General features: G+C 70.0%; 419 protein-coding genes, 8 tRNA genes, 23 pseudogenes and 2 riboswitches (2 of these 452 cut by a window edge). Of the genes and pseudogenes, 276 read left to right on the forward strand and 174 right to left on the reverse strand.

The features are described 5' to 3' along the window. The 3 genes in view from Rai3103_RS16980 to Rai3103_RS09040 are tightly spaced (at most 25 nt apart) and all read right to left on the reverse strand, a layout consistent with a single transcriptional unit that may run on beyond the window. Positions 1-105: the 5' portion of a hypothetical protein gene (locus Rai3103_RS16980; protein WP_194793070.1), read on the reverse strand. It extends 300 nt beyond the left edge of the window; only the first 105 of its 405 coding nucleotides appear in the window; it begins with the start codon at positions 103-105; its stop codon lies beyond the left edge, outside the window. Next, entirely contained in the window at positions 102-1,352 is a 1,251-nt protein-coding gene (locus tag Rai3103_RS09035; RefSeq protein WP_153572324.1) for a 4-hydroxybenzoate 3-monooxygenase, read from the reverse strand. Before Rai3103_RS09035 ends, Rai3103_RS16980 begins: the two co-directional genes overlap by 4 nt. Positions 1,353-1,377: 25 nt before the next feature. Next, entirely contained in the window at positions 1,378-2,715 is a 1,338-nt protein-coding gene (locus Rai3103_RS09040) for an MFS transporter (RefSeq protein WP_228488814.1), read from the reverse strand. An 82-nt stretch (positions 2,716-2,797) separates the two neighbouring features. Here Rai3103_RS09040 and Rai3103_RS09045 point away from each other — a divergent pair. Beyond that, positions 2,798-3,714, forward strand: a pseudogene (locus Rai3103_RS09045) (LysR substrate-binding domain-containing protein). On the opposite strand, the gene Rai3103_RS09050 reads toward Rai3103_RS09045, so the two are convergent. The 8 genes from Rai3103_RS09050 to Rai3103_RS09085 form a co-directional block, all read right to left on the reverse strand. Next, positions 3,704-4,621: an ATP/GTP-binding protein gene (locus tag Rai3103_RS09050; RefSeq protein ID WP_153572325.1), complete on the reverse strand. Its 918-nt coding sequence runs from the start codon at positions 4,619-4,621 to the stop codon at positions 3,704-3,706. The pseudogene Rai3103_RS09045 and the gene Rai3103_RS09050 overlap by 11 nt on opposite strands. Beyond that, positions 4,576-4,998 carry a carboxymuconolactone decarboxylase family protein gene (locus tag Rai3103_RS09055; protein ID WP_194793071.1) on the reverse strand — a complete coding sequence of 141 codons (423 nt, stop codon included), beginning with the start codon at positions 4,996-4,998 and terminating at the stop codon, positions 4,576-4,578. Before Rai3103_RS09055 ends, Rai3103_RS09050 begins: the two co-directional genes overlap by 46 nt. Next, positions 4,998-5,489, reverse strand: coding sequence for a methyltransferase family protein (locus tag Rai3103_RS09060; RefSeq protein ID WP_153572327.1), 492 nt, complete (start codon positions 5,487-5,489; stop codon positions 4,998-5,000). The genes Rai3103_RS09055 and Rai3103_RS09060 overlap by 1 nt, the downstream gene beginning before the upstream one ends. Positions 5,490-5,578: 89 nt before the next feature. Continuing rightward, positions 5,579-8,035: a galactose oxidase-like domain-containing protein gene (locus tag Rai3103_RS09065; RefSeq protein WP_153572328.1), complete on the reverse strand. Its 2,457-nt coding sequence runs from the start codon at positions 8,033-8,035 to the stop codon at positions 5,579-5,581. A gap of 487 nt (positions 8,036-8,522) precedes the next feature. Further along, complete coding sequence (locus tag Rai3103_RS09070) at positions 8,523-8,915, reverse strand: VOC family protein (RefSeq protein ID WP_153572329.1); 393 nt, start codon at positions 8,913-8,915, stop codon at positions 8,523-8,525. A gap of 155 nt (positions 8,916-9,070) precedes the next feature. Further along, positions 9,071-10,201: a 6-phosphofructokinase gene (locus Rai3103_RS09075; protein WP_153572330.1), complete on the reverse strand. Its 1,131-nt coding sequence runs from the start codon at positions 10,199-10,201 to the stop codon at positions 9,071-9,073. 71 nt (positions 10,202-10,272) lie between these two features. Then, positions 10,273-10,875: an alpha-ketoglutarate-dependent dioxygenase AlkB gene (locus Rai3103_RS09080; protein ID WP_153572331.1), complete on the reverse strand. Its 603-nt coding sequence runs from the start codon at positions 10,873-10,875 to the stop codon at positions 10,273-10,275. A 125-nt stretch (positions 10,876-11,000) separates the two neighbouring features. After that, positions 11,001-12,323, reverse strand: coding sequence for a condensation domain-containing protein (locus tag Rai3103_RS09085; protein ID WP_153572332.1), 1,323 nt, complete (start codon positions 12,321-12,323; stop codon positions 11,001-11,003). A gap of 52 nt (positions 12,324-12,375) precedes the next feature. Between Rai3103_RS09085 and Rai3103_RS09090 the strand changes: the two genes are divergently transcribed. Then, the gene (locus tag Rai3103_RS09090) at positions 12,376-13,143 is read left to right on the forward strand and encodes an alpha/beta fold hydrolase (RefSeq protein WP_228488816.1); all 768 of its coding nucleotides are present in this window, start codon (positions 12,376-12,378) and stop codon (positions 13,141-13,143) included. Positions 13,144-13,312: 169 nt separating this feature from the next. Here Rai3103_RS09090 and Rai3103_RS09095 read toward each other — a convergent pair whose 3' ends face one another. Beyond that, a complete protein-coding gene (locus tag Rai3103_RS09095; protein ID WP_153572333.1) occupies positions 13,313-14,026 on the reverse strand; it encodes a hypothetical protein in 714 nt (237 codons plus the stop codon). A 120-nt stretch (positions 14,027-14,146) separates the two neighbouring features. Between Rai3103_RS09095 and Rai3103_RS09100 the strand changes: the two genes are divergently transcribed. From Rai3103_RS09100 to clpB, 3 genes and pseudogenes are all read left to right on the forward strand, one after another. Next, positions 14,147-15,865, forward strand: a complete 1,719-nt coding sequence (locus Rai3103_RS09100) for a S49 family peptidase (protein WP_228488817.1) — start codon at positions 14,147-14,149, stop codon at positions 15,863-15,865. A gap of 9 nt (positions 15,866-15,874) precedes the next feature. Then, positions 15,875-16,267, forward strand: a complete 393-nt coding sequence (locus tag Rai3103_RS09105) for an MmcQ/YjbR family DNA-binding protein (RefSeq protein ID WP_153572334.1) — start codon at positions 15,875-15,877, stop codon at positions 16,265-16,267. Positions 16,268-16,558: 291 nt separating this feature from the next. Beyond that, positions 16,559-19,099, forward strand: a pseudogene (gene clpB / locus Rai3103_RS09110) (ATP-dependent chaperone ClpB); the annotation flags it as partial. A 119-nt stretch (positions 19,100-19,218) separates the two neighbouring features. Here the strand turns inward: clpB and Rai3103_RS18495 are convergent. Beyond that, positions 19,219-19,746 carry a GyrI-like domain-containing protein gene (locus tag Rai3103_RS18495; protein WP_153572336.1) on the reverse strand — a complete coding sequence of 176 codons (528 nt, stop codon included), beginning with the start codon at positions 19,744-19,746 and terminating at the stop codon, positions 19,219-19,221. A 223-nt stretch (positions 19,747-19,969) separates the two neighbouring features. Between Rai3103_RS18495 and Rai3103_RS09120 the strand changes: the two genes are divergently transcribed. After that, positions 19,970-20,854, forward strand: a complete 885-nt coding sequence (locus Rai3103_RS09120; protein WP_153572337.1) for an HpcH/HpaI aldolase/citrate lyase family protein — start codon at positions 19,970-19,972, stop codon at positions 20,852-20,854. 104 nt (positions 20,855-20,958) lie between these two features. Next, complete coding sequence (locus Rai3103_RS09125) at positions 20,959-21,792, forward strand: LysR family transcriptional regulator (RefSeq protein ID WP_153572338.1); 834 nt, start codon at positions 20,959-20,961, stop codon at positions 21,790-21,792. Between the two features lie 309 nt (positions 21,793-22,101). On the opposite strand, the gene Rai3103_RS09130 is transcribed toward Rai3103_RS09125, so the two are convergent. Continuing rightward, positions 22,102-22,284, reverse strand: coding sequence for a PspC domain-containing protein (locus Rai3103_RS09130; RefSeq protein WP_153572339.1), 183 nt, complete (start codon positions 22,282-22,284; stop codon positions 22,102-22,104). Positions 22,285-22,321: 37 nt separating this feature from the next. Continuing rightward, on the reverse strand, positions 22,322-22,510 hold the full coding sequence (locus tag Rai3103_RS09135; protein WP_153572340.1) for a PspC domain-containing protein: 189 nt from the start codon (positions 22,508-22,510) through the stop codon (positions 22,322-22,324). A gap of 263 nt (positions 22,511-22,773) precedes the next feature. Between Rai3103_RS09135 and Rai3103_RS09140 the strand changes: the two genes are divergently transcribed. Both Rai3103_RS09140 and Rai3103_RS09145 read left to right on the forward strand, forming a co-directional pair. Beyond that, positions 22,774-23,655, forward strand: a complete 882-nt coding sequence (locus Rai3103_RS09140) for a spermidine synthase (protein WP_194793073.1) — start codon at positions 22,774-22,776, stop codon at positions 23,653-23,655. Between the two features lie 144 nt (positions 23,656-23,799). Beyond that, positions 23,800-24,498, forward strand: coding sequence for a class E sortase (locus tag Rai3103_RS09145; protein ID WP_228488818.1), 699 nt, complete (start codon positions 23,800-23,802; stop codon positions 24,496-24,498). Positions 24,499-24,508: 10 nt separating this feature from the next. On the opposite strand, the gene Rai3103_RS09150 is transcribed toward Rai3103_RS09145, so the two are convergent. Next, on the reverse strand, positions 24,509-25,426 hold the full coding sequence (locus Rai3103_RS09150; protein WP_153572341.1) for an NAD-dependent epimerase/dehydratase family protein: 918 nt from the start codon (positions 25,424-25,426) through the stop codon (positions 24,509-24,511). 150 nt (positions 25,427-25,576) lie between these two features. On the opposite strand from Rai3103_RS09150, the gene pyrE reads away from it, so the two are divergent. From pyrE to Rai3103_RS09205, 11 genes are all read left to right on the forward strand, one after another. Further along, complete coding sequence (pyrE, locus tag Rai3103_RS09155) at positions 25,577-26,143, forward strand: orotate phosphoribosyltransferase (RefSeq protein WP_153572342.1); 567 nt, start codon at positions 25,577-25,579, stop codon at positions 26,141-26,143. A 138-nt stretch (positions 26,144-26,281) separates the two neighbouring features. Further along, a complete protein-coding gene (locus Rai3103_RS09160; RefSeq protein WP_153572343.1) occupies positions 26,282-27,070 on the forward strand; it encodes a LemA family protein in 789 nt (262 codons plus the stop codon). Positions 27,071-27,146: 76 nt separating this feature from the next. Further along, positions 27,147-27,581, forward strand: coding sequence for a hypothetical protein (locus Rai3103_RS09165; protein ID WP_153572344.1), 435 nt, complete (start codon positions 27,147-27,149; stop codon positions 27,579-27,581). Next, entirely contained in the window at positions 27,578-28,267 is a 690-nt protein-coding gene (locus Rai3103_RS09170) for a TrmH family RNA methyltransferase (protein ID WP_194793352.1), read from the forward strand. Before Rai3103_RS09165 ends, Rai3103_RS09170 begins: the two co-directional genes overlap by 4 nt. 122 nt (positions 28,268-28,389) lie before the next feature. Then, positions 28,390-29,124: a GntR family transcriptional regulator gene (locus Rai3103_RS09175; protein ID WP_228488819.1), complete on the forward strand. Its 735-nt coding sequence runs from the start codon at positions 28,390-28,392 to the stop codon at positions 29,122-29,124. Positions 29,125-29,188: 64 nt separating this feature from the next. Beyond that, positions 29,189-29,809: a hypothetical protein gene (locus Rai3103_RS09180; protein WP_153572346.1), complete on the forward strand. Its 621-nt coding sequence runs from the start codon at positions 29,189-29,191 to the stop codon at positions 29,807-29,809. A gap of 228 nt (positions 29,810-30,037) precedes the next feature. Then, on the forward strand, positions 30,038-31,057 hold the full coding sequence (fbaA, locus tag Rai3103_RS09185) for a class II fructose-bisphosphate aldolase (RefSeq protein WP_153572347.1): 1,020 nt from the start codon (positions 30,038-30,040) through the stop codon (positions 31,055-31,057). Between the two features lie 173 nt (positions 31,058-31,230). After that, positions 31,231-31,863 carry a DUF3151 domain-containing protein gene (locus Rai3103_RS19050; RefSeq protein WP_153572348.1) on the forward strand — a complete coding sequence of 211 codons (633 nt, stop codon included), beginning with the start codon at positions 31,231-31,233 and terminating at the stop codon, positions 31,861-31,863. A gap of 102 nt (positions 31,864-31,965) precedes the next feature. After that, a complete protein-coding gene (locus Rai3103_RS09195; RefSeq protein ID WP_277872957.1) occupies positions 31,966-33,195 on the forward strand; it encodes a 4-hydroxybenzoate 3-monooxygenase in 1,230 nt (409 codons plus the stop codon). Between the two features lie 2 nt (positions 33,196-33,197). After that, entirely contained in the window at positions 33,198-34,289 is a 1,092-nt protein-coding gene (locus Rai3103_RS09200; RefSeq protein WP_153572350.1) for an amidohydrolase family protein, read from the forward strand. Positions 34,290-34,449: 160 nt separating this feature from the next. Further along, a complete protein-coding gene (locus tag Rai3103_RS09205; protein ID WP_153572351.1) occupies positions 34,450-35,217 on the forward strand; it encodes an IclR family transcriptional regulator in 768 nt (255 codons plus the stop codon). A 297-nt stretch (positions 35,218-35,514) separates the two neighbouring features. On the opposite strand, the gene Rai3103_RS18500 is transcribed toward Rai3103_RS09205, so the two are convergent. Continuing rightward, a complete protein-coding gene (locus Rai3103_RS18500) occupies positions 35,515-35,649 on the reverse strand; it encodes a hypothetical protein (protein WP_277872958.1) in 135 nt (44 codons plus the stop codon). A gap of 57 nt (positions 35,650-35,706) precedes the next feature. After that, the gene (locus Rai3103_RS18505) at positions 35,707-35,838 is read right to left on the reverse strand and encodes a hypothetical protein (RefSeq protein ID WP_277872959.1); all 132 of its coding nucleotides are present in this window, start codon (positions 35,836-35,838) and stop codon (positions 35,707-35,709) included. Between the two features lie 231 nt (positions 35,839-36,069). Here Rai3103_RS18505 and Rai3103_RS17740 point away from each other — a divergent pair, with 231 nt between their 5' ends. The 3 genes and pseudogenes from Rai3103_RS17740 to Rai3103_RS19055 all read left to right on the forward strand — a co-directional run. Further along, entirely contained in the window at positions 36,070-36,642 is a 573-nt protein-coding gene (locus Rai3103_RS17740) for a cytochrome P450 (protein WP_228488820.1), read from the forward strand. Continuing rightward, entirely contained in the window at positions 36,635-37,903 is a 1,269-nt protein-coding gene (locus Rai3103_RS09215) for an NAD(P)/FAD-dependent oxidoreductase (protein WP_194793074.1), read from the forward strand. Before Rai3103_RS17740 ends, Rai3103_RS09215 begins: the two co-directional genes overlap by 8 nt. Positions 37,904-38,027: 124 nt before the next feature. Then, a pseudogene (locus Rai3103_RS19055) lies at positions 38,028-38,264 on the forward strand (2Fe-2S iron-sulfur cluster-binding protein); the annotation flags it as partial. Positions 38,265-38,402: 138 nt separating this feature from the next. On the opposite strand, the gene Rai3103_RS17745 reads toward Rai3103_RS19055, so the two are convergent. Together Rai3103_RS17745 and Rai3103_RS09225 are read right to left on the reverse strand one after the other, a co-directional pair. Beyond that, positions 38,403-38,693, reverse strand: coding sequence for a hypothetical protein (locus Rai3103_RS17745; protein WP_228488821.1), 291 nt, complete (start codon positions 38,691-38,693; stop codon positions 38,403-38,405). 224 nt (positions 38,694-38,917) lie between these two features. Next, entirely contained in the window at positions 38,918-40,360 is a 1,443-nt protein-coding gene (locus tag Rai3103_RS09225; protein ID WP_194793075.1) for an MFS transporter, read from the reverse strand. A gap of 192 nt (positions 40,361-40,552) precedes the next feature. Between Rai3103_RS09225 and Rai3103_RS09230 the strand changes: the two genes are divergently transcribed. The 3 genes from Rai3103_RS09230 to chcC2 all read left to right on the forward strand — a co-directional run bounded on the left by Rai3103_RS09230 (position 40,553) and on the right by chcC2 (position 43,646). Continuing rightward, positions 40,553-41,389, forward strand: a complete 837-nt coding sequence (locus tag Rai3103_RS09230) for an IclR family transcriptional regulator (protein WP_153572355.1) — start codon at positions 40,553-40,555, stop codon at positions 41,387-41,389. A gap of 189 nt (positions 41,390-41,578) precedes the next feature. Beyond that, positions 41,579-41,869 carry a Dabb family protein gene (locus Rai3103_RS09235; RefSeq protein WP_153572356.1) on the forward strand — a complete coding sequence of 97 codons (291 nt, stop codon included), beginning with the start codon at positions 41,579-41,581 and terminating at the stop codon, positions 41,867-41,869. 16 nt (positions 41,870-41,885) lie between these two features. Then, positions 41,886-43,646: a 4-oxocyclohex-2-ene-1-carboxylate 5-dehydrogenase gene (gene chcC2 / locus Rai3103_RS09240; RefSeq protein ID WP_153572357.1), complete on the forward strand. Its 1,761-nt coding sequence runs from the start codon at positions 41,886-41,888 to the stop codon at positions 43,644-43,646. 348 nt (positions 43,647-43,994) lie between these two features. Here chcC2 and Rai3103_RS09245 read toward each other — a convergent pair whose 3' ends face one another. Beyond that, positions 43,995-44,804 carry an SDR family NAD(P)-dependent oxidoreductase gene (locus Rai3103_RS09245; RefSeq protein ID WP_153572358.1) on the reverse strand — a complete coding sequence of 270 codons (810 nt, stop codon included), beginning with the start codon at positions 44,802-44,804 and terminating at the stop codon, positions 43,995-43,997. A 328-nt stretch (positions 44,805-45,132) separates the two neighbouring features. Between Rai3103_RS09245 and Rai3103_RS09250 the strand changes: the two genes are divergently transcribed. The 11 genes and pseudogenes from Rai3103_RS09250 to Rai3103_RS09300 all read left to right on the forward strand — a co-directional run bounded on the left by Rai3103_RS09250 (position 45,133) and on the right by Rai3103_RS09300 (position 57,519). After that, the gene (locus Rai3103_RS09250) at positions 45,133-46,431 is read left to right on the forward strand and encodes an adenylosuccinate synthase (protein ID WP_153572359.1); all 1,299 of its coding nucleotides are present in this window, start codon (positions 45,133-45,135) and stop codon (positions 46,429-46,431) included. A 5-nt stretch (positions 46,432-46,436) separates the two neighbouring features. Further along, a complete protein-coding gene (locus Rai3103_RS09255) occupies positions 46,437-47,261 on the forward strand; it encodes a nucleoside phosphorylase (RefSeq protein WP_153572360.1) in 825 nt (274 codons plus the stop codon). A gap of 118 nt (positions 47,262-47,379) precedes the next feature. Beyond that, positions 47,380-48,066: a DedA family protein gene (locus Rai3103_RS09260; protein ID WP_153572361.1), complete on the forward strand. Its 687-nt coding sequence runs from the start codon at positions 47,380-47,382 to the stop codon at positions 48,064-48,066. A gap of 172 nt (positions 48,067-48,238) precedes the next feature. Continuing rightward, positions 48,239-49,312 (forward strand): PfkB family carbohydrate kinase, encoded by a 1,074-nt coding sequence (locus tag Rai3103_RS09265; RefSeq protein ID WP_153572362.1) that lies wholly within the window; start codon positions 48,239-48,241, stop codon positions 49,310-49,312. A gap of 105 nt (positions 49,313-49,417) precedes the next feature. Beyond that, positions 49,418-50,674 (forward strand): phosphoribosylamine--glycine ligase, encoded by a 1,257-nt coding sequence (purD, locus tag Rai3103_RS09270; protein WP_153572363.1) that lies wholly within the window; start codon positions 49,418-49,420, stop codon positions 50,672-50,674. Positions 50,675-50,689: 15 nt separating this feature from the next. After that, on the forward strand, positions 50,690-52,123 hold the full coding sequence (gene purB, locus Rai3103_RS09275; protein ID WP_153572364.1) for an adenylosuccinate lyase: 1,434 nt from the start codon (positions 50,690-50,692) through the stop codon (positions 52,121-52,123). Positions 52,124-52,313: 190 nt separating this feature from the next. After that, a pseudogene (locus Rai3103_RS09280) lies at positions 52,314-53,201 on the forward strand (phosphoribosylaminoimidazolesuccinocarboxamide synthase); the annotation flags it as partial. A gap of 91 nt (positions 53,202-53,292) precedes the next feature. Further along, positions 53,293-54,477 (forward strand): TIGR04053 family radical SAM/SPASM domain-containing protein, encoded by a 1,185-nt coding sequence (locus tag Rai3103_RS09285; RefSeq protein ID WP_153572365.1) that lies wholly within the window; start codon positions 53,293-53,295, stop codon positions 54,475-54,477. A 120-nt stretch (positions 54,478-54,597) separates the two neighbouring features. Then, positions 54,598-54,840: a phosphoribosylformylglycinamidine synthase subunit PurS gene (gene purS, locus Rai3103_RS09290; RefSeq protein WP_153572366.1), complete on the forward strand. Its 243-nt coding sequence runs from the start codon at positions 54,598-54,600 to the stop codon at positions 54,838-54,840. Continuing rightward, positions 54,837-55,514, forward strand: coding sequence for a phosphoribosylformylglycinamidine synthase subunit PurQ (purQ, locus tag Rai3103_RS09295; protein ID WP_153572367.1), 678 nt, complete (start codon positions 54,837-54,839; stop codon positions 55,512-55,514). Before purS ends, purQ begins: the two co-directional genes overlap by 4 nt. A 4-nt stretch (positions 55,515-55,518) precedes the next feature. Further along, positions 55,519-57,519, forward strand: a complete 2,001-nt coding sequence (locus Rai3103_RS09300) for a hypothetical protein (RefSeq protein ID WP_153572368.1) — start codon at positions 55,519-55,521, stop codon at positions 57,517-57,519. Positions 57,520-57,539: 20 nt separating this feature from the next. On the opposite strand, the gene lysX is transcribed toward Rai3103_RS09300, so the two are convergent. Genes lysX through Rai3103_RS09315 form a run of 3 tightly spaced genes read right to left on the reverse strand, consistent with a single transcriptional unit; the run spans position 57,540 to position 62,736 of the window. Beyond that, positions 57,540-60,800: a bifunctional lysylphosphatidylglycerol synthetase/lysine--tRNA ligase LysX gene (lysX, locus tag Rai3103_RS09305; protein ID WP_153572369.1), complete on the reverse strand. Its 3,261-nt coding sequence runs from the start codon at positions 60,798-60,800 to the stop codon at positions 57,540-57,542. Then, complete coding sequence (locus tag Rai3103_RS09310; RefSeq protein WP_153572370.1) at positions 60,797-61,954, reverse strand: alpha/beta hydrolase; 1,158 nt, start codon at positions 61,952-61,954, stop codon at positions 60,797-60,799. The genes lysX and Rai3103_RS09310 overlap by 4 nt, the downstream gene beginning before the upstream one ends. Positions 61,955-61,959: 5 nt before the next feature. Further along, entirely contained in the window at positions 61,960-62,736 is a 777-nt protein-coding gene (locus Rai3103_RS09315) for a PrsW family intramembrane metalloprotease (protein WP_194793076.1), read from the reverse strand. A 64-nt stretch (positions 62,737-62,800) separates the two neighbouring features. Between Rai3103_RS09315 and Rai3103_RS09320 the strand changes: the two genes are divergently transcribed. Further along, positions 62,801-64,351, forward strand: coding sequence for a sensor histidine kinase (locus tag Rai3103_RS09320; RefSeq protein WP_153572372.1), 1,551 nt, complete (start codon positions 62,801-62,803; stop codon positions 64,349-64,351). Here the strand turns inward: Rai3103_RS09320 and Rai3103_RS09325 are convergent. The 3 genes from Rai3103_RS09325 to Rai3103_RS09335 all read right to left on the reverse strand — a co-directional run bounded on the left by Rai3103_RS09325 (position 64,333) and on the right by Rai3103_RS09335 (position 67,000). After that, on the reverse strand, positions 64,333-65,001 hold the full coding sequence (locus tag Rai3103_RS09325; RefSeq protein WP_153572373.1) for a response regulator transcription factor: 669 nt from the start codon (positions 64,999-65,001) through the stop codon (positions 64,333-64,335). The genes Rai3103_RS09320 and Rai3103_RS09325 overlap by 19 nt on opposite strands. Before the next feature lie 113 nt (positions 65,002-65,114). Further along, positions 65,115-65,828 carry a hypothetical protein gene (locus Rai3103_RS09330; RefSeq protein ID WP_153572374.1) on the reverse strand — a complete coding sequence of 238 codons (714 nt, stop codon included), beginning with the start codon at positions 65,826-65,828 and terminating at the stop codon, positions 65,115-65,117. After that, positions 65,825-67,000: an AI-2E family transporter gene (locus Rai3103_RS09335; RefSeq protein WP_153572375.1), complete on the reverse strand. Its 1,176-nt coding sequence runs from the start codon at positions 66,998-67,000 to the stop codon at positions 65,825-65,827. The genes Rai3103_RS09330 and Rai3103_RS09335 overlap by 4 nt, the downstream gene beginning before the upstream one ends. A 111-nt stretch (positions 67,001-67,111) precedes the next feature. Between Rai3103_RS09335 and Rai3103_RS09340 the strand changes: the two genes are divergently transcribed. The 5 genes and pseudogenes from Rai3103_RS09340 to purL all read left to right on the forward strand — a co-directional run bounded on the left by Rai3103_RS09340 (position 67,112) and on the right by purL (position 74,420). Beyond that, entirely contained in the window at positions 67,112-67,942 is an 831-nt protein-coding gene (locus tag Rai3103_RS09340) for a fumarylacetoacetate hydrolase family protein (protein ID WP_153572376.1), read from the forward strand. A gap of 53 nt (positions 67,943-67,995) precedes the next feature. After that, a complete protein-coding gene (gene pepN / locus Rai3103_RS09345; RefSeq protein WP_153572377.1) occupies positions 67,996-70,641 on the forward strand; it encodes an aminopeptidase N in 2,646 nt (881 codons plus the stop codon). A gap of 204 nt (positions 70,642-70,845) precedes the next feature. Next, on the forward strand, positions 70,846-71,964 hold the full coding sequence (locus tag Rai3103_RS09350; RefSeq protein ID WP_277872960.1) for a benzoate/H(+) symporter BenE family transporter: 1,119 nt from the start codon (positions 70,846-70,848) through the stop codon (positions 71,962-71,964). Further along, the gene (locus Rai3103_RS18510) at positions 71,961-72,098 is read left to right on the forward strand and encodes a benzoate/H(+) symporter BenE family transporter (protein WP_277872961.1); all 138 of its coding nucleotides are present in this window, start codon (positions 71,961-71,963) and stop codon (positions 72,096-72,098) included. The genes Rai3103_RS09350 and Rai3103_RS18510 overlap by 4 nt, the downstream gene beginning before the upstream one ends. 73 nt (positions 72,099-72,171) lie before the next feature. Further along, positions 72,172-74,420: pseudogene (purL, locus tag Rai3103_RS09355) on the forward strand (phosphoribosylformylglycinamidine synthase subunit PurL). A gap of 96 nt (positions 74,421-74,516) precedes the next feature. On the opposite strand, the gene xylB reads toward purL, so the two are convergent. Both xylB and Rai3103_RS09365 read right to left on the reverse strand, forming a co-directional pair. Beyond that, positions 74,517-75,905 (reverse strand): xylulokinase, encoded by a 1,389-nt coding sequence (gene xylB, locus Rai3103_RS09360; protein WP_153572378.1) that lies wholly within the window; start codon positions 75,903-75,905, stop codon positions 74,517-74,519. A gap of 18 nt (positions 75,906-75,923) precedes the next feature. Next, positions 75,924-76,742 (reverse strand): DeoR/GlpR family DNA-binding transcription regulator, encoded by an 819-nt coding sequence (locus Rai3103_RS09365; RefSeq protein ID WP_153572379.1) that lies wholly within the window; start codon positions 76,740-76,742, stop codon positions 75,924-75,926. Positions 76,743-76,867: 125 nt separating this feature from the next. Between Rai3103_RS09365 and Rai3103_RS09370 the strand changes: the two genes are divergently transcribed. From Rai3103_RS09370 to Rai3103_RS09405, 8 genes are all read left to right on the forward strand, one after another. After that, positions 76,868-78,358, forward strand: coding sequence for a mannitol dehydrogenase family protein (locus Rai3103_RS09370; protein ID WP_228488822.1), 1,491 nt, complete (start codon positions 76,868-76,870; stop codon positions 78,356-78,358). 43 nt (positions 78,359-78,401) lie between these two features. After that, positions 78,402-79,769, forward strand: a complete 1,368-nt coding sequence (locus Rai3103_RS09375; RefSeq protein ID WP_153572380.1) for a dipeptidase — start codon at positions 78,402-78,404, stop codon at positions 79,767-79,769. Positions 79,770-79,834: 65 nt separating this feature from the next. Then, positions 79,835-83,671, forward strand: a complete 3,837-nt coding sequence (locus Rai3103_RS09380; protein WP_153572381.1) for an nSTAND1 domain-containing NTPase — start codon at positions 79,835-79,837, stop codon at positions 83,669-83,671. 91 nt (positions 83,672-83,762) lie between these two features. After that, complete coding sequence (gene purF, locus Rai3103_RS09385) at positions 83,763-85,337, forward strand: amidophosphoribosyltransferase (protein WP_153572382.1); 1,575 nt, start codon at positions 83,763-83,765, stop codon at positions 85,335-85,337. Further along, positions 85,334-86,434, forward strand: a complete 1,101-nt coding sequence (purM, locus tag Rai3103_RS09390; protein ID WP_153572383.1) for a phosphoribosylformylglycinamidine cyclo-ligase — start codon at positions 85,334-85,336, stop codon at positions 86,432-86,434. The genes purF and purM overlap by 4 nt, the downstream gene beginning before the upstream one ends. Positions 86,435-86,578: 144 nt before the next feature. Continuing rightward, positions 86,579-86,827 (forward strand): DUF3073 domain-containing protein, encoded by a 249-nt coding sequence (locus Rai3103_RS09395; RefSeq protein ID WP_153572384.1) that lies wholly within the window; start codon positions 86,579-86,581, stop codon positions 86,825-86,827. 63 nt (positions 86,828-86,890) lie between these two features. Next, complete coding sequence (locus tag Rai3103_RS09400; RefSeq protein WP_194793077.1) at positions 86,891-87,889, forward strand: alpha/beta hydrolase; 999 nt, start codon at positions 86,891-86,893, stop codon at positions 87,887-87,889. 12 nt (positions 87,890-87,901) lie between these two features. Continuing rightward, on the forward strand, positions 87,902-89,215 hold the full coding sequence (locus tag Rai3103_RS09405; RefSeq protein ID WP_153572386.1) for an NAD(P)/FAD-dependent oxidoreductase: 1,314 nt from the start codon (positions 87,902-87,904) through the stop codon (positions 89,213-89,215). A gap of 92 nt (positions 89,216-89,307) precedes the next feature. Here the strand turns inward: Rai3103_RS09405 and Rai3103_RS09410 are convergent, their stop codons facing one another. The 3 genes from Rai3103_RS09410 to Rai3103_RS09420 form a co-directional block, all read right to left on the reverse strand. Continuing rightward, positions 89,308-90,072: a fructosamine kinase family protein gene (locus tag Rai3103_RS09410; RefSeq protein WP_153572387.1), complete on the reverse strand. Its 765-nt coding sequence runs from the start codon at positions 90,070-90,072 to the stop codon at positions 89,308-89,310. A gap of 238 nt (positions 90,073-90,310) precedes the next feature. Then, a tRNA-Phe gene (locus tag Rai3103_RS09415) sits at positions 90,311-90,384 on the reverse strand. Positions 90,385-90,447: 63 nt separating this feature from the next. Then, positions 90,448-90,521 (reverse strand) — tRNA-Asp (locus Rai3103_RS09420). A gap of 351 nt (positions 90,522-90,872) precedes the next feature. Between Rai3103_RS09420 and Rai3103_RS09425 the strand changes: the two genes are divergently transcribed. Next, entirely contained in the window at positions 90,873-91,442 is a 570-nt protein-coding gene (locus tag Rai3103_RS09425) for a hypothetical protein (RefSeq protein WP_153572388.1), read from the forward strand. Positions 91,443-91,535: 93 nt separating this feature from the next. On the opposite strand, the gene Rai3103_RS09430 is transcribed toward Rai3103_RS09425, so the two are convergent. The 6 genes and pseudogenes from Rai3103_RS09430 to Rai3103_RS09455 form a co-directional block, all read right to left on the reverse strand. Then, positions 91,536-93,551: a glycosyl hydrolase gene (locus Rai3103_RS09430; RefSeq protein WP_153572389.1), complete on the reverse strand. Its 2,016-nt coding sequence runs from the start codon at positions 93,549-93,551 to the stop codon at positions 91,536-91,538. Further along, the gene (locus Rai3103_RS09435) at positions 93,548-94,294 is read right to left on the reverse strand and encodes an HlyD family secretion protein (RefSeq protein WP_153572390.1); all 747 of its coding nucleotides are present in this window, start codon (positions 94,292-94,294) and stop codon (positions 93,548-93,550) included. Before Rai3103_RS09435 ends, Rai3103_RS09430 begins: the two co-directional genes overlap by 4 nt. Next, positions 94,291-96,297: a glycosyltransferase family 2 protein gene (locus tag Rai3103_RS09440; RefSeq protein ID WP_153572391.1), complete on the reverse strand. Its 2,007-nt coding sequence runs from the start codon at positions 96,295-96,297 to the stop codon at positions 94,291-94,293. The genes Rai3103_RS09435 and Rai3103_RS09440 overlap by 4 nt, the downstream gene beginning before the upstream one ends. Positions 96,298-96,699: 402 nt before the next feature. Further along, complete coding sequence (locus Rai3103_RS19060) at positions 96,700-97,176, reverse strand: DUF7586 domain-containing protein (protein ID WP_422396043.1); 477 nt, start codon at positions 97,174-97,176, stop codon at positions 96,700-96,702. Beyond that, positions 97,162-98,129, reverse strand: a pseudogene (locus Rai3103_RS09450) (serine hydrolase domain-containing protein); the annotation flags it as partial. The gene Rai3103_RS19060 and the pseudogene Rai3103_RS09450, both read right to left, overlap by 15 nt. A gap of 32 nt (positions 98,130-98,161) precedes the next feature. Next, positions 98,162-98,860, reverse strand: coding sequence for a TetR/AcrR family transcriptional regulator (locus Rai3103_RS09455; protein WP_153572394.1), 699 nt, complete (start codon positions 98,858-98,860; stop codon positions 98,162-98,164). A gap of 176 nt (positions 98,861-99,036) precedes the next feature. Here Rai3103_RS09455 and Rai3103_RS09460 point away from each other — a divergent pair, with 176 nt between their 5' ends. From Rai3103_RS09460 to Rai3103_RS09470, 3 genes are all read left to right on the forward strand, one after another. After that, positions 99,037-99,537, forward strand: a complete 501-nt coding sequence (locus Rai3103_RS09460) for a flavodoxin domain-containing protein (protein WP_153572395.1) — start codon at positions 99,037-99,039, stop codon at positions 99,535-99,537. A 150-nt stretch (positions 99,538-99,687) separates the two neighbouring features. Further along, positions 99,688-101,400 carry an alpha-amylase family protein gene (locus Rai3103_RS09465; RefSeq protein WP_153572396.1) on the forward strand — a complete coding sequence of 571 codons (1,713 nt, stop codon included), beginning with the start codon at positions 99,688-99,690 and terminating at the stop codon, positions 101,398-101,400. A gap of 95 nt (positions 101,401-101,495) precedes the next feature. Further along, a complete protein-coding gene (locus Rai3103_RS09470) occupies positions 101,496-101,927 on the forward strand; it encodes a thioesterase family protein (RefSeq protein ID WP_228488823.1) in 432 nt (143 codons plus the stop codon). Between the two features lie 512 nt (positions 101,928-102,439). Here Rai3103_RS09470 and Rai3103_RS09475 read toward each other — a convergent pair. Beyond that, the gene (locus Rai3103_RS09475; protein WP_153572398.1) at positions 102,440-103,102 is read right to left on the reverse strand and encodes a hypothetical protein; all 663 of its coding nucleotides are present in this window, start codon (positions 103,100-103,102) and stop codon (positions 102,440-102,442) included. A 166-nt stretch (positions 103,103-103,268) separates the two neighbouring features. Between Rai3103_RS09475 and metK the strand changes: the two genes are divergently transcribed. The 3 genes from metK (at position 103,269) to Rai3103_RS09490 (ending at position 109,279) form a co-directional block, all read left to right on the forward strand. Next, positions 103,269-104,459: a methionine adenosyltransferase gene (gene metK, locus Rai3103_RS09480; RefSeq protein WP_153573686.1), complete on the forward strand. Its 1,191-nt coding sequence runs from the start codon at positions 103,269-103,271 to the stop codon at positions 104,457-104,459. 120 nt (positions 104,460-104,579) lie between these two features. Next, positions 104,580-108,191, forward strand: coding sequence for a choice-of-anchor D domain-containing protein (locus Rai3103_RS09485; RefSeq protein ID WP_153572399.1), 3,612 nt, complete (start codon positions 104,580-104,582; stop codon positions 108,189-108,191). Then, on the forward strand, positions 108,140-109,279 hold the full coding sequence (locus Rai3103_RS09490; protein ID WP_153572400.1) for a lectin-like domain-containing protein: 1,140 nt from the start codon (positions 108,140-108,142) through the stop codon (positions 109,277-109,279). Before Rai3103_RS09485 ends, Rai3103_RS09490 begins: the two co-directional genes overlap by 52 nt. 4 nt (positions 109,280-109,283) lie before the next feature. On the opposite strand, the gene Rai3103_RS09495 is transcribed toward Rai3103_RS09490, so the two are convergent. The 3 genes from Rai3103_RS09495 to Rai3103_RS09505 form a co-directional block, all read right to left on the reverse strand. Beyond that, positions 109,284-111,620 carry a DEAD/DEAH box helicase gene (locus Rai3103_RS09495; protein ID WP_228488824.1) on the reverse strand — a complete coding sequence of 779 codons (2,337 nt, stop codon included), beginning with the start codon at positions 111,618-111,620 and terminating at the stop codon, positions 109,284-109,286. Positions 111,621-111,713: 93 nt separating this feature from the next. Next, positions 111,714-112,871 carry a glycosyltransferase gene (locus tag Rai3103_RS09500; protein WP_153572401.1) on the reverse strand — a complete coding sequence of 386 codons (1,158 nt, stop codon included), beginning with the start codon at positions 112,869-112,871 and terminating at the stop codon, positions 111,714-111,716. Between the two features lie 145 nt (positions 112,872-113,016). Beyond that, entirely contained in the window at positions 113,017-113,391 is a 375-nt protein-coding gene (locus Rai3103_RS09505) for a VOC family protein (RefSeq protein ID WP_153572402.1), read from the reverse strand. 106 nt (positions 113,392-113,497) lie between these two features. Between Rai3103_RS09505 and Rai3103_RS09510 the strand changes: the two genes are divergently transcribed. Continuing rightward, positions 113,498-115,006, forward strand: coding sequence for a DUF7059 domain-containing protein (locus Rai3103_RS09510; protein WP_153572403.1), 1,509 nt, complete (start codon positions 113,498-113,500; stop codon positions 115,004-115,006). A gap of 8 nt (positions 115,007-115,014) precedes the next feature. Here the strand turns inward: Rai3103_RS09510 and Rai3103_RS09515 are convergent, their stop codons facing one another. The 4 genes from Rai3103_RS09515 to Rai3103_RS09530 form a co-directional block, all read right to left on the reverse strand. Continuing rightward, on the reverse strand, positions 115,015-116,496 hold the full coding sequence (locus tag Rai3103_RS09515) for a sugar transferase (RefSeq protein ID WP_228488825.1): 1,482 nt from the start codon (positions 116,494-116,496) through the stop codon (positions 115,015-115,017). Between the two features lie 221 nt (positions 116,497-116,717). Further along, entirely contained in the window at positions 116,718-117,881 is a 1,164-nt protein-coding gene (locus Rai3103_RS09520; RefSeq protein ID WP_153572405.1) for a glycosyltransferase, read from the reverse strand. Continuing rightward, a complete protein-coding gene (locus Rai3103_RS09525; RefSeq protein WP_153572406.1) occupies positions 117,878-119,131 on the reverse strand; it encodes a hypothetical protein in 1,254 nt (417 codons plus the stop codon). Before Rai3103_RS09525 ends, Rai3103_RS09520 begins: the two co-directional genes overlap by 4 nt. 10 nt (positions 119,132-119,141) lie before the next feature. Beyond that, on the reverse strand, positions 119,142-119,483 hold the full coding sequence (locus Rai3103_RS09530) for a hypothetical protein (RefSeq protein ID WP_153572407.1): 342 nt from the start codon (positions 119,481-119,483) through the stop codon (positions 119,142-119,144). A gap of 15 nt (positions 119,484-119,498) precedes the next feature. On the opposite strand from Rai3103_RS09530, the gene Rai3103_RS09535 reads away from it, so the two are divergent. Beyond that, positions 119,499-120,077 (forward strand): hypothetical protein, encoded by a 579-nt coding sequence (locus Rai3103_RS09535; RefSeq protein ID WP_153572408.1) that lies wholly within the window; start codon positions 119,499-119,501, stop codon positions 120,075-120,077. Further along, positions 120,074-120,379, forward strand: coding sequence for a PqqD family protein (locus Rai3103_RS09540; RefSeq protein ID WP_153572409.1), 306 nt, complete (start codon positions 120,074-120,076; stop codon positions 120,377-120,379). The genes Rai3103_RS09535 and Rai3103_RS09540 overlap by 4 nt, the downstream gene beginning before the upstream one ends. A 17-nt stretch (positions 120,380-120,396) precedes the next feature. On the opposite strand, the gene Rai3103_RS09545 is transcribed toward Rai3103_RS09540, so the two are convergent. After that, positions 120,397-122,067 carry a tyrosine-protein kinase domain-containing protein gene (locus Rai3103_RS09545; protein WP_153572410.1) on the reverse strand — a complete coding sequence of 557 codons (1,671 nt, stop codon included), beginning with the start codon at positions 122,065-122,067 and terminating at the stop codon, positions 120,397-120,399. 134 nt (positions 122,068-122,201) lie between these two features. On the opposite strand from Rai3103_RS09545, the gene Rai3103_RS09550 reads away from it, so the two are divergent. From Rai3103_RS09550 to Rai3103_RS09600, 11 genes are all read left to right on the forward strand, one after another. Further along, entirely contained in the window at positions 122,202-124,157 is a 1,956-nt protein-coding gene (locus Rai3103_RS09550; RefSeq protein ID WP_228488826.1) for a glycosyltransferase, read from the forward strand. Continuing rightward, positions 124,157-125,521, forward strand: coding sequence for an O-antigen ligase family protein (locus Rai3103_RS09555; protein WP_153572411.1), 1,365 nt, complete (start codon positions 124,157-124,159; stop codon positions 125,519-125,521). Before Rai3103_RS09550 ends, Rai3103_RS09555 begins: the two co-directional genes overlap by 1 nt. Further along, complete coding sequence (locus Rai3103_RS09560) at positions 125,518-126,684, forward strand: glycosyltransferase family 4 protein (protein WP_153572412.1); 1,167 nt, start codon at positions 125,518-125,520, stop codon at positions 126,682-126,684. The genes Rai3103_RS09555 and Rai3103_RS09560 overlap by 4 nt, the downstream gene beginning before the upstream one ends. Further along, the gene (locus Rai3103_RS09565) at positions 126,681-127,709 is read left to right on the forward strand and encodes a glycosyltransferase family 4 protein (RefSeq protein WP_153572413.1); all 1,029 of its coding nucleotides are present in this window, start codon (positions 126,681-126,683) and stop codon (positions 127,707-127,709) included. The genes Rai3103_RS09560 and Rai3103_RS09565 overlap by 4 nt, the downstream gene beginning before the upstream one ends. Further along, a complete protein-coding gene (locus tag Rai3103_RS09570; RefSeq protein WP_153572414.1) occupies positions 127,706-128,851 on the forward strand; it encodes a glycosyltransferase in 1,146 nt (381 codons plus the stop codon). The genes Rai3103_RS09565 and Rai3103_RS09570 overlap by 4 nt, the downstream gene beginning before the upstream one ends. Before the next feature lie 38 nt (positions 128,852-128,889). Further along, entirely contained in the window at positions 128,890-130,098 is a 1,209-nt protein-coding gene (locus Rai3103_RS09575) for a glycosyltransferase family 4 protein (RefSeq protein ID WP_153572415.1), read from the forward strand. Between the two features lie 97 nt (positions 130,099-130,195). Continuing rightward, positions 130,196-131,413: an ABC transporter ATP-binding protein gene (locus tag Rai3103_RS09580; RefSeq protein ID WP_153572416.1), complete on the forward strand. Its 1,218-nt coding sequence runs from the start codon at positions 130,196-130,198 to the stop codon at positions 131,411-131,413. Continuing rightward, positions 131,410-132,225 carry an ABC transporter permease gene (locus tag Rai3103_RS09585; RefSeq protein ID WP_153572417.1) on the forward strand — a complete coding sequence of 272 codons (816 nt, stop codon included), beginning with the start codon at positions 131,410-131,412 and terminating at the stop codon, positions 132,223-132,225. Before Rai3103_RS09580 ends, Rai3103_RS09585 begins: the two co-directional genes overlap by 4 nt. A gap of 51 nt (positions 132,226-132,276) precedes the next feature. Next, positions 132,277-133,212, forward strand: a complete 936-nt coding sequence (locus Rai3103_RS09590; RefSeq protein WP_153572418.1) for a hypothetical protein — start codon at positions 132,277-132,279, stop codon at positions 133,210-133,212. A gap of 167 nt (positions 133,213-133,379) precedes the next feature. Further along, on the forward strand, positions 133,380-134,087 hold the full coding sequence (locus Rai3103_RS09595) for a hypothetical protein (protein WP_153572419.1): 708 nt from the start codon (positions 133,380-133,382) through the stop codon (positions 134,085-134,087). 99 nt (positions 134,088-134,186) lie between these two features. Next, positions 134,187-135,089 (forward strand): glycosyltransferase family 2 protein, encoded by a 903-nt coding sequence (locus Rai3103_RS09600; RefSeq protein WP_153572420.1) that lies wholly within the window; start codon positions 134,187-134,189, stop codon positions 135,087-135,089. Here the strand turns inward: Rai3103_RS09600 and Rai3103_RS18515 are convergent. Next, entirely contained in the window at positions 135,052-135,645 is a 594-nt protein-coding gene (locus tag Rai3103_RS18515) for an acyltransferase (RefSeq protein WP_153573689.1), read from the reverse strand. The two genes, Rai3103_RS09600 and Rai3103_RS18515, sit on opposite strands and share 38 nt — an antisense overlap. Before the next feature lie 104 nt (positions 135,646-135,749). Next, a complete protein-coding gene (locus Rai3103_RS09610; protein WP_153572421.1) occupies positions 135,750-136,724 on the reverse strand; it encodes a glycosyltransferase family 2 protein in 975 nt (324 codons plus the stop codon). A gap of 282 nt (positions 136,725-137,006) precedes the next feature. On the opposite strand from Rai3103_RS09610, the gene Rai3103_RS09615 reads away from it, so the two are divergent. From Rai3103_RS09615 to Rai3103_RS09625, 3 genes are all read left to right on the forward strand, one after another. Then, positions 137,007-138,071: a glycosyltransferase WbsX family protein gene (locus Rai3103_RS09615; protein WP_153572422.1), complete on the forward strand. Its 1,065-nt coding sequence runs from the start codon at positions 137,007-137,009 to the stop codon at positions 138,069-138,071. A gap of 23 nt (positions 138,072-138,094) precedes the next feature. Further along, on the forward strand, positions 138,095-139,108 hold the full coding sequence (locus Rai3103_RS09620; protein WP_194793079.1) for a glycosyltransferase family 4 protein: 1,014 nt from the start codon (positions 138,095-138,097) through the stop codon (positions 139,106-139,108). Positions 139,109-139,192: 84 nt separating this feature from the next. Beyond that, entirely contained in the window at positions 139,193-140,320 is a 1,128-nt protein-coding gene (locus Rai3103_RS09625; protein WP_153572424.1) for a glycosyltransferase family 4 protein, read from the forward strand. A gap of 129 nt (positions 140,321-140,449) precedes the next feature. On the opposite strand, the gene Rai3103_RS17755 is transcribed toward Rai3103_RS09625, so the two are convergent. Beyond that, positions 140,450-140,977, reverse strand: a complete 528-nt coding sequence (locus Rai3103_RS17755; protein ID WP_228488827.1) for a hypothetical protein — start codon at positions 140,975-140,977, stop codon at positions 140,450-140,452. Between the two features lie 205 nt (positions 140,978-141,182). Between Rai3103_RS17755 and rfbB the strand changes: the two genes are divergently transcribed. From rfbB to Rai3103_RS09645, 3 genes are read left to right on the forward strand one after another with little or no spacing between them, the layout of a single operon-like run. Beyond that, positions 141,183-142,181 (forward strand): dTDP-glucose 4,6-dehydratase, encoded by a 999-nt coding sequence (gene rfbB / locus Rai3103_RS09635; protein ID WP_153572425.1) that lies wholly within the window; start codon positions 141,183-141,185, stop codon positions 142,179-142,181. 25 nt (positions 142,182-142,206) lie between these two features. Continuing rightward, complete coding sequence (locus Rai3103_RS09640; protein ID WP_153572426.1) at positions 142,207-143,601, forward strand: sugar nucleotide-binding protein; 1,395 nt, start codon at positions 142,207-142,209, stop codon at positions 143,599-143,601. A gap of 41 nt (positions 143,602-143,642) precedes the next feature. Then, positions 143,643-144,185 (forward strand): YdcF family protein, encoded by a 543-nt coding sequence (locus tag Rai3103_RS09645; RefSeq protein ID WP_153572427.1) that lies wholly within the window; start codon positions 143,643-143,645, stop codon positions 144,183-144,185. On the opposite strand, the gene Rai3103_RS09650 is transcribed toward Rai3103_RS09645, so the two are convergent. Then, a complete protein-coding gene (locus tag Rai3103_RS09650; protein WP_228488828.1) occupies positions 144,108-145,322 on the reverse strand; it encodes a glycosyltransferase 87 family protein in 1,215 nt (404 codons plus the stop codon). The genes Rai3103_RS09645 and Rai3103_RS09650 overlap by 78 nt on opposite strands. A 237-nt stretch (positions 145,323-145,559) precedes the next feature. On the opposite strand from Rai3103_RS09650, the gene rfbA reads away from it, so the two are divergent. The 6 genes and pseudogenes from rfbA to Rai3103_RS17760 all read left to right on the forward strand — a co-directional run. Continuing rightward, complete coding sequence (rfbA, locus tag Rai3103_RS09655; RefSeq protein WP_153572429.1) at positions 145,560-146,432, forward strand: glucose-1-phosphate thymidylyltransferase RfbA; 873 nt, start codon at positions 145,560-145,562, stop codon at positions 146,430-146,432. Positions 146,433-146,518: 86 nt separating this feature from the next. Continuing rightward, entirely contained in the window at positions 146,519-147,403 is an 885-nt protein-coding gene (locus tag Rai3103_RS09660) for an acyltransferase family protein (RefSeq protein WP_153572430.1), read from the forward strand. A 1,156-nt stretch (positions 147,404-148,559) separates the two neighbouring features. Continuing rightward, positions 148,560-149,621, forward strand: coding sequence for a hypothetical protein (locus tag Rai3103_RS09665; RefSeq protein WP_153572431.1), 1,062 nt, complete (start codon positions 148,560-148,562; stop codon positions 149,619-149,621). A 151-nt stretch (positions 149,622-149,772) separates the two neighbouring features. Then, positions 149,773-150,741: an acyltransferase family protein gene (locus Rai3103_RS09670; RefSeq protein ID WP_153572432.1), complete on the forward strand. Its 969-nt coding sequence runs from the start codon at positions 149,773-149,775 to the stop codon at positions 150,739-150,741. Between the two features lie 96 nt (positions 150,742-150,837). Then, positions 150,838-151,200, forward strand: a complete 363-nt coding sequence (locus Rai3103_RS09675) for an RNA-binding S4 domain-containing protein (RefSeq protein WP_153572433.1) — start codon at positions 150,838-150,840, stop codon at positions 151,198-151,200. 174 nt (positions 151,201-151,374) lie between these two features. After that, positions 151,375-152,151: pseudogene (locus Rai3103_RS17760) on the forward strand (glycosyltransferase family 87 protein); the annotation flags it as partial. A gap of 425 nt (positions 152,152-152,576) precedes the next feature. Here the strand turns inward: Rai3103_RS17760 and Rai3103_RS09685 are convergent. After that, the gene (locus tag Rai3103_RS09685; protein WP_153572435.1) at positions 152,577-153,005 is read right to left on the reverse strand and encodes an Hsp20/alpha crystallin family protein; all 429 of its coding nucleotides are present in this window, start codon (positions 153,003-153,005) and stop codon (positions 152,577-152,579) included. Between the two features lie 259 nt (positions 153,006-153,264). Between Rai3103_RS09685 and topA the strand changes: the two genes are divergently transcribed. The 8 genes from topA (at position 153,265) to Rai3103_RS09725 (ending at position 163,087) form a co-directional block, all read left to right on the forward strand. Further along, entirely contained in the window at positions 153,265-156,087 is a 2,823-nt protein-coding gene (gene topA, locus Rai3103_RS09690; RefSeq protein ID WP_228488829.1) for a type I DNA topoisomerase, read from the forward strand. Positions 156,088-156,160: 73 nt separating this feature from the next. Next, entirely contained in the window at positions 156,161-157,633 is a 1,473-nt protein-coding gene (locus Rai3103_RS09695) for a CYTH domain-containing protein (protein WP_153572436.1), read from the forward strand. Beyond that, positions 157,626-158,264 carry a dTMP kinase gene (gene tmk / locus Rai3103_RS09700; protein ID WP_153572437.1) on the forward strand — a complete coding sequence of 213 codons (639 nt, stop codon included), beginning with the start codon at positions 157,626-157,628 and terminating at the stop codon, positions 158,262-158,264. Before Rai3103_RS09695 ends, tmk begins: the two co-directional genes overlap by 8 nt. Further along, positions 158,261-158,962: a DNA polymerase III subunit delta' C-terminal domain-containing protein gene (locus tag Rai3103_RS09705; RefSeq protein ID WP_153572438.1), complete on the forward strand. Its 702-nt coding sequence runs from the start codon at positions 158,261-158,263 to the stop codon at positions 158,960-158,962. Before tmk ends, Rai3103_RS09705 begins: the two co-directional genes overlap by 4 nt. 92 nt (positions 158,963-159,054) lie before the next feature. Next, a complete protein-coding gene (locus Rai3103_RS09710; RefSeq protein ID WP_153572439.1) occupies positions 159,055-160,023 on the forward strand; it encodes a DoxX family protein in 969 nt (322 codons plus the stop codon). Positions 160,024-160,108: 85 nt separating this feature from the next. Further along, entirely contained in the window at positions 160,109-160,948 is an 840-nt protein-coding gene (locus tag Rai3103_RS09715; RefSeq protein ID WP_228488830.1) for a PSP1 domain-containing protein, read from the forward strand. Between the two features lie 97 nt (positions 160,949-161,045). Next, positions 161,046-161,118 (forward strand) — tRNA-Thr (locus Rai3103_RS09720). Between the two features lie 136 nt (positions 161,119-161,254). Continuing rightward, entirely contained in the window at positions 161,255-163,087 is a 1,833-nt protein-coding gene (locus Rai3103_RS09725; protein WP_153572440.1) for a polysaccharide deacetylase family protein, read from the forward strand. An 80-nt stretch (positions 163,088-163,167) separates the two neighbouring features. Here Rai3103_RS09725 and Rai3103_RS18520 read toward each other — a convergent pair whose 3' ends face one another. Further along, positions 163,168-163,902, reverse strand: a complete 735-nt coding sequence (locus Rai3103_RS18520) for a transglycosylase family protein (RefSeq protein WP_194793082.1) — start codon at positions 163,900-163,902, stop codon at positions 163,168-163,170. 163 nt (positions 163,903-164,065) lie between these two features. Next, positions 164,066-164,536, reverse strand: a complete 471-nt coding sequence (locus Rai3103_RS09735; protein WP_153572441.1) for a GatB/YqeY domain-containing protein — start codon at positions 164,534-164,536, stop codon at positions 164,066-164,068. A gap of 141 nt (positions 164,537-164,677) precedes the next feature. Between Rai3103_RS09735 and Rai3103_RS09740 the strand changes: the two genes are divergently transcribed. After that, on the forward strand, positions 164,678-165,892 hold the full coding sequence (locus Rai3103_RS09740) for an NAD-dependent epimerase/dehydratase family protein (protein WP_153572442.1): 1,215 nt from the start codon (positions 164,678-164,680) through the stop codon (positions 165,890-165,892). 19 nt (positions 165,893-165,911) lie between these two features. Continuing rightward, positions 165,912-167,063, forward strand: coding sequence for a glycosyltransferase (locus Rai3103_RS09745; RefSeq protein WP_153572443.1), 1,152 nt, complete (start codon positions 165,912-165,914; stop codon positions 167,061-167,063). 69 nt (positions 167,064-167,132) lie between these two features. Here Rai3103_RS09745 and Rai3103_RS09750 read toward each other — a convergent pair whose 3' ends face one another. From Rai3103_RS09750 to Rai3103_RS09760, 3 genes are all read right to left on the reverse strand, one after another. Then, positions 167,133-167,909, reverse strand: a complete 777-nt coding sequence (locus Rai3103_RS09750) for a DODA-type extradiol aromatic ring-opening family dioxygenase (RefSeq protein WP_153572444.1) — start codon at positions 167,907-167,909, stop codon at positions 167,133-167,135. Between the two features lie 76 nt (positions 167,910-167,985). After that, complete coding sequence (locus tag Rai3103_RS09755; RefSeq protein ID WP_153572445.1) at positions 167,986-168,501, reverse strand: SixA phosphatase family protein; 516 nt, start codon at positions 168,499-168,501, stop codon at positions 167,986-167,988. A gap of 9 nt (positions 168,502-168,510) precedes the next feature. After that, the gene (locus Rai3103_RS09760) at positions 168,511-169,554 is read right to left on the reverse strand and encodes a TRM11 family SAM-dependent methyltransferase (RefSeq protein ID WP_153572446.1); all 1,044 of its coding nucleotides are present in this window, start codon (positions 169,552-169,554) and stop codon (positions 168,511-168,513) included. A gap of 57 nt (positions 169,555-169,611) precedes the next feature. Next, a riboswitch (Fluoride riboswitch) is annotated at positions 169,612-169,689 on the forward strand. A 45-nt stretch (positions 169,690-169,734) separates the two neighbouring features. Between Rai3103_RS09760 and Rai3103_RS09765 the strand changes: the two genes are divergently transcribed. From Rai3103_RS09765 to Rai3103_RS09775, 3 genes are read left to right on the forward strand one after another with little or no spacing between them, the layout of a single operon-like run. Continuing rightward, on the forward strand, positions 169,735-170,277 hold the full coding sequence (locus Rai3103_RS09765; RefSeq protein ID WP_153572447.1) for a universal stress protein: 543 nt from the start codon (positions 169,735-169,737) through the stop codon (positions 170,275-170,277). Then, positions 170,274-170,735, forward strand: a complete 462-nt coding sequence (locus tag Rai3103_RS09770) for a fluoride efflux transporter FluC (protein WP_153572448.1) — start codon at positions 170,274-170,276, stop codon at positions 170,733-170,735. Before Rai3103_RS09765 ends, Rai3103_RS09770 begins: the two co-directional genes overlap by 4 nt. Continuing rightward, a complete protein-coding gene (locus Rai3103_RS09775; RefSeq protein WP_153572449.1) occupies positions 170,732-171,109 on the forward strand; it encodes a fluoride efflux transporter FluC in 378 nt (125 codons plus the stop codon). The genes Rai3103_RS09770 and Rai3103_RS09775 overlap by 4 nt, the downstream gene beginning before the upstream one ends. Before the next feature lie 19 nt (positions 171,110-171,128). On the opposite strand, the gene rbsD is transcribed toward Rai3103_RS09775, so the two are convergent. The 7 genes and pseudogenes from rbsD to Rai3103_RS09810 form a co-directional block, all read right to left on the reverse strand. Continuing rightward, the gene (rbsD, locus tag Rai3103_RS09780; protein ID WP_153572450.1) at positions 171,129-171,521 is read right to left on the reverse strand and encodes a D-ribose pyranase; all 393 of its coding nucleotides are present in this window, start codon (positions 171,519-171,521) and stop codon (positions 171,129-171,131) included. Between the two features lie 3 nt (positions 171,522-171,524). After that, positions 171,525-172,424, reverse strand: a complete 900-nt coding sequence (locus Rai3103_RS09785) for a ribokinase (RefSeq protein ID WP_153572451.1) — start codon at positions 172,422-172,424, stop codon at positions 171,525-171,527. Then, positions 172,421-173,380, reverse strand: a complete 960-nt coding sequence (locus Rai3103_RS09790) for a D-ribose ABC transporter substrate-binding protein (protein WP_153572452.1) — start codon at positions 173,378-173,380, stop codon at positions 172,421-172,423. Before Rai3103_RS09790 ends, Rai3103_RS09785 begins: the two co-directional genes overlap by 4 nt. A 71-nt stretch (positions 173,381-173,451) precedes the next feature. After that, a pseudogene (locus Rai3103_RS09795) lies at positions 173,452-174,437 on the reverse strand (ABC transporter permease). 15 nt (positions 174,438-174,452) lie between these two features. Then, positions 174,453-175,952 carry a sugar ABC transporter ATP-binding protein gene (locus Rai3103_RS09800; RefSeq protein ID WP_153572453.1) on the reverse strand — a complete coding sequence of 500 codons (1,500 nt, stop codon included), beginning with the start codon at positions 175,950-175,952 and terminating at the stop codon, positions 174,453-174,455. Next, positions 175,949-176,959, reverse strand: coding sequence for a LacI family DNA-binding transcriptional regulator (locus tag Rai3103_RS09805; protein WP_153572454.1), 1,011 nt, complete (start codon positions 176,957-176,959; stop codon positions 175,949-175,951). Before Rai3103_RS09805 ends, Rai3103_RS09800 begins: the two co-directional genes overlap by 4 nt. A gap of 247 nt (positions 176,960-177,206) precedes the next feature. Next, on the reverse strand, positions 177,207-177,770 hold the full coding sequence (locus tag Rai3103_RS09810) for an inorganic diphosphatase (protein WP_153572455.1): 564 nt from the start codon (positions 177,768-177,770) through the stop codon (positions 177,207-177,209). Between the two features lie 83 nt (positions 177,771-177,853). Between Rai3103_RS09810 and dacB the strand changes: the two genes are divergently transcribed. The 14 genes and pseudogenes from dacB (at position 177,854) to Rai3103_RS09875 (ending at position 192,168) form a co-directional block, all read left to right on the forward strand. Next, entirely contained in the window at positions 177,854-179,194 is a 1,341-nt protein-coding gene (gene dacB, locus Rai3103_RS09815) for a D-alanyl-D-alanine carboxypeptidase/D-alanyl-D-alanine endopeptidase (RefSeq protein WP_153572456.1), read from the forward strand. 181 nt (positions 179,195-179,375) lie between these two features. Next, positions 179,376-179,687: a hypothetical protein gene (locus Rai3103_RS17775; protein ID WP_228489374.1), complete on the forward strand. Its 312-nt coding sequence runs from the start codon at positions 179,376-179,378 to the stop codon at positions 179,685-179,687. Continuing rightward, positions 179,630-181,179: pseudogene (uidA, locus tag Rai3103_RS09820) on the forward strand (beta-glucuronidase). The gene Rai3103_RS17775 and the pseudogene uidA overlap by 58 nt, the downstream one beginning before the upstream one ends. Positions 181,180-181,255: 76 nt before the next feature. Further along, the gene (locus tag Rai3103_RS09825) at positions 181,256-183,415 is read left to right on the forward strand and encodes a beta-glucosidase (protein WP_153572457.1); all 2,160 of its coding nucleotides are present in this window, start codon (positions 181,256-181,258) and stop codon (positions 183,413-183,415) included. Positions 183,416-183,444: 29 nt separating this feature from the next. Continuing rightward, positions 183,445-184,407, forward strand: a complete 963-nt coding sequence (locus tag Rai3103_RS09830) for a zinc-dependent metalloprotease (RefSeq protein WP_153572458.1) — start codon at positions 183,445-183,447, stop codon at positions 184,405-184,407. A 124-nt stretch (positions 184,408-184,531) separates the two neighbouring features. Further along, positions 184,532-185,443 carry a tRNA lysidine(34) synthetase TilS gene (tilS, locus tag Rai3103_RS09835; RefSeq protein ID WP_153572459.1) on the forward strand — a complete coding sequence of 304 codons (912 nt, stop codon included), beginning with the start codon at positions 184,532-184,534 and terminating at the stop codon, positions 185,441-185,443. An 11-nt stretch (positions 185,444-185,454) separates the two neighbouring features. Then, positions 185,455-186,006: a hypoxanthine phosphoribosyltransferase gene (gene hpt / locus Rai3103_RS09840; RefSeq protein ID WP_153572460.1), complete on the forward strand. Its 552-nt coding sequence runs from the start codon at positions 185,455-185,457 to the stop codon at positions 186,004-186,006. A 119-nt stretch (positions 186,007-186,125) separates the two neighbouring features. After that, entirely contained in the window at positions 186,126-188,294 is a 2,169-nt protein-coding gene (ftsH, locus tag Rai3103_RS09845; protein ID WP_194793083.1) for an ATP-dependent zinc metalloprotease FtsH, read from the forward strand. 64 nt (positions 188,295-188,358) lie between these two features. Further along, positions 188,359-188,903: pseudogene (folE, locus tag Rai3103_RS09850) on the forward strand (GTP cyclohydrolase I FolE). An 11-nt stretch (positions 188,904-188,914) separates the two neighbouring features. Further along, a complete protein-coding gene (gene folP, locus Rai3103_RS09855; RefSeq protein WP_228488831.1) occupies positions 188,915-189,799 on the forward strand; it encodes a dihydropteroate synthase in 885 nt (294 codons plus the stop codon). Then, on the forward strand, positions 189,799-190,176 hold the full coding sequence (gene folB / locus Rai3103_RS09860) for a dihydroneopterin aldolase (RefSeq protein WP_228488832.1): 378 nt from the start codon (positions 189,799-189,801) through the stop codon (positions 190,174-190,176). Before folP ends, folB begins: the two co-directional genes overlap by 1 nt. 136 nt (positions 190,177-190,312) lie before the next feature. Beyond that, a complete protein-coding gene (gene folK / locus Rai3103_RS09865; protein WP_153572461.1) occupies positions 190,313-190,861 on the forward strand; it encodes a 2-amino-4-hydroxy-6-hydroxymethyldihydropteridine diphosphokinase in 549 nt (182 codons plus the stop codon). Continuing rightward, on the forward strand, positions 190,858-191,403 hold the full coding sequence (locus Rai3103_RS09870) for a DUF3180 domain-containing protein (RefSeq protein ID WP_153572462.1): 546 nt from the start codon (positions 190,858-190,860) through the stop codon (positions 191,401-191,403). The genes folK and Rai3103_RS09870 overlap by 4 nt, the downstream gene beginning before the upstream one ends. A 150-nt stretch (positions 191,404-191,553) precedes the next feature. Further along, positions 191,554-192,168 (forward strand): hypothetical protein, encoded by a 615-nt coding sequence (locus tag Rai3103_RS09875; RefSeq protein WP_153572463.1) that lies wholly within the window; start codon positions 191,554-191,556, stop codon positions 192,166-192,168. 68 nt (positions 192,169-192,236) lie between these two features. Here Rai3103_RS09875 and bluB read toward each other — a convergent pair whose 3' ends face one another. Together bluB and Rai3103_RS09885 are read right to left on the reverse strand one after the other, a co-directional pair. Next, a complete protein-coding gene (gene bluB, locus Rai3103_RS09880; protein WP_153572464.1) occupies positions 192,237-193,994 on the reverse strand; it encodes a 5,6-dimethylbenzimidazole synthase in 1,758 nt (585 codons plus the stop codon). A 34-nt stretch (positions 193,995-194,028) separates the two neighbouring features. After that, on the reverse strand, positions 194,029-196,236 hold the full coding sequence (locus Rai3103_RS09885) for an SAM-dependent methyltransferase (protein WP_153572465.1): 2,208 nt from the start codon (positions 196,234-196,236) through the stop codon (positions 194,029-194,031). A gap of 206 nt (positions 196,237-196,442) precedes the next feature. Between Rai3103_RS09885 and Rai3103_RS09890 the strand changes: the two genes are divergently transcribed. The 3 genes from Rai3103_RS09890 (at position 196,443) to Rai3103_RS09900 (ending at position 200,360) form a co-directional block, all read left to right on the forward strand. Further along, positions 196,443-196,784 carry a histone-like nucleoid-structuring protein Lsr2 gene (locus Rai3103_RS09890; RefSeq protein ID WP_153572466.1) on the forward strand — a complete coding sequence of 114 codons (342 nt, stop codon included), beginning with the start codon at positions 196,443-196,445 and terminating at the stop codon, positions 196,782-196,784. 251 nt (positions 196,785-197,035) lie between these two features. Further along, positions 197,036-199,594 carry an ATP-dependent Clp protease ATP-binding subunit gene (locus Rai3103_RS09895; protein WP_153572467.1) on the forward strand — a complete coding sequence of 853 codons (2,559 nt, stop codon included), beginning with the start codon at positions 197,036-197,038 and terminating at the stop codon, positions 199,592-199,594. A gap of 94 nt (positions 199,595-199,688) precedes the next feature. Next, positions 199,689-200,360, forward strand: a complete 672-nt coding sequence (locus tag Rai3103_RS09900; protein ID WP_153572468.1) for an HAD hydrolase-like protein — start codon at positions 199,689-199,691, stop codon at positions 200,358-200,360. 29 nt (positions 200,361-200,389) lie between these two features. Here the strand turns inward: Rai3103_RS09900 and Rai3103_RS09905 are convergent, their stop codons facing one another. Then, positions 200,390-201,304 (reverse strand): HhH-GPD family protein, encoded by a 915-nt coding sequence (locus Rai3103_RS09905; RefSeq protein ID WP_228488833.1) that lies wholly within the window; start codon positions 201,302-201,304, stop codon positions 200,390-200,392. Between the two features lie 64 nt (positions 201,305-201,368). On the opposite strand from Rai3103_RS09905, the gene Rai3103_RS09910 reads away from it, so the two are divergent. Beyond that, positions 201,369-202,040: a hypothetical protein gene (locus Rai3103_RS09910; RefSeq protein WP_153572470.1), complete on the forward strand. Its 672-nt coding sequence runs from the start codon at positions 201,369-201,371 to the stop codon at positions 202,038-202,040. A gap of 21 nt (positions 202,041-202,061) precedes the next feature. Here Rai3103_RS09910 and disA read toward each other — a convergent pair whose 3' ends face one another. From disA to Rai3103_RS09935, 5 genes are all read right to left on the reverse strand, one after another. After that, positions 202,062-203,123 carry a DNA integrity scanning diadenylate cyclase DisA gene (gene disA / locus Rai3103_RS09915; RefSeq protein ID WP_153572471.1) on the reverse strand — a complete coding sequence of 354 codons (1,062 nt, stop codon included), beginning with the start codon at positions 203,121-203,123 and terminating at the stop codon, positions 202,062-202,064. Between the two features lie 56 nt (positions 203,124-203,179). Further along, positions 203,180-204,577, reverse strand: coding sequence for a DNA repair protein RadA (gene radA / locus Rai3103_RS09920; RefSeq protein ID WP_153572472.1), 1,398 nt, complete (start codon positions 204,575-204,577; stop codon positions 203,180-203,182). Positions 204,578-204,630: 53 nt separating this feature from the next. Then, positions 204,631-205,701: a histidinol-phosphate transaminase gene (locus Rai3103_RS09925; RefSeq protein ID WP_153572473.1), complete on the reverse strand. Its 1,071-nt coding sequence runs from the start codon at positions 205,699-205,701 to the stop codon at positions 204,631-204,633. A 124-nt stretch (positions 205,702-205,825) separates the two neighbouring features. After that, positions 205,826-206,470, reverse strand: a complete 645-nt coding sequence (locus tag Rai3103_RS09930) for a VOC family protein (RefSeq protein ID WP_153572474.1) — start codon at positions 206,468-206,470, stop codon at positions 205,826-205,828. 55 nt (positions 206,471-206,525) lie between these two features. Next, positions 206,526-207,464: a DUF3109 family protein gene (locus tag Rai3103_RS09935; protein WP_153572475.1), complete on the reverse strand. Its 939-nt coding sequence runs from the start codon at positions 207,462-207,464 to the stop codon at positions 206,526-206,528. Positions 207,465-207,519: 55 nt separating this feature from the next. Here Rai3103_RS09935 and Rai3103_RS09940 point away from each other — a divergent pair, with 55 nt between their 5' ends. Next, positions 207,520-208,389: a sugar phosphate isomerase/epimerase family protein gene (locus Rai3103_RS09940; RefSeq protein WP_228488834.1), complete on the forward strand. Its 870-nt coding sequence runs from the start codon at positions 207,520-207,522 to the stop codon at positions 208,387-208,389. 2 nt (positions 208,390-208,391) lie between these two features. Further along, positions 208,392-209,168 carry a CPBP family intramembrane glutamic endopeptidase gene (locus Rai3103_RS09945; RefSeq protein WP_194793084.1) on the forward strand — a complete coding sequence of 259 codons (777 nt, stop codon included), beginning with the start codon at positions 208,392-208,394 and terminating at the stop codon, positions 209,166-209,168. On the opposite strand, the gene Rai3103_RS09950 is transcribed toward Rai3103_RS09945, so the two are convergent. From Rai3103_RS09950 to Rai3103_RS18745, 5 genes and pseudogenes are all read right to left on the reverse strand, one after another. Further along, the gene (locus tag Rai3103_RS09950) at positions 209,165-211,915 is read right to left on the reverse strand and encodes a helix-turn-helix transcriptional regulator (protein WP_153572477.1); all 2,751 of its coding nucleotides are present in this window, start codon (positions 211,913-211,915) and stop codon (positions 209,165-209,167) included. The genes Rai3103_RS09945 and Rai3103_RS09950 overlap by 4 nt on opposite strands. A gap of 163 nt (positions 211,916-212,078) precedes the next feature. Further along, complete coding sequence (benC, locus tag Rai3103_RS09955) at positions 212,079-214,871, reverse strand: benzoate 1,2-dioxygenase electron transfer component BenC (protein WP_153572478.1); 2,793 nt, start codon at positions 214,869-214,871, stop codon at positions 212,079-212,081. A 9-nt stretch (positions 214,872-214,880) separates the two neighbouring features. Beyond that, the gene (benB, locus tag Rai3103_RS09960; RefSeq protein WP_277872963.1) at positions 214,881-215,447 is read right to left on the reverse strand and encodes a benzoate 1,2-dioxygenase small subunit; all 567 of its coding nucleotides are present in this window, start codon (positions 215,445-215,447) and stop codon (positions 214,881-214,883) included. A 17-nt stretch (positions 215,448-215,464) separates the two neighbouring features. Next, positions 215,465-216,262, reverse strand: coding sequence for an SRPBCC family protein (locus tag Rai3103_RS18525; RefSeq protein ID WP_277872964.1), 798 nt, complete (start codon positions 216,260-216,262; stop codon positions 215,465-215,467). A gap of 254 nt (positions 216,263-216,516) precedes the next feature. After that, positions 216,517-216,849, reverse strand: a pseudogene (locus tag Rai3103_RS18745) (Rieske 2Fe-2S domain-containing protein); the annotation flags it as partial. 188 nt (positions 216,850-217,037) lie between these two features. Between Rai3103_RS18745 and Rai3103_RS09970 the strand changes: the two are divergent. The 17 genes from Rai3103_RS09970 to ccsB all read left to right on the forward strand — a co-directional run bounded on the left by Rai3103_RS09970 (position 217,038) and on the right by ccsB (position 231,793). After that, entirely contained in the window at positions 217,038-218,078 is a 1,041-nt protein-coding gene (locus Rai3103_RS09970) for an aspartate-semialdehyde dehydrogenase (RefSeq protein WP_153573698.1), read from the forward strand. 103 nt (positions 218,079-218,181) lie between these two features. After that, a complete protein-coding gene (locus tag Rai3103_RS09975) occupies positions 218,182-218,706 on the forward strand; it encodes a pyrroline-5-carboxylate reductase family protein (protein ID WP_153572479.1) in 525 nt (174 codons plus the stop codon). Further along, entirely contained in the window at positions 218,703-219,032 is a 330-nt protein-coding gene (locus Rai3103_RS09980; protein ID WP_153572480.1) for a pyrroline-5-carboxylate reductase family protein, read from the forward strand. Before Rai3103_RS09975 ends, Rai3103_RS09980 begins: the two co-directional genes overlap by 4 nt. 144 nt (positions 219,033-219,176) lie before the next feature. Next, positions 219,177-219,278 (forward strand): 30S ribosomal protein bS22, encoded by a 102-nt coding sequence (locus Rai3103_RS09985; RefSeq protein ID WP_002550589.1) that lies wholly within the window; start codon positions 219,177-219,179, stop codon positions 219,276-219,278. 134 nt (positions 219,279-219,412) lie between these two features. Next, complete coding sequence (locus Rai3103_RS09990) at positions 219,413-219,658, forward strand: glutaredoxin family protein (RefSeq protein WP_228488835.1); 246 nt, start codon at positions 219,413-219,415, stop codon at positions 219,656-219,658. 104 nt (positions 219,659-219,762) lie between these two features. Then, entirely contained in the window at positions 219,763-220,497 is a 735-nt protein-coding gene (locus Rai3103_RS09995; RefSeq protein WP_194793085.1) for a redox-sensing transcriptional repressor Rex, read from the forward strand. Beyond that, entirely contained in the window at positions 220,494-221,855 is a 1,362-nt protein-coding gene (locus Rai3103_RS10000) for a glutamyl-tRNA reductase (protein WP_194793086.1), read from the forward strand. Before Rai3103_RS09995 ends, Rai3103_RS10000 begins: the two co-directional genes overlap by 4 nt. Continuing rightward, a complete protein-coding gene (hemC, locus tag Rai3103_RS10005; protein ID WP_153572484.1) occupies positions 221,852-222,847 on the forward strand; it encodes a hydroxymethylbilane synthase in 996 nt (331 codons plus the stop codon). Before Rai3103_RS10000 ends, hemC begins: the two co-directional genes overlap by 4 nt. A 160-nt stretch (positions 222,848-223,007) precedes the next feature. Further along, positions 223,008-224,657, forward strand: coding sequence for a bifunctional uroporphyrinogen-III C-methyltransferase/uroporphyrinogen-III synthase (locus tag Rai3103_RS10010; protein WP_153573699.1), 1,650 nt, complete (start codon positions 223,008-223,010; stop codon positions 224,655-224,657). Between the two features lie 36 nt (positions 224,658-224,693). Continuing rightward, positions 224,694-225,674, forward strand: coding sequence for a porphobilinogen synthase (gene hemB / locus Rai3103_RS10015; protein WP_153572485.1), 981 nt, complete (start codon positions 224,694-224,696; stop codon positions 225,672-225,674). Between the two features lie 81 nt (positions 225,675-225,755). Further along, the gene (hemL, locus tag Rai3103_RS10020; RefSeq protein WP_153572486.1) at positions 225,756-227,084 is read left to right on the forward strand and encodes a glutamate-1-semialdehyde 2,1-aminomutase; all 1,329 of its coding nucleotides are present in this window, start codon (positions 225,756-225,758) and stop codon (positions 227,082-227,084) included. Positions 227,085-227,109: 25 nt separating this feature from the next. Further along, positions 227,110-227,760 (forward strand): histidine phosphatase family protein, encoded by a 651-nt coding sequence (locus tag Rai3103_RS10025; protein ID WP_153572487.1) that lies wholly within the window; start codon positions 227,110-227,112, stop codon positions 227,758-227,760. Beyond that, a complete protein-coding gene (locus Rai3103_RS10030) occupies positions 227,753-228,364 on the forward strand; it encodes a TlpA family protein disulfide reductase (RefSeq protein WP_228488836.1) in 612 nt (203 codons plus the stop codon). Before Rai3103_RS10025 ends, Rai3103_RS10030 begins: the two co-directional genes overlap by 8 nt. Positions 228,365-228,411: 47 nt before the next feature. Further along, a complete protein-coding gene (locus tag Rai3103_RS10035; RefSeq protein ID WP_153573701.1) occupies positions 228,412-229,128 on the forward strand; it encodes a cytochrome c biogenesis CcdA family protein in 717 nt (238 codons plus the stop codon). Between the two features lie 17 nt (positions 229,129-229,145). Further along, a complete protein-coding gene (gene resB, locus Rai3103_RS10040; protein WP_338420012.1) occupies positions 229,146-230,792 on the forward strand; it encodes a cytochrome c biogenesis protein ResB in 1,647 nt (548 codons plus the stop codon). Beyond that, complete coding sequence (locus Rai3103_RS10045; protein ID WP_153572488.1) at positions 230,793-231,083, forward strand: hypothetical protein; 291 nt, start codon at positions 230,793-230,795, stop codon at positions 231,081-231,083. Then, positions 231,074-231,793 (forward strand): c-type cytochrome biogenesis protein CcsB, encoded by a 720-nt coding sequence (ccsB, locus tag Rai3103_RS10050; protein WP_153572489.1) that lies wholly within the window; start codon positions 231,074-231,076, stop codon positions 231,791-231,793. The genes Rai3103_RS10045 and ccsB overlap by 10 nt, the downstream gene beginning before the upstream one ends. A 27-nt stretch (positions 231,794-231,820) precedes the next feature. Here ccsB and Rai3103_RS10055 read toward each other — a convergent pair whose 3' ends face one another. Continuing rightward, on the reverse strand, positions 231,821-232,474 hold the full coding sequence (locus Rai3103_RS10055) for a GOLPH3/VPS74 family protein (RefSeq protein ID WP_194793087.1): 654 nt from the start codon (positions 232,472-232,474) through the stop codon (positions 231,821-231,823). A 67-nt stretch (positions 232,475-232,541) separates the two neighbouring features. Here Rai3103_RS10055 and Rai3103_RS10060 point away from each other — a divergent pair, with 67 nt between their 5' ends. Genes Rai3103_RS10060 through Rai3103_RS10070 form a run of 3 tightly spaced genes read left to right on the forward strand, consistent with a single transcriptional unit; the run spans position 232,542 to position 235,218 of the window. After that, a complete protein-coding gene (locus Rai3103_RS10060; RefSeq protein ID WP_153572491.1) occupies positions 232,542-233,954 on the forward strand; it encodes a mycothione reductase in 1,413 nt (470 codons plus the stop codon). Further along, positions 233,951-234,508: a hypothetical protein gene (locus tag Rai3103_RS10065; RefSeq protein WP_153572492.1), complete on the forward strand. Its 558-nt coding sequence runs from the start codon at positions 233,951-233,953 to the stop codon at positions 234,506-234,508. The genes Rai3103_RS10060 and Rai3103_RS10065 overlap by 4 nt, the downstream gene beginning before the upstream one ends. Continuing rightward, complete coding sequence (locus tag Rai3103_RS10070) at positions 234,463-235,218, forward strand: glycoside hydrolase family 3 N-terminal domain-containing protein (protein WP_153572493.1); 756 nt, start codon at positions 234,463-234,465, stop codon at positions 235,216-235,218. The genes Rai3103_RS10065 and Rai3103_RS10070 overlap by 46 nt, the downstream gene beginning before the upstream one ends. A 2-nt stretch (positions 235,219-235,220) precedes the next feature. Here Rai3103_RS10070 and Rai3103_RS10075 read toward each other — a convergent pair whose 3' ends face one another. From Rai3103_RS10075 to Rai3103_RS10110, 8 genes are all read right to left on the reverse strand, one after another. Further along, entirely contained in the window at positions 235,221-236,072 is an 852-nt protein-coding gene (locus Rai3103_RS10075) for a DUF2510 domain-containing protein (protein ID WP_194793089.1), read from the reverse strand. Between the two features lie 37 nt (positions 236,073-236,109). Next, on the reverse strand, positions 236,110-236,889 hold the full coding sequence (pstB, locus tag Rai3103_RS10080) for a phosphate ABC transporter ATP-binding protein PstB (protein ID WP_153572495.1): 780 nt from the start codon (positions 236,887-236,889) through the stop codon (positions 236,110-236,112). A gap of 25 nt (positions 236,890-236,914) precedes the next feature. Further along, the gene (gene pstA, locus Rai3103_RS10085) at positions 236,915-238,075 is read right to left on the reverse strand and encodes a phosphate ABC transporter permease PstA (RefSeq protein ID WP_153572496.1); all 1,161 of its coding nucleotides are present in this window, start codon (positions 238,073-238,075) and stop codon (positions 236,915-236,917) included. After that, on the reverse strand, positions 238,075-239,031 hold the full coding sequence (gene pstC, locus Rai3103_RS10090; RefSeq protein WP_153572497.1) for a phosphate ABC transporter permease subunit PstC: 957 nt from the start codon (positions 239,029-239,031) through the stop codon (positions 238,075-238,077). The genes pstA and pstC overlap by 1 nt, the downstream gene beginning before the upstream one ends. A gap of 191 nt (positions 239,032-239,222) precedes the next feature. After that, positions 239,223-240,326: a phosphate ABC transporter substrate-binding protein PstS gene (gene pstS, locus Rai3103_RS10095; RefSeq protein WP_228488837.1), complete on the reverse strand. Its 1,104-nt coding sequence runs from the start codon at positions 240,324-240,326 to the stop codon at positions 239,223-239,225. 229 nt (positions 240,327-240,555) lie between these two features. Further along, positions 240,556-241,464: an NUDIX hydrolase gene (locus tag Rai3103_RS10100; protein WP_194793090.1), complete on the reverse strand. Its 909-nt coding sequence runs from the start codon at positions 241,462-241,464 to the stop codon at positions 240,556-240,558. Between the two features lie 31 nt (positions 241,465-241,495). Then, a complete protein-coding gene (mshD, locus tag Rai3103_RS10105; protein WP_153572500.1) occupies positions 241,496-242,374 on the reverse strand; it encodes a mycothiol synthase in 879 nt (292 codons plus the stop codon). Between the two features lie 17 nt (positions 242,375-242,391). Further along, positions 242,392-243,048 (reverse strand): response regulator transcription factor, encoded by a 657-nt coding sequence (locus Rai3103_RS10110; RefSeq protein ID WP_338420013.1) that lies wholly within the window; start codon positions 243,046-243,048, stop codon positions 242,392-242,394. Between the two features lie 187 nt (positions 243,049-243,235). Here Rai3103_RS10110 and Rai3103_RS10115 point away from each other — a divergent pair, with 187 nt between their 5' ends. Further along, positions 243,236-243,493, forward strand: a complete 258-nt coding sequence (locus Rai3103_RS10115) for a MoaD/ThiS family protein (protein WP_153572502.1) — start codon at positions 243,236-243,238, stop codon at positions 243,491-243,493. Positions 243,494-243,517: 24 nt separating this feature from the next. On the opposite strand, the gene dtd is transcribed toward Rai3103_RS10115, so the two are convergent. Continuing rightward, the gene (dtd, locus tag Rai3103_RS10120) at positions 243,518-243,979 is read right to left on the reverse strand and encodes a D-aminoacyl-tRNA deacylase (RefSeq protein ID WP_153572503.1); all 462 of its coding nucleotides are present in this window, start codon (positions 243,977-243,979) and stop codon (positions 243,518-243,520) included. 153 nt (positions 243,980-244,132) lie between these two features. Here dtd and Rai3103_RS10125 point away from each other — a divergent pair. From Rai3103_RS10125 to Rai3103_RS10140, 4 genes and pseudogenes are all read left to right on the forward strand, one after another. Then, positions 244,133-244,629, forward strand: a pseudogene (locus tag Rai3103_RS10125) (heme-binding beta-barrel domain-containing protein). Between the two features lie 347 nt (positions 244,630-244,976). Beyond that, positions 244,977-245,612, forward strand: a complete 636-nt coding sequence (ygfZ, locus tag Rai3103_RS10130) for a CAF17-like 4Fe-4S cluster assembly/insertion protein YgfZ (RefSeq protein WP_338420014.1) — start codon at positions 244,977-244,979, stop codon at positions 245,610-245,612. Positions 245,613-245,658: 46 nt separating this feature from the next. Next, positions 245,659-246,393, forward strand: coding sequence for a beta-phosphoglucomutase family hydrolase (locus Rai3103_RS10135; protein ID WP_153572504.1), 735 nt, complete (start codon positions 245,659-245,661; stop codon positions 246,391-246,393). 15 nt (positions 246,394-246,408) lie between these two features. Then, the gene (locus Rai3103_RS10140; protein ID WP_153572505.1) at positions 246,409-248,922 is read left to right on the forward strand and encodes a glycoside hydrolase family 65 protein; all 2,514 of its coding nucleotides are present in this window, start codon (positions 246,409-246,411) and stop codon (positions 248,920-248,922) included. A gap of 1 nt (position 248,923) precedes the next feature. Here Rai3103_RS10140 and Rai3103_RS10145 read toward each other — a convergent pair whose 3' ends face one another. Together Rai3103_RS10145 and typA are read right to left on the reverse strand one after the other, a co-directional pair. Beyond that, the gene (locus Rai3103_RS10145; protein ID WP_153572506.1) at positions 248,924-250,447 is read right to left on the reverse strand and encodes a L,D-transpeptidase family protein; all 1,524 of its coding nucleotides are present in this window, start codon (positions 250,445-250,447) and stop codon (positions 248,924-248,926) included. Positions 250,448-250,601: 154 nt separating this feature from the next. Next, positions 250,602-252,461 carry a translational GTPase TypA gene (gene typA / locus Rai3103_RS10150; RefSeq protein ID WP_153572507.1) on the reverse strand — a complete coding sequence of 620 codons (1,860 nt, stop codon included), beginning with the start codon at positions 252,459-252,461 and terminating at the stop codon, positions 250,602-250,604. Positions 252,462-252,548: 87 nt separating this feature from the next. On the opposite strand from typA, the gene Rai3103_RS10155 reads away from it, so the two are divergent. From Rai3103_RS10155 to Rai3103_RS10175, 6 genes and pseudogenes are all read left to right on the forward strand, one after another. After that, on the forward strand, positions 252,549-253,670 hold the full coding sequence (locus Rai3103_RS10155) for a GTPase family protein (protein WP_153572508.1): 1,122 nt from the start codon (positions 252,549-252,551) through the stop codon (positions 253,668-253,670). A 168-nt stretch (positions 253,671-253,838) separates the two neighbouring features. Then, positions 253,839-255,338, forward strand: a complete 1,500-nt coding sequence (locus Rai3103_RS10160; protein ID WP_153572509.1) for a methylmalonyl-CoA carboxytransferase subunit 5S — start codon at positions 253,839-253,841, stop codon at positions 255,336-255,338. A gap of 10 nt (positions 255,339-255,348) precedes the next feature. Next, positions 255,349-256,914 carry an acyl-CoA carboxylase subunit beta gene (locus Rai3103_RS10165; RefSeq protein ID WP_153572510.1) on the forward strand — a complete coding sequence of 522 codons (1,566 nt, stop codon included), beginning with the start codon at positions 255,349-255,351 and terminating at the stop codon, positions 256,912-256,914. Positions 256,915-256,927: 13 nt separating this feature from the next. Then, the gene (locus Rai3103_RS10170; protein WP_153572511.1) at positions 256,928-257,242 is read left to right on the forward strand and encodes a hypothetical protein; all 315 of its coding nucleotides are present in this window, start codon (positions 256,928-256,930) and stop codon (positions 257,240-257,242) included. 17 nt (positions 257,243-257,259) lie between these two features. Next, a complete protein-coding gene (locus Rai3103_RS18535; RefSeq protein WP_277872966.1) occupies positions 257,260-257,388 on the forward strand; it encodes a hypothetical protein in 129 nt (42 codons plus the stop codon). 35 nt (positions 257,389-257,423) lie between these two features. Continuing rightward, a pseudogene (locus tag Rai3103_RS10175) lies at positions 257,424-257,627 on the forward strand (biotin/lipoyl-containing protein); the annotation flags it as partial. Between the two features lie 72 nt (positions 257,628-257,699). Here Rai3103_RS10175 and Rai3103_RS10180 read toward each other — a convergent pair. Further along, positions 257,700-258,467, reverse strand: a complete 768-nt coding sequence (locus tag Rai3103_RS10180; protein ID WP_153572512.1) for an SDR family NAD(P)-dependent oxidoreductase — start codon at positions 258,465-258,467, stop codon at positions 257,700-257,702. Between the two features lie 85 nt (positions 258,468-258,552). Between Rai3103_RS10180 and Rai3103_RS10185 the strand changes: the two genes are divergently transcribed. Continuing rightward, positions 258,553-259,302: a phosphoglyceromutase gene (locus Rai3103_RS10185; RefSeq protein ID WP_153572513.1), complete on the forward strand. Its 750-nt coding sequence runs from the start codon at positions 258,553-258,555 to the stop codon at positions 259,300-259,302. A 30-nt stretch (positions 259,303-259,332) separates the two neighbouring features. Here Rai3103_RS10185 and phoU read toward each other — a convergent pair whose 3' ends face one another. Beyond that, on the reverse strand, positions 259,333-259,977 hold the full coding sequence (gene phoU, locus Rai3103_RS10190) for a phosphate signaling complex protein PhoU (protein WP_153572514.1): 645 nt from the start codon (positions 259,975-259,977) through the stop codon (positions 259,333-259,335). Positions 259,978-260,298: 321 nt separating this feature from the next. Here phoU and Rai3103_RS10195 point away from each other — a divergent pair, with 321 nt between their 5' ends. After that, the gene (locus Rai3103_RS10195; protein WP_153572515.1) at positions 260,299-261,516 is read left to right on the forward strand and encodes a sensor histidine kinase; all 1,218 of its coding nucleotides are present in this window, start codon (positions 260,299-260,301) and stop codon (positions 261,514-261,516) included. Next, entirely contained in the window at positions 261,513-262,190 is a 678-nt protein-coding gene (locus tag Rai3103_RS10200; RefSeq protein ID WP_153572516.1) for a response regulator transcription factor, read from the forward strand. Before Rai3103_RS10195 ends, Rai3103_RS10200 begins: the two co-directional genes overlap by 4 nt. A 124-nt stretch (positions 262,191-262,314) precedes the next feature. Here Rai3103_RS10200 and Rai3103_RS10205 read toward each other — a convergent pair whose 3' ends face one another. Next, positions 262,315-262,995 (reverse strand): hypothetical protein, encoded by a 681-nt coding sequence (locus Rai3103_RS10205; protein WP_153572517.1) that lies wholly within the window; start codon positions 262,993-262,995, stop codon positions 262,315-262,317. A 205-nt stretch (positions 262,996-263,200) separates the two neighbouring features. Between Rai3103_RS10205 and Rai3103_RS10210 the strand changes: the two genes are divergently transcribed. From Rai3103_RS10210 to Rai3103_RS10225, 4 genes are all read left to right on the forward strand, one after another. Beyond that, on the forward strand, positions 263,201-263,686 hold the full coding sequence (locus Rai3103_RS10210) for a CarD family transcriptional regulator (protein WP_153572518.1): 486 nt from the start codon (positions 263,201-263,203) through the stop codon (positions 263,684-263,686). A 10-nt stretch (positions 263,687-263,696) separates the two neighbouring features. Further along, entirely contained in the window at positions 263,697-264,455 is a 759-nt protein-coding gene (gene ispD / locus Rai3103_RS10215) for a 2-C-methyl-D-erythritol 4-phosphate cytidylyltransferase (protein ID WP_153572519.1), read from the forward strand. Beyond that, positions 264,452-264,985, forward strand: coding sequence for a 2-C-methyl-D-erythritol 2,4-cyclodiphosphate synthase (gene ispF, locus Rai3103_RS10220; RefSeq protein WP_422395999.1), 534 nt, complete (start codon positions 264,452-264,454; stop codon positions 264,983-264,985). The genes ispD and ispF overlap by 4 nt, the downstream gene beginning before the upstream one ends. A gap of 72 nt (positions 264,986-265,057) precedes the next feature. Next, positions 265,058-266,518 (forward strand): glycine hydroxymethyltransferase, encoded by a 1,461-nt coding sequence (locus Rai3103_RS10225; protein WP_277873023.1) that lies wholly within the window; start codon positions 265,058-265,060, stop codon positions 266,516-266,518. A 171-nt stretch (positions 266,519-266,689) separates the two neighbouring features. On the opposite strand, the gene Rai3103_RS18540 is transcribed toward Rai3103_RS10225, so the two are convergent. The 7 genes from Rai3103_RS18540 to Rai3103_RS10255 all read right to left on the reverse strand — a co-directional run bounded on the left by Rai3103_RS18540 (position 266,690) and on the right by Rai3103_RS10255 (position 274,705). Next, positions 266,690-268,279 (reverse strand): HNH endonuclease signature motif containing protein, encoded by a 1,590-nt coding sequence (locus Rai3103_RS18540; RefSeq protein WP_153572521.1) that lies wholly within the window; start codon positions 268,277-268,279, stop codon positions 266,690-266,692. 131 nt (positions 268,280-268,410) lie between these two features. Beyond that, on the reverse strand, positions 268,411-268,539 hold the full coding sequence (locus tag Rai3103_RS18545) for a hypothetical protein (RefSeq protein WP_277872967.1): 129 nt from the start codon (positions 268,537-268,539) through the stop codon (positions 268,411-268,413). A 202-nt stretch (positions 268,540-268,741) separates the two neighbouring features. Next, complete coding sequence (gene rlmB / locus Rai3103_RS10235; protein WP_153572522.1) at positions 268,742-269,728, reverse strand: 23S rRNA (guanosine(2251)-2'-O)-methyltransferase RlmB; 987 nt, start codon at positions 269,726-269,728, stop codon at positions 268,742-268,744. Beyond that, positions 269,728-271,143 (reverse strand): cysteine--tRNA ligase, encoded by a 1,416-nt coding sequence (gene cysS / locus Rai3103_RS10240; RefSeq protein ID WP_153572523.1) that lies wholly within the window; start codon positions 271,141-271,143, stop codon positions 269,728-269,730. Before cysS ends, rlmB begins: the two co-directional genes overlap by 1 nt. A 20-nt stretch (positions 271,144-271,163) precedes the next feature. Beyond that, the gene (locus Rai3103_RS10245; protein WP_153572524.1) at positions 271,164-272,546 is read right to left on the reverse strand and encodes a DUF4032 domain-containing protein; all 1,383 of its coding nucleotides are present in this window, start codon (positions 272,544-272,546) and stop codon (positions 271,164-271,166) included. A 43-nt stretch (positions 272,547-272,589) separates the two neighbouring features. After that, the gene (locus Rai3103_RS10250) at positions 272,590-273,687 is read right to left on the reverse strand and encodes an ABC transporter ATP-binding protein (RefSeq protein WP_153572525.1); all 1,098 of its coding nucleotides are present in this window, start codon (positions 273,685-273,687) and stop codon (positions 272,590-272,592) included. Between the two features lie 211 nt (positions 273,688-273,898). Continuing rightward, positions 273,899-274,705 (reverse strand): transglutaminase-like domain-containing protein, encoded by an 807-nt coding sequence (locus Rai3103_RS10255; protein WP_194793091.1) that lies wholly within the window; start codon positions 274,703-274,705, stop codon positions 273,899-273,901. 97 nt (positions 274,706-274,802) lie between these two features. Between Rai3103_RS10255 and Rai3103_RS10260 the strand changes: the two genes are divergently transcribed. Beyond that, positions 274,803-275,531 (forward strand): DedA family protein, encoded by a 729-nt coding sequence (locus tag Rai3103_RS10260; RefSeq protein ID WP_194793092.1) that lies wholly within the window; start codon positions 274,803-274,805, stop codon positions 275,529-275,531. Positions 275,532-275,545: 14 nt separating this feature from the next. Here the strand turns inward: Rai3103_RS10260 and Rai3103_RS10265 are convergent, their stop codons facing one another. The 3 genes from Rai3103_RS10265 to Rai3103_RS10275 form a co-directional block, all read right to left on the reverse strand. Then, on the reverse strand, positions 275,546-276,076 hold the full coding sequence (locus Rai3103_RS10265) for an O-acetyl-ADP-ribose deacetylase (RefSeq protein WP_153572528.1): 531 nt from the start codon (positions 276,074-276,076) through the stop codon (positions 275,546-275,548). Beyond that, positions 276,073-276,759, reverse strand: a complete 687-nt coding sequence (locus tag Rai3103_RS10270; protein WP_153572529.1) for a hypothetical protein — start codon at positions 276,757-276,759, stop codon at positions 276,073-276,075. The genes Rai3103_RS10265 and Rai3103_RS10270 overlap by 4 nt, the downstream gene beginning before the upstream one ends. Before the next feature lie 50 nt (positions 276,760-276,809). Beyond that, a tRNA-Thr gene (locus tag Rai3103_RS10275) sits at positions 276,810-276,884 on the reverse strand. Between the two features lie 76 nt (positions 276,885-276,960). Between Rai3103_RS10275 and Rai3103_RS10280 the strand changes: the two genes are divergently transcribed. Then, positions 276,961-277,224 (forward strand): DUF3263 domain-containing protein, encoded by a 264-nt coding sequence (locus Rai3103_RS10280; RefSeq protein WP_153572530.1) that lies wholly within the window; start codon positions 276,961-276,963, stop codon positions 277,222-277,224. Here Rai3103_RS10280 and Rai3103_RS10285 read toward each other — a convergent pair. Beyond that, a complete protein-coding gene (locus Rai3103_RS10285) occupies positions 277,167-277,607 on the reverse strand; it encodes a hypothetical protein (RefSeq protein WP_153572531.1) in 441 nt (146 codons plus the stop codon). The two genes, Rai3103_RS10280 and Rai3103_RS10285, sit on opposite strands and share 58 nt — an antisense overlap. Before the next feature lie 209 nt (positions 277,608-277,816). Here Rai3103_RS10285 and groL point away from each other — a divergent pair, with 209 nt between their 5' ends. From groL to Rai3103_RS10310, 5 genes are all read left to right on the forward strand, one after another. Beyond that, positions 277,817-279,439 carry a chaperonin GroEL gene (groL, locus tag Rai3103_RS10290; RefSeq protein ID WP_153572532.1) on the forward strand — a complete coding sequence of 541 codons (1,623 nt, stop codon included), beginning with the start codon at positions 277,817-277,819 and terminating at the stop codon, positions 279,437-279,439. 216 nt (positions 279,440-279,655) lie between these two features. After that, a complete protein-coding gene (locus Rai3103_RS10295) occupies positions 279,656-280,807 on the forward strand; it encodes a dipeptidase (RefSeq protein WP_153572533.1) in 1,152 nt (383 codons plus the stop codon). Between the two features lie 11 nt (positions 280,808-280,818). Further along, positions 280,819-281,535, forward strand: coding sequence for a copper homeostasis protein CutC (locus tag Rai3103_RS10300; protein WP_153572534.1), 717 nt, complete (start codon positions 280,819-280,821; stop codon positions 281,533-281,535). Positions 281,536-281,543: 8 nt separating this feature from the next. Beyond that, on the forward strand, positions 281,544-282,215 hold the full coding sequence (locus Rai3103_RS10305) for an FMN-binding negative transcriptional regulator (protein ID WP_153572535.1): 672 nt from the start codon (positions 281,544-281,546) through the stop codon (positions 282,213-282,215). 21 nt (positions 282,216-282,236) lie between these two features. Next, the gene (locus Rai3103_RS10310; RefSeq protein ID WP_153572536.1) at positions 282,237-282,860 is read left to right on the forward strand and encodes an NUDIX hydrolase; all 624 of its coding nucleotides are present in this window, start codon (positions 282,237-282,239) and stop codon (positions 282,858-282,860) included. Here Rai3103_RS10310 and Rai3103_RS10315 read toward each other — a convergent pair. From Rai3103_RS10315 to Rai3103_RS10325, 3 genes are all read right to left on the reverse strand, one after another. Continuing rightward, the gene (locus Rai3103_RS10315; RefSeq protein ID WP_228488841.1) at positions 282,820-284,472 is read right to left on the reverse strand and encodes a DNA repair helicase XPB; all 1,653 of its coding nucleotides are present in this window, start codon (positions 284,470-284,472) and stop codon (positions 282,820-282,822) included. The genes Rai3103_RS10310 and Rai3103_RS10315 overlap by 41 nt on opposite strands. 70 nt (positions 284,473-284,542) lie before the next feature. Beyond that, positions 284,543-286,534: a helicase-associated domain-containing protein gene (locus Rai3103_RS10320; protein WP_153572538.1), complete on the reverse strand. Its 1,992-nt coding sequence runs from the start codon at positions 286,532-286,534 to the stop codon at positions 284,543-284,545. Further along, a complete protein-coding gene (locus tag Rai3103_RS10325; RefSeq protein ID WP_153572539.1) occupies positions 286,531-287,283 on the reverse strand; it encodes a hypothetical protein in 753 nt (250 codons plus the stop codon). The genes Rai3103_RS10320 and Rai3103_RS10325 overlap by 4 nt, the downstream gene beginning before the upstream one ends. A gap of 40 nt (positions 287,284-287,323) precedes the next feature. On the opposite strand from Rai3103_RS10325, the gene larE reads away from it, so the two are divergent. The 4 genes from larE to Rai3103_RS10345 all read left to right on the forward strand — a co-directional run bounded on the left by larE (position 287,324) and on the right by Rai3103_RS10345 (position 291,082). Continuing rightward, positions 287,324-288,166: an ATP-dependent sacrificial sulfur transferase LarE gene (gene larE / locus Rai3103_RS10330; protein WP_228488842.1), complete on the forward strand. Its 843-nt coding sequence runs from the start codon at positions 287,324-287,326 to the stop codon at positions 288,164-288,166. Positions 288,167-288,314: 148 nt separating this feature from the next. Further along, on the forward strand, positions 288,315-288,698 hold the full coding sequence (locus Rai3103_RS10335) for a cold-shock protein (RefSeq protein WP_153572541.1): 384 nt from the start codon (positions 288,315-288,317) through the stop codon (positions 288,696-288,698). A gap of 30 nt (positions 288,699-288,728) precedes the next feature. Beyond that, positions 288,729-289,532 (forward strand): DUF3027 domain-containing protein, encoded by an 804-nt coding sequence (locus Rai3103_RS10340; RefSeq protein ID WP_422396000.1) that lies wholly within the window; start codon positions 288,729-288,731, stop codon positions 289,530-289,532. Positions 289,533-289,591: 59 nt separating this feature from the next. Next, the gene (locus Rai3103_RS10345; RefSeq protein ID WP_153572543.1) at positions 289,592-291,082 is read left to right on the forward strand and encodes an NCS2 family permease; all 1,491 of its coding nucleotides are present in this window, start codon (positions 289,592-289,594) and stop codon (positions 291,080-291,082) included. A gap of 8 nt (positions 291,083-291,090) precedes the next feature. Here the strand turns inward: Rai3103_RS10345 and Rai3103_RS10350 are convergent, their stop codons facing one another. After that, a complete protein-coding gene (locus Rai3103_RS10350; RefSeq protein ID WP_153572544.1) occupies positions 291,091-291,798 on the reverse strand; it encodes a LysR substrate-binding domain-containing protein in 708 nt (235 codons plus the stop codon). Positions 291,799-291,874: 76 nt separating this feature from the next. Between Rai3103_RS10350 and Rai3103_RS10355 the strand changes: the two genes are divergently transcribed. The 3 genes from Rai3103_RS10355 (at position 291,875) to Rai3103_RS10365 (ending at position 296,211) form a co-directional block, all read left to right on the forward strand. After that, positions 291,875-292,246, forward strand: coding sequence for a DUF5997 family protein (locus Rai3103_RS10355; RefSeq protein WP_153572545.1), 372 nt, complete (start codon positions 291,875-291,877; stop codon positions 292,244-292,246). A 124-nt stretch (positions 292,247-292,370) separates the two neighbouring features. Next, entirely contained in the window at positions 292,371-295,772 is a 3,402-nt protein-coding gene (locus tag Rai3103_RS10360) for a pyruvate carboxylase (protein ID WP_153572546.1), read from the forward strand. Positions 295,773-295,887: 115 nt separating this feature from the next. Further along, a complete protein-coding gene (locus Rai3103_RS10365) occupies positions 295,888-296,211 on the forward strand; it encodes a hypothetical protein (protein ID WP_153572547.1) in 324 nt (107 codons plus the stop codon). Between the two features lie 17 nt (positions 296,212-296,228). Here Rai3103_RS10365 and serC read toward each other — a convergent pair whose 3' ends face one another. Continuing rightward, positions 296,229-297,341: a phosphoserine transaminase gene (gene serC / locus Rai3103_RS10370; RefSeq protein ID WP_153572548.1), complete on the reverse strand. Its 1,113-nt coding sequence runs from the start codon at positions 297,339-297,341 to the stop codon at positions 296,229-296,231. A gap of 158 nt (positions 297,342-297,499) precedes the next feature. On the opposite strand from serC, the gene Rai3103_RS10375 reads away from it, so the two are divergent. Further along, the gene (locus Rai3103_RS10375) at positions 297,500-297,868 is read left to right on the forward strand and encodes an MscL family protein (protein WP_153572549.1); all 369 of its coding nucleotides are present in this window, start codon (positions 297,500-297,502) and stop codon (positions 297,866-297,868) included. A gap of 21 nt (positions 297,869-297,889) precedes the next feature. On the opposite strand, the gene Rai3103_RS10380 is transcribed toward Rai3103_RS10375, so the two are convergent. Both Rai3103_RS10380 and Rai3103_RS10385 read right to left on the reverse strand, forming a co-directional pair. Then, positions 297,890-298,276: a hypothetical protein gene (locus Rai3103_RS10380; RefSeq protein WP_153572550.1), complete on the reverse strand. Its 387-nt coding sequence runs from the start codon at positions 298,274-298,276 to the stop codon at positions 297,890-297,892. Continuing rightward, positions 298,269-299,669, reverse strand: coding sequence for a UTP--glucose-1-phosphate uridylyltransferase (locus Rai3103_RS10385; protein ID WP_153572551.1), 1,401 nt, complete (start codon positions 299,667-299,669; stop codon positions 298,269-298,271). The genes Rai3103_RS10380 and Rai3103_RS10385 overlap by 8 nt, the downstream gene beginning before the upstream one ends. Before the next feature lie 100 nt (positions 299,670-299,769). Here Rai3103_RS10385 and Rai3103_RS10390 point away from each other — a divergent pair. After that, positions 299,770-299,845, forward strand: a tRNA-Arg gene (locus Rai3103_RS10390). 85 nt (positions 299,846-299,930) lie between these two features. On the opposite strand, the pseudogene trxA reads toward Rai3103_RS10390, so the two are convergent. The 9 genes and pseudogenes from trxA to Rai3103_RS10435 all read right to left on the reverse strand — a co-directional run. Next, a pseudogene (gene trxA, locus Rai3103_RS10395) lies at positions 299,931-300,302 on the reverse strand (thioredoxin); the annotation flags it as partial. Between the two features lie 173 nt (positions 300,303-300,475). Continuing rightward, complete coding sequence (locus Rai3103_RS10400) at positions 300,476-301,264, reverse strand: class I SAM-dependent methyltransferase (RefSeq protein ID WP_153572553.1); 789 nt, start codon at positions 301,262-301,264, stop codon at positions 300,476-300,478. A 29-nt stretch (positions 301,265-301,293) separates the two neighbouring features. After that, positions 301,294-302,385, reverse strand: a complete 1,092-nt coding sequence (locus tag Rai3103_RS10405) for a hypothetical protein (protein WP_228488843.1) — start codon at positions 302,383-302,385, stop codon at positions 301,294-301,296. 7 nt (positions 302,386-302,392) lie between these two features. Further along, positions 302,393-303,106 carry an iron-dependent transcriptional repressor DtxR gene (locus tag Rai3103_RS10410; RefSeq protein ID WP_153572554.1) on the reverse strand — a complete coding sequence of 238 codons (714 nt, stop codon included), beginning with the start codon at positions 303,104-303,106 and terminating at the stop codon, positions 302,393-302,395. Between the two features lie 17 nt (positions 303,107-303,123). Next, positions 303,124-304,056 carry an SIS domain-containing protein gene (locus Rai3103_RS10415; protein WP_153572555.1) on the reverse strand — a complete coding sequence of 311 codons (933 nt, stop codon included), beginning with the start codon at positions 304,054-304,056 and terminating at the stop codon, positions 303,124-303,126. Positions 304,057-304,087: 31 nt separating this feature from the next. Then, entirely contained in the window at positions 304,088-304,780 is a 693-nt protein-coding gene (locus tag Rai3103_RS10420) for an SAF domain-containing protein (protein ID WP_194793093.1), read from the reverse strand. A gap of 61 nt (positions 304,781-304,841) precedes the next feature. Then, the gene (ppk2, locus tag Rai3103_RS10425; protein ID WP_153572557.1) at positions 304,842-305,729 is read right to left on the reverse strand and encodes a polyphosphate kinase 2; all 888 of its coding nucleotides are present in this window, start codon (positions 305,727-305,729) and stop codon (positions 304,842-304,844) included. Between the two features lie 68 nt (positions 305,730-305,797). Then, entirely contained in the window at positions 305,798-306,100 is a 303-nt protein-coding gene (locus Rai3103_RS10430) for an FmdB family zinc ribbon protein (RefSeq protein ID WP_153572558.1), read from the reverse strand. A gap of 268 nt (positions 306,101-306,368) precedes the next feature. Further along, positions 306,369-306,829: pseudogene (locus Rai3103_RS10435) on the reverse strand (5-formyltetrahydrofolate cyclo-ligase); the annotation flags it as partial. Positions 306,830-306,954: 125 nt separating this feature from the next. On the opposite strand from Rai3103_RS10435, the gene glp reads away from it, so the two are divergent. The 7 genes from glp to Rai3103_RS10465 all read left to right on the forward strand — a co-directional run bounded on the left by glp (position 306,955) and on the right by Rai3103_RS10465 (position 311,031). Further along, on the forward strand, positions 306,955-308,112 hold the full coding sequence (glp, locus tag Rai3103_RS10440) for a molybdotransferase-like divisome protein Glp (protein WP_228488844.1): 1,158 nt from the start codon (positions 306,955-306,957) through the stop codon (positions 308,110-308,112). Continuing rightward, entirely contained in the window at positions 308,109-308,276 is a 168-nt protein-coding gene (locus Rai3103_RS17790) for a hypothetical protein (protein ID WP_239022339.1), read from the forward strand. Before glp ends, Rai3103_RS17790 begins: the two co-directional genes overlap by 4 nt. Next, positions 308,269-308,781, forward strand: coding sequence for a cyclic pyranopterin monophosphate synthase MoaC (moaC, locus tag Rai3103_RS10445; protein WP_153572559.1), 513 nt, complete (start codon positions 308,269-308,271; stop codon positions 308,779-308,781). The genes Rai3103_RS17790 and moaC overlap by 8 nt, the downstream gene beginning before the upstream one ends. Continuing rightward, positions 308,778-309,269, forward strand: a complete 492-nt coding sequence (locus Rai3103_RS10450; RefSeq protein ID WP_153572560.1) for a MogA/MoaB family molybdenum cofactor biosynthesis protein — start codon at positions 308,778-308,780, stop codon at positions 309,267-309,269. The genes moaC and Rai3103_RS10450 overlap by 4 nt, the downstream gene beginning before the upstream one ends. Then, positions 309,266-309,988 (forward strand): GNAT family N-acetyltransferase, encoded by a 723-nt coding sequence (locus Rai3103_RS10455; RefSeq protein ID WP_228488845.1) that lies wholly within the window; start codon positions 309,266-309,268, stop codon positions 309,986-309,988. The genes Rai3103_RS10450 and Rai3103_RS10455 overlap by 4 nt, the downstream gene beginning before the upstream one ends. A 25-nt stretch (positions 309,989-310,013) precedes the next feature. Continuing rightward, on the forward strand, positions 310,014-310,883 hold the full coding sequence (locus Rai3103_RS10460) for a hypothetical protein (protein ID WP_153572561.1): 870 nt from the start codon (positions 310,014-310,016) through the stop codon (positions 310,881-310,883). Positions 310,884-310,958: 75 nt separating this feature from the next. After that, positions 310,959-311,031, forward strand: a tRNA-Ala gene (locus tag Rai3103_RS10465). A 216-nt stretch (positions 311,032-311,247) separates the two neighbouring features. On the opposite strand, the gene Rai3103_RS10470 is transcribed toward Rai3103_RS10465, so the two are convergent. Further along, positions 311,248-311,601 carry a carboxymuconolactone decarboxylase family protein gene (locus Rai3103_RS10470; protein WP_153572562.1) on the reverse strand — a complete coding sequence of 118 codons (354 nt, stop codon included), beginning with the start codon at positions 311,599-311,601 and terminating at the stop codon, positions 311,248-311,250. Positions 311,602-311,756: 155 nt separating this feature from the next. On the opposite strand from Rai3103_RS10470, the gene Rai3103_RS10475 reads away from it, so the two are divergent. Genes Rai3103_RS10475 through Rai3103_RS10485 form a run of 3 tightly spaced genes read left to right on the forward strand, consistent with a single transcriptional unit; the run spans position 311,757 to position 314,071 of the window. Then, entirely contained in the window at positions 311,757-312,647 is an 891-nt protein-coding gene (locus Rai3103_RS10475; protein WP_153572563.1) for a helix-turn-helix transcriptional regulator, read from the forward strand. Between the two features lie 2 nt (positions 312,648-312,649). After that, complete coding sequence (locus tag Rai3103_RS10480) at positions 312,650-313,636, forward strand: aldo/keto reductase (RefSeq protein WP_153572564.1); 987 nt, start codon at positions 312,650-312,652, stop codon at positions 313,634-313,636. An 18-nt stretch (positions 313,637-313,654) separates the two neighbouring features. Continuing rightward, positions 313,655-314,071, forward strand: a complete 417-nt coding sequence (locus Rai3103_RS10485) for a cupin domain-containing protein (RefSeq protein WP_153572565.1) — start codon at positions 313,655-313,657, stop codon at positions 314,069-314,071. 51 nt (positions 314,072-314,122) lie between these two features. Here Rai3103_RS10485 and Rai3103_RS10490 read toward each other — a convergent pair whose 3' ends face one another. Continuing rightward, a complete protein-coding gene (locus tag Rai3103_RS10490) occupies positions 314,123-314,947 on the reverse strand; it encodes a class I SAM-dependent methyltransferase (protein ID WP_153572566.1) in 825 nt (274 codons plus the stop codon). 151 nt (positions 314,948-315,098) lie between these two features. On the opposite strand from Rai3103_RS10490, the gene Rai3103_RS10495 reads away from it, so the two are divergent. After that, positions 315,099-315,719 carry a rhodanese-like domain-containing protein gene (locus Rai3103_RS10495; RefSeq protein ID WP_228488846.1) on the forward strand — a complete coding sequence of 207 codons (621 nt, stop codon included), beginning with the start codon at positions 315,099-315,101 and terminating at the stop codon, positions 315,717-315,719. A 104-nt stretch (positions 315,720-315,823) separates the two neighbouring features. On the opposite strand, the gene Rai3103_RS10500 is transcribed toward Rai3103_RS10495, so the two are convergent. Continuing rightward, positions 315,824-317,425 carry a multicopper oxidase family protein gene (locus Rai3103_RS10500; RefSeq protein ID WP_194793094.1) on the reverse strand — a complete coding sequence of 534 codons (1,602 nt, stop codon included), beginning with the start codon at positions 317,423-317,425 and terminating at the stop codon, positions 315,824-315,826. A gap of 350 nt (positions 317,426-317,775) precedes the next feature. Here Rai3103_RS10500 and Rai3103_RS10505 point away from each other — a divergent pair, with 350 nt between their 5' ends. The 4 genes from Rai3103_RS10505 (at position 317,776) to Rai3103_RS10520 (ending at position 321,263) form a co-directional block, all read left to right on the forward strand. Next, entirely contained in the window at positions 317,776-318,552 is a 777-nt protein-coding gene (locus Rai3103_RS10505) for a N5-glutamine methyltransferase family protein (RefSeq protein WP_153572568.1), read from the forward strand. A 40-nt stretch (positions 318,553-318,592) separates the two neighbouring features. Next, complete coding sequence (locus tag Rai3103_RS10510; protein WP_153572569.1) at positions 318,593-319,036, forward strand: SRPBCC family protein; 444 nt, start codon at positions 318,593-318,595, stop codon at positions 319,034-319,036. Positions 319,037-319,147: 111 nt separating this feature from the next. After that, positions 319,148-319,969, forward strand: coding sequence for a serine O-acetyltransferase (gene cysE / locus Rai3103_RS10515; protein ID WP_153572570.1), 822 nt, complete (start codon positions 319,148-319,150; stop codon positions 319,967-319,969). Positions 319,970-320,009: 40 nt separating this feature from the next. Further along, complete coding sequence (locus tag Rai3103_RS10520) at positions 320,010-321,263, forward strand: NAD(P)/FAD-dependent oxidoreductase (RefSeq protein ID WP_153572571.1); 1,254 nt, start codon at positions 320,010-320,012, stop codon at positions 321,261-321,263. Positions 321,264-321,272: 9 nt separating this feature from the next. On the opposite strand, the gene Rai3103_RS10525 is transcribed toward Rai3103_RS10520, so the two are convergent. Further along, on the reverse strand, positions 321,273-322,790 hold the full coding sequence (locus Rai3103_RS10525; RefSeq protein WP_153573708.1) for a dolichyl-phosphate-mannose--protein mannosyltransferase: 1,518 nt from the start codon (positions 322,788-322,790) through the stop codon (positions 321,273-321,275). 125 nt (positions 322,791-322,915) lie between these two features. Between Rai3103_RS10525 and rsmI the strand changes: the two genes are divergently transcribed. The 3 genes from rsmI to Rai3103_RS18550 all read left to right on the forward strand — a co-directional run bounded on the left by rsmI (position 322,916) and on the right by Rai3103_RS18550 (position 325,897). Then, on the forward strand, positions 322,916-323,773 hold the full coding sequence (rsmI, locus tag Rai3103_RS10530) for a 16S rRNA (cytidine(1402)-2'-O)-methyltransferase (protein WP_153572572.1): 858 nt from the start codon (positions 322,916-322,918) through the stop codon (positions 323,771-323,773). Between the two features lie 43 nt (positions 323,774-323,816). Further along, positions 323,817-324,713: a TatD family hydrolase gene (locus Rai3103_RS10535; protein ID WP_153572573.1), complete on the forward strand. Its 897-nt coding sequence runs from the start codon at positions 323,817-323,819 to the stop codon at positions 324,711-324,713. 200 nt (positions 324,714-324,913) lie between these two features. Continuing rightward, positions 324,914-325,897, forward strand: coding sequence for a resuscitation-promoting factor (locus Rai3103_RS18550; protein ID WP_194793095.1), 984 nt, complete (start codon positions 324,914-324,916; stop codon positions 325,895-325,897). Between the two features lie 19 nt (positions 325,898-325,916). On the opposite strand, the gene Rai3103_RS10545 is transcribed toward Rai3103_RS18550, so the two are convergent. Genes Rai3103_RS10545 through Rai3103_RS10580 form a run of 8 tightly spaced genes read right to left on the reverse strand, consistent with a single transcriptional unit; the run spans position 325,917 to position 333,278 of the window. Continuing rightward, complete coding sequence (locus Rai3103_RS10545; protein ID WP_153572575.1) at positions 325,917-326,297, reverse strand: hypothetical protein; 381 nt, start codon at positions 326,295-326,297, stop codon at positions 325,917-325,919. A gap of 2 nt (positions 326,298-326,299) precedes the next feature. Beyond that, on the reverse strand, positions 326,300-327,817 hold the full coding sequence (locus Rai3103_RS10550; RefSeq protein ID WP_153572576.1) for an APC family permease: 1,518 nt from the start codon (positions 327,815-327,817) through the stop codon (positions 326,300-326,302). A gap of 1 nt (position 327,818) precedes the next feature. Continuing rightward, positions 327,819-328,910 carry a heme-dependent oxidative N-demethylase family protein gene (locus tag Rai3103_RS10555; protein ID WP_153572577.1) on the reverse strand — a complete coding sequence of 364 codons (1,092 nt, stop codon included), beginning with the start codon at positions 328,908-328,910 and terminating at the stop codon, positions 327,819-327,821. Further along, positions 328,907-329,875, reverse strand: coding sequence for a PDR/VanB family oxidoreductase (locus tag Rai3103_RS10560; RefSeq protein ID WP_153572578.1), 969 nt, complete (start codon positions 329,873-329,875; stop codon positions 328,907-328,909). The genes Rai3103_RS10555 and Rai3103_RS10560 overlap by 4 nt, the downstream gene beginning before the upstream one ends. After that, positions 329,872-331,437 (reverse strand): heme-dependent oxidative N-demethylase family protein, encoded by a 1,566-nt coding sequence (locus Rai3103_RS10565; RefSeq protein ID WP_153572579.1) that lies wholly within the window; start codon positions 331,435-331,437, stop codon positions 329,872-329,874. Before Rai3103_RS10565 ends, Rai3103_RS10560 begins: the two co-directional genes overlap by 4 nt. Further along, a complete protein-coding gene (locus Rai3103_RS10570) occupies positions 331,434-332,372 on the reverse strand; it encodes a PDR/VanB family oxidoreductase (protein ID WP_153572580.1) in 939 nt (312 codons plus the stop codon). Before Rai3103_RS10570 ends, Rai3103_RS10565 begins: the two co-directional genes overlap by 4 nt. Continuing rightward, on the reverse strand, positions 332,365-332,910 hold the full coding sequence (locus Rai3103_RS10575; protein ID WP_153572581.1) for a dimethylamine monooxygenase subunit DmmA family protein: 546 nt from the start codon (positions 332,908-332,910) through the stop codon (positions 332,365-332,367). The genes Rai3103_RS10570 and Rai3103_RS10575 overlap by 8 nt, the downstream gene beginning before the upstream one ends. Next, on the reverse strand, positions 332,910-333,278 hold the full coding sequence (locus Rai3103_RS10580) for a cupin domain-containing protein (RefSeq protein WP_153572582.1): 369 nt from the start codon (positions 333,276-333,278) through the stop codon (positions 332,910-332,912). The genes Rai3103_RS10575 and Rai3103_RS10580 overlap by 1 nt, the downstream gene beginning before the upstream one ends. 556 nt (positions 333,279-333,834) lie before the next feature. Here Rai3103_RS10580 and glnT point away from each other — a divergent pair. The 13 genes and pseudogenes from glnT (at position 333,835) to Rai3103_RS10635 (ending at position 345,059) form a co-directional block, all read left to right on the forward strand. Further along, positions 333,835-335,211: a type III glutamate--ammonia ligase gene (glnT, locus tag Rai3103_RS10585; protein ID WP_153572583.1), complete on the forward strand. Its 1,377-nt coding sequence runs from the start codon at positions 333,835-333,837 to the stop codon at positions 335,209-335,211. Positions 335,212-335,251: 40 nt separating this feature from the next. Next, a complete protein-coding gene (locus Rai3103_RS10590) occupies positions 335,252-336,187 on the forward strand; it encodes a class II glutamine amidotransferase domain-containing protein (protein WP_153572584.1) in 936 nt (311 codons plus the stop codon). Next, positions 336,184-336,900, forward strand: coding sequence for a protein glxC (locus Rai3103_RS10595; RefSeq protein WP_153572585.1), 717 nt, complete (start codon positions 336,184-336,186; stop codon positions 336,898-336,900). The genes Rai3103_RS10590 and Rai3103_RS10595 overlap by 4 nt, the downstream gene beginning before the upstream one ends. 18 nt (positions 336,901-336,918) lie before the next feature. After that, positions 336,919-337,293: a glutamate synthase-related protein gene (locus Rai3103_RS17805; protein WP_228488848.1), complete on the forward strand. Its 375-nt coding sequence runs from the start codon at positions 336,919-336,921 to the stop codon at positions 337,291-337,293. Continuing rightward, positions 337,290-338,240, forward strand: coding sequence for an FMN-binding glutamate synthase family protein (locus Rai3103_RS10600; RefSeq protein ID WP_228488849.1), 951 nt, complete (start codon positions 337,290-337,292; stop codon positions 338,238-338,240). The genes Rai3103_RS17805 and Rai3103_RS10600 overlap by 4 nt, the downstream gene beginning before the upstream one ends. A 138-nt stretch (positions 338,241-338,378) precedes the next feature. Next, a pseudogene (locus tag Rai3103_RS10605) lies at positions 338,379-339,622 on the forward strand (ammonium transporter). Between the two features lie 94 nt (positions 339,623-339,716). Continuing rightward, positions 339,717-340,850 (forward strand): FAD-dependent oxidoreductase, encoded by a 1,134-nt coding sequence (locus Rai3103_RS10610; protein ID WP_153572586.1) that lies wholly within the window; start codon positions 339,717-339,719, stop codon positions 340,848-340,850. Next, positions 340,847-342,067, forward strand: a complete 1,221-nt coding sequence (locus tag Rai3103_RS10615) for an allantoate amidohydrolase (protein ID WP_153572587.1) — start codon at positions 340,847-340,849, stop codon at positions 342,065-342,067. The genes Rai3103_RS10610 and Rai3103_RS10615 overlap by 4 nt, the downstream gene beginning before the upstream one ends. A gap of 51 nt (positions 342,068-342,118) precedes the next feature. Beyond that, complete coding sequence (locus tag Rai3103_RS10620) at positions 342,119-342,715, forward strand: helix-turn-helix domain-containing protein (protein ID WP_228488850.1); 597 nt, start codon at positions 342,119-342,121, stop codon at positions 342,713-342,715. Positions 342,716-342,793: 78 nt separating this feature from the next. Beyond that, on the forward strand, positions 342,794-343,657 hold the full coding sequence (rsmA, locus tag Rai3103_RS10625; RefSeq protein ID WP_153573709.1) for a 16S rRNA (adenine(1518)-N(6)/adenine(1519)-N(6))-dimethyltransferase RsmA: 864 nt from the start codon (positions 342,794-342,796) through the stop codon (positions 343,655-343,657). Then, positions 343,650-343,931: a hypothetical protein gene (locus Rai3103_RS17810; protein WP_228488851.1), complete on the forward strand. Its 282-nt coding sequence runs from the start codon at positions 343,650-343,652 to the stop codon at positions 343,929-343,931. The genes rsmA and Rai3103_RS17810 overlap by 8 nt, the downstream gene beginning before the upstream one ends. Continuing rightward, positions 343,892-344,572 (forward strand): GHMP family kinase ATP-binding protein, encoded by a 681-nt coding sequence (locus Rai3103_RS10630; RefSeq protein ID WP_239022340.1) that lies wholly within the window; start codon positions 343,892-343,894, stop codon positions 344,570-344,572. The genes Rai3103_RS17810 and Rai3103_RS10630 overlap by 40 nt, the downstream gene beginning before the upstream one ends. Then, positions 344,556-345,059 carry a MarR family winged helix-turn-helix transcriptional regulator gene (locus Rai3103_RS10635; RefSeq protein ID WP_153572589.1) on the forward strand — a complete coding sequence of 168 codons (504 nt, stop codon included), beginning with the start codon at positions 344,556-344,558 and terminating at the stop codon, positions 345,057-345,059. Before Rai3103_RS10630 ends, Rai3103_RS10635 begins: the two co-directional genes overlap by 17 nt. Positions 345,060-345,062: 3 nt before the next feature. Here Rai3103_RS10635 and Rai3103_RS10640 read toward each other — a convergent pair whose 3' ends face one another. After that, positions 345,063-345,539 (reverse strand): DUF4188 domain-containing protein, encoded by a 477-nt coding sequence (locus Rai3103_RS10640; RefSeq protein ID WP_153572590.1) that lies wholly within the window; start codon positions 345,537-345,539, stop codon positions 345,063-345,065. Positions 345,540-345,622: 83 nt separating this feature from the next. Here Rai3103_RS10640 and Rai3103_RS10645 point away from each other — a divergent pair, with 83 nt between their 5' ends. Then, a complete protein-coding gene (locus Rai3103_RS10645; RefSeq protein WP_153572591.1) occupies positions 345,623-346,270 on the forward strand; it encodes a MerR family transcriptional regulator in 648 nt (215 codons plus the stop codon). Here Rai3103_RS10645 and Rai3103_RS10650 read toward each other — a convergent pair. Further along, the gene (locus tag Rai3103_RS10650) at positions 346,252-346,854 is read right to left on the reverse strand and encodes a TetR/AcrR family transcriptional regulator (protein WP_153572592.1); all 603 of its coding nucleotides are present in this window, start codon (positions 346,852-346,854) and stop codon (positions 346,252-346,254) included. The two genes, Rai3103_RS10645 and Rai3103_RS10650, sit on opposite strands and share 19 nt — an antisense overlap. Before the next feature lie 226 nt (positions 346,855-347,080). Between Rai3103_RS10650 and Rai3103_RS10655 the strand changes: the two genes are divergently transcribed. From Rai3103_RS10655 to Rai3103_RS10695, 9 genes are all read left to right on the forward strand, one after another. Beyond that, positions 347,081-347,162 (forward strand) — tRNA-Gln (locus tag Rai3103_RS10655). A 275-nt stretch (positions 347,163-347,437) separates the two neighbouring features. Further along, positions 347,438-348,997 carry a N,N-dimethylformamidase beta subunit family domain-containing protein gene (locus Rai3103_RS10660; protein WP_153572593.1) on the forward strand — a complete coding sequence of 520 codons (1,560 nt, stop codon included), beginning with the start codon at positions 347,438-347,440 and terminating at the stop codon, positions 348,995-348,997. 50 nt (positions 348,998-349,047) lie between these two features. Continuing rightward, positions 349,048-349,560: a hypothetical protein gene (locus Rai3103_RS10665; protein WP_153572594.1), complete on the forward strand. Its 513-nt coding sequence runs from the start codon at positions 349,048-349,050 to the stop codon at positions 349,558-349,560. Positions 349,561-349,656: 96 nt separating this feature from the next. Further along, positions 349,657-351,054: a bifunctional UDP-N-acetylglucosamine diphosphorylase/glucosamine-1-phosphate N-acetyltransferase GlmU gene (gene glmU, locus Rai3103_RS10670; RefSeq protein WP_153572595.1), complete on the forward strand. Its 1,398-nt coding sequence runs from the start codon at positions 349,657-349,659 to the stop codon at positions 351,052-351,054. A gap of 114 nt (positions 351,055-351,168) precedes the next feature. Beyond that, the gene (locus Rai3103_RS10675; RefSeq protein ID WP_153572596.1) at positions 351,169-352,137 is read left to right on the forward strand and encodes a ribose-phosphate diphosphokinase; all 969 of its coding nucleotides are present in this window, start codon (positions 351,169-351,171) and stop codon (positions 352,135-352,137) included. A 286-nt stretch (positions 352,138-352,423) separates the two neighbouring features. Next, on the forward strand, positions 352,424-353,023 hold the full coding sequence (locus Rai3103_RS10680; protein WP_153572597.1) for a 50S ribosomal protein L25/general stress protein Ctc: 600 nt from the start codon (positions 352,424-352,426) through the stop codon (positions 353,021-353,023). A 55-nt stretch (positions 353,024-353,078) separates the two neighbouring features. Beyond that, positions 353,079-353,672, forward strand: coding sequence for an aminoacyl-tRNA hydrolase (pth, locus tag Rai3103_RS10685; protein ID WP_153572598.1), 594 nt, complete (start codon positions 353,079-353,081; stop codon positions 353,670-353,672). 122 nt (positions 353,673-353,794) lie between these two features. Further along, entirely contained in the window at positions 353,795-354,184 is a 390-nt protein-coding gene (locus tag Rai3103_RS10690) for a hypothetical protein (RefSeq protein ID WP_194793096.1), read from the forward strand. 69 nt (positions 354,185-354,253) lie between these two features. Further along, positions 354,254-356,608, forward strand: coding sequence for a caspase family protein (locus tag Rai3103_RS10695; protein WP_153572600.1), 2,355 nt, complete (start codon positions 354,254-354,256; stop codon positions 356,606-356,608). An 8-nt stretch (positions 356,609-356,616) separates the two neighbouring features. On the opposite strand, the gene Rai3103_RS10700 is transcribed toward Rai3103_RS10695, so the two are convergent. Continuing rightward, positions 356,617-357,834, reverse strand: coding sequence for a PrsW family intramembrane metalloprotease (locus Rai3103_RS10700; RefSeq protein ID WP_153572601.1), 1,218 nt, complete (start codon positions 357,832-357,834; stop codon positions 356,617-356,619). Positions 357,835-357,984: 150 nt separating this feature from the next. On the opposite strand from Rai3103_RS10700, the pseudogene mfd reads away from it, so the two are divergent. The 8 genes and pseudogenes from mfd to Rai3103_RS10740 all read left to right on the forward strand — a co-directional run. Beyond that, positions 357,985-361,581 (forward strand): annotated as a pseudogene (gene mfd, locus Rai3103_RS10705) (transcription-repair coupling factor); the annotation flags it as partial. Between the two features lie 483 nt (positions 361,582-362,064). Further along, positions 362,065-362,379: a hypothetical protein gene (locus tag Rai3103_RS10710; protein ID WP_153572603.1), complete on the forward strand. Its 315-nt coding sequence runs from the start codon at positions 362,065-362,067 to the stop codon at positions 362,377-362,379. 79 nt (positions 362,380-362,458) lie between these two features. Then, a complete protein-coding gene (locus tag Rai3103_RS10715) occupies positions 362,459-363,124 on the forward strand; it encodes a nucleoside triphosphate pyrophosphohydrolase (protein ID WP_153573710.1) in 666 nt (221 codons plus the stop codon). A gap of 189 nt (positions 363,125-363,313) precedes the next feature. Beyond that, positions 363,314-364,594, forward strand: coding sequence for a phosphopyruvate hydratase (gene eno, locus Rai3103_RS10720; RefSeq protein WP_153572604.1), 1,281 nt, complete (start codon positions 363,314-363,316; stop codon positions 364,592-364,594). Between the two features lie 115 nt (positions 364,595-364,709). After that, positions 364,710-365,315 (forward strand): FtsB family cell division protein, encoded by a 606-nt coding sequence (locus tag Rai3103_RS10725; RefSeq protein ID WP_194793097.1) that lies wholly within the window; start codon positions 364,710-364,712, stop codon positions 365,313-365,315. Positions 365,316-365,358: 43 nt separating this feature from the next. Continuing rightward, the gene (locus Rai3103_RS10730) at positions 365,359-365,859 is read left to right on the forward strand and encodes a DUF501 domain-containing protein (protein WP_153572606.1); all 501 of its coding nucleotides are present in this window, start codon (positions 365,359-365,361) and stop codon (positions 365,857-365,859) included. Next, positions 365,859-366,800, forward strand: a complete 942-nt coding sequence (locus Rai3103_RS10735; protein ID WP_153573711.1) for a Ppx/GppA phosphatase family protein — start codon at positions 365,859-365,861, stop codon at positions 366,798-366,800. The genes Rai3103_RS10730 and Rai3103_RS10735 overlap by 1 nt, the downstream gene beginning before the upstream one ends. 39 nt (positions 366,801-366,839) lie before the next feature. After that, positions 366,840-366,912: transfer RNA gene (locus Rai3103_RS10740), tRNA-Leu, on the forward strand. A gap of 183 nt (positions 366,913-367,095) precedes the next feature. Here the strand turns inward: Rai3103_RS10740 and Rai3103_RS10745 are convergent. The 5 genes from Rai3103_RS10745 to Rai3103_RS10765 are packed head-to-tail and all read right to left on the reverse strand — an operon-like array spanning position 367,096 to position 370,230. Beyond that, a complete protein-coding gene (locus Rai3103_RS10745) occupies positions 367,096-368,151 on the reverse strand; it encodes an alcohol dehydrogenase catalytic domain-containing protein (protein WP_153572607.1) in 1,056 nt (351 codons plus the stop codon). Next, a complete protein-coding gene (locus Rai3103_RS10750) occupies positions 368,148-368,411 on the reverse strand; it encodes a hypothetical protein (protein ID WP_153572608.1) in 264 nt (87 codons plus the stop codon). Before Rai3103_RS10750 ends, Rai3103_RS10745 begins: the two co-directional genes overlap by 4 nt. Next, complete coding sequence (locus Rai3103_RS10755) at positions 368,408-369,070, reverse strand: methylated-DNA--[protein]-cysteine S-methyltransferase (protein WP_228488852.1); 663 nt, start codon at positions 369,068-369,070, stop codon at positions 368,408-368,410. The genes Rai3103_RS10750 and Rai3103_RS10755 overlap by 4 nt, the downstream gene beginning before the upstream one ends. Beyond that, positions 369,045-369,548 (reverse strand): RNA polymerase sigma factor, encoded by a 504-nt coding sequence (locus Rai3103_RS10760; RefSeq protein WP_153572609.1) that lies wholly within the window; start codon positions 369,546-369,548, stop codon positions 369,045-369,047. The genes Rai3103_RS10755 and Rai3103_RS10760 overlap by 26 nt, the downstream gene beginning before the upstream one ends. Positions 369,549-369,600: 52 nt before the next feature. Next, positions 369,601-370,230, reverse strand: coding sequence for a DNA-3-methyladenine glycosylase I (locus tag Rai3103_RS10765; protein WP_153572610.1), 630 nt, complete (start codon positions 370,228-370,230; stop codon positions 369,601-369,603). A gap of 77 nt (positions 370,231-370,307) precedes the next feature. On the opposite strand from Rai3103_RS10765, the gene Rai3103_RS10770 reads away from it, so the two are divergent. From Rai3103_RS10770 to Rai3103_RS17815, 5 genes and pseudogenes are all read left to right on the forward strand, one after another. Then, positions 370,308-371,123, forward strand: a complete 816-nt coding sequence (locus tag Rai3103_RS10770; protein ID WP_153572611.1) for a shikimate 5-dehydrogenase — start codon at positions 370,308-370,310, stop codon at positions 371,121-371,123. A gap of 143 nt (positions 371,124-371,266) precedes the next feature. Next, on the forward strand, positions 371,267-372,067 hold the full coding sequence (locus Rai3103_RS10775; protein WP_153572612.1) for a Bax inhibitor-1/YccA family protein: 801 nt from the start codon (positions 371,267-371,269) through the stop codon (positions 372,065-372,067). Between the two features lie 175 nt (positions 372,068-372,242). Beyond that, the gene (gene ypfJ, locus Rai3103_RS10780; RefSeq protein WP_228488853.1) at positions 372,243-373,103 is read left to right on the forward strand and encodes a KPN_02809 family neutral zinc metallopeptidase; all 861 of its coding nucleotides are present in this window, start codon (positions 372,243-372,245) and stop codon (positions 373,101-373,103) included. A 13-nt stretch (positions 373,104-373,116) separates the two neighbouring features. Next, positions 373,117-373,763, forward strand: a pseudogene (locus Rai3103_RS10785) (DNA adenine methylase); the annotation flags it as partial. A 237-nt stretch (positions 373,764-374,000) separates the two neighbouring features. Beyond that, complete coding sequence (locus Rai3103_RS17815) at positions 374,001-374,198, forward strand: hypothetical protein (RefSeq protein WP_228488855.1); 198 nt, start codon at positions 374,001-374,003, stop codon at positions 374,196-374,198. On the opposite strand, the gene Rai3103_RS10790 is transcribed toward Rai3103_RS17815, so the two are convergent. Continuing rightward, the gene (locus Rai3103_RS10790) at positions 374,165-374,701 is read right to left on the reverse strand and encodes a GNAT family N-acetyltransferase (RefSeq protein ID WP_153572613.1); all 537 of its coding nucleotides are present in this window, start codon (positions 374,699-374,701) and stop codon (positions 374,165-374,167) included. The two genes, Rai3103_RS17815 and Rai3103_RS10790, sit on opposite strands and share 34 nt — an antisense overlap. Before the next feature lie 69 nt (positions 374,702-374,770). Here Rai3103_RS10790 and Rai3103_RS10795 point away from each other — a divergent pair, with 69 nt between their 5' ends. Continuing rightward, positions 374,771-375,295: a phosphoribosyltransferase gene (locus tag Rai3103_RS10795; protein WP_153572614.1), complete on the forward strand. Its 525-nt coding sequence runs from the start codon at positions 374,771-374,773 to the stop codon at positions 375,293-375,295. Positions 375,296-375,381: 86 nt separating this feature from the next. On the opposite strand, the pseudogene pntB reads toward Rai3103_RS10795, so the two are convergent. Both pntB and Rai3103_RS10805 read right to left on the reverse strand, forming a co-directional pair. After that, positions 375,382-376,784 (reverse strand): annotated as a pseudogene (gene pntB, locus Rai3103_RS10800) (Re/Si-specific NAD(P)(+) transhydrogenase subunit beta). Between the two features lie 6 nt (positions 376,785-376,790). Beyond that, positions 376,791-378,341 carry a Re/Si-specific NAD(P)(+) transhydrogenase subunit alpha gene (locus tag Rai3103_RS10805; protein ID WP_153572615.1) on the reverse strand — a complete coding sequence of 517 codons (1,551 nt, stop codon included), beginning with the start codon at positions 378,339-378,341 and terminating at the stop codon, positions 376,791-376,793. A gap of 124 nt (positions 378,342-378,465) precedes the next feature. On the opposite strand from Rai3103_RS10805, the gene Rai3103_RS10810 reads away from it, so the two are divergent. The 4 genes from Rai3103_RS10810 to Rai3103_RS10825 all read left to right on the forward strand — a co-directional run bounded on the left by Rai3103_RS10810 (position 378,466) and on the right by Rai3103_RS10825 (position 380,498). Continuing rightward, entirely contained in the window at positions 378,466-378,792 is a 327-nt protein-coding gene (locus Rai3103_RS10810) for a hypothetical protein (protein WP_153572616.1), read from the forward strand. Between the two features lie 138 nt (positions 378,793-378,930). Continuing rightward, positions 378,931-379,602, forward strand: a complete 672-nt coding sequence (locus Rai3103_RS10815) for a polysaccharide deacetylase family protein (protein WP_153572617.1) — start codon at positions 378,931-378,933, stop codon at positions 379,600-379,602. Then, positions 379,599-379,811 carry a polysaccharide deacetylase family protein gene (locus Rai3103_RS10820; protein ID WP_153572618.1) on the forward strand — a complete coding sequence of 71 codons (213 nt, stop codon included), beginning with the start codon at positions 379,599-379,601 and terminating at the stop codon, positions 379,809-379,811. The genes Rai3103_RS10815 and Rai3103_RS10820 overlap by 4 nt, the downstream gene beginning before the upstream one ends. A 33-nt stretch (positions 379,812-379,844) precedes the next feature. Next, positions 379,845-380,498, forward strand: a complete 654-nt coding sequence (locus tag Rai3103_RS10825; protein ID WP_153572619.1) for a hypothetical protein — start codon at positions 379,845-379,847, stop codon at positions 380,496-380,498. Between the two features lie 9 nt (positions 380,499-380,507). Here the strand turns inward: Rai3103_RS10825 and msrA are convergent, their stop codons facing one another. Beyond that, positions 380,508-381,053: a peptide-methionine (S)-S-oxide reductase MsrA gene (gene msrA / locus Rai3103_RS10830; RefSeq protein WP_338420015.1), complete on the reverse strand. Its 546-nt coding sequence runs from the start codon at positions 381,051-381,053 to the stop codon at positions 380,508-380,510. Positions 381,054-381,080: 27 nt separating this feature from the next. Between msrA and Rai3103_RS10835 the strand changes: the two genes are divergently transcribed. Next, complete coding sequence (locus Rai3103_RS10835) at positions 381,081-381,767, forward strand: heme-binding beta-barrel domain-containing protein (RefSeq protein WP_338420016.1); 687 nt, start codon at positions 381,081-381,083, stop codon at positions 381,765-381,767. A gap of 245 nt (positions 381,768-382,012) precedes the next feature. On the opposite strand, the gene Rai3103_RS10840 is transcribed toward Rai3103_RS10835, so the two are convergent. Beyond that, positions 382,013-382,699: a uracil-DNA glycosylase gene (locus tag Rai3103_RS10840; RefSeq protein ID WP_153572620.1), complete on the reverse strand. Its 687-nt coding sequence runs from the start codon at positions 382,697-382,699 to the stop codon at positions 382,013-382,015. Then, positions 382,696-383,940, reverse strand: a complete 1,245-nt coding sequence (locus Rai3103_RS10845; protein WP_153572621.1) for an MFS transporter — start codon at positions 383,938-383,940, stop codon at positions 382,696-382,698. The genes Rai3103_RS10840 and Rai3103_RS10845 overlap by 4 nt, the downstream gene beginning before the upstream one ends. 125 nt (positions 383,941-384,065) lie before the next feature. Here Rai3103_RS10845 and Rai3103_RS10850 point away from each other — a divergent pair, with 125 nt between their 5' ends. Beyond that, on the forward strand, positions 384,066-385,394 hold the full coding sequence (locus Rai3103_RS10850) for an AI-2E family transporter (protein WP_153572622.1): 1,329 nt from the start codon (positions 384,066-384,068) through the stop codon (positions 385,392-385,394). Positions 385,395-385,781: 387 nt separating this feature from the next. Further along, on the forward strand, positions 385,782-386,546 hold the full coding sequence (locus tag Rai3103_RS10855; RefSeq protein ID WP_153572623.1) for a hypothetical protein: 765 nt from the start codon (positions 385,782-385,784) through the stop codon (positions 386,544-386,546). A 128-nt stretch (positions 386,547-386,674) separates the two neighbouring features. Here Rai3103_RS10855 and greA read toward each other — a convergent pair whose 3' ends face one another. Both greA and Rai3103_RS10865 read right to left on the reverse strand, forming a co-directional pair. After that, positions 386,675-387,178 (reverse strand): transcription elongation factor GreA, encoded by a 504-nt coding sequence (gene greA, locus Rai3103_RS10860; protein WP_153572624.1) that lies wholly within the window; start codon positions 387,176-387,178, stop codon positions 386,675-386,677. A gap of 87 nt (positions 387,179-387,265) precedes the next feature. Then, positions 387,266-387,697, reverse strand: coding sequence for a DUF4307 domain-containing protein (locus Rai3103_RS10865; RefSeq protein WP_153572625.1), 432 nt, complete (start codon positions 387,695-387,697; stop codon positions 387,266-387,268). Positions 387,698-387,860: 163 nt separating this feature from the next. Here Rai3103_RS10865 and mca point away from each other — a divergent pair, with 163 nt between their 5' ends. Together mca and Rai3103_RS10875 are read left to right on the forward strand one after the other, a co-directional pair. After that, on the forward strand, positions 387,861-388,820 hold the full coding sequence (gene mca, locus Rai3103_RS10870; RefSeq protein ID WP_153572626.1) for a mycothiol conjugate amidase Mca: 960 nt from the start codon (positions 387,861-387,863) through the stop codon (positions 388,818-388,820). Positions 388,821-388,830: 10 nt separating this feature from the next. After that, the gene (locus Rai3103_RS10875) at positions 388,831-389,103 is read left to right on the forward strand and encodes a hypothetical protein (protein WP_153572627.1); all 273 of its coding nucleotides are present in this window, start codon (positions 388,831-388,833) and stop codon (positions 389,101-389,103) included. Here the strand turns inward: Rai3103_RS10875 and Rai3103_RS10880 are convergent. Next, positions 389,094-389,825, reverse strand: a complete 732-nt coding sequence (locus Rai3103_RS10880; RefSeq protein ID WP_153572628.1) for a DUF72 domain-containing protein — start codon at positions 389,823-389,825, stop codon at positions 389,094-389,096. The genes Rai3103_RS10875 and Rai3103_RS10880 overlap by 10 nt on opposite strands. 117 nt (positions 389,826-389,942) lie before the next feature. Between Rai3103_RS10880 and Rai3103_RS10885 the strand changes: the two genes are divergently transcribed. Together Rai3103_RS10885 and Rai3103_RS10890 are read left to right on the forward strand one after the other, a co-directional pair. Continuing rightward, entirely contained in the window at positions 389,943-391,412 is a 1,470-nt protein-coding gene (locus tag Rai3103_RS10885; RefSeq protein WP_153572629.1) for an amino acid ABC transporter substrate-binding protein/permease, read from the forward strand. A 56-nt stretch (positions 391,413-391,468) separates the two neighbouring features. Further along, entirely contained in the window at positions 391,469-392,209 is a 741-nt protein-coding gene (locus Rai3103_RS10890) for an amino acid ABC transporter ATP-binding protein (protein WP_153573714.1), read from the forward strand. 24 nt (positions 392,210-392,233) lie between these two features. Here the strand turns inward: Rai3103_RS10890 and Rai3103_RS10895 are convergent, their stop codons facing one another. Further along, positions 392,234-393,121, reverse strand: a complete 888-nt coding sequence (locus tag Rai3103_RS10895; RefSeq protein WP_153572630.1) for an alpha/beta fold hydrolase — start codon at positions 393,119-393,121, stop codon at positions 392,234-392,236. 51 nt (positions 393,122-393,172) lie between these two features. Here Rai3103_RS10895 and Rai3103_RS10900 point away from each other — a divergent pair, with 51 nt between their 5' ends. The 4 genes from Rai3103_RS10900 to glgX all read left to right on the forward strand — a co-directional run bounded on the left by Rai3103_RS10900 (position 393,173) and on the right by glgX (position 399,285). Next, complete coding sequence (locus tag Rai3103_RS10900) at positions 393,173-393,790, forward strand: hypothetical protein (protein WP_153572631.1); 618 nt, start codon at positions 393,173-393,175, stop codon at positions 393,788-393,790. Continuing rightward, entirely contained in the window at positions 393,787-395,244 is a 1,458-nt protein-coding gene (locus Rai3103_RS10905; RefSeq protein ID WP_194793098.1) for a DUF7168 domain-containing protein, read from the forward strand. Before Rai3103_RS10900 ends, Rai3103_RS10905 begins: the two co-directional genes overlap by 4 nt. A 10-nt stretch (positions 395,245-395,254) precedes the next feature. Next, on the forward strand, positions 395,255-397,072 hold the full coding sequence (locus tag Rai3103_RS10910; protein ID WP_153572633.1) for a thioredoxin domain-containing protein: 1,818 nt from the start codon (positions 395,255-395,257) through the stop codon (positions 397,070-397,072). Positions 397,073-397,140: 68 nt separating this feature from the next. Beyond that, complete coding sequence (gene glgX, locus Rai3103_RS10915) at positions 397,141-399,285, forward strand: glycogen debranching protein GlgX (RefSeq protein WP_153572634.1); 2,145 nt, start codon at positions 397,141-397,143, stop codon at positions 399,283-399,285. A 93-nt stretch (positions 399,286-399,378) separates the two neighbouring features. Here the strand turns inward: glgX and Rai3103_RS10920 are convergent, their stop codons facing one another. Beyond that, positions 399,379-399,810, reverse strand: a complete 432-nt coding sequence (locus Rai3103_RS10920; protein WP_153572635.1) for a hypothetical protein — start codon at positions 399,808-399,810, stop codon at positions 399,379-399,381. A 113-nt stretch (positions 399,811-399,923) separates the two neighbouring features. Further along, on the reverse strand, positions 399,924-400,598 hold the full coding sequence (gene trhA, locus Rai3103_RS10925; protein ID WP_153572636.1) for a PAQR family membrane homeostasis protein TrhA: 675 nt from the start codon (positions 400,596-400,598) through the stop codon (positions 399,924-399,926). A 110-nt stretch (positions 400,599-400,708) separates the two neighbouring features. Here trhA and Rai3103_RS10930 point away from each other — a divergent pair, with 110 nt between their 5' ends. The 3 genes from Rai3103_RS10930 (at position 400,709) to Rai3103_RS10940 (ending at position 403,941) form a co-directional block, all read left to right on the forward strand. Continuing rightward, a complete protein-coding gene (locus Rai3103_RS10930) occupies positions 400,709-401,518 on the forward strand; it encodes an isoprenyl transferase (protein WP_153572637.1) in 810 nt (269 codons plus the stop codon). Between the two features lie 328 nt (positions 401,519-401,846). Further along, positions 401,847-403,157 (forward strand): PhoH family protein, encoded by a 1,311-nt coding sequence (locus tag Rai3103_RS10935; protein ID WP_228488857.1) that lies wholly within the window; start codon positions 401,847-401,849, stop codon positions 403,155-403,157. Positions 403,158-403,263: 106 nt separating this feature from the next. After that, positions 403,264-403,941 (forward strand): aggregation-promoting factor C-terminal-like domain-containing protein, encoded by a 678-nt coding sequence (locus tag Rai3103_RS10940; protein WP_153572638.1) that lies wholly within the window; start codon positions 403,264-403,266, stop codon positions 403,939-403,941. Between the two features lie 15 nt (positions 403,942-403,956). Here the strand turns inward: Rai3103_RS10940 and thiE are convergent, their stop codons facing one another. Further along, positions 403,957-404,634 (reverse strand): thiamine phosphate synthase, encoded by a 678-nt coding sequence (gene thiE / locus Rai3103_RS10945; protein WP_153573716.1) that lies wholly within the window; start codon positions 404,632-404,634, stop codon positions 403,957-403,959. Positions 404,635-404,652: 18 nt separating this feature from the next. Next, positions 404,653-404,759, forward strand: a riboswitch (TPP riboswitch). Between thiE and thiO the strand changes: the two genes are divergently transcribed. The 6 genes and pseudogenes from thiO (at position 404,753) to Rai3103_RS10970 (ending at position 408,855) form a co-directional block, all read left to right on the forward strand. Next, positions 404,753-405,976, forward strand: coding sequence for a glycine oxidase ThiO (gene thiO, locus Rai3103_RS10950; protein ID WP_228488858.1), 1,224 nt, complete (start codon positions 404,753-404,755; stop codon positions 405,974-405,976). (Overlaps the previous riboswitch by 7 nt.) Further along, complete coding sequence (thiS, locus tag Rai3103_RS10955; protein WP_153572640.1) at positions 405,973-406,209, forward strand: sulfur carrier protein ThiS; 237 nt, start codon at positions 405,973-405,975, stop codon at positions 406,207-406,209. The genes thiO and thiS overlap by 4 nt, the downstream gene beginning before the upstream one ends. Positions 406,210-406,216: 7 nt before the next feature. Then, positions 406,217-407,044 carry a thiazole synthase gene (locus Rai3103_RS10960; protein ID WP_153572641.1) on the forward strand — a complete coding sequence of 276 codons (828 nt, stop codon included), beginning with the start codon at positions 406,217-406,219 and terminating at the stop codon, positions 407,042-407,044. Beyond that, positions 407,041-407,822: pseudogene (gene moeB / locus Rai3103_RS10965) on the forward strand (molybdopterin-synthase adenylyltransferase MoeB); the annotation flags it as partial. The gene Rai3103_RS10960 and the pseudogene moeB, both read left to right, overlap by 4 nt. An 87-nt stretch (positions 407,823-407,909) precedes the next feature. Next, complete coding sequence (locus Rai3103_RS16995; protein ID WP_194793358.1) at positions 407,910-408,188, forward strand: rhodanese-like domain-containing protein; 279 nt, start codon at positions 407,910-407,912, stop codon at positions 408,186-408,188. A 70-nt stretch (positions 408,189-408,258) separates the two neighbouring features. Next, complete coding sequence (locus tag Rai3103_RS10970) at positions 408,259-408,855, forward strand: DUF4245 family protein (protein WP_194793100.1); 597 nt, start codon at positions 408,259-408,261, stop codon at positions 408,853-408,855. Here Rai3103_RS10970 and Rai3103_RS10975 read toward each other — a convergent pair. Then, complete coding sequence (locus Rai3103_RS10975) at positions 408,842-409,099, reverse strand: exodeoxyribonuclease VII small subunit (RefSeq protein ID WP_153572643.1); 258 nt, start codon at positions 409,097-409,099, stop codon at positions 408,842-408,844. The two genes, Rai3103_RS10970 and Rai3103_RS10975, sit on opposite strands and share 14 nt — an antisense overlap. Then, on the reverse strand, positions 409,092-410,366 hold the full coding sequence (gene xseA / locus Rai3103_RS10980) for an exodeoxyribonuclease VII large subunit (protein ID WP_228488859.1): 1,275 nt from the start codon (positions 410,364-410,366) through the stop codon (positions 409,092-409,094). Before xseA ends, Rai3103_RS10975 begins: the two co-directional genes overlap by 8 nt. A gap of 38 nt (positions 410,367-410,404) precedes the next feature. Between xseA and Rai3103_RS10985 the strand changes: the two genes are divergently transcribed. Together Rai3103_RS10985 and Rai3103_RS10990 are read left to right on the forward strand one after the other, a co-directional pair. After that, a complete protein-coding gene (locus Rai3103_RS10985; protein WP_153572644.1) occupies positions 410,405-411,412 on the forward strand; it encodes a 4-hydroxy-3-methylbut-2-enyl diphosphate reductase in 1,008 nt (335 codons plus the stop codon). Between the two features lie 82 nt (positions 411,413-411,494). After that, positions 411,495-412,448 carry a pirin family protein gene (locus Rai3103_RS10990; RefSeq protein ID WP_228488860.1) on the forward strand — a complete coding sequence of 318 codons (954 nt, stop codon included), beginning with the start codon at positions 411,495-411,497 and terminating at the stop codon, positions 412,446-412,448. A 48-nt stretch (positions 412,449-412,496) separates the two neighbouring features. Here the strand turns inward: Rai3103_RS10990 and ilvA are convergent, their stop codons facing one another. The 3 genes from ilvA to Rai3103_RS11000 form a co-directional block, all read right to left on the reverse strand. Beyond that, positions 412,497-413,537 carry a threonine ammonia-lyase IlvA gene (ilvA, locus tag Rai3103_RS10995; RefSeq protein ID WP_338420017.1) on the reverse strand — a complete coding sequence of 347 codons (1,041 nt, stop codon included), beginning with the start codon at positions 413,535-413,537 and terminating at the stop codon, positions 412,497-412,499. A 35-nt stretch (positions 413,538-413,572) separates the two neighbouring features. Continuing rightward, entirely contained in the window at positions 413,573-413,728 is a 156-nt protein-coding gene (locus Rai3103_RS18750) for a pyridoxal-phosphate dependent enzyme (protein WP_338420018.1), read from the reverse strand. A 74-nt stretch (positions 413,729-413,802) separates the two neighbouring features. Beyond that, positions 413,803-415,008 carry a DNA recombination protein RmuC gene (locus Rai3103_RS11000; RefSeq protein ID WP_153572646.1) on the reverse strand — a complete coding sequence of 402 codons (1,206 nt, stop codon included), beginning with the start codon at positions 415,006-415,008 and terminating at the stop codon, positions 413,803-413,805. 66 nt (positions 415,009-415,074) lie between these two features. Here Rai3103_RS11000 and Rai3103_RS11005 point away from each other — a divergent pair, with 66 nt between their 5' ends. From Rai3103_RS11005 to ychF, 4 genes are all read left to right on the forward strand, one after another. Then, complete coding sequence (locus Rai3103_RS11005; protein ID WP_153573718.1) at positions 415,075-416,367, forward strand: M18 family aminopeptidase; 1,293 nt, start codon at positions 415,075-415,077, stop codon at positions 416,365-416,367. 117 nt (positions 416,368-416,484) lie between these two features. Then, positions 416,485-417,060: a YceI family protein gene (locus Rai3103_RS11010; RefSeq protein ID WP_153572647.1), complete on the forward strand. Its 576-nt coding sequence runs from the start codon at positions 416,485-416,487 to the stop codon at positions 417,058-417,060. A gap of 28 nt (positions 417,061-417,088) precedes the next feature. After that, complete coding sequence (locus tag Rai3103_RS11015; RefSeq protein ID WP_153572648.1) at positions 417,089-417,634, forward strand: DivIVA domain-containing protein; 546 nt, start codon at positions 417,089-417,091, stop codon at positions 417,632-417,634. A gap of 82 nt (positions 417,635-417,716) precedes the next feature. Next, positions 417,717-418,790 (forward strand): redox-regulated ATPase YchF, encoded by a 1,074-nt coding sequence (ychF, locus tag Rai3103_RS11020; RefSeq protein WP_153572649.1) that lies wholly within the window; start codon positions 417,717-417,719, stop codon positions 418,788-418,790. Between the two features lie 86 nt (positions 418,791-418,876). Here ychF and Rai3103_RS11025 read toward each other — a convergent pair whose 3' ends face one another. Then, positions 418,877-419,278: an NUDIX hydrolase gene (locus tag Rai3103_RS11025; RefSeq protein ID WP_194793101.1), complete on the reverse strand. Its 402-nt coding sequence runs from the start codon at positions 419,276-419,278 to the stop codon at positions 418,877-418,879. A gap of 38 nt (positions 419,279-419,316) precedes the next feature. Further along, positions 419,317-420,046, reverse strand: a pseudogene (locus Rai3103_RS11030) (uracil-DNA glycosylase); the annotation flags it as partial. Positions 420,047-420,280: 234 nt separating this feature from the next. On the opposite strand from Rai3103_RS11030, the gene rocD reads away from it, so the two are divergent. Both rocD and Rai3103_RS11040 read left to right on the forward strand, forming a co-directional pair. After that, positions 420,281-422,353, forward strand: coding sequence for an ornithine--oxo-acid transaminase (gene rocD, locus Rai3103_RS19065; RefSeq protein WP_422396001.1), 2,073 nt, complete (start codon positions 420,281-420,283; stop codon positions 422,351-422,353). Positions 422,354-422,394: 41 nt separating this feature from the next. Further along, the gene (locus Rai3103_RS11040; RefSeq protein WP_153572651.1) at positions 422,395-422,838 is read left to right on the forward strand and encodes a helix-turn-helix domain-containing protein; all 444 of its coding nucleotides are present in this window, start codon (positions 422,395-422,397) and stop codon (positions 422,836-422,838) included. A gap of 133 nt (positions 422,839-422,971) precedes the next feature. Here Rai3103_RS11040 and Rai3103_RS11045 read toward each other — a convergent pair whose 3' ends face one another. After that, positions 422,972-423,628 (reverse strand): ADP-ribosylglycohydrolase family protein, encoded by a 657-nt coding sequence (locus tag Rai3103_RS11045; RefSeq protein WP_338420102.1) that lies wholly within the window; start codon positions 423,626-423,628, stop codon positions 422,972-422,974. Next, complete coding sequence (locus Rai3103_RS18760) at positions 423,553-423,999, reverse strand: hypothetical protein (RefSeq protein ID WP_338420019.1); 447 nt, start codon at positions 423,997-423,999, stop codon at positions 423,553-423,555. Before Rai3103_RS18760 ends, Rai3103_RS11045 begins: the two co-directional genes overlap by 76 nt. Before the next feature lie 186 nt (positions 424,000-424,185). On the opposite strand from Rai3103_RS18760, the gene Rai3103_RS11050 reads away from it, so the two are divergent. Next, on the forward strand, positions 424,186-424,812 hold the full coding sequence (locus tag Rai3103_RS11050) for a dihydrofolate reductase family protein (protein ID WP_153572653.1): 627 nt from the start codon (positions 424,186-424,188) through the stop codon (positions 424,810-424,812). A 42-nt stretch (positions 424,813-424,854) separates the two neighbouring features. Here Rai3103_RS11050 and Rai3103_RS11055 read toward each other — a convergent pair whose 3' ends face one another. Beyond that, a complete protein-coding gene (locus Rai3103_RS11055) occupies positions 424,855-425,682 on the reverse strand; it encodes an NUDIX domain-containing protein (protein WP_228488863.1) in 828 nt (275 codons plus the stop codon). 80 nt (positions 425,683-425,762) lie between these two features. Beyond that, positions 425,763-427,277: a cytochrome b N-terminal domain-containing protein gene (locus tag Rai3103_RS11060; protein ID WP_194793103.1), complete on the reverse strand. Its 1,515-nt coding sequence runs from the start codon at positions 427,275-427,277 to the stop codon at positions 425,763-425,765. 250 nt (positions 427,278-427,527) lie between these two features. On the opposite strand from Rai3103_RS11060, the gene Rai3103_RS11065 reads away from it, so the two are divergent. Continuing rightward, positions 427,528-428,160, forward strand: coding sequence for an aminoacyl-tRNA hydrolase (locus Rai3103_RS11065; RefSeq protein WP_153573720.1), 633 nt, complete (start codon positions 427,528-427,530; stop codon positions 428,158-428,160). A gap of 113 nt (positions 428,161-428,273) precedes the next feature. Then, complete coding sequence (locus tag Rai3103_RS11070) at positions 428,274-428,795, forward strand: flavin reductase family protein (RefSeq protein ID WP_194793104.1); 522 nt, start codon at positions 428,274-428,276, stop codon at positions 428,793-428,795. On the opposite strand, the gene ric is transcribed toward Rai3103_RS11070, so the two are convergent. Continuing rightward, complete coding sequence (gene ric / locus Rai3103_RS11075) at positions 428,762-429,550, reverse strand: iron-sulfur cluster repair di-iron protein (protein ID WP_153572657.1); 789 nt, start codon at positions 429,548-429,550, stop codon at positions 428,762-428,764. The genes Rai3103_RS11070 and ric overlap by 34 nt on opposite strands. A 103-nt stretch (positions 429,551-429,653) precedes the next feature. Further along, complete coding sequence (locus Rai3103_RS11080) at positions 429,654-430,589, reverse strand: alpha/beta fold hydrolase (RefSeq protein ID WP_153572658.1); 936 nt, start codon at positions 430,587-430,589, stop codon at positions 429,654-429,656. 112 nt (positions 430,590-430,701) lie between these two features. Between Rai3103_RS11080 and Rai3103_RS11085 the strand changes: the two genes are divergently transcribed. From Rai3103_RS11085 to Rai3103_RS11110, 6 genes are all read left to right on the forward strand, one after another. Next, complete coding sequence (locus Rai3103_RS11085) at positions 430,702-431,745, forward strand: tellurite resistance/C4-dicarboxylate transporter family protein (protein ID WP_153572659.1); 1,044 nt, start codon at positions 430,702-430,704, stop codon at positions 431,743-431,745. Between the two features lie 36 nt (positions 431,746-431,781). After that, positions 431,782-432,627 carry a DNA-formamidopyrimidine glycosylase family protein gene (locus Rai3103_RS11090; protein ID WP_228489331.1) on the forward strand — a complete coding sequence of 282 codons (846 nt, stop codon included), beginning with the start codon at positions 431,782-431,784 and terminating at the stop codon, positions 432,625-432,627. Between the two features lie 47 nt (positions 432,628-432,674). After that, a complete protein-coding gene (locus Rai3103_RS11095) occupies positions 432,675-433,421 on the forward strand; it encodes an SDR family NAD(P)-dependent oxidoreductase (RefSeq protein ID WP_153572661.1) in 747 nt (248 codons plus the stop codon). After that, on the forward strand, positions 433,418-433,906 hold the full coding sequence (locus Rai3103_RS11100) for a MarR family transcriptional regulator (protein WP_153572662.1): 489 nt from the start codon (positions 433,418-433,420) through the stop codon (positions 433,904-433,906). The genes Rai3103_RS11095 and Rai3103_RS11100 overlap by 4 nt, the downstream gene beginning before the upstream one ends. A 20-nt stretch (positions 433,907-433,926) precedes the next feature. Further along, positions 433,927-434,925, forward strand: a complete 999-nt coding sequence (locus Rai3103_RS11105) for a diacylglycerol/lipid kinase family protein (protein WP_153572663.1) — start codon at positions 433,927-433,929, stop codon at positions 434,923-434,925. A 123-nt stretch (positions 434,926-435,048) separates the two neighbouring features. After that, positions 435,049-435,807, forward strand: coding sequence for an SDR family NAD(P)-dependent oxidoreductase (locus tag Rai3103_RS11110; protein WP_153572664.1), 759 nt, complete (start codon positions 435,049-435,051; stop codon positions 435,805-435,807). Positions 435,808-435,898: 91 nt separating this feature from the next. On the opposite strand, the pseudogene Rai3103_RS11115 reads toward Rai3103_RS11110, so the two are convergent. The 9 genes and pseudogenes from Rai3103_RS11115 to Rai3103_RS17825 all read right to left on the reverse strand — a co-directional run bounded on the left by Rai3103_RS11115 (position 435,899) and on the right by Rai3103_RS17825 (position 444,448). After that, positions 435,899-438,108 (reverse strand): annotated as a pseudogene (locus tag Rai3103_RS11115) (NADP-dependent isocitrate dehydrogenase). 178 nt (positions 438,109-438,286) lie between these two features. Further along, positions 438,287-439,132 (reverse strand): pantoate--beta-alanine ligase, encoded by an 846-nt coding sequence (gene panC, locus Rai3103_RS11120; protein WP_153572665.1) that lies wholly within the window; start codon positions 439,130-439,132, stop codon positions 438,287-438,289. Positions 439,133-439,203: 71 nt separating this feature from the next. After that, complete coding sequence (panB, locus tag Rai3103_RS11125; RefSeq protein ID WP_153572666.1) at positions 439,204-440,058, reverse strand: 3-methyl-2-oxobutanoate hydroxymethyltransferase; 855 nt, start codon at positions 440,056-440,058, stop codon at positions 439,204-439,206. A 3-nt stretch (positions 440,059-440,061) separates the two neighbouring features. Next, positions 440,062-440,478: an aspartate 1-decarboxylase gene (panD, locus tag Rai3103_RS11130; protein WP_153572667.1), complete on the reverse strand. Its 417-nt coding sequence runs from the start codon at positions 440,476-440,478 to the stop codon at positions 440,062-440,064. Between the two features lie 37 nt (positions 440,479-440,515). Further along, positions 440,516-441,367: a Rossmann-like and DUF2520 domain-containing protein gene (locus tag Rai3103_RS11135; protein WP_153572668.1), complete on the reverse strand. Its 852-nt coding sequence runs from the start codon at positions 441,365-441,367 to the stop codon at positions 440,516-440,518. Further along, on the reverse strand, positions 441,364-441,984 hold the full coding sequence (locus tag Rai3103_RS11140) for a CDP-alcohol phosphatidyltransferase family protein (RefSeq protein WP_153572669.1): 621 nt from the start codon (positions 441,982-441,984) through the stop codon (positions 441,364-441,366). Before Rai3103_RS11140 ends, Rai3103_RS11135 begins: the two co-directional genes overlap by 4 nt. Before the next feature lie 88 nt (positions 441,985-442,072). Continuing rightward, positions 442,073-443,077, reverse strand: coding sequence for an RNase H family protein (locus tag Rai3103_RS18765; protein ID WP_153572670.1), 1,005 nt, complete (start codon positions 443,075-443,077; stop codon positions 442,073-442,075). A 52-nt stretch (positions 443,078-443,129) separates the two neighbouring features. Continuing rightward, positions 443,130-443,987: an MFS transporter gene (locus Rai3103_RS11150; RefSeq protein ID WP_228488864.1), complete on the reverse strand. Its 858-nt coding sequence runs from the start codon at positions 443,985-443,987 to the stop codon at positions 443,130-443,132. Then, positions 443,954-444,448, reverse strand: a complete 495-nt coding sequence (locus tag Rai3103_RS17825; RefSeq protein ID WP_228488865.1) for an MFS transporter — start codon at positions 444,446-444,448, stop codon at positions 443,954-443,956. Before Rai3103_RS17825 ends, Rai3103_RS11150 begins: the two co-directional genes overlap by 34 nt. A 271-nt stretch (positions 444,449-444,719) precedes the next feature. On the opposite strand from Rai3103_RS17825, the gene Rai3103_RS11155 reads away from it, so the two are divergent. The 9 genes and pseudogenes from Rai3103_RS11155 to Rai3103_RS11195 all read left to right on the forward strand — a co-directional run. Further along, complete coding sequence (locus Rai3103_RS11155) at positions 444,720-446,537, forward strand: O-antigen ligase family protein (protein WP_153572671.1); 1,818 nt, start codon at positions 444,720-444,722, stop codon at positions 446,535-446,537. Positions 446,538-446,682: 145 nt separating this feature from the next. Then, on the forward strand, positions 446,683-447,540 hold the full coding sequence (locus Rai3103_RS11160; RefSeq protein ID WP_228489333.1) for a magnesium transporter CorA family protein: 858 nt from the start codon (positions 446,683-446,685) through the stop codon (positions 447,538-447,540). A gap of 32 nt (positions 447,541-447,572) precedes the next feature. Next, positions 447,573-448,571 carry a DUF2332 domain-containing protein gene (locus Rai3103_RS11165; protein ID WP_153572672.1) on the forward strand — a complete coding sequence of 333 codons (999 nt, stop codon included), beginning with the start codon at positions 447,573-447,575 and terminating at the stop codon, positions 448,569-448,571. Positions 448,572-448,599: 28 nt separating this feature from the next. After that, a pseudogene (locus Rai3103_RS11170) lies at positions 448,600-448,979 on the forward strand (DUF488 domain-containing protein). 70 nt (positions 448,980-449,049) lie between these two features. Further along, complete coding sequence (locus tag Rai3103_RS11175; protein ID WP_153572673.1) at positions 449,050-449,427, forward strand: phage holin family protein; 378 nt, start codon at positions 449,050-449,052, stop codon at positions 449,425-449,427. 512 nt (positions 449,428-449,939) lie between these two features. After that, positions 449,940-450,293, forward strand: a complete 354-nt coding sequence (locus Rai3103_RS11180) for an HAD-IA family hydrolase (RefSeq protein ID WP_153572674.1) — start codon at positions 449,940-449,942, stop codon at positions 450,291-450,293. An 81-nt stretch (positions 450,294-450,374) separates the two neighbouring features. Beyond that, positions 450,375-451,085, forward strand: a complete 711-nt coding sequence (locus tag Rai3103_RS11185; protein ID WP_153572675.1) for a maleylpyruvate isomerase family mycothiol-dependent enzyme — start codon at positions 450,375-450,377, stop codon at positions 451,083-451,085. A 40-nt stretch (positions 451,086-451,125) separates the two neighbouring features. Beyond that, the gene (locus Rai3103_RS11190; protein WP_153572676.1) at positions 451,126-452,493 is read left to right on the forward strand and encodes an MFS transporter; all 1,368 of its coding nucleotides are present in this window, start codon (positions 451,126-451,128) and stop codon (positions 452,491-452,493) included. 581 nt (positions 452,494-453,074) lie between these two features. Continuing rightward, on the forward strand, positions 453,075-453,423 hold the 5' portion of the coding sequence (locus tag Rai3103_RS11195; RefSeq protein ID WP_228488866.1) for a peptide ABC transporter substrate-binding protein. 836 nt of this gene lie beyond the right edge of the window; only the first 349 of its 1,185 coding nucleotides appear in the window; its start codon is at positions 453,075-453,077; the stop codon falls past the right edge of the window.

The following is a 453,423-nucleotide window of genomic DNA, read 5'->3' on the forward strand; positions in this document are numbered from 1 at the left end:
GTCGTAGCCGTCCACGAGGATGTCGTCGGGACGCCGGACCTCGTCCGGATCCTCCAGGCGTCGCAGGTGGTCGAAGATGCATTGCTGCAGTTGGTAGAGGCTCATCGAGCCACCTCCTCGAGTTCGGCGGTCGGCGCGCCGAGCGGCGCGCTCGTCTCCGGTGTGAACAGGTCGTACGGCCAGCCGGTGTAGCACTCGGCCAGGTACTTCATGGAATCCTTCGACGATGTCACCGACTCCAGCTCACCGAGCTGGCGCTTGGTGGTGAAGCTGTTGGCGTCCGTGTGGGTGTGCAACATCTGGGTCATCCAGTAGCTGAAGTTCTGGGCCTTCCAGATCCGCTTGGCCGCCCGCTCCCCGTACGTGTCGAGCTCGGAGCGATCGCCGAGGCGCGCCCAGCGCACCAGCGCCGGGGCGAGCAGCGCGACGTCCGCGAAGGCCAGGTTGAGGCCCTTGGCGCCCGTCGGAGGGACCGTGTGCGCGGCGTCACCGGCGAGGAAGAGATTGCCGTGCTGCATCGGCTCCTGGACGAACGAGCGGAACTGCAGCACCGTCTTCTCGATGATCTCCCCGCGCTGCAGCCGAAAGCCGTCGGGGCCGGCGAGGATCTCGTCGAACCGGTCCCAGATCTGCTCATCGGTCCAGTCGTCCGCGGTGGTCGACGGGTCGCACTGGAAGTACATCCGCTGGATCTCGGGGGTTCGCTGGCTGATCAGCGCGAAGCCCGACTCGCCATGGCAGTAGATCAGCTCGTCGGCCTGGAACGGCGTTTTCGCGAGGATGCCGAACCACGCGAACGGGTAGGTCATCGTGTGCTTCACCCGGCCGGGGACGAGGTCGCGGCACTTCGACCGAGAGCCGTCGGCGCCCACGACCATCTCGCACTCGATCCGCTTCGCGGTGCCGTCGGCGTCGGTGAAGTCGATCATGGGCCGCTCGGTCTCGATGCCCTCGACGGTGACGTCCCGGACGCCGAAGCGTACGTCGCCGCCGTCCCGGGCCCGGGTGGCGGCGAGGTCGATGAAGGCGTCGTTCTGCGGGTAGAGCCAGACGGTCTGGCCGACGAGCTCCTTGAAGTCGATGTGGTGGTTCTCGCCGTTGAAGCGCAGGTAGATGCCGGCGTGCTCGTAGCCCTCGGTGGGGATCCGGCTGATCGCCCCGGTCTGCGTCAGCAGGCGGACACTGCCCGCCTCGAGGATGCCGGCCCGGTGGGTGGTGGCGATCGTGTCGTGGGTGCGGTTGTCGAGGACGACGCTGTCGACGCCGTCACGGGCGAGCAGGTGCGACAGCATCAGCCCGGCGGGGCCGCCGCCGACGATACCGACGGTGGTCCGGATGATCTCTCGATCCATGGTGCTCTCCTGGAGGGTGGGCGGGTCAGAAGGCTTCGGGGTGCTGTTCGTCGACCGGGTAGGGCCGGCCGGGGTCGGTCGCCGAGGCGAACGGGACCGGTGGCTCGGCCGGGACGACGAGGACCGCCAGCAGGCCGATCACGGCGACCACGGCGAAGAACCAGAACCCCCAGGGGTGGCCGAGGCCATTGGCGACCAGCGCACCGGTCACCATCGGGCCGGCGATCGACCCGAGCCGGCCGATGCCCGAGGTCAGGCCCATCGCGGTGCCGCGGATCTGGGAGGGGTAGAGGTGCGCGACCAACGCATAGATCAGCGTCATGGCCGAGAAGATGAAGACACCGGTGACGAAGACCACGCCGTTGAGGGCGAGGGTGTTGGTGAACCGCACGCTCAGCAGGGCCAGGAAGACCGCACCCAGCGCGAACCAGACGAGGGCCGACTTCTTGATGCCCTTGGTGTCGGCGATCCACCCGGCGAGCAGCAGGCCGACCACCGCGCCGACGTTCATCACGAAGAGCATCACCAGCGAGCTGTCGAGGGAGTAGCCGGCCGACTTCATGATCTGCGGCAGCCAGGTGAGCAGGCCGTAGACCAGCAGCAGGCCCATGAAAGCGCCGACCCAACTGGCGATGCTGGTTCGCCGGTACGTACGGCCGAGCAGCGCGGACAGCGGCAGCTTCTCCCCGGCCGCGTGCTGCGGGCGGGAGTCGGGCAGCAGGAAGAACTGGACGACCGCGAGCACCAGGCCGAGCCCGCCACCGACGTAGAAGAGGAGCTGCCAGTCGTGTCCCGCGGCCAGCGCGAAGAGCGAGGCAATGACGGCGCCGAGGTGGTAACCGGTCATCGTCACGGTGGTGGCCTTCGCCTTGTGCTTCGGCGGGGTCACCTCGCTCATGATGGTGAGGGCGACGGGTTGGACGGCGCCCAGTCCCATGCCCGCCACGAACCGGAGGATCGTGAACATCCCGACGCTGGTCGCCAGCGGCTGCAGCAGGGTGAAGACCGAGAAGATGACGACGGAGCCCACGACCGCCCAGCGGCGCCCCAGGCGGTCCGAGATCGGCCCGACCAGGCTCGCGCCGATCCCGACGCCGACCAGCGACATCGTCGCCAGCAGCGTGGCCGAGGAGGGGTGAAGCCGAGGTGCTTGGTGCCGAGCAGGGAGGGGATGACCGCGCCGAGCGTGACGAGGTCGAAGCCTTCCAGGATCACGCTGGACCAGCAGAGGATCGCGGTGACGATCTGGCCGGTCGACGCGCGGCCGTCCAGGCTTTCGCTGCCGGCGGTACGGGTGGCGGAGGCGCCGGTGTTTCGTGTGGGGGCAGTCATGGGTTGTGCTCCTCGTCCTTGAGGTGTCCACTGCGGATGCCAGCAGCGTAAGTGGCGTACGTCACGCAAAGCCAATAGATACTGCGCTTGGCCGATATCGATATTCTCTATGCATGTCGGAGGACCTGAACTCGCTGCGGACCCTGGTGATGCTCTACGAGACCCGCAGCGTCACCGCCTCGGCCGAGCAGCTGCAGGTGTCGCAGCCCACGGTCAGCTACACCCTCGCGCGGCTGCGGCGCCGCTTCGGCGACGACCTGTTCCGGCGGGAGGGGAACACCCTGGTCCCGACGAGCCGGGCCACCCGCCTCTACGACGAGCTGCACGAGCCCCTGGCCCGGATCGAGCAGGTCGCCGCCAACTCGGTGGCCACCAGCTTCGACCCGACCGCTCTGCACGGGGAGTTGGTGCTCGCGCTCTCGTCGATGGGCGAGATCTCCTGGCTCCCGATCATCCTGCGGGCCGTCGAGCGGGCCGCTCCGGGCGTACGGCTGCGGGTGACCCCGCTGGCCATCGACTCGGTCGAGGAGGATCTGGTCCGCGGTGTGGTCGATCTCGCCATCACCATGACCGTGCTGCGGACCGACCGCATCTGGCGGGAAACGTTCTTCGACGTGCAGTACGTGGCGGTCACCGGTGCGGCGCATCCGCTCGGGCCGGGGAGGAGGCGCTGCGAGGCCGGCGGTTCGTCGAGGTCGCGGGGCGGGCGGGCCACGTCTTCCTGCGCGAGGCGTTGTACGAGCACGGGCTCGCGGACCGGGTGCTCCTCGTCGTCGACGGGTACGCGGCGGTACCGCACGTGCTGGAGAGCACCGATCTGGTGGCCTTCCTGCCCCGGTACTTCGCCGAGGTCCACAAGGAGCACCACGATCTGGCCATCCGCGCCCTGCCGTGGGAGGTCCCGAGCCCTCCGACCGCCGTCTACACCCGCGGCGAGGCGAGCCTGTCGCCGGCCCAGGCCTGGCTGAGGGGTCTCGCGCTCGACGCGCTGCGGGAGGCGCTGCCTCGCTGGGAGCCGCTCAGGCCCTGAGGGCGCCGCCGCAGCAGGCCGGGATCTCCCGGCGCAGCAACTCGATCGCCTCGCTCACCTTGTCGAGGAAGGCGGCCGACGGCGCGACGACGTGACGGTGCGGATGGGGCGCCCACGCCGTGAGGATCCGCGCATCGATCGCCGCGGCATCCTCGGCGGACTCGATCCGCAGGGGGTTCTGGCGGTTGTAGCCCTGGTCCGCCCGTGGCGTGCGCAGGTGGATGACGGCGTCGTAGCGGGCGAGTTCCCGCTCCAGCGTCGTCCCCAGGGACGCCCAGTACTCCTCGGCCGCTCCGGGCCAGTACGCCGTCCCGTCCACCGTGCCCCGATCGCAGACCTCCACCGCCGGAGCAGTGCTGTCGCTCACCGCCTCCAGTTCTCGCTGGACGTAGTAGATCGCCCGCTGACCGGCCTGGCGGCAGGCCACGGTGTCCTTGCGGGGAAATCCGCCACCGAAGACGACTCCGGCCGACTCCTGCACGACGACAACATGCGAACAGAACGTCTGGCGCACCAGTTCCAACAGGGCCGTCTTGCCCGCCCCGGGACCGCCGGTGACGACGACGCGGCGGCGCTGGTGGGGCGGGTGCACCCGCAATTCGTCATTCCGCCCCCTGACCCCCGCGGTTGCCTCGCGTTCCTCGGTCGGCGGCGTCGTGAGCGGGTCGGTCCCTTCCGCGCCCGTTCCCACGGAGGCTGTGTCCCCTGAGCTACCGGTGATCAGCGGGGTGTCGACGAGGCAGTGATCGCCGAAACCCGCCGGGTCCACTCCGAGGCCCTGGGCGAACCGGGCCCACAGGTTCACCGCCGCGATCGCGGCGGTCAGCTCGACCAGCCGACGCTCGCTGAAAGCGGCCGCCATCACCTGTCGCACCTCGTCGTCCACGGTGATCGGGGTCGTCGACATCCCCGGGCGTACGCGATGACCAGGCGTTCCGAGGGGCTGAAGCTCTTCGTCACGTCCTCGCGTCGATCGCGCAGTGCGTACACCTCGGCATCGGTGATGCCCACCTGTCGGTGCCGGTGCGCGTTCATGTCGATGCAGAACGGGCAGTTCAGCGTCAACGAAGCGGTCAGCCGGGCGAGCCGGAGCGTACGTTCCGGCAGGTCGCGGCCCGCCGTCGGCGCCAGCGCCTCCAGCGCCCCGGCACCGGCCGCGACCTTCGGCGACCAGGCGAGCAGGCGCGCGGTCGCCAGCCGGCGCCCGATGATGCGCTCGGAGACGGCGACGCCGAGACGTATCAGCGGGTTGCGCAGCTGGGGCTCGGGGATCACGGGAGTCATCAGGTCCTCCGTCGGCGTCGCGGCAGGCCGACCCATCGCGGCACGCGGCGACGGTAGTCCTCGTACGCCTCGCCGAAGCGCTCCTGCAGCGCACGTTCCTCGGGGAGGATCTGGAACGCGGTGAGGATCCCGGTCAGGGCCGCGATCGGCCAGACCGCTCGCACCGCGCCGAGCCATGCGGCGTTGCTGACGAGGGCCCCGGCGAGGGAGAGGTACATCGGGTTGCGGGTGAAGCGGTAGACCCGCTCGGTGACGAGGGCACTGGCGTGCTCGGGAGTCCCGGGATGGACGGTCGTGCCGCGCCGGAGGAACTCACTGACCGCGGCGATCCCGAGCACGGCGCTGGCCGTGCCGACCGTCCCGGCGAGGAGGAAGCGCGGTGACCCCGGGCGGCGCCGGTAGTCCGGGCGGCCGGCGAGGAGCCACTGCGTGACCCCGAGGCCGAGCGCCCAGAGCGGCGGCGGGATACGCGTGTCGAGCGGCGTTGCCATGGCGGAAGCGTAGCGGGGCGTCGGCTCCGGCGGGGGTCGACCGGGAGGGCCGGTCGGACCGGCCGGGCCCGGCCGGCCCGGGCGTACGCTCACGGGCCGAGGTGCACCCAGGTCGCGACCGATGGGACCCGCTGCTGGTCGACGACGGTGAGCATGTACCAGCCCGGCCGGGCCTCGTCGGCGCTCGCCGGCGCGTCCACCTCGAGTTGCCCACCTCCCTGGTCCACGATCGGCAGGTCGACCAGGCGCTGGTCGCAGTCGAAGGCGTGGGTGGTGGCTCCGGGGCTGATGAGCTGGGCCCAGAGCAGGTTCCCGGCCTGCGGCGAGCCGATGGTGATCCGCTGACCGAAGGTCCACTGTTCGGCGACCTGACCGATCTCGGGGCGGCTCGGCGCGAACAGGTACGGCGGTCGGTAGATCTCCAGTCGGAGCTCCTCGTTGGCCTGCGGTGGCTCCCAGGGGGCCAGGTGTCCGTACGGCGGGGGATTGCCCGAGGCAGCGGCGACCCGGCCGTCGGGCAGCAGCAGCGCGACGGAGTGGTAGAGCCGGACCACTTTGGCGACGGCGGCCGGTGACCAGCGGTCGGTCTCGGGGTGGTAGATCTCCGCCTGCAGGCGCGGGATGGGGGCGTCGGTCCCCTCATGGGCGATAGCGCCGCCACTGACGAGGATCGTACGATCGGGCAGGATCACCGCGTTGAGGTGGATCCGCGGCAGGCTGAGCGGCATCGACCGGCCCCACCGGTTGTCGTCGGCGCCGGCGTCGATGATCTCCGTGTGTCCGGTCGCGTCCATGTTCTCCATCCCCATGCCACCGCCGATCAGCATCACCCGATGCTGTTGTGCCGGCGGCAGCAGGACGCTGGAGGACTGGTTGCGCAGGGTGGCGTCGACCTCGGCGCCCTGGGCCGGTTGGAAGGTCACGGCGTGGTTGCCGAGGTGGAGGGTGCCGGACTGCTGCGGTCGCCCGTCGTCCATCCGACCACCGCTGAAGAAGACCCGGCCTGCGCCGAGCGGGAAGAGGTGGGCGTAGAACGGCAGTCCGACGAAGTTCGCCGGTGGGTTGAGGTGTCCCCAGGTGTCGGTGGCCGGGTCGTAGACCTCGAACCCGGCGTTGAGGTCGCCATTGGTGTCGTTCTTCCCACTGACGGTCAGCACCCGGCCGTCGGGCAGGGTGACCAGCGTCGGGTACCACCGGCCGTGCGCCATCGGTGGGCGGGCCGACCAGGTCTCGGTCACCGGGTCGAAGGATGCCGACTCGCGTTGGCCGAGGTTGTTGCCGTCGTTGTAGCTCTGGTTGCCGCCGGCCACGAAGAGCCGGCCGTCGGGCAGGGCGGAGTGGCCGCAGCAGAAGTAGTCGTAGATCCGCCCATCCATCCGGCGCAGCGTGGGCGGATGGTCGAAGGTGGCACCGGCGGGGTCCCACACGACGCTGGTGTAGAGGCCGGCGGCGATGTTGCCGAGGTCGGGGGAGGCGTCGCGGACCTGGTTGTTGCCGGATCCGGCGAAGAAGAGCACCTTGCCCGTTCGCAGCAGGGCCGCGTGGATGGCCAGGACCTGGGAGGAGAAGGGCAGCACCTCCCAGGTGCCGTGGACGGCCGGATCCTCGCGCAGGGCGACCGTGCCGAGGAAGGCCTCGTTCAGCCCCGGCGGGGCGTCGACGGCGGCGACGATCAACTCGGGTCCGCTGCCGAGGTCGGCGACCGCGATGCCGGCGCCCTGGTTCTCCCAGGAGTACCAGTTGTTCACCCCCAGCAGGCTCGACCAGCCGCCGGCGGGGACACCCTGGCCGTCGAGACCCGAGGCCACCCGGTAGTAGGCCTGGTTCTGGCCGATCGGGTTGTCGACTCCCAGTACGACCAGGTCGTGGGACCCGCTGCCGGTCAGGTCGGCGACGGTGACGGCGATGTCCTGGTTCTCCCAGCTGTACCAGTCGGGCACGTCGATCCAGCCGGTCCAACCGCCGGTGACGGTGCCGGTGGCCGGGTCGAGGTCGTGCCCGATCCGGAAGAGGCCGCGGTTGCGCTCGGGACCGTTGTCGACCATCGCAACGATCAGGTCGAGGTGGCCGGATCCGGTGAGATCGGCCAGTGCCAGCGAGGCGCCCTGGTTCTCCCAGCTGAACCAGTCCGGGACATCCACCCAGTCGCTCCAGCCGGCGCTCACCTCGCCGGTGGCTGGATCGAGCCCGCGGCCGATGCGGTAGACGCCGCGGTTCTGCTGGGGGCCGTCATCGACCATCAGGACGACGAGGTCCGTACGGCCGGTGCCGGTCAGGTCACCGACGGCCACGCCGGCGCCCTGGGTCTGCCGGCTGAACCAGTCGGGCACGTCGAGCCAGGGGGTCCAGCCGCCGGTCGGGGCACCGGTGGCGTCCAGGGCGTGGCCGAGGCGATAGAGCCCGCGGTTCTGCTGGGGCGCATGGTCGACCGTCAGCAGCACCAGGTCGGGCCGGCCGTCGTGGTCGAGGTCGGCGGTGTCGAGGTCGAGGCCCTGGTTCTCCCAGGAGAACCAGTCCGGGACGGCGAGGAACGGCGTGGGGATCATGATGCGCACACCGCCGGGGCGGGCGCGACGGCGTGGGAAATGATGCGGTGGGTGTTCATGGCTCGGCTCCTCGGCGGACGGGATCACCCGTCCGTGACGGCGATGGCTGAACGTCCCGCGACGCCCGTAGGGGCACTGCGCGGGTCCTGCAGTGAGGGTCACGGCGGGCACGGGCGACGGTGTGGCGGTGACCGGGCGGCCGGGTGAGTCTCTGGGTCTGCTCGACGTCGGGTTCGTACGCGACACGGCTCGGAGGGACGCCGGGTGCCTTTGCGACGGAGAGGTACGCGTCACCTGCTCCACGCGTGCAGTGGGACTGCCAGAAGTATGCCCAGCGTGTGACATGGGGCACAAGAGGGGAGGAGGTGCGTGCCGGGCGGAGAAGGCGCAGGGAGACGCGACCGCGTCTGCGCGGTCGCGTCATGGTGTCCGGCGCTGCCGAGGTCCGACGACCCTGCCGGCGGAGAGATCGGCGGTGTCGTGCTCGTCAGCTGGTCGGCATCTCGTTGACGTTCAGGAAGTTGCCGTCCGGGTCCTTGAACCAGACGGCGCGTCCCATGTCCTCCTGCATGGTGGCGACGCCGTCGTTCCACTCCATCCCGGGGCCCTCGAAGGTCTCGAAGGTGACGCCTGCCGTACGCAGAGCGTTGACCTCCTGATCGAACTTCTCGCTCGGGACGCCGAAGGTCACTGAGGTGGCCTTGTTGGTCCCCGCGAACTCCGACTGATAGACGAAGACGGCACCGTCGCCGGCGTTGTAGAAGACCCCGCCCTCGAATTCCATCCGGCGGGTGAGTCCCAGGGTCTTGTCATAGAACGCGGTGGCTGCGGCCAAGTCCTTGACCGCCAGCGTGGCCGCCGGCGTGTAGTCCCCCAACATCTCGCACCTCTTGTCGATCGACGATCGATCCCAGCGACCGGTCTGCCCCCAGGCTAGAATGTGACGCACATCACAACAAGGGTGTGTCGATGCCGATTCGGTATCAACTGAGGCTTGCCTAAGTGACTTCAGGGTTCCTTGTGCCTGGTGTCGCGTCAGTCGCCCATGCAGGTGCCGACGTGCCGGGCAGCCAGCAGCCAGGGATGGTCCAGGGGGACGGTCTTGAGGTTGCCCGCCACGTCCTCCAATGGGACCGGGACCGCGGCCTGCCCTTGGGCTGCCACGGTCACCCCGAAGTGCCCCTCCGCCACCAGCCCGGCACCGGCTCCACCCAGCAGCGTGCCGAGCAGCCGGTCCTGGGCGTCCGGGGTGCCGCCGCGTTGGACGTAACCCAGGACGGTGACGCGTGACTCCAGACCGGTCGCGGCCTCCAGGGCTTCCGCCAGGTCGAAGGCGTTGCTGCGATGGGCGGCGATCACGGCGTTGAGGTGGCTCTTGGCGGCGGCCTTGGCCTCGGGGTTGTCGGTGGAACGGATCAGCGCCTGGGCGGCCGCGAGGTCGGCGGTGCGCTGGATGTCGCGGGCCCCCTCGGCGATCGCGACGACCGAGAAGTTGTGGCCCCGTGCGGCGCGCTCCTGGATGGACGCGGCGACCGAGTCGATGGTGTAAGGGATCTCGGGCAGCAGGATGATGTCTGCTCCGCCCGCGATCCCCGCCCCCAGAGCCAGCCATCCCGCCTTGTGACCCATGGTTTCCACGACGATGATCCGGTGGTGGGAGTGGGCCGTCGAGTGGAGGCGGTCGATGGCGTCGGTGGCGATGCCGAGGGCGGTGGAGAACCCGAAGCTGGTCTCGGTGTGGGCGATGTCGTTGTCGATGGTCTTCGGCAGGTGGATGATGTTCAGCCCCGCCTTGGCGAGTCGCAGCGCGTTCTTCGCCGTGCCGCCCCCGCCGATGCATACGAGGGCGGCGAGTGCGTCCTTCTCGTAGTTGTCGACGATGGTGGGCACCATGTCGACGATCTCGTCGTCGACCCGCATCTTGTGCGGCTTGTCGCGGGAGGTGCCGAGGATGGTGCCGCCGGTGGTGAGGATGCCGGACAGGGACACCGAGTCGAGGACGACGAAGCGGTTCTCCGCCAAGCCGCGGATGCCGTCGCGGAAGCCGACGACCTCCATGTCGTGATGGCCGACGGCCGCCTTGCCGAATCCACGGATCGCCGCGTTCAGGCCCGGGCTGTCGCCTCCTGCGGTCAATACCCCGACCCGGCGCTTCTTGCTGCTCATCCGGCCCTCCTTGCGCGTACGGTCTGCCCAGCCTAGCGGCTGGGTCGTACGTCCAGCAGTGCTGCGGATTGTCAGGCCAGGGTCGTCAGCGCGATGTCGATCCGGCCCTCGGTGAGGCCGCACCAGTCGGGTGCGGTGTGGGGACGGGTGCGGGGCATCCCGACGAAGCTGGCGCGGGCGATGCCGCCGTACACGAAGGCGTCCCCGGACTCGAGCAGGACGTTGCGGTAGGGACGGGTCGGTGCCTGGGTGTTCCCCAACCGGAACTCACCGGAGTCGCCGAGCGACAGGATCACCACCGGCCCGGTGCCCTGCTGTCGATGGACCCGCAGGAACGCGCCGGGCTCGAGGTGGGTGACCAGGGCGCTGTTGGGGGTCCAGGTGGCGGGATCGAGGTCGGGTTCGCCGGGCGATGGCAGGCCGTGTCCCAGAGCCGTACGAGCGATGTCGACCACCCAGTCGGGCACCTCGCTGACGTGCCGGCGCAGGGTGGCGCCCCGCGCGGTGATCTGCTGGCCGGGCCAGGCGCGCGAACCGGCGACCAGGCGGCGCTGGTCCTCCAGCGAGAGGAGGTCCGGGACATGGGTGGCATCCGGCCCCACCCTGCGGACCGGCCGGTCCACCACGTCGACGGGGAACAGTGCCTCCAGTTGAATCGTCGCGGTCCCGCCCATGTCGCCCCTCGCGGATCTGGTGTCACCCGGCCGGGGTCTCCCGGCCGCCTCCGAAAGCGTACATACGTTCTAGTGCAAGGGTGTGACATCCGCGCTGACGTGTCGCTTTGCGCGGGGACGCGGCGTCAGGCGACCCTGACCTCCAGCGGCGGCCGGCCCACTTCGGCACGGATGCCGGCGCTCACCGCGGTGAGCCAGGTGGAGATCGAGGTACGGGCCTCTGCCGTGTCGGGGTAGCGGCACCGCACGTGCATGCCGTCGTCGTTGAGCAGGAACCAGAACATCACCCCGTCAGTGGGGAGCGAGGCGGACACCTGCAAAGGCGACAGGCCGGCGGGCAGGGCGACCGGCAGCCGGCGGTTGTCCAGCCAGGACAGGGCGAACATGCCTGGTGCGGTCGGCATCCCGCCGTACGGCGCCATGATCGGGGCCAGCGGGAAGGAGCCGAGCCGGATGGCGTCCTTGACAGCCGTGGCGCAGGCCTGCGGATCGGGCGAGTCGGACTCGAGGACGGAGTTCGTGATGAACCAGCCCACCGCGTCCCGCCAGCGCTCCTCGTTGCGGCTGTGCACCGGCATCACCGCCCGCAGCGGCTGACCGGTGAGCTCCCGGGTGACCCGCGTCATCACTGACACCGTCAGCGGCAACATCCGCACCCCGAGTTCGGTGGCGCGGTCGCCGTACGCCGCCAACTCCGCGGCGTCGAGGATGTCCACGACGTCCACGATGTCCGGCTGGGGACGCGACACGTCGCCCAGGGACAGCGGGAAGAGCGGCATCACCCCACCGGCACGCTCGAGGATCTCGGCCCAACGAGTCCGGACGTCCTCGGGGGCCGGTGGCTGGGCCGCGAGCAGCGCCGTGTGCTCGGCGAACGGATGCGCGGGCGGCAGGTCAGCCCCCGGCGTACGCCCCTCGTCGAGGTCGGCGAGGATCGCGATCAGATCCCGGACCAGGACAAGCATCGACCAGGCGTCGACGTGGGCATGGTCCGCGCCGATGATCACGGTCTGGCGCCGCTCGCCCTCCACCATCAGCAGCCGGTGCGAGGGCCGTTCGTACGGGGAACAGGTGGTGTCGAGGACCGACTGGACGACAGCGGCCGGGCCCTGGCCGGTCGTGGGGAGATGGTCGACCCAGCAGCCCGGCGCGACCTCGACCTCGTGCAGGCGCAGGGTGCCGGCGTCCCGGGTGAAGGCGGTGTGCAGCGTGCCGTGGCGCGCGATGACCGCGAGCCAGGCGGTGGCGAGCTGCTCGCGATCGAGAGGCTGGGGCGGTGTGAAGGCGACCGCCATCCAGGAGCCGGGGCGCGGCCCGGCACCGACATGGCGGTCCTGGTCGAAGGAGACCGGCAGTTCGCGACCGGTGGTGCCGGTCGCGTCCGTGGCGTAGCCGCTCACCCGTCCGTGCTCCGGCAGGGGGAACGACCCGATGCTCGTCTGGCGCATGGCTCGTACCCTAAGGGGATCATGTGACAGCTCAGGTAACAGGAGATGACCCATGGCCCGCCTCGAACTGATCGACCGTACGACCGGCGGGCGCGTGCGCCTCGCCTACGACGCCGTCGGGGAGGGTTCCGCGGTGGTCCAACTGCACGGGCTCACCTCCAGCCGGGAGCGGGACCGTCGCCTCGGGCTCGACTTCATCGCCGGCATGCCCGGCCACCGCCTACTGCACTACGACGCGCGGGGCCACGGAGCCTCGACCGGCCCGCTGAGCCCCGGTGCGTACGCGTGGCCCCGGCTCGCCGAGGACCTGCTCGGGCTGCTCGACCATGTCGTGCCCGGCGAACGCGTCCACGCCGTCGGAAAATCGATGGGGGTGGGCACGGTTCTGCATGCCGCGGTGCGGCACCCGGAGCGTTTCTCGGGGCTGACGCTGATCATCCCACCGACCGCGTGGGCCTCCCGGGTGGCGCAGCACGACGCCTACCTCCGCAACGCGGACATGATCGAGCGGCGTGGGGTGCGGTACTGGTCCGGCCTCGAGAAACGCCTGCCGATGCCGCCCGCCGTCCGACCCGATCGCCCGTTCACCCTCCCTGACGTGGACGAGGGTCTGCTACCGACCCTCTATCGCGATGCCGCGGCGACCGACCTGCCGTCGGTCGACCTGCTCGCCGGCCTCGATCTACCGGTCCTGATCCTCGGTTGGATCGACGATCCTTCCCACCCGCTCTCCACGGCGCGGACCCTGGACGAGGCGCTGCCGGACAGCCGGCTGCAGATCGCCCGGACCCCGCGGATGTCGAGACCTGGTCGGGCCTGATCGCCGAGCAGGTGAACTCCGTGGGGGTCCACGTCGGAGGGAACGGGCGCCGTCGGCGCTGAGGCCTCGTCGGCAGCTACAACGACCTGACGGAACTGATGGCGCTGACGGTTCTGCCGGACGAGTCGAGATGCTGACCCGCACCTATCCGCTCGAGCGGTCAATGACGCTATGGACGATCTCGACGCGGGTCGTCTTCGCGGTCGCGGGATTCTCGTTCCGTCCTGAGCGACTTCTTGGGCATGACCTCTTCGGCCTCGTCGGTGGCCTTCTCGTCCTCAGGCGTGCCGAACCGGTAGTCGTGACCCGGTCCCTGGGCCCGCTGCTGAGCCAGATCGGCCGGAGGGGTGACCTCGTCGGTCGCCACTGTGCCGGCGCCGCCCAGGCCGGAGACCTCCGAGGTCTGCTCCCCGTACTGAGGCTCCTCGTCCGATTGGTCGCTGCCCTGCTCGCTGGTCCCCGACTGATCCTCCTCGACGGCCCGGCGGGGCTGCGTATCCGTCTCGGTGGCCCGGCGGGGCTGCGGATCCTCTGTCTCGGGGCGGGTCCACTGGGTGGCCGGGCGGGTCTGAGAGTTCATCAACTCGTCGTACGACTGCGTATCGCCCTGTGTCTCGCCCGAGGTCTCGCCCTGCGTCCCGCCCCAGGTTTCACCCTGCGTCCCGCCCCAGGTTTCACCCTGCGTCCTGCTCTGGGTCTCACCCTGCGTCCCGCCCTGGGTTTCGTACGTCTCCTCGGTGTACGAGCGATTCTCGCCGTAGGTCTGCTCCGTATAGGGCCGCCGCGTGGGGTTCGTCGGCTTTCCGATGCCGTAGTCCTCGGTGATCTTTTCCATGTCGTTGTCGAACCGGTCGAGCCGTTCGATGTTCTCGTCGTCACGCATGTCATGACCTTCCGCTCGTCTGACGTGTTCCTCCTGCGTCTACCCGTCCGCGGCCCGGCTAACCCCGAAAGCCCGATGAGTTACCCCGCATGGGCTCTTCGGGCGTCGTACGGTTGAGGTGTGCCTAACCTGAGTTCCTTCCCGGACCTGACGAAGCTCCTCCGCGCCGCTGTTGGTCGCGACGCCGGGGATGATGCCTCCGCTTGGGCAGTCGTGGACCTGCACGGCGCCTACCCCACCCGTCACGGCCGTCAGTTGGAGGCCTTGCTGGGTCGCAGCGAGACGCTCGAGTCGCTGACTGACCGACTCGACACCCTCGCCCGGCTGGATTCCCTCCAGGGGGTGCTTGTCCGGGTGATCAACCTGACCGCCGGTCTGGTCACCTGCGAGGCCATCGCGCATGCCCTCGGACGGCTGCAGGAACACCGCCGGGTCGTCGTCTACCTCCCGCAGGTCGGCATGCGTAGCCTGCTCGTCGCCAGCGGCGTACGCGAGGTGGTGGCCCCGGAGTCAGCGGACGTCATGCTGCCCGGTTTCGCCGCGGAGCGGGTGTTCTATGGCGAGTTCCTCAGCCGTCGCGGCATCGGCTTCGAGAATCTGCGTATCCGTGAGTACAAGTCGGCTCTCACGCGGTTCTCGGACGATCACATGGACGACTTCGAGCGCGAGCAGCTCACCGCCTACATCGACTCCGCGGAGCGGTCATGGCGTTCGGCCGTCACCCGGGAGGGCGCCGGGGAGGCCGTCACCGGGGAGGGTGCCGGGGAGGGCGCCGGGGAGGCCGTCACCGGGGAGGAGGCCGCAGAGGCTGTTCGGGGCGAGGGGGCCCAAGCCGTGGACTGGCTGGACGCGGGCTTCACCAATGCCGCCCAGTTGGTCGACGCGGGTCTGATCACCCGCGTGGCGTACGACGACGAGATCGCCGCCCCGGCGGACGAGGACTGGGGCCGCTCCATAGCGTTTGTCCGCGCCCAGCTGGCGGGTCGACTACACGTGAAGAAGCAGGAGGGGATCGCCGTCATCCCTGTGCTGGGGACCATCGTGTCCGGACGCAGCCGCCCTGCCGGCCCTCTGCTCGCGGGGCAGACCTCCGGTTCCGAGACCGTGGTCGCCGCACTGCGCCGGGCGGAGCGCGACGAACTCACCAAGGCGATCGTGCTGCTCGTCGACTCCGGCGGCGGGTCGGCGCTCGCCTCCGATGTGATCTGTCGGGCCGTGGCGCGCTGCGCCAAGCCGGTGGTCGCGGTGATGGGCGAGGTCGCGGCGTCCGGCGGTTACTACGTGCTCGCCAGGGCGGACCACGTGGTGGCCAGCCCGTTCACCGTCACCGGCAGCATCGGTGTCGTCGTGGGCAAGCCGGTGCTGACGGACCTCAACGGGAGGATCGGCCGCAACCCCGAGTCGGTGGGCCGGGACATGGCACTCTTCGGCAGCCCCAACCGCCCCTTCACCGAGGCCGAGCGTGCTTGGGCCGAGCGGATGATGGACGAGGCGTACGGGAGGTTCCTGACCCAGGTGGCGGAGGGCCGCCGGCTCAGCAGGGAGCGGGTGGACGACCTCGGGCGTGGGCGGATCTGGAGCGGTGCCGATGCGCACGAGCGAGGACTCGTCGACGAGCTCGGGGACCTGTCGAGCGCCCTCGCGGCCGCCCGTCGGCTGGCCGGTCTGCCGGACGACGCCCCGGTGCGGCCGCCGTCCACCAGCTTCGCCCTCCCGGGCGTGCCCGTGTTCGGGAAGGACCCGGCAGCCGCGGTGGCGAGCGCGGCGCTGGCGGCCGTGTGGCCCTTCGGTGACGAGCGCGTCCTGACCTGGTTCGACTCGGCCCTGACCATTCGCTGAGGTCGCGCCATGGCGCATCCGCAGCTGTTCGATGACGACGACCCGTTCCTGCAACGGGTCAGGGAGATGGCGCTGGCCTTCCCCGGTGCAGCGGAGAAGATCAGCCACGGCCGCCCCGCCTTCTTCACGACCAAGGTCTTCGTCTACTTCGGTGGGGACATCAGGGTCGACGGTGCGTACGTGGAGCATGCGCACTCCCTGCTGGTGCATCCCGATGAGGCGGAAGTGCTCGCGCTGGCCGCGGACCCGCGTTGCTACCGCCCCGCCTCTCTCGGGCCCAGTGGCTGGATCGGGCTCGATCTCAACGAGAACACCGACTGGGCGGAGGTCCGTGAACTGATCGAGGCGTCCTACCGGGACACCGCCCGGGCCCGGCTCATCGCCGTACTCGACGCTGGCTGATCTGCTCCAGCGATCACCGATCACCGATCCGGGATCCGGATCCGCGTCCCGGACAGCCGCCGTCGTTCCTGTTCGACGCCGGGCATCGGCGCCCGGCGGCTGACTGAAGGCCCGGCGGTGTGGGCTTGTCCCCACGGGAATACCCTGGCCAGATCCGAAGTTGAGTGGATGTCGCTCAACTTTGGTCGAGCGGCGTCGGGCAAAGGCCTGAAAGGCCCGCGTCAGACCCCGAACAGTGGCAGGCTCGACCACGAGCCAGCTGCCCAGCCGAGCCGGAGAACACAAGGACACATGGACGCCAACAAGCTCACCACCAAGAGCCGCGACGCGTACTCGACCGCCGTACGCACCGCGCTCACCAACGGCAACCCGAACGTCGAGGCCGTGCACCTGTTGCACGCGATGCTGATCACCCCGGAGAACACCGTCGGTCCGCTGCTCGAGTCGGTCGACGCGGACCCGCGCACCATCGATGCCGAGGCCGAGAAGGCGATCAAGCGCCTGCCCGCCGCGTCGGGGTCCTCCGTCTCCCAGCCCCAGCTCTCCGGTGCCGTCGCGCGCGTCCTCGCGGACGCCGAGACGCGTACGGAGAAGCTCGGTGACAGCTACATCGCCACCGAGCACCTGCTGATCGCGCTGGCCGCGATCGACTCCGAGGCCAAGCAGATCCTCGTCAAGCAGGGCGCCACGGCCGAGACGCTGACCGCCGCCTTCCAGGAGGCCCGCGGATCCAAGCGGGTCACCTCCGAGGGCCAGGAGGGCACGTCCAGTGCACTGGAGCAGTACGGCTACGACATGACCGCCGCGGCCCGGGAGGGCAAGCTCGACCCGGTCATCGGTCGCGACCAGGAGATCCGCCGCGTCGTCCAGGTCCTCGCCCGGCGGACGAAGAACAACCCGGTGCTCATCGGTGAGCCCGGCGTCGGCAAGACGGCCGTCGTCGAGGGGTTGGCCCAGCGCATCGTGGCGGGCGACGTCCCCGACTCACTCAAGGGCCGTCGGCTGATCAGCCTCGATCTCGGCGGCATGGTCGCGGGAGCGAAGTACCGCGGCGAGTTCGAGGAGCGGCTGAAGAGCGTGCTCTCCGAGATCAAGGACGCCGAGGGACAGATCGTCACGTTCATCGACGAGATCCACACGGTGATCGGGGCCGGCGCGACCGGCGACTCCTCGATGGACGCCGGCAACATGCTCAAGCCGATGCTGGCGCGTGGTGAGCTGCGCCTGATCGGCGCCACCACCCTGGACGAGTACCGCGAGAACATCGAGAAGGACCCCGCCTTCGAGCGGCGGTTCCAGCAGGTCTTCGTCGGGGAGCCCAGTGTCGAGGACTCGATCGCCATCCTCCGCGGCCTGCGGGAGCGCTACGAGGCGCACCACAAGGTGGCGATCACCGACCAGGCGCTGGTCGCCGCGGCGACCCTCTCGCACCGCTACATCACCGGGCGCAAGCTGCCGGACAAGGCCATCGACCTCGTCGACGAGGCCGCGTCCCGGCTGCGGATGGAGATCGACTCCTCCCCGGTGGAGATCGACGAACTGCGCCGCAAGGTCGACCGGCTGACGATGGAGCAGATGGCGCTGGAGAAGGAGTCCGATCCGGCGACCCAGGAACGGCTCGCCCGCCTCAACGCCGAACTGGCCGACACCCAGGAGACCCTGCGCGGTCTCGAACAGCGTTGGGAGGCCGAGAAGCAGGGCCTGAACCGAGTCGGTGACATCCGCAAGCAGATCGACGAACTGCGCGTGGCGGCCGACCGGGCCCAGCGCGAGGGTGACCTGGCGCATGCCTCGGAGATCCTCTACGGCGAGATCCCTGCCCTCGAGAAGGAACTCGAGCGGGCCGACGAGGCCGAGAAGAACACCAAGCCGATGGTCTCGGAGGAGGTCACCGCCCAGGACATCGCCGAGGTGGTGGCGGCCTGGACCGGCATCCCGGTCGGCAAGATGCTCCAGGGTGAATCGGAGAAGCTGCTGCAGATGGAGCAGCACCTCGGCCAGCGCCTGATCGGCCAGACCGAGGCCGTCACCGCCGTCGCCGACGCCGTCCGGCGCTCCCGGGCCGGCATCTCCGACCCGAACAAGCCGACCGGCTCCTTCCTCTTCCTCGGCCCCACCGGCGTCGGCAAGACCGAGCTGGCGAAGTCGCTGGCGGAGTTCCTCTTCGATGACGAGCAGAGCATGGTCCGGATCGATATGAGCGAGTACTCCGAGAAGCACTCGGTCGCCCGCCTCGTCGGTGCCCCTCCGGGCTACATCGGGTACGAGGAGGGTGGCCAGCTCACCGAGGCCGTACGCCGCCGTCCGTACTCGGTCATCCTGCTCGACGAGGTGGAGAAGGCCCACCCCGAGGTCTTCGACATCCTGCTGCAGGTGCTGGACGACGGCCGGTTGACCGACGGTCAGGGCCGTACGGTCGACTTCCGCAACACCATCCTGATCCTCACCTCGAACCTCGGTTCGCAGTACCTGGCCGACCAGGCGATCTCCGAGGAGACCAAGCGCGAGGCGGTGATGGGCGTCGTCAGGTCATCGTTCAAGCCGGAATTCCTCAACCGCCTCGACGAGGTGGTGATGTTCCGGCCGCTCAGCCGCGACGAACTGACCCGCATCGTCGACATCCAGCTGGCCCGCCTCAACCGCCGGATGGCGGACCGCCGGATCAGCGTGACGGTGACCCCGGAGGCACGCGAGTGGCTCGGGTTCATGGGCTTCGACCCGGTGTACGGGGCGAGGCCGCTACGGCGCCTGATCCAGTCGACGATCGAGGACCAGTTGGCCCGCGCCGTGCTCTCCGGCAGGCTGCACGAGGGGGACATGGTCACCTTCGAGGTCAAGCCGGACAGCGAGGGCCTGCAGATCCTCGAGTCGGGGTTGTCCGGTGAGGGAGCGGTGGCCCGCACCGGCGACGAGTTCACCGACCGGCGCGACGAGATGGCCCACGGTGACGCTCAGGCGTCGGGGTCCTGATCGACCAGGAGCCAGCTCAGCTGGGTGAGGGTGGCGCCCGGGTCGCCGCCCGGGGCCGGCATGGTGAGGTAGGTCTCCCAGACGACTCCGGCGGCGACATGGCCCTCGGCGCGCATCCAGTCCTCCAGCTTCTGGTAGCTGGCGGCAAGGCTGTCGTACGGCCCTTGGTGGACCAGCTCGGCGACCCGCCCCGAGGGCAGCTCGGCGGGGCGTACGTCGCCTTCCGGGATGATCGCCCGCGCCACCGGGAAGCCGACGGCGACATCGACCGTCTCGCCCGGCATGCCGTAGTACACGCCGACAGGCGGTCCCTGCGGGGGAGCCCTTGGCGCGCGATGACGTCGGCGACCGCATGGAGGGCGCGATCGAAGAACGGCGGCAGCTCTTCCATGCCCACCGTGTCGCGGACCACGGCCAGGGTGACCGGGTGGGCCGTACGGACGTGGGGCCCTCTGCTTCCGGCGGCACCGGGGATAGGGGCCGAACTGCGGTGTGGGATCGGGGGCCATCGGAGTGCCTCGCTCTGCCTGGACGGAAGGGGTCTCACGGCCAGTGTGACCGACCGGGGGAGCGCGAGTCAGCGGTTCGGGTCAGGAAGGGGCTCACCCCCACCGGGGCGGGGAAGAATACCGTTCCGGGCGAGACGCCGAGGCGGATTCCGCGTGGGAAGAGCTCGGCTATTGAGGTGGGACGCGCTACCCTCGTCCCACCTGTTGGAAGGATCCTTGAGACATGACGATCATGCCCGCCATTGCCGTCGGACCTGAGCTCGCCCGTTCGTGGCTGCTCGTGAATGCTGCTCACCCCGATCGCTTCGACCCCGCCGTCGCCAGCCAGGCGGATGTCGTACTCCTCGACATCGAGGACGCCGTCGCTCCGGAGGGCAAGGCCCAGGCACGCGAGAACGTCGTGGAGTGGCTGTCGACCTCGGGCAACGAGGCATGGGTGCGCGTCAACGGCTTCGGCACCGAGTGGTGGGAGCAGGACCTGCGCGCTCTCGCCGAGGCGCCGGGCCTGCAGGGCATCATGCTGGCGATGGTGGAGTCGCCTGAGCACGTGTACCGCTCGGCCCAGCTCGTCGACACCAAGATCGTCGCGCTGGTCGAGACCGCCCGGGGCGTGCAGAATCTGCCTGCGATCGCCGACTCGCGCCACACCTTCCGCCTCGGGCTGGGCCTCGGTGACTACCGACGGGACACCGGCTTCGACGACGACCCGCTGACCCTCGCGTACACCCGCTCGCAGTTCACCATCGCCTCCAAGGCCGCCGGACTGCCGGGCCCCATCGACGGGCCCGCCGTGGGGGCCCTCGGCGTCAAGTTGGCCGACTCCGCGGGGGTGACCGTGCAGTTCGGGATGACCGGCAAGATCTGCCTGATGCCGGAGCAGACCGCCACGGTCAACGAGATCCTGTCCCCGTCCCTGGCGGACCGGTCCTGGGCAGTGGAGTTCCTTACCGAGTTCGACGCCGCTGGTGGCCAGATCCGCAACGGCTCGGACCTGCCTCGACTCGCGCGGGCCCGGAAGGTGCTGAGCCTGTCGCAGGCGTTCGGCCTGACCCTCCCTGAGGGATATGACCTGCACTTCGAGGCGCCGTCGGACACCTATCACTGCTGAGATGCACTGCTGAGACGCGGTCACCGACCGTACGTCGGCAGGCGTGAGTGCGTGGGTCCCCGGCCCAGAGGATGCCATCGAAAATTTCGTCATAGGTTTGTCCTATGGATATGCGTCCGCTGACGGTCGGGGGCCGCGTGCACTCCGTCGAACTGCGCCACTTGCGCTCCTTCCTGGTGATCGCGGCGAGTGAAAGTCTGACCGAGGCGGCGGCGCGCCTGGGGATCAGTCAGCCGAGTCTCAGTGCCCAGTTGGCGTTCCTGGAGGACAAGCTGGGGGTGCGGCTCTTCGACCGCGACCGCAGTGGCATCCGGATCACCGTGGACGGCCGCAGGTTGCACGACCTCATCACGGGGCCGGTGGTGGCGCTCAACGCCGCCCTGCTGGAGTTCCCCGCGGAGGGCGTGCCCGTGTCGGTGGTGGCTCCTCCCGATCTGGGGCCCGGACTGCGCGCGGCCGCGGAGGCGGCGCTGCGCGATCGCTTCCCCGCTCGCCCCGTGCAATGGCGACCGCTGCCGCCACAGGAGCGGGTCGCCGCCTTCCGGGCACGAACCGTGCAGGCCCTCGTGGAATGGGCCCCGGTCGTCGGATCCGGGGGAATCATGCTGCGGGGACGTACGCTCGGGTTGCTGATGGCCGCCACGTCTCCACTGGCGCCCTTGAGCGTCGTCCACGGAAGCGATCTCGTCGGTCATCCGGTCGCCCGGCTGGAAGGGGAGGACCACCGGATCTTCGAGAACATCTGGGCCGGGCTCCTCGACAACGGCTGGTCACCCCGCGCGCCCACCGTGGTCATCGCCAGTGTGGACGATCTGGCGGCGGATCCCCGTGCGGTCCTGGTGGCTCCTGAGCCGGAGGACCAGGAGCACGATCCGCGCCTGACCTGGCGTCCGTTCCTCGTGCCCTTTGCCGAGAGCGCCTGGCTCGGGCTTTCCTAGCCTTCGGAGCGCTCGTCCCCGTCGCGCTCGCCCCGGTCGAGGACGATGAGGCGCGACGGGTGTGCGACCTGCTGCGGCGTCATAGGGCAAACCTATGGCAGTTTTTTCGATGGCAGACTCCCCGTGCCCACCCAACTCCCCGTGCGCATCGAGTCGCCTGCCCCAGGACGTACGAAGACCCGGGGAGCGGGGGGACTCTCCGGGCCTTCGGTTGTGCCGGGCGGCGTCCGGTGGGGGACATGAGGCAGGGGGAATACCTCTCGGAGGCCGCCCGGGGTCAGGTGGGCTTCATTGCGCCCTGCCGGTCGATCACGGCTCGTTCGGCATCAGCACCCACGCAATCAGGTATACCCACAGCGGGACGCCGGCAAACCAGATCATCAGGATGAAGGCCAGGCGCACCCAGTTGGCGCTGATGCCGAGCTTGCGGGCGATTCCCGCGCACACGCCCGCGATCACGCGGTTGTTGCGAGGGCGGTACCAGTCGTTCATGTCCGGGACCTTTCGAGAGCAGTGCAGGAGGAGTGGATCACTTCTCGCTGGGCATGAGCACCCAGAGGATGGCGTAGACGAGGGCGCCCGCGCCGCCCCAGAACAGCGTCGCCACGAAGATGATGCGCAGGATGAGTGGGTCGATCCCGAACTTCTGTCCGAGGCCGGCGCAGACGCCGGCGATGATGCGGCCGGATGCCGGGCGGGTGATGCCGATGTCGAGCATGGCGGGTCCTTCCCCCGATGGGTGGGCGCCCGCGTGCGGGGCCCTAGGTGTGTGAGGAACGCCGTCGTGACGTCCTCTCCACTCCAGCGTCCACTGTCCCCAGGCCACCGTAAAGGGTCTGGGCAGACCTTCCGGGTGCAATGGGGGAGCCGGTCGGGGACGATCGGGAACCGCTCCGGGGAAGGCTCCGGGGAGGGCTGGGGGGAAGGCGCCCCAGCCCTCCTCGGACGGGCGGGGCCGCTGCCGTCGCGTACGGTGTGGGCATGTCCCGGAGCCGCCCCCGTCCTGCCGCCCCCGGCGTTTCCAGCGACGGCGATCCTGCCGATGCCGCCACGTCCACCGTCCCGCCCAGGGTCGTACCCGACCCCGACCGGCCCGGGAGCTGGCTGGTCCGGATCGGCACCACCGACCAGTCCCACGTGGATCCGGAGCATCCCACGGTACTGGAGTTCGACTACATGCAGCGGGTCGCGGAGGCGATCGATGCGTACGCGCCGCCGGGGGAGCGGATCCGCATCGTGCACATCGGCGGAGCAGGGATGAGTCTGGCCCGCTACGTTGCGGCGACCCGGCCCACCTCGGCGCAGATCGTGCTGGAACCCGATGCGGAGCTCACCCAGGAGGTACGGGACAAGGCGCCGCTGCCGCGCCGGTCGGGGATCAAGGTGCGGCCGGTGGACGGGCGCGCCGGGATCGCCGCGCTCCCCGCTGAGCATGCCGATGTGGTCGTCCTGGACGCGTTCGCCGGGGCCCGGGTGCCGGCCGAGCTGACGACTGTGGAGTTCCTCGCCGACGTCCGTCGGGTCCTGGTTCCCGGCGGACTCTTCCTGGCCAACGTGACCGACTCGGGGACCCTGGACTGGGCGCGGCGGGCCGCCGCCGGCGTACGGTCGACGTGGGCCCACGCCGCCATCTCCGCCGAACCCTCGACGTGGCGGGGCCGCCGCTTCGGCAACGTCATCCTCTACGGGTCAGCGCGCCCCCTGCCCACCGGGGCACTCGCACGCGAAGCGGCGGGTGCGGTCTTCGCGTACCGGTTCCTCGACGAGGACGCGTTGGCCGACTGGTGTGCCGGAAGCCGCCCCTTCACCGACGACGATGCCGAGGCCTCGCCGATGCCGCCGGAGATGTTCCTCGGGCACTGAGATGTTCCTCGGGCACTGAGATGTCCTCGGGCACTGAGATGTCCTCGGGCACTGAGCCGTTGTCCTCCCGCCGCGCAAGGTCCGTACGGTTCCGGTCGGCGTGGAGGACTTGGGCAGGACGGCCCGTGCCATGAGAATGGGGCCGTGACTTCCGCCGCCCCCGCCCGTGCCGCCGAGCCGCGTCGTGCCCCGCGCTCCCGCGTGGGCCTCGTCGTCGGGATCGTCCTGATCGTGGTCGGGCTGGTGGTGCTCGGGTGGTTCGGCTACCAGTACATCGGTACGACGATCGTCTCCCAGCAGGGCTACAGCCACACCACCACCCAACTCGAGCAGTCCTGGTCCGGCGGTGGCGCGGCCTCGACCACCGGCAGCGGGGACGTCCGCGCCGACGGCAGCGTGGTCCGTATCCCCGGGGCAGCCCTGGGCATCATGCGCGTGCCGGCTTTCGGGGAGTCGTGGGCCGTCCCCGTGCTGGACGGCACCGACCAGACCACGCTCGCCAAGGGCCTCGGGTGGTACGAGAACACGAACGGCCCCGGGCAGGTCGGCAACTTCGCCGTCGCCGGTCACGTCGTGACCCACGGGCAGCCGTTCCGCCGGCTCCAGGAGCTCAAGCCCGGCGCGACCATCGAGGTCGAGACCCGCGAGGCGGTCTACACGTACGTGATGGACTCCTCGGCCACGGTGAAGGACACCGATACCTGGGTCCTCGACCCGGTGCCCGGGCATCCGGGGGAGAAGGCGACCGACAAGCTGATCACCCTGACGACGTGCGCCGATCTCTTCCGCTCCCCGGACCGCTACATCGTCTTCGGACACCTGGTCAGCACCCGGGCCAAGTAGGCCGCCGGCCTCAGGCCAAGGACTCCGCCGTCCGCCGGCAGACCTCGTCCCAGGGGGTCGGCTCCAGTCCCAGTTCCTGTTGGATCGCGCTCGAATCCATCACGAAGGGCCGATCGAACTGGAACGTCATCCGGGCGACCTCCCGTACCTGCGGCATGACCAGCCCGAGGGTGGGGTAGAGCCAGCGAGGGAGCGGACGGACCGGCACCGCCGGCTTCCCGACCGAGGCGAGGATGTCGGTAATCGCCTCCCGCTGCGTCCGCGGCGGATTGGAGGTGGCGTGCCAGACCCGGCCCAGGGCCTGCTCCGACGAGGCAACCGTGACAAGGGAACGGGCCACGTCGAGGACGTCGGTCCAGGTGTGCGGCTGGTCGGGCTCCCCGACGACGGAGACGCCGCGGCCCTTGAAGGCGGGCGGCAGCTGGCGGGTGATGTGTGAGGTGTACGTGACTCCGGCACCCACGTAGTCCGCCGAGCGGACCTCGACGTAACGGATCCGTCCGGCTTCGTGGGCGGCCAGCGCGTCCCGGGTCATCGCCGCCCGGACCTGCCCCTTGCCCTCCGCCGGTGCCACAGGCGTCTGCTCGGTCATCGGGCCGGTCGGGATGCCGTACATGTAGAGGTTCGAGGCCGCCGCGAGCACGGCGCCGCTGCGTTCCGCCGCGGTGATGAGGGCAGCGGACACCGGCGGCCACACCTGGGGCCAGGTGTTGTAGCGCGGCGGGTTGAGCACGTTGTAGAGAACGCTGGCGCCGGCGACGGCACGCGAGAGGGCGTCGGCGTCGGCCGCGTCGACGACGAGGCGGCGGGTGCCCGGGATCTCGGGGCCGGTGCCGGACCGGCTGGCGAGGACGACGTCCTCACCGCTGTCGGTGAGGAGGCGGGCGAGGTGGGTGCCGACGGATCCGGCGCCGAGGACGAACTGCATACGCTGACTCCTGAATCTGGAGGGGTAGGGCCCGGCCACGCTGCCGCGGGGCGGCCGGATCACCCCGACCGCCCTGCCGAGCATGGCACCGTACGGGTTCTCACCGCTCCTCGGTCGTGCCCGGGGGGCGGGGTCGCTAGAGTCCCGGGTATGGCTCGCTCCGATATCTCCGCCGCCGATCGTGATGCCCTGGTCGGCCTCGTCAATGACCTCGCCGTCGTGCGCGAGCACGTGGTGCTCTCCTCCGGCCGGGAGGCCGATTTCTACGTGGACATGCGCCGGGTGACGCTGGACGGCGCGGCGGCCCCGGTCGTTGGGCGGGTGATGCGGGCGCTGACGTCCGATCTCGACTTCGATGCGGTCGGCGGGCTCACCCTGGGCGCCGACCCGGTCGCCGTCGCGATGCTGCACTCGGCCGCGGCTGACGGGGGCCGCCTCGACGCCTTCGTGGTCCGCAAGGAGGCCAAGCAGCACGGCCTGCACCGCCGGATCGAAGGGACCGACGTCGCCGGGCGCCGGGTGCTGGTCGTCGAGGACACCTCGACCACCGGCGGGTCCGCGCTGACCGCGGTGGAGGCCCTGCGGGAGGCGGGCGCCGAGATCGTGGCCGTGGCCGTGATCGTCGACCGTGGCACCGGGGCGGCCGAAAAGGTGGCGGAGGCCGGTCTGGAGTACCGCTACGCACTGTCCGCGGCGGACGACCTCGGACTCGTCTAGGCCCGGGCGTACGTTCCGGCGCCGGGTCGGCAAGCCCCGCCGGGGGACGCGTGCCCGCGCGGCTGCGCCGTCTTCCGGTGGGCTGGTCCCGTGCCCGGCTAAGCTGGCAGTGCCCCTGCACCGACGAACAGGAGACCCATGAACGGGCTCATCATCTTCCTCATCATCCTCGTGCTGCTCGTCATCGGAGTGGTCGGTTGGACGATCGGGGCGTACAACGGGCTCGTCCGCCTGCGCAACCGCGTCCAGGAGTCCTGGCGTCAGATCGACGTCGAGCTCAACCGTCGCTATGAGCTGATCCCGAATCTGGTCGAGACCGTCCGCGGGTACGCGGCCCACGAGCACAACACGCTGGAGGACATCACCCGGCTGCGCAACCAGGCCGCGTCGCTGGCCGCGCACGAGGGTGCCACGCCGTCTGCCCAGCGGGCGGAGGCTGAGGAGCAGTTGTCCGGCGCCGTCCGCAACCTGATGGTGAGCGTCGAGGCCTACCCCGACCTGAAGTCGAACACGAACTTCCTCGAGTTGCAGCGCGCCCTCGCCGAGACCGAGGACCGGATCGCGGCCGGGCGCCGCTACTACAACGCGAACGTCCGCGAGTACAACACCAAGACCGAGTCCTTCCCGACGAACATGCTCGCCGGCCAGTTCCACTTCGAGAAGGCGGCCTACTTCGAGGTCAACGACGTGGCCCGCACATCGCCCGACGTGAACTTCGGCGAGATCTCCTACCGGGGTGGGCAGGGCGGCCAGCAGGCGCTGCCGCAACAGGGCTCCGGCACCCCGGCCATGCCGGCCGGGTGGGATCAGGGCCAGCAGGCACCCCAGACTCAGCCCCAGCAGTACGACCAGCCGGGCCAGCAGCAGTACGGCCAGCCGGGCCAGCAGAACCCCCAGCAGGAGTGGCCGCAGAATCCCCAGCAGTGACCACGGCCTGACGGTCGGCATCGCAGTGGCCCGGAGCTTCGGCCCGGGCCACTGTCGTCCCCGCTATCGTGGGGGCATGACCGCCGGTCCGACCCCGCCAGACCCGTCCGCGACCCCACCGGGCACGGGTGCGGCTGCTCCCGGGTCGCCCGTTGCGGGTAGCCGGCTCCCCGAGCCCCTCGTCGATCCGACCGACGCCCGCGCGACCCTCGAAGCCCGACGCGAACTCGGAGCCGAGATGGAACAGGCCCTGGTCGACTCCTTCACGGCCCGGGTCGAGCAGGCGTTGGCCGCCCGGAGCGCGACGGAAGAGGTCGAGCGCTCCCGGCAGTGGGAGCTTGCCAGGCTCGACAGTCGCAACCAGATGGTGCTCGGCATCGTGTCGCTCGGCGTGGCGATCCCGTTGACCGCCATCTTCGCCGGCATCAGTGGCCTGGTCGGTGGACTGATCGTCTGGATCGGCATCGTTCTCGTCAACCTCGCGTACGCCCTGCGGAAGGGGCACCGCTGAGCGCCACCGACCCCGGCACCGATCCCGACGGTCCCGGCGTCGGTCCCCACCCGCTGCCCTGGCCGGACGACCCACGACTCGACCCTGCCCTGCTGGCCGCAGGGGACCATCGCAACGTCGTCGATCCCTACCGCTACTGGAGCGTCGAGGCGATCGTCGCCGACCTCGACACCCGTCGCCATCCGCTGCACCTGGCGATCCAGAACTGGGAACACGACTTCAACATCGGCTCCATGGTCCGCACCGCCAACGCCTTCAACGTCGCGGGAGTGCACATCGTCGGGCGCCGACGCTGGAACCGGCGTGGCGCGATGGTCACCGACCGCTACCTGCACGTGCAGCACCATCCCGACGCCAGCGACCTCGCCGCCTGGTCCGCCCAGGCCGGAGTCCCGTTGATCGGCGTCGACAACCTGCCCGGCTCCGTTCCGCTGGAACGGGCGGAGCTGCCACAGGCGTGCTGCCTGGTGTTCGGCTCGGAAGGGGCGGGGCTGACCGACGACATGCTGGCGGCCTGTGGCCGGTTGGTCGCCATCACCCAGTACGGGTCGACCCGGTCGATCAACGCCGGAGCGGCCGCGGCCATCACGATGTACCACTGGGCCCTGCAGTGGGCCGGGAGGCCGCTGGATGCTGGTGAGCAGTGGCGTCAGGAAATGCCCTCCTCCGGGCCGGCCGTCCCGTAGGATCCGAGGGGGGCCGGCCGTGGTGGCGACCGGAGAGTGTCGTGCGCAGGACGACCCCAGCAGGAAGGTGACTCGTGGACCCGATGGTGAGTACCCCCGGAAGCCCTCTCGACAGGCTCCCGGTGGAGCAGCAGGGGGGCCGGACCACCACGAAGCGCGTGCAGGTGCGTCGACGGCTCGAGGAGCTCATCGACACGGGTCTCAAGCCTGGTGACGCCATCCCCTCCGAGCGGGCGCTCGTCATTTCGCTCGGGGTGAGTCGGGTGACCGTACGCCAGGCCATCGCCGATCTCGTCGAGGTGGGCCGTCTCGAGCGGGTGCACGGCAAGGGGACGTACGTCACCGGTCCTCAGGTCGACTCGCAGTTGCACCTGACCTCGTTCTCCCGCGAGATGCGCGAGCGGGGCCTCCACCCGGAGACCAAGGTGCTCGCGGCCAGCCAGGAGGCGGCCGACGCCGAGGTGGCCGAGAAGCTCAACGTCCCGGTCGGACGCCCCGTCGTCCGGGTCGAGCGACTCCGACTGGCCGACGGCACCCCGATGGCGCACGAGGTGGGCTTCTACCCTTCGGCCCTCTTCCCGGGGCTGCTCGAGCAGCAGCTCGACACCCTCTACGACGTCTTCGCCAACAAGTACGGCTTCGTGGTGTCGTCCGGCTACCAGACCGTACGCTCCGAGGCCGCCGACGCGGTGCACGCGCACATCCTGCAGATCCCGCGCAAGGCGCCGCTGCTGGTCCAGGAACGCGTGACGAAGAGTGGGGACACCGTGATGGAGTTCGCCACCTCGTGGTACCGCGCGGACCGCTATCGGATCCACATGCGCATCACGCCCTCCGGGGCGGCAAACGGGGCCTGAGCGAGCGACCTCGCCCTCGAACGGGAACCCGTGGCTTGCTGGACCCCACTGGCAGACTGACTGCATGCATGCCGCACCGCCTGAGAACCTCGAGGACTTCCTCCACGTCCCCTGGGAGCCCGGGCCGGCGAGCGCGCGGGCGGCCATGGGCCGTCGCCGGTTCATCGGGGCGCTGAGCAGCCTGGTCATCACGGTCCTGCTCTGGGGCGGGTTCTACCTCTGGTCGCGCCGCTCCGGTGAGTCCTGGCAGGGGACCGGACAGTGGCCGGTCACTGTCGTCGTCCTCGCCCTGTCGGTCGTCCTCGTGGCCGTCCGGTCGGTCCTCTGGATCCTGGCAGTACGGCATCGGCGCCGGGTGGGCGACGGAGAGGTGCTGACCGCCTCCTGGCCCGGGGTGCAGATCGCGGGGCGGTTCTGGGACTGGGACCGGTTCGCCGCCGCGAGCACGGGCGATGACGCCGCCAGCATGGCCGATGACGCCGCCGGCACCGATGACGTCGTGGGGGTGGTGAGGACGATCAGAGGCCGGTGGGGGCGTGCTGACCGCTACCTCTTCGTCACCCCCGAGGGTCCGTGGGAATGCGAGGTCGACGATCTCGGCATCACTCCGGCCGCGCTGGAGCAGTCACTGCGGCTGTACTCCCAGGGTCGCTGCCTGGTCGACCTGTCCGGCCTGGCGCACTGACCCCCGGCCGGCGAACGCCACAGCCGACCGGGCGGCAACTTGCCTCGGCGAAGGGAGGGGCCCCCGAGAGCGCGCCGGAGGGCACGCATTACGCTTGTCCCCGTGAGCACTACCGCCGCGGGTGCCGCCGATGGAGTCGGGCAATCCTGACGGTGGGGTGCAGACGCCGGTGACCGGTGCGGGGCCCCGCGGGGTGATCGACCGGCACGATGAGAGAGAAGAGAGCACATGCCCATCGCAACTCCTGAGGTCTACGCCGACATGCTCGACCGGGCCAAGGCGAACGGTTTCGCCTACCCGGCCATCAACTGCACCTCCTCGCAGACCGTCATCGCTGCGCTGCAGGGTTTCGCCGAGGCTGAGTCCGACGGCATCATCCAGATCTCCACCGGCGGCGCCGAGTACCTCTCCGGCTCCACCGTGAAGGACATGGTCACGGGCGCCGTGGCGCTCGCCGAGTACGCGCACGTCGTGGCGAAGAACTACCCGGTCAACGTCGCCCTGCACACGGACCACTGCCAGAAGGGCAAGCTGGACACCTACGTCCGCCCGCTGGTCGCGATCTCCCGTGAGCGCGTCGAGGCCGGTCGTGAGCCGCTGTTCCAGTCGCACATGTTCGACGGTGGCACCCTGCCGCTGGCCGAGAACCTGGACGTCGCGCAGGAGCTGCTCGTCCAGGCCGCCGCCGCGAAGATCATCCTCGAGGTCGAGATCGGCGTCGTCGGTGGCGAGGAGGACGGTGTCGTCGGCGAGATCAACGAGAAGCTGTACACCACCCCCGAGGACGCGCTGGCCACCGCTGAGGCTCTCGGCCTGGGCGAGAAGGGCCGCTACATGGCTGCCCTGACCTTCGGCAACGTGCACGGCGTCTACAAGCCGGGCAACGTCAAGCTGCGCCCGGAGATCCTGAAGCAGGCCCAGGACGCCATCCAGGAGAAGTACGGCAAGGAGAAGGCCCTCGACCTGGTCTTCCACGGTGGCTCGGGCTCGACCGCCCAGGAGATCGCCGACGCCGTGTCGTACGGCGTGGTGAAGATGAACATCGACACCGACACCCAGTACGCCTTCACTCGCCCGGTCGTGGAGCACATGTTCCGCAACTACGACGGCGTGCTGAAGATCGACGGTGAGGTCGGCAACAAGAAGCAGTACGACCCCCGTACGTGGGGCAAGGCTGCCGAGGCCGGCATGGCTGCTCGCATCGTCGAGGCCTGCCAGAACCTCAACGCTGTCGGCACCCACAAGTGACCCGTTTGCCTGCCTGAGGCGGGACGGCACGACCTGCACAGGGGCTCCGGACATCGGTCCGGGGCCCCTGTGGCGTCCGGCCAGCGTCCCGCTGGCGTCCGGCTCGGACCGGACGGCCCGATGGGTCCGCGTGGGGCATCCCCGGCCCAGTCGAGAGTGGCTAGGCTGATGACATGAGCGAGACCCACCACAACCTGCTGGCCGACGGCGCTCCGGTGACCAAGCTGCCCGAGGACCCGGCCGTCGCCGAACTCGCGGACCATGGCCGGGAGCGGTTCCTCGACATCGTCTGCGCCTACCCGCAGTCCAGTCTCTGTTGGGCTCTGCTCGCGGAGGGGTCCCTCAACATGGAGTCCCGCGACGGTGACGTGGCCGCGTACGCGTACGCCAGGACGGGATACCACCGGGGCCTGGACCAGTTGCGGCGCAACGGCTGGAAGGGATCCGGGATCGTTCCCTGGGAGCACGAGCCGAACCGCGGCTTCCTCAAGTCCCTTTGGGCGTTGGCGATCGCCGCGCACCGGATCGGTGAGGACGACGAGTACGAGCGGTGCGCGCAGTTCCTGCGTGACTCCTCGCCGACCGGATACGACGTCCTCAGCGCCGAACGCCCGGTCGCCCGGGGCACCGGCAACTCCGGTGTCGGTGACGGCACCGACGAGCAGATGGACGAGGTCATCGAGGAGGCCGGGGAGCGACAGACCAGCTCGCCGATGTCCGGCCAGCTGCGCGACGACCGCGAGGCGGAGGTCGCGGCCGAGGACGAGCCCTCCGATCACGTCCTCGACAGCCCGTACGCAGGCTGACGTGGGCTGCGGCGCCGCGCGCGGCGCCGACTTCTCCCGTTCAGCGAGAGACCTCTGTGCCCGAACCGGGTGCCCTTCCTAGGGTTTCGGCAGGGACCCGATGTGGGGTGCCCCACAGACTGCACAGGAGGAGCCCATGGCCACCAACCAGCACGAGGTCGATGTCGCGATTGTGGGGCGGGCCCTGCGGGCCTGATGCTCGCCCACCGGCTGTCCCGGCAAGGGATCTCGACGATCGCCGTGGACACCCGTACCAGGCATGAGATCGAGACGACACATCGGGCCGGCATCCTCGAGTCAGGGTCGGTCGACATGCTGGTCCGGGGCGGGGTGTCCGATCGCATCCTGCGGGACGGCTACGAGCACCATGGCGTCGAGCTCCGGTACGGCGGCCACGGCCACCGGATCGACTTCACCGAACACGTCGGCTCCTCGGTGTGGCTCTACCCCCAGACCGACGTCTTCATCGACCTCGCCGATGCCCGTGAACGCGATGGCGGCGACGTCCGCTTCGGCGTCACCGACACCGAGGTCCTCGACCCGTACACCGAGCGGCCGGCGATCCGGTTCATCGACGACGCCGGCGAGGAGTGGACCGTCCGCGCGAAGATCGTCGTCGGCGCCGACGGGTCGAGGTCGATGTGCCGCAACCTGATCCCCGCCGAGACCGTCACCCGGTACTTCCATGAGTACCCGTTCGCCTGGTTCGGCATCCTGTGCGAGGCGCCGATGAGCGCCCCCGAGCTGATCTACGCCCACTCGGACCGCGGCTTCGCCCTGATCAGCCAGCGGACGGATTCGGTGCAACGGATGTACTTCCAGTGCGACCCGAACGAGAACCCCGACGACTGGTCCGAGGACCGGATCTGGTCCGAGCTCCAGGCGAGGGTGGCCGGTGACGGCTTCGCGCTGACCACCGGCCCTGTCTTCGAGAAGGTCGTGCTGAAGTTCCGCAGCTTCGTCCAGGAACCGATGCGGCACGGCCGACTGGTCCTCGCCGGCGACGCCGCGCACACCGTGCCTCCGACCGGCGCGAAGGGCCTCAACCTGGCCCTCAGCGACGTGCGCATCCTCTCCGACGTGCTGGCCCGTTTCCTCGAGTCGGGGGACGAGCGGATCCTCGCCACGTACGAGCCGACGGCGTTGCGCCGGGTGTGGCGTTCACAGAACTTCTCCTACTGGATGACCCAGATGCTGCACCTCGCCCCGGGCGGGGACCCGTTCGCGGTCAAGCGCCAACTCGGCGAACTGGAGACCGTGACCGGGACCCGGCAGGGGCAGGCGTACCTCGCCAATGCCTACACCGGTTGGCCCCGGGAGGAAGGTCTCTGATCATGGACGGCGTCGAGCAGGTGACGGGGACGACCGCGACCGGACGGGCCCCGGTGCAGCCGGGGTTGTCAGGCCACTCCTGGACCAGGGATCCGGGGGCGCCGCACCCGGTCGTCGACGTCCACGCCCACGTCATGCCGTTGCCCTTCCTGGAATGGTTGGCGGGCGAGGGCCTGGCCGACCTGTCCCGGGTCCGCGACGAGGTGATCCAGCTCGACCCGCGGCTCAGTGGGGTGCCGGCGGGCACCCCACTGCCGCTCCCGATCACGATGTACGGCGGCACCGAGCGGATCGACGAGATGGATGAGGCCGGCGTCGACGTGCAGGCCGTGTCGCTGCCGCCCTTCCTGATGGCCTCCACCTGCGACGATGCGGACCTCGTGAGGGAGGTGGTGGGACGCGGCAACGACGCCCTCGCGGAGTTCGTCCACCAGGCCCCGGATTACTTCGTCGCCCTGGGTGGCGTCCCACTCGGCCTGCCGGGGGTCGCCGACGAGGCCGTACGATGCCTCGACCAGCTCGGTATGCACGGCGTCGCCATCGGATCGCAGGGGTCCGGTGCCGACCTCGATGCCACGGTCAACGAACCGCTGTGGGGACTGCTCGCAGCGCGCCAGGTGTTCACCTTCCTGCATCCCAGCACCTCCCCGGCGCCCGACCGCACCGCCGAGTACTGGTTCCCGCAGCTCGTCGGCTACCCGATGGAGACGGCCCTGGCGGCGACCCGGCTGGTCTTCGCCGGAGTGACGGAACGCCACTCCTTCCCGCTCTGCCTCGCCCACGGTGGCGGTTGCCTGCCCGCTCTGCGTGGCCGCCTCACGATGGGGTGGGAACGCAAACCCCAGGCGCGGACCACCGCAGAGGTGCCGAGAGCGCTGCTGGACCGCCTGTACTACGACACCGCCGTGTTCGACCCCGTGCTGTTGCGCAGGTTGGTGGAGGATGTCGGAGCCGACCACGTGCTGGCCGGGACCGACTACCCCTTCGATCTCGCCGACCCTGACCCGGTCGCCTCGGTAGGTGCGGTGCTGGGCGGGACGGAGGCCGAAGCGGTCCTCGGCCGTACGGCCGCCGCGCTGCTGCGCCTGACCTGAGCGAGGGATCGGGCCACTCCGCCGAGACGTTCCGACCGGTTTTTCGTTCATCGGAATGTAGGTCGGTGTCCGGTCGTCCGGCGGTTAGGCTCGCCGGACAAACCGGGCACCACTGTTCGTCGGTCGCCCCACCCTCCATCAACGGCGACGAAGGGCGGCCATGGCCAACTCACCGACCGGGGACAGCGTCATCTCTCGGGTCGTACGGATCCTCGAATCCTTCGACCGGCAACGATCGCACCTGAGCCAGACCGCCCTCGCCCGGCGGGCCGACCTGCCGCTGAGCACCGCCCAGCGGCTCACGGTCGAACTGATCAGGGCTGGCATGCTGGAGCGTACGGATACCGGAGAGCTTCGACCGGGGCTGCGACTGTGGGAACTGGCCCTGCGCAGTTCGCGGGCGTTGTCACTGCGGGAGATCGCGCTGCCGTTCATGAACGACGTGCTGAGCACGGTCAAGCAGCACACGACGCTGGCCGTCCTGGAGGGTGGCAGCGTGCTCTACGTCGAGCGGCTGTCGGCCCCCGAGTCACCGCTCGACTACGCCCATATCGCGCAGCGGATGCCGATCCACGCGTGTTCGTCGGGGATCGCGCTGATGGCCCACCAGCCGTCCGACGTGCAGGAGGACTTCCTGGCCGGATCGCTGTCACCGGTGACCCGGGCGACGCCGACCGATCCTGCTGCACTGAGGCGGCTTTTCGCTGAGGTCCGCGCGCGTGGCTACGTGGCTCCCGCGGGGGTGGGGGTGGCCGAGTGGACCGGCGTCGCGGTGCCGGTCTGGGGCCCCAGCGGTGTGGTGGCCGCCCTCAACGCGATCGTGCCGACGGTCGGCGCGGACGTCTCGCGGGTCGTCCCTGCTCTCGTCACCGCCGCGCATGGCATCGGCCGGGTGCTCCGCGACGAAATGGGCCGGATGCGCTCCTGACCCACTCTGCTCCCGTTCAACGGGTGTCAGCAGGGAGGTTGCCCCGTTGAACGGGGTGCCCCGTTCTCCCTACGCCGCGGTCCCTGCAGCCTGATTGTGTGCTGGCTCACAGTCCAGTGCCCGTGCATCACCCAGAACGAACGGAGCGACAAGGATGTCGATCGCCACCCAGGAGACCGCGGCCCTGCCGGCCAGCGAACCGAACTCCCACCCGTACTCCCATGAACTGGCCTGGCCCGAGAGCCTGGCGCCGTGGAAGGTCGTCGATGACGGTTCCCAGGGGGATCCGTACGCGCACTACACGTGGATGCATGCCCACGCGCCGGTCGTCCGGGCCTGGACCCCGACGAACGACGTGTGGTTCCTCGCCAGGTACGACGACGTGAAGCAGGCGTTCCGCAAGCCGAAGATCTTCTCCTCCGAGGTCGTCACGCCGGTCCCGATGACCTTCCTCACCCTCATCGACGACCCGGACCACGCCCGGTTGCGTCAGGTGATCGCGAAGGCCTTCACCCCCAAGGCGCTGCAGGTCTTCGCCCAGCGGATCCAGGACAACGCGGAGGTGCTGCTCGACCGGATGATCGCCGCCGGCGGCGGCGAGGTGGTCGAAGACTTCGCCATCCCGCTGTCGATGTCGACGATCTCCGCGCTGCTCGACGTCCCGGCCGAGGACCACGAGAAGATGAAGTTCTGGTCCGACGAGACATTCAGCTACTTCGGCCGACTGGCCCGCAACGCCCCGGGCACCGGCACCGACGAGCAGAGCGCCCACGACTTCTGGGCCTACCTGAAGGACCGCCTGGAGATCCTCTACGCGGAGGGTAACGAGTCCATGGGGGACACATCGCCAGGATGTGGAAGGACGAGGGCATCCTCACCGAGCGCGAGGCCGTGGAGCTGTGCTCGTTCGTCTTCATCGCCGGCCACGACACCACCACGATCCTCATCGCCAACGCGTTCCGGATGCTCAGCGAGCATCCGGGCCTGCTCGCCCGGATCCGCGGGAACGAGGAGGACGCCGGCCGCTTCGTCGAGGAACTGGCGCGCTACCGCGGCACCGTCCAACGTGCCTCCCGCATCACCACGGAGGAGGTCACCGTCTCCGGTGTCACGCTCCCCAAGGGCGCCGTCGTCCGGTTGCTCAACGCCGCGGCCAACCGGGACCCGGGGAAGTTCGCGGACCCGGACACTTTCGACATCGACCGGACGACCGACGGCCACTTCGGTTTCGGGGCAGGGGTGCACTCCTGCGCCGGCGCCCCGCTGGCGCGGATGGAGACGATCGCCACCACTCTCCAACTCGCCCGTAAGCTCACGTCGATCACCCTCGACCCGGACCGCCCGATCGACTATGTCCGCGGCAACAACCTCACCAACTCCGGTCCGGCACGGATGTACGTCAGGGTCGAGGCCCGCCATGGCTGAAGTCGAGTTCTGCCCGGACGGCCCGGACCTTCCGGTCGTGATCATCGGGGCCGGCCACGCCGGCGTCCAGGTCGCTGCGGGCCTGCGCACCCGGGGCTGGACCGGTGGGGTCGTCCTGATCGACGAACAGCCCGGTCTGCCGTACGAGCGCCCACCGTTGTCGAAGGACGTGCTCGCCCCCGACGCCACCTGCGCGGCGACGGGCCCGCTGCTGCGCAGGGACGGCTTCTACGCCGCCAAGGACATCACCCTTCTGGCTGGGGTGGCCGTGGCCTCGATCGATCGGGACGCCCGCCGCGTCGTGCTCGGCAACGGTGAGGCGGTGGCCTATCACCGCCTCGTCATCGCCACCGGTGCGCGGGGTCGTCAGCTGACCGTGCCCGGACACGACCTTCCCGGCGTACTGTCCCTGCGGACCGCCGCTGATGCCGCGGCGGTGCGCGACCGGCTCGCCGCGGGGGCGCGCGTCGTCATCATCGGTGCGGGGTACATCGGTATGGAGGTGTCAGCCGCGGCGGCCAAGCGCGGCTGTGACGTCACCGTGCTGGAGTACCAGGACCGGGTGATGAAGCGAGTCACCTCGGAGCCGGTCTCCGCCTTCTTCGAGGACCTGCACCGTGCCCACGGCATCCGGTTCGCCTTCGGTGCGGCCGTGTCCGCGCTCGAGGGGAGCGACCGTGTCGAGCACGTGCTGACCGCCGACGGCCGCCGCCACCCGGCCGACGTCGTCGTGGCCGGGATCGGCGTCGTCCCCCACCAGGAGGTCGCCGAGGCGGCGGGCATCGCTTGCCGCGACGGCATCCTGGTCGATGAAGCCTGCCGTACGTCCGACCCGGCGGTGTACGCGGCGGGGGACGTCACGCGGTTCACCAGCCCGTTCGGCGGCGAGCTGCGGCTCGAGTGCCTCCAGAACGCCCAGCAGCAGGCCGACACCGTCGCCGACGCGATCACCGGGCGCCCCCCGCGGGCTCCCGAGGTGCCCTGGTTCTGGACGGTCCAGTTCGACGTACGCCTCCAGACGGCCGGCGTGATGCGTCCCGACGACGAGATCGTCCTGCGGGGTGACCCGGCCACTGGAAAGTTCAGCGTCTGCTACCTGCGTGAGGGGCGCATCGCCGCGATCGACACGATCGGCGGCCTCGCCGACTTCCGCCAGGGCAGGAAGCTCGTCGCGGCCGGTGGGCCCGTGGACCGGCAGGCGCTGGCCGACCCGACCGTACGGCTCGAGGACTGCCTCCTCGGCGAGGCCCTCGCGGCCTGATCCTCGGGCGCCAGCCCGCCCCATCGTCATCTCTCATCACCGGAATCGAGGAACACCCATGCCTGTCACCACAGCCACGACCACCACAGCCGCCGTCACCACGTCGGTCATCACGATCGAGGTCATCGACCGCGACGGTGCCCGTCACGAGGTGCCCTGGGAGGAGGACCAGGTCCTGATGGAGGCGCTACGGGACAACGACCTGCCCGTGCTCGCCTCCTGCGGGGGCAGCGCGTCCTGCGCCACCTGCCACGTCTTCGTCCCGGAGGACATCTACCGCACGCTGCCCGACCGCAGTGAGGACGAGGTCGATCTGGTCGAGGAGGCTCCCGGATATCGCCCGGAGTCGTCCCGCCTCTCCTGCCAGATCCGTCATGATGCGCGACTGGAGGGGATGACCGTCATCCTCGCCCCGACGAGGACTGACGCCAGTCCGGATGCGTGGCGCACCGCAACGGATGCCCCGGCCCCGGTGGTCGGGGCATCCGTGCGTGACGGGTCAGCCGACCATGGGTTGGCTCAGTTCCACGAAGAACAGGATCGATCCAAGGAAGCCGCACACCCCGGCCAGGATGACCGACCATGTCCGGTCGCGGTACTTCCAGAGACCGACCGCGGCGAGTACCAGGGTGACCGGGCCGGCGATCGCCATCGACGTGCCGACGATCAGGGCGGGAGCGCTGCCCGGCATCATCAGGCCGCTGTTGAGCCCGAAGAAGACCCAGCCAAGGAGCACGAGCCAGAGCAGGGCCGCTCCGACGGCCCACCTGCCGAGCACCGATGTTGGCATGCCGCACCTCCGGGATTCGCGGGACCGGAGGATCGTCCGGCGGCCCCTTTGCCTGACGCCGAAGCGTAGTCCACGGGCGCACCTGTCGTTGACAGGGGCCGAGAGCGGGGCGACCGGCAGGCCAAGTCAGGAGGTGTGGAGCGGACAACGACGGTGGGCACCCGGACGAACCGGGTGCCCACCGTGTGCCCGCTCCGGGGCCTCGCGGTGAAGGTCGGGAGAGATCAGACCTTCACGCCGAGGCGTCGCGGCTGCGCCTCGGTCCGGAGGAGACCCGGCCCGAGGTCCACCAGCGGGGTGAAGGCCGTCTCGCGGGCCGACAGTGCCGCCACCGCCGAGATCACCGCGCACACGGCGGCGAAGACCAGGACCGGCAGCCAGCCCCACGTGCCCGGGCCCAGCAGTGCCGCGGCGACGGCCGGGGCGAAGCCGCCGATCATGAACCCGATCTGGGTGCCGATGGCGAAGCCCGAGTAGCGCACCCGAGGTGCGAACAGTTCGGTGAAGAACGACGGCCACAACCCGTTGACACCGCAGTACACGAACCCGGCGAAGACCATCCCGGCCAGGAAGACCACGGCGTAGTTGTGCTGCTGGAGGCTCCACATGTAGAAGAAGAACGCCGGGATGCAGCCCAGGATCGCAGCGATCCAGACCGGACGTCGGCCCACGCGATCCGACACCCAGCCCCAGAACGGGATGGCGGCGATCGCCAGGCCGTTCGCCGCGATGGAGACCCACAGCATGGTGGTTCGCGAGAGTCCTTCGTGGGTCGCGTAGCCGAGCGACCAGACGGCGAAGAGCGACTGGAAGATGTTGAAGATCGACATCGCCACCACCCGCGCCACGTCCGCGGCCTGGGTGCGGAACAGGGCGGCGACCGGCACGACCTGCGCCTCGTGCTCGGCCTCTTCGACGAAGACCTCCGGCTCCTCCAGGCTGCGCCGGACGACGTAGCCGATGACGATCACCACGACGCTCGCAAGGAACGGGATCCGCCACCCCCAAGCGTACAACGCCGCGTCCGGGAGCGCCGCGACGGGCAGGAAGACCAGGTTGGCGATGACCATGCCGGCGGCGAAGCCGGCCATTGCGAAGCTGGTGAAGAAGCCGCGGCGGCCCTCGGGGGAGTGCTCCAGCGTGAGGGTCGAGGCACCGGCGGCCTCGCCCCCGGCCGAGAAGCCCTGGACCAGCCGCAGGACCAGCAGCAGTGTCGGGGCCCAGGCGCCGATCGCGTCGTACGTCGGGAGCAGACCGATGCCGACGCTTGCCGCGCCCATCAGCACCAGGGTGAGCACCATGACCTGCTTGCGGCCGATGGTGTCGCCGAAGTGGCCCAGCACCAGCGCGCCCAGCGGGCGGATCACGTACGCCACGCCGAACGAGGCCAGGGACATGAGGGTGGCCAGCGCGGGGCTGCTGGTGTGGAAGAAGAGTCTCGGGAAGATGAGGGCCGCGCACAGCCCGTAGATGAAGAAGTCGTAGTACTCGAGGGTCGAGCCGACGAAGCCGGCCAGGGCCGACTTCTTCGCGTTGACCAGGGTGGCGCCGCCGCGGGTGTCGACGATCGACCCGATGGTCAGGTCGATCCCGTCGACGGTCAGATGCGGGGGTCGGTGGTCCGGGGTGGTCCGGGCCGAGGGCCCGGTGGGGCGGTGGGGATCCATGGTTTCTCCTGCGGTCCGGCACGGCAGGCGACGCTGCATGCGGAGTCGGGTGCGGATGTCACGACCGCCCCAGTGCGGGACGGGCTCGTGGAATGTCCGCAACGATCCACTGGGCGCCGACTGCCGACAAGCCGTACATTCGCTGAATGGAAAGTGCCGCCCGGGGGCGGTCGATGAGGGAGGAACCGCCGCATGGCAAACTCGGCGAGTGGTGAATCGGTCATTTCCAGGGCGATGCGGGTGATCGAGGCGTTCACGGCCGGCAGCACCGTGCTCGGCGTCTCCGAGGTCGCGCAGCGTACGGGTCTGCCGCTGGCCACCGCCCATCGCATCGTCGCCGAGTTGGAGGCCGAGCGTGTCCTGGAGCGGGACAGCCAGCGCAAGATCCGGATGGGCACCCGGCTCTGGGAGATCTCGCAACGGTCCTCTCGGGAGATGAGTCTGCGGATGGCGGCGCTGCCGGTGATGCACGATCTCCAGGCGCTGGTGAAGTCGCACGTCCAGCTCGCCGTCATCAGCGACGGGGAGGTGCTCTATCTGGAGCGGCTCAGCCGCCGCAACGCCGTCGTCAATCTCGCCCATCCGGCGTCGCGGATCCCGCCGTACCTCTGCTCGTCGGGGCTGGCGTTGCTCGCCGAGGCGCCGCGTGAGGTGCAGTCCCGGGTCACCGACGGCCCGTTGACCGTGAGCACCGATCACTCCATCCGCACCGGTGACCAGCTCCGGGCGATCCTCGCCGAGGCCCGGCGCCGCGGCTTCGCCGTGTCGTACGGCTACATCCAGCCGACGGCCAAGGGCATCGCCGTCCCGGTCCGGGACCCGGACGGTCGCACCGTCGCGGCGCTCTCCGTGGTGGTGCCGCTGGAGGTCGACCACCTGCCCATCATTCCGGCGATGATCACGGCGTCCCGGCTGATCACTGAGGGACTTGCCCCGCACCACTACACGAGTGACGACGATCCCTGGCGGGTGCGCGGAACGGGCCAGCGGGCGTCGCGACCGAGGACCACGGGCGCCGACGCGGACTGATCGCGGCAGACTTTTCGAATCATCGGAAACCCTTCTTCTGGGCTCGGGGGAGGGTCCGTACGGTCATGGCCCAGACGCACGACGAATCCCTCGTCCGTGGAGCCCGGCCCGCCGGTGACCGCATCGAGGGACGTGCCCACCCCGTCCCCGAGCCGCGGACACAGTCGTCCCCGGGTTTGGAGTCTCGCCATGATTCGCCACATGCTGCTCGTCCGCTGGCAGCCGGACTTCCCTCAGGAAGCCCGCCAGGACTGGCTCGACAAGGTCCGTGCACTGCCCGAGAAGATCGGCTTCATCCGTTCCCTGCAGGTGGGGCGCGACGTGCTGGGCGGCCAGCGCTCCTGGGACCACGGGCTGGTCGCAGACTTCGACTCCCTGGACGACGTCCGTGCGTACGCCGTCCATCCCGACCATCTGCCGCTGATCGCCATCTCCGGCCCCAACACCGAGGCGATGGCCTCGGTGGACTTCGAGATCTGACCAAGGAAGTACCACCATGGATTCGACCATCACCACCGACGTCCTCGTGATCGGGTCGGGTGCCGCCGGCATCTCGGCCGCCATCAAGGCCGCCCACGACGGCCACCGCGTCCTCGTCATCGAGAAGGACAAGTACCTGGGGGGCACCTCGGCCATCTCCGGAGGCTGGGGCTGGCTGCCCGGCAACAAGCAGGGCCGGGCCCAGGGCGACACCCGCGAGGAGCAGGTCGCCTACATCAAGGCACTCGCCGGGGATTCCTACAACGAGGACCTGGTCACCACCTTCCTCGACGGCGTGCCCGAGGCGATGGACTTCTTCGAGCAGGACGCCGGCATCGAGTTCCACTACGCCGACAAGGCGCCGGACTACCAGATGGACGCCCCCGGCGCGAAGGCCTCCGGCCGGGCCGTCACGGTCGCCAAGACCGACGCGCGGATCCTCGGGGCCGACCGGCACCGGATGCAGCCCTACCTGATGGCCTACACGATCTTCGGGTACATGCCGGAGATCGGGAAGGACATCGCGACGATCATCGATGCCAACGTCTCGGTGTCCTCCTTCCTCTACACCACCCGCAAGATCCTCAAGACGTGGACCGAGACGATCTTCACCGGCCGGTCGTTCGACCGTACGAACGGCAACGCGATGATGACCCGGTTGATGTACGCCGCCAAGCAGCAGGGTGTCCAGTTGTGGACCTCGACCAGGGCCGCGGAGATCCTCCGCGGCGCGGACGGTGCCGTCAGCGGGGCGCGGATCGAGGGTGCGCACACCGGGGTGGTCGAGGCCCGCCTCGGCGTGATCATCGCCGCGGGCGGCTTCTCGCGCAACAAGGAGATGCGCCAGCAGTACTTCCCGCACGACCCGAAGGGTGACAACCACGTCTCCCCGGTGATCGGCCACGACGGCGACTCCTACCGCCTGGCCGCCCCGTTCGGCGGCCACATCGACAACTCCCCGCACCAGCCGTCGTCCTGGGGCCCGATCACCGCGTTCAAGGACACCCTGCGTCGCGACACGTACTTCCCGCACCTGCGCGCCTTCGGCCTGCCCGGCCTGATCGCCGTCGACCGGGAGGGCAAGCGCTTCGCCAACGAGTCGCTGTCCTACCACGACTTCTGCCGCGAGATGCTGAAGAACGACGAGGGACGCGAAGGGACGTACGCCTGGATCATCGCCGACGACAAAGCGATGAAGCGGTACGGCATCGGCTGGGCCAAGCCGTGGCCGCTGCCGCAGGCGCTGTTCCTGAACGACTACCTGAAGAAGGAGCGGACCGTGAAGGCCCTCGCCGAGCGGATCGGGCTGCCGGCCGACGCCCTGCAGGCGACGCTCGACGAGTTCAACGCGTACGCCGCGAAGGGGGAGGACCCCACGTTCCACCGCGGTACGACGGCGTTCCACCACTTCAAGGGCGACATGAAGCACACGCCCAACCCCAACCTGGAGACCATCGACAAGGGCCCGTACTACGCGGTCCGTGTCGGCATGGGGGACCTGGGGACGTACGCGGGCCTGGCGGTCAACACCCGCAACGAGGTGCTCGACGCGCGGGGTGAAGGGGTGCCCGGGCTGTACGCCGTCGGCACCGCGGCGGTATCGGTCTTCGGCGGCGGCTACCCGGGGTACGGGGCGAACATCGGTCCGGCCCTGGTCTTCGGTTACCTGGCCGGCCGAGACATCGCGGCTCACGCTGCCGCCCGGCGGGGTACCACTGGGGGCAACGCCGATGCGGTCACCGTCACCGAGGCGACCGCCGTGGGGGCGACCGCATGATCCGGTGGTGATGGCCGGCTGATGCCACTTCACTGACCATCCGGCGACCGTACGGACCGTCGTCGCACCCGGGGGAGATCCGGGGGCGGCGACGGTTCGTGCTGTCTTCGGGGGCTGGGCCCGGCGCACCTGATCCTGGCCGACGATTCTGAAGCTGCGCGACCACTCTGAACCTGCGCGACGTAGCAAGATCGGCCGGCCTGGGAATGGTCGGCCGGGCTGGGAATGGTCGGCCGGGCTGGGAATGGTCGGCCGGGCTGAAGGATGGTCGGCCAGCACGCAAGGGCGGGACCGGATATCCGGCCCCGCCCTCGGTGCGTGCTGGCGGTCGTCCCGCCGGAGGATCGATCAGCGTGAGGTGTAGCCGCCGTCGACCGTGATCGTGGCGCCGTTGATGAACCACGAGGAGCCTTCGAGCAGGTGCAGGACGGTCGGCACCACCGCGTCCACCGTGCCCATCCGGCCGACCGGGTAGAGTTTGGCGGCCGTCTCGGGATCGCTGGTGCCCAGGCCGCGGTTGGTGGCGATGTCCTGGGCGGGAAGCATCTGGGTGATGCTGGTGCGGATGTTGGTGCCGGTGATGGAGCCGGGGGCGACGCAGTTGGTGGTGATGCCGTCGGGTCCGAGCTCGACGGCCAGGTGACGGACGAGGCCCTCGACAGCGTGCTTGGACATGGTGTAGGCGATGCCGCCCGCGCCTGCGACGCTCCCGGCGATCGAGCCGAACAGCACGATCCGGCCCTGTCCCCGCTGCTTCATCACCGGGGCGACGCGCTGGACCATCCGTAGCGCTCCGAAGGCGTTCACGGCGAAGACGGTGTCGAGCACCCGCGGAGTGATCTCCTCGAGAGACGCGTACCCGTCCAGGGCGCCGGCAGCATACACAAGGGCGTCGATCCCGCCATGGGCCTCGACGATCTCGCTGATGGTCGTCTCGATGGATGCCTGGTCGCGGACGTCGACGACGTGGTGGCCGCCGGAGGGCAGTTCGCCCTCGCCGGGGTTGCGGTCGAGTACGGCGACGACGTCGCCGCGGGCCTCGAGCGCGTCGGCGACGGCCTTGCCGATGCCGGCGGCGCCCCCGACGACGAGGACCACGCGGGGTCCACGCTCGGGCAGGGGTCCGGCGTCGGTCCTGGGGTCGGTGGTAACGGTCATGGGTGCTCCGATCACGACGATGTGGTGGAAAGGGGCGCCGCGGTGAAGACGGTTGCGGGAGAGGCGTGCAGCGAAGCGTGCTCGTCCCCCGATCACGGCGGCCCGGTGCGACCGAGGCTAGGCACCACGCCGCCGGTCCCCCAGGGGAGTTTTCGATCAACGGGAGTCCGGTCTGTGTCCCGCCTGACCGCTGTCAGCGCCGCTCGGTAGAGTGAGCGGGTCGGTCCGGCGAACGTGGAGCGACCCGGGCGCGGCGCTGTCGTACGGCCCGGCCAGAGAGACCTGCGCTCGCCGCGGGTACGTCGCATGTGTGGAGAGGTGGCACTTCGTGTCCGGAATCATCGTGATCGGTACCCAGTGGGGTGACGAGGGCAAGGGGAAGGCGACCGACCAGCTCGGCGACCAGGTCGACTTCGTCGTGCGCTTCTCCGGTGGTAACAACGCAGGCCACACCGTCGTCGTCAACGGTGAATCCTTCGCCATGCACCTGCTGCCCTCGGGCATCCTCAGCGAGAAGGCCGTCCCGTGCATCGCCAACGGTGTCGTCGTCGACCTCGCCGTGCTCTTCCAGGAGATCGACGACCTGGCCGCCCGTGGCGTCAACACTGACCGGCTGCTCATCTCGCCCAACGCGCACCTGATCACCCCGTACCACCAGACGATGGACAAGGTGACCGAGCGCTTCCTCGGCAAGCGGAAGATCGGCACCACCGGCCGGGGCATCGGGCCGGCGTACGCGGACAAGGTCAACCGGCTCGGCCTGCGGGTCCAGGACCTGTTCGACGCGTCCATCCTGCGGCAGAAGGTCGAGGCCGCGCTGGCGCAGAAGAACCAGCTGCTGGTCAAGATGTACAACCGCCGCGAAGTCGACCCCATCCAGATCACCGAGGGCCTGCTGGAGTACGCGGAGCGGGTCCGTCCGCACGTCGCGGACGTGGCGCGCATCCTCAACGAGGCGCTTGACGAGGGCAAGGTCGTCCTGTTCGAGGGTGCCCAGGCGCATCACCTCGACGTCGACCACGGCACCTACCCGTACGTCACCTCCTCCAATCCGACTGCTGGCGGTGCCCTCACCGGCTCGGGCGTCGGGCCCACCCGGATCGAGCGGGTGATCGGCATCGCCAAGGCCTACACCACACGGGTGGGCGAGGGTCCGTTCCCGACCGAGCTCTTCGACCAGGACGGCGAGAAGCTCCGCGAGATCGGCCACGAGTACGGCGTGACCACCGGGCGCAAGCGCCGCTGCGGTTGGTTCGACGCGCTGGTCGTCGAGGCGGCCACCACCTACAACGGCGCCACCGACATCTTCCTCACCAAGCTCGACGTGCTGTCGGGCTGGGACAAGATCCCGGTCTGCGTGGCGTACGACGTCAACGGCGAGCGCATCGAGACCCTCCCGGCCAACCAGACCGACTTCCACCATGCGCAGCCGATCTACGAGTACCTCGACGGGTGGAGCGAGGACATCAGCGGCTGCCGTACGTTCGAGGAACTGCCGGTCAACGCCCAGCGCTACGTGCGTCGGCTCGAGGAACTGTGCCGTTGCCGGATCTCCGGCATCGGCGTCGGCCCGGGCCGCGAGCAGGTCGTGATGATCAACGACCTCGTCGGCCCGGTGACCGCCTGAGCGCCATGGAGCCCGAGCCGTCGTTCCCGCTCGACACCGAGGCGGAGCTCGCCGACGACCTCGAGCAGGAGGGCTTCCTCGAGCCGTCGGCCCTCTACGAGCGGGTCGACGTCCCCGAGTCCGTCGTGCTGGCGTTCCTGCCTCAGACGGTTCGCGAGGTGGGGGACCGCGAGGGGTCGACGGTGAGCCGGACGATCGGCGACATCCTCGAGCCGCGACCGCTCTACGAGCGGGAGCACCGGGGCGTACGCGTGGGCTGGTGCTACCCGTCGATGGGCGCCCCGCACACCGCCATGGTGATGGAGGAGCTCATCGCCCGGGGAGTGCGACGGTTCATCGCTGTCGGTTCGGCCGGGGTGCTGCGGCCCGAACTGGTGATGGGGCACCCGTTCGTGGTGACCAGTGCGCTGCGTGACGAGGGCACCAGTTCGCAGTACCTCACGCCCTCGGCGGTCGTCGAGGCCGATCCGCTCGGTGTCCGGGCCTGCCGCGAGGCCCTGGTCGAGGGCGGCATCGGCTTCTCCACGGGTCGTACCTGGACGACCGATGCCATCTACCGGGAGACGCGGGGCCGGGTGCGGCGGCGGATGGACCAGGGGTGCGCAGTCGTGGAGATGGAGGCCGCCGCCATGCTCGCGGTGGCCCGGTACCGTGGTGTCGGCTTCGGGCAGATCCTCTTCGGGGCAGATTCGCTCGCCGGAGAGGCCTGGGAGTCCCGGGCGTGGCCCACTGCCGCCGCCGTGCACGAGGCGATGTTCTGGTGGGCGATGGATGCCGCCGCGCGCCTCGGTGAACTCGAGGCAGCAGGCGGCAAGAGTCGCCAACCCTGAGAGAACGGTGAGAAACACGTCTTGTAGGCTGTGAATCCCCTGTGTGTCCTGACGGGTTTGTGCCGGTTCGGGCCCTCGATTCAGAGCCTGCACAGTTCGATGCCGCACCATAGGACGTATGGATTTGGCGACACTTGTTCCTCAGGCGGTTCCCGGACTGCATTTCCTCAGCGACCCCGCGGCGCTGCTGCAGCAGCTCGGCCCGTGGGCTCTCGTGGGCATCGCCCTGATGGTGTTTATCGAGTCCGGCCTGCTCTTCCCCTTCCTCCCCGGCGACTCCCTGCTGTTCACCGCGGCACTGCTGCTCACGCCGCTGGGCCTCAACTTCTGGGTGCTGATCCTGGTGGCCTTCGTCGCCGCCTTCCTGGGTGACCAGGTGGGTTACTTCCTAGGCAGCCGCTTCGGCCGGGGTCTGTTCAAGGACGATGCCCGGGTCCTGAAGACCGAGCATCTGGTCCGCGCGGAGGAGTTCTTCCACAAGTACGGTGGCCGCTCGCTGGTCCTGGCCCGGTTCGTCCCGGTCGTACGGACCTACGTCCCGCTGGTCGCTGGGATGGTTCGTCACCCCTACAGCCACTTCATCGGCTGGAACGCGTTGGGCGGTGCCCTGTGGGTCGCCATCATGACGACGGCCGGTTACTTCCTGGGCGATTTCCCGCCGGTCAGGAACCACGTCGACCTGATCGCCATCATCATCGTCTTCGTCTCCCTGCTCCCGATGGGCATCGAGATCCTTCGCGCTCGGCGGTCGAACCGCGCCCCGAAGCGCGCGCTGGATACCGCCACCGAGCGCGAGAACGTCTGACCGAATCCCTGTTCGTCCTCTCGTCGCCCGCTGCTCCCCGTCTGGGGGTGGCGGGCGACGTGCGTCTCCCCGCCCGCGGTTTGGGACGCCAAGTCCTGGCAACGACGTGATGCAGACCACCCCGATGCGTACGGTCGAGGTAGAGCCGTGTCGAAGGGGAAAGGTCCACACCATGCAGCTGCGCGAGGATGCCCGCTGGTCACTTGTCGTTCCGACGTCCATGGGGGTGAGGATCACGCCCGTGGACCGCCAGCCCGTCCACACCTCCGACCGTTTCGTGATGCAGGTCACCAGTGCCGAGACCAACGTCGCGAGTGTCGTCTCCTACCTGGGCCAACCGACCAAGGTGCTCACCGCCTTCGTCGAGGGCTCACCCATCTCGGCGATGATCAAGTCCGATCTGCGGGCGCGGTTCATGGAGTTCGAGGGCCCGGACCTGCCGCAGGGCGACGCCTGGGGCCTGCGCCACCAGTTCAACATCGCCGACGGGGGCTTCGGTGGCCGTGGTCCACGGGTCTGGAACGACCGGGCCGGCGAGGTCGGGCGAGAGCTGAGCGCCGACCAGTTCGATCTGGACCGGATCTTCGGCGTGGAGGGTGTGAAGATCCTGCACCTGTCCGGCCTCGTCGCCGCGCTCTCCCCGAAGACCTCGCGGTTCTGCGTGGAGCTGGCCAGGGCTGCGAAGAAGCACGGCACCGTGGTGGCGATGGACCTCAACTACCGCGCGTCCTTCTGGAAGGGGCGGGAGGAGGAGCTGTCGAAGGCCTTCCACGAGATCGCCGAGGTCTGCGACATCCTGTACGGCAATGAGGAGGATTTCCAGCTCTGCCTGGGCATCGAGGGCCCCGAGGCCGGTGGCACGTCGATCGAGGAGAAGATCGAGGACTTCAAGGCCATGATCGGCCGCATCCAGGAGGCGTTCCCGCAGGCGACGTACGTCGGCACGTCGCTGCGTGAGGTCGTCTCGGCGAACCACCACAAGTGGGGCATGGTGCTGTGGGGGGAGGGCGAGTTCGTCGTCTGCCCGCTGCGCGACATCGACGTCTTCGACCGGATCGGCGGTGGCGACGGCTCGGTCGGCGGGGTCCTCTACGGGATCCTCAAGGGCTGGCCGGTCGAGAAGTGCGCGCAGTTCGGCTGGGCCACCGGCGCGCTGGCCGCGACCTCGACGCTGGACTTCGCCGCGCCCGCCGACGAGGAGCAGGTCTGGTCGATCTGGGAGGGCAACGCCCGGGTCAAGCGCTGAGCCGGCTGCCCGTTGGTGGTCGCCGAGGGCCCGCGAGTGGTCGCTGAGGGCCCGCCTGTGGCTCGGCTGGGTGATCGTCGGCCCTGATCGGTAGGCTGGGGGGTGATGCAGCCGCAGTCTGTCCTGGTCGTGGGGTCCGGTGGCCGGGAACATGCCCTCGCCCTCGCCATCAGCCGTGACCCCGCCGTCTCCCGGGTCCATGTCGCACCAGGCAATCCGGGGACGTCCGGGTTCGCCACCAATCACCCGGTCGACCAGAACGATCCCGCGGCCGTCGCGGCCCTCGCCACGTCCCTCGGCGTCGACCTGGTGGTCGTCGGTCCCGAGGCCCCGCTCGTCGCGGGGGTGGCGGATGCCGTCCGCGAGGCCGGCATCCCCTGCTTCGGGCCGTCGAAGGCGGCGGCCCGCCTCGAGGGATCCAAGGCCTTCGCCAAGGAGGTGATGGCGGCCGCGCACGTGCCGACCGCCGCGGCCCGCGTGTGCAGCACTGAGGAGGAGGCCGCCGCCGCCCTGGACGAGTTCGGGCCGCCGTACGTGGTCAAGGATGACGGACTGGCTGCCGGCAAGGGTGTCGTCGTGACGTCCGACCGTGCCGAGGCGCTCGCCCACGCCGTCGCCTGCGGGAACGTCGTCATCGAGGAGTACCTCGACGGGCCGGAGGTGAGCCTCTTCGCGATCTGCGACGGCAGCAACGTGCTGCCGTTCGACCCGGCTCAGGACTTCAAGCGGGTCGGAGACGATGACCGCGGACCCAACACCGGCGGGATGGGTGCGTACACGCCACTGCCGTGGGCCCCGCACGACATCAAGCAGCAGGTGGTCGACGCCGTCATCCAGCCGACCGTCGACGAGATGGCGCGCCGCGGCACGCCGTTCGTCGGCCTGCTGTACGCCGGCCTCGCCCTCACCTCGAAGGGCCTGCGGGTCGTCGAGTTCAACGTACGTTTCGGGGACCCCGAGACGCAGCCGCTCCTGGCCCGCCTGACGTCCCCGCTCGGCCAGGTGCTGTACGCCGCGGCGACCGGTGCGCTGGACCCCGAGGTGCCGCTGCAGTTCGGCTCCGGGTTCGCCGTCGGCGTGGTGCTCGCCGCGGCCGGCTACCCGGCCTCCCCCCGGAAGGGGGACGTGATCGTCGGCGTCACCCCTGACACCAAGGGCGTCATCCAGGCGGGCACCACCCTCGACGTCGCCGGCCGACTCGTCTCGGCGGGCGGCCGGGTCCTCACCGTCGTCGGCACCGGCGACTCGCTCGCCGAGGCCCGCGCCCGTGCCTACCACCGGATGGAGGACGTCCACCTGCCCGGTGGCTTCTTCCGTACCGACATCGCGCTGCGGGCGGCCCGCGGCGATGTCACCTACTGAACCGAAAGGACCACCGTGACCGTCCCCAACGTCCTGGCCACCCGTTACGCGAGCGAGCAGATGCGCCGCATCTGGTCGCCGGAGAACAAGATCATCGCCGAGCGCCGGCTGTGGATCACCGTCCTGGAGGCCCAGCGTGATCTCGGGGTGGACTTCGGGGGCGACGATCCGGACACGGTGATCGAGGCCTATCGGGGCGTCGTCGACAGGGTCGACCTCGACTCGATCAACGCTCGGGAGAAGGTCACCCGTCACGACGTCAAGGCGCGGATCGAGGAGTTCTGTGCCCTCGCCGGCTACGAGCACATCCACAAGGGGATGACCTCGCGCGACCTGACCGAGAACGTGGAGCAGTGGCAGACGCGTCAGTCGCTCGAGGTGATCCGCGACCGCGTCGTGGCCGCTCTGGCCCAGCTCGGCCGCCTCGCCGCCCAGTACACCGACCAACCCGTCGCCGGACGCTCGCACAACGTGGCGGCGCAGATCACCACCCTGGGCAAGCGCTTCGCCACCGGCGCCGACGAACTGCTGGTGGCGTACGAGCGGATCGAGGAGGTCCTCGGCCACTTCCCGCTGCGCGGCATCAAGGGCCCGGTGGGTACCAGCCAGGACATGCTCGACCTGCTCGACGGTGACGACGCGAAGCTGGAGGAGTTGGAGCGGCGCGTCGCCGAGGGGCTGGGCTTCGGCCGGGTGCTCACCTCGACCGGCCAGGTCTACCCGCGATCGCTGGACTTCGACGTCGTGTCGGCCCTGGTGCAGGTCGCCGCCGGGCCGTCGGACGTGGCTACGGCGATCCGGCTGATGGCGGGCAATGAACTCGTCACCGAGGGCTTCAAGCCGGGCCAGGTCGGGTCCTCCGCGATGCCGCACAAGATGAACACCCGTTCCTGCGAGCGGGTCAACGGCATGTCGGTGATCCTCAAGGGCTACCTGACGATGATCGCCGATGTCGCCGGCAACCAGTGGAACGAGGGCGACGTCTCCTGCTCCGTGGTCCGCCGGGTCGTGCTGCCGGATGCCTTCTACTGCCTCGACGGACTGTTCGAGACCTTCCTCACCGTGCTGCAGGACTTCGGTGCCTTTCCCGCGGTGATCGAGGCCGAACTGCAGCGCTACCTGCCCTTCCTCACCACGACGAAGGTGCTGATGGCCGCCGTCCGCAAGGGTGTGGGTCGTGAGCACGCGCATGAGGCGATCAAGGAGAACGCCGTCGCCGTCGCCCTGGAGATGCGCGAGACCGGTCGCAAGGACAACGACCTCTTCGATCGGCTCGCGGCGGATCCTCGCCTCGGGCTCGGCCGCGAGGAGATCGCCGGGCTGGCCACCGACCCCCTGGAGCTGACCGGCACCGCCCGTCGGCAGGTCGAGCGGATCGGCCAGCAGATCCAGCAGATCATCGACGCTCACCCGGAGGCAGGGGCGTACGTCCCGGGCGCTGTTCTCTGAGGGTGTTCCCGTTCCGGCGGCGTGGCCCGTGGGGCGGCCGGAGTCGGTGATCGAGAATTACGTCATAGGGCTGCCCTATGACGTAATTCTTGATCACTGCCCGGGCCTGCCCGGCCCTGCCCCGCCCCGCCCTGCCCGGCCCTGCCCTGCCCGGCCCTGCCCTGCCGCGTTCGCCGTGGCCGACGGGGACATGGTCATCAGGGCGCAGTGGCAGGATGACCCTGTGAGCCAATACGCGGAGCTGGGACTGCCACTGATCCACGCGGGCAAGGTGCGCGAGCTGTATGCGCTGCCCGAGGCGGACCGGATGCTGATGGTCGCCACGGACAACATCTCGGCCTTCGACTGGGTGTTGCCATCGACGATCCCCGACAAGGGGTCCATCCTCACCCAGATGTCGCTGTGGTGGTTCGACCAGCTGCGCGACCTCGTGCCCAACCACGTCATCTCGACTGACGTGCCCGCTGCGGTCGATCGGCGCGGTCTGGTGGTGGAGAAGCTCACGATGATCCCCGTGGAGTGCGTCGCCCGCGGCTACCTCACCGGATCCGGCTGGGCGGAGTACCAGCAGTCGCGCACGGTCTGCGGCATTCCGCTGCCCGAGGGACTGGTCGACGGCTCCCGCCTGGAGGAGCCGATCTTCACCCCCGCCACCAAGGCCGAGCTGGGCGAGCACGACGAGAACGTCGACTTCGAGACCATGGTCGGCACCGTCGGGCGGGAGACCGGCGAGGCCATCCGCGACCTGACTCTGCGGATCTACCGGGCCGCCGAAGAGATCGCCCGTACCCGCGGCATCATCCTCGCGGATACCAAGTTCGAGTTCGGCGTCCGGCCCGACGGCACCATCGTGCTGGCCGACGAGGTTCTCACGCCCGATTCCTCCCGCTTCTGGGATGCCACCACCTGGCAGCCGGGCGGCAGGCTCGACTCGTACGACAAGCAGTACGTCCGCAACTGGCTCGTGCAGGAGTCCGGCTGGGACCGCGCCTCCGGGGAGGCGCCGCCGCAGTTGCCGGCCTCGGTCATCGCACAGACCCGGGAGCGCTACCTCACCGCGTACGAGCAGCTGACCGGGATGGCCTGGGACTGACTTCGCTTCGGCATCCGGAACCCGGCAAGCTTTTATACGGATAGCTCGTGCATAATGAGGGCCGAATGGAGGCCCCATGACTCTCACCGGCACCCCCGCCCCCCGTCGGGTCGTACGCACGCAGCACCAGGACATCGATGACAAGCCCTTCATCGTCATCTGGGAGGTGACCCGGGCCTGCCAGTTGGTCTGCAAGCACTGTCGCGCCGATGCCCAGACCCGCGCCGATCCCCGCCAGCTGAGCACGGCCCAGGGCAAGGCCCTGCTGGACGACATCGCCCGGTGGGACACGCCTCGTCCGCTGGTGGTGCTGACCGGCGGCGACCCGTTCGAACGGGCCGACCTGGCCGAGCTCGTCGCCCATGGCACCGCCGCCGGCCTCTCGGTGGCCCTGTCGCCCTCCGTCACCCCGAAGTTCACCGCCGATCGGCTGGCCGAGTTGCACGAGGCCGGAGCCAAGGCGGTGTCGCTGTCGCTCGACGGCGCCCGGCCGGAGACCCATGACGCGTTCCGGGGCTTCGAGGGAACGTACGCGGCCACCCGCCGTGCGGCCGTGATGGTGCGCGAGCAGGGGCTGCGGCTACAGGTGAACACCACGGTGACCCGCGACAACGTCGGCGAGCTGCCCCGGCTGCTCGGTGACGTGCTCGAGATGGGCGTCGGGTTGTGGAGCGTGTTCTTCCTCGTCCCCACCGGCCGGGGCGAGGACCTCCACGCCCTCGGCGCCGAGGCGACCGAGGACGTCCTGCACTGGCTGGCGGAGGTCTCCTCCCTGGTGGCCATCAAGACCACGGAGGCGCCGCACTACCGTCGCGTCGTCCTCCAGCGGGCCGCTGCCCGGGCCCGGAACCTCCCCCTGCCGACCACCGGGCCGCTCTACGAGCAGCTGATCGCCGGGACCGTCGAGGTGCTGGGCCACGAGATCGTGCCCACCCGCGTCCCCCGGCCGCCGATCGACGTCAACGCCGGGCGCGGCTTCGTCTTCGTCGACCACACCGGCGACGTCTACCCGTCGGGCTTCCTGCCGTTCCACTGCGGTTCGGTCAAGGAGGCCGGCCTGCGGGTCATCTACCGCGATTCGCCCATCCTCCGCTCGCTGCGGCAGCCGGAGAGCTTCGGCGGGGCCTGCGGAGTGTGCGAGTTCCGGGAGGTGTGCGGCGGTTCTCGTTCCCGGGCCTACGCCGTCACGGGTGACCTGCTGGGCGCGGACCCGGCCTGCGTGTGGCAGCCGGGCGAACTGAGCGGCCGAACGGGGGAGTGAGACGCGGGGCAGTGAGGTGCGAGGAAGTGAGCGGCCGTGCAGGGCGAGGCGGCGCGCGGGGCGCGGGGGCGCTGCGGGACCGGCGGCGTCCTCCAGTCCCGACACGCTAGGATCAGCGCCATGGCCCGTGTAATTGTGGACGTCATGCCCAAGCCCGAGATCCTTGACCCCCAGGGCAAGGCTGTGACCGGCGCCCTCGGCCGCCTCGGCTTCCCCGGCCTGTCCGTACGCCAGGGTAAGCGCTTCGAGATCGAGGTCGACGGGGACGTGACCGAGGATCGGCTGGCGGAGGTGCGGGAAGCCGCGGAGCGGCTGCTGGCCAACACCGTGATCGAGAACTTCGACGTCCGGGTGGAAGAGTGACCACCAGGATCGGTGTCGTCACCTTCCCGGGCACGCTGGACGACTCGGACGCGGCGCGCGCGGTGCGACTCACCGGCTCCGAGCCCGTCGCCCTGTGGCACGGCAACGACACACTTGAGGGTGTCGACGCGGTCATCCTCCCGGGTGGATTCTCCTACGGGGATTACCTGCGCTGCGGGGCCATCGCGCGATTCTCGCCGGTGATGGGGGAGCTCATCGCCGCGGCGAAGGACGGACTGCCGGTGCTTGGCATCTGCAACGGGTTCCAGGTGCTCGCCGAGGCCCACCTGCTGCCGGGCGCGCTGATGCGCAACGCCTCGCGGACCTTCGTCTGCCGCGATCAGAAGCTGCGCGTCGAGACGCGTGACACGGTGTGGTCGAACGCCTTCCAGCGCGGCCAGGAGATCACCATCGTGCTCAAGTCGGGCGAGGGCAACTACATCGCCGACGAGGAGACGCTGAAGCGCCTCGAGGACAACGACCAGATCGTGTTCCGCTACGTCGGCAATCCGAACGGCTCGGCCCACGACATCGCCGGCATCACCAACGAGCGTGGCAACGTCGTCGGCCTGATGCCGCACCCCGAGCACAACGTCGACCCGTCCGCGTCGCCGACCACCGACGGCGTCCCGTTCTTCACCAGTCTGGTCGACTACCTCCAGCGCGTCTCCTGAGGCCGTGTCCACGAGCACACCGGAGGACGGGAAGGGGGCCGTCACCGGGGAACCCGTGGAGGTGGCGGGCACCGGCGTGCCGGAAGCCACCACGCGGCCCGGTCGCGTCTGGTGGCGGCAGCACTGGCTGCGCCACCTCCTCGGCCTGGCCGTCGTCCTGGGCGTGCTGATCGGCGTCATCCGGCCCCTGCAGGTCACGCCGTCACCGATCCCCGCCGCGAACCTCGTCGTCATCGGGGTCGGCGAGCGGACCGAGCTCCTGCCCGTCGATCGCGAGATCCTCGACGCGCGCGCCAGCACCGCCGCGTACGGTGTGGTCGTCAGCAGCCGGCAGAGTGGTGAATGCGTCTCCACGGCGTGGCTGACGCTCGGTGCCGGCGCCGAGGCCCGTACCGCGGACCAGTGCTCCCCCCAACTGGTGCTCACCCCCGCAGCCCGCCTCGCCGGCCGGGGCGGCGCCGCGATCACGAACTGGTCCCAGCTGGCCGCCCTCAACACCTCCCCGGTGACCGCCCTCAACGCCTCCCCGCGGACCGACCTCGGCGCTCTCGCGGCGTCGGTCCCCACCGGTGCCGACGATCCCCGCGCCTGTCTGGAGGCTGTCGGGCCGGGGGCCGCCCTCGCCGCCGCGGCCCCGGACGGGTCGGTCGCGCGCTATGTCGAGCCCAGCACGTGGGCGGCCGGCGACTACGCCACCCAGTGCCGGGTCACCATCGTCGACCCGGTGCTCGGTGCCGACGACATCATCCGGCGGCTGGCGGGGCGTCCCGACACCACCCTCCTCGTCCTCGGACTGGGGCCGGCCGGCCCGCAGGCCGGTTCCCGCAGTGGTCCTGTCCGGGCGGCGGCTGCCGGCATCCGTTCGGTCGAGGCGGCCTATCGGGTCGATCCGGACGGTTCAGGGGCCGTGCCGGGGGCGCTCTCGTCGGGTACCACGCTCGAGTCCGGAGTGATCACCCTCCCCGACGTCAGTGCGGCCATCATCGGCCAGCTGCACGGCAGCGGCTCAGCCCCCGCGCCGGCTCCAGCCAGGACCACGGCCAGGGCCACCGGGATCGAGGCCGGCGCCGCCCTCGGTGTGGTCCCGGGACAGGTGTCAGCCGCCGTCGCCTCCTCGCTGCTCCATGAAGTGGCCACGCTGCAGCGCCGTGGGCCGATCATGGCCGGCGCCGCGGCCCTCTTCGGGCTCGTGCTGGCGAGTGTCGTCCTGATGATCTTCCGGCGGCGGTGGCGGCCGGCCGGGGTGCTGGCGGGAGCGCTCACCACGTGGCCGGTAGCGCTCCTCGCCGGCGGGATGGTGCCCTGGTACCGGACGACGCAGCCCATCCTTGCCGGGCTGGCGACCGTCCTCGGCGCCTGGATCGTCGCCGTCGTCGTGGCCCGACTGCTGACCACCCCACGCCGCCCGACGGGGATCGCCGGCGCCGCCCTGAGCCTCGCCGTGACCGCGGCCTCCGCGGCGGTGGGAGACATCTGGCGATGGGGCACGCTGTTGGATTCCACCACCGCGCTGGGGCCGGACTGGTTCGGCATCGGGCCGGGGGCCGCGGGCGTGTGTGTCGCCTCCGCCCTCGCGATCGCGGCCTGGTGGGCCGAGCGACTGCCGAAGCGGCAGAGTGTCCTGGCGATCATCGGTCTGGTGGTCATCGTCGGTGTCGCGTTGTGGCCGAGCGTCACCTACGTCGTCGCCCTCGCGGCCGGCGGGGCGGTGCTGACCTTCGCCGACACGGCTCGTGACTGGGTCCGTCAGGCGATTCCGTGGGCGGATCCCCTGTTCGTCGGGACTGCCACCGCCGCGCTGGTCGCGGCCCTGGTGGGCACCGTGGTGCCCTCCCTCGCCTCGGGCACCATCCTGCTCGCGGCGACCGCGGACAGCCCACTCTTCGGCGGGGTGGTGATGGGATGGCTGGCCTCGGTCACTCTGGCCCTGTGGCTGCAGCTGCGGGCACCGGAGTGGTTCGCCGCGCGCGACGAGGGCCGGCTGCCCGATCCGCTGTCACTCTGACGCCCACCCCGTACGGGCTGTCAGCCCTTGGGGCGGACGAAGGGGAAGGTCAGCACGTCGCGGATCGGTCGATCCGTCAGCGCCATCACGAGGCGGTCGATGCCGATCCCGAGCCCACCGGCCGGGGGCATGCCGACCTCCAGGGCGCTGAGGAAGTCCTCGTCCACCTCCATCGCGTCGGGGTCGCCGGCGGCCGCCCGCCACGACTGCTCCACGAGGCGGCGGCGCTGTTCCAGCGGGTCGGTCAGCTCGGAGTAGGCGGTGCCCAGCTCCATCCCTCCGGCGACCAGGTCCCAGCGCTCGACCAGCCCCGGCTCCGTGCGGTGTGGGCCGGCCAGTGGGGACGTCTCGGCGGGGAAGTCGGTGTAGAAGGTAGGGCGTACGGTCCGGGCCTCGACCAGCTCACCGTAGAGCTCCTCGAGCAGGGCGCCGGGCCCCCAGCCGTCCTTGACGTGGATGCCGTGGTCCTCGGCCAGACCGAGCAGGACCTCGAGATCGGTGTCCATCGAGACCTCGGTGCCGGTCGCCGCCGTAATCGCGTCGCAGACCGTGACCACCGGCCACTCCCCGGAGATGTCGACCAGCTCGGTCCCGTAGCCGAGGTCGAGCGGCATCACCTCGCGGCCGTGGACTGCCACGGCTGCCGCACGGATCAACCGCGCGGTCAGCCGGCGCATGTCGGTGTAGTCGGCGAAGGGGGCGTACGCCTCGAGGACGGTGAACTCCGGGTTGTGGGTCGCGTCCACGCCCTCGTTGCGGAAGTTGCGCCCCAGTTCGAAGATCGGACCGAAGCCGCCGACGAGGAGCCGCTTCAACATCAGCTCCGGAGCGATCCGCAGCACCAGGTCGGTGTCGTACGCGTTGATCTCGGTCCGGAACGGACGGGCCGCGGCACCCCCGTGGAGCGTCTGCAGGATCGGGGTCTCGACCTCCTGGTACCCGGCGTCACGCATGGTGAGGCGGAGCGCGTCGATGGCGCGGGAACGGGCCAGCAACGCCTCGCCCTCCTCCGGGTGGACGAGGAGATCGAGGGAACGGTTGCGCAGCCGCGTGTCGGGGTTGTCGAAGCCCTGCCAGGGCAGCGGGCGCAGTGACTTCGACAGCATCCGCCAGGAACTGACCGCCCAGGACGGGGTGCCGTTGCGGGTCCGGGTCGGCGCCGCGCTGACCTGCACCAGGTCGCCGGAGTCGACCAGGCGGGCGAACTCCGCGATCGCCTCGCGGCCGAGCACGTCGGCCTCGAGGACGAGTTGGGCGTGGGCGCGACCGTCCACCAGATCGACGAAGCAGACCCCACCGTGGTGACGGATCCGGCGCACCCGCCCGGCGATGTCACGACCGTCCGGCTGGTCCCCGTCCACGTCCCGCAGTCGCACCACGTCGACCCGACCGAGCGGGTAGCCCGACCGGCCCGAGGACCGCAGTGCCTCGAGGTGCCTGATCCGATGCCGGGTCTGGTCGTCCCGGCGAGGATGCAGCCCGTGGACGGGACGCCGGTTCTCCAGTTCGCGGATGGTCTCCACGTGGGCCGGGTCGAGCCGCCCGCCCACCTCGGCGCCCCGCATCCAGGGCGGCAAGGGCAGGAAGCCCTCCGCCTGACCGGCGGCGATCGCGACCGGGACCAGGTCGATGATGGAGGGCAGGCAGACGTAGCGCGGCTGCCAGGTGGGCTGGTACTTGGCGTTGGACAGGTACAGGCGCTCCACCTGCCAGTAGCGGTCCATCCAGCTGAGCATCTGTGAGTTGAGTCGGCTGATCGCGCCGGCGCTCACGTCCTCCGCCTCGGCGAAGACGCGGCGGAAGAACGCGAAGTTGAGGGAGATCCGGTTCACCCCGTTCTCCCGGCACCAGGCCATCAACTCGGTGACCAGGAGTTCGTTGGTGCCGTTGGGGGCATCGGGTGAGCGGCGCATCAGGTCGAGGGAGAGTCCGCGCCGGCCCCAGGGGACGAAGCTGAGCAGGGCGATCGGCTCGCCGTCCTCGTCGACCGCGGTGACCAGCAGGCACCGGCCGTCCGCGGGATCGCCGACGCGGCCCAGGGCCATCGAGAAGCCCCGCTCGGTGCCGCCGATCCGCCAGTCCTCGGCCAACTGGTCGAGCCTGGCCAGGTCGACGTCGTCGAGGTCGTCGGCCCGCTGGATCTGGACGCTCACCCCGCTGCGGCGGGCCCGGCGCTGCGCATGGCGGACGGCGGTCAGGCTGGTGGAATCCAGGTGGAACCGCTCCGGGTGCAGGATCGCCTCGTCACCGAGGTTGATCACCTCGGTGCCGATCGAGGTCGCGTAGACGCGTGCCCCGGCCTCGGAGCAGGCGAGCACCGCCGGCGTCCAGCCGTACGTGCGGGCGTACGAGGCCCATTCGTGGACCAGTTCGGGCCACACCCGGCGGTCGCCGATCGGGTCACCACTGGCCAGGCAGACCGAGCCGATCACGCGGTAGGCGATGACTGCGCGCCGGTTCTGCGAGAAGTAGAGCATCTTGTCGCGCCGGGTCGCGTAGTAGCCCAGTGAGTCCTCGTCGCCGTACTCGGCCAGCAGCTCGCGTAGCGCGACCTCGTTCTCCTGTTGCCAGCCGCCGGTGAATCGGGCCGAACGGAGGAACGCCCCGACGGCGAAGAGCAGCGAGAGGCCGGCGATGGCGCCGGTGACCTGCGGGATGACCCGCCCGATGATGACGTGCCAGGTGCGTGGCGCGGGCAGGCCGACGGCGTTGAGCAGTGCGGTCGACAGCACCTGCAGGGCCGGCCCCTGGGCATCGGAGGTCGTGCGCAGGAGCAGGTGGGTGATCCCCAGGTCGAGCAGCAGGCCGGCGGCGAAGATACTGATGGCGACGCCCCAGGAGCCGCGTTTCACCCGGGCGGGGAACGCCGGACGCAGCCACACGACCAGGATGAGCAGAGCTACGGAGATCGCCAGGTTGACGCCGGCGATCGCACCGCGGTCCATGTCGTGGAAGGGGATCGACGGCGGCGTCCGGTGCCTGATGGTGTAGATGAAGACGAGCACGTCGGCGATCACGCCGATCAACTGGAAGCCGGCGATCACCATCAGGGCGAACCGCTTGCGCTTCATGATCGCGGTGGTGAGCAGGGCCAGGCCGATCACCGAGACGAGCGAGGCCGTCACCGGGACGTTCAGCGTGATGAAGAACTCCTGGACCATCCACCGCGGCGGACGCCGGACGAGGCGGTGCCGGATCCAGTCCGACGCCGCCACCACGGTGGCGACGACGTACAGCCAGGTGAAGATCTCGGCGACGACGCGGCGCGCCTTCGTGGTCATGAGGCTCGCCAGGCGAAGGCCGGTGAGACCTGTCCGAGCCATTGCAGCCCGGCGGGCAGCCCCTGCATCCAGACCCCCCACTGGTGGCCGCCGGATTCCTGCAGGGTGGTGGTGAGCGTCGTCGGGACGTGGACCGCCTTCTGGAACTCCGTCAGGGCCGTCATCGAGGTCTTGTCGTCACGGGCGGCGTACGCCCAGATGTCCACCTTCGGCTTGGTGCTCTTGACCACGGCCGAGAGGTCGTAGGTGGGATCGTTCACCGGCCGGTGTTGGGGACCCTTGCCCCACTCGGGGGCGAAGTAGCCCGACATGGCGATGGCCCGCGCATAGTGGTCGGGATGGCGTACGGCCAGCATCGGAGCACAGTAGCCGCCGGCGCTGTAACCGACAGTGGCCCAGGCGTCGGCCGTCGTCTCCGCCCGCAGGTTGGTGAGCGCCCAGTTCCTAACGTCGGAGTCGATGAACGTCTCCCACTGGGCCTGGTCGCTGCCCTGGGAGAAGTTCGTGCACTCGGTGTCGTTGTTGCCGGGGAACGTCGTGGGGACGACGACGATCGCCTCGCGCAGTTGCTTGTCGCCCTGCAGGGACGAGATCATGTTGCCGACGTTGAGTTTGTCCTTGTACGTGAGGGGGCTGCCGGGGCTACCGGTGAAGCCGAACAGCACCGGGTAGAAGCGGTTCGGGTGCGACTGGTACGACGGGGGCAGCCAGACCAGGGCCATCTGCGAGATCCCGGACGTGGAGCCGCTGATCGTCACCGAGAGGTACTGCCCGCCAGAGGCGTCGGCGGAGTAGCCGGGGAGCGCGGGGTTGTGGGCCGGGTCGGCCTGCAGGGCGGTGGCGTTGCCGATCGCCTCGGGGGCCGCCGTCACGCCCTTGTCGTTGGCCCCACGGGAGGCGTGCGTGACGCTGGTGGCCGACGTGAAGCCGAAGGCGTCCGCCCAGGTGGTGTACCAACCGTTGTTCTTGTTGAGGGCCAGACCGATGAGGAGCAGCGAGAGCGTGATGCTGCCTCCCAGGGCGATCACCTGGGTGAGGACCGCCCGCCAGACCCCGGCCCTCTGCCGAGGCACCCAGCCGATCGCCCATCCCAGCACGACGGCCAGCAGGAGTCCGATGAGCGCGATGAGCCATGGTGAGGTCAGGCTGAACACTCCGCTCACCTTACGGCACCCGACGGGATCCTGCGTTCCCGCGCGACCAGCAGCAGCACGCTCACCGCTGCGATGAGGACGTGGGCGAGCCAGGACGCGGACAGCGTGTCCCACAGCGCGTGCAGCAGCACGACGACGACGTACGTCGCCACGAAGCCCAGCAGCGCACGGCCGACGGGGCGCGTCCGGAAGTTCCAGAGCGAGGCGCCCAGCAGGCCGGTCCAGGCCAGGTGACAGGCGGGTGCGAAGACACCGCGGACCAGCAGGATCTGGTCGACGGCGGCGAGGCTGTGGGAGGTGAGCAGGGTGGTGAAGCCGTACCCCATCGTCTCCAGGACGGCGAAGCCGGCGCCGGACGCGACGCCGATGACGAGCCCGGCCCGGGCGTCGGTCACCGCCCGGGAGGCGAAGGCCAGCGCCCCGATCGGCACCAGGATCTTGAGGGTCTCCTCGATGACGGCCACCGTCAGCATCGGCCACTGGGAACGTTGCGTCGCGGTGGCGTACTCGAGGACGCCCGCGGCCAGGACTCCCAGGACACCGCTGAGGACGGCGACCCAGGCCACCAGCCGGCCGTCGACGACGCTGTCGCCGGTCGGCCAGTTGAGGTAGGTGAGCACGGTCAGGGGGGCCACCAGAGCGCCGAGCAGCAGCAGGGTGGGGAAGAGGTTCGGGTTGGCGGTGACGACCATCGAGAGAAGTACGAGCCAGTAGAGGACTCCCGTCCCGGTGAGAACGAGGATCCAGCGCCAATTCGGAGCGGACCGGTCACTCTTGCCCATGCTTTCGAACTTAGGTCGGCCGCACTGAAAGCCTGCTGAGCGTTCCGTACGGCAGGATGGAGACATGTCCGCCGTACGCGAGCCCGGACCGGTCGGCGACGCGACCGATGCCGGGGGACGTCACGCCGCGGAAGGTCACGCCGCCGAGGGCCGAGCGTCCGAGGGACCCGGCGTCCGGGGCCAGGCCGCCGTCGTCGCCGTGCTCGTCCTCGCCTTCGCGCTCTTCACCGGCGGCGGGATCATGCTCGGCGCCCTCGGGGCCAGTCTTCGCCGGGGCGTCGAGGACATCCAGCGGGCCAGGCTCGCCCAGGCGGTCGCGATCATCACCGAGAACGGCATCCCGGCCCTGGAGACGGCGGAGGTCCAGTACCTCGGTGTGGGCGGAGCGCTGCAGGTCATCGATCCCACCCGCACCGGCCCCGACGCGGTGGTGTTCGCGGCGGACGGCCGCTGGGACGAGCCGGTGACGACGGCGGCGCCGGCCCCCGGAGTGACGGTCGTCGACCGACATGCCCGCGCCCCGCAGGGCGGCAGTTCGCTCCTCGCGGTGGCCCAGGGCGTCCGGTCCGGCGGGGCGGCGTACGTGGTCGTCACCGCAGGTCCCCTGGTGGGGGTCGAGCGCGCGCTGCGCCAGGACGCCCTGTCCCTCGTCGTCGGGGTGCCGTTGCTGTCCTTGCTGGGCGGTTGGGCCGTCTGGCTCCTGGTCGGCCGTACGTTGCGGCCAGTGGAGGAACTGCGCTCGGCGGTCGAGGAGATCGGTGCGGCCGACGTGACCGGCCGGGTGCCGGTGCCACCCCGGCACGACGAGATCGGGCGGTTGGCGGTGACGATGAACGCGCTGCTCACCCGGATCCAGCACTCCCGCGACAGTCAGAGGCGATTCGTGGCGGACGCCAGCCACGAGTTGCGCTCCCCGGTCGCGGCCCTCGGTGCCGGGCTGGAGATCCTCGAACACCGCCCGGAGGAACTGCCGGCAGTGCTCCCGCTGCTGGTCACCGAGACCCGTCACCTCGCCTCGCTCACCGACGGGCTGCTGATGCTGGCCCGCGCCGATGCGGGGATGTTGCGGCGGCGCAGCATCGATGTGGACCTCGACGACATCCTGGCGGCCGAAGTCGTCCGGCTGCGGGCGTCCGGTCGCCTGCTCGTGGAGGCCCATCTGGCCGCGGGACGGGTGGTGGGGGAACCCGACGACCTGTTCCGGGCCGTCCGCAACCTCGTCGACAACGCGGCCCGGGCCTCCCGGGGCCGGATCGGCCTGTCGGTGGTGGTGGAGGGTGCGGACGTGGTGGTCCGGGTCGATGACGACGGGCCCGGCATCCCGGTGACCGAGCGGACCCGCATCTTCGACCGCTTCGTGAGGCTCGACTCCGACCGCGCCCGGTCCAACGGCGGGGCGGGCCTGGGCCTGGCGATCGTGCACAGTGTCATCAGCAGCCATGGCGGCACGGTCACCGCGGGGGAGTCACCCTGGGGAGGAGCCCGGTTCGAGATCCGGCTGCCCTCGACGGGCACCCCGGTGGTGGCCGAGGAGGACGAGAGCGGCGGGCTCGACGACAACGACCAGCAGGACGGGACGGGCGGGCCGGACCGCCCTCAGCCGCCCAGCCGATAGCCGCGGCCCCGGAGCGTCTCGATCGAGCGCACCCCGAACGGTTCGTCGATCTTGCGGCGGAGGTAACCGATGTAGACCTCGACGATGTTGAGGTCCCCGTCGAAGGCCGCGTCCCAGACATGGTCGAGCAGGTCAGCCTTGGACACCACGTCCCCGGCGCGTCGCATCAGGTACTCGAGGAGGGCGAACTCCTTGGCCGTGAGACGGATGTCGGTGCCGTTGCGGGACACCCGGCCACTGGACGGATCCAGCGCCAGGTCGCCGACGACCAGCACGGACGGCCTCGGCGGTGCACCGCGGCGGATCAGCGCACGGAGCCGGGCGCTGAGGACGGCCAGGCTGAAGGGCTTGGTGAGATAGTCATCGGCCCCCAGGTCGAAAGCGTCCACCTGGTCCAGGTCGCCGTCCTTGGCGGTGAGCATGATCACCGGCACCCAGATCTCCGCCTTCCGGATGCCCTTGAGGACGTCATAGCCGTTCAGCCCCGGGAGCATGATGTCGAGGACCACCGCGTCGTACGGCTCCTCGGTCGCCGCCCACAACCCCTCCGGGCCGGTGCGGGCGACATCGACACCGAACCCGTCCGGCGCCAGACCTCGTTGGACGAGCTCGGCCAACGACCTGTCGTCCTCCACCAGCAGGACTCGCACGTGCCGCACCTCCCCGCCGTCGGCTGTGACGCGTTCCGTGAACACCCCCTGAACAGTCACAGTACGACATCGGCGACGTTCGTGAGGGGCAGCCGGGCAGGTGCCGGCGATGCTCACCCGATGAGGAACGACCCGGTCATCAGCCACAGCACCACATCGAGGCCCAGGCCCAGACCGGCCAGCAGGATCAGGGCGGTGCCGACCCGGCCGAGGGGCCCGGCGAGCGATCGCCAGGTCCGCCGCATCCAGCGTCCGACCGGGTCCCCGGCGCCGAGGGCGACGGCGATCGCCAGCGCCACCAACGGGGACTGGCTGAGCAGCCACCACAGCGCCGCGATGCCCAGGGCAGGTCCGGCGTGCAGCCGGTGGACGAGGGCGACCAGACCCCAGAAGCCCGGGTCGCCCAGCACGGTGAGGCCGTACACCAGCCCGGCCAGAGTCATCGCGGCGATACCGGTGCCCCGCTGGCGCCGAGGCCGCTCCTCCTCGTCCTCGTCGCTCTCGTGTCCCGGGCGTCCTCCGTCCCTGCGTCGCGAGGCCAGGCGGCGTACGCCCCAGAACAACAGGCCGGCCGCGGCGAGTGCTTCGACGGTGCCCCAGACGACGTCGGGGATGGGCGGTACGCCGTGCTGGAGGACGACGGAGGCCAGGAGATCCAGGATCATCGCGGCGGCGACGATGACCGCTGCCCCTGCGGCGGTGAACGCGACGGCTGCCGCTCGTCCTGCGCCCCGCGCCACGGCGGCCAGCAAGGCCAGTGCCCCGAACGGATCGAACCCGACGATCGACAGCCCGACGCAGGCGGCGACGGCTTGCCAGCCGGTCATGCGGTGGGAGCGTCCCCGGCGGGCGGGTGGGGCTGTCCCGGGCCGTGGTCATCCGGCCCCTTGCCGTGGAGGGGCAGCGGCATCGGGCGGCGGGCCGACGTGCGGGCGTACGTACGGATGCCGGCGTTCGCCATCGCCAGCGTCGGCACGGCGAACAGGGCCCCGACGGCACCGAACATCATCGTCCCGGCGGTCACCGCGAAGATGACCGCGAGCGGGTGCAGGGCGACGGCGCGGCCCATCAGGAACGGCTGCAGGATGTGCGACTCCAGCTGCTGCACGCCGGTGACGATCGCGAGCATCACCAACGCCGGTACCCATCCCTGGAAGACCAGGATGGTGAGGATGGCGACGGCACCGCCGAAGACCACGCCGATCACCGGGACGAAGGCGGTGACGAAGACCAGGATCGCCATCGCCATCGCGAACGGCGACCCGAGGATGGCCGCGCCGGTGCCGACGAGCAGCGCGTCGAGGGCGGCGACCAGGAGCTGGGTGTGGATATAGGCGGACAGGCTGCGCCAGCCGCTGCGAAAGGCGGCGTCGATGCGGACCCGCGACTCGATCGGGAAGCCGCCGATGAGGAAGATCCAGATCCGCCGGCCGTCGGCCAGGAACATGATGGTGGTGATCAGGCAGAGGAAGGTCCCGACCACGCTGTCCACCGCCGAGGATCCGACCCGGAACGCCCCCTGGGTGAGGTTGGTGGTGTGTTGGCTCACCCAGGTCTGCACCTCGGTGAACACCCGGGCGATCTGCCCCGGTCGCAGGTGCAGGGGCCCGCTGGAGAGCCAGGTCTGGAACTGCAGCAGGCTGCCGGAGAAGTCCAGATGGCTGTGGGTGACGCCACTGGCGATGCGATGACCGACGATGGCCAGCAGTCCGCCGGCGACCGCGGCGGTCAGCAGGACGCTGATCACTGCCGCGACGCCACGGTGCAGGCGCACCCGGCGGTGCAGCCAGGTCACCATCGGGCCGAGCAGGACCGCCAGCAGCAGGGCCACCATGGTGGCCGTGACCAGGATGGGGATCTGTTCGAACACCCAGGAGACGCCGTAGCCGACCGCCACGAGGACGATCAGCCGCCAGCCCCAGGCCGCGGCGATCCGCAGCCCCCGCGGTATCGCCTCGTCGATCGAGGCGGAGGTAGGTTCCGGTGTGCTGGTGCTCACCCCCCAACCCTACGCCGCTGTGCCTGGGAGTGGACTGATTCCGTTGCCGTGCCGCCCCCGGGCCGGGAATGATCGTGATCCGACACGACCCGATTCCGAAGGAACGTCCCGATGCGCCTCGCCACCCTGCGTACGTCCACCGGCACCGTCGCCGCCCGCCTGGACGGCGATCACTACACCCTGATCGAGGGCTGTGAGGACCTCAGTGAACTGCTCTGCGAGCCCGACTGGACCGAGATCGCCGCAGCTGCGGCGGGTGACGTGGTCCCCGCGGCACGGGCCGAGCTGGCGACGCTGTTGCCGGCTCCGGGCAAGGTGATCTGCGCCGGTCTCAACTACGCCACCCACATCCGCGAGATGGGCCGTGAGCTGCCCGAGCATCCGACGCTCTTCGCGAAGTTCGCGGACAGCCTCACCGGACCGTACGACGACGTGGTGGCTCCGGCGGAGGACCCGATGCTGGACTGGGAGTGCGAACTGGGCGTGGTCATCGGCCAGGACGCCTACCGGGTCACCGAGGCGGAGGCCGCCGATCACATCGCCGGCTACACCGTGGTCAACGACGTGTCCATGCGTGGCTACCAGCGTCGGACCGGGGAGTGGTTGCAGGGCAAGATCTGGCAGTCGGCGACCCCGGTCGGCCCCGTGCTCGTCACTCCCGACGAGTTCGACCCCGAGCACGCCGCGATCACCACGAAGGTCAACGGCAGACTGATGCAGGAGGCGAACACGGGTGACCTGGTGTTCACCGCGGCGAGGCTAGTCGCGTACCTGTCGACGATCATCACCCTGCGCCCCGGCGACCTGCTGCTGACCGGCACCCCCGGTGGCGTCGGCCTGGCCCGCGACCCGCAGGTCTTCCTCCGCCCGGGGGACGTCGTCGAGGTCGAGGTGGACGGACTGGGCCGGCTGGAGAACCACATCGTGCCGCCTCGGCACTGAGCCGGCCGGCGGGCCCGCGGTCCGGCCGGCGGCGGGTGACTAGGCTGATCCGGGTGAGCAGCGCGAACCTGACCAGGGCCGAGGCGGAACAGCGGTCCGCGAATCTCGAGGTCCATGCCTACGACGTCGACCTGGACCTCACCGGTGCCGCGGACCCGGAACGGACAGGTTTCGGGTCCGTCACCACGATCACCTTCCTCAGTGAGCAGGAGGACGTCCGACTCGACTTCCTCGGCGAGTCGGTCGAGGGCGTCGAGGTGAACGGCCGCGCGCTCGACCCGAGCCAGGTGTGGGACGGTGCGGCCCTACGGCTGACCGGCCTGGCGCCGCACCGTACCAATCGGGTGACCGTGCGGGCGGTGGCTGCGTACTCCCGCACCGGTCAGGGCCTCCACCGGTTCGTCGACCCGCTCGACGGGGAGACCTATCTCTACTCGCACCTCGAGCCGGCCGATGCGCGGCGGATCTTCGCCACCTTCGAGCAGCCCGACCTCAAGGCGACCCGGATCGTCCACGTCACGGCCCCGGCGGGCTGGTCGGTCGTCGCCAACATGCCTGTCGCGTCGGCGGTCCCGGTCGGGGACGAGGCGGTCCGGACGACGTTCCAGCCCACCCCTCCGCTGTCGACGTACCTCACGGCGGTGTGCGCCGGGCCCTGGCACCACGTCCACGACGTGTGGACCCGCCGGGTCGGAGCGAGCACCCTCGAGGTCCCGCTGGGCCTGTGGTGCCGCGCCTCCCTGGCTCAGCACCTCGACGCCGACGCGCTCTTCGACACCACCAAGCGGGGTCTCGACCACTACCACCAGCTCTTCGGGTTCCCCTATCCCTGGGGGAAGTACGACCAGCTCTTCGCCCCCGAGTACAACATCGGGGCGATGGAGAACCCGGGCTGCATCACCTTCAACGAGAAGTACCTCTTCACCTCCCGCCCGACCCGTCAGGAGCTCGCGCAGCGCTCCAACACGATGCTGCACGAGATGGCCCACCTGTGGTTCGGTGACCTGGTCACCCCGGCCTGGTGGGACGACCTCTGGCTGAAGGAGTCCTTCGCCGAGTACATGGGAGTGCGGTCCAGCGTCGAGGCCGATGACCATCCGGAGGCCTGGGTCAGTTTCGCCGGGGCGCGCAAGGCATGGGCGTACGCCGCGGACCGCCGACCGACCACCCATCCCGTCGCGGCCGACATCCCCGACCTGGAGGCGGCCAGGCAGAACTTCGACGGCATCACCTACGCGAAGGGCGCCGCGGTGCTCAAGCAGTTGGTGGCGTACGTCGGGGACGAGGCGTTCTTCTCCGGTGCCCGGCTCTACTTCGCCCGCCATGCCTTCGGTGCCGCGCGCCTTGTCGACCTGTTGGACGCGCTGGAGGAGGTGTCCGGGCGCAACCTGCGGGCCTGGGCCGAACAGTGGCTGCAGACCTCCGGTGTCGACGAGCTGACGACCGAGGGCCCCGGGCCGGAGGGGATCATCCACCTGCGCCGGACCTCCCCCGATACCGCCCGCCGCCCGCACCGGCTCTCGGTCGGTCTGTACCTGCCGGACAGCACCGGGCGGTTGCTGCGCACCCACCGGGCCGAGGCCGATCTCGTCGGTGACGGGGTCGACATCGACCTCGTCGACGCCGACCCGGCAGGGGAGAGGCCCCGACTGGTGCTGCCCAACGACGACGACCTGACGTACGCCCTCACCCGCCTCGACCCGGCCAGCCGCGACACGGCGCTGACGTACGCCGGTGGGATGGTCGACCCGCTCGCGCAGTCGCAGGTCTGGGCGGCCCTCTGGAACGACGTCCGCGATGCCCGCCTCCCGGCCACCCGCTTCATCGCCGCGGTGCTGCAGCACGCCGGCCGACTGGACGGCCGCGACGACGAGGGTGCCACCGTCCTGCTGCCCCACCTGGTCGGTGATGTGGCCACCGGCGTCTCCGATCTGCTGCCCCGATGCCTTCGTGAGGCCGCCTGGGCTGACGCGTTCGACGGCGCCTGGACTCGGCTGGTCGGCGCCGACCCGGGCTCGGACCAGCAGCTCGCCTGGGCCCGCGCCGCCACCCTGTTCGGCGGCCAGGTCGGAGCCGAGGACGCCCCCGGTGTCGCCGCCCGGCTCGGCCTGCTACTCGACGGCCCCGCCCCCGAGGGGCTCGAGATCGGGTCGGAGCTGCGCTGGCGCACGCTGATCGCCCTGGCGGGGCTGGACCGTGTCGACGACGCCGAACTCGACGCCGCCCTCGCGGCGGAGCCGACCGCCCGGGCCCGCGCCCATCGGCTCACCGCCCGGGTAGGGCGCCCTGACGCCCGCGTCCGGGCCTGGGCCTGGGAACAGGTGCAGCGGTACCCCTCGGAGTGGTCGAACGAGGAGATCAGCGCCGCGCTGGCCGGCTGGACGATGCCGGGTCACCGCGACCTCGTCGCGGAGTTCGCCGAGCCGTACTGGAGCCGGCTCACCCGGTGGTGGGAACGGTTCCCGATCGAGATCGCCACCCGGCTGGTCAGTGGCCTGTTTCCGGCGGTCGTCGACGTGGACCTCACCCGGGAGGCGGTCGACCAGCCGGTCGTCGCGGCGGCCCACCGGTGGCTCGACGAGCACACCGGCGCTCCTGGCGCCCTGCGCCGGCTGGTCCTCGAGCACGCCGATGCGGCCGAACGGGCCGCGCGGGCGCAGTTGACCGTCCTCGAGCAGGTGGCGGCCGAGAACGGCTGACCCGCCGGCTGGCCTGCCGGCCGGCCTGGCGGAACCCCCGGCCGCGTCCCCGACGTTCCGCCAGTGACTCCCCGTGGGGTGCTCCTCCTCGGCACGGCCCGGAGCCGGCCGTAGTGAGCGGATTACTGTGATCGACGCCACATGGTTGCGGCTCGCCCTGTCCTCGTGGCGCCCGACGGATGCCCACAGGACAAGGACGCGGACATGGACCGGCAGACGGTGACCCGGACGGAGAGCCCGCAGGCCTCCACGAGGATCGAGGAGCGGCCGCGGCGCACCCTGCGCGGGGAAGTGTCGCTGTCGGCCGTCGTCGCCGGTTTCGTCGCCGTCGCCATCTCCTACGCCGGGCCGCTCCTGGTGGTGCTGCAGGCTGCTCGCGCGGGCGGCCTGTCGGCGGACCTGACGAGTTCGTGGGTCTGGGCCATCTCCGTCGGGTCGGGAGTGGCCTGCATCCTCGGCAGCCTTGTCACCCGCCAACCGGTGATGATCGCCTGGTCGATCCCCGGTGCGGCGGTGTTGATGGCCATGCTCGGCAGCTACACCCTCAACGAGGCGATCGGCGCCTACATCGTCTGTGGTGCACTCAGCGCCCTGCTCGGGGCCACAGGGCTGATCGGGCGCCTCCTGGCGATGGTGCCGCGCCCGATCACGCAGGCGGTGCTGGCCGGGGTACTGCTGCCTTTCGGCATCACCGTGGCGGGTGCCGTCGTCAGCGCACCGGTCGTGGCCGGTGGCATCGTCGTCGGCTACCTCATCGGTCGCCGGTTCCTGCCGCGGTACGCCGTCTTCGGGGCGATGGCGCTCGGCGCCGTCCTCGCCGCCGCCACGGGAACGTCCGGCACGTTCGCCGTGCACCCCGGCATCACCGTGCCGATGCTGCTGGTCCCGCACTTCACGCTGGGATCGATCCTGGGCATCGGGCTGCCGCTGTTCATCGTCACCCAAGCCGGCCAGAACGCTCCGGGGCTGATCGTCATGCGCGCCTCCGGGTTCGAGCCGAACGATCGGCTGCTGCTCACCGGCTCCGGCATCGTGTCGATCGTCTTCGCCTTCTTCGGTGCCCACGCGCTCAACCTGGCGGCCGTCACCGCGGCCATCGCCACGAGCGGCGAGTCGCACCCGGACAAGCGCCGCCGCTACGTCGCCGGGGTCTCGACCGGCGTCTTCTACGTGCTCGGCGGCTTCCTCGCCACGATGATCGTCGGCCTGTTCGCGGCGATCCCGCCCGCCATGCTCACCGCTCTGGCCGGGGTGGCCCTGCTGGTCCCGGCCCAGAACGCCCTGCACGGGACGATGCAGGAGGGGGCCACGGCCCCGGGGTGATCGAGGCGGCCCTGGTCACGCTGGTGGTCTCCCTGTCGGGCGTCCACCCCTTCGGGATCGTGGCCGCGTTCTGGGGTCTGCTGGCCGGTCTCGTCACGTACGCGGTGCTGCGGCGGCGTCCGCCGCGGGCCTGATCGCTCACAGCGCGGCGTATCGATTCCCACGGGGGGCGCGCCGCGAGCCTCGGTGACCGGATAGATTGGGCCCGTGGCCGACACTGTGAAGAACGCGCAGGAGACCCCCGACGTCGAGCAGCCCTGGGCTGAGCTCGGACTCAAGGAGGACGAGTACCAGCGCATCCGCGAGATCCTCGGGCGCCGCCCCACCGGCTGCGAGCTGGCGATGTATTCCGTGATGTGGTCGGAGCACTGCTCGTACAAGTCCTCCAAGCTGCACCTCAAGCGGTTCGCCGTGCTGCCCAAGGAGACCCCGCGCGGCCCGCTGCTGGCAGGGATCGGCGACAACGCGGGGGTGGTCGACGTCGGCCAGGGCTACGCGGTCACCTTCAAGGCCGAGTCCCACAACCACCCGTCCTACGTGGAGCCGCACCAGGGTGCCGCGACGGGTGTCGGCGGCATCGTCCGCGACATTCTCGCCATGGGTGCGCGGCCGATCGGTGTGATGGACGCGCTGCGTTTCGGGCCCCTCGACGCTCCGGACACCGCCCGGGTGCTGCCCGGCGTCGTGTCGGGTGTCGGGGACTACGGCAACTGCCTCGGCCTGCCCAACATCGGTGGTGAGGTGGAGTTCGACGCCTCCTACGCCGGCAATCCGCTCGTCAACGCCCTGTGCGTCGGGGTGCTGCGCCACGAGGACCTGAAGTTCGCCAAGGCCACCGGAGCCGGCAACAAGGTCGTCATGTACGGCGCCCGCACCGGCGGTGACGGCATCGGTGGCGCCTCGATCCTCGCCTCGGAGACCTTCGACGAAGGGGGCGAGGGCAAGCGCCCCGCCGTCCAGGTGGGCGACCCCTTCATGGAGAAGCTGCTGATCGAATGCACCCTCGAGCTCTTCGCGGCCGGTGTCGTGACATCGATCCAGGACTTCGGCGCCGCCGGTCTGTCGTGTGCGACCTCCGAGCTCGCGGCCGCCGGTGACGGAGGCATGTGGGTGGACATGAACGCGGTCCAGCTCCGTGACCACACGCTCTCGCCCGAGGAGATCCTCATGAGCGAGTCGCAGGAGCGGATGATGGCCGTCGTCGACCCCGGCGACGTGGAGCGGTTCATGGAGATCTGCGCCAAGTGGGATGTCGAGGCGGCGGTCGTCGGTGAGGTCACCGAGGGTGACCGGCTGGTGATCGAGTGGAACGGCGAGGTCGTCGTCGACGTGCCGCCGCGCACGGTAGCGATCGACGGCCCGACCTACGACCGGCCGCAGCAGCCGCGGGCCGCGCAGGCCGCGATCGAGGCCGACACGACCGCCTCGCTGCCCCGCCCGGCCGACGGCCAGGAGCTGGCCCGGACGGTCCTGGCGGTGATCGGCTCGCCCAACCAGGCCGACAAGTCCTGGGTCACCGACCAGTACGACCGCTACGTCCGCGGCAACTCCGTCCTCGCGCAGCCGGAGGACTCCGGCATGCTGCGGATCGACGAGCAGACCAACCTGGGCATCGCCCTGTCGACCGATGCCAACGGCCGCTTCACCTGGCTCAACCCCTACCTCGGCGCGCAGCTGTCGCTGTCCGAGGCCTACCGCAACGTCGCCGTCACCGGTGCCACTCCGGTCGCCATCACCGACTGCCTCAACTGGGGGTCGCCGGAGGATCCCGAGGTGATGTGGTCCTTCGTCGAGGCCATCAAGGGTCTCGTCGACGGCTGTGCGGCCCTCGGCACGCCGGTGACGGGTGGCAACGTCAGCTTCTACAACCAGACCGGCGACAGCGCGATCCTGCCGACGCCGCTGATCGGCGTGCTGGGCGTCGTCGACGACATCTCCCGGCACACCACGATGGGCTTCCGGACCCCGGTGACGAGGTGTGGCAGCTCGGCGCCACCCGCGAGGAGCTCGATGGCTCCGCCTGGGCGGGTGTCGTGCACCAGCACCTGGGCGGCGAACCGCCCCGGGTGGACTTCGAGGCCGAGAAGCGCCTCGCCCGCGTGATGGCCGCCGCCGCCCGTGAGGGCCTGCTGTCCAGCGCCCATGACCTCTCCGAGGGGGGTCTGGCGGTGGCCCTGGTCGAGTCCGCCTTGCGCCACGGGACTGGTGTCCGCGTCCGGCTCGAGGGGGACGCCTTCGTCGGGCTCTTCTCCGAATCGGTGGCCCGGGCGGTCGTCTCGGTGGCGCCGGAGAAGGCCGGCCGGCTGGCCGAGCTGTGCGACGAGCACGGCGTGCCCGCAGGTCGCCTCGGTGAGGTCACCGACGCCGCGGCCCTCGAGGTCGTCGGCGCTTTCAGCCTCGACCTGGCCGAGTTGCGCCGGGCCTGGCAGGCACCGATCCCGGCCGCCCTGTCGTGAGCATGACCCTGTCCTGAGGACATGAGCACGCGGCGCCGGTGGCCCTTGGCCCCGGCGCCGCGTGCTGCTTCGTGCGGCTTTCGTGGTGGGCCGGGATCAGTCCCAGCCCTCGGTGTCGTCCCGCAGCGCCGCGTACTGCTCGTGCACCGCCGGGGTGGCGTCACCCTGGTGGACCGTCGCGTCCGGAGCCGGCCAGTCGGGCGGCGTGTCGTCCCCGGTGAGCGCCCACAGTGCCTGGCGTGCGGCGCCCAGGGCCACGTACTCGCCATCGGCGAGCAGGGCGACCTCCTGGCCGAAGACCTGCGGGGCGATCCGCCGGACCGCCTCGGAGCGTGAGCCTCCTCCGATCATGAAGATCCGACCGGCGGTCATCCCCGTCGCGTTGCGGAGCGCCAGGACCGCATCCCACATCGAGCACAACAGGCCCTCCACGGCTGCCCGGGCGATGTCCTCGCGGGACGTCGCCGTGGTCAGGCCGCGGAAGACGCCGGTGGCGTGCGGGCGGTTGGGCGTACGTTCGCCGTCCAGATAGGGCAGCAGGACGAGGCCGTGCGCTCCGGGGGTGCCGGCCAGCGCAAGCCGGGAGAACTCGTCGAGATCCACCCCGAGCATCGTCGCCCCGAGCTCGAGGACGCGCGCCCCGTTGAGGGTGCAGGCCAGCGGCAGGTAGCGTCCGGTCGCGTCGGCGAAGCCGGTCACCAGTCCCGAACCGTCGTGGACCGGTCGCTCGCTCACTCCGGAGGCCACCCCGGACGTGCCGATCGACAGGCAGATGTCGCCCGGCTGCAGCCCCATCCCCAGCGCGGCGGCCATGTTGTCCCCCGTGCCGGCCGAGATGGCGGCGCCGTGCCGGGTGTGGCCGACGACCTCGTTCGGGGCGGCGATGCGCGGCAGATCCGTACGATGCCCCAGGGCGAGCTCCGCGATCTCGGGGAGGAACCGGCGCTCGGCGGTCGAGTAGTAGCCGGTCCCGGAGGCGTCCCCATGGTCGGTCGTCATCTCGGCACGGCCGCCCAGGTGCCAGGTGAGGTAGTCGTGCGGCAGCATGACCGAGGCGACCCGAGCGGCGTTCTCCGGCTCCTCATCGCGCAGCCAGCGCAGCTTCGAGGCGGTGAGGGAGGCCACCATCACGCTGCCGACGGCATCCGCGCAGGCCTGTGGGCCACCGAGCTCGGCCACCAGCCGGGTGGCGGCGTCGGCGGAGGAGGTGTCGTTCCACAGCATGGCGGGGCGTACGACGCAGCCCTCGGCGTCGAGGGCGACCATGCCGTGCTGCTGGCCACCCACGCCCACCGCCGCGGCCCGCTCCAGCAGGCCGTCGGCCGAGGCGGACAGCGCGGTCCGCCAGGCCTGCGGATCAACCTGGGTGCCCCGCGGGTGGGCCGCCCGCTGGAGTGCTTCGATCCGGCCGGTCTCGGCTTCGATCAGGACGGACTTGCAGGACTGGGTGGACGAATCGACGCCCAGTACGTAACGACCGGTCACGGTGTCTCCTCGGGTAGGTCAGATGCTGGCGACGTAATGGATCGTCGCGGCGAGCGAATCGAGTTGTTCGCGCTGTTCGGGGCTGATGGCGTCCTCGACGACGATGTCGTCGAAGATGTCGAGGCCGACGACGTGGTACAGGGCCGGGACGCCGAACTTGCTGGCGTCGGCGACGAGCACCTTGCGGTCGCCGACCTCGAGCAGTGCCTGCTTGGTGGAGGCGGCTTCCTCGTCCGGGTGGAAGAGGGCGTTGTTCTTGATCGACGTGGTCGACACGAACACGGTGTCGGCGGTCATGCCGCGCACCTGGTCGGCCACGGCCCGGCCGAGGAAGGAGCCCGTCTCCGGGTAGTACTGGCCGCCGAGCCCCACCAGCACCATCTCCGGGTAGTGCGTGGCGACGTACTCCATGGCGGTCAACGAGTGCGTGATGACCGTCGAGGGCTGCCGGCCGGAGAGCAGGGGGACGATCGCGCCGACCGTGGTCGAGTCGTCGAGGGCGACGATGGTCCCCTCGTCGATGAGGCCGGCGGCGACCTTCGCCAGGGCATCCTTCTCCGTCGCGCGGAACCGCCGCCGGATCTGGATGTCGCGCTCGGTCATCGGCTGGGTCATCGCCCGGGCTCCGCCACGGACGCGCTGTACGACGCCGGTGCGGGAGAGCAGGTCGAGGTCACGGTGCACGGTCATCGGGCTGATCGCGAACCGGCCGGCCAGCTCCTCGATCCGGGCGGTGCGATGTGTCCGCAGGTACTCGGCCATCGCGTCTCGGCGATCGGCCGGGGTCAGCCCTGTCAGGGATGCCTCGGACGTCGCATCAGCCTTGATGTCTTCCACAACAATGATGATAGATCATGTGAAGTTATCGCGCCAATGCGAACCAAATCTCACACATATGTGTTGACTATGATGAGTTCGATGTTAGATTTGTGGTGTCAGTTCAGCACTCTCGCAAGGACGCGATGATCACCATGCACCTCAGTAACAGCACCCTCTCCGCCGTCGAGGCCCCCGTCTCCGTCCCCACCTACGATCGGTCGGGTGTCACGGCGGGCATCGTCCACTTCGGGGTCGGTGGCTTCCACCGGGCCCACCAGGCCATGTACCTCGATCGCCTGATGAACCAGGGTGAGGCCCTGGACTGGGGCATCTGCGGGATGGGGGTGATGCCCTCCGACGCCCGGATGCGCGACGTCCTGCGGGCCTCGGACGGTCTCTACACCCTGGTCGTCAAGAACCCGGACGGTACCCGCGAGGAGCGGGTGATCGGGTCCATCGTCGACTACGTCTACGCGCCCGACGACCCGGCGGCCGCCGTGGAGCGGCTCGCGGATCCCGCCATCCGCATCGTCTCGCTCACCATCACCGAGGGCGGGTACAACTTCCACCACGTCACCGGGGAGTTCGATCTGGACAACCCCGACGTCCGGCACGACCTCGCCGATCCGGGCCACCCCCGGACGGTCTTCGGCCTGGTCTGCGCCGGCCTGGCGCTGCGTCGGGAGCGTGGGATCGCGCCCTTCACGATCATGAGCTGCGACAACATCCAAGGCAACGGCGACATGGCACGGCGTACGTTCACGGCCTACGCCGAAGCCCTCGATCCCGCCCTGGCCGCCTGGCTGCGGGAGAACGTCCCGTTCCCGAACTCCATGGTCGACCGCATCACCCCGGTGACCACCGACGCCGACCGTGCCGACGTCGCCCAGCGCTACGGCATCGACGACGCCTGGCCCGTGGTCTGCGAGGACTTCACCCAGTGGGTCCTCGAGGACTCCTTCGTCTCCGGACGCCCGGCCTACGAGAAGGTCGGCGTGCAGGTCGTCGACGACGTCGTCCCATACGAGCTGATGAAGCTACGGCTGCTCAACGCCAGCCACCAGGGCCTGTGCTACTTCGGCTACCTGGCCGGCTACCGCGCCGTCCACGACGTCACCCGCAACCCGCTGTTCTCGACCTTCCTGCTGCGCTACATGGACGAGGAGGCCACCCCGACCCTGTCCCCGCTGCCCGGGGTCGACCTCGACGCGTACAAGCACAAGCTGATCGAGCGCTTCAGCAACGAGTACGTCGCCGACACTGTGGCCCGGCTCTGCGCCGAGAGCTCGGATCGCATCCCCAAGTGGCTGATGCCCGTGGTCCGGGAGAACCTCGCCGCCGGCCGGCAGGTGGGGCTCTCGGCCGCCATCGTGGCGAGCTGGGCCCGCTACGACGAGGGTGTCGACGAGCACGGTGAGCCGATCGCGATCGTGGATCGGATGGCCGACGAGCTGCGGGCCGTCGCCCAGGGCAACCGCGAGGACGTCCTCGCCTTCCTGCGCAACCGTCAGGTCTTCGGCGACGTGGTCGACGATCCGCGGTTCACCGAGCCGTACGCTGCCGCGCTGACGGCGCTGCATCGCCACGGCTCGGTCGCGACGCTGGAGCAGATCATGGGTAATGTCCCCGCCTGACCCGCGCCGCAGCCCGATCCGACGTACGGCCTAGGGTGGGGCCATGACCGATGCCGACACCCTCACCCCCAGCCGTGACGCCCTCGCCGCCCGTGTCGAGGCGGTGCTCCCCGGTGTCCTCGACGATCTCGCCCGACTGGTGGCGATCCCGTCGATCAGCGCCGACCCGGGGCGGGCCGCGGACGTCGAGGCGAGTGCCGAGGCCGTCGCCGGCCTGCTGGCGGACGCCGGCTGCCCGGACGTCCGGGTCGTCCGGGCCGGCGGCCGGCCGGCGGTGATCGGCCGCTACCCGGCTCCCGAGGGAGCGCCGACCATCTGCCTGTACGCGCATCACGACGTCCAGCCGACAGGTGATCCGGCCCTGTGGTCCTCGGAGCCGTTCACCGCCACCCAGCGCGGTGATCGGCTCTTCGGCCGGGGCACCGCCGACGACAAGGCCGGGGTCGCCGTACACCTGGCCGCGCTGCGCGCCTTCGACGGACGCCCGCCGGTCGGCGTGACCCTCTTCATCGAGGGTGAGGAGGAGGTCGGCTCGCCGACCCTGCACGCCCTGCTGGAGGAGTACCGCGACGACCTGGCAGCCGACGCGTACGTCATCGCCGACTCCGGCAACTGGGCGGTCGGTGTCCCGGCGTTCACCACCACCCTGCGCGGGCTGGTCGACTGCACGGTCACCTTACGTACCCTCGACCACGCCCTGCACTCCGGGCAGTTCGGCGGCGTCGCGCCGGATGCCCTGACCACCCTCTGCCGACTGGTGGCCACTCTCCACGACGAGGCGGGCAACGTGGCGATCGAGGGTCTCGTCTCGCGTCCCGGGCCCGACCTGGAGTACCCGGCCGACCGGCTGGCCGAGGAGAGCGGTGTCCTGCCGGGTGTGCACTACCTCGGTGACGGGCCGGTGACCGAGCGACTGTGGACCCGCCCGGCCGTGTCGGTGATCGGCATCGATGCCACCGCGGTGGATCACGCCTCGAACACCCTGGCGCCGTCCGCGCGCGCCAAGCTCAGCCTGCGTCTCGCGCCCGGGCAGGACCCGGCCGCCGCGATGGACGCGCTCGTCGCCCACCTCGAGTCGCACGCGCCCTGGGGGGCGCGGGTCGAGGTCAGGCGCGGTGAGCTCGGGGCGCCGGGCGAGGCACCCCTGGTCGGCCCGTACGCCGAGGCCGCGTTGGCGGCGTTCACCGCCGCCTGGGGCCGCGAACCTGTGACGATCGGCCAGGGTGGGTCGATCGCGATGGTGGCCGACTTCCAGCAGCTCTTCCCGGCGGCCACGGTGCTCGTCACGGCGGTCTCGGACCCCGACTCCCGGATGCACGGCATCGACGAGTCGCTGCACCTGGGAGACTTCCGTCTCGCCTGTCTGTCCGAAGCGCTCCTGTTGGCAGCCCTTTCCACAGCCGCCTCCTAGAATCCTGCTGACGTCCGAGGGGAGGACCTGCCTGCGGGGGCGGGCCCGAGGACACCGGGGGTGCCATGTCGGCAACGGACGTGACGGACGAGGGTGCGACGACAGCCGCCGGGGCCATCACCGGGGCTGGGCTTCCGCGCACGAAGCGGGGCCTCGGGGAGGCGCTCGCGGCCGGACGTTCCCGGGCAGGGCTCTCGTATCGTGACCTCTCCCGCCGCAGCACGGTGCCCGTCGCCACCCTGCAGGGCTGGATCGGGGGCCGGTCCCTGCCCACGCCGGCGTTGCGTTCGGCGTTCCTCGAGGTGCTGGACCTGCTCGGGCTGACCGCCGACCACACCGGACCGGAGTGGTGGCAGGCCGTCGAGGACGCCCGCCGGATCCCCGGGACCGCCGCCGGCAACCCTTACGTCGGCCTGCGACCGTACGCTCCGGAGGACCGGGACGTCTTCTTCGGCCGCCAGCAGGAGCTCGCAGATCTGGTCGAGCGCGTCCGTGCGGCGGCCGTGCCCGGTGCGGGACAACCCGTCGTCGCCCTCCTGGCCCCCTCCGGGGGTGGCAAGTCGTCGCTCCTCGGCGCCGGGCTGGTCGGCACCGCCTGCGCGCCGGGAGGCGCCCTGGACGGCTGGTACGCCGCACTCCTCACTCCCGGCGAGGATCCGGAGGAGCGCTGGCGCGCCGCCTACGCCGCGCGCCTGGCGCACCCCGAACTCCCCGCCGTGCTGGTGATCGACCAGTGCGAGGAACTGTGGACCGTTGCCTCGCAGGATCGTCGTGAGGCCCTGATCGCACTGCTCGGAGGGGTCCTCGCCGACGGCGTGGCCCGGGGTGAGGCTGCGGGCCAGGATTCCTCCGAGGCCGTCGCACCCGATGTCGTAGTGATCGGCCTGCGCTCCGACTACTTCGGCCCGGCCGCCGAACACACGGTGCTCGGGGCCGCCCTGGGGCACCCCCTGCTGCTGCCGACCGTGTCCACCGAGCAGGCGGAGAGCATCATCACCGGCCCGGCGCGCCTGCGCGGCGTCGTCGTCGATCCCGGACTGATCGCGGTACTGCAGCGCGACCTCGGCGCGGCCGGCGGGACCTGGGCCGGTGGTGCGCTGCCGCTGCTCTCCCAGGCCCTCACCGAGACCTGGGACACCGCCAAGGGCCAGACCCTCACCGCGGCCGACTACCTCGCCGTCGGCGGTGTCGCCGGAGCCATCGAGCGGGCGGCCGAGCGCGCGTACGCCGATCTCGACGAGGCGGCCCGGCCAATCGCCCGCGGGTTGATCCTCCGGATGGTCCGGGTCGATCTCGACACCCCCGTCCGCCGCCCCCTCGAGCTCGAGTTGCTGCAGGACGACGAGGTCGCCTGGTCGGTCGTCGAGCGGTTCGCGCGGGCGAGGCTGCTGACCGTCGGGGACGACACTGTCGAACTCGCCCACGAGGCCCTGCTGCAACACTGGAACCGCCTGCGCGGCTGGGTCGCGGAGGACATGGAGGACCTGCGGGCGCGCGCGTACCTGGCGCGCGCGGCGGCCCTGTGGACCGAGCACGACCGGGACGACGATCTGCTCATCCCGGTCGGACGCTTCGGCCTCGGGCTGGAGGAGGACGCGACCACCCGGATGCTCGGCACCGCGGAGCGCGAGTTCGTCGCGGCGAGCCGGGCCCACTTCCTCGCCCTGGAGCAGGAGCAGGTGCGGACCAACCGCCGCCTGCGGCTGCGGGCCCGGGTCGCCTTCGGCGCCCTGGCCGGCGTCCTGGTGCTCGCGATCCTGGCTGTGGTGGCACTCATCAACATGCAGAACACCCGCAATCAGGCCCTGTCGCGCCAGATGGCCCTGTCGTCCTCGCTGGTGTCGGCGCAGGACCCTGGTCTGGCCGCGCAGATCGCCCTGGGTGCCTCCGAGTGGTCCGGCACCCCGGAGGGGACCTCCGCCCTGATCAGCGCCACCGGTCGGCCCTTCCCGCGCCGCGCCCTGGGACCGTCCGCGGCCACCAAGCTGACGGTCGACGCCGACGCTCGGCTGCTCGTCCAGCCGGAACCCGACGGCACGCTGCGTTTGTGGCGCGGCCAGGCCGCCAGCGGCGCCGCCGGCGGCGCACCCGAGGTCCTCCCGCTCGACCCGGCACACAAGTCGCTGTTCGCCGGCGCCGTCTCCACGGTCGGTGGTCAGGCCCTGGTCGCGGCCGGCGGCATGAACGGCCTGTGGCTGGTCGACGCCGCCGCCGCCCCCGCCCGCGTGCTGGCCACCCTGTCCAGCGGGCCCGGCACCACGTACGCGGCGGTCTTCAGCCCCGACGGCCGTACGCTCTACGCCGGTATGCAGAACGGATCGATCCGCCGCTGGGACATCAGCACCCCCACGGCGCCGCACGAGATGCCGGCGCTGGCGACCCAGCAGGATCCCGTCCTCGCCCTGACCATCGACCCGACCGGCACCCGGCTTGCGACGGCGGGGGCCAAGGGAGTCGCCCGCTGGGTCCTGGACGGGGACCGGGCCACCCTGCTGGGCCCCCTGACGACGCTCTCCGCCGTCCAGGCCGTGGCCTTCTCCCCGGACGGACAGTGGCTGGCGGCGGGGGAGTCGCGGGGCCGCCGGGTATCACGGTGGCGGCTCGACGGTGACACGGCGACGGCCCAAGCACCCCTGACCGGTTTCACCAGTTGGATCAACGACGTCCACTTCTCCTCCGACGGCGCCAGGGTGCTGGTCGCCTCCTCGGACCAGTCGATGCGCGAGTTCGACCAGACGACGGGCGCTCAGCTGCGCAGTTATCCGCACCCCGCCGTCGTCAGCGCGGCGATCTACGCCAGGGACCATCTGGTGTCCGCGGCCAGCGACGGGACCGTGCGCTGGTGGCCCCGGGTCGATCCGGTGTTCACGCACTTCGCCACCGGGCTCTTCCAGGTATCCGCGGACACCACGGGGACGCACCTGCTGAGCTCGGTCGACCGGACCGGGTCGATCGCCGCCTGGGACCTCGCTGACCCCTCCCGTCCGCGTCGGCTGCCCGATCCCGAGACCTCCGCGCCCGATGGCAGCCATCCGGCGGGCGACTACGAGGTCGTGACGGCCGTGCTCGCCGACGGATCGGCGGTCCTGGGCGGGACGAAGCAGGGCGACGTGGTCGTCTGGAACCGCCGTGGCGACGCCTTCGCCCCAGCCGTGAGCGTGCCCGTCGACCCTGGTCAGTCGATCAGCTGGATCGGGTCGTCCGCGGACTCACGTACGCTCGTGGCCAGCGCGATCACCAGCCAGAAGGCCCTCGTGCTACGCCGTGCCGGCGACTCGTTCGCCGTCACCGGTCAGATCGACGTCGACCAGCCGCAGGCCATGGGGATCGACGCGACCGGGCGCCTGGCGGTCGTCGCCGACATCAACGCCGCAGCCGGTGTCTGGACGATCGACGACGCCGGCCGGGCCACCCGCGTCGGCGGCATGGCCGATCTCGGGTCGACCGGGACAGTGGTGGTGTTCAGCCCCGACGGCAGGTCGGTGGCCATCGGGACGGACTCCGGGCGGGTCGTCGTCTACGACCTCGCCGATCCGGCGCATCCGCGTCAGGTCTCGGGGGAGAGTACGGCGCTGGGAGCGATCTACGGCATGGCCGTCAGCCCCGACGGTCGCTACCTGGCCGCCGGCGCCGGCGACAACCGGATCTGGCTGTGGCGCTGGGACAACGAGAAGCTCAGCCCGTTCGCCTGGATCGAGGCGTCGCTGGACCGCGTCAATGACGTACGGTTCGTCGACAACGGCCGCCGGCTGGTCGCCGGCGGCGCCAACGGTGGGATCGCCTCGTGGGACATCGACGTCGACCGGGCCCGGGAAACAGTGTGCCAGGGGCGTGGGGCGCCGCTCACGGCCGACGAATGGGCCGAACGCCTCGTCGGCGCCGCGCCTCGGGAACTGTGCTGAGGCGTACCGCGGTCGGCCCACGGCCAGCCCCTGGGCCCTCACTCCCCGGGCAACAGACGCCCCTGTGGTGCGGGGCTGTTAGGCTGTCAAGGTGCCACGCCCTGATGGCCGGCTGACCGCCGAGCTCGACCCCCTGGAGAAGTCCCCGCAGGATGAATGCGGTGTGTTCGGCGTCTGGGCGCCGGGCGAGGACGTGTCGAAGCTGTCCTACTACGGTCTCTACGCCCTGCAGCACCGCGGGCAGGAGTCCGCGGGCATCGCCGTGTCGGACGGCCGGCGGATCATGGTCTTCAAGGACATGGGACTCGTCTCCCAGGTGTTCGACGAGGGCACGCTGAACTCTCTGACCGGTGACCTGGCGATCGGGCATGCCCGCTACTCGACCACCGGTGCCAGCGTCTGGAGCAATGCCCAGCCGACCTTCCGCGCCACCGCGTCGTACGGCATCACGCTCGCCCACAACGGCAACCTCACCAACACCGATGACCTCGAGTCCTGGCTGCGTGATCGCCGGCCCACCGAGGAGGTGCCGCACAAGAACGCGATGGACTCGACGAACGACACGTCGATCGTCACGGCGTTGATGGCCACCTTCGACGACCTGCCCCTGGGGGCCGCCGCGCTCAAGGTCCTGCCGCACCTGCGCGGCGCCTTCTCCCTGGTGTTCATGGACGAGAAGACCCTCTACGCCGCCCGGGACCCGCAGGGCTTCCGGCCGCTGTGCCTGGGCCGCCTCGAGCGTGGCTGGGTGGTCGCCTCCGAGACCTGCGCCCTCGACATCGTCGGGGCCTCCTTCGTCCGCGAGGTCGAGCCGGGGGAGTGCATCGCCATCGATGCGGACGGCCTGCGATCGACCCGCTTCGCCGAGACCCGGCGGAAGGGCTGCGTCTTCGAGTACGTCTACATCGCCCGTCCCGATTCGACGATCCACGGTCGCTCGGTGCACGAGTCCCGGGTCGAGGTGGGCCGGGCCCTGGCCCGCGAGCACCCGGTCGAGGCGGACCTGGTGATGCCGGTCCCGGCCTCGGGGGTGCCGGCGGCGATCGGCTACGCCCAGGAGTCCGGCATCCCGTACGCCGAGGGCTTGGTCAAGAACAACTACGTGGGGCGGACCTTCATCCAGCCCTCGCAGACCATCCGCCAGCTGGGCATCCGGCTCAAGCTCAACCCGTTGCGCCACGTCATCGAGGGCAAGCGGCTGGTCGTCGTCGACGACTCGATCGTCCGCGGCAACACCCAGCGGGCGCTGGTCCGGATGCTCAAGGAGGCCGGCGCGGCCGAGGTCCACGTCCGGATCTCCTCTCCGCCGGTGCGCTGGCCCTGCTTCTTCGGCATCGACTTCTCCACCCGTGCCGAACTGATCGCCTCGGGGCTGAACGTCGAGGAGATCTGTCGCTCGATCGGGGCCGACTCGCTCGGCTACGTCAGCCTTGACGGCATGGTCGGCGCCACCGACCGGCCGAAGGACAGCCTGTGCCGCGCCTGCTTCGACGGGGTCTACCCGGTCGAGCCGCCGCCGCATGCGCTCGGCATCCTCGGGGACGGGTTCGTCGCCCCCCAGAGCACCCAGTTGCCGCTGCTGAGCGACACGGATGAGACCGACGAGACCATCACCGACCCGGCCGAGCAGGGAGCTGCGGCCGCGCGACCCGCGGAGGACCGATGACCCAGCAGCCGAGCCCGTCAGACGTCGGAGTGCCGGCGACCCCCAGCGCGTACGCCGCGGCCGGCGTGGACATCGAGGCCGGCGATCGTGCCGTGGAGCTGATGAAGGCCTCGGTCGCCGCGACGCATCGTCCCGAGGTCCTCGGCGGCCTCGGCGGCTTCGCCGGGTTCTTCGACGCCTCCGCGCTCGTCGGCTACCGGCGCCCGGTGCTCGCCACGTCGACCGACGGCGTGGGCACCAAGGTCGCGATCGCCCAGGCGATGGACCGGCACGACACCATCGGCCAGGACCTGATCGGCATGCTCGTCGACGACCTCGTCGTGGTGGGCGCCGAGCCGCTGTTCGTCACCGACTACATCGCGTGCGGCCGGGTCGTCCCGGAGCGGATCGCGGCCATCGTCCGGGGGATCGCACGGGGCTGTGAGATCGCCGGAGCCGCCCTCCTCGGCGGCGAGACGGCCGAACACCCCGGACTCCTCGACCCGGACGAGTACGACATCGCCGGTGCCACCACCGGTGTCGTCGAGTACGACCGGATCCTCGGCGCCGACCGGGTGCAGCCCGGTGACGTCGTCATCGCGATGGGTTCCTCGGGGCTGCACTCCAACGGCTACTCCCTGGTCCGGCACGTGCTGCTCGAGCGGGCCGGCTGGTCGCTCGACCGCGAGGTGCCCGAGCTGGGTGGGGCCCTCGGTGACGAACTGCTGGCCCCGACGCGGATCTACGCCCGTGACTGCCTCGCCCTGGCGGACGCCACGGAGGTGCACGCGATGAGCCACATCACCGGCGGCGGGCTCGCCAACAACCTCGCTCGGGTCATCCCGGGTCATCTGGCCGTACGCATCGACCGGTCCAGCTGGACCCCCCAGCCGATCTTCTCCCTCGTGCAGCAGGTCGGCACGGTCTCCCAGCCGGACATCGAGGCCACGCTCAACATGGGGGTCGGCATGGTCGCCCTCGTCCCCGCTTCCGGGGTCGACGAATCGCTGACCCTGCTCGGCGCTCGCGGGATCGATTCCTGGGTCTGCGGTGAGGTGCGTGAGGCGGGGGACACAGACGGTGGAACGGTGGTCCTGGAGGGGCGGCACGGGGCGTAGATCTGGGCGACGACACGGGTGTTCACGGCCGGTGGAGGACTTTGATTAGTCCACCGGCTCGGGTAGCCTGTGTCTCACGACAGTTACCAGATTCATGCCGCGGCCCAGCCGCAGGCGCTACCAGATGCGAGGGGGTCGACCCATATGGGGCGCGGCCGTGCGAAGGCAAAGCAGACCAAGGTTGCTCGTGAGTTGAAGTACCGCTCGGTTGAGACGGACTTCTCCTCGCTGGAGCGTGAACTCCGGGGCGAGTCCTATCAGGACGAGGACCAGAGCGACTCCCACGAAGTCGAAGACGACGTACCGGACGCGTATGCGGATCTGGCGGCTCGTTACAACGTCGACGAGGATGACGAGTACGGCGGCTACGGAGAGATGCGCAAGTCGGGCTAGCGTCCCGCTGCCTCGCCGGTGGTCAGCTCGCCGGTGGTCGACTCAGGTCATGCAGGGCCGTTCGTGAGCGTTCCCCAGGATATCGACCCCTCCCGGTGGCGCTCCGATCTGTTGACCGGCTTCTCCTGCACGGACCTGCCGTTGACTCCGCACGTCCCGATCGTGGGCGAGCCGGACATCCCCGTCGGTGGTGTCCTGATCCGTCGTGATCGGGACCGTCCGTCCGATCCCTCGGTCAGGCGTCCGGCGGTGCTGTACATCCATGGCTGGAACGACTACTTCTTCCAGACCCACCTGGCTGACTTCTGGGTGGGACTGGGGTACGACTTCTATGCCGTGGACCTGCGCCGGTACGGGCGGGCGCTGCGACCAGGGCAGCTGTTCGGCTACATCACCGACCTCGACGAGTACGCGGCCGAGATCGATGCGGCCGTGACCGTGATCCGCGCCGACGGCCACGACACGCTGGTGCTGATGGGGCATTCCACCGGTGGGCTGACGGCCGCGCTCTACGCCGACACCCATCCGGGCGTCTTCACGGCTGTCGTGCTGAACTCGCCGTGGCTCGAGCTGTCGGGCAATCTGCTGCTGCGCCAGGTCGTGTCCCGGCTTGTCAGCGGGGTGGCGCGGATGGCTCCCACCTCGATCCTCCCGATCGTCGACCAGGGGTTCTACCGGCGGACGATCCTCGCCGCCGAGGCGGGGGAGTGGGACTTCGACACCGAGTGGAAACGCCTCAATGCGCCGATCCGGCTGGGCTGGGGCCGGGCCATCATCCGGGCCCACGAGCGGGTCGCGGCCGGCCTGCACATCGACGTCCCCGTGCTGGTCCTGTGCTCGGCCCGGTCTGTCCAGGGCCGGACATGGTCGGAGGAGATGGCGCAGGCCGACACGGTGCTCGACGCCGACGGGGTCGCCCATCGGGCCCCCGACCTCGGACGACATGTGACGGTGGTCCGGATCAGTGGAGGCTTGCACGACCTCGTCCTCTCGGCGCCTCCGGTGCGGGCGGAGTTCTTCAGGACGGTTGAGACGTGGGTGGCCGCCTACTGTGAGCTGTGACACGATGACAGGGTGAATCAAGGGCCACATGTCGTTGTCATCGGTGCCGGTTTCGCGGGGATCCAGGCCGCACGGGAGCTCTCCCGTCAGGGCTGCCTGGTCACCCTGGTGGACCGGCATCCCTACAACACGTTCCAGCCGCTCCTGTACCAGGTGGCGACGGGCGGACTCAACCCGGGCGACGTCACCTACTCGCTGCGTAACTTCTCCGGCAAGCATCGCGGGGTCCGGTTCACCTGCGGTGCGGTGAGCGGCATCGACCCGGAGGGACGTACGGTCTCCCTCGATGACGGGCGCACCATCGCCTACGACTACCTCGTCCTCGGCTTCGGCGTGACCGCGAACTTCTTCGGCCTGCCGGGGGTGGCCGAGAACGCCCTGCCGATGTACACCCGGGCCCAGGCCATCGCCTGCCGCGATGCCGTGTTCGGCCGGCTGGAGCACTATGCCGCGCTGCCGGAGGAGGAGCGGGCGACCAAGGACCTCCACATCGTGGTGGTCGGCGGCGGTGCGACGGGCGTGGAGATGGCCGGCTCATTGGCGGAGATGCGCTCCACCGGGGTGCCGAACATGTATCCCGAGCTTGACCGCAAGCGGGTCAAGGTGCACCTGGTCGAGGCCGGCCCCGTGCTGCTCGGCCCCTTCGGGCATGACCTGCAGGAGTACACGTACGACGAGATGGTCAAGCGCGACGTGGACGTCCGCCTCAGCACGTCGGTGGCGCGGATCGATGCATCCCACGTCTACCTCAAGGGCGGCGAGGAGATCGACAGTGACGTGGTGATCTGGGGCGCGGGCGTGGGAGCGTACGACTGGGTCCGCTCACTCGGCTTCGAGCTGGGACGCGGTGGCCGGATCGTCGTCGACCAGATGCTGAGGGTCAAGGGCCAGGACCGGATCTTCGCCGCCGGGGACTGTTCGATCATCGAGGACCAGTTCCTCCCGCAGCTGGCGCAGCCGGCCATGCAGATGGGCGTCCACATCGCGGGCCAGATCGTCTCTCACGCGAAGGGTGGCCAGCTCGAGCGCTTCGAGTACTGGGACAAGGGCACGATGGCGACGATCGGTCGCAACGCCGCCGTCGCCGAGGTCGCCATCCCGGGTCGCCACAAGCCCGTCGCCTTCACCGGCTTCGTCGCGTGGCTGCTGTGGGTCGGTGTCCACCTGTTCATGCTGTTGGGCGGACGCAACCGGGTCGGCGCGATGATCAACCTGGGCTTCCGCTACATCGCCTGGGGCTCCAACACCTGGAACATCGTCGGTGACCTGGCCACGCCCAAGCGGGCCAAGCGTTCGGCCGCCGAGGCCGAGGCCGAGAACGACTGAGCCGCCACCTGATCCGACCGCGGGGCCGGACCGAGAACGCCGATGGCCCGACCCTCATGGGGTCGGGCCATCGGCGTGCGTGGCGCTTCCGCTCAGAGGAAGCGTTCGGCCAACCGCACCGCCTGGGTGCCGTACGCGGCCGAATGGGTGACCGCGTGGACCAGCAGCGGATGCAACTGGTGCAGCCCGATCAGGCCGCGCCAGCCCTCGGTGAGCCGGGCGCTCTCGGCGTACGCGTCGAGGATCACGTCGATGAACGGAGCACCGAACAGTGACAGCATCGCGAGGTCGGTGAGCCCGTGGCCGCCGTGGGCGGCCGGGTCAATCAGGACGACGCCCTTGGGTGACCACAGCACGTTGCCTGCCCACAGGTCGCCGTGGATCCGTGAGGGAGCGCTCCCGTCATCGAAGACACCGTCGGCCAGCCGGGCGGCGATCCGTTCGATGGTGCGCATCCCGGCGTCGTTGAGGTTGCCGAGCGCGTGGGCGGCCTGCGCGTACGGCAGGATGCGCTGTTCGGCGAAGAACACGCCCCAGGTGTCCTCGGGACGCAGCGTCATGGCCTGGACCCCGATGAAGCCGTCACCGTCCCAGCCGTCCGGGCCCTGCCCGAAGGCGTCCGCGCCCGCGGCGTGGGTGCGGGCCAGGGCGTGCCCGAAGGCCTCCGCCGATGCCTTCGAGGGTCGCGAGTTGGGGACGTTGTCCAGCTCGATGCGGCCTTCTTCGACGGACCGTACGCGGACCACCTGGGCGCTGCCCGGACCGGCGAGGGCGAGCCACCTCAGCCCCGCGGCCTCGACCTGGAAGTAGCCCTCCGGTGTCGTCGCGGATTCCTTGGTGAACGTTTCGTGCGCCATGGCGGAAGCCTATCCGTAGGAATCGGGTATCTCCTACACGCGCCGTAGAACGGGCTCCCGGCAACGCGCGCGAGGAGATATGACAGAGATCACATCAGGGTAGCGGCCGTCGGGATCGTCGCGGGCGTGGAGTGCGTCGGTGGACGCCGCTCCATCGCAGGATGGCGGATCCAGCTGGACCGGCGGAGGACAGCTGGGGAAAGCAAAAGGGTCGCACCTCGAGGTGCGACCCGTGCTGTGGCCAGGACCGGGTTCGAACCGGTGACCTTTCACTTTTCAGGCGAACGCTGCTACCAACTGAGCTACCTGGCCGAAGGATTGCTCCTCCAACAGAAAAACGGTGACACGAGCGACACGTTCGTCTCACCGCTTCCGCGACCCCGACGGGACTCGAACCCGCGACCTCCGCCGTGACAGGGCGGCGCGCTAACCAACTGCGCTACGGGGCCATCCGGTCTCCGGACCCTCTGCCTGCAGTGACCTGCGAGCCAGTGGAACCTTTCCGAGTGACCTGCTGCCGTTTCAGGCAGCTCGAGAACTATAGCGCGAGCGAGAAGCAAATGTGAAATCGAGGTGTTCCGCGGTCCGTCCGCCCGTCAGATCGGCGCCATCACGACGATCGGGCGCCAGGGCACGCCTCCGGCGGGGGGCAACGCTCCCGCGACGGGTCGGGGCCGCGTACGGTCGCTGTGCCTCTGGGGGTCACTCGGCAGCGATCGCGGCGCCGGCCCGGTATGGTCATCGGGGACGGATCGTGTGACGCCCGTGGGCGGCGACAGGGAGATGACGGATCAATGACGATGGCCGGAGCTTGGATCTACACCCAGGGCACGCGCAGCGGGCGATGGGCCAACATTTCGCTGCTCGGGATGGAGGATGCCAGCGGCATCCCGTCCTCGGAGTGGAACAACATCACCAGTGGTGCCGGCTTGCTGCTCTTCCCCGACGGCAAGTGGAACCAGGGTGGTCGCTTCCACCTGTTCTACAAGTCGGCAGGGGCCGAGGTGGCGGCCCAGGTCGATGACCTCCTCGACCCGGCCGACCCGCACTACCCGCCCAGCCCGACGGCCTGGCAGCCGGTCTGGCGCCGGTGCGTCGACTACCTCAACCATCTCGTGGGTGGCGAGGTCGTCGTCCTCGAGGACTTCGCCGCCGAGTGGCGCGCCGGTGTCGATGCCCGGGAGGCCGCCGAGGCGGAGGCCCGCAAGGGGGTCGAGCAGCCCGATCTCGAGGTCGCCGTCCGTCGTGCCGCCGACAAGGCCAAGCAGCGTCTCAACGGCATCCGGGCCCGCCGGGTCGAGGAGCGCGAGGCCCGCGAGGCCGCGGAGGCGCGTGAGTCGGCGCACCCCCAGGAGTCCCTCGAGTCGTGACCCGGAGCGAACCGGCACGTCGGTGAACCACCACGAGGCCGCGCCGTCGGAGGACGGCGTGGCCTCGTGCGGTCCTCGACCGTTGACGCCCCGTCAGCGGGACATGATGAACGCCAGCAAGTAGGTTCGCGAGTCACCGTCGTCGATGAACTGAGCGGGTAACCGGCGTGCGGCGGCGAGGGCCGACTGCTGCTCGGCCCTGCCCGCCAGGGACCGGTACATCAGTAGGTAGTCGCCGTACTGCTGCTGGTAGCCCTTCGTCGCCGTGGCCTCGGCGAGGTTGTCCATGATGCGCCGCGGGTCAGCCGCCAGATGGTCGGACGAGGGGCTCATCGGGAGCAGCAGGATGCTCAGCGCCGCTGCGGGCTCCGGGGAGAACCAGGTCGCGTAGTCCCGCTTACCCCCGAAGTTCAGCGGGATGACCTGGTGCTGGAATCCCTGGTACGGCGCTGCTGCGCGGTCGAAGTCGGTCCAGTAGGCGGTGGCCGACGAGGCTTCCAGGGCCTGCATCCAGGTGGACTGCTGCTCCAGGCCGGAGTTGTGGGACGCCCGCGCCCAGAGTGTCAGGCCGGCCCAGGCGGTGACCGCCTCCGAGGAGGACTCCTGGTTGTTCCCGTCGGCGAACGGTGCGGTGCCCGAGGCCCAGGAGTGGGAGGCGTACGCATCGAAGGTCCGTCGGCGCGGGAACCGGTCGGTCTGCTCCGAGGAAGCGATATCAGCGGCCAGCAGATCCATCACCGGAGTCAGCTGGGAGGCGAGGTCACGGTCACCCGCGGCGACCACTCCTGCGGCGTACAGGAAGTAGCCGTAGTGGAAGTGATGGTCGTTGTACTCGTCGGAGCCGAAGGACGGGGTCATCCCCACGACGCCGCGGTTGCGGGTGTCGTACGTGAAGCAGAAGGAGTCACGCCTGATACACCCCTGCGGGTCGGTCCACCGACGCAACTGCCCGGCCACGCGTTCCTTGAGGCGGTCGGCCTGCTCGTTCGCCCCCAGCTGGCGGGCGATCTGCAGCAGCATGGCGTCGCGATAGAGCGCCTTGCCGCCGAAGTACGTGTCCGCCGGGTACGACTTGCTCGCCGCCACGTCGACCGTCAAGGACTGACGCAGCTCCTGCTTCTCCCCGTCCGAGAGGGCGGCCAGGTCCAGCCCCGCCCGGGCCGCGTCCCTCGGCGTGGTCCAGGTGAGGTCGTGGCCGGAGCACAGCGTCATCTCGCCGAAGATGCTGGCGTACGTCCCCAGGCCGCACGCCATGCCATGGTCCAGACCCGCCCGCTGGTGCGGCAGGGTGGCGAACGCCGTGGCGCCCCCGTCGTGGGTGGCGTAGTGCAGCGTAGTGGTGACGGAACGCTGGTCGACCCGGTAGGCCGCCGAGGTCTCTGTCACCGGGTCCGCGGCCAGCCGCGCCATCCCCTGGACCGTGGCTCCGGTCGCCACCGGGAACCACGTCGCCCGGCCGCCCGTCCCGAGGTCGAGCGTCGCGCCGTTCACCGTGGCGGCGTCGGTGGTCAGGCCGTACGTCGTCCTGCCGACCGTGGCGGATCGGTCCTGGCCCTCGGCGCCGAACGACGTCGAGAGCCTGACCTGGTGTGGTGTGGCCGAGGAGTAGCTGATGAAGGGCGACCCCTGCACCAGATGGACGGTGCCCACCAGGGTGGCGCCGCGGCGAGCCTCGATGCTGACGCCCAGCTCGTCGTAACCGCTGACCCGCCAGTCCACCCCGGCGCCGAGGTCCACGGTGACGTCCGGGGTGTGCGACCCCATGATGGTCCTGGGCGTCGTGGTCAGCGTCGGCAGCCCGAAGGAGAAGCCGGTCGCGGACAGCGCGAACGAGGTCGGCAGCGGGTAGACCGGCTGGGGCCGGGCCCCGAAGACGAGACCGGAGAACCACCGGTTCGTCGGGGGCACGAGTCCGGCGGCCAGCCGGGCGGTCGTCAGGTCCTTGCCGTCCCGCTGGGCCACCCCAGCGACCAGGCCCGCGACCCGGTCAGTGGGGAACGCCGCCTGGCCCGACCCGGGCGTGTCCGCCGGGCCGGCGCAGGCCGCCATCAGGCCCATCACCAGGAGTGCTGCCAGGGCGGTCGGGACGCGGCGCCCTGACCGCCTCACCGCAGACCGATCTTGGTGAGGAAGTTCAGGAAGCTCTGGTTCATCCCCGCCAGGGGACCCTCGTCCCGCAGCGACAGGATGGCAGTGACGGGGGTGCCCTGGCGGGTGAGGGAACCCAGGCGCGCGTCACTCAACTGATCGCTGCTCACCCGGACCCTGGTCAGGGGCACGGACCCGTCGGCGGCACCTGCGGTGACGTCGACGTTCTCGACCTGCCCGTCCAGCTTCTCGTTGTTGGGCAGGATGATGCTGACGTGGGCCCCGTTGTCGATGCGTCCGTAGTCATGCGGAGCCAGCCGGAAGTCCGCCGCGACCTGTCGACGGCCCTCCTGGACCACCACGACCATCGGGGTCGTCCCGGCGATGTACGTCCCCTTGAGTGCCTGCATGCCGGCGACGTAGCCGTCGGTCACCGAACGGTAGACGATCGTGCTCTTGGCGGCGTCGACGGTGTAGATGGGGGTGTTCTTCGGGGTGTTCCCCCGGGCTGCCTCCTGGGAGACCTGCGGGCTGCTGGCCACGAACAGGACCTCGCCGGCCGTCACCCGGTCGCCGGGCTGGACCAGCTGATCGGTGACCACGCCCCCGTAGTCGGAGCTGATCGTGACGGTGGGCGCTTCGACGCTGGCGCTGACACTGGCCACCTGCGTCTGTCGATGGTTGAAGAGGAGCGTCAGCCCCAGGCAGAGGGCGAGGACGACGATGATGCCGAACCACAACTTGATACGCACGGGCCACGTCATCGCTGATCCTCATTCCAGGTCTGGTGGGTGTCGGGCCGGGTGTCGGGGGTCGGGCGATCGTCCCAGGAGCGGTCGCGGGTCATCGGGCGTTGCCATCGGGGCGCGGCACCGACTTCGCCGGAGCCCGCCGTGTCGTCAGGGTGACGTCGACCGGTGACCGGAGCAGGCATGTGCCCGAAGTCGTCCGATATCGGTCGGATCTCCGGGAGGGTGATGGTGTCGCCGTCCTCGTGGGAGGCGAAGCGCCGGCCATGGAAGGCGGTGGTCGCTGGCTCCACGGCGCGCCCTCTGGAGCGCGGCACAGGGGCGGTTTCCGGCGCGGTCGCCTCGATCGTGACCTCGGTGCGGTCGAGCCGGCGCGGAGCCCTCCCGCGGCGGTTGGCGCGGATCTCGCTGAAGGCCACGCCCACGAACACTCCGAGCACGAGGGTGTTGATGGTGAGCCAGACCGTGGCAAGGTTCAGCTGCCCGAGGGTCACGTCGCGCCAGATGGACACCAGGAGGGTGCAGGCAAGGAAGACGAAGGTGAGGACCTGGGGCATCATGAACCCGAACGGTGAGGCCTTGCCTCCGGTGGTCCCTGTGACGCTCCACTTCTGGTCGACCGCGAACATGGCGTTGCGCAGTGCCTTGAGGTAGATCGGGTACGAGCAGGCCGCCAGCAGGAGGACCTCCCAGCGGAAAGTGCCCAGGATCAACATCGCCAGCAGCACCTGCATGATGTAGAAGCCGCCGTAGAACAGGATCCACGTCGCCGCCCCGACGGTGGCACCGACCGGTCGCAGGTCGAAGAACACCTCGAGGGCGGGGACGAAGAGCAGGATCCCGGGGGCGATGCCGGTGAGGTAGTGGGTGGCCGTCACGAAGTACATGAACCGCTGGTCGAGCGTGAGATTGCGCCGCGGGCTCAACGGGTTGTGGGTGAAGAGGATCTCGAACCCGCCGGTGGCCCAACGGAGCTGCTGCTTCGAGTAGGCCTCGATCGAGTCCGGCGCGTCCCCCACGGCCAGGGCCTCGGGGATGAAGACGGACCTCCAGCCCCGCTCGTGCAGCATCAGGGAGGTCCACACGTCCTCCGACTTGGAGCGGGTGTACATGCCGCCCACCTCGTTGATCGCGGTGCGCCGGAACAGCACGTTCGTGCCGACGCAGAAGGCCGCGTTGAACTGGTTCCGCCCCGGCTGGATGAAGCGATAGAACATGGTCTGCATGTAGCCGGCGCCCCGGGAGATGACGTTGTGGAGGTTGCCGTACGCCTGCGGTGTCTGGACGAACGCGACGCGGGCGTCATGCATGAACGGCAGCGTCTCTTCGAGGAAGGCGGGTCTGGGGACGAAGTCGGCGTCCAGGATGACGAAGAAGTCGCCGTCGGTCCGCCCGAGGGCGTGGTTCACGTTGCCGGCCTTGGCCGAGTCGTGGACCGTCCGTCGGAGGTAGCCGCAGCCGAGCGCCCCGGCCATCCGTTGCACGTCGTCGGAGTCCCCGTCGTCGAGGATCCAGGTCCTGTGGGCGCCCCGGATGGCCATCGCCGCCGTGGCGGTACGCCGGATGACGTCCAGCGGCTCGCCGTAGACCGTGATGAGCACGTCGACGGTGACGACCTCGTCATTGATGAGCAGTGGCCAGCGCTCCGGGGCGTCATCGACGGCGTACGACGCGTTGAGGTCGCTGTCGTAGAGGAAGCGTTTGGCCGTGTAGAAGTCGTAGGTCCGCGGGTTGCGCTGCCCGACGAGGATCGTCCACATGCCCATCAGGGCGTGGAAGACCAGGATCGCCTCCGCGAAGACCACCAGGAACCACGGCAGGAAGTCGCCACGGTTTGCCGGATTGAGGAGAAACAGCCCATACGCCACCACTCCGAGCATCGAGAGCAGGGTGACCGCCAGGATGACGGGCGAATGGGAATTGCGCGTGGCCCGCCGAGGGCCGGGATCGGGCTCGTCGTGGCCGTCCGCTGTCTCGTGGGCGGCGACGCTGCTGCGCCGATCCGTCGCTTTCGCCATTACAGTCACATGGTCCCCCTAGTCCCATGTCGAGCGGCCCGTTCCCCGTGGGGACGCTCTGTGATGGTGGGGGAGTTGCCGACGGCGTCGCGGTGCCGTACTGTTCCCTGAGCCGTGGCTCCCGGGCTTGTACGGCAGGCGGGTCGGACGGCAGATGGGCCGCACAGCGCTTCGGTGGGCCGAGCGGCCCGACGCTGACACAGGGGACCCCTTGCTGCTGGGCCCCCGACCCATGATCCGGGGCGATGCAACGGGCCCCGGACGGGATTTCTCCCCCGGTCGCCCTGCACTGGACGACTCCTAGTCAGTTGGGACCTTACTTCCGGGTGGGTCCACCGTCAGGACCACCGTGCCACCCTCTGAAGTCGACGCGGTTCCTCCCCTTGCCGGGCCCGGCTCGGCTCAGCGCCAAGCATCCTCCGGGTGGGCGCCCGGGGTGCCGGTCCCGGGCTCGTACGGGCTGCGGGTGAAGCGGAACGTGCCGATGTCCAGCGCGTACGGCGTCTCCTCGCCGGCTCGGGTCAGCGGTAGGAGCTGCTCACCCAGCCAGTAGTCGCCCGCCATGCCCACCCAGCCCCGCAGGGGCAGTCGCTCGAACGTCGTCTCGCGACGACCACCGCCGAGCGGCGCCAGCGCCAGCCGCACCGAGCGTCCCGGCCCTGCTGCGGGCAGTGCGCTCAAGGTGTACGGGTTGGGGCCCCAGTACCAGACTCCACACAGGTCGACGACATCGGCCTGGGCGGGGTCCAGCGCGTACCGTGCGGGCGTCGGGGGTTCGGTCGCCGCGAGCAGGTCGAGCAGGCCGTGCGCGGCGCCCAGCGGATGGGTCGCCGAGGCGCAGACGGCGACGACGTCGCCCGTGCCGGGATCGCACCACAACTCCGCGGTGAACCCGGGCACCGAACCGCCGTGTCCCCAGCGACGGGTCTCACCGGTGTTGACGACCTGCAGCCCGAGGCCGTGCGCCGACACCCAGGGGGACCCGGGTGTGTCGGCCAGCGCCCTCGGCTCGTGCATCTGGGCGAGCAGGTCGGCCGGGAGGAGGTCCGGGCCGTCGCCCGACCCGCCCAGCGTCCACGTTCCGAACCGCACCAGGTCCGAGGGCGTCGACCAGAGCGCTCCCGCCGGCGCCATCGCCCGGTAGTCGGTCACCGGCTCGGGGTGCCAGACGTCCGCGTACGGGTGGACGGCCACCCCGGTCGCACAGGAGCGGTCGGCGTCCGGCCCGGTGCGATGCAGGCCGAGGGGGCCAGCACCCGCCGGTGGACGACGGCGTCCCACGGCTCCCCCTCGAGCACCTCCAGCAGGTGGCCCAGCACCGCGTAGCCGGTGTTGGAGTAGTGGTGGAGCCGGCCCGGCGCCGTGAGCACCTGGGGTGGGGAGGCCACGAGGTCTGCCCACGAGGGACCGGGGGAGCGTTCCCACCAGGGGCCGGTGGGCTCGGCCGCCAGGCCCGAGGTGTGGCTCAGGTAATGGGCCACGGAGGCCTTGGGGGAGAGCGCATCGGGCAGCAGGTCGGCGATGGGTGTCTCCAGCTCGATCCGGCCCTCGGCGACCAGTTGGAGGACGGCCACCGCGACGAGAGGCTTGGTGATCGAGCCGATCCGGTAGCGCGTCGTTTGCGTGGCCATGCTGGCGGCATCCGTGGTCCTGCCGTCCGTGCCGGTGGCGCCCGCCGTCGGTTCCGGGGCCAGGACGCCGATCGCGCCGGCCCACACCACGTCGCCGGCGCGAGCCACCGCGGCCGAGACCGAAGGGACCCGGCCGCTGCGCTGGGTGCGGAGCAGCCAGTGGTCGAGGATGCGGACCGTCGCGGGATCCAGCGTCGTCATGGCTCCGACGGTAGTCCGGTCGGGTCGCGCTGTCAGAGGCCGCGCTGTGTGGCCCGCGAGGGATGTGGCGGAGAGCTGACCGGCGTCGGCAGCCCGTCCCGCAGGAGGGTGGCAGCGTCCTCAAGGGCGGTCCGGAGGGCCACCTCGTCGTCCTCGGAGAGCGTCGGTGCGCCGGTAGGTCCGCTGTGGCACCGCAGGAAGTGGGCGGCGGCCGCGCGCATCGCCGCCACCGAGGCCTCGACGAGCACCGTCGGGTAGGGGTCCTCGTCGGGGTCGGACCCGAGTCGCTCGGCCACCGCCTCGACCAGGGTGCGGGACGTCTCCCGCGAGGAGCCCATCGCCAGCGGGAGGAGTTCGGGGTGCCGGCTGGTCACCTGCTTCACCAACCGCCAGGTCGTACGGTCGGCGGAGATCTCCACGGCGTGGTCGATCAGGGCCGCGAGGAGGATGTCGCGGACCTCGGTCCCGGCCGGAGCCTGGCGGATGCGGTCGCGCATCCCTTCCCCGTGATCGGGGGTCGGATCGACGAGCGCCTGCTCCTTGCTGGCGAAGTAGTTGAAGAAGGTGCGGGGAGACACGCCGGCCCGGTGCGCGATGTCCTCGACCCGGACCTCGGACAGGCCCCGCTCCGCGACCAGCTCGAGAGCGGCCAGGCGCAGCGCCCGGTGGCTCTCCTGCTTCTTGCGCGCGCGCAGGCTACCGGGGGTGTCACGCTCGGGGCCGGTGATCATGGCTCCATCGTACGAACAGCGGTGCCGTCCGGTCCGACTCCGTGGCACACCGAGCCTGGGGAGGCGGTACCCCGAGGAAGGTCAGGGCCGACCCGGTGAACAACCCCATCGCCCCGGTGCGAGTCGCGGCCTACCGTGGGGGCGTACGCACCGTCGACGGGAGCAGGGGAGGGTCCATGACCAACGTACTGGTGGCCTTCGCCACCAAGGGCGGCACCACCCAGGCCATCGCCGAACGTCTCGGGTCCGGCCTGACCGACGCCGGTCACGCGGTGACCGTGGTCCCGGTCCAGGACGATCCCGACCCGGCGGCGTACGACGCCGTGGTGATCGGTTCCGGCGTGATGTCCGGCAGCGTCTACGCCTCGGCGGGTCAGTGGGTCAGCGCCCACCGCAAGGGGCTGGCGCACAAGCCGACCGGGGTCTTCGTCGTCTGCTTGGACATCGCCTCCGGGGAGCGGTCCCGGATCGAGCAGGCCCGCGACTACCCGAGCCAACTCGTCGCGCTCCTCCCGGAGGAGCCGATCGGGACGACGGTGTTCGCCGGGCCGCACGAGCCACAGTGGCGGGCGCGCTGGGAACGCCTTGCCGCCCGCGTCGGGCGAGCCCCGCGAGGCGACTTCCGTGACTGGGGCGCGGTGGATGACTGGGGCGGGGAACTGACCGGCCGGCTCTGACCTGGACCCGGCCGGCGCATTGCCGGCGCACTGTCGGGCTCGCGAAGTGCTTGCGGCGCCGCTCGCCGACAGGGTGGGATGGAAGCACACGATTTCACCGGTTCACGTGGTTTCCTGCGCGATCCGTCGACGGTGCGAAAGATGGTGGACATGCAGATCACCGAGACCAGCGACCTGTGGTGGAAGAGCGCGGTCATCTACTGCCTCGACATCGAGACGTTCCTCGATGCGAACGGCGACGGCAGCGGCGACCTCGGCGGGTTGGCGCGCCGGATGGATTACCTGAACGAGCTCGGGATCACCTGCCTGTGGCTGATGCCCTTCTATCCGAGCCCCGACCGGGATGACGGCTACGACATCGTCGACTTCTACGGGGTCGACCCGAGGCTCGGCAACCACGGTGAACTCGTCGAGGTCATCCGCACCGCCCATGACCGGGGCATCCGGGTGATCGCCGACCTGGTCATCAACCACACGTCCGACAAGCATCCCTGGTTCCGGGAGGCGCGCCGCAGCAAGGACAACCGGTACCGCGACTTCTACGTCTGGCGGGACACGCCGCCGCCGGACACCCACACCCAGGTCGTCTTCCCCGACAAGGAGACCTCCGTATGGCAGTTCGATGAACGGACCGAGGAGTGGTATCTCCACCATTTCTACAAGTACCAGCCGGATCTGAACACCTCGAACCCGGATGTGCGCCGGGAGATCCTCCGGATCATCGGTTTCTGGCTCCAACTCGGCATCGACGGCTTCCGGGTCGATGCGGTGCCGTACTTCCTCTCCAGCGACAAGACCTCGCCCAGTGAGTCGATGCCGGGAGATCCGCACCTGGTGCTGAAGTCGATCCGTTCCTTCCTCGAGCGGCGCAAGGGCAGCGCGATGATGCTCGGCGAGGTCAACCTGCCGTACGACCAGCAGCTGGCGTACTTCGGCGGCGAGGCGGGCGATGAGCTCAACCAGATGTTCGACTTCGTCGGGATGCAGGCGGCGTACCTGTCCTTCGCCCGGGAGGACGCCACCCCACTCAAGGAGGCCCTGCTCGCCCGGCCGCCGATCCACGCGACCTGCGCCTGGGCCAACTTCCTGCGCAACCACGACGAGCTCACCCTGGACAAGCTCAGCGAGAGTGAACGGCAGGAGGTCTTCGACGCGTTCGGGCCCGAGGAGAACATGCAGCTCTACGGCCGTGGGCTGAAACGCCGGCTGCCGTCGATGCTCGGCGGTGACCCGCGCCGGATCCGGATGGCGTACAGCCTGATGTTCTCCCTCCCCGGCACGCCGGCGCTCTACTACGGGGAGGAGATCGGCATGATCGAGGACCTCGAGGCCGAGGGGCGGATGGCGGTGCGCACCCCCATGCAGTGGAGCGACCGGCCGAACGGCGGGTTCTCCACCACGGAGCCCCGCCACCTGGTCCAGCGCCTGGTCCCCGATGGTGGCAGCCCCGAGCACATCAATGTGGCCCGCCAGCGTCACGAGGGCGACTCGCTGTGGAACTTCATCCGTGACCTGATCGGACTGCGGCGGACGTGCAACGAGCTGGGCTGGGGCGAGGTCTCGATCCTGGACCAGCCGGCCCCCTCGGTGCTGGCCCACCGGTGTGACCTGCCCGGGGCGGCGATCATCGCGGTGCACAACCTGGCGTCCGAGGCGGTGACGATCGACCTGTCGGTCGATGCCTTGACCAGCGAGACCATGGAGGGCGACCCCGACGGTCCCAAGCCGGTGCCGTTCGTCTGCGTCGATCTGTGGGGACCGCACCGGGTGGAGCTGGAGAACGGCGTGCTGCGGGTGGCGCTGCCGGCCTACGGCTACCGCTGGTTCCGGATCCTGGAAGCCGACGACCTGGACGCGCCCTAGCCGTGTCCCGGCAGGCTGCGAGAGGCCTGGCGTCTGCCACCTGTCATGCACGATGATCGCTCGAGCCGACCCGACCGAACCATGAGGAGCCCTTGATGAAGCCAGGACTCGACCCGGGACAGATCCACACCGTGTCGGTGGTGGTCGATGACTCCCTGACCGTGCCCGCTGTGTCGGCCAAGTTCCCCGGGTTCGAGGAGATGCCGCGGGTCTTCGCGACCGCCTTCATGGTCGGCTTCGCCGAATGCGCGTCCATGGGAGCGCTCGCGGACTACCTCGAGCCGTCCGAGTCGAGCGTCGGGGTGGACGTACGTTTCGACCACACGGCCGCGACGCCGGTGGGGATGACCGTGACGGCGACCGCCGAGGTGACCGCGGTCGAGGGCCGCATCGTGACGTTCCATGTGGTGCTGCGCGACGACGTGCAGCAGATCGGTGAGGGAACCCACCAGCGGGCGATCATCGACCGGGAGAAGTTCACCGCGCGCGTGGCGGCCAAGGCGGAACGGCGCGGGCTGCTGGGGTAGCGCACCTGTCAGGCGATGGTCACATCCACCAGTGGATTGCTTCCTTGATCCCTTTCGGGCCATCGGGGTACATCGCCCCCTGGTAGCGAGGTAGACGGCCAGGGCCATAGCCAGTGGTGGATAGGTCCCCTCCCAGATTTCGTCACTGGCCGCGGGACGCGACAGGATCGTGAAGGCTCCGACCAGGAGGGTCGCTGTCCCCAGCGAGCTGATCCAGCGGGTCCAGTCCAGCCCGGTCGCGAAGACTGCTATGGCTGCGGCGACGAACACCGTCCAGGCGGCCAACGTGAACCAGGAGCGGCGGACGCCGAGCGAGAAGGCAGGTGCCCAGAGCCGAAGCCATGCGGCGTGCAGGCCGGACTGGAGAGTGCCAGCAGCCAAGATCGCCGCCATCTTCCAGGCTGGGATGGCCCAGACGCGAGCGAACGATGTCATCAGGTCATCCGCCATGTAAGCGATGACTCCGCCATAGCCGGGGTCATTAGGGCGAGCCCACCATCCGGAGTAATTCGTCACGGCGGGAGCGGTCTGGAGTTGGTGCACCAGTGCTGGATCCGAACGTCCGAAGAGGACGACCGCCAATACCGCCCCCCGACCGGGATGAAGAGGGTCAGGCTCTCCCATACCTTTGTACGGGGCGCCGTGTCAGCGACCGCGATCAGGACGAGGACGACGATGCCCCAAATTCCCATCGACGCCTCGTGGACCAGAGTGAGGACCCCACCAGCCAGCCCCAGCACCGTCAGAACCGCCACCAGCGCAGGCGGACGCCCTCGGGTCGGCAGAAGTACCGCGCCGACAGTGATCAGCCACACGAGTCCGAACTGGTCCGGGCGTCCATAGGCAATCAGGGCGTCGAACGTCCATGGGGAGCACGCGAGCAGCATCGCCAACGCCACCGAGGACCGGGTGCCATGTCTGACCAGCGCGGCGATGACGAGGTACAGGGCTATCGCCGGGAGCAGCGCGGCCGACCAAGGGGCGAGGTACGTCAGCCAAGTCGGTACCCTGTCGGCACGCCCCGATAGAAGCTGGATGATTTCACCGCCCAGTCCGCGACGAACGAAGCCGTAGTCATACGTCACCAGCCAGTATGAAACCTGCATCTCATCCGGCCGGAATCTCATTTGGGCGAGCACCTGATAGGCGACGACGACGCCCAGCAGTCCGGTCAATCCACGCTTCGTCCGAAGCGCGTCCCCCCAATGGCGCATGGCCTCACCCTAATGAACGTCGATCTCGCTGCAGCTCGCTCTCGGTCCGGAAGATGGCCCCGGGACTGGACCAACGGAGGTCGCGGGAGCCCGGGGACATAGGATCGGCGTCGTGCCTTACACGAACATGCACCTCTTCACCTCCGAGTCGGTCACCGAGGGCCACCCGGACAAGGTCTGTGACCGCATCTCCGACGCCATCCTCGACGCGATGCTGGAGCAGGACCCGCAGGCGCGTGTGGCCGTGGAGACGCTCACCACGACCGGTCTGGTGCATGTGGTGGGTGAGGTGACGACCTCCGCCTACGTGGAGATCCCGCAGATCATCCGCCAGGAGCTGCAGTCGATCGGCTACACCTCGTCCAGGGTGGGCTTCGACGGCGCCTCGTGCGGCGTGATCGTGTCCATCGGCCAGCAGTCCCCGGACATCGCCCAGGGCGTCGACAAGTCGCTCGAGTTCCGTACGGACAGCGGCGAGCACGATGCGTACGACCTGCAGGGCGCCGGTGACCAGGGTCTGATGTTCGGCTACGCCACCGACGAGACGCCGACGCTGATGCCGATGCCGATCTTCCTCGCGCACCGCCTCGCCGAGCGACTGACCGCCGTCCGCAAGGAGGGACTCGTCCTGGGGCTGCGTCCCGACGGCAAGACCCAGGTCACCATCGCGTACGACGACGAGCGGCCCGTCGGTATCGACACCGTCCTGGTCTCGACCCAGCACGACGAGGACGTCACCCAGGAGGAACTCGCTCAGATCATCCGCACCATGGTGGTCGAGCCGGTGCTGGCCGAGGCGGATCTCGGCCTGGCCACCGACCGGATGGCGCTGCTCGTCAATCCGACCGGGCGGTTCGTGGTCGGCGGCCCGATGGGCGACGCCGGCCTGACCGGCCGCAAGATCATCGTCGACACGTACGGCGGCATGGCCCGCCACGGAGGCGGCGCGTTCTCCGGGAAGGACCCTTCGAAGGTTGACCGTTCCGCGGCGTACGCACTGCGGTGGGTGGCCAAGAACGTGGTCGCCGCGGGCTTGGCGAAGCGCTGTGAGGTGCAGGCCGCCTACGCCATCGGCCGGGCTCGACCGGTCGGGGTGTACGTCCAGACCTTCGGCACCGGGACGGTGTCCGACGAGAAGATCCTTGAGGCGATCCGTACGGTCTTCGACCTGCGCCCCGCCGCCATCGTCGACCAGCTCGACCTGAAGCGGCCGATCTACAAGGCCACCTCGTCGTACGGCCACTTCGGCCGGGAACTGCCCGAGTTCACCTGGGAGCGGACCGACCGCGTGGAGCAGCTGCAGGCGGCCATCGCCTGAGCAGCGGCTCGGTCAAAATGTGATCTGTCGGCCCTTTCGCTGTGTGCTGACTCATAGCTAGAGTCGGCTCAAATCGCATCCCGGTGGGGGATACGGCACGAGCGGGGGGCCGGGCGGGATATGAGTGCACGGATGCGGGTGCTGGGTCTGGGGAGGCCGTCGACGACGGTCCTGATCATTCTGGTCGTGCTCGCCACGATCCTCGGCTGGGGCGGCCTCCCTCCCGCGTCGGCCACGGTCGCGACGATCTCGAACGACGCGGCGCGCACCGGCTGGGACCGGAACGAGGCCGGGCTGTCGCCGGCAGACATCACCTCCAGCGACTTCGGCGTGGTGTTCAACCACCAGGTCGACGGCCAGGTCTACGGCCAGCCGCTGGTGGTCGGGTCCACCGTGATCGCCGTGACCGAGAACAACGCCGTCTACGGACTCGACCCCGTCACCGGTGCCGAGAAGTGGAGCCGCAACGTCGGCAAGGCGTGGTCCCCCTCACCACTCAGCTGCGGTGACCTCACCCCGACCATCGGCATCACCTCGACGCCCGTCTACGATGCTGCCACCGGCTTCGTCTACTTCCTGGCCAAGGTCGACGACGGCCCCGACGTCCAGCACCCCAGCTGGTGGATGCATGCCATCACACCAGGCACGGGCGTGGAGCGGACGGGGTGGCCGGTCCGGATCAGCGGCGCCGCCAGCAACGATTCCACCGCCGTCTTCAACCCTGAGGTCGAGATGCAACGCCCCGGCCTACTGGCGCTGGGCGGGTCGATCTACGCCGCTTTCGGCGCCCATTGCGACCGGGGGGCCTACCGCGGATTCGTCGTGGGGGTGAGCACCTCGTCCCCGCAGGTGAGCTCGATGTGGACGACGGAGGCCGGTAGCTCCAGCAGCGGTGCGGGTATCTGGCAGTCCGGTGGCGGGCTGGTGTCGGACGGTTCGGGGCGCATCCTCTTCTCCACCGGCAACGGCGTGATGCCTCCTGTCTCCTCCGGGACCTCGGTGCCGAAGACCTTGTCGGAGTCCGTCGTCCGGCTCAATGCGACGTCCAACGGCCTGCAAGCCGCGGATTTCTTCAGCCCGTCCAACGCGGCGACCCTGGACAGCGGCGATCAGGACCTGGGATCGGGTGGCCCGATCGCGCTGCCGGACTCCTTCGGCACCACCGGGCACCCGCACGTCCTGGTGCAGCAGGGCAAGGACGGGCGTGTCTTCCTCCTGGACCGGGATGCGCTCGGCGGCCGTAGCCAGGGCTCGGGTGGGACCGATGCGGTCCTCGGTGTCGTCGGCCCCTACCAGGGGCAGTGGGGACACCCGGCGGCTTGGTCGAGCACGGCCGGCAACTACCTGTACCTGGTCGGTAACGGCGGTCCGCTCCGCGCACTGCGTGGCGGCAGTAGCTCCGGCGTGCCGGCGTTGACCCAGGTGGGCGCGAGCCAGGACACCTTTCCCTACACCTCCGGTTCGCCGGTCATCACCTCCAACAGCACGGACTCCGGGTCGGGGGTCGTCTGGGTGATGCGCAGCGGTGGTGGCTCCTCGGGCACGACGGCCCAGTTGCGGGCCTACAGTGCGATCCCCGATTCGCGGGGGATCCTGACCCTGCTCTACTCGGCCGACATCGGCACCATGGCGAAGTTCACCGTGCCGGCGACCGATGGCAACCACGTCTACATCGGCACCCGCGACGGGCGTGTCATCGGGTTCGGGCGTCCGGCGACGTCCGCTCTGACCGGGTCGCCGGTCAACTTCGGCAACGTGGCCGCCGGGACCACTGCCACCGGCACGCTGACCCTGACGGCCACCCGCTCCTTGACGGTCACCGGGGCCACCACGGCGGCGCCCTTCGGGGTGACCGCGCCCGCGCAACCCGTGAGCCTGGCCGCCGGCGGCACGATCCAGTTGCCGGTGTCGTTCAGTCCGACCGCTGCCGGCGCCGCGTCGGGTCTGGTCAGCGTGACCATCGATGCCGGGAACGTACTGACCTTCGCCCTCAACGGGACAGGCACGGCCGTCGGGCTGCAGGCCCAGCCGGCCACCGCAACCTTCGTCGACCAGGTCGTCGGCTCGACCGGTCTGGCGAATGTGCAGGTCACCAACACCGGCTCGAATCCGGAGGTGATCTCCGCTGTGACCGGTCCGAGCGGACCCTTCACGGTGACCGGCCTGCCGAGCGTGGGCACCTCCATCCCCGGTGGTGGTTCGGGGTCTTTCGTGCTGGGCGTGAAGTACTCGCCCACCGTGGCGGGATCCGATGCGAGTGCGGTGACGATCACGTCCACCAGTGGCACACTCAAGATCCCGCTGTCGGGCACTGCCATCTCCGGCGCCGCCCACCTGGTGCTCAACCCGTCGACCCTCGATTTCGGATCGGTCCCGGTGGGCTCCTCCCGCACCCTGAACTTCGACGTCACCAACACGGGCAACATCGCCACCACCATCACTCTGGCGAAGGCACCGGCCGGCGTCTTCAGCACGTCGTCGCCACTGTCCGAGGGAGTGGTGGTCGGTCCAGGCCAGGTGATCCACCAGCCCGTCACGTTCACCCCGACGACCGTTGGGTCAGCCCCGCCCGCCGTGTACGCGATCAACAGCGACTCGAACACCGCCATCATGAACGAGCAGCTGACCGGGGTCGGCACCGGACCGGTGCCCGCACCGGCGACGAACTCGTGGCAGTTGAACGGCACCACGACCATGCCGACGGCCGGCCAGCTCCAGCTGACGCCGGCGACCAACTCCGCGACCGGCACGGCCTTCTACAACACGGTCGCTCCGGTGACCGGCGCGGGAACGGTGCCCACGGAGGGTCTCGACGCGAAGTTCAACGTGACGATGAACGGCGGCTCGGGCGCCGATGGTGTGTCCTTCGCGATGCTCGATCCCAGTAAGACCGCGCCGAATGCCGTGGGTGGTGGCGGTGGTGGGGTCGGTGTCTCGGGCCTGCCCGGCATCGCCGTCATGTTGCAGACGTGGCCGGCGGCGGGGGTGTCCAGCAACAACTTCGTCGGGGTGGCGCAGACCACGTCGTCGGGCGTGACCATGCTGAAGTGGGTGAACGCCCCCTCAGACCTGCGCACTGGCAGCCATCCGGTCGAGGTGAGCGTGGTGTCGGGGCACGTCAAGGTGTCCGTTGACGGCCACGCGTTGCTCGATGTGGTGCCGCCGTCAGGGAGCCTGACGCCCAGCGCGATGATCGGGTTCACCGGCGCCACGGGCGGTCTCAACGACATCCATGCCGTCAACAAGGTCACCATCACCACACAGGTGTCCGGTGCTGGCACCGTCCCGGTCCCTGGACCGGCGTTCGGCACCTGGCAGCTCAACGGCACGTCGACCTTGCCGTCGGCCGGCCAGCTCCAGTTGACCCCGGCCGTCAACGGTGCCACCGGGACGGCGTTCTACATCGGAGCACCGGTCAGTGGAGCGGTCCGCACCGAGGGTCTTGACGCCAAGTTCAGCGCGACGATGAACGGTGGGTCCGGCGCCGATGGTCTCTCCTTCGCGATGCTCGATCCCAGCAAGAGCTCGCCGACAGCGGTCGGTGGCGGCGGCGGTGGGGTTGGTGTGTCGGGCCTGCCCGGCATCGCGGTGATGCTGCAGACGTACCCGGCCGCCGGAGTGTCCAGTAACAACTACGTGGGGGTCGCGCAGACGACGCCCTCAGGCGTGACCATGCTGAAGTGGGTGAACGCCCCTCGGATCTGCGCAGTGGCAGCCATCCGGTCGAGGTGATCGTGGCCTCGGGGCACGTGAAGGTGTCCGTGGACGGCCAGGCGTTGCTTGATGTGGTGCCGCCGTCGGGGAGCCTGACGCCGACCTCGATGATCGGCTTCACCGGCGCCACGGGCGGACGCAACGACGTCCATGCCGTCAGCAACGTCGCCATCACCACCACCGCCGGGGCGGGTGCGCCGCTGACGAACGCCACCGCCGACACGAGCTTCGGCGACGTGCTCCTCGGCCGCAGCGGACAGCTGTCGGTGACCCTGACCAACAAGAGCAGCCAGCCGGAGGTCGTGATGGCGGTCACTGGCCCCGCCGCGCCGTTCACCGCCACCCTGCCGTCGGTCGGGTCGACCGTCCCCGCAGGAGCCAGCGTCACCGTGCCGGTCACGTTCACGCCGACCGTGGACGGCACGTTCACGGACAGCTTCACCGTGGTCACCACCAGTGGCCAGGTCGTGGTGCCTCTCAGCGGCACCGGCAGCAACCAGCTGCCGGACCTCTCCACGTCGACCTGGAACGGGTTGGGGACGACGGTGCTGTCGGGCACGACGGTCACCCTGACGTCCGACGGGCAGCTCGGTGCTGCCGGCCTGATGTACAACTCGACCGCGGTGGCGCCTCAGGGCGTCCATGCGGTCTTCTCGGTCCAGATCAGCGGTAACCACCCGACGGGTGCCGACGGCCTGGCCTTCGCCCTGCTCGATGCGGGGGCGGCCAAGCCGACCGCGCCGGGCCTGGCGGGATCCGGCCTCGGGATCAACGGCCTCACCGCGACGTACTTCAGCATGGCGACCTGGTCGGCCTGGGGGATCAACAGTTCGAACTACGCCGGAGTCGGCACCACCTCCGGGGGGACCGGACTCAACTACCTGTCCTCGACGACGGCCATCCCGCCGCTGCGGACCGGGACGCACAACGTCGACGTACGCATCACCTCGGCGAACCACATGGTCGTCAAGGTCGACGGGCAGCAGGTGCAGGACACCCTGGTGCCGAACCTGCCGCCGAAGGTCTACATCGCCTTCGGTGGGGCCACCGGTGGCGCGACGGACACGCATGCGGTGCTGAACCCGGTGATCACGTACACCGGGTAGTCGCTCAGGCCAGCAGGTGCTGCAGCAACAGGCGAGCCGCGTCCTTGTCGAGGGTCTGGTTGGCATTGCCGCACTTCGGTGACTGGATGCAGCTGGGGCATCCGTCTGAGCAGCGGCAACTCGTCAGGCGTTCGTACGTCGCCGCCCACCAGCGCTCGGCGATCCGGAAACCCTCGGCGGCGTAGCCCGAGCCACCGGACTGCCCATCGTGGATGAAGATCGTGGCGGTGCCGGTGTCGGGATGGAAGACGGTGGACACGCCGCCGATGTCCCACCGGTCGCACGAGGCGAACATCGGCAGCAGCCCGATCGCTGTGTGCTCGGCGGCATGGACGGCGCCGGCGAGCTGCGGATAGGTGAGGCCTGTTGCGCTGACGACCTCTTCGGGGATGGTGATCCACATCGCCTGTGTCTCGAGGGCGTGTTCCGGCATTACCATCGGGGTCTGGTCCCACACCTCGCCGGTGAGTTCGTCACGGCGCAGATACCCGATCACCTGGCCGGTGAGGCGTACGGAACCGCGATGCACGGCGGCGGGACCGAAGGGGCGGCTTTCTGCGGTGGTGAGGACCTCGATGTCCATCGTGCTGACCGGCTGGGTGGTGTAGCCCGGACGGTCCCGGTGCACCGTCGCCTCGTAGTTGTCGAGATCGAGGGTGTCCACCATCCAGGAGTCTCCCTGGTGCAGGTACACCGCCTCAGGGTGGACGGCACGATCGGCTGACCCCACGTCCGCGACGCCGACCAACCGCCCCGTGTCGCGGTCGATGATGTCGATGGCCCGCGCACCGCCACCGCGGATGTCGATCATCGTCGCGGCCCGTTCCGGGCGTGTCCAGAACCAGCCGGCCCGCCGCTTCCGCAACGCTCCTTGAGCGACGAGAGCATCGGCGATCCGGGCCATGGCGGGGCCGAAGAACCGAGTGTCGTCCTGGGTCAGCGGTGCTTCCTGGGCGGCAGCCGCCAGATGCGGACCGAGAACGTACGGATTGGCCGGATCGAGGACCGTCCGCTCCACCGAGCCGTCGAGCAGTTCGTCGGGGTGGGCGAAGAAATAGGCGTCGAGGGGGTTCTCGCGGGCGACCAGCAGGACCAGGGCGTCGTCGCCCCGTCGGCCTGCGCGCCCGGCCTGTTGCCACAGGGCCGCCCTCGTGCCGGGATAGCCCGACACGATCACCGCATCGAGCCCCGCGATGTCGACCCCCAGCTCGAGGGCGTTGGTGGCGGCGACGCCCTGCAGGTGGCCGGTCTGCAGGTCCCGTTCGAGGCGGCGGCGGTCCTGAGGCAGGTAGCCGGCCCGGTAGGCGTCGACCCGCCCGAGTGGGCCGATGAGCTCCTGCGCCGTGACCGCCACCCGCTCGGCCATGGCGCGAGAGGCGATGAACGCCACGGTCTGGCGTCCCTCGGTCACGCAGTCGGCGAGGAGTTGGGCCGACTCGCTGTCGTGGTTGCCCTCGGGTTTCCACAGCACCAGGTCGACGTGCCCATGCGGGGAGCCGTCCTCCGTGACCGTCACGACGTCGCCGGAGTCGACCCCGGCCAGGTCCGCCAGCAGTTCGGCGCCGCCGTCTAGCGTGGCGGAGGTGGCGATGACCACCGGCTCGGCCCCGTACATCGCGGCGAGGCGGCGCAGTCGGCGGATGATCGCCGAGACGTGGGCGCCGAACACGCCACGGTAGCGGTGGCACTCGTCCAGCACGATGTAGCGCAGCGACCCGAGCAGGCGCGCCCAGCGGGCGTGGTCGGGCAGCACCGAGTAGTGGAGCATGTCGGGGTTGGTGAGGACGTAGGTTCCGAAGTCACGGGCCCACGCCCGCTCGGCGTCGTCAGAGTCGCCGTCCAGTGTGCAGACGCGCCAGTCGTCGAGCTGCAGGTCACGGCAGGCCCGCGACTGGTCATGCGCGAGGGCTTTGGTGGGGGCCAGATAGAGTGCCGTCCCGCTCCGCCGGGCGGCCCCGAGATCCGCGCGCAGCTGCGCAGCCGTGAGGCGGGGTCGCACGGCCGTCGCTGTTGCCACTCCGGTCGGGCCGCCATGCAGAGTCGTGACGGTGGTTGACCTGACAGTCGTGGGGTCGGCGCCGGTCTCGCGGGTGGCAGCCGCGACGGGCACGAGATAGGCCAGGGACTTGCCCGAGGCGGTGCCTGTGCTCAGCAGGACATGCCGGCCCGTACGGACGGCATCCATCGCCACGGCCTGGTGCTCCCACGGTGCGGTGATGCCCCGCTCCGCGAAGGCATCGGCGAGGTCGGCCGGCACCCAGTCGGGCCAGGCGACAGCACGCCCGGGGCGCGCGGGGATGCGATGGATGTGGCGCACCCGCGGGTCGGTCGACTGGAACACGCGGTCAGTCTAAGTCGCGGGACGGACAACGCTGCGGAGCGCCGGGGCTGGCAACCAAGCGCACCGTCGTGGCAGGGGGGAAGCGGGCGATGATCAGTGTCGGGGAGCCCGGGCGGCGGAACGCCATACCTCGGACACGACCGCCGCTGTTCGGCTGATCGGGAAACGCTCCTGGACCGACAGCCAAGCCGCCAGCGCCCGCCGAGCCGCCACCTCGGGATGCTCGAGCGCCTCGGCGACAGCATCGGCGAGGGCCGAAGGGTCTCCGGGGGGGACCAGCCACCCGAGTGGCTCACTGTCAGGTGCGGGGCGCACGATCTCGGTGACACCACCTCCGTGTGTCGCCACGACCGGAATTCCGCGGGCCATGGCCTCGACGATCACCTGCCCGAACGGCTCGGGCTGGCCGGAGGCATGGACGCAGACGGTCAGTTGATCGAGCTCGTCTGAGGGGTCCGCCACGAAACCGGTGAACTCGACGGCGTCCTCGAGTCCCAGTGCCGCGACCTCGGCCCGCACCTGCTGCTCGTACGTGTCCTCGCCGAACAGCGGGGCACCGATGATCCGGAAGCGTGTGTCGGGATGGTCCCGCCGTACCAGCGCAGCGGCCCGGACGAACTCGATCTGTCCCTTGGTCGGGCTGACCCGTCCGAGGATCCCGACCACGGGGGTGGCGGGAGCGCGGCGCTCTAGAGGCGAGGGGCCGAGCTGGTCGGCGCTGTAGCCGGGGTAGGCGACGGCGATCCTCGGCACCTTCGGCAGGGTGGCGGCGGTGCCGGCGGAGTTGACGATCACCCGGGTGGGGGCCCACCGGGCCAGTGTGCGCATCAAGCGCACCATCGGGCCGGGGAGATAATCGGGGCTGATCCGGTCGTGGATGTGCCACACCAGCGGACGCCGGGCGATCAGTGCGGCGGGAATCGCGATGAGGTCCGCCTTCAGGGAAGTGCTGTGGATGAGGTCAGGGGCCAGCCGTCGGAGTCGCAGCCCGAGCCGGACCGCGTACGGCAGCACCCGGAGCGCGTTCCGTGCGGCGGTGAGCGGGGTGGCACCGGCTTCCACCCTTCCGGCGCCAGCGAGACGGGGGTTCAGCGGGAGCACCTCGACCGAATGGCCCGACTCCTCCAGGCGCTCGGCGAACGGCCCTTCACTGAAGAGGACGGTATGGGTGGTGATAGCGGGGTCCAGATGATCGAGGAGACGGATCAATGCGAGCTCGGCCCCGCCCATCGCCCCGGTGTGGTCCAGCACGACGACGCGCAGCGCCTCCCGCGGATCCGGTTGTCCCCCATGGCGACCACAGTAGCCGTAAGTCTACTAGGAGGAGTTCGACGACGAGGAGGCGTGACGACGAGGGAATGGGACGGCGCCACTGAGCGCGGCGGCGCCCGAGCGGTCAGCCGTTCGCGCGCTGGGGCAGGTACTGGATGGCCCAGCGATTGCCGTCGGGATCGTGGAACGAGACGAAGTGACCCCAGTCGAGCTTCTGGACGTCACTCACCGCGACGCCCCGGGCGGCGAGCTCGTCGTGGGCGCGCTGGATGTCGGCTACCACGATCTGGAGCCACGACCGACCGGGCGGCTCCTCGCTCAGTCCCTCTCCGAAGGCGATGGAGCAGGCCGAGCCAGGCGGGGTGATCTGGACGAAGCGGAGCGAGTCGCTGACCCGCTGGTCATAGTCCAAGTGGAAGCCGACCTTGTTGACGTAGAAGTCGATGGCGCGGTCGACGTCCGAGACGGGCAGGAAAGCCAGCTCGAGTTTCCAGTCCATGAGGGTCCTCGGTCGAAGGGATCTGCTGCCATCGAATCACCGTTGGCGTGGTGTCGCCACACCAGTCGCGCGATACACAGGCGGCCACCCATGCCACGATGGGACCATGCCGACCGACCAGCCCTTCGCTACCGATTCTCGTCGTCTCGCGGATGCGCTGCGCGCCGCCGAGTTCACTGTGGACCCGGTGGCCGAGAGACTGGGGCCGCAGGCCTGGGCGGCGCTGGGCCGCAACACCACGTTGGCGGCGCTGCGCGCGCTCGGCGGAGCCGATGACCCCCAGGCCACCCTGCTGCGGCTGTTCGTCCTGCAGCGTACGGTCGGGCGCGCGGCAGCGGATCGAGCGCTCCCGGGTCTGGTCGACCTGCTGATCGCGGACGCGTTGGTCGAGGAGGTCGCCGGCCGGATCGCGGCGACGGTCGACATCCGTCCGTACGGTGCCGATGAGTCAGCAGGGATCGCGTTCGACGGTTGGGCGGCCTCCGACCACGTCCCCGGGCTGGACGGCCGGGTCAACCGGACCCGTCCGGACTTCGTCCTGCCCCCCAGCCCGGCCTCGGTCACGCTGACGCAGATGACGATCCGGCGTCCGGTCACCCGGGCCCTTGACCTGGGAACCGGCTGTGGCGTGCAGTCCCTGCACTTGGCCGGTCACGCCCAGCGGGTGGTCGCCACCGACCTGAACCCGCGCGCCCTCCGACTGGCCGATCTCACGCTACGGCTGAACGGGGTGGAGGATCGTGTCGAGTTGCGCCACGGCAGTCTCTACGAGCCCGTGGGCGACGAACGCTACGACCTGATCATCAGCAATCCTCCGTACGTGATGTCACCTCCCCAGGAAGTGGGGGAGCGGCTGACGTACCGAGAGGGGGGTCTGCCCGGCGATTCCCTGGTCGAGCAGGTGATCCGCGGTGCGGGGTCGAGGCTGGCGGACGGGGGGTCGCTGCAGGTGCTGGGCAACTGGGCCCACGTGCGCGGTCAGGACTGGACCGAGCGGTTGCACGACTGGATCGATCCGACAGGGTGTGATGCCCTGGTGCTCCAGCGGGAGCTGCTCGACCCGTACGAGTACATCGAGCTCTGGCTCAACGATGCGGGCCTGGCAGGGTCCGATGAGTACACGGGCCGCTATGCCCAGTGGCTGGACTACTTCGATGAGTTGGGGATCGAAGGCGTGGGCCTGGGGTGGATGAGCCTGCACAATGCCGGGCATGCCGACCCGTCGGTGCAGATCCAGGAGTGGCCACACAGCGTTGCCCAGCCGGTGGGTCCGGCCTTCGCCGCCCAGCAGCAGGGAGTGGAGCTGGCCCGTCGCAGCGATGAGGAGCTGCTGGCGACATCGTGGCGGCTGGTCGACAGCGTCCAGGAGACGTACGGGGTGCCGGGCGCGGCCGATCCGGACCACATCGTCCTGCGGCAGCGGACCGGTTTCTGCCGGGCCGTGGAGGCGGACACTGCTCTGGCCGGCGTACTGGGTGCCTGCGACGGTGAGCTCCCGTTGGGGGTGATCATCCGAGCCGTGGCGCAGCTGCTCGAGGCGGACGCGGAGGGTCTGGTCGCGGACCTGACCGGGAGGATCCGCCCCTTGGTGGTCGACGGGTTCCTGGTCGCCTGAGCGAACGCTCAGTACGCGCCGGCGGAGGCCAGCACCGCTCGAGCCGTCCGGATCAGGATCATCACATCCTGCGTCATCGACCAGTTGTCGACGTAGTACAGATCGAGTCGGACCGTCTCGGTCCACGGCAGGTCGGAACGGCCCGACACCTGCCACAGCCCCGTGATCCCGGGACGTACGTCCAGACGCCGATGGACGTGCTCCTCGTACTGTTCGACCTCCGAGGGCAGCGCCGGTCGAGGACCGACCAGGCTCATCTCGCCGCGGAAGACATTGAAGAACTGCGGGAACTCGTCCAGTGAGAAACGACGGATGACGTGACCCACCCGGGTGATCCGCGGATCCTTCTCCATCTTGAAGAGGACACCGCCGTCGGACTCGTTCTGTGTGCGCAGCTGGGCGAGGAGCTTCTCGGCGTCCACCACCATCGAGCGGAACTTGAAGCAGCGGAAGAGCCTGCCGTCCTTGCCGACGCGGACCTGCCGGAAGAACACCGGCCCTCCGTCGTGGATCTTGATGGCCAGTGCGACGGCGAGCATGATCGGGGCACTGACGACGATGAGTGCCGACGAGCCGACGATGTCGAACGCCCGCTTGCCCCAGCGCGACGCGGCCTCCGACTGTGGCTGCTCTACGTGGACCAGTGGCAACCCCGCGATGGGGCGGACCTGGAGGCGTTCGGCGGAGACATCGGTCATGGCCGGGACGACGATCAGCTGGGTCCTACTGTGCTCGAGGTCCCAGGCCAGCCGTCGGAAGTCGCGGCTGCCGGGGAAGGAGCCCTCGGCGCAGATGACCGCCTCGGCCTCGACGGTCCGCACCGCCTCGCCGAGCCGGTCGATGTGACCGATGACCGGGATCCCGCGGGTGGTGTGTGGGGATGGGTCGTCAGGCGGGGTGATCGCGCCGACGATCCGATAGCCCAGCCAGGATTCCCGGCTGATCACGGTGGCGATCTCGTCGATGTGGGGAATGGTGCCGGAGAGGACGACGTCGCTGAGCAGCAGACCCCGTCCCCGGGCCCGCTGGATGAAGCGGCGCAGCGTCAGTCGTCCGACCAGCAGCATCACGACGCCGACGGTGAACTCGAGGACGAAGAAGCCGCGGGACAGCTGACTGTGGGTGAGGTAGAGCACCGCGGCCGCGAGGCCGGCGGTGATGCCGGTGGCGGTCAGGATCGACTGGTACTCCAGCGAACCGGCGCCCATGTTCTTCGTCCGGTAGAGGCCCCAGGCAGCGAGCAGGATGATCCACAACGGGACCAGCCAGACAGCCATTCCGGTCACCACGGAGGTGACGTCGGCGGCCTCGTCGAAGATCGTCAGTGAGTTGCGTCCCACGACCCCGATGCCGGTGGCGAGCAGAATGAGCACCAGATCGATCAGAAGGGCGGTCGTGCTGATCAGCCGCGAGCTTCCCCGCCCACTGCGGATGCCCGCTGTCCGGACCGATGCGGTCGAGCGGGTGGGGGAGGGCACGCTGCCGATCACTTCGGCACCACCTCTTCCCTCAGTGCCGCTGGTTGCTTCGATGCTCATGTTCCCCCGAAACCTGAACGTGCACGACCTGTGTGCGGGCCTGGGCAGGCGACCCCGAGGACCGCCGTGCCATCCGACTGACCTGCTCATTGAAACACCGGGGACTGACATCGCGCCACCCGGTCGATCCGCTGGACGGTTCCCGGAGGGTCTTCCCTCCGCAGCTGCAGCGGTCAGCGGCCGACGAGCGCCGCGACCTCCGCGCGGAGCCTGGCGATGAAGCGCTCTTCACTGAATCCCTCGGCGTGGCGCAGGATCGCGGCGCTGTCCCAGTCCCGGCCGCGGTTCGCGCTGACCGCCGCCGAGATCTCCCAGGCGGTGGAAGCCTCGAAGAAGGCGCCGTTGACGGCGGGGTCGATCGTGTCGAGGTAGCCGCCGGCGTGGAGGGCAAGGGTCGGCCGCCCGAAGGCCGCAGCCTCCAGGGGAGTGAGGCCGAAGTCCTCGTAGGAGGGGGCGATGAGGGCGCTGGCATGGGCGTAGGCCCACCGCAGTTGAGCATCGGTGAGCCCGGACACCATCCGGGCATTGGGCGGGGCCATCGCGCGCAGGTGCCCTTCCATCGGGCCGGCTCCGACGACGACGAGCCGCTCGTCGGGCAGGGACCGGAACGCCCCCAGCGCCTTGTCCACGTTCTTGTAGGGGAGCAGCCGCGAGACGATCAGGTGGAAGCCGTCCGCCCAGTCGCGCAGCTCGGAGATCGGTTCCTGTGTCCCGCTGGCGTCGATGCTGTGCGGCGGCGGCACGAGACCCGCTGTCATGCCGTAGGTGTCCGCGACCCGGCGTGCCACAACGCGGGAGTTGGCCAGGTAACGATCAGCCCGGTGCGCCGCCCTCCGGTCCCAGGATCGTAGGGGCCGCCCGAGGGCCGCCAGCGCGAGGCGACGCGGCGAGAACAGGCCCGCATCGCCGAGGTACTCCTCGGTCTGGTAAAGCCAGCGGGCCGGATTGTGGCAGTAGACGAGGCGCCGGCCGGTGGTCGGGAAGGCGTGCGCCCAGCCACTCGTGGAGACGATGACCACGTCGGCATCGATCCGCACGGACTCCGAGGCCCAAGCGAGCAGCGGGAGTGCACGGCGATGGTCGCGGCGGAGCAGACCGATCCTGTTGAGGGGGGAGGTCACGATCTCGGCCGAGCGGAAGTCCGGAAACGTAGCATCCGGATCGTAGAGCGTGGTGTGGATCGGGGCCCCGGGGAAGGCCCGCATCAGAGACAACATGACCCTCTCGGCGCCCCCGCGCTGGGTGAGGTAGTCGTGTGCCAGGGCGATCCGGACGCCGGACAGATCCACGGGGGAGAGATCGAGGGTGGCCGAATCGATCGGGCCGGGCCGAGTCATCGCGAGGCCACCCGCTGCAGAACCCCGGCGCCGAGGAGCGAGTCGATCACCGCGAGGGTGGCGTCGAGGAGGTTCCCCTCGGGTGGTGCGCCGAAGACCCCGGCCAAGTGGTCTGCCACGTTAGTGGGGGTTCGTAGCTGATGACAGTAGTCGACCACGGCCCTGCCGATAGCGGTGAGCCGGATCACCGTACGGTCGTACAGGACGAGCATTCCGTCGTCGACCTCCAGCGTGTCGACCGGCTCGACCAGGACGACGGCATCACGGTCGAGCTCGGAGGTCGGTGGTTGACGGATTTCGGATGGGTCGCGCTCGAGGCGTGCGTGGCGAGTGACCTCCGCGGCGTGGAGGTCATCCTCGGTCCCTGGCGCGGCGATGTCCTCTCGGGCCAAGGAGATCAGGACCGGCGCCAGAGAATCAGCCTCACGGTAGGTGCAGCGCAGGACCGGACCGGTCCGGTTGATCAGGGCCGCGAGTAGTTGCAAGGGGCGGTCCAGGTTGCTGAGGGCGGAGGTCTCGGGGGCCAGACTGGTGATGGCCTCGGCAAGCCCGAGTTCCTCCACGATCGGGGTCCCTGCGTGTGTGTCCGTACGATCGAGCAGGACGATCCGGCGTAACCAGGGCTCCGCGGGAGCTTCCACCAGCCCCAGTGCGTCAGGGGAGGTTTCCGCTTTGGCAGCCCCTGGCTCGGTCGCCCGGATCGACAGCGGCTTCGGGTACGGCTTTATCCGTCCGTCCGGGGTGACGCCCACGGTTTCGTCGGTCAAGTAGCCCAAGGTCTGGCCGAGGATGCGGGTCAGGGTGGTCTTCCCGGTGCCGCCAGGGGCCACGTACGCCACCGCGGCGCCCGTCTGCGGATCGGCGCAGGCGCCGGCGTGGAACATCAGCAGCCGACCGGTCTGCGCGGCGATGAAGGCATGGGTGACGGCCTGGGTTGTCTGTTGCAGGAGGGCGTCGAGTTGTGTCGCCTCGACGTGGGTACCCTCGCCGAGGCGTTCGGCATCTCCGTGTGTGGTGTCGGGGTCGGGTGTCGCCTCGTGCCGGAGCATGACCGTGATCGGCTCGATGGTGGCGCTGACCTGCTCTGGAGCGAGACAGCGGGACCAGGCTTCTTCCAAGGCCGTCAACACGGCCGGGGCTTGCTGGCCGTGGACCTTGACCGAAAGGTTCGATGTCAGCCCGTGCAGCGTCAGCGTCAGCGGTGCCGAAGGGCGTCGACTGACGGTGCCGGAGGACGACAGGGCGGACATGCTGTGCAGCCTACCCGGCGGCGGCACCGCCGATCTCGGGCGTGCCCACTGACGGATAGGCTGCCGCTATGACCGACGCCCCCCACAGCCGCCGCTGGCGGCCGTCGTGCAACTCGGTCACGCCGCCGTCCAGCGCGTCGCCGACGTGTCCGGCATCGACGTCCTGCACATCAAGGGATACGCGATCGATCCGTCCCTGACGCGGGAAGGAAGGGTTGGCACCGACGTCGATGTCCTGGTGCGGCCCGCTCAGGTGCGCGACTTCCTGCACCGGCTGCTCGAGGCCGGCTGGGAGCGTGTGATCGGTTTCCGTGCCGGGTCGCCTTTCGGCCACGCCGCGACTCTGCACCATCCCTTCTGGGGATACGTGGACGTCCACCGGTTCTTTCCGGGAATCGGCCTCGATCCCGCAAAGGCGTTCGACATCATGTGGTCCTCGCGGCAGGTCCGGCGGATCGCCGGAGTCGACTGCGTCGTGCCCGGCCTCGTGGCTCAGACTGTGATCCTGGTGCTCAATGCCGCAAGGTCGTGGTCGTCCGGGCCGGCAAATGTCGATGTGCACGCCTCCTGGGGGTGTGCGCATGAGAACCGCCGCGCCGAAATCCGGGCCCTGGTGGCTCGGCTCGAGGCCGACGTGGCGTTCGCGGCCGGCCTGGGGACCCTGGAAGACTTTCGCAATCGACGCGAGTATGCGCTGTGGAGGGTGATCTCCCAGGGGGGCACGCGCCTGGAGGAGTGGCGGGCTCGGATCGCTGCCGCCCCCAGCCGTCGCGAACAGCTCCGGCTCGTCCTGACCGCGCCGCTGGTCAACGTGGAACACCTCACCGTGCTGTGGGGGCGACGACCCACCCGCTGGGAGATCGTGCGGGAATTCTTCCTGCGTCCGGTCCGCGGTCTTGCCGAACAGGCGAGGGCCTTGCTCCTTGGTAGGGAGGGCAGACGATGAATGTCGGCAGCGACGCCAAGGAGAACCCCTCTTGCGAACAACTCGGCTACCGGCTGGCTGACGGCGTGGGTGCCGTGGAGGTGGACGGAATCTTCTACGTGGCCCCAGTTCCGCAGGGACCGATCCGCATCCTGGCAGGGAGCGCGGCAGTCATCTGGCGCGAGCTGATCACCGATGGGTCTGCCGGGACACTGGCCGATCGCGTGGCCGGCAGCGTCGGGGTCGACGTCGCAGAGGTACGGGCCTCGGTGAGGATGTTCATCGACGAACTGCTCCGTGATGGGTTGCTGACCCGGCGCTGAGCCGGGCCAGCAGGGGGTCATTCGGCGAAGCGGCGTCCCCGGGAGAGGGCCGGGCTCGGCGCGTCGATGGTCTCGTCCGGGGACGAAGCTGGAGCGGGCGCCGCCAGTGGGGTCCCCTGGGTGACCGGCTCGCTCGTGATGGCAGGCATCGAGAACTGAGTGTCGTCCGGGTCCTCGGTGAACAAGGAGCTGAGTGCGGTCCGTGCCGCGCGGACGGTCTCCTCGTCCTGCTCGGTACCGGACGGGCTGCCAGGGATCGCCGCCGACGTGACCGGGACGGCCTCCTCGAGGCTGCCGTGCCGGGAGGCCACGGCCTCGCGCTTGCTCTTGTCCTTCTTGCTGCGCCCGTACGCGTAGTAGCCGCCGTACCGGCTGGCGGAGTCGTCGTTGGGCATCCGGTTGAGCGCGAACCCGGCGACCTTGGCGTCGACGGTCCTGAGCTGCTTGACCGCCTGCGCAAGGTCCCGCTTCAACGTGGTGTTGACGCTGATGACCATCAGCATGCCACCCACAAGCCGATCGATCAGAATCGGATCGATCACCGGCAGCACCGGCGGGCTGTCCACCAGCACGTAGTCGTACGCCTGGAGCAGTTCGGCGAAGAGGGTCTCCATCGCCGTGGATCCGAGGAGTTCACTGGGATTCGGAGGGATCGCACCGGAGGGCAGGACGTGGAGACTCGAGTCGCCCCACTTCTGGGCGGCTTCAGCGACCGTGGCGCGACCCAGCAGGACCGTCGTCAGCCCGACGTTGCCCTCCAGGCCCATCGCTTTGGCGACGGACGGATTGCGCAGGTCGCCGTCCACCAGCACCACATTGGCACCCGAATCCGCGAGCGCGATGGCGAGGTTGACCGCCGTCGTCGTCTTGCCCTCACCGGGCATCACCGACGAGATCACGAACGAGTGCTTGCCACCCGTGGTGACGTCGGCGAATTGAAGGTTGGTTCGCAGGCGCCGATATTCCTCGGCGGCGACACCGTGTGGGTCGCTGCTCATCACCGTCGGACTGGTGCCCTTGGGTAGCAGTCGCAGGGCGCCGAGGATCGGTCGGTCGGACACTGCGCGAAGATCGAGCTCTGAGCGAACTCGGGTGTCGAGGAAATGCCGGAGCAGGGCCAGGCCGATACCGAGCGCCAGACCTGCCAGCACTCCGAGCGCGATGTTCTGAAGCAGGTTGGGCGAGACCGGCTGTGACGGGACAGTCGCCGGCGTGATGGTTGTCGCCTTCACCCCTTGGCCTGCGCTGTTGAGCAGGGGAGCGAACTCCTTGCCGATCGACGCCAACTGCGGGCCCACGGCGTTCGCGGCGTCGGCCGCCACCCTTGGCGATGACGAGGTGGCCGTGATGTCGAGCATCGGGGAGCCCGTCGCCGCCTTGGCCGTGACATTCAGGGGCGTACTGGGAGCAAGCTTGAGTTGCTGCCGGAGCGGGTCCATCACCACGGGTGAGCTGACGAGCTGCTCATACGTACCGAGATCGTTGGTCGTCAGGACGTAACCGCCGCCGCCGGTGTTGGTGCCGGTCTTGGCCGTCGCTTCCGCGGAGAAGAACACCCGGGTGGTCGCCTCGTAGGTCGGGGTGATTCGGAGCGTGGTCGCCACTGTGGCGGCCACCACCAGGAGCAGGCTGACCAGGACGGTCTTCCAGCGGGAGCCGAGGATGGCCAGGAACTCTCGGAACTGCACTGCTGCTCTCCAGTCATCGGTGGGTTCGGGCGGCGTCTCCGGATTATCTTCACACAGAAGGCACAAGGTTCGAGATGTGAGTCCCGTCAGTTAGGGTGTGCCTGCAAGTCTTCTCGACCGGAGGGGGGTCGGCCGTGCGGGTTCTCCGTATTTTCCACAGCGGCGTGGTCGACGCCTGGCGGGAGCGGGAGCGAGCCCTCGAGCGTGCCGGTGCGGACGTTACCCTGCTGAGTGCTCAGCGGTGGAACGAGGGTGGCTCCGTCGTCGAACTGCAACCCCGGCCCGGCGAGAAGGTCCGTGCTGTGGCGACGATCGGCAGCCATCCGGCGCTTTTCTTGTACGACCCGAGACCGATCTGGCGGGCCCTGGCCGAGGACTGGGACGTCCTCGACATCCATGAGGAGCCCTTCGCCCTGGCGACGGCCGAGATCCTGTTGCTGCGGGCGCTGCGGCGCTCTCGGCTCCCGTACGCGCTCTATTCGGCACAGAACATCAGGAAGCGCTACCCGATCCCGTTCCGCTGGTTGGAACGTCACGCTTTGCGGCATGCGGCCGGTCTGCAGGTCTGCAACGCGCAGGCCGGGCGGATCTGCGAGGACAAGGGCTTTCCGGGTGTGGCCCGGGTGATTCCGCTGGGATTGGATCCCGCGCACTTCCATCCGGGTCCCGCCCCGGCACCTCAGAGCGCGGAGAGCGCCATCGTCGGCTATGTCGGCAGACTGGCTGCGCACAAGGGCCTCGACGTCCTGCTCGACGCCGTCGCGGGGGACGATCGCCTCAGGCTCCGAATCGCGGGGGACGGTCCGGAGGCCGAGGAGTTGCGGGGGCGGGTGTCGGCCGAAGGGCTGGCGGGTCGGGTTGAGTTCGCCGGCTCGATCGAACAGGTCGACCTGCCTGACTTCTATCGCAGTCTCGATGTCCTCGCGGTGCCCTCCCTCACCACTTCCTCGTGGATGGAGCAGTTCGGCAGGGTCGCCGTCGAAGCGATGGCTTGTGGTGTCCCGGTCGTCGCGAGCGACAGCGGCGCACTGCCCGAGGTGATCGACGATGCCGGCATCCTCGTCCCGCCGGGCGATGCTGACGCGCTACGCGAAGCCCTGGTCCGGGTCGGTACTGATCCGAGCCTCGCGGCGAGTCTGCGGCAGCGGGGCCTGGAGCGCGCTGCCGCTGCGGCGTGGGACCGTGTCGCCGACGAGTTCAAGGCGATGTACCGCGCCATGCGTCACCAGGGTGCCCACCTCGAACGAGACGTGGAGGTCGTATTGGTCGCCTATCGGTCGCCCGAGCTGGTCAGACGGGCCTTGGAACCGGTGGCGTCGCTGCCGGTCACGGTGGTGGACAATTCCTCCATGCCCCAGATCCGCGCGGTCTGCGAGGAGCTCGGGTGCCGGTACGTCGACTCCGGTCGGAACGGTGGCTTCGCGTACGGCGTGAACACGGCGCTGCAGAATCGGCAGGTGCCCGGCGCCGATGTGCTGCTTCTCAACCCTGACGCCCTGGTGTCGGTCGGAGATGTCGAGGAGCTTCACCGTGCCCTGCTGGCGGATCCACATCTGGCCAGCGTCGGCCCGTCCCAGGTCGACGGGAGTGGTGAGGCATCCAGGGTTTCCTGGCCGTTCCCCTCCCCCCGGGCTACGTGGCTGGAGGCCGTCGGGCTCGGTCGATTGGCCGGGAGGGATCGCTACGTGATCGGGTCGGTGCTGATGCTGCGCGCGGAGGCCCTGGCGCAAGTCGGAGGCCTCGACGAGCGCTTCTTCCTCTATGCAGAGGAGACGGACTGGGCCTACAGGGCGTGCCTCCTGGGCTGGCATCACGCTGAGGTGAAGGGCGTTGTCGCTGAACACCTTGGCTCGGCCACCAGTTCGGATTCCGCGGCTCGCGACGCCCATTTCCATGCCTCCTTGGAGCGCTACCTGCGCAAACACCACGGTGCGATCGGCTGGCAGTTTGCGCGGCTAGGCCAAGTGGTGGGTTCCTCTCTCCGCGCGCTCGTCCTGCCGGGAGCCCGCGGCAGTGTTGCCGCTGCCCGGGCGCGCACTTACGTCCATGGGCCCGTCAGACTCGAGGCCGGCCAAGGGATGAGAGGGTGATGGGCGCATTGATGGCGACCGTTTGGGGGCGCCGGGCGGTCTGGCTCATGGGGACGCTGATCGGGGTAGGGCTGGCGCTGGGAGCCGGTCACTTCATGCCCGGGCGGCCGGCCATCGCTCTTGGCGTCGTGGGAGTCGTGCTGGCGCTGGGGGTTACTGTCGCCGAACCCGCCATGATCCCGCTGATGGCGATGCCGTTGTTGCTCGTGGTGAAGCGCGTCGGGGGGACCGGCCTTGACTTGTCCGTGTCCGATGCCGCGTTGGGCGTGGCCACCGTGACGGCGCTGGTGTTTGCTCCACGCCCCTTCAGCGCGACGTTCCGCAATCTGCTCTGGCTGTCGGCGATCTACCAGTTCGCCATCCTCTTCACCGTCGTGGCGAATCCGTACGCCTCCGGCGTCGTCGAGTGGGCCCACTCGTGGTTACTCGTGGCCGGAGCCTTGGTCGTCGGGTGGACTGTCGGTCGCAGCGGTCATGCCCGGGCCGGCCTGACCCTGGTGGTGCTGACGGCTCTGTTGCTCGCACTCAGCACGATCATGCAGGGTGTAGTGCAGTACTCGCACGGAGAATTCCACGAGGTATACACGCGGTGGCCCTACGAGATGCAGAAGAACTTTGTGGGCACGGTGCTGGCGTTCGCTGCTGTCGTCCTTTATGCCCGGCCTAGCTGGATGGGATGGCGCAAAGGGTGGAGTGTCGCAGTCTTCACGATCCTGATCGTCGCCCTCTTGATGACGCAGTCGCGCCAAGCGATCGTGGGCCTGGCTTTCGGGCTCTTGGTGATCCTCCTGCGTGGCAATGCACATCGGCGGCGGTCGAAGGCGGTCGTCCTGCTTGCCGTGCCGGCGTTGGTGTTCGTCGCTACCACCGTCCGAGACCAAGTCCGGAGCGGCAATGGCTTCAACTCAGCCAACCAGCGGATCACGTGGTTCCAGGACACAGTCGCTTACTGGATGACTTCCCCATGGGTCGGTCACGGCTTGCGCTACTGGTACCGCCCGGGCGAACCCCGCTTCCAGCCGCCCAACGCTGAGATCGAGATGCTTGCTACTGCGGGCATCGTGGGGTTGATCGGGTTCCTGGTGCTCATCGCTGCGTGTCTTGCGTTGCTGTGGCGGATCGAACCGGAGTATGGCACACTCGCCGTCGCTGTTGTGCTCGGGAAGGTCGTTCAGGGGCAGTTCGACTTGTTCTGGTCCGCGGTTCAGGTTTCAATACCGTTCGTCATCGCGGGGATCTGTCTGGGCGCCCTCGAGCTGCACCGACAAGACGGAACTCTCCTGTGGCTGCAGCGAGCCACTGACCTCACCGTCCCGGAACGGGTGTCCATGGCACTGCCCGATGGTGGACTGGAGGGCTCGTGACGCAGCACAACGACGTTCCCCCGCAGATTCTCCCGCGTCGCATCGTCCAGATCGTGCCTAGTGTGGAGCCTGGCAGAGGAGTCGAAGCAGTTGCGTACCATCTCGAACAAGAATGGCAACGCCTAGGGATTGAGACGGCTCGCTTCACCTTGGTGGAAGCCCACGGACGATGGCTACCCGATCCAGGGCCGGGTGTCGTCGGCAAGATGACCCTGGCGGCTCGCGTCTTCTGGTTCACGACAGTCGGCTCTTTTATGGCTGCGCGTTTCCTGGCGCACCAACCTCGAGGAACGGTGTCCGTCTGCCACAACGACGTGCTGGTCGGCGACGTCTACGTGAACCATGGCATCGTCGCCGAGGCCATGAGGGCTCGGGGGCACTCTTTGTTGCGCATGGTCCGCAATCCACTTCACCTCTTCACCTGGCTGCGCGACGCCCTCCGCTACGGTCTCGGCCTGCACCAGCGGGTCGTCAATCTCACAGGGGTGGAGGACGGGATTCTTCGCCGGACGTATCCCCGCGTAAGGCCTCCGTCGGTCGTCATCGGCAACGGAGTGGACACCGACCGATACCAGCCCGACCCAGAGGATCGGGTCGCGTATCGCCGTCGGCTCGGTCTGGCGGAGGACGATGCCGTGGCGGTGTTTGTCGGCCATGAGTTCGGACGCAAGGGCCTCCCCGTGGTATTGCAGGCTATGGATGGCGAACCTCACGACATACTGCATCTGGTGGTGGTCGGGGGCACCCCGGACATGATCACGCAGGCCGCTCGGGACGCCGATCTCCACGGGGTGGGACCACGAGTGCACTTCGTCGGGGAGCAGCTCGATCCACGCCCGTACCTCCACCTCAGCGACTTCATGGTGTTCCCCAGCGCGTATGAGTCCTATGGACTCGTGGTACTCGAGGCCATGGCGTGTGGTCTGCCGGTGGTGGCGACGCGGGTGGGCTGTGTGCCGGAGGTCATCGACGACGGCGTCAACGGGATCGTCGTGGAGCCGTCGGCAGACTCCGTGAGAGAGGGCATCCGGCGAATGTTGACAGCGGACCTTTCCGGTATGGGCATCCAGGCCAGACGGGCCGCAGAGGACCATTCTTGGTCCCGCATCGCACGAGAATATGTCGGCATGTTCGCGGCCGTCCTCAGCGAGAAGGCGCGATGAAGGGGCTGCGGATACTACATGCCGTACGCTCGGATGGGTTCGCTGGCGTCGAGCGCCACGTGAGCACCTTGGCGACGGCCCAGAGCGCTGCCGGCCATGAGGTTGCGGTGATCGGTGGAAACGCCGGGGCTATGCGAGCAGCCCTCGCGGACTCGTCAATCCGATTTCAATCGGCCGCTACGGTGCTGCAGGTTGCCCGATCGATCGACGCCCTTGGTGGCAGTGACATCCTTCACGTTCATATGACCGCCGCCGAGATCGCTGCCGTTGCCGCCATCCGACGGTGGAACGTACGTGCCGTCACTACCAGGCATTTCGGAGGCACCCGAGGAAGCAGCACGGGAGCAAGGCTGTTCGCCCCGCTCATCCGGGCGCGCCTGGCCGGACAGATCGCCATCAGTCGCCATGTCGCCCGGCTCGTCGACGGACCGAGTACTGTGGTGCACCCAGGAGTCACGAGTCGCCAGGACGGTCTGAGGGCGACGGACCGGACCCGGAGCGCCCTGGTCGCGCAGCGTCTCGAACCCGAAAAGAACACTGATGTTGCACTCCGTGCCTTTGCCGCCTCCGGCTTGCCGACGCAGGGCTGGAGTCTGGACGTTGCCGGGAGCGGCTCGCAGTTGGCATCCCTCCAAGAATTGGCCCGGCGACTCGGAGTTGATGACAATGTGCGTTTCCTGGGACACCGCTCAGATGTCGCCTCGCTGATGGACCACGCTGGCATCCTGATCGCCCCGTGTGCCGTGGAGGGCTTGGGCCTCACAGTCCTAGAGGCCATGGCGGCAGGATTGCCCGTTGTGGCGGCAGCGGCAGGCGGACACCTCGAAACGGTCGCAGGGGCGCCCAGTGCTGCCCTCTTCACGCCGCACGATGCATCAGAGGCAGGCGAACTCCTCGGGGCACTTGCGCACGATGGTCGTCGTCGCGACGCCTACGCCCGTGAATTGCAGAGCATCCAGCGCACGTCGTTCACACTCCAAGCACAGGTCCGCGCGACCGACGCCGTCTACCGGAGCGTTCTGTGACAGACCTCGTCGTGTTGTCGCTCGAGGCCTGGGACGGCGTATGGCGTCGCAACCAACACCTCATCGCAGGACTGCTGAGAGCTGGTCATGTCGGCCGCGTGCTGTTCGTCGAGCCGGCAGCCGATCCCCTCTACGCCTTGGTCTCCAGACGTCGGTCGCGGATCGGGAGCGGGCTACGGACCGTCGAGGTCGCTGGTGTCGACCGAGGCAGACTGTCGGCCTACCAACCTACGAAAGTGCTGCCTCGCCGACTGGATCCCGGTGTGGATCGCCGGATCGCTCATGCGATTCGTCGGGCCGTAGGGCGCCTGGGCCTGGTGGATCCGATCCTGTGGGTGAACGATCCCAGTGGCGCGGCGGTCGTCGAATCTGTTGGGTGGCCCTCGCTGTATGACATCACCGATGATTGGCTGGCGGCCGACCGGACTCCCGCCGAGCATGCTCGACTGATACGCGACGAGGCGATTCTGATTGAGCGGTGCGCGGAGGTGGTGGTCTGCAGCCGCGCGCTCGAGACCGCTAAGGGTGGTCTGCGGGACGTCACTCTGATCCCGAATGCTGTTGATGTGGAGGATTATCTTCAGCCCAGACCGCGGCCGGCTGACCTCCCTGGCGGATCGGTCGCCGTGTACGTCGGCACGGTCCACCGGGACCGTATCGATGTCGAACTCTGCGCTGCCACCGCCGAACTGCTGGGCGACAGGGGCACTCTGGTGCTGGTCGGGCCCGCACCGCTCGATACGCAGGAAAGGGACACGCTGACTCGGGCCGGCGTTGTCCTTCTGGGGGCGAAGGACCGCACCGAGGTGCCAGCCTATCTCCAACACGCCGATGTGCTCGTGGTGCCTCACGTCGTCACGTCCTTCACCGAGAGCTTGGACCCCATCAAGCTGTATGAATACCGAGCAGTAGGCCGCCCGGTCGTCAGCACCCCCGTGGCGGGCTTCCGTGAGAGTGACGATGCACGGGTCACGATCACAGGAGCTCCTGACTTTCCCGGGGCGGTGCTCCGCGCGATCCCCGCCACCAGTGTCTTCCCCGAGGGCGCCGACGGCCATGTCGACTCGTGGGATGACCGGATCGACCGGATGCGTCAGGTGATCGAGCGCGTGGCCGCGCGTCGTACGCGGTCCGCTGATTGATGCCGTCAGCCCGAGACTGTCGCCAGTTAGGATGAACCGTGCCCGCAGCTGAGGAAGTCCGGTCGGGGGATGCCGGTGACCGGCAGATCACCCACTTTCCGACGCCTGCTGTCAGTCCGGGGTCGCCGGTCCTCATCGTTATCGAGGACTTGCTCCGGGAGGCCGCCGAGCAGGGCATCCGGGACGAGGTGCTGATTGAGCCCTGGCGGGGAGAGCGATTCCGACCGGAGTGGATCACCCCCGCCTCCACGCCCCGGGATCTGATGCAAAATCGACTCGTGGCTACCGCCGACCACATATTCGGCAAGGCAGTGGGCCGGCGCCCCGCAACGGAAGAGTTGTACCGCTCGAGCATGCACGGGGTGGACCTCGAGCGAGTCACCGAACTCGTGTTGCACGACGGATCCTTCGCCTTCGGTGGAGCCCGGCTGTTGGGCGCCAGAAGGCGTCATTACGGTCTTTCCTACTATTCCCACATCGCGCTGAGCAGGTCGCTGGATCGACGCGAACTGCGCGCGATGCTCGACCGCCTCGATCACTGTATCCAGGTCAGCGACTTCATGGCGGAGCGTCTTCGCGAGCGCGTCGGTTATGACCACCCTGCACTCGTCACTGTGCACAACGGCGTGGATCCGACTCAGTTTTCGCCACGGCCGGACGGGTTGAACCTCGAGCGCCGGATCGCGTGGGTGGGGAAGATCGGCGCGAACAAGGGGCCGGACAAGGTCCTCGAGGCGCTCCGCCACTGCGCCGTAACGGACTGGACGATGACGATCGTCGGCTCCTCGTGGTATGCCGCTGGCGGTGAGCCCTCTCCCTTCGAGCAGCAGCTGCACGCCATGGCCGAACAGTTGGCTGGGACCACCGAGTTCGTCGGCTACAAGCCCCGCTCGGAGCTTCCCGGCATCCTGCGGGACCAGCGAATCTTCGTCTTCCCGACCATGCTCGATGAGGCATTCGGCTTGGTACTGCTCGAAGCCATGGCGAGTGGTCTGGCGTGCGTCGCCTCCCCGCGAGGCGGAGTGCCCGAGTTTGCCCGGGATGCGGTCATCCTGCTGGATCCGAACGACTCAAGAGAATTCGGCGGGACGTTGGAATGGCTCCTTACCGACGATGTGGCGGCAAGCGAGCTCGGGCAGAAAGCCCGCGACCGCGCGCTGGAGTACACCACGCAGCGGCAGTACGCCCGCCTGCGCGAGGTCCTCTTCGGACCGGAGACGGCCCCTCACCCGGCGGAGCGGGCCTAGCAGGAGCCCACCGATCCCCCTGGAACGCGGCAGGAGGCCGCCGCGCCGCGATGTTAGGGTGACGTCGACGCAGTGTGCCGGACCTGATGGGGGATGAGTGGATTCGAGCAAGGCGATCACCGTCTCGGGCCTTTCTAAGGCGTACCGCATCAGCCGATCCGAGAACCGCCCCACGCGTGCCACGGAAGCTGTCGTCGACCGTCTGCGGCACCCCTTCAGGCGTGAGGAATTCGAAGTCTTCGAGGCTCTCTCGAATATCGACTTCGAGGTACCCTTCGGGGAGGCCGTCGGCATCATCGGCCGAAACGGGGCAGGCAAGTCAACGCTGCTGAAGATCCTCACGCGGATCACAGCACCCACGACCGGCCGGATCGAGCTGGGCGGCCGTGTCGGAAGTCTCCTCGAGGTGGGCACTGGCTTCCACCCCGAGCTGACCGGTCGCGAGAACATCTACCTCAACGGCACGCTGCTGGGGATGCGCCGTCATGAGATCCGGCGACGCTTCGATGAGATCGTCGAGTTTTCGGGCGTGTCCAAGTTCCTCGACACCCCGGTGAAGCGTTATTCGTCCGGCATGTACGTCCGTCTTGCCTTCTCTGTGGCAGCGCATCTCGAGACGGAGATCCTGGCCATCGACGAGGTTCTAGCGGTGGGCGACGCAGAGTTCAAGAACAAGTCTCTTGCCAAGATGCGTGATGTCGCCAAGGACGGCCGTACGGTCCTTTATGTCAGCCACCAGATGGCCACGGTGACTGCTCTGTGCACCAGCGCGCTCTATCTCAGTGCGGGCAGGCTGGAGTACAGCGGTCCGGTCGACGGTGCCCTCGAGCTCTACCGGAACAGCTTCGAGTCTTTCGCCGAATCGACCCGCATCGCGCATCGCAGGCCGGGGACCGGGGAACTTCGCGCTGCAGACGTGCGGGTGTCGGAGGCATCCTTCACGTCCACCGAGGACAAGGTCGTCGAGGTCGACATACCAGCGAACTGCTCGATGGTGGGGAGCTACTTCGTCTCCTGCCACATCAACGATGCCAATGGTGTCGTGATCACGAAGTGTGATTCCCGTCTGGTCGAGATGTGGTTCGATCCGAGTGAGGATCAGCGAATCCGGCTGACCCTCACTGGGCTGTGGTTAAGGCCCGGGCGCTACACGGTTGACGTCTTCATCTGCAAAATGGGTGTCCTCGATGCCTGGGAGGCGGCCGCAGCATTCGAGGTGCTTCCCGAGCTGCCGTATCCCGAATCGTTCAACGACGAGGCGGTCAGTGGTGCTCTGGTCTTGTCTGACTTCACTTACGAGAGGGGCGCCTCGTGACGGAGGTCATCACGCCACCCGGCCGATTCAATCTGCCTCGCTGGCATGAACTGTGGGAGGCACGCGAGGTCGCCTACCGCTTCGGCCAACGGGATGTTGTGCTGCGATATCGGCAGACAGCGATCGGGGTCGCGTGGGTGCTCCTGCAGCCGTTGGCTTCCGCAGGCATCTTCTCGATCGTCTTCGGCAGCGTCGCCAAGCTTCCGAGTGACGGCGTTCCCTACTTCCTTTTCAGCTTCGTGAGCATGCTGGCTTGGACGTTGTTCAGTGGACTGGTGAGCCGGGCCTCCAATTCGGTCGTCAGCAACCAGACCCTGGTGTCAAAGGTCTTCTTCCCGCGGATGCTGGTGCCCCTGTCGACGGTGTTCTCGGTGCTCCTCGACTTCGCTGTGGCACTTGCCCTCGGGATCGTGTTGTTGCTGATCTATGGAGTGAACCCGGGCTGGCCGATCCTGCTCGTCCCGATCTGGACCCTCCTGGTGCTCGCCTTCGGGATGGGTGTCGGTCTGGCTGCCTCCGCCCTCATGGTCAAGTACCGCGACGTGGCGTACGTGCTGCCGTGGCTCCTACAAATCGGCCTGTACGCCACACCGGTCGCCTATTCCCTCTCGGCTGTCCCCGGCCGTTACCACTGGCTGTTCCTCGCGAATCCCATGTCGTGGCTTCTCGAGTGTTTCCGGTGGTCGATGCTCGGAACGCCCGTGCCGCCGGCTTGGCAGATCGGTGGCTCCGTGGCGGCGGGACTGGGAGCTCTCGTCTTCGGAGTGCTCGTCTTCCAAAGCCGAGAGCGTGTCTTCGCTGATCTGATCTGATCAGCCCTCATGATGTCCGGCGGACCCGACAAGGAAGGCTACTCTGTGGCAGTGGGAAACAGCCCGGTCGAGTTTGTTATCAATTGCTTTGAGCGAAACATCGACCTCGTGACCCGGCCTGGTTTCCTGACAGCCGCGGTAGGTCAACACCGGTTCGATTTCGACACCCGCACGCTCCTCGTGAACAACGTCAATGACCGTGATGCCGCTGCCACTCTTGCGCAGGCCGCGGTGGATCGCGGCGAGGTCGACAGGTTCTTCTTCGTCCAGGATCTTTTCCCGAAGGGTCTGGAGGCGACAGGCTTGCGGGCTCGCCATTTCGGGCGCTACCTGCATTGGTCCGACTGCTGCGTGGCCGCCTTAGTCCTCCCGGGGCCGGATCTCCTGTGCTACGTCGACGTCGATCTCACTCTTGCGCAGCCCTTTGACTGGATCTCACCAGCCCTGGAGGTGATGCGGTCCGATCCCCGTGTCGCCGTCGGCAATCCGACCTGGAAGATGCTTGACGGTCGATCATCCGCCAGGGACGAGGCCGACGAGGAGGGGACCGGGCATGTCCTGGGCTATGGGTTCAGTGACCAGGTCTTTCTGCTAAGGCGGTCTGTCTTCACGCGTCGGCTGCTGCCGCGCTGGCTTCCTTTGTGGGTGGCATGCCCGGCGTCCTGTCGGTATCCCGCCGTCCATCGAGGCTTCTTCTTCGAACAGGTGGTCGACGGCTTCATGCGCCGCCATGGCCTGTTGCGCGTGACGGTCTTGGGCGCGTCGTTCCAACCGATCCCGGTGAGCACCTACCCCGCCCGCACGCTATGTGAACGAGTGCGCCGGAAGCGCAATGAGTTGGTCCTCGACGGACTGGCGGCGCTGCGGAGAACCTCCCCGAAACTGGTCAGCAGCCCTTGCCTTCGCGTCTGGGGACTGCTGGACCCCGTCCGTGTCCCTGAACGGATCGGGAAGTCGGCTCCGCGGATGTCCGAGGTGATTGACTGATGACATCCAGGAAAATCGGTGCTTACGTTCTTGCGGGCGATCCTGTGTGGTTGGCCTCAAGTCTGTCTCGCTACTACGCCGTCCTCGACTCATTGGTGGTCGTTGCCCCGTCCAGTAGACGCGGCTGGACGGGACGTCCCATCCCTGTGGACGAGTGCCTTGCCGTCGTGACCGGGGTGGATGTCCGAGGAATCCATCGAGTGGTGTGGGGAGAGTGGCAGGACCCGGTGAATCCCATGCTTGCCGATACGGCCCAGCGGCAAGCAGGAATCGACGCACTCGGGACTGGCGTTGACTGGATCCTGCAGATCGACAATGACGAAGTGCTGCCTGATGTCGAAGCTCTCTTGCGCGCCATCGACGAGGCGGAATCCCGCTCCATCCCTGCGGTGGAGTGGCCGATGCGTATTCTGTTTCGCCGGACAGGGCCAGGGTCATTCCTCGAGGTCTGTAGTGAGGACGGAGACCCACGGTACGACTATCCCGGTCCGGTCGCTGTGCGGGCGGGCTCGAGGACTGTGGACGCCCGCCGATGTCAGGGTGCCTTCTTGCGCCCCGTCGTGCGGGGCGACGATCGATCGCTCCAATTGAAGCACCCCAGCACCGACCAAGAGATCCGAGCTGAAATCCTCGAGCCGGAACAGGCGATCATCCACAACTCCTGGGGGCGTACCCCGGGCGAGATTCGCCGGAAGATCGGCAGCTGGGGCCATGCCGCCGGCTTCAAGAGTCAGGTCTTCTACTGGCTGCGCTGGTGGCCGGCGCCCCTCATGTGGCGTGTAATGAGAGATTTCCATCCTTTCGCGCGAGGCTTGTGGCCTCGTCTGCGGCGCAGCGACGATGTCAGGGGACTCCTGATCGAATCAGATCGCTGAGGACTCCGGGCGCGTTCCATGGTCAGCGGTTCCTAGCGCTGCGGGACAAGGGGCGAGCCGCCTGGACTGGTACGTGTCGGACTTCGGGGAGGCAAGGGAATGCCAGGGACTAATTCGGCCGGCGACGACCAGGTTCCGGTCAGCATCGTCATACCGTGCTACAACAATGACCCCAGTCATCTTGCGCAGGCGGTGGGATCTGCCTTGGCGCAAGATCATCCTTGCGTCGACGTCGTGGTGGTGGATGACGGCTCAACCAGACCGGCGACTATTGAGGCCCTCAACGGGCTTGAGGGTGTGACACTGATCCGACAGTCCAATCGCGGTCCTGCCGCTGCTCGTAATAGTGGCATCCGTGCAGCACGGGGATGTGTCGTGATTCCGCTGGATGCTGATGATTGGATCGATCCCCAGTACGCGGGGGAGGCGGCGGTGAAGCTCGCCACGGAGGAGGTGACCGTCGCCTATCCGCGGCTGAAGGCGTTCGAGGGGAGCTCGTACGAGTTGGGACTGCGCGGGCAGATACCGTTATTGGATTTCATGCGCACCAGCGCAATTCCCGTTGCCTCGGCCTTTCGAAAGTCGGACTGGCAACGCTGTGGCGGGTACGACGAGTCCCTCCTCGAAGGCCACGAGGACCATGAATTCTGGATCCGCTTGCTGGTCGTGAGCGGCGGTGTGGCGGCTCCGGTGCCGACGTCGGTCTTCCACTATCGCGAACGTCGGGGGTCACGCTCGAAGGAGCGGCCCTTCGAGGACGATCTGGCGCGTACCCGGCATCGAGTAGTCGCGAACAGCACCCCGGAGACGATGGAGCTGCTCCTGCGGGCGAGCTGGGACTACATGGACAAACAGCAGGCGGAACTCACTGGACTCCGACAGGACTGGCTGTACGTGCGGCCACGCCTCGGAGCGGTCCGGCGCTGGCTGCAGCGCATTGTTCGTCCTGAGGCGCTGCGGGGCCTCAGACGAACCGCTTCGCGTAGCCGAGACGATAGGTGAGTTCGGTGCTCCGGTCGGCGATGCGGCGGGCCGGGTTACCCCCGACGATGGTGAATGGTGGAACGTCACGAGGAACGACAGCCCCAGCGGCCACCACGGCACCTTCACCGATCGTGACGCCGGGCAGGATGATGGCGTGACTGGATACCCAGGCGTGGTCTCCGATGGTCACGGGAGCCCCGGTCTCCGCGAAGTCGCTTGATTGAACATCGTGCTCGCGGGTGAAGATCGTGACGTGACTGCCAAGATTGACGGAGTCACCGATCACCAGCCCGGACCGTCCATCCAGGAAGCAGGAGTCACCAATGGTGCAGTACTCGCCGATCGTGATCGATTCCGGCGCGTAGAACTCGGCTCGCCAGTGGATGCTGGACGTGGTCGGCAACTTCATGCCCGCCCGTCGGTAGGCCAAGTTGCGGACGCGATGCGACGGCACGTGTCCGATGTCCGCCAGGAGTCGCAGTCTCAAGTCTGACCAGACGTCATTACGCCATCTGTTGGCGTTGAGCGCCCACGCCGGGGCAGCCTGCTTCAGCGTTTCTTTCACCGTTGCCATCGAGACTCCCTCGGGTTCCTGTCGGCCGCTCCGCTCTGCGGTCACCTGCGCCCTCTGCTCGGCAAACGCAGTCTAGTGGGCAGGCGCAGCAGACTCGGCATGTTTCAGTCGCGTCGGGCAAGCCAACGTGTCACCAGCCTTTCCAGGGCCGCAGGCGCACGACCATACCGCCTGACGACATGTGCCAATACCGCCCAGATGATGATGATGCCCTGGTGCTGCGCCAACGTGTACTGACGCTGGCGCAAGGCGGTTGCCACGACGGGGAGCACATGCCTCCGCAGGAACCGGGCCCGAGTGGCGAGGGACCATGGACGGCGCACGGCTCCGAACAGCAAACCGTTGCGGGTGTAGTAGAAGGTGCCGAGGTAGGAGTACGTGCCGGTGAACGACGCGGACACGCGATGGTAGATCACCACCGTGGTCGCGACAACCAACGGGATATTCAGGGCAGCGGCGCGAACGCTCCAGTCGGAGTCCTCGAAGTTGAGGAAGTAGCGCTCATCGAAGAGGCCGATGCGCCGCCAGGTGTCGGCGCTGGCGGTGACGCAGCAGCCGGCGAGAATCTGGGTCATCCGCAATGCAGGCCTACCGGTCGGCTCTGCGGAGCTGATCTCCGTCTCGGACAGGTGCCGTGCGAGGCTGGTCGGGGAGTCGATCACCCCACCCGCGAACCACACCTTCTCTGTCCCGTCCGCGTAGCGGACCTCCGGGCTCACCGCGGCACCGGTACGAGCCACTTTCGCCAAGGACCTGATGACTCCGGGTGGCACGATCGTGTCGTTGTTCAGCACTGTGATCGTCGAGGCTCCAGCGTCGAGAGCCCACTGGATCCCTCGATTCATTCCGCCGGAGAAACCGAGGTTGGTGGTGGTCTGGAGAGTGGCGACTTGGGGCCAGCGCTGGGACACCGCCTCGAGCACGCCGTCGAAAGATCCGTTGTCGATGACCAGTACCGACGCCTCGGGTGAACCGGTGACGAGAGACTCGACGCAGGCCACGGTATCGTCGCGGCCGAAGTACGACAGTACGACGACCACATCGGCGCCCTCACGGTCAGGCGTCACATCGTCCGGCACCCTTGACCCCCTTGTCCTGTCGCGCCGGCAGGGTCGTCGGTGAAGGTATCCTCCTGCGGGCGTCCGTCGGGGATCAGGCTACAGGTTCGGCATGCTTGGGTCCCCCTGTACGATGGTCCCCTCTCGTTCTCCGGTGACCATGGAGGGCCGAAACGTATTGCGGGCAGGGCACAGGGGATGTAGTGCTTCCAGCTGGGATAAGGTGCCGGAGGTGGATGCCGTGCCCGCAGGAGGACTCCGGCCTGGGGCCGGCAGCGCCTCGGGTCGACCCTAGGGGGACGCATGGAGACAACAGCCCGCGCTGTGGCTTTCTATCTGCCGCAGTATTTCCCGATCCCCGAGAACGATGAGTGGTGGGGGCCGGGATTCACCGAGTGGACCAATGTCGCCCGTGCACGCCGGCTCTTCCCTGGTCACCAACAGCCGATCCTTCCCGGAGAATTGGGATTCTACGATCTACGGGTCCCGGAGACTCGACAGGCACAAAGTGACCTGGCGAGGGAATACGGGATCGAGGCATTCGCCTACTGGCACTACTGGTTCGGTCATGGTCGGCGCATCTTGGAGCGGCCCTTCCGGGAGGTGCTGCACTCAGGAGAGCCGAACATCTCGTTCTGCCTCGCTTGGGCGAATCAGACGTGGAGCGGTGTCTGGCACGGTGCCCGGGACCGCATTCTGCTGGAGCAGCTGTACCCGGGGCGGGAGGACGACCAGGCCCACTTCGACACCATCCTCCCGGCGTTCCGGGACGATCGATACCTTCGCGTGGGGGATCGGCCGGTCTTCTACGTCTTCCGTCCGGAGGACCTGCCCGATGCTGCGGAGTTCGTCGACCGTTGGCAGGGCATGGCTCGCGCTGCTGGCCTGCCCGGGCTCTATCTCGTGGGCGAGATGAGCAATGCCATGGGGTTGCCCACCTACACCAGCGGACCGGCGGACGGTTTCGATGCGACCGTCTACATGAGGCTGCCGGCCGCTCAAGATGCTCATTCTCGTTTCCGAATGCGCGCCATGCGAAAGATTCTGGGCGGTCCTGAGGTATATCCCTACTCCGACTCCGCCGTCGTGGGCACGGTCACCGGTCCTGATATTCAGCCCGTCGTTTATCCGAATTGGGACAACACCCCACGCTCACGCCGAGGGGGACTTGTGCTCACCGGTGCCACCCCCGACAAGTTCCGCCGCAACGTCGAGGACGCAGTGGACCTACTTGCCGGCCGCGTCCACGACGAGCGCCTTCTCTGGATCAAGTCGTGGAACGAATGGGCCGAGGGGAACCACCTGGAGCCCGATCTTGCTCATGGCCGGGCCTGGCTGGAGGCGTTGCGCGACGGGTTGTCGCGATGAGCGAGGGTCCTTTGAGGATCGCCATGATCTCCTACTACCTCCCCAGCGGTAGCAAGATCGGGGTGGGTTATCAAGTGCACGCCCTCGCCTCCGAACTCGTCCGGCAAGGACACCAGGTCGATGTGTTCAGCAATTGTCCGCCCGTGGACGGCGCGACGTACGGACACCATCACATCCCGCTGTCCGGCTCAATGAGGACCTTCCGGTTCGCTCTCGCGTTGCGGAAGGTCGACTTCAGCTCATACGACGTTCTCCACGCACATGGCGACGACTACTGGCTGTGGCGCCGCCGAGTCCCGCGCCATGTCCGCACGCTGCACGGCTCGTGCTTCGAGGAGGCCCTCCATATTAGGGGGGCCCGGGAGAAGCTGCGGATGGTCGCCCTCGGGTTCAGCGAGGTGCTGGCCAGTCTCGTCGCTGATGTGACCGTGGCCGTGTCTCCTGACACGCTGCGCTGGACTCCGTGGGTTCGCGGTGTGATCCCGAACGGAGTGGACACCGCGCGATTCCATCCCCGACCCGGGCTGCAATCCGAGGTACCGAGCATCCTGTTCGTGGGGACGTGGGGCGGTCGCAAGCGTGGGGCGGAACTCGCACGCATCTTCTCCGAACAGGTACGGCCCGCCGTCCCCAGCGCCGAGTTGTGGATGGTCACCCAAGATGCACCGGCCGATGTCGGCCCTGGCATCAAGGTGCTCGGTCGGCTGTCCGACGATGAGCTGGCGGAGGCCTATGCGAAGGCTTGGGTGTTCTGCCTGCCGTCCTCATACGAGGGGTTTGGCGTCCCGTACGCGGAGGCGATGGCTTCGGGCCTTCCCGTGGTGGCCACTCCCAATGTGGGGGCTCGGTACGTCACTCGTGGCGGCAGGGATGCTGCACTTACGGAGCTGGAGGATCTCGCCCTACCTCTGGTCGATCTCCTGCAAAATCCGGCCCGACGAGAGGATCTGCAGGGACGCGGGATCGTACGGGCAGGCGCGTTCTCTTTGGATTTCGTCGCTGCCGAATATGTGCGCCTGTATCGTCCCGTGACATAGCGATAGTAATCAGGGCGGCGGCCGGCCGGCTGGTTCTCCCGGCGGGTTGGTGGTGAACGGTAGGAGGCAGGGATAACACACATCGTGCAATTGGTGCCTTTCATGGGGTCCGGGAGCGGCGTCGCCGGAGTCGCCTGGAATCTGGATCGGGAGTTCCGAGCGCTGGGCGTCGAGGTCGAGAGCTTCACCTATGAGGATGCCCTGCAGGGGCGCCCCGCACATCGGATGCCGAAAGGCCGCCTGCGGCATGCTCTCGCGGTGACTGGCCGGATGATGTGGTTCCTCACTGTCGGTACACGTCGTGCGAAGCGGTATCTTGCTGAGCGGCCGGGTGCGGTGTCGATCTGTCACAACGATTTGCTGGTAGGCGACATCTATGTGAATCACGGGCTGGTTGTTGCTGCCATGCGTGCTCGGGGGCACGCGCTGTGGCGTATGTTGCGGAATCCAACGCACCCGTTCACGTTCTTCCGTGATCTCTATCGCTACCACAGTCGTGCGCACCGAGTGGTGGTTGCCCTCTCGAACTCAGAGGTCACCACCCTCAAGGAGACGTTCGGAGGTATCCGACCAAGAGTGGTCGTCATTCCGAACGGTGTGGACTTCGAGCGTTTTCACCTTCCCAGTGCCGATGAGCGTGCACAAGCGCGTGCGGAATTCCAGCTCGGTCAGGACGACAGGGTGGCGTTGTTCGTCGGGCACGAATTCGAACGCAAGGGCCTTGACCTTGCGATCGAGGCGTTGGTGCATGCGCCGACAGTGCTGCTCCTCGTCGTGGGTGGCATTCGCCGCACGATCCTGGACGCTGGGCGGCAGGCGGAGACTCTCGGCGTGGCCGACCGCGTCCTGTTCCTCGGGCCGCGGGGTGACGTGCCACACTTGATGGCCGCCAGCGACATGTTCCTCATGCCGAGCTACTACGAATCCAGCGGCTTGGTCTACCTCGAGGCGCTGGCCTGCGGGCTTCCGGTCGTCTCGACGCGGGTGGGGATCGTGCCCGAAGTTGTTGTGGACGGTGTCAACGGTTATCTCGTCGAGCGCGACCCGGCCCTTATCGGGGATCGTCTGGAGGTCTTGGCCGCGGCAGACCTCACACCGTGGCGCGAGCGGGCCCACACGAGCGTCGAGAGCTACTCGTGGCGCGCGATCGCGCAGCGATACGTGGACTTGGCCGTGGCGATCAGCGAACAGCCACCTGCGGAGCGTGTCTGAACCGCCGAGTCCCGGGTGGGGTTCTTTACGACCGCATCGAAGCCGCGTCTTGCGGATGCGGCAAGCAGAAAGGCTTCTCGCGGGTTGGAGGGTCGCATTGAGCGAACTCTCCAACCCGCGAGAAGGACTTCAGGAGCCGTGATTCAGCTGAGGCGGGTCATGAGCAGACCGGGGCAGCGCATTCGGCCGTGAACGGCGGGCCGGGGCGTCGGTGATCAGCGTGGCCGGTCCGGAAACGGTGCCAATCCACCCCCAGATCTCGATCTTTCCGGCCATGCTCGCCGCCTTGACGGGGCCGACATCGACGCAAACCGAGCCGCCGCCGCCGGGAATGGTGATCGGATTCGTCGAAGGGGTCCACTTGGTCGTCCCGTCGCAGAGATAGAGGACCTTGCCCGAGTTGTTCTGCACGCGGTCAATGGTGAGGGACAGAGACTGGCAACTGTTGGAGAAGCAGATCTGCTGGATGAAGTACTGCCCCTGGTTCGACACCTTGCAGGCCGTGCCGGAGAAGGACAACTGGAGGCAGCGGCTGGCGGCAAAGGCCGGCGTGGCGCTGGCGACAGCGATGGCCGGAACGGCCCATGCGGCGCCCTTGACGACGGTGCGGCGCGACGGGCGGGACCCCGACGCCTGGATATTTTCGGTGTTGGTCATGTCGGCCCCCGGGGTCCTGTGGAACATAGTGAGTTGGCTCGCAACTTATCATCAGCATCAGCTGGCCTGCAAAGGCCCAGGCCACACTGTTGCCGAGGTGGAATCTACCCCACCAAGGGTCACGCCTGAGCATGCGGATCTCACCTCCCGGCACGTGGTGCCTGCGCGTTCCTCGTGGACCTGGTCCGCGGGTAGCGTGCTCACCATGGGGCACTATCTGGTGACGGGCGGCGCAGGGTTCATCGGGTCCAACTTCGTGCGGCAGCTGTTGGAGACGACCGACAACAGAGTGACCGTGTTGGACGCGTTGACCTATGCCGGAAACCGCGACTCACTGGCGGGCCTGCCGGCGGATCGGCTGACCTTCGTACAGGGCGACATCGCCGACCCCGACGTGGTCAACGATCTGGTCGCGACGGCCGATGTGGTGGTGCATTTCGCCGCGGAGTCCCACAACGACAACTCACTGCGCGATCCGTCACCGTTCATCCGTACCAATCTGGTCGGCACGTTCACCCTGCTGGAGGCCTGTCGGCACCACGACGCGCGGTTCCACCACGTGTCGACGGACGAGGTGTACGGCGACCTGGCGCTTGACGACCCGGCGAAGTTCACCCCCGAGACGCCGTACCGGCCGTCGAGCCCCTATTCGGCGTCGAAGGCCGGGTCGGACCATCTCGTCCGCGCCTGGGTGCGGTCGTTCGGCGTCGCCGCGACACTCTCGAACTGCTCGAACAACTACGGTCCCTATCAGCACGTCGAGAAGTTCATCCCCCGTCAGATCACCAACGTCCTCGACGGAGGCCGGCCCAAGCTCTATGGGGCAGGGCTGAACGTTCGTGATTGGATTCATGTCGAGGACCACAACGCCGCCGTGCTGGAGATCATTGCGCACGGGCGGATCGGGGAGACCTACCTGATCGGGGCCGATGGGGAGAAGGACAACAGGACTGTCATCGAGACGATCCTGCGCCTGATGGGGCAACCCACCAATGCGTACGACCACGTGGCGGACCGGTCCGGGCATGACCTGCGGTACGCGATCGACGCATCCAAGCTGCGCGTCGAGCTCGGCTGGCAGCCGCTGTACTCGGACTTCGAGGCGGGGCTGGCCGCGACGATCGGCTGGTACCGCAACAATGAGGAATGGTGGCGCCCTCAGAAGGCGGCGATCGAGGCCGCGTACGCGGCTCGGGGCCAGTGACCGGCCGGCCGAGGGAGTGGCGACGATGAGTGGAGTCGGTATCCGCGAGACGGCGATCCCAGGACTGCTGGTGGTCGACCTGCAGGTCCATGCAGATGCGCGTGGTTGGTTCAAGGAGAACTGGCAGCGGGAGAAGATGACGGCGCTCGGGCTCCCGGACTTCGGGCCAGTGCAGAACAACGTGTCGTTCAACCCGCAGGTCGGCGTGACCCGGGGGATCCACGCCGAGCCGTGGGACAAGTTCGTCTCGATCGTGACCGGGCGGGTGTTCGGCGCTTGGGTCGACCTCCGCGAGGGTGATTCGTTCGGGACTGTGGCGACGGTCGAACTTGGGCCGGAGACTGCCGTGTTCGTGCCGCGGGGAGTGGCAAACTCCTACCAGACGCTCGAGCCGGCGACGGCCTACTCGTATCTTGTCAATGACCACTGGAGCCCGCAGGCCCGTGCGTCGTACACGTACGTCAACCTCGCCGACCCCCGGCTCGGCATCGACTGGCCCATTCCGCTTGCAGACGCCGAGGTCTCCGAGGCCGATCGGCGCCACCCGATGCTCGCAGACGTGGTCGCGATGCCGCGCCGGCGGACCCTGATCCTGGGGGCGAACGGCCAACTCGGCCGGGCTCTCTCGGTGGTCCTTCCGACTGCGGATGCGTGGGGGCGCGACCGGTTCGACGTCACTGATCCAGCCGCCTACCAGGCAGTCCGGTGGCAGGACTACGACACCATCATCAACGCTGCCGCCTACACGAAGGTGGACGCCGCGGAGACCCCGGAGGGCCGTCGCGACGCGTGGGCCGCCAACGTGACAGCTGTCGGACATTTGGTCCGCGTCGCGACGGAACATCGACTCACCCTGGTTCACGTGTCGTCCGACTACATCTTCGACGGCACCGCCGAGACCCATGGGGAGGATGAGGCGCCCAGTCCCTTGGGTGTCTATGGCCAGACGAAGGCAGCGGGCGATGCGCTGGTCGCGACTGTCCCGGGGCACTACATCGTGCGGACCAGTTGGGTGATCGGCGACGGCCCCAACTTCGTCCGCACCATGGCTGGTCTCGCGGAGAAGGGCGTGAAACCCACAGTGGTTGACGACCAGTACGGCCGGTTGACGTTCACCGATGACCTGGCCGCCGGTATCGTCCACCTCCTCGCCAGTCGACCCGCCTACGGGGTGTACAACCTCACGGGAGCGGGACCGATCCAGTCCTGGGCCGACGTCGCCGCCGACGTCTACGAACTCTGCGGGCGCTCCCGTACTGACGTCACGCCGATCTCCACGACCGACTACACCGCGGGCAGACAGACCGCCCTACGACCCGTGCACAGTGCCTTGTCCTTGGACCGAATCGTGGCAACGGGCTTCACTCCAAAGCCGGTTGCTGATTCATTGTCGGCCTACGTCGGATCGCTCAAGTCGTGAAGCGGCGGAGCCGCACGTCTGGTGAGCGCAGAGGCACGTGGTTGCGTCGCAGTCTGATCACCCTGGGAGTCTTCGGGCTGACGCTGGTGCTCTTCTGGCTGGGCCTGTGCATCCGCTACGTTGCCCACCCGCGGATCGATCCGGTGGGGCACGTCGATGCCATGTATGTCATAGGTCCGGTGGAGACGCGCTGGCCCGAAGCCCTTGCGAGAGGGGACGAGGGGGTGGCGCCGGTCTTCCTGGCCACCCGCTCGATCGATCCTGCGGGCAGGCCGTTCTTCCCGCCGAACTGCGGGGAACAGCGCGCAGGATATGAGGTGACCTGCGTGACCCCCGATCCTTACACCACCAGGGGAGAAGCGGAGGTGCTCGCCGACCAGGTCCGCGAACACGGCTGGACCCACGTGGCGGTCTTCACCAGCACACCGCACGTGGCTCGCACCAGAATGCTGATGGAACGGTGTGTCCCAGCGCAGGTGAGCGTATGGGACTACTCGGTCCAACGCTCATGGACGGGGTGGCTCGGGGAGTTCGTCTACCAGTCGGCTGCCTGGGTCAAGGCGCAGATCATCCGGGACTGCTGAGACAGGTCGCTGCCGGGGATGCCACACCGCCCCGGCAATAATGCTGACGCTCGCAGCCACCAGTGTGGATCCGAGGATCGTCAGGTACGTAGGCCACGTCGTGGAAGTCGACTGGAGCGCTGCCGGCGAGAGTCGGAAGACGAGGACCCACCAGCTTCCCAGCGTGCCCAGCCCGATCCACGGCACCCACGCCCGAGGGTGCTCCATGGCCCTTGCCATCCACCACCAGAGAGCTGGCAGCGGAAGCATCACATACATGAAGTGAGACACCGGCATTGCAAGGATGACGACGAAGACCAGGTTGAACAGCCGAAGCTCTTCGTCGACCCGGCTCAGGAGAGTCACCGCGGCCAAGCACGCGAGTCCTCCGCCGAGGATCACCCATGTGGTCCACTGCAGGCCGGGTGAGACTGTTATGGGTGGCGCAATCCCACTCTCGGCGAATGCCATCTTCCCTAGGCCCCACACCGAGTAACTCACCAAGGGCTGGTCAGCACCGGCGAGCGGAGACGTCACCATGGCACGAATGCCGGCGGCGCCCCCCACAGCGACGGACATCAGGACGGCGATCACTGTCGCCACGGCCCCCGCGGCAAGAACCGGGAGCTTGCGGAGTGCTGACCGGCCGAGCAGCCACGTGAACAGCACTGCTGGCCACGTCTTGATGAGTGCAGCCATCCCGAGCGCGGTCCCCGAGGCCACGGCGTGTCTTCTGGAGAGCAGTGCGGCGGTGACGATACAGAGCAGTACCAGCCATTGCACCTGCGCGCGCCACGCCTCGAGTACTGCTGGCCAGCTGTACAGCAGGGTTACCAGGGACGTCGTCACCAGGAGTCCGAAGGGCAGCGTTCCAGAAGGCCTGCATGCCCAAGCCCCGATCAGTGCCGCTCCCACGGCAGCCGCCAGGCCCATCGCCAGCCAGATCTGCGCGGCATGATGCACGTTCGCGAGGGGTGCGATGACCACCGCCACCAACGGGGTGTAGTAGTAGCCACTGATCTCGTAAGGGGAGCCCCCGCGCGCACTGCCCTTGCCGCGGGGAGGAAGTAGGTGTCGAAGTCGGACTGGTCGCTCGGGATGCCCGATTTGTATCGCGCCAGGACGAGAACACCGCCGACGACGAGCGCGACCAGCCACGCGGCGGCGGTCGTCACGCCTTTCCAATGAGGCTTCACGTTCTGCCGTCTGAGTAATCGCCGGCCCCTTGAGCGGCCAGTGCTATCTCGTCCCATGTCCCCCCTGCGATCGTCCCAGAGTCTATGGCGCCTCGACGTGGCGCGCGCGGGCCGCTCGATCGGCGGCGGGGCGGACGCAGTCCGGCTCCTGGCACATCGTCATTGCGGCCGCGTGGCCTGCATGTGACACACTCTCGGCATGCGCGGAATCATCCTGGCGGGGGGCTCAGGGACGCGGCTCCACCCCATCACTCTCGGTATCAGCAAGCAGTTGATGCCTGTTTACGACAAGCCGATGATCTACTACCCGTTGTCGACGCTGATCTTCGCGGGCATCCAGAACATTCTGGTGATCACCACCCCGTACGAGGCCTCGGCCTTCCAGCGGCTGCTCGGTGACGGCTCGCAGTACGGCGTCTCCATCACCTACGCCCAGCAGCCGGAACCGAAGGGGCTCGCTCAGGCCTTCACCATCGGCGCCGACTTCATCGGTGGCGACCGGGTTGCCCTCGTGCTGGGGGACAACATCTTCTACGGTCCGGGGCTGGGAACCCGGCTCCAGCGGTTCGACGCGCTGGACGGAGCTGCGGTCTTTGCCTATTGGGTGGCGGACCCCACGGCCTACGGTGTGGTCGAGTTCGACGAGGAGTGCCGGGCCCTCTCGATCGAGGAGAAGCCGGCGGAGCCGAAGTCCAACTACGCCGTGCCCGGTCTGTACTTCTATGACAACGAGGTCGTCGGCATGGCCCGGTCGCTGGAGCCCTCGGCCCGGGGTGAGTATGAGATCACCGATGTGAATCGTCGCTATCTCGAGCAGGGGAGGCTCCAGGTCGAGGTGCTGCCCCGCGGAACCGCTTGGCTCGACACGGGCACTTTCGACTCCCTCTTGGACGCGTCCAACTATGTCCACACACTTCAGAAGCGTCAGGGTCTCCAGGTCGGTTGCCCTGAGGAGGCTGCCTGGCGGATGGGCTTCCTCAGAGATGAGGAATTACAGGAAAGAGCCCTGCGGTTACGAAAGTCGGGCTACGGCGACTACCTGCTCGATCAGCTCCGACGAGGGACGCTCTAGATCGGTTGCGTGATGGAGAACGGCGCCGATCTGGTTGAGGTCGACGCAACAGGTGAATCCCGCCGTGATTGTGCGAAAGGAGCGTGATGGGACGCCAGGTCTGGACCGGCCTTGACGGGGTCCGCGCTATCGGGGTGATTGCGGTGGTCCTCTACCACGCCTCCTTGGGATTCAGCGTCAACGGGTATGTCGGGGTGGATATATTCTTTGCCCTCAGCGGATTCCTGATCACCTGGCTCCTGGTCGCTGAGAGAGAGCGGACCGGCCGGGTCAGCATTTCGGACTTTTATGCGCGCCGAGGCCTTCGACTCCTGCCGGCTCTGATGGTGACGCTCGCCATGGTGAGTTTCCTGTCGATTGCCAGCGAACGCCCGGGCGTGATTCTGAGGGGGGCGCTCGCCTCCCTCCTATACGTGTCGAACTGGTGGAAGTTCACCGGCCATGACATGCCGCTCCTCGACCACACCTGGACCCTGGCGATCGAAGAGCATTTCTACCTGATCTGGCCGCTTCTTGTGTTACTCGGATCATCCAGGAGTCGGGCGAGAAGAGTACCGGCTCTGGTACTCGGGGTCGCCCTGATCGTCGTGATGGTCCTGCCATGGGCGCCGAGCGTTGCGCTCGTCAAGGGGACGTACCTCAGGGGCGTGTCCATTCTGTTGGGGAGCTTGTTGGCTGTTGGGATGTACTTTCGTCCCCCAGTCGGACGGACGGCCCGACTCCTGGGCCCGCTTGCCGGGTTGTCCTGCGTTCTGCTGGTAGCCGTGACGGTCACCTGGGTCGCCCTGCCGATTCGATGGATGTCAGGAATCACGAGCGTTCCGGCATGGCTGACACTCGTTCTGGTGGCGGCAAGCGTGGCAGCGCCGCAGTCGCGCGTCGTGAGGGCCTGTCCAGCGTGCCCCTTCGCTGGGTCGGTCGGCGGTCCTACGGGCTCTACCTCTATCACTTCCCCGTGCTCAGTCTGCTGACGCACAATATTGATCTCCCGATTCCGCATGCCGCCCGCATGGCGCTCGGCATCGGAATTGCCTTGGTCATCACAGAGGTCTCCTTCAGATACGTCGAAACACCAACACTCCGCCTGAAGGGTCGTTTCATGGGGGAAGGTGCGGCTGTCGTTGAATCTCCTGCGAAGGTCTCAGGCATCGGGGCTAATCACCGGACTTCCCCGCCCCCTGAGGCGCCAGTGGCAGAGGTGACTTCGGTTATCGAATAGCTCGATGTTTCATGCGGCGGGTCTGGTAGTGGTCGGGCTGAGACTCCTCCTCGGCCCACAGTTTCCGATTGTCTGTGTAACTGGTGGTTGAAATGAGAGCTGTTACTGAGAGGACCCATCCATGGCTGTGGCCTCACGCTCGCAGCGGTCGGGCGAGTTTGACGATGCTTGGTCCTATCCATTTCGGCAGTCAGGTAAGGCCGCCGGTGGTGCGGGCGTCGGTGAACGGGATGCGTGATGCGGGCACCTTCGACTCGCTGCCGTACCACTCAAGTTACGTCAGTACGCTTCAGAAGAGGCAGGGACTGCAGGTCGGCAGTCCCGAGAGGGCGGAGTGGCGGATGGGATTCCTGCTGGGCGACCAACTAGGGCAGCGGGCACGGGTTCTTCGCAGGTCCCGATGCTGGGACTACTTGTTGCGACGGCTCGAGCGGGGTAGGCACTAGATGCGCCCACGTACTTCCGCATCTCCCGGGTGGAACCCTCGCACCACAGGTCGGGCTGCCATATGGTGGGACCCACCTGGACGTGCTTGGGCGACTGTGGCGGTCTGTGCACTCTTGGCTGCTTGCCTGTCACTCGTGGCGACGTCTCAGGGTCCGGGCATCTCTGTCGACTCCATCTACTACGCCTCCACCGGGCATGCCTTCGCCACCACGGGTCGCTTGACCCAGTTCGATGGCTCTCCGATGACGATGTGGCCCCCGGGACTCCCGGTCCTTCTGGGGACCCTCGAGCGGCTCGGTCTGGACCCTCAGCTGTGGACGCGCCTCGCCAACGCCATCTGTGCTGCGGCGACGGTCTTGTTGAGCTATGGACTTGCTCGACTGGTCACGGGCGTTGACCTGCCTGCCGTCCTCATTGGGGCCGTTGTGGCCTCTTCCGCAGGGACGACTCGAGTCTTCTCGATGATGTTGACCGAGCCGCTATTCACCGTGCTCGCACTAGGTACTCTCGTCATCCTGACGTCCGCGATGCGCGTGGGCCGTTTGACTCCGCTTGCTGCTGTTGCTGTAGCTGCCTTCGTTTCGTTGGCCACCACGCTGCGCATCAGTGGGGTAGTTCTCATTCCGACGGTGGCCGTGGTGGCGTTTGTCGTGGGGCATGGCCCTTGGGGGACGGCCGTCCTCCGCGCCGCCGTGCTCAGCGCCACCAGTTCACTCGGTGTGATCGCGATCGCCTCGCGCAATGTGATGCTGGGCGCAGCGCCGCTGGGTGACCGGCCCACTGGTGGCCAGTCGGTGGTACGAGTCCTGGCTCAAGGAGTCCGCACTCTCGGACGCTACATCGTTCCGGTCGAAATGAAGACGACCTTGATCAATGCCGTCACCGTGTCTCTCGGCACGGTGCTTGTGGGCCTGATCGTCTGGAGCCTTGCTCACATTGTGAGGTCGCGAGAGTCGGTGGCTCTGCCGGTGGCTCTGTTCACTGCGCTGTGGTGGAGCCTGCTGGTCTACAGTGGCTCCACAACTGTCCTCGACTCGTTGGATGATCGGCTAACAGCCCCTGTCTTTGCGGCCACGGCAGTCGTGATCGCTCTGGGGCTTCGACGGGGTGTGCGCGCGCAAGGCCGTTGGATGCCGAAGACCATGAGGGCCATGTCGGTGGTTCTCGTGGTGACGTCGATATTCGGGGGGCTGGTGGCCAGCTCCCGCTTCAGCATGATCGCGGCTCGCGAAGGGATCGGGTTCAACGACGTCCACGCCACCCGATCTGCACTCGCACTTTCCCTCGCAGCCCTGCCACCGGACACCCGCATCGCAAGCAATGACCCTTTCCGGGCATACTGGTTGGCAAGGCGTTCAGGGATTGAGCTCGTGGACCCGGGAAGTCTGCCAGTGGACGGCACCTACCTTGTCTGGTTCACGGAAGTCGGTGGGCAACGGTCCGACGTAGCCACCTTCGAACCGGGCCGAAGCCTGACCCCAGTGCTCTCTGACGGTCAGGGAACCCTGATCCGGATTGGCTGAGTCTGCAGAAGGCGCCGACCTAAGGCGAGCAAATTCGTGAAGTGCTGCGACGACAGCATCGCACGACATTGTGCGCACCCTGTGGGCCCTATGGTCCGTGTTACATTAGCCCAGTGATTGAGTCGGGGGGCGGCAGCAACGCGAGACGTGGATGGATCTCCTTCGCGGAGCTGTGGTCATTCTCGTCGTCGTCTACCATGCGGCTCACCTTCAGCTGTTGTCCTCGGGTGACCGCGGCGGCTGGACCGTCGTCTACGCCCTCATGCCGTTTCGAATGCCGACTCTGTTGGTATTGTCCGGGTTGTTGCTGGAGAATTCGTTGGCCAAGGGGACTGGGCGCTTTGTCATGGGTAAAGTGCGCGGAATCCTCTGGCCGTGGGTGATCTGGATGGCTATAACCTCGATCGTCCTCCGCGGACTCAATGAGGACCCGATCGGATACATCGCGATCGGGACACACCTGTGGTTCCTTGCGGTGTTGGCCTGCGCATATGCGCTGGCCCTGGTGCTTCGGTCGGTCCCCAACACTTGGTCCGCGGCGGCCCTCTTTGTTTTGGCTGGCCTCTTGCAGGCGAGCCACGGAATCATCCCGCTGTATCTGTGGTTCGCGGGGTTCTTCTTTGCTGGTGCCGCTTTGAGTCCGGTTATCGTTCAATGGCAGAGGGCTCAGCCGATCTGGCCGATTGTGCTCTCGGTCATCGGCTTGGTCGGTGCTGTCCGCCAAGTCGGCCAGCGGACCGTGGTGACTTATTGGCCTGATCAGATAGTAGTCTCCCTTGCCGGGGTGCTTTCCCTCCTCTGGGTCGCACATCGGATTCCTCGACTGGCTCCGATTCGTGCGCTGGAATGGGTCGGAAGGAATTCCATCGTCACCTACGTTTCCCACTTTCCCCTTTTGGCCCCCGGTGGCGTCGTCGCCATGATGGGGCTCGCGGGAATCTCTCCTGCCGCTACTTCTGCGGGGGTGCTTTCGGTGTGCATCGGCTTGACGTACCTGCGCCCATGGACCGAATGGCTCTACACCATGCCGCGCTGGCGCCGGCTCCGATGCCGTCGGAGCCTGTCGGGTCAATCGAAGAGAGACTTGCCCGTGTCAAGCGTTGGACATCGCCAAGCGTGAGCGACAAGTTGCCACCTTGCCCTGTGCATGTGAAGGCTCGCCGGTCGGATTGGCGGGGTGCGGTACCGGCGCCCTCGTGAGAAAGGAGATCAACTCATGTCCCGTGTCGATTCCTGGTTGTGGGCCGTACGCGTCTACAAGACCCGCACGATGGCGAGTGACGCCTGCAAGGGAGGGCATGTCCGGGTCAACGGCAAACCGGCCAAGCCGGCCCAGGACGTCAAACCCGGCGACCGCGTTGTCGTCCGCAGCCCGGGCTGGGACCGGGAGTTCGAGGTGGTGGACCCGATCACCAAGCGCGTCGGCGCGGCGATCGCGGTGAAGGCGTACGTCGACCACTCGCCCGAACGCCCGGCCTACCTCTCGGCCCCGGTGGCTCGACGGGACCGGGGCGCCGGCCGTCCGACGAAGAAGGACCGCCGCCAGCTCGACGAGTTGCGCGGACGTCACGACCTCTGACACCGTTCCGACGCCGCCTCCCGAGGATGACAGGATGGCCGGGTGCACGATCAACCGACGCGTTACCCAGGGTTCTGGCTCGACCGGAGCGCCAAGGTGGCCCTGCCGATCATCGCGGGGCTGGTCTCGTGGTTCATCCCGCTGGTCTTCACGCACGGCTGGCCGCACGGAGGTATGGCGGACTTCGACATCTACCTGGAGGGTGCGAGGACGGCCCTGCAGGGCGGTGAGCTCTACCGCAGCGGCCCTGACGCCTTCGTCTACCCGCCGATCGCGGCGGTGCTCTTCCTGCCGTTCATGCTGGGCCCTGTCATCGCCTGGAAGATCCTCTGGGCCGTGGCCGGCTGGCTCGGCATCATCGCGGTCGTCCACCGCTTCGGCCTGCGGAGCTGGCCGGCGAGCGTCGTCGCCGCAGCGTGCATCGCCACCGCGACCCCGGTGACGCTGGGCACCCAGCTCGGCCAGATCGAGCTGATCCTCACCTGCCTGGTCGTGCTCGACCTCGTCGACGGGCCGCACCTGTTCGGCCGCAGGCTGCTCCCGCTTCCGCAGGGCTGGATGGTCGGGCTGATGACCGCGATCAAGCTCACCCCGGGCCTGTTCATCCTCCACCTGCTCATCAATCGTCGCTGGAAGCCGGCCATCACCGCGGCCGTGACGGCCGCGGTCCTCACCGCGATCGGGTTCCTCGTCTATCCGCAACTGTCGCTCTTCTATTGGAAGCGCCTGTTGCTGACCCGCTCGGTAGGCTTCGAGTCCGATCCTGTCTACATCGACAACCAGTCTTTCGAGGGGGCGGCCCTCCGGTTGTTCCGGCTCTCGCACCTCGGTGCCGAGGTCGGCACGGTGATGTCGGTCCTGACGATCGTGGTCGGCCTCATCGCGGCCTGGTCCCTGGTCCGCCAAGGCCACGAGGCCCCGGCGGTCGCCGTCATCGGCATCGCCACCGCGCTGGCGTCCCCGGTCTCCTGGACGCACCACTTCGTCTGGATCGTGCCGCTGGCCGTGGCCCTGGCCATGCACCACCCGACCCGTCCGGTGGGCTTCAGCGGCGCCCTCTTCGTTGTGTGGGTCTGGATAGCGCCGTACCGCGTCCTCAAGGGCGGCGGCATGCTGGAACTCACCTACACCCATAAAGAGGCAGTGTTCAGCGCCGTGACGCCCTTCCTCGGCCTACTGCTGCTGATCGCCTCCCTCTTCGCCGGCTTTCGCCAGCGACCGGCCCGCCACCGCCGCGATCTCCGATCGACGGACCTCCCGCCGACCAGCTCCACGCCGATGAACGTCCCCCGACGGTCTGACAGCCCCCGCCCACCGACGAGGCCCCTCGGACCAAGAACGGTTCGAGGGGCCTCGTACGCCTGGCGGGTGGGGTGTCAGCCCTCGACGCTGCCCTCGATGGCGCTGTCGGCCTTGTGGGCCACGGCGATCTTGCGGGGCTTGGCGGCCTCCGCGACAGGGATGGTCAGGACGAGGACACCGTCGGTGTACTCGGCGTCGATGTTCTCCGCGGCGACGCCCTTGCCCAGGGTGAGCTGGCGGGCGAACTGGCCGACCGGGCGCTCCCGGGTGAGCCACTGGACGCCCTCGCCTGCCTGCGGCTTGCGCTCAGCGCGAATGGTCAGCTGCGAATCGTCGAGGTCGACGTCGATCGTCGCCGGGTCGACGCCCGGCAGGTCGATCTTGACGAAGTAATTGTCGCCCTCGCGGTAGAGATCCATCGGCATGGCGGTCGACGCGGGCGTACGCAGCGCCTGGGAGAACAGCTGGTCGACGTCACGGAAGGGGTCGAAGGTACGGGCCATGATCGTGCTTCTCCTTTGGCAGTGGAAACGGACTGAACCGGCTGCCGCCTGCCTGCGCGGCTGCCGTCATGGGCTACAACGTCGCGTCCGGCGACGACTATTCCAGGATCGCCAAAAAAGTTGAGTGAGGTACGCTCAACGTGCTGTGATCTCGGCGACAAGCGCTCGTCGTCCGGTCTGCGCCTCGTCCGCGACGGCTGTGCTGGTGCTGTGGGCTATGGTGTGCCCCATCGTTGGACGCGACCGGGGAGAGATAACCGTGGCAGGTCAGGAGCTGGGGCACAGCCTGGTGATCGTGGAGTCGCCGACCAAGGCCACCAAGATCCAGGGCTACCTGGGACCGGGCTACGTCGTGGAGTCCAGCCGTGGCCACATCCGTGACCTGCCGACCGGGGCCGCCGAGGTGCCCGCCAAGTACAAGGGTGAGAAGTGGGCCCGCACCGGCGTCGACATCGACAACGGCTTCAACCCTCTCTACGTCGTCGCCGCCGACAAGAAGGCCACGCTCCGCGGCCTGAAGGAAGCACTGAAGGGCGCCAAGGACGTCTACCTCGCCACTGACGGTGACCGCGAGGGGGAGGCGATCGCCTGGCACCTGCAGCAGGAGCTCAAGCCCAAGGTCCCGGTCCGCCGGATGGTCTTCCACGAGATCACCGAGGACGCGATCAAGGACGCCGTCACCCACCCGCGCGACATCGACACCGACCTCGTCGACGCCCAGGAGACCCGCCGGATCCTCGACCGCCTCTACGGCTACGAGGTCTCCCCGGTGCTCTGGAAGAAGGTCATGCCGCGCCTGTCGGCGGGACGGGTCCAGTCCGTCGCCACCCGCCTGGTCGTCGACCGTGAGCGCGAGCGGATCGCCTTCGGCTCCGCCGGCTACTGGGACCTCGAGGCCACCCTCGACGCCGGTCCCGACGCCGAACCCCAGACGTTCCCGGCCCGCCTCACCGCCGTCGACGGGCAGCGGGTCGCCCAGGGTCGCGACTTCGACTCCCGCGGTCGCCTCCAACAGGGCAAGGACCCCCTCGTCCACCTCGACGAGGCCCGCGCCCGCGCCCTGGTCGCCGGGCTCGAGGGTGTCGCGATGCGGGTCGCCTCGGTCGAGGCCAAGCCGTACGTCCGCCATCCGTACGCCCCGTTCCGGACCACCACGCTGCAGCAGGAGGCGGGTCGCAAGCTCGGCTTCACCTCCCAGCGCACCATGTCCGTGGCCCAGGAACTGTACGAGGGCGGCTACATCACCTATATGCGTACCGACTCCGTCGAGCTGTCCGGGGAGGCGATCCGTGCGGCCCGGACCCAGGCGACCAAGCTCTATGGCGCCGACTACGTCCCCTCGAAGCCGCGTGTCTACACCTCCAAGGTGAAGAACGCCCAGGAGGCGCACGAGGCGATCCGTCCGGCCGGGTCCACCTTCCGCACGCCCCGCGAGACGGGTCTGCACGGCGACCAGTTCCGCCTCTACGAGCTGATCTGGATGCGGACGGTCGCCTCGCAGATGACGGACGCGCGCGGTGAGTCGGTGGCGATCACGCTGCAATCGAGCGCCACCAGCGGCGAGGCCTGCACCTTCGTCGCCCGGGGCCGCACCATCACCTTCCCCGGCTTCCTCAAGGCGTACGTCGAGTCGGTCGACGACGGCATGGCCGACGACTCCCAGCGCCGCCTGCCGCAGCTCACCGAGGGGCGATCCGTCGACGTGGCCGCGTTGGAGGCGCAGGGCCACGAGACCAAGCCGCCGGCCCGCTACACCGAGCCGTCGCTGGTCGCGAAGCTCGAGGAACTCGAGATCGGCCGCCCGTCGACTTACGCGTCGATCATCCGCACCATCACGAGCCGCGACTACGTGTTCAAGAAGGGTTCCGCACTGGTGCCCACGTGGTTGGCCTTCGCCGTCACCCGGCTGCTCGAGGAACACTTCGCCAGGCTGGTGGACTACGACTTCACCGCGGAGATGGAACAGGACCTCGACAAGATCGCGAATGGGGAGATCCGCCGGCTCGACGTGCTGACCGACTTCTACTGGGGCGGCTCGCAGAGCCTGGACACGCTGGACCACGCCGGCCTGCACGACCTCGTCAACCAGCTCGGTGACATCGATGCGCGGGCACTGTCGACCTTCCCGATCGGCGACATGGACTCCGGGATCGTGGTGCGCGTCGGGCGTTACGGGACCTACGTCGAGGAGGTCGAGACCGAGAAGCGGGCCAACGTCGCCGACGACCTGCCGCCGGACGAACTCACCCTCGAGGTGGCCCGTGACCTGCTGGCGCGCCCGATGGGGGAGGAGCGCGCCCTCGGTCTCGACGCCGAGTCCGGTCACCCGATCGTCGCGCGGGCCGGACGCTTCGGCCCGTACGTCACCGAGGTGCTGCCGGAGGACGCCCCCAAGGGTGCCAAGCCGCGGACCGCTTCGCTCTTCGCCTCGATGGACCTGCAGACCGTCGGCCTGGACGACGCCCTCAAGCTGCTGTCCCTGCCACGTACGGTCGGCACCGCCGAGGACGGCACGGTGATCACCGCGCAGAACGGCCGCTACGGTCCCTACCTCAAGAAGGGCACCGACTCGCGCTCACTCGCCGCCGAGGACCAGATCTTCACCATCACCCTGCCTGAGGCCGAGGCGATCTACGCCCAGCCCAAGCAGCGGGGCCGCGCCGCCGCGAAGCCGCCGCTCAAGGAGCTCGGGGCCGACCCGGTCTCCGGCAAGCCGATGCTGGTCAAGGACGGCCGCTTCGGTGCGTACGTCACCGACGGGGAGACCAACGCCACCCTCCGCAAGACCGACGCCGTGGAGACCCTCACCGCGGAGCGGGGCGCCGAATTGCTCGCCGAGAAGCGGGCCAAGGGTCCGTCGTCCCCGCGGAAGACCGCGGCGAAGAAGACCACCGCGAAGAAGACCACGGCCACGAAGTCCGCGGCGAAGAAGACCACGGCGAAGAAGACCACGGCCACGAAGAAGACCACGGCCACGAAGGCCGCGACGAAGAAGGCCGCGACGAAGAAGGCCACCACGAAGAAGGCTGCGACGAAGTCGGCGGCGAGCGCCGAGGGGCCGGGCGACACGAGCACCGACTGATCCGGACCCGCACCCGGTGGCCGGACGCGGTGCAATAATGAACGATCCCAGCCGAGCCCGAAGGGAAAGCATCGTGCGCCACTACGAGATGCGCGACCTGGCCGCCGCGCCGCGCTTCGCTAATCCCGATCTCGACCTGGGTAATCCCGCCATGGTGAGCACCCGGCCCGCGCAGTGCGACCTCACCGTGCTCGACACCCCCGACCGGCGCCTGCTCCGGGCCGAGATCGTCCTCGCCCATAGGTCCACCGAGGGCGAGGGACAGTGGCTGATGGCTGCGCCGTCCTGGGTGCCTCAGCTTCCTGCCGAGCGTCTCGAGGAGATGACCTCGGGTCAGGTGCCCGACCACATCCTCACCCTGCTCGCCCCGTTCCTGCGCCACGCCCCGCTCGTCCCGGTCGGCACCCAGCACCGGTCCCGGACCACGTATCTCATCCGGACCACAGCGCGCGAAACCCTCGGGTCGGTGGTCGACGATGTCTACACCGTCCGGCGCGAGGGCGCCTTGGTCACCCGCTACCGCGAGGTGGACGTCGACACCGGCACCATGACGCGGGAGCAGATCGATTGGCTGGACGAGGCCCTGCACAGCGTCGAGGCCGTCCGCGTCGACCGACACCTGTCTCTGCCTGCGCGCTTCCGCGTGCTGATCGCCGACCACGGGAACGACGAGTCGCAGACCGCACAACAGGTCGACCTGTCGTCGGTGGTCGGCTCGGTGGACATCGATGCCTCGATGGCCCAGATCATCTCCCACTTCGTCGGTGAGGGTGTGCGGCAGGTCCTCCTCGCCGACCTCAACGTCCGCTCCGGACGTACGCGCAAGGTCCAGCCCCTGGTCCGGGGGCTGCGGACCTTCGTCGCCGAGCTGCCGGTCATCGCCCCCGTGCTGCCGCCGGGGCACCTCGACGAGCTCGTGGCCGAGCTCGGCGCGGCCGCTGATCGGCTCGACGGCGCCTTCGGCGCTGACCAGGACGCGGTGCTCAACGGCGACGACTACCTGGGCATCTACGAGCGCGTCTCGGCGCTGCGCGATCCCACCTTGACCGTGGGTGTCGGCAACCATCCCGCCCGGGACGAGATCGGCGAGATGGTCGCCGCCGCCACTGGAGCCATGCTCGTGGCGGGGGGCACCGCCCCCGACGCGGCGGACGACTCCGGCTGGCACACCGCTGCCCTCGCCGCCGACCGGCTCGTCGCGACGGCGGAGCTCGCCTCGCTGCTGGCGCCCAAGCAGGCTAAGAAGCTGCGTGACCGGGCGCGGAACATCTACGACGACCTGATCCGCTGTGACAACGAGGAGCTCGAGGCGCTGCGGGCCTCGTTGGGGGGCTCGTCGGTCGAGGACGCCTTCGGGATCGGTCGCCAGTACGCCACCCTGGCTGAGAGCCGATCCGCCGCCCGAGAGGAGTTCGTCGAGCACTGGCCGAAGGACGCCCGCCACCTCCGCAAGGCCGGATCCGAGCTGCTGGCCCGGCTGGGTGCCGACGGGACCGCGGAGGGGCACGGCGCGGCCTCGCAGGGCGCGGTGGCCGCCGATGCCTGAGGGGCGGGGCCTCTTCATCGTGTTCGAGGGCGGTGACGGGGTCGGCAAGACCACCCAGGGCGCCCTTCTGGCCCGGCACCTGACCGACCTCGGGCACGAGGTCGTGATGACCCGCGAGCCGGGTGACACGGCGGCGGGCGCGGTGATCCGCCGACTGCTGCTGGACCCGGCGACCGGTGATCTCGATCCGCGCGCCGAGGCGCTGTTGTACGCGGCGGACAAGGCCCAGCATCTGGCCGAGGTCGTCCGTCCGGCCCTCGCTCGGGGCGCGATGGTGGTCTGCGACCGCTACCTCGACTCGATGCTGGCCTACCAGGGTGCCGGACGGGTGCTGGATATGGGTGAGGTCACGGCCATCGCCCACTGGGCCACCGCCGGCCTCCGCGCGGACCTCACGGTGCTGCTCGACCTGGATCCGGGCGAGGCTGTCGGCCGGATCGCGGACAAGGACCGGCTCGAGGGTGCCGGGGACGACTTCCACCGGCGCGTCCGGGAGCAATTCCTCGGCCTGGCCGAGGCCGATCCCGACCGCTACCTGGTCCTCGCCGCCCGGCGGAACCGCACGGCGACGTCGAGGAGCCGGCCCCGTCGACGGTCTGGCTGCTCTGCGCCCCCACGTCGGATGACGTGATCGCCACGATCCGCTCCCGCACCCGCGCCCTCACCCTCACGACGCCGAAGGTCCGCGAGGTCGCGGCACTGTTGGAGCGGCGCGACGGGATCGATCCGGTCACCGCGGACGCCGCGGCCCGGGCCGCTCAGGGCCACATCGGCCGGGCCCGCCATCTCGCCCGCGACGAGGCGGCCCGGCAGCGACGCCGCGACGTGTTGCGGATCCCGATGCATCTCGGTGGGGTGGGTGCCTGCCTGCGAGCCGCCGCCACCCTCGTCGACGCCGCCCAGGCGGAGGCCACCGGGCAGACGGCCGAGACCGAGGCCCGGGAGCGGGCCGAGCTCGAGCAGGCCCTCGGTGTCGGCACGAGGGGTGCTCGTCCCAGGAACATCGCCGCTGCCCTGAAGGAACTCGAGGACGAGCAGAAATTGCGGGTCAAGCGGCTGCAGCGCGACGCCATCGACCGCGCGCTCACGGAGCTCACCACCTGGTATCGCGATGTCCTGAGCGTCCAGCTCCGCACCGGGGCAGAGCTGGTCAACGTGGAACTGGCCGACGTGGTCCTCACCGAGGCCTCCCGCGCCACCCCGGATCGTACGATCGCCCGGATTGACGCGATCCTGGCCTGCCGTGAAGCCCTGGCCGGGAACGTCGCGCCGCAGCTCGCGGTCGAGTCGATGCTGGTCAGCCTCGGGGCCGACGACCCGCTGATCTGATCCTCGGCGACACTCCCGCAGCGGATCCCGGGAGACGCCACGAACAGCGGCAAGAATGGCCCTGAGCATTCCCTGACATGAGGACGTGAGCCGTGACTACTCGTGACCCCGACGAGGCCGACGAGGCCCCCAAGGCCGACGCTGCCGCTGCCGACGTCGATCGTCCCGAGGAGTTCGGCGGCGGTGACGAGAACGAACCCACCAGGACCCGGATCTCGCGGGCCGACCTGCGACGCTACACCGAGCAGCAGGGCGAGGAAGAGTCCTCCGCTCGGGCCGCCGGTTCGCCTGAGGCCCGGACAGAGGTCTTCGGGGAGGGGGACGAGCCCGCATCCCAGGAGACGCCGACGGTCGTCCGTCGCGAGCCGCTGGTGTCGCGCCGGTCCTCCGAGCGTCCCGCCACCCCGGCCGCCGAGGTGCCGGCGCATACCCCGCCCGCCGACACGCCCGCGGCCACGAAGGTGATGGGGTCCCCGCCGGAACCCACCCCCGACGAGGCAGCTCTGCTCGCGGAACGTCGCGCCGACCGTGAGCGTGCTCTCGGGAAGCGCCGACCCCAGCCGGCCCCCGCCGAGGTGCCCGCGCCTCCCTCGACGAAACTGGGTCGTACGACGGACCGCTTCCCGGTGGCCCTCGGCATCTTCCTGCTGCGCCTGGCGGCCGCCGCGGTGCTAGGCGTCCGTGGGGCTCAGCAGTTGATGGACATTCCGGGGACGACAGCGACCGTCGCGGCCACCGCCCTGCCCTACCCGGTGATCTTCGCCTGGGTGTTGGCCGCCGCCTCGGTGCTCATCGCCGTGGCGCTGGTGCTGGGCCTGGCCGTCCGCGTGGCCGGGGCCGGCGCGGCCGCGATCGGGGCCGGGGCACTCGTCTTCGTGTACTGGTGGAAGAGCCCGTTCGACCCCGGCATGGCCGGATTCCACGGCGAGACCGAGCTGCTGCTCGCCGCTGTCGGTCTCTTCCTGCTGCTGACCGGTGGTGGGAGCTGGGGCATCGATGCGGCCGTCCGCAAGGGCCGCCTGACGCGCAGGGCGGACAAGTACAACGCCGAGCTGATCTGAGCGCCGGGGATCCGCCTCCCTCCTGACCGCACGGGCGCTGCGGCCGTGCCGAGCCGTGATGGCTGGGAGCGACTAGGCTGTCTGCGTGCAGCAAGTGATGGCGGTCACGTTCGAGAAGCACGGTCAGCTCCACTACGTGGACCCGGCCGGGCATCGGGTGAGCGTGGGCGACTTCGTCATGGTCCCCACCGATGAGGGGCCGGAGGTCGCCCAGTGCATCTGGGCCCCCGAGGGCGTCGTCCAAGGAGACTTCGGCGGACTGCCCGCCTGTCTCGGCCTCGCCACGGAGGCCGATCTCGCCCGTGACCGGGAGAACCGCAAGTTCCGGTCCCAGGCCCGCATCGTCGTGAACCGCCTGGTCCGGGAGCATGACCTGCCGATGAAGGTCATCGGCCTCGACTACCTCGATCGGTCCAAGGAGTTCGATCGCGAGGTGATCGTCTACTTCACCGCGCCCCATCGGGTCGATTTCCGTCAGCTCGTCCGCGACCTGGCCAAGGCTCTCCAGGCACGGATCGACCTGCGCCAGATCGGAGCTAGGGACGCGACCCGGGTCACCGGGGGTATCGGCAACTGCGGCCGGGACCTGTGCTGCTCCACCCATCTCAGCCGGTTCGAGCCCGTCAGCATGCGCCTCGCCAAGGACCAGGACCTGCCCTCGAACCCGCTGCGCGTACAGGGCGCCTGCGGACGGCTGATGTGCTGTCTGAAGTACGAGCACCCGCTCTACCAGGACTTCCTCAAGAAGGCGCCCAAGATCGGCTCGCGGGTGAAGACCCCGGACGGCGAAGGTAAGGTCATCGGCCACTCCGTCCCGTCGGACTCCGTAGTGGTGCGGGTCGACGGCACCGGTGAGGTCACTCGGTGTCCCCAGGCGGACGTCTGCCCCGCCCGCCGGGCGTTCGACAGTCGCGGACGGGACTGATCCGAGCCCGCCGGGCGGCGTTCCCCGTCGATTGGAGCTCCACCAGTGGTGCCGCTATAGTTATCGCTTGTCCGCGCGGGCTCGTCCCGGGCGGTCGGCCACCTTAGCTCAGTAGGTAGAGCGACGCTCTCGTAAAGCGTAGGTCACCGGTTCGATCCCGGTAGGTGGCTCCGCCCGGCCCTCGCGCGGCCTGCCTGTGTGTCCGACAGAACACCCTGCTAATCGGAATCTTTGTCGTACCCTGATCTCATCCGCGGTCGCTGATGTTCTTCGGCTTGGACGAGCCCGCGGTCCCGAGGGGACGTCATGAAATCTCGACGTGTCCGAGCGGGTGCGCTGCTGGTGGCAGCCATCCTCGGCTTTTCCTTTGCGCTCTCGGGCTCCCCGGGCGCCCTGGCAGCACCGACACAGACTCCGGCCACGTCGTCGCCTGCCACCGCCACCCCCAAGCCCACCCCCACCGCGAAGCCCACCGCCAACTCTTCGTCAGGCGTCACTGCGAACTCGGACGCCGCTCCCCAGCCGATGATCGCCCCTGACGTCGTGACCGCGGCGCTCACGCCCGGCGAAGAGGCGATCGCCGCCAAAGCGGCCTCCTCGGTCTCCGTCCTGGGAGCGCCGACCTCCTCGGTCACCTGTGGGCTGGTCGACGGCGGCTGTATGCAGACGTTCGAGCACGCCACGATCTACTGGTCCCCGGCCAGCGGAGCGCACTGGACGCGTGGCGCGATCCGGGACAAGTGGCGCAGTACCGGAGCCCAGGACGGGTTCCTCGGCTATCCGGTCAGTGATGAGTTCTGCGGCCTGGTCCAGAGCGGCTGCGGCCAGCACTTCCAGCACGGTGAGATCTACTGGACGCCGTCGATCGGCGCGCACTGGTTGCGGGGCTCGATCGTCGAGTCCTGGCGTCGCCAGGGTTGGGAGAACGGCTTCCTCGGCTACCCGTTGAGCGATGAGTTCTGTGGGCTGCGGGAGAGCGGGTGCGGTCAGCACTTCCAGCACGGTGAGATCTATTGGTCACCCGGGACGGGGGCGCACTGGTTGCGGGGCTCGATCGTGGAGTCGTGGCGTCGCCAGGGCTGGGAGAACGCGTTCCTCGGCTACCCGTTGAGCGATGAGTTCTGTGGGCTGCGGGAGAGCGGGTGTGGCCAGCACTTCCAGCACGGCGAGATCTACTGGTCACCCGGGACGGGGGCGCACTGGTTGCGGGGCGCGATCGTCGAGTCCTGGCGCGGGCAGAACTGGGAGAACGGGTCCCTCGGCTACCCGTTGACCGATGAGTTCTGCGGCCTCGTCAACAGTGGGTGCGGTCAGCACTTCCAGCACGGCGAGATCTACTGGTCACCCGGGACGGGGGCGCACTGGTTGCGCGGCTCGATCGTCGAATACTGGCGCGACGCGGGCTGGGAGAACGGGCGCTACGGCTACCCGACCTCCGACGAGATCTGCCGGATCATGGCCGGTGGGGTCCGGCACTGCGAGCAGACCTTCCCGCGCCTGGTGATCAACTTCCGCAGTGATACGGGTGTCATCGACTGCGGCCGGATGAAGTGCATCGCCCTGAGCTTCGACGACGGCCCCAGCTCGAACACCAGCCGTCTTGTCGACATCCTCGACGGGAACAACGTGAATGCCACGTTCTTCAACGTGGGGCAGAACGTGGGGGTCTACCCCTCAACCGTGCGCCGCTCGTACGGGAACGGCAACGAGATCATGAATCACACCTGGGACCACCCCGATCTCACCACGCTCAGTTCGACAGGCGTGTCCTCCGAGCTCTCGCGGACGTCCGACGTCATCGGCTCGACGGTCGGCCGCCGCCCGACGCTGATGCGACCGCCGTACGGGGCCTACAACTCCACCGTCACGAGCGTCGCCGGTCAGCAGGGGATGGCCGTGATCCTGTGGAACATCGACACGCGCGACTGGGAATCCCGCAACACGTCGGCCGTGATCACTGCGGCGACCGGGCCTGCCTCCTCCGGGAGCATCATCCTGATGCATGACCTCTACCCGACGACGGTGGACGCGGTGCCGTCGATCATCAGCAACCTGAAGTCGAGGGGATACGTCCTGGTGACGGTCCAGGACGTGATCGGCGATCCGCAGCCGGGACGCGTGTACAGCCGGCGTCCCTGACCACCGAAGAACACCGGAGGCCCGGTCCTCGCTCGGGGGTAGCGAGGACCGGGCCTCCGGCCGTTCTGAGGGGGCGTCGCTCAGACGCCGGCCTTGACCGAGCACACCGGCCATGCGCCCCAGCCCTGGGAGGCCTGGACCCGCTGGGCCACAGCGATCTGCTGCTCGCGGCTCGCGCTGCTCGCGGAACCGGTACCGCCGTACGCCGACCAGGTGGACGGCGTGAACTGGAGGCCACCGGAGAAGCCGTTACCGGTGTTGATCGACCAGTTGCCGCCCGACTCGCACTGGGCGATCCGGTCCCACACGGTGGACCCGGAGGACACCGTCGCGGCGGGGCTGGAGGTCGACTTGGTCGTCGCCTTGACGGTCGACCTCTTCGCGGTCTGATGGGACTGGGCCGCGGCCGGCTTGGTGGTGCTGGCGGCCTTCTTGACGGTCGACGTCGTGAGGTCGTTCAGGTAGCGGCTCGCCACCCAACGGTGCTTGCCGTGGTACTCGATCTGCGTCCAGTGCTGGGTCGTCACACCGGTGAGGGTGACGGTCGTGCCCTTCGGCAGGGTGGTCAGGCGCTCGGACTCGATCGAGGCACCGGTGCGGACGTTCAGGTTCACCGTGGTGACGGCCGTCCGTACGGTCGACACCTCCGATGCCTCGCTCTTCGGCGTCGCCGAGGTCGCGGCCGTGCTGCGCACCTCGGAGTGTGACCGGGGAGCGGCCTGGGCGGCGTGCGCGTTCGCGGCCGGCACGCCGATAGCGAGGGCCGACATCCCGACGAGGGCGCCGAGGGTGCGAGTCATGGTCTTGCTGGTCATGATCCTCCCGGAGATCCGGATAGGGGTCTTACGGACGCCCCGACACTAGGCGAAGATCACGGAAAGATAAAGGCAAGATCTCGAATTCATAACGTTCATGGTGTCGATGGAACCCGAGGAACCCCGGCGGAACGCCGATCCGCCGGGGTTCCTGTGAGATGCGTCACTTGTTCGCCAGGCGGCCCTTGACCAGCCCCGCGACCGCCCCACCGTCGAAGCGGCCGGCGATCCGGGCGTTGACGGCCTTCATGATGGTCCCCATCTGCTTCATCGTCGGGGCCTCGCCGGTCTCGGCCTCGATCGCCGCGAACTCCGCGTCGATCAGCGCCTCCACCTCGGCGGAGGTCATTGGCTGGGGGAGGTAGGCCTGCAGGATCTCGGCCTCGGCCAGTTCCTTCTCCACGAGGTCCTGACGCCCGCCCTGGGTGTACGTCTCCGCGGAATCGCGGCGCTGGCGGACCTCCTTGGTCAGCAGGCGCTGCTCCTCCTCGGCGGTCAGTTCGTGGGCCGTGCCCTCCACCTCGGCGTTGGCGATGGCGGCCAGTGCCATCCGGATCGTGCCCAGCCGCTGCTGGTCATGGGCCTTCATCGCGACCTTCATATCGGCGCGCAGCCGGTCCTTGAGTTCTGCCATCAGGTGCTTCTTCCTTCGTCGGCTCCGGTGTACCCCTCATCCTGTCACGCACGACTGCGCGCGAACGGGAGCGTCGGGGTGGTGCGTTATCGTGGGGCGAGCAGTCGGTGCAACAGTGACCGACGGACACCTGGAGGCGTTGTGAAAGTTCTGGTCCTCGGCGGCGACGGATTCTGCGGTTGGCCGACCGCCCTGCACCTGTCCGACAGGGGTGACGAGGTCGTCATCGTCGACAACCTGTCGCGGCGGGCGATCGACCAGGAGCTGGGTGCCGAGTCGTTGACCCCGATCGCCTCGGTGGATGAGCGGCTGTCCGCGTGGCTCGAGGTGTCCGGCAAGCAGATCCGGTTCCGCAATGTCGACCTCGCCCAGGACTATGACGGCGTGCTGGCCCTGCTCGCGTCCGAGCGGCCCGACGCGGTGGTCCACTTCGCCGAGCAGCGGTCGGCCCCGTACTCCATGAAGGACTCCGGCCACAAGCGCTACACGGTCGACAACAACGTCAACGCGACCCACAACCTGCTCGCCGCGGTCGTCGAGTCCGGTCTGGACATCCACGTGGTGCACCTCGGCACGATGGGCGTGTACGGCTATGGCACTGCCGGGATGGAGATCCCCGAGGGCTACCTCGACATCGAGATCCCCCGCAAGGATGGCGGCGAGCCGGTCCAGCAGCAGATCCTCTACCCGACCAATCCGGGCTCGGTCTACCACATGACCAAGACGCTGGACCAGCTGCTCTTCGCCTACTACGTGAAGAACGACCGGCTGCGCGTCACCGACCTGCACCAGGGCATCGTCTGGGGCACCAACACCCCCGAGACCACGCTCGACGAGCGGCTGGTCAACCGCTTCGACTACGACGGTGACTACGGCACCGTGCTCAACCGCTTCCTCATGCAGGCCGCCGTCGGCTACCCGCTGACCGTGCACGGCACCGGCGGGCAGACCCGTGCCTTCATCCACATCGTCGACACCACCAAGTGCGTCGCGATGGCCCTCGACAACCCGCCGCAGCGGGGCGAGCGGGTGAAGATCCTCAACCAGCAGGCCGAGACCCTGCGGGTCCGCGACCTGGCGAAGAAGATCGCCGAGATGACCGGTGCCGAGCTGGCCCTCGTCCCGGATCCACGCAAGGAGGACCAGGAGAACGACCTGCTCGTCGCGCACGACACCTTCCTGTCGTACGGCTGGCAGCCGATCACCCTCGACGACGGCCTGATGATGGAGGTCACCGAGATCGCCCGCAAGTACGGGGAACGGTGCGACATCACCAAGATTCCGGCCCGCTCGCTGTGGACGAAGGAGCAGAAGGCCGGCGTGCCGGAGGGCTACGAGGAGCCGGTCCGGGCCTGACCCGGCGGTCCGAGGCACCGTGCGCATCGCCATCTTCTCCGAGGTCTTCCTGCCGAAGATCGACGGTGTGGTCACCCGACTCGTCCGGACGGTCGAACAGCTGAAGGCGCTCGACCAGGAGGTCGTCATCTTCTCGCCGGGCACCGACCTGGATGAGTTCTGCGGCTACCCGGTCGTGCGCGTCCGCTCGACGCGGCTGCGCCCGTGGTACCCCGAGATCCACATCGGCCTGCCGACCCCTCGGATCGCCCGGACCCTGGAGGAGTTCACCCCGGACGTCGTCCATGCGGTCAATCCGGTGGCCTTGGCGGCGTACGGGGTGTTGTCCGGCAAGCGGCGCAACATCCCGTTGCTGGCGTCCTTCCACACCGACCTGCCGAAGTACACCGAGGCGATGGATCTCGGCTTCCTGCAGAACTTCGCCAAGAGCTACATCAGTGGTCTGCACAACCTGGCCGACATGAACCTCTGTACGTCCCCGCAGATGGTGGAGGCGGCCCGGGCGATCGGCATTCGGCGGGTCAGGCTGTGGCCGAAGGCCGTCGACACGGTGATGTACCACCCGGACAAGCGCAACGCGCAGATGCGGGCCCGGCTCACCGACGGACACCCCGAGCAGCCCCTCGTGGTCTACGTGGGGCGCATCGCGGTGGAGAAGAAGCTCGACGTGCTGCGGAGCGCCCTCGAGCGGATGCCGGGCGTCCGCCTCGCCGTCGTCGGCTCGGGTCCCGCCAGGGACCAGCTCGAGAAGGACTTCGCCGGCACTCCCACCGTCTTCACCGGATACATGAGCGGCGACGAGCTGGCGGCGGCGTACGCCTCGGCCGATGTCTTCGCCTTCCCGTCGACCACCGAGACGCTCGGCCTGGTGGCCCTGGAATCGATGGCCAGTGGCGTCCCGGTCGTCGGGGCACGCGCCGGTGGCATCCCGGACGTGATCGCCGACGGGGAGAACGGCTTCCTGTTCACGCCGGGCGACCACGTGGAGCTCGCCGACCAGGTGATGCTGCTGCTGAGCGACGTCGACCTGCGCCGCCGCTTCTCAGCCGCCGGGCGTGCGGAGACCGAGAAGTGGGGCTGGCGTGCCGCGACCGAGCGGCTGCTGGACTACTACCAGCACGCCCAGGAGGTCCACTGGCGGGCCTGGCGGAACCGCCAGTACACCACCTGAGGCGTCAGCCGAAGGTCCAGGACCTCCACCGAGGCGTCAGCCGAAGGTCCAGGACCGCCACCTGAGGCGTCAGCCGAAGGTCCAGGACCGCTTCGACAGGCCGATCCAGGAGCCCTCGATCTCGGTGGCGCCCTTCTCGTCGCCCGACGCGCTGACGGCGCCGAGGATCGCGTGGATGGGGGCCCAGTGCTCGGTGCGCGGGTGCGCGATCCGGGCCTCGGGGGCCTTCGTGGCGAAGTCCAGGATCGCGTCGATGTCACCCTTCGTGACGACGTCGGCGGCCCAGGCGTCGAACTCGGCGAGCTGGGGGAGCGGCGGGGAGTCGACGTACTGCGTCATCGCCCGCAGGTTGTGCGTGGTGAAGCCCGAGCCGACGATGAGCACCCCGTCGTCGCGCAGCGGTGCGAGCTGCTGGCCGAGGGCGAACAGGGACCGGGGGTCCAGGGTTGGCAGCGACAGCTGCAGGACCGGGACGTCGGCTTCCGGGTACATCTCGACCAGCGGAACGTACGCTCCGTGGTCGAGGCCGCGGGACTGGTCGACCTGGACTGTCGTCGACGAGGCGAGGAGGCCGCCGACGGTCTCGGCGAGGGCCGGGGCTGTGGGGGCGTCGTACGTCACCTGGTAGTACTTCTCCGGGAAGCCCCAGAAGTCGTAGATCAACGGTGCGCCGACCGTCGAGGACACCGTGACCGGCGCCTCCTCCCAGTGGGCCGAGATCATCAGGATCGCCTGCGGGCGCGGCAGTTTGCGGGCCCACGCCTTCAGTTGTCGGGGCCAGACGGGGTCATCGGCGAGGGGCGGGGCGCCGTGGCTGAGGAAGAGGGCGGGCATGCGATCGGTCATGTCTCGAGGGTAGCGATTGGTTCAACATTCAACAAGATCCTGTGCCGTCGGTCCGCTCACCCGTCACGACCCCGAGTCAGTCCACCCGAGCCTGGGTGAGCCGGGCCTTCTCGAGGTCGTGCCAACTGCCGTCGAACTCCAGGCGGACGATCGTGGCGGTCGGGAAATGGTGGGCGATGGCCGACTTCGCCCCGCGGTCCGAGTCCGCCGGGTCGATCAGGTCCGAGGCGAGAGCGGGGATCCCGGGCGCATGCCCGACGACGAGCAACGTCCGTACGCCCTCGTCGACGGTGCGGAGCTCGGAGAGGATCCGGTCGGCCCCCGCGTTGTAGAGGTCCCACAGGTACGTCGCCGGTGCGTCGACGCCCAGGCCCTCGAGGGTCTCGCGGGTGCGTACGGCTTCCGAGCAGAGGGCGAGGTCGATCCCGTCGCCATGCTTGCCCAGCCAGCGGCCGACGGCGTGCGCCTGTCTCCTGCCGGTGTCGGTCAGGCGGCGCTTGTCGTCGGTCTCCCCGGCGCGCAGCACTTCGGCCTTCGCGTGGCGCAACAGATAGAGGACGTGCGCGGGGACCGCGGCGTGGCGCTTCTCCATGCGGTCAGCCTACTGGGCGGTGTCGCTGCCGAGAGGCTTCACGGCGACCAGGACATCGCGCTGGATCGAGGCGTCCACCCGGTGCTCGAAGCCGAGCCAGGGCCCGTCGTTCTTGACCACCAAGCCGGTCTCCTCGACCATCGCGACGAGGTCGCCGCGGCTGAGTCCGTGGGTGTTCCAGGACAGGCCGAGGGCCCCGCCGTCCCTGAGCTGGTGGGCCCAGACGCCGAGGGAGCCCTTGAGCAGGCCGGCCGGTGAGCGGTCCCGCTTGCCGGTGGTGCCGACGACGTCGGAGCGCGAGCCGTGGACGACGCCGTACGGGGCGTCGGTCACGATGGCTTCGAACCGCCGCTTCCCCCACAGCTTGGCGGAGGAACGGGTGTCGCCGGTGAAGACGCCCATGGTGAGATCGCGGTCGTCGAGGTGGACCGTCGCCTCGAACTTGCGCCCCAGGCTCTTGCCCTCGCGGCGGACCGGGACCGTGTCGGCCTTGTGCTTGAGCCGCTTGCGACGCAAATAGGTCTTGAGGAACGCGGCCATCTGCTCGACGGCCTTCTCGTCGACCTCCACCCCGGCGGCGTTGAGGCCGGCCGTCCAGGCAGTCGTCAGCGTCGTGCCCCGTCCGCTCAGCGGATCCAGCACCGTGGCTCGCTCGTTCAGGGGGCACTCGACGGCCGCCAGGGTGACATTGAGGAGCAGCCGGGTGAACTGCTCGTTCGTCTTGCCGGGGTACTTCGGGATGGTCACCAGATCGTCCTCGAAGACGTCCGGGTCGGCCACCTCGATCGGGCGCAGCAGCCCGTCGGGGCGCTCCTCGAAGAGTGCCAGGAAGGTCGACTGCCGGGCGATCAGCCGCAGGGCCTGCGTACGTTCCTCGTCGCTGCCCTCCAGCGAGTCCGTCTCGAACCCCAGGTAGTCGATCCCCGCGAGCGTCCGTGCCGCCACCTCACCTGCGCCCGGGGCGCAGATCGCCAGCTCCGATGAGGCCATCGTCGCCGCCTGCGCGGCATAGACACGGTTGGCACCGGGATGGGCGAGCATGAGGAGACGCATGGAGGGATCATCCCACGCCGCCCGCACCTCCCGGCGGTCCGTCGAGCGGGAGTACGCTGCACCGTGGGCGATGGATCCCGCCCGGGCTCTGATCGGGCCCGAACCGCCGAGTCGGCTGATGGTTCCTGTCCAGCATCCATGAATGCGGGCGGGCCCGTGCTGCCCGCTGAAAGGGGTCCGATGCCACACGACGTCCCCCAACCCCACCCCACCCGGATCACGCCCTTCACGGACCATCCGATCGTTGTCGGGATCGTGCCCGGCCAGCCCGACCTGGTCGCGCTCACCGCGATCTCCCTCGCCCGGGCCAGTGGTGCCACCCTGTACTTCGCGTACGTCGACCCGGAGCGCTCGACGGTTGAGGAGTTCGCCGACGGGACCGTCCGGCACACTCCGCTGGACCCGGACGCGGCGGGTGACACCTGGCGCCGGACCGAGGAGGAGCTGAAGGAGGCCGCAGGCGGGTTGATGGCTCAGGCTGACGACGTGGCCTGGGAGTTCCGCTACCTGGCCGGCCGTCCCGACCGGGCGCTGACCCACCTGGCCCGTGCCATCGATGCGGCCACCTTCGTGGTGGGGGCGCAGACCGCTGGTCTGCAGGGCCGGGTGCGGGAGCTGCTGGAGGGCTCGGTGTCGTTCCACCTCACCCACCACCAGCACCGACCCGTCCTGATCGTGCCGCTGCAGGTGGTGGACTGGTACCAGCCGGTGGTGCGCGGATGAGTGGTGGTCACACCCTGCCCGCTCACCTGCGGCCGCGCCTGGTCGGACTGGTCGCCGCCGGCGGCGTGCTCGGAACCGCCGTCCGGCAGGCGCTCTCCCTGGTGGTGCCATCGGTCGGAGGCTTCCCGGTGGCGATCTTCCTGATCAACCTGACCGGCGCCTTCCTGCTGGGGCTGCTGCTCCAGGCCTTGGCCCTGTCCGGGCCGGATGAGGGCTGGCGCCGCGACCTGAGGCTCGGCGTCGGCACCGGTGTTCTCGGCGGCTACACCACGTACAGCAGTCTGGCGGTCGCTACCGGCGGTCTGCTCGGTCACGGGCAATGGGTGGTGGGCCTCGGCTACGGGCTGGGCAGCGTGCTGGTCGGCGCGTTCACCGCTGGGCTCGGCATCGTGCTCGCCGAACGGATCATGAGCGCCCGTCGATCCACCTCCCGATCCGTGCGGGGAGGGACGCGATGAGCCCGCTGGTCTTCCTCGCTGTCTGTCTCGCCGGGGGAGTGGGCGCGGCCCTGCGGTTCGTCGCCGACGGGTGGATCCGGTCCCTGGTGTCGATGCGCTTCCCGTTCGCGACCACCGTCATCAACGTCACCGGCTCGTTCGTGCTCGGCCTGGTCACCGGGGCGGCCGGGGCCCACGCGGTGCCCGCGGTCTGGTCCGCGGTGCTCGGGGCCGGCCTGCTCGGCGGCTACACCACGTTCAGCACCGCCAGTGTGGAGGCCGTCCGGCTCCTGCTGGCCCGCGACCTCGGGCTGGCGCTGCGGACCGGCTTCGGCATGCTGGCGGCCGGCGTGCTGGCTGCGCTCCTGGGACTGTGGCTGGGGGCACTGGCCTGACCTGAGGGAGGCGGACGACTCAGAAGGGCACCGAGCAGGTCAGGACGACGTTGGCGTAGGGGGTGTCTTCCCCCGTCCTGATGATCAGCGACGCCTCGGGTAGCCGTCGCTTGAGGTCCTCATGGGGGAGGTACTCGAGGTCCGCGACACCGGTGGCCAGTTCACGCACCCAGGTCTCGACGACGGAGTCCCGCGCCTCGCCGGCGATCAACGCCCCTTCGATGACGATCTCGTCCAGGACCGCCCGCAGCACCTCGGTGAACTTCGGCACTCCGCGTACGAGTGTCAGGTCGACGACCACTGCCCCGGCGGGCAAGGGGAGGCCACAGTCCGCGATGACCACCTGCTGGGTGTGGCCCAGCCGGGCGAGGCCGGCGGCCAGGGCCGGGTTGAGGATGCCCTGCTTCTTCATGGGTCACTCCGGGAGTTCGTCGAGGCTGCGCGGGTAGGAGGGCTGGGCGCCGTGGTGGCGGACGGAGGCGGCGGCGAATCTGACCGCGAATCGGGCCGCCTCGACAAGGTCGTCGCCCCGGTCGAGCCGAGCCGCCAACGCTCCGACGTAGGCGTCTCCGGCTCCCACGGTGTCCACGACGTGGACGTGCGGTGAAGGGACCTGGGTCGTGCCGCCGCTGGTCACGACGATGCAGCCGTCCGCTCCCACCGTCACCACGACACTGGGAACCCCCGCGCGGTGCAGGCGTTCCGCCAGGACCTGGGGTGCTTCCTCACCGGCGGATGCACCGGTCAGGATCTCGAGGGCGGCCGCGGCTTCGATCTCGTTGACGACCAGTGGGTCCGCCCGCCGCAGCACATCGGCTGCGACCGGGACGGCCGGCGCCAGATTCACGACCAGCCGACCGGCCGCTGCCCGGGCCACGGCCGCCACGGCTTCCACGGGCAACTCGCCCTGGACCACGACCAGGTCGGCCGTCGCGTACGCGGGAGCCGCCTCGGCGACGGCGTCGGCATCCATGGATCCGTTCGCGCCCGCCACCACGACGATGGAGTTCTCGCCATCGGCATCGGTCGTCACCACCGCGAGCCCGGTCGGTAGTTCATCGACGCGCACCGCGCTCAGGTCCACGCCGGCGTCACGCAACAGGCGCAGCGCCACCTGGCCCTGTGCGTCGTCACCGATCGCACCGACCATGACGACATCCGCGCCCGCCAGCCGGGCGGCCAGGGCCTGATTGGCCCCCTTGCCGCCCGGCTGGGTGTCACTGGAGATCCCCAGCACCGTCTCACCGGGCCGCGGCAGGTCTGCCACCCGGAGCAGGAGATCGGCGTTGAGGGATCCGACGACGGCAACGGTCACTTCTGGTATCCGCTCACGTTGTCCTTGGTCACCGTCTTCACCGGCACCGGAATGCTCTTCTGGGCCGTGCCGCCAACCGCGTTGATGGCCTGGTCCACGGCCAGCTTCCCGAGCTCGGCGGGCTGCTGAGCGATGTCGGCGGCCATCGTGCCGTCCGACACGGCCTTGATCCCGTCCGGGGTGCCGTCGAAGCCGACCACCATCACGGACTTGCCCGCCTTGTCACCGAGGGCCTTGATGGCGCCCAGTGCCATCTCGTCGTTCTCGGCGAAGATCGCCGTGGCCTCGGGGTGGGCCTGCAGCAGGTTGGTCGCGACGTTGAGCCCTTGGGTACGGTCGAAGTTCGCCGTCTGGGTGGCGACGATCGAGAGGTTGGGGTACTTCTTCAGCGTCTCGCTGAACCCCTTGCCGCGGTCGATGGATGCCGACGTGCCGGGGGTGCCCTGGAGCCAGATCACCTTGCCCGTGCTGTGCGTGGCCTGGGCCAGAGCGTCGGCGGCCTGACCGCCACCGGCGACGTTGTCGGAGGCGATGAACGAGGCCACGTCGACGCCCTCGACGCCGCGGTCGACCGCGACGACCGGGACTTTCGCCCCGATGAGCGCCTTGACGCCGCCCGCCACGGCCTTCGAGTCGACCGGGTTGACGATGACTGCCTTGGCGCCCGAGGTCTGGGCGTTGCTGAGCTGGTTGAGCTGGGTCGAGGCGTCGTTCTGGGCGTCCGAGACGAGCAGGTCGACCCCCTTGGCCTTCGCCTCGGCCTGGGCGCCGTCGCGCAGCGACACGAAGAAGGGGTTGTTCATGGTCGAGATCGCCATCGCGATCTTCGTGCCGGAGGAGCTGGCCGAGCCGCTGGCGCTCGGACTGCCGTTACCGGAGCAGCCGGCGACGAGGACGACGCTGAGGCCGGTGGCCGCCAGCAGGGCGAGCCCGCGGCGGGTGAGGTTGATGGACATGTCTTCCCTTTCTCTTCCTTGAGAATCGGTGGGGTACTGCGTTGCTGGGGGAGCTGGGGACGTGAGCGGGGTCAGTGCGAAGGCTCGTGGCGGCGCAGGACATCGAGTGCCACCGCGATGGCGATGACGAGCCCGATGACGACCTGTTGCCAGAAGGACGAGACGTTGAGGATGTTCAGACCGTTGCGGATGACCGCCAGGAGGAGGGCCCCACCACGGTCCCGGAGATCCGGCCGACGCCACCTGCCAGCGACGCGCCGCCGATGACGACGGACGCGATGGCGTCGAGCTCGTAGCCGGTAGCTGCCTGGGGCGCCGCGGTGAAGAGGCGTCCGGCCAGGACCAGGCCGGCCATGGAGGTGAACAGCCCGGACAGTGCGAAGACCAGCACCTGGACGCCCCTGACCGGGATGCCTGACAGGCGGGCGGCCTCGAAGTTGCCGCCGACGGCGTACATGGAGCGGCCGACGGCCGTGTTGTTGAGGATGAACGAGGCGATCAGCCCCATCACCACCATCACGACGATCGGCATCGGGACCGGCCCCACCGACCCGCCGAGGAAGTTCACCGCATCAGGGGTGGCGATCGGCTGTCCGCCCGAGATCACCAGCGTCAGGCCGCGGGCGACCGAGAGCATCGCCAGGGTCGCGATGAAGCTGGGCAGGTGGAGGAAGGCGTTCGCCAGACCGTTGACCGTCCCGAACAGCGTTCCGACGAGGAGCCCGAGGATCAACGCCACGGCGCCCGGAAGGCCCATCTGCGTGAACGCGTACGCGGAAACCATTCCGGCGATGGCGGCGACACTGCCCACGGACAGGTCGATACCCGCCGCCACGATGACGAAGGTCATGCCGAACGCCATGATCGCGACAGTGGCTGCCTGGATGCCGATGTTCAGGATGTTCGCCGCACTCAGGAAAGCGGGTGTCGCGAGCGCGAGGGCGCCGCACAGGATGACGAGACCGACCAGGGCGCCGTTGTTCGCCAGGAAGGACCGCACCAGATGGCCCGCGGAGGGCCTGGCCCGGCGTACTGCCGCATTCTCGTTGACGCTCATGCGTTCACTCCTCGCTCACGCGCCGATTTCGGCGTTGTTGACGTTCTTCACGGCGAGTGTCATCACCGCGTCCTGGGTGGCTTCGGCTGCGGGCATCTCGCCGGTGATCTGCCCTTCCGACATCACGAGGATGCGGTCGGACATGCCGAGCACTTCGGGCAACTCCGACGAGGCCATCAGCACCGCTCCGCCGCCCTCCACCACCGCATTGATCAGTTCGTAGATCTCGACCTTCGCGCCGACATCGACGCCGCGCGTGGGTTCGTCGAGCAACAGGACCTTCGATCCGGCGAGCACCCACCGCCCGAAGACGACCTTCTGCTGGTTGCCGCCGGACAGGTCGCGGACCCGTTGGTCGATACTGTGCATCCGGATCCGGAGCCGCTCGGAGACGGATCGGGCCCGTGCCCGCTGACCGCGGCGATCCGGGATGCCCAGATGCGCCGAACTGAAGAGGGTGGCCAGGCCCAGGTTCTCCCAGATCGAGCCGCCGAGGACGAGCCCCTGCTGCTTACGGTCCTCCGGAACGTGGCCCAACCCTGCGGCGATGCTGTTGGCCACCCGGCCCCGCTTCAGCCGGCGTCCGGCCACCCGGACACTGCCGGCGTCGTACCTGTCGACGCCCGCCAATGCGCGGATGACCTCGGTCCGGCCGGCGCCCATCAGGCCGGCGAGGCCCACCACCTCACCGGCATGCACCGTGAAGCTGATGTCGGAGAACTTGCCAGCGCTCGACAGCCCCTCCACCTGGAGGAGCTCCTCCCCGAGCTGGGCCTGCCGAGGTGGGAACTGCTGGTCGATCGGGCGCCCGACCATGAGCTTCACCAGCTCCGGCTCCGGGGTGTCCGGAGGGACCTGGGCGACCAGGTGCCCGTCCCGCAGGACCGAAACGACGTCGCCGACCAGCGGGATCTCATCCAGGTGGTGGCTGATGAAGGCCATCGCCACGCCACGTTCCTTGAGCCGGTGCATGATCGTGAAGAGCTGCTCGATCTCCCTGCCCGTCAGGGCGGCGGTCGGCTCGTCCAGGATGAGCACGCGGCTGTTCACGGACAGCGCCTTGGCGATCTCGACGAGTTGCTGCTGGGCGATGCCCAGTCTGCCGACGGGCGTGTCGACGTCGAGGGGCAGGCCGACGGCGTCGAGAGCCTCGCGAGCGATGGAACGGGCCCTGGGCCGCGACAGGACGCCGAGGTGGGTCGGGAAGCGTCCGAGGACGACATTCTCGGCGATGGACAGGCTGGGTACGAGGTTCAGTTCCTGGTGGATCGTGGCGATGCCCAGCGCTTCCGCCGCCCGCGGGTCGGAGATGTGCACCGGTTCGCCGTCGACGAGGATCCGGCCGGAGTCCGGTCGGTGGATGCCGGCGACCATCTTGATCAGCGTCGACTTCCCCGCGCCGTTCTCGCCCAGGAGGACATGTACCTTGCCCGGCTCGATGGTCAGCGACACGTCCTCGATGACGCGTACGGGGCCGAACGACTTGGACACGTGGTCGAGTTGGACGGTCGTCATGGCCGAGTCCTTCTGTTCGGTCGTCCGGTGGAGTCGCGAACGATGAGTGAGGTGGGGAGTGTGACGTGCGGGTGCGAGAGCTCCTGACCCGACAGCAGCGCCACGAGGAGGTCGACCACTGCCTCTCCCATCCCGTCCACGTCCTGACGGATGGCCGTGAGGGCGGGGGAAACGACCCGGAAGACGGGAAAGTCGTCGAACGACGCCACGCTGATGTCGCCGGGTGCTCGGAAGTCGGGGCCGGACCAGAGGTCGAGGCACTCCATCGTGTGCGGACCGTACGCGAACACCACTGCCGTGCAGCCGTCCTCGACGAGCCGCCGAAAGGCTTCACGGGGCCCTGCGGCGTCGGCTCCGCGTTCGATGCGCACGCCCTCGGAGAAGTACTGCGGCGCGGCCGAGGCGAAATAGTCATGTCGCTCGCGGCCGGTCGAGGTTCCCAGGGGGCCGGCCACCAGTCCGCACCGGGTGTGTCCGAGTCCGGCCAGGTGGGCGAACGCGGCCCCCAGCCCCATCGCACTGTCGCTGACCGCGTAGGGAATGTCGAAGCCGTCGGCGATGCGGTCGACGAAGACGAGAGGCAGTTGGGCCGCCACGAGCGTTCGGAGGGCGGCGGACTGAGGGTTCTGCGGTGCCAGGATGAGGCCGTCGACGCGCTGCTGGGTCACGTGTTGCAGGAAGAGGTCCTGCGTCGATTCGTCCTCCGAGGCGTTGCCCAGGATCATCGCGTAGCCGCTCGAGGCCAACCGCGTCTGGATCGTGTGTGCCAGGTAGGCGAAGTGTGGGTTCCGGATGTCACTGACGAGGAGGCCGACCACGCCGGTCCTCGACATCCGCAACGACCGCGCCACGCCATTGGGGGAGTAGCCCATGTCGGCGGCCGCCTTGCGTACGGCCGATCGTGCCCGCTCCGACGTCTGGTCCGAGCCCGTCAGCACGCGGGAAGCGGTGGCAGGAGAGACTCCCGCCTTCGCGGCGACGTCCCGGATGGTGACGGTGCGTGGCACTCCAAGCTCCTTTGCGTGGATGTAAACGATTCCATGGATTCGTTTCCATGAGTCTGCACCTCGGGGCCGGATGTGTCAACGGGGTCCCGCGGAGGCGCAGGACGTCGTTCCTCGCCCGGGACGCAGATCCGCCGCACTCCCGTCCGTTCGGCGCCAATGAGGCGGGAGCGGACGACAATGCGGCGGATGAAGTCTTACCGGGATGGGCTCGTGCGATCAGGCCTCAGGTCGTGAGGCCTCGGCCCGGTCAGTAGTGGTTGACCTGCAGCTGCTCGTAGTCGGTGCCCTTGGCGCGATCCATCGAGGCGCGGATCTCGGCCTCGGCGTCGTCGCGCGAGGCCCAGGTCGCACCTTCGACCGACTTGCCGGGCTCGAGGTCCTTGTAGACCGTGAAGAAGTGCTCGATCTCCAGGAGCTGGAACTCCGGGATGTCCTCGAGGTCCTGCAGGTGGTCACGACGGTGGTCGGCGACCGGCACGCACAGCACCTTGTCGTCGCCGCCGGCCTCGTCACGCATGCGGAACATGCCGATCGCGCGGCACTTGATCAGGCAGCCCGGGAAGGTCGGCTCGGGGACCAGCACCATCGCGTCCAGCGGGTCGCCGTCCTGGCCCAGCGTGGTCTCGATGAAGCCGTAGTCGGAGGGGTACTGCGTCGCAGTGAAGAGCGTGCGGTCGAGGACGATCCGGCCCGTGTGGTGGTCCATCTCGTACTTGTTCTTGGTGCCCTTGGGGATCTCGATGGTCACGTAGAACTCCAGCCCACTGGGCTGCGTCGCCGAACCACCCGACACTCGGTAATCGTCAGTCACCTTTGGCTCTCTCTATCATTTGTCCGGACCGGTCACGGGCGAGACTACCGAACCGACTGGCGGGGTGTGAGGAGTGTGCTGCAATGCGTCGACCGACAGGCCACCGCGTCGTTCTCGCCGTGGGGTCCCTTGTCTGCGCCCTCGCCCTCGCCGCGGTGGCGACCGAGGCGGGTGCCGGCGCCTGGATCGAGGAGCGTACGGGGGCCGCTCCGACCCTGAGCGGGGCACGCCAGGCCGACATGCGGACGGCCACCGACGTCACCCTCCCGGTGGGTCACACCGTCGTCCCCGGCGCGGTGACGGGCGGAGCAGTGCCCGACGCCGCCAAGCTGGCGGCGACGATCGGCGCCGTCCCCCTGGACGGGCTGCAAGGGGGACGTTTCGGCATCGTGGTCGACCCGGCCAGCGGGCGGGTGCTCTATGACCAGGGCGCGGGACAGACCGTGTTACCGGCCTCCAGCCTGAAGCTCCTGACGGTCACGGCCGCGCTCGACCTGCTCGGCCCGGACCACGTGTTCACGACCCGGGCGGTGGTGACCGATCCCGGCACCGTCGTACTCGTCGGAGGTGGTGACCCGTACCTCTCGTCGGGGTCGGTCGCGACCGCTCATCCGGAACGCGCCAGCCTCGAGGTCCTCGCCGACCGGACCGCCGCCGCCTTGAAGTCCGGCGGTTCCACCAGCGTCTCGCTGCGCTGGGACGCGTCCCTCTTCGGCCCCCCACAGTGGCATCCGGACTGGCCGACCCTCTACGCCGACCAGGTCACCCCGGTCACCGCCCTGGTGGTGAACGAGGGACGGCTCTCGGGTGTCAGCCCCGGACCACGGACCCAGAATCCGTCCGCGGAGGCGGCGAAGGCCTTCGCCCAGGCGCTGACGGCCAGGGGGATCACGGTCAAGGACCAGTCCGCCCTGACCGGTTCCGTCCCGTCCGGGGCGGGTGAGCTCGGCCGGGTCGAGTCGATGCCGCTGTCCTCGATCGTGGAGTCCCTGCTGAACACGTCCGACAACGACGCCGCGGAGATGGTCGCCCGCCAGGTCGGCATCGCCGCCGGCACCGGCGCGACCTTCCAGGGGGCCACGACGGCGGTGGAACAGGTCCTGCGCCGGCGCGGCCTGTGGGATTCGGGGGCCGTCCTGAGGGACGGCTCGGGGCTGTCGCGGAACAACCGGGTGACGCCGCGGATGCTCGCCGGCGCCGTCGCCCTGGCGACGGGGGACGCGGACACGCGGTTCCGGCCCCTCCTCGAGGGACTCCCGGTGGCGGGGGCCACCGGCACCCTCACGGCACGCTTCGGCCGCAGTGGCAGCGAGGCCGGCCGTGGCCTGGTCCGGGCCAAGACCGGCACCCTGAGCGGTACGAGTGCGCTGGCCGGCTATGCCGTCACCACCTCCGGGGGGTCGTCGTGTACTCGTTCGTGGTGAACGATGCCTCCAACGACGACACGGCCAGGGCCTGGCTCGACCGGGTGTCGTCCGCCGTGGCCGCCGGCTGACCCCAGCGCCGGGGGAGGGGCAACTTGCGGCAAGTGCGTGCCCGCACCGCACGCAACGGGCAGAGTGACGAGGAACCGACCGCTCGCCACCCGCTCATCGAGGAGCCGCCATGCTGCGACCGCAGGAGAACGCCACCCGCGAACTGAAGTCCCTGGCGGGTCTATGGAGGTTCCGCGCCGATGCCGACGGCGTCGGGCGCGCCGAGCGGTGGTATGCCGGGCCGCTGCGCCGGCCCATCGATATGCCGGTCCCGGCGAGCTACAACGAGATCACCGCCGACCCGGCGCTCTACAACCACGTCGGCGACGTCTGGTACCAGACCACCACCTACGTCCCCGAGGCTGGACGGACCGCAGGGTCGTCCTGCGCTTCGACTCGGCCACCCACCGGGCCACGGTCTGGGTCAACGACACCGAGGTGATGAGCCACCAGGGCGGCTACCTGCCGTTCGAGGCCGACGTGACCGACCTGGTCACCCCGGGGGAGCAGGTGCGGATCACCGCCGTGGTGGACAACCGGCTCGACTGGACGACCATCCCGCCGGGGTGGATCGAGGAGACGCCCGAGGGCGTGCGGCAGAAGTACTTCCAGGACTTCTTCAACTTCGCCGGCCTGCACCGCCCCGTGTACCTCTATGCCACCGACCCCTCCCATGTCGACGACATCACCCTTCGTACCGACTACGAGGGCCGCACCGGCCTGGTCGACTACGACGTCGTCGTGTCGGGCGAAGGCGACGTGTCGGTGGCGGTCGCCGACGCCGACGGTGTGGAGGTCGCCGCCGCCGCGGGCGCCTCCGGTCGGGTGGAGATCCCCGAGGTCCGGCTGTGGCGCCCCGGCGTCGGCTACCGCTACGACTTCCGGGTCACTGTGCGGCGGGATGGCCGGGTCGTCGACACGTACGTGCAGAAATTCGGTGTACGGACCGTACGTATCAGCGGGACGCAGTTCCTGATCAACGACGAGCCGTTCTACTTCCGCGGGTTCGGCATGCATGAGGACCACCACGTCTTCGGCAAGGGCCAGCACGACGCGTCGATGGTCCATGACTTCAACCTGCTCGCCTGGACCGGCGCCAACTCGTTCCGCACCTCGCACTACCCTACAGCGAAGAGAACATGGAGTACGCCGATGCCCACGGCATCGTCGTCATCGACGAGACACCGGCCGTCGGGCTCAACCTCGGCATCATGGGCGGCATCTTCGGGGGCGCCACCCAGGGCTCCTCGGTGACCTTCCGCCCCGACCGGATCGGCGAGGCCGCCCAGGCCCAGCACGCCAGCGAGATCCGCGAACTCATCGCCAGGGACAAGAACCGGCCCTCGGTCGTCCTCTGGTCGATCGCCAACGAGCCCGAGTCGGAGACCCGGGAGGCCGCCGAGTACTTCCGTCCCCTCTTCGACGTCGCGCGCGAGGCGGACCCCACCCGCCCGGTCGGCTTCGTCAACGTGATGCTCGCCCCCGCAGGGACGTGCAAGGTCACCGAGATGGCTGACGTCGTGATGATCAACCGCTACTACGGGTGGTACGTCGACTCCGGGGACATCCCGAACGCCATGCGCAACCTGCGCACCGAGATCGCGCGCTGGGTCGAACTGGAGGACAAACCGATCCTCTTCACCGAGTTCGGTGCCGACACCATGGCCGGCCAGCACGGCCTGATGGGCACCATGTGGACCGAGGAGTACCAGGCTGACCTGATGGCGGCCACCCTCGCGGTCTTCGACGAGTTCCCCCAGGTCAGGGGCGAACACATGTGGAACTTCGCGGACTTCCAGACCTCGGCGGGGATCATGCGACTCGACGGCAACAAGAAGGGTGCCTTCACCCGGGACCGGCGTCCCAAGGCCGTCGCGCACCTGCTGCGCCGGCGCTGGACCGCGGTCCATGGGCACGACAAACCCTCCTCCTGACGTCCCCTTCATCGCGCGCGAACGCCGGCCCGCGCACCTCCACGTACGCCCATCTCACTGAGGAGAACCACCGCCCATGACCGTGATCGACACCGACAAGCCCTGGACGGACACCAGCAGGCCTCCCCAGGAACGGGCCCGGGCGCTGGTCGCCGCGATGACGCTGGAGCAGAAGATCGCCCAGCTGCACGGCTCGATGGAAACCATCGACATCTACGGCATCAGCGAGGAGATGGGGCAGGCCGAGACCGCCGAGGAGATGGATCGCCTCGCCGCCCAGATCAAGATCGAACGCCACGTCGCAGGCATCGAGGAACTCGGCATCCCGCGCTTCCGGATCACCAACGGCCCGGTCGGCGTCGGCATGGGGGACGGCTACCCCTCGCCCAAGGCCACCTCGCTGCCGATGTCGATCGGCCTGGCCGCCGGCTTCGACCCGCGACTGGCCCACGACTACGGCGACATCATCGGCTCGGAGACCGCCAGCCTCGGCCAGCACGTGCTCGAGGGCCCCGGAGTCTGTCTGCACCGCCTGCCGACGGCGGGCCGCAACTTCGAGTACTTCAGCGAGGATCCCTACCTGTCCGGCGTGATGGGCGTCGAGGTCACCCGAGCCATCCAGGACCACGACGTCATCGCCATGGGCAAGCACTACGTGGTCAACGACCAGGAGAACGAGCGCTTCCGCACCGACGTCGAGGTCGACGAGGACGTGCTGCGTGAGCTCTACCTGCTGCCGTTCGAGATGCTGGTCAAGGACGGCGACATCGCCGCCATCATGAGCGCCTACAACCGCGTCCGCGGCACGTACGCGACCGAGAACCGCTACACCCTCACGACGATCCTGCGCCAGGAGTGGGGCTTCCAGGGCTATGTGCAGTCCGACTTCTGGTCCACCCGCTCGGCCGCCGCCTCGCTCGGGGCCGGCCTGGACCACGAGATGCCCGACGCCAAGTGGCTCAACGAGGACAACGTCAAGGCCGCGCTGGCCGACCACAGCCTGGAGATCGGGACGATCGATCGCGCCCTGGTCCGGCGCTACACGCAGATGTTCCGGTTCGGCCAGTTCGAGCGGCCCTATGACCCGCAGGAGATCGACGCGCAGGGCCACGGCGCGATCAGCCGGCGGATCGGCACCGAGATCGCCATCCTGCTCAAGAACGAGGACGCCACCCTGCCGCTGTCGAAGGACACCGGCCGGATCCTGGTCGTCGGTCAGCGCGACTTCGCCGGCCGCGCCTGCCTGGGCGGCGGCGGCAGCTCCAGGGTCGACCCGCTCTACACCGTCGACCCGGTCGACGGCTTCCGTGACGTGATCGAGGCGCTCGGCGGGTCGGCCACCGTCGAGGGCCTCGTGGTCGAGGAGGACCTGTCCAACCTGGAGGCGGTCAGCGAGGCCGCCGCCGAGGCCGATGTGGTCGTGGCCATGGTCGGCATCATCGCCACCGAGGGCGCCGACCGGCCCGACGTCTCCCTGCCGCTGGGCCAGGACCGGATCGTCGAGGCCGCGGTCGCCGCCAACCCGCGCACCGTCGTCGTGCTGAAGGATTCCAGCCCGGTGCTGATGCCCTGGATCGACAGCGTCCCCGCGGTCCTGGAGGCCTGGAACCAGGGCGCCGAGGACGGCCATGCCGTCGCCGACCTGCTGCTGGGCGTCGTCAACCCGTCCGGCAAGGTGCCCACCACGTACCCGCGCCGTGAGGAGGACGTGCTGGCTGCGGGTGACCCCGTGCGCTATCCCGGCACCGACGAGGGCGAGGGTTGGCCGACGATCCGCTACACCGAGCGTCACGAGGTCGGCTACCGCTGGTACCAGGCCCGAGGCATCGAACCGCTGTTCCCCTTCGGCTTCGGCCTGTCCTACACCACCTTCGAGCTCTCCGAGGTGAGCGTCGAGACCGGCGCCCGGCCAGGCACCGACCCGATCACCGTCCGCGCCACCGTCGCCAACACCGGTGGGGTGGCCGGGGCCGAGGTGGTCCAGGTCTACGTCGGCCTGCCCGCGGAGCTGGGCCGGCCGCCCCGTCGGCTGGTCGGTTTCGCCAAGGTCCGGGTGGAGCCCGGCGCCAGCGAGCAGGTCGAGATGGTCGTCGACCCCGCGGCCACCCATCACCCGCTGTCGGTGTGGAGCGACGCGGCGCACGCCTTCGTCACCCCGGCCGGTGAGTACACCCTGTACATCGGCACCTCCAGCGAGGACACCCCGTTCCGGCGCAGCTTCACCCTCACCGACTGAGCGTCGTCGACACGGACTAGCCTCGGCGCATGAGTTCCCTCCCGCGGGTCGACTGGGCCACCGCCGCCGCGACCGCCGGCCGCCTCACGCCACCGGGATCCGCTCCCGCCCCGGCGGAGGCGTCGGCGGTCGTCGCTGACCTGCGCGAGGCCTCGGTGCGCGCGCAGACCTATGTCCGTGACATCACCCGGATGGATCCGCCCGGGCAACGGCGTACCTACGTCGTCGACCGGCCCTCCTGGGTCCGCGCCAACCTGGGGAGCTTCGCCGAGGTCTTCACCGACCCGGCCGACCCCGCCCCCCGCCATGCGATCGCGCCGCCGTCCGTTTCCGTCGAGCGGGTCCGTGCGGTGTCGACGGGCGCGATGGCGGGTGCCGTCCTCGCCGCCCTGTCGCCACGGGTGCTCGGGCAGTTCGACGTCTTCCATGGACTCTCCGCCCCGGCGGGCGAGCGGGGCCGGCTGTTGCTCGTCGCCCCCAACATCCACGGCATCGGCCAGCGGCTCGGTCTGGAGGGCCCCGACTTCCGGTTGTGGGTGTGCCTGCACGAGGAGACACACCGCGTGCAGTACGGCCAGGCGCCCTGGCTGGCCGGCCACCTGGCCCAGCTCGTCCGGACCGCCCTGACCGGGGACCACCGGGCCGCCGATGCCGCGACCGACGCGATCACCGCCCTGATGAGCGTGGTCGAGGGGCATGCCGACGTCGTCATGGACGAGGTCGGGCCGCAGGTGATCCCGACCCTGCGCACCATCCGTGACCGCTTCGACAAGCGCCGGGAGGGGCGCCCCGGCCTGGCCCGGATCCTCGGCAGACTGCTCGGCATGGAGAAGAAGCTTGCGCAGTACCGGGAGGGTGCGGTGTTCTGCCGCTCGGTGCAGCGACTGGCCGGGGTCGAGGGGTTCAACCGGGTCTTCGACGGGCCCGACCAGCTGCCGACCCTCGGCGAGCTCCGCGACCCCGATCGGTGGGTACGGCGGGTGACGCCCTGATGGCCCGGCGCGCCCTCGGCCCGGCGACCCTCGCCGTCGTCCGGGCTCTCGAGGCCGCCTGGCGTGATCCGGCCCGAGACCCCGCGGGGGATGGCTCGTCGCCTGTTCAGGCGGCTCGGACTCCTTGGCGCTCGCGGTCGGGGCGTACGAGGCCTGCCGCCGCGCCGGGGCGCTCGACCGTCTCGGGGCCGTCGTCGTCGACCACGCCCTGCAGGAGGGGTCGGGGACGGTGGCGAGGGCCGTCCGGGACCGGCTGACCGGGATGGGTTACCCGGCCGGCTCCGTGCAGCTCCGGGGAGTCGTCGTCGAGGCCGACCAGGTCCGCACCGACGGACTGGAGGCGGCCGCGCGCAACGCCCGCTACGCCGCCTTCTGCGAGGCTCTCGTCGCCTCCGGGGCGGGGGAGGTGCTGCTCGGCCACACGCGGGACGACCAGGCCGAAACCGTCCTGCTGGGCCTGGTCCGGGGGTCCGGGGCCCGTTCACTGGCCGGGATCGCACCTCGCCGGGGGCCGTACGTCCGGCCGCTGCTCGACCTGACCCGGGCGACGCTGCGCGAGTGCTGCCGGGAGAACGACCTGGCCTGGTGGGAGGACCCCTTCAACGCCGACGAGCGGTTCGCCCGGGTGCGGATCCGTCATCGCGTGCTGCCGGTGCTCGAGGACGCTTTCGGCGGCGACGGCAGTGTCGCGGCCGCCCTGGCGCGGACGGCGGCCCTGGCCCGGGTGGACGCCGACTTCCTCGACGCCCTGGCCGAGGCGGCCGAGGAGGACGTCGTGGTGGGGGCGGGGGAGCTCGACTGTGCCGAGCTCGCCTTCCTGCCCGAGGCGCTGCGCAGCCGCGTCGTCCGGCGCTGGCTGGTCCGGGCCGGTGCGGTGGAGCCCGGCGCGGTGCACGTCGGCGCCGTCTGCCGGCTCGTCACCCACTGGCACGGACAGAAGGGCGTCGACGTCCCCGGGGTCCACGTCGTCCGCCGCGCCGGGAACCTGTCCGCCGAGTCGGCGGCCCCCGGTGACGGGCCGGCGGCGGATGTGTGAAGCTGGGACACGTGGATGCTGACGCGATCGCAGGTGACCTGACCACTGTTCTCTACACGCCCGACCAGATCCGGGAACGGGTGGGGGAGTTGGCGCGCGATATCGATCGGGACTACGCCGACAAGGATGTCCTGCTGGTCGGGGTACTGAACGGTGCGGTGATGGTGATGGCCGACCTGTGCCGGGCCATGCAGAGCCACTGCGAGATGGACTGGATGGCCGTGTCGTCGTACGGCTCGGGGACCAAGTCGTCCGGCGTCGTACGGTTCCTCAAGGATCTCTCCGCCGACATCCATGACCGCCACGTGCTGGTCGTCGAGGACATCATCGACACCGGCCTCACGCTGAACTGGCTGCTCTCCAACCTGACCTCCCGCGGCCCCGCCAGCCTCGAGGTCGCGGCGATGTTCCGCAAGCCCGACGCGATGCAGACCGACATCGACTGCAAGTACGTCGGCTTCGACATCCCGGGGGAGTTCGTCGTCGGCTACGGCCTCGACTTCGACGGCAAGTATCGCAACTACGACGGGCTGGCGATCCTCGACCCGCGCGTCTACAACTGATCGAGTCGCGCGCCGCGTCCGCCACGGTGTCGGCGGGCGCCGGAACACGGAACCTGTGGGATGTTGGGCGTGCAGGGTAGAGTCAACATGCTCGTCCAAGCCTGAGGCAGGAAACAACTGTGCAGCGAATCTTCCGAGGTCCACTGATCTGGGTCGTCATCGTGCTCATCGCGCTGGTGCTGATGGGCCAGTTCGCCGGGCAGTCGACCGGGTACCAGCAGGTGCCCACGTCCAAGGTCGTCCAGATCCTCGACGGGAACGACAAGGTCGACAAGGTCGAGATGCAGCCCGCCGAGCAACGCATGCTGGTCACCATGGCCGACGCGAAGCAGACGAAGTACAGCACCTACTGGGCCGGCAACCAGGACGACCTGATCATCGCGCGGCTGAACGAGCGCGTCACCCAGGGCAGCCTGTCGCAGTGGACCGCGGCCAGCCCGAAGCCGAGCTTCTGGTCCGGCCTGCTCAGCACGCTGATCCCGTTCCTGCTGCTCGGCGGGTTCTTCTTCTTCATGCTCAACGCCATGCAGGGCGGCGGGTCGCAGGTGATGAAGTTCGGCAAGTCCCGGGCAAAGGTCGCCAACAAGGACACACCGAAGACCACCTTCGCCGACGTCGCCGGCTGCGAGGAGGCGATCGAGGAGCTGCAGGAGATCAAGGAGTTCCTCGCCGAGCCGGCCAAGTTCCAGCGGGTCGGGGCCAAGATCCCCAAGGGCGTGCTGCTCTACGGCCCTCCCGGCACCGGTAAGACCCTGCTGGCGCGGGCCGTCGCGGGGGAGGCCGGAGTGCCGTTCTTCTCCATTTCGGGCTCGGACTTCGTCGAGATGTTCGTCGGCGTCGGCGCCTCCCGGGTGCGTGACCTGTTCGAGCAGGCCAAGGAGAACCGCCCGGCCATCATCTTCATCGACGAGATCGACGCCGTCGGCCGCCATCGCGGAGCCGGCATGGGCGGTGGGCACGACGAGCGGGAGCAGACGCTCAACCAGCTGCTGGTCGAGATGGACGGCTTCGACGTGCACGGCGAGGTCATCCTCATCGCGGCCACCAACCGGCCCGACGTCCTCGACCCGGCGCTGCTGCGGCCCGGCCGCTTCGACCGGCAGATCCCGGTCGAGGCGCCCGACATGAAGGGGCGCGAGAAGATCCTCGAGGTGCACGCCGCCGGCAAGCCGATCGGCCCCGACGTCAACCTGGCCAGGGTCGCGCAGCGGACGCCCGGCTTCACCGGCGCCGACCTGGCCAACGTGCTCAACGAGGCAGCCCTGCTCACCGCCCGCAACAACGCGCCGATGATCACCAACGCCGCCCTGGACGAGGCCATCGACCGCGTCATCGCCGGCCCGCAGAAGCGCACCCGCCTGATGAACGAGCACGAGCGGCTCGTCACCGCCTACCACGAGGGTGGCCACGCGCTGGTCGCCGCGGCGATGCCGGGCACCGACCCGGTGCAGAAGGTGACGATCCTGCCGCGCGGCCGGGCTCTCGGTTACACGATGGTGATGCCGGACGCCGACAAGTACTCCCAGACCCGCGGCCAGCTGCTCGACCAGCTGGCGTACATGCTGGGCGGGCGGGCCGCCGAGGAACTCGTCTTCCACGACCCCTCGACCGGCGCGTCGAACGACATCGACAAGGCCACCAAGACGGCCCGGGCGATGGTCACCGAGTACGGCATGTCCGAGCGCATCGGCGCCGTCAAGCTCGGCACGGGTGACAGTGAGCCGTTCCTGGGCCGTGACTTCGGCTCCCAGCGCGACTACTCGGAGCATGTCGCCGGCATCGTCGACGAGGAGGTCGCCCAGCTCGTCAGTGCGGCCCACCAGGAGGCCTTCGACTGCCTCGAGGAGAACCGTGACGTGCTCGACGAGCTGGTCCGCCAGCTCTTCGAGAAGGAGACCCTGGGCCGCGACGAGGTCGAGCGGATCTTCGAGCCGCTGCGGCGCCACCCGGAGCGGGGGGCCTGGACCGGGTCCGACTCCCGCCGTCCGTCGGCAATCCCACCGATCACCCCGCCGCAGAAGCCCCTCGTGCCGGCGCCGGTGCCCGGCCTCGGGCTGCCGGCGGGCCAGGGAGTGCCCGTCACCGACCCGTACGACTTCGGCTCCCCGCAGCCGCCGATCGCCCCGGCGCCGGTCGACCCGAGCTGGCCGGCCCCGCAGCCGCCGGCTCCACAGTCGCCGACCGGTCCGTGGCAGCCGCCGGCCCCCGGTGCCGAGCCGGCACCGTGGGGAGGCAAGCCGGACGGGTCCGCCTCGCCGGAGGACAGCCGGGACGGGTCGCGTGACTGACCGCGACCCGGCCTCGAACCCCGAGGACTGGGGGGGTGCCCACCGCGAGTTCGACCATCAGCGCATCGTCGGCGCGGTCCGGGAGATCCTCCTCGGCATCGGTGAGGATCCGGACCGCGAGGGCCTCCAGGACACTCCCGAGCGCGTCGCCCGGATGTACGGCGAGGTGTTCGCCGGCATGCGCCAGTCGGGGGCCGATGTCCTGTCGACGACGTTCGACATCAACCACGGAGAGTTGGTCCTGGTCAAGGACATCGAGGTGTGGTCGATGTGCGAGCACCACCTGGTGCCGTTCACCGGCGTCGCCCATGTCGGTTACATCCCCGGATCCGACGGCCAGGTGACCGGGCTCTCCAAACTGGCCCGCCTCGTCGACGTCTACTCCCGGCGGCCCCAGGTGCAGGAACGGCTCACCACCCAGGTTGCCGAGGCGCTGGTGACGCACCTGCATCCGCGGGGGTCATCGTGGTGATCGACTGCGAGCACCTGTGCATGACGATGCGGGGCGTGCACAAGCCCGGTGCCCGTACGGTCACCTCGGCTGTCCGTGGCATCCTGCGCAACCCCGCCACTCGGGCCGAGGCCATGGGCCTCATCATGGGCCGCTGAGGAGGCGGGCGATGTCCAGGATTCCGCGCGCGACCCGCACCCAGGTGATGGGGATCGTCAACGTCACCCCCGACTCGTTCTCCGACGGCGGTGATCACTCCGACACCGCCAGTGCGGTCCGGCACGGGCTGGCATTGCTCGCCGAGGGCGCCGACATGCTCGACGTCGGCGGGGAGTCGACCCGACCGGGGATCGAGCGGACGCCCGAGGCCGAGGAGCTGCGCCGGGTCGTGCCTGTCGTCGAGGAGCTCGCCGCCCGCGGCGCGATCGTCTCGGTCGACACCATGCGTGCCTCCGTCGCCCGCGCGACCGCTGCGGCCGGTGCCACCATCATCAACGACGTCTCCGGAGGCCTGGCCGACCCGCAGATGTACGCCGCGGTCGCCGAGTCCGGCTGTGCCTACGTCGTCATGCACTGGCGCGGCCATTCGACCGAGATGGATCGGCACACCGGCTACACCGACGTCGTCGGGCAGGTCCGCGACGAGATCGCCGAGCGGGTGGAACTGGCCCTGGCCGCGGGCATCGCCGCCGACGACATCATCGTCGACCCGGGCATCGGCTTCGCCAAGACCCGCGAGCAGGATTGGGAACTCCTCCGTCAGGTCGGGGTGCTCAGTGGGCTCGGGTATCCGGTGCTGATCGGCGTGTCCCGCAAGCGCTTCCTCGGCGAGGTGCTGGCCGAGACCCGCCTCGCGCACACTCCGAAGGACCGGGACTTCGCCACCGCCGCCGTGACCGGCTGGATGGCCGAGCGCGGCATCTGGGCCGTGCGGACGCACGAGGTCCGCGCCCAGCGCGACGCCATCGCCGTGGTCCAGGCCCTGCGCGGTGAGGGTCCCCGCGACGAGGTCACCGACCGGGTGGTCGGCACCTTCCTGGAGGGGGACCACTGATGGCGGTGTTTCCGGACGGCCTGGACCGCATCGCCGTCACCGGGATCCGGGCGATCGGGCACCACGGCGTGTACCCCGAGGAGAAGCGCGACGGGCAGCCCTTCGTCGTCGATGTAACGTTGGGCCTGGATCTGTCGGCAGCAGGACTGGCCGATGATCTCACCGCCACCGTCGACTACGGCGTGGTGGCCCGGCAGGTCTGTGACGAGATCGCCGGCGAGCCGCTCGACCTGATCGAGGCGCTCGCCGAGCGCATCGCGCGGACGTGCCTGGCGCACCAGCCCGTCCTCGCGGTGGAGGTGACCGTTCACAAGCCGCAGGCGCCGATCCCGGTGCCCTTCGGCGACACCAGCGTGACGATCACCCGGACCCGCTGATCCCGGGACCGTCTCGCAGGCTCGCCCCGAGCCTCCGGCCCGACGATGAGCCGGCCCCTCCGAGGAGCCCGTCCACCCGGCCGTACGGTCTGGTGCACGACTCTCCGAGGAGCCCCCTATGACGAGAGGTACGGACATGTCCCCCACTCCCTTCGGCATCAACGCCGACACGCTGTCCCTGCGCCCGCTGCGTACGGTCGTGTTCTCCATCGGCTCCAACCTGGGCGACCGGATGGAATACCTCGAGCGGGCCGTCAACCTGCTCCGGGCGACCCCCGAGCTCGAGGTCGTCGCCGTCTCCCCGGTGTACGAGACTGCGGCCGTCGGTGGCCCGGCCGGCAACCCGGACTTCCTGAACGCCGTCGTCATCGCCGAGACGACCCAGTCCGCCGAGGCGATGCTGGCCCGGATCGGTGCGATCGAGGAGGGTGCCGAACGCACCCGCGACGTCCGCTGGGGACCGCGTACGCTCGACGTCGACATCATCGTGTATGGCGACAGCATCATCGACGAGCCACAGCTCACCGTCCCGCACCCGCGCGCCCACGAGCGCGCGTTCGTGCTGGCCCCGTGGGCCGACATCGACCCGGGGGCGAGTATCCCCGGGCGCGGCCCGATCGTGGCACTGCTCGCCGGCCTGGACACCGGCGGCATCCGCCGGGTGGAGGAGTGCATCGCCGCATGACCCGAGAGCTGCCGCCCGCCGAACAGCCCGACGAATCCCCTGAGGAGGGGGTCGAGCCGAGCATTCTCCCCACACCGCCGCGATTGTTGCTGGTCGCCGTGCTCCTCGGCGGGCTGGTCGGGTGGCTGCTCGGTCCCGTCGTGGAGAGGATGGGCCGTACGCCCATGCACGTGCCGTGGACCACGGCCGCGCTGCTGGCCGTCGCGGCGGTGGCGGTCGCGGTGCTGGCGCGGCGGATGTGGCGTACGGTCCATGTCCGCCGCCAGCCGGTCAACCCCGAGCGCGGTCTCTACTCGTTGGTGCTGGGCAAGTCCTGCGCGCTGCTCGGGGCCGGCCTGTTCGGCGGCTACCTGGCCTTCGGGGCCTCGTTCCTGCCCCGGCTGGACATCGCCGCCGGGATGGCCCGGGTGCTGAACTCGGGATTGGCGGCGGTGGCGAGCGCCGCCCTCTCTGCCGCCGGCTACGCGCTGGAGATGGCCTGCCGGGTCCCCGAGGACAAGGACGGCGAGCGGCCGGGCGACCGTACCGGCGGATCGCGCTGAGGCCGCCGATCCGGGGTCGCGTCGTCTCGGTGTGATAACGCTGAGCGACGACGCGTGTCAGCGGGCCCTGCGTTGATCCGCTCGACTAATCTCGTGCCCGTGAGTAGTGCAGCTTCCGGCCATCGTGCCGTTTCTTCCCCCGCACGCAAGGTGACCGTCGGCGTCCTCGCCGGTGGCGTCGTCGTCGCGGCTGCCCTGGCCATCGGTGAGATCTGGGTGGTCCGTGGAGGCGTGGCACTGGCCATCGCCACCGCGGTCGCCGGTGTGGTCCTCGCATGGCGTGAGGCCACCCTCGACCGCCGCGCCGCCGCCCGCAAGGATCTCGAGGCGGCCCGTGCCCAAGGCCTCGAGCTCTCCCGTGAGCGCCGGTCCAACATCAACGTCGTCAACTCGCTGGAGGCTCGCAACAACGCGATCGCCACCCGGGTCGACGACCTGACCACCGAGATCCGCACCCTGCGTGCGGAGATGGCCACCCTTCGCAAGGTCAAGACCGACCTCGTCCAGGGCATCGCCGAGCGCGATGTCGAGTTGATCACCATGCGCAACGACCTGATCAAGGCCCAGCAGGAACTGCGCAAGCTCGCCGGTGACGAGGCCGAGGTCTTCGCGATGCCCCGTCGTACCCCGCTGGAGGCCGCTCCCCTGTGGGGGGCCCTGCCGACGGCCGAGGAACTCTGGTCCGACGGCGACCACCCGACCGTGGTCGACCTCAAGGCCCTCGCGTACCCTGCCCCCGAGGAGGAGCAGCGCAAGCACGCCTGATCCGGCCAGTCGCTGCACCGGATTCGCCCGGAAGCCCCGCACCGTGGTGGTGCGGGGCTTCTGGCGTCTCAGGGGCGCGCCGCGGTCCGTCCGGTGCGGGCCCGGATGGTGCCCACGGAGGCGAGCAGCCCTGCGGCCAGGCAGGCGCCGACGCCTTCGCCGGAGCGGATCCGCAGGTCGAGGAGGGGCTCCAGACCGAGCTCGGCGAGGACGGCCGCGTGGGCCTGTTCCCGGCTCCGCTGGCCCGCCACCAGGTACTGGCTCACCGCCGGTTCCAGCCGGACGGCGACCAGGCCGGGCAGGGTGGCCGCCAGGCCGTCGAGGATGACCGCGCGGCCGGCCTGCGCGGCCCCCAGCACCACGCCCGTCAGTACGGCGAACTCCGGTCCCCCCAGGCAGCCCAGAGCGACCAGCGGGTCGGTCCGCGGCGTCACCCCGGTGCGTGCCAGGGCGCCGGCCACCACGGCCCGTTTGCGGTCGACCATCGCCGCGTCCGACCCCGCCCCCAGGCCGACCACCTCATCCGGGCCGAGGCCCAGCAGTCCGGCGGCCAGCGCCGAGGCCACCGTGGTGTTGCCGACGCCGACCTCACCGAGCGCGACGGTGCCGCTCCCTGCCGCACCGAGCGCGCGTCCCGCGTCGACGAGCAGGGCCACGTCGGCGGGCTCGAGGGCGTCGTCGGTGACCAGGTCGCCACGTCGTCCCGCCGGGCGTACGGCGATCGCCCCCTCGACCGGGACGAGGACGCCGGCGTCGACCACGACGGGCACCAGCCCGGCCGTCCGCGCGGCGACAGCGCCCATCGCCTCGCCGATGACCGCAGCAGCCATGATGTCGCCGGTCACCCGCTGTTCGTACGCGCTGATGTGGTGGACGTGGACGGGATGGTCGGCTCCGACGAGCACCAGCGTGCCGGGGGCGGTGGATCCGGGGCCGAGAGCGCTGACGCGGTCGGCGACCCGGTCGAGGACGCCCAGGGACTGGGGCGGGGTCAGCAGCTCGTCGGCCTCGTCGCGGGCCGCGACGACGTGTCGCTGGCTCGGAGCGTGGATCCTCGGCACGGCGAGTCCGCGCGGGGCGGCGTGCCGATGGTCTGTCGGGGAGGCGAGGTCCTCCTCGGGCCAGCGTTCGTGGAGGACCACCGACTCCAGCGGGGCTCGCCGCGACCATCCGGCCCGTTGCAGGCCGGGCTCCGGTGGCCGCTCGTCCGGCCAGCCGACGCACAACCAGCCGAGCGTCTCCACGCCTGCCGGCAGGTGCAGCATCGTCGCCAACTCGTCCGGCTCGAAGAGCGTCACCCAGCCCAGCCCCAGCCCCTCGGCCCGGGCGGCGAGCCACAGGTTCTCGATCGCCGTGGCGCAGGACCACAGGTCGGCGTCGGGGAAGGTCGCCCGTCCCAGCACCCCTCCGGGCGGTGTCCGCCGGTCGCAGGCCACCACGATCCCTACCGGCGCCTCCCGCAGGCCGTCCAGCTGCAGGTCCAGCAGCCGCCGGGCAGATTCCGGATCCATCCCGGCGGCCTGCCGCAGCCGGCAGCGGTCGGCCATCACCTCGGCACGTTCCCGGGTCGCGTCCTCGGTGACGAGGATGAACCGCCAGGGTTGGGAGTGCCCCACCGAGGGCGCGTGGTGGGCGGCGGTGAGGATGCGGGTGAGCACCTCGTCCGGGATGGGGTCGGGACGGAAGCGACGGATGTCGCGCCGGGCATCGATCACGGCGTACAGGCCGGCGGCATCCTGCGGCAAGGCCCAGGCGGCCGGGTCGCCGGCGCGTTCACGCGCGGAGGTGGGGTCACCGATGGTGGGGACCGGGCGCTGCCAGGTCATGATCTCCTCGATTCCTCGGTGGTCAGGGGACGGATCAACGGTCGATGTCACCGACCACGTAGCCCAAGGACGCCAACGCCAGCTCGAGGTCGGCGACCTGCACCCCGGGCAACACGGCGGGCAGCGCGGACACCGTGGCGAACGACGGTGTCCGCAGGTGCAGCCGCCACGGCGTCTTGTCCCCTCGGGAGACCAGGTGGGCCCCGGTCTGGCCCAGCGGCGCCTCCGTGGCCAGGTAGCCCTCGTCGTCGGGCACCTTGATGATCTTCGGCAACGCCTGGGCGATCGGCCCCTCGAGCGTACGCAGCCGCTCGGCGCAGGCCTCGACCAGAGCGGCCGCGGTGGCCACCTCGTCGGCCAGCAGCAGGAAACGGGAACGGGCGTCGCCGGCCCCACCGGCGGGTGCGGCCGGCACCGCCAACTCGCCATAACCCAGGTAGGGCGCCTGGCGGCGCAGGTCGACGTCCTCGCCCCCGGCCCGGCACGCCGGTCCGGTGACGCCGTAGCCGCGCGACACCTCGACGGTGAGCGGGGCGAGTCCCGCCGCGCGAGCGAACTCCGCGTCCACCAACGAGCCCACGTCGCGCGCCAGTGACCGCGCTCGCGCCACCAGGTCCAGTTCGGCGTCGAGCCAGCGGTCGTCGGCGTCGGCCGCGAGCCCGCCGATGCGGGTGACCATCGGGTGCACCCGGTTGCCGGTCAGGGCCCGGACCTGCTCGCGCAGCTCCTCGCGCAGCCGGGCCACCCGCCGGTCGGTGGGGTCGGTGCGATAGGTGAGGTATCCCAGGAAGCCGAGGTGCGAGGCGATCCGGGTGTGCTCGGCCAGCAGCGTACGCAGCCACACCGCCCGGGGCGGGACGGTCATCCCCAGCAGGTGCTCGCAGGCCAGCGCGACGGTCAGTTCCCCGGCGAAGGGGGCCTGCCAGTCGTGCCGGTCGGCGAGCATGAGGATCTGGCGGTAGTCGCGGACCTCGAAGAGCTTCTCGACGCCGCGGTGCATGGCGCCCACGTGGACATCGGCCCGTTCGACCACCTCACCGGTCGGGTCGGTCCACAACTCCAGTTCCAGTAGTCCGGCCCGGCTCGGGTGGTCCGGGCCGAGGTCGAGCAACAGCGTCCCGTCCGCGACCCGTCCACCGGGCAGCGCGCCCAGCGCAGCACCGCCGACCAGGACACGCAGCGACGCGGGGCCCGCCGACGACGGGGTGGGGGACGACGGGGTGGGCGAGGGCATGGCCCACAGCCTAGGACCTCGCCTCCGCGGCCGGGCCTGCGGCGACGGCGTGGACCAGCCACCAGTACGCCCCCACCGGTCGGGATCGGCAAGGAGGCGGCGGCGGTTGGCGGCGACGAGGCCGGCCAGCCCGTTGCCATCGGCTTCGGTTGGCCGGCGCGCGAGGACGGCGGCCTGGCGGTCGAGGACCAGTCGCCTCACCCCCGGCCGTGATTCGAGGGCGGCGGCCAGCGCGTCGATGGCCAGCGGGGCGCTGAGGTTGGTCCTGCCGTCGGCCGCCGGCGGCACCCGGTGCCCCTCCCGGTACCCCAGCAGGCCCCCGTCGAGGGGGCGGTCGTCGCGGAGATGGCCGTAGTCGACGGCGACCAGGACCCCGCCGGAAGTCAGTCCGGCGGCGACCGCGGCCCAGGCATCCTCGCGGGTCAGGCCGACCTCGGCGACCCGGGCGTCGCCGGCCCACCGGTCGAGCCAGTCGGCCTCTGCGGGTGTGGGGTCAGCGCCGGTCGGTCCCTGCGGCCCCAGCACCCGCCAGCCGCCGGGCGTACGACGCACGACCCGGCAGGGCAGTTCGTCGAGCCATTCGTGCGCGAGGACCAGCAGTGGTCCTTCCAGGGCCAGGTCGGCCCAGGGGGTGCCGGCGGTGGGGGAGTCGGGCCGCCACCACCTCGACGACCGGACGTCCCACGCGGCCCGGCGCCACGCGCACCGCGACGGGAGGTCGGCGGGAGCCTGCCGCAGGTCCACCCCGAGGAGGGACCAGTCCGGGCGCAGGGCCGCCACGGCCCGCAGCAGGGAGCCGTCGGCGGCGCCGAGGTCGACCATGCCGACGAGGGGTGGGACGCCGACGGCGGTATCGAGCATCGCGAGCAGGGCGGACGCCAATTCCGTCGCGGCGGCGGGGTCGGATGCCCGACCGGCGGACGTCCGGAAATGGTCCGCGGGAACCTCATGCCACCAGAATCCCGACGGTCCGGTCGCGGCTACCCTCCATTCGTTCAGCCAATCCATGGTCACCTCACAGCTCGCAAAAATGTGTCCGGCGCGACCGGATCTCAATCCCGAATACACTCCTATTCTGCAATCCGCATTGTCGGAAGTATTATCGTGGGTGAACGGAGGCGGAACGGTGAGTGGGCGCTTGCCCACTTCGCGGGCCGCCGACGATCTCCCCCCAGACGAATGCCCGTCCCCCGGGCGCCAGAGAAAGGCACACGATGGCCCGTCGAACCCACGTCGTCCTCGAGGACGACCTCGACTCGTCCCCTGCCGAACATGAGGTGTCGTTCACGTTCGAAGGAGTGTCCTACGAGATCGACCTCAATGCGGAACACTACGCGGAACTCCAGGAGTCGGTGGCTCCATGGATTTCCCACGCCCGCCGGATCAGCGGTCGGCGTGTGACGAAGCGGGCCGGTGCACCCGCCTCGGCGAAGGAATCCGACGGCCCCTCGGCCACCGAGATCCGGGAATGGGCCAAGGACCAGGGAATCGAGGTTTCGGCTCGCGGACGCGTTCCGGCCAATGTTCGGGCCCAGTATGAGGAAGCCCATTCCTGACGGTCCCGGCGGCCGAACGCCGCACTGATTGTCCCGACTCGCCCGCCTCACCGCTCCCCCCGCGGTGGGGCGGGCGAGACCGTACTCGGCCCGACATGAGGTCCTTGGGCGTAGATTGCGCTGCAGGCGAACACGAGCCGCTTCGGGAACATTGTGGGTGGGTAAGGAGTTACTAGACTTGACGCACTCTGGCCCTTGGGCCGGAGCACGGCGGTCCGGCCATCGGGCCGGTCGCGGACGGAGGAGATTCTATGTTCGAGCGCTTCACCGATCGAGCACGACGAGTCGTCGTGCTCGCCCAAGACGAAGCCCGCGCCCTGAACCACAACTACATCGGCACCGAACACTTGCTGCTGGGCCTGATCCACGAGGGTGAGGGCGTCGCCGCCAAGGCACTGGAGCAGCTCGGCATCTCGCTGGAGGCGGTGCGCGAGAAGGTCGTCGAGATCATCGGTGAGGGGCAGCAGGCGCCGAAGGGTCACATTCCCTTCACCCCGCGGGCCAAGAAGGTCCTGGAGCTCTCGCTGCGCGAGGCCCTCCAGCTGAACCACTCCTACATCGGCACGGAGCACATCCTCCTGGGCCTGATCCGTGAGGGTGAGGGCGTCGCCGCCCAGGTGCTGGTCAAGCTGGGTGCCGACCTCAACCGGGTCCGCTCCACCGTGCTCCAGCTGCTGTCCGGCTACCAGGGCCGTGAGGTGGGCAGTGCTGAGGCCGGCGAACCGCAGGCCGCCGGCGTGGGTGCGGCCACGCCCGCGTCCTCTGCCGAGCTGGACAAGTTCGGACGCAACCTCACCCAGCTGGCCCGCGAGGGCAAGCTCGACCCCGTCATCGGGCGCGACACCGAGATGGAGCGCGTGATGACCGTGCTCTCCCGCCGGACGAAGAACAACCCGGTGCTGATCGGTGAGCCCGGTGTCGGCAAGACCGCCGTGGTCGAGGGACTGGCCCAGGCCGTCGTCCGTGGTGACGTCCCGGAAACGCTGCGCGACAAGCAGATCTACACCCTCGACCTGGGGTCCCTGGTCGCCGGTTCCCGCTATCGCGGTGACTTCGAGGAGCGGCTGAAGAAGGTGCTCAAGGAGATCAAGACCCGCGGCGACATCGTGCTGTTCATCGACGAGATCCACACCCTGGTCGGGGCGGGTGCCGCCGAGGGTGCCATCGATGCCGCGAGCATCCTCAAGCCGATGCTCGCCCGCGGGGAGCTGCAGACGATCGGCGCGACCACCCTCGACGAGTACCGCAAGTACATCGAGAAGGACGCCGCCCTCGAGCGGCGCTTCCAGCCGATCCAGGTGCCGGAGCCGTCGATCGCCGAGACGATCGACATCCTCAAGGGCCTGCGGGACAAGTACGAGGCGCACCACCGGATCACCATCACCGATGACGCGCTGGTCGCGGCCGCGACGATGTCCGACCGGTACGTGTCCGACCGGTTCCTTCCCGACAAGGCGATCGACCTGATCGACGAGGCCGGTGCCCGGCTCCGGATCAAGCGGATGACCGCCCCGCCGGACCTGCGCGAGTTCGACGAGAAGATCGCCAAGGTCCGGGTCGAGAAGGAGTCGGCGATCGACCAGCAGGACTTCGAGCGCGCCGCCTCCCTGCGGGACGACGAGAAGAAGCTGCTGGCCCAGCGTGCCAAGAAGGAGGAGGACTGGAAGGTCGGGGACGCGACCGTCACGCCCCAGGTCGACGAGGAGGCGGTCGCCGAGGTGCTGTCCAGCGCGACGGGCATCCCGGTGTTCCGGCTCACCGAGGAGGAGTCCAGCCGCCTGCTCAACATGGAGGCTGAGATCGGCAAGCGCTACATCGGCCAGACCGATGCGGTGCGGGCCCTGTCCCGGTCCATCCGGCGTACTCGCGCCGGCCTCAAGGACCCGCGGCGCCCGTCCGGATCGTTCATCTTCGCCGGCCCCTCGGGCGTCGGCAAGACCGAGCTGACGAAGGCGCTGACCGAGTTCCTCTTCGGTGACGAGGATGCCCTCATCCAGCTCGACATGTCCGAGTACTCCGAGAAGCACACCGCCTCGCGGCTCTTCGGTTCCCCGCCCGGCTACGTGGGCTACGAAGAGGGCGGTCAGCTGACCGAGAAGGTCCGCCGCAAGCCGTTCTCCGTGGTGCTGTTCGACGAGATCGAGAAGGCCCACCCCGACATCTTCAACTCGCTGCTGCAGATCCTCGACGAGGGGCGTCTCACCGATGCGCAGGGTCGGGTCGTGGACTTCAAGAACACGATCATCGTGATGACGACGAACCTCGGTTCGCGCGACATCAACAAGTCGGTCAGCCTCGGCTTCTCCGCCGGCGGTAGCGACGAGACGTCGTACGAGAAGATGAAGGCGAAGGTCTCGGAGGAGCTCAAGCAGCACTTCCGCCCGGAGTTCCTCAACCGTATCGACGAGGTCATCGTCTTCCACCAGCTCAACCTGGACAACATCAAGTCGATCGTCGACCTGATGGTGGGCCAGATCGAGGATCGTCTGCGCGACAAGCACATGGGCATCGAGCTCACGCCCGCCGCGAAGGACCTGGTGGCCAAGCGGGGCTTCGACCCGGTGTTGGGTGCTCGTCCGCTACGCCGCGCCCTCCAGCGCGACGTGGAGGACTCGATGGCCGAGAAGATCCTGTTCGGCGACCTCAAGCCGGGCGAGGTGGTCCTGGTCGACGTCGCCCCTGAGGGGTCGGAGGATCCGTTCGTCTTCCGCGGCGTGCCGCAGTCCGACGTTCCCGACACCCCGCCGGTCGAGCTCGAGGGACCGGCGCCCGAGGGCGAGCAGGCCGAGGGTGGCCAGCCCGCCAGCTGACGGCTGTTCCTGATCGCGAGAGCCGGGCCCCGGCGCAGGTAGTGACCTGCGCCGGGGCCCAGTCGCGTACGAGGGGGCCGCTAGGGTGACGGATATGTTCCTCGTCACCTCCGACCGTCGTCTCGACCCCCGCCCGACCGCCGTCCTGCTCGACCTGGACGGCACGATGCTCGACTCGGCCGACAGCATCACCCGGGCCCTCGCCCAGGCCCTGGCCGACTTCGGGCACCCGGCCGAGCCGAAGTCGCTGCGGCGCTATGTCGGCCCGCCGGTCCGCGAGACGCTGTCCGCGCTGCTGCCCGAGGTGCCGGCGGATGAGAGCGTCGCCCACTACCGGGCCCTCTACGGTCGCTCGATGCTGGCCGCCACGCCGTTCCCGCAGACGGTGCCGCTGCTGGACGGTCTGGCTGCGGCCGGACTCCCGCTCGCGGTGGCCACCTCGAAGAAGGAGACCACCGCCCACGAGTTGCTGCTCCACCACGGGCTGGCGGACCGGTTCGCGGTCATCTGTGGTGCCGGTGAGGGCGACCGCAACGGGGACAAGGCGGCGGTCGTGGCGGACGCCCTGCGTCGGCTTGCCGCGGGCGGTGCCGACGTGTCCGCGCCGATCATGGTCGGGGACAAGATCCACGACGTCGAGGGCGCCGCGCGCTCCGGTGTCGAGACGGTCCTCGTCGGCTGGGGCTACGGCACCGAGGAGGAGCGCGCCGCCGCGCTGGTGGTCGCCGGCGACGTGCCCGAGCTGCTGGGCCTGCTGGTGCCCTGAGACCGCGTCCGGATCGGCCCGTTGGCCCCTCAGGCCGTGGGCAACGTCCAGTGACCGCCACCGACAGGGGCGATCAGCCCGTCCCGGGCCAGCCCGGCCAGGGCACGGGCGAACTGGTCGGGGTCCCTGGCTCGATGATCGGGCCACTCCCGCTGGAGCTGGTCGGTCGCGACGGGGCCCGGGACGTCGCGGAGCAGCGCGAGCAGCGCGCCGCGGCATTGCCGATCCGTCCCCTCGTACGTCTGGGTCCGGGACACGTACGTTCCCTCCGGGTGGCCGGCGTGGCGCCAGCCGCACAGGTCGGCCAGCGGGCAGGCCTCGCACCGGGGGGAGCGTGCCGTGCAGACCAGCGCCCCCAGTTCCATCGAGGCGACGGCCCAATCGGCCGCCCGCTGTGGATCCTCGGGGACGTGGGCGGCCGCCAAGGACCGCTCCGCGGCCCGCGGATGTGGCGGAGCCTGCGGCGTTCCGTCGACGAGGCGGGCGAGCAGCCGGCGGACGTTCGTGTCGACGACGACGGTGCGCTGTCCGTACGCGAAGGCGGCCACCGCGGCCGCCGTGTACTCTCCGACGCCCGGCAGCGCCCGGAGGGCGGTCTCGGTGTGCGGCACCGCCCCGGCATGGCTCTCGACGATCGCCCGCGCGGCGGCGTGCAGGCGCAGCGCCCGGCGGGGATAGCCGAGCCGGCCCCACATCCGGATCGCCTCACCGGAGGGTTCCGCGGCCAGCGCCGCTGGCTGTGGCCAACGGCCCATCCATGCCCGCCAGGGGTCGAGGACCCGGGCGACCGGTGTCTGCTGCAGCATGAACTCGCTCACCATCACGCCCCACGGTGAACAGTCCGGACGCCGCCAGGGAAGGTCACGGGCGTTCTCGGCGTACCAGGCGAGGACCCGCGTGACGACGACCGCCGGGTCGGCCGGAGGCAGGGGAGAGCGGGACACCCATCTAGCGTAGGTGAGGGCGCGCCTCCGGGGCCGCGGCGACCGGCTTCCGTAGGGTGGGCCCATGAGCGGAATGCTGCACCCGGTCGGGCCCGAGGATCCTCAGGTCTACTGGTTGCGTCGCGCCACCATCGGGGTGGTGGTGCTGGTCGTGGTGCTCGTGATTGTCGCCTTCGCGCGGCCGGCCCGTCCCGCCGGCACCGCCGTCGGGGCCAGCAGCCCCACGCCGCTCGTCCTCACCACCCCGACGCCCACCCCCACGCCGACCCCGACGCCTCCGCCATCCGCCGCACCTGCCGCAGCGGCGGGCACCCCGACCCCGACCCCGACCCCGACGCCGGCGGCTCCGGTCGCGTGCGCACCGTCTGACATCCGAGTGGCGATCAGCGGCGGCAGCGGGGCCGGTATCGACCAGCAGACCAGCTTCACCACCGACCTGACGAACGGGTCGTCCAGCGCCTGCACCATCGGCGTCGACACGTCGGTCTTCGAGGTGCGGATCTCCTCGGGCAGCGACCGGATCTGGTCGACCGCGGACTGCGACGCCTGGTTACCATCCAAGGACGCATCGGTGGTCAAGCCGGGAGAGTCCATCTCGGTGTCGGTGGACTGGCCGGGTAAGCGGTCCTACCCGGGCTGCAAGCTCGGCTCGAAGGCCATCAGCGCCGGGACCTACGTGGCGACGGCCGAGTACAAGGATGCGGGCACCGCCAGGAAGGTGCTCGGCCTGCACTGACCGGCCGAGCCGACGACACGGTCAGGCCAGCTCGTCGAACTCCGACTCGGCCATCCAGGCCAGCGCATCGCGGATCGCCCGGGCCCGCCGCAGGCCGACACCGTCGACCGCCTGCAGGTCACCGAGTGAGGCGGCGAAGATCTCCTGGAGCGACCCGAAGTGGTCGAGCAGCCGGGCCGCCACCGTCCGCGGCAGGGAACTGATCCGGGACAGCTGCCGATAGCCCCGCGGATAGAGCTGCGACTCCAGGTCGGTGGTGCCGAAACCGACGGCGCGCTCGATCATCGTCAGGTCGACCAGGTCGCTGGTGCTCAGCCCGGCCAGGTCGCTCAGGTCGAAGGCCACCCCGTTGGCCTCATCGCGGTAGTCCTCGACGAGCAGCTCGGCGATGTTGTCGAGACCCGACTCCAGTTCCCGGATCTGCAGGTCGACCAGCCGGCCCTCCGCGCCGAGCTCGATGACGTAGTCGCGCAGCTCGTCCTGGATCCGGTGGACCATTTCGAGCCGCTGCAGCACGACGGCCACGTCGCGGACGCTGACCTGGTCGCGGATCTCCAGCGCGGACAGGTGATTGGTGACCTCGGCCAGCCGGTTCGTGTAGCGCTCCAGCGTCCGCAGCCCTTGGTCTGCGCGCCCGAGGATCGCTCCGGGCTCTGGGATGGTGATCCGCTCGCCGTCGACGAAGAGACTGATCATCTGCATGGACGCCGACACCGAGACGGTCGGCAGACCGGTCTGGCGCGAGACCCGGTCGGCGGTCCGGTGCCGCGTGCCGGTCTCGATCGTGTCGTAGCCGGGGTCGGGCATCAGCTGCACGCCGGCGGCGACGATCCGGGACAGGTCGGCGCTGAGCACGATCGCGCCGTCCATCTTCGCCAGCTCACGCAGGTTCTGGGGGGTGAGGGGGGCATCGAGGTGGAAGCCGCCGGTCATCAGCCCCTCGACCTCGCGGTTGAGACCCAGGACCACCAGACCGCCGGTGCGGCCCTTGACTATCCGATCAAGTCCGTTCCTCAGGGCGGTGCCGGGGGCCGTCAGTGCCCGGAATCTCCGCGTACGCGCGTCCTGGTCCTCCGCGGTCACCGGTCCCTCTCGATCGTTGCGTGCCGATCCCTCGAGGTCATTCTAAGGGGTCCGGGTCACCGCCCGCCCACGAGGCCGAAGAGCTCGAGGCCCGCACGTACCGAGCCGACCCCGAGCACGCGGACGGTGCCCGGTAGATGGCCGAGTTCGTCCTCCGAACCGGCGGGCACCAGGACCGTCCGGAAACCCAGCCTGATGGCCTCGGCGACGCGTCGGGAGGCCCCCGGGACGCGTCGCAACTCGCCGGCCAGGCCGATCTCACCCACCGCCATCATGGCGGGCGGCAATGCGATGTCGCGGGTGGCCGACGCGATGGCCATGGCGATCGCCAGGTCGGCGGCGGGGTCGACGACCCGGGCGCCCCCGACCGTGGAGACGTAGACGTCCTTGCTGCCGAGCGGTTGGGCGGCGCGGCGCTCCAGCACCGCCGTCAGCATCGCCACCCTGGAGGAGTCGACGCCGTGGTTCGTCCGTCGCGGGATCTGCAGGGGTGACTGCGCCACCAGCGACTGGATCTCGGCGAGCAGCGGCCGGCGCCCCTCGACGGTGACGGTGATGCAGGTGCCCGGCACGGACTGCTCCCCGCCGGACGTGGAGGTGAACAAGCCCGACGGGTCGGGCACCTCGACGATCCCGTTCTCCCGCATCTCGAAGCAGCCCACCTCGTCCGCGGCGCCGAACCGGTTCTTGGTGGCGCGGACCATCCGGAAACCGGAGTGCCGGTCGCCCTCGAAGCTCAGTACGACGTCGACGAGGTGTTCCAACGTCCGCGGCCCGGCGATGGAGCCGTCCTTGGTGACGTGGCCGACGATGATCACCGCGAGGTGGCGCAGCTTGGCCACTCGGACGAGGGCCGAGGTCACCTCACGGACCTGGGTGACACCACCGGCCGCTCCGTCGGCGGCGTCGGTCTGCATGGTCTGAACGGAATCGACGACCAGCAGGCTGGGCCCGACGTGCTCGACGTGCCCGAGCACGGTGGCCAGATCGTTCTCCGCGGCCAGGAAGAGTTCGTCGGACAGGCCGCCGGTCCGCTCCGCGCGCATCCTGACCTGGGCGGTGGATTCCTCACCGGTGACGTAGAGGGTCCGGCGGCCCCGCTGTGCCCAGGCGGCCGCCACCTCCAGCAGCAGGGTGGACTTGCCCACCCCCGGCTCGCCGGCGAGCAGCACGACAGCCCCTGGCACGAGCCCGCCGCCGAGGACCCGGTCGAGCTCGCCGACCCCGGTCACCGTACGATGCGCGGCCTCGCCGCGGACCTCCGAGATCGGGACGGCCTGGTGTCCCGGGACGATCGGCTGGATCGGCCGTTGCAGTGAACCGCTCCGGGCACCCTGCTCCACGACCGTGCCCCACTGCTGGCACTCCCCGCACCGGCCCACCCACTTGGCGGTGGTCCACCCGCACTCGGAGCAGACGTAGGCGTCACGGGTCGGAGTCTTCGTGCGAGGCATGGCTGCAGCCTAGGCCAGCCCACCGACACCCGACCGTTCCACCGCCTCGTGCGTCAGCGCAGCAGCGTGCCCGCCACCTCGAGGATGCGGTCGTTCGCGTCCGGCTCGGCGATCGAGACGCGCAGGCCCTCGCCCGCGAAGGCGCGGGTCATCAGGCCCGCCTCGCGGAAGGCGTCGAACCAGACGTGGGTGAGCTCGCCGGCCGGGAACCAGACGAAGTTGCCCTGGGTGGCGGGAATCCGATGGCCCAGCCGGCGCAGCTCCTCGGCGATCCGATCGCGTTCGTGGATCGTCACCCGCACGCGCCCGATCAGCTCCGGTTCCGCCTCGAGGGAGGCGAGCACGGCGACCTGGGCGGGGCTGGAAATGGCGAACGGCATGGTGACGGAGCGGACCGCCCGGGCGATCTCCGTGTCCGCCGCGGCCATCCAGCCGACCCGCAGGGCGGCCAGGCCGTACGCCTTGGAGAACGTCCGCAGGGACACCACGCCCGGGTGGACGTCCAGCAGTTCCAGACCGCGGGTGGCGCAGGGGTCGTTGACGTACTCGACGTAGGCCTCGTCGACGATGACCAGGATGTCGTCGGGGACGGACTCCAGGAAGGTCACCAGGTCGTCGTGCGGGATCGCCGGGCCGGTCGGGTTGTTCGGGGTGCAGACCATCACCGCCCGGGTCCGCGGGGTGATGGCGGCGCGCATCGCGTCGAGATCATGTTCCCCGGTCGCCGTCAGCGGGACCTGCACGGAACGGGCCCCCAGCACCTGGACCGCCAGCGGGTAGGCCTCGAAGCTGCGCCACGCGTAGACGACCTCGTCGCCCGGGCCACAGGTGGCCTCGAGCAGATGGGCGAGCACCTCGACGGAGCCGGTGCCGAAGGCCAGGCGCTCCTCGTCCAGCCCGTGCCGGGTGGCGAGCGCCGAGGTCATCTCGGTGTTGCCGGCGTCCGGGTAGCGGTTCATCTCCTCCAGCGAACGGGCGACCGCCTCGAGGACACCCGGCAGGGGACCGTACGGGTTCTCGTTGCTGGAGACCTTCCAGGCCCGACCGTCCGGCCCCGGCTTCGGTGAGCGGCCGGCCCGGTAGGGCGGCATGCCCGCGATGTGGGGGCGCAGCGTCAGCGACATGGGGTCTCCTCGGTACGGCTGGTGAGTGCCTGATCGTACGCCGAAAAGGGCGCCGTCCCAGGGGACCGTCGCGCCCCACGGGACGGCGGACGGCCCTGGGGCCACCGGGCCGAGGACCCCACGATCAGATCGTCACCGACCCCTGAGGAGTCTGGAACGTCGCGGACATGATGCCGGGTTGGCCGTGGCGGCTGCTCCACTCCAGGCGGAATCCGTCCAGGAGGGTGGCCGGGTCGCCCCCGAGCCAGTCGCTCAGCCGGGCCGGATCGCCGGACAGCTCGAGCGACTGCCAGGACACCGTACGGCCCTCGTCGGACAGTGCGGCCGGAAGCAGCTCGTCGGCGCTGATCCAGCGGATGAAGAAGGGGAGCTGCGGGTCCGCCTGGAGACCCTTGATGCCCAGCTGACGCCACTCGAGCTGGCGCCCGTCGGGGAACCGGCGGGTGCCCACAGCGGCCTCCCGGCCGAGCTTGGTCTCGAAGGCGGTGAGGTCTTCGGTGGAGACGGCCCAGGACATCCAGCCGCCGCCGGCCTCGGATCGGGCCCTGACGACCTGCCCGAAGGGCGCCTTGTCGGCCGCGGGATGGTCGAGGACCTCGACGATCTCGATGTAGCGATCATCGGCAAGAGGAATGAGGCGGTTGCGGGTGCCGAACCGCGGGTGGAAGCCTCCGTCGCGGGAGTCCACCCCGAGCGCGTCGCTGAGGAACTGGGCCGATGCCAGGAGTCCCTCAGGCCCGGCGGCGTACGAGAGGTGGTCAACATGCATGGCCTCATTGTGCGCCACCCGGGCCCCCGCATTTTCCCGGGGGTGCGGACGTGGATCAAGACCTGTGTGATAAGAGGTCCTGTGCCGCCCGCGTCGCCGGATGAACGGCCAGCGGCAGCCCGACACCGTCCGGTCCCGCCGACGCCAGCGCCGCGCAGTGGTCGGCCAGGGCCTCGTACCCGGCCTCGCCCATCAGGGCGGTCAGCTCGGTGGCCAGCGAGCGGTAGACCGGCTCGGCGGCCGTGTGCGCCGCCGCGGTCGAGGTGCAGTACCAGGCCAGGTCGTGGCCGCCGGCACCCCAGCCGGACCGTACGTACTCCCCGATGCTCACCTCCGTGTACGTCGACCCGTCACCGCGCTCGACCTCCCGGAACAGCCGCCGGATCGGCAACTGCCAGCAGACATCGGGCTTGGTGAGGGTGAAGGGCACCCCCTCGCGGGCCGCGAGATGGTGCAGCGCACAGCCCTGGCCCCCGGCGAAGCCGGGCCGGTTGAGGAAGATGCAGGCGCCGTCGACCAGTCGCGTGGCCCGCTCGGTCCGCGCCCGGCCCTCCTCCGCTTCTGCCGCATCATCCTCCGCATCCTCCGGCTCCTCGAGGACGTCCACCACCCAGTCCCGCCGGGCCGACCAGGCCGTACCGTCCGCGTCGGTCCCGCCCGCCCTCGCGTTCTGCCACAGGTCATCGCCGAGTCGCGCCACCCAGTCGGCCACGCGCCGCTCGTCGTCGGGCTCGCTGAAGTGGGCGCCCAGCGTGCAGCAGCCGTCGTCGGGTCGTCCCGCGTAGATCCCCGGGCAGCCGGCCCCGAACAGGCAGTGCCACCGTGACGTGAGCCAGGTCAGGTCGCAGCGGAAGACCTGGTCGTCGTCGGCGGGATCGGCGAACTCGACCCAGACCCTGGGGAAGCCGTCGGCGACCTCGCCCTCGGCCAGCCCGGGGCCGGCCGTTCCCGATGGTGCGGGCACTCGGGACCGAACGGACTCTGCGGCAGACATGGGCCCAGCGTAGGCGCTGAGGTCCGCCTCCCGAGGGCCTCGCTACGCTGGAAGCGTGACGGACAGTACGCAGGAGAGCGCGCAGGTCGACGAACGGGAGTCCGACGCACTGAGGACGTCGAGCCTGGTGACCCTGTCCACCTCCTCGATGTTCCCCGAGTCCACGGCCAGCGGGTTCGAGACCGCGGCCCGTCTCGGGTTCGACGGCGTCGAGGTGATGATCGGCATCGACCCCGTCGGCGCCGACGTCGAGGCGATCGAGAAGTTGCGCGACTACTACGGCGTCCCGGTGACCTCCATCCACGCGCCGACGCTGGTCGTCACCCAGATGGTCTGGCGCGGCACCGGCCACTGGGACAAGCTGCGCCGCTCCGCGGACATGGCCTTGGCCCTGGGCTGCGACGTGGTGGTCGTCCACCCGCCGTTCCGCTGGCAGGGTGACTACGCGACCGGCTTCGTGGCCGGCATCGCGGAGGTCAGCCAGCAGACCGGAGTGCGGTTCTGCGTGGAGAACATGTACCCGTGGCGGACGCCGGCAGGGGAGTACAAGGCGTACCGGCCCACCTGGGACCCGACCCACGAACCGTTCCAGCACCTCACCCTCGACCTCTCCCATGCCGCGACGGCACAGATGCGGTCGATGGACTACGTACGGGCCTGGGGGGACCGCTTGCAGCACATGCACCTGACCGACGGCCTCGGGTCGTTCCGCGACGAGCACCTGCCCCCGGGGACCGGCAACCAGGAGGTCGCCGAGGTGCTGCAGCACGTCATCTCCCACGGCTACATCGGTGACCTGTGCCTCGAGGTCAACACCCGGGGCGCGGGCAGCCGGGCCGGGCGCGAGCGGATGCTGGCCGATGCACTGGCCTGGACCCGGGACCGGGTCGCCCGGGCCCGCGAGGCCGCCCCCCTGTTCTCGTGACGGTGACCAGGACCGAGGCGAGGGCACGGGCGTCGTACGGCGTCGAGGTGCTGCTGCTCCTCTTCGTCTCGCTGGGCCGGTCCGCGGTCTACTCGGTGCTGGCGATCCTCGATCTGTCCACCCGGCCGGGCGGCGTGGCCGCCCAGACCAGCCAGCTCAACCCGACCGTGGTGCCCGACCGGCCGTGGCTCGATGCCCTGTACCAGATCGCCCAGACCCTGCTGCCGTTGGTGCCGGCCCTGCTGGCGGTCCACCTGCTGGGCCGCAGCCACCGGGATCCGTGGGCGGCGATCGGGATGGATCTGCGGGGTGGCCGGCGGCGCTGGGCCCGCGACCTCGGCACCGGACTCGCGCTGGCCGCCGCGATCGGCGTCCCCGGCCTGGGCCTCTACCTGCTCGCGCGGGCCGCGGGCCTCGCGACGGACGTCCAGGCAGCGGGCCTGGGGACCAGCGTCTGGGCGCTCGTCGTCCTGCTGGCCCGCGCCCTGATGAACGGGCTGCTCGAGGAGGTCATCGTCGTCGGGTACCTGTTCGACCGGCTGCCCCGGCTCGGCTGGCCGCCCTGGGCGGTGCTGGTGGGGTCGGCGCTGCTCCGGGGCACCTACCACCTCTACCAGGGGTGGGGCGGCTTCGCCGGCAACATCGTGATGGGGTTGGTGTTCGGTCTGGTCTACCGGCGGACCCGGCGCGTGGCCCCGTTGGTCGTGGCCCACACCGCCATCGACGTGGTCGCCTTCCTCGGCTACGCGCTGCTGGCCCCACGGGTCGGTTGGCTCTAGCCGGTCACCTCGGTCAGCTCGCCGCGATGGGCGGCCAGCTCGGTGCGTGAACGCAGGCCCAGCTTGCTGTAGACCCGGGTCAGGTGGAACTGCACCGTCTTCACCGAGATGAACAGCTCCCGTGCCACATCGGCGTTGCTCAGGCCCTGCGCCACCAGCCGGGCGACGGCCTGCTCCTGGGCGGTCAGCGCCTCGAGGTCGAACCCCGCCGGGCGCGTCCCGGCCGCTCCGCCCGCCTGCAGTTCCCGCCGGCAGCGTTCCACGTACACCGACGCGCCGAGGGCCGAGAAGCCGTCCAGGGCGCGACGCAGCACCACCCCGGCATCGCGACGCTTGCCGGCGCGCCGCAGCGCCTGCCCGTAGAGAAAGTTGATCCGGGTCCGCAGGTAGCTGTAGGGCAGACCCTCCACCAACTCGAGGGCCGTCTCGAAGGAACCCCGGGCCCCGTCGATGTCGCCGCGCAACGAGGTGAGCCGGCCGCGGGCCATCGCCAGCCGGGACGCCGCGCTGTGCCGCCCGGCGTCCTGGGCCCGCTCCTCGTGCGGGCGCAGGAAGGCGTCGGCCTCGTCGAGGCGCCCGGTGAGGGACAGCGCGCTCGCCCACATGTCGTGCCATGGCCAGAACCCGGGCTCGTCGACGCTGTCCGGGCGCTGGGCGGTGGCGATCGGCTCCATCGCGTGCAGACTCGCGTCGGCGTCCGAGCGGGCCTGGGCCACCCGGCCGCGGGCCATCGCCGTGGGGAGCCGGGTGACCATGTACTCGGAGCTCACCGCCAGGGCTTGGGCCACATGCCAGTCGGCCTGGGCCGCCTCACCCCGCAGCGCACTGATCTCCGCGCCGGTCCAGTGGATGAGCGGCGCGATCAGGTCCATCCCCGTGCGGTCGAGCAACTCGCAGCCGCGGTTGACCACCGCGGAGGCGGCGTCCCAGTCACCGACCTCCAGATAGGCGCGGGCCAGCCAGCCGGACGCCCACAGCGCCACCCGTGAGGAGCCGTGCCAGAACGCCTGCGGGATGGCCGCCTGGAAGTCCTGGATCGCCTGGTGCGGGCGGTCCCAGGCGAGCTCCAGCCAGCCATGGCCCATCAGCGCGCGCTGGCGCTGGGCGCCGGTGTGGAGGATCTCCAGCGTGCGATGGTAGGCGGCCTCCGCCTCGGGCACCCGCCCCGCCATGCCCAGGCCGAGTCCGAGCAGGGTGTGCACCTCGACGGCAGCGGGTAGGTCGGGCCGGCCCAGCCGGTCCGCGATGGCGAGGCAGCGCTCGCCCCAGCTGAGCAGCGCTGCGGCGTCGACGTCGCTGAGGGCGTGAAGGGAGAGTCGTTGGGTGGCCGCTGCCTCGGCCTCCGCGTCCTCCCCGGCCGCCGCCAGGGCCCGGTGCAGCTGCTGCTCGGCCTCCCCGCGGCGGGCCTTGAGGATCGCGAGGTAGCCCAGCGCGATGTCGCGGCGCGCGTTGCCGGGGAAGGCCTCGACCTCATGGGCCAGCGACTCGGCGGCGTGCAGGTCTCCCGCGCCGGTCATCGCATCGAGGGCCGCCACCAGACAGCGCTGGCTGACGGCCCGGTCGGGGTGGCCGCGGGAGGCCAGCACCCAACTGTCGGCGGCCCGGCGCCACCGCCCGTCGGCGGCGTACGCCTCGGCCAGGGTGGCGATCTCCTCCGCGAGGGCGGCGTCAGGTTCCTGGGTCGCCGCGGCGAGGTGCTGGATGCGGTCGAAATCGTCGGTGGCCCGCTGGGCCGCGGCGAGGTGCAGCCGCCGGCGGGTGACCAGGTCGACCGCGTCGTACGCGGCCGCGGCGAGCATCGGGTTGGTGAAGGCGAGGGCGAGCCGGCCCTGGTGACTGTGCACCAGCAGGAGCCCCCGGGCCCGGGCCTCGTCGATCGCCGGCAGCATGTCGTCGAGCCCGGCGAGCGCGGCCACCTCCCCGGCCGTGGTGCCCTGTCCGGTCACCGCGAGGGCCGTCACCAGTTCCCGGACGCCCGGGCCGGCGGCACCGAGCACGGTCTCGAGCTCCTGGCGTACGGCCCGGGGCGCAGGCAGCGAATCGTACGAGGTCTCCCAGTCCATCCCGGGGAACTCCTCCAGCAACTGCACCACCAGCCCGGGCAGGCCGCCGGTGAAAGCGGCGAGTCGACGGGCGGCGTCGGTGCTGATCAGTACCCCGTGCGCGCGGGCGAGGTCGCGGACCGCGTCGGCCCCGAGCCCCCCGACGACGACAGTGCTCGCCCGGTGGGCCCGCAGGACCTCGGCGAGTTGCGGGTCGGATGCCTCGACGTCGGTGATCTCGAGGATCACCACGATCGGCTCGTCGCCCAGCCGCTGGACCGCCGAGGAGATCGCCCGCAGTGACATCGGGTCCGCGTGCTGGGCGTCCTCGATGACCACGACGAGACCTCCCTCGGCGCCGTCCCGCAGCCGGCCGAGGACACGCTGGGTGGTCCCGGCCGGGTCGGCGTCACCGGTGAGGATGGGGGCGGAGCTGCGCAGGCTCGGGGAGGAACAGAGGCGCTGGGCGAGTTCACCGGGGAAGCGGCGCTCCCAGGCGAGGCCGGAGACCCGGGCGAGCCGTGCGCCCGGCGTCGCCCGAAGGACGCGGTTGACGGCCTCCCTGACCAGGGCGGTGCTGCCGACGTGGGCCGCCCCGGCCACCACGAGGAGGGCCGGCTGCCCGGCGAGGGCCTTCTCGCACAGATCGGACAGCGTGCGGAGCTCCCGCTCGCGGCCGATCAGGGGCGACTCCGCCGGATCCATTGCAGCATCATAGGTCTGCCTCACCTGGTCCGGTACTCCTTTCGTGGGGACGCGACGAGGCCCGGGTGGGGACGGGTCGGTCCCCACCCGGGCCGGATGACCGGCCGGTCCGGTACGCGTGCCTGGAGTCACCTCCCGCACCGGCCGGCCATCGACCGGCGGCTCAGCCGCCGAAGTCGCCTCCCGCCACCGGCAGGATGGAGCCGGTGATGTACGAGGCCTCGTCGGAGGCCAGGAAGCAGATGGCCGCCGCCTGTTCCTCCAGTGTCCCGTAGCGATGCATCAGCGACGATTCCACCGTCTGGTCGACGGTGACCTGGTGCCACGCCTGTTCCTCGGGAGTCGACGGCTCCCCACCCCGCGGGATGCGGCGCGGCGGTGCCTCGGTGCCACCGGGGGCGGTGGCGACGACGCGGACGCCGTGTGGTGCGGCCTCGAACGCCAGCGACTTGGTCAGCGTGTTCACGCCGCCCTTCGCCGCGGCGTACGGGAGCCGGTTGAGTCCCATCGTCGCCGTCGAGGAGACGTTGACGATGGTCCCGTGACCCTGGGCGTACAGCTGCGGCAGGACCGCCCGGCAGGCCCAGAGCGTGGGAAAGAGCGAGCGGCGGATCTCCGCCTCGATCTCCTCCTCCTGGTACTCCTCGAACGGCTTGCGCCAGATGGTGCCGCCCACCACATGGATGGCCACATCGACCCGGCCGTGCTCGGTGAGCGCCTTGGCGACGACGGCCTGGGCCCCCGCGTACGTCTCGAGGTCGGCGCGCACCGTGGCGACCGTGCCACCCTTGCGGGTGATCGTGGCGGCCACCTCGTCGAGGATGTCGGAGCGGTCGGCCAGCACCAGCTGCCCGCCCTCGGCGGCGATCCGTCGGGCCACCCGTTCACCGATGCCCTGTGCGGCTCCGGTCACCAGGACCACCTTGCCGGTGAACCGTCCCGGGCTGACGAAGCCCGGCTCGTCGAGCAGACCGCCGAGGATCATCGCCCGACGAGTGGTCTCCTTGCCGTGCTCGGCGTGCTCGATGATGAGCCGGCGGGTCAGGTCGCGGTCCCCCTGTTCGAAGGCCTCGATGATCCGGTCGTGGTCGCCGATGACGTCCGGGTGGCACCACTGGCCGTGCGGCAGCATCTCGTGCATGTGCCCGGCGACCCCGAGACGGCGGTAGGCCTCGAGCAGGTGTTCGTTGCCGGTGAAGGTGAACAGGTACTCGTGGAAGGCCGAGTTCGCGTCGGTGAACTGGTCCGCGTCGACGAACCGGTCGCCCTGGACGAACGGCCGACAGGCGTCGGCGAGCATCCGGAAGCCGGTGATCTGCCCGCTGTTCAGCCGGCCGATCGTCAGCTCCATCACCCCCAGCTCCAGCGCCGTCCGGGCGTCGAAGAGGGAGTCGGACTTCAGGATCGACGGGTGTTCCTCGCCGATCACGTAACCGTCCGCGGTCACGTTGTCGGCCGCCGGCGCCGGTGCCTCGACGACGGCGAGGACCGGGTCGTGCAGCGGGGCGTACGCCTGCCGTGGCCGCTGCGAGGTGCCGCCGATCCCGTACGCGTCGCCCGGGCCGAGGCCCAGCGCCGCCGGGTTCGGAGCGGCCGCCTCGGCGGCGGCGTCGCGAGCACCGGACAGGACGAGTCCACCGATCCCGAACGCAGTCCGGTCATCGGCGGGGACGGCCGGACCGGTCCCCAGCGGCGCCATCTCGGTGGCCCGGTGGGCGGGCAACAGATCGTACGCGTCGGCTCCTGCGGGGACCGCCCTGACCACACCGACGGCCCCGGCGGGAACCGCCACGGGCGCCGATGCGGGGAGCGTGGCCTCGGGCGACTCCTCGAGCAGCACGGTGCCGGTGGCCTCCTCGGCGACGGCCTCGCCGACGTTCTCCTCCGACGCCTGCTCGTTGGCGGCCGCGGCCTCCAGCGCCTCGACGCCGTGGTCGCGGGAGGCCGAGCTGCTGGCCAGGGAGAACTTCTCGTAGAAGAAGCCCTCGGGCTCCAGTCCGGTCGCCTGGAAGTGCTTGCGGACTGCCTCCACCATCGGCGGCGGGCCGCACAGGTAGACCGAGACGTTGCCGTCGTAGAGGTTCTTCGGGTCCATGTGCGCGGTGACGTACCCCTTCTTCCGGGCGGTGGCCGCCGGGTCGGCGACGCAGTAGTCCCAGGTGAAGTTGGGCAGCTGCTCCTGCAACTGCGCCAGCGTGTCCAGCTCCACCGCCTCGGTGTCGGTGTTCACGCCGTAGATGAGGTGCATCGGGCGGGTGCTGCCGGCCTTGGCCGAGGTGCGCAGCATGGCGAGGATGGGGGCCAGGCCGGTGCCGCCCGCGAGGAGCAGCAGCGGGGTGGTGCCCTCGCGCAGGAAGAACGACCCGTTGGGCCCGTGCAGGGTCAGCCGGTCGCCGACCCCGGCGCGCTCCGAGAGCCAGGTGGACATCGCCCCTCCGGGGGTGATCTTCACCAGGAAGCTCAGCCGGCGCTCGTCGGGGGAGGTACTGAAGGAGTACGAGCGGCGCTCCTCGGTGCCGGGCACCTCGATGTTGACGTACTGCCCCGGCAGGTAGGACAGCGACTCGCGATCCTCGACCTCGATGCTGAAGCCGATGACGTTGTCGCTGTAGCGGTGGATGTCGACGACGATCGCCTGGAAGCTGCCGGCCACCGTCTTCGCCACCTCCGACGTCGACGCGATCCGCAGCACGAGGTCGGAGCGCGGCTTCATCTGGCAGGGCAGGCAGAAGCCCTCGGCGGCCTCGCTCTCGCTGAGGGCGTCCTCGATGTAGGAACCCGGATCGTAGTCACCCGATTCACAGAAGGCCTTGCAGGTGCCGCAGGCGCCGTCGAGGCAGTCCACCGGGATGTTGATCCTCGCTCGGTAGGACGCCTCGGCGACCGTCTGGTCATCCTGGGCCGTGATGAAACGGGTGACGCCGTCCTCGAAGGTCAGTGCGACCTGATGCGTCATGTCAGCCTCTCAGACGTGGTAGATGTCGACCACGTGGTGGATGTAGTCGTTCTTCAGGACGACGACCTTGCGGCGGATCACGGGGGAGGGGCCGGAGAAGTCGATGGTGTAGAACGAGGTCCCGTAGTACGGGTCCACCGTCTGGTAGCGGAAGTACATGGTGTGCCAGTTGAAGCGGACGTCCACCAAGGCACCGCGCCGGTCGATGATCTCGACGTTGGTGATGTTGTGGGACGTACGGGGCTCCGGCAGCGAGGTCGCCGACGAGCGCTCGGTGCGGATCCGGAAGATGCGGTCCTCGAGCCCACCCTTGTTGGGGTAGTACATCAGCGAGATCTCGGTCTGCGGGTCGCGGCTGAGTTCGCCGTCGTCGGCCCAGGAGGGCATCCAGAACTCGACGTCGTCCGCGTAGCACTCGAGCCAGCGGGTGAAGTCGCGGTCGTCCAGGTGGCGGGCCTCGCGGTAGAGGAACTGCTCGACAGCCTGCTGGTCGACGTAAACGTCGGCGGCGGGGGCGTTCGGGACGGTGGTCATGGTCATGGTCATGGTCGTGGGGGTCGCGGTCTGCGTCGTCATGGTCCTGGTACTTCCTCTCACGCCAGCTCGGTCAGCGCTGCGGCCTCGGCTGCCTTCTCGGCGGCCTGGGCCTTCTTCATCACGGACAGCCAGTACTCGTGGTGTACCGGGTAGAGACCCTCGTCCTCGTTCTTGACACCGGAGGAGAGCACCTTGGTCATGCCCAGGCCCTTCGCGACGTCGTTCGGACCGGCGATCTGGTGGCCCTGGCCGCGCGACATGTCGTTCCACCGTGCGGCGGTGCCGAGGAAGGTCTTCTGGCAGGAGCGGAACTCCTCCAGGTCGTCCGGGGTGGCCATGCCGGAGGCGTTGAAGAAGTCCTCGTACTGACGGATGCGCTGGGCGCGGGACTCCGCCGACTCACCCTTGGGGGCGATGCAGTAGATGGTGACCTCGGTCTGGTCCACGCTGACCGGACGGAAGTGGCGGATCTGGGTGGAGAACTGGTCCATCACGAACACGTTCGGGTAGAGCAGCAGGTTGCGCGAGCCCTTGACCATGAAGTTGCCCTTGGCCTCGCCGAACTTCTCCTTCAGCTCCTCGAGCTTGGGGAAGAGCGGGCGGGACTCGTAATTGGCGGCCGTGGTCCACAGGCACAGGTGGCCGTTGTCGAAGGACCAGTAGCCGCCGCCCTGCTTGCCCCACTTGCCGGCGTCGACCGTCTGGGTGGTGTTCTTGGATTCGCCGGTGGCACGACGGCCGGTGGTGGCTGCGTAGTTCCAGTGGGTGGCGGTGACGTGATATCCGTCGGCCCCGTTCTCCGCCTGGACCTTCCAGTTGCCGTCATAGGTGTAGGTGGACGCGCCGCGCAGCACCTCCAGCCCCTCGGGGACTGGTCGACCAGGCAGTCGAGGACCTTGGTCGCGTCGCCGAGGTAGTCCTCGAGCTCGGCCACATCGGCGTTCAGCGAGCCGAAGAGGAAACCGCGGTAGGAGGCGAACCTCGCGATGTGGGTCAGGTCGTGCGACCCATGCGTGTTGAACTGCTCCGGGTAGCCGGCGTCCTCGGGGTCCTTCACCTTCAGCAGCTTGCCGTCGTTGCGGAACGTCCAGCCGTGGAACGGGCAGGTCAGCGTGGTGCGGTTGTCGGTCTTGCGGCGACACAGCATGGCACCGCGGTGCGCACACGCGTTGATCATGCAGTGGAGCTCGCCGTCCTTGCTCCGGGTGATGACCACGGGCTGGCGTCCGATGTAGGTGGTGAAGTAGTCACCGACGTTCGGGACCTGCGACTCGTGGGCCAGGTAGACCCAGTTGCCCTCGAAGATGTACTTCATCTCGAGCTCGAAGAGCTGTTCGTCGGTGAAGACCGAACGGTCGAGCTGCCACTTGCCCTCGGCGGGGTTCTCGACCATCAGGGAGTCGAGATCGATGGTGAGGGCATCGATGCTGGGATGTGCCATGTTTCCTCCAGGTGACTTCGTCGGCACCCGTCCCGCGGCGGGACGATGGAGTCACTGTGGCAAAGCTCACGTTGGCATGGCGCCAGACAATTGCCTAGCTGCGACCCAGGCACCCTGGTACCCCCCTGGCGGCGGGCGGGATCGAGGTGTGGACAAGCCCGCCGGCCGGCGCTGGCGTGTGCCGTAGGCTGGGATCCATGCGAGTTGGAGTATTCGGGGCGACCGGTCAGGTCGGCGGCGTGATGCGCACGTTGCTGGCCGAGCGTGGGTTCCCCCTCGACGACGTCCGTTTCTTCGCGTCGGCCCGGTCGGCCGGCACGAAGCTGCCCTGGGGCGACGGCCAGGTGACGGTGGAGGACACCGCCACTGCCGATTTCTCCGGCCTTGATATCGCGATCTTCTCCGCGGGCAAGAAGACCTCGCTGGCGGTTGCGCCGAAGGTGGCCGCCGCGGGAGCTGTCGTGATCGACAACTCCTCCGCCTGGCGGATGGACCCGGACGTGCCGCTCGTCGTCTCCGAGGTCAACCCGGGTGACGCGATCAATCCGCCGAAGGGCATCATCGCCAACCCGAACTGCACCACCATGGCCGCGATGCCGATCATGAAGCCGCTGCACGACCTCGCCGGTCTGCGCCGGCTGATCGTCGCGACCTACCAGGCCACCTCCGGCTCCGGCGTCGCCGGGGTCGCGGCCCTGGCCGAGCAGACCGCCGCGGTCGCGGACCCCCGCCGGCTCGCCCTGGACGGTTCCGCGGCCGGCATCCCCACCGACATGTACGGGCCGTACGTCAAGCCGATCGCCTTCAACGCCCTCCCCTTCGCCGGCAACCTCGTCGACGACGGCACCGGGGAGACCGACGAGGAGCAGAAGCTGCGCAACGAGTCCCGCAAGATCCTGCACATCCCGGACCTGCTGGTCTCCGGCACGTGCGTGCGGGTGCCGGTCTTCAGCGGACACTCGCTCGCGATCAACGCCGAGTTCGAGCGTGACATCACTCCGCAGGAGGCCGTCGAGGCACTGCGTGACGCCCCCGGCGTCGAGCTGATGGACGTCCCCACCCCGCTCGACGCGGCCGGCAAGGACCCCTCGTACGTCGGCCGGATCCGCCGCGACCAGTCCGCGCCCGAGGGCAAGGGGCTGACCTTCTTCATCTCCAACGACAACCTGCGCAAGGGCGCGGCCCTCAACGCGGTCCAGATCGCGGAGTTGCTCGCCGCCCGCGTCTGACCCGTCACGTCCCGTACGCCGATGCCCCGCCCACCCGGGCAGGGCATCGGCGTACGTTGTCCTCTGGGCACCCGCCCACTCTGCTCAGCCGTCCGGAGGACACATGGACCACGCACCCGCCGACCTTTCCGCGCTGACCGTCGCCGTGATCGGCGGCGGCGTGATGGGCGGCACCCTGTTCCGGGCCATCCTGGCCGTCGACGATCCGGGGGTCGCCGGTGCCGTGGTCGCCGAGACCCATGCCGGGCGCCGGGCGGACCTGCTGGAGGACGTCGCCGGGCTGGTCGCCGGCCGGGACGTCCGCGCGACCGAGGACGCCCTCGAGGCGGCCCGCGGCGCGGATGTGGTCGTGCTGGCGGTCAAGCCGCAGGATGCCCGTGCGACGCTGGCGTCGATCGCCGGGGAGTTGGGTCCCCGTACCCTGCTGCTGTCGATCTGCGCCGGCCTGTCGACCGCCACCCTTGAGGGCTGGGTCCCGAGGGCGTACGCGTCGTCCGGGGGATGCCGAACACTCCCGCCCGGATCGGTGAGGGGGCGACCGCCGTGTGCGCCGGATCCGCCGCCGACCCGGCTGATCTCGACCTGGTCGTCCGACTGCTGGGTCGCTCCGGTGTCGTCGTCGCGGTGACCGAGGACAAGATGGGTGCCGTCACCGGAGTCTCCGGATCGGGCCCGGCGTTCGTCCTGCTGGCCATGGAGGCGATGATCGACGCCGGTGTCGAGCTCGGACTGACCCGTGCCGTCGCCCGCGACCTCGCGGTGCAGACCTTCCGTGGCACCGCGGGGCTCGCCCTGGAGCCGGGGTCGCACCCCACGCTGCTGCGTGAGGCGGTGACCTCCCCCGGTGGCACGACCGCCGCCGGTCTGGCCGCCCTGGAGGAGCACGGGGTGCGGGCGGGCATCGCGGCCGCCGTCCGCGCCACGTACGCCCGCAACGCCGCGCTGGGGGCCTGACCCGCGCGTCCGCGTTTTCGCGTCGGGGCGGGCGTCGGGATAGGATGTGGAAGTTGCGACCGGCGTGGTCGCGAGTCGTCGCCGCGTCGGCGTCGAACATCCGTCCTGTCCGGGCCCCAGGCTCGGCGATCGAGAGGTCCATCCGTGGGTTCTGTCATCAAGAAGCGTCGCAAGCGCATGGCGAAGAAGAAGCACCGCAAGCTGCTCAAGAAGACGCGTATCCAGCGTCGTCGCGCCGGCAAGTGACGCTCGGGCCCAGCCGGGTCCGATGACGTGATCACGTTCCGATGACACCTCGGTGGATCCCTCGCTGGGGGCGTGGCGACGCGCCGTCGGCCGGGTCCGAGGAACACGCCGGGGGCACTCCTACCGGTGCCCGCGTGCGCGTCCTGAGTCGCGTCGGCTGCCATCTGTGTGATGACCTGCTCGTCGTGGTCGACGAGGTCTGCCGGCGTCGCCAGGAGGCCTACGACGTGACCGACGTCGACGACGACCCGGCGCTGAGGGCCCGCTACGGCGACCTCGTCCCGGTCGTCTTCGTGGACGGCGCGCAGTTCGCGACCTGGCGGGTCGACGCTGCGGCATTGGATGCCGCTCTGTCGCAGCCTCGGCAGGGTGTCCGGTGACTCCCGGCCCGGACGCTGCCGCAGCGCGGTCCGGCGGGTTGGAAAGGCCTGTCGGAGCTTCTACAGTGGGCTCGCAGGTGAAATCGCACGATGGCAGGAGGGCCGTGTCCGAGGGCGCTGCTCCGCCGGCCTCCGGCGGTATTCCCGACGCGACGATCGCGCGGCTTCCCCGGTATCTCCAGGTGCTGCGTGACGTCCGGGGCCAGGTGACCATCTCCTCCCAGCAGCTCGCGGAGGCAGTGGGAGTCAACCCCGCCCAGTTGCGCAAGGACCTGTCGTACTTCGGGTCCGTGGGCACCCGGGGTGTCGGCTACGACGTCGGGCGGCTGATCGCGTTGATCTCCGACCATCTCGTCGGCCCGGGCACCCGGCCGTTCATGATCGTCGGGATGGGCAAGCTCGGCACCGCGATGGCGGGTTTCACCGGCTATCCCGAACGCGGCTTCCGACTGGCCGCGCTGGTCGATGTCGCACCGGCACTGGTGGGCACCAAGCTGCGCGTGGCCACGACGATCGGTCCCACCAGCCTGGCCGTACGACACCTCGACGACCTCCCCGCGATCGTCGCCGAGACCGGTGCCAGCCTGGCGCTGCTGTGCGTGCCCCCGCGTGCGGCGCAGGAGACCGTCGAGCGGCTCGCCACCGCCGGGGTCACGAGCATCCTCAACTTCGTCAGTGAGGGAGTCCACGCTCCCGAGGGCGTACGCCTGCGCGACGTCGACCTCGCCCGCGAGCTCCAGATCCTGGCGTACTACCAGCAGCACCCTGACACCGCCGCCCCCCAGGGGGACCCCACGGATGCCCAGGGGACGTCGACCCAGAAGAAGGTATCGGTGTGAGCATCCTCGTCCTCAGCGTCTCCCACAAGACAGCACCAGTCGATCTCCTCAGCCGAGCTTCGATGGACGCGGTCACCGCGGCGAAGCTGGAGAGCGGGCTCGCCGAGAGCGAGCACATCGACGAGGCCGTGGTGCTGTCCACCTGCAACCGCACCGAGGTGTACGCCAACGTGTCGCGGTTCCACCTCAGCCTGGAGGACATCACGAGCCGGATCGCGGAGGCGACCGGGCTGGCGGCGGGGACCCTGCAGCAGCATTGCGCGGTCTTCTACGACGAAGCGGCGATCAGCCACCTGTTCAACGTGACGTCCGGGCTGGATTCCATGGTCGTGGGGGAGAACCAGATCCTCGGCCAGGTGAAGACCGCCCTCACCCGCGCCCAGGACTCCGGCACCGTCGGGCCCCAGCTCAACAACCTCTTCCAGCAGGGCCTGCGGGTCGGCAAGCGCGTCCAGTCGGACACCGAGGTCGGTGCCGCCGGGCAGTCGCTGATGACCGCCGCCCTCGACGAGCTCTACCAGCAGGGGATCCGACTGGTCGGTCAGCGGGTGGTGATCGTGGGTGCGGGCTCGATGGCCGCCCTGTCGGCGCACACGTTGGCCGGCGAGGGTGTCGACCTCATCCTGGTCAACCGGACCTTCGAGAAGGCCGCGCACCTCGCCCGCGCGGTGGGGGGGACGGCCCGGCCGATGTCCGAGCTGGACGCCGTCCTCGAGGAAGCCGACATCCTCGTCACCTGCACCGGGGCGCGCGGCACCGTGATCACCGCCGACCAGGTCCGCGACGCCGCACTGTCGGCCGTGATCGACCTGGCGCTGCCGGCCGACGTGGAGCGCGACGCCGCCAAGTACGCGCCGCTGATCAACCTCGCGCTGCTGATGGAGCGCGACACGGACCACGCCACCGCCTCGCAGCTGCGCGACGCCCAGCAGCTGGTCGGCGAGGAGACCCGCGACTTCCTGGCCCAGCGGCGCGCGGCCCAGGTGAAGCCGACCGTCGTCGCCCTGCGGGCGATGGCTCGCGACGTCGTCGACAGCGAGCTCGAGCGTCTCAGCGGACTGACCCCCGATCTCAGCGACACCGAGCGGGCCGAGGTGGAGAAGGCCGTCCGCCGGGTCGTCGACAAGCTGCTGCACCAGCCGACCGTACGGGTGCAGGAGTACGCCCGCAGCGAGCAGGAGGTCGACTACGCCGCCGCGCTGCGCGACCTCTTCGCCCTCGACCCCGAGCACATGCGGGCCGTGCTGTCGCCCTCGCCGGACGGGACGCCCCCGCGAGGTGCCGCGGTGGCCGCGACCGCCGGCGTGATCGCGGCGGCCGGGTCCGTCGCCTCCGGCACGAACGGCGTGCGAGCATGACCCGGCCCCACGTCCGGGTCGGGGCCCGTAAGTCCGACCTCGCCCGGACCCAGGCCGAGTGGATCGCCGCCCGGCTCGAGGAGTTGGGCGCCACGACCGAGTTCGTCGGCGTGGTGACCACCGGTGACACCGATCGACGTCACCTCACCGAGATCGGCGGGACGGGGATCTTCGCCACCGCGGTGCGCAGCGAACTGCTCGAGGGCACGATCGACGTGGCCGTCCATTCCCTCAAGGACCTGCCGGTGGATCCGGCGCCGGGTCTGGTCGTCGCGGCGATCCCGGCACGGGAGGACCCGCGCGACGTCCTGGTGGGCCGCCACCTCGACGAGCTGCGATCGGGGATGCGCATCGGCACCGGGTCGCCGCGGCGGGTGGTCCAGCTGGCCCACCTGCTCGCCGAGCGGGGCCTGGAGATCGAGATCGTCCCGATCCGGGGCAACGTCGGCACCCGGATCGATCTGGCCCGACGTGGCGAGGTCGACGCGGTCGTGCTCGCCTCCGCGGGGCTACGCCGGCTCGGCATCCTCACCGGGCACGAGGACCGGACCATCCTCGCCGGACTGGCGGCCGAGTCGATCCCGGTCCGGGACGTGCTGCCAGCCGCGGGCCAGGCGGCGCTGGCCTGTGAGGTGGCCCAGACCGCGGACCCGGAGCTGATGGCCCTGATGGCGGCGCTCGACGACCTCCCGACCCGGCTCGCCGTGACGGCTGAGAGGCGCTTCCTGGGCACCATGGAGGCCGGTTGCCTGGCGCCGGTCGGCGCCCACGCCACCGTCGGGGAGGGGCTCGACTTGACTCTGCGGGCCGTTGCTGGGCAAATGATACGTAGTACTTCCTCGAGCGACGCGGGCACCCCGCTGACACTCGTGGAGGGCGACGCGCCGGCACCCGACGGCGAGTCCCCGGCGGACGCCGTGGGCCGCGCCGCGGACCTCGGTGACCGCCTCGCCCGCACGATGGTGCTGCGGCATCCGGCCGAGACCGCTTGATGCCCCGGTCCCATCGCTGGGCGGCCCGGCCGCCGGCCGCCGCTCGCAGGCCATTGAACGAGAGAACGCAGTGACGACGATTCCGGCTTCGAACCAGCAGGACGACAAGCCCGGCGCCGACAGCGCCCCGGCTGCGTCGGATCCCGCCCCCGCCCCCGCCATGTCCGCCGACGAGGTGCGGGCGCTGCCCGGCGAGGGCCCCGCCGGCCGCGGCCGGGTCATCTTCGTGGGGACCGGGCCGGGTGACCCCGACCTGCTGACCCTGATGGCGGTGCAGACCCTGTCCGACGCCGACGCGGTGATCATGGACAGCGCCGACCTGCTCGCCATCCTGGACCACCCGGCGGTCCGGCTGAAGGCCGGCGTGCAGCCGGAATGCCTCGCCTGTCACGACGACGGACGCCCCCTCACCCCGTCCAACCGGGCCAAGGAGGTGCTGCGGCTCGCGAACCGCGGCCAGCGCGTCGTACGGCTCGTCAAGGGTGACCCGTTCATGGACGCGAACGTGGCCGACGAGGCCGCGGTCTGCGTGAAGGGCGGTATCGACTTCGAGATCGTCCCCGGGGTGTCCTCGCTGACCGCCGTGCCGGAGTACGTCGGCATCGCGCTCAACAAGACCGACGGCATCCACTTCGTGTCCGCCACCGACGGCACCTTCACCAAGGCCCAGTCCGCCCAGTGGGCGCCGACCGGCACCCTGGTGGTGAACGCCCGGGTCGACGTCGTCGCCGACATCGCCGAGGCGGCCATGTCCTCCGGGCGGCCCTCGTCCGAAGCGGCGCTGGCGGTCCTGGGCGGCGGCTCGACGGCCCAGACGACCGTGCTCACCACGCTCGTGCAACTGGCCGAGTCGGTGCACGCCGCCGGCCTGCCGGACAGCACGCTGGTGCACGTGATGATCGGCCCCGCGGTCGAGCAGCGTGACGACCTCACCTGGTACGAGTCCAAGCCCCTCTTCGGCTGGCGGGTCCTGGTGCCCCGGACGAAGGACCAGGCCGGACCGCTGACCACCCGGCTGCGTACGTACGGTGCGATGTGCGAGGAGGTCCCGACCATCTCAGTCGAGGCGCCGCGCAGCCCCCAGCAGATGGACAAGGCCATAAGGGGCCTCGTCGAGGGCCGTTTCGAGTGGGTCTGCTTCACTTCGGTGAACGCGCTCAAGGCGGTGCGGGAACGGTTCGAGCAGTACGGGCTGGATGCCCGCGCCTTCTCCGGGCTCAAGGTGGCCGCGGTGGGGGCGACGACCGCGAACGCCCTGCGCGCCTGGGGCATCGAGCCCGAGGTCGTCCCGGTCGGGGAGCAGTCGGCCCGTGGGCTGGCGGCGGAATTCCCGCCGTACGACCCGGCCCTGGACCCGATCAACCGGGTCTTCCTGCCGCGGGCCGACATCGCCACCGAGACCCTCAAGGCCGGCCTCACCGCCCTCGGCTGGGAGGTGGAGGACGTCACCGCCTACCGGACCGTCCGCGCCGCGCCGCCGCCAGCCCCGGTGCGCGAGGCGATCAAGACCGGCCAGTTCGACGCCGTCGTCTTCACCTCGTCCTCCACGGTCCGCAACCTCGTCGGCATCGCCGGCAAACCGCACTCCTGCACGGTGATCGCCGCGATCGGCCCACAGACCGCCAAGACGTGCGAGGAGCACGGACTGCGGGTCGACGTGATCGCGCCGACCCCGTCGGCCGTCGGCCTCGCCGACGCCCTCGCCGGTTTCGCCGCGGACCGCCGCGACACGTACCTCGCGAAGGGCCAGGCGGTGCCGAAGCCGTCGGAGACCCGCCGCGGGGCACGCGCCCGCAAGCGCACGTCCTGAGCGTCGCACACCCCTTCCCTGCCTGGAGGCACCAGCATGGCCGTTCCGTACCGCCCGCGTCGCCTCCGCACCACCCCCGTCATGCGGGCGATGGTCGCGGAGACCTCCGTCGAGCCCCGTCGCCTGATCCACCCGGCGTTCGTCGCCGAGGGGCTGACCGAGCCGAGGCCCATCTCCTCGCTGCCCGGCCAGTCCCAGCAGACCCTGGACGGCATTCGCCGCGACGCGGAGGAGTGCGCCGAGTTGGGTCTGGCCGGGATCATGCTCTTCGGCGTGCCGCTGGCGAAGGATGCGACCGGCTCGGGGGCACTCGCCGAGGACGGCATCCTCAACCAGGCCACCGCGGCGGTCAAGGACGCCGTCGGTGACGATCTGCTGGTGATGACCGACGTCTGCCTGGACGAGTTCACCGACCACGGGCACTGCGGCGTGCTGGCCGCGGACGGCTCGGTCGACAACGACCCCACCGTCGAGATCTACGCGCGGATGGCCGTGATGCACGCCGACCGCGGGGCCCATGTCGTCGCCCCCTCGGGGATGATGGACGGCCAGGTCGGGGCGATCCGCGCCGCGCTCGACGACGCCGGCCACCAGGACGTCGCGATCATGGCCTACTCGGCGAAGTACGCCTCGGCGTTCTTCGGCCCGTTCCGCGAGGCCGTGGGGTCGTCGCTCAAGGGCGACCGTAAGACGTACCAGCAGGACCCGGCGAACGCCCGCGAGGCCATGGTCGAGGTGGAGCTCGACCTCGCCGAGGGTGCCGACATCGTCATGGTGAAGCCTGCACTGCCGTACCTCGACATCCTCCGCCAGGTCCGTGACGCCGTGAACGTCCCGGTCGCGGCCTACAACGTGTCCGGCGAGTACGCGATGGTCGAGGCCGCCGCAGAGAAGGGCTGGATCGATCGCGAGCGGACCGTCCGGGAGATCCTCACCTCGATCCGCCGCGCCGGCGCCGACACCATCCTCAGCTACTGGGCCCGCGACTTCGCCCGCTGGGAGCGTGCCGGACACTGAGCCCACCCTGCGGCAGGGTTCGTGGTCGCGGCGGCGGGAACGTACGCTGGGGCTTGCCCGCCCACCCCTGCAGGAGGATCGATGCCGTCCTTGCCCACCGAGCAGTCCGCCGCGCTCTTCGAGCGCGCCGCGAAGGTGATCCCGGGTGGGGTGAGTTCCCCGGTCCGCGCCTTCCGCGCCGTCGGTGGGACGCCGGTGTTCATCCGCTCCGCGGCGGGGGCGTACGTCACCGACGTCGACGGCAACGAGTACGTCGACCTGGTCGGTTCCTGGGGACCGATGCTGCTCGGCCATGCCCATCCCGAGGTTCTCGACGCCGTCGCCCGGGCGGCCCGCCAGGGGACGTCCTTCGGGGCCCCCACCGGCGCCGAGGTCGAGCTGGCTGAGGAGATCATCGCCCGTACGCCGGTCGAGCAGGTCCGGCTGGTCAACTCCGGCACCGAGGCGACGATGTCCGCCCTGCGGCTCGCCCGCGGCGCCACCGGCCGGGACAAGGTGATCAAGTTCGAGGGCTGCTACCACGGCCACGTCGACTCCCTCCTCGTCGCCGCCGGCTCGGGCGCCGCCACCCTGGGCCATCCGTCCTCGCCCGGAGTCACCGAGGCCACCACGGCCGACACCATCGTCTGCGCCTACAACGACCGCGCCTCTGTGGAGCGGGCCTTCGCCGAGCACGGTGACGAGATCGCCTGTGTGATCGCCGAGGCCGCCGCCGGCAACATGGGCGTGGTCCCGCCGATGGAGGCCGACGGGGAGAACTTCACCGCCTTCCTCGCCCGGACCGCGCACGCCCACGGCGCACTGCTGATCACCGATGAGGTGATGACGGGCTTCCGGGTCTCCCGCTCAGGCCAGTGGGGTCTGGACGGCCAGCACGGCGACCTGATGACCTTCGGCAAGGTGATGGGCGGTGGCTTCCCCGCCGCGGCCTTCGGCGGCCGGGCGGACCTCATGCAGCAGCTCTCGCCGGTCGGCCCGGTCTACCAGGCCGGCACGCTGTCCGGGAACCCGGTGGCCACCGCGGCCGGCCTGACCACCCTGCGGCTGGCCACCGACGAGGTGTACGCGCAGATCGACCGCAACGCCGCGCTGCTGCGCGCCGAGGTCGGCAAGGCCCTCGACGCGTTCCAGGTGCCGCACGTCATCCAGCACTCCGGCAACCTCTTCTCGGTGTTCTTCACCCCGCAGGGCGTCACCGCGGTGCCGGACTGGTCGGTCGCCGCCACCCAGCGCCAGGACGTCTTCGCCGCGTTCTTCCACGGGCTGCTCGACAACGGGGTCTACCTCGGGCCGTCGTGCTTCGAGGCGTGGTTCCTCTCGGCGGCGCACGACGACGCCGCGATGGACCGCATCCTCGAGGCCCTGCCGAAGGCCGCGGCCGCCGCCCGGCTCGCCCTGACCGCCGCCTGACGCGCCGAACCGACCAGGAGTCCCGATGACCCACGCCCTTGTGCACCTGTGCCGCCACGGCCAGGTGGAGAACCCCCAGCACGTCCTGTACGGACGGCTCCCGGACTACCACCTCTCCGATCTCGGCCGCCGGATGGCCGACCGGCTGGGGGAGTACTTCACCGGGCGCGACCTGACCCACCTGCGGGTCTCCCCGCTGGAACGCGCCCAGGAGACGATGGCGCCGATCGCCGCGGCTCACGGCCACCTCCCGGTCGTCACCGACGAGGGCGTGATCGAGGCCTGGAACCATCTCCAGGGCCACGTCCTCAACGGGGTCGACTCCGACCTGCGCGATCCGCGACTGTGGCACTACCTGGTCAACCCGTTCCGGCCCTCCTGGGGCGAGCCGTACGTCGAGCAGGTCTCCCGGATGTCGTCGGCGATCCGCGCGGCCGCCGAGGCGGCCGACGGCCACGAGGCGGTGATCGTGTCCCACCAATTGCCGATCTGGATGGCCCGCCGCAGCGCCGAGGGGCACTCGCTCGTGCACAACCCGATGCGCCGCCAGTGCACGCTCGCCTCGGTCACCACGTTCGAGGTCTCCGACGAGGGGATCCGCTTCGCCGGGTACGACGAACCGTGCCGGGACCTGCTGCCCGCCACGAAGCGGAAGGGGTTCGTCGCCGGTGCCTGACCATCGTCCCACCGCGCGTGCTGCCCGATCCGCCGCGGCACTGCTCCTCTGCGTCGGGCTCGCCGGCACGCTGGCCGCCTGCGGCTCGCGGACCTCGGACAACGTCGCCTCGACCCAGGGCGGCTTCGTCAGCGGGGATGGCGGGGTGACGATCCTCGCGGCCGGCAAGCGGCCCGCCGCACCGGTGGTCAGCGGTCCGTCGCTGACCGACCAGAAGACGACCCTGGCGACCAAGGCGTCGCCCGGCAAGGTTCTCGTCCTCAACGTCTGGGGTTCGTGGTGCGCGCCGTGTCGCGCGGAGGCACCCGAACTGGTGAGCGCCGCCGAGAAGACGAAGGACACGGCCGACTTCATCGGTCTCAACACCCGCGACCTGGACCCGATCCCCGCGCAGGCGTTCGTCCGCAGCTTCGGGATCGGCTACCCGAGCATCTACGACCCGTCGGGGACGCTGCTGCTCGAATTCTCCGACCAGTTGCCGCCGTCCGGCATCCCCTCCACCCTGGTCATCGACCGGGACGGGAAGGTCGCGGCGCGGATCATCGGCCGGACCACCGAGGCGACCCTGGTCGGGGTCGTCGAGGACGTGGCGGCCGGGAAGTGATCCCGCTCGATCTCGCCGGCTGGGCGACGCAGGCGGTCGGCGGCTCGATGCTGCTGGCCGTGCCGGTGGCGGCCCTGGCCGGGTTGGTGTCGTTCTTCTCCCCGTGCTGCGTCCCGCTGCTGCCCGGCTACCTGTCGTACGCCACCGGGCTGGGGGCCGCCGACGTGCTCAAGGACGGACGCGCCCATCGGGGCCGGATGCTGCTGGGCAGCTCCCTGTTCGTGCTGGGCTTCGCCGTGGTGTTCGTCGCGGCGGGGGTCGCGGCCGGGACGTTGGGCCGTACCCTGCTGACCCACCAGACCGTCATCTCCCGCGTCATCGGGGTGCTGGCGATCCTGCTCGGGTTGATGTTCGCCGGGGTGATCCCGCTCGGCAATGCCGACCTGCGGATCCATCGGCTGCCGAAGGCCGGCCTGGCGGCCGCGCCGGTGCTCGGTTTCGTGTTCGGGCTGGGCTGGACGCCCTGCATCGGACCGACCCTGTCGATGGTGCTGACCCTGGCGATGAACGAGGGCAGCGCGGTGCGTGGGGGTCTGCTGGCGTTCGTGTACGTGCTGGGCCTGGGCATCCCGTTCGTCGCCGCGGCGTTGGCCTTCACCCGGATGCAGCGGGTCGTCGCCTTCGTCCGCCGCCACCAGCTGGCGGTGCTGCGGATCGGCGGCGTCTCGATGGTCGTCGTCGGGGTGCTGCTGGTGACCGGGCTGTGGGAGCAGGTGATGGCGGCGATGAGGATCTGGGCCGCGGGGTTCGGGACGGTGCTGTGAGCGAGGAGAGAGCTGCTGTGACGATCGATGTGCACACCGACCCTGACCCGACCCCGGATCCCGCGCCCCAGCATCGGCGCCCGGAGAAGAAGCCTCGGCAGGAGCGGGCTGCGGCCCTCACCCTGAAGGAGACCGGCCGCTGGATCTGGACGCAGCTGACGTCGATGCGGACGGCCCTGGTGCTGCTGTTCCTGCTGGCGCTCGCGGCGATCCCGGGCGCCGTCGTGCCCCAGCGCGGCATCCAGCCGGCCAAGGTGCTCGAGTTCCGCGACGCCAATCCGGACCTCTACAAGGTCTACGACAACCTCGGCCTGTTCAACGTCTACACGTCGGCCTGGTTCTCCGCCATCTACCTGCTGCTCTTCATCTCGCTGATCGGCTGCATCCTGCCGCGGATCCGGGTTTACCTGCGGGCGCTGCGGGCCGAACCCCCGGCGACACCGGCCCGGCTGGACCGGCTGCCGGAATCCGCCACCTCCAGCACCAGCCGCGGCGCCGACGAGGTGCTCGACGCGGCCGCCGCCCTGCTGCGCAAGCGCCGGTTCCGGGTCGTCCGCCGCGACGGGTCCGTCGCCGCCGAACGTGGCTACCTGCGTGAGTTCGGCAACCTGCTCTTCCACCTGAGCATGCTGGTGCTGCTGGTCGGGATCGCCTGGAGCACCCTCTTCGGGTACAAGGGCACCTCGATCGTCGTGACCGGCAAGGGCTTCTCCAACAACATCACCCAGTACGACGACTTCACCGGTGGTGGCCTGTTCCGCGCCGGCAACCTCTCGCCGTTCGCGCTCACCCTGGACGCCTTCACCGTACGGTTCGAGACCGGCCCGGTGCAGACCGGGGCCGCCCGGCAGTTCACCGCCGACGTGACGGTGACCGACAGCCCGGGAGCGACGCCGCACCGCGAGGTGCTGGAGGTCAACCACCCGCTCACCGTCGGGGGGACGAACGTCCACCTGATCGCCCACGGCTATGCCCCGATCGTCACCGTGACCGACGGCAACGGCAACGTCGCCTTCAACGGCCCGGTCGTCTTCCTTCCGCAGGACGGCAACTTCACCTCGACCGGGGCGATCAAGGTCCCGGACGCGCGACCGGAGAGCCTCGGCTTCCAGGGCTTCTTCCTGCCGACGGCGACGGTGGACGCCAAGGGACCGCACTCGTTGTTCCCCGACGCGCTGGTGCCCGAGCTGTTCCTCAACGCCTGGGCCGGGGCACCCAAGAAGGAGACGGGCACCCCGCAGAGCGTCTACTCGCTCGACACCAACGGGATGACCCAGATCAAGAGCGCCGACGGCAAGCCGGTGGCCGTCCGTCTCAAGGAGGGTGAGTACCTCGACCTGCCCGACGGCCGCGGTCGGCTCACCTTCGTCGGCTGGCAGCGCTGGGCGAAGCTCCAGGTCTCCTCGACCCCCGGGCTGCCGCTCACCGTCGGCTCCATCGCCGCCGCGATCATCGGCCTGATGCTGTCGCTGTTCATCCGGCCCCGCCGACTCTGGGCCCGCGCCGTCGAGGGCGAGGACGGCCGCACCCTGGTGGAGGTGGGCGGCCTGGACCGTGCCGACGCGCGGACCGGACTCGATGACGAAGTGGCGGCGGTACTGGCGGTGATGGATGATCCGGTGGAGGATGATTCAGCGACGACGACGTCCGAAGGGATGAAGTAGATGGACTTCGCGGCCTATTCGAACCTGGCCATGATGACCGCCTGGTTGCTCTACCTGGTGGCCATGGGCGTCTTCGGCGTCGAGTGGGCGATGGCCCGCCGGGTGCCCGACGACACCGCCCAGGAAGCGAGCACGCCCGAGCGCGAGGCCGTCCTGGTCGGGGCGGCGGCCTCGGCCGCGGGGAGCCCCCCAGCGTACGGACCTCCCGCAGTGTCAAGACCTCCGTCGAGGCCGCCCCGGCGCCGGCGCCGGAGAAGAGTGATCGGTGGGGCCGTCTCGCGATGGCACTGACCGCGGTGGCCTGGCTCAGCAACGCCCTCGGCGCCGTCTTCCGCGGCATCGCGGCGCAGCGCTTCCCGTGGGGCAACATGTACGAGTTCACCCTCACCACGATCGCCTTCATCGTGCTCGCCTACCTGGTCCTCGCCCAGCGGTTCCGGATGCGCTGGCTCGGCCTGCCGGTGACGCTGCTGGCCACCATCGGCATCGGGCTCGCCGTCGAGGTCTTCTACGTGGCCGTCGCCGACCTGGTGCCGGCGCTGCACTCGATGTGGTTCGTCGTGCACATCGTCGCCGCCTCCATCGCGGGCGCCCTGTTCAACCTCGGCAGTCTGCTGTCCGTGCTCTACCTCCTGCGCAAGCGGGCCGACGAGAAGGGCACGACCCGCGGCTGGCTCGCGCAGCTGCCGGGCCTGAAGACGCTCGACCTGTGGGCCTACCGGACCACCGCCATCGGGTTCCCGTTGTGGACGTTCGCGGTGGCCGCCGGAGCGGTCTGGGCCCAGTACGCCTGGGGCCGGTTCTGGGGCTGGGACCCCAAGGAGACCTTCTCCCTGGTGACCTGGGTGATCGTCGCCGCCTATCTGCACGCCCGGCTGACGGCCGGTTGGAAGGGGTCGAAGGCCGCGATCCTGTCGGTCATCGTGCTGGTGGCCTTCTGGTTCAACTTCATCGGCGTGAACCTGATCTTCTCCGGTCTGCACTCCTACGCCGGCATCTGACGGGCGGACCTGCGGTCTGCGGCCCGGTCAGGCGGTCGTGGCCTGCTGGGCCGTCCGGATCCGGTTGACCGTCGTCGCCACCCAGGAGGACTCCCGCACCTGCGCGGCGAGCCGCTGGATCATCCGCACCCGCCCCGCCAGACCCATCCGCCGGGCGACCGGGGTGATGGCGCCGATGGCGCTGAGCAGGGCCGTCGCCGAGGCACACTCCATGTCGTCGGTCGCTTCCCGATAGGGTGCGGACGTCCACCAGTGCCCGAGCCTCTCCTCGAACGGCTCCGTGGCGTCCGGCGTCCGCGCTGGCCACTCGTCGATCGGTAGGAAGACCAGCACCCGGCCGACCCGGTGGGAGACGACGCCGCGATCCTCCAGCCGCTGGTAGAGCGCCGGACGGATCCCCGTCTTGATCCGGTGGATCGCGGCGACCGGGCGTCGGTCGGCCCCGTCGAGCGCCGCCAGCACCCGGTCGAGCACGTCGTCGCCGGTCGGCCGGTCGTCCAGGACACGGATCCTGCCCGGGCGGCGGGGACGGTCCGGTGCGTCCACGTCGATCCGGCCGCTGCGCCACAACTGTCCGAGCACCGATCCCGCCAACGCCAGGTCCGCCATGTTCCAGGGGACGACGAGGCGGCCGGTGCGCCGGTCCGTCAGCACCAACAGGAGGTTCTCCGCCCAGAGCATGTCCCCACTGTAGGCGGCTGCCGGTCGCCGGCGGCCCGCCGTGACGGCACTCACTAGAGTGGCACCCATGCGTCATGTCGATCTGTGTGTCATCGGTAGCGGCTCCGGCAACAGCATCGTCGACGAGAGGTTCGCCGATCGCCGGGTCGCCATCGTCGATGCCGGGGTCGGCCCGCAGCAGGCCTTCGGCGGGACCTGCCTCAACCTCGGATGCATCCCGACCAAGATGTACGTCTACCCGGCCGACCTCGCCGCCGAGGTCGACCACGCCAGGGCGCTCGGCGTCGACCTGCGGCTCGACGGGGTGCACTGGCGGGCCATCCGGGACCGCATCTTCGGGCGGATCGACCCCATCGCCGAGGCCGGTCGGCGGTGGCGCGCCTCCGGCATGGCGAACGTCGAGCTGCTCCGCGGGCGGGCCCACTTCGTCGGACCGCGCGCCCTGCGCGTCGTGGGCGCCGAGGGGGCCGCCGAGGACCTCACCGCCGACCAGGTGGTCATCGCCGCGGGATCCCGGCCCCGCTCGGTCGACGTCCCCGGCGCCGACCGTGTGGTGCTGCACACCAGCGACACCGTGATGCGGCTGGAGGAGCTTCCCCGGGAGATGGTCATCGTGGGCGGCGGCTACATCGGCCTGGAGTTCGCCCACGTCTTCGCGTCGTTCGGCGTCGACGTGACCATCCTCAACCGGGCCGGGATGCTGCTGCGCAAGGAGGACGAGGACGTCGCCCTGCGCGCGACCCAGGTCGCCTCCCAGCGCTGCCACGTGCACCTCCAGCAGCACCTGGACGCCTTCGAACCCTTGGACGGCGGCCGGATCCGGGTGCGCGCCACCGGCCCGAGCGGTCCGCGGGCGTACGACACGGACCTCGTCCTCGTCGCCATCGGGCGCATCCCCAACGGTGACAGGCTCGGGGTCGAGGCGACCGGCCTGACCCTCACCCCTGACGGCCGGATCCCGGTCGACGAGCACCAGCGCACGCCGGTCGAGGGGATCTGGGCGCTGGGAGACGTCTCCTCCCCGTATCTGCTCAAGCATGTGGCGAACGCCGAGGCACGTACGGTGCAGCACAACCTCCTCCACCCCGATGACCTCGTCGCCACCGACCACCGCTTCGTGCCGCATGCCGTCTTCGGGTCACCGCAGATCGCCGCGACCGGGCTCACCGAGCAGGAGGCCCGCGGCCGTGGGCTCCGCTACATCACCGCCACGCAGGACTACCGGGACGTGGCGTACGGGTGGGCGATGGAGGACGACGGGCACTTCTGCAAACTGCTGGCCGACCCCGCCACCGGGCAGCTGCTGGGGGCCCACATCATCGGTCCGCAGGCATCGGTGCTGCTCCAGCCGCTGGTGCAGGCGGCGGCCCTCGGCCTCGATCTGCGTACGCTCGCCCGCAGCCAGTACTGGATCCACCCCGCCCTCACCGAGGTCGTCGAGAACGCCCTGCTCGCCCTCCCCTGGCCGGAGGCGGCATGAGGAGGCTCGGACGGCGCCGTGCGGTGGTCCCGGTCGGACTGCTCGTCGCTCTCGGCCTGACGGCCTGCGCCGGCCCCGGGGCAGGCTCCGCCGGCCCCGTCGCACCGCCCTTGTCACCAGGGATGGCCGGGGCGACCGCTCAGGCCCCGGCGCCGGTCCTGCCGACGGGCTCCGGCACGCCCGTCGTGCCCGGCGTGCCCGGCGTCGTCCCCGCCGACAGCTGCCGGCTGGTCGTCGAGAAGATGTCGCCTGCGGAGCTGGCGGGCCAGTTGGTCATGGTGGGGCACGACCTCAAGGGCGCCACCGCGAGCGGCACCGCCCAGCTCGTCGCGTCCCAGCACCTCGGTGGGGTCCTCCTGATGAACAACAGCACGGCGGGGGTGGAGGCCGTCCGGACCGTGACCGACGCCATCCGGGCCGATGCCGGCCGGACCGGGAAGGGGCTGCTGATCACCGTCGACCAGGAGGGGGTCAGGTGCGGCGGCTGTCAGGTCCCGGCTTCGCGCCGATGCCGTCGGCCGCCGACCAGGGCCGGTGGGCACCGGACGACCTGACCACGCAGGCGACCCGGTGGGGGCAGGACCTCCATGGGGCCGGCGTCGACGTCGACCTCGCCCCGGTCGCCGACGTCGTCCCCGCTGATCTCGCGGCGGTGAACCAACCCGTCGCGAAGTGGGGCCGCGGCTTCGGGTCGGACCCGGCCGCTGTCAGTGCTCACGTCGCGGCCGCCGTGACCGGTCTACGGGCCGGCGGCACGGGGGCGGCCGTCAAGCATTTCCCGGGCCTCGGCCAGGTCGTGGGCAACACCGATGTGGCCACCGGCGTGACCGACGACCGGACCACGCGGGGTGACGCCCTGCTGGCCCCGTTCGCCGCCGGGATCAGTGCCGGGACGGACATGGTGATGGTCTCCTCGGCCCGCTACTCGAGGATCGACCCGGCCCAGCCGGCCATCTGGTCGGAGGTGGTGATCCGCGACATGCTCCGTGGTGACCTCGGCTGGCACGGGGTCGTGGTGTCGGACGACCTGGGCGTGGCGGCCCAGGTGCAGTCGGTTCCGGCGGGGGAGCGGGCTGTCCGGTTCCTCGCCGCCGGTGGGGACGTGGCGGTGACCGTCGATCCGGCCCTGGCCGATGACATGGTGTCCGCGATCGCGGATCGGGTCGGGTCGGACCCGGCCTTCGCCGCCTCGGTGCAGGAGAGCGTGGTCCGGGTGCTCGATCTCAAGGTCGAGCACCGGCGGGCCCACTGCCGGCCCGCGTGACCTCAGCCGTCGACCCGTAGCCCGGCCAGCGCCTGCCGCGCCGGCTCGACCAGTTCGGGGGTGGTGTCGGGGATCGATGCGTAGAAGATGCCCGAGCTGGACGGCCCGGTGCGGACGATCGCGACCAGCAGCAGCTCGCCCTTGGTCCGCAGGCCGTTGATGTCGAAGGACAGCTTCGACTCCACCAGCCAGGCCTCGTGCCCGTCGATCGTGGTGGCCGCGTTGCGGACGTCATGGCGGGTCACCTGCGCGTCGCCGTAGAACCTCCCGATGACGCAGTCGACGACGATCCGGGCGCCGTCCTGGGGGCTGAAGAAGCCGTCGCCGGCGTAGAGGTCACCGACCATCACGGTCGCCACCCAGGAGCTGCCGCGGCCGTCGAAGTTCGACTGGACCAGGACCAGTTGCTGGTGGACGTCGCGGGCGAACGGCACCTCGGTCTCCGGCAGCACGTCGCCGAAGGGCTGACTGAGCTGGGGGAAGGACAGCTTGCCGCCGTGCACCCGCCCGTCCGTGGGAGCGGCGACCGGTGTGGGCGTCTCCCCGGTCGCCGGGGGACACACCTGGGTGGAGGCCTGCCCGCCGGGGCTGGCTGAGGGCACCAGGCTGCGCCCCAGACGTACGGCGCCGACGACGACGAGGGCGAGGACGACGACCACCGCACCGGCGGCGAGCCACCAGCCGACCGCCCGGCGACGGTCGGGCCGGTCGGGCTGGTCCGAGCCCGGCGGCGGCGCGAGCGGAGGCGCGGAGGGCGCCCGGCGGACCGCAGGGGTCCACTGGACGCCGTCCCAGTAGCGCAACATCCCCGGGGCCCCCGAGGGGTCCGGGTACCAGCCCGCCTGTGTGCTCACCCCCGCAGTGTACGAGTCGCCCAGCCCTCCCGGAGGATCAGCCGAAGCGGCCGGAGACGTAGTCCTCGGTCTGCTTGTTCGCCGGGTTGGAGAAGATCCGCTCGGTGTCGTCGTACTCGATCAGGTGGCCCGGCTTGCCGGTGCCGGCGATGTTGAAGAAGCCGGTCTTGTCCGAGACACGCGCCGCCTGTTGCATGTTGTGCGTGACGATGACGACGGTGTACTGCTCCTTGAGCTCCTCGATCAGGTCCTCGATCGCGAGGGTGGAGATCGGGTCGAGTGCGGAGCAGGGCTCGTCCATCAGGATCACCTCGGGCTCGACCGCGATGGTGCGGGCGATGCAGAGGCGCTGCTGCTGTCCACCGGACAGCCCGGAGCCGGGCCGGTCGAGCCGGTCCTTGACCTCGTTCCACAGGTTCGCCCCTGTCAGCGAGCGCTCGACGATCTCGTCCGCCGCGGAGCCACTGAGGCGCCGGCCGTTGATCTTGTAGCCCGCCAGCACATTGTCCCGGATCGACATGGTCGGGAACGGGTTCGGCCGCTGGAAGACCATGCCGACCAGGCCGCGAACGTTCACCGGGTCCACCCCGGGGCCGTAGATGTCGTCGTCGTCGAGGAGCATCTGGCCGGAGACATGGGCGCCCGGGATCACCTCGTGCATCCGGTTGATGCTGCGCAGGAAGGTGGTCTTGCCGCAGCCCGACGGGCCGATGAAGGCGGTCACCGTACGCGGCTCGATCTGGATGTCGACGCCCTCGACGGCGAGGAAGTCGCCGTAGTAGACGTTGACGTCCTTGGCTTGGATTCGCTTGGACATTGACTTTCCTTTTGTGTCGGCGAGCTCAGCGGCCCGAGGTCTTGGGCGCGAATCGGCGCGCGACGAGGCGGGCGACGAGGTTGAGGCCCATCACCACGACGATCAGCACCAGGGCCGCGCCCCAGGCCCGGTCGGTGGAGGGCTGCGCGGCCGCCGGTGCGGTCGGGTTCATCAGTTGCCGGTAGATGAAGACCGGCAGGGACATCATCCAGCCGTGGAAGAGGTTCCAGTTCACCTGGGTGGCGACTCCCGCCGTGACCAGGATCGGCGCGGTCTCCCCGACCACCCGGGCGATGGCCAGCGTGACACCGGAGGCGATGCCCGAGATGGCCGTCGGGATGACCACCTTGAAGATGGTGCGCCACTTGCGGATGCCGAGGGCGTAGGAGGCTTCCCGCAGTTCGTTCGGCACCACCCGCAGCATCTCCTCGGTGGACCGGACGACGACCGGGATCATCAGCACCGACAGGGCGATGGCGGCGGTGATGCCCATGATCTGCTTGCCGCCCGACACACCTCCGAGCACCCAGTTGAAGATCGTCAGCATGATGCCGGCGGCGAAGAGACCGGCGACGATCGAGGGGATGCCGGTCATCACGTCGACGAGGAACGTGATCATCCGGGTGAACCAGTTGCCGCGGCTGTACTCGACCAGCCAGATGGAGGTGAGCAGGCCGATCGGGACCGAGATCACGGTGGCCGCGACGGTGATCAGCAGCGAGCCGATCAGCGCGTGCCCGATGCCGCCGCTGAGCGGCGCACCGCGCTGCACGGTGGCGCGATCAGCGAGGCCGGTGACCGAGGACATGTCCTGGGTGAGGAAGCCCGGGTGGACGAGCGTCGGGGCGCCGACCGACACGACCGTCCAGATGATGGAGACCAGGGGGATGACGGCAAGCAGGAAGGCGACCCAGACCAGGCCGCTCCACAGGCTGTCCTGAGCATGCCGGCGCCCCTCGACGACGTAGGCCCAGCTCGTGTGGCCGACCAGGAACAGCACCGCGGTGACGACGGCGAAGGCGGCCCACCCCCAGCCGGAGGCGAGCGCGACGACGGCTCCGATGACGACGGCGGCGGTCAGGGCGGCCGGCCGTGCCCAGCGGGGGAGCTGGCCCGCGGTCAGGGCGTTGACGGGGCCGGCCGAGCGCTGGGGACGCTGGTCCGGGGTCCGGGTGAGGGTGGACATCAGTTGGCTCCCGAGAACTCTGCGTAGCGGCTCACGATCCAGCGGGCCATCATGTTCACGACCAGGGTGATGATGAACAGCACCAGGCCCGCCGCGATCAGCTCGCTCTGGCGCATCCCGAAGGCCTCCGGGAAGTTCAGGGCGATCTCGGCCGGGATGGTGTTGTTACCGACCCCGATCAGATTGGGGGTGAGGCCGCCGCGGGACAGCACCAGCGTCACGGCCATCGTCTCGCCCAGTGCCCGCCCCAGACCCAGCATGATCGCCGACACGATGCCGTTACGGGCGAACGGGAAGACCGCGGCCCGGATCATGTCCCACTTCGTCGCGCCGAGGGCCAGAGCGGCCTCCTGGTGGAGGCTGGGAGTCTGGATGAAGATCTCCCGGCACTGCGAGGTGATGATCGGCAGGATCATCACCGCGAGCACCAGGGCCGCCGTCAACAACGTCCGCCCGGTGGTGGACGGGGTGCCGAAGACGGGGATGAAGCCGAGGTACTTGTTGAGCCAGTGGTAGCCGGGGACGAGCGCGGGCCCGAACACGGTGAAACCCCAGGCGCCGTACACGACCGACGGGATGGCGGCCAGCAGGTCGACCACGTACCCGACGCCCTTGGAGAACCGGGCCGGTGCGTAGTGCGAGATGAAAAGGGCCACCCCGACGGCGACCGGGGTGGCCACCAGTAGGGCGATCAGGGCGGCGATCAGGGTGCCCACGACGAGCGGGCCGACATAGGCCCAGAACGACGTGCCCACCGAGATCTGGGACGGTGCGGCCGTCATGGCCGGCAGCGACTCCAGGACCAGGTAGAGGGTGACGAGGGCCAGCACGACGAAGATGAGGACCCCGGCGGCCAGGGTGAGGCCGCCGAAGATCTTGTCACTCGCACGCCCCGCGGCACCGCCTCGCTCCAGGTCGCTGGGGGAGCCGGGTGGAGTCACAGTGGTCTCGGACATGTATTCCTCCTTACGGGGTGTGAGAGCTCTTGGGGGTGAGGGGGACCGATCGTCCCCAGTCTGCCGTGCCCGAAATGCTTCGTCACGGCGGGGTGAGGTCAGGCGATGGAACGCCGGACAGCCGCCGGGGGCCCGAAGGCTCCCGGCGGCTGTCCGGATGTCACCGGAACGCTGGATCGTGGGGCACGATCTCAGGCGCTCTTGATCGCGGCGATCGCGGCCGCCGCCTCCTTCTGGGTGGCCGGATCCAGCGGAGCCGAGCCGGCGGCGTCGTGAGCGGCCTTCTGCCCGTCGGCCGAGACCACGTAGGTGCCGAACGCCTTGGCGACGTCGGCGGTGGCCTTGTCCTTGTAGGTGGTGCAGAACACCTGGTAGGACAGCAGGACGACCGGGTAGGTCGAGGAGTCCTTGGAGGTGCGGTCGATCTTCACGGCCATGTCGCCGGGGGCCTCGCCGCCGACCTTCTTCGCCGCGGCGACGGTCTTGGCGGAAGCCTCCGGGCTGTACTTCACGTAGTTGTCGCCGACCTTGACGGCGACGGTGCCCAGCGAACCGACGGCGGAAGCGTCGGCGTAGGTGATGGCACCCTCGGTGGACTGGGTCAGCGAGACCACACCGGTGGTCTGCTGGGCCGACTCCTGGCCGGTGTACTTGGCCGGCCAGGTCTGGGCGGCCTTGTCGGACCAGGTGCTCGGGGCGGCCTGGTTCAGGTAGTCGGTGAAGTTCTGGGTGGTGCCGGAGTCATCGGCGCGGTGCACGACGGTGATCTTCGTGCTCGGCAGGGTGACACCCGAGTTCTGGTCGGCGATGGCCGGGTCGTTCCAGGTGGTGATCTTGCCGGCGAAGACCTTGGCGATGGTGTCGGCGTCCATCTTGATGTTCTCCTTGACCGACGGCAGGTTGTACGCAACCGCGATCGGGGAGATGTACACCGGGATGTTGATGGCGCCGTCGGTGCCACAGATCGACTTCGACTTCTCCCACTCGTCCGCCTTGAGGGCGGCGTCGGAGCCGGCGAACATGTACTGGCCGTTGAGGAAGCCGGTGCGGCCCGCGCCAGAGCCGACCGGGTTGTACTGGACAGCCACGCCGGGCTGGGCGCCCTTGAAGCCGTCGGTCCAGGCGGTCATCGCGGACTCCTGCGCGGACGAGCCGCCGCCGGAGAGCGTCCCGGTCAGGGTGCCGCTGCTCTTGGAGGCAGTGGCGCCGGACTGGGAGGAGTTGGAGCAGGCCGACAGACCCAGCACCAGGGCGGTGGCAGCAGCGACGGTAGCGCCAACACGCGAGATCTTCACGAGGTTCCCTTCGGGACGATGATGGTCGAGCATGGGGCCGCACAGGCTGGTCCCAGGAGGGGACGTTAGGTGGGGGTGGTGACGCGATGCCCATGTTTCGGTGAACACTCGGTGAACAGGGGCATGCTTCCGGTCACGATTTGGTCACGCGTCCAAGGATCAGGGCGCCGTCCGGGTCAGCTGGCGCCATCGTGACCCCACCATTGCGCGGACCATGGTGTGACCGCACTCATGCGTCGTCGGAGAAGACGAAGTGGTCGGGGGCGAGTTGGGACGTGCCGTCTGCCGAGACGTACGCGACCACGGAGTCGGCCGGGCCGAAGAGGCGATCCTCGAGTCCCAGCGCAGCCAGCATCAGCGGCAGCACGGGCCGATGTCCACAGACCGCGGTGGGGAGGGACGCGGTGCCGGCTCGGACGGCCAGGTCACCGGTGGCCGCGGTCGCCGCCGCCGGCTCACTCGCCGCGACGTCCTCGTCGAGGGCGGCGAGCGGGCGCACCTGGAGGCCGGCGAGGCCGGCATACGGGGCCAGAGTGTCGATGCAGCGGACAGCGCGGGAGCTGACCACCTCGCGGACGCCGAAGGCGGTGAGCAGGGCGATCAGGGCCAGGGACTGGCGATGACCCCGTGCGGTGAGCGGACGGCGGCGATCCTCCTGGCTCCACTTGGCGCGGGCGAGCGCCTTGCCGTGGCGGACGACGATGAAGGGCACCAGGCGCCCACGCTCCATGGCCTGGTCCACGAGCCGGCGGTCCGACTCGAAGGTGAGCAGGGAGACCGCCTCCTCGGTCGCCACCCAGCGCACCTCGTCGGTCTCCGGGTCCGGGGCCGGGCCCTCGTCGGCGACCGGCACCGCGACCCACCAGTGGACCTCCTTCGGGCGTCCGTTCACCGGGTAGGCACTGGTGTCGAGGCGAGCCCCGAGCCGTACGACCCACCCGGTCTCCTCCCGGACCTCCCGGACGGCCGTCACCGGCAGCGACTCACCGGGGTCGACGTGGCCCTTGGGCAGTGACCAGTCGTCGTAGCCCGGACGGTGCACCACGAGCACCTCATGCGTTCCCGCTTGGGTGGGCGACGGACGCAGCACGACGGCACCTGCGGCCAGCACCGGACTCGTGCTCGTACTGCTCGTCATCGGGGGAAGCCTGTTCTCGAGGGAGTGACGCTCAGGCGGGAGCGTACAACACGTCCTTGTGCGTGGTGCGGAACCCGTGCGCCCGGTAGAGGCCGATCGCGGTCTCCTGGTCACCCTCCACGTACAGCTGCACCCGCTGGCCTCGTTCATCGGCCATGTGCCGCATCCCGGCCCGCAGCAGGGCCTTGCCGATGCCGCCGCCGTGCAGGTCCGGGTCGACCCCGATGACGTAGACCTCCCACAGCGCACTGTCGTGCCGCTTGGTCCAGTGGAAGCCGACGACCTGCCCGTCCCGCTCGGCGACGAGCAGATCCTCCGCGCGGAACCACGGCTCGGCCCGGCGTGCCGCGAAGTCGGCGGTGTCCATGGCGCCCTGCTCCGGATGGTGGGCGAACGCGCGGGCGTTGACGTCCAGCACGGCCGCCTCGTCGTCGGCCCGGAAGCCGCGGATCGTCACACCGGCCGGGAGGCGTAGGGAGGGGACGGTGTCCAGCAGTGACTCCATCACCAGCAACTCCCGGACGGGTCGCAGTCCGTTGGTCCGGGCGAAGCCGCGTGCGGCGGGCAGGTCGCCGAAGGACCAGACGGCGCCCGTCGCGCCGTCCGGCACGATCGCCAGTGCCGTCGCCAGGACGGCGGTGCCGAGCCCGGTGAACCGGGCCTCGGGCGCCACGGCGAGCTGGATCGTCTCCGCGGCGCCAGTGTGCTGCAGGTTCGCGTACGCCTCGGGACCGGTCGGCCCGACCAGCAGAATGTGGCGAGCGCTGCGGGCGCCGGACTCGAGGCTCATCCGGGCCGCCTCGTTGAGGGGATCGGTGCCGTCGACCGCCGTGACCTCGGCCACCAGGGCCAAGATCTGGGCCCGCTGGGTGGCGTCGAGTTCGTCGAGGACTTCCGGCTCAAAGCGCATGGCGCCCACCGTAGCGACTAGTTCCCGGCCTCGGGGACCAGTCGGTACCCGACGTTGCGGACGGTGCCGATGATGCCCTCGTACTCCGGCCCCAGCTTGGCCCGGAGCCGACGGACGTGGACGTCGACCGTACGGGTACCGCCGAAGTAGTCGTAGCCCCAGACATCGGCGAGCAGTTGCTCACGGCTGAACACCCGGCCGGGGTGCTGGAGAAGGTACTTCAGCAGTTCGAACTCGGTGTAGGTGAGATCGAGCGGTTGGCCGTTGACGGAGGCGGCGTAGCTCGCCTCGTCGATGGTCACGCTGCCGGCGGAGATCACCTCGTCACGGCCGACCGGTGAGGTCACCAACCGCAACCGCGCCTCGAGCTCGGCGGGGCCCGCACTGGACAGCACGAAGTCGTCGAAGCCCCAGTCGGTGGACAGCGCCGGCAGGCCGCCCTCGCCGGTGACCAGCAGGATCGGCGCGTGCTTGCCGCTGGTGCCGATGACGCGGGTGAGGGCCCGGGCCGCGGTCAGCGCGGTGGTGGCGTCGATCAGGATGACGTCCGGCAGTTGGGCATGCAGCAGCACCGCGGCGTCCAGCGGCGCCAGAGCCACTTGGTGCGGCAGCAGGGCGAGGGAGGAGAGCACGCTCTCCGTGTCGCCGCGCGTCGTCATCAGCAGTAGTTGCACCGTGGTCACCTCCGGGAGAAAAGTACCGCGACGAGGCGGTCCGGTGATGCAGGACGGGCGCATCCGGAGGTGCGCTTTCGCTCGGATCCCCCGTGATCACGGGGATCGGGACCTGTGACGCCATCACACCGCAACAGGCTTGTTACGCGCCCGGAACATCTCTTGCCCGGCGTGCGAGCATGTCCCCATGGCCACGATCACCATCCGATACTGGGCCGGCGCCCGGGAGGCGGCCGGCGTCGCCGCCGAGGAGTTCGATGCCCCGACGGTCGACGACGCGCTCCGGCAGGCCGGCACTGCCCGCGGTGGGGACGCCGAGTTCACCCGCGTGATCGGGCTGTGCTCGTTCCTGCTGGACGGGCGGCGGCTGGGCGTGGAGGATCGTACGCGTCCGCTCACCGGCGCCGTGGAACTGGAGGCGCTACCGCCCTTCGCCGGCGGCTGAGGCCTTCTCGTTCGACGACCTCGTTCAACGATCTCGTTCGGGTCCGGTCGGGGCCAGCGGGGGCTGGTCCATCACCACGGTCACCGGCCCGTCGTTCACCAGGGCGACCTGCATCATCGCGCCGAACTCCCCTGTCTCGACCGTGGCGCCGAGCCCGCGCAGCGCCGCGACGAACGCCTCGACCAAGGGCTCGCTGACCGGGCGGGGCGCGGCGGCGCTCCAGCCGGGGCGGCGGCCCTTGCGGGTGTCGGCGTACAGGGTGAACTGCGAGACGACCAGGATCGGGGCACCCAGGTCGGCGCAGGACCGCTCGTCGTCCATGATCCGCAGGTTCCAGATCCGCTCGGCCAGCCGCTGGGCGTACGCCTCCGTGTCGTCATGGGTGACCCCGAGCAGAACGAGCAGGCCGGGGCCCTCGACGGCGCCCACCGTCCGTCCCTCCACCGTCACCGACGCCTGACCGACCCGCTGGACCACTGCACGCACGGCGACGACCCTACCCCGCTGGTGCGCCGCCCTAGACTGGCCCGGTGGCGACCTTCTACTCCGCACTCCTGATCGCTGTGTGCGTGCTCGTGGGCCTGCTGGCCCTGTACGGGATCGTCCGCCTGACCATCACCAGACAAGGACGGAACTGACATGTTCGAGATTCGCCCCGACCTCCATCCCTCGCTCGTCCCGTTGGCGTGGATGATCGGTCGTTGGGAGGGCACCGGCAGGGGCCAGTGGCCCGGCCAGGGCGAGTTCGAGTACGGGCAGGTCGTCGAGTTCACCGAGAACGGTGGGGACTATCTGCATTACCTCTCCCAGACGTTCATCGCCGATGCGGAGGGCCGCCCGGTGGCCCCACGGTCGATGGAGACGGGCTTCTGGCGTCCGCAGGCCGATCGGTCCATGGAGGTCGTGATGTGTCACCCCGAGGGTACTCCGAGGTCTGGTACGGCACCGTCGAAGGCGCGAAGATCGAGCTCGTCACCGACGCCGTCGCGCGCACGGCGACGGCCCCGGGTTACACCGGCGGCCAGCGTCTCTACGGCCAGGTCGACGGTGACCTGTTGTGGACCTTCGACCGCTCCACCACCGAGCACGAATTGCAGCCCTACATGTGGGCCCGGCTCAAGCGCACCGCGGTCTGAGGCGGCGCCATGGGACTCGTACGCGCCGAGAGTGGCGCCGACGCCGGAGCCGTGGTGCACTGTGGCGACCCGATCCGTGAGCAGCGTGGCCTGGAGGCCGGACGTGGCTGGGTGGACCTCTCGCACCGCGGGGTGTTCACCGTCAGCGGGCCGGACCGGCTGACCTGGCTGCACGCCATCACCACCCAGCACCTGACCGCGCTGGCCCCCATCGGGGCACCAGTGCCCTCCTGCTCGACCACACCGGTCACATCGAGCACGCCCTGTTCCTCGTCGACGACGGCGAGGTCCTCTGGGGCCACACCGAACCGGGACGGGTCGGCGCCCTCGTCGAGTTCCTCGACCGGATGCGGTTCCTCAGCCGGGTGGAGGTCACCGATCGTACGGACGACGTCGCGGTGGTCTGGACCGTTGAGGACCCGGCCGCCTTCCCCGCGCCGCTGGTCACCCGGACCGCCGACGACTCGTTGGGTGGCACCGACCTGTTCCTGCCCCGCGCGACCCTCGAGGACCTCGCCGAGCGGCCGGACCGGGCCGGCTTGTGGGCGTACGAGGCGCGGCGGATCGCGGCGGGCATCGCCAGGATCGGGCTGGACACCGACGAGCGCACGATCCCCAACGAGATCGGGGTGCTCGGCGGTGCCGTCCACATGGACAAGGGGTGCTACACCGGCCAGGAGACGGTGGCGCGGGTGTGGAACCTGGGCCGGCCGCCCCGCCGTCTGGTCCGTCTCCAGCTCGACGGCTCGATGGACCGCTTGCCGGTGCACGGGGAGCCCGTCGCGCTCCGGGACGCGCCGGACCGGCCGATCGGGTTCGTCGGATCAGCCGCCCGCCACCACGAGCAGGGCCCGATCGCCCTGGCGCTGGTGAAGCGCTCCACTCCTGTCGACGCCGACCTGGTCGTGGGCGACGTCGCGGCGGCCCAGGAGGTCCTGGTCGACCCGGAGGCCGGCCTGCACGTACGTCCCGGCCGCGGCTGATCGCAGAAGCTTCCCGCGCGGCGTGGGCCGCGCCTACAGTGACGCCATGGGCACTGTGACGGCGCTCGACTGGGGCTCGGTCGATGCCGCCCTGTTCGACCTCGACGGGGTGGTCACGCCCACCGACGAGATCCACCGGCGGGCCTGGGCGGAGATGTTCCGCGACGTCCTCGCCGAGGCGGGTGCACCCGCCTGGAGCGACGAGGACTACTTCGACCACGTCGACGGCCGTCAGCGGCTGGACGGGGTGCGGGCCGTCCTCGAGGCCCGGGGCCTCACCCTGCCCGAGGGCTCTCCCGACGATCCACCCCGGGCACGGACGATCCACGGGCTGGGCGCCCGGAAGAACGAGGCCTTTCTCGAGGTCCTGCACCGGCAGGGCATCGCCGGTTATCCGGGCTCGGTGCGACTTCTCGACCACCTCGCCGCCAAGGGGATCGCGACGGCGGTCGTCTCCTCCTCACGCAATGCGCGGCTCGTCCTCGACACCGCCGGCCTCACCGGCAGGTTCGACGCGGTCATCGACGGACTCGTCGCCGCGGAGCACGATCTGCCCGGCAAGCCGGCCCCGGACACCTACTGCTACGCCGCCCGCCTCCTCGGCGTGGCGTGCGACCGGGCGGTGGTCCTGGAGGACGCCGTCAGTGGGGTCGCGGCCGGGCGGGCCGGTGGTTTCGCCGCTGTGGTCGGCGTGGACCGTGGTGTCGGTGCCGACGCGTTGCTGGCCGCCGGCGCAGACCTCGTGGTCACCGACCTCGCCGACCTCGTCCCCTGCCCCTGATCGCGAGGAGGACCGATGCGTGCGCCGCAGGATTCCCACATCCCGCCCGATCCCCTCGACCCGATGGACCGGACCCGCTTCCCGGTGGACGAGTGGCGGCTGGTCGAGACCTCACCGGAGCTGGCCGACCTCGGCCGCACCGAGACCCTCTTCGCCGTCGCGAACGGCTACCTCGGGATGCGTGGCAACCCGGAGGAGGGTCGGGAGAGCGCCGCGCACGGCACCTTCATCAACGGCTTCCATGAGACCTGGACGATCCGGCACGCCGAGGAGGCGTACGGCTTCGCCCGGGTCGGGCAGACCATCATCAACGCCCCCGACACCAAGGTGCTCAAGCTCTACGTCGATGACGAGCCGATCACCGTCCCCGACGCGGACCTCGACGAGTACGAGCGCAGCCTCGACTTCCGCGACGGCATCCTGCGCCGGCACCTGGTGTGGCGGACACCGGCCGGGAAGAGGGTCCGGATCGACACCACCCGGATGGTGAGCATGTCGGCGCGTCATCTGGCGGTGATGACGATGGACGTGACGCTGCTCGACGCCGATGCCCCGGTCGTCATCTCGTCACAGATCCTCAACCGCCAGGACGGGGAGGACGAGTACCACGTCCGCTCGGCCGCCCAGGGGCTGGATCCGCGACGGGCGGAGGGCCCCGCCCGTCGCGTCCTGGTACCCCAGATGAACTGGACCAAGGGCCTGCGGGCCATGCTGGGTTATCGGGCGACGGACTCGGGGATGACGCTCACGGTCGGCATCGACCACGCGATCGAGACGGAGAACGTCTGGCAGTCCCAGGTGATGTCCGACGAGGACGTGGCCAAGGTCATCTTCCGGATCTGGGCCGGACGGGGCAAGCCGATCCGGCTGGTCAAGTACGCCGCCTACCACACCTCCCGCTCGGTGCCGGTGCGCGAGCTGATCGATCGGGTCTCGCGCACACTCGACCGGGCGGTGGAGACCGGTGTCGAGGAGTACCGGGCGGCGCAGCGGAGCTGGTACGAAGATTTCTGGGAGCACGCCGACGTGGTGGTGGGGACCGAGCCCGGAGTGCAGCAGGCCGTCCGCTGGAACCTCTTCGCCCTGGCCCAGGCCTCAGCGCTGTCCCAGACGCACGGCATCCCCGCGAAGGGGGTCACCGGGGCCGGTTACTCCGGGCACTACTTCTGGGACGCGGAGGTGTACGTGCTGCCGTTCCTCACGTACACGATGCCGCAGGTCGCGCGCAGCGCGCTGCGGTTCCGCTACCTGATGCTGGATGCCGCCCGGCGCCGCGCGGGGGAGATGGCGACGCGGGGGGCGCTCTTCCCGTGGCGGACGATCAACGGCGAGGAGGCATCGGCGTTCTACGCCGCCGGCACCGCCCAGTACCACATCGATGCCGACATCGCGTACGCCCTGAGCCGCTACGTCGAGGCCACCGGCGACATGGATTTCCTGCTGCGGGAGGGCATCGACATCCTCGTCGAGACGGCCCGGATGTGGGCGGACCTCGGCTTCTGGACGGAGAACGTCTCCCCGGCCTTCCACATCCACGCGGTGACCGGCCCCGACGAGTACACCACCGTCGTCAACGACAACCTCTTCACCAACGTGATGGCCCGGCACAACCTGCGGCTGGCCGCGGAGAACGTCGCCAGGCTGGCCGCGGACTGGCCGGAGGCGTACGAGCGGATGGTGCGGCGGCTGGACCTGCACGAGGACGAGGTGGAGGAGTGGCAGCGCTGCGCGGAGCACATGGCCATCCCGTACGACGAGCACATCGGGGTGCACCCGCAGGATGCGCACTTCCTCGACCGTGAGGTGTGGGACCTCGATGCCACCCCGCCCGACCGGTTCCCGTTGATGCTGCATTACCACCCGTTGGTCCTCTACCGGTTCCAGGTGCTCAAGCAGGCCGACGTGGTGCTCGCCATGTTGTTGCAGGGCGACCAGTTCTCCCGTGAGCAGAAGCGCGCCGACTTCGAGTACTACGACCCGATCACCACAGGCGATTCGACCCTGTCGAGCGTCGTCCAGTCCATCATCGCCGCCGAGGTGGGCTACCAGGAGCTCGCCCTGCGCTACTTCTACGGTGGGCTCTTCGTCGATCTCGTCGACAGGCACGGGAACACCAGCGACGGGGTCCACGTCGCCTCGCTCGGCGGCGTGTGGATGGCACTGACCGCCGGCTTCGCCGGGATGCGGGACCACCACGGCGCCCTCGCCTTCGACCCGCGGTTGCCGACGCGCTGGGAATCCATCAGCTTCCGGCTCCGCCGACGGGGTGGGGCCATCCGGGTCGAGCTCACCCGCGACGCCCTCACCGTCACCCTGCTGGAGGGGACGTCGGAGTCCTTCAGCGTGCGCGGCGAGGACTACGAGGTCCGCGACGACGCCCCGTGCGTGCGGGTCCCGCTGGCCGATCAGGGCCCGCAGGTGCCCGGTCCGGTGCCGCCGCAGACGGTGATCGGCGTCCGCCGCGACGGGAGCCGGATCACCGCCGGCGTCCCCGGCACCTTCCCGGGCTCACTGCGGTCGACCGAGTAGGTCAGTAGTAGACGACGACCTTGTCACCGATCTGCACCTGCCCATAGAGCCAGTTGATCCCTTCCCAGTCGCGCAGGTTGACGCAGCCGTGGCTGCAGCCCGCGTAGCCACGGGCTGCGAAGTCAGGGGAGTAGTGCACCGCCTCGCCACCGTTGTAGAACATCGCCCGCGGCATCCAGGTGTTGTACAGCGTGGAGGTGTGGTCGTAGCTCTTCCAGTAGACCGTGAAGGAGCCGTTGTCCGTCGGGCTCGTCGAGCAGCCGAACCTGGCGTCGTACGTGCTGATGATCTCGCCGTTGATCATCCAGCGCAGCGCGCGATCGTTCTTCGAGGCACACATCGTGCGGCCGGTCAGGCACCGCCCGTCGACGCCGTAGGTGAGGAAGCCGCCCTCGAAGCGTTGGGTCGGCTTGCCGGCGGACCAGTACTCCGTGCCGAGCGGGTAGCCGTACCGGCCGTTCTCCCAGCCCGCCGCTCGCCAGGCCTCGACGATCGCGCCGCGGATCACGTGGGCCCCGGTCCCGGGGGACCAGTAGATCTCACCCCGTTGGAAGTGCTGGCCGCACCCGCCGCGGACCAGGCCGCAGAACTCGTCGGAGACGGGGTAGCCGAGCGGCCCGTTCTCCCAGCCCTGGCCGCGCCAGGACTCGACGATGGAGCCGCGGGACCAGTGCGCCCCGGTGTTCGGCGTCCAGTAGATCTCGCCGTGCTGGAAGTGCTGGCCGCAGCCGCTCTGGGTGAGGCCGCAGAACTCGTCGGAGGTGGGATAGCCCAGGGAGCCGTTCTCCCAGCCCTGACCGCGCCAGGACTCGACGATGGAGCCGCGGGACCAGTGCGCCCCGGAGGCCGGGGACCAGTAGATCTCGCCGTGCTGGAAGTGCTGGCCGCAACCGCCGCCGGCGAGCCCGCAGAACTCGTTCGAGGTGGGGTAGCCCAGGAAGCCGTTCTCCCAGCCCTGGCCGCGCCACTTCGCGAGGATGCTGCCGCGGGTCCAGTGGGCCCCCGTGCCGGGCGACCAGTAGACCTCGCCGCCCTGGAAGTGCTGGCCGCAGCCGCTCTGGACCAGGCCGCAGAACTCGTCACTGGTCGGGTAGGCGAGGAAGCCGTCCTGCGCACTCGTCCGGGTCCAGGCGTCGCGGATCGCTCCCCGGGTCCAGTGCGCCCCGGTGGCGCTGGTCCACAGGATCGTGCCGCGTTCGAACGGTTGCGAACAGCCGTCAGCGACCAGGCCGCAGGTGACCGGACCGGTCGCCGCGCCGATGGCGTCCTTCGACGTCGCGGCCTTCGCCGCGATCGCCTCCTCTCCCGGTGACACCGTGACGGCCAGTGGGGCCGGGGCGGGTGCCGCCAGCGTCGCGGAGGCCGTCGGTGTCGGTGTGGGCTTGGGCGTGGCCGAGGCAGTGGGTGTCGGTGTCGGTTTGGGCGTGGCCGAGGCGGTCGGTGTCGGTGTCGGTGCCGGAGCTGCGGCGGCGGGCCCGCTCCCCCAGGGAGCCGCCAGGAGCGTGGCGACGGCAGCCACAGCCACCGCGCGTCCGAGGCGACGACGCCTCGGACCCGCGGATGTGTCCCTCGTGGACAGAAACATGGAATCCCCCATGGTCAGGCCGTGCCGCGAGGCGGCACGGCTTACGCTGCCCTCAGGATCCCATGCCGGGAGGGCAGCGATGGGGGGAAACGCGTCAGCTCTTGGACCGACGCGCGGCCTTCACCCGCTCGCTGTGGTCGAGGATCGTCTTGCGGATCCGGACGGCGTCCGGGGTGACCTCGAGGCACTCGTCGGCGCGGCAGAACTCCAGCGACTGCTCCAGGCTCATCAGCCGCGGCGGAACCAGGCGCTCCAGCTCGTCACCGGTGGAGGAGCGGACGTTGGTGACGTGCTTCTCCTTGGTGGGATTGACGTCCATGTCGTCGGGGCGCGAGTTCTCGCCCACCACCATGCCCTCGTAGACCTCGTCACTCGGCTTGATGAACAGGGTCCCGCGCTCCTGGAGGTTGAACAGGGCGTACGACGACACCGTCCCGAGGCGGTCGGCGACCATGGAGCCGCTGGGACGCGTCCGCAGCTCGCCCACCCAGGGCGTGTAGCCCTCGAACACGTGGTTCATCAGGCCGGTGCCGCGGGTCTCGGTGAGGAACTCGGTGCGGAAGCCGATCAGGCCGCGTGACGGCACGATGTACTCGATCCGGACCCAGCCCGAACCGTGGTTCGTCATCGTGCGCAGCTGGCCCTTGCGGGTGCCGAGCATCTGGGTCACGGCGCCGACGTACTCCTCGGGGACGTCGACGGTGAGGAACTCGGTCGGTTCCTGCGTCTTCCCGTCGATGACGCGGGTGACGACCTCGGGCTTGCCGACGGTCAGCTCGAACGATTCACGGCGCATCTGCTCGACCAGGACGGCCAGCTGCAGCTCGCCTCGGCCCTGCACCTCCCAGGTGTCGGGACGCTCGGTCGGGTTGACGCGGATCGACACGTTGCCGATCAACTCACGATCCAGGCGCGCCTTCAGCAGCCGCGCGGTGAGGTTCTTCCCGGAGCGGCCCGAGAGCGGGGAGGTGTTGATGCCGATCGTCATCGAGATCGACGGCTCGTCCACCGTGATCAGCGGCAGCGGCTTGGGGTCCTCGGGGTCGGACAGGGTCTCACCGATGGTGATCTCGGGGATGCCCGCGATGGCCACGATGTCGCCAGGTCCGGCCGACTCGGCCGGCACCCGCTCCAGCGCCTCGGTCATCAGCAGCTCGGAGAGCTTGACGTTCACGATCGTCCCGTCGTGCTTGCACCAGGCCACGGTCTGGCCCTTGCGGAGCTCGCCCTGCTTGATCCGGCACAGGGCCAGCCGGCCGAGGTAGGGGGATGCGTCCAGGTTGGTCACGTGGGCCTGGAGGGTGGCGCCCTCCTCGTACTGCGGGGCGGGGATCGTCGACATGATCGTCTCGAACAACGGCTCGAGGTCCTCGTGGTCGGGCATCCCACCGTCCTCGGGACGGGTCAGCGAGGCCCGGCCGGCCTTCGCCGACGCGTACACCACCGGGAAGTCCAGCACGGCGCCGTCGGAGTCCTCCGGCAGCAGGTCCATGAACAGGTCGTACGTCTCCTCGACGACCTCGGCGATCCGGGCGTCAGGACGGTCGACCTTGTTCACCACGACGATCAGCGGCAGATGCTTGGTCAACGCCTTGCGGAGCACGAACCGCGTCTGCGGCAGCGGCCCCTCGGAGGCGTCGACGAGCAGCACCACGCCGTCCACCATCTCCAGACCGCGCTCCACCTCGCCACCGAAGTCGGCGTGGCCGGGGGTGTCGATGATGTTGATGGTGACGGGCTCGTCGTTGATGACGTGCTTCACCGCCGTGTTCTTCGCGAGGATGGTGATGCCCTTCTCGCGCTCGAGGTCCATGGAGTCCATGACGCGGTTGTTCACGTCCTGACCTTCGCGGAATGCGCCGGACTGCCACAGCATGGCGTCGACGAGAGTGGTCTTGCCGTGGTCGACGTGGGCGACGATGGCGATGTTGCGCAGGTCAGGACGCTGGGGCATAAGCAGGACTTCCGATTGTGAGAGCAGGAGCACAAAGATGGTAGTTCCCTGGGGCGCCGCGACGTGAATCCCGCCTAGGCTCGTGCCATGTCCGACTGGTTCACCGACGCGTTCCGCACCGAGTACGAGCGCCAGCTCGACCTGCTCGGGCGCTTCAACCTGGCCCTCTTCGGCAAGACCGGGGTCGGCAAGTCGACCCTGGTCAATGCCATCTTCGGCGAGCCGGTGGCGGCCACCGGCATCGGTGAGCCGGTGACCCACGACTCCCACCTCTACCTCGACCATCGGGGCCGGCTCGGTCTGCTCGACACCCGAGGCCTGGAGATCGGCCGTGACGACCGGCAACTGCTCAAGGAGCTCGAGGCGTACGTCCGGCAGATGCGCCGCGGTCCGCTCGAGGACCAGATCCACGTGGTCTGGTACTGCGTACGCGGCATGGACCGGCGCTTCGAACCGTTCGAAGCCGAGTTCGTCCGTCGGCTCGATGCCCTCGGCCTGCCGGTCGTCGTCGTGCTCACCCAGGTGCCCCGCGGCGTCGGTGGGCAACTCCATCCCGACGCGATCGCCCTGGCGCAGCACATCACCGGGCTCGGCCTGCCCATCGTCGACGGCCATCCGTACCTCACCTACGCACTGGAGGACCCGTTCAGTGGTCAGTCGTCCTACGGCTTGACGGCGCTCCTCGACGCCACCTTTCGCGGCGCACCGCAGGCGGTCCATGCGGCGCTCACCGCGGCCCAGCAGGTCGACCGGCGACGGAAGACCGTTCTGGCGCGCCGGACGATAGCTGGCGCGGCCGCCACCGCCGCCGCCACGGCCGCCACCCCGATCCCGTTCTCCGACGCCACTGTCCTGGTCCCGCTGCAGCTGGGGATGATGGCCCGGATCGCCCAGCTCCACCAGGTCCCGGTCGACCGTGCCGCGCTGATGGCGGTCGCCTCCACCACGGTGGCGACGCAGGCGGGCCGCGCGTCGGTGAGCAGCCTGCTGAAACTCATCCCGGGGGCGGGGACCGTGGCCGGCGGGGCGATCGGAGCGGCGGTGGCGTCCTCCTTCACCTACGCGATGGGGGAGGCCTGGCTCAGCGTGGTCGAGCGGACCGCGGCCGGGACGCTGCGCGGCCTCGACGGCCTGCCCGACACCGAGCAGGTGCGGGCGGCTTTCGTCGAGGAGTTCCGCCGCCGGATGCCCGGGACCCGGCGCACCTGAAACGATCGTGTGACTTTTACTACACATTGTCGTACGACGCAGGGCGTACGATGTCGTCAGGCCCGGGCCCGATCCGATGATTGACGGCGATCTCCCTAGCAGACCGTGGTTTCGCCGGAGGGGGAGGGGGCCCTGTGCCGGCACGTACGACGATGGCAGTATGAAGCCATGAAGCCGCGAGAGATTGGTATAACCGAACTCGTCCTTCGCGACGCGCACCAGAGCCTGATGGCGACGCGGATGGCCATGGAAGACATGGTCGACGCCTGCGCTGACATCGACGCTGCCGGTTACTGGAGCGTGGAGTGCTGGGGCGGTGCAACGTACGACGCTTGCATCCGCTTCCTGAACGAGGACCCATGGGAGCGTCTGCGGACCTTCCGCACACTGATGCCCAACAGCCGCCTGCAGATGTTGCTCCGCGGCCAGAATCTGCTGGGCTACCGCCACTACGAGGACGCAGTGGTCGAGAGGTTCGTCGACAAGTCGGCGGAGAACGGCATGGACGTGTTCCGTGTCTTCGACGCGCTGAACGACCCGCGCAACCTCGAACACCCCATGCAGGCCGTGAAGAAGGCCGGCAAGCACGCCCAGGGCACGATCTGCTACACCGTCAGCCCCGTCCACAACACCGAGGACTACATCAAGCTGGCCGGCCGGCTGCTCGACATGGGTGCCGACTCGATCGCACTGAAGGACATGGCGGCTCTGCTCAAGCCCCAGCCCGCGTACGACATCGTCAAGGGCATCAAGGACACCTACGGCCAGGACGTGCAGATCAACGTGCACTGCCACTCCACCACCGGTGTCACCCAGGTCGCCCTGATGAAGGCGATCGAGGCCGGTGCCGACGTCGTCGACACCGCGATCAGCTCGATGTCCCTCGGCCCGGGCCACAACCCGACCGAGTCCGTGATCGAGATGCTCGACGGCACCCCGTACACCACGACGGTGGACCGGACCAGGCTGAAGCCGATCCGCGACCACTTCGCCAAGGTCGCCCCCAAGTACAAGAAGTTCATGTCCGCGGTGACCGGTGTCAAGACCGACATCTTCGACTCGCAGATCCCCGGCGGAATGCTCTCCAACATGGAGTCGCAGCTGAAGGCCCAGGGTGCCGGAGACCGGATGGACGACGTCCTCGCCGAGGTGCCGAACGTCCGCAAGGACGCCGGTTACCCGCCGCTGGTGACCCCCTCCTCGCAGATCGTCGGGACCCAGGCCGTGTTCAACGTGCTGATGGGCAAGTACCACGTCCTCACCGGTGAGTTCGCCGACCTGATGCTCGGCTACTACGGCGAGTGCCCGGCCGAGCGCAACCCCGAGGTCGTCGAGAAGGCTAAGGCCCAGACCAAGAAGGAGCCGATCACGCAGCGTCCGGCGGACCTGCTGGCGCCCGAGTGGGACGCGCTCGCCGAGCAGGCCAAGAGCCTCGAAGGCTTCAACGGCACCGAGGAGGACATCCTCACCAACGCGATGTTCCCCCAGGTCGCCCCGAAGTTCTTCGCCGAGCGGTCCCAGGGCCCGCGCAACGTCGGGATGACCGACGAGCAGGTCGAGGAGGAGCGCCGCAAGGCAGCCGGCCTCGACAAGGCCCTGCACGAGCCCATCAAGTACAAGGTCACCATCAACGGCCAGTCCCGTTCGGTGTCCGTAGAGCCGGCCTGAGGTGACGACGATGCCTGAAACGAAGAAGATCCACGACATGGCCGAACGCCTCGCGACGCTCAGCCAGCGTCGCGAGGAGGCCCAGCTGGGCGGCGGCGCCTCACGGCTGGAGAAGCAGCGCGAGAAGGGCAAGATGACCGCGCGGGAGCGCGTGGACGCCCTGCTCGATCCGGGGACGTTCCAGGAGACCGGGATGTTCCGGACCCACCGGACCACCACCTTCGGGATGGACACCGCCAAGGCTCCTGCCGACGGCGTGGTCACCGGCTCCGGTGCCGTCCTCGGCCGCCCGGTGCACGTCGCCTCCCAGGACTTCACCGTGATGGGTGGCTCCGCCGGTGAGACGCAGTCCAAGAAGGTCGTCGAGATGATGGAGGCATCGCTCTCCACCGGCACGCCCTTCGTGTTCATCAACGATTCGGGCGGCGCCCGGGTCCAGGAGGGCATCGACTCGCTGTCCGGCTACGGCCAGGTGTTCTACTCGAACGTCCGGCTCTCCGGTGCGGTGCCGCAGATCTCGATCATCGCCGGCCCGTGCGCCGGTGGTGCCGCCTACTCTCCGGCCCTGACCGACTTCATCATCCAGACCCGCAAGGCCCACATGTTCATCACCGGGCCGGGCGTGATCTCGGAGGTGACCGGCGAGAAGGTCTCCCAGGACGACCTGGGTGGCGCCGACGCCCACATGACCCGCTCCGGGGTCAACCACTTCGTGGCGAACGACGACCAGGAGGCCGTGCTGATCGCCAAGAAACTGCTCAGCTTCCTGCCGCAGAACAACCTCTCCGAGCCGCCGCGGGTCAACCCGGACGACGTGGTGGAACCGAACGAGGCGCTGCGCGACATCGTCCCGGTCGAGGGCAAGAAGGGCTACGACGTCCGCGAGGTCATCCGTGGCATCGTCGACCACGCCGACTTCCTCGAGGTCCAGGCCGGCTACGCCCAGAACATCGTCGTCGGCTTCGCCCGGATCAACGGTTACTCCATCGGTGTGGTGGCGAACCAGCCGGGCGTGATGTCCGGGGTGCTGGACATCAACTCGTCCGACAAGGGATCGAAGTTCGTCCGGTTCTGCAACGCGTTCAACATCCCGCTGGTCACCCTCGTCGACGTGCCGGGCTTCCTGCCCGGTGTCGCCCAGGAGCACAACGGCATCATCCGCCACGGCGCGAAGATGCTGTACGCCTACTCCGCGGCGACCGTCCCGAAGATCACCGTCGTGATGCGCAAGGCGTACGGCGGCGCCTACCTGGCGATGTGCTCCAAGGACCTCGGTGCCGACCGCGTCTTCGCGTGGCCGACCGCCGAGATCGCGGTGATGGGCGCGGAGGGTGCGGCGAACATCGTCTTCAAGAAGGAGATCGCCGAGGCCGCCGACCCGGTCGAGCGGAAGGCTGAGCTCGTCGAGGAGTATCGCGAGACGTTCGCGACGCCGTACATGGCCGCCTCCCGCGGTCTGGTCGACGACATCATCGACCCCGCCGACACCCGTCGCGAGGTGGCGATGGCCCTGGAGATCCTCCGGACCAAGCGCCAGCTGCGCCCGGACAAGAAGCACGGCCTCGGGCCGGCGTGATCGGGAGCTGACGATGGCACAGGACAACGAGATCGCCGCTCTCCAGCGGCAGATCGAACAGCTCACCGCTCGGCTCGCCGCGGCGGAGAAGCGGATCACGGACTTCGACCAGATGGCCGATGTCTTCGCCGAGGAGCACAAGGTCGACGAGGACACCATGATGGTCATCTCGGCCGCCGTGGCAGCCGTTCTCGGGCATCGGGCCAAGATCCGTCAGGTCCAGTTCCACGAGGGGTCGGGCTGGGTCTCCGCGGGCCGCATGGAGGTCCAGGACCACCGGAAGACCCAGGCGCGTCCGGCCGCCCAGAACCCGCTCACGCTGCACTGAGGACGAGGAGGAACAAGATGAGACTCAAGGTGACAGTCAACGGAACCCCGTACGACGTCGATGTCGAGGTCGAGCAGTCGCACCCCTCGCTCGGTGACCTGGGCGTGATCGGTGCGTACACCGGCCCCGCCCCACCGCGCCCGTGACGTCGACGATGCCGGCGGCCAGTGCGAACTCGATCGTCGCCCCGCTGGCCGGATCCGTCGCGCGGATCATGGTCGAGGAGGGCCAGACGATCACGGCGGGCCAGGTGCTCGTGGTGCTCGAGGCGATGAAGATGGAGACCGAGATCACCGCGCCGTCGGACGGCACGGTCGGCTCGATCCTCGTCGAGGTCGGCGACGCCGTCCAGGGCGGCCAGGCCCTGATCTCCCTGGCCGACTAGCGGCACGGCCGGACCAGAGCGGCTCAGCGGGGGATCGGTCGGAGGCAGTGCCTCCGACCGATCCCCCGTCGCTCATTCCTCGGCCCGCAGGATCTTGTGCGCCGCGGGCTGGACGCGGGGCCGGACCACCATCCGGTCGATGTTGACGTGGGCTGGCAGGGACGCGACGAACCCGATGCAGGAGGCGACGTCCTCGGCCGTGAGGACACCCTCGACGCCCTGGTAGACCTTGTCCGCGCGCTCCTGGTCGCCGTCGAACCGCACCAGCGAGAAGTCCGTACGGACCATGCCCGGCGCGATCTCCACCACCCGCAGCGGTCGGTCGTACATCTCCAGGCGCATCGCTTGGGTCATCGCGCGCTCGGCGGCCTTGGCGCCGCAGTAGCCGGCGCCGCCCTCGTACCCACCGTCCGCGGCGACGGATGTGACGAAGACGACCTGGCCGCGCCCGCCCTCGGCGGCGAGTAGCGCCGGGGTGAGCGCCCGGGTGACCCGGGCCGCCCCGAGCACGTTCATGTCGTACATCTGCTGCCAATTGTCGAGGTCGGCGTCCTCCACCGGGGCAAGGCCGAGGGCGCCGCCGGCGTTGTTGACCAGCAGTTCGACGCGGGGCCCGGCCGCTGCCGCCAGTGCCTGTACCGAGGCTTCATCGGTGACGTCGCACACCTGGACGTGGCCGCCGATCTCGTCGGCGATCTCCCGGAGCCGCTCCTCGCGACGGGCGGCGCAGATGACCTCGTATCCCTGGGCGGCGAGAGTGCGGGCCGTGGCGGCACCGATGCCGCTGCTGGCCCCGGTGACGACGGCGATCGGACGGGCGGGTGTGGCGGGAGCGTTCATGTCCGGAGTATGCCCGGCTCCGGGGCCGCCGGGAAGTGTGGGGCCGCTGGCGGCGCCCCGACCGGCGCCCACTAGGCTTCGCACCATGACTGCAAAGCTGATCCTGCTGCGCCACGGCGAAAGCGAGTGGAACGCCAAGAATCTCTTCACCGGCTGGGTCGATGTCGACATCAACGACAAGGGCAAGGCCGAGGCCCAGCGCGGCGGCGAGCTGCTCGCCGCCGAGGGCCTCCTCCCCGAGGTGCTGTTCACCTCGACCCTGAAGCGGGCCATCCACACGGCCGAGATCGCCCTGCGCACCTGCGATCGCCACTGGATCCCGGTGGAGCGCTCCTGGCGCCTCAACGAACGCCACTACGGTGCCCTCCAGGGCAAGAACAAGACCGAGATCCGCGACGAGTTCGGCGAGGACCAGTTCATGCTGTGGCGCCGCTCGTACGACCAGCCGCCGCCGGTGCTGGCCGCCGACGACAAGTGGTCGCAGTACAACGACCCGCAGTTCGCCGACCTGCCTAGCGAGATCCGTCCCCGGACCGAGTGCCTGAAGGACGTCGTCTTCCGCATGCTGCCGTTCTGGTACGACCGGATCGTCCCCGAGCTGAGTGCCGGCCGGACGGTGCTCGTCACCGCCCACGGCAACTCCCTGCGCGCCCTGGTCAAGCACCTGGACGGGATCTCCGACGAGGCCATCTCCGGGCTCAACATCCCGACCGGCATCCCGCTGTTCTACGAGCTGGACGAGGACATGAAGCCCACCGTGCCCGGCGGCCGCTACCTCGACCCGGAGGCCGCCAAGGCCTCCATCGAGGCGGTCAAGAACCAAGGCAAGAAGTAGTAGTACTCCCGTTCGTCACCGGGGACCGGCTCAGACCGGGTCGTCCCCGGTGACGACATAGACCATTCGCTCCGCGATCTCCACGGCATGGTCGGCGATCCGCTCGTAGTAACGGCCCAGCAGGGCACTGTCGACGGCCGCCTCCACGGTGTGGCTCCAGCTACCGTCGACCAGTGACTTGAACTGATCGCGGCGCAGTTCGTCCATCACCTTGTCCTCGGCGGCGAGCTTGCCCGCCGTGTCGACGTCGAGGTTGCGCAGCATCGCTCCGGCGTCGGCCACCATCGATCCCGCCACGTCGGCCATCTGGCGGAAGTTGTCCTGGAGCGTGTCCGGGACCGCGCAGGCGGGGAACCGCAGCCGGGCGATCTTGGCGACGTGGGCCGCGAGGTCGCCCATCCGGGTCAGCTCGCCCAGCATCCGGATCGCCGAGAACACCGTCCTCAGCTCCCCGGCGACGGGAGCCTGGCGCGCGAGCATCGAGAAGGTCCGCTTCTCCAGCTCCTCGGCGAGGTCGTCGATCATCCGGTCGTTGGAGATCACCTGCTCGGCCAGTGAGAGGTCGCTGGTCAGCAAGGCCGTGGTGGCATCGGCGAGTGCCGTGTGCACCAGGTCGACCATCCGGGCCAGGTCTGCCATCGTCTCGCGCAGCTGCTCACGGTAGGTGTCGCGCACCACCGGCCTCCTCTCGTGTTCCACCATCGGCTCCGACGGCTCCGGCTCCGGGACGTCGCGCCATGCCCGCCGTCGGCGGATCCTGCCCCGTCCCGGATCGTCCCTGGTCACTGTCCTGCCGTCCTGTCTCTACAGCGGGGTGACAAGCAAATATAGCCCGTCCTAATATCTGCGGGCGCAGAGGCCCGGTGGTGAGGCCGTCGGCGCCGCTTGCCGGAGGGTATCCCGGCCGGGGTGCTGACCCGCCCACCTGGGCTGAACACCGCGTGAACACTGGATGAACCGGGCACGACGCAATTGGGGTGGCTGTCGCTCGCCCGTATGATCTGGCCTGTGAATGCCTACCTCGTCGCTGTCGGTGGCCTCGTGGTGGGTGTCCTCATCGGGGTCGCGATGATGGCACTGCGGGCCCGGGCCGACCGGCTGCGCGAGGAGCGCGTCCGGGCCGAGATGGCCGCCCGGGTGACCGTACGACCCGAGGTCTCGCGCGTGCTGAACGTGTTGCGTTCCGGCGCGATGGTGGTCGGGCCGCACGACGAGGTCCTCCAGTCGACGGCGCAGGCCCGTACGCTCGGCGTCGTCCGCGGTGCGCGGGTCGTCGTCCCGGCAGTCCTCACCCTGGTGCGTGCGGTCCGCCAGGACCGCCAGCCCCGCAGCACCGAACTGGACCTCAAGCGTGAGGGGCTCACCAGCCTGCATGTGATGGCGCGGGTCGCCCCGCTGGACGACCGGACCATGCTGGTCCTCGTCGAGGACCGGACAGCCGCCCGTCGCGTCGACGAGACGCGGCGTGACTTCGTCGCGAACGTCTCGCACGAGCTGAAGACGCCGATCGGCGCGGTGACACTCCTGGCCGAGACCCTCGAGGATGCCGCGGACAGCCCCGATGACGTCCGCCGCTTCGCCCGCCGCCTGCAGATCGAGGGGGGCCGGCTGTCGGATCTGGTCCGCCAGATCATCGACCTCAGCCGCCTGCAGTCCGATGATCCGCTGCTCGATCTCAACGAGGTCCTCGTCGACGACGTGATCACCGACGCCGTGGACCGTAACCGGGTCGACGCCGACGACCGACACGTGACCCTCACCGTGGCGGGCAGGTCCGATCTGGAGGTGTTCGGTGACCAGGAGCAACTGACCATCGCGGTCTGCAACCTGATCGAGAACGCCATCATGTACTCCGAGCGCGGGGCTCGGGTCGCCGTCGCCGCCCGCGCCGTGGCGGTCGGTGAGGAGGACTTCGTCGAGATCAGCGTCTCGGACAACGGCATCGGCATCCCCGAGGACGAGGTGCAGCGCATCTTCGAGCGTTTCTACAGGGTCGACTACGCGCGCAGCAGGGACAACGGGGGGACCGGTCTCGGCCTGTCGATCGTCAAGCACATCGCCGCCGCCCATGGCGGCTACGTGCATGTCTGGAGCAAGCTGGGGCAGGGCTCCACGTTCACGATCCGGATCCCCCGGCACCATGAGCGGGAGGCCGTCGATGGCCCCTCCGCGGCCGACCAGGCCACCACCCACTCCCAGGAGGTAGACGGATGACCCGAGTTCTCGTGATCGAGGACGAGGAGTCCTATCGCGAAGCGCTGTCCTACATGCTGCGCAAGGAGGGTTTCGACGTGGTCGAGGCTCCCGACGGCACGGAGGGGCTGGCGGAGTTCGATCGGGGCGGTGCCGACATCGTGCTGCTGGACCTGATGATGCCGGGGATCTCCGGCACGGAGGTGTGTCGTCAGCTGCGTTTGCAGAGCTCCGTCCCGGTGATCATGGTGACCGCCCGGGACACCGAGGTGGACAAGGTCGTGGGTCTCGAACTCGGAGCCGACGACTACGTCACCAAGCCGTTCTCCCAGCGGGAACTGCTCGCCCGGATCCGCGCCGTCCTCCGCCGCGGTCAGGAGGTCGAGCTCGTTCCCGACGTCATCGAGTCCGGAGGCGTACGGATGGACGTCGAACGCCACGAGGTCGCGGTGAACGGGGAGCCGGTCCGGCTGGCCCTGAAGGAGTTCGAGCTGCTCGAGATGCTGCTGCGCAACGCCGGCCGGGTGATGACCCGCGGCCAGCTCATCGATCGGGTGTGGGGTGCCGACTACGTCGGCGACACCAAGACCCTGGACGTCCATGTCAAGCGACTGCGCGCGAAGATCGAGGAGAACCCCGCTCGTCCGGTCCATCTGGTCACCGTCCGTGGTCTGGGGTACAAGTTCGAGGGCTGAGCCCGCCTCGTACGCCCCCAGCCTCGTACGGCCCCGACAGCGCACCACCCCCGGCGGGAGGTCTCCCGGCCGGGGGTGGTCTGCGTCTGCGGGTGGTGCCTGCGGTGGGGTGCCCAGGTCTGGGTCAGCCGTTCGTCTTCGGAGAGGCCGAAGCGGAGGGAGAGGCGGAGGCGGAGGCCGGGGCCGAAGCCGCCGCGGCGGCGGAGGCGGAAGCCGACGTGGAGGGCGACATGGTGGCGAAGTCGGGCTTCGTCGCGTCGATGACGGGGACCCGTACGGTCAGCCTGCCGTTGTTCTGGAAGGTGAGGGTCAGTTCGACGTCGACGCCGGGGGTCAGCTTGGCCCCAGTGACGGCCGCGGTGCGCTCCTCGAGCCGGACCGGCTTCTCCACGGTGATCGCCAGCGGCTCAGGCAGGGCGACGCTCAGCGTGCCTGCGGCGTCACCGTTGCTCTTGAGGGCGCGGCCGGACACCGACTGGAGGGTGTCGAGCGTCGGCTTGGCGGCGGTGGCCACCTGGCTGTTGCTGAAGGGGGTGCTCGACGGCGAGGCGTAGAGGCTGCCGGCGAGGTGGGCCTGGGAACCGTCGGGCTGGGCGATGACCATGAGGTTGCGCACCTTGATGTCGCCGCGGCCCTGCTCGACCTGGTGACCGCCGGCGAGGTCGGCGTTGATGCCCTCAGCCTGGGTGTACTGCTGCAGGGTCTGGTGTTCGAATCCCATGCGGCATCCCGCGAGCCCGAAGAGGGAGGCGGTGACAACAACGGCAACAGCGGCGCGCTTGGCGTGGTTCTTCAGGGTGGGCACGATTCAGGACTCCTCGTTGGGCCAGGTCAGACTCGTGCACAGAGTAGCCAGAAAGGTGGGCGCCGGGCACATCGTTTGCCACGCTCGCCGTCACAATTCCGCGTCAATCCGCACCACGCTAACGCCTCCGAGGGGGGTCGTGCCAACTCGATCCGGGCGTGTCACGCACCCCCGTGATAGAATCGGCACGCGAAAGGGGACATGTATGACGTTTGCAGTCGGTGAAACGGTGGTCTACCCCAATCATGGGGCGGCCGTCATCGAGGACATGGAAACCCGCAAGATCAAGGGGGAGGACAAGCTCTACCTGGTGCTGAGGATCGTGGGCCAGAACGATCTGGTGGTCCGCGTCCCAGCATGCAATCTCGACCTGGTCGGCGTTCGGGACGTCGTGGATGCCGATGGTCTGGAGAAGGTCTTCGAGGTGTTGCGCGCGCCGCACGCCGAGGAGCCCGCGAACTGGTCCCGTCGTTACAAGGCCAATCTGGAGAAGTTGCACTCCGGCAACGTGCTGAAGGTCGCTGAGGTCGTCCGTGACCTGTGGCGGCGAGGCAATGATCGTGGCCTGTCCGCCGGTGAGAAGCGGATGCTGGTCAAGGCCCGGCAGGTGCTCGCGTCGGAGGTGGCCCTCGCCGAGAAGTGTGACGAGGTCCGCGCGGAGGAGTTGCTGGACGAGGTCCTCGCTTCCTGATCTTCTCCCAATGACATCTCTGCACAGTACGCAAGGCACCGCGTACCCAGCGCATGAACCGGTCGTCGCCGTAGTGGTGGCGGCCGGTTCCGGCGTCCGGCTTGGGGAGGGTGGGCCGAAGGCCCTCCGCGACGTCGGTGGGCGCGCCCTCGTCGCGCACGCGCTCGATTCGCTCGCCGGCGGCGGGGTGTCCCGGGCCGTGATCGTCAGCCGGGCCGAGCTGGCTGCCGCCTTCGCCGACGCCCTCGCCGACGCCCCCATCCCGTGGACACTCACCGAGGGCGGTGCGGAACGCCAGGACTCCGTCGCCAACGGCCTCGCCGAGGCGGAGCGGGTCGCACCGGACTCTCGCTACGTGTTGGTCCATGACGCGGCGCGCCCGTTCGTGCCGGCATCCGTGGTGGCCGCGGTGATCGCGGCCCTGCGAAGCGGCGCCTCCGCGGTGATTCCCGCGATCCGCGTCATCGATACCATCCGCGTCGCCGACCCGCACCCCGGCGAGGCGACGGTGGTGGACCGGTCCCGTCTTAGGGCGGTCCAGACGCCGCAGGGTTTCGATCTCGCCACTCTCGTCCGGGCCCACGACCACGTACGATCCAAGGGTCTGGCCGTCACTGATGATGCGATGGCCTGCGAGGCGATAGGCGAGCATGTCACGCTCGTCGAGGGCTCGCGGGACTCACTGAAGATCACCGAGCCGTTCGACCTGCTGGTCGCCGAGGCGGTCTGGCGGCGTCGGACCGATGCTCTGGAAGGGACTGTCTGGTGAACCACGAACCGCTCCCCGTCGGCCCCGCCCGGATCCGGACCGGCATCGGCACCGACGTGCACCGCTTCGCCGAGGGCATACCGATGTGGGTCGCCGGGCTGCACTTCCCTGAGGAGTCGTACGGTCTGGCCGGGCACTCCGACGGTGACGTGGCCTCACACGCCGTCTGTGACGCGCTGCTCTCCGCCGCCGGGCTGGGCGATCTCGGCTCCAACTACGGCACCTCGGACCCGGAGTGGGCGGGTGTGGGCGGGGTCGTGTTCCTTGCCGAGACGGCCCGCCGGGTGCGGGAGGCCGGCTGGGACATCGGCAACGTCGCCGTCCAGGTGGTCGGAGTCCGGCCCCGGATGGCCGCCCGTCGGACCGAGGCGGAGAAGGTGATGTCCGATGCCCTCGCGGCACCGGTGAGCGTCTCCGCCACCACCACGGACGGGCTGGGGTTCACCGGCCGGGGCGAAGGGCTGGCTGCCCTCGCCACGGTGCTGCTGGTGCGCCGTGATCCGATCCGAGCCCGGCCGTCGCATCCCTGACCTCGGCCCCAGTGTGGATCGCCGCCACCGGGTAGGTGGCCGGTTGGTAGATTGTTGCCCGCCTTCCATCCCATCGTCGAGGAGAAGCAAGTGTCCGACTCCACTGCCGCCGCCACCCGTGCCTATCGGGAGGCGCTCTCGGTCATCGAGGGCGTCGAGCCCCGCATCGCCGACGCCACGCGCCAGGAACTGACGGACCAGCGAGGTTCGCTCAAGCTCATCGCCTCCGAGAACTACGCCTCCCTGCCGGTGCTGCTGACGATGGGCACCTGGTTCTCCGACAAGTACGCGGAGGGCACGGTCGGTCACCGCTTCTACGCCGGCTGCCAGAACGTCGACACCGTCGAGTCCGTCGCCGCGGAGCACGCGCGTGAGCTGTTCGGCGCCGAGTACGCCTACGTCCAGCCCCACTCCGGCATCGACGCCAACCTCGTCGCCTACTGGGCCATCCTCGCCCACCACGTCGAGGCCCCCGGCCTGGCCGAGAAGGGCGTGAAGAACGTCAACGATCTGTCCGAGGAGGACTGGGAGCTGCTCCGCAAGCGCTTCGGCGACCAGCGGCTGATGGGCATGAGCCTCGACGCGGGCGGGCACCTGACCCACGGCTTCCGGCCCAACATCTCCGGCAAGATGTTCAACCAGCGTTCGTACGGCACCGACCCCGAGACCGGGCTGATCGACTACGACGCGCTGCTGGCCAAGGCCCGCGAGTTCAAGCCGCTGATCCTCGTCGGTGGCTACTCCGCCTACCCCCGCCGGGTCAACTTCGCCAAGATGCGCGAGATCGCCGATGAGGTCGGCGCCGTGCTGATGGTCGACATGGCGCATTTCGCCGGGCTGGTCGCCGGCAAGGTCTTCACCGGTGAGGAGAACCCGGTGCCGTACGCCGACGTGGTGACCACCACGACGCACAAGTCGCTGCGCGGCCCGCGTGGCGGTCTGGTGCTGGCCAAGGAGGCGTACGCCGCCGATGTCGACCGCGGCTGCCCGATGGTGCTCGGCGGTCCGCTGTCGCACATGATGGCCGCCAAGGCCGTCGCGTTGGCCGAGGCCCGGACCCCCGCCTTCCAGACGTACGCGCAGAACGTCGCCGACAACGCGAAGTCGCTGGCCGAGGGCCTGATGAAGCGCGGCGTGAAGCTCGTCACCGGCGGCACCGACAACCACATCGTGCTGGCCGACATCGCCGCGTCGTTCGGGCTCACCGGCCGCCAGGCCGAGTCGGCGCTGGTCGACTCGGGCATCGTCACCAACCGCAACTCCGTCCCGGCCGACCCGAACGGCGCCTGGTACACCTCGGGCATCCGGCTGGGCACGCCCGCGCTCACCACGCGTGGCTTCGGTGCCGACGAGTTCGACCGGACGGCCGAACTGATCGTCGAGGTGCTGTCGAACACGAAGGCTGCCGACGCGCCGAAGGGTGGCGCCTCGAAGGCGAAGTACATCATCGCCGACGGCATCGCCGACCGCGTCAAGGCAGAGGCCGGCGAGCTGTTGGGCAAGTTCCCGCTGTACCCGGGCCTGGAGCTCTGACGTCTGACCTGGCTCACTGAGTTGATCGGCGTGATCCGCCGCCACTGAGGACCCGTCCTGGCGCAGTGCCGGGGCGGGTTCTCGCGTTGCCGGAGCCGGTCGACGTGGGTTGTCGAGCTGGTCAGCCGATGGTGCGGCGACGCGCGCGTCGGCCCCGCTGACCACGCATGGTCAGCCTGCCCGCCGACGCGCTCCTCTCCCCGCTCGCGTCCGGGTCCTGGTCCGCGCTCGCCGACCCGGGCGGCGGGCACCGCAGCGTCGCCTCTTGCGGCGGTTCGGTCGGTGTCGCCTGGGCTCGGGTGGCTGTGGGGCTGGTGGTTGGGGGTGGGTGAGGTGGAGGAGGGCGTCGAGTTCGGTGGTGGAGTGCTGGTCGGTGGTGGGGTTGTCGGGGGTGTGGGTGCCCCAGTTGTCGACGTGGTAGGTGCGTCCGTAGGGGGTGCGCCAGAGCCAGTGGCCGGGGCGGGTTTGGTGGCAGCGCCAGCCGGCGTGGGTTTTCGCCCGGTGGGCGGTGCGGCCCAGCGGGCCGAGGTTGGCGGGGCTGGTTTCTCCGCCGTGGCTGTGGGGGGTGGTGTGGTCGAGGTCGGTGTGGCGGGCCCGGCGTGATCCCCAGGGGAAGATTTCGTAGGGGTTGGCGAGGATGACTTGTTCGCGCATGCGTTCGGGGATCTCGTAGGCGTCGACGGGCTCGGAGGTGCGGTGGTCGATCACGCCGGTGACCCGCACGGTCGAGTCGGCCAGCAACGCCCGCAGGCTCTGGACGGGGACGGCGCCTTCGCCTTCGAGGCGGGCGACGCCGTCGGGGCCGAGGCGGTCGGCGTTGACGTGGACGTAGAGGCGGACGGGGGCTTTGAGTCGGTCGGCGGTGGTGGTGTCGCCGGCGAGGAGGGCGGCGGCGCGTTCGGGGGTGGCGAGGATGCCCAGGGCGCGGGCGCGGCGCTCGTCCAGGCTCTCGTCCTTCCCGTCGGTGGTGGCGAGGCGGGTGGCGAGGCGGGTGAGGGTCGCGTCGAGTTGGGTCGCGTCGGGGGTCGCGATCCGGGCGAGGACGGTGCGGACGCCGGCGGTGCCGGTTTCGTCGCGGTGGACGTGGGCGTAGCGGCCGGTGCGGGCGCGTTCCTCGGCCTGGGCGGCCCGGGCGGGGTCGGCGGCGACGATCTCGCCCTCGACGAGCTGCTCGAGGCGGGTCCAGGACAGGGCGCCGAGCGCGGGGGCGATGGCTTTGTCGACGCGGAGGGCCTGGGCCCGGTCGAGGCCGGCCCAGCGGACGGCTTGGGCGATCTTGCGGGCCTGCCACACGGGTAGGCGGGCGCCCATCACGGCCTGCCACATGCGGGGGTGGCGCCAGCGCACGGAGAGGGCGTCGGCGATCTGGCCGCGGGTGGCCTGGTGGGTGGTGTGGAGCAGGGCGGCGATCTCCAGGACGGCGAACTCCGCGACCGGGGGGCAGCCGTCCCCGCCGAGGTCGACCATGCCCTCCCCGCCGGGCAGCAGGGCCTGCTCGGGCGCGGGGGTGGGGGTGAGGGCGGCGAGGTGGGCGGTGATCGCGAACTGGCGGGCTTCCACCGTGGCCTGCAGGGTGCGCAGGGCGTCGATCTCCTCCATCGCCTCGTCGATCGTGGCGGGCAGCAGCCGTTGCGGGCTCAACGCCAGCGGGGTGACCACGTCCAGCATCGTCGGATCGGCCGCGTCGACCGGGCCGGTATCCAACTCCCGGCCCGTACGCTCCGGGCCCGGATCGGGCCCGTCGAACAGTTCTCCTTGCATGACCCCAACGCTAGGGCAGGCCACAGACATCAACCGATCACACGTACGACCGGGGCCGATCCTCAGGACCGGCAGCGTCCTCAACGCAGATCGGCCCGGCACAGGGCCGGGCCGTCAGGAGAACGGGTGGATCAGAGGGCGGTGCGGGAGGCCCCACGCCAGAAGGGCTCGGTGCCCTCGAGAACCCACTGCGGGGTGAAGGAGTCGGCGCCGGTGAGGGCGAGCAGGGCGGCTTCGTTGATGCGGGAGTCCTGGGACATGACGTCTTCCTCTGCGGTCGTTCGGGGTGGTGGCTGCAGATGACGCCGTCGTCGGTCCTGCCCTTCAACGGTAAATGAGCGCCTCGACAGGCCCAAAAAGGGGCAGACGCAACGGCGCCCCCGGCTACGTGATTCTCGGCACCCGGTCCATCCTGGCAGCGGGCTGCGATGGGGGACCGGGTCACACCGGAATCGGGCGAGGTCACACCCCGGCCGAGTCAGCCCCGGACGGCCCCGCGCGAGCGCGGCTGATCTCGTACAGCGCGATGCTGGTGGCCACGCCGGCGTTCAGCGACTCCACCTCGCTGCTGATCGGGATCGACGCGAGGACGTCGCAGTTCTCCCGGACGAGCCGCTGCAGGCCCTCGCCCTCGGAGCCGACCACCAGCAGCACCGGACCGTCGACGCCAGGGATTGCGGCGATGTCCGTCTCGCCCTCACCGGCCAGCCCGACCACCACGAAGCCTGCCTTCGCGTAGTCCTGGAGGACGCGGTTGAGGTTCGTCGCGCGGGCCACCGGGATCCGCGCCGCGGCGCCGGCCGACGTCTTCCACGCCGCTGCCGTCATGCCGGCCGAGCGCCGCTCCGGGATGACCACGCCCTGCGCGCCGAAGGCCGCCGCGGAGCGGATGATCGCGCCCAGGTTGCGAGGATCGGTGACCTGGTCCAGCGCGACCACCAGGGGAGTCCCGGGCGCCTGCAGGGCATCGGCCATCAGGTCGGCCGGGAAGGCGTACTCGTACTCCGGCAGCTTGATCGCGAGCCCCTGATGGGTCGCACCGGCGGTGAACCGGTCCAGCTCCTGCTTGGTCGTCGCCAGCATCGGGATCGACTTCTCGGCGCAGATCTTGAAGACCTCGCGCACCCGGTCGTCCCGGTCGATGCCTTCGGCGACGTAGACGGACACCACGGGGATCCCGGCCCGCAGGGCCTCGACCACGGGGTTGCGCCCGGCCACCCACTCCGCACCCCCGCCGCGAGGGGCGGACTGCTGCGTACGCTTCGGCCGCGAGGCCTCACGCGACTCCGCGAGTTGCTTGGCCTTGTACGCCTTGTGGTAGACGCGGTCCTCGGCCCGGGGGGTGGGGCCCTTGCCCTCGAGCCCCTTGCGGGCCCGGCCGCCCGAACCGGCGGTGTTGCTCTTGCCCTTGTGCCGTACGGCGCCTCGGCGCTGCGAATTGCCTGCCATCAGTGCTCCACGCTCCACTTCGGGCCCTGGGGGGTGTCCTCGACACGGACGCCCAGCGCGCCCAGCGAGTCGCGGATGGCGTCTGCCGCCGCGTAGTCCTTGCGCGCCCGGGCCTCCTGGCGCTGGTCGAGCAGGGCCTTGACGAGGCCGTCCACCACGGGTTCGAGCGAGGCTCCGGGCCCGGTGGCGCCCGCCCAGATCGGATCCAGCGGATCGAGGCCCAGGACGCCGAGCATTGCCCGGACGGCGGCGTACGCCTCGCGCACGGCCGACGCGTCACCGGCATCGAGGGCCTGGTTGCCGGCCTTCACCTCGGTGTAGATGGTCGCCACGGCCGCGGGAGTTCCCAGGTCGTCGTCCATGGCCGCGGCGAACGCTGCGGGCAGGACAGCGGCGGGTTCGGTGTCGCCGACCAGGTCGTGTGCCCGGTCGAGGAAGGAGTCGATCCGCGCCAGCGAGGCGGTGGCCTCGGCGAGCGACGTGTCCGAGTACTCGATGGCGGACCGGTAGTGCGGCGCCACCAGGTAGAAACGCACCGCGCGCGGCGGGTACTGCGTGGTCACTTCCGTGACCAGCGCGCCGTTGCCGAGAGACTTGGACATCTTCTCGCCGGCGGCGGTCACCCAGGCGTTGTGCATCCAGTAACGGGCGAACGGCCTGCCGGCCGCGGTCGACTGGGCCAACTCGTTCTCGTGGTGCGGGAAGCGCAGGTCGAGGCCGCCGCCATGGATGTCGAACTCGGCGCCGAGGTACTTGCCGGACATCGCCGAGCATTCCAGGTGCCAGCCGGGGCGCCCGCGTCCCCACGGGGTGTTCCACGAGGCGCTCTCCGGCTCGTCGGAGTCCGTGCGGCCCTTCCAGAGGGCGAAGTCGTGCGGGTCGTGCTTGCCGCGTGGATCGGAGTCCTCGGCCGGAGCCATGTCGGCGACCCGTTGGCCGGAGAGCCGCCCGTAGTCGGGCCAGGACCGGACGTCGAAGTAGACGTCGCCCGACCCGTCCTCCGCCACGTACGCGTGACCGCGGGCGATCAACTGCTCGACCAGTTCGATCATCTCCGGGATGTGGCCGGTCGCCCGCGGTTCGTACGTGGGGGCGAGGCAGCCGAGGGCCTGGTAGGCCTTGTGCAGCTCGAGCTCGAAGTGATAGGCCAGCGCGTACCACTCGACACCCTGCTCGGCGGACTTGCGCAGGATCTTGTCGTCGATGTCGGTGACGTTCGCGACGATCTTCACCTCGTAGCCGGAGGCGGACAGCCAGCGACGCAGGACGTCGAAGACGACCTCCTTGCGGATGTGACCCAGGTGCGGGGCCGACTGCACCGTCAGCCCACAGTGGTAGATCGAGACCTGGCCGGGCACGGCGGGCACGAACTCCCGGGTGCGGTGGGTCATCGAGTCATAGAGCTGGAAGGTCACGGGCCCCAGCCTACCGAGGATCACCCGGTGGTGCGGCGGGCGGCCTTGGCCCGGATGGCGGACATGTCAAGATAACCGCCCATCGGTGTCTTCCCGGAGCCCTCGTCGACGACCTCCCAGGGGTCCTCCGGCATCCGGTCGTCGTCGATGTCGTCGGCGCTGACCGCGGCCATCACCTCGCGGGGCTGGTCGGTGCCGGTGGGGGCGACCGAGAGCTCCTCGTCGGGGAGGTGGCTGAGGATGTCGCGTACGTAGCCCTGGGTGGCCTCGAGCAGCGGGATCTCGTGTCCGGCGGACTCGCTGCGGTACCAGCGGTAGTCCAGCATCTCGTGGTAGATCTGTGCGGGCTCCAGCTTGGAGGCGTACTCGCCGGGGACCATGTGGAGCACCGGCTCGAAGCACTCCGTCAGCCACTGGTGCGCGACGACGGACTCGTCGAGGTTCTGCTGGCCGGTGCGGGCCCGGTAGGAGTCGAGGTCGTTGAGCAGGCGCCGGGCCTGGTTCTCCTCGGTGTCCAGACCGGTGAGGCGCATCAGGCGCCGGGCGTGGTGGCCGGCGTCCACGACCTTCGGCTGGATCCGGATGGTCGACCCGTCGATGTCGGTGGTGATGTCCAGTTCGGCCACGTCGAAGCCCAGGGCGTTGAGTCGGCGGACCCTGCCCTCGATCCGGTGCATCTCGCTGCCGTCGAACTCCTCGACGCCGGTCAGCTCGTGCCACAGCTCGCGGTAGCGGGTGACGATGGTCTCGACCAGCAACCGGGGATCGAGCGCCGAGTCGAGCATCCCGCCGGCCTCGAGGTCGAGGAACTCACCGAAGAGGTTGACCCGGGCCATCTCCAGGTCGTGTTCGCGCTGGCCGTCGGAGAGCCGTTCGTGGAGCTCGCCGGTCTCCGCGTCGACCAGGTGGGCGGCGAAGTCCGACGCGTCGCGGCGGAAGAGGGTGTTCGACAGGGACACGTCGCCCCAGAGGAAGCCGATCAGGTGCAGCCGCGCCAGCAGGACGACCATCGCGTCCAGGAGCCGGGTGACGGTGTCGGAGCGGACGCCCTTGGAGAAGAGCGTGCGGTACGGCAGGGAGAACTGCAGGTGCTTGGTGATCAGGATCGGGTCGAGCGGCTCACCGGTCCGGGTGAAGCGACGCGTGACCACACCGACGGGCTCCACCGCCGGGGTCCCGAGCCGCATCAGGTCGTGCAGCAGCCGGTACTCGTGCATCGCGAGATGCTCGACGACCTCCTTGGCCGCGTACACCTCGTCGCCGACGCGGATGAACCGGACGACGTGGCGCGAGATCCCTCGTGGGAGCGCGACGAGGTGCTCCGCGGGCCATTCGGCGAGCGGAGTCCCCCAGGGCAGCGGGAGCAACCGGGCGTCCGGATGCGCGGAGAGGAACCGAGGCACGATCCCCAGTCTGACAGGGAATTCAAGCGGAGGGTGGCGCCGTTCAGGAGATGCGCAGGCCGGTGGCGTTGTCGAACACGTGGACGTCGCCGGGATCGACCATCAGCCGCACCCGGTCCTGACGCTTGGGCGTGTGCCGGGTCGAGATCCGGGCCACCAGTTGGTCGGCCTCCTGACGGCTGCTGAGGGTCGCCGCGGTGGGGTCGCCGTAGAGGTACGCGTCGGCACCCAGTTCCTCGACCACCTGCACGGTGATCTCGATGCCGCGCTCGTCGGCTGACAGGGTGAGGGACTCGGGCCGGATGCCGAGGGTGACCCCGGCGGTCTGGTCGGCCCGGTCGAGCACCTGGCGCGGGATCGGCGCGACCCAGTCGCCGAGACGTACGCCGCCGTCGACGATCGGGCCCTCGAGCAGGTTCATCGAGGGCGACCCGATGAACGAGGCGACGAAGAGGTTACGCGGGGTGTCGTAGAGGGCGATCGGGCTGTCGACCTGCTGCAGCACACCCGCGTCGAGGACTGCGACCCGGTCGCCGAGGGTCATCGCCTCGATCTGGTCATGGGTGACGTAGACGGTGGTGATCCCGAGCCGGGTCTGCAGGGAGGCGATCTGGGTGCGGGTGGTCACTCGCAGCTTCGCGTCCAGGTTGGACAGCGGCTCGTCCATCAGGAAGACCTGCGGCTTGCGGACGATGGCGCGCCCCATCGCCACCCGCTGGCGCTGGCCACCGGAGAGCGCCTTCGGCTTGCGGTGCAGGAAGTCCTCCAGGCCGAGCAGCTTCGCCGCCTCGAGCACCCGCGCGGCACGCTCCTCGTTGGGGACGTTCTGCATCTTGAGGGCGAAGCCCATGTTGTCCGCCACGGTCATGTGGGGATAGAGCGCGTAGTTCTGGAAGACCATCGCGATGTCGCGATCCTTCGCGGGCAGGTCGGTCACGGGCTGGTCGCCGATCCACACCGACCCGGAGGTGACCTCCTCCAGCCCCGCCAGCATCCGCAGCGTCGTCGACTTGCCGGATCCCGAGGGACCGACCAACACCATGAACTCGCCGTCCGCGATGTCGAGCGAGAGCTTGTCGACGGCCGGATGGTCGGCGCCGGGGTAGATGCGGGTCGCTTCCCTGAAGGACACGGTGGCCATACTCGAGGTTCTCCTATCCACGGGCAGGAACGTGCCCGACGATCCGACTGGAAGACTTACCGACGACTGGAATCTGTACACCAGTATGACCGTCGTGGTGCCGTCATTCGACACCGGATGCCCGGATTTGCCGACGGATACTGATTTGCACGCTAACATAGCCCGCTTTCACCCTGAAGGTGCAGGAGGGGGCCCACCCCGCAAGCCTGCCTCAGGTCAGGACCACGGGGGCCGTACGTTCCTCGGAAGACAACTCGTCGATGTCCGCCCGCACCCGGTAGCCGGTCAGCCGCAACCCGGCGCCGTAGCTGGACAGGAAGGCGGTGTCGGCCGCGTCACGGCCGGTGGCGATCCGGACCATCGCCCGGCGCGGCGCCAGGTGGGTGGGGTCCAGGACCTGCCACTGCCCGTCGACGTACGCCTCGGCGACGGCGTGGAACTCCATCGGCCGCAGCCCCGGCGCCCAGACCGCCACGAAACGCGCAGGCGTGTTGCGGGCGCGCAGCATGCTGATCGCCAGGTGGGCGTGGTCCCGACAGACCCCCTGGCGGGATTCGAGGACGTCCAACGTCGAGTGCGAGGGCCCCGTCGACCCCGGGACGTACGCGAGGTGGTCGTGCACCCACTCGGTGACCGCCTCGGTGAGGACGGCGCCGGTGAGACCACCGAACCGCTCCCGGGCGAGCTGACCAAGCCGGTCGCTCTCGCAGTAGCGGCTGGGGCGCAGGTAGATGGGCAGGTCGACCGGGTCGTCGAGGGGCGGCGGGGCCTCGCCGTCGAGGACGGCATCGTAGGCGAGCTCGAAGTGCGCCGGCCGAGCACCCGGCTCCAGCGCGAAGCGGTGCAGGCGGGTGCCGTGCGGGCCGACCAGTTGGGAGACGTCGGCCGGTTCCCCGTCCAGGGTCACACTCAGCGATTCCTGGCTGGGGGCGTACGTAGCGGCGGCGGCCACGATCGCGTACACGGTCTGGGGCCCGGCCAGTTCGCCGGACAGGGTGGTGTGGAGGGTGCGCCGCATGCCGGCTGTTCTACCCGTGCCGGTGGCCGATTGTCGACCCGGCGCAAGGTGGGGCGCGCCGCGTATCATCCGAGCAGCCTTCCGAAGGAGTGCCCCCATGAGCGACCAGGCTCCGAGCGACCCCGCTCCCGAGTCCGACGCCGCCGCGGAGCGTCCCTGGTGGGACGACCCGTCGCTGCCCTGGGCACACGAACCGACCCGGCGTGACCTGACCTGCTGGACCGGGATCGGACTGGTCGGCATCTACTCACTGCTGATGCTGCCGCTGCGGCCGGTCCTGCTCGGCTACTCCCCGTACGTGCTCGCCGCGGTCTCCGGGTCGCGGACCGCGGTGGTGATGATCGGGGCGCTCGCGGCCACCGGGGACCAGTGGTGGTGGCTCGGCTGGCTGATGGCCACCGTGAGTGTGGTGAAGTTCGACTGGGTCTACTTCTGGGCCGGCAAGCTCTGGGGCCGTGGGCTGCTCGAGGTGATGACGGGGACCTCGGAGCGGGCGCGACGCCGCAACGAACGGGCCGAACGGTTCGCGCTGCGCTGGTCGGTGCCCGCGGTCCTCGCCACGTACCTGCCGATCCCGCTGCCGGGCGCCGTCATCTACGCGACGGTGGGGGCGGCCGGGATGTCGTGGCGTCGCTTCCTCGTCGTCGACGTGATCGGTGCCGGCGTGCTGCAGGCCCTCTACCTCTACCTCGGCTACCGGATCGGTGAGCCCGCGGTCCGGTTCGTGCAGGAGTACGCGAAGTACAGCATCTGGCTGTCGCTGGTGCTGCTGGCCGTGGTGATCGGCGGCATGCTTCTGGGTGACCGCCGGCGCAGGCGGGCCTGAGCAAGGGGGCCCGGTCAGCCGCGGAGCTCGAGCAGGGCCGCCTCGAAGATCCCGAAGGTGGGCTCGTCGTGCAGCACGAACGTCGCCTCGGCGACCTGCGTGGGGGTGGTGGAGACCGTGGTGATCGCCACCCGGGCCGCCTCGAGCACCGGCCACCCGTACGCACCCGCCGAGACCGCCGGGAAGGCGATGGTCGTCACCGCGAGCTCGTCGGCCACCCGCAGGCATTCCCGATAGGACGACATCAGCAGGTGCGTGCGGTCCTCGATCGGTGACCAGATCGGACCCACCGTGTGGATCACCCACTGCGCGCTGAGCCGCCCGGCCGTGGTGGCCACGGCCTGACCGGCGGGCAGTCCGTTCGGCAATGTCGTGGCCCGCAGCCGGCGGCAGGCCTCCTGTAGTTCCCGGCCGGCGGCCCGGTGGATGGCCCCGTCGACCCCGCCGCCGCCGAGCAGGCTCGAGTTGGCGGCGTTGACGATCGCGTCGGTGCGTTGGTGGGTGATGTCGCCGATGGTGAGGGTGACGGCTGCGTGGTTGCTCATCGCGGCGGCTCCTGGCCGGGCTCCCAGAAGTTCGTCTGGTAGTTGAGCACCTCGCCCGGCTCGAACAGGTCGTCCACCCCGTCGGCGGCGTCGACCTCGCGGCGGGAGGGGGAGACCGTCCGGCTCGAGACGGCATTGACCTCCAGGAGCGGCCGCAGGCCAGGGGTGGTGGTGAGCTGGCCGAGCCCCATGTAGTTCAGGATCGCCATCGCGTAGCCGAGGTCACCCGGCGGGACCGGGGTAGCGCCGGCGATGCTGGCGAACTGCTGGGCGGTCTCCTCGACCGCCGACTGGTCGACCAACTCGAAGTCGTGCCGGGTCATCACGGAGATCACCTCACCGCGGGTCACCGACGTCGAGGACGCCTCCGGCTCCGGCGGGCCGGCAGCTCCGGGTCCCCCGGAGGAGGGCCCGCCCGCGGCGGACGGCCCGTCGGAGCCGTCGGGAAGGAACTCGAACCCTCGCCCGCAGTAGGCGGTCTGGGCATCCTGGAAGTCCAGCAGGGCGCCCTCCAGGCGGATGTTCGCGTCCTCGAGGTCCCGGGGATCCGAGCTCGGTTGCAGAGCGGCCAGACGCTCGAGATGGATCAGGACCTGCTCGGCGAACTGCCGCCCGCTGCGGACGAGTTCCTGGTAGGCGGTGGGGGACCACTCGGCGCCGGCGGAGGGGGACGTGGGGACCATGGTCTCTACGGTATAGCGGCGCCCCCGCGTCCGGGAGGCGCGCCCGCGGATGGAGCTCCCACAGGGAGTCGAACCCTGGTCTGCTCTTTACAAGAGAGCTGTTCTGGCCGTTGAACTACGGGAGCGCAGGGCTTCATTGTGCCGTGGTGGGCCGAGGATGTCGAAAACGTGGAGCATCCGCCGGGCCTCTAGCATGGGGCCATGACCGACGAGCGGGACCGGCGGCTGCTCGACTTCGAGGCGGCGTGGTGGAAGTACGCGGCGAGCAAGGACGAGGGCATCCGCGAGCAGTTCGGCCTGTCCTCGACCCGCTACTACCAGGCCCTCAACGCTCTGCTCGACGACCCGGAGGCCCTCGCGTACGCTCCGGGGCTGATCCGGCGGCTGCGCCGCGAGCGGGAGCGCCGTCAGCGGGAACGGTCCGCGCGGCGCCTGACCGGGCGCCCGGATCCCGCCGCGCGGTAGCCGCCGTCGGCCAGTCCGGCCCGCACCTCGAAGACGTTGGCGGACGCCTGGTCCCCGGTCCGCAGCCACGACCACGCCATCGCGAGCAGGTACGCCGGCAGCATCGGCAGGCCCAGCCAGGCGGCCCACTGGGTGGCGTGCCGTTCCTCGTGAGTGAGCAACCGGGGCAGGCGGACGCCCAACACCTCGAGGTCGCCGGGCGTGATGACGACCGAGCCGACGGTGAAGGCGCCGGCGATCGGGAAGCTCAGCCGGTACCCCTCGGCCAGCAGCAGGCCCCGCGGGCCGCGGCGGAGCCGGCTCCGGCCGAGGGCGGCGATGAGCAGACCCAGCGGCGTGGACAGGTTGATCCAGTTGGCCGTCGTGCGCAGGCGAGCGTCCATGCGGCCAGTCTGACACCAGAAGTGTTTGCACTCCCTTGGGGTGAGTGCTAACAATTGCTTTGGCACTCGCCGCTGGTGAGTGCTACGTACGTGGGACTGGTGAGGCCCGGCCGGGCCGTCCGTCGCGGGCATCGGTCACATGCGCACCCAGACACTACTGACAAAGCAACGGGGCCGCGCGCCTCGATTTGCGGGAGGACTCCCGGGACATGGCAAAGCTGATTGAATTCAACGTCGAGGCCCGTCGCGGCCTCGAGCGTGGCATGAACACCCTGGCCGACGCAGTCAAGGTCACCCTCGGCCCCAAGGGCCGCAACGTCGTGCTGGAGAAGAAGTGGGGCGCCCCCACCATCACCAACGACGGTGTGTCCATCGCCAAGGAGATCGAGCTCGAGGACCCGTACGAGAAGATCGGTGCCGAGCTGGTCAAGGAGGTCGCCAAGAAGACCGACGACGTCGCCGGTGACGGCACCACCACGGCCACCGTGCTGGCCCAGGCGATCGTCCGCGAGGGCCTGAAGAACGTGACCGCCGGTGCCAACCCGATGAGCCTGAAGAAGGGCATCGAGAAGGCCGTCGCCGCGATCAACGAGCAGCTGCTGGCGATGGCCACCGATGTGGAGACCAAGGAGCAGATCGCTGCGACCGCCTCCATCTCGGCCGCCGACACCCAGGTCGGCGAGATCATCGCCGAGGCCATGGACAAGGTCGGCAAGGAAGGCGTCATCACCGTCGACGAGTCGAACACCTTCGGCCTCGAGCTCGAGCTGACCGAGGGCATGCGCTTCGACAAGGGCTACATCTCGCCCTACTTCGTCACCGACACCGAGCGCATGGAGACCGTGCTCGACAACCCCTACATCCTGCTGGCGAACTCCAAGGTGGCCAACCTCAAGGAGCTGCTGCCCGTCCTCGAGAAGGTCATGCAGGCCGGCAAGCCGCTGGTCGTCATCGCCGAGGACGTCGAGGGTGAGGCCCTGGCCGGTCTGATCGTCAACAAGATCCGTGGCACCTTCCAGTCCGTCGCCGTCAAGGCCCCGGGCTTCGGTGACCGCCGCAAGGCGATGCTCGCCGACATGGCCATCCTCACCGGCGGTCAGGTCATCTCCGAGGAGGTCGGCCTCAAGCTGGAGCAGGCCGACCTGACCCTGATGGGCTCGGCCCGCCAGGTCATCGTGACCAAGGACGAGACCACCATCATCGAGGGTGCCGGTGAGGGCGACGCCATCGAGGGCCGGGTCAACCAGATCCGCTCCGAGATCGAGCACTCCGACTCCGACTACGACCGCGAGAAGCTGCAGGAGCGCCTGGCCAAGCTGGCCGGTGGCGTGGCCGTCATCAAGGTCGGCGCCGCCACCGAGGTGGAGCTCAACGAGCGCAAGCACCGCATCGAGGACGCCGTCCGCAACGCCAAGGCCGCCGTCGAGGAGGGCATCCTCCCGGGTGGTGGCGTGGCCCTCATCCAGGCCGCCAAGGCCGTCTCCCTCGACCTGGTGGGCGAGGAGAAGGTCGGCGCGGACATCGTCTTCCGCGCTGTCAAGGCCCCGCTGCGGCAGATCGCCGAGAACGCGGGCCTCGAGGGTGGCGTGGTGGCCGAGAAGGTCGCCAACCTGCCCGCCGGCCAGGGCCTCAACGCGGCCACCGGTGAGTACGTGGACATGGTCAAGACGGGCATCATCGACCCGGCCAAGGTGACCCGCTCGGCGCTGCAGAACGCCGCGTCGATCGCGGCGCTGTTCCTCACCACCGAGGCCGTCATCGCCGACAAGCCGGAGCCGGTCCAGGTGCCGTCCGGTCACGCCGGTGACGAGATGGGTGGCGTCGGCTTCTGAGCCGTACGCTGCCACAGAGCACAGAGCACAGCACGGAGGGCGGTCCCGCGAGGGGCCGCCCTCCGGCGTCTGGCGGGTCAGGGCCGGCGGGTCGTCCAGGTGACGTCGGCCCAGCTGATCTGCAGGTCGTCGCGGTTGCGGGATGACCGCCCCATCGCGCCTCCGCTCCCGTGCGTTGTCCCGCCATTCCTCCCGTGAGCTTGCCACAATGGCCCCATGGACCTGATACCGGTGGTGGACGGACACAACGACCTGGCCTGGGCGCTACGCGAACACGGGTACGACCTGCTCGCCCACGAGCTCGATCGGGACCGGCCCGAGTTCCATACCGACGTGCCGCGACTACGGGCCGGCGGGGTGCGGGCCCAGTTCTGGTCGGTCTTCGTGCCGGGCACGCTGGCGGGTGACCGCGCCGTCGCCGCGACGCTCGAGCAGATCGACGCGGTGGAGGCCTTCATCGACCGTTACCCCGCCCACTTCAGCCGGGTGAGGGACGCCGACGACTTCGACCGGCTGGTGACCGCCGGGCCGGACGCACCGATCGCCTCCCTGATGGGCGCCGAGGGCGGCCACTCGATCGCCAACTCGCTGGGCGTGCTGCGGACCCTCCACCGTCTGGGGGTGCGCTACCTCACCCTCACCCACAACGAGAACAACGACTGGGCCGACTCGGCCACCGACGAGCCCCGCCACCACGGGCTGACCGCGTTCGGCACCGAGGTGATCCGGGAGATGAACCGGCTGGGCATGATCGTGGACCTGTCGCACACCTCGGTCGACACCATGGCCGATGCGCTCGCCGTCTCGACCGCGCCGGCGATCTTCTCGCATTCCTCCGCCCGCGCGGTGTGTCCGCACCCCCGCAATGTGCCCGACGACGTCCTCGCCGACCTGGCCGGCCAGGGTGGGGTGTGCATGGTCACCTTCGTGGCGCCGTTCGTCTCCGAGGCGGCGTACGAATGGCGGAGCCGGGCCGACGACGAGGCGCGCCACGAGGGCATCGACGTCCACGACCACGAGCAGATGGCGGCCTTCTACGAGTCCTACCCGATCGCCATGCCCCCGGCGCAACTGGAGGATGTCGTGGCCCACTTCGAGCACCTGCGCGAGGTGGTCGGGATCGACCATCTCGGTGTCGGCGCCGACTTCGACGGCACGACCTGGCTCCCCGACGGGCTGTCCGACGTCTCCTGCTACCCGCGCCTGTGGGACGCCCTGGCGCGGGGCGGCTGGAGCCGCGATGACCTGGCGAAGGTCGGCTGGCGCAACATGTCGCGGGTCCTGCACACCGTCGAGGAGCGCGCCGCGGCGATGCGGGCGACGGAGCGGACCCCCGCCGACGAGTCCGCGGCGATGCGGCCGGCCTGACGGGAGGGTCGATGGACAGCGTCCTGGAGGTGCTCTGCGGGCATGGCGACGACGCCCGCCGGGCCGAGGAGGGCGGGGCGGACCGCGTCCACCTCGTCGCCGACCCGAAGGACGGTGAGATGTCACCGGCACCCGCCCTGGTGGCCGAGGTGTGCGGGGCGACCCGGCTGCCCGTCCGGGTCACCCTGCGCCTCCGGGAGGGCTGGTCGACGGACGGCGGGGAGGTGACCCGGCTGCGCGGCCTCGCCGCGGCCTACCTCGACGCCGGTGCCGAGGGCATGGTGATGGGCTTCCTGGACACCTGGTCCGAGGTCGACGCGCAGGTCTGCGCGGCGCTCGCCGGGGAGGCCGGCTGGCCCTGGACGTTCGACCGGGCGATCGACCGGTGCCTGGACTTCGACCACGCCTGGGCCGCCGTGCGGCGGCTGCCGGGGGTCGACCAGGTGATGAGCGCCGGCTCCGCCCGTGGTGTCGAGCACGGCCTGGACGGCCTGGTCGAGCGCGCCCGCGCCGACCGCTGGGTGGCGGACAACCTGATGGCCGCCGGGGACCTGCAACCCGAACATGTGCCCTGGCTGCACCGGGCCGGGGTGCGGGCCTTCCACGTCGACACGCAGGTGCGCCCCCTCGGCTCGTACAAGGCGTGGGTGGACGCCGGACTCGTGCACACCTGGCGGGACCTGCTGGACCGCACCGACCTACGGGCTGCCGGCGCCCGTAGGGCATGATCGGGAGCATGTACATCCCGCAGCACTTCGCGATGGACGATGACGAGATCCGTACGCTGCTGGCCTCGGTCGGGGCGGCGGACCTGGTCACCCGGCACGGCGACGACCTCGAGGCGACCTACCTCCCGTTCGTCCACGACCCGTCCCCGGCGCCGTACGGTCGCCTCATCGCCCACCTGCAGCGCAACAACCCCCAGATCCGCCGGGCCATCACCGGAGCGGGGCTGGTCATCGCCCACGGCACCGAGCACTACGTCAGCCCGGTCGGACTGCCGTCGAAGGCCGAGCACGGTCGGGTCGTCCCGACGTGGGACTACGTCACCGTCCACGTGCGTGGCGAGGTGCGGCTGCACGACGACCCGGGGTGGACCCGGCAAGCCGTGACGCTGCTGACCGAGCGGCACGAGCCGGCGGGGGAATGGACCGTGGAGGACCCGCCCGGGGACTTCGTCGACCGGATGCTGCGGGCCGTCGTCGGGCTGGAATTCGTCATCACCGGCTGGTCGGGCAAGGCGAAGATGGCGCAGAACAAGGCTCCGGCCGACCTGGTCGTGCTGATCGACCGGCTGCGGAATGCCGGGGACACCGAGGGCGCCGCGTATCTGGAGCGGGTCAGCCTGCCCGCGGCGACGGCCAGGGCCGAACTGGTCGAGGACGTCCGGACCCGCGGCCGTGGCTGAGCCGCCGATTACGCTGGGGCCGTGAGCTCCGCACACCAGCCCCACTTCCGTGAACGCACCGGGATCGCCGTCGAGCCCGAGGCACGGCCGTGGCGACACCGCCGCGCCTCGCGGGTGGTGGTCGTCAGCCCGGGGCAGGACGAACCGGGGGTGCTGCTGATGCACGACTCCGATCCGGGCCTGCCGGGGACGCACTGGTGGGTCACCCCCGGCGGTGGCATCGACGGCGACGAGACTGCGGCGCAGGCCGCGACGCGCGAGGTGCGCGAGGAGACGGGCTACGTCGCCGAGGAGGCCGACCTGCTCGGCCCGATCGCGCATCGTACGGTGCGGCACGGCTACTCCGACCAGGTGCTGGAGCAGGAGGAATGGTTCTTCCTGCTGGCCACGCCACGGTTCCGGGTCTCCACCGAGGGACACACCGAGGACGAGCAACTCACCTTCACCGGGTCCCGCTGGTGGCCGCTCAGCGCCATCGCCGCAACGGACGAGTGGATCTGGCCCGTCGGGCTGCTCGACCTCGTCGCGCTCGGGGACCTGCCGCAGGACTGGCCCCGCGAGCTCGGGCTGGTCGACGCCGAGTCGACGGTGCCGGTGACGGCCGTCAGCCTCGATCGAGCTCCTCGAGATCATCGGCGTCCATGATCCGGTAGCTGTAGCCCTGCTCGGCCAGGAACCGCTGCCGGTGCTGGGCGAAGTCGGCGTCGGAGGTGTCGCGCGACACCACGGCGTAGAAGCGGGCCGTCTTGTCGCCGGAGGGCCGAAGCAGCCGACCGAGCCGCTGCGCCTCCTCCTGACGCGACCCGAAGGCCCCGGAGACCTGGATCGCCACCTCGGCGGTCGGCAGGTCGATGGAGAAGTTGGCGACCTTGGAGACGACCAGCAGGGTGATCTCCCCGCGGCGGAAGGCGTCGAAGAGTTCCTCACGCCGGGAATTCGGGGTGGACCCCTTGATCAGCGGGGCGTCGAGTGTCTCGGCGAGTTCGTCGAGCTGGTCGACGTACTGCCCGATCACCAGTGTCGGGGTGCCCCGGTGGTGCTCGACCAGATCGAGGATGGCCCGCTGCTTGGTCTCCGCCGTGGCGGCCAGCCGGTACTTCACGTCCGGCTCCGCCATGGCGTACGCCAACCGCTCGTCGTCCCTGAGGGTGACCCGCACCTCGATGCACTGCGCGGGGGCGATCCACCCCTGGTTCTCCAGGTCCTTCCACGGGGCGTCGAAGCGCTTCGGCCCGATCAGGGAGAACACGTCCCCCTCGTGGCCGTCCTCGCGGACCAGCGTCGCGGTGAGCCCGAGGCGGCGGCGCGCCTGCAGGTCCGCGGTCATCCGGAACACCGGGGCCGGCAGCAGGTGCACCTCGTCATAGATGACCAGGCCCCAGTCGCGGGCACTGAACAGTTCCAGGTGCGGGTGGATACCGTTGCGTTTGGTGGTGATGACCTGGTACGTCGCGATGGTCACCGGCCGGATCTCCTTGCGGGCACCGGAGTACTCGCCGATCTCGTCGGGCGTGAGGGTCGTGCGGCGCAGCAACTCGTCGCGCCACTGCCGGGCCGAGACGGTGTTGGTGACCAGGATGAGGGTCGTCGCGGCCGCCCGGGCCATCGCCGCGGCCCCGACCAGCGTCTTACCGGCTCCGCAGGGCAGGACGACGACCCCCGAACCTCCCTGCCAGAAGGAATCCACCGCCTGGTTCTGGTAGGTCCGCAGCTGCCAGCCGTCCTCGGCCAGCGCGATCGGGTGACGTTCGCCGTCGACGTAGCCGGCGAGGTCCTCGGCCGGCCAGCCGAGCTTGAGCAGCACCTGCTTGAGATGGCCTCGTTCGGAGGGATGGACCGCGACGGTGTCGGCGTCGATCACCGCCCCCAGCATGCCCGCCACCTGCTTGGCACGGACCACCTCGGTGAGCACCGCCGCATCGGTGGAGACGAGGATCAGTCCGTGCACCGGGTGCTTCTCGATCCGCAGCCGCCCGTAGCGGTCCATCGTCTCAGCCACGTCGACCAGCAGAGTGCTCGGCACGGGATAGCGCGAGTAGGTGAGGAGGACGTCGACGACCTGCTCGGCGTCGTGGCCGGCGGCACGCGCGTTCCACAGTCCCAGCGGGGTGAGCCGGTAGGTGTGGATGTGCTCGGGGGCCCGCTCCAGCTCGGCGAACGGGGCGATGGCCAGTCGGCATTCGTCGGCCAGCGGGTGGTCGACCTCGAGCAGGAGCGTACGGTCCGACTGCACGACCAACGGCCCGGGAGATGACATGGGGACCATTCTCCCACCGCCGGACAAGCGCGGTCGATCACTGCAGTTCTGTATCACTGCAGGTCTGTAATCACTGCAGGGACGCGGCCAGCTCCTCGGCGAGTTCGGCGATCGCGGCGGCATCCGGGGGGCCGGGGGGCGCGTCAACGGTCCGGGGCCGGGCCCGGGGGCGGACGGGGGCCGTGACGAGCCGGCCCGAGGAGTCCTCGGCGGCCGGCGACAGGCCGAGGTCGTGCAGCAGGCCGACCACCTCGTCGGCCTCCGCATCGGCGACGATCACGCCGGGAGCGAGCCGGCGCAGGCCCAGCGGGCCCGCCTCCGGATGGGTGAGCAGTTGGCTGACCACCGCCGCGTCGTCGGTCTGGATCCAGCTACCGACACTGCCCACACGGATCCGGCCGTGCCGGCGGGCCACGTCGCCGACCAGGTACTCCAGCGGTTGCGGCACCCCGGTGCTGGAGTGCTCGGCGAGCCAGCCGAGCACCCGGTCGGCTGACCAGCCCGCGTCGAAGGCGCGGCGCAGCGAGCCCTGGCTGAACCGGAAGACGCCGCCCGCCCCGCGCGACTCCTGGTCGGCCAGCAGCCGGGCCACCCGGCTGGTCTCATGGTCGAGCGGGCCGGGGGCGACGGCGGTGAGGTCGGACTGCAGGATCAGTTCGCTGACCGGCTCGGGGAACTCGGCGGCCAGCCCGTCGGGGACGGCGGCCCCATCATCGGCAGCGACGGCCATCAGGCTGGTCACCGCGTCGAGGGCCTGCAGACCCAACCAGCCGGCTTCCTCCCACCACTGGCCGGTCATCTCGGCGAGGTCGACCTGGGAGGCCAGGGCCGGGCGGTGCCAGGCGTACGTCTCGGCCAGTCGCTCCGCCCCGATCAGGCTGCCCGGCGCGACCGCCGTGCAGACCTCGAGCAGGCCCCGGCGCAGATCGGCGGCCCCACGCCAGTCCGCGTCCGGGCCGAGGGCATGGGCCTTGGGCCGGACCGACCAGTGGAACCAGCGCAGTGCCCCCTTCCAGACCCGGACCAACTCGGTCCACCGGTCCACCGCGGGCCGCTCGAGCCACTGGTCGAACGCTGGGGTCGGCAACAGCGTCTCCCCGTTGACATGGTTGACCAGACCCGCGGCCCAGGCCAGTTCCACGACGAGGGCGGCGTACGCCTGGGAACGGGCCTGGTGGGAGGGGGGCAGCCGCAGCAGCGACACCACCGCGCCGAGGTCCTTCGCCGACAGGCTGCCCTCGCGCAGTAGTCGGACGTCGAGGTCGGGCAGGGAGGAGACGAGTTGCTCGATGTCGCGCAGCAGGGTGATCGCCGCGCCGACGCCGGCTCGGTCGATGAGTGCGGCCTTACGCCGGTGCCCGGTGGCCGGCTCCGGGGGAGTGGAGGAGGGGAGCGTACGCACCAGCCGGTGCCCCCGGAGGTGCCAGGCGACCTCCCGCGGCATCACCACCGTGTCCGCGTCCAGCGGGCGCAGCAGCCGGTGGGCCAGCGCGACCTCCATCGGCGTGGCCGCAGTCTCGGGCGTGACGTGGCGGTCGGCGTTCTTCACCCGGCCGGTCGGCGGACCCCAGGTCAGTTGGTCCAGCAGGGGTCGCACCACCTCTCCGGCGGCGGCCAGGGCGGCGGTGAGCTCGGGCTCCGTGAGCGGACGGACCGAGTCGTCGGCCAACCCGGCCGGCCAGGGGCCGAAGGCTGTGCGGGCGGGGACGAGCAGGTGGAGGTCGGTGTCCGGCCCCCAGACCAGGCCGCGTTCACGTAGGTCGGCGATCCCGCGGCGGACGGCGAGCTCGTCCGCACTGCCGAGGAGATCGGCGACTGCCGCACGGGTGGTGCCGTCGGGCAGAGCCGCCAGGGCCTCGGCGACGACGTGCTGCCACGCGTTGAGCCGGTGCAGCGCGCCCATCGTCGAGCCGCTGGTCGTCATCCGGACCACGAGGTCACCGACCGAACGCGGCGGCGGGGTGCACAGGTCGGGACGCGCCGCGAGCAGGGCGGCGAAATCCTTGGCCTTCCACCGGCGCAGCGACTCGGCCAGTGAGCGGGGTGCGGCCTGACGGGTCATCGGGGCATCTCCGGAGGCTCGCCCCAGGTCCGTCGACGCCGCTCCGCATCGATCGCGGCCCGCTGGCGGATGTACCAGACGGCCAGGACGATGCTGTAGACGAGGCCGATCAGCCGGGACAGCCAGGAGAAGTCGCTCCAGGTCTGGCCGGCGAGGATACCCAGCAGGAGCAGCGCCCCGAGCAGCCCCGCGACCGTCCGGGACAGGCCCTTGGCGGCGGCGGGGACGGACGGCACGGCGGAGAGCAGCACTGCCCCGGCGAGGACGGCGGCCGTGACGTACGGTCCGGCGAGGGCGCCGGCGATGTACAGCACGGGGGGCAACGCCAGCCATCGAGCGGCCCGTGAGCGCTCGTCGAGGTCGGGGTAGTGCGGTGCGTCCGGGGGTGCCATCACGTAGGGGATGTACGGCTGGTACGGCGCCGCGGGGGTCTCCGGTTCCGGGATGACTGCCGGGGAGGCGTGGACCGAGCTCCACGCGGAACCCACGTGGTGTGGTCGGCTGACGAGCGCGAACGGCTGACGCGGGTCCCGGAACGGCGCCGTGGGCGGCGCCAGCGCGGTCAGCGGCACCGCATCGGCCGGTGGCCGGTAGGCGGGCGGGGTGGCGCTGGGCGGTGTGTCGGGAGACGACTGCGCCGCGTTGTCCGCCAGTTCGGACAGGGCCGGAGTGACGCTCGTGGCCGCGGGCTCGTAGCCCGAGGGTGGCACCAGCGGTGCGTACTCGGGGCCGTCCAGCCAGGTCGCCATGGCTTCGATGCTACCCGGGCCCGGACGTACGATGATCGCCATGACCCTCGCCGCTCCGGACCTGCTGGCCGTGCGACTGCGCGCACTGCAGGAATCCCTGGCGGCGTTGCCGGGCCTGCTGGTCGCGTTCTCGGGCGGGGCCGATTCGGCCTTCCTGCTGGCCGCGGCCGTCCGGGCGTTGGGGTCGGAACGGGTGCTGGCGGCGACCGGGGTCTCCGGCTCGTTGCCGCTGGTCGAGCGCGGGCCTGCCGCCGACTTCGCCGCCTCGCTGGGCGTCGCGTCGTGGACCCCGGCCACCCATGAGATCGACCGCGAGGGCTACCGGGCCAATGCCGGGGACCGCTGCTACTTCTGCAAGAGCGAACTGCTCGAGGTGCTCACACCCGAGGCGGAGCGGCGGGGGTGGCCGGTCGCTACCGGCACGAACGCCGACGATGTGGTGGCCGGTTTCCGGCCCGGCATCCGGGCGGCCGCCGAGCGTGGGGCGCTCACTCCGCTCGCCGATGCCGGGATCACCAAGGACCAGGTCCGCCAGGCCTCGGCCGCCTGGGGGCTGGCCACCTGGGACAAGCCGGCCGCCGCCTGCCTCGCCTCCCGGATCGCCTACGGTCTCGAGGTGACGCCCGCCCGCCTCGCCCGGGTCGAACGTGCCGAGGCCGCCCTCCGGGCAGCCCTCCCGGGGGTGCGGGACCTGCGGGTGCGCGACCTCGACGACCACGCCCGGGTGGAGATCGACCGGGCGACGCTGGCCGGCCTCGACGCCGCGGCACAGGGCCGCCTGCGCGAGGCGCTGGCGGCCGAGGGCCTTTCGGTGGTGGAGTTCCGGGCCTTCCGCTCGGGGTCCATGAACGATCTGCTGGCGGACCCGGCGCGCTACCGCTGACGACCTCGCGATGCTCCCGGCCCGGGTATGCTGGGCCATCCGGACCCCGCCAGGAACGTCTCCGGGCGGTGGTGGACGTCCGCCGCACCCGGGCATGCTCCCGGCGGGGCCAGACCCATCGAGACCCCCACGAGTAAGCGAGGTTGCTGTGCCCACTGGCAAGGTGCGGTTCTACGACGCCGACAAGGGCTTCGGATTCCTGACGAAGGACGGCGGTGGGGACGTCTACGTCCGCGCCAACGCCCTGCCCGAGGGGGTGACGACCCTCAAGGCCGGACAGCGGGTGGAATTCGGTGTGGTCGAGGGGCGCAAGGGCGAGCAGGCGCTGAGCCTGCACCTGGTCGACAAGCCGGTGTCGGTGGCCAAGGCGGCGCGCAAGAAGCCCGAGGACATGGCGGTCATCGTCGAGGACCTGATCAAGATGCTCGACCACCTCGCCGCGAGCTACCGGCACGGCCGCTACCCGGACGCCAAGTCCGCCGAGCGTACGGCTCACGTGCTCCGCGGTATCGCCGACGAACTGGAGCTGTGACGCCCGTCAGGGCGTGAGAGGATGACGGGTATGGCAGCCCCCAGCGAACACGAGGCCCGCCGGGCACCGCGGCCGAAGCTCGACGCGGTGACCGCGGCGGCGGTCGACATCGCCCGCGAGGCAGCGCTGGCCGCTGCCGGGACGCACGGTGTCGGGGAGCATCTCGGGACGATCGTGGAGGGTGACCGGGTCGTCACGCACCTCTTCGCCTGCACCCACGGGGGCTATCGCGGCTGGCGGTGGAACGTCACGCTGGTCCGGGCCCTGCGGGCGAAGGTACCCACGGTCGACGAGGTGGCCCTGCTGCCGGGCGAGGACGCTCTGCTGGCCCCGGCCTGGGTGCCGTGGTCGGAGCGCGTCTCGCCCGACGACGTGACCCCCGGCATGCTGATGCCGACACCCCTGGAGGACGAGCGGCTGGAGCCGGGTTACACCGGCGGCGAGCATGCCGCCGATCGCGACCCCGCGGAGGCCTCGCAGACCCGCGCCGTGGTCGCGGAGCTCGGGTTGGGCCGGGAGCGGCTGCTGTCGCCGTACGGGCGGCAGGAGACGGCCGAACGCTGGCTCGCGGGTGAGGGGGGCCCGGACAACCCGATGGCCAAGCAGGCCCCCGGGCCCTGCGTCACCTGCGGCTACTTCGTCCGGCTGCAGGGCAGCCTCGGCACGATCTTCGGCGTCTGCGCCAACCTGATGTCGCCGTCCGACGGCACCGTCGTCGCGGTCGACCACGGCTGTGGTGCGCACTCCGACGTCCACGACGAGACGCACGCGGCAGACCTGACGGCCCCGATCTGGGACACCATCAGCATGTCCGAGGGGTCCCTCTTCGACTGAGCAGATCCATGAGGGGGGCGCGAGATCAACGCGTAATCTGCGCCCCATAGGCTGCCCTCATGGAATCTGCTGCATCCACCACGGCACCCACCCCCACCGGACAGGGGGAGCGCGGCGTCCTGGACCGTTGGTTCGAGCTCACCGCGCGCGGGTCGACCATGGGCCGCGAGATCCGCGGCGGCCTGGTCACCTTCTTCGCGATGGCCTACATCATCGCCCTCAACCCCGCGATCATCGGCACCGTCCCTGACATCAACGGCAACCTGATCACCGGTCAGCCGGTCTCCGACGCCAACATCGCCCTCTCCAAGGCGGCAGTGGCCGCCGTCACCGCATTGATCGCCGGCGTGATGACGATCCTGATGGGCGTCGTGGGTCGTTATCCCCTCGCCCTCGCCGCCGGTCTGGGCCTCAACGCGCTGCTGGCGTACACCCTCGCGCCGATGATGACATGGCCGCAGGCCATGGGTCTGGTCGTGCTGGAGGGCGCGCTGATCACCATCCTGGTGCTCACCGGCTTCCGGACGGCGGTCTTCAGGGCGGTCCCCGCGTTCATGCGGGCCGCGATCAGCGTCGGGATCGGCGTCTTCATCACCTTCGTCGGGCTCGTCGACGGCGGCGTCATCCGTCCGGCCCAGGGCACCCCGGTCACCCTCGGCATCAACGGCAGCTTGATGGGCTGGCCGATCGGGATCTTCCTCTTCGGGCTGGTGCTCGCCGCGGTGCTCTACTCCCGCAACGTCCGCGGCAGTCTTCTGATCGCCATCGCCGTCGCGACCGTCGTCGGCGTGCTCGTCCAGACCTTCCGTCCGCTGGGCACCGTCTTCAGCGGCCAGGTCGACGGCTGGAAGTCCAACCCGCCGGTGCTCGGCTCCTGGCACGCGCCCGACTTCCAGTTGCTCGGCAACGTCGACATCTTCGGCGCCTTCACCCAGCGTGGTCTCACCGCGCTCGGCGTCATCCTGCTGATCTTCTCCCTGCTGCTCGCGGACTTCTTCGACACCATGGGCACCGTGGTGGCCGTCGGCGCCGAGGGCCGGCTGCTCGACGGCAACGGCAACCCGCCTCACCTGGGCGGTATCCTGGTCGTCGACTCGCTGGCCGCCATGTTCGGTGGCCTCGGCTCGTCCTCCTCCAACACGTCCTACATCGAGTCGATCGCCGGCGTCGCCGAGGGTGCCCGGACCGGCATCGCCTCCATCGTCACCGGCCTGTGCTTCCTGGTCGCCATCGTGGCCTCCCCGGTGGTCTCGCTGATCCCGGCCGAAGCGGTCTCCCCGGTGCTGGTCATCGTCGGCGCGCTGATGATGTCCAGCGTCACCGAGATCAAGTGGTCGCGGATGGAGCAGGCGATCCCGGCCTTCCTGACGATCGTCTTCATGCCGTTCGCCTACTCCATCACCGTGGGGATCGGGATCGGCTTCATCATGTTCGTGGTGCTGGAGATCGCCAAGGGCCGCACCCGTGAGGTGCACCCGCTGATGTGGGTCGTCTCGGCGGCGTTCGTCCTCTACTTCATGCAGGGGCTGCTGGGACAGATCGTCGCCTGAGCCTGTCCCTACTTCCGCGGGCCCCGGCCGCTTCGGCGCCGGGGCCCGTTGCTCGTCCGGGCAGGCTTCTGCGGGCGCTCGGGTGCGGGCCGCCCGGGTGCGGGCTCGCCGGGGACGGGCGAGCGAGAGCTGTTGGCGGTCCGGCCGCGGACGATGCCGATGAAGTAGTCGGTGCGTTCGTCGGAGCGTTCGGTGAGCCAGGCCAGCCCGATCCGGGAGGGGGCGACGCCGCTGACCGGCCGGGCCGTGACGTCCTTGCGGTGGTGCAGCCGGGCCAAGGACATCGGGACGATGACGATGCCGGTGCCGGCGCCGACCGTCCCGATGGCCTCCTCGAGGGTCAGCGCGGGCACCGGGTACCGGGAGCCGTCGGCCACCTCGGTGGCGACATCGCGCCACGCCGGCACCTCGTCCGGATCCTGCAACAGGTGCTCCTCCGACAGATCGGCCACGTCCACCTCGTCGTAGGCGGCGACCGGGTGGTCCTTGGGCACCACGACCACCGGCACCTCCTCGTGCAGTTCGATCACGGACAGCCCGTCCCGCTCGACCGGGAGACGGACGAGGGACATGTCCGCGCGACCGTCGCGGAGCACGGTCAGTTGATCGGCGTCGGGGACGGGCAGCAATTCCAGCGGCACCCGGGGCACCCGGTCGCGCCACTTGCGGGCCCAGGTGTCGGGGGAGACGCCGGGGACGAAGGCGACCCGGAACACCGGGGGACTTCGGGTGGGACACCGGGCATCGTGGACCTCCTCGTCTGCGGCCTGGCCGCCACCCTAGTCTTGGAGGATGACGAAGGCCGCGAAGTCCCAGAGCATGAAGCCCGCGACAGCCGCCAAGAAGCTCGGCGTGCACCTGCCGGCCACCCCGGAGGACTTCCGCGAGGGGGTCGTGACCCGTGAAGAGCTCAACGCCCTGCTCGCTGACCCGCCGGCCTGGTTGGTCGAGCTGCGCCGCAACGGGCCCTACCCGCGTGAGGAGGTCGCCCGCAAGCTGGGGGTGTCCAACTCGGGGCTGGCCCGGGCGGGGATCACCGAAGCCCTCACCGCCGACCAGATCCGCGAACTGCTGCGCACCATGCCACAGTGGCTGGTCCGGGAGCGAGCCACCCAGGCCGAGGTCCGGGCGGAGAACGCCCGGCTGAAGGGCACCCGCGACTGATCCGTACCGGAGAGGAACGCCTGGTCGGAGCGAGCTGGGTCGGGTCTACACTGCACTGTGGTCCCCCTCACAATGGCGTGTCGGTGACCTTGAAGAGCTGTTCGTCGGCCCCGAAGGTGTGTGCATGTTCAAAAAGGTCCTGGTCGCCAATCGTGGCGAAATCGCTGTTCGTGCGTTCCGCGCCGCGGTCGAACTCGGGGCGAAGACGGTCGCCGTGTTCCCGTACGAGGACCGCAATGCGGTGCACCGGATCAAGGCGGACGAGGCCTACATGATCGGTGAGAAGGGGCACCCCGTCCGGGCCTACCTCGACATCGCCGAGATCATCCGGGCGGCCAAGGAGGCCGACGCCGACGCCATCTACCCGGGCTACGGCTTCCTCTCGGAGAACCCCGACCTGGCCGAGGCCTGCGCGAAGAACGGCATCACCTTCATCGGGCCCTCCAAGGAGACCCTGGAGATGGCGGGCAACAAGAAGCACGCCATCGACTCCGCCCGTCGCGCCGGCATCCCGACCCTGCAGTCCTCCGAGCCGTCCACCGACCTCGACTACCTGTCGGCCCAGGCGGAGGAGATCGGTTTCCCGGTCTTCGTGAAGGCCGTCGCCGGCGGCGGCGGGCGGGGCATGCGGCGGGTCGACGACCCGGCGGCACTGCGCGACGCGATCCGGGCGGCGATGCGTGAGGCGGAGTCGGCCTTCGGTGACGCCACCGTCTTCATCGAGCAGGCCGTCGGGCGCCCCCGGCACATCGAGGTGCAGATCCTCGCCGACCGGCAGGGCGACACCGTCCACCTCTTCGAGCGCGACTGCTCCATCCAGCGCCGCCACCAGAAGGTGATCGAGCTCGCGCCGGCCCCGCACATCTCCGAGGAGTTGCGCGCCGCCCTGACCCGCGACGCCGTCGCCTTCGCGAAGTCCATCGACTACACCCTCGCCGGCACCGTCGAGTTCCTCCTCGAGACCGAGGGCCCGCGGGCCGGCCAGCACGTGTTCATCGAGATGAACCCGCGGATCCAGGTCGAGCACACGGTCACCGAGGAGATCACCGGCGTGGACCTGGTCCAGGCCCAGATGCGGTTGGCGGCGGGGGAGACCCTGACCGACCTCGGGCTGTCCCAGGACTCCATCCAGATCATGGGTGCGGCCATGCAGTGCCGGATCACCACCGAGGACCCGGCGAACGGCTTCCGCCCCGACACCGGCGTGATCTCCGCCTACCGCTCCGCGGCCGGCGCGGGCGTACGCCTCGACGGTGGCACCGCCGCGACCGGCGCCCTGGTCAGCCCGCACTTCGACTCGCTGCTGGTCAAGCTGACCACGCGCGGCCGCGACTTCGACCAGGCCGTCGCCCGGGCCCGCCGGGCGCTGGCGGAGTTCCGCATCCGCGGCGTCGCGACGAACATCCCCTTCCTGCAGGCGGTGCTCGAGGATCCCGACTTCCGGGCCGGTGAGATCTCCACCGCCTTCATCGACGAACGCCCGCAGCTGCTCAACGCCCGGGTCTCGGCCGACCGCGGCACCAAGGTGCTCACCTGGCTGGCCGACGTGACGGTGAACAAGCCGAACGGTGAGTCCCCGATCAGCGTCCACCCGCGGACCAAGCTGCCCGCCCTCGACCTCAAGGCGCCGGCGCCGTCCGGCTTCCGCCAGCAGCTGCTCGACCTCGGCCCGGAGAAGTTCGCCGCCGCCCTGCGCGCCTCCGACAAGCTCGAGGTCACCGACACCACCTTCCGCGACGCGCACCAGTCGCTGCTGGCGACACGCATGCGGACCTACGACATGCTCGAGTTCGCGCCGTACATGCAGCGGATGCTGCCGGGACTGTTCTCGGTCGAGGCGTGGGGCGGTGCGACGTACGACGTGGCGCTGCGCTTCCTCGGCGAGGATCCGTGGGACCGGCTGGCCCGGTTCCATGAGGCCCTGCCGGGCATCCCGATCCAGATGCTGCTGCGGGGACGCAACACCGTCGGCTACACCCCCTACCCCACCGAGGTGACCGACGCCTTCGTGCACGAGGCCGCCGAGGTCGGGGTGGACATCTTCCGGGTCTTCGACGCCCTCAACGACGTCTCGCAGATGGCCCCCGCGATCCGGGCGATCCGGGACACCCCGAAGGTCGCCGAGGTGGCCATGTGCTACTCGGGCAATCTGCTCGATCCGCGCGAGGACATCTACACCCTCGACTACTACCTGCGGCTGGCCGACCAGATCGTCGACGCCGGCGCGCACATCCTGGCGATCAAGGACATGGCCGGCCTGCTGCGCGCCCCCGCGGCCGCGAAGCTGGTCACCGCCCTGCGCGAGCGGTTCGACCTGCCGGTCGTGCTGCACACCCATGACACCGCGGGTGGCCAGTTGGCGACCCTGCTGATGGCCGCCCAGGCCGGTGTCGACGGTGTCGACGTGGCGGCTGCGCCGATGGCCGGCACCACCTCCCAGGTCTCGATGTCCGCCCTTGTGGCCGCCGTGGCCGACACCGAGCGCGACACCCGCCTCGACCTGCGCAATGTGATGGACCTCGAGCCGTACTGGGACATGGTCCGGCGCGAGTACAAGCCGTTCGAGTCGGGCCTCGGCTCGCCCACCGGGCGCGTCTACGACCATGAGATCCCGGGTGGGCAGCTGTCCAACCTGCGCCAGCAGGCCAAGGCTCTCGGGCTCGCCGACAAGTTCGAGCAGATCGAGGACATGTACGCCGCCGCGGACAAGATCCTCGGCCGCCCCAGCAAGGTCACCCCGTCCTCCAAGGTGGTCGGTGACCTCGCCCTGCACCTGGTGGCCGTCGGTGCGGACCCGAAGGCCTTCGCGGAGGACCCCGCCTCGTTCGACATCCCCGACTCGGTGATCGGCTTCCTGTCCGGTGACCTGGGCACGCCGGCCGGTGGCTGGCCCGAGCCCTTCCGGACCAAGGCCCTGCAGGGTCGCGTCATCAAGGCGGTCGAGGAGAAGGTCGCCCCCGAGGACGCCGCCGCGCTGGCCGAGCCCGGCCGGGAGCGTCAGCAGACCCTCAACCGGCTGCTCTTCCCGGGCCCGGCGAAGGCCTTCGCCGATTTCCGCGCGCTCTATGGCGACCTGTCCTCGATGACGTCCATCGACTACCTCTACGGGCTGAAGACCGGTGACGAGCATGTCGTGAAGCTCGGCAAGGGCATCGACCTGCTGATCGGGTTGGAGGCCATCGGTGAGGCGGACGCCCGCGGCTTCCGTACGGTGATGGCGACGATGAACGGCCAGATCCGTCCGATCCGGGTGCGTGACCGCTCGATCGAGACCGACGTGGCCGTCGCGGAGCGCGCAGACACGACCAATCCGGGTCACGTCGCGGCGCCGTTCCAGGGCGTCGTCTCGGTGACCGTCGCCGAGGGCGCCCAGGTCGAGGCCGGCCAGCCCGTCGCCACGATCGAGGCGATGAAGATGGAAGCGGCGATCACCAGCCCGATCGCCGGGGTGGTGGAGCGGGTCGCCCTGCACGGTCCGCACCAGGTGCAGGGTGGCGATCTGGTGCTGGTCGTCCGGCCGGTCTGAACCCGGCGCTAGGCTGGGGTCCGTGAAGCTGCGAACCGGTCACCATCTCGTCAGCGCGGTCGCCGTGGCGTTGCTCCTCATCGTCATCATCGGCTCACTGCTGACGCACTGAGCCGTGGAGAAGGGAGAACACGTGCGGGTCACCACGCTGCGTGCGATCGGGGTCGCGGCGGCCGGGCTCGTCCTGGCCGGCGCGTCCACGTGGGCGTACGCCGCCCCGGCCTCCGGCACGGACCGCAGCGGCACCTGGATCGCCCTCGCCGTGGCCGCGGTCGTCGCCGTGGCCGCGGGGGTGGCGGTGCTCGTCGGTCCGAGCCGCCAGCCCCGCCTCGGGACTCCGCAGAGTCCCGACGACACGGGCGAGATCCAGGCGTGGGCGGAGGAGACGCACGCGCGACGGGCCAGCCTCGGCCGGGGAGGACCGCGGCGAGGCCGCTGACCCGTCGCGGGTACGCCTCAGACCAAGCGCTCCAGCACGTAGTCGACGCAGGCCGTCAGCGCCTCGACGTCCGAGGTCGGCACATTGGTGAACATGCCGATGCGCAGCTGGTTGCGTCCGAGCTTGCGGTAGGGCTCGACGTCGACGATGCCGTTGGCCCGCAGCACCTTCGCCAGCGCGGCCGCGTCGACCGACGGCGCGAAGTCGATGGTGCCGACGACCGGTGACCGGTAGGCCTCCTCGACGAACGGCGTGGCCAGTTCATGCGCTTCGGCCCAGCCGTACAGGTGGGCCGCACTCGCCTGCGTCCGGGCGGTCGCGAACTCCATCCCGCCCTGGGCGTTGAGCCAGTCGATCTGGTCGGCCAGCAGCCACAGCGTCGCCACGGCCGGAGTGTTCAGCGTCTGGTCCTTGCGAGAGTTGTCCACCGCGATCTGCAGCGACAGCGTGTCCGGGATCCACCGCCCGGACGTGGCGATCCGGCTGATCCGGTCGAGGGCCGCGGGGGACAGGAAGGACACCCACAGGCCCCCGTCCGAGCCGAAGTTCTTCTGCGGCGCGAAGTAGTAGGCGTCGGTCTGCGCCAGGTCGGCGTCGATGCCGCCGGCAGCGGAGGTGGCGTCGATGAGGGTCAGTGCCCCGGCATCACCGGCGACCCGCCGCACCGGGGCCGCCGCGCCGGTCGAGGTCTCGTTCTGCGCCCAGGCGTACGTGTCGACGCCGTCGGCGGCCTCGGGGAGGGCGGCGCTGCCGACCGGGGCGTCGGCGACGAGCGGGTCCGCGAGGAAGGGAGCCCGGGCCGATGCCGAGGCGAACTTCGAGGAGAACTCCCCGAACGTCCCGTGGGCCGAGCGCTGCTCCATCAGGGAGAAGACCGCCGCATCCCAGAACAGCGTCGACCCCCCGTTGCCGAGGGCCACCTCGTAACCCTCCGGGGCGCGGTACAGCTCGGCCAGACCGGTGCGGATCCTGCGGACGAGTTCCTTCACCGGTGCCTGCCGATGGGACGTGCCCAGCACGGCCGCACCCGGCCCGGCCAAGGAGGCCAATGCCTCCGGCCGGATGCGGGAGGGCCCGCACCCGAAACGTCCATCGAGCGGCTTGATGTCTGCGGGGATCTGCACGGTCACCCCCTCATCCTGCCATCCGGCTGTCGTGGCCCGGCGCCCTGCTCCCTCAGCGACCCTCACAGCCAGCGATCCCTTTCCTGCGCCACCCCGGCTGGATATCGTGGCGGCGGCGCGACCCGAGGCTCACCCGAGCCTGCGCGCCCTGAGAAAGGAGTGTCATGAAGGGGTTCAAGGACTTCCTCATGCGCGGCAACCTCATCGAGTTGGCCGTCGCTTTCATCATGGGTTCCCTCTTCGCGGCCGTCGTGAAGGCCTTCACCGACCTGATCCTCGACCTGATCGGCAAGGCCCTGCCGCTGGACGGCAAGGCGTTCTCGTCTGTCGTCATCGCCGGTATCACCATCGGCCCGTTCCTGTCGGCCATCGTGACCTTCGTACTGACGGCGTTCGTGGTCTACTTGGCGATCGTCAAGCCGTACGAGATGTACAAGAACCGCAAGAAGCGGGAGGAGCCGGAGGTCCAGACGACCGACGAGCTCCTCGCGCAGATCCGCGACCTGATCGCCGAGCGGCGCACCGAGCTCTGAGCGTCCCGACGAGGGCCACGCTCAGAGCTTGCCGAAGTGCGGCGGCAGGTCGCGGAGCAGCCGCTCATCCCCTGCGGAGGCCTTGGGCGGCGGCCCCGAGCGCACCTGCCGTCGCGGTGGCGCAAGCTCCCACTCCGCGTTCAGCGCCCTGAGCGCGGCGGCCAGTTGGGCCGCCGACAGATCGGCCGTCAGCTGCGGCGGCACCGGGTGCGGCCACGGCTCACCGGCCGCCCTGGTCCGGGCAACGTGATCGCGCAGGGCGAGGCGATCCCACCCGGCCTCCCTCAGCTCCTCGGCGAGGGCGGCCGGGTCGGGGGCAGGCCGATCGACGAGGCCGGGCAGGTCCTCGCCGCACAGGGCGTACGCCAAGGCGCGGTGCCAGCCGGCGACGTCCCCGGGCTCAGCCACGGGCGTCGAGGATCGTGCCGCCAGGGACCCGCCGGGGTTCGTCGGTCGGTGGCAGCACCACGTCGCCGCGGACCTCGACGTGGGGACCGAAGGTCCAATCGCCGTCGACGGTGAGGGACGCGGCGTCCCGCAGCCCCGGTGAACCGTGGGGGAAGTGGGCCTCGAAGTCGGCGATGAGTTTGTAGGGTCCGGGCGCCAGGGTCACCAGGGGAGTGGCGGGACTGACCCGGTCCAGCGTCCCGTCGCCGTTCACCCGGTAGACATCGGAGCGCAACACCAGCAGATCACTGGTGGTCTTCACCGGCAGGAACCGGCTGCGCGGGACCACGATCGCCGTCGATCCCTCGAACACCTCGATGGCCGCGCCCATCGCCGTCTCGAGTTGGAGCACCTCGGGGCTGGCGGGGTCGGTCGGGTCGACGGTCTTGCGGTTGCAGATCAGGGGCAGGCCGAGCACGCCGTTGCGGCTGGCGAGGGCTTCGGCCAACTGTTCGAGGTCGAGCCACAGGTTGTTGGTGTTGAAGTAGCGGTGCCGGGCGATGTCGGTGAAGCTGCCCTCGTCGTCGGACGCGGTCTGGGCCTTCTCCCGAAGGATCAGGCGTCCGTCGCTGTTGCGGACCGCGAGGTGGCCACCCTTGCGATCGGCACGTGTCCGTTCACAGACCTCCATCGCGAACGGGGCCCCGGTGTCGGCGAACCAGGATGCGAGCGTCGCGGAAGGGGCGGCGCCGAGGTTGTCGACGTTGGAGACCGCCGCGTACCGGAAGCCGGCGTCGAGCAGTGTGCGCAGCAGGCCCGAACCCTCCAGCGCGGTGTAGAGGTCACCGTGGCCGGGCGGACACCATTCCAGGTCGGGCGACGCGGGCCATGCGACCGGGGTGAGGTCGTCGGCGCGCAGCTTCGGCTCCTGGTTCTGGACGAACTCCAGCGGCAACCCATCGGTGCGGATCGCGGGGGACGAGGCCAGTTCCGCCATCGTGTCGGCGCTCGTCGCGAACGAGTCCATCATCACGAGGGGCAGCGCGACCCCGTGTTCGGCGCGCGCTGCCAGCACCTGGGCGACGGTGAGGTCGAGGAACGTACGTCCCTCCCGGACCGGCAGCAGGGACTTCGCCCGCTGCATCCCCATCGAGGTGCCCAGGCCCCCGTTGAGCTTGATGACGACGGTGCGGGCGAGCGCGGATCCGGCGCCGGTCGTGTCGTCGGAGGTGTTGGAGGTCAGGTCCTCGAGCCGTGGCAGGTCCTGGACGGGACTGATCGACTCCTCGGGGATCACGCCGGTGAGGCCGTCGAGGAGTTGGGCGTAGTAGTGGCTGAACACCCTGATGGCGTTCTCAGCCACTGCGGCGTCGCGCATCTTCCGCTGCGCCTGATCCAGACCTTCGCTCGTCATGGCGTTCAGTCTATGGATGGGAGGGTCCCCGGCTTCGCGACCGGTGGATGGGCGGATGCCGGGACGGCCACCGGTCGTCGGCTAGTGTTGGCAAGGTCATGGCCCCGTAGCTCAGGGGATAGAGCGACGGTTTCCTAAACCGTGCGTCGGAGGTTCGAATCCTCTCGGGGCCGCCAGGAGTGGACAAACGCCGCGCCCCGTACCGTCCGTGTCGGAAGGTACGGGGCGCGAGGCGTCAGGGGCCGTTAAGCCTGCGAGGGCTCAGGCCATCGGCTTGGCCTGCGCCTTGACCTCGTCCATGTCGAGCTCCTTGATCTGGGAGATCAGGGACTTCAACGAGGAGCCGTTCATGGCGCCGGCCTGGTTGAACAGCAGGATCCCCTGACGGAAGGCCATCAGGGTCGGGATCGCGGTGATCTGGAAGTTCATCGCCAACTCCTGCTCGGCCTCGGTGTCGACCTTGCCGAAGACGATGTCGGTGTTCTCCTCCGAGACCTTCTCGTACACCGGGGCGAAGCGCTTGCACGGGCCACACCAGTCGGCCCAGAAGTCGACGAGGACGATCTCGTTCTCATCGACGGTCTTCATGAAGTCGTCGTTGCTCAGGTTCGTGGTGGCCATGGGTGTCTCTCGTTTCCGTTGACGGTCGCGCGTGGGCGCGGCTGTGGCGTCGGCAGCTGCGCCGTACGGGGGTGCAACAGTCGCGGCGCCCTCAGTATTCCCGCGTCGTGGGTGTCGTTCCGCTCCGCGAGCCCAGCGGTCCGGGCGACAGGCGGGTACGCGTCCAGCCTAGCGGACCCCCTGCGTCACTTGATGCCGACGAAGCGGCGCATCGGCACCGTGATGTGGACCGGACGGCGGTAGGCGTTCTCGGTGAGCGTGTCGATGGCGCGGCTGATCCGGGCGGCAGCGACCCCCGGCAGGTAGAGCGCCTCGAGCAGCCGCTCGGCGTCCTCGCGGGTGCGGACCGTGTAGGTGTAGCGCTCCTTCGCGTCCTCGACCTTGCGGATGCCGTGGGCGGCGAACAGTGACGGCAGTCCGGGCTGGGAGCGGCCGGAGGGGAAATGCGGCGTGGAGTGCAGGATCGACATCAGCTTGGACACGATCGGGATGTCGTGCAGCTGCATCGCCTGCCACGACGGCGACATGATCGCCACCACCCCGCCGGGGGCCAGCACCCGCTCCACCTCGCGCGCCAGGACGGGCATCGGACGGACGACGGCGAAGCCGAAGCTCGACACCACCGCCTGCATGCTTCCGTCCCGGAGTGGCAGGTGCCGGGCGTCGGCACGGAGGAAGACCCCCTCGGGCGTACGCCGGTGCGCTTCGGCGAGCTCGTGGGCCGACATGTCGACCCCGATCACCGTACGGCCCCGACGGGCCAGTTCCCGGCCGACGCCGCCGGTCCCGCAGGCCAGGTCGAGGACCATCGTCGACGACTCCGAGACGGCTCGGGCCAGCCAACTGTAGGGGCTACGGCCGCCGGACTCGATCCGTTGGAGCAACTCCTCGATCGCCCCCACGTGCTCGCGGTGGAACTGGCTCAGGTACCTGTGCCAGTCGACCTCGTCCGCGCTCCGTGAGAACAATCCCATGGGCCAACTCTGCCACGTCGGCGACGGTGTCAGACGCGGGTTGGACGTTCGTCCACATCGTCGAACAGCGCGATGACGTCCGCTCCGATGTCCTCGATGACGTGCCCGGGGCCGATGGGCCGGTCGGCGACCGCCGAGACCAGGGCCGACAGGCCCGGCAGCGCCTCATCGGGGACGACGACACGAGGGGCATCGGCGGCCAGCAGGGGATTGCCGCCGTCGGGCCACTGTTGGGTCAGCCTGTCCCAGGTGCTCAGCCAGGCCTCGGAGATCTCGGCGACGGAGGGCACCCCGAAGAAGTGCCCGACCGGGGCGTGATGGCGCAGGGCGACGATGCGGGAGTCCTGGTAGATCTTCGCGAGGCGTACCCGCGCGTCCAGGTGGCGGCGCTCGGGGAGTGGACGGCGCCGCGCGAACTCACACGGGGCGGGACAGGTCTCGCCGACGTCGGGTCGTTCGCCCGCGTCGATGGTGTCGTGGTTCATCGCACAGACCGACAAGGCATCGCCGAGCCGGGAATGGAAGCGGTCCAGATAGGCCGTGTAGCCCGCCACGTCACCGTCGCAGGCGTTGAGCGAGCGCTTGGCGGTGGCCCGCTGGGCCGAGGTGTGAGGGCAGCCGGGGTCGTCGCTGCCCCACAGTCCGTCGGTCGACTCACGCATCCGGGCGGGGTCGCCGGCGTGGCCGAGGGTGCCCTGCCAGGCCAGGTGCCCGAGGTATTCGCCGATCAGATGCGCGGTGACGACGACCTGCAGGGACTCCTGCCGGGCGGAGCGGAGCTGGACCACCTCGAGCATCAGCTCGTAGAGGGGGACCAACGACCCGAGCGCTCCCCGGTTGGCCTCCCGCGGCTCCAGGGGGAAGCGTGCTGACGCCAGGGACGCGGCCCACGGCTGCTGGAAGCCGGCGGCGATCGGTCCGAAGTCCTCGGCGTCGAGGTCAAGGACCCGTTTGGCCGCCGTGGCCAGCTGTCCGGCCGTCTCGAGCAGGGCCCGATCGTCGCCGGGCACCGCCGAGGCCACCCTGGCCGCCAACATCGATGCCGCGGCGTCGTACCAGTGGTGGCCGACGAGCGCGACGACGGCGTCTGGCAGGGGCAGCAGGTGCAGGGTCGCGGTCATCGCCCGCTCACGCGGTACCGGTGGGTGCGACGAAGACGAAGGCCGCGGCCTCGCGGGCGAGCTCACAGCCGGGCAGTCCTTCCGGGACCAGGGCGATGCCGTTCGGGACGGCGAAGGCCTCGACCGACACGCCGGGCGCGACACCCGCCTCGTGGAGCGTCGCCAGCACCTGCGGGTCGGTCTGCAGCTGTTCGCTGAAGCGCACCACGACCGCCGCGATCCTGGCCGCGGGACCGGCGACAGGCCGGTCGAGCAGATCGACCAGGTTGACCGCCGCGGGCTCCTGGTGGTCGGATCCGGCGACGCCGAGTTCGTCCAGGCCCGGGATCGGGTTGCCGTACGGGGAATCGACCGGGGTGTGGAGGATCGTCACGAGCTTGCGCTCCACCTCGTCGGAGATCACGTGCTCCCACCGGCACGCCTCGTCGTGGACGAGCTCCCAGTCCAGACCGATGACGTCCGACAGCAGGCGCTCGGCCAATCGGTGCTTGCGCATCACGCGCATGGCCCGCTCGTGTCCCTCGGCGGTCAGCTCGAGGTGGCGGTCGTTGCGGACGGTCAGCAGCCCGTCGCGTTCCATCCGGGCCACCGTCTGGGAGACCGTGGGGCCGCTCTGGTGCAACCGCTCGGCGATCCGGGCACGCATCGGGACGATCCCCTCCTCGCCCAGTTCGAAGATGGTCCGCAGGTACATCTCCGTGGTGTCGATGAGGTCGCTCACAGGGACATCCTAGGCGGTCAGCCCAGCCTGGCGCGGTGTGCGGACATCGCGTCGGCAAGGACGGGGTCGACGAGCCCCGCGGGCAACTTGCGCAGGTAACGGGGCCGGTCCGGGTTGAGGCCGAGCTTCATCGCCCGGCCGAGGGCCAGACGCTGGGTGACGACGAGCTCCGCCAGCGGGTCCCTGGTGGACTCGACCAGCGCTGCGCCGGTCTCGAGGATCTGCTCGCCGAGCCCCTCCGGGGCGGGGCCGAAGAGCCACACGAGCCGGCCGGCCTGGGCCACCGCGATGGGTCCCCGGCGATACTCCAGCATCGGGTACGACTCCGCCCAGCTCGCGGAGCTCTCCCGGAACTTGAGCGCCGCCTCGGAGGCCAGACCGATCGTCCAGCCGCTGCCCAGGTACGTCACCTGTTCGGCGGCCACGTGCCGCTCGTCGAGCTTCTCCTTGAGCGCCTCGCGGGCCTGGGCGATGACCGGGACCATGTCGTGTCCCAGCCAGGCCCGGTGCAGGGCCAGGACGCTGGTGGCGAAGCGGGTCTGCGCGTAGCCGGCCTCGTCCGCGAACGGCAGGGTGACGCGGGCGTCGCAGAGGGAGCCGATGGTCGACTCCTCGACGCCGACGAAGGCCAGCGTCGGGATCCGTCCGCCCAGCTGGTCCAGGAGCGCCACCACGTCCAGGGTGTCGCCGGAGCGGGACAGCACGACGACGCGGTCGAAGCTGCGCCGGTAGGGGAACTCGCTCGCGACGTAGGAGTCGCTCTGTCCTTGTTCGCTGTCCTCCCGTAGCCAGGCGATCGACTGGGCAATGTTCCACGCGGTGCCGCAGCCGACGTACGCGACGCGCTCGCCCGCTCGTGGCAGCAGGTCGCGCACCGCGTCCACCATGCCGATCGCCTGCTCCCAGCAGTTCGGCTGGGAGGCGATCTCATCGGCCACATAGAAGCTCATCGGACCTCCTTCGGTTCCTCGCGCTCTCACCCTAAGGCGCGACGGGGCCCTGGGGTGCGGACTGCGAGGAACCGGGGAGGACCACGCTGAGCCGTGCGGTGGCCGCCGCCCGGGTCACCTCGACCGCCTCCTGGGCGGTGACGTCGAGGAGGACCAGCACGTCCTGGCTGCTGGAGGCCGACAGCGGTCCCGTGTCGCCCTGGGCGGGGATCGAGGCCACCCGCGCCCGTGTCGCCGCCCGTCGCACCTCGCCCGAGGAGGGGTCGGTGGCCAGCACGTCGATGACGTCCCCGACCCTCAGGACCGCCACGATGCCTGGGTCCGCAAGGCGCGCGGGCACCGCCACGTGCCCGGACGACAGGCCCGCCAGGCCGGGGCCGACCAGGGCGGAGGCGGTGAGGATCGTCCCCGCCGTCAACGGGCCGGCGGGCGTACGTCCCTCGGCCTGGTCGAGAGCCGTCACCGCGCCGCCCGGGACCAGGTCCGGGGGGACGGACCGGAGGGTGAGCTGGGTGCGGGACAGGGCGCTGCCCCCGGTGACGTCGGCCGTGAGGACGACGACCTGGGCACCGCCACCCGGCGGGGCCGCGAATACGCGCAGGGCGCCCAGGACGGCGACGAAGGTCAGCACTGCCGCCAGGGAGCGGCGATGCCACGCCACGAAGCGTCGCAGGGCGCGGGTCCAGGAGAGCAGGGAAGGGGAGTGGGGCGTTGCGGTCGGCACGCCTGGTTGTGGGACACCGGGGGTCTGCGTCGGCGATTGTCCACAGGCTGCTCCACCCGGCTCAGTCGCCGACGGCCTCCCGGCCACGGCGGACGATGTTGGGATCGGGCGTGAACACCACGTCGGTGTCCTTGCCGTCGTAGTCGTACTGGTTGAGGAAGAACCGGATCGCGTTGATCCGGGCCCGCTTCTTGTCGTTCGACTTGATCGTGGTCCAGGGCGCCCAGTCGGTGTCCGTGCGCAGGAACATCTGCTCCTTGGCTTCGGTGTAGTCGTCCCATTTGTCCAGCGAGGCGATGTCCATCGGGGACAGCTTCCACTGCCGGACCGGGTCGAGTTGGCGGATCGCGAAGCGGGTGCGCTGCTCGTGCTGGGTGACCGAGAACCACAGCTTGGTCAGTGAGGTGCCCGACTGGATCAGCATCCGCTCCATCTGCGGTGCCTGCTCCATGAAGATCTCGTATTCGGCGGGGGTACAGAATCCCATCACACGCTCCACATTGGCGCGGTTGTACCACGAGCGGTCGAACATCACGATCTCCCCGGTGGTCGGGAAGTGACGTACGTAGCGCTGGAAGTACCACTGGCCCAGCTCGCGGTCGGACGGCTTGGCCAGGGCGACGACGCGGGCGTAGCGAGGGTTGAGGTGCTCCTGGAAGCGCTTGATCGTGCCGCCCTTGCCGGCGGCGTCACGTCCCTCGAACACGATGATGTGCTTGAGGTTGTGGTCCTGGGTCCAGTACTGGAACTTGAGCAGCTCGATCTGCAGCAGGTACTTCTCGACGTCGTACTCCTCGCGGGTCATCCGCGTGTCGTACGGGTAGTCCTCACGCCAGGTCTCCACCGCGGAGCCGCCCGGGTCGATCAGGTCCGGGTCGGATCCCTGGTCGTCGCGGACGGTGTAGCCCTGGGCATGCAGGGTATCGATGAACTCCCTGATGTTCTGCATGCGCACAGCCTAGGGGCAGGACCGCCCCGTCGACCGCCCTACGCCGGCCTCACGTCGGGCGAGTCGGGTCAGTCAGACGATCCGGCGGAGGCGCCGACGGTCGCCGGAGCGGGAGTGCTCGAGGTCGACTCGGTCGAGGACGTGGTGCTGGCGGACGACGTGCTGGTCCCGGCCGGGATCGAGGCGCTCGACCCGCTGCGGCTGTCCGTCTTGTAGAACCCCGAACCCTTGAAGACGACACCGACAGCGTTGAACACCTTGCGGAGGTCACCCTGGCAGGTCGGGCAGACCGTCAGGGCCGGCTCGCTGAAGGACTGGCGGACCTCGAGGTCGCGGCCGCAGCTGGTGCAGTGGTACTGGTAACGGGGCATGGGCACATCTCGTTCGGTGGGGGACGGGGACGATCCAGAAGGATACTGCCCGGAGTAACGTCATTGTGACCCCGGAGTGTTCCCGGCCCGTGCGACCGGTACTGACAGGCGGAACAGCTGCGACACCGGCGCCCCGGTGCCGCGCCTGCGGGTCTCAGTCGCCGCCGGTCTCCGCCTCGCGGACGGCGAGGCAGTTGATCAGCCCGCTGGGGGTGATCACCAGGTCCATCTCCCGGTCCCAGGGCTGCACCGGCAACGAGGGCATCATCTCGTCCTCATTGAGGAACAGGCAGGTGACCGCCTCGGCGCCGGCGTGTTCCAGGGCCCGGTCGTACCAGCCACCACCGGTGCCCAGACGTTCCCCCGCCGTGTCCCGGCCAGTCCCGGGCAGAGGATCAGCTCCGCCTCGGCCAGCGCGCCCGCGCCGAGGGCCGGGGTGGTCGGTTCCGGGATCCCGCGCAGCGCCAGCCGGAGGTGGTCGGTACCGCGGTAGACCGCCCAGTCGGGGCTGGGACGTCGGCCGCCGTCGGCGGGGCGGGCGAGGAGAGGGAGCAGTACCCGGACCTGGTGGCCGTGCAGCCACTCGACGATGCCGAGGGTGGAGGGCTCCGGATCGACCGACAGGTAGGCCGCCACCACGAGATCAGGCCCGAGGGCATCCCCGAGCAGATCGCGCAGGTGGCCGAAGCGGGCGGCGTCGTCCACCTCGCGCTCCGCCCCGGTCCGCATGCCCCGCCGGGTCACCACCGCGTCGCGGAGGACGTCCTTCGCCCGGGACAGGGCATCGAGGTCGACCCGGGACAGGCCGTCGGGGGTGGAGGGGGGAGGGAGTGCCACTCGCCTATCCTACGGGCATGGGACTGTTCCGCCGGAAGAAGCAGGCCGACGACGAGGCGAGCGTCGATCCCCGTCCGAAGCCTGGTCTACCCCCTCGTCCGGAACCGGACGTCGACGGCCTGCGGTCGGTGGAGGACCACCGGGCGTACGTGCTGTCGATGGTGCGCGAGCTGCCCGCGTTCGGGCAGTCGCTGCTCGATGCGGTCGGGCTCAGCCTGTGCGAGGAGATCGTCGCCGACCTGGACCTGCCGCGGTTCGACAACTCGGCGATGGACGGGTATGCCGTGCGCGCCGAGGACCTCGAGGGTGCCTCCCGGGCACACCCGGTCGCCCTGCCCGTCGTCCGGTCGATCACCGCCGGTGACGTGGCCGGTGCGGAGCTGGAGCCGGGAACCGTCGTGAAGATCATGACCGGGGCGCCGGTGCCGCCCGGCGCGGATGCGGTGGTGCCGTACGAGCACACGGATCGCGGGGCGGAGTCGGCGACCTTCCTGCATGCCCCCGAGGTCGGTGACAGCATCCGCCACATCGGCGAGGACATCGCCGTCGGGGACCACATCGCCGCTGTCGGCGACCGCCTCGGGCCGCGCCAGATCGGGATGCTCGCCGGCATCGGGATCGACCAGGTGCTGGTCCGGCCACGACCCCGTGTGGTGGTGATCTCCACCGGTTCCGAACTCGTGCAGCCCGGCTACGAGCTGCGGGAGGGGCAGATCTACGACTCGAACTCGTTCATGCTCGCCGCGCTCGCGCGCAGCGAGGGCGCCCAGGTGTTCCGCGTCGGGATCGTCAGCGACGACCCCGACGTCGTGGCGCAGGCGATCTCCGACCAGTTGGTCCGCGCCGACCTGATCCTCACCACCGGAGGGGTCAGCGAGGGCGACCGGGACGTGATCAAGGCGGTCATGCCGCGGCTCGGGCCGACGGACTTCTGCCGGGTCGCGATGCAGCCCGGCAAGCCTCAGGGCTTCGCGCTGATCGGTGACGACAACATCCCGGTGATCATGCTGCCGGGCAACCCGGTGAGCGCCTTCGTGTCGTTCGAGGTGTTCGTCCGCCCGGTGCTGCGCAAGATGATGGGGATCCAGCCGCTGGTGCGCCCGGTCGGCCACGCCCTCACCCGGACCATCATCAGGTCCCGAAGGGCAAGACACAGTTCCAGCGCGGCCTGGTGACCAGCACCCGGGACGGTCGCCGGCACGTGACGCCGATGGGTGGGGGAGGATCCCACAAGCTCGGCGACCTGGCCCGGGCCAATGCCCTGGTCATCATCCCCGCCGGCACCGACGTGGTCGAGGCCGGCAACCCCGTGGAGATCTGGATGATCGACGATGAGTGAGGCGGCGATGGACGGCAGTTCGGGCGATGACGCCCCGGTGGCGCTGACCCACCTCGACGAGCGGGGCGCCGCGCGGATGGTCGACATCTCGGGCAAGCCCGTGACCACCCGTACGGCCACGGCGCGCGGCGTCGTCCTGCTCAGCCCTGCGGCGGTGAGCGCGCTGCGTGACGACGCCCTGCCGAAGGGCGATGCCCTCGCCGTGACCCGGATCGCCGCGATCCAGGCGGCCAAGCACACCGCTGACCTGATCCCGCTGTGCCACCCGCTGCCGCTCAGCTCCGTCACGGTGGACCTCGAGGTGGTCGACGAGGGTGTCCGCATCGAGGTGAGCGTACGGACGACGTCGCGGACCGGGGTGGAGATGGAGGCCCTCACCGCGGTCAGCGTGGGTTGCCTGACCCTGATCGACATGGTGAAGGCGGTCGACAAGCACGCCACCATCACCGATGTCCGGGTGGTCGCGAAGGCCGGCGGGCGCAGCGGCGACTGGAGCGCGACGTGACCTCGCGCGCCGTGGTCATCACCTGCTCCACCCGCGCCGCGGCCGGGACGTACGAGGACCGGTCCGGCCCGGCGGCCGTCGCCGGGCTGCGGGCGCTGGGCCTGGAGTGTCCCGATCCCGTCGTCGTCCCCGACGGCCCGCTGGTGGGAGCGGCACTGCGCGAGGCGATCGCTGACGCCCCCGCCGTCGTGGTGACCACCGGGGGCACCGGGTTGGCGCCCACGGACACCACTCCGGAGGAGACCGCGCCGCTGCTCGACCGGCAGGTCCCCGCTCTGGCGGCCGCGATCGTCGCCCGCGGGGTGGCTAACGGTGTGCCGACCGCGGTGCTGAGCCGCGGACTGGTCGGCCTCGCCGGAGCCACCCTGGTGGTCAATCTCCCCGGCTCCCGTGGCGGTGTCGCCGACGGTCTGGCCGTGCTCGCGGATGTGCTGCCCCATGCCCTGGACCAGGTCCGGGGTGGCGACCACCCGAGGCCCGACGCGTGACCGGGCCGCTCGACACCACCTGGCCGGTGTCCGTACGCCGTGGCCGGGTCGCGCTGCGGCCGATCCGGCGTCGTGACGGCCGGGTCTGGACTGAGGTGCACGAGCGCAACGACGCCTGGTTGCGGCCGTGGGAGGCGACGGTTCCCCCGCAGGCCGCGGCCTCGGCGCCCAGCAGCTTCGCCGAGATGACCCGCGACCTGCTCCGCCAGGCGCGGGCGGGGCGTACGTTGCCGTGGCTCGTCTGGTACGACCCGGTGGACGAGGGGGACCCGCGCGGACCCGGGGTGCTGGCCGGTCAGTTGACGGTGTCGGGCATCACCCGCGGCTCGGCGCAGTGGGCGCAGTTGGGCTACTGGGTGGACGAGCGTTGGGCCGGTCGCGGCATCATCCCGCTGGCCGTCGCGATGGCCACCGACCACTGTCTGGGCCCGTTGGGCCTGCACCGGATGGAGATCGTCATCCGCCCCGAGAACGTCAACAGCCGGCGCGTCGTGGAGAAGCTGGGCTTCCGCGGCGAAGGGATGCGCCCCGCCTACCTGCACATCGACGGGGAGTGGCGTGACCACCTCGTCTACGCCCTCAATGCGGACGAGATCGGCCCCGGGGGACTGGTCGCGCGGCTGACTGGATCAGGGCGCGCGGCGGGGCTCATCGGGGGGCCCACGGCAGGTCGCAACGACGAGCTGCCCGACACTCCGCCAGGGATCACGGACCGATAACGACGCACCCCGTACCGTTCGGGGTGTGGGACTGACGGGAGTGATCATCGCTGTGGTGGCCGTGGCGTGGCTGGCCTTCGGCGTACCGCAATTCCTCTCCGTCCCGCGCGCTGTCGAGGAAGAGGTCCGCGATCCCGCCGAACAGATCGGCGGGGCGGTCCGCATCCTCCGAGCCCCTGCCCCTGCCCCGGCCCCGGACGGCGCCGGTCAGGACGCGTCGGTGCCCTTGGTGGACGCCGAGGGCAAGCCGTTCGCCCGGGCGGAGATCTCGACCAGGCTCACCCGGCGGGCGGAGTTGGCCCGCCTGCGCAGGATCGAGGTGGCCGCCGTCCGGATCCGTCGCAGGGCCCTGCTCGGCGTGCTGCTCGTCGACCTGCTCATCGTCGCCGGCTGCCTCGCGCGCTGGTGGCCCTGGTGGCTCTGCGCCGGGGCCGGTGCCCTGTTGGTGGCGGCCGTGGTCGGCCTGCGGGTGAGTGTGGTGCTGGTGGAACGCGAGCTGGGCCGCCGGATCGACGCACTGCGGACCGGCAACCAGGAACGTACGCTCGCGATCAGCCGTGCGGAGCTGCAGGCGGTCGCTGAGGGCCCCGGCGAGGCGGGCTCGGACGCCTCCCGCACCTCCCGTGACCTGGTCTCGGTGCGCCAGCCGCTGTTAGAGGGCCTCCCGTCCCGCCATGCCACGCCCTCGCTGTGGGAGCCGGTGCCGGTCACCGCGCCGACGTACGTCCAGCGGCCGATCGTCGCGCGGAGCGTGCGGACGATCGACCTGGCCAGCACCGATCTCAACGCGGCGATGGACCGGGCCCAGGGTGACGTCCCAGTGGCGCTCGATGCGCGCCGGGCGGATGGTGAGCGGGCTTCGCGGCGGCCGAAGCTGCGGGCCGTCGGTGAATGACCTGCCGGTTTGGGGACTCGGCGGGGTGGTGCTAGAGTTCCAGTCCTGTCGGGACACTCCGGTGACGGCTGACAAGGGGCATTGGCGCAGTTGGTAGCGCGTCTCGTTCGCAATGAGAAGGTCAGGGGTTCGAATCCCCTATGCTCCACAATTCAAGACGTACTAGAACACCTGACATCGGCAGATGTCGGTGCTGGTGCCAGGGCGGCGAAGGGCTCGACGAGCCGGATCGTCGCCCTTTAGTCTTCGCTGATCTCGATCGTTGAGCGGGCTCTGGACCTGCTGCCAGGCGTACTGTTCGAACACCCCCGCACGAGCGGCGCAAGCGATGGTGCGGAGTGGGTCTCTCTGGCGAGCCGTACGATCAACGACCGATTCGTTCACCCTCTCCAGCTTCAATGACCGTCTTGAGCACCGTCATCGCACCCATGCCGTGGGGCCAGCCGGTGTAGAACGCGAGATGCAGGAGGGCTTCCTTCAACTCGTCCTCGGTGACGCCGTTCTGGCGGGCGAAGTCGAGGTGGAACCGCAGCTGGTCGGTCTTGCCCATCGCGGTCAGTGCAGCGACCGTGACGAGGCTGCGGTCCCGCTTGGACAGGCCCTCACGCTCCCAGACCTCGTCGAACAGCACGGCGTCGGTGTAGTGGACCATTCCGGGGGCGAAGTCGCCGAAGGCGTTCTTCCCGCCGCTCCACCCGGTGCTCTTGGTGTCGCTCATGATTGTTCCTCTCGGTCTCGCGCTTCGCGGATACCCCTATGACACCGCGTACCTGCCCCTATGACACCGCGTACCTGCGCCCGGAGGGAGGCTCTGGTGAGGGGTGTACCAGTGGAGACTCCCTGGCGAGAAGAAGCCCGAATACCGTTGAGGTCATGGACACCAGGGACGAAGCGCGGGAGTTCCTCATGTCCCGTCGGGCCAATCTCAGCCCCGAGCAGGCGGGTCTGACTGCCGCTGGGCACCGGCGGGTGGCAGGGCTGCGTCGCAGCGAGGTCGCGATGCTCGCAGACGTGAGTCCCGAGTACTACGCCAAGATCGAGCGCGGCAATCTGCTCGGGGTCTCCGATGCGGTGCTGGAGTCGGTCGCGCGAGCCCTGCAGCTCGACGATGCCGAGCGCGAGCACCTCTTCGATCTAGCGCGGGCGGCGAACGGTGGCGCGCAGACCGTTCGGCGACGCAAGCCGAAGACTTGGACGGCGAGAGAGAGCCTGACCCGTGCGCTGGACGCTGTCACGGATGGTCCGGCGTTCGTCCGCAACGGCCGCATGGACATCCTGGCGACCAACGCCCTGGGCCGCGCCTTCTACGACGAGGTCTTCGACGGGGCAGGGCAGGGCAACCTCGCCCGCTTCTGCTTCCTCGACGAGCGGGCCAGGACGTTCTACCCGGATTGGGAGAAGGCCGCAGACATCACCGTGGCGATCCTGCGTGCCGAGGCCGGCCACGATCCCCGGGACAAGCAGTTGCAGGACTTGGTTGGAGAGCTCTCCACCCGCAGTGACGCGTTCCGGACCCGGTGGGGCGCGCACAACGTGCGCCGGCACGGCTCTGGGACGAAGGAGTTCCACCATCATGCTGTCGGAGATCTGACTCTTACCTACGAGGGCTTGGAGCTGACCGCAGAGCCGGGTCTGTCGTTCCTCATCTACACGGCGGAGCGTGGCTCGCCCAGCGATGAGCGGCTGCGGCTGCTGGCAAGCCTCGCCGCCGCCCCGCCATTGCCGCGCCCGGTGCGCGACGAGACCATCACGACGAAGGAGTAAGCATGCACACCAGGACACTCGGACAGGGCCTTCAGGTCTCCGCGATCGGGCTCGGCGCGATGGGCATGTCCCAGGGCTACGGCCCCAACCCCGGCAATCGAGATCAGATGATCGCGGTGCTGCGCTCCGCCGTCGAGGAAGGCGTCACCTTCTTCGACACGGCCGAAGTCTACGGCCCCTACGTGAACGAGGAGCTCGTCGGCGAAGCCCTCGAACCGATCCGCGACCAGGTCGTGATCGCCACGAAGTTCGGGTGGGACATCAAGGACGGGAAGAGCGTCGGCCTCGATAGCCGGCCCGAGCAGATCCGCCGCGTCGCCGAAGCCTCGCTGAAGCGGCTGCGTACGGAGGTGATCGACCTGTTCTATCAGCACCGAGTAGACCCGCAGATACCGATCGAGGATGTCGCCGGCACCGTCGGGGAGCTGATCGCCCAGGGCAAGGTCCGCCACTTCGGCCTCTCGGAGGCGTCCGCCGCCACGATCCGCACCGCCCACGCCGTTCAGCCGGTCACCGCCGTGCAGAGCGAATACTCGCTGTGGACCCGCGATCCCGAAGCGGAGGTACTGCCGACGCTCGCGGAGCTGGGCATCGGGTTCGTGCCGTTCAGCCCGCTCGGCAAGGGCTTCCTCACCGGCACCGTGGACTCATCCACCTCCTTCGCCGAGGGCGACATCCGCAGCCGGGTTCCCCGGTTCGAGGCGGAGAACCTCGCCGCCAACCTGAAGCTCGTCGACCACGTCAAGGCCCTCGCTGCGGCGAAAGGTGCGACGCCGGGACAGATCGCGCTGGCGTGGCTCCTCGCGCAACAGAGCTGGATCGCACCGATCCCTGGCACCCGCCGCATCGAGCGCATCCGCGAGAACGCCGCCTCGACCCAGGTCGCGTTGTCCGCCGACGAGCGCGCCGACCTCGACGCTCTCGTCCGGCGGATCGGCGTGAGTGGAGACCGCTACAACGCCGAACACATGGCCTACGTCGGCCGCTGATGACAGAAGGAGAACAGCATGAGAGACGGCACTGACCAGATATTCCCGATAGGGGACACGAACGACGCCTTCGCTCAGTACTTCATTGGCCAGAGCTACCTCGCACCCCTGACTGACGGGAGCGTCCCGGTCAGCAACGTGACCTTCGAACCGAGCTGCCGGAACAACTGGCATATCCACCACGGCACGAACGGCGGTGGCGACCAGATCCTGCTGTGCACGGCCGGATCCGGCTGGTACCAGGCCCAGGGCGAGGAGCCCGTGAGCATGGAACCGGGCACCGTGATCCGCGTCCCCGCTGGCACCAAGCACTGGCACGGCGCGAAAGCCGATTCCTGGTTCAGCCACCTGGCATTCATCACCCCGGGCCAAAGCATCAGCAACGAATGGCTCGAACCGGTTACGGAGGAGGTGTACGGCCGCCTCGCGAAGTAAGACGGGAACGAGCGAGCATCCTGAACGAGATCTACACCCTGTAGCGGGTACTCACAACGGTCGCGAGCAGGTGTACATGACGGTGCGGATGCGGCGCTCGGCGAGGTTGGCCACCTGATTGGCGGCCATCTGCCCGAACGCGTCCCCCAGGAAGGCGGCAAAGGTGACTGGTGGCGGTCCGTCCCGCTCGATCCGGGCCCGCATCTGCCGGAACCAGACGAGGCTCTCGTCCGACGAGTCGACCTCCGAGAGGACGTCGAAACCGGCCGCTGGGAGCAGTTCGCGCATGTCGTCCAGGGTGGCGAGGAAGCTGGTGGAGGAGTCGTGGGCCCACGGAACGGGGTAGTGGACGTCGCCGCCTTCACCCTGCAGCACGTCGTAGACGACGAACCTGCCGCCCGGTCGAAGCACCCGGAAGGCTTCGGCGTAGAGCGCCGGCTTGTCGGAGATGTTCATCGCGACGTGCACGGTCAGCGCACCGTCCACAGAGCCGTCCGGAAGGCCGGTGGCGGTCGCATCGCCCACCCGGAAGCGGGTGTGGGCGGCCATGCCCGTCCACTCCGAGAGCGCCGTCGCCACCTCGCAGAATTCCGGGGTGAGGTCGACGCCGGTGATCGTGCACCCGGTCAGCTCGGCGAGCGTCCGAGCGGGACCGCCCAGTCCGCTCCCGAGGTCGAGCACGTGCGAGCCGGCCCCCAGCCCGAGGGCCTCGACGATCTCCAGGGACGCCGCACGACCTCGGATGTGGAACTCGTCGACCGGGGCGAGGTCGGCAGGCCGCAGCTGGGTACGGTCCAGGCCAGCGGAGTCCAGGGCGGAACTGATCGCCGCCACCAGCCCGCCGGGGCCCCCGTAGAACCTCGAAACCTGGTCCATGGGCCTATGGTCGCACGCGGCGACCGTGACGTCGATCACCAAGCAGCCCTTCTCCGGCTCGGCGTCGAGCCGGCCTTTGAGGGCTGTTGAGGGGCGTGAGGCGACCCTTACACTGAGGTCACCCATCCGGGTCTCACCCTCAGGACCTGCCATGTCTGCATCGCCGATCGGCGCCGAACGCGCCGGGTCGCCATCCCAGGGAGTCGCTCGGCCGCGCCGATTCCTCGCCGCCGGCACCCCGGTCCGTCCTCGCGTCGGTGCGGGGACCAGACGTCACCGGGCCGGTCCCCGGATGCAGCGGCGCCTGGCCCGTCTGGCGCGCGCGACGGTCGACAGCCCAGTGGCGGTCACCCGGGAGGAGCCGGGCGAGATCGCTGCCGGTCTCGAGACGGTGCTCGAACACGCCCGACGCGGGCTCGAACGACTGACTCCGGAGCAGGCCGTGGCGGCGTGGCGTGGGGGTGCGCTGCTGGTCGACATCCGTACGTCGGAGCAGCGCGCCGAACGAGGAGCACTCCCCGGGGCGATCTGCATCGACAGGACAGTTCTCGAGTGGCGCCTGCAGCCGGGCGGGCGCCACTCGATCCCCGAGCTGGCGGGGCCGGACACCCAGGTCATCGTCGTGTGCCGACAGGGCTACAGCAGCTCACTGGCCGCGGCGTCCCTTCGGTCGATCGGCCTGCAGCGGGCGACAGACATGATCGGCGGCGTGGAAGCGTGGATCGAGGCGGGACTGCCGCTCTCGGACGATCCCCCGGACGTACGCCGCTGACCCTGATAGGACCGACTGGCCGCCGCCGAAGGCGCCGGTGCCGGCGTCGCCGGATCCAGGCGTCACGACTGGCCGGTGCGGACGGCGCCGTGGCGGTGCTGCGTCTAGGACACCTCGAACCGCTCCATCATGTCGTTGTCCTCGTGCTCGACGATATGGCAGTGGTGCACGTACCTCTGCGGGGTATCGGTCGCGGTGGTGGGGAGGCTGAACTTGGCGCGCACCACGGTGACCTGGCCAGGGTTGGCCTTGACGGTGTCCTTGAACCCGGCCTCCTCGGGGGCTGGTGGTTGGAGAGCCGACTTCAGGAAGGGCACCAGCGTCGTGACATCCTGTCGGGGGACGCCGTGGGTGGTCCCGTACTTCGCGACATAACCGGCTACGTCGAAGGTGTAGCGGCCCAGCACCGTGAATCCGAAGAGGTGGGTGTGCATCGGGTGGGTGTCCGGCGTGGTGTTCACGTAGTACCAGTCCTCGACCTCGCCGACGTTCAACTGCTCCACGTGAGGTGTCGCGGACATGTAACCGGCACCGTTCAGATTCATCGTCCACGACGGCGTGTTTGCCCCGACCTCGTTCAGGGTGATCATCCGGTTTCTGACGCCGCTGAGGCCCCTCGGGTTGGGGGCGCCGATGCTGATCAGTTCTGTCAGTGTCGCCTCAGGCGGAGGCAGGGTGGTGATCACGGTCTTCAGTGCTCCGCCGGACGCCACAGGCTTCACCCGGAACTGCATCACCTGTGACAGGTTGGGCGCCGGGTTACTGATCGGGGTCGGTGGGTTCGAGTTCTGCAGGAGGATGGTCTTACCGGCGAGACGGGTGAAGTCCACGAGGACGTCGAAGCGCTCGGCCGGCGCCATCGTCAGGCGGCTGGCTGGTAACGGTGCCGTAGGCCGGAGGCCCAGTTCGGTGCCGATGATGAACATCGGGGCGTTCATCTTCAGGGACATGATGCGCGCGTTGCAGCCGTTGAGGAACCGGAAGCGGTAGACCGCCGGTTCCACGTCCAGGTGGGGCCAGACCTTGCCGTTGACCAGCATCACGTCCCCGAAGTACTCCGGGATCCACGGCCCGTTCAGACTGGCGGGGTTGGTGGGGTAGAGCAGGGAGCCGTCCGCGTTGAAGCGCCGGTCCTGGATGACCAGTGGCAGTTCGTACGGCCCTTGGGGCAGATCCGCTCTGGAGCCGCTGTCCCAGTCGTCGCGCAAGAGGTAGCCTCCGGCAAGCCCGGCGACGACGTTCAATCGGGTGGCGCCCAGGAGGTGGTCGTGGAACCACAGCCCCGCCGCCGGTTGCTCGTTGGGGTAATCAGCCGTTTGGAAACTTCCGTACCCGGCGGGGGAGGAGGCGAACGGATTGCCGTCGTTCACCCCGGCGACGAAACCACCGTGCAGGTGGGTCAGGATTCCGGTCCCCGTGTGGTTCTCCGTCCACTGGGTGTAGCTGTTGGCGTTGCCGAACACGCTCAGGTAGTCCTGATCATGCAGGTTGTTGACGTAGTTGACCGTCACCGGGTGGCCACGCTTGGCCATCAAGATCGGTCCGAGGTACGACGCCGACGCCGTGTCCGCTGCGGGTCCCCCGACCCGTGTGTACCCGAAGAGCGTCGTCGGCTTCGGGAACTGGCTGTGCACCTGGCGCTGTACGAGGGTCGCCGTCAGCGTCTGGGATCCACCGGCCGTGATGTCGACGAGGTTGTCGGTCAACCGTGGCATCGGATCGAGGTAGGGCGTCAGGCTTCCGGCTACGCTGACGGCCGCTGCCGCCCTGGTGCGAGGCGCAAAGCCCCGCAATCCTGCAGCGGCCACCACTCCGCTGCTCACCATCAAGAATTCCCGCCGTGTCGGCATTTCCTGCCCCCCTTGATCGGCCACCGCGGTGACGTCCGTCCTGCTGGACGAAGACGTCGACTTTCGATAAAGGTACGGCGCGTGACCGAGGTCACACCAGCCCCAAACACAGGGCAGACACAAGAACTACACACCGCGTTCGTAGAGAGTGGGGGCTGCTCTCAGGATCCTGTGGGTAGAGCGGCCCATAGGATGCCCTCATCGGCATGGATTTCGCCCCCTCGTCGGGGCTCACGCGCAGACTGCTCGACACGCTCCGCCGGTCCGGATCGGTGTTCCCGCAGGATGAACTCGCTGCCCTGGTGGCCGCCGCGAGCGGGTCGAGCGAACTGACCGAACTGGTCGACCGGCGCGCCGACGGTGTCCCTGTCGAGGTCCTCGTCGGGTACGCCTGGTTCGGTGACCTACGGATCAGGGTCACCTCCGGAGTATTCATCCCCCGGCACCGCACTGAGTACCTGGTGGAACGTGCCCTGCGGCACCTCAGCCCGGGCGACCGGCTGCTCGATCTCGGCTGCGGGAGCGGCGCGGTGGCGGCCCTCGTGGCGCATCACGTCGGGGCGCTTGACATCACCGCGATGGACATCGATCCCGTGGCTGTTGGCTGTGCCCGGATCAACCTGCCACCACCCGCGCGGGTGGTGCTGGCTGATTCGCCGGCCGCCCTGGCCCCGGAGCGGTTCCACGTGATCGTCGCCAACCTGCCCTACGTCCCGACAGCGCGGCTCCCGTACCTGCCGCGTGACGCCCGGGACTACGAGCCGTTGGTCGCGCTCGACGGCGGGTGGGACGGGCTGGATCCGCTGCGCCGGGTCGCACCGCACCTGCTGTCGCGCCTGCTGCCGGATGGGTGGTTCCTCGTCGAAGTGGGTGAGGACCAGACGGAGCCGGCCGCCGCGATCCTTCGAGGCGTGGGCTTCGCCGCCGTGGCGGTGAGTGTGTCGAACGACCGGGACACCAACGTGGTCGAGGCACGACGCTGACCTCCGCGCGACCGACGCCGTTCGGTGCGAGGATCCAGGCATGAGCAAGCATGTGGCGGCCTCCGCCAGCGTTCTGATCGATCGTCCGGTGGACGACGTGTTCGCCTTCTTCGCCGATGCGGAGAACAGCCCGCGGTGGCGTTCCGGGGTGATCTCCATCCGTCGCGTCGGGGAGGACCTCGGCGTGGGCACGGTCTACGAGCAGTCGGTGGCGGGCCCGGGTGGCCGGCCGATCAGGGCCGACATCCGGTTGACGGCGTACGAGGCCGGCAGGCGCGTCGCGTTCGAGACCATCGCCGGCCCGGTACGTCCGCGCGGGGAGTACCTCTTCGAGCCGGTGGAGGGCGGCACCCGGGTCGTGTTCGACCTCGCCGCCGACCTGGACGGCGTCAAGGCACTGCTGATGGCCGGGCCGGTGCAGAAGACGATGGACGCCGAGGTGGCGGCACTCGCGAAGGCGAAGGACCAACTCGAGCACCCATGAACCCCGGGGGTATTGGCACAACCCTTGATATTCAGTTTGCGTGATGGTATCCATAAGTTTGCGTACGCCTTGGAGCTCCTTGTCGCCGAGGCCGTCGAAAGGACACTTGGGATGACCGATCACATCTGGCAGCGGGTCCGTGAAGAGGTGGCGCGCGACGCGGCCCAGGAACCGGCTCTGGCGAGCTTCCTGCATTCCGTCGTGCTGGGCCACCCCGACCTTGAGTCGTCGCTCGCCCACATCCTGGCGAGCAAGCTGAACAGCACCACGCTCACCGAGCTGACCCTGTTCGACATGATCAAGGCCGCGCTGGACGCGGAGCCGGGGATCGGGATCGCCGTGCGCGAGGACCTGGCCGCGGTGCTCTCCCGCGACCCGGCAACGCGCGGGTACTCGCAGCCGCTGCTCTACTTCAAGGGCTTCCACGCCCTGCAGGCGCACCGCATCGCCCATTGGTACTGGATCCACGATCGTCAGGCGCTGGCGCTCTACCTGCAGAGCCGCACCTCCGAGGCGTTCGCCGTCGACATCCACCCGGGCGCTCGGATCGGCAAGGGCATCCTCTTCGACCACGCCACCAGCATCGTGATCGGCGAGACCGCGGTCATCGAGGACGACTTCTCGATGCTGCACGAGGTCACCCTGGGCGGCACCGGCAAGGTCGGTGGCGATCGGCACCCGAAGATCGGGCGTGGCGTGATGATCGGGGCCGGCGCGAAGGTGCTCGGCAACATCAAGGTCGGCGAGGGCGCCAAGATCGGTGCCGGCAGTGTCGTGCTGTCCGACGTGCCCGCGTTCACCACAGTCGCCGGGGTCCCGGCCCGCCCGGTGAGCTACCCGGCCCACGCGCATCCGGCCCTCGACCTCGAGCAGGAGCTGATCGAGTCCGAGCGCCGCGAGCGGCAGAACGCCTGGGGCGCCGGCCCGGCCTGAGCCGCCTTCGCGAACGCAGGTGGGTCGCTAGTCTGTGGGCATGCCTGCCGCCGAACACCCGCTGATGACCACGCCGCCGTGGGGGACCAGCTCCCGGACCTGTGGACCGGTGGATGACGTCAGTTGTGACGTGCTGATCGTTGGGGCGGGCATCGTCGGTCTCACCACGGCGCTGGCCGCCACGCGTGCGGGGGCGAGCGTCGTGGTGGTCGACGCCGCGCGGATCGGTGCCGGCACCAGTGCCTCCACGCCGGGGGTCGCCTCGATCCTGCACGGTGTCTCCTGCCAGGTGATCGAGGAGACCCACGGCAGTGACGCCGTCATGAGGTACGTGGCGGAGCTCGAACGGGCCCTGGACTTCATCGGCCACGAGGCCGCCGCCGGAGGCGTGCCCACCCGGACGCTGCCCAGTCACGCCGTCGTCGAGGACGCCCACCAGGCCCACCAGTTGCAGCGGGAGCGGTTCGCGATGCGGGCCGCCGGTGTCGACCCACGGACTGACGACAAACCCGGCCTGCCCTTCGCCACCCGGCCGTCGATCCGGGTCGACGGCGCGCTGGCGCTCCAACCCCGCCAGTACGCCGAGGCACTCGGCCGCGCCGTGGTCGCCGGCGGAGGTCTCATCCACGAGGGCAGCCGGCTGGCCCGATTGGTCCCCGGCGCCCCGATCCAGGCCCACTTCACCGGCCGCGACGAGGCCGGTGTGGAGCACGTCGCGGTGGTCCGGGCCGGCTCCGTCCTGCTCGCCACCGGTGTGCCGGAGCCCGACTTCGGGCTCGTCGGCCCGCGGCTGCTCCCGACCACGGTGCACGCCCTGGCCGGTCACGGCTACGACCTCGACGCGGCCTATCGGCTGATCGACGACCCGGAGCGACCGTACGTGCTGCGGCCGGGGTTCCGGCCCGGCCAGGTCGTCGTGGCCGGGAGGGCCCACGTCGCGGGCCGGGGCGACCGGCCGGCGGCGGAGGAGCTCGGGGCCTGGGTGGCGTCGCACCTGCCGGACCTGGAGATCACCCACCGGTGGCAGTACGACTGCTATCGCAGCTACGACGGGCTGCCCCTGGTCGGTGAGGTCGGCCTACGCAGCAACGGCATCCATGTCGCCACCGGCTTCGGGGACGACCACATGGCCGCCGCCACCGCGGGCGCCCTGCAGATCGCCGACCACATGGTGGGGTCGGGCACGCGCCTGCCCTGGAGTCCGGTCCATCCCCGCGGCTCGGTCGCCGGCCAGGCCCGTGGCCTGGCCCGCATCGGTGCGGCACGGGTGCGCAGCCGGTTCCGCCGCGACTGAGCCGGACGCTCAGACCCAACTGGTGAACCACATCCGGGCCCACCACTGGGACCAGGTCAGGATCCCGTCGGTGTAGATCGGCCAGAAGTAGGCGAAATTGAGGATCACCAGCGCCACGTAGAGGCCGGCGACGATCGCCCCCAGGCGGCGCCGCCACCCGCCCTGCACCGGACCGATGATCCGGCCGAGGCACATCGCCAGCGCGGTGACGGTGAAGGGCACGATGCAGATCGCGTAGAAGTAGAACAGCGGCCGGTCGGTGTACTGGTACCAGGGCAGCCACATCGCCAGCGCGCCCACGACGGGCACCGAGAAGCGCTGGTCGCGCAGGCCGATCCACAACAGGATCGCCGCCACCAGCGCCGCGGCGGCGCCCCACCACAGCAGTGGCGTGCCGAGCGTCGTCATCACCCGGATGCAGTTCTCGGTGCCGGGCGGGCAGCCGTCGGTGCCGGGGGCGATGTCGTTCACCGCGTCGAGGCCCAAGGGGCGCATCAGGATCAGCCATCCCCAGGGCCCCGACTGGTAGGGGTGGGTGGCGTGGTTGATGTAGGAGCCGGTGTGGAACTGGTAGATCTCGCGATGGAAGGCCACCAGCGAAGCGAGGGCCCGGGGCAGGTGTCGCGCCAGCGCCGTCTCGGGATGCTCGGCCGCCCACTGCCGGTCCCAGCCACTGGCCGTTGCCAGCCACGGGATCCAGGTGGTGAGGTAGGCCGCGAGCGCGACCGGGACCAGCTGCAGGAAGGCCGGGATCCCGTCGCGCAGTGCGCCACGCAGCAAGGGGTTCCGGGCGCCGGCGAGCCGGCGGGCGCCGATGTCCCAGGCCAGGCTGAGGATCGCGAAGGCCGCCAGTGCGTATACAGAGTCCCACTTCGTGGCGATCGAGCAGCCGAACAGCACTCCGGACGCCGCCCGCCACGGTCGCCACCAGAGCAGGGGGCCGAGGGAGCCGTCCAGGTCGGCCAGTCCGCGGGTCTCGAGGTGGGTGGCGAGCCGGGCCCGCATGGCGTCCCGGTCACGGACGAGGCAGGCGACCGCCGCCACCAGGAACGTGGCCTGGAAGATGTCGAGCAATGCCAGCCGGCTCATCGTGAACGCCAGTCCGTCGACGGTGAGCAGGATCCCCGCAATGGCGGCGACGAGGTTCGACCGGGACAGGCGGCGGGTGAGCACCATGGTGGCGGAGATCAGCAGCGTGCCGAACACGACGGCCATGAACCGCCAACCGGACGGGGTCATCCCGAACATCCACTCACCGACCGCGATGAGCAGCTTCCCCATCGGCGGATGCACGACGAACTCGGCCGCGGTGCCCATCTGGTCGACCGCTCCCCGGACGATGAGGTCGTTCGCGTTGTCCGACCAGGTCAGTTCGTAGCCGTGGTGGAGCACCGACCAGGCGTCCTTGGCGTAGTAGGTCTCGTCGAACACCAGGCGCACCGGGTCACCCAGGTGCCACAGCCGCAGCAGGAACGCCACCACGGACACCACGGCCACGATCAGCCATCCCTGGCGCACGGACGGCATCGCCGGCCGCAACTGTTCCACGATCGTCGGGACGTCGCCGGGGGTGGCAGACTCGGCCTCGGGCCGTGGATCCACTGACAGACTCACGCCGCCATCGTACGGAGCCACCGGCAAGGGAGATCAGAGTGAACACAGCGGGCACGCCCGGTGAAGGGCTCCTGGTGCTGGCCGGTGCCCCCATCGGGGACGTCGACAACGTCTCGCCCGCCTTCCGTCAGGCCTTGTCACAGGCCGAGGTGATCGCCGCCGAGGACACCCGGCGCTTCCTCGACCTGCTCCGGCGGATGGGGCTGGAGGTGTCCGGGCGCGTCGTTTCCTACTTCGAGGGCAACGAGGCGTTCCGTACGCCCGGGTTGTTGCAGGAACTGCAGGAGGGACGCCGGGTCGTCGTCGTCACCGATGCCGGTATGCCGTCGGTCTCCGACCCCGGTTACCGGCTGGTCCGCGCGGCGGTCGAGGCCCGTATCCGGGTGACCGCTGTGCCCGGGCCGTCGGCCGTCCTGACCGCCCTGGCGGTCTCCGGACTGCCGGTGGACCGGTTCTGTTTCGAGGGCTTCCTGCCGCGCAAGACGGGCGAGCGGCGTCGGCGGTTCGCCGACCTCGCCGACGAACGGCGCACGATGGTCTTCTTCGAGGCCCCGCACCGGCTGGCCGACTTCCTCACCGACGCGGCGGCCGTCCTCGGCGCCCAGCGACCGGCCGCTGTCTGCCGCGAGCTCACCAAGACGTACGAGGAGGTCGTCCGCGGACCGCTGACCGAGTTGGCGTCCTGGGCGGTCGAGGGGGCCCGGGGTGAGATCACCGTGGTCATCCAGGGGGCGGACGCTCCGGTCGTGGACCAGGCAGCTGCGGTCGCTCAGGTGCGGGCGCTGCACGAGCAGGGGATGCGGCTCAAGGACGCGGCCAAGGAAGTGGCCGCCCGGACCGGTCTGGGCGGCAACGACCTCTACCGGGCGGCCCTCGCGGCCGACGGTGACCAGTGACGGCCGATGGCGTGTCACATGGTCGACACGTAAGGGCCGTAGGATGCGCCCCGTGAAGGACACCCCGGCACCCCTGCCCGAGGCGCTCCCCGCGCCGGTCACCGATTCCCATACCCACCTCGACACGACGGTCGACTACACCGGCCTCGCCGTGGACGACCTGGTCAACCGCGCAGGATCTGTCGGCGTGACCCGTACGGTCCAGGTCGGCTGCGACGTGGAGAGTTCCCGCTGGGCCGTCGAGCTCGCCGCGCGGGAGCCCTCCGTGGTCGCCACCGTGGCGATCCACCCCAACGACGCCGCCCGGCTCGTCGAGAGGTCGGGCCGCTCCGCGCTCGACGAGGCGTTGCGCGAGATCGAGGCGCTGGCTGCCGACCCACGTGCCGACGTCGTCCGCGGCGTGGGGGAGACGGGGCTGGACTTCTACCGGACCTCCGCGGGCCGCGGCCGGGACGCCCAGCACGTGGCCTTCGCCGCGCACCTGGCCATTGCCGCCCGGTATGACCGCACCGTCGTGGTGCACGACCGCGACGCCCACCGCCCGATCGTCGACGTCCTGGATGCCGAAGGCGTCCCGGACCGGCTGGTGATGCACTGCTTCTCCGGCGACGCCGCCGACGCCCGGGTCTTCCTCGACCGGGGCGCGTGGCTCTCGTTCCCCGGCACGGTCACCTTCCCGGCCAACGAGGCTCTGCGCGGTGCCTTCGACGTGGTGCCGCTGGACCGGTTGCTGGTCGAGACCGACGCACCCTTCCTCACTCCGGTGCCGCAGCGCGGGTGGCCCAACGCCGGCTATCTCGTCCCGCACATCGTCCGGTTCCTGGCCGAACGTCGCGGCGTACCCGTCGACGAGCTGTGTGCCGTCCTGGTGCAGAATGCCCACGACGCGTTCGGTGGGCCCTGGCAGGCCTGGGGCGATCACTCCGATCCGGACCTCTGATCTACACAATGCCCGCTGACAAGGAAAGACGCTCAATGGTGGAACATGGTCGCCGGTACGCGGACGGAGGTGTCCCGACCACGTCGGCGGCACCACGACGATCGGCCGATTTGGTCACGAGCAGGTCTCGACGTTATCGTTTCGTGACGTTGCAAGATCTGGGCGCGTTTCGCCCGACTGTTGAGCGGGAGAACCCCTTCGTGCAAAAGAAGACCATCGCCGTCATCGCGACCGGCACCGTGCTGACCCTCGGGCTGGGAACGGTCGGCATCAACGAGGCCATGGCCAAGACCGTGACGGTCTCCCTGGACGGGACGCCGACACAGTTCCGGACGTACGCCGGGACCGTCGGCCAGGCGCTGTCCGCCAAGGGCATCACCCTCAGCGACCACGACGTCGTCGCCCCCTCCGCCGATGCGGCGCTGACCGAGGGCGAGCAGATCTCGGTGCAGTACGCCCGCCCCGTGACCGTCACCATCGACGGCCAGGCGCGCACCATCTGGACCACCGCCACCTCGGTCGAGCAGGTCCTCGCCATGCTGCAGCTCACCGACGGGAACGCGCTGGTCTCCACCAGCCGCTCCAGCGCGATCGGCCGCGACGGACTGTCCTTCAGCGTCGAGACCCCCAAGCACGTCGAGATCGACGTCGACGACAAGTCCCTGCAGGTCGTCTCCACCACGCGCACGATCGACGACCTGCTCAAGGAGCAGCAGATCAGCCTCGGCGACGGCGACAAGGTCGACCCCGGGATGACCACGGTGCTGACCGACGGACTCAAGGTCACGATCACCCGGGCGCCCAAGCCCGCCCCGCAGCCGGTGGCCACCCCCAAGCCGGCGCCCAAGCCCGCAGCGGCCCCCGCGCCGGCACCCGCGCCCAAGCCCACGGCCACCACCAGCACCAAGTCGAGCACCAGCAGCTCGACCTCGTCGAGCAGCTCGACCTCCAGCACCGTCTGGGACAAGATCGCCCAGTGCGAGTCCGGCGGCAACTGGTCGATCAACACCGGCAACGGCTACTACGGCGGCCTGCAGTTCAACCTCACCACCTGGCGCGCCTACGGCGGGTCCGGCCTGCCGAGCGACGCCAGCAAGGCCGAGCAGATCGCCATCGCTACCAAGGTGCAGGCGGCCCAGGGTTGGGGCGCCTGGCCGGTGTGCTCGGCGAAGGCCGGCGTCTGACCGCCGGCCCTCACCGGGCTCAGGCCCGTCCCTCGGGGCGGGCATCGACCGGGGTCAGCCCGATCGGGGAACGCATCCGCTCCCGTAACGTACGCAGCCGCCGGCGGTAGGTCGGCCCTGAGGCGATCGCCACGCCGCCGACCAGCACCGGCAGCGCCGGCCACCAGGCCGGCTGGGTGAGTGCGAGCAGACCGCCGACCAGGGCGACCAGCGCGAGCAGGAGCCCCAGCCACTGTCGCACCCGTCGCAGACCGGCAGCGGCCGCGAGCGCGGCGGCGAAGGGGGTCGGGTCCGGTTCCCAGACCCTTCCGCATCCGCAGGACCACGCCTGCCCGGCGGCGAGGGCGACCGACGTGCCCTCGCCGCACGAGCAGGTGAGCGTCAGAGGGATCGTGCGCACCCTCAGACCTCCGCCAGGACGAGGGATTCCTCGGCCTCGGCCACGGCCGGGGTGGCGTCCCGGTCCCGCAGCCGGAAGGGCTGCTTGTCCTCGACGACGCGCCGGTACACGTACAGCAGGCTGCCGAGCACCAGTAGGCCGATCCCGATCAACAGCTCGGGGACACCGCCGTAACCGGTGACCGAGAACGACGTCGCGCCGACGACGAGGATCACCAGGTTGAAGACCGCCAGGACGCCGGCGAGCGCGACCCACGGGGTCGACAGCTGCAGTGGGCGCGGGGCACCGGGCCGGTCCCTGCGCAGCAGCACCACCGCCGAGAGGGCGAAGACGTGGCACAGCACGTAGCCCATGTTGCTGGCCGCGAGCACGGCCACGGTCGTCGGCAGCAGCAGGACCGCCGCGATATTGGCCACGACGTCGACGTACATGCCGCGGTTGGGCACGTTGTGCCGGCTGACGTGGCCGAGCCACCGGATCGTCATCCCGCTGCGCGACATGCCGTAGAGGGTGCGGGCGCCGCCGGCGCTGGCCGCGTTCATGCCGAGCAGGAAGCTGCCGATCATGAAGATCACGACCACGTTCGACCAGAAGCCGCCGATCTCCCGCTGGAGGAGCTGGGCGTAGAAGCCGAGCGGTGCGTCGGCCATCTGCTGCTGCGTCACCGCCCCGCCGAGGGCGACGGGCATCATCGCGTACACGCCGAGGCAGAACATCGCCGCGCGGATCAGCGCCTTGTGGGTGTCCTTCTCGGTGTCGTGGTACTCCGGCGCGAACGTCGCACAGACCTCGATGCCGTACGCGGACCAGGCGTTCAGGTAGAGCCAGACGAGGGCGAGCTGGATGCCGCCCCAGAGCGAGCCGTTGGCGCCGGTGAGCCCCCAGCTGAGGTTCGACCAGTGGAAGTCGGACAGGAAGAACGGGACGAGGGTGAAGAGCACGAGCGGGACGAAGAGCAGGGCGCCGGTGAGGTAGCCCATGATCTTGACCGGCTTGGCCCCGAGGGCATTGATGGCCCAGATCCCGAGGATCAGTCCGACGGCGATCAGTCGGGGCAGATCGAGATGGATGCCGGCGTCGATGCTCCAGGTCGCCTCGGGGAACCACTGGGCCTGGATCAGGCCACCGGAGGTGAGGCCGAAGATGGCTAGCACCGAGGACCAGCCGGCCCAGTAGCCGATCGCCGACATCGGGCCGGCCAGGCTGAAGCGGGAACGCCAGCCCTCGAAGGCGTACATGGCGATGCCGCCGGAGTGCTCGGGGAACATCGTCGCGGGCTCGGTGTAGATCTTGTTCTGCAGCACGGCGATCACCATCGATCCCAGCCACACCGCGAGGGCGCCGAGGGCGCCGACCTGGCCGGTCGTGTAGCCGAGACTGGCGATGATGAAGCCCGGGTTGGAGAGCGCCATGACGAATCCGTCGTACCAGCGCATGGTCTTGAGCAGGGCCCGCTCGTCCACGTCGGCGACGGCCATCGGCATCGCAGACACGGAGTCGGGCAGGTTGGCAATGGTCATGTCAGTCCGTCCTGTCGTGGGGTGAAGGGGAGGCGGCGGGCAGGTTGGCGGTGTGCAGGTCGGCGGTGCGCAGGAAGGCCACGACGTCGTCGCGGTGGTCGAGGAAGCCCTTGTACTCCGCGAGGTCGGCGGGCAGTTCCTCGATGATCGTGGCGAGCTGCTCGCACCATGCGGGCACGGCGCGGAGCTCGTCGAGGGAGGCCATGAAGGTGCGGATGTTGAAGGTCACCGCGCCGGTCATCGGCAGGCGGACGAAGTGCTCGAGCTCGATCCGCAGCTGGACCCGGCCCCAGGCCGTCGCATCGACGGCCCCGTCCCGGATCAGGGCGGGGATGTCGCGGCCCCAGGCGGGCAGCTCCTCGAGGCTGACGTCCAGCGTGCGGGAGTCGGAGGCCGACAGGGTCCAGTTGACCCGCCGGTAGACCTGGTCGGCGGGCAGCCGCTTGAGGAACTGCTCGGCCCGTGCGGTGATGCCTTCACCGGTCAGGCGCGGTACCGGGCCATGGATCTCGTAGATGTCCATGCCCACGTCGAAGCTGACGGCCCAGGCGGCCGCGAAGGTCACCGCCCCCGCGTCGAAGCAGAGTCGCCCGTCGCGCTCGACCACGAGCAGCAGGTCGTCCGGCACTTCGCGGGCGAGGAACTCCAGCGGGTCGTACGGCAGCGTCGTGGCGTCGCCGAGGACGAAGCGCTGGTCGGTGCCGAGGACGTGGTTGCGCCAGTGGAGGTGTTCGCCCACCTCGTCGAGTTCCATCAGGTCCGGGTAGGTGAGGGCGAGGTCGCGCAGGTAGTAGAGGAGCAGGTCCCAGCAGGCCAGGGCCATGCCGGGGCGCACCTGGACCCGGCCGGGGTCGGCGTCGAGGATGCGGCGTCGGTCGGCCATGATCGCCGGATACTCGGCACCGCCGAGATCCACCAGGTGGCGTCCCCATTCGCCGCCGCGCGTGCGCCGCGGCACGCGGGCGGGCTCGACGTTGACCGTGTACCGGAAGGCGTCGAGGTCGTCGGGGAACGGCCAGGGCAGGTTGGCGAGGTGGTCGATCGGTTGGGTGAGGAAGAGTTCGACCGCGAGGTCGGTGGAGGGAAGGGTCACAGGAACACCTCGATCTGGTCGCCGCGTGAGACGCAGGGGAGCATGGTGTCGCCCGCCCGCTTCTCGTCATCCGTGAGCACGAAGTCCCGGTGCTCGAGTCGGGTCGCCCGCACCGGTAGGCGGCACTCGCCGCACACGCCCTGCCGGCACTGGTGGCGGACGTCGTGGCCGGCCGCGAGAAGGGTGTCCAGCAAGGACACCCCGGCCGGCACGTCGAGCCGCTGCCCGGTCGAGGCGACCGTTGCGGTGAACGGCTCGCCGGCCTCGAGCTCGGGGGCCGTGAAGCGCTCGAGATGGACCCGGGCCGTCGGCCAGCCCGCTTCGGCGGCGAGGCGTTCGTACGTCGCCAGGAGCGGGAGCGGGCCGCAGGCGTACGCGTGGGCCCCCATCGGCTGGTCGGCGAGCCGCTCGCGCAGCGTCTCGACGGTCCGCGCCGCCCCGATGGCCTCATGGACGCGGACGCCGGATCGTGCGGCCAGGGCACGGACGTCGGCGAGGTGCGCGGCTCGTCCGGGCCGGTAGGAATACACCAGCTCCACCGGCAGGCCGGCCCGGACCCTGGCTCGGGCGTGGGAGAGGACCGGGGTGATGCCGATGCCGCCGGCGACGAGCAGGACCGCGCGCTGGTCCGGCGCCGGGGCGAACATCGAGCGCGGGCCCTCCACCTCGACCAGGTCGCCGGGCCGCAGCGTGTCGTGCAGCCAGTCCGAGCCGCCGCCCTCACCGCGTCGCAGGACGGAGATGCGGTAGGCGTCCGGAGCGACCCCGTCGTCGACCAGCGAGTAGGCGTTGCGCCGGCCGCCGGCGGTGACGACGAGGTGGCTGCCCGGCTGGTAGGCCCGCAGTGGGAGGCCGTCGGGGTCGACGAGCTCGAAGTGGGTGATGTGCTCGGTCAGGGCGGTGCGGGAGGCGATCCGGAGCGTACGCCGCCCGGCGCGGTAGCCGGGGTGGAGGTGGCCGCTCATGGCAGGTCCCGGGCGTGGGCGTCGGAGCCGAGGAAGCTGCCGCGGACCGCTGCCAGGTGGGGGTGGATGGCCAGGATGCGCTGACACCCCGGGCAGGCCACCTCATCGCCGGGGGCCGCTTCGACGCGGTGCGTCTGGCGGCAGTGGGCGCACTGCACGGGCAGGTCCCGTCGGTGCACGACGAAGGCCCGCAGCTCGGCTGCGATGGCCCCGGCGGCGCGGGCCTCGGCGAGGACCTGGAGCACGTCGTACTGTCCGCCGACGACCATCAGCCGCATCCCGGTCCGCAGCTGGTCGAGCTGCCCGGCCAGCCGGGCCCGATCCGCACTGTCGGTCATCGAACCGAGGCGGGTCAGGGCGGTGCCACCCACCCGTGCGGCGTCGCGGGCCCAGTCGCGGGCGATCAGATCGGTCCGGGGATCGTCACCGACGGCGATGACGAGGAACGAGGAGCCATCGGCATCGACGGGGTCAGGCCGCTCGGGCCAGACCGGCAGCGACAGTGCGGGGGGATGGACCTCCTCGGCACCGGGCGCCGGGGTCGCGGGCGGGGTGGAGGGGTAGGCGGTGAGCCACTCCGCGGCGCGGTCCTTGTACTTCCCGATGCCCTTGTAGTCCGCCATGTCGGCGGGCAGCTCGGCGAGCACCGCGGCGGTGCGCGTCCGCCACGGCTCGACCGTCGCGAGCTCCTCCAGCGGCAGCATGTAGGTGCGGATGAGGAAGAGGATCGCGCCCGAGTCGGGCAGCCGGACCAAGTGCTGCACCTCCACCCGGAGGTGGACCAGCCGGCCGAACTCCTCGTCGTCGACGAGGCGGATCAGTTCCCGATCGGGCCCCCACTCCGGATAGCGCTCGGTGGAGACGTCCAGTCGCCGCCCGATCGTCATCGTCCAGTTCGTCCGTCGGTACGGGCGGTGCGGCTGCAGCCGCTGGAGGAACTCGTGGGCCCGGGTGATCACGCCCTCCTGGCGGATCCGGGGCACCGGCCCGTGGATCTCGAGGAAGGTCATCCCCACGTCGAAGCCGAAGCTCCAGTCGGCGGCGAAGGTCACCACGCCCGCGTCCGCGTGGAGCGATCCGCCGCGCTGGTCGAGCAGGACGATGTCCTCCTGCACCTGCCGGGAGATGAAGCGCAGTGGTTCGTCGGGCAGCGTGCTGGCGTCGCCGTAGACGAACTCGGCCGAGATGCCGAGCCTGGCGTTGTGCCAGTGCCAGCGCTTGCCCTCCCGGTGGAGGGTGAAGTCGGCCGGGTAGGCCTGCGCCAGCTCACGCATCAGCGTCAGCATCGTGTCCCAGGCGGCGGGCCGCATGTGGGGCAGGACGGCGTGGCGGGTCGGATCGGCGGCGAGGATCTGCGTACGTTCCGCGAGGTCGCGCTCGTAATCGGTGTCGAGGTCGAGCACGGTGGTGCCCCACAGCCCGGCGGGGGTGGCGACCGGCTGACGCGCCGGCTGGACATTCGTGCTGTACCGGTAGGTGTCGTCGGTGAACGGGAAGGGGAAGCCGCTGATCGACGGCCCGAGGGTCGGCCTCAGCGGGGACGGTTGGGTCAGCGTGGTCACAGGGGTACCTCCAGGGTCGGGGAGAGGGCCCGCGACACGCAGCACATCAGCGTGTCGCCGGCTTCCTTCTCGTCGGAGCTGAGGAAGAGGTCGCGATGCAGGGGGACGCCGGCGGTCACGGGGAGACGGCACTCCCCGCACACCCCCTGCCGGCACAGGTGCGGGACGGCGATGCCCTGCTGATCGAGGGCATCGAGCAGCGACACGCCGGCGGGCACGTCGACGGTGCGTCCGCTGGCCGTCAGCCGCACCCGGAACGGGTCGCCGGGGTCGAGCGCGGCGACGCCGAAGTGCTCGGCATGTAGCCGTGAGGCGGGCCAGCCGGCGGCCCTCGCCCCGGCCAGGGTGTCGTCGAGGAACGAGGACGGCCCGCACACGTACAGATGGGTGCCGAACGGCTGGTCGGCCAGGGCTGCGGCGAGCCGGGGCGCGAAGGCCTGGCGACCTACGACGACCTCGGCGGCCCCGTCCGTCAGGGTGAGGACGTCGTCGATGTGCGCTCCGGCGCCCCCGTGGACGTAGAGCACCTGCACGTCGCGGCCCCACCGCCGGGCGCTGCGCAGGTGGGAGAGGATCGGCGTGATGCCGATGCCGGCGGCGATGAGCAGGTGCTTGCGGGCGCCCGCGATCGGCGCGAACGCGCTGCGGGGGAGCAGGGCGGTGACCGTGTCGCCGACGGCCAGGGACTCGTGCACCCAGCGGGAGCCGCCCTCGCCGTCGGGGACGAGGAGCACCGAGACGCGGTACTCCTCGGGGTCGATCCCGTCGCTGATCAGGCTGTATGCGTTGGAACGGGCGCCACAACTCAGGACGAGGTGGCTGCCGGCGACGAACGAGGGCAGCGTGCCCCCACCGGGCGCCCGCAGGACGAGCGTACGGATGCCCGGCGCCGCCTCCTTGACGGCGGCGACAGTCAGGGTGAGGGAGTCAGCCATGGGTCGCCTCCTCGGCGTCGATCTGGTAGCCCATCAGTCGGCCGGTACGCCGCGAGACGTGGTGGTAGATCACCAGGCGGCGGCCGCAGCTGTCGCAGGTCACCACGTCGCCGATGGCGGCGACGGCAGGGGTGGTGGCCAGGCAATGGCAGCAGTGGATGTCGAGCGGGCCGGTGCCGACCGGTGCGACGACCAGTTCGTCGTCCTCCGTACCTGCCCTCACCGCCACCCCGCGCAGCGCCAGGCAGGCGCCCACCGGGCCCGCCAGGGCGACGCGGACGCCGACCCGGGCCTGACCCAGGGCGGTGGTGAGGGCCGCGCCGAGGTTCTCGGTCCGGCCGCCGGCGGCGTGCAGGACACGGATGTCCTGCACGCTCGCCCCGCCCGCCAGCAGTGCGTCGCGCCACCGCTCGGTCTGCGCGACCCCGTCCGTCCCGGCGCCGACGAGGATCCAGGTGCTGCCGGTCCTGTCCGGGGTGACCGCGCCAGGGGCGTCGGCGACCCAGGTCGGGACACTGGTGTGGGCGAGGTCCGCCATCACAGCAGGTCGGCTCGGCGGTGGCCGGTGTAGAAGGCCAGCGCGTGGTCCGGGGTGCTGAAGTTGATCCGCGAACCCTTGGGGAAGAAGATCGCGTCCTTCGCCCGGGCCACCTGGACCTGGCCGGTGTCGACGTTCTCCAGCACGAACTCGCCCTCGAGAACGACCTTCATCTCGTCGTACTCGTACTCGTAGAAGAGCGGCTCCTCCGCGTGCTTCAGCTCGAAGAATCCCGAGCACATCGCGCTGCCGTCCGGGTTCTCGTACACGTCGGCGATGTAGCCGTCCCCGGCGTAGTCGGTCATCTTCGGCAGGTCCTGCCAGGCGCCCGAGGTCACGCGGAAGGGGGTCTGGGTGTTGGCGAGCATGTCGCCTCCTGTTCTGGAGTAAGGAGAGGTCGTCTCCTGAGGGGAAACGAGGTTGATCATCAGGAAACCACTCCTCGTGTTACCGGGGATGACCGCGGTGTTAGGTCTCCGTTACGGGACCTGAGCGGCCGACGTGGCACCTCTCCGGTCGAGCTCGGCTGCCTGTCGGCGGCGGGTGGGGAGTCGGGCCGGTGGAGGATCCCGGTTTCGCGCTCCGGCACGATCTGCACCGTCCGTCTGCCGTCGACGGCTCATCGACCGAGCGGCTACGCCGGGTCGGGGTCATCCGTTCGGCCGGTCGGGTCGTCGGTCCTCACGCCCTGGCTGCTGCCCTCGAAGTGACTGTGACAAGCGAAAACGTCGCATCGTCGGAGGGTGTGCGTCATTCCGCCCCGCCCAGTGGGCCTCGTCGGCCTGCTCGCATCCCGGAGGCCGGCAGGGGTGTGAGTGGGCGCCGTCATCGAGCCCTAACACGAGGGAAACCTCCCCGACCACATCGTCGGTAACTATGAGTCAACAGCGTTTCCTGATAATCAACTCATGGAGGTGTCACCCGATGTCGATCGCAACCCTGACTGACGAGTTGTTGCAGAGGCAGGTGCCCGCAGGCCACCTCGCCTCCGCATCTCTGCGCGAACGCGCCGAACGCGATGGCGTTCGCTTCATCCTCGCCGTCTTCGTCGATCTCAACGGCAAACCCTGCGCCAAGCTCGTCCCGGTGGCGGCCGCCGACCAGTTGGAGAACGGCGAGCTGGGGTTCGCCGGCTTCGCCGCCGGCCTGATCGGCCAGCAGCCCCACGACTCCGATCTGCTGGCTGTCCCCGACCTCTCCTCGTACGCTGCCATCCCGTTCGTGCAGGAGGGCCTCGCCATCGTGCACTGTGACCCGTATGTCGACGGCCGGCCCTGGCCGTACGCCCCGCGGGTGATCCTCAAGCGGCTCCTCGACACGTACGCCCGTCGTGGCCTGAGCGCCAAGGTCGGTGCCGAGGTCGAGTACTTCCTGCTGACCAAGGGCGAGGACGGCAGCCTCATGGCTGCTGATTCCCGTGATGTCGGCCTGCAGACGTGTTACGACGCCCGTGGCGTGACCAGGATGTACGACCATCTGGCCGACATCAGTGAGGCGATGAACGCCCTCGGCTGGGGCAACTACGCCAACGACCACGAGGACGCGCCCGGCCAGTTCGAGCAGAACTTCCACTATGACGACGCGCTCGTCACCGCGGACCGGGTCACCACCCTGCGCTACCTGATCAATGTCCTGGCCGAGCGGCGCGGGATGACCGCGACGTTCATGCCGAAGCCCTTCTCCGACCGGGCCGGCAACGGCCTGCACCTGCACCTGTCCCTGTGGAGGGACGACGCGCCGCTCTTCCCCGACGCGGACGACACCCGTGACCTCGGACTCTCGCCACTGGCCTACGCGTTCATCGGCGGCATCCTCGACCACGCCGCCGGCCTGCAGCTCTTCCTCGCGCCGAGCGTCAACTCCTACAAGCGCCGCGGCGCCACGACCAGCGCCTCGGGAGCGACCTGGTCACCCAAGAAGGCCTCGTACGGCGGCAACGATCGGTCCCACTTCATCCGCGTCCCCGACGGGAACCGGATCGAGGTCCGGGCCGGGGACGGCGCGGCCAATCCGTACCTCGCGATCGCGACGACGCTGCTGGCCGGCCTCGCCGGCATCGACGCCGAGGTCGACCCGGGGGACCCGTGTGGCCCGGGGGAGTCCCGCCCGGACGCGGTGGCCCTGCCGCCCACGCTGCTGCATGCCGTCGAGGCCCTGCGCGGGGACGACCTGCTGCTCCGCGGCCTCGACCGCGACCACCCGGTGGGCCCCTACTTCGCCGACGCGAAGGAGTCCGAGTTCCTGGCCTGGCACGGCACCGTGACCAGCTGGGAGCACGAGCAGTACCTGACGGCGTACTGACACGCCGTCGTCGACAACCACGTGATCGAGAGGAGACCCCATGTGTGGAATCGCTGCCCTGCAGCTACGTAACCCGGCACTGCGCGACGAACTCGGTGTGCTCATGCACGGCATGCTGTGCGAGATCGTCGAGCGCGGCCCCGACTCGGCCGGTCTCGCCGTCTACGGCGACCGCACGCTCAACCCCGACGGCACCGCGGTGCTGACCCTGCTGGGCCACGACGGCGAGCCGGAGGCGCTGCGCGAACAGCTCGCCAGCGTGCTGCCGTCGAGCAGCGGCGTCGAGGTCGAGCCGAGGGGCGACACGACCATCGTCCGGGCCGGCGTCGCGACCGAGGAACTCGAAGCGGCCGTCGAGACGTTCCTTCCCGGGGTCGGCATCGCCGGCCGCGGCACCGGCGTCACCGTCATGAAGGGCGTCGGCAACCCGCGCGACCTTGCCGAGACGTTCCACCTGCGCGAGGCCACCGGGCTCCAGGGCGTGTCCCACACCCGGATGGCGACCGAATCGGCCGTCACGGCGGGCGGCGCGCACCCGTTCACGGTCGCCGACGACCTGTGCCTGGTGCACAACGGGTCGTTCAGCAATCACGTCAGCATCCGCCGCCGGCTCGAGGCCGAGGGCGTCCGCTTCGACAGCGAGAACGACTCCGAGGTGGCGGCCCGCTACATCGCCCGACGCCTGGAACAGGGCGACGACCTCGAGACGGCCCTGGCCCACCTGGGCGAGGTCCTCGACGGCTTCTACACCCTCGTCGTCACCACCGCGACCAGCATGGCCGTCGTCCGCGACCCGATCGCCTGCAAGCCGGCGATCATCGCCGAGACCGACGACTGGGTGGCGATGGCCTCGGAGTACCGCGCGCTCGCGGGCCTGCCCGGCATCGAGGACGCCCGGATCTTCGAGCCGGCGCCCGGCATCGCCTACACCTGGACCCTCTCCACCCCCGCCGACAAGGAGGCGAACGTACGATGACCGTCACCACTCCGACCCCCGTGTCCACCCCGGCCCCCGTCAGCGCCGCGAGCTTCGATCTGAGGTCCGACAGTGTGCGGGCGGTCAACGCCGCCCTGCACGCCGCGAGCAGCCGCGAGAGCTTCACGATCGACCATGCCGGCGGCCAGCACAGCATCGCCGCGGGCATCGCTACCAACATCGACGTGACCATCAACGGTCACGTCGGGTACTACTGCGCCGGCATGCACACCACGGGCCGCGTCACCGTCCACGGCAGCGCCGGCGTCGGCCTGGCCGAGAACATCATGAGCGGCGTCGTCCACGTGACGGGGGATGCGTCGCAGTCGGCGGCCGCCACCGGTCACGGCGGACTGGTCGTCATCGACGGCAACACCGGCGCCCGGTGCGGCATCTCGATGAAGGGCGTCGACATCGTCGTGGGAGGCAGCATCGGCCACGCCTCCGCCTTCATGGCCCAGGCCGGGCGACTCGTCGTCTGCGGCGACGCCGGGGCCGGGCTGGGCGACTCGATCTACGAGGCCCGCCTCTACGTCCGCGGCTCCGTCGAGTCACTCGGCGCGGACTGCGTCGAGAAGCCGATGGGCGCCGAGTACCTGGCCGAACTGGCCGGTCTGCTCCGCGCCGCCGGCCGCTCCGAGGACCCGGCGGAGTTCCGCCGCTACGGCTCGGCCCGCCAGCTCTACCACTTCCACGCCGACAACTCCTACTGAGCCGGAAGGACCCCACCCATGACGAACCACGCCCAGCTGGGCCTACGCGAGTCGGCGACGTTCGACCGCGCCACCATCGCCGACATCCAGCGCGCCGCCGCGACCGGCATCTACGACATCCGCGGCTGGGGTGCCAAGCGCAGCCTGCCGCACTTCGACGACCTGCTGTTCCTCGGCTCCAGCGTCTCCCGCTACCCCCTCGAGGGCTACCGCGAGCGATGCGACACCGACGTGACACTGGGCGGGCGCCACGCGCTCCAGCCGGTGCACCTGGACATCCCGGTCACCATCGCCGGGATGAGCTTCGGGGCCCTGTCCGCGAACGCCAAGGAGGCCCTCGGCCGGGGGCCAGTGAGGTCGGCACCTCCACCACCACCGGCGACGGTGGCATGACTCCGGAGGAGCGCGGACACTCCTCGACGCTCGTCTACCAGTACCTGCCCTCCCGCTACGGGATGAACCCCGACGACCTGCGCAAGGCCGACGCGATCGAGGTCGTGCTCGGCCAGGGCGCCAAGCCCGGCGGTGGCGGCATGCTGCTGGGGCAGAAGATCACCGAGCGGGTGGCGGCGATGCGGACGCTGCCGGTGGGCATCGACCAGCGCTCCGCCAGCCGCCACCCCGACTGGACCGGCCCGGACGACCTCGAGATCAAGATCAAGGAACTGCGCGAGATCACCGACTGGCGTACGCCGATCTACGTCAAGGTCGGCGCCTCCCGCCCGTACTACGACACCGCGCTGGCGGTGAAGGCCGGCGCCGACGTCGTGGTGATCGACGGCATGCAGGGCGGCACCGCCGCCACACAGCAGGTCTTCATTGAGAACGTCGGCATCCCCACCCTCGCCGCGATCCGGCCCGCCGTCCGGGCCCTGCAGGACCTCGGCGTGCACCGCGACGGCGTACAGCTCATCATCTCGGGCGGCATCCGCACCGGTGCCGACGTGGCCAAGGCGATCGCGCTCGGCGCGGACGCCGTCTCCATCGGCACCGCCGCCCTGATCGCGCTCGGCGACAACAGCCCCCGCTACGACGCCGAGTACGCCGCCCTCGGCTCGGCGGCCGGGTTCTACGACGACTTCCAGGACGGCAAGGACCCCGCCGGGATCTCGACCCAGGACCCGGAGCTGGCCGCCCGCCTCGACCCGGTCGAGGCCGGCCGGCGCCTGGCGAACTACCTGCGGGTGCTGACGCTGGAGGCGCAGACGATCGCCCGCGCCTGCGGCAAGTCGCACCTGCTCAACCTCGAGCCCGAGGACCTCGTCGCCTTGACCATCGAGGCCGCCGCCATGGCCGGTGTCCCGCTCGCCGGCACCGACTGGATCCCCGGCCGCTGCTGACCCGACGTATCGCACCACGCCCTGATCCGCCACCTCCCGATCCACCCCATCACCGATCCACCGCACCGCTGATTGGAGTTCCCCATGGACACCGGAAACGTCGCCTGGCTGCTCGCCAGTTCGGCACTCGTCGCCCTGATGATCCCCGGCCTCGCCCTCTACTACGGCGCGATGGTCAGCTCCCGCCAGATCCTCAACATGATGATCATGTGCTTCTCGGGAGCCAGCCTCGTCGCCATCCTCTGGGTGCTGTACGGCTTCTCCGCCGCCTTCGGCACCTCGCTGGGCGGGCTGGGCCTGCTCGGCAATCCGCTGCAGTACTTCGGCCTGGACGCCGCTCTGGGCGACAGCACCGCCTCAGGGCTCCCGTTCGCCCTCTTCGCCGCGTTCCAGCTCCTGTTCGCCGCCGTCACCACCGCCCTGACGGCCGGTAGCGCCGCGGGACGGATGAAGTTCGGCGCCTGGATGCTCTTCGCCGGGCTGTGGGCGACCTTCGTCTACTTTCCGGTCGCGCACTGGGTCTTCGCCTTCGACAGCGAAGGTGTCGTCGGTGGCTGGATCGCCAACCGACTCGGCGCTGTCGACTTCGCCGGCGGCACGGCCGTCCACGTCAACTCCGGCATCGCCGCCCTGGCGCTCGCCCTGGTCCTCGGCCGCAGCAAGACCTTCGGCCAGCCGGTCCGCCCGCACAACCGTCCGCTCGTCCTCGTCGGCGCCGGCCTGCTGTGGTTCGGCTGGTACGGCTTCAACGCCGGCTCGGCCCTCGCCGCCGGCACCGCCGCGAGCGTCGTCTTCCTGAACTCGACCGTCGCCGCCTGCGCCGGCCTGCTCGGCTGGGCCATGGTCGATCTCTTCCGCACCGGCTCGGTGACCAGCCTCGGCTCGGCTGAGGGCATCATCGCCGGCCTCGTCGCGATCACCCCGCCTGTGGCGCCGTCTCGCCGATCGGCGCGATCGTCATCGGCGCTGTGGCGGGCATCGCCTGCGCCTTCGCCATCGACTGGAAGTTCAAGTTCGGCTACGACGACTCCCTCGACGTCGTCGGCGTGCACCTCACCGGCGGCATCCTCGGCACCCTGCTCATCGGGCTGTTCGCCACGCCGACCGCCCCCAACGGCAAGGCCGGCCTGTTCTACGGCGGCGGGCTGGGCCTGCTCGGCACCCAGGCCCTCGCCGTGGCCGCGGTACTCGCCTACTCCTTCACCCTTACCTGGCTGATCGCCAAGCTCGTCGGCGTCACCGTCGGCCTGCGGATTCCCGAGGAACACGAGGTGGCCGGCATCGATCCCCACTCGCACGACGAGCTCGCCTACGACGAGGCCGCGTACGACGAGGAGCCGGTCGCCGACGGCCTGACGCTGGTCCCGGCCAGCACCCGCTGAACCCCGGTGGTGCGGATGCCACCTGACGCGGCATCCGCACCACTACCCGTTTGCCCCGTCCCGCCGTACCCACCAGTTGAGGAGCACATCCACCATGACCAGCATCGCCATTGTCGGCGCCGGACTCGCCGGATCAGGCACCGCCTGGCGACTCGCCCAGGCCGGCCACGACGTCACCGTCCTCGAGCGCTTCGCCCCGGCGAACGCGTTCGGCAGTTCCCACGGGTCCGCTCGTATCTTCCGCTACGCCTATCCCGAGCAGGAGTACGTGCACCTCGTCACGCTCGCCCGGCAGGGTTGGACAGAGTTGGAGTCCGCCGCGGGGGAGACCTTGATCGACCTGGTGGGTTCGGTCGACTTCGGCCCGCTGCGGGCACAGAGCGGCCTCGCCGGGCTGCTGGCGGCCGAGGGGGTCGAGCATGAGGTCCTCGGCTCCGCGGTCGCGCGGGAGCGGTGGGGCCAGATCGCCTTCGACACCGACGTGCTGTGGACCCCGGGCGCCGGCGTCATCGATGCCGAGCGCGCGGTGATGGCCATGCTCACCCTCGCCCAGCGGCTGGGCGCCGACGTACGGACCGACTTCCCGGTGGTCCGCGTCGAACGCGCGGGGGCCGGTTACCGGGTGATCGGCGCGGACGGTACGGCCGTCGAGGCGGAACAGGTGGTCGTCGCCGCGGGCGGCTGGCTGCCCGATCTCCTCGGGGACCTGGGGCTGCCCGACGCGTTCCTGTCGTCCCTGCCGAGCCTGCGGGTGACCCAGGAGAACGCCTTCCACTTCCCCTACCGCGATCCGTCGGCGACCTGGCCGACGATGATCCGCAAGGCGCCACAGATCCAGACGTACGCCCTGCCCGGCGGGCGCGACGCCGGCTTCACCGGGCTCAAGATCGCCGAGTACAACGGCGGCAAGCCCATCCTCTCGGCCACGCACCAGGACCGGACGATCGACCCGGTCAACCGGGAACGCGTCATCGACTTCGTCACCGAGTTCCTGCCCGGCCTGGTCCCCGAGCCGTACGCGGAGGCGACCTGCCTGTTCACCAGCACCCCGGACGAGGACTTCATCATCGATCGGGTCGAGGGCATCACCGTGCTGTCCCCGTGCTCGGGTCACGGAGCGAAGTTCGCCCCGCTGATCGGGGAGTTCGCCGCCGCGCTCGTCGCCGGGTCGGCCGACGCCGTCCCGACGCGCTTCCGGACCGGCATGGGCGCGGAGCTGGTGGCATGAGTGTCGCGGCGCTGCTGAGCGAGATCGACGACATCGGGCGCGACCCTCTGCGCGGCGGCTATTCGCGGCCGGTCTACTCGTCGGCCGAGATCGAGCTGCGGGAGTGGTTCACGGCGCAGGCCCTGGACCGTGGGCTGAGCGTCGAGTCGGACGGCAACGGCATCATCAGCGCCTGGTGGGAGACGCCGGCGACCAAGGGCCGGCGCGACGACGCGGTCCTCACCGGCAGCCACCTCGACTCCGTCCCCGGCGGGGGAGCGTTCGACGGACCGCTCGGGGTCGCCTCCGCCCTCGTCGCGGTCGACCACCTGCGGGCGCGCGGCCTCACCCCCGCACGGCCGGTCGGGATCGCCGTCTTCCCGGAGGAGGAGGGATCGCGCTTCGGCGTCGCCTGTCTGGGCTCACGCCTCGCCACCGGGGCGATCAGTCCCGACCGGGCACTCGGGCTACGCGACGCCGAGGGAGACACGTACGCGGAGGTCCTGGCGCGGCAGGGACTGGACCCTCGCGGGGTCGGAGCACACACACCCTGGCTCGGGGGGCTGCACGCCTTCGTGGAGCTCCACGTCGAGCAGGGCCGCGGCCTGGTCGACCTGGATCGTCCCGTCGCCATCGGTTCACGCATCCTCGCCCATGGCCGGTGGCGCATCGTCGTCGACGGGCAGGGCAACCACGCGGGGACCACCCTGATGACGGACCGGGCCGACCCGATGGTGGTCGCGGCCCGGGCCGTCCACGGGATCCGCAACCTCGCCCGGGCGACGCCGTCGGCTCGCGCCACCGTCGGCCGGTTGCAGGCCATCCCCGGCGGCACCAATGTGATCGCCTCACGGGTATCCTTCTGGCTCGACGTCCGCCACCCCGACGACACGGCGGCGCTGTCGCTGATCGGCACGATCACCGACCTGGTCGGACGGATCGCTACCGATGAGGGCTGCACGGTCACGATCAGCGAGGAGTCGTACAGCGCCGCGACGGACTTCGACGGCACCCTGCGGGAGAGCCTCGCGACAGCCCTGCCGGGCGCGCCGGTGCTCGAGACGGGCGCCGGCCACGACGCCGGCGTGCTGGCAGGTGCCGTGCCGACAGCGATGCTGTTCGTCCGTAACCCCACCGGGGTGTCGCACTCGCCGGAGGAGTACGCCGACGACGCGGACGCCGAGGCCGGTGCCGTCGCGCTGGCCGACGTGCTGGCGTCCCTGGCCGGGGCGGGCTGAATGGAGGGGTGGGTCACGGGGCCCGAGGTCCTGCTCACGTACCATGACACGGTGTCAGGCGTGCAGCGATCCGACGGGCCCCGCCCTTCCCTCGAGGAGATCATCGCTGCCCAGGTGCGGGCCCACCGCGAGGCGGCCGGGATCTCCGCCGCCGAGCTCGCCTCCCGGATCGGCCTGTCCAAGGCGATGATCTCCAAGATCGAGAGCGCGACCATCTCCGCGTCCCTCTCGACGCTGGCCCGGCTCGCCGAAGGGCTGGACATTCCCGTGACGGCGCTGCTGCGCGGCGTCGACTCCGACCGGGACGCCTCGTTCACCAAGGCGGGGGCCGGCAGCCGCAGCGTACGGTCGGGCACGCAGCACGGCCACGAGTACCGGGTGCTCGGCACGCTCAAGGACATGCCCGACGCCCTGGAACCGACGCTGGTGACGCTCACCGACGCCTCGGCCGTCTTCCCGCTCTTCCAGCATTCCGGCACCGAGTTCCTCTACCTCCTGTCCGGCCGGATGGTCTACGGCCACGGCGCGTACAGCTACGACATGGAGCCGGGCGACTCCCTGCTGCTCGACGGCGAGGGGCCGCACGGCCCCCGCGAACTGGTCGACGTCCCGGTGGTCTTCCTCTCCGTGCGGAGCACCAAATCCTGACCTCGACCGCCCGGCCCGACTGATAACCTCCGACCCGTGGGAGCATCGGACGAGAACACGTCACCGGGCGCGCGGGACGTGCCGCGGACCGGGCCAGCACTGCTGGATCCCAGCACCGTGCGGGCACTGGCCGCCGAGCTGGATCTGCGTCCGACCAAGACGAAGGGGCAGAACTTCGTCACCGACGCCAACACCGTGCGCCGGATCGTGGCGCTCGCCGCGCTCGAGCCCGAGGACCGCGTCGTCGAGGTCGGCCCCGGCCTGGGCTCCCTGACGCTGGGCCTGCTCGAGGCGGCCGGATCGGTCACCGCCATCGAGATCGACGAACTGCTCGCCGGACGGCTGCCGCGGACCGTGGCCGAACGCGCCCCGGACCAGGCGGACCGCTTCACCCTCGTCGTCGGTGATGCCCTCGCGGTGACCGCTCTCCCCGGCGAACCCCCCACGGCCTTGGTCGCCAACCTGCCGTACAACGTCTCGGTGCCGGTCATCCTGCACCTGCTGGCGCTGTTCCCCTCGATCGAACGCGGCCTGGTGATGGTGCAGTCCGAGGTCGCCGACCGGCTCGTCGCCGGGCCAGGCTCACGTACGTACGGCGTCCCCAGCGCCAAGGTCGCCTGGTACGCCGAGGCGACCCGGGTGGGCAACGTGCCACCGACCGTCTTCTGGCCGGTGCCGAACGTCGATTCCGGACTGGTGCGGATCACCCGTCGATCCACCCCGCAGACCACCGCGACCCGCGAGCAGGTGTTCGCCGTCATCGACGCCGCCTTCTCCCAGCGCCGCAAGATGCTGCGCTCTGCTCTGGCCGGGATGTTCGGGTCCTCCGCCGCGGCCGTCGAGGCGTTGCAGGCGGCCGGCCTCGACCCCACCTCGCGCGGTGAGACCCTCACCGTCAACGACTTCGCCGCCATCGCCGAGCGGGTGCCGCGGCATGGCTGAGTCGCAGTGCGTCCGCGTCCGGGTCCCGGGCAAGATCAACCTGGCCCTGTGCGTCGGGCCACGGCGGGACGACGGCTTCCATGACCTTGCCACGGTCTTCCAGTCCGTCTCGCTGTTCGACGAGCTGGGCGCGGCCCCGGCGCCGGACGGCGTCGTCACCGTGGCCGTCGACGGACCCGGAGCCGACCTCGTCGGCGCCCCGAGGACAACCTCGCGGTTCGCGCTGCCCGGCTGTTGGCTGACACGTACGCTCCGGGGCGGGGCGTCCAGCTGATGATCCGCAAGGGCATCCCGGTGGCCGGCGGGATGGCTGGCGGCTCCGCCGATGCCGCCGCGGCGCTGCTCGCCTGCGACCGACTGTGGGGCCTCGACCTGCCGACCGACGCGCTGCTCGAACTCGCCGCCGACCTGGGCAGCGACGTGCCGTTCACCGTGCTCGGCGGGACGGCCATCGGGCACGGCCGTGGGGAACGCCTCCAACCCGTACGCGTCGACCACCTCTTCCACTGGGTGCTGGTGACCTCGGATGACGGGCTGTCGACACCGGCGGTGTTCCGCCGGTTCGACGAACTCCACCCGCCGGCGAGCGTGCCGGCACCAGTCGTCCCCGACGGTCTCCTCACCGCCCTCGCGTCCGGCGATCCGGTCGCCCTCGGAGCGGCCCTCCGTAACGACCTCGCCGAACCCGCCCTCGACCTGCGTCCGGATCTGGCCACCACCCTCGAGGCCGGTCGGGAATTCGGAGCCGTCGGCCGGATGCTGTCCGGCTCCGGGCCCACCTGCGCCTTCCTGGCCGCCGACGCGGCCGATGCCTCGCGGCTTGCGGTGGCGTTCGGTCAGAGCGGGCTCGGCCGGGACGTGCACGTCGTCAGCGCCCCCGCGTCGAGAGGATTCCCGCATGCAGGACGAGGTTGACCGGCTGATCGCCGACTGGCGCCGCGAGCGGCCTGACCTCGACCTGGCGCCGATGCAGGTGCTGAGCCGGGTCACCCGGCTCGCCAAGCAGCTCGACCACGCCCGGAGCGCCGCCTTCGCTGAGCACGGCATCGTGTCGTGGGAGTTCGACGTCCTGGCGGCGCTGCGTCGTTCGGGAGAGCCCTACCAGCTGTCACCCGGCCGCCTGCTACAGGAGACGATGGTCACCTCCGGCACCATGACGAATCGCATCGACCGTCTCGCCGCCCGGGGCCTTGTCGTCCGCGGGCCCGATCCCCACGACGGGCGCGGGGTGGCCGTCACCCTGACCCCCGCCGGGCTCACGGCCGTGGACGGGGCCCTCGTGGACCTGCTGACCGCCGAGCGGGCGATCCTCGGCGTGCTGTCGGACGAGGACGCGGCGAGCCTGGCCGACCTGCTGCGGGCGTTGGCGCAGGAGTTGGAGCGGCCGGGTCCGGCGGCCTAGGGCTCAGGCCGGCCGGCCCATGCGCTGCCGGGCGGTGTCGAGGCGTCGAGTGACGGGGCGGACCCCGGTCGCCCGGGCCAGTCCTTGCACAGGAGTGTCGACGTAGATCGACTCCGCGTGCGTCACCGGCAACGTCTCGTGCCATACGCCCACCGCTCCCCTCGCCGTGCGGGCACGGCGATTGAACGCCGCCCAGGCAGGTCGGTGGGAGGCGGTGGGATCACTCGCGTAGGCGTAGAGCCTGTCCAGGCTGTTCCAGTACTGCACCAGCCATGGGCCGCGGGGGTCGACGACCAGCCGGTATCCGAGGAGGCCTGAGTCGTCGTCCTCGGACAGTTCCCGCAGCATCCGGGGCATCGCCAGGAAGACCGGCAGCCATCGATCAGGCCGCCACCAGGCGTTGATGGTCATGCCGATCAGGAACACGACGAGCTCCCCGTCGTAGTCGTGGGTCATCCGACCCGTGGTGTTGACGGACATCGCGGACTCCTCCGCTAGATTAGAAACCAACACTTCCTAATATTGGAGAGTAGCAGTGTCCATTTGGTCCGGCAAGGAGCCCGATGCGCATCTCTGAGTTGTCCCGTCTGGGTGGGGTTCCCACGGCGACTGTGAAGTACTACCTGCGAGAGGGGCTGTTGCCTGCGGGGCGGCTGACGTCGGCTACCCAGGCCCAGTACGACGAGGGCCACCTGTCGCGCCTCCGGTTGATCCGCGCGCTGGTCGGGCCCGGTGGTCTGTCGATCGCCGCCGTACGTTCCGTGCTCGAGGCCATCGACGATCCGCCCGAGTCGCCCCTGGAGCTGTTGGGAAGAGCGACCGAAGCCCTGTCGATGGAGCAGGCGGAGGGCGCCGCCCGGAGTCGTGACGACGCCGGGGCGCGTCGTATGGTCACCGCGTTGGGGTGGTCGATCGCCGAGAGCGGTGCGGCGATCGGTGAGTTGGCCGCGGCCTTGGATGCCATCGACGAGGCGCAGCTCACCCTGCTAGAGGGTGGGGTGGCCCGCTACGCCGAGGTCCTCCACGGGCTGGCAGTCGAGGAGGTGGCCACCGTGCCGGACAACTCGCCGGAGGCGGCCGTGCGCCAGGTCGTGTTGGGCACGGTGCTGATCGAGCCGTTGCTGTTGGCGCTGCGCCGGCTGGCGCTGCAAGATGCCGCCGGGCGACGATTCGGGGTATCGGAAGGCGACGCTCAGTCGACCGGAGTGTAGAGGCCGGGGACCGGGACCATCCGGGCCAGGCCGTTCCAGGCCAGGTTGAGGATGTTGGCCGCGACGGTGGCCTTGTCCGGGTCGCGTTCGTCCAGCCACCACTGCCCGGTGTAGGCGATCATCCCCACCAGCATCTGCGCGTACATCGGGGCCATCTCCGCCCTCAGGCCTCGGCGGCGGAACTCGTCCGCGAGGATGTCCTCCACCTGGGAGGCGACGTCGGAGAGGATCGTGGCGAACGAGGTGCCGGTCGAGCCGGCCGGGGCGTCGCGGGAGATGATGCGGAAGCCGTCCGGGTTGGACTCGATGTAGTCGAGCAGGGCCAGCGTGCCGGCCTCCACCTTGCGGCGAGCGCCCTTGGCCTGGTCGATCGCGGCGCGGATGCTCTCCTGCAGGGTGCGCTGCTCGCGGTCGACGATCACCGCGTAGAGCCCCTCCTTGCCGCCGAAATGCTCGTACACGACAGGCTTGGAGACGTGGGCGTTGGCGGCGATCTCCTCGACAGTGGTGCCCTCGACCCCCTTCTCGGCGAACAGCACCCTGGTCACGGCGATGAGCTGCTCGCGCCGTTGCGCGGCGGTCATCCGCGTGCGCCCCTCGCGGCCGCGACCCGTGGCGGAGGCGGAACCTCCTCCTGCGGGGGTCTCGGCTGCGGGTGATGCGGGAATCCTGGGTCCGGCCACGTTCCCCAGTCTCTCAGACCACGGCCGACGGGCCCGCTGGATTCGGAACAGGCACTCCGTCGGAGGCGGCGTGGGCCGGCATGCGGGCAGGCCAGTGATTGCGTAGAGTGTGACCGGTTCACGCCGTTCCCCGGTTGGTCTGCCGGCAGGGCCCGCCTGACTTTGAATCAGGACAAGCGACGCAGGTTCGACTCCTGCCCGGGGAGCCATGCACATCACGATGCCCGTGATGCTGGCGCTGTCGGCCCTCGACGCTGCCGCCCTCCGCGGCAGCCGCCGCGATTGTCGTCAGCCGCCGCGCTCGCATTCACATGCGGCCCGCCGACGCGCGGCATCTGATCGGGGCCGCGGCCGGTCCCTGAAACCGCGGCGGGTGTGCACCGACGATGGTCCAGAGCCGGGGGTCCAGTCCGGGGCGACACAGCGGCCCGGACGAGGCGCGACCTCAGGGCCGGCACCGCCTCCGGGCACTAGTCTCCCGCCCATGGGATCCCGATCGCGCCGGCGGCGCCCACTCGCAGCGGCCGCTGCCCTGATCGCCTGTCTCCTGGTGGCATCGGCCTGTGCCGGCCCGGCCCGCGGTCCCAAGGAGTCGCCGTCGACAGCATCGCGCACGGCCACCCCCACTCAGCCCTGGACCGTCACCGAGAACGCGAAACCGGGAACCGGTGACTGGGAGATCGACAGCTCCGCCGTCGCCGGCGACGCCCAACTCGCCGGCTACGCGGACCACACCTCGGTGCTCCCGGGGGAGAGCTTCGGCCTGTTCGTCACTTCCACCCTGGGCGACGTCGCCGTTGCCGCCTACCGCGTCGGAGCGTACGGCGGGGCGGGCGCCCGGCTGGTCTGGCAGGCGCCTCAGCCAATCAAGGCCGTGAAGCAGCCCGACCCGGTGATCGAGGCCGACCACATGGTCGTCGCCAAGTGGGCGAAGACCACCGACGTCGCCACCACCGACTGGCCGGAGGGCTCTTACCTGCTCAAGCTCACCGCCGGAGGCAAGTCGCGTTACGTCCCGGTGACGGTCCGCAGCAGGTCCACCGCCGGACGGCTGGTGATCGTCAACGCGGTCATCACCGACCAGGCGTACAACGACTGGGGCGGTTACTCCCTCTACGACGGCCCCGGCGATTCGCGCTCGACCCGGGTCAGCTTCGACCGGCCGCAGAAGGGCAACGGCGCCCAGCAGTTCTTCGGCGACGAACTCGCGCCCATCCAGCTCGCCGAGGGGCTCGGCGTCGACCTGGCGTACGTCACGTCGGTGGACCTGGATCGCGAGCCGGATCTGCTTAATGGCGCGTCCGGCATGGTCAGCATGGGCCACGACGAGTACTGGACGGTGCCGGAGCGCACCGCCGTCGAGAAGGCCCGCGACAGCGGCACCTCGCTCGCCTTCCTGGGGGCGAACGCCGTCTACTGGCGGGTCCGCCTCGAGGACGGCCAGACGGGGGACCGGCGGGTCGTCGTCGGCTACAAGAACACCTCCGACCCGAAGAAGAACGCGGTCAACACCACGGTGATGTGGAGGTCCCAGCCCTATCCCCATCCCGAGAACTCCCTCACCGGGATGCTCTACGAGTGCTTCCCCGCGTACGGGGACATGGTCATCCAGGACCCGACGTTCCCCCTCTTCGACGGGACGGGCGTGAAGAAGGGGGACAAGATCCCCGGTGTCGTGGGTATCGAGATCGACCGCGCCTACCCGATCCCGGGGACGCCTGATGCGCTGACCGTGGCCGCCCATTCGCCGGTGACCTGCGGCAGCAACAAGCACACGTACTCCGACATGACGTACTACTCCACCGGCAAGGCCGGGGTCTGGGCCACCGGCTCGATGATGTGGGTGAAGGTGCTCAACGGCCCGAACGGCAAGTACAACATCACCGATGCCTCCGTCACCTTCGTCCGGAGGGTGATGGAGAACGCGTTCCGCCAGATGGCGAAGGGTAACGGCAAGGGTGCGCTGCAGACGACCCCCAACCTCTCCGGGCTGAATGCGTCGGCCTCCACGTCGACCGGCACAGGCGGGCCCGTCGACAAATAGTCCTGCGAGGATCTGGAGTCCGCCGCGGCGCCGGACCTAGGGTGTCGGCCATGACAGGAACTGTGGACGATCCCAGTGGCGAGATCGACAACGAGGCCTCAATGCTGCTCGATGCCGAGGATCTCGCCGAACAGGGGGTGCGGGAGGCGTACGCCCAGGTGGCTCTCGCCCTGACCGGACTCGGCCTCGTCCCGGCGGAGATCACCGAGATCATCGATCCGGACGCCCCCGCCTACACGGTGGTCTGCCAGGGGATCGAGTATCCGATTGTCGGGCCCGGACTCCCGGACGAGGGTGCCTGGGGACGCGCCACGTACGCCCTGTTCGACCTCGTCAATCGGCAGCTGTCGGGACATGACCAGTGGCTGTACGCGATCAACGGCGGCAACGACCTGATCGGCATCCTGATGACCCCTGACCAGGCCGCCCGCGCCCGGCGTGCCCTGCTGCGAAGGTCGGACTGGCCCTACCTCCCCACCGATGAACCGGACTGGTCCGGCATGTTCCGCGACCGAACGCCACCGCCGTCGCCGTCCCGATGGACCGGATGGCGAGCGCGATAGGGTGGGTGGTGCCGCCTCGGATCAGCGGTCCTTCCCGTCAGCGGGGAGCCATCGCGTCAGTCCGGGAACGTTGTGGCCCATGCCCCTTCGAAGGAGATGACGGTGACCGCGAGTGACGACGTGACGACCAACGGAACGGTGGGCGGTGAGGTTGCCGCCGTCGTGGTGCTCGCCGCCGGGGCCGGCACGCGGATGAAGTCCTCCCGCTCGAAGGTCCTGCACGAAGTGGCGGGTCGCTCCATGCTGTCCTGGGCGATCGACGCCGCCGAGCAGGTCTCGCCGGAGCACCTCGTCGTCGTCGTGGGCCACCAGCGCGACCAGGTCGAGGCGCATCTGCGCGAGGTCGCTCCCGCCGTGGTGACCGCGGTCCAGGAGGAGCAGAAGGGCACCGGCCATGCGGTGATGTGCGGCCTGGCGCCGCTCGGCGAGATCAGCGGCATCGTCGTCGTGACGTACGGTGACGTCCCCCTGCTCAGCGGGGAGACGCTCGTCGCGATGGTCGAGAATCACCGCCGCTCCGGGGACGCGATCACCGTGCTCACCGCCCACGTGCCGGATCCGACCGGCTACGGCCGGATCGTGCGGGGCGACGACGCGGGCATCGCGCGGATCGTGGAGCACAAGGACGCCTCCGAGGACGAGCGGGCGCTGGACGAGATCAACTCCGGCATCTACGTCTTCGACGCCGACATCCTGCATGACGGCCTGGCGAGCCTGCGCACCGACAACGTCCAGGGCGAGCTGTACCTCACCGACGTCATCGCGCACGCCAACGCCGTCGGCCGCCGTGTCGGGGCGTACGTCACCGAGGACCTGTGGCAGACCGAGGGCGTCAACAACCGGCTCCAGCTGGCCCGGATGGGTGCGGAGATGAACCGGCGGATCGGTGAGCGGTGGATGCTCGCCGGCGTCACGATCATCGACCCGGCCACGACCTGGATCGAGGACTCCGTCGACATCGCCCCCGATGTCACCCTGCTGCCCGGCACTCAGTTGCTCGGCGCGACCTCCGTCGCGACCGGCGCCGTGATCGGGCCGGACACCACGCTGAAGGACGTCGAGGTCGGCGAGGGGGCGACGATCCTCCGCTCCCAGGGCCTCCTCGCCACCGTCGGCGCGGGCTGCCAGGTCGGACCGTTCGCCTACCTGCGCCCCGGTACCGAGCTCGGCGTCGATGTGCGACTCGGCGCGTTCGTCGAGACGAAGCGGGCGGTGATCGGGGCAGGCAGCACGATCGCGCACCAGGCGTACGCGGCAGATGTCGAGATCGGTGCCGGCGCCACGCTCTGTGCCGGTAGCATCGTCGCGAACGATGACGGGGAGTCCAAGCACACGACGCGGGTCGGCGCGGGTGCCTTCATCGGCGCTCACAGTGTGCTGGTGGCCCCTGTCACGGTCTCCGACGGGGCGTACGTCGCCGCCGGATCGACCGTCACCAAGGACGTGGCCACGTCGGGGGATGCCTCCGGCGCGCGTGGCTCCGGCCTTGACTGAGGATCGACACCCCGTGCCGGCAGCGGCCACTGCCGGCGCATCCGCCGTGTGCCCGAGCGGCGGTAAGCACACCCTGGGGGCCGGCACCCCCGACACTTCCGAGGAGACCAGCACGTGAGCGGTTTCAAGCTGCCGTCCGAGAAGAACATGATGCTCTTCTCCGGTCGGGCCTACCCCGAGCTCGCCCAGGAGATCGCCCGGCTGATGGACACCGAACTGGTGCCCACCCGCCAGGTGACGTACGCGAATTCCGAGATCTATGTCCAGTACGAGGAGTCGGTCCGCGGCTCGGACGCCTTCGTGATCCAGTCGCACGCGGCCCCGGTCAACGAATCGCTGATGGAGCAGCTGATCATGGTCGATGCGCTCAAGCGCGCCTCGGCCAAGCGGATCACTGTGATCGCGCCGTTCTACCCGTACGCCCGCCAGGACAAGAAGCACCTCGGCCGGGAGCCCATCTCGGCGCGACTGGTCGCCGACCTGTTCACCGCCGCCGGTGCCGACCGCATCATGTCGATCGACCTGCACGCCGCACAGATCCAGGGCTTCTTCGACGGCCCCGTGGACCACCTGTGGGGCCTGCCCGTGCTCGCCGAGTACGTTGCACAGAAGTACGACACCGACGAGATGACCGTGGTGTCACCCGATGCCGGTCGGGTGCGCCTCGCCGACATGTGGACCGACCGTCTCGGCAGCCGGCTGGCCATCATCCACAAGCGCCGCGATCCCAACGTCGCCAACACGGTGGCGGTGCACGAGGTGGTCGGCGACGTCGAGGGGCGGGTGTGCCTGCTGGTCGACGACATGATCGACACCGCGGGGACGATCTGCCAGGCCGCCGATGCGCTCAAGCAGCGCGGCGCCAAGAAGGTCATCGCCGCCGCCACGCACCCGGTGCTGTCCGGCCCGGCCGCCCAGCGCCTCAACGACTCCGCCTTCGAAGAGGTGATCGTCTGCAACACGCTGCCGATCTGCACGGAGGTGCCGGTGGACAAGCTCACCGTCCTGTCCATCGCGCCGATGCTGGCCCAGGCGATCCACGAGGTGTTCGAGGACGGCTCGGTCACCAAGCTGTTCCGCTAGTCGCTGCGACGCCGGCACCTCTCCTCGGAGTGTCGCGTCCTGCCGAGCCCCGGTCGATCCGTCGACCGGGGCTCGCCGCGTTCGTGAGCGGCGTGACGTGATAGCATCGTCGGGTTGCCTCGGCGAGGGGAGGCGTACGCAGGTACGCCGAACGTGATCGACGTGGTGTGTCGCTGACCCGGGTCTGATCCCGGTCGCGGCCTGCCGGTGGACGCGTACGTCCCGGCCCTGGCGGCAGACCCAGATCCCGGTCGCCCGCAGGACGGCCCGACACCAGGAGGCCACCATGGCTGACGCCACCCTCTCCGCCCAGGTCCGCAACGAGTTCGGCAAGGGCGCCTCGCGCCGCACCCGCCGCGAGAACCTCGTGCCCGCCGTCCTCTACGGCCACGGCATGGACCCCATCCACCTGACCCTCCCGGGCCACGAGACGATGCTGGCGCTGCGCACCGACAACGCCCTCCTCGAGGTCAACATCGAGGGCGAGTCCAAGCCCCGCCTGGCGCTCGCCAAGCAGGTCCAGCGTGACGCCGTCAAGGGCTTCCTGATCCACGTCGACCTGCTGGCCGTGCGTGCCGACGAGAAGGTCGTCGTCGAGGTCGCTCTCCTCGTCACCGGTGAGGCCGCCACCGGCACCACCGTGGTCGTCGACAAGAACACCCTCAGCCTCGAGGCCCCGGTCACCCACATCCCCGAGGACGTCGAGCTCTCCGTCGAGGGCCTGGAGGCTGGCGCGCAGCTGCTCGCCTCGGACCTCAAGCTCCCGTCGGGCGTGACCTACCTCGGCGACGCCGAGGACGTGCTCGTCTCGGTCGCCCACGCCGAGATCCAGGCCGAGGAGCCCGCTGAGGGCGCCGCCGAGGCCGAGGCTCCCGCCGCCGAGTGACCCGACCGCGACGTGCGCGGACGGATGAGTGACCTCGATCTGAAAGACTGACGACATGTGGCTGGTGGTGGGGCTCGGCAATCCCGGCCCCACCTATGCCCACACCCGGCACAACGTCGGCTACATGGTCGTCGAGGAACTCGCCCGCCGTGCGCACGTCGCGCTCAAGTCGGTCCCCAAGATGCGGGCCGACGTCGCCGAGACCCGGATCAGTGCCGTCGGACTGGGGATCCCCGGCCCCGGCGCCGTCCGGGTCGCCCTGGTACGTTCCCACACGTACATGAACGAGTCCGGCATCGCCGTGGGCCGGCTCGCCGCGTTCTACGGTGTCGCGCCGGCCGAGATCGTCGCCGTGCACGACGAGCTGGATCTCGACGTCGGACAGCTGCGGCTCAAGAAGGGTGGCGGCGACAACGGTCACAACGGCCTGAAGTCGATGCGCGCCCACCTGCACTCCGGGGACTTCCTCAGGGTCCGCTTCGGGATCGGGCGGCCACCCGGGCGGCAGGCGCCGGCCGACTTCGTGCTGTCGTCCTTCCCCGCCTCCCAGCGGGACGTGGTCGCCGTCGAGGTGGCCCGTGCCGCCGATGCCGTGGAGACGCTGCTCACCGACGGTCTCCCCGCGGCGCAGAACCGCTACAACTCCTGAGTCCGCGCCGTCGGGTGAACCGGCCGTGCTGACTCGGCTCGTACGGCCCTCCTCTTTCGCCTATGGCATGTGTCTGCGCCGCCTGAGAGAATCCCAGCAAGGGATCTGAACCGGAGGTGGCCATGATGACCGGACCCACTGGCAGCGACGTGGTCGTGCTGCAGGTCATCGCCGACGTGGATGACGATGAGGAACAGCTCCGGGAGCTGACCGGGATCCTCCAGGAGGACCTGTCGGAGCTTGATGTCCGTTCGGTGGAACCCTTGGCCGAGGATATGGCGCCCGAAGGCTCGAAGGGGATCTTCCTCGCGATGGCGGGCTGGCTCTCCGTGCATCTGGGCACGGAGGGGTTGAAGGCGGTGGTGAACGCCGTCTCCGCCTGGGCGGGCCGCACCGGCAGGACCGTGGAGCTCACTCTCGACGGCAACACGCTCAAACTCACCGGTGCCAGCGCCGAGCTCGAGTCACGGATCGTCAATGAGTTCTTCAGCCGTCAGGCGCCACCCCACTGACGCGGCGGCTGCGGCGCCTGCCCCGGCCGGCACGGCCAGCGTCCGGTCACACGCGGAATCGACTGAACCATGACTGCGGCCAGGGTCACGATCCCCTCACCTGCCTTGCCGGCGGGAGCGCGTTCGGCGCTGGTCGTCGCGACGACGACGTACCAGGATCCGCAATTGGGTCGGCTGCGTGCCCCGGCCACTGACGCAGCCGACCTGGCCGCGGTCCTGGCCGACCCGACCATCGGAGGCTTCCAGGTCACCACAGTGATGGACCGTCCGGCCCAGGACGTACGCGTCGCGGTGGAGGACTTCCTCGCCAATCGCGGACCCGACGAGCTGGTCGTCGTCTACCTCTCCTGCCATGGAGTCATCGATGCGCATCGTCGTCTCTACTTCGCGGCCACGGACACGGTGCGCACCAGGCTGGCCTCGACGGGTGTGGACTCGCAGTGGGTCAACGAACGGATGGACGACTGCCGGGCCCGGCGCCAGGTGCTCGTCCTGGACTGCTGCTTCAGCGGTGCGTTCGCCCGCGCCGCCAAGGGCGAAGAGGCCCTCGGCCTGGACCAGCTCGCCCAGTCCGGCCGCGGCAGGGCGGTGCTCACGGCCTCGAACGACCGGGAGTACTCCTTTGAGTCGACGGCCGATGCCCGCGCCGCGTCGGCGGAGCCCTCGCCGGGATCGGTCTTCACCGCCGCCCTGGTCGCGGGCCTGCGCGACGGTGGAGCGGACGCGGACGGCGACGGGTTCATCAGTGTCGACGAGGCGTACGGCTATGCCTACGGCCGGGTCCGCGCCTCGGGGGCTGCCCAGACACCCCAGCGCTGGCTCTCCGGCGGCGAGGGGGAGATCCTGCTGGCCCGCAATCCTGCGGGACGAACGATCAGCCCCGCGCCCGTTCCCGACGCCCTGCGCACCGCCCTGGACAGCCCGCTTCCCGATGTCCGCGAAGCGGCGGTGCACACCCTCGGGCGCTGGCTCACCTCAGGAGAGCCCGCCCAGACCCTGGCCGCCACCAGGGAACTGGCGGCCGTCGCCGACAACGACATCCCCCGGATCGCTGCCGTCGCCCGCGCGGCGCTCGGCGCGGAGGCGGGAGCCGAGCGGACGGGCACCAGCCCTCCTGCCACGACCTCGGTACGCAAACACCCCCACCTGGCGATTCCTGCGGGCCGACGCAAAAGGATCATCGGCGCCGTGGCGATCGTGCTCGTGGTGGGTGTCGTCCTCGCCACGGTGCTCCTGCGCGGCGGGTTTCTCGGCACGGGATCGAAGCATTCCTCCGTGGGGGCGGCCCAGATCCTGGTGCCCTCGATGCTGACCGTCGATGATGTCCGCCAGCTCGACACCCGAACGGTCTGGACATCCACGCTCAGCCAGGACTGGATAGGGTCCGACACTCCCGCCCCGGTGTGCCTGGCCTTCAGCGACCCGAGCCTGCCGACGCCGCAGGCGGCAGCCGTGCGCAGGTTCCAGGGCGGCCCGGATCAGGACAGCTATGTCCTGGACGTGGCGATGCAGTTCGCCTCGGACACCGAGGCCGCGTCGACGGCCGACGTCCTGCTCCGCCACATGGGCGCTTGCGACCAGCCCGGCGCCCTGCTGGAGCGTGGCTGGAACGTCACCGGAGCCGGTGATGCCGCAGCCGGTGTGTCCGCGATCATCCAGGACAAGTCCCCGGTCCACCACACGGTGCAGGTCGGCCGAACCGGCAAGGTCCTGCACATCCTCGACGCCTCCCAGCCGAGCGTCTCCCCGGACGGTGGCAGGATCGTGGGCCTGCTCGCCGCCGTGATCGGCCGCGCCTGCGCACCCGCGGCCGGCACCTGCCCGGACAACCCCTCCGCCAGCCCCGGGGTTCCCCCCAGGACGGCTCTGGACCCGCAGTTCCTCGCCCCGGGCGACCTCCCGCGGATCACGGCGACGACGGGCCGGTGGGCCGGCACCGACGTCTCCACCTCGTTCCCTTTCTTCGGCAGCCAGTGCGAGGGCAAGAACCTGGCCACAGTCCCCGGACCACAGGACCGCAGGCATCGCAGCTACCTGCTCAAGGACGATGCCGCCGCACCCCAGGGCGGCTTCGGCGTCGACGAGTACATTCTGGCCTTCCCGGACAGCAAGGGGGCGGACGCCCTCGCCAAGGACGTCGGCGCCTCCATCGACGGCTGTGCCACGAGCATCCCGACGGCGAAGGTGGAGAAGGGGGACACCATCGACCTGAAGGCCGGCAACGCGACGCTCTCCGGCCGGACCTGGACCGTGACCCAGCAGGTCGACCCGAACGCCAGGCAGAAGTACCGCCTCGCCCTGGTCCAGCTCGACCGGAACGTGGTCTACCTGCTGGCGCCCACCGGAAGCTCCTTCGACTTCAGCGATGCCCAGTGGAAGGCGGTCGCGGTACGCGCCGGTGAGCGGGTCACCAACGAGGGGTGAGCCGTCCGCTAGTACGGGCGGCCCGGCCCGGCCCCGAACGGCAGCGGCGCGTCCGGGGGCGGCGCCTGCGGCCGGACCACGGGCATCCCTCCGGTCAACGGAGCGATCACCGGCGCCGCCGCGGCATGCAGGTCGGCGACGAACACCGCCAGCTCCGCCTGATGGGCCTGCAACTCCGGCGTCGACCACCCCCGTTTGATCCGGTCGCGGACGAACGCCAACTCGGTCACCGCATCAGCGAATTGTGCGACCGCCCTGGCCTCCTCGCGGGGGAGACCCCGGGTGCGGGCGGCCCGCGTACGGAGTGAGCCCAGCCAACCCGCCTCCTCCGGGCTGATCAGTCCGGTCCAGACCATCTCGGGCAGCTCCCGGCGGACCACCATGCCCTCCAGGCGCCGTGAGCGGATCGCCTGGCGGGACAGGACGACGAAGGCGGGCACCATCACCACCAGATAGGTGGCGACGTACGCGATGATGCTGATCGAGGACGAGAAGTTCCACAGGGCGTGCAGTAGGACGGCTCCCGCGTACCCGAGCAGGACCAGCGTCACCTTCGCCCCGCCGTAGCGCTGGCGCATGGAGGCATGGACGCCGAGTGCCGTCAGGGTGGTGAACAGCGGATGGGCGAAGGCACCCATCAGGATCCGGGCGAAGAACATGAACGTCGTCTGCCCGAGGGACTCGGAGGTGGAGAAGTAGAGCAGGTTCTCCACGAAGGCGAAGCCGATGCCCGACATCCCCGCGTAGACCAAGGTGTCGGTCAGCGAGGTCATCTCGCGTCGGCGCAGCCCGCTGAGCATGACCAGCAGGAACGCGCCCTTGAGCCCCTCCTCGGCCAGTGGGGCCCCCACGGCCGCCGAGAGGACGTCGACCTGACCGAAGACGAAGGTGGACAGGCCGTGCTCGATCAGCATCGCCCCGACTGTGGCCACGCCACCGCCCCAGAGGAACGCCCAGACCAGGTATCCCGCGGGCTCGGGCTCCCAGCGGTCGAGCCAGAGGTAGCAGGCGATGACCACTACCGCACCGACGGTCGCCAGCACGGCGCCGCCGAGGAACGTGCCCAGCGACGTCGCACCCGACAGGGCCAGGAAGACGACCAAGGCGGCACCGATCGCCGCGAGGATGATGCCGGCCAGCGGGGCCCCCGCCCGGCGGACCATCCGCACCTGAGCCGGCCGATAGGGCCACGGGGACTCGCCGAACTCCCAGCGAGGAGGCGGCACGGGACCACCCTGCCACGGTGGACGGTGGGGATCGGGCGGCGGAGGGACGCTCACAGCCTCACCCTAGGCGATGGCGGTGACAGGGCCTGAGTCTCGCGTCGGGGCCTTCTCGGGGGCAGCGACGTCGGAGGTGCGCGCTACCGTGGTGCGGTGACAGAACACGTGACGGGCAGGCTTGCCGGCATCCTCGACCTCCTGGGCACCGATCCCGTCGTCGCGGAATGTGTGTCGGATGCGCGCACCGGCGTCCTGCACTCCTGTGACATCACCGCCCCCGGGTCCGTCCGGGCCTTCCTCACCGCCGAGCTGGTGCGGCGGACCGAGCGTACGTTCCTCCTCGTCACCGCGACCTACCGCGAGGCGGAGGAGCAGGTCGCCGCGTTGCAGGCTCTGCTCGGCCATGACGTCGCCGCCTATTACCCCGCCTGGGAGACCCTGCCGCACGAGCGGCTCAGCCCCCGCTCCGACACCGTCGGGCGCCGCCTGGAGGTGTTGCGGAGGCTGGCGGGCAACGACCCGCAGCCGGCTCCTCGGGTGGTTATCGCGCCGGTCCGGTCCCTGCTCCAACCCCAGGTGGCCGGGCTCGCTGACATCGCCCCGGTCCGGTTGCGCCGTGGGGAGGACCACGACATCGACGCCATCGCCGAGGCCCTGGTCGCCGCCGCCTACCTGCCCGTCGACATGGTCCAGCGGCGAGGGGAGTTCGCCGTCCGCGGCGGCATCGTCGACGTCTTCCCGCCGACCCACGAGCATCCGGTCCGGATCGACTTCTTCGGGGACACGGTGGAGGACCTGCGCTACTTCATGGTCGCCGACCAGCGCTCCACCGATCGCGTCCTCGACGAGGTCATCTGCTCCCCCTGCCGTGAGCTGTTGATGACGGCGGACGTCAAGGCGCGCGCCGAGGCCCTGATCGCCGACCACCCCGAACTCACCGAGATGCTGGACCGGATCGCCCAGGGACTCGGGGCCGACGGCATGGAGTCGCTCGCCCCGGCCCTCGTCGACCGGATGGAGCTGCTCCTCGACGTACTGCCCTCCGACACGTTGGTGCTGGTGGCGGATCCCGAGCTGGTCCGCACCCGCGCCGCCGACCTCGTCACGACGTCGGAGGAGTTCCTCCAGGCCGGCTGGGCCGCAGCGGCTTCCGGCGGCACCGCCCCGATCGACCTACGCGCATCCTCCTACCAGGAGCTGGGAGCGGTGCGGGCCCATGCCCTGGAACTGGGCCAGTCCTGGTGGACGATCTCCCCGTTCGCCGTCGGACCCGACGAGGACCGCGACGCGGCCGCGGACGCGCTCGCCCATATCCAGGCCGGCGCCACGCCGGTGCGGACGATCCGGGCCCGGGACGCCCACAGCTGGGCCGGTGACACCGAGCGGGCGGTCGCCGAGATCGCCGCCGCCGTCCGGGACGGCTGGCGGGTCGTGATGTCCGCGGAGGGCCACGGCACCACCCAGCGCCTCGCCGAACTGCTCGGCGAGCACGACGTGGCGGCTCGGGTGGTGGAGGACGTCACCGAGCCACCGCGCGAGCATGTCGTCGAACTGGTCACCACCGGCGTACGCCACGGCTTCCTCGCCGACGACGTACGGCTGGCGGTCTGGACGGCCGGGGACCTGTCGGGCCAGGCGCAGACCGACCGCGCCGAGCGGAAGATGCCGGCCCGGCGCCGCAAGGCGATCGACCCGCTGGAACTGAAGCCGGGCGATCCGGTGGTCCACGAGCACCACGGCGTCGGCCGCTACGTCGAGATGATGCAACGTACGGTCGCCGGGGCGACCCGCGACTACATGGTCATCGAGTACGCGCCGAGCAAGAAGGGCCAGCCCGGCGACCGGGTCTTCGTCCCGATGGAGCAGCTGGACCAGGTGACCCGCTACGTGGGTGGCGAGCTGCCGGCCCTGGACAAGATGGGCGGCTCCGACTGGGCCAAGCGCAAGTCGCGGGCCCGCTCCGCGGTGAAGGAGATCGCCGGGGAGCTGGTCCGCCTCTACGCCGCCCGGCAGGCTGCCAAGGGGTTCGCGTTCAGTGCGGACTCCAGCATGCAGCGCGAGCTCGAGGACGCCTTCGACTACACCGAGACCCCCGACCAGTTGTCGGCCATCGACGAGGTCAAGCGGGACATGGAGCAGACCGTCCCGATGGACCGGCTGATCTGTGGCGACGTAGGCTACGGCAAGACCGAGATCGCCGTCCGGGCGGCGTTCAAGGCGGTGATGGACTCCAAGCAGGTGGCCATCCTGGTGCCGACCACCCTGCTGGTCACCCAGCACTACAACACCTTCGCCGAGCGCTACGCCGGCTTCCCGGTGCGGGTGGCGGCGCTGTCCCGGTTCCAGACCGACAAGCAGGCCCGCGAGGTGCTGGACGACCTGGCGGCCGGCAAGGTGGACGTCCTCGTCGGAACGCACCGCCTGCTGTCGAAGGAGGTCGTCTTCAAGGACCTGGGGCTGGTCATCATCGACGAGGAACAGCGTTTCGGTGTCGAGCACAAGGAGCAGCTGAAGAAGCTGCGGATGAACGTCGACGTCCTGGCCATGTCCGCCACGCCGATCCCGCGCACGCTGGAGATGGCCATCACCGGCATCAGGGAGATGTCGACGATCGCCACGCCGCCGGAGGAGCGCCACCCGGTGCTCACCTTCGCCGGCGCGTACGACGAGGGGCAGGTCACCGCGGCGATCCGGCGCGAGCTGCTCCGGGAGGGTCAGGTCTTCTTCGTCCACAACCGGGTGCAGACCATCGACCGGGCCGCGGCCCGGATCCGGGAACTGGTCCCCGAGGCGAGGGTCGTCACCGCGCACGGCCAGATGGGGGAGCGCCAGCTCGAACACGTGATGCTGGACTTCTGGGAGCGCCGCGCGGATGTGCTGGTCGCGACCACGATCGTCGAGGCCGGTCTGGACATCTCCACGGCCAACACGCTGATCGTCGAGCGGTCCGACCAGATGGGCCTGTCCCAGCTGCACCAGCTGCGTGGACGCGTCGGACGCAGCCGTGAGCGGGGATACTGCTACTTCCTCTACCCGCCGGACAAGCCGCTCTCCCAGGAGGCGCATGACCGGCTGGCCACTCTCGCCGCGAACACCGACATCGGCGCCGGCATGGCGATCGCCACCAAGGACCTCGAGATGCGCGGCGCGGGCAACCTGCTCGGCGGCCAGCAGTCGGGGCACATCGCCGACGTCGGGTTCGACCTGTACGTACGTCTCGTCGGCGAGGCCGTGGCCGAGTACCGCGGCGACACGGCCGAGGAGGCCGAGCAGGAGACGCGCATCGAACTGCCGGTCGACGCCCACCTGCCCGAGGACTACATCAGCTCGGAGCGGCTGCGGCTGGAGATGTACAAGACCATCGCCGAGGTGCGTTCCGACGCCGATCTCGACGAGGTCCGCGATGAGCTCCAGGACCGCTACGGTCCGCTGCCGGAACCGGTCGAAACCCTGCTGGCGGTGGCGGGCTTCCGCCTGCGGGCCAAGGAGGCCGGGCTGCGCGAGGTCATCGTCCAGGGCTCGAACGTGCGGTTCTCCGAGGTGCGCCTGCCCGAGTCGCGCCAACTCAAGCTGGCCCGCCTGCACCCGAAGAGCACCTACAAGGCCACGGCCGGACAGGTGCTGATCCCGCGTCCGGCCACCTCCCCGCTGGGCGGGCGGCCGTTGCAGAACCGTGACCTGCTCGCCTGGGCCGACCAGGTCGTCCGCGAAGTGCTGACACTGCCGCAGGCGCCCGGGGCGGCCGCCCCCGCGGCGTCCGCGGCCCCCGCTGCCGGTGGGGCGCCGGCGCCCGGTACGCCGCGCAAGGCGACCAGCACGGCGGTGAAGGGCCCGACCGGAGCGAAGGCGTCGTCTGGGGCGAAGGCGTCGGCTGGGGCGAAGGCCGCCCGACGTGCCCCGGCGCCGGATCCGCGGGCCAAGGTCCCGGCTCCGCGCGGACAGGGGGTCGCCAAGGGTGGCCACACCAAGCGGCCCCCGAGGGGCGCGTAGGATCGGGCCGCACGACCAGACGTTCGACGGGAGTAACAATGGCGCTTCGCGCACTGCCCGCCCTCGCTACTGCGGGGCCCTCATCCTCACGCTGTCCGGCTGCGCCGGCGGTTCCGGATCCGACGCGGTGGTGATCAACGGACGCCGCGTGTCGGTCACCGAGGTGGAGACCACGGCGACGGCTGTCGCCTCGGTCCTGGGAGGGCAGGCGGCCCCCTGCAGTACCAGCAGGCGGTGGTGGCGGTGCTCATCGATCAGGCTCTGGCCAATGGTGCGGCGCAGAAGGCCGGCAAGCCGATCACCCCCGCCGATCGTGATGCTGCCCTGGCGTCCGTCCCGGGCGGCACCCAGCTCGAGGCCGACAGCGACGCACGCCCGTTCGCCGAGGCAGTGGGTGACTTCCAGTACGCCCAGCGGGCGTTCGGATTGGAGGCGCTGGCCGCGCAGCAGGTCAGCACCCGGATCGAGGTCAACCCGCGCTACGGCACCTGGAACGCCCAGCAGATGAAGTTGATCACCGGCAGCGGCTCGCTGTCGGTGCCCGTCACCACGAACTGAGATCCCCGTGGCTCCTCGCGATGTCCCCGAGGCGCCGGCCGGCAGCCCTCACCCCCAGCTGGACCGCTTCGTCGAGGTGATGGGCATCCTGCGGCAGGACTGCCCCTGGGATGCCGAGCAGACCCATCGCTCCCTCGTCCAGTACCTGGTCGAGGAGACGATGGAGACCGTCGAGGCGATCGAGTCGGGGGAGCCGGCACACCTGCGCGAGGAACTGGGCGACCTGCTGCTGCAGGTCGTCTTCCACGCGACGATCGCGGCGGAGCCGGGTGGCGGGGGCTTCGACATCGACGACATCGCCCGCGGCGTCGCCGACAAGCTCGTCGCCCGGCACCCGTACGTCTTCGCGGCCGAGGACGTCCCCGAGGACCTCGACGCCACGTGGGAACAGCGCAAGCGCCGCCTCAAGGGCCGGACCTCCACCCTCGAGGGCATCCCGCAGCAGCTGTCCGCGATGCACCGCGCGAGCAAGGTGATCGGGCGGGCCGCGTCGCACGACGTCGACCTTGCCGGCCAGGGCGTCGACCTGCCCACCGACGAGATCACCGCGGAGGAGGTGGGCCGTACGGTCCTCGGGCTGGTCAGCCGGGCCCGGGCGAGCGGCGTCGACCCCGAACAGGCGACCCGCGACGCGCTGCGACGGCTCGAGGCCGCTGTCGTGCGGGCCGAGTCGGCTCCGGGGCAGGGTCCGGAGTCGGGGTCCCACGTCGCCCCGGACACCGAGACCGACTCCGAGGAGATCTGAGCCTGCATCGGCACCCGAGGAGGCCCTGTGGCCGTCCTTTACCACCCCCGGCGACATCCGTTCGGGCGTCCTGGGAGGGGGTACCTCGCATGAGTGGGCACCGATGTGTCTAGGCTGGGTCCCGAGCGCGGGAGCATTGCCTTCCGGCAGTCCCCGTGCATGTCAGAGGCTGATCGAAAGGCAACCACCGTGGCAAGCATCGAATTCATCGACGCCCGCGAGATTCTCGACTCGCGCGGCAACCCGACTGTCGAGGTCGAGGTCATCCTCGACGATGACACCCAGGGTCGTGCCGACGTCCCGTCCGGCGCTTCCACCGGAGCGTTCGAGGCGGTCGAGCTCCGTGACGGCGACGATTCGCGCTACGGCGGCAAGGGCGTCCTCAAGGCCGTCGAGAACGTCATCGAGCAGATCGCTCCCGAGCTGCTGGGCCTCGAGGCCTCCGAGCAGCGCCTCATCGACCAGGCGATGCTCGAGCTCGACGGCACCCCGAACAAGGGCAAGCTCGGCGCCAACGCCATCCTCGGCGTCTCGCTGGCCGTCGCCCACGCCGCCGCGCAGTCGGCGAACCTGCCGCTCTACCGCTACGTCGGCGGTCCGTCGGCGCACATCCTCCCCGTGCCGATGATGAACATCCTCAACGGCGGCTCCCACGCCGACTCCAACGTGGATGTCCAGGAGTTCATGATCGCCCCGATCGGGGCGGACTCCTTCCGCCAGGCCCTCGAGTGGGGCGCCCGCGTCTACCACTCCCTGAAGAAGGTCCTGAACAAGAAGGGCCTGTCCACCGGCCTGGGCGACGAGGGCGGCTTCGCCCCCAACCTGGAGTCCAACGTGGCCGCCCTGGAGCTGATCTCCGAGGCGATCGAGGCCTGCGGCCTGAAGCCCGGCGAGGACATCGCGATGGCGCTCGACGCCGCCGCCTCCGAGTTCTACAAGAACGGCAAGTACGTCTTCGAGGGCGCCGAGAAGAGCTCCGACGAGATGATCGCGATCTACGCCGACTGGTGCGAGCGCTTCCCGATCGTCTCCATCGAGGACCCGCTGAACGAGGAGGACTGGGAGGGCTGGCAGAAGATGACCGCCCAGCTCGGCGACAAGGTCCAGATCGTCGGCGACGACCTGTTCGTCACCAACGTCGAGCGCCTGCAGCGCGGCATCGACGACAAGTCGGCCAACGCGATGCTGGTCAAGGTGAACCAGATCGGTTCGCTCACCGAGACCCTCGACGCCGTCGACCTGGCTCACCGCAACGGCTTCCGCACGATGATGTCGCACCGCTCGGGTGAGACCGAGGACGTCACCATCGCCGACCTGGCCGTCGCTTGCGGCTGTGGCCAGATCAAGTCCGGTGCCCCGGCCCGTACGGACCGCGTCGCCAAGTACAACCAGCTGCTCCGCATCGAGGAGGAGCTGGACGAGGCCGCCGAGTACGCGGGCCGCAGCGCCTTCCCGCGTTTCACCGCGTGATTTCCTGACCTGATCGGCCACACTGGAGGGCGTGGCAGACCAGGGACATGACCGAGCGGGAGCCGGACCGGATCGAGGGACACCTCGTGATCGGACCGGCTCCCGCTCGGCGTCCGTGCCCGTTTCCGCGGACGCCGCCGACAGCTCCGCCGCGCGGGCGGTGGGACCGAGTGCAGCCCTACGGCTGGTTCTGCTCGGCACAGTCGTCGGGGTGCTGCTGATCTCGGCCGCGGTCAGCCTGCAGATCTACTTCCGCCAGCAACACCAGATGGCCTCCCTGGGCGCCGAGGTCACCCAGCGGCAGCAGGCCATCGACGAGCTCCACCGCCAGCTCTCCGCGTGGGACGACCCCGCCTACGTCCGACAGCAGGCCCGTCAGCGCCTCGGCTGGGTGATGCCGGGGGAGACCGGCTATCGGGTGATCGGATCCGACGGCAAGCCCCTCGAGGGCGCACAGCTCGACAGCCAGCGCAGCGACCAGGCCACCCCGGCCACGGACGCGTGGTGGATGAAGATGTGGGGCAGTACGGCGACGGCGGACCGCCCGACCCCGGCCACCGACGTCCCGGTCGGCACGAGCACCGCCTCACCCTCTCCGTCCGCGGCGTCCCCCTCGGCGCCGTCATCGGCCGTGTCGAACGGCGCGAAGGCCTCGGGGAGCGCGACACCAGGCTCGGCCCGTACGCTCACCTCCGTGCCGGAAGGCGGCCCCACCCCCTGATCGCGAGGGCGGTCGACGCCGGCCGCGTGGGAGACTGGGCCCCATGGCCGAACCGATGAGCCCCGAGGACGAGCAGTTGATCACCGCGCAACTCGGACGGATGCCCCGGGGCGTCGTCGGCGTCGCGTGGCGCTGCCCCTGCGGCAAGCCCGGCGTCGTGGCCACCGCACCCCGGCTCCCCGATGGGACGCCCTTCCCGACCACCTACTACCTGACCTGCCCGCGCGCCACGGCAGGATGCTCGACCCTGGAGGCCTCCGGCCTGATGGTCGCGATGACCGACCGGCTGGCCACCGATCCGGAACTGGCCGCGCACTACCGGCAGGCCCACGAGTCCTATCTGGCGGATCGGGAGGCGCTCGGCCACGTCGAGGAGATCGACGGGATCAGCGCCGGCGGCATGCCGACCCGGGTGAAGTGTCTGCACGTCCTCGCTGCCCACGCACTGGCGGCGGGCCCGGGTGTCAATCCGTTGGGCGACGAGACGCTGGCGGCGTTGGGTGAGTTCTGGAGCCGTCCCTGCCTTGAGGAGCGGGACGCGTGATGCGGGCCGCGGGCATCGACTGCGGGACGAACTCCCTGCGACTGCTCCTCGTCGAGGGGGAAGCCGGCGGCGAGCCCCCCGCCGAGATCTCCCGGCACCTTCACATCGTCCGGCTGGGAGAGGGCGTCGACGCGACCGGCGAGTTCTCCGACGCGGCGTTGGAGCGCACCTTCGGTGTGCTCGACGAGTACGCCGCGAAGATCCGGGATGCGGGCGTCGCGCCCGGGCACATCCGGATGGCGGCGACGTCTGCGGCGCGGGACGTCCGCAACAGGGACCGCTTCATCGCCGGTGTCCGCGAGCGGTTGGGCATCGAACCCGACATCATCCCCGGCGACCGGGAGGCGGAGCTGTCCTTCCAGGGGGCGGTGCGCGGTCTCCGCGCGGCGGGCGTGGAGGTGGCCGGCCCGGTGCTGGTGACCGACGTCGGCGGGGGCTCGACCGAGTTCGCGCTCGGCGAGCCCGACGGCACGATGCGGGCGCTGACCTCGTTGGACATCGGCTCGGTCCGTCTACGCGAGCGTACGTTGCCCGGTGACCCGCCCAGCGAGGCGGAGATCCTCGCCACCCGCGACGTCGTCGACGCGGCGCTCGACGCTTCCGGTCTCGACTTCGGGGCGGTGCGCGAGTGGGTCGGCGTGGCGGGCACCGTGACGTCGCTGATGGCGGCGTACCTGGAACTGCCCGAGTACGAGCGGGCCGCGATCCACGGCGCCCGGATGCCGCTGACCGCCCTGCGGGCGCTGGCCGATCAGTTCTGCGCCCGGACGGTGGCACAACTGCGCCAGATCCCGTCCCTGCACCCCAAGCGGGCCGAGGTGATCAGCGCCGGGGCGGTGATCCTGGAGCGGATCTCCCGGCGCCTCGACGTGCCGGGACTGCTGGTGTCCGAGTCCGACATCCTCGATGGGGTGGCCGACTGGGCCCTGCGTGGCCGCTGATCACCCCCCGACGTCGCGGATCGTACGATCGCGTTGACGGCCCCCGTAGCCCAATGGCAGAGGCAGGCGGCTTAAACCCGCTCGAGTATGGGTTCGAATCCCATCGGGGGCACCCTGGACGATCCTCGAGGCTCGCCCCGCCGTCGACCGGCATCTGCGCAGCGGAGGGGATCTGCGCAGCTGAGGGATCTGCCTGTCTGAGGAGGAATTCGGGCCGAAACCTCCTCAGAACTGCAGATCCCCTCAGATATCCGGCTGGCAGGAAGCGCCCCACTCCGGTAGCGACCCTCGCCACCTAGTTGTGCAGCACCGCGCGGGACCGGAGCTTCCCCTGGGCGAGGAGCTCCAGGGCCGTGGCGGCCTCGCTCATGGCGAAGCGCTCGGTCACCGTCCGGACCTTGCCTTCGGCCGCGAGCTGCAGGACCGTGCGCATCTGCTCGCGGTTGCCCAGGATGGAGGCCTTGATGACCTGGCCCTGGTTGAAAGGGAAAGACGGGAGGTTCAGCGGGACGGCCGTGACCAGCGTCCCACCCCACTTCAGCGTGCGCAGGGCCTGAGCAGTGACGGCGTCGGAGTCGGCGAAGGTCAGGACGGCGTCAGCGGAGTCGGCGATCTGCTCAAGCGCTGCGGGGTCGGTGGAATCGACCGTACGGGTCGCGCCGAGCTCACGAGCAACCACGAGGTGCTCCTTGGTGCGGCCGACGGCCACCACATCGGCACCCGTGAGCAGGGCGAACTGGACCGCCATGTGGCCCACGCCCCCGAGCCCGAAGACGGCGACGGTGTCTCCAGGGCCGACATCGAGCTTGTCGACGACGCCGAACGCGGTGATCCCCGGGCAGAACAGCGGCGCGGCATCGATGAGGTCAAGGCCCGCCGGGATGGGATACGTGTGGGCGGCGGTGGCGACCATGTATTGGCCGTAGCCGCCATGGACGTGCTCGCCGGTGATCACCCGCTGGTGACAGAGGTACTCGCGCCCGCTGGTGCAGTATTCGCACTCCTCGCAGGTCCACCACAGCGGCTGGACGCCGACGGGGTCGCCGAGGGCGAAGCCGGTCACACCCTCGCCCAGGGCGGCCACCCGACCGGTGACTTCGTGGCCGGGGATGATCGGGTTGATGGCGGGGACGCCGTCCGCAGCCCAGTCACCTTCGATCATGTGCAGGTTGGAGCGGCAGACACCACAGGCGACGACTTCCAGCAGCAGCTGGCCGGGTCCCGGTGCCAGGAGGGAGGTCTCACGCCAGTGCAGCGGGTGTGCGGAGATGGGGCCGGGGTGTCGAGTTCGTTCGCAAACATGGAAGCCATGTACCGACCGTAGAAGGCTTGACCCCCGGCCGTCTGTCACATCAGCAGTCGTGTGAGCGCCACCTCGGCATCCGGACTACCGGCATCGGCGAGCCGTTGCAGTTCGAGCAGGTCGCGTCGGGCCACCGCGCGGCGGGTCAACAGGGCCCCGGCGTGCGCGCTGCCCTCGTCGAGCAGCTCGGAGAGGGTCGGCAGATCGTCCTCGGCGTCGGCGAGATCGGCCAGCCGGTCCAACGCCAGCTCGTTGCCCTCGTCGGCCAGAGCCCGCAGGGTCTCCCGGTCGAAGTTGTTGTCTGTCATGCCTCATCCTCCCGCGTCGTCCCCGCGCGTTCCAGGGCCAGTAGTGCCTGCTTGGCCGCCGTCCCGCCCAGGTATCCCCCCAGGCCGCCATCGGTCCGCACCACGCGATGACAGGGCACCACGATCGGCAGGGGATTGGTGGCACAGGCACTCCCCACAGCGCGGGTGGCCTTCGGATTGCCGACACGCTCGGCGACCTCGCGGTACGTCAGCGTGTGCGCGTAGCGGATGTGGGGGAGGTAGCGCTGAACCGCCTGCCGGAAGCCGGACGACAGGGCGAAGTCGACCGGCACGTCGAAGGAATGCCGAGTGCCGGCGAAGTACTCCTCCAGTTCACGCGCTGTCGGGTCGAGCCGTCGCGGCGCTGCCAGGATCCGTGGGCTGATCCGGGTGGCCAGCATCTCGAGGACCGCGTCGAAGCCCTCCAGCTCGAAGGCGACGCGGACGAGTCCGCCTTCCGTCGCGGCCAGCAGCAGGGGACCGAGGGGGAGTCGACCGTACGGTACGCGAGATCGAGCAGGCCCTGCTCGGTAGCGGCTCTGATCAACCGCGCCTCGAGAATGGAGATGTCCTTCCCTGACACCCTGGGGAGCTGATCGCGCTCGGTGCCGCCCGGAGCGCTGCTGTCGGTGATCATCGCGCTTCTCCTTCCCGGGCATCGCCCGCTTCGTATCGCCGTCGTAGGGCACGCAGCCCGTCCGACGCGGCCCGGCGCACCGCCACCGGGCTCCCGCCGATCAGCTCGGCTGTCTCCGCATGGGAGAGCCCGCCGAACCAGTGGTAGGCGATCGCCAAGCGTTGCCGCTCCGGCAGCCGTGCCACCTCGGCCCACAGCTCATCGCCGTCCGCGTCGGCCCCCGGCGCCCCGATCGTCGACACCTCGTCGGGGAGCGCAGCGCTCGGCAGCGCCCGGCGGGCGCGCGCCCGGGTGATGTCGATCGCCTTGTGGTGCGCGACCCGTACCAACCAGGCCTCCATGTTCGTCACCTCTCCCAGCCCGGGCCACGCGGTGAGCGCGGCGAGGAACGTCTCGGACCAGGCGTCGTCCGCGTCCGGCCCCGGGCCGAGCACGGCGCGGCAGACCCGGAGCACGGTGGCTCCGTGGTCATGCACGACCCGTTCGAACGGTTCTCTCATCTCCATCACCCCGTAGACGTCGGCGACGGCGGATGTGTGAGGTGGCGCCCGATCACGACCAGACGCCGGAACTGCCCCGCCGGTGCGACCCGACGAGATGGGTGTCCACGACCCCGACCGCCTCCATCAGCGCGAACATCGTCGTCGGACCGACGAAGACGAACCCCTCGCCCCTCAGCGCCTTCGCCAGTGCCTCGGACTCGGGCGAGCGGCTGGGGATGTCGGCGAGGCGGAGGGGCGAGGGGGTCGTGGCCGGGCGGAACGACCACACCAACGCGGCGAGGCCGCCGCGCTCGCGCAGGGCGAGCGTGGCCCGGGCATTGGTGATCGTCGCCTCGATCTTGCGGCGGTTGCGGACGATCCCCGTGTCCGCCAGCAGCCGGGACACCTCGGCCTGCCCGTAGTCGGCGATGCTGGCGGGATCGAAGTCGTCGAAGGCGGCCCGGAAGGCCGGACGCTTGCGCAGGATGGTCACCCAGGACAGCCCGGACTGGAAGGCCTCCAGGGTCAGTCGCTCAAACATTCCTCGTTCGTCGCGGACCGGCAGGCCCCATTCGGTGTCGTAGTAGTCCCTCAGCAGGGGGTCCGTCGCGGCCCACACCGGGCGGGCCAGGCCGTCCTCACCGATGACCAGGTCGGAGGAGGTCCGCTCGGGTTCCCCGGCGGGTGGAGGGGTCGACATGTCCTGATCGTACGTGGGGGCCGCCATGCCCGATGCCCCTCCGCTTCGCTGTCGGTGGTCTGTCCCACAATGGGCCCATGCCCATCCTGAACAAGGACATGACCCTCTGCATCTCGCTGTCGGGGCGGCCGTCCAACCTCGGTACCCGTTTCCACAACTACCTGTACGACAAGCTGGGCCTCAACTTCATCTACAAGGCGTTCTCCACCGACGACATCGAGGGGGCCATCCGGGGAGTCCGAGCGCTGGGCATCCGCGGCTGCTCGGTCTCGATGCCGTTCAAGGAGGCCGTGATCCCGCTGGTCGACGAGATGGAGGAATCGGCCGCCGCCATTGAGTCGGTCAACACGATCGTCAACGACGGTGGCCGTCTGTCGGCCTCGAACACCGACTACGAGGCGGTGGCCAGTCTGCTGGCGAGTCATCGGGTGGACCCCAGCCTGCCGGTCCTCGTGCGTGGCTCCGGCGGCATGGCCAAGGCCGTGGTCGCGGCCTTCCGCGGCGCCGGGTTCGACGACCTGACGGTGCTCGCCCGCAACGCCACCGCGGGGCCCGCCCTGGCGGACAAGTACGGCTACCGCTGGACCGCCGACGACCCCGAGCCCGGGGCCCAGGTCCTGGTGAACGTCACTCCGCTCGGCATGGACGGACCGCAGTCGCAGGTGCAGTCGTTCTCCGACGAGCACGTCGCGGCGGCGAGCGTGGTGTTCGACGTGGTGGCCTTCCCTGCCGAGACCCCGCTGGTGCTCGCGGGCCGGGCCCGGGACAAGCAGCTGATCACCGGCGCCGAGGTGATCGCCCTGCAGGCCGCTCGCCAGTTCGAGCGCTACACGGGCGTCGCGCTGACCTCGGAGCTGGTGGCCGAGGCCTCGGAGTTCTCCCGGGCCGAGTGACGCTGCCCGGGTGGCCGGTGCGGTCGCTGCCCACCTCAGGGGTCCTCCGGGTTTGTCCCCGGTCCTGCGGCACGACGCACCGGAACCCTCCGCGGCCTCCCTACCATGGGGGACGTACCTCCTGAACAGAAGGAATCCCGCGCATGCGTTCCAAGAATCCCGTGCTCAACCGCTCGGCCGCGTTCAACCCGCAGGCCGGATACCAGGCCGGTCGTGTTCCGCAGTACCAGGGGCAGGGCTTCGACCCGTACTCCGCCCCGCAGCCCGTCGACCGGATGACGATGGACGACGTGGTCACCAAGACCGCGCTCACCCTCGGCGTCGTCGTCCTCGCCGCCGCCTTCTCGTGGTTCCTGGTGCCGCCGGCTCTGGTCGGCGTGGCCTGGATCGGCTCGGCGATCGCCGCGCTGGTCGTCTCGTTCCTGGTCGTCGGCCGCCGGGGCGTCCGCCCCGGGATGGTCATCGCGTACGCCGCCCTCGAGGGCATCTTCATCGGGATCTTCTCCAGCTTCCTGGAGCGGCTGTTCCCCGGCATCGTGGTCCAGGCGGTGATCGCCACCTTCGTGGTCGCCGGGATGGTCCTGGTCAGCTACAAGATGTTCAACCTGAACCGCTTCGCCAGCCGGATCTCCCGCGGCCTGATGATCGCCACCGGCGCTCTGGCGGTCGTCTACCTGCTCAACTTCGTGCTCTCGATGTTCGGCGTCCACACGGGCATCATCGGGTACGGCCCGCAGGCCGGTGGCCTGGCCTTCATCGTCACCGCGGTGGCGATCGTGCTGGCCACGATGAACCTGCTCGTCGACTTCGCCGCCATCGAGGACGGTGTCCGCATGGGCGCTCCCGCGGAGCAGTCGTGGGTCGCGGCCTTCGGCCTGACCGTCACCATGGTGTGGCTCTACACCGAGCTGCTCCGCCTGCTGTCGTACTTCCGCCAGAACTGACCCGGTCCTGGCCGGGACGTCCGGCCCCGCCCGTCACCTCCGGTGACGGGCGGGGCCGTGTCGTTCCCGGGGCCGCGGCGGCGGCTGCGGGATACCATCGAGCAGTCGTTGCCCGTCCCATGGGGTCGCGGCCGACCTGTCCGCTACCGGTGAGCCGACGATCAGTGGGGAGACCATGATGAAGTTCAACGAGAATGCCGACCTCGATCCGTCCCGGTCCAGCTCGGGTGGCGGAGGTGGGGGCCGGATCGTCGTCGGCGGCGCGGGCGGCCTCGTCCTCATCCTCGTGGCCCTGTTCTTCGGCATCGACCCGGCCAACCTGCTGGGCGGCCAGACCGTGGACACCACCGGCGGCAGCGGGCAGAACACCCTGCAGAACTGCACGACGGTCAAGGAGATCAAGACCGAACCAGAGTGCCGCTTCGTCGCCTACCAGAACTCGCTCGACCGGTACTGGGGCTCAGTGGTGCCCAAGTTCACCCCGGCCGAGCGCTTCGTGATGTTCTCGGGCCAGACGCAGACCGGCTGTGGGGCCGCCACCGCCGCGGTGGGACCGTTCTACTGCCCCTCCGATCGGATGATCTACCTCGACGAATCGTTCTTCAGCACGCTGCAGCAACAGTTCGGCGCGACCTCGACGCCCGCCGTGGAGGCGTACGTGATGGGGCACGAGTACGGACATCACGTGCAGAACGAGATCGGTGTGCTGGCGAAGGTGACCAAGAGCGGCGCCGGCGCGGACTCGGCCTCCGTACGGTCCGAGCTGCAGGCCGACTGCTTCGCCGGTGTCTGGTTCGCCAACGCGACGAAGGACCCGAAGAGCCCGATCGCCGAGGTCAGTGAGCAGGACATCCGGGAGGCGAGGAACGCCGCGCAGGCGATCGGCGACGACCGGATCCAGCAGGAGACCTCCGGGCGGGTAGATCGCGAGTCCTGGACCCACGGGTCCTCCGCGCAACGGGAGAAGTGGCTCCTGCAGGGCTACCGCACCGGTGATCCGAACGGGTGCGACACTTGGTCTGCGCGCACCCTGTGAGCGGGCGCAGCCGGTGATCAAGTACCTCGGGTCGAAACGCACGCTGGTCCCCGTTCTCGGTCGGCTGGCCGGGGCGATCGAGGCGCGCACCGCGCTCGACCTGTTCACCGGCACCACGCGTGTCGCCCAGGAGTTCTGCCGGCGCGGGGCGTACGTCACGGCCGTCGACACCGCCCGCTACTCCGAGGTCTTCGCCCGCACGTACGTGGAGGCCGACGCCGCGCGCGTCGACCTCGCCGAGGTCAGAGCGGCGGTGGATGAGCTGAACGCCCTGCCCGGCCAGGACGGGTACGTGACCGAGACCTACTGCCGGCGATCCCGCTACTTCCAGCCGCACAACGGGCGGCGCATCGATGCCGTCCGGCAGGCGATCGAGGAACGGTGGGCAGGCACCTGGCTGTGGCCGGTGCTGGTGACCAGCCTGCTCGAGGCGGCGGATGCCGTCGACTCCACCGTCGGATTGCAGATGGCCTACCTGAAGACCTGGTCGCCGCGCTCCTACCAGGAGCTGCATCTCGAGGTGCCATCCTTCACCCCCGGCACCGGCCGGGCCGTCCGGGCCGACGCGGTGGCGGTCACGGGTGACCTGCCCCCGGTCGACCTCGCCTACCTGGACCCCCGTACAACCAGCACCGCTACTACACGAACTACCACATCTGGGAGACGCTGGTCCGGTGGGACGAGCCGGAGGTCTACGGGGTCGCCTGCAAGCGGGTCGACTGTCGCGATGAGGAGACGAAGAGTCCTTTCAACAGCCGCCGCCAGATGGCCTCCGCCCTTGCCTCGGTGCTCGGCGACCTGCGCGCGGACGTCGTGGCGGTGTCCCTCAACGACGAGTCGTTCGTCAGCCGCGCCGAGGTCGAGGAGATGTGTCGGGCCCGCGCGGAGCATGTGGAGGTGCTCGCCTTCGATGCCCGGCGCTACATCGGGTCGGTGATCGGGGTGTACGACGGCACCGGCCGCAAGGTCGGTCGTCCGGGTCGGCGCTCGACGACCGAGTTCATCGTGCTGGCCGGTGACCGGGAGCGGCTGGCCGCTGTCGAGGCCGCCGAGGCGGAGGGTCAGCGCAGCGTCAGCAGCATGGTCTCGGAGTGACCGCCCGCCCCGACGGTCCGGAAGCCCAGGTCGAAGTACAGCCCGATGGCGGGATCGAACGCGTCGACCCATGCGCTGAGCCCCGGTAGTCCGCGCGACCTGGCCGCCAGGATCAGCGACTCGGCGAGCGTACGACCGAACCCGCGCCCTCGGAACTCCTGCCTCACCCACACCCGCAGCTCCGGCGCTTCCACACTGACGAATCCCGGCCCCGGCGCCTCGGCGGTGAAGAAGACGGTCCACGCCAGGCCCACCGGCCGACCCTCGAGTTCCCCGACCACCCCGAAGGGACGCCGGTGGTGGGGGATGCGCCCGTCCGGGTCCGGCGCCTGCTGCCCCTGGTGCCCGGGCGATGAGAAGTCGACCAGGTAGCGGGCCAGGGTGGGGTCGGTCCGCAGCCCGTCCGTGCGCATTGTCGGAGGGCCGGGTTCCGGTGCCACGGTGTCGAGGAGAGCCTCCTCGAGGAGTGCGGTGTCCTCGGGTCCGGCCCAGCGCAGGTGCATGCCGGCAGCCTACCGGCGGGCCCGGAGCCGGGCGCCGGCCCGGTGGCACGGGGCGCTAGGGTGAACCGCATGAGTGAGGAGCACGAGGTCCTGACGTACACCGATTTCGGTGTGGCCGTCCGGGAGGTCGCCCAGCGGATCGTCGACGACGGGTTCGTCCCCGACATCATCATGTGCATCGCGCGAGGCGGTCTTCCGTTCGGCGGGGCCCTCGGTTATGCCCTGGACATCAAACAGATCACCGAGATGAACGTGGAGTTCTACACCGGGGTCGACGAGCGCCTCCCGGCCCCGATCCTGCTGCCTCCCAGCCCGCAGCCGCATGACCTGCGCGGGCTCAAGGTCCTGATCGCCGACGACGTGTCCGACACCGGCACGACGCTGAAGTTCACCCAGGACTTCCTGCAGCAGTACGCGGCCGAGACGCGCACCGCGGTGATCTACGAGAAGCCGCACACGCGTCTGCACGCCGACTTCGTCTGGCGCTACACCGACCGCTGGATCGACTTCCCCTGGTCGACCCTGCCGCCGGTGAGGCGTCGCAGGCCGGTCGCGGCGGCAGAGCAGGGAGCGCCGGAGGGTGCGCAGGCCTGAGCCCTCGGGGTCGGAAGGCATCGCACGGTGAAAGGGGGCCGGGCGGATCGTGATCCGCCCGGCCCCCTTCGTGTCCCTCGTCCCCGTCAGAGGGCAGCGATGATGTCCTGCACCCGTTCCTTGGCGTCTCCGAACAGCATCTCCGAGTTGTCGCGGAAGAACAGCGGATTCTGCACACCGGCGTACCCGGGGTTCATCGAGCGCTTGAAGACCACGACGGAGCGCGCCTTCCACACCTCGAGCACAGGCATCCCGGCGATCGGGGAGTCCGGCTCGTCGAGCGCCGCCGGGTTCACCGTGTCGTTGGCACCGATCACCAACACGACGTCGGTCTCGTCGAAGTCCGGATTGATCTCGTCCATCTCCTCGACGATGTCGTACGGCACCTTGGCCTCGGCCAGCAGCACGTTCATGTGGCCGGGCAGCCGGCCCGCCACAGGGTGGATGCCGAAGCGGACCTTGACGCCGCGCTGCCGCAGCTTCGCGGTGAGTTCGGCCACCGGGTACTGCGCCTGGGCGACGGCCATCCCGTAGCCCGGCGTGATCACGACGGACTTCGCGCCGACCAGTTCCCGCGCGACGTCGCTGGCGGACGTCTCGTGGAAATCGCCGTACTCCTTGGCCTCACCGCTGGACTTGGTGGTGCCCTCCCCGAAGCCGCCGAGGATGACCGAGACGAAGGAACGGTTCATGGCCGTGCACATCAGGTACGACAGGATCGCACCGGAGGATCCGACGAGGGCGCCGGTGACGATCAGCAGGTCGTTGCCCAGCATGAAGCCTGCCGCGGCCGCGGCCCACCCGGAGTACGAGTTGAGCATCGAGACCACGACCGGCATGTCGCCGCCGCCGATGGAGGAGACCATGTGCCAGCCCAGGAACAGCCCCAGGGCGGTGATGAGCAGCAGCGGCAGCAGGGTCGGCGCCAGGACGAACCAGACCACCAGCGCGACGCACACGACCAACACCGCCAGGTTGAGGATGTTGCGGCCGGGGATCATCAGGGGCTTGGACTTCAGCCGGCCGCTGAGCTTTCCGAAGGCGACCAGCGAGCCGGTGAGGGTGTAGGCGCCGATCAGCACGCCGACCGAGACCTCGATCAGATGGGCGGCGTTGTCGGTGGCGTTATGGGCGGCGGCGACCTCGAGGAACGAGTTGACGCCGACCAGCACGGCGGCCAGACCGACGAACGAGTGCAGCATGGCGATCAGCTGCGGCATGCCCGTCATCTCGACGGTCCAGGCGCGCCACGTGCCGATCACGGCACCGATGAGCATCGCGGAGCCGATCAGCGCGGCGGTGATCCAGAAGCCGCGGGGGCGGTGGTGACTGCCTGGGTGATGACGCCGCCGACGGCGATGAACATGCCGAGCATGCCGGCGACGTTGCCCAGGCGGGCGGTCTCGTGCCGGGACAGGCCGGCCAGGGCGAGGATGAAGAGGATGCCGGCGATGATGTACGCGGCCGGCACCATGGAGGTGAGTTGCATCGTCGCTCAGCCCTTCCGGAACATGGCCAGCATCCGGTTCGTCACCAGGAAGCCGCCGAAGACGTTGATGGACGCGACCAGGATGGCCACCCACGACAGGATCGTCACAGCGATGTTGTCGCTGCCGACCTGGAGCAGGGCGCCGACCATGATGATGCCCGAGATGGCGTTCGTCTCGGCCATCAGCGGCGTGTGCAGAGCGTGCGTGACGTTCGAGATCACGTAGAAGCCGACGAACACGGCCAGCATGAGCACCATCCAGTGCCCGAGGATGCCGAGCGGGGACAGCCCCCCGATGACGAAGAAGATCACCATCCCCAGGCCGGCGGCGACCAGGTTGCGGGTCCGCTTCCGCTGCGCCGCAGCGATCGGATCCTCGGCGGGCTTGGCCACCTCCGCCGAAGGCGTGGTCACCGGGGTGGGGGCGGCCGAGACCTTGACGGGTGGCGGCGGCCAGGTGACGGCGCCCTTGCGGGTGACGGTCATCGACCGTACGACCTCGTCGTCGAAGTCGAGCACGAGCTGGCCGTCCTTCGCCGGGGTGACCAGCTTGAGCAGGTTGACCAGGTTGGTACCGAACAGCTGCGAGGCCTGCCGCGGCAACCGGCCGGCCAGGTCGGTCCAGCCGATGATGGTCACCCCGTTGTCGGTGACGACCTTCTCATCGGCCCGGGTGAGCGCGGTGTTGCCCCCCGTCGAAGCGGCCATGTCGACGATGACACTGCCGGGCTTCATGGCGGCGATCATCTCGGCGGTCAGCAGGATCGGGGCGGCCTTGCCGCGGATCTGCGCGGTGGTGATGACGATGTCCGCGTTGCGCGACTCCTCGGCGTACATCCGGGCGGCGAGCTCGGCCTGGTCGGCCGACATCTCCTTGGCGTAGCCGTCGGAGGACACGGTGGTGTCCACCGCGCCGACCTCCACGAAGGTGGCACCCATCGACTCGATCTGCTCACCGACCTCGGGACGTACGTCGAACGCCCGCACCTGGGCACCCATCGAACCCGCGATGCCGATGGCGGCCAGACCGGCCACACCCGCACCGACGACGAACACCTGGGCCGGCGGGACCTTGCCGGCCGCTGTCACCTGGCCGGTGAACATGCCGCCGTACGCCTGGGCGGCCTCGATCACCGCCCGATAGCCGGCGATGTTGGCCATCGAGGACAGCACATCCAGCGACTGTGCCCGGGAGATGCGGGGCACCGCATCCAGCGACAGGGCGCTGATGCCGGCATCGGCGTAGCGCTCCGCCACCTCGGGATGCAGGGCGGGGGACAGCATCGAGACCAGCGTGGCACCCGGTGACATCAGGGCGAGCTCGTCGTCGGTGGGTGGGTTGCAGCTCAGCACCACGTCGGACGCCCAGACCTCCTGGGACGTCCCGAAGCTGGCGCCGGCCTCGGCGTAGGCGGTGTCGGGGAAGTCGGCGCGCTCGCCGGCTCCTCGCTCCACCACCACGTCGTAGCCGAGCTTGAGTAATTGCGGAACAGTTGACGGAGTCGCGGCCACCCGGGTCTCGGATGGTGAGGACTCTCTGGGCACTCCGATTCGCACCGTGGACCTCCTTCAGCACTACGAAGCGTAGTGGACCGACAGGGGGACCGCGAACTCGGCGTCCGCGTCCCGAGGATGGCCGGAGAGAACGCTTCGGTTCCCGGCCCGCCCCTATTGTGGGCACATGGGTACGACAACGAAGTTGCGCAGCGCCGAGGACGTCAATTCCGCCCTGGTGGCCGCGACCGGAATCCTGGGCGGCTACATCATCGCGCGCGAGAGCGGGGTCCGGTCCCTGGGCACCCTCCCGTTGCTGGCGGGCGTGGTCTGGGCGGGACGGACGTGGCTGGCCAAGCGGGGCCCGGTGACCGCTGCCGTACTCGGCACCCTCTACGTGGGGGCGTTCGGCCTCTCGCACCCGTTGGCGAAGAAGATCGGGGCCTGGCCCAGCGTCGCCGTGGTCACCGGCGCGGTCGCTGCGGCCTCGTACGTCGCCGTCGACCGGGGCTGAAGCTCGCTCACACGGGGTGGGTTGACCACCCGTACACCTCGTGTTCGCCAGCCCGACACCACGCCGGCCTATCCTCGCCCCGGCTGTGGGGTCCCCCGCGGCCGGACCGGCAGAGCGGGGAGCACAGTGGGGCGGGCGATGCGGCGAGGGATCGCGGCGGCGGTGGTGGTGCTGTCCGGCGTGGCCGTGACCGGCTGCGCCCCCGCGGGTGCGATGTCCGGGGCCTCGAGCCCCTCCCCGGTGGCGGCCCCGGTCGCGCCGCCTCCTCCACCGGCCCCGACGGATCTGCACCCGGGCACCAACCACGCCTACCTGGCCGATGCCTATGCCTATCCCGCCGCCGACGTCCACGCGTGGCTGGTCGACGGGGCGAAGGCCGCGAACTACCCGCAGCGCAGGATCGCGTTCCTCACCTTCGACGACGGGCCCAGTAACTCGACCACGCCGAAAGACCTCGACATCCTCCGGGCCGAGGGCGTCCCGGCGACGTTCTTCTACATCACGGGGCCCATGGGGCTGGCCAAGGTCGACCCCGCGGTTCCGCATCGCGCCCTGGCAGAGGGACACGCTGTGTGCGTCCACAGCCGCTCGCACAACTACCACGAGCTCTACCCGGGGCGCAGGGCCGATGCGGAGCACGTGGTTGCGGACCACGAGAGGGCGATGGGTGACCTGCGTGGAGTCTTCGGCGCCGACTTTGCCGCCGGCTGCTATCGCTACCCGGGGGCCACATGTCCTGGCGAGGGATGGCCCCCGCTGATGCGGCGCTGGCCGAGCGGGGCGTCCACTGGATCGACTGGAACTCGATGACCGGCGACGCGGAACCGCCGCAGCGGGCACCCCACAGCGCCGACCAGGCAGCCATGATGGTGCCGGCCGAGTTGGCGGCGGTGAAGGAGCCGAACGTCGCGGTGGTGCTGATGCATGACGCCGAGGGGATGACGCTGTCGACCGACGCCCTGCGGACGGTGATCCACGGCCTGCGCGACAAGGGCTACGAGTTCGGCGTCATCTCCTGAGAGACTCGCAGCGGACGGGCATAGGGTCGGACCATGGCTGCCCCCGAAGCCCTCCCCCGAGTCACCCCACCCGCGGGGACGATGCTGCTGCACCGATTCACGGTGAAGCCGCACCATCTGGACGACTATCTGGACATCTGGCCCGATGAGGTGCGGCTGCGGCAGCGCCACGGGTACGCCGTCCACCGGGCGTTCGTCGAGACCGACGCCGAACCGAAGTTCAGTTGGCTCTACAGCCACCCGGATCCCGCGGCAGGGGAGCGGGCGGTGCTTGCTGATGCCGACCTGGCCGATCTCGAGGCCCGCAAGGCTCCGCACGTCTTCCGCAACGTCACTGTGCGGCCGGTGCGGGTCGAAGTGCTGACCCGGGCGACGGAGACAACCGTCGCCGGGCGGATCGCCATCATGCGTCGCTACTCGATCACCGGGTCCTGGCCGGGCTTCCTGGACGTGTGGCGCAGGATCGTCCCGGTCCGTGAGTCGTACGGGTTCCGCTGCCTGTTCGCGGTCGCAGACGAGCCGAAGGACCTGTTCACCTGGGCCTTCGACTTCGAGGGTGACTGGGCGGACTTCCCGGCGGCCCAGCGCGGGTACTACCACGACCCGGCCAGGATGGAGCTGCGCGGCGTCTTCGATTACATGGCCGACTACTCGATCCACCCGGCCAGGCAGCTGCTGCTGCCGTGAGCGACCGCGTCAGGCGCAGGTGACGCCGGTCGAGTGGATCGGGCAGTAGCCGTTCGGGTTCTTGATCAGGTACTGCTGGTGGTAGTCCTCGGCGTACCAGAAGGCCGGTTCCCCGGTGGCCGGGTCGAGCCGCGTGATCTCGGTGGTGATCGCGCCGTACCCGGCGTTCGTGTACGCCTCCGCGTACGTCTCGAGCAGTCGGCGGGCGACCTCCTCCTGCTCCGCCGAGACCGGGAACAGGGCCGAACGGTACTGCGTGCCGACGTCATTGCCCTGCCGGTAGCCCTGCGTCGGGTCGTGAGCCTCGAAGAACTGCTTGACCAGCGCCTCGTACGTCACCCGGGTGGGGTCGAAGGCCACCCGGACGGTCTCAGCGTGACCGGTGCGGCCGGTGCAGACCTCCTCGTACGTCGGGTTCGGGGTGAAGCCGCCCTGGTAGCCGACGGCGGTGTTGGTGACTCCGGCGGTGTTCCAGAACATCTTCTCCTCGCCCCAGAAGCATCCCAGCGCGAAATAGGCCAGCTCCGAACCGTCCGGGGTCGCGTCGTCGGGCACCCCGAAGACGAGGTTGTCCGGGGCGGGGTGGGGAGAACCCGCCGGCTGCGCCCCGGCAACGCCTGCTCGGGGGTGACCATGATCGGCTCGGGGCGGCGGAACTGGAACATGCTCCGAGCGTACGTTCCGGGTGGCCCGTGGACCAGAGTCGTCGGTCCCGGCAGCACGATCGGTGGCGCGGAGAGTGGTTTCGCCCACATGCCCCTGGGGCATCGTCGGGAGTCGCTACGATCACTGGCCATGGAGCTCACTCCCAACCTCGTCCCGTTGTCCCGGCTCGTCGGCACCTGGGCCGGCGATGGTAGCGGGGGCTACCCCACCATTTCGCCGTTCACCTACCACGAGGAGATCACCTTCGCCTTCGTCGGCAAGCCGTTCCTCGTCTACACCCAGCGCACCCGCGGTGCCGACGGCACGCCGATGCACATGGAGAGCGGCTATCTGCGCCATACCGGCGACGGGCACCTCGAACTCGTGCTGGCGCTGCCGACCGGCCAGGTGGAGCTCGCCGAGGGCTCCCTGGACGCCGACGCCGACACCCTGACCCTCGAACTGGACGCGCGGGTCTGGTCGACCTCGACCGCCAAGGATGTCTCCGCGACCCGTCGGACCTACCGGCTCAGCGGGGACACGCTGGACACGGTCCTCGACATGGAAGCGGTGGGGGAGTCGATGAGCCGCCACCTCGAGTCGCGGCTGGTGCGCCAGGGCTGAGGGGTTCAGCGGGGACTGTCCGGGGACCGTACGTCGGGTCGGGTGTCCGGGACCGTCGGGGCGGCGTTGCGGCACAGCCGCCGCGCTTCCGGGCGGACGCGGCCGGTGCACTTCGATGCCGCGCGTCGGCGGGCCGCATCGGAATGCGAGCGCAGCGGGTGGCAAGAACCGCGGCGGGTGGCAAGAACCGCGGCGGGTGCCCAGAACCGGGGCGGCTGGCCGGGACCACCGCGCGGGGGACCGCCTCAGGCCCGGTGCCGCAGGTCCCAGTCGATCGGCTGGCCACCCTGCTCCACCAGGAGGGCGTTCGCGCGGCTGAAGGGCCGGGATCCGAAGAACCCGTTCCGCGCACTCAGGGGTGACGGGTGTGCGCTCTCGATCACCGGAACCGGCGACAGCATCGGGGCGAGGTTGCGGGCGTCGCGGCCCCAGAGGATCGCCACCAGTGGACCGCCACGACGGGCCAGGGCCCGAATCGCCGTTTCCGTGACCTCCTCCCACCCCTTGCCGCGGTGCGAGGCCGGCTTGCCGGGTTGCACGGTCAGGCACCGGTTGAGGAGCAGCACCCCCTGCTCGAACCAGCCGCCCAGATCGCCGTTCGGCGCCGGTGGGATGCCCAGGTCGGCTTGGAGCTCCGCGTAGATATTGCGCAGACTCGCCGGCAGCGGCGACACGTCAGGGGCGACGGAGAAGCTCAGCCCGACCGGATGTCCCGGCGTCGGGTAAGGATCCTGGCCGACGATCAGCACCCGGACGTCGGCCATCGGCCGGGTGAAGGCGCGGAGCACCCGATCACCGGCGGGAAGGTAGCCGCGTCCTGCGGTGATCTCGGCGCGCAGGAAGTCGCCCATGCGCGCCACGACGGGCGCGACCGGGGCCAGCGCCTCGGCCCAGTCGGGCGCCACCAGGTCGGGCAGTGGACGGGGCGTCATGCGTCCGGGGTCATCGGTGCGGTCTCCTTCGTGGGGACCGGTGGCGTCCGGCGCGGCATCCGCGCGGAGGCGAGCGCCGCCAGGCCCATCAGCAGGGTAGCCGTCACGTACGCGAACGGGATGCCGACCCGATCGGCGATGACGCCGGCGACGATCGGTCCGAAGATCTGCCCGGCGTCGGACGCCATCGAGAAGACGGCGACGGGCGTGCCGGAACGCGGCCCGGCGATGTCGCCGACGGTCGCGGCGGGCGCGGTGCCCATCAGGGAGACGGCAAGCGCGTACGCACACAGCACGCCGATCAGGCTCCCCACGTCCGGGACGAACGCGACGGCGAGCATCGACAGTCCCCCGATGAGGCTGCCGGTGATCATCGCGGGGCGGCGCCCGATCCGGTCGACGAACAGGCCGGCGGGCCGCAGGGCGATGGTCTGGACCACGGACGCGATGGCGATCGTCAACCCGGTCCAGACCGGGTCCCGGTGCAGGACCTCGACGACGAGCACGGGGGTGAGGGAGCTTCGGATGCCGAGGGAGCTCCAGCCGTTCGCGAAGTTGCAGACCAACGCGGCCTGATACCGGGAGTCGGCCAGGATGCGACGGAACGGGCGGCTGAGCGCCACCTCGGCCACCGGTCGAGTGCCGCCGGTGGAGGCGCCGGGCCGGTGCAGCATCACCATGCCGACCACAGCCGCGGCCACCAGGGTCCCGGCATAGAAGAAGAACGGTGCCCGGATCGACACCGCCGCCAGCAGGCCTCCGACGGCCGGCCCCGTCATGTTGCCGATCAGGAAGCCGGTCTGGAACGTCCCGGTGGCCCTGCCGCGGTGGGAGTCGGGCACCGAGCGGATCAGCAGCGTCATGGCGGACACGGTGAACATCGCCGACCCGATTCCCCCGGCGGCCCGGAAGACGAGCAGTTGCCCGTACGACCCGGCGAGACCGATCGCCGCGCTGGAGGCGGCGACGATGAGGATCCCGATGGCGAGGATGACCCGTTCTCCGGCCCGGTCGATCAGCCGTCCCGTGAACGGACTGGTCACCAGGCGCATCACGGCGAAGGCGGAGATCACCAGACCCGTCTCCAGTTGGCCGACGCCGAAGGAACGGGTGAAGACGGGCAGGACCGGGATGACGACGCCGAACCCGACGGCCACGAAGAACGAGATGACCCCGAGCACGTACACGTCGGCCGGGAGACGGTCGACGCCGGAGCGTCGCAGGAAGGTCGGCCGGGTCATTGGTCACACTCTAGTCCGCTGCCGGCGGGGCACCGGAGGCTGCTTCGCAGGTGTGAGTGGTCGGCGGACGGGTAGGTTGGAGGAGCCACACCAGCGACATTCCAGGGAGCCACAGCGTGGACGACATGACGGCACAGGACGTCGGGCCTCGGGCCGCCGACGCTGCTTCACAGGGCCAACGGAGGGACGGGATCCCGCCCCTCGCCGCGCCCGAGATCGCCGAGAGGTCGCTCGGCTCCGCCGAGTCGGTCCCACCACCGATCCGGGTGGCGGCGTCGTGGACCTGGCGGATGCTCCTGATCGGGGTGGGGATCGTCGCCCTCGGGTACGTGCTGCGGTATTTCTCCGGGCTCACCGTTCCCCTGGCGGTGGCGGTCCTGCTCGCCGCACTGCTGACGCCGCCGAAGTCCTGGATGGTCCGCCACGGGGTCAACCGGGCGCTGGCTGCGGGCCTCAGCCTGGTCGTCGGGCTGGTGATCGTGCTGGGCGTGCTCTCCGGGATCATCCTGCAGGTCGTCGCCCAGGCCCCGACACTGGTGAGCTCATCCCAGGGCGGCATCGTCAAGCTCATCGCCTGGCTGAGCGACGGCCCCCTCCAGCTCGCCCCCGACCAGGTGCAGAGCGCCCTCGGTCAGTTGGCCTCGCAGGTCCCGGACAAGCTGCAGTCCTGGTCAGGGCAGATCCTCGGGGTCGCGGCCGGGCTCGGTTCGTCGGTGGCGAGCTTCTTCGCCGGGGCGTTCACCGCGCTGTTCGCGCTCTTCTTCTTCCTCTACAGCGGTCGGTTCCTGTGGGCCTCGTGCCTGCGGATCGTGCCCAAGCGGGCCCGGCCAGCGGTCGACCGCGGCGCCACGCTGGGCTGGAAGGCGCTGATGGACTACGTACGGTCCACCGTGCTGGTCGCCTTCGTCGACGCGCTCGGCATCCTCATCGGTGCGCTCGCCCTGCAGGTGCCGATGGCCGGGGCGATCGGCGCGCTGACCTTCCTGGCCGCGTTCGTACCGATCGTCGGTGCCGTCGTCGCCGGCACCATCGGGGTCCTCATCGCCCTGGTCACCAAGGGCTGGGTCGCCGCGCTGATCCTGCTCGGTGTGGTCATCCTCGTCCAGCAGCTCGAGGGCAACGTGCTCGCCCCGCTGCTGCTCGGCAAGGCGGTCTCCCTGCACCCGCTGGCGATCCTGCTCGGCATCACCATCGGGGTGACGCTGGGTGGGATCGCGGGTGCGGTCGTGGCCGTCCCGGTGGTCGCGTTCATCAAGGTCTTCTCCGACTCGCTGAGCGCCCGCGACTGGCTCCGTCTCGCCCCGGCGGGAGACCTCCGCCTGACGTACGACGATGTGGTGGCCAGCAACGCTCTCGGCGACGGGACGGCGGAGACGCTGCATATGCAACTCGACCCCACCCGTCCGACGACCGCGGACCTCGACCTGCGGCGACGCCGGCGCGGCAAGGCCTGAGGCCTCACGAGGTGGCACCCTGACCCGGCCCTGATTCGGCGCCGCCGGGGTGGGACGCCCGGGACGCAGCTCCTATGGTTGACGCATGGACACGCCTGACCTGAGCCGGATCCTGGCAGACCTCGCCGCCGGCAGGATCGACACCGCGGAGGCCAGTCGCCGGATCGAGGAGCTCCAGGGGAGTGCACCGCCCTCGGGCGAGGACCAGCGGGCCGATGCAGCGCGAGCCGCCACTCCCGAAGACGCCTCTCCCCAGCCCTCCGACAGCGCGTCCACCGGTCCGTCTGACGCGACCGGCGCCCCGGCGATCCCATCGGCCCGTCCAGTTCCGAGAGCTGGGCGCAGACCGCGACCGCCGGGCAGTCCGCAGGGGACTACCTGCGCGATGTGTTCCGCACGGCCCGCCAGGCCGCTGTCAAGGCCGCCGATGCCGCCGCCGAGGCGACCGGTACCCATCCCCGTGCTGCTCACCCGCAAGCCGGCACCGAGGGCAGCGCGTCGGGGCGCGCACCCGGGGTCGGGCGGGTGTCGGTCCGGGTCACCGGCAAGAGGGTGCGGATCGTCGTGGACCCGTCGGTGACCACCTGTCACGTCACGGGTGAGCACGTCCTTCGCCGCAACGGTGATGTCATCGAGATCACGGCCGAGGGGGATTTCCTTCCCCACCTGGGCGGCGTGAAGCTACTGCCACCGCCACGCAGCCTTGACGAGCTGTGGCGCAAGGGCCAGGGCGAACTCCTCATCCGGGTCAATCCGGCCCTGACCCTCGACATCGAGGTGACCGCCGGTAACCTGCACCTCTCCAACATTCCGACCCTGGGCCGGGTCCGGCTCACCGCAGGCTCCGCCACCATCGAAGGCTTCGAGGTGGTCGAGGACGCCCTGCTCCAGGCCGCGGTCGTCCAGATGGCCGGAACCGTCCGGTCCGGGAGGTCGAGGATCCGGGTGGAGTCGGGTCAGCTCTCCCTGAAACTGGGCGACCAGTCGAATGTGACGGTCGCCGCCGACGCCCAGTTGGGCCGGATCACCTGGTCCGGCCGGCACACCGGGGCCGGTGATCAGGTCGTGATGGGCAACGGCTCGGCGCGCCTCGACATCGGCGTCGTGATGGGACATGCCGGGGTGAAGGTCGGGGAGGCCCCGTCCGCCTGACCCGTGTCCGCGTGACCCCGCGGCTGTCTGGTCCCCCCACAGACGAACGTACGGCCGGATGATGACAGGCATCCGGCCGTACGTCCCTGACGAGCGCGGGCCCCGGCGGATGGCCGGGGCCCGGGGGCTCAGTGTGCTTCGATGTTGAGGATGGTGACGCTCGCGGTGGCGCCGGTGGGGGTGTCGAACTCGACCGCCTCGCCCACCCGGGCACCCAGCACGGCCTGGCCGATCGGGGACTGGGGGCTGTAGACATCCGTCTCGGCCAGGGATGGATCCAGCTGCGCGTTTTCGCGCGAGCCCAGGAAGAAGGACTCCGTGTCGTCCTCGTCGCCGTCCCAGGCGACCGTCACGACCGTGCCGACGCCCACGCGGTCCGTGCTCGCCGGGCCTTCGCCGACCTGGGCGGTGCGCAGGATGTGCTCGATCTCGGTGATCTTGGCCTCCTGCTGGCCCTGTTCCTCACGCGCGGCGTGATAGCCGGCGTTCTCGGACAGGTCGCCCTCCTCGCGAGCCTGGGCGATCTTCTTCGAGATCGCCTCGCGGTTGCCCTTGAGGGACTCCAGATCCGCGGTGAGCTTGTCGAAGGCGGCCTGGGTCAGGAACACGGTGTCGGTAACGTTCTCTGCCATCCCCGCAGTCTAGCCCACCGCGGGAATACCCCTCCGGGCCCGAACCCGAGGCGGGCACGAGCCGTCCAAGAGCTTGCTCAGGTGAGCTCAGGTGAGACGGCACCCCTCGACGTACACGGCATCGGCACGCCGGACCGTGCGCAGGGTGCCGTCGACGGTGACCACCTGCTGGGTCGAGGGCGGGATGGGCACGTCGACATCCCCGATGTGCTCGTAGTTCTGGGCCTGCGCACGGACGGTGCAGACCGCGGCTCGGCTCGGATCGGTGCGAGCGACCTGGAGGGTGAAACCGGCCCGCTGGTCATCCACCACCCAGTGCGCGGTCAGCGTGGCCTCCACCGGCGGACGCTGGGAGTTGCGAAGGGCGACCTGGAGATACCAGCCGAGGGCCACCACGATCAGCACGGCGAGGACGAGGCGCAGCACCGCCGCGCGGCCAGCGCCACCCGGGTAGCGTCGCGCGATCCGGTCGATGTCGGCCGGGTCGTCGCTCAGGGCCTGGATGCGTGTGCGTGCCACGGGACCATTCTGCCCCGCCCGTCCCGGGGCTCACGCCGTCCGCCTCGGGGCGGACGGCGACGCATCGCGCGCCCCGCCGGACCGAAGGGGCTCGCAGGTTGGGTGATCGTGGCAGGATTCACAGCGTTGCCAGGCAGGTGGTGATCGGGAGGTAGGGAGGACGATGAGCGAGTCACAGGAACCTCGCGAGGACCATCCGAGCGTCGGGGGGTGGTCCCCGGCGCAGCGCGTGGACGCCCTCGGCCAGCGGCTACGCCTGCTCCACGTCCATGCCCACCCCGATGACGAATCCAGCAAGGGTGCCGCGACCACCGCGAAGTACGAGGCCGAGGGGGTCGACGTCGTCGTGGTGACCTGCACCGGCGGCGAGCTCGGTGATGTCCTCAATCCCGCGATGGACCGCCCGGAGATCGTCGCGAACCTTCCCGAGGTGCGCCGTCGTGAAATGGACACCGCCCGCGACATCCTCGGCATCGACCAGATCTGGCTCGGCTACTGCGACTCAGGGCTGCCCGAGGGCGACCCGCTACCTCCGCTGCCCGACGGGTCCTTCGCCACCCTCGACCCGGCCGAGGCCGCCCGGCCGCTGGTGAAGATCATCCGCAGGCTCCGCCCCCACGTCGTCACCACCTACGACGAGCGGGGCGGCTATCCCCACCCGGACCACATCCAGACCCATCGGGTGACGATGGAGGCCGTCCGCCAGGCCGCCGTGGCCGACCACCTCCCGGAACTCGGCCCGGCCTGGCAGGTGCCGAAGGTCTACTACCAGATGACCCTCACCGCCGGGCGGTGGCACGGTCTCAACGAGGCCATGAAGGCGCAGGGCCTCGAGGGAGCGTACGACGAGCGACTGGCGCACCACCCGGTGGACGAGGCATACCAGGCCCGGATCACCACCCGCGTCCCGTGCGCCGACTACTTCGAGGTGCGCAACCGCGCGCTGCTCGCCCACGCCACCCAGATCGACCCCCACGGGGCTTGGTTCGCCTGCCCGCTCGATATCGAGAAGGTCGCCTGGCCGACGGAGGACTACCAGCTCGTGATCAACCACACGGACTCCACCGTGCCGGAGGACGACCTCTTCGCCGGCATCGCGCTGGCCCGCCCCCAGGTCGGCTAGGGTCGGCAACATGGTTCCCCTGGAGGTCAACGGCGGCGCGGCGAGCAGCTCGGCGGAGGTGATCATCTTCGGTGTCCTGGCGGTGGCCGTCCTGGCCATCGGGCTGTTGCTCTTCCGGTCGCTGAAGAAGATTGACGTCCCGTACGCCGACGAGCTCCGCCAGCGGGACCTCGCCGAGGGCGCCGCCGAGGCCGAGGTGCAGGATGAGCCCGAGCGGCCCGGTCCCGACCAGGCCCCGGGCGAGGCACCCGAGGACCGGCGGGAGAGCGGCTCTCAGGCCTGAGAGCCCAGGAGGGTCCGCAGGGTGCGGGCGTTGCGCACGGCGTTGCCCTCCCCGTCGTTGTTGAAGTAGCCCCACACCCGCCGGCCCTGGCCTTCCCATTCGCGGATACGGTCGGCCCACCAGGCCAGATCGGCGTCGCTGTACGACCCCGCATACAGGTGCTCGTGGTCCGGGCCGTGGAAGCGTACGTAGACACGCTCGCAAGTGGCCCGCAGCACGCACGGCAACTGTGCGCCGCTCATCACCACGTACGCCGCCCCATGCCTGGCTAGCAGGTCGAAGACCCGATCGTCCAGCCAGGACGGATGGCGGAATTCGACGGCGACGTCGAGCCACTCGGGCAGATGGCCCAGGAACCAGCCCAACCGGGCATCGTCACGTTCGTGGGCCGGATGCAGTTGGACCAGGAACGCGCCGCGCCGGTCGCCCAGTTCGTGCAGCCCCCGCCGGATCCGCTCGATCCAGGCCTCGGGTTCGGCCAGCCGTTTGGCGTGGGTCAGTCCGCGGGGTGCCTTGACGGTCATGGCGAACCCCTCCGGCAGCCGCCGGTGCCAGGAGGCGAACGTTCGGTCCGGTGGCCAGCGGTAGAAGCTCGCATTGAGCTCCACCGTGTCGAAGACCGCGACGTAGGCGGCGAGCCGATCCCGGGCCGGTGTGCCCGGCGGGTACAGGACGCCGTCCCAGTGGTCGTAGCTCCAACCGGAGGTGCCGATGCGTGCCACCGGACCCCCTCCTCGGGTGTGTGGTTGCGGCCTGTTGCCGGGGCGATGTGCCTCGGTCCGTGTGACCAGCGTAACGTGGTGCCGCCACGAACGTGGTCCGAACCAGATGGGACATCAATGCGACACATCCTCGATCGGCAACGCCGGGCTCCCGCTGTGGTGGCCCTGGTGTCGCTGTTGCTCATGCTCGCCTCCCCGTTCGCGCGTGCCGCGACCCCCGCGCCGAACCCGAACAACAAGCCGGCGCAGGGCAAGCACTATGTCGTCGGCACCGACACCACGTTCGCCCCGTTCGAGTTCCGCTCCGAGAGCGGCGAGATGGTCGGCATCGACATGGACCTGTTGCGTGCCGTCGCGAAGGACCAGGGCTTCTCCGTGGAGATCCGTTCCCTCGGCTTCGACGCCGCGGTGCAGGCGCTGCAGTCCAAGCAGGTGGACGCCGTGATGGCCGGCATGTCGATCACAGACGCCCGCAAGAAGGTCTTCGACTTCTCCGACGCGTACTACGACTCGGGCGTGCAGTTCGCCGCGCCAAAGGCATCCTCCGTGGCAAAGCTGGAGGACCTCCGGGGCAAGCGTGTCGCCGTGAAGACCGGCACCGCCGGCGCCGACTATGCCGACTCGGTCAAGGGGCAGTACGGCTTCACCACGGTGGCGTTCTCCCAGACCGCCGACATGGTCAACGACGTGACCGCCGGCAGCTCCGCCGCGTACGTGGACGACTACCCGGTGGTGGCCTACTCGATCCAGCAGGGCGCACCGATGAAGCTGGTCGGCGACAAGGCCCCCGCCGGGTCGTACGGCGTCGCGGTCAACAAGGGCACTGACCCCGAACTGATCGAGGCCTTCAACCAGGGCCTGGCCAACCTGCGCGCCAACGGCCAGTACGACCAGATCCTGGCGAAGTACCTCGGGGCCCAGGGCACGACCCAGCGCTCCGGCTTCTTCGCGCTGCTGGCCGACACGTTCCCGACCTTGATGAAGGGGTTGGCGATCACCGCCGCCGCGGCCGCCCTGTCGATCGCCATCGCGATGGTCCTCGGCATCGCCTTCGGCTTCCTCAAGGTCTCCGGCAACCCGCTGCTCAACGCCATCGCCTCGGTCTACGTCTGGATCTTCCGCGGCACCCCGGTGCTGGTGCAGGTGTTCTTCTTCTACTTCGGCATCCCGGCCGTCACCGGGGTGACGCTCACCGCCCTCACCGCCGGCGTGCTGACGCTCAGCCTGAACGCCGGCGCGTACATGACCGAGATCGTCCGCGGTGGCATCCAGGGCGTCGACAGGGGTCAGATGGAGGCCGCGCGGTCCCTCGGACTGCCGTACATGAAGTCCATGACCAAGGTCGTACTGCCGCAGGCGATCAAGATCATGACGCCCTCCTTCATCAACCAGTTCATCATCACCCTCAAGGACACCTCGCTGCTCGCCGTCATCGGCCTGGCCGAGCTGACCTACATGGGCCAGCAGATCATCGCGCGGAACTTCCGCTCGTTCGAGATGTGGCTGATCATCGGCGTCATCTACTTCATCGTGATCGGTCTGCTGACCGTCGCGTCCAACACGGTCGACAAGAGGTTCAACAAGTGAGCAGCACAGAGCAGCCCACCGGGGGAGCCGGTGGCACGGGGCAGGGCCGCGTTCCGCTGGCCGAGCGCAAGGACGTCATCGTGGTCAAGGACCTCGCCAAGTCCTTCGGTGACAACCACGTCCTCCACGACGTCGACCTGACCATCAAGGAGGGCGAGGTCGTCGCGATCATCGGCCCCTCCGGCGCCGGCAAGTCCACCTTCCTGCGCTGTCTGAACAAGCTGGAGGAGGTCAGTTCCGGCCACGTCGTGGTGAACGGCCACGACCTGACGTCGAAGGACACCGACCTCGACGTCGTCCGCCAGGACATCGGGATGGTCTTCCAGCACTTCAACCTGTTCCCGCACATGTCGGTGCTGGAGAACGTCATGCTCGCGCCGGTCGAGCTGCGCCGGGCATCGCGTGAGGACGCTCGTCAGCAGGCCAAGGCGTTGCTGGCCCGGGTCGGGCTGGCCGAGAAGGTGGACGCGCGCCCGGACCAGTTGTCCGGCGGGCAGAAGCAGCGGGTGGCCATCGCCCGGGCACTGGCGATGAAGCCCGACATCATGCTCTTCGACGAGGCCACCAGCGCCCTCGACCCGGAGATGGTCGGGGAGGTGCTGGCGGTGATCCGTACGCTCGCCGAACAGGGTATGACGATGGTGCTGGTCACCCACGAGATGGGCTTCGCCCGCGAGGTGGCCGACCGGGTGCTCTTCATGGCCGACGGAGTGATCAAGGAGGAGGGCACTCCGGAGGAGATCTTCGAGCGGCCGCGCGATCCGCGGACCCAGGACTTCCTCAGCAAGGTCCTCTGAGTCGTCGGTGCCGGGCGCGCCGGTTCAGCCCTCGTGGCCGGACCCGGCCGCCCGGCGCCCCAGGTCGGCGCACGTGTCCACGAAGACGGTGTCCAGCTGGGGTGGCTGGCCGTGTCCCATCCCCCACAGCACCCGCATCGTGCTGTGCGGGATGAGGCGGTGCAGGTCCTCCGCCTCGGAGAGCGGGATGACCTCGTCCTCGTCCCCGTGCAGGATCGCGGTGGGGACTCCCACCCGCCCGAGTTCGGTCGACCAGTCGGGGGTGGCGGCCATCGCCGCCTCCTGGCGGGCCTCGCCCTCGGGATCGTGGTCGCGGGCATACAGGCGGTGTCCGAGCCGGATCAGCGCGTTCGGATCGTACGGGTAGAGCGAGCCACCCAGCGGCAGGACGGCGTTGACGAAGTCCTCGACCCACTCGTCCTCCCCGGAAGACGTCGGCGTGGGAGCCGGTTGGGTCGTCCCGGTGGCTCGGCGGCTCCGCGGGCCCGTGTAGAACAGGCCCAGGGCCCCGACGAGCCCGGGATGGCGCAGAGCGGCCAACTGGGCGACCATCCCGCCCATCGAGCGGCCGCAGATCGTCGCCGGCTCCCCTCCGAAGACCTCGATGAGTCCCGCGACGTCGTCCGCCATCGCCGTGAGGTCGTACTGCTGCCCGGGGAACTTCTGCGAGCGGCCGGCGTCGCGGTTGTCGACCCGCACCACCCGGAACCCCCGCCCGGCCAGCTCGACGCAGAACTCGCGGGACAGACTGATCAGCTGCGCACCGTGACCCTCCAGGTGGAGCTGCAGCGGGGCGTCCGGCGCGCCGAAGACCTGGAGGCACAACCGGGTGCCGTTCATCGCCTCCACCACCGTGTCGATCCCCTCGGGGATGTCATGCACGGGCCCGTCCCATACCGGCAGTTGGTTCATGCGCTCACCGTAGTGCCGTGAGTGTCTGACCCGCTGTGCACAATGGCGGGCGTGACGAACACTCTGACCCTGCGCCCGGCCGTCCGGACGGAGCGGCGCCCCGGCCGCTTCGGCGGACGCGACGTCGCGATCGCGCACTACGTGGCGCTGGTGGTCGACGGCACTCCGTTGGAGTCCGCGGTGGCCCACGGCGCCGGGCTCGTCACGCCGCTGCAGGCCTGGTGGCTGCTCCGCACGGGCCCCGTGCTGGAGGAGCTCGCCGGTGCCACCCAGGACCTGCGGCTGCCGGACGGGTTCGCCCCCGTCCGCTACCTGGCTCGCGGTCGGGTGCCGCTGCTCGTCTGCCCGTACGACGACGACCTTGCCTGCGGCTGGTTGACCGCCGCGGTGGATGTCGGGGAGCGGGAGGCCACCTGGTCGGACTTCCGCTGGGAGAACGGTGGGGTCGGGCCGGCGGAGCCGGTCCGCGGGCTGCCCGGCCGGCTGGTCTTCGAGCGCGACACCTACCTGGCCACCCTGCGACAGGCGCGGGACCTGGTCGCAGGGCTGCCGGAGGTCGACCCTGACGGGTCCTGGCGGGATGACGAACCGGTGCCGGGCGTTCCGGCCGGTCTGGAACGGGCCTGGGGGGTCTGGGCCCGATGGCGACACAGGGGGATCGAACGATGAGCGCAGGTACCAGCGCGGGTTTCGAGGCGCTACGAAGGGACGTCCATGGTCCCGATCCGGCGGTCTGGGCCGAGGAGACCGAGGAGCTGTACGCCGCCGAGGACCGACTGATCCGCTGGGTGGAGGACCGCAGCGTACGACTCGACGGCACCACCTGGATCCCCGAGCAGGATCCACTCTTCCGTGACGTCAAGGAGGTGGCGCGCTTCTGTGAGGCGGCCTGCGACCGGCTCGGGGTGCCCCGGGTGGAGGTCCGTGCCCGCAAGGGGCCGACCAGGGCCGAGTATCGCTCGGAGCTGATGGAGATCGCCGTGCCGACGGCCGAGGTCGGCGGCGGATGGGCGCTGCGCGGGATCGTGGTGGTCCACGAGTTGGCCCACCACCTGGTCGTCGTCGGCGGGAAGCAGGAGGGCGGCCCGCACGGCGCGTCGTTCCGGCTGCGGATGATCCACGCGTTGGACCTGCTGGGCTTTCCCACCCAGTCGAAGCTGCTGGGTCTCGCCCTGGCGACCGACCACGAGGCGCCGGAGCAACTCGTGTGGCGCGAGCGGATCGCCGCCATCCTCCGCCAGGCGGAGGCGACGACGCACCGCGCGGAGGCGGAGACGTTCATGAGCCGGGCCCAGGAGCTGGCCACCCGGCACGCCATCGACCTCGCCCTGCTCCAGGCCCACGATCTCGCGTCCGGAGGGGCGGCTGAGGCGGCCGAGCTGCCGGAGGAGACCGCCGTCGTCATCGGCCGGCCCGGTCAACGATGGCTGCGGCTCTACTGCACCCTCTTCATGGCGGTCGCCCGGGCCAACGACGTGGAGTTCCTGCTCGCCCGCGACTCCACCCGGATGTACGCCCACGGGATGCCCTCCGACATCGCGATGACGGTCGCCCTCTACGAGTCGCTACGCGCCCAGATGGTTGCCTCCGCGGCGCGGTGGATGGCCACCGGGGCGTGGAAGCACGAGACCACCGACCGCTGGGACGGCCGCCGGGTCGAGGAACAGCCGGTGCACTGGTCGACCGCGAAGACGTCCTTCTACGAGGGTTTCATCGTCTCGATCGGCGAGCGGCTGGCCGAGTCCCGGCGACGCACCGAGGAGGCCGCGACCCGGGCCACCCGGGCCGCCCGAACGGGGGCCGGCGCCGGGGCGTCCGGCGCCCGCGGCACCTCGGCGGGGGGACCGTCCGGGAGTGAGGTCCAGAGCACCGCCGTGGTCCTGGCCGCCAAGCGGGAACAGGTGCGGGCCTTCCACGAGCAGGTGTGCGATCGCTTGCGGCCGCGCCGGTGGCGGGGCAACGATCGCGGACCGTCGGGCTGGTCCGAGGCCGGGGCCCGAGCCGGGCGGGAGGCCGGGCGCCGCGCGGCTGTCGGGCGCGCGCGGGGGAGCTGTCTCGCTGAGGTACCGCGGCGGCGCACCGCACACTCGCGAAGATCGGCCTCGCCGACCCCCCGCCGTTAGGCTGGGCAGCATGGCGAACAGACTGGCCGGCGCGATCAGCCCCTACCTGCTCCAGCACGCGGGTAACCCGGTGGACTGGTGGCCCTGGGGTCCGGATGCCTTTGCGGAGGCCCGTCGACGCGGCGTGCCGATCCTGCTCTCCGTCGGTTATGCCTCCTGCCACTGGTGCCACGTGATGGCGCATGAGTCGTTCGAGGACGAGCAGACCGCCCGGTTCATCAACGAGCACTTCGTCGCCGTCAAGGTGGACCGTGAGGAGCGCCCGGACGTCGACGCGCTGTACATGAACGCAACCCAGGCCCTCAGCGGGCAGGGCGGCTGGCCGATGACGGTGTTCGCCACTCCTGAGGGTGAGCCGTTCCAGGCCGGCACCTACTACCCGCCCGAGCCCCGCCACGGCCTGCCGAGCCTTCGTCAGCTGCTCGAGGCCGTGGCCAGGGCCTGGGCCGAGCAGCGGGAGGGCATCATCCAGTCGGCGCACGAGGTCGTGGACCACGTGGAGAACGCGACCGCCCTCACCGCCGCGATGATCCCGGCCACGCTCGGCACCGAGGACGTCGAGACTGCCTGGGAACGCCTGCTGCCGGAGTATGACCCGGTGCACGGTGGTTTCGGCAAGGCACCGAAGTTCCCGACCGCGATGGTGCACGAGGCACTGCTCCGCATGGCCGAGTCCCCTGTCCTGCCCCGCCATGTCCGTGAGCAGGCCGCGGACATGGCCCTCGACTCCCTGGAGGCGATGGCCCGGGGCGGGATCTGTGACCAGATCGGCGGGGGATTCCACCGTTACAGCGTCGACGCGCAGTGGGTGGTGCCGCACTTCGAGAAGATGCTCTACGACAACGCGCTGCTGCTGCCGGCCTACGCCCATGCGGCCACGCTTGCCGAGGGGCCGCGGAAGGCGCTCTTCACGCGGGTGGCCGACGACCTGGTCGACTGGCTGGTCCGGGAGATGACCACGCCCGAGGGCGCTTTCGCCGCCGGCCTCGACGCGGATTCGCAGGATCCGCTGGGTCAGTCCAGCGAGGGCGAGTACTACATCTGGAACCCCGCCCAGATCCAGCAGGTGATGGGCGACGACGACTACCGCGACACGCTACGGATGTTCCAGGTCACCGACCCGGGGACGTTCGAGGGGTACGCCTCCACACTCCAGCTGCCGCTGGATCCGGAGGAGTTCGGTCCCGGCGGCCTACGGCTCTATCACCGGGCGCGGGCGGTGCTGCGGGAGGTGCGCGAGCATCGCGCCGAGCCGGGCCGCGACGACAAGGTCGTCGCGTCCTGGAACGGGTGGATGATCGCAGGGCTCGTGCGGGCCTCGCGGTGGCTGGATCGCCCCGCATGGCTGATGGCCGCCCGGCGGGCCGCCGAGGTCGTCCGCGACGTGCACGTCGTCGACGGGCGCCTGCGGCGGGTCAGCCGGGACGGTGTCGTGTCCGACGCGCCCGGGGTCCTCGACGACCACGGAGCGGTGGCCGAGGCGTTCGGGCTGCTCGCCGAGGTGACCGGGGACACCGCCTGGGCCGACCACGCCAAGGCCCTGGTGGCGACCGCCGAGGACCATTTCTCGGCCGGCGACGGGGGCTGGTGGGACACCGCCGACGACGCCGGCGGCCTGTGGATGCGTCCCCGCGCCCTCGACGACAACGCCACGCCGTCAGGGGTGGCCGCTATGGTGGCTGCGCTGCGCCAGCTCACCCGGGTGACCGGGGAGGAGTCGTACGACGCCCGAGCGGACCGGGCCGTGCGGACCCAGGCGCAGCTGATGCGTTCGGCTCCGCGGTTCGCGGGCATGGCGCTGGCCGACACGGTCGGCCGGCTCGTCTGAGCCGACACGCCACGACGCCCAACCGGTATGACGCATCGCTGGTATTGAGGATCTACGAGGAGGACTCCATGCAGGTCTGGCCGGGTCACAGTTATCCGCTCGGAGCGACGTACGACGGGGCCGGGGTCAATTTCGCCCTGTTCTCGCAGGTCGCCGAGCCGGGCAACGTCGAGTTGTGCCTCATCGACGACAAGGGCGAGGAGACCCGGATCCCGATGGCGGAGTCCGATGGCTTCGTCCATCACGTCTACATTCCCGGCATCCAGCCCGGGCAGCTCTACGGCTACCGCGTGCACGGACCGTACGATCCGGCGCAGGGCAACCGGTGCAACCCCGGCAAACTGCTCCTGGATCCGTACGCGAAGGCGATCGTGGGCCAGATCGACGGGGACGAATCACTCTTCTCCTATCGCTTCGACGATCCCGAGGCGTTCAACGACGACGACTCGCTGGGCCATACCATGCTGTCGGTGGTCGTCAACCCGTTCTTCGACTGGGGTAACGATCGCCACCCGAAGACCGAGTACCACGACTCCGTCATCTACGAGGCCCACGTCAAGGGCCTGACACAGACCCACCCCGACATCCCCGAGGAGATCCGCGGCACGTACGCCGCCATCGCCCACCCGGTGATGATCGACCACCTGACATCCCTCGGCGTCACGGCGATCGAGCTCATGCCGGTCCACCAGTTCGTCCAGGACCCCCATCTCAACGCCAAGGGCCTGTCCAACTACTGGGGCTACAACACCATCGGGTTCTTCGCCCCGCACAACGCCTACTCCGCGACCGGGCAGAACGGCCAGCAGGTCCAGGAGTTCAAGGCCATGGTGCGATCCCTGCACGAGGCGAACATCGAGGTCATCCTTGACGTCGTCTACAACCACACCGCCGAGGGCAACCACCTCGGTCCGACGCTGTGCTTCCGCGGCATCGACAACAAGAACTACTACCGCCTCGTCGACGACGACATGGCGTACTACTTCGACACCACGGGCACCGGCAACAGTCTGCTGATGCGTCAGCCGCACGTCTTGCAGCTGATCATGGACTCGCTGCGTTACTGGGTCACCGAGATGCATGTGGACGGGTTCCGCTTCGATCTGGCCTCGTCGCTGGCGAGGCAGTTCCACGAGGTCTCGCGCCTGTCCGCCTTCTTCGACCTGGTCCAGCAGGACCCGATCGTCAGCCAGGTGAAGCTGATCGCCGAGCCCTGGGACGTCGGCGACGGCGGCTACCAGGTGGGCAACTTCCCACCCCTGTGGACCGAGTGGAACGGTAAGTACCGCGACACTGTCCGGGACTTCTGGCGCGGCGAACCGGCGACCCTGGCGGAGTTCGCCTCACGGATCACCGGCTCCTCCGACCTCTACGAGCACTCGGGTCGCAAGCCGATCGCCTCGATCAACTTCGTCGTCGCCCATGACGGCTTCACCCTGCGCGACCTGGTGTCGTACAACGAGAAGCACAACGAGGCCAACGGCGAGGGGGGAGCCGATGGCGAGAGCCACAACCGGTCCTGGAACTGCGGCGCCGAGGGTGAGACCGATGACGCCGCCATCATCGCCCTGCGCGCTCGCCAGGAACGCAACTTCCTGACGACCCTGCTGCTGTCCCAGGGGGTGCCGATGATCGCCCATGGGGACGAACTGGGCCGCACCCAGGGCGGCAACAACAACGTCTACTGCCAGGACAACGAGACGGCCTGGGTCGACTGGTCGCTCGGGGACACCCAGAAGGAGTTGTTGACCTTCGCACGGCGGGTGGTCGCCCTGCGACGCGACCACGTGGTCTTCCACCGGCGCCGATTCCTCGGCGGGGGCGACGGCCGCGTGGCGGAGGGTGCGCTCGGCGAGATCGCCTGGTACCAGCCGACCGGAGAACACATGGCCGACGAGGACTGGGTGAAGGCGCACGCCCGGTCGGTGATGGTCTTCCTCAACGGGGAAGCCATTGCGGAGCCGGACACCCGCGGCGAGAAGGTGGTGGACGACTCGTTCCTCGTCGCGTTCAACGCCCACGACGACAAGATCGCCTTCACGCTGCCGGAGGGGCATCGTGAAGGCTGGGTGATGGAGCTCGACACCGGTCGCGACCGGACCGGGCTGGCGGTGTCGGTCGATGACCTGCCGACGATGGTCCCCGGCGACGAGTTCAGCGTCGCGGCGCGGTCCGTGGTGGTGCTCCGCCGGCCTCGGGACGCCGCGGCGTAGGCCGGCCACGCCGGATCGAGACCGCACGATCGCCCGCCCCGGGCCATACCGGGGCGGGCGATCGTGGTCGCGGCGGTGACCAGTGCCGTGGCGTCAGAAGCTGACGCCGCACTGCGCGTAGCTGCCGAAGATCTGGGCGCCGTACGCGTCGAAGGCGTGGTCGACACCCTTGCCGTTGGTCATCAGGGCGTCGTTGGGGTTGTGGGCGGCCAGGACGCCATCCTGCCCGGTGACCCCCTTCACGTGGATCGTGAAGGACGACGGGGCGCCGGTCGCCGCGTACGCGGACTTGATGCAGTTGGCCTGGGTCTGGGTGATGCGTCCGGCGGTCACGTCGCCCTGGATGGCGTCGGCCACCACCAGGGTGTACCAGGCCTGTGAGTTGGAGCCGGCCATGGCATTGCCCTGGGCGGAGCGGCTGGCGATGTAGCACTCATGGGCCGATGCGACGCTCGTCGTGGCCACAGCGAGGCCGACGGCGATGACGGCGGCGCCCCCGGCACGGCGGATCAGGTTGGTGAACATGGATGAAACCCCCTTCGCAGGAGCGGCCTCGGCCACCATGGCCGGGCATCCCGCGCCTGAGGAGAATCTTAGAGACTTAGGTCACACTATGTAACCCACATCACATGAAGTGATCAGATGCCCGCGATCGCCAGACCGATGGCGACGGCGTGGCAGATGGCGGCGACGGCCGTGGCTGTGTGGAAGATCTCGTGATAGCCGAACCAGGCCGGGCTCGGGTCGGGGCGCTTGCGGGCATAGACCACGGCGCCCGCGGTGTAGACGAGGCCACCGGCGAGCATCAGGATGACGACGCCGGGCCCGCCGACCCGCCAGAAGGCCGGCAGCCACCACATGGCCGTCCAGCCCATGGCGACGTACAGGAACGTGTAGAGCCATCGGGGAGCGGTCAGCCAGAACACGCGGAACAGCACCCCGCACACGGCCGTCCCCCAGACCACGGACAGTAGGGTCAGGCGATCGGCTCCGTGCAGCATGGCCACCCCCAGTGGGGTGTAGGTGCCGGCGATGAAGACGAAGATGTTCGAATGGTCCAGCCGCCGCAAGAGTGTCGTGGCGCCCGGTCCCCAGTAGAACCGGTGGTACAGCGCCGAGCATCCGAACAACTCCAGGGCCGAGACCGTGTAGACGACCACCGCGGCCCGCAGGCCCGCGGTGGGTGTCCAGATCAGCAGGCCGAAGCCGATCAGGAGCATCACCGGGGCCATCACCGCGTGGATCCAGCCGCGGAACCGCGGCTTCACCGGGCCGGCGAAGTCGTCGGGTCGGGTCAGTCGTGGGCCGGGCATCAGGTCTCCTCGGGGCTACGAGTCCGTAAGCTACGGATGCGTAAGTTACTGTAGCGGACTCGGAGCCGACGCCCGGCGGACGACCCGACGGACGTCGTTAGTCTTGACCCATGTCCCGACTCGACAGCCTCCGTGAGCTCGTCGATCGACTGCACCCTGCCACGCTCCTGTACTCGACCTATGAGCACCGGTTGACAGCGGAGCTCGATCCCGCGGCCCTTCCCCAACACGTCGCCGTCCTGGCTGACGGCAACCGGCGATGGGCCCGGGCGAACGCCCCGGGGCAGCCGTTGGTGGCCGGGTATCGTGCCGGCGCCGACAAGCTCAAGGACTTCGTCGAGTGGTGCGACGAGATCGGGATCCCCGTCGTCACCCTGTGGGTGCTGTCCACCGACAACCTCCGCCGAGCGGCCGCCGAGGAGCTCGCGCCGTTGCTGGAGGTGATCGCCGATCTGGTGGAGAACCTGGCCGCCACGGGGCGCTGGCGCGTCCAGCCGGTCGGGGCGCTGGACCTGCTGCCGGTCGCGGTGGCCGGGCGCCTGCGAGCCGCCGAGCGGGCGACGGCCGAGTCGGACGGGATGCACATCAATGTCGCGGTCTCCTACGGGGGCCGTCACGAGTTGCGCGACGCCGTCCGTGACCTCTTGCGGGAGAAGGCCGAAGAGGGTCGCACGATCCGCGAGGTCGCCGAGACCTTGGACATCGACGAGATCGGGGAGCACCTCTACACGGCTGGTCAGCCGGATCCCGACCTGATCATCCGCACCTCTGGGGAACAGCGGCTGTCCGGCTTCCTGATGTGGCAGTCGGCGCACAGCGAGTTCTACTTCTGCGAGGCTTTGTGGCCAGATTTCCGCAAGGTGGACTTCATCCGGGCTCTGCGGGCCTACGCCCAGCGGGAACGCCGTTACGGGCGCTGACCGCTGGCCACTGATCTTGGTCGGACCTCGTTCCGATCCGAGGCATGTCAACCCGGACCCGGCAACGGCCGGGTGTCCGCTTCGTGAGCCGGGTGTTAACGCCGGATGAAATTGTGGGCGACGCTCCGGCTGGGTCCCGCATGCGTTTGTCGGCTGTGGCTAGGTTGTTCATACGGGTGGAGGGGAAGCCATCCGTACGGAAGGAACATTGATGACCCCTTGTGGACCATCGATGCGGGACCTTTCCGAAGGCACCGCCGCATTCCGGCCATCCACGTAGCTGCATGGCCGGTGTCGATGACGCGCGGCCGTGCCGGAAGGAAGCATCGTGCAGGAGACCAGATCTGCCGGGCGTCGTACGTATGTGATCGACACCTCGGTTCTGCTCAGTGATCCGCGTGCCCTCTCCCGGTTCGAGGAGCACAACGTCGTCGTGCCGATCGTGGTGATCACGGAGTTGGAGGCCAAACGCCATCATCCCGAGCTGGGGTACTTCGCCCGCAGTGCCCTGCGCTTCCTGGACGACCTGCGCGTGCTCCACGGCCATCTCAACGCCCCGGTCGCCATCAATGACCAGGGTGGGACGCTGCACGTCGAGCTCAACCACACCGACCCCGCGCGTCTGCCGGTCGGCTTCCGGCTGGGGGACAACGACTCCCGGATCCTCGCCGTCGCGATGAACTACCAGGCCGAGGGAGCGGACGTGACCCTGGTCTCGAAGGACCTACCGCTACGGGTGAAGGCCTCGGCCGTCGGCCTGGAAGCGGACGAGTACCGCAACGAACTCGTCACCGACACCGGCTGGACCGGCATGCAGGAGATCGAGGTGGCCCCCGGGGAGTTGTCACGGCTCTACGAGGAGGGGGTGATCGATCTCGAGGTCGCCCGGGACCTGCCGTGCCACACCGGCCTGGTCCTGCTCGGTGGCGGATCGACAGCACTCGGCCGGGTGACCCCGGGCAAGCAGGTGCGGCTGGTTCGCCCCGAGATTCAGGCGTTCGGCATCCACGGTCGCTCCGCCGAGCAGAAGATCGCCCTCGACCTGCTGCTCGATCCGAGCGTCGGGATCGTGTCCCTCGGCGGACGGGCCGGCACCGGCAAGTCCGCCCTGGCGCTCTGCGCCGGGCTGGAGGCCGTCTTGGAGCGTGAACAGCATGAGAAGGTGATCGTCTTCCGGCCGCTCTACGCCGTGGGTGGTCAGGAGTTGGGCTACCTGCCGGGCAGTGAAGGGGAGAAGATGGCGCCGTGGGCCCAGGCGGTCTTCGACACGCTCGGGGCAGTCGCCCATCGCCACGTCATCGATGAGGTGCTCGAGCGGGGTCTCCTCGAGGTGCTGCCGCTGACCCACATCCGCGGCCGCTCGCTCCACGATGCCTTCGTGATCGTCGACGAGGCCCAGTCGCTGGAGCGCAACGTGCTGCTCACCGTACTGAGCAGAGTCGGCCAGAACTCGCGCGTCGTCCTCACCCATGACGTCGCCCAGCGCGACAACCTTCGGGTCGGGCGCCACGACGGCGTCGTGGCAGTGGTCGAGAAGCTCAAGGGCCACCCGCTCTTCGCCCATGTGAAGCTGAACCGCTCCGAACGGTCGCCGATCGCCGCCCTGGTCACCGAGATGCTGGAGGATCCCATCCTCTGAGGTCACGAGCGGGGGTCATGGTGCGGCACGAAACGGCCTCGATTTGATAACGGTTCGGTAAATATCACAGTATGGTCACGATGAATGAACGTCGTGCCCCCTGCTGATGACCGCCGCCTCCGGTTTCCTGGCCGCCGCTGTCGCCCTCACCCCCCTCGTGCTGCACAGCCAGAGCACCCTCGACGCCGTGCCGGCAGCGGCCGCCACGGCCGCGACCCCCGATGCGGCCGACCTCGCGGCACGTGGGAACGAGGTCACACGTGACCGGGAACGCCCGGCGCTGAGCCAGGCCGCTGACGAGCGGGCCATGGCCCAGCAGCAGCTCGCCGACGCGGTCGCCAGCAACCGGCAGGCAATGGACGATGAGGCCGCCCGGGCAGCCGCCGACAAGGCGGCCGCGGACAAGGCGGCCGCGGACAAGGCGGCCGCGGACAAGGCGGCCGCGGACAAGGCGGCCGCGTCGGGAGCGGGCTCCTACTCGGGAGCTCCTCGTGACATCGCGCAGAAGGTGGCCCAGGCGGAGTTCGGCTGGGGCGACGCACAGTTCCAGTGCTACGACAAGATCATCATGCACGAGTCGGAGTGGAACCCGAGCGCGACCAACCCCTCCTCCGGGGCGTACGGCATCCCGCAGGCGCTCCCGGGCTCCAAGATGGCCTCGGCCGGTGCCGACTGGCGGACGAACCCCGTCACCCAGATTCGCTGGGGCCTGGGCTACGTGAAGGATCGCTACGGCTCCCCGTGCCAGGCCTGGTCCTTCAAGTCGGCACACGGCTGGTACTGAGCCGAGCCTCGCTCGTCAGCCGAGCGCGTTCCTCAGCATCGTCGCCGCGTCGCGGGGCCGTGAGGCCTCGGTGATGGCGCGGACGACCACGATCCGTCCCGCGCCGGCTGCCCGCAGCTGCGGCACCTGCTCGACATTGATCCCGCCGATGGCGAACCACGGCTTGTCCCCGATCCCGGCGGCGTCGGCCACCAGATCCAGCCCCACCGCCGTACGGCCCGGCTTGGTCGGCGTCTCCCAGACGGGACCGACGCAGAAGTAGTCCAGGGCGGAGTCCTCGGCGGCCTCCCGTGCCTGCGCCAGGCTGTGCGTGGAGCGGCCGATCATCACATCCGGCCCCACAACCCGGCGCGCCTGTGCGGTGGTGAGGTCGCCCTGTCCGACGTGCAGGACGTCGGCACCGACCAGGAGAGCGACGTCCGCACGGTCGTTCACCGCGAACATCCGGCCGTGCTCGGCGGCGATCCGCCCCAGCACTGTGAGCGCCTCGATCTCTGCGCGCGCCTCCAGGCGCTTGTCCCGGAGCTGGATGATGTCCACCCCGCCCTCATAGGCGGCATGGAGGAACGCCTCCAGGTCGCCCTGGTCGCTGCGAGCATCCGTGCACAGGTACAAACGGGCCGCGGCGAGGGCTGCGGCCCGGCGCGACCGGACCGAGGGGTCGGTCAACTGGGTGGGAGACGGCGTCGACATCACGGGCCTATAGTAGGAGCGCAATTCCGCGGGAGCCCCACGACGTGCGGGCTGAGAGGGCTTCGTGCCGACCGCTGAACCTGATGCGGATCATGCCGCCGTAGGAAAGGAAATGCTCATGGTTGAGCACAGCGTCACCGTTTCCCCGCCACGCGAGGGCGGCGCGCGCTCCGTGGTCGTGGTCGGTGCCGGCGTGATCGGTCTCGCCACCGCCTGGGAGCTCCTCGAGGCGGGCTGGGACGTCACCGTGTGCGATCCCGAACCCATGTCCGGAGCGAGCTTCGCCGCCGCGGGGATGCTGGCGCCGGTCTCTGAGGTCGTCTGGGACCAGCCGACGCTCTACGGACTGATGGTCTCCGCCGCCATGGTGTGGCCCCGGCTCGCCGGCCGGGTGGCGTCGGCCGTGGGGCGCCCCGTCGGTCATCTCACCACCGAGACACTCGTCTGTGCGTCCGATCGCGCCGATCGGCAGGCGCTGGCCGACCTCGCCGTCCTCCAGCGGCGCCTCGGCATGGACCTCGACGAGATCTCCTCCTCGACGGCTCGGGCTCTCGAGCCTGCCCTGGGACCGGGGGTGGTCGGTGCCGTCCGGATCCCTGACGACCACCAGGTCGACCCGCGGCGCCTCATGGACGCCTTGCTCGAGGTGATCGGTCGCCGCGGCACCGTCGTGACGCAGCAGGTCACCGGTGTGTGGTGGCGCGATGAGGCCGAGGGTGAGCGGCGCGTCGGGGGCGTACGTCTCGCCGACGGCGCCACCCTGGCAGCCGACGAGGTGCTCGTCGCCGCCGGTCTCGCCTCCGGAGAACTCGAGGGGCTGCCGGACGGGCTCGATCTGCCGCTGCGCCCGGTCTGGGGGGACATCCTGCGGGTCCGGGTGCCCGAGCGGCTCCGGCCGCTGCTGACCCGTACGGTCCGCGGACTGGTGCACGGCCTGCCGGTCTACCTCGTCCCCCGTGACGACGGCACCCTGGTGATCGGCGCCACCTCACGCGAGGACGGCCTGGCGGGCCCGAGCGTCGGCGGGGTCCACCAATTGCTGCGGGACGCCCAACGACTCGTCCCCGGCGTGCTGGAGTGCGAGCTGCTCGAGGTCACGGCCCGGGCTCGCCCCGGCACCCCGGATGATGTCCCGCTGATCGGCCGGGTCGCCCCCGGTCTGACCGTGTCCACCGGTTACTTCCGTCACGGGATCCTGCTCAGCGCCCTGGGGGCCCGGTTGGGAGCGGACCTGGTGGCCGGCAAGGACATCGAACCCGAGACGGCGGCGGCCGTCGACCCGTATCGCTTCGCCCCGGCATCCGCCGCCCCGACGCGCTCCACCGAGGAGGCAGCCCGATGACCGCGACCGTCAACGGGGAGGCGTACGCGCCGCGGGACGGGGAGACCGTCCTCGATCTCGTCGCGGCTCGCCTCGGCCGGCCACTCGGTCCCGACGGGCAGCCCCTCGACGGGGGCCGGCTCGGCGTGGCGGTCGCGGTCGACCGGGCCGTCGTCCCGCGCGGCAGCTGGTCGCGTACGGCGCTGGCCGATGGGCAGCACATCGACATCGTCACCGCCGTCCAGGGCGGTTAGGAGCATCATGGACATCCGCGACGCCGGGCCGACCGGCGCTTCCCTGACCGCACCCCTCGTCATCGGTGAGCGGTCCTTCGGTTCCCGTCTCGTCATGGGTACGGGAGGCGCCACCTCGATGGCCACCCTGGAGAAGGCCCTCGTCGCCTCCGGGACCGAACTCACCACCGTAGCCATGCGCCGTTTCGGACCGACGGGCCGAGAATCGCTCTTCGCCCTGCTCGAGCGGCTCGGGATCCACGCCCTGCCCAACACCGCCGGCTGCTACACCGCCCGCGACGCGGTCCTCACCGCCGAACTCGCCCGAGAGGCCCTGGAGACCGACTGGGTCAAGCTGGAGGTGATCGCCGACGAGGACACCCTCCTGCCCGATCCGGTGGAACTCGCCCGGGCCGCGGAGGACCTCGTCGGCCGCGGTTTCGTCGTGCTCGCCTACACCAACGACGATCCCGCCCTCGCGCGGCGGCTGGAGGACCTCGGTGTCGCCGCGGTGATGCCGGCCGGAGCGCCGATCGGTACCGGGTTGGGGATCCTGAACCCGCACAACATCGGACTGATCGTCTCCCGGGCCTCGGTGCCCGTGATCCTGGACGCCGGCGTCGGCACGGCCTCCGATGCGTGTCTGGCGATGGAGTTGGGCTGCGACGCCGTCCTGCTGGCGACGGCGGTGACCCGGGCGCAGGACCCGGTGGGGATGGCCACGGCCATGCGCTACGCCGTCGAGGCCGGGTTCAGGGCCCGCCATGCCGGGCGGATCCCGCGACGTACGCTGGCCCTGGCCTCCAGCCCGTTGGAGGGGATGATCGCGGGATCCCGCGAGGAGGACGCGCTGTGAAACCACTGGTCGAGCCCGGTGCCCCGCTGTCGGCGGTCGAGGCCGGCCGTTTCGCCCGTCACCTCACCCTGCCCGGGGTGGGCGTCGAGGGCCAGCGGCGATTGCGCAACGCCAGGGTGCTCGTCGTCGGTGCCGGTGGTCTCGGCGCCCCGACGCTTCTCTACCTCGCGGCCGCGGGGGTGGGGACACTGGGCGTCATCGACGACGACGTCGTCGACCTGTCCAACCTCCAGCGCCAGGTGCTGCACCGCACCGAGGACCTCGGGCGGCCCAAGGCCGAGTCGGCCCGCGACGCCGTCCTGCGGCTCGATCCGTCGGCCGTGGTGGAGACGTACGTCGAGCGGCTCGACGGGGACAACGCCCTGGAGCTGTTCGGGACCTACGACCTGGTCCTCGACGGGGCGGACAACTTCGCCACCCGCTACCTGTGCAACGACGCGGCCGAACTCACCGGTACCCCGCTCATCTGGGGGTCGATCTTCCGGTTCCAGGGGCAGGTGAGCGTTTTCTGGCCCGGCGAGGGCCGATGCTGCGCGACCTCTTCCCCGACATCCCGCCGGCGGGCTCCGTCCCGTCCTGCGCGGAGGGCGGCGTCTTCGGTGCCCTGTGCGGGTCGATCGGCTCGGCGATGGCGACGGAGGCGATCAAGGTCATCTCCGGGCTGGGGGAGCCCTTGGTGGGGCGGGTGCTGGTCCACGACGCCCTCCGTGCCGAGCAGCACACGCTGCGCCTCGTGCCGGACCCCGACCGCCCACCCGTGACCTCCCTCGCCGAGGCGGTCGAGGCCTGCGCCGGGACCGTGGCTCCACGGGTGGACACGACCACGGTGACGGAGGTCGACGCGGCGCGGCGGGAAGGCTCCCCGATGGTGCTGCTGGACGTCCGCGACGACTGGGAGCGCGAGATCATCACCGTGCCCGACGACCTCTGGGTCCCGCTGAGCGAGGTCCGGGCGAGCGGTTGGCAGGCTGTCGAGGAGACTCTCGACGGGGCTGTGGACGTGGTGGTCTACTGCCGGTCGGGTGCCCGCTCGGCCGAGGCCATCCGGCTGCTGCAGGCGGGGGCGCCCGAAGGGGTGCGGCTGCGCAACCTGACCGGGGGCGTGCTGGCGTGGGCGCGGGAGTTCGGCGGCCCCAGCTACTGACCTGCGTGGTGCCTAGCGGCGGTAGCACGGCGTTGTCCTGGTCTTGGGTCGATCTGTGATGATGGTCCGCATGTCCGATCACACCGCCAGCCCGCAGGCCCGTACGCGGAGGGTCAAGAAGCCCACGACGATCCGCGACATGTTCCTGTCGCTGGCCGTGGTCCTCGTGCCGCTGCTGCTGCTCACGTGGCTCTACACCAACAACCTGCCCGACTACCCGGTGCAGGCGGTCGACCCCGCGCCTGCCGTCGCCCGGGCACGAGCGGAGGCTCCGTACCCGATCCTTGTCCCCACGGGACTGCCGACCGGGGAGGGCGGCTGGGTGGTGACGCAGGCGTCCTGGGTACCGAAGGGCGGCCGGACCCGGGCGGGCGACGCGGCTTCGTTCACGAACGAGTGGCTGTGGGGTGCCCTCGACCTGTCGAAGACGTACTACGCGGTCAACGAGTCGGACGACGAGCCTCGCCGGGTGATCCAGCGCCAGAGCCGGGAAGGGGATCCCGACGGGGCCTCGACGGTCAACGGACGCCAGTGGGAGCGGTGGCGTTCACCCGACGGTCGCACCCGCGTGCTGGTGCTCCGGGAGAACGGCTACACCGTGACCGTCACAGCGGATGCCTCGTACGAGGGCCTCGAGGCGTTGGCCTCGACCCTCAGCGACCACTGACGGGGCGCTGCTCCTCGCCCGGCGTCCGCCGGTCGCGGGCCGCCTCGATCCGGGACCGCGCCCCGTCCAGCCAGGCCTGGCAGATGTCGGCGAGTTGCTCTCCGCGTTCCCACAGGGCGAGAGACTCGGACAGGCCCGCGCCGCCGGACTCCAGCGTCTGCACGATCTCGACCAACTGGTCGCGGGCCTGCTCGTAACTCAGCTGGTCCCCAGGCCGCTGGCCACCCGTCCGGTCCTCACCCATCGAAACGTCCCTCCTCGAAATCCTCGTCGAAATCCTGGTCCTGGCGGCCCTCGACCTCGACGACCTGGACCACCATCGTGCCGTCGGCCAGCCGCGCGATCAGGCCATCGCCCTCGTCCACCTCGGCCGTCGAGGTGATCGGCCGATTGTCGGCGTCGAGCAGGATGGCATAGCCGCGCTCCAACGTGGATGTCGGCGACAGTGCCCGGCCGCGTTGGCGGGCGTGCTGCAGCGCGACCTCCTCGGAGCGTAGGCGCCCCTCGACCGCGCGCAGCGCGCGGTCGCGCAGGCTGGTCAGTCGTTCGCTGTGCAGGTCGAGAGTGCCGGTGGGGACCCGGAGCACCGGGCGGGACCGCAGGGCGGCCAGCTCGTCGGCACGGATCGTGACAGTACGTGCCATGGCCCGGTCGAGGCGTCCGCGGATCGTGGCGACGTGGCCGAGTTCGGCGTTCGCGTCCGGCACGACCCGCTTCGCCGCGTCGGTGGGGGTGGAGGCGCGCAGGTCGGCGACCAGGTCGAGGATCGGCTGGTCCGGCTCGTGGCCGATCGCGCTGACGACCGGCGTGTGGGCCCGGGCGACTGCCCGGACGAGTCCCTCGTCACTGAACGGGAGCAGGTCCTCCAGCGAACCCCCGCCGCGCGCGATGATGATCACCTCGACCGCTGGATCGGCGTCGAGCTCCGCCAGGGCGGCCATCACCCCCGCCGCGGCCTGCGGGCCCTGGACCAGCGAGTGGCGGACGGCGACGTCGACCGCCGGCCAGCGCCGTCGCAGGTTCTCCAGCACGTCCCGCTCAGCCGCGGAGTCGGAGCCGGTGATGACCCCGACACGGCGGGGCAGGAACGGCAGTCGCTTCTTGTGGATCGGGTCGAAGAGTCCCTCGGCCTGCAGCATCCGCTTCAGCTGCTCGAGGTGGGCCAGCAACCGGCCCTCACCGGACGGGCGGATCTCCAGCAGTTCGTAGCTGAGCTTGCCGGTCTTGTACCAGTAGCGTGGGCGGACCCGGGTCACCACGGTGGTGTCGACGCTGAGCGGGCCGGCCACGTCAAGGACGGCGATCGGGCAGGAGGCCTGCACCGACACCTCCTCGGTCAGGTCGCGCAGGGTGAGGAAGGCGTAGCCGCCGCGGTGCCGGTTGAGCTCGATCACCTGGGCCTCGACCCACACCTCGCCCAACCGCTCGACCCACGTACGTACGGCCTGGGCGATGGTCCGCAGGGGCTGCGGGTGCTCCGGGGTGGAGGTGATCTTCCGGTCGGCACTCACGAGGATCACCCTACGACGGCCCGCCTACACTGGCTGCCATGACGACTCCCCAGACGCCCGACCGGACCCTCGCCGAGGCGCGGCCCACCGACACCGCCAAGCGGGTCGTGGTCGCCGCACCGCGTGGCTACTGTGCCGGCGTCGACCGCGCGGTGCAGACGGTCGAGAAGGCGCTGGACACCTACGGTGCCCCGATCTACGTCCGCAAGCAGATCGTCCACAACCGGCACGTGGTGGAGACCCTGTCGGAGCGGGGTGCGATCTTCGTCGACGAACTGGACGAGGTGCCGAACGACTCGCTGGTGATCTTCTCCGCCCACGGTGTCTCGCCGGCGGTGAAGGCGGAGGCCGAGGCCCGGGGTCTGCGGACGATCGACGCGACCTGCCCGCTGGTGACCAAGGTGCACCACGAGGCGAAGCGCTTCGCCAACCAGGGCGTCCAGATCCTGCTGATCGGTCATGGCGGCCACGAGGAGGTGGAGGGCACCTCGGGCGAGGCGCCGGACCACATCACCCTCGTCGAGCATCCGGCCGATGTCGACCAGTTGGAGGTGGCCGATCCGGAGAGGGTCGCCTGGCTGTCGCAGACGACCCTGAGCGTCGACGAGACGATGGAGACGGTCGATCGGCTGCGGGAGAAGTTCCCCCATCTGATCGACCCGCCGAGCGACGACATCTGCTACGCGACCCAGAACCGGCAGTCCGCGGTGAAGCAGATCGCTGCCCACTCCGACCTCGTCATCGTCGTGGGCTCCGCGAACTCCTCCAACTCCGTCCGACTGGTCGAGGTCGCGCTCGAGGCCGGCGCCCGCGCCGCGCACCGGATCGACAACGCCGACGAGATCGACCCGACCTGGCTGACCGGGGTGTCGTCGGTCGGCGTGACCTCCGGTGCCTCGGTGCCGGAGAGCCTGGTCCAAGGGGTGCTGTCCTACCTGGAGCAGCAGGGCTTCCCGCCGGCCGAGCAGGAGCGTCTCGTCGAGGAGAACCTGACCTTCGCCCTGCCGCACGAGCTGCGGACCTCGCGCCGCGGGACGCGCGCCTGAGCAGGCTCCACGGCGCTCTCCGTCCCGGTAGGGTCGGAGCAGCATCGGAGCACCGTCGGAGCGCACAGCAAGGGGAATGGCCATGGCAGGGGAGCCCGCACCGGTCCAGATCGTCCACCCTCGTGACGTGGTCCTGGCGCCGGGTGGGGGGATCAGCGTCCGGCGCACCCTGCCGGATCGTCATCGGTCGCTGATCGGTGCCTGGTGCTTCCTCGACCACTTCGGCCCCGAGGAACCGTCGGTCCACGGCGGTATGCGGGTCGCCCCGCACCCCCACACCTCCCTGCAGACGGTCACCTGGCTCTTCTCCGGCAAGGTGGAGCACCGGGACTCGCTGGGGACACGAATGGTCGTACGCCCCGGACAGCTCAACCTGATGACGGCCGGGCGCGGGATCAACCACTCCGAGTACTCGACCCACGACAGCGAAACCCTGCACGGGGTCCAGCTGTGGACGGCGCTGCCCGCGGCCCATCGCCTGACGGATCCTCGCTTCGACCACTACGAACCGCAGCCGGTCACCATCGGCGAACACCGGGTCAGTGTCTTCCTCGGACGACTGGCCGGCGCGACGTCCCCCGTGGGCACGTTCAGCCCGCTGGTGGGAGCCGAGATCGTGCTCGGAGCCGGTGAGCTGGCCCTGGACGTCGACCCCGGCTGGGAGTACGGCCTGCTCGTCGACAGCGGCGCGATCAGCGTCGACGGCGAAGCGCTTGCCGACGCCGAGCTCGGCTACCTGGCGCCGGGGCGCACTCGGCTGGTCATCCGCCAGGAGGCTGACGGCCCCCGACCCACCCGCGTTGTCCTGATCGGCGGGGCGCCCTTCGGCGAGCAGATCATCATGTGGTGGAACTTCGTCGGCCGTACGCACGCCGAGGTCGTCAACTACCAGGCGAACTGGCAGGCGGCGATCGGGCAGAGCAACGGCGAGGGGACCAACCCCCGGCAGTTCGGCCCGATCACCGCCCTCACCGATCGCGAACCGCCGATCCCCGCGCCGCCGCTGCCGCCGGTGCACCTGCGGCCCCGCGGCTGACGGGCTGTCCCGTCTCCTCAGCCCGTCAGCTGTCAGCCCTAGCGGCTGTCAGCCCCCGCCCACCAGGAAGCGGTAGGCCGGGCTGTTCGCGGTCAGGCGCTCGCACTCGACCGGTGAGGCGTCCATCCGGGCCAGTAGCGCCGCCAGGTCCGTGGGCTCGCTGAGCTCGATGCCGACCAGGGCCGGTCCCAGCTCACGATCGTTGCGCTTGACGTACTCGAACAGGACGATGTCGTCGTTCGGCCCCAGCACCTCGTCGAGGAACGCCCGCAGGGCGCCCGGCTCCTGGGAGAAGTTGACCAGGAAGTAGTGCTTGCGGCCCTCCCAGACCCGGGAGCGTTCGATGACCTCGGCGTAGCGGGAGACGTCATTGTTACCGCCGGAGACGATGGCGACCACCGTCTGGTCCTGGCCGACCATCACGCTCGTGCGCAGGGCGGCCGTCGCCAGGGCCCCGGCCGGCTCGGCGATGATGCCGTCCACCTGGTACATCTCCAGCATTTCGGAGCAGACCGCCCCCTCCGGCACGTTCACCGTCAGGGGTCGCTGGAGGGCGGCCACGGCGTACGGGCAGTCTCCGACGCGGCGGACGGCCGTGCCGTCGACGAACGTGTCGAGGTGCTCGAGGTTCACCGGCCCGCCCGCCGCGAGGGCGGCCGCCAGGCTTGCCGCACCGGTCGGCTCGACGGCGATCACCCTGGTGTGGGGAGCCCGCTCCCGCATCCAGCTGAGGATGCCGGCAAGCAGTCCGCCACCCCCGACCGGGACGAGCAGGATGTCGGGCGCCGTGCCCAACTGCTCCACGATCTCCTGGGCGACGGTGCCCTGGCCGATCACCGTGCGGGGGTCGTCGAAGGCGGGCACGATCGTCGCGCCGGTGCGCTCCGCTTCCGCGGCCGCGAAGGCGGCGGCTTCGTCGTAGGTGCGCCCGACCAGCACCACGTCGATCATGTCCCCGCCGATCTCGGCCATCCGATCACGCTTCTGGCGGGGCGTGCCGGTCGGGCAGACGATGCGGCCCTTGATGCCCAAGGCACGGCAGGCGAAGGCGACTCCCTGGCCATGGTTGCCCGCGCTCGCGCAGATCACCCCGGCCGCACGGTCGGCTTCACTCAGGCCGCTGATCAGGTAGTAGGCCCGCGCAGCTTGTAGGAGCGGACCGGCTGCAGATCCTCGCGCTTGACCCAGACAGCCGCGCCCGTGCGCATACTCAGCCGCTCGTTGCGCTGGAGCGGGGTGCGGTGCACCACGCCGCTGATCCGCTTGGTCGCCTCCTCCACCGCGTCGGCGGCGATGCGGACGCCGCCCCACTCGAAGCTCGGGGTATCTCCATGGTCACCGGGCCATTCTGCTCTCAGCTCGCCTCGTCGCTCAGCAGATCGGCCCCATGCTGCTCCGCATCCTGGACGAGTTCGGGCGCGCTGGCCGTGCGCAGCGGCTCGTCGACAGGGGCGGGGGAGGCCAGGGCGTCCCGCGACACCTGCAGGTCACGCATCTTCCGCGCGGTGACCAGGACCCGGCTCTCCAGCGAGCCGACGGCGGCGTTGTACGACCGGACAGCGTTGCCGAGGCTGCGGCCCACCCGGTCGACGTGGTCGCCGAAGGTCGCGAGACGTTCGTACAGTTCGCGGCCGATCGCGTAGACCTCGGCGGTGGACTCGGCCAGCGCCACCTGGCGCCAACTGTGCGCGATCGTCTTCAACATGGCGATCAGGGTCGCCGGGGTCGCCAGCACCACGTCGCGTGCGGCGGCGTACTCGTGCAGGTCCGGGGCCTGTTGGAGGGCGGCGGCGAGGAACGCGTCGGAGGGCAGGAAGAGCACCACGAACTCCGGGCTCAGTCCTGCGAGTCGCCAGTAGCGTTTGGCGCCCAGTTGGTCGATGTGCGTGCGGACGTGGCGGGCGTAGGTGACCAGCAGTTCGTCGCGCACGCCGTCGTCCTCGCTCTCCATGGCGTCGAGGAAGGCGGCCAGCGGCACCTTCGAGTCGACGAAGACGCTGCGCCCGCCGGCCAGGTTGACCCGCATGTCGGGCCGCAGGGTGGCGTCCTTCGTGCTGATCGAGATCTGCAGGTCGACGTCGCAGTGCTCGACCATGCCGCTGATCTCCACGATCCGCTGCAGCTGTGTCTCGCCCCAGGCGCCACGGACCTGGGGCTTGCGCAGGGCCGTGGCCAGGGCTGCGGTCTCCCGGCGCAGGTGCTCCCCGGTGGCGCGGACCTCGAGCACCTGGTGGCGGAGGTCGGTGGTCATCGCCACGCGTTCCTTCTCCACGTCCGTGAGGCGACGCTCCAGGCGGTGCAGCGACTCCTGGAGTGGTTGGAGGACGTCGACGGTCGCCGTCATGCGTTGGTCGGCCGCGCGGTCAGCGCTCAGGGCCTGGCGCTCCAGGGCATCTGCCGACAGGGCGCGGAAGCGTTGGGACAGGACGTCGTCGTAGCCCGGTCGGGGACGTCGCAGCAGGAGCAGCCAGATGGCCACCGCGGCGATGATGAGCCCGGCCAGCAGGCCGATGACGATGCCGAGGACGAGGGAAGTGGGGTCGTGACCCGTCGCGATCATGCTGCCAGTCTGGTGGGTGCCACTGACATCGACGCAGAGGATGAGGAGTTGAATGGGCCCATGCCGATGACTCTTCCTCCCGTTCCCGCCGCGCTGGCCCACATCGAGGACTTCGGCCGGTTCGTGACGTCGGCACCGAGTCCCTTCCACGCTGCGGCGGAGCTCGCCCGCCGACTCGAGGTCGCCGGCTTCGTACGCCAGGACGAGACCGAGGCCTGGGACGTCGGCGTCGGTGGGCACTACCTGGTCCGCGGCGGTGCCGTCGTGGCCTGGCGGATCCCGGAGAGTGTCGGGGTCGCCAGCGCCTTCCGGATCGTCGGGGCGCACACCGACTCCCCGGCGTTCCAGGTCAAGCCGCACCCCGACACCACGGCGAACGGCTACCAGTTGGTGAACGTCGAGGTGTACGGCGGCATGCTGCGCAACTCCTGGCTCGACCGCGAACTGGGACTGGCCGGTCGGCTGGTCACGGTGGACGGGGACGAGACCTTGGTCAGCACCGGCCCACTGATGCGGATCCCACAACTGGCGATCCACCTGGATCGCAAGGTGAACGACGGGTTGGTGCTCGATCCGCAGCAGCACCTCCATCCGGTCTGGTCCGTCGGACGGCCGGAGGCGTCCCTTCTGGGCCACGTGGCGGGGATGGCCGGGCTGGCCGCGGACGAGGTGGCGGGCTTCGACCTGCGCAGCTTCGACGTTCAGCCGCCCGCGGCCTTCGGTGGTGACGGCGAGTTCTTCGCGGCCGGCCGGATGGACAACCTGCTCAGTGTCCACGCGGGCGTCTCCGCCCTGATCGACTCCACCCTGGTGGATCACGGCACCGACGACATCCAGGTGCTGGCCTGCTTCGACCATGAGGAGGTGGGCTCGGAGACGCGGGCGGGTGCCGCCGGCCCGATCCTCGAGGACGTCCTCGTCCGTACGGGCCACGCGCTGGGAGCGGACGCGGACGGCGTGCGGCGGATGTACGCCCGCTCCAGCGTGGTGTCCAGCGACGGGGGTCACGCAGTCCACCCCAACTACCCGGACCGTCACGACCCTGCGCACCAGCCGGTGCTGAACGGCGGGCCGCTGCTCAAGGTGAACGCCTCCCAGCGCTATTCCACCGATGCCGTGGGGGCCGCCCTGTGGGCGCGGGCCTGCCGGGCTGCGGAGGTGCCGTCCCAGGTCATCGTGTCGAACAACGCTGTCCCGTGCGGTTCGACCATCGGACCGATCACGGCGACCAGGCTGGGCATCCTCACGGTGGACGTCGGCGCCCCCATCCTGTCGATGCACTCGGCGCGCGAGATGTGCGGGACGGCCGACCCGTACGCCCTGCGACAGGCGCTCGGTGCCTACTGGGCCGGCGCCTGAGACCGCGCGGCACACGTCCAGGCGAAGCCCGGCAGAGCCCGAGCCTCATGCTAATCTCGCCTCACCCGGCCCCGGGACTACGCAGAGGGGCTCTGTGACCATCGATCTGGAGTGTTCATGAGCGACTACGATCCGTCCTGGAGCGGCGACTGGGAGGCAGATCCCGCGCACTCCACCATCCGCTTCACGGCTCGGCACGCGATGGTGGCGAAGGTGAGCGGCGCCTTCGACGACATCGACGTGAAGATCCACGCGGACGCGGAGAATCCGGAACAGTCCAGCGTCGCGGTGCGGATCGGTGTCGCCAGCGTGAACACCCGCAACGCCCAGCGCGACGAGCATCTGCGCAGCGCCGACTTCTTCGACGCGGAGAAGTACCCCTACATCACCTTCGTCAGCACCTCCATGGAGGAGGTGGACGACATGGCGTTCATGGTGACCGGTGAACTCACCATCCGCGACATCACCAAGACGGTGGTCATCCCCGTCGACGTCATCGGTGTGGCCAAGGACCCGTTCGGCGCCGGCACCCGCGCCGGGTTCGCCGGCAAGCGCCGGATGAATCGTCGCGACTTCGGCCTGGAGTGGAACGTGCCGCTCGACACCGGCGGTGTCCTCGTCTCGGAGAAGGTCGAGCTCGACTTCGAGATCAGCGCCATCAAGACGGGGCCCGCCGCGGGCGCCGATCAGTGACCACGCCGAGCTGATCCCCGAAGGAGAGATGATGGCCAGTAGCGAAGACCTCGAACCGCAGAACATCCGTCGCAAGGAATTCAGCGTCCGGATGCGGGGCTTCGAGACGACCGAGGTGTCTGACTACCTCGCCGATCTCGCCGACCTCATCGAGGACCTGCAGGACGAGAACGCGCGACTCGTCCAGACCAATCGCGACCTGCGCGCCGAGCTGGAGTCGTACGGCGGGACGCCGCCGCAGGGGGCCGGTCCCGCCCCCGTGTTCTCCGCGCCGGCGCCCGCGCCGGTGGCCGAGCAGGGTGTCACGGCCGGCGGTCAGGCGGAGGCGATCCTCACCCGCGCCCAGCAGATGGCTGACCAGCTGATGGCGGACGCCGAGGTGGAGGCCCGGCAGCGGGTCGCCGACGCCGCTGACGTCGACCTGGTGGACTACGTCCGGACGTACGCCCGTGTCACCCATGACCAGATGAAGGGCGTCCTGGAGCAGATGAACCAGCAGCTCGACCGCCTGCACGACCTGGCCAGTCGCGACGCGCACGGTGCCGCCTGGGACGCGACGACCCGTCAGGGCTGATCCGACTGAGGAGGATCGGGCCGCCGGGGGAGCGGGTTCCGGCGGCCGGAGGCCGTCCGTCCCTCGGCTAGACTGACCTGCCGTGGCACTCACCATCGGAATCGTCGGTCTCCCCAACGCGGGCAAGTCAACGCTGTTCAACGCGCTGACCCGCAACAACGTCCTCGCCGCGAATTACCCGTTCGCGACGATCGAGCCGAACGTCGGCGTGGTGGGCGTACCGGACCCGCGACTCAAGGTCCTCGGCGAGATGTATTCCTCCGAGCGCCTCGTACCGGCCACGGTGTCCTTCGTCGACATCGCCGGCATCGTCAAGGGTGCCTCTCAGGGGGAGGGCATGGGCAACGCCTTCCTCGCCAACATCCGTGAGGCCGACGCCATCTGTCAGGTGACCAGGGTCTTCGACGATCCCGACGTGACGCACGTCGACGGGGCGGTCAACCCCGGCAACGACATCGACACGATCACCACCGAGCTGATCCTCGCAGACCTCCAGACGATGGAGAAGGCGATGCCGCGCCTGGAGAAGGAGGCGCGGATCAAGAAGGAGTCGAAGCCCAAGTACGAGGCCTGGCAGCAGGCGTACGCGACCCTGTCGGAGGGCAAGGGCGTCTACGCCGCAGGGCTCGATCTGGAGCCGCTGCACGACCTGTTCCTGCTCACCGCCAAGCCGTTCATCTACGTCTTCAACTGCGACCAGGACGAGCTGGCCGACGAGGACATGAAGGCGCGGATGCGGGCCTTGGTCGCCCCGTCCGAGGCGATCTTCCTGGACGCGAAGTTCGAGTCCGAGCTGGTCGAGATGGAGGAGGACGAGGCCCGTGAGTTCCTCGCCGAGATGGGCGTGGAGGAGCCTGGCCTGGACGTGCTGGCCCGCGTCGGCTACCAGACCCTCGGCCTGCAGTCGTACCTGACCGCCGGCCCCAAGGAGGCCCGCGCCTGGACGATCCACCAGGGCTGGACCGCCCCGCAGGCCGCCGGCGTCATCCACACCGACTTCGAGAAGGGCTTCATCAAGGCCCAGATCGTCTCCTTCGACGACTTGGTCGAGGCGGGCTCGGAGCAGGAGGCCAAGGCCCACGGCAAGCTGCGCCTGGAGGGCAAGGACTACGTCATGCAGGACGGCGACGTGGTCGAGTTCAGGTTCAACGTCTAGCGATTTTGACGCTGCGCGTCATACAAGGATCGATCAGGTCCTGCGCCGACGAGTCGATGGGACCTGGCGAGCGGCGCAGGCATCGGCTACCAGGTGTCGCTGAGTCCCGCCTCCTCCAGATAGTCCAGCAGGTTCTCGGTCAGCTCGAGGCTGCTCACCTCGTCCCGGCTGACCCAGCGCACGTCATCGGCGTCATCCCCGGCCACCAGTTCGCCCCCGACCACGGCGGCCAGGAAGTCATGCACGTCGAACTCGCGACCGTCACCCGTAGGGAGTCGTACGTTGAGCACCTCACGCTGGATACGTACGCGGAGCCCCGTCTCTTCGAAGGCCTCCCGGACGGCGGCCTGGGCAGGTGATTCGCCACGCTCGATCCGGCCGCCGGGCACCGTCCAACGTCCGCGCTGCGGTTCGTGACCGCGCTGGACGAGCAGGATCTGGCGCCGTTCGTTGACGATGATGACGCCGGCGGCCGGGATCGTACGCACGCATCCATCTTCCCTGACCCTGATGCGGACGGCTCGGCTCAGGTCCGCAGTCGTGCGATGGCGGCGTCGAGCATCTGCTCGGTCAGCCTGCCGGTGAAGGGTGTTCTGCTGGCTCACGTGGTAACAGCCGACGAGCCGCACCGGCCGACCGTCCTGCAGCGTGAGGGTGGCCTCGACCCCGTGTCCGAACGTCGGCTTCGGGCGGGGCACGCCCCAACCCAGCCGGCGGGCGGCGGCGAGCATCGAGTCCCAGGCGATGGAACCGAGCGCCATGATCGCGGTGAGGTTCGGCTCCGCCAGCCGCAGGTCGCGGTCGAGCCAGGGTGCGCAGGTGGACTTCTCCAAGGTGGTCGGCTTGTTCTCGGGTGGCGGGCAGTGCACGGGGGCGATGATCCGCAGCCCGGTCAGCCGCAGCCCGTCGTCGGCGCTGACGGCGTACGGCTGGTTGGCGAAGCCGGCCCGGAACAGGGCCGCGTACAGCCACTCGCCCGAGCGGTCACCGGTGAACATGCGCCCGGTCCGGTTCGCGCCGTGGGCGGCGGGCGCCAGCCCGATGACCAGTGCTGCGGCGCCGGGGTCGCCGAAGCTCGGCACGGGACGTCCCCAGTAGGTCTGATCGGCGAAGGCCGCCCGCTTCTCGCGCGCCACCAGCTCGCGCCAGGCGACCAGGCGCGGGCACGCACGGCACACGCTCACCCGGGCGTCCAGCTCCTCTCGGCTGGCATCGGCAGCCAGCTCGACGACGTCGGCCGGGGTGTGCGCGACAGGAATCACGAGGTGCACCTTTCGCAGGGTTCCGATCCGAGTCTGGTACCTGTCGGCCCGGGCCGCTACTGCGAGCCGCCCAGCATGCCCAGCCTCTGGCCTACGGTGAATACACCACCGGTGAATACACTGGGGTCAGGCGTGCTCGTGTCGCCTCTTCTTCGTGGCTGGGCCGCGGGTCGAAGTGCCGCCGGGCCCCAGGACAGCGTCCGCCATCAGTTTTCGGTGAGGCGCGAGATGTCTTCTGAAGACCGGATCCAGCAGCATCGCCGGTACCTGATGTGCCGGCCGGACCACTTCACGCTCAGCTACGAGATCAACCCGTGGATGCATCTGGCCCATCCCATCGACATGTCCAGAGCGATGCGGCAGTGGCAAGCGCTCCGCGACACGTACGTGAGGCTGGGGCATGAGGTCGAGCTCATCGATCCGATCCCGGGACTCAACGACATGGTCTACGTGGCCAACGGTGGCCTGGTTATCGGTGGTGTGGCGCTGGGTGCGAAGTTCAGCGTCAGCGAGCGTCGGGGTGAGGAACTTCCTTTCCGGGAGTGGTTCGCAGCCCACGGATACGACGTCGTCGAGCCCGTCGCGATGCAGGAGGGCGAGGGAGACCTCATGCTCGTGGGCGAGACGATCCTCGCCGGTTACGGCTTCCGGTCCCAGCTGGACAGCCACGCCGAGGTTGCGGGCGTGTTCGGTCTCGAGGTTGTCTCGCTGCGGCTGGTCAACCCGTTCTACTACCACCTCGACACCGCCCTGTGCGTCCTCGACCCGGTGCAGGGCCCCGGTGGTGTCGACCTGGCGAACATCGCCTATCTGCCGTCGGCCTTCGACGAGCGCAGTCAGGCCGAGCTCGTCGAGCGCTTCCCCGACGCGATCCGCGTGCCCGCCTCTGTGCCCGAGACCCTGGAGGTGAACGCGGTGAGCGACGGCCGCAACGTGGTCCTCTCGCCGCACTCCGACAGTTTCGTCGCGCAGTTGCGCGAGCGCGGCTACCACCCCGTGCCGGTCGATGTGTCCGAGCTGCACCTCGGCGGGGCGGGATCAAATGTTGCACTCTGGAATTGCGAGGAGCAGACCATGAGCACGATGACGAACCCTGACACGCCGACGGCGCACTTCATCCACGAGGAGGGCGAGCACCTGGCGCACAACTACGATCCGCTTCCGGTGGTCGTGTCGACTGCTGAGGACGTGTGGGTGACCGATGTCGAGGGCAGGCGCTACCTCGATCTGCTGTCCGCCTACTCGGCCCTGAACTTCGGGCACCGCCACCCCGAGCTGGTCAAGGCGGCCGTCGATCAACTTGGCAGGCTCACCCTCACCAGCCGGGCATTCCACAACGACCGGCTCGGGGCCTTCGCCACTGCCCTTGCCGAGCTGTGCGGCAAGGACATGGTGCTGCCGATGAACACCGGCGCGGAGGCGGTCGAGACCGGGATCAAGGCGGCGCGCGCTTGGGCCTACCGAGTCAAGGGTGTCCCTGCGGACGCCGCGCGGATCATCGTGGCGGCGGGCAACTTCCACGGCCGTACGACCACGATCGTCGGGTTCAGCGACGACCCGGTCACTCGGGACGGGTTCGGGCCGTTCACGCCGGGCTTCGTCACGGTGCCGTACGGGGATGCCACCGCGATCGAAGCAGCCATCGATGCGAACACCGCCGCCGTGCTCATCGAGCCCATCCAGGGCGAGGCCGGCGTCATCATCCCGCCGCAGGGCTACCTGCGGGCGGTCCGCGAACTGTGCACGCAGCACAACGTGCTCCTCATCGCCGACGAGATCCAGTCCGGCCTCGGCCGCACGGGCACGACGTTCGCGTGTGACCGCGAGGGCGTCGTCCCCGACCTCTATCTGCTGGGCAAAGCGTTGGGCGGTGGCATCCTGCCGGTCTCGGCCGTCGTCGGTGACCGCGACGTCCTCGGGGTGTTCGGTCCCGGCGAGCACGGGTCGACCTTCGGCGGCAATCCGATCGCCGCCGCGGTCGGGCTGCGCGTGGTCGAGCTCCTCCGCACCGGCGAGTTCCAGGAACGCGCGACAACGCTTGGTGAGCACCTCAAGGGGCTGCTCGACGACCTGCTGGGCCGCGGCCTCACTGAGGTCCGCGTGGCGGGACTGTGGGCGGGCCTCGACGTCGAACCGTCACGCGGCACCGGCCGCCAGGTCGCCGAGAGGCTGCTGGCCCGCGGCGTGCTGGTGAAGGACACACACGCCCAGACCATTCGCATCGCGCCTCCGCTGACGATCCAGGTATCCGACCTGGACTGGGCGGTCGACCAGCTGAAGCTCGTCCTGCAGCGGCACTGACTCCTTGAAGCCGGTGACATATCGCGCGATATCATGGCCGCATGGCGAACCCTGTCCGGGAACTGCGCGAAGCCGCGGGCCTCAGCCAAGCTGAGCTGGCTGAGCGATCCGGGGTCGCGCAGCCCAATATCGCGGCGTATGAGGCGGGTCGGCGCCGGGCTTCGGCCGCGATGCTGGAACGACTGCGCAAGGCGGCTCGCCCGCTGCCGCACGACGCGCTGGCCGTCCACCGCGACGAACTGGTCGCATTGGCACACAGCTACGGCCTCAGCAACATCCGGGTCTTCGGCTCGGCGGCACGTGGAACGGACCGTCCGGGCAGCGATCTGGACATCCTGGTGAGTCGTGCCCCGGGGACCGGACTGATGACGCTGGCTGCGTTCGCCGAGCGGGCCAGTGATCTGCTCGGAGTGGAGGTCGATGTGGTGACCGATGGCGGTCTGCGCGTTGATCACGAGATCCTGACGTCGGCCGTTGCTGTATGAACGCACGGGATGCCGCTGCGTTGCGCGAGATCGTCCGGCTGTGTGATGTGGGAGCGGATCTGGTTGCCCGCGGTCATGAGGGGTATGTGGCTCGGCCGTGCCGCGGCCGGATTCAGGCGCGACCCCGGGCGGCTCACCAGCCCGGATAGCGATCCCACCAGCCCGGATCACTGACCTCCGGATCATTGGTCAGCTGCCTCAGCAGGTCGCGCGCGAGGGTGTCCAGGGGCCAGGCGAGGTCGAGTCGACTGACCAGTTCCACGGGCCAGGCGTGCACGCCATGCGCCGCTCCGAGGATGGCCCCGGTGATCGCTGCCACCGGCGCCGGATGCGGTGCCGTCGAGGCGAGCTGAAGCGCCGTCACCTCGGATCCGGGTCCTGGATGACTGAGGACACAGTAGACGGCGCCCGCCAAGGCAGTCTCCGCCGAGGCATCAGGGGCGATCCGCGCCAACCGGTTCCGGTCCGCGGGGGCATGCTCCGCCTCGTCACGGACCTGGTCTAGTTGGCCGCCTTCCGCCAGTTGTCCCGTCCGGGACAGGGCATCGGTGGGGTCCCGTCCGCTCAGACACTCCGCGGCGAAGAGGACCGCGGTGGCCGTCGCCTGCTGGGCGGCCGGGGCGCCATGGGTGAGCGCTGCGCAGGCCTCCGCCTCGCGCTTGAGCTGGTCCCGGGAACGGGTGGTGGCCAGCGCTGCTGCGGGCAGGGTGCGGATCAGGGCATGGCATCCGGCGTTGTTCGTGACCGGACGCTCGGGCGTGCCGGGCCGGTCCTGCTGGAGCGCCAGGATCGTTGCCGCTGAGGGCCCCGGTTCTCGGCGAGTTCGGGGATGTGTGCCAGCCAGCCGTCCGGCCACTCGCCGGCGCTCTTGCTGCCCCAATAGGCCGAAGCGGCGGTGGCGATGTGCTGCAGGGCCGCCCAGCGGCTGTACGCGTGCCACAGCACCCAGTTGCGGTTGCAGGAGCCGTGGAGGCGGCGCCGTACGTCGGCACGGATGAGGCCTTCGGCGGTGAAGGCGGCCAGTTGCGTGGCGACACCGGCCCAGAGGCGCTCGCACTGGGCCACCTCGCCGCGTAGGCCACCGATCGCCTCCCCGAGGGCGAGGCCCAGCATCAGCCCGCGGACACGCTGCTCCCACCGGTAGCGCTGGTCTCCGTTCATGATGCCTCCGACAGGTGAGCTACCCCGTTCTCGCCTGCCACACCAGTCTCGCATCCCGATGGCCGCCGCCACCGGCGTTCGTGCCCGTCCAGGGGAGGGGCTTGACTCCCTTGGATCGGCGCCGGTCAATGGAAGGCATTCGCACGACTCCACGACTCAGGCCCACGGGCCAAGGAGGTACGGACGATGGACAGGCCGTCCGCGGCATCGGCGGAACTACTGGTCGACTTCATCATCACGGTGGACGGGTACGCCTCGGGCGAGGGCTGGCCCGGGTGGTGGGGCCTGGAAGGGCCCGAGTACCTCGCCTGGCTCGACGCCCAACCCGAAAAGGACTACACCGTCCTGATGGGAGCGAACACCTACCGGATGTACTCCTCGTTCGCGGCCGCCGCCCAGGCGTCGGCGGGTGAGGTGGACGGCGACGAGACCTCCGCGCTGGCCGGCGTCACCATGCACCCGACAGTGGTGTTCTCCTCGACCTTGCCTGCGGTGGAGTGGCCCCACGCCGAACTGGTCAGTGACGACGCCGTCGACGCGGTGCGGCGGATGAAGCGCGAGCGTCGCACCTCGATGCGCACCAACGGCAGCCTCAGCCTGTGCCGCTCACTGCTGGCGGCCGGGCTGGTGGATCGTTTCCGCATCGTCGTCTTCCCGCTGATCACGGGGAAGACCGGACGCGAGCGCATCTACGACAACTACCCCGACCTCGCCCTGGAACTGGTCCAGACCCGTACGTTCGACGGCCGTCTGCAGCTGCTCGAGTACATGCCCACCCTGATCAGTGGGCCGCCCCGCACGCGCCCCGCGTGACGCTGTCAGGGTGTACCGCGGTGCCCGGGGCCGGGTCGTACGTCAGTGACGGAGCAGGCGAGGGGAGATCGTCTCCGCCCCGAGTGCTGCGACCCGGGAGCCGAGTTCCCGGTCGGCCGTCGCCACTCTGAGCACCGTGTCCGGGATGTCCGCCCGTGCGGCCACCGCTGCCACGATCGCGTCATCTCCGGAGCCCTCCGCCGAGATCACCTGGACGCCGTCGACCGCCTCGATTCCTCGGGCTGCTCCCTCGACGACCAGAACGATGTCGGGATACCAGGTCGCGCCCGGCAGGTCCAGGGCATCGGCCGGCAGGCCACCGCGGATCGGGCCGGCCAAGTGGTCCCGCAGGCTCACCGTCGCCCCACGACGGTCCCGCCACCAGCCGTCGGGTCGTGAGCCGACGACGTTGGCGGCGTCCACGATGACGACCAGCCGGCGCAGCATGGTCCGCAGCTCCGGCAGGGAGGCTGCGAACGCCGGTAAGAGTGGGTAGTCCTCGGCGGTGGACAGGTCGATCCACCGCAACTGGTGGCTCTCCGGGTCAGTGACCGACGGCTGCCAGGCCGCCACAGCCTCGGCGACCGCCGTGGTGTAGGACCAATCCGGGTGCTCGAGCCGCCGATCGGCTCGGACCCGTACCGCGGAGGTCACCAGGCCGGCCTCCTCGACGGCTTCTCGCACCGCCCCGGCAACGGCCGACTCGCCGCCGGTCAGGGCGCCACCCGGAATGCCCCAGGTGCCTCCGTGGTGCGTCCAGTCGGCCCGCTGCTGCAGGACCACCTGGCGACCGTTGTCGCCCTCCCGCCAGACGAGGAGGCCGGCGGCGCCGAACAGGCCCCAGTGTTGCTGGCCGCAGCCGCACTGCACCCAGTCGTCTCCTGGCTGGCGATGGAGGCGAAGGTCGGGGGATGATGAATCGGCACCCCTCCAGCCTGTCACGGGAGTGGTCAGCGGGCCATGGGACGGGCTCCACGCCGGATCCGTCGGTGCCGGACCTGGGGCCCCCGCTCCTTCCAGATCGGCTTCCAGACCCGAAGCACATCAGGGAGTCGATTCACGTACGGGATGAAGGGGAAGGCCAGCATCGTCAGCATCAGCGAGCCAAGGATGATGGCGCCGTCGCGGTCCCCGTTGTCGTCGTTGACCAGCACCGTGTGGTTGAGCAGGCCGATCGGCGACAACCACCAGGCACCCGGAGCGTGCCCCGACTCCTCACGCACCATCCCGTACTGCTCAGTGGTGATGCCGAGCTCGCCGGCCTGTTCCTCGAGTGCGCCCGTGTCCGCGAGGAACCGGTCGGCGTAGGTGCCCACGCTCGCCTGCCTGCTGCCGAGGTTGCTCGCAAGGAGGGCCGGTTCGTACAAGCCGGCGCTGGCCATGGACGTCAACGACTGCACCACCCCGGTGGCGGGGCCCTGTGGCATGGCGTTCGGGTCGGGCTTGTCCTGACCGTAGTAGTCGGAGAGGGCCTGGAGGGCGGCGGTCTGATCGGCCTCGGGCAGCTGGTTGAAGGCCGCGAGGGAGTCGGTCGCACCGGGATTCGCCTTGAGCCACTGCTCGTACGGGGCCTCGACGAAGACCGCCCTCGTGTCGAAGGTGTACGGATCGATGTTGTCGGAGTAGCCCGCGGTGTCGGAGGAAGCCGAGAACTCGGCCACCACCGTCTTGGCGAAGAGGGTTGGGTCCTGGGTCGCGACGCTGGTGATGGTGGTGGGCGAGATGTACGGCGACGGCAGGGCGGCTGCCAGGCCGAGCACGAGCACCACCACCGCACCGCCGCGGAGGAACAGCACGTTGTGGTTCGCCTTCACGGTCGTCACGGTGACGTCCTTGCGGTACGGCTCGGCGATTCCCAGGACGCGAACGAGGAGATAGTGGAGGCCGACCAGCCCCAGAAGCACCAGCGGGATTGTCGCGACGTGGATTCCCAGCACCTGACCATAATCGAGAGGATTGATCCACCAACCCAGTCCGGCGCCGTTGTAGAAATCGGCACCCTGAAGGCTTCGCCATTGTGAGGAGAAATCTCCGCGCAGAATGTAGCCGAATTCAGTTTCGGCGAGCACGATGAAGAGCATCAGAACGCCGAGGACCCAGGTGAGTCGCCGCGGCTTGCGGAATCCTGAGGTGAAGAAGACGGTCAGCAGGTGCAGGAGGATGAACAGCACGAATGCTTGCGTCGCCCACAGGTGGACGCTTCTGGTGTAGCCGCCGGCAACATCGGTCAGCCACCAATTGGGGCCGAAGAACGTCATCAGTGTGCCGGACACGAGCAGGATGAGGAAGGAGACCATTGAGAGGAATCCGAGCGAGTACAGGAATTTGTTTCCGTAGCTCGGGACCTTCTCGATCATCATCGCGGTGAACCCGCGGGCAAGTGGGTGGCGGGTGGAGGATTCTGCTGGCTCGGATGGCATCGCGATCTCCTGGGTGTGGATCCGCTGGGTGGTGTGGTGAGGCACCCTCCACCTGCAGTATGCGATCGGGCGCGAGCCCCGTTACTGTGAGCAGGGTTTGAATAGGGGTCGGTCGGTGACCGCTTCTTATTCTCGGCTTATGGTTAGGTAAGCATGTGCTTCCCCAGGTGCCGGGGGTGACAAACACAGTCCGCTCGGAACCGCGACACCGAGTTTCCCCCAGGGGCTACGATGCGTCCTCGTGCCGACCCCTCCAGCAGAGCTGCCACCCGCCGATCGGGAGATCCCGTGGGCGATGCAACTCGTCGTACGGCGCGACCGGCATGTGCCCACACGGGAGATCGACGTTGCCGAGGGCGCGGCACGTGCAGTGGTCGCCCTCCTCGCCGATGAGCGCTCACTGCCCGGCGGTCCCTGGCACGAGGACGTCGCGCACTGGTCGGACGAGCGGATCCGCAAGCTGGTCCGCCGGGCCGACGGCAAGCGGTGGGACGACGTCCAGGACCTCGACGGGGTGACGATCACGCAGCCAGGGCCGGTGGGCTATGCCGCCGCCGCGGTGCGTGCCTTCGTCCCGGCGCCCGTCACCCCGCTGCCCAAAGCCCTGGACAAACTGCAGGTCTCCGGCACGCAGTTCGAGACGAGCGGCCAGAGCCTCGTCGCGGATGCGCTGGTCACCATCGAGGTCAGCCCTCTGGTCGCCATGACGAGTGGCAAACTCGCCGCCCAGTGCGGACACGCGGCCCAGCTCGCCTGGCTCGCGATGGGGCCGAACGACCGGGAGCGGTGGCGTGACGACGGCTTCAGGATCCGGGTGGAACGGCCCGACCAGAAGTCCTGGCGCACCACCGAGCGCCCGGTCAGCGTGGTGGACTCGGGCTTCACCGAATTCGACGGCCCGACGGAGACCACCCGCGCCACCTGGTGACCCGGCGCCCCGGTCGATGAGTCACTCCTGGCGAGTGCCCGGGCTGGATCCTCTCACAGCTCTCGGACGGACCCCGCTAGCGTTGCACCCGGGGATCCCTGATCGGAGGAACATTGACAGGCCACGAGGCAGACCGGCCCGACGACGGCATCAGCGCCGAGGAGTTCAAGGCGGTGTTCCGGCGCCATGCCGGGGGCGTGGCAGTCATCACGGCCCAGGGGCCGGCGGGACCGATCGGGTTCACCGCCACCTCGGTGATCTCCCTTTCGGTGGATCCCGCCTATCTGGCCTTCTCGGTCAACGCCCTGTCCTCCTCCCGGGGTGTCATCGAGACCGCGGGGACCGTGGTCGTGAACATCCTGTCCAGTGACCAGACGGCGATGGCCGACCGGTTCGCCTCCCCGGCGCGGGACCGCTTCGCTGACCTCCCGACGACCCTCCTCCCCAACGGGGATGTCGTGCTGACCGGGTGCACGGCCTGGGTGCAGGGTCGGGTCGAGCGCAACATCGATGTCGGCAACAGCCTCCTGGTGGTCGTCCGGGCTGTCGCTGCCGGGCTGGGGACGAAGACCTGGCCGCTGGTCTATGTCGACCGGGCCTATCACCGACTGAGTGAGGACACCAGGTTCTCCTGAGCCTGGCCGGCCGTCGCGTCGGCCAGGTCCGTGATCCGCTGCAGGGTGGCCGGGAACAGGACGTTGTTCTCCTTGTGGATGTGCAGGTGCAGGTCATGCTCCATCTCCGCCAGACCCGCGTACAGGGCCTGGTAGGAGGCACACCCGTCGGCCGGCGTGCGGTAGCCGTCGGTGATGGTCCGCAGCTCGGCGAAGATCTCCCCGACGCCGTCGTGCTCCTCGATCAGCGTCCCCACCAGCGCCTCCAGGGGCCCCTGCGTGGTCGTCACCGCCTGCCCGGTCCGCTCCAGCCTGCTGATGGCCGGGAAGACGAGGCGCTCCTCGCGGGTGAGGTGCGGATCGAGGTCGGCCTCCGCCGCCAAGTAGAGCTTCTTCACTCGGGCGAGTTCGGGGTGACGTTCGCCGTGCACGCGGGCCACCTTGTCGGCGAGCGCGTGCAGCCGCGGCATCTCCTCCCACAGGTAGGCGTGGTGCGTGTCGACCACGTCGTGGGCCAGCGCGGCGAGGTCGGACCGCCCAGGAGTGTCGTCGAGGGCGGTCTCGTCGGTGCCGGCGGCCGGCAGGTCCAAAGAGCGTGCCACGTCGACCAGGTCGAGCCCCGCGGCCTCCACGGCATCGATCAGCGGCCGGTTGCCGTGGCAGCAGTAGTCGAGGCCGAGGTCCTCCAGCACTCGGGCCCGACGGGCGTCGGTGCTGACGAGCTGGGCGAGCGTGCTGGCGGTGTCGACGCCGTTGGTCGTGGGGCCGGTGGTCATGGGGGTTCCCTTCCGCGGTCGGAGCAGTACAGGACGACCGTACGGATCGGGGCCTCGGGTTTCCTTGACCTACGTCAACTCCCTGGCTCACTGACTGCCTGGCTCAGGCGCTGATGCCGCCGGTGGACGGCCCTGAGTGGGCCGCGAGGAAGTCGGTGATCTGGGCCAGCACCTGCCCGGGCTGCTCGTCGACGATGAAATGGGCCGCACCGGCGACCTCGCGGACCTCGAGGTGGCCGGCCGGTCCCGTCTGGCGCGCCAGGACATCGGCCCGGACGACCGGGTCGTGCTCACCCACCAGCACCAGGGTCGGGGGATGCAGGGGCGTGGAGCGGTAGGCGCCGCTGAACACGCGGAGTAGTTCACGCTGGATGAACCCGCGGTACAGCGGGCCGGCGGTGGCAGCCCGGTCCCGATCGGTCAGGGGCGCCAGGAAGATCGCGAGATCCTTCTCGGTCCAGGTGCCAGGCGTGGAGAAGTGGCCGAAGAGGTAGCGTGCCAGCGGCTGGCGCCCACGCGAGAGCAGCCGGGCCCCGAGACCGGGGATGGCGAGCGGAAGCTGGTAGGCAGTGTTCGGCGCCGACGCCAGCATCGCGGGGGTCACCCGGGCGTACGGGTGGGGCATGGACATCGCCACCAGCGTCTCCACCCTCTCGGGGTGTTCCATGGCGAGCCCGAACGCCACCAGCGCGCTCCAGTCGTGGGCGACGAGGTGGACGCGCTCGAGACCCAGCGCATCGAGCAGCCGCAGCACGTCCCGGGTCAGCCTGCGGCGCCGGTAGCCGCTCCGCGCTGCGTCGGTCCAGCCCGCACCCCGTAGGTCCGGGCAGATCACCCGGTGCTGCGGGGACAGTGGGCCGATGACCTGACGCCACTCGCCCCAGTGCTCGGGGAAGCCGTGCAGCAGGACGACGGGCGTGCCCTGCGCGCCACTCGACGCGACATGCACAGTGATGTCGTCCACCCGTACCCAGTCATGGTCGACGCCGGGCAGATCCGGAGTGGGTGCGCTGGCGCCCGGACGTGTGACATAGGCCATATCTTCAGGCTAGTGATCCGCATCAGCGGAGTCACCGCCGGCGGACACCCTGTGTCAGGATGACGCAGGTCCGTGCGGGAACTGTCCTCGCCGTCGGCGGGAAGGGGCTGTCATGACCGCTGAGCCGCGAGTGCGTCGTCGCCTGTCCACCGAAGGCCTGTCGCCGGGCTATTTCGCGCTGGTGATGGCAACCGGCATCGTGTCGATCGGCTGCGGCCAACGCGACTGGGGTGCGGTGTCCGTCGCACTACTGGGCGTTGCCGGCGTGGCGTACGTGGCCCTCGTCGGCCTGAACGCCCACCGCCTGCTGCGCCACCGAGCGGCGATGGTCGCAGATCTCCGCGACGCCAGGACGGCCTTCGGCTTCTTCACCTTCGTCGCCGCCACCGACGTGTTGGCGGTGGGGATCGCCGGCCATGGCGCCGTGGTCATCGGGGCGGTCCTGCTCGGCGTGGCCGGCACGGTCTGGGCCGTCCTGGGCTACGCCATCCCCGGGATCGCGGTGCTCGGCGGTGCCGAGCGGCCGATCATCCGTGCGGCCAACGGATCGTGGCTGGTGTGGGTGGTGGCCAGCCAGTCGGTGGCGGTGGCGGCGGCCACCCTCGAGCCGCACTTCCCCGCGTCGCGGCAGGCCATGGCCATCGTCGCGGTGCTCTCCTGGTCGGTCGGCCTCATGCTCTACGCCGGCACCGCGGTCTTCGTCGCCCTGCGGCTGGTCGCCTACACCCTCGATCCGCACGAACTCGATCCGGCGTACTGGATCGCGATGGGGGCGGTGGCCATCACGGTGGTGGCCGGCGCGCGGATCGTCGAGATGGACAGCGCCCCGATGGTGGATGCCGTCCGGGGACTGGTGGCCGGCCTCGCCGTGCTGATGTGGTGCTTCGCCACCTGGCTGATCCCGGCCCTGGTCGGTGCCGGCATCTGGCGCCACCTCGTGCACCGCGTCCCGCTGCACTACGCCCCGAACTGGTGGAGCATCGTCTTCCCGTTGGGGATGTACGCCGTCGCCGGCATGTACCTGGGGCGCGCGGACCATCTGCCCATCGTCGAGGGGATCGGCGCGCTGTGGATCTGGGTGGCTGTCGCCGCCTGGCTCGTGACGTTCACCGCGATGGTGGTGTCGTGGATCGGTCCTCGCCGCAGATCCCCCTGACAGCGGTGCGGCACGCATACTGGGGGAGTGCCCGAGATGCCCGAACTCGATGCCGCCGCGCACTTCCTGCGTGAGCGCGCCCAGGGGCATGCGGTCGCGCGTGTCGACCTGGCATCGTTCTCCGTCCTGAAGACGGCCGACCCTCCCTACACCGATCTGGTCGGGAAGGAGATCACCGGCGTCGGGCGGCGCGGCAAGTTCCTGTTGGTCCACTGCCAGGACCTCGTGCTGGCCGTCCACCTGGCCCGCGCGGGCTGGTTGCGCTGGCACGCCACTGCTCCGAAATCAGCGGTCCGCCCCGGTCGCAGCCCACTGGCCCTGCGCGTGGTCCTGGACACCGGTGCGGCCGTCGACGTCACTGAGCAGGGCACGAAGAAGGGCGTCGCGGCGTACGTCACGACCGATCCCGACTCCCTGCCCGAGATCGCGACCCTCGGTCCGGAGGCCGCCGAGCTGTCGCTCGAGGAGCTCGCCGAGATCCTGGCCGGCACCGGTTCCCGGCTCAAGACCGTGCTGACCGACCAGTCGGTGATGGCCGGCATCGGTAACGGCTTCTCCGACGACATCCTGCACGCGGCCCGGCTGTCCCCGTACGCGACGGCGAAGGGGCTCGAGGCCGACGAGACCGCCCGGCTGCACGTAGCCATCTCCGAGGTGCTCGGGCAGGCCGCGGAAGCGATGAGTGGCCAGTCGCTCGACCGGATCAAGGAGGTCAAGCACGCCGGCTACCGGGTCCATGCCCGCACCGGCCTGCCGTGCCCGGTCTGCGGCAGCGACATCGCAGAGGTCTCCTTCGCCGAGAAGTCGCTGCAGTACTGCCCGACCTGCCAGACCGGAGGCCGGCGGCTCAGTGATCGGCGGATGGACCGCCTGCTGAAGTGATCGTGGTGGATAGGCTGCGGGCGTCGACCGAGCCGAGGAGGCCCCGCATGTCCGTTCCCCCAGGTGCCGTGGTGATCTTCGGTGGCCGCAGCGAGATCGGCCTGGCCGTCGCACGGCGGCTCGCACCCGGTCGTACGGTCGTGCTCGCTGCCCGCCCCGGTGAGATGGCGGGGCCACGGCAGGTCTGTCTCGACGCCGGGGCGGATCGGGTGGAGGTCGTCGAGTTCGACGCGGACGACATCGCCGGCCAGACCGGCGTCGTCGACCGGATCGAACAGTCGTACGGGCCGATCGGCGTCGCCGTCCTCGCCTTCGGAGTGCTCGGCGACCAGGAACTGGCCGAGACCGATCCGGGTGAGGTCGCCCGGATCCTGCACACCGATTTCGTGGCTCAGGCGAGCCTGCTCACCGTCCTGGCCAGCCGGATGCGACCACGTGGCCGGGGGACGCTGGTCGCCTTCTCCTCGGTGGCGGGGGTCCGGGTGCGGCGCGCCAACTACGTCTACGGCTCGGCGAAGGCAGGACTCGACGGATTCGCCTCGGGCCTCGCCGACGCATTGCACGGCAGTGGCGTGCACCTGGTCGTGGCCCGGCCGGGCTTCGTCGTCGGCCGGATGACCGAAGGCATGGATCCCGCGGTCTTCTCCTCCACCCCCGACCAGGTCGCCGACGCCGTGGAGGCCAGGATCACCCAGGGGAGAAGGGTGGACCTGTGGATCCCATGGCAGCTGCGGGTGATGTTCTCCGTCGCCCCCTTCGTGCCCCGGGCGGTCTGGCGCCGGATGCCCAGATGACCCGCGCCGCCGAACGCATGGTGGAGCGCCCCGCGGGCGTCTACGGTGGGGCCATGCGGGAACAGCAGGACCGGCCGATCGGTTATTGGGCCAAGCACCTCGACACCCTGATCAACCAGGAGTTCGAGCGGATCCTCCACGAGGATGACGTGACGCGTCGCCAGTGGCAGACCCTCACCACGTTGTCCTGGGGGGCGCGCACGGTGGCGAGCCTGCGCGAGACGCTGAGTGCCTTTCGTTGTGACGAGGACGATTCGCTGGAGGCTGCTCTCGAGGTGCTCTCCCGGCGCGGGTGGCTGCACGACGACGGCGCCACGCTCTCGCTCACCGAGGCGGGTCTGGCCGCGCACGAGGAGGTGCGGGGGCACGTCGAGAGCATCCGTGAGGAACTCGCGCGGGGGATCAGCGAGGCGGACTACCGGACCACCGTCGACACCCTCCGGCAGATGTGCGACAACCTGGCCGGCGTCACGGAGGCCCACTGAGCGTCCACCGCTCACCCTCGATGCCGACCGCGTCCCCCTTCCCACAGCAACCCGGACCTCGCGTCGGGCTGGTCGTCAATCCGCTCGGACGCCGGGCGACGCGTGCCCGTGAAGTGCTCACCACGGCACTGGCGGCGATCGGAGCACCTGCGCCCCAGGTCCGCACGACGACCAGCGCCTCGCCGGGTGCCGACCAGGCCCGCCGGTTCCTGGCCGAGGGGGTCGACCTCGTGGTCGTCGCCGGCGGCGACGGGACCGTACGGGAGGTCGCCGCGGCACTGGTCGGCAGCGGTGTCCCACTGGCCGTCCTGCCCACCGGGACCGCCAACATCGTCGCCCGCAACCTCCGGCTGCCGCGCCGCGACCTGCGTCGTGCGGTGACCGTGGCGCTGGGCGGTGCCGAGGTGCGCCTCGATGTCGGCCAGGTCAGGATGCGGCGGGCCGGAGCGCGGTCCGACCCGGGCCCGTCCGACGTCTCGGTCTTCCTGGTGATGGCCGGCATCGGGCGCGACGCCTACACGGTGGCGGCCACCGGCGTACGCCTCAAACGGCGACTGGGCTGGCTCGCCTACTTCGCGGCCGGAATCAGGCAGGCCCTGCAAGCCCCGATCCCCATGGTGGTCGATCTCGACGGGCGAACGCGGGAGACGCGGACCTGGACCGTCCTCTTCGGCAACCTTCCACGCGTCCCGGGTGGGATCACCGTCTTCCCACAGGCGCGCCCCGACGACGGTCTGCTCGAGACGCTCGAAGTGCCGCTCCGCAGTCCGTTCGACTGGCTCGCCGTGGCGTGCACCGGGCTGTTCCGCCAGACACACCGCGTGTCCGCCCTCGTCTATGGCCGGACCGGCCGGGCCCACATCACTCCACGGGGGCCACTGCCGGTCCAACTCGACGGCGATGTCATCCCCGACGTCGTCGACCTCGAGGTGGAGGTGCTGGCCGGCGCCCTGCTCGTCCGCAGCGCAGCGGACCCGTCGCGAATCGGCCGTACGCGACGGGTCCGCGTCCTAGACTGAAAACACGCAGAGCGTCGTCCATCGCCGATCGTCCCTCGGGAGTGCCCGGCGGCCCTGCCGCGACTTCTCTCGCCGCGCTGTGCGCCTGTCGGGCCTGTGTCCACACCCGTACAGGAGGTCGTCATGTCCGCCGCCATTCCCGACCGGTTCTCCGGTCGGACCATCATCGTCACCGGTGCCGGCTCCGGCATCGGCAGGGCCACCGCCACGCGGCTGGTCGCCGAGGGGGCGTACGTCGTCGGTGCTGATCTGTCGGAGGAGCGCCTGAAGGCCGTCGCCGACGAACTCGGCAGCCCCGGCTTCCGTTACGTCGTGGGATCCATCACCGACCAGGACGTCGTCGATCGGGTCGTGGCCGAGGCCGGCCCCGAGTTGTGGGGTCTGGTGAACAACGCCGGCATCATGGACGACTTCCTCCCGGTGGCCGACATCGACGACGCCACCTGGCAGCGCGTCGTCGACGTCAACCTGACCTCGATGATGCGGATGACCAGGGCGGCCATCCCCGTCATGCTGGACCACGGCAGCGGGGCCATCGTCAACCTCTCCTCGGAAGCCGGCATCCGCGCCTCCGCGGCCGGTGTCGCCTACACGGCGTCCAAGCACGCCGTCATCGGCCTGACGAAGTCGACGTCGCTCTTCTACGCGCGAAAGGGAATCCGATGCAACAGCGTCGCCCCCGGTGGGGTCGCCACCAACATCCAGGCCCGCATGGACACCCCGGGCTTCACGGAGGTCATCGCCCCACTGCTGGGCGCGACGATGACTCCCACGGCGACCGCCGACCAGCTCGCGGCCGCCATCACGTTCCTGTTGAGCGACGATGCTTCCAACATCACCGGCGCCGTGCTCTTCTGTGACGGAGGCTGGAGCGTGATCTGAGCGCCTGTCTGCCGAGGACGCACGAACGGCGTCGGGATCCTCCCGACGCCGTTCGTGCGTGTTGCCGGAGCTCAGACCAGCAGTGTTCTGTTCAGGCCAGCGTCGCGATGATCGCGTTGAAGGTCTGCGACGGGCGCATCACGGCAGAGGTCTTCGCGTCGTCGGGGCGGTAGTAGCCGCCCAGGTCCACGGCGTGCCCCTGGACCCCGATCAGCTCGGCATCGATCTGCTCCGCGTTGGCGGCGAGCTGCTCCGCGATCGGCGCGAAGGCGGCGGACAGCTCGGCGTCGTCGTCCTGGGCGGCCAGTTCCTGGGCCCAGAAGTTCGCCAGCCAGAAGTGGCTGCCGCGGTTGTCGATCTGGCCGACCTTGCGGGCCGGGCCTTTGTTCTGGTCCAGCAGGGTCTCGGTCGCCGCGTCGAGCGTGTCGGCGAGGATGCCCGCCTTCGCGTTGCCGGCGTTCGCCTCGTGGCGGAACGACTCGGCCAGTGCCATGAACTCGCCCAACGAGTCCCAGCGCAGGTAGTTCTGCTCGAGGAGCTGCTGCACGTGCTTCGGGGCGGAGCCGCCGGCGCCGGTCTCGAAGAGGCCGCCACCGTTCATCAGCGGCACCACGACAGCATCTTCGCCGAGGTGCCGACCTCGAGGATCGGGAACAGGTCGGTGTTGTAGTCGCGCAGCACGTTGCCGGTGACGGAGATGGTGTCCTCACCCCTGCGGATCCGCTCCACCGAGTACTTCGTCGCCTCGACCGGGGACATGATCTCGATGGTGAGGCCCTCGGGGTCGAACTCGGGCAGGTACGCCCGGACCTTCTCGGCCAGGTTGCGGTCGTGGGCGCGCTCCGGGTCCAGCCAGAAGACCGCGGGGGTCTGCGAGGCGCGGGCCCGGGTGACGGCCAGCTTGACCCAGTCCTTGATCGGGGCGTCCTTGGCCTGGCAGGCGCGCCAGATGTCCCCGGCCTCGACGGCGTGCTCGATCAGCACGTCACCGGCGGAGTTGACGACCTGGACGGTGCCGGCGACCGGGATCTCGAAGGTCTTGTCGTGGGAGCCGTACTCCTCGGCCTTCTGCGCCATCAGGCCGACGTTCGGCACCGACCCCATGGTGGTCGGGTCGTACGCACCGTGGGCCTTGCAGTCATCGATCACGGCCTGGTAGACGCCGGCGTACGAGGAGTCCGGGATCACCGCGAGGGTGTCGGCCTCCTGGCCGTCGGCGCCCCACATGTGGCCGCCGATGCGGATCATCGCCGGCATGGACGCGTCGACGATGACGTCGGAGGGGACGTGCAGGTTGGTGATGCCCTTGTCGGAGTTCACCATCGCGAGGGCCGGACCGTCGGCCAGCTCCGCGTCGAAGGACGCCTTGATCTCGGCCCCGTTCGGCAATGCGTCGAGCCCGCCGAGGATGGCGCCCAGGCCGTTGTTGGCGGAGAGTCCGGCGGCAGCGAGGTCGGCCCCGTACGCCGCGAAGGTCTTCGGGAAGAAGGCCCGGACGACGTGGCCGAAGATGATCGGGTCGGAGACCTTCATCATGGTGGCCTTCAGGTGCACAGAGAAGAGCACGCCCTCGGCCTTGGCGGCGGCGATCTGGTCGGCCAGGAACGCGTCGAGCTTGGCGGCGCTCAGGAAGGTGCCGTCGACGACCTCACCGGCGAGGACGGGCAGCGACTCCTTCAGCACGGTCTCGGTGCCGTCGGCGGCGACCAGCTTGATCTGCAGGGTGTCGTCGGCCGGGATGATGACGGACTTCTCGTTGGTGCGGAAATCGTCGTGGCCCATCGTGGCGACGCGGGTCTTCGAGTCGGCGGTCCAGGCACCCATCGAGTGGGGGTGCTTGCGCGCGTAGTTCTTCACGGCCAGGGGCGCGCGGCGGTCCGAGTTGCCCTCACGCAGCACCGGGTTGACGGCGGAACCCTTGACCTTGTCGTAGCGGGCGCGGGCGTCCTTCTCGGCGTCCGTCGCCGGCTCGTCGACGTAGTCGGGCAGCGCGTAGCCGAGGGCCTGGAGCTCCTTGACGGCAGCCTTCAGCTGCGGGACGGAGGCCGAGATGTTCGGCAGCTTGATGATGTTGGCTTCCGGCCTCTGCGCCAGTTCGCCGAGTTCGGCGAGCGCGTCGGCGACCTGCTGGTCCGCGGGCAACAGGTCGGCGAAGACGGCGAGGATGCGGCCCGCCAGCGAGATGTCACGCGTCTCGACCTCCACACCCGCCGTGGAGGCGAAGGCCTCGATGACCGGGAGGAGGGAGTACGTGGCCATCAAGGGCGCTTCGTCGGTGTGGGTGTAGATGATCTTTGCCATGTGCTGGGCATCTCCCTGGGTCGGACGGCAGCGTTGCGGGCGCTCTTCGGCCCGCCCAGATTATCCGAAAGGCTCCGGGGTGGCCGCCGCGTTCGGCGCGGCTGTGCCACCCTGCAGGAGGACCGGGGTGTGAGTTGGCGTACAGTCCACCCGCCATCGGCCTGCTGTACGGGCGGCGTCAGGCCCGGGGGGCGAGCACCAGGTTGTCGATGAGGCGCGGGCGGCCCACCCGTACGGCCAGCGAGGCGAGCGCTCCGACCGCCGCGTCGACGGTGCTCAGCTCGGTCAGGCTGCCGGGATCGGCGACGCTCACGTAGTCGACCTGTGCGCGGGGTTCCTCGGCGAGGATGCCGCGCATGATGGCCCGCAGGGCGTCCGCGTCGCGTTCCCCAGCCGTCCAGGCCCGGTCGGCCGCCCGCAGCGCCCGGGACAGCACCAGCGCCGCCGGGCGGTCCTCGTCGGACAGGTACGTGTTGCGGCTGCTCATGGCCAGGCCGTCCTGCTCGCGGACGATGGGGCAGGCCACGACCTCGACCGGCAGGCCCAGGTCGCGCACCATCTGCCGGATCACGGCGACCTGCTGGGCGTCCTTCTGGCCGAAGTAGGCCCGCTGCGGCGCGACGAGGTGGAACAGGATGCTGACGACCGTCGCCACGCCGCGGAAATGGCCCGGGCGACGGGCCCCCTCGAGCACGTCCGCGACGCCCCCTGGCGTGACATAGGTGTCGAAGCCGGCGGGGTAGACGTCCTCGACCCGAGGCGTCCAGACCAGGTCGGTCCCCGCCCGCTCGAGGACGTCGAGGTCGTGGTCGAGGTCGCGGGGGTACGCCTCGAGGTCCTCGGTGGGGCCGAACTGGGTCGGATTGACGAAGATCGACACCGCGGCGGCGGCGTTCTCCGCCTTGGCGCGGCTGACCAGGCTGAGGTGACCGTCGTGGAGGAAGCCCATGGTAGGCACCAGTCCGACCCCGCCGAGTGCGGCCCGGGCGGTCCGGAGTTCCTCGCGGGTGGTGACGACCTTCATTGCCTGACTCTCCGTCCGTCGATGTGCCTGCGCTGGGGACGCCTGACCTGCTGTGCTGCCTGGGGGCCGGCCTATCCTTCGGTCTCGGCCGACCGGTCGAGACCGTACAGGGCCTCCGCGAGCACCGCCGGGTCCATCGCGGCGCTGTTCTTCTCTGTCGGGAACGCGCCGGAGCGGACGTCGTCGGCGTACTCCCGCAGCCCCGAGGTGATCTCCTCGGCGAGGGTCCGGTAGCGCCGGGTATGGCGCGGCACGAAGTCGCTGAACAGGCCGAGCAGGTCATGCCAGACCTGGACCTCGCCTGAGCAGCCGGGCCCGGCGCCGATGCCGATGGTCGGGATGTCCAGTTGCGCCGTCACGGCGGTGGCCAGCGGAGCCGGGATGAGCTCCAGCACGATGGCCCAGGCACCCGCCGCCTGGAGGGCGAGGGCATCCTCGATCAGTTCCCGCGCGGCGGCCGACTCCTTGGCCTGGACCCGCATCCCGATCTGGTTGACCGACTGGGGGGTGAAGCCGAGGTGACCCATCACCGGGATGCCCGCCTGCACCAGGCGTCGTACGGTCGGGGCGACCGGCCGGCCGCCCTCCAGCTTCACCGACGTGGCGCCGCCCTCGGCCAGTAGCCGTGCTGCGTGGCGCAGGGCATCGGTCTCGGTGGCGTACGTGAGGAACGGCAGGTCGGTGACCACCATCGGGGTCGCACAGCCGCGGATCACCGCCCGGGAGTGGTAGATCATGTCGTCCACAGTGACCGGAAGGGTCGAGTCGTGCCCCTGGACGACCATGCCGAGTGAGTCGCCGACCAGGATCATCGGCACGCCGGCCTGCTCCACCAGTTGGGCGCTGGTGTAGTCGTACGCGGTGATCATCGGGATGCGCTCACCGCGCAGGTACGCCGCCCTGATGTCGGCGATGGAGGTCCGCATCGCTCAGACCAGGTTCGCCGGCATCGGCCCGTGCAGCGCCATCGGATCGTTCACATCGGTGATGACCCGGGCGATGGAGTTGTCGTTCGCGTCCACGAGGACGACCTTGGGGTGCCAGCCCTCGGGGACAGGGTCGGTCACCTGGGTGTAGGCCATGATGATGACGAGGTCACCGGGCTGGACGAGCCGCGCGGCGGCACCGTTGAGCTGGATCTCGCCGGAACCGCGGGCGCCCGCGATGGTGTAGGTCTCGAGGCGCTCGCCGTTGTTGAGATCGACGACCTGGACCCGTTCGAAGGGCAGGATGTCGGCCGCGTCGAGGAGATCCTCGTCGACGGTGATGCTGCCGACGTAGTCGAGGTCGGCCGCCGTGACCCTCGCTCGGTGGATCTTGCCGCTGACCATCGTCCGGAACCGCACGTGTGTACCTCTCTGCCGTGTGGTGTTCGGATGAAGTTTACGTGATCTTCCTCGCTGGTTCCTGAGGGTCCCGCAGGGCGGCATCCACGCTGGCCAGGGTGGCCGGATCCATGCCGCGGGCGACCAGCAGGTCGTGCGCGGCGAGGCCGGCGGCGCGGTAGAGCGCGGCGGTGTCCGGCCGGTCGTCCAGCGCGGCCAGATGGCGCCGGAGGGTGCCCACGTCACCCCGGGACGCCGGGCCGGTCAGTCCGTCCGGCAGCCCGGCGAGTTCCACGCCGTCCAGGCTCGTCCGGACCAGGGGGAGCAGGGCGCGGACGGCGGCGGCGGGCTCGAGGCCGCAGTCCTCCAGCAGGCGCATGGCGTGGAAGAGCAGGACGTCGGTGTAGTTGGACGCCATCGCCGCAGCGGCGTGGTACCGGGCCCGGTCCTGGTCGCGGAGGACGAGCGGGTGGCCTCCGAGGGCCTCGGAACGGATGGCCAGCGTCGCCGTGAGCTCGGCATCGGCCGTGATGCCCCAGGTGATTCCCTCGGCGATGGGCGTGTCGGTCGTCGCGAACGCCTGCATGGGATGCCAGCAGCCGATGCGCCACCCTCGTTCGGCCAGGGGCGCCAGGGGAGTGCGGTCGAGGGCGCCGGAGCAGTGCACCACGGCCCGCCCTTGCCCGGTGCGTCCCGCCGATTCCGCGGCGAGCGCGGCGGCGACCGGGCCGATGGCGTCATCGGAGACGGCCAGCACGGTGAGATCGAGGTCGAGGAGGGCGGCCCGGTCGGGGTCCCGGGCGGAGAGGACACTGACGGTCCCTCCGTGCGCGGACAGCGACTGCTGCAGGGCGTGGGCCAACCGTCCGGACCCGAGGATGCCGACCGATCCGGGAGCGCCGGCGGTCACCGGGTGACCTGCGGGGGAGTGAGCGATCCGGTCGCAGCGGCCCGGATGTACGACGCGCCGGCGATGATGTGCAGGAGGACCCCCACCCAGACCACGACGGTGCCGACGATGGCCAGTGACGGTCTGAAGGCCAGCGCCCCGACGAGGAGGGCGATGCCGAGGAACATCACCGCCGTCCTCGTCTTGCCGAGCAGGTGCACGACGATCCGTCCGCGTGCCGCCGCCCGGCCGGCGAGCAGTGCGGTCGCCAGATCGGTGACGAGCACGATCCCCACCGCCCACCAGGACAGGTGTCCCGCCGCAGCAAGGCAGACGACGACCGCGCCGATACCGACCCGGTCCGCGATCGGATCCAGCATCTGACCGACCCGGCTGACCTGGTGGAGGCGGCGCGCGAGGAACCCGTCGATCCAGTCGGTCGAGGCCCACAGTGCGAGCAGGAGCACCGAGCCCGGACCCAGCGTGGCTTCGCGGACGAGCAGCCAGCAGACGGGGGCCAGCAGCAGCAACCGCAGCAGCGTGATGGCGTTGGGCACGGTCGCCCAGGCCGGGCGACCGCCAGGGCGCCCGGCAGCGGCCTCCGATGCAGGAGGCAGCGGGACCTCAGGGGCGTTCATGGCACCTTCTCGTACGCGGGGCTTCGTGACCTTCACGCTACAGGGCGGGGTCGCAGCGGGCGCCCGAAAAGGCTTCAGGGGCAGCCGGTCAGGACTCGCGGGTCACCTGCTCGAACCGTTGTTGCCACTGGGTGCCCTCGCGGACCCACAGCGAGGTCCGCAGCGTCGTGTGCGACTCGTGGGTGCCCCGGCTGAGCAGCAGCACCTCATCGTCGCGCAGCCGGCGGGCCTCCAGGACGTCAAGGGTGCACAGGTCGGACGCGAGGACACCGCTGAGCACGTCGCCACGATGGTCGAGCCCACCATCGACCCGGACCCGGAACCAGCCAGGGTTCAGCAGAGCGGCCCACTGCGTCGGGTCGTCCGCCGGCTCGGTGCCGTGCAGCCAGCGCTCCAACTCGATGACCTGGTCGACGTCGGGCAGGTCGAGTTCCGGCTCGGCTCCGGAGAAGAGATCGGGCTGGAAATAGTCCTCCGGGAGTTCCGACTCTTCGGCCTCGGGGTCGGGGGGCGCGACCATGACGGCCTGGAGGCTGCCCACCTCCGCACGGGCGGCAGGCGGGACCGTGACGGCTGACGGCTCCTCCGAGGCCGGCGCCGAGGCGCTCGGGTCGGGGGCGGACCTCCCGGTCCGCCGGAAACCCGGGCCGGGATCGGGCTCAGTGCCGAGCTGGTAGGCGGTGGCGGCCGCCCGGGCGCGGGTGTCCGCCGCCTCGTTCATCACGTGCCCACGGTGGCCACGGACCCATTCGAAGGTGACCTGGCGACCCTGCATCGCCGCGTCCAGGGCGATGACGATGTCGACGTTCAGCACCGGCTTGCCGTCGGACTTCTTCCAGCCCTTCTTCTTCCAACCCTTGGTCCACTTGGAGACCACATTGATGGCGTACTGGCTGTCGCAGAGGATGTGCAGCGGCTCGTCGACGTGGGCGGTCTGGCGCAGCAGGTCCAGCACCGCCATCAGCTCCCCCATATTGTTCGTGCCGTGCGGCCATCCGCCGCTCGCCCAGCAGTCGTCGTCGACGTACCAGGCCCATCCGGCGGGGCCGGGATTGCCGAGGGAGGAGCCGTCCGCCGCTGCTGTGATCGTCACGGGCCCGATTCTCACACACCCTCCGGACAGGCCGGACGATGGTCAGGTCGTGTCAGTGGGCAGCCGAGTCGGCCCGGACTCGCCGGCGGTCGAGGGTGCGATGGAGCAGCAGCGCCGTTCCCACCTGGCTGGCGGCGATGATGGCCACCAGCAGCGGGAGTGACGTCACATACAGGCCGCCGGCGAGGGCACCGCCACCGATCGCGGCACCACCTTGGATGGCGGCGAAGACCCCGTACGCCGTGGCCCGGCGCTCCTTGCCGACGAGGTCGGCCACCAGGGCCTTGACCGTCGAGTCCTGCAGCCCGTTGGCGGCGCCCCAGGCGAGAACGCCCAGCACCGCGAGCCAGGCCGACCGGGTGAAGGCCAGCAGCGGGACCAGGGTGACCAGGACGGGCAGGACGTACAGCACGCGCGCGCCCCACCGGTCGTAGCCGTGGCCGGTGGCCAGGGCGGCGAGGGCGGAGGCGCCCTGGCCGGCGGCGTACAACACCGGGACGGCGGCGAGCGGCAGCACCGCCGCGGTGACCAGGTGGAACGAGATGACGCCGAAGGTGACCAGCCCTCCCGTGGCCAGTGCTGCACAGGCGGCGAAGAGGAAGAAGCGAGGGGGCAGCCCGACGCCGAGCGTCTCTCCCCACCACCGCTGGGCGGCCCGGGCCATCCCCCGACCCTGCGGGCTGGGCGGGGGAGCGGTCGTCACGTCGGCGGTGCTCGCCGGGGTGTCGGGTTCCCCGAACACCGACGTGTCCGGGACCCGGATCTGCAGGTACACCAGGATGGCGATGGCGACCGCACCAGGGACCGCGAGCCAGGCCATCGCCGGGGCGATCAGCGTCGTCGCGGCGATCACGGCGGCGACGACCAGCGGCCCGCTCAGGGCGCCCAGTTCGTCGAGGAACTTGTGCACGCCGAACCCGCGGCCACGCCCGACCGCCCCGCGGCATCGGCCAGCAGGGCGGTCTTCGACGGGCTGCGGACCGCCTTACCGGTGCGCTCCAGGAGGATCAGGGTGATGGCCACGCCCAACCCGGCGCCACCGAGTCGCGGCGCGAGGGCCAGCAGTGGCACGCAGACGGCGGTCAGGCCGTAGCCGATCAGGGTCAGCGACCAGTAGCGTCCGGTGCGGTCGGCGAGCGGACCGAAGACGAGTCGGAGCACGAGAGCCATCGCCTCGCCTGCGCCCGTCACGATGCCGACGACCAAGGCCGAGGCGCCCAGCTGCGCCAGCAGGGGACCGGTGATCGCGCGGGCCCCCTCGTACACCATGTCCGCGGCGAAACTCACCAGACCGAAACCGATGACCACCTGCCAGGCCGTGGCGCCGATGTCCCGGCGCCGGCCCGCGAGGTGCTCGGCTCCGCGTCCCATCCCGACGCCCCTTCCTCGTCCTGGCCGCGCCGGACGTCGCGGTCCGTGCCATGCTAGGGCGCCGGCAGCGCCCTGGGGTCTGCGTCGGCCGAACGTACGGTTCGGTGTCGGCAGGCGTTTGCGGACGGTTCTTCGAGAATTAACGTGCTTGTGGAAAGAATGTCGTGTGAGTATTGACGGTTCCGGTCGTTCGAGGGGGGTCCCGGCCCTTACCCGGTGGCCCCAACGCCAGCCCTGGCGCGACATCCTGACCTCGATCGGGCTGGTGTGCATGGCGATCGTGTTCCTCGAGTCCGTCGCCGGGATCCTGCCCGACGGCACGCTCTTCTGGCTGATCTCGCCGGTCCGGCTGGTGCTGATCATCGGCCTGGCGGCGATGGGCCTCGTCGTCCCGCACCCCACTGCGTGGCGTACCTGGCTCGACGTGCCGCTCGCGGTGCTGCTGCTGACCAGCCTCGCGGCTTCCTACGGCAGGACCGAGAGCATGGCCGGGTGGCGCTGGCTGCTGACCGAGGTGGGGCTGTACTACCTCGTGGTGATGGTGCGGCGCCAGCATCGCGACAGCCATCGTGCCGCCTTGGTCCTCGCCCTGGTCGGCGTCGCCACACCCGCCCTCGTGGGACTGCAGCAGGCCGCGTCCCAGATTCCGACCGGCTTCTGCCGGGCGCCGGGTCAGGGCATGGCGGACGGGTGCGAGCAGCCCGGTGCGCTGGTCCGGGTGATCGGCACCATGAGCAACCCGAACCTCCTCGCAGCTTTCCTCCTCCTCTTCCTGCCCCTCGCCTGGCTGGCGATCGATGAGTGGCTGAACAGCTCCGCCCGGCTCGCCGGGTTCGTCCTCCTGGCGCTGGGCTACCTGGCCCTGGTCGACACCTGGTCCCGGGCTGGCCTGGCCGCCGGGGTGCTGGGCGTCGTCGCCCTCTTCACGCTGGTGCGGCCCTCCGGCACCAGGCTGCGGATCGGTGGGTGGCTGCTCGGCGTCGGACTGGTAGCCGCGGTCGTGATGGCGGTCGCCTCGGGCGCGGGTGTGCGGACAAAGCTCTGGTCGAGCGCACTGTCCCTCGCCGTTCACCATCCGCTCGGTGTCGGAATCGGCCGATCGGGCGTGCTGCTCACCCAGGCGGTGCCCGGCTCGCTGCAGTTCCAGCACGCCCACAACACCTGGCTGAACTGGCTGGTCGAGGCCGGCTGGCTGGGCCTGCTCGCCGTGGTGGCGATCACCGTCCTGGTCTGCTGGCGGATCTGGCGCTCGGCAGCGGAGGGATCCCGGGTCGCCGCGTCTCTCGGGGCCGGGCTCCTCGGCTTCGGCCTGATGAGCATCACCGATCACCCGGCCAACTCGTTGCGGATCGCGCTGGGTCTCGTCTTCGCGATCGGGCTGGTGATGACGTCTCCGGTGGCCGACCAGCGGATTCTGACCCGGAGGAGCCGGGCGATGTCCCGCAGTCTCCCCGAGCCCCTGGCCGCCGGTTCGACATCGGGGGCCTTCGAGCCGGTTCCGGCGCCCGAACCGGTTCCCGCGCCGGACCTGGCGTCGCGGCGGGTCCTGGCGACGCAGCCGGTTCCGGCCCCCGAGCCCATCCTCGCGGGCGTCGCCTTCGGCGCTCCCACAGCGACGGCGCCGCCAGACGCGACGATCATCCAGCCGCCTGCCGGGACCACCCAGCCGCCGGGGACCATCCAGGGGAGCGTCCTGGACAACCTGCACCGCCCCTACGGGGCCGGTGCCCCCACCCGGGAGCGTGGTCCGCGCCGGCGCGGGGCAGGGGATCCGAAACACCCTTCCGTCCCGCACCGCGGCAGGCCACGCTCGGCGCCGCCGATCCCGCGCCCACCGGGCGGAGGCTCCCGACGTACGGCTCGGCCTGGCGGGGGACGTCCACCGAACCCTCCCTCGCCAAGGACAGCACCGGTGGGCCGGCCGACGATTCCGCTGTGGCCCAGGACCGGGCGGTCCGGACAGCACCGGTCGCCGCCAGCCCATGGGCGCGGCGTGGGACCGACATCGAGGGAGCGCAACGTCAGGACGGGGACCGTGGCTCCCGTCGCTGACCTCGTGCTGTGGTCGCCGCGGGGGGAGGAGTGGTGATGGAGATCAACTGCATCGCGGCCAGTCGCACCTGGCGTGAGGGCGTGGTGATCGACGACGACGTACGACCCGACGAGGTGGCCGACGAGATCCGCGATCCCAGCAATCTCGTCTGGATCGACCTGCTCCGTCCCGGGCGGCCGAACTGGGCGCTCTGGTCCGGGAGCTCGGCCTTCCCTCCACGGCCGTGGAGGACGCGCTGGCGCCGTTCGAGCGGCCCAAGGTGTCCCGGCACGAGGGTTATCTCTTCTTCACCGTGTACGCGACACGACTGCGTCCGCACGATCACCTCGACCCGACCAAGGGTCGGCTGGTGCTCGGCCGCCTGTCCGCGATCATGACGCCGCATGCACTGGTGACCATCCGGCTCGATGACGAGATCGACCTGGCGCCGATCATGAAGGTCTGGCAGGACAACGCCGATCTCCTCGTCCACGGGGCGGGGGCCCTCGTCCACGGGCTGCTCGACGTGATCGTGGACGGCCACTTCGACACCATCCAGGCCCTCGACGAAGAGACCGAGTCCCTCGAGGACGTCCTGTTCGCCGAGGGGTCGCCCCAGGCGGCCGGCTTCATCCGCCGGATCTACGGCTTGCGCAAGGATCTCGTCGCCCTCCGCCGGACGGTGTTGCCGATGCGGGAGGTCGTCAACGGGGTGCAGCGCCACCGGACCGGCAAGCGCACCGAGTTGGACTCCTGGTTCGACGACCTCTACGACCACGCCCTGCGGGCGGGCGAGTGGAGTGAGTCGCTGCGGGACATGGTGACGACCATGTTCGAGGCGCATCTGTCGCTCCAGGACTCGCGGCTCAACCAGATCATGAAGAAGCTCGCCGGCTGGGCGGCGATCATCGCCGTGCCGACCGCCATCACCGGGTGGTTCGGCCAGAACGTTCCCTACTGGGGTTTCAACCAGCCCTGGGGTGTGCTGCTGAGTCTGGGGATGATCCTCGTCGCTTCCGTCACGCTGTACGTGGTGTTCAGGTTCAACGACTGGGTCTAGCCGTCGGGCGGCATGTCGGTGAGGATGGAGCGGTGGCAGGCCACTTCTACGCGGACGGTGACATCGCCGAGCTCTACCGGTGGTTCGCCGACGAGACCGCCGGCTCCTCTCCGACCTGGCGGGCGGTCTGCACCTGGGTGGCGGAGACGCCCGTCATCGCCGAGCGCCTCGCGGCGCTGCCCGGGATGAAGCGTCAGCCGCAGCTGTTCCTGGCCGCCCTGCGTCGCCTCGAGGCGCCGTTGGATCCCGGACCGGTCCTGGCGGCGTGGCTCACCGCGCGCTGGGCGGACGTCGAGCGGGCGATCCTGACCCATTCCACCCAGACCAACGAGGCGGGTCGGTGTGCCGTCCACCTGCCGCTGCTCGCGGGCCTGTCGGCGGCGGGAACACTCGCTCTGGTCGAGGTGGGATCCTCGGCGGGGCTGTGCCTGCGGCCCGACGCGTACGCCTACCGCTACCGGTTCCCCGACCGGCCGGAGCGGAAGGTGGGGGAGGGCACGCCGGAGATCGAGTGCCGGATCGAGGGCGCCACCCCCGCGACGGCTGACTACGCCCTGCCGACGATCGCCTGGCGCTGCGGCATCGACATCGCACCACTCGACCCCACCGATCCTGAGGTCCAGGCCTGGCTCCGGGCCCTGGTGTGGCCCGGCCAGCAGCAGCGGGAGGTCCGCCTCGCCCAGGCACTGGACACCGTGGGCCGGCTACCTCCCGTTCCCGTCGTCACGGGGGACGCCCTCGGTGTGCTGCCCGAGGTCGTCGCCGAAGCCCATCGGCACGCCGACACCGTCGTCGTGATGCACACGGCCACGCTGTCGTACGTCTCCCGGGAACGCCGCGCGGACTTCGGCGCCCGGGTGCGCGACCTCGGTGCGCGATGGATCTCCTGCGAGGCCGAGCGCGTCCTGCCCGAGGTCCGCGACCGGCTCCCCGACCTGTCGTACGCCGGGCCGCCCTGCTTCGTGCTGGCCCTGGACGGGCAACCCCTCGCCCGAGTGGGCCAGCACGGCGGCTGGATCGGCTGGCTCTGATCGGCCGCGGGCGGCGGACACTGGAGTCATGACGACGTACGTGGTGAAGCGCATCCATGACGCACCCGAGGACACCGACGGATTCCGGGTGCTCGTCGACCGGCTCTGGCCCAGGGGTATCTCCAAGGAGCGCGCGGCTCTGGACGACTGGGACAAGGACCTCGCCCCTCATCCGATCTGCGCACCTGGTTCGGCCACCGGCCGGAACGGTTCGAGGAGTTCGCGGCCCGCTATCGGGACGAACTGGACGCCAGCGCCGAGGCCGCTGCCCGGGCGGCCGAGTGGGCTGGGACGCAGGAGCGGGTGACCCTGCTCTACTCGGCCAAGGACCCGGACCACAACCAAGCCGTGGTCCTCCGCGACTGGTTGGCCGCCGCGGACACCCACCGGGGAGACCGGCCCGCCTGACTCGGTGGATGGGGGCGGTGCCCGGGAAACCCCGAGTGCGCAATCGGGCCCGGACGGCCATGATGGGGACATGATCTGGCGTTGGTTGGTGAACTCCCTCGCCGTCGCGGCCGCGACCTACTTGGTCGCCGGCATCACGGTGTCCGCCCGCGACACCACCGGGATCGTGCTCACGGTGGGTCTTGTCGCGCTGATCCTCGGGGCGGTGAACACCGTCGTCAAGCCCATCTTCGAAGCACTCACCGGCTGCCTGGTGATCCTCACCCTCGGCCTCTTCCTGCTCGTGATCAATGCCCTGATGCTGATGCTGACCTCCTGGCTGGCCACCCAGCTCGGCCTGGGTTGGCACGTCGATGGTTTCGTCCCGGCCTTCTGGGGTGCGCTGGTGATCTCGATCGTCAGCCTCCTGCTCGGCGCCTCGCCGTGGCGGCGGCGGACCCGAGCATGACCCATCACCCCTGGAGCGGTGCGCGCTGCGGAACGGTCGCCAACAGCCTGCGCGAGGGCTCCGGTCCCTCGCAACGGAGCCGATGTGCCCATCGCGGCTGCCTCTACCACGACCCCGATGCCGTGTGCCACCGCCATCAGCTGCTGCTGACCCGATGGCTCAGGACGCAGATCGAGTGGTCAGGGGAGCGCCGACGCCGCTAGGGTCGGTCCTGCCGGTCGTCGGGCCGGTGGGCGCCGAAGGATGGCGCCCGATCCGCAGGAAGGTGGGGGCATCGTGCTCGTGCTGTTCGACTTCGGGGAAGTCATCGGACTTCCCCAGACATCGCGTGATCGGGTCCGGATGGCCGCGGTCGCAGGTGTCGAGCTCGAGGCGTTCAACCATCGCTACTGGGCCAAGAGGCAGGCGTACGACAAGGCCGACCTCACGGCCAGCGAGTACTGGCATGCCATCGCCGGCCGCGGCCTGGCGACGGAGACGGTGGACGAGTTGGTGGAGCGCGACCGCGACAGTTGGTTGCACCTGTCGGGGACGTCCTGGGGATCCATGCCGACCTCGTCGACCGCGGCATCGCCACCGCCCTGTTCTCGAACGCTCCGGTGTCCATCGCCGAGGCGATCGACGAGTTGCCCGAGCTGGCACCCATGGTCGGGCGGTTCTACAGCTGCCGGATCCACCAGACCAAGCCCGACCCCAAGGCCTATCTCTCGGTGTGCCAGGAGCTGGGTGTCGCGCCGGACTCCGTGGTGATGATCGACGACCGCCCCGTCAACTGCGAAGGGGCCCGGACCACCGGCATGCAGGCCATCCGGTTCCGCAGCGCGGAGCAGCTGCGCACCGCCCTGGCGCAGGTGCTGGGCGACTGATCGTGCTCCCTGGCCCCACGCTGGGGGAAGCCCTTGCCCGTACGGGCGGCCGATCGGCCATCGTGTGGCTAGGCTCACAGCATGACGACACCTGCCGCGTACGTCGCCGACCTGCGGCGCCTGCAGCGCGAGACCGACATGCTTCTGGCCACCGTGGCCTCACTCACCGACACGGAGATCGGCCAGCCCTCGCAGTGTGACGGCTGGACCCGGGGCCACGTGATCACCCACCTGGCGAGGTCCGCGGAGGCCCTCAGCCGGATGCTGGACAACGCACTCACCGGCGGGGATCGCCCGATGTACGACTCCCCGGAACAACGGAACGCGGATATCGAGGCGGGAGCGGGGCGCCCGGCGCAGGAGCAACTGGCAGACCTCGAGCGTGCCCACGCGGCCTTCATGGAGCGCGCCCACGCACTGGCGGACGCGCCTGACGCCCTCGCCGAGGTCTCCCTGCGCGGCCGCGGGTATCCGTCCGCCGCCCTGGCGGCGATGCGGTGCGCCGAGGTGGTGATCCACCACCAGGACCTCGACACCGCCTTCGCCCTGCACGAGGCGGACCCCGACTCCCAACTGGACGCGCTGACCACCGTGGTGTGGATGCTCCAGGGCAAGCCCGACGCGCCCGGGCTGACCGTGACCAGCTACGAGGGCGACGAACTGGTGATCGGCGACGGGTCGCTCCATGTGATCGGCGAACGTGACGGACTGGTGGACTGGCTTGCCCGGGGACGCACCTCGGGCGTCAGGACGCGGGGCGGCGAAGCGCTACCGGACCTGCCGCGCTGGTGACCGATGCGGCGTCGAGCCGCGTCGTGCCAGACTCGTGGCCATGACCACGGACACCGGAGGGGCCCTCGCCCCGACCCGGGCGGAACGTCTCGACCGCCTGCCGTACACCCGCCAGCACCACCGGTTGCTCGTCGGCTCCGGCCTCGGCTGGGCCCTCGATGCGATGGATGTCGGCCTGATCTCGTTCGTGATGGCCGCGCTGGCGTTGGAGTGGCACCTGGCGGCCCCAACACTGTCACTGATCGGCTCGATCGGCTTCGTCGGCATGACGATCGGGGCGGGTGTCGGGGGCCTGATGGCTGACCGGCTGGGGCGGCGCCGGGTGTTCGCGCTGACCCTGCTCGTCTACGGCTTGGCCACGGGGGCGGCAGCCCTGTCCTGGTCCGTCGCCGCCCTCATCGTCTTCCGGTTCGTCGTCGGGCTCGGGCTGGGCGCCGAACTGCCGGTGGCCTCGACGCTCGTCAGTGAGTATGCCCCGCGCCGTATCCGCGGCCGGATGGTGGTGTTCCTCGAGGCGTTCTGGGCAGTGGGCTGGATCCTTGCCGCGCTGATCGGTTACTTCGTCATCCCCGCGTTCCCCTCGGGGTGGCGCTGGGCCCTCGCCGTCGGGATCGTCCCGACGCTCTACGCGGTCGTGGTGCGCTACGGGCTGCCGGAATCCGTCCGCTTCCTGGAGGCCAAGGGACGCACGGACGAGGCGGAGGAGGCGGTGCGCCGCTTCGAATCCTCACCGCCGATCCTGCGGCGGGTCCGGGCGCCGCGCGAGGTCGTCACCGGCGTGGAGGACATCCGGGCCACCTCGATCTGGGCCCGGCCGCTCGCCCGGCGCACGGCCGCCCTGTGGATCGTGTGGTTCACCATCAACCTGTCCTACTACGGCGCGTTCACCTGGCTGCCGACTCTGCTGCTCGGCCGCGGCTTCACGCTGACCCGCTCCTTCGAGTACGTCCTGCTCATCACCCTGGCGCAACTGCCCGGCTACCTCGCTGCGGCCTGGCTGATCGAACGCTGGGGGCGTCGCCTCACCCTGGCGGTCTTCCTCCTCGGGTCCGCCGCGGGTGCCGTGGCGTTCGGGCTCGTCTCGACGGTCGGGCATCCCGCCGTCGGCGCGGTGCTCGGCGCCGGGGCCGCCCTCTCGTTCTTCAACCTGGGCGCCTGGGGTGCCCTCTACGCGATCGGGCCGGAGCTGTACCCGACCCGCCTTCGCGGGACCGGGACCGGGGCGGCTGCGGCGTTCGGCCGTATCGCCTCGATCCTTGCGCCGCTGTCGGTGCCGGTGTTCCTGGCCTGGGGAGGCTCCGCGAACGGTTACCTGGTGACCTTCTCGGTCTTCGGTGTCGCGTTCCTGGTGGGCGCAGCCGCCACACTGCTGCTGCCGGAGCAGCGGGGCCGCACGCTGGCTCGATGACGCGCTGATGGGCGGGGGTGGCCGGTGGGCAGGCTCATTGTCCGCGGCCTGGACCGATGCGCTCACCGTGCGAAGGATTGCGTGGCGATCTCGTAACAAAACGTGACCGGTGAGGACAAATACCTCGACCGGGGTCGCCTCCGACGGTAGCCTCCTGCAACGTCGAGGGTTTTTCGGACCTGTACTACAGGCTGCGTGCAACTCTCGTGCCGCTCGGTGGCCCGACAAGTGATGGGCCCTCCGAGCGTGAGGCAGATGCAGAACGCCCGGTCACAGGCCGAGGTGTGCGGACTCGGCGCCGAAGGGGGTGCCGAACCAAGGAGGAAGTTCATGCGTCGAAATGTCCGTGTGGCGACACTCGCGACCGTGGCGGTCGTGTCGATGCTCGCCACGGCGTGCTCGGGCGGTGGTAGCAGTAGCTCATCCGGCGGTGGGGGTTCAGGAAGTGCGATCACCGTCCGGGGCTGCACCCCGCAGAACCCCTGCTGCCGGGCAACACCACAGAGGACTGCGGTCACAAGGTCCTGCTGACCCTGTCCTCGCAACTGGTCCACTACAACGTCGACACCGCTGCTCCTGAGATGGACATCGCGAAGTCGATCGAGACGTCGGACAACCAGAATTTCACCGTCAAGCTGAACACCGACCGTACGTTCCACGACGGCACCCCGGTGAAGGCCGCCAACTTCGTCAATGCCTGGAACTACGCGGCGTACGCTCCGAACGGCCAGAACGGTGGCAGCTTCATGGAGCCCATCGACGGCTACAAGGACCTGCAGTGCCCGTCGACCGACAAGAAGTGCGCCAGCCAGAAGCCCAAGGCCGACAAGATGACCGGTCTGAACGTGGTCGATGACTACACGTTCACCATCAAGACGAGCGAGCCGGTCTCGAACCTCGCCCTGCGCCTCGGCTACGACTCGTTCGCAC

The organism is Raineyella fluvialis, assembly GCF_009646095.1.
Lineage (GTDB): Bacteria > Actinomycetota > Actinomycetes > Propionibacteriales > Propionibacteriaceae > Raineyella > Raineyella fluvialis.

Excerpts from the sequence above, each read along its gene's own strand:
- Rai3103_RS09035 (WP_153572324.1), bottom strand. The coding sequence starts at position 1,352 with ATGGATCGAGAGATCATCCGGACCACCGTCGGTATCGTCGGCGGCGGC.
- Rai3103_RS09050 (WP_153572325.1), bottom strand. The coding sequence starts at position 4,621 with ATGTCGACGACCCCGATCACCGTGGACGACGAGGTGCGACAGGTGATG.
- Rai3103_RS09055 (WP_194793071.1), bottom strand. The coding sequence starts at position 4,998 with ATGACTCCCGTGATCCCCGAGCCCCAGCTGCGCAACCCGCTGATACGT.
- Rai3103_RS09060 (WP_153572327.1), bottom strand. The coding sequence starts at position 5,489 with ATGGCAACGCCGCTCGACACGCGTATCCCGCCGCCGCTCTGGGCGCTC.
- Rai3103_RS09065 (WP_153572328.1), bottom strand. The coding sequence starts at position 8,035 with ATGATCCCCACGCCGTTCCTCGCCGTCCCGGACTGGTTCTCCTGGGAG.
- Rai3103_RS09070 (WP_153572329.1), bottom strand. The coding sequence starts at position 8,915 with ATGTTGGGGGACTACACGCCGGCGGCCACGCTGGCGGTCAAGGACTTG.
- Rai3103_RS09075 (WP_153572330.1), bottom strand. The coding sequence starts at position 10,201 with ATGAGCAGCAAGAAGCGCCGGGTCGGGGTATTGACCGCAGGAGGCGAC.
- Rai3103_RS09080 (WP_153572331.1), bottom strand. The coding sequence starts at position 10,875 with ATGGGCGGGACCGCGACGATTCAACTGGAGGCACTGTTCCCCGTCGAC.
- Rai3103_RS09085 (WP_153572332.1), bottom strand. The coding sequence starts at position 12,323 with ATGCGCCAGACGAGCATCGGGTCGTTCCCCCTGCCGGAGCACGGACGG.
- Rai3103_RS09090 (WP_228488816.1), top strand. The coding sequence starts at position 12,376 with ATGGCCCGCCTCGAACTGATCGACCGTACGACCGGCGGGCGCGTGCGC.
- Rai3103_RS09095 (WP_153572333.1), bottom strand. The coding sequence starts at position 14,026 with ATGCGTGACGACGAGAACATCGAACGGCTCGACCGGTTCGACAACGAC.
- Rai3103_RS09105 (WP_153572334.1), top strand. The coding sequence starts at position 15,875 with ATGGCGCATCCGCAGCTGTTCGATGACGACGACCCGTTCCTGCAACGG.
- Rai3103_RS18495 (WP_153572336.1), bottom strand. The coding sequence starts at position 19,746 with ATGGCCCCCGATCCCACACCGCAGTTCGGCCCCTATCCCCGGTGCCGC.
- Rai3103_RS09120 (WP_153572337.1), top strand. The coding sequence starts at position 19,970 with ATGACGATCATGCCCGCCATTGCCGTCGGACCTGAGCTCGCCCGTTCG.
- Rai3103_RS09125 (WP_153572338.1), top strand. The coding sequence starts at position 20,959 with ATGGATATGCGTCCGCTGACGGTCGGGGGCCGCGTGCACTCCGTCGAA.
- Rai3103_RS09130 (WP_153572339.1), bottom strand. The coding sequence starts at position 22,284 with ATGAACGACTGGTACCGCCCTCGCAACAACCGCGTGATCGCGGGCGTG.
- Rai3103_RS09135 (WP_153572340.1), bottom strand. The coding sequence starts at position 22,510 with ATGCTCGACATCGGCATCACCCGCCCGGCATCCGGCCGCATCATCGCC.
- Rai3103_RS09140 (WP_194793073.1), top strand. The coding sequence starts at position 22,774 with ATGTCCCGGAGCCGCCCCCGTCCTGCCGCCCCCGGCGTTTCCAGCGAC.
- Rai3103_RS09150 (WP_153572341.1), bottom strand. The coding sequence starts at position 25,426 with ATGCAGTTCGTCCTCGGCGCCGGATCCGTCGGCACCCACCTCGCCCGC.
- pyrE (WP_153572342.1), top strand. The coding sequence starts at position 25,577 with ATGGCTCGCTCCGATATCTCCGCCGCCGATCGTGATGCCCTGGTCGGC.
- Rai3103_RS09160 (WP_153572343.1), top strand. The coding sequence starts at position 26,282 with ATGAACGGGCTCATCATCTTCCTCATCATCCTCGTGCTGCTCGTCATC.
- Rai3103_RS09165 (WP_153572344.1), top strand. The coding sequence starts at position 27,147 with ATGACCGCCGGTCCGACCCCGCCAGACCCGTCCGCGACCCCACCGGGC.
- Rai3103_RS09180 (WP_153572346.1), top strand. The coding sequence starts at position 29,189 with ATGCATGCCGCACCGCCTGAGAACCTCGAGGACTTCCTCCACGTCCCC.
- fbaA (WP_153572347.1), top strand. The coding sequence starts at position 30,038 with ATGCCCATCGCAACTCCTGAGGTCTACGCCGACATGCTCGACCGGGCC.
- Rai3103_RS19050 (WP_153572348.1), top strand. The coding sequence starts at position 31,231 with ATGAGCGAGACCCACCACAACCTGCTGGCCGACGGCGCTCCGGTGACC.
- Rai3103_RS09200 (WP_153572350.1), top strand. The coding sequence starts at position 33,198 with ATGGACGGCGTCGAGCAGGTGACGGGGACGACCGCGACCGGACGGGCC.
- Rai3103_RS09205 (WP_153572351.1), top strand. The coding sequence starts at position 34,450 with ATGGCCAACTCACCGACCGGGGACAGCGTCATCTCTCGGGTCGTACGG.
- Rai3103_RS18505 (WP_277872959.1), bottom strand. The coding sequence starts at position 35,838 with ATGGCGAAGTCTTCGACCACCTCGCCGCCGCCGGCGGCGATCATCCGG.
- Rai3103_RS17740 (WP_228488820.1), top strand. The coding sequence starts at position 36,070 with ATGTGGAAGGACGAGGGCATCCTCACCGAGCGCGAGGCCGTGGAGCTG.
- Rai3103_RS09215 (WP_194793074.1), top strand. The coding sequence starts at position 36,635 with ATGGCTGAAGTCGAGTTCTGCCCGGACGGCCCGGACCTTCCGGTCGTG.
- Rai3103_RS17745 (WP_228488821.1), bottom strand. The coding sequence starts at position 38,693 with ATGCCAACATCGGTGCTCGGCAGGTGGGCCGTCGGAGCGGCCCTGCTC.
- Rai3103_RS09225 (WP_194793075.1), bottom strand. The coding sequence starts at position 40,360 with ATGGATCCCCACCGCCCCACCGGGCCCTCGGCCCGGACCACCCCGGAC.
- Rai3103_RS09230 (WP_153572355.1), top strand. The coding sequence starts at position 40,553 with ATGGCAAACTCGGCGAGTGGTGAATCGGTCATTTCCAGGGCGATGCGG.
- Rai3103_RS09235 (WP_153572356.1), top strand. The coding sequence starts at position 41,579 with ATGATTCGCCACATGCTGCTCGTCCGCTGGCAGCCGGACTTCCCTCAG.
- chcC2 (WP_153572357.1), top strand. The coding sequence starts at position 41,886 with ATGGATTCGACCATCACCACCGACGTCCTCGTGATCGGGTCGGGTGCC.
- Rai3103_RS09245 (WP_153572358.1), bottom strand. The coding sequence starts at position 44,804 with ATGACCGTTACCACCGACCCCAGGACCGACGCCGGACCCCTGCCCGAG.
- Rai3103_RS09255 (WP_153572360.1), top strand. The coding sequence starts at position 46,437 with ATGGAGCCCGAGCCGTCGTTCCCGCTCGACACCGAGGCGGAGCTCGCC.
- Rai3103_RS09260 (WP_153572361.1), top strand. The coding sequence starts at position 47,380 with ATGGATTTGGCGACACTTGTTCCTCAGGCGGTTCCCGGACTGCATTTC.
- Rai3103_RS09265 (WP_153572362.1), top strand. The coding sequence starts at position 48,239 with ATGCAGCTGCGCGAGGATGCCCGCTGGTCACTTGTCGTTCCGACGTCC.
- purD (WP_153572363.1), top strand. The coding sequence starts at position 49,418 with ATGCAGCCGCAGTCTGTCCTGGTCGTGGGGTCCGGTGGCCGGGAACAT.
- Rai3103_RS09285 (WP_153572365.1), top strand. The coding sequence starts at position 53,293 with ATGACTCTCACCGGCACCCCCGCCCCCCGTCGGGTCGTACGCACGCAG.
- purS (WP_153572366.1), top strand. The coding sequence starts at position 54,598 with ATGGCCCGTGTAATTGTGGACGTCATGCCCAAGCCCGAGATCCTTGAC.
- lysX (WP_153572369.1), bottom strand. The coding sequence starts at position 60,800 with ATGACCACGAAGGCGCGCCGCGTCGTCGCCGAGATCTTCACCTGGCTG.
- Rai3103_RS09315 (WP_194793076.1), bottom strand. The coding sequence starts at position 62,736 with ATGGGCAAGAGTGACCGGTCCGCTCCGAATTGGCGCTGGATCCTCGTT.
- Rai3103_RS09320 (WP_153572372.1), top strand. The coding sequence starts at position 62,801 with ATGTCCGCCGTACGCGAGCCCGGACCGGTCGGCGACGCGACCGATGCC.
- Rai3103_RS09330 (WP_153572374.1), bottom strand. The coding sequence starts at position 65,828 with ATGACCGGCTGGCAAGCCGTCGCCGCCTGCGTCGGGCTGTCGATCGTC.
- Rai3103_RS09340 (WP_153572376.1), top strand. The coding sequence starts at position 67,112 with ATGCGCCTCGCCACCCTGCGTACGTCCACCGGCACCGTCGCCGCCCGC.
- Rai3103_RS09350 (WP_277872960.1), top strand. The coding sequence starts at position 70,846 with ATGGACCGGCAGACGGTGACCCGGACGGAGAGCCCGCAGGCCTCCACG.
- Rai3103_RS09370 (WP_228488822.1), top strand. The coding sequence starts at position 76,868 with ATGATCACCATGCACCTCAGTAACAGCACCCTCTCCGCCGTCGAGGCC.
- Rai3103_RS09375 (WP_153572380.1), top strand. The coding sequence starts at position 78,402 with ATGACCGATGCCGACACCCTCACCCCCAGCCGTGACGCCCTCGCCGCC.
- Rai3103_RS09380 (WP_153572381.1), top strand. The coding sequence starts at position 79,835 with ATGTCGGCAACGGACGTGACGGACGAGGGTGCGACGACAGCCGCCGGG.
- purM (WP_153572383.1), top strand. The coding sequence starts at position 85,334 with ATGACCCAGCAGCCGAGCCCGTCAGACGTCGGAGTGCCGGCGACCCCC.
- Rai3103_RS09395 (WP_153572384.1), top strand. The coding sequence starts at position 86,579 with ATGGGGCGCGGCCGTGCGAAGGCAAAGCAGACCAAGGTTGCTCGTGAG.
- Rai3103_RS09410 (WP_153572387.1), bottom strand. The coding sequence starts at position 90,072 with ATGGCGCACGAAACGTTCACCAAGGAATCCGCGACGACACCGGAGGGC.
- Rai3103_RS09425 (WP_153572388.1), top strand. The coding sequence starts at position 90,873 with ATGGCCGGAGCTTGGATCTACACCCAGGGCACGCGCAGCGGGCGATGG.
- Rai3103_RS09435 (WP_153572390.1), bottom strand. The coding sequence starts at position 94,294 with ATGACGTGGCCCGTGCGTATCAAGTTGTGGTTCGGCATCATCGTCGTC.
- Rai3103_RS09440 (WP_153572391.1), bottom strand. The coding sequence starts at position 96,297 with ATGGCGAAAGCGACGGATCGGCGCAGCAGCGTCGCCGCCCACGAGACA.
- Rai3103_RS09455 (WP_153572394.1), bottom strand. The coding sequence starts at position 98,860 with ATGATCACCGGCCCCGAGCGTGACACCCCCGGTAGCCTGCGCGCGCGC.
- Rai3103_RS09460 (WP_153572395.1), top strand. The coding sequence starts at position 99,037 with ATGACCAACGTACTGGTGGCCTTCGCCACCAAGGGCGGCACCACCCAG.
- Rai3103_RS09465 (WP_153572396.1), top strand. The coding sequence starts at position 99,688 with ATGCAGATCACCGAGACCAGCGACCTGTGGTGGAAGAGCGCGGTCATC.
- Rai3103_RS09470 (WP_228488823.1), top strand. The coding sequence starts at position 101,496 with ATGAAGCCAGGACTCGACCCGGGACAGATCCACACCGTGTCGGTGGTG.
- metK (WP_153573686.1), top strand. The coding sequence starts at position 103,269 with ATGCACCTCTTCACCTCCGAGTCGGTCACCGAGGGCCACCCGGACAAG.
- Rai3103_RS09485 (WP_153572399.1), top strand. The coding sequence starts at position 104,580 with ATGAGTGCACGGATGCGGGTGCTGGGTCTGGGGAGGCCGTCGACGACG.
- Rai3103_RS09505 (WP_153572402.1), bottom strand. The coding sequence starts at position 113,391 with ATGGACTGGAAACTCGAGCTGGCTTTCCTGCCCGTCTCGGACGTCGAC.
- Rai3103_RS09510 (WP_153572403.1), top strand. The coding sequence starts at position 113,498 with ATGCCGACCGACCAGCCCTTCGCTACCGATTCTCGTCGTCTCGCGGAT.
- Rai3103_RS09520 (WP_153572405.1), bottom strand. The coding sequence starts at position 117,881 with ATGACTCGGCCCGGCCCGATCGATTCGGCCACCCTCGATCTCTCCCCC.
- Rai3103_RS09525 (WP_153572406.1), bottom strand. The coding sequence starts at position 119,131 with ATGTCCGCCCTGTCGTCCTCCGGCACCGTCAGTCGACGCCCTTCGGCA.
- Rai3103_RS09530 (WP_153572407.1), bottom strand. The coding sequence starts at position 119,483 with ATGGTGCAGAGTCGCGGCGTGGCCGAAAGGCGACCCGGCACGGAAACC.
- Rai3103_RS09540 (WP_153572409.1), top strand. The coding sequence starts at position 120,074 with ATGAATGTCGGCAGCGACGCCAAGGAGAACCCCTCTTGCGAACAACTC.
- Rai3103_RS09555 (WP_153572411.1), top strand. The coding sequence starts at position 124,157 with ATGGGCGCATTGATGGCGACCGTTTGGGGGCGCCGGGCGGTCTGGCTC.
- Rai3103_RS09565 (WP_153572413.1), top strand. The coding sequence starts at position 126,681 with ATGAAGGGGCTGCGGATACTACATGCCGTACGCTCGGATGGGTTCGCT.
- Rai3103_RS09600 (WP_153572420.1), top strand. The coding sequence starts at position 134,187 with ATGCCAGGGACTAATTCGGCCGGCGACGACCAGGTTCCGGTCAGCATC.
- Rai3103_RS18515 (WP_153573689.1), bottom strand. The coding sequence starts at position 135,645 with ATGGCAACGGTGAAAGAAACGCTGAAGCAGGCTGCCCCGGCGTGGGCG.
- Rai3103_RS09615 (WP_153572422.1), top strand. The coding sequence starts at position 137,007 with ATGGAGACAACAGCCCGCGCTGTGGCTTTCTATCTGCCGCAGTATTTC.
- Rai3103_RS09620 (WP_194793079.1), top strand. The coding sequence starts at position 138,095 with ATGATCTCCTACTACCTCCCCAGCGGTAGCAAGATCGGGGTGGGTTAT.
- Rai3103_RS17755 (WP_228488827.1), bottom strand. The coding sequence starts at position 140,977 with ATGACCAACACCGAAAATATCCAGGCGTCGGGGTCCCGCCCGTCGCGC.
- rfbB (WP_153572425.1), top strand. The coding sequence starts at position 141,183 with ATGGGGCACTATCTGGTGACGGGCGGCGCAGGGTTCATCGGGTCCAAC.
- Rai3103_RS09640 (WP_153572426.1), top strand. The coding sequence starts at position 142,207 with ATGAGTGGAGTCGGTATCCGCGAGACGGCGATCCCAGGACTGCTGGTG.
- rfbA (WP_153572429.1), top strand. The coding sequence starts at position 145,560 with ATGCGCGGAATCATCCTGGCGGGGGGCTCAGGGACGCGGCTCCACCCC.
- Rai3103_RS09660 (WP_153572430.1), top strand. The coding sequence starts at position 146,519 with ATGGGACGCCAGGTCTGGACCGGCCTTGACGGGGTCCGCGCTATCGGG.
- Rai3103_RS09665 (WP_153572431.1), top strand. The coding sequence starts at position 148,560 with ATGATGTTGACCGAGCCGCTATTCACCGTGCTCGCACTAGGTACTCTC.
- Rai3103_RS09670 (WP_153572432.1), top strand. The coding sequence starts at position 149,773 with ATGGATCTCCTTCGCGGAGCTGTGGTCATTCTCGTCGTCGTCTACCAT.
- Rai3103_RS09675 (WP_153572433.1), top strand. The coding sequence starts at position 150,838 with ATGTCCCGTGTCGATTCCTGGTTGTGGGCCGTACGCGTCTACAAGACC.
- Rai3103_RS09685 (WP_153572435.1), bottom strand. The coding sequence starts at position 153,005 with ATGGCCCGTACCTTCGACCCCTTCCGTGACGTCGACCAGCTGTTCTCC.
- tmk (WP_153572437.1), top strand. The coding sequence starts at position 157,626 with ATGCCTGAGGGGCGGGGCCTCTTCATCGTGTTCGAGGGCGGTGACGGG.
- Rai3103_RS09725 (WP_153572440.1), top strand. The coding sequence starts at position 161,255 with ATGAAATCTCGACGTGTCCGAGCGGGTGCGCTGCTGGTGGCAGCCATC.
- Rai3103_RS18520 (WP_194793082.1), bottom strand. The coding sequence starts at position 163,902 with ATGACCAGCAAGACCATGACTCGCACCCTCGGCGCCCTCGTCGGGATG.
- Rai3103_RS09735 (WP_153572441.1), bottom strand. The coding sequence starts at position 164,536 with ATGGCAGAACTCAAGGACCGGCTGCGCGCCGATATGAAGGTCGCGATG.
- Rai3103_RS09750 (WP_153572444.1), bottom strand. The coding sequence starts at position 167,909 with ATGACCGATCGCATGCCCGCCCTCTTCCTCAGCCACGGCGCCCCGCCC.
- Rai3103_RS09755 (WP_153572445.1), bottom strand. The coding sequence starts at position 168,501 with ATGGAGAAGCGCCACGCCGCGGTCCCCGCGCACGTCCTCTATCTGTTG.
- Rai3103_RS09760 (WP_153572446.1), bottom strand. The coding sequence starts at position 169,554 with ATGCGTCTCCTCATGCTCGCCCATCCCGGTGCCAACCGTGTCTATGCC.
- Rai3103_RS09765 (WP_153572447.1), top strand. The coding sequence starts at position 169,735 with ATGCCACACGACGTCCCCCAACCCCACCCCACCCGGATCACGCCCTTC.
- Rai3103_RS09770 (WP_153572448.1), top strand. The coding sequence starts at position 170,274 with ATGAGTGGTGGTCACACCCTGCCCGCTCACCTGCGGCCGCGCCTGGTC.
- Rai3103_RS09775 (WP_153572449.1), top strand. The coding sequence starts at position 170,732 with ATGAGCCCGCTGGTCTTCCTCGCTGTCTGTCTCGCCGGGGGAGTGGGC.
- rbsD (WP_153572450.1), bottom strand. The coding sequence starts at position 171,521 with ATGAAGAAGCAGGGCATCCTCAACCCGGCCCTGGCCGCCGGCCTCGCC.
- Rai3103_RS09790 (WP_153572452.1), bottom strand. The coding sequence starts at position 173,380 with ATGTCCATCAACCTCACCCGCCGCGGGCTCGCCCTGCTGGCGGCCACC.
- Rai3103_RS09800 (WP_153572453.1), bottom strand. The coding sequence starts at position 175,952 with ATGACGACCGTCCAACTCGACCACGTGTCCAAGTCGTTCGGCCCCGTA.
- dacB (WP_153572456.1), top strand. The coding sequence starts at position 177,854 with ATGCGTCGACCGACAGGCCACCGCGTCGTTCTCGCCGTGGGGTCCCTT.
- Rai3103_RS17775 (WP_228489374.1), top strand. The coding sequence starts at position 179,376 with ATGCTGCGACCGCAGGAGAACGCCACCCGCGAACTGAAGTCCCTGGCG.
- Rai3103_RS09825 (WP_153572457.1), top strand. The coding sequence starts at position 181,256 with ATGACCGTGATCGACACCGACAAGCCCTGGACGGACACCAGCAGGCCT.
- Rai3103_RS09830 (WP_153572458.1), top strand. The coding sequence starts at position 183,445 with ATGAGTTCCCTCCCGCGGGTCGACTGGGCCACCGCCGCCGCGACCGCC.
- folP (WP_228488831.1), top strand. The coding sequence starts at position 188,915 with ATGTCCAGGATTCCGCGCGCGACCCGCACCCAGGTGATGGGGATCGTC.
- folB (WP_228488832.1), top strand. The coding sequence starts at position 189,799 with ATGGCGGTGTTTCCGGACGGCCTGGACCGCATCGCCGTCACCGGGATC.
- folK (WP_153572461.1), top strand. The coding sequence starts at position 190,313 with ATGTCCCCCACTCCCTTCGGCATCAACGCCGACACGCTGTCCCTGCGC.
- Rai3103_RS09870 (WP_153572462.1), top strand. The coding sequence starts at position 190,858 with ATGACCCGAGAGCTGCCGCCCGCCGAACAGCCCGACGAATCCCCTGAG.
- bluB (WP_153572464.1), bottom strand. The coding sequence starts at position 193,994 with ATGACCTGGCAGCGCCCGGTCCCCACCATCGGTGACCCCACCTCCGCG.
- Rai3103_RS09885 (WP_153572465.1), bottom strand. The coding sequence starts at position 196,236 with ATGGATTGGCTGAACGAATGGAGGGTAGCCGCGACCGGACCGTCGGGA.
- Rai3103_RS09890 (WP_153572466.1), top strand. The coding sequence starts at position 196,443 with ATGGCCCGTCGAACCCACGTCGTCCTCGAGGACGACCTCGACTCGTCC.
- Rai3103_RS09895 (WP_153572467.1), top strand. The coding sequence starts at position 197,036 with ATGTTCGAGCGCTTCACCGATCGAGCACGACGAGTCGTCGTGCTCGCC.
- Rai3103_RS09900 (WP_153572468.1), top strand. The coding sequence starts at position 199,689 with ATGTTCCTCGTCACCTCCGACCGTCGTCTCGACCCCCGCCCGACCGCC.
- Rai3103_RS09910 (WP_153572470.1), top strand. The coding sequence starts at position 201,369 with ATGAGCGGAATGCTGCACCCGGTCGGGCCCGAGGATCCTCAGGTCTAC.
- radA (WP_153572472.1), bottom strand. The coding sequence starts at position 204,577 with ATGCCTCGCACGAAGACTCCGACCCGTGACGCCTACGTCTGCTCCGAG.
- Rai3103_RS09925 (WP_153572473.1), bottom strand. The coding sequence starts at position 205,701 with ATGTCGCTGACGCTGCGCCCCCACATCGCGGGCATGCCGCCCTACCGG.
- Rai3103_RS09930 (WP_153572474.1), bottom strand. The coding sequence starts at position 206,470 with ATGCATGTTGACCACCTCTCGTACGCCGCCGGGCCTGAGGGACTCCTG.
- Rai3103_RS09935 (WP_153572475.1), bottom strand. The coding sequence starts at position 207,464 with ATGTCTGCCGCAGAGTCCGTTCGGTCCCGAGTGCCCGCACCATCGGGA.
- Rai3103_RS09950 (WP_153572477.1), bottom strand. The coding sequence starts at position 211,915 with ATGGATCCGGCGGAGTCGCCCCTGATCGGCCGCGAGCGGGAGCTCCGC.
- benC (WP_153572478.1), bottom strand. The coding sequence starts at position 214,871 with ATGACGCATCAGGTCGCACTGACCTTCGAGGACGGCGTCACCCGTTTC.
- benB (WP_277872963.1), bottom strand. The coding sequence starts at position 215,447 with ATGACGACGCAGACCGCGACCCCCACGACCATGACCATGACCATGACC.
- Rai3103_RS09975 (WP_153572479.1), top strand. The coding sequence starts at position 218,182 with ATGGACCACGCACCCGCCGACCTTTCCGCGCTGACCGTCGCCGTGATC.
- hemC (WP_153572484.1), top strand. The coding sequence starts at position 221,852 with ATGACCCGGCCCCACGTCCGGGTCGGGGCCCGTAAGTCCGACCTCGCC.
- Rai3103_RS10010 (WP_153573699.1), top strand. The coding sequence starts at position 223,008 with ATGTCCGCCGACGAGGTGCGGGCGCTGCCCGGCGAGGGCCCCGCCGGC.
- hemB (WP_153572485.1), top strand. The coding sequence starts at position 224,694 with ATGGCCGTTCCGTACCGCCCGCGTCGCCTCCGCACCACCCCCGTCATG.
- hemL (WP_153572486.1), top strand. The coding sequence starts at position 225,756 with ATGCCGTCCTTGCCCACCGAGCAGTCCGCCGCGCTCTTCGAGCGCGCC.
- Rai3103_RS10025 (WP_153572487.1), top strand. The coding sequence starts at position 227,110 with ATGACCCACGCCCTTGTGCACCTGTGCCGCCACGGCCAGGTGGAGAAC.
- Rai3103_RS10035 (WP_153573701.1), top strand. The coding sequence starts at position 228,412 with ATGCTGCTGGCCGTGCCGGTGGCGGCCCTGGCCGGGTTGGTGTCGTTC.
- Rai3103_RS10045 (WP_153572488.1), top strand. The coding sequence starts at position 230,793 with ATGGACTTCGCGGCCTATTCGAACCTGGCCATGATGACCGCCTGGTTG.
- ccsB (WP_153572489.1), top strand. The coding sequence starts at position 231,074 with ATGGCACTGACCGCGGTGGCCTGGCTCAGCAACGCCCTCGGCGCCGTC.
- Rai3103_RS10055 (WP_194793087.1), bottom strand. The coding sequence starts at position 232,474 with ATGCTCTGGGCGGAGAACCTCCTGTTGGTGCTGACGGACCGGCGCACC.
- Rai3103_RS10060 (WP_153572491.1), top strand. The coding sequence starts at position 232,542 with ATGCGTCATGTCGATCTGTGTGTCATCGGTAGCGGCTCCGGCAACAGC.
- Rai3103_RS10065 (WP_153572492.1), top strand. The coding sequence starts at position 233,951 with ATGAGGAGGCTCGGACGGCGCCGTGCGGTGGTCCCGGTCGGACTGCTC.
- Rai3103_RS10070 (WP_153572493.1), top strand. The coding sequence starts at position 234,463 with ATGCCGTCGGCCGCCGACCAGGGCCGGTGGGCACCGGACGACCTGACC.
- pstB (WP_153572495.1), bottom strand. The coding sequence starts at position 236,889 with ATGTCCAAGCGAATCCAAGCCAAGGACGTCAACGTCTACTACGGCGAC.
- pstA (WP_153572496.1), bottom strand. The coding sequence starts at position 238,075 with ATGTCCACCCTCACCCGGACCCCGGACCAGCGTCCCCAGCGCTCGGCC.
- pstC (WP_153572497.1), bottom strand. The coding sequence starts at position 239,031 with ATGTCCGAGACCACTGTGACTCCACCCGGCTCCCCCAGCGACCTGGAG.
- Rai3103_RS10100 (WP_194793090.1), bottom strand. The coding sequence starts at position 241,464 with ATGACGAGCAGTACGAGCACGAGTCCGGTGCTGGCCGCAGGTGCCGTC.
- mshD (WP_153572500.1), bottom strand. The coding sequence starts at position 242,374 with ATGCGCTTTGAGCCGGAAGTCCTCGACGAACTCGACGCCACCCAGCGG.
- Rai3103_RS10115 (WP_153572502.1), top strand. The coding sequence starts at position 243,236 with ATGGCCACGATCACCATCCGATACTGGGCCGGCGCCCGGGAGGCGGCC.
- ygfZ (WP_338420014.1), top strand. The coding sequence starts at position 244,977 with ATGCGGTTCCTCAGCCGGGTGGAGGTCACCGATCGTACGGACGACGTC.
- Rai3103_RS10135 (WP_153572504.1), top strand. The coding sequence starts at position 245,659 with ATGGGCACTGTGACGGCGCTCGACTGGGGCTCGGTCGATGCCGCCCTG.
- Rai3103_RS10140 (WP_153572505.1), top strand. The coding sequence starts at position 246,409 with ATGCGTGCGCCGCAGGATTCCCACATCCCGCCCGATCCCCTCGACCCG.
- typA (WP_153572507.1), bottom strand. The coding sequence starts at position 252,461 with ATGCCCCAGCGTCCTGACCTGCGCAACATCGCCATCGTCGCCCACGTC.
- Rai3103_RS10155 (WP_153572508.1), top strand. The coding sequence starts at position 252,549 with ATGTCCGACTGGTTCACCGACGCGTTCCGCACCGAGTACGAGCGCCAG.
- Rai3103_RS10160 (WP_153572509.1), top strand. The coding sequence starts at position 253,839 with ATGAAGCCGCGAGAGATTGGTATAACCGAACTCGTCCTTCGCGACGCG.
- Rai3103_RS10165 (WP_153572510.1), top strand. The coding sequence starts at position 255,349 with ATGCCTGAAACGAAGAAGATCCACGACATGGCCGAACGCCTCGCGACG.
- Rai3103_RS10170 (WP_153572511.1), top strand. The coding sequence starts at position 256,928 with ATGGCACAGGACAACGAGATCGCCGCTCTCCAGCGGCAGATCGAACAG.
- Rai3103_RS18535 (WP_277872966.1), top strand. The coding sequence starts at position 257,260 with ATGAGACTCAAGGTGACAGTCAACGGAACCCCGTACGACGTCGATGTC.
- Rai3103_RS10180 (WP_153572512.1), bottom strand. The coding sequence starts at position 258,467 with ATGAACGCTCCCGCCACACCCGCCCGTCCGATCGCCGTCGTCACCGGG.
- Rai3103_RS10185 (WP_153572513.1), top strand. The coding sequence starts at position 258,553 with ATGACTGCAAAGCTGATCCTGCTGCGCCACGGCGAAAGCGAGTGGAAC.
- Rai3103_RS10195 (WP_153572515.1), top strand. The coding sequence starts at position 260,299 with ATGATCTGGCCTGTGAATGCCTACCTCGTCGCTGTCGGTGGCCTCGTG.
- Rai3103_RS10200 (WP_153572516.1), top strand. The coding sequence starts at position 261,513 with ATGACCCGAGTTCTCGTGATCGAGGACGAGGAGTCCTATCGCGAAGCG.
- Rai3103_RS10210 (WP_153572518.1), top strand. The coding sequence starts at position 263,201 with ATGACGTTTGCAGTCGGTGAAACGGTGGTCTACCCCAATCATGGGGCG.
- ispD (WP_153572519.1), top strand. The coding sequence starts at position 263,697 with ATGACATCTCTGCACAGTACGCAAGGCACCGCGTACCCAGCGCATGAA.
- Rai3103_RS18540 (WP_153572521.1), bottom strand. The coding sequence starts at position 268,279 with ATGCAAGGAGAACTGTTCGACGGGCCCGATCCGGGCCCGGAGCGTACG.
- Rai3103_RS18545 (WP_277872967.1), bottom strand. The coding sequence starts at position 268,539 with ATGTCCCAGGACTCCCGCATCAACGAAGCCGCCCTGCTCGCCCTCACC.
- rlmB (WP_153572522.1), bottom strand. The coding sequence starts at position 269,728 with ATGGCAGGCAATTCGCAGCGCCGAGGCGCCGTACGGCACAAGGGCAAG.
- Rai3103_RS10250 (WP_153572525.1), bottom strand. The coding sequence starts at position 273,687 with ATGGCCACCGTGTCCTTCAGGGAAGCGACCCGCATCTACCCCGGCGCC.
- Rai3103_RS10255 (WP_194793091.1), bottom strand. The coding sequence starts at position 274,705 with ATGCGGCGCACCCTCCACACCACCCTGTCCGGCGAACTGGCCGGGCCC.
- Rai3103_RS10260 (WP_194793092.1), top strand. The coding sequence starts at position 274,803 with ATGAGCGACCAGGCTCCGAGCGACCCCGCTCCCGAGTCCGACGCCGCC.
- Rai3103_RS10265 (WP_153572528.1), bottom strand. The coding sequence starts at position 276,076 with ATGAGCAACCACGCAGCCGTCACCCTCACCATCGGCGACATCACCCAC.
- Rai3103_RS10270 (WP_153572529.1), bottom strand. The coding sequence starts at position 276,759 with ATGGTCCCCACGTCCCCCTCCGCCGGCGCCGAGTGGTCCCCCACCGCC.
- Rai3103_RS10280 (WP_153572530.1), top strand. The coding sequence starts at position 276,961 with ATGACCGACGAGCGGGACCGGCGGCTGCTCGACTTCGAGGCGGCGTGG.
- Rai3103_RS10285 (WP_153572531.1), bottom strand. The coding sequence starts at position 277,607 with ATGGACGCTCGCCTGCGCACGACGGCCAACTGGATCAACCTGTCCACG.
- groL (WP_153572532.1), top strand. The coding sequence starts at position 277,817 with ATGGCAAAGCTGATTGAATTCAACGTCGAGGCCCGTCGCGGCCTCGAG.
- Rai3103_RS10295 (WP_153572533.1), top strand. The coding sequence starts at position 279,656 with ATGGACCTGATACCGGTGGTGGACGGACACAACGACCTGGCCTGGGCG.
- Rai3103_RS10300 (WP_153572534.1), top strand. The coding sequence starts at position 280,819 with ATGGACAGCGTCCTGGAGGTGCTCTGCGGGCATGGCGACGACGCCCGC.
- Rai3103_RS10305 (WP_153572535.1), top strand. The coding sequence starts at position 281,544 with ATGTACATCCCGCAGCACTTCGCGATGGACGATGACGAGATCCGTACG.
- Rai3103_RS10315 (WP_228488841.1), bottom strand. The coding sequence starts at position 284,472 with ATGTCATCTCCCGGGCCGTTGGTCGTGCAGTCGGACCGTACGCTCCTG.
- Rai3103_RS10320 (WP_153572538.1), bottom strand. The coding sequence starts at position 286,534 with ATGACCCGTCAGGCCGCACCCCGCTCACTGGCCGAGTCGCTGCGCCGG.
- Rai3103_RS10325 (WP_153572539.1), bottom strand. The coding sequence starts at position 287,283 with ATGGCGACCTGGCTGGACGGCCCCGAGTACGCACCGCTGGTGCCACCC.
- larE (WP_228488842.1), top strand. The coding sequence starts at position 287,324 with ATGACCCTCGCCGCTCCGGACCTGCTGGCCGTGCGACTGCGCGCACTG.
- Rai3103_RS10340 (WP_422396000.1), top strand. The coding sequence starts at position 288,729 with ATGGCAGCCCCCAGCGAACACGAGGCCCGCCGGGCACCGCGGCCGAAG.
- Rai3103_RS10345 (WP_153572543.1), top strand. The coding sequence starts at position 289,592 with ATGGAATCTGCTGCATCCACCACGGCACCCACCCCCACCGGACAGGGG.
- Rai3103_RS10355 (WP_153572545.1), top strand. The coding sequence starts at position 291,875 with ATGACGAAGGCCGCGAAGTCCCAGAGCATGAAGCCCGCGACAGCCGCC.
- Rai3103_RS10360 (WP_153572546.1), top strand. The coding sequence starts at position 292,371 with ATGTTCAAAAAGGTCCTGGTCGCCAATCGTGGCGAAATCGCTGTTCGT.
- Rai3103_RS10375 (WP_153572549.1), top strand. The coding sequence starts at position 297,500 with ATGAAGGGGTTCAAGGACTTCCTCATGCGCGGCAACCTCATCGAGTTG.
- Rai3103_RS10385 (WP_153572551.1), bottom strand. The coding sequence starts at position 299,669 with ATGACGAGCGAAGGTCTGGATCAGGCGCAGCGGAAGATGCGCGACGCC.
- Rai3103_RS10400 (WP_153572553.1), bottom strand. The coding sequence starts at position 301,264 with ATGGGATTGTTCTCACGGAGCGCGGACGAGGTCGACTGGCACAGGTAC.
- Rai3103_RS10405 (WP_228488843.1), bottom strand. The coding sequence starts at position 302,385 with ATGACCGCGACCCTGCACCTGCTGCCCCTGCCAGACGCCGTCGTCGCG.
- Rai3103_RS10415 (WP_153572555.1), bottom strand. The coding sequence starts at position 304,056 with ATGAGCTTCTATGTGGCCGATGAGATCGCCTCCCAGCCGAACTGCTGG.
- ppk2 (WP_153572557.1), bottom strand. The coding sequence starts at position 305,729 with ATGCAGAACATCAGGGAGTTCATCGATACCCTGCATGCCCAGGGCTAC.
- Rai3103_RS10430 (WP_153572558.1), bottom strand. The coding sequence starts at position 306,100 with ATGCCCCGTTACCAGTACCACTGCACCAGCTGCGGCCGCGACCTCGAG.
- glp (WP_228488844.1), top strand. The coding sequence starts at position 306,955 with ATGGGACTGTTCCGCCGGAAGAAGCAGGCCGACGACGAGGCGAGCGTC.
- moaC (WP_153572559.1), top strand. The coding sequence starts at position 308,269 with ATGAGTGAGGCGGCGATGGACGGCAGTTCGGGCGATGACGCCCCGGTG.
- Rai3103_RS10470 (WP_153572562.1), bottom strand. The coding sequence starts at position 311,601 with ATGAGCGACACCAAGAGCACCGGGTGGAGCGGCGGGAAGAACGCCTTC.
- Rai3103_RS10475 (WP_153572563.1), top strand. The coding sequence starts at position 311,757 with ATGGACACCAGGGACGAAGCGCGGGAGTTCCTCATGTCCCGTCGGGCC.
- Rai3103_RS10480 (WP_153572564.1), top strand. The coding sequence starts at position 312,650 with ATGCACACCAGGACACTCGGACAGGGCCTTCAGGTCTCCGCGATCGGG.
- Rai3103_RS10485 (WP_153572565.1), top strand. The coding sequence starts at position 313,655 with ATGAGAGACGGCACTGACCAGATATTCCCGATAGGGGACACGAACGAC.
- Rai3103_RS10490 (WP_153572566.1), bottom strand. The coding sequence starts at position 314,947 with ATGGACCAGGTTTCGAGGTTCTACGGGGGCCCCGGCGGGCTGGTGGCG.
- Rai3103_RS10495 (WP_228488846.1), top strand. The coding sequence starts at position 315,099 with ATGTCTGCATCGCCGATCGGCGCCGAACGCGCCGGGTCGCCATCCCAG.
- Rai3103_RS10505 (WP_153572568.1), top strand. The coding sequence starts at position 317,776 with ATGGATTTCGCCCCCTCGTCGGGGCTCACGCGCAGACTGCTCGACACG.
- Rai3103_RS10510 (WP_153572569.1), top strand. The coding sequence starts at position 318,593 with ATGAGCAAGCATGTGGCGGCCTCCGCCAGCGTTCTGATCGATCGTCCG.
- cysE (WP_153572570.1), top strand. The coding sequence starts at position 319,148 with ATGACCGATCACATCTGGCAGCGGGTCCGTGAAGAGGTGGCGCGCGAC.
- Rai3103_RS10520 (WP_153572571.1), top strand. The coding sequence starts at position 320,010 with ATGCCTGCCGCCGAACACCCGCTGATGACCACGCCGCCGTGGGGGACC.
- Rai3103_RS10525 (WP_153573708.1), bottom strand. The coding sequence starts at position 322,790 with ATGCCGTCCGTGCGCCAGGGATGGCTGATCGTGGCCGTGGTGTCCGTG.
- Rai3103_RS10535 (WP_153572573.1), top strand. The coding sequence starts at position 323,817 with ATGCGCCCCGTGAAGGACACCCCGGCACCCCTGCCCGAGGCGCTCCCC.
- Rai3103_RS10550 (WP_153572576.1), bottom strand. The coding sequence starts at position 327,817 with ATGACCATTGCCAACCTGCCCGACTCCGTGTCTGCGATGCCGATGGCC.
- Rai3103_RS10560 (WP_153572578.1), bottom strand. The coding sequence starts at position 329,875 with ATGAGCGGCCACCTCCACCCCGGCTACCGCGCCGGGCGGCGTACGCTC.
- Rai3103_RS10570 (WP_153572580.1), bottom strand. The coding sequence starts at position 332,372 with ATGGCTGACTCCCTCACCCTGACTGTCGCCGCCGTCAAGGAGGCGGCG.
- Rai3103_RS10575 (WP_153572581.1), bottom strand. The coding sequence starts at position 332,910 with ATGGCGGACCTCGCCCACACCAGTGTCCCGACCTGGGTCGCCGACGCC.
- Rai3103_RS10580 (WP_153572582.1), bottom strand. The coding sequence starts at position 333,278 with ATGCTCGCCAACACCCAGACCCCCTTCCGCGTGACCTCGGGCGCCTGG.
- glnT (WP_153572583.1), top strand. The coding sequence starts at position 333,835 with ATGTCGATCGCAACCCTGACTGACGAGTTGTTGCAGAGGCAGGTGCCC.
- Rai3103_RS10590 (WP_153572584.1), top strand. The coding sequence starts at position 335,252 with ATGTGTGGAATCGCTGCCCTGCAGCTACGTAACCCGGCACTGCGCGAC.
- Rai3103_RS10595 (WP_153572585.1), top strand. The coding sequence starts at position 336,184 with ATGACCGTCACCACTCCGACCCCCGTGTCCACCCCGGCCCCCGTCAGC.
- Rai3103_RS17805 (WP_228488848.1), top strand. The coding sequence starts at position 336,919 with ATGACGAACCACGCCCAGCTGGGCCTACGCGAGTCGGCGACGTTCGAC.
- Rai3103_RS10600 (WP_228488849.1), top strand. The coding sequence starts at position 337,290 with ATGACTCCGGAGGAGCGCGGACACTCCTCGACGCTCGTCTACCAGTAC.
- Rai3103_RS10610 (WP_153572586.1), top strand. The coding sequence starts at position 339,717 with ATGACCAGCATCGCCATTGTCGGCGCCGGACTCGCCGGATCAGGCACC.
- Rai3103_RS10615 (WP_153572587.1), top strand. The coding sequence starts at position 340,847 with ATGAGTGTCGCGGCGCTGCTGAGCGAGATCGACGACATCGGGCGCGAC.
- Rai3103_RS17810 (WP_228488851.1), top strand. The coding sequence starts at position 343,650 with ATGGCTGAGTCGCAGTGCGTCCGCGTCCGGGTCCCGGGCAAGATCAAC.
- Rai3103_RS10635 (WP_153572589.1), top strand. The coding sequence starts at position 344,556 with ATGCAGGACGAGGTTGACCGGCTGATCGCCGACTGGCGCCGCGAGCGG.
- Rai3103_RS10640 (WP_153572590.1), bottom strand. The coding sequence starts at position 345,539 with ATGTCCGTCAACACCACGGGTCGGATGACCCACGACTACGACGGGGAG.
- Rai3103_RS10645 (WP_153572591.1), top strand. The coding sequence starts at position 345,623 with ATGCGCATCTCTGAGTTGTCCCGTCTGGGTGGGGTTCCCACGGCGACT.
- Rai3103_RS10650 (WP_153572592.1), bottom strand. The coding sequence starts at position 346,854 with ATGACCGCCGCGCAACGGCGCGAGCAGCTCATCGCCGTGACCAGGGTG.
- Rai3103_RS10660 (WP_153572593.1), top strand. The coding sequence starts at position 347,438 with ATGGGATCCCGATCGCGCCGGCGGCGCCCACTCGCAGCGGCCGCTGCC.
- Rai3103_RS10665 (WP_153572594.1), top strand. The coding sequence starts at position 349,048 with ATGACAGGAACTGTGGACGATCCCAGTGGCGAGATCGACAACGAGGCC.
- glmU (WP_153572595.1), top strand. The coding sequence starts at position 349,657 with ATGACGGTGACCGCGAGTGACGACGTGACGACCAACGGAACGGTGGGC.
- Rai3103_RS10680 (WP_153572597.1), top strand. The coding sequence starts at position 352,424 with ATGGCTGACGCCACCCTCTCCGCCCAGGTCCGCAACGAGTTCGGCAAG.
- pth (WP_153572598.1), top strand. The coding sequence starts at position 353,079 with ATGTGGCTGGTGGTGGGGCTCGGCAATCCCGGCCCCACCTATGCCCAC.
- Rai3103_RS10690 (WP_194793096.1), top strand. The coding sequence starts at position 353,795 with ATGATGACCGGACCCACTGGCAGCGACGTGGTCGTGCTGCAGGTCATC.
- Rai3103_RS10695 (WP_153572600.1), top strand. The coding sequence starts at position 354,254 with ATGACTGCGGCCAGGGTCACGATCCCCTCACCTGCCTTGCCGGCGGGA.
- Rai3103_RS10715 (WP_153573710.1), top strand. The coding sequence starts at position 362,459 with ATGGGCATCCTGCGGCAGGACTGCCCCTGGGATGCCGAGCAGACCCAT.
- Rai3103_RS10730 (WP_153572606.1), top strand. The coding sequence starts at position 365,359 with ATGGCCGAACCGATGAGCCCCGAGGACGAGCAGTTGATCACCGCGCAA.
- Rai3103_RS10735 (WP_153573711.1), top strand. The coding sequence starts at position 365,859 with ATGCGGGCCGCGGGCATCGACTGCGGGACGAACTCCCTGCGACTGCTC.
- Rai3103_RS10750 (WP_153572608.1), bottom strand. The coding sequence starts at position 368,411 with ATGACAGACAACAACTTCGACCGGGAGACCCTGCGGGCTCTGGCCGAC.
- Rai3103_RS10755 (WP_228488852.1), bottom strand. The coding sequence starts at position 369,070 with ATGCCCGGGAAGGAGAAGCGCGATGATCACCGACAGCAGCGCTCCGGG.
- Rai3103_RS10760 (WP_153572609.1), bottom strand. The coding sequence starts at position 369,548 with ATGAGAGAACCGTTCGAACGGGTCGTGCATGACCACGGAGCCACCGTG.
- Rai3103_RS10765 (WP_153572610.1), bottom strand. The coding sequence starts at position 370,230 with ATGTCGACCCCTCCACCCGCCGGGGAACCCGAGCGGACCTCCTCCGAC.
- Rai3103_RS10770 (WP_153572611.1), top strand. The coding sequence starts at position 370,308 with ATGCCCATCCTGAACAAGGACATGACCCTCTGCATCTCGCTGTCGGGG.
- Rai3103_RS10775 (WP_153572612.1), top strand. The coding sequence starts at position 371,267 with ATGCGTTCCAAGAATCCCGTGCTCAACCGCTCGGCCGCGTTCAACCCG.
- ypfJ (WP_228488853.1), top strand. The coding sequence starts at position 372,243 with ATGATGAAGTTCAACGAGAATGCCGACCTCGATCCGTCCCGGTCCAGC.
- Rai3103_RS10790 (WP_153572613.1), bottom strand. The coding sequence starts at position 374,701 with ATGCACCTGCGCTGGGCCGGACCCGAGGACACCGCACTCCTCGAGGAG.
- Rai3103_RS10795 (WP_153572614.1), top strand. The coding sequence starts at position 374,771 with ATGAGTGAGGAGCACGAGGTCCTGACGTACACCGATTTCGGTGTGGCC.
- Rai3103_RS10810 (WP_153572616.1), top strand. The coding sequence starts at position 378,466 with ATGGGTACGACAACGAAGTTGCGCAGCGCCGAGGACGTCAATTCCGCC.
- Rai3103_RS10815 (WP_153572617.1), top strand. The coding sequence starts at position 378,931 with ATGCGGCGAGGGATCGCGGCGGCGGTGGTGGTGCTGTCCGGCGTGGCC.
- Rai3103_RS10820 (WP_153572618.1), top strand. The coding sequence starts at position 379,599 with ATGACCGGCGACGCGGAACCGCCGCAGCGGGCACCCCACAGCGCCGAC.
- Rai3103_RS10825 (WP_153572619.1), top strand. The coding sequence starts at position 379,845 with ATGGCTGCCCCCGAAGCCCTCCCCCGAGTCACCCCACCCGCGGGGACG.
- Rai3103_RS10840 (WP_153572620.1), bottom strand. The coding sequence starts at position 382,699 with ATGACGCCCCGTCCACTGCCCGACCTGGTGGCGCCCGACTGGGCCGAG.
- Rai3103_RS10845 (WP_153572621.1), bottom strand. The coding sequence starts at position 383,940 with ATGACCCGGCCGACCTTCCTGCGACGCTCCGGCGTCGACCGTCTCCCG.
- Rai3103_RS10850 (WP_153572622.1), top strand. The coding sequence starts at position 384,066 with ATGACGGCACAGGACGTCGGGCCTCGGGCCGCCGACGCTGCTTCACAG.
- greA (WP_153572624.1), bottom strand. The coding sequence starts at position 387,178 with ATGGCAGAGAACGTTACCGACACCGTGTTCCTGACCCAGGCCGCCTTC.
- mca (WP_153572626.1), top strand. The coding sequence starts at position 387,861 with ATGAGCGAGTCACAGGAACCTCGCGAGGACCATCCGAGCGTCGGGGGG.
- Rai3103_RS10875 (WP_153572627.1), top strand. The coding sequence starts at position 388,831 with ATGGTTCCCCTGGAGGTCAACGGCGGCGCGGCGAGCAGCTCGGCGGAG.
- Rai3103_RS10885 (WP_153572629.1), top strand. The coding sequence starts at position 389,943 with ATGCGACACATCCTCGATCGGCAACGCCGGGCTCCCGCTGTGGTGGCC.
- Rai3103_RS10895 (WP_153572630.1), bottom strand. The coding sequence starts at position 393,121 with ATGAACCAACTGCCGGTATGGGACGGGCCCGTGCATGACATCCCCGAG.
- Rai3103_RS10905 (WP_194793098.1), top strand. The coding sequence starts at position 393,787 with ATGAGCGCAGGTACCAGCGCGGGTTTCGAGGCGCTACGAAGGGACGTC.
- Rai3103_RS10910 (WP_153572633.1), top strand. The coding sequence starts at position 395,255 with ATGGCGAACAGACTGGCCGGCGCGATCAGCCCCTACCTGCTCCAGCAC.
- glgX (WP_153572634.1), top strand. The coding sequence starts at position 397,141 with ATGCAGGTCTGGCCGGGTCACAGTTATCCGCTCGGAGCGACGTACGAC.
- Rai3103_RS10920 (WP_153572635.1), bottom strand. The coding sequence starts at position 399,810 with ATGTTCACCAACCTGATCCGCCGTGCCGGGGGCGCCGCCGTCATCGCC.
- trhA (WP_153572636.1), bottom strand. The coding sequence starts at position 400,598 with ATGCCCGGCCCACGACTGACCCGACCCGACGACTTCGCCGGCCCGGTG.
- Rai3103_RS10930 (WP_153572637.1), top strand. The coding sequence starts at position 400,709 with ATGTCCCGACTCGACAGCCTCCGTGAGCTCGTCGATCGACTGCACCCT.
- Rai3103_RS10940 (WP_153572638.1), top strand. The coding sequence starts at position 403,264 with ATGACCGCCGCCTCCGGTTTCCTGGCCGCCGCTGTCGCCCTCACCCCC.
- thiE (WP_153573716.1), bottom strand. The coding sequence starts at position 404,634 with ATGTCGACGCCGTCTCCCACCCAGTTGACCGACCCCTCGGTCCGGTCG.
- thiO (WP_228488858.1), top strand. The coding sequence starts at position 404,753 with ATGGTTGAGCACAGCGTCACCGTTTCCCCGCCACGCGAGGGCGGCGCG.
- thiS (WP_153572640.1), top strand. The coding sequence starts at position 405,973 with ATGACCGCGACCGTCAACGGGGAGGCGTACGCGCCGCGGGACGGGGAG.
- Rai3103_RS10960 (WP_153572641.1), top strand. The coding sequence starts at position 406,217 with ATGGACATCCGCGACGCCGGGCCGACCGGCGCTTCCCTGACCGCACCC.
- Rai3103_RS16995 (WP_194793358.1), top strand. The coding sequence starts at position 407,910 with ATGGTGCTGCTGGACGTCCGCGACGACTGGGAGCGCGAGATCATCACC.
- Rai3103_RS10970 (WP_194793100.1), top strand. The coding sequence starts at position 408,259 with ATGTCCGATCACACCGCCAGCCCGCAGGCCCGTACGCGGAGGGTCAAG.
- Rai3103_RS10975 (WP_153572643.1), bottom strand. The coding sequence starts at position 409,099 with ATGGGTGAGGACCGGACGGGTGGCCAGCGGCCTGGGGACCAGCTGAGT.
- Rai3103_RS10985 (WP_153572644.1), top strand. The coding sequence starts at position 410,405 with ATGACGACTCCCCAGACGCCCGACCGGACCCTCGCCGAGGCGCGGCCC.
- Rai3103_RS10990 (WP_228488860.1), top strand. The coding sequence starts at position 411,495 with ATGGCAGGGGAGCCCGCACCGGTCCAGATCGTCCACCCTCGTGACGTG.
- Rai3103_RS11000 (WP_153572646.1), bottom strand. The coding sequence starts at position 415,008 with ATGATCGCGACGGGTCACGACCCCACTTCCCTCGTCCTCGGCATCGTC.
- Rai3103_RS11005 (WP_153573718.1), top strand. The coding sequence starts at position 415,075 with ATGACTCTTCCTCCCGTTCCCGCCGCGCTGGCCCACATCGAGGACTTC.
- Rai3103_RS11010 (WP_153572647.1), top strand. The coding sequence starts at position 416,485 with ATGAGCGACTACGATCCGTCCTGGAGCGGCGACTGGGAGGCAGATCCC.
- Rai3103_RS11015 (WP_153572648.1), top strand. The coding sequence starts at position 417,089 with ATGATGGCCAGTAGCGAAGACCTCGAACCGCAGAACATCCGTCGCAAG.
- rocD (WP_422396001.1), top strand. The coding sequence starts at position 420,281 with ATGTCTTCTGAAGACCGGATCCAGCAGCATCGCCGGTACCTGATGTGC.
- Rai3103_RS11040 (WP_153572651.1), top strand. The coding sequence starts at position 422,395 with ATGGCGAACCCTGTCCGGGAACTGCGCGAAGCCGCGGGCCTCAGCCAA.
- Rai3103_RS18760 (WP_338420019.1), bottom strand. The coding sequence starts at position 423,999 with ATGAACGGAGACCAGCGCTACCGGTGGGAGCAGCGTGTCCGCGGGCTG.
- Rai3103_RS11050 (WP_153572653.1), top strand. The coding sequence starts at position 424,186 with ATGGACAGGCCGTCCGCGGCATCGGCGGAACTACTGGTCGACTTCATC.
- Rai3103_RS11065 (WP_153573720.1), top strand. The coding sequence starts at position 427,528 with ATGCAACTCGTCGTACGGCGCGACCGGCATGTGCCCACACGGGAGATC.
- ric (WP_153572657.1), bottom strand. The coding sequence starts at position 429,550 with ATGACCACCGGCCCCACGACCAACGGCGTCGACACCGCCAGCACGCTC.
- Rai3103_RS11080 (WP_153572658.1), bottom strand. The coding sequence starts at position 430,589 with ATGGCCTATGTCACACGTCCGGGCGCCAGCGCACCCACTCCGGATCTG.
- Rai3103_RS11085 (WP_153572659.1), top strand. The coding sequence starts at position 430,702 with ATGACCGCTGAGCCGCGAGTGCGTCGTCGCCTGTCCACCGAAGGCCTG.
- Rai3103_RS11090 (WP_228489331.1), top strand. The coding sequence starts at position 431,782 with ATGCCCGAACTCGATGCCGCCGCGCACTTCCTGCGTGAGCGCGCCCAG.
- Rai3103_RS11095 (WP_153572661.1), top strand. The coding sequence starts at position 432,675 with ATGTCCGTTCCCCCAGGTGCCGTGGTGATCTTCGGTGGCCGCAGCGAG.
- Rai3103_RS11100 (WP_153572662.1), top strand. The coding sequence starts at position 433,418 with ATGACCCGCGCCGCCGAACGCATGGTGGAGCGCCCCGCGGGCGTCTAC.
- Rai3103_RS11105 (WP_153572663.1), top strand. The coding sequence starts at position 433,927 with ATGCCGACCGCGTCCCCCTTCCCACAGCAACCCGGACCTCGCGTCGGG.
- Rai3103_RS11110 (WP_153572664.1), top strand. The coding sequence starts at position 435,049 with ATGTCCGCCGCCATTCCCGACCGGTTCTCCGGTCGGACCATCATCGTC.
- panC (WP_153572665.1), bottom strand. The coding sequence starts at position 439,132 with ATGAAGGTCGTCACCACCCGCGAGGAACTCCGGACCGCCCGGGCCGCA.
- panB (WP_153572666.1), bottom strand. The coding sequence starts at position 440,058 with ATGCGGACCTCCATCGCCGACATCAGGGCGGCGTACCTGCGCGGTGAG.
- Rai3103_RS11140 (WP_153572669.1), bottom strand. The coding sequence starts at position 441,984 with ATGAACGCCCCTGAGGTCCCGCTGCCTCCTGCATCGGAGGCCGCTGCC.
- Rai3103_RS17825 (WP_228488865.1), bottom strand. The coding sequence starts at position 444,448 with ATGGGACGCGGAGCCGAGCACCTCGCGGGCCGGCGCCGGGACATCGGC.
- Rai3103_RS11155 (WP_153572671.1), top strand. The coding sequence starts at position 444,720 with ATGGCGATCGTGTTCCTCGAGTCCGTCGCCGGGATCCTGCCCGACGGC.
- Rai3103_RS11175 (WP_153572673.1), top strand. The coding sequence starts at position 449,050 with ATGATCTGGCGTTGGTTGGTGAACTCCCTCGCCGTCGCGGCCGCGACC.
- Rai3103_RS11185 (WP_153572675.1), top strand. The coding sequence starts at position 450,375 with ATGACGACACCTGCCGCGTACGTCGCCGACCTGCGGCGCCTGCAGCGC.
- Rai3103_RS11190 (WP_153572676.1), top strand. The coding sequence starts at position 451,126 with ATGACCACGGACACCGGAGGGGCCCTCGCCCCGACCCGGGCGGAACGT.